Source organism: Algorimicrobium echini (assembly GCF_900115185.1).
GTDB lineage: Bacteria > Bacteroidota > Bacteroidia > Flavobacteriales > Flavobacteriaceae > Algorimicrobium > Algorimicrobium echini.
Map to the genome: position 1 here is coordinate 94335 of NZ_FOVN01000002.1, position 446676 is coordinate 541010.

General features: G+C 33.0%; 399 protein-coding genes, 4 tRNA genes, 1 other RNA gene and 1 pseudogene. 198 read left to right on the forward strand and 207 right to left on the reverse strand.

Annotated features, from left to right (window positions below):
* The 5 genes from BM239_RS15410 to nhaA all read left to right on the forward strand — a co-directional run.
* On the forward strand, positions 1-1014 hold a 1014-nt coding region (locus BM239_RS15410; RefSeq protein ID WP_092206887.1), incomplete at its 5' end, for a sprD domain protein.
* 76 nt (positions 1015-1090) lie between these two features.
* Positions 1091-10741 (forward strand): T9SS type B sorting domain-containing protein, encoded by a 9651-nt coding sequence (locus BM239_RS06605; protein ID WP_092206888.1) that lies wholly within the window; start codon positions 1091-1093, stop codon positions 10739-10741.
* A gap of 36 nt (positions 10742-10777) precedes the next feature.
* The gene (locus tag BM239_RS06610; RefSeq protein ID WP_092206889.1) at positions 10778-11749 is read left to right on the forward strand and encodes a PorP/SprF family type IX secretion system membrane protein; all 972 of its coding nucleotides are present in this window, start codon (positions 10778-10780) and stop codon (positions 11747-11749) included.
* A gap of 128 nt (positions 11750-11877) precedes the next feature.
* On the forward strand, positions 11878-12720 hold the full coding sequence (locus BM239_RS06615) for a universal stress protein (RefSeq protein ID WP_092206890.1): 843 nt from the start codon (positions 11878-11880) through the stop codon (positions 12718-12720).
* A gap of 180 nt (positions 12721-12900) precedes the next feature.
* Positions 12901-14205, forward strand: a complete 1305-nt coding sequence (nhaA, locus tag BM239_RS06620; RefSeq protein WP_092206891.1) for a Na+/H+ antiporter NhaA — start codon at positions 12901-12903, stop codon at positions 14203-14205.
* Positions 14206-14277: 72 nt separating this feature from the next.
* On the opposite strand, the gene BM239_RS06625 is transcribed toward nhaA, so the two are convergent.
* The 9 genes from BM239_RS06625 to BM239_RS06660 all read right to left on the reverse strand — a co-directional run bounded on the left by BM239_RS06625 (position 14278) and on the right by BM239_RS06660 (position 23663).
* The gene (locus tag BM239_RS06625) at positions 14278-14514 is read right to left on the reverse strand and encodes a YgaP family membrane protein (RefSeq protein ID WP_092207508.1); all 237 of its coding nucleotides are present in this window, start codon (positions 14512-14514) and stop codon (positions 14278-14280) included.
* 16 nt (positions 14515-14530) lie between these two features.
* The gene (locus tag BM239_RS06630; protein WP_092206892.1) at positions 14531-14836 is read right to left on the reverse strand and encodes a hypothetical protein; all 306 of its coding nucleotides are present in this window, start codon (positions 14834-14836) and stop codon (positions 14531-14533) included.
* Positions 14837-14908: 72 nt separating this feature from the next.
* The gene (locus BM239_RS06635; protein ID WP_092206893.1) at positions 14909-18121 is read right to left on the reverse strand and encodes an efflux RND transporter permease subunit; all 3213 of its coding nucleotides are present in this window, start codon (positions 18119-18121) and stop codon (positions 14909-14911) included.
* 176 nt (positions 18122-18297) lie between these two features.
* Positions 18298-19377 carry an efflux RND transporter periplasmic adaptor subunit gene (locus BM239_RS06640; protein ID WP_092206894.1) on the reverse strand — a complete coding sequence of 360 codons (1080 nt, stop codon included), beginning with the start codon at positions 19375-19377 and terminating at the stop codon, positions 18298-18300.
* Positions 19378-19467: 90 nt separating this feature from the next.
* On the reverse strand, positions 19468-20775 hold the full coding sequence (locus tag BM239_RS06645) for a TolC family protein (RefSeq protein WP_092206895.1): 1308 nt from the start codon (positions 20773-20775) through the stop codon (positions 19468-19470).
* A 113-nt stretch (positions 20776-20888) separates the two neighbouring features.
* Positions 20889-21524 (reverse strand): DUF2202 domain-containing protein, encoded by a 636-nt coding sequence (locus tag BM239_RS06650; protein ID WP_092206896.1) that lies wholly within the window; start codon positions 21522-21524, stop codon positions 20889-20891.
* Between the two features lie 167 nt (positions 21525-21691).
* Entirely contained in the window at positions 21692-21829 is a 138-nt protein-coding gene (locus BM239_RS15415; RefSeq protein WP_177208995.1) for a hypothetical protein, read from the reverse strand.
* A gap of 50 nt (positions 21830-21879) precedes the next feature.
* Positions 21880-23337, reverse strand: coding sequence for an NAD(P)/FAD-dependent oxidoreductase (locus tag BM239_RS06655; RefSeq protein ID WP_092206897.1), 1458 nt, complete (start codon positions 23335-23337; stop codon positions 21880-21882).
* A gap of 241 nt (positions 23338-23578) precedes the next feature.
* A tRNA-Ser gene (locus tag BM239_RS06660) sits at positions 23579-23663 on the reverse strand.
* A gap of 177 nt (positions 23664-23840) precedes the next feature.
* On the opposite strand from BM239_RS06660, the gene BM239_RS06665 reads away from it, so the two are divergent.
* The 10 genes from BM239_RS06665 to BM239_RS06710 all read left to right on the forward strand — a co-directional run bounded on the left by BM239_RS06665 (position 23841) and on the right by BM239_RS06710 (position 34300).
* A complete protein-coding gene (locus BM239_RS06665; RefSeq protein WP_092206898.1) occupies positions 23841-24470 on the forward strand; it encodes an NAD(P)H-dependent oxidoreductase in 630 nt (209 codons plus the stop codon).
* A gap of 28 nt (positions 24471-24498) precedes the next feature.
* Positions 24499-25692 (forward strand): DegT/DnrJ/EryC1/StrS family aminotransferase, encoded by a 1194-nt coding sequence (locus BM239_RS06670; protein WP_092206899.1) that lies wholly within the window; start codon positions 24499-24501, stop codon positions 25690-25692.
* A 205-nt stretch (positions 25693-25897) separates the two neighbouring features.
* Entirely contained in the window at positions 25898-26260 is a 363-nt protein-coding gene (locus tag BM239_RS06675) for a DUF4870 domain-containing protein (protein ID WP_092207510.1), read from the forward strand.
* Positions 26261-26462: 202 nt separating this feature from the next.
* Entirely contained in the window at positions 26463-27299 is an 837-nt protein-coding gene (locus BM239_RS06680; RefSeq protein ID WP_092206900.1) for a DUF4412 domain-containing protein, read from the forward strand.
* A 17-nt stretch (positions 27300-27316) separates the two neighbouring features.
* Positions 27317-27913: a hypothetical protein gene (locus BM239_RS06685; RefSeq protein WP_143094900.1), complete on the forward strand. Its 597-nt coding sequence runs from the start codon at positions 27317-27319 to the stop codon at positions 27911-27913.
* A gap of 25 nt (positions 27914-27938) precedes the next feature.
* On the forward strand, positions 27939-29405 hold the full coding sequence (locus tag BM239_RS06690) for a T9SS type A sorting domain-containing protein (protein ID WP_092206902.1): 1467 nt from the start codon (positions 27939-27941) through the stop codon (positions 29403-29405).
* A gap of 469 nt (positions 29406-29874) precedes the next feature.
* A complete protein-coding gene (locus BM239_RS06695) occupies positions 29875-31080 on the forward strand; it encodes a hypothetical protein (RefSeq protein WP_143094901.1) in 1206 nt (401 codons plus the stop codon).
* Positions 31081-31119: 39 nt separating this feature from the next.
* Positions 31120-32085 carry a hemagglutinin protein gene (locus BM239_RS06700; RefSeq protein WP_092206904.1) on the forward strand — a complete coding sequence of 322 codons (966 nt, stop codon included), beginning with the start codon at positions 31120-31122 and terminating at the stop codon, positions 32083-32085.
* A gap of 39 nt (positions 32086-32124) precedes the next feature.
* Positions 32125-32913, forward strand: coding sequence for a T9SS type A sorting domain-containing protein (locus BM239_RS06705; RefSeq protein WP_092206905.1), 789 nt, complete (start codon positions 32125-32127; stop codon positions 32911-32913).
* A 127-nt stretch (positions 32914-33040) separates the two neighbouring features.
* Complete coding sequence (locus BM239_RS06710) at positions 33041-34300, forward strand: hypothetical protein (RefSeq protein ID WP_092206906.1); 1260 nt, start codon at positions 33041-33043, stop codon at positions 34298-34300.
* Here BM239_RS06710 and ribB read toward each other — a convergent pair.
* The 6 genes from ribB to tpx form a co-directional block, all read right to left on the reverse strand.
* Positions 34297-35451 carry a 3,4-dihydroxy-2-butanone-4-phosphate synthase gene (gene ribB, locus BM239_RS06715; RefSeq protein ID WP_092206907.1) on the reverse strand — a complete coding sequence of 385 codons (1155 nt, stop codon included), beginning with the start codon at positions 35449-35451 and terminating at the stop codon, positions 34297-34299. The two genes, BM239_RS06710 and ribB, sit on opposite strands and share 4 nt — an antisense overlap.
* A gap of 34 nt (positions 35452-35485) precedes the next feature.
* Complete coding sequence (locus tag BM239_RS06720) at positions 35486-37315, reverse strand: LptF/LptG family permease (RefSeq protein WP_092206908.1); 1830 nt, start codon at positions 37313-37315, stop codon at positions 35486-35488.
* A 105-nt stretch (positions 37316-37420) separates the two neighbouring features.
* Positions 37421-38059 carry an outer membrane lipoprotein periplasmic chaperone LolA1 gene (locus BM239_RS06725; protein ID WP_092206909.1) on the reverse strand — a complete coding sequence of 213 codons (639 nt, stop codon included), beginning with the start codon at positions 38057-38059 and terminating at the stop codon, positions 37421-37423.
* Positions 38060-38106: 47 nt separating this feature from the next.
* The gene (locus tag BM239_RS06730) at positions 38107-40491 is read right to left on the reverse strand and encodes a DNA translocase FtsK (protein ID WP_092206910.1); all 2385 of its coding nucleotides are present in this window, start codon (positions 40489-40491) and stop codon (positions 38107-38109) included.
* Between the two features lie 127 nt (positions 40492-40618).
* A complete protein-coding gene (locus BM239_RS06735; RefSeq protein ID WP_092206911.1) occupies positions 40619-40987 on the reverse strand; it encodes a diacylglycerol kinase in 369 nt (122 codons plus the stop codon).
* 67 nt (positions 40988-41054) lie between these two features.
* Complete coding sequence (gene tpx, locus BM239_RS06740; protein ID WP_092206912.1) at positions 41055-41561, reverse strand: thiol peroxidase; 507 nt, start codon at positions 41559-41561, stop codon at positions 41055-41057.
* Between the two features lie 155 nt (positions 41562-41716).
* On the opposite strand from tpx, the gene BM239_RS06745 reads away from it, so the two are divergent.
* Both BM239_RS06745 and BM239_RS06750 read left to right on the forward strand, forming a co-directional pair.
* Positions 41717-42238, forward strand: coding sequence for a fasciclin domain-containing protein (locus tag BM239_RS06745; RefSeq protein WP_092206913.1), 522 nt, complete (start codon positions 41717-41719; stop codon positions 42236-42238).
* Positions 42239-42424: 186 nt separating this feature from the next.
* Positions 42425-43003: a fasciclin domain-containing protein gene (locus BM239_RS06750; protein ID WP_177208996.1), complete on the forward strand. Its 579-nt coding sequence runs from the start codon at positions 42425-42427 to the stop codon at positions 43001-43003.
* A gap of 86 nt (positions 43004-43089) precedes the next feature.
* Here the strand turns inward: BM239_RS06750 and BM239_RS06755 are convergent, their stop codons facing one another.
* From BM239_RS06755 to BM239_RS06775, 5 genes are all read right to left on the reverse strand, one after another.
* A complete protein-coding gene (locus BM239_RS06755) occupies positions 43090-43347 on the reverse strand; it encodes a DUF6952 family protein (protein ID WP_092206915.1) in 258 nt (85 codons plus the stop codon).
* A 5-nt stretch (positions 43348-43352) separates the two neighbouring features.
* The gene (locus BM239_RS06760) at positions 43353-43661 is read right to left on the reverse strand and encodes a thioredoxin family protein (protein WP_092206916.1); all 309 of its coding nucleotides are present in this window, start codon (positions 43659-43661) and stop codon (positions 43353-43355) included.
* A gap of 108 nt (positions 43662-43769) precedes the next feature.
* Positions 43770-44408 (reverse strand): peroxiredoxin, encoded by a 639-nt coding sequence (locus BM239_RS06765; RefSeq protein WP_092206917.1) that lies wholly within the window; start codon positions 44406-44408, stop codon positions 43770-43772.
* A gap of 141 nt (positions 44409-44549) precedes the next feature.
* On the reverse strand, positions 44550-46016 hold the full coding sequence (gene nhaC / locus BM239_RS06770; RefSeq protein ID WP_092206918.1) for a Na+/H+ antiporter NhaC: 1467 nt from the start codon (positions 46014-46016) through the stop codon (positions 44550-44552).
* Between the two features lie 199 nt (positions 46017-46215).
* Positions 46216-47415 carry an aminotransferase class I/II-fold pyridoxal phosphate-dependent enzyme gene (locus tag BM239_RS06775; protein ID WP_092206919.1) on the reverse strand — a complete coding sequence of 400 codons (1200 nt, stop codon included), beginning with the start codon at positions 47413-47415 and terminating at the stop codon, positions 46216-46218.
* A 169-nt stretch (positions 47416-47584) separates the two neighbouring features.
* On the opposite strand from BM239_RS06775, the gene BM239_RS06780 reads away from it, so the two are divergent.
* The 4 genes from BM239_RS06780 (at position 47585) to lpdA (ending at position 52183) form a co-directional block, all read left to right on the forward strand.
* The gene (locus BM239_RS06780) at positions 47585-48043 is read left to right on the forward strand and encodes an Lrp/AsnC family transcriptional regulator (protein ID WP_092206920.1); all 459 of its coding nucleotides are present in this window, start codon (positions 47585-47587) and stop codon (positions 48041-48043) included.
* A 96-nt stretch (positions 48044-48139) separates the two neighbouring features.
* Positions 48140-49735 carry a S41 family peptidase gene (locus tag BM239_RS06785; RefSeq protein WP_092206921.1) on the forward strand — a complete coding sequence of 532 codons (1596 nt, stop codon included), beginning with the start codon at positions 48140-48142 and terminating at the stop codon, positions 49733-49735.
* A 49-nt stretch (positions 49736-49784) separates the two neighbouring features.
* Positions 49785-50555, forward strand: a complete 771-nt coding sequence (locus BM239_RS06790; RefSeq protein WP_092206922.1) for a response regulator transcription factor — start codon at positions 49785-49787, stop codon at positions 50553-50555.
* Positions 50556-50782: 227 nt separating this feature from the next.
* Entirely contained in the window at positions 50783-52183 is a 1401-nt protein-coding gene (gene lpdA / locus BM239_RS06800) for a dihydrolipoyl dehydrogenase (protein ID WP_092206924.1), read from the forward strand.
* Positions 52184-52304: 121 nt separating this feature from the next.
* Here the strand turns inward: lpdA and BM239_RS06805 are convergent, their stop codons facing one another.
* The gene (locus BM239_RS06805; RefSeq protein ID WP_092206925.1) at positions 52305-52979 is read right to left on the reverse strand and encodes a class I SAM-dependent methyltransferase; all 675 of its coding nucleotides are present in this window, start codon (positions 52977-52979) and stop codon (positions 52305-52307) included.
* A 205-nt stretch (positions 52980-53184) separates the two neighbouring features.
* Between BM239_RS06805 and BM239_RS06810 the strand changes: the two genes are divergently transcribed.
* The 6 genes from BM239_RS06810 to BM239_RS06840 all read left to right on the forward strand — a co-directional run bounded on the left by BM239_RS06810 (position 53185) and on the right by BM239_RS06840 (position 58585).
* A complete protein-coding gene (locus BM239_RS06810; RefSeq protein ID WP_092206926.1) occupies positions 53185-53829 on the forward strand; it encodes an alpha/beta hydrolase in 645 nt (214 codons plus the stop codon).
* A 190-nt stretch (positions 53830-54019) separates the two neighbouring features.
* The gene (locus BM239_RS15515) at positions 54020-54856 is read left to right on the forward strand and encodes a hypothetical protein (RefSeq protein ID WP_245758202.1); all 837 of its coding nucleotides are present in this window, start codon (positions 54020-54022) and stop codon (positions 54854-54856) included.
* 205 nt (positions 54857-55061) lie between these two features.
* Positions 55062-56174, forward strand: coding sequence for a ligand-binding sensor domain-containing protein (locus tag BM239_RS06825; RefSeq protein WP_177208997.1), 1113 nt, complete (start codon positions 55062-55064; stop codon positions 56172-56174).
* A 107-nt stretch (positions 56175-56281) separates the two neighbouring features.
* Positions 56282-56671 (forward strand): VOC family protein, encoded by a 390-nt coding sequence (locus BM239_RS06830; RefSeq protein WP_092206928.1) that lies wholly within the window; start codon positions 56282-56284, stop codon positions 56669-56671.
* Between the two features lie 148 nt (positions 56672-56819).
* On the forward strand, positions 56820-57239 hold the full coding sequence (locus BM239_RS06835; protein WP_092206929.1) for a DUF2147 domain-containing protein: 420 nt from the start codon (positions 56820-56822) through the stop codon (positions 57237-57239).
* Positions 57240-57412: 173 nt separating this feature from the next.
* On the forward strand, positions 57413-58585 hold the full coding sequence (locus BM239_RS06840) for a DmpA family aminopeptidase (protein WP_092206930.1): 1173 nt from the start codon (positions 57413-57415) through the stop codon (positions 58583-58585).
* Positions 58586-58621: 36 nt separating this feature from the next.
* Here the strand turns inward: BM239_RS06840 and BM239_RS06845 are convergent, their stop codons facing one another.
* Positions 58622-59338 (reverse strand): LytR/AlgR family response regulator transcription factor, encoded by a 717-nt coding sequence (locus BM239_RS06845; RefSeq protein WP_092206931.1) that lies wholly within the window; start codon positions 59336-59338, stop codon positions 58622-58624.
* Positions 59339-60244: a sensor histidine kinase gene (locus BM239_RS06850; protein WP_245758203.1), complete on the reverse strand. Its 906-nt coding sequence runs from the start codon at positions 60242-60244 to the stop codon at positions 59339-59341.
* Positions 60245-60582: 338 nt separating this feature from the next.
* Here BM239_RS06850 and BM239_RS06855 point away from each other — a divergent pair, with 338 nt between their 5' ends.
* Both BM239_RS06855 and BM239_RS06860 read left to right on the forward strand, forming a co-directional pair.
* Positions 60583-60966 carry a MotA/TolQ/ExbB proton channel family protein gene (locus tag BM239_RS06855; protein WP_092206932.1) on the forward strand — a complete coding sequence of 128 codons (384 nt, stop codon included), beginning with the start codon at positions 60583-60585 and terminating at the stop codon, positions 60964-60966.
* A 340-nt stretch (positions 60967-61306) separates the two neighbouring features.
* Positions 61307-61819, forward strand: a complete 513-nt coding sequence (locus BM239_RS06860; protein WP_092206933.1) for a DUF3124 domain-containing protein — start codon at positions 61307-61309, stop codon at positions 61817-61819.
* Positions 61820-61826: 7 nt separating this feature from the next.
* On the opposite strand, the gene BM239_RS06865 is transcribed toward BM239_RS06860, so the two are convergent.
* Positions 61827-63176: a DEAD/DEAH box helicase gene (locus tag BM239_RS06865; protein WP_092207516.1), complete on the reverse strand. Its 1350-nt coding sequence runs from the start codon at positions 63174-63176 to the stop codon at positions 61827-61829.
* 312 nt (positions 63177-63488) lie between these two features.
* On the opposite strand from BM239_RS06865, the gene BM239_RS06870 reads away from it, so the two are divergent.
* The 5 genes from BM239_RS06870 to BM239_RS06890 all read left to right on the forward strand — a co-directional run bounded on the left by BM239_RS06870 (position 63489) and on the right by BM239_RS06890 (position 70857).
* Positions 63489-64793: an anthranilate synthase component I family protein gene (locus BM239_RS06870; protein WP_092206934.1), complete on the forward strand. Its 1305-nt coding sequence runs from the start codon at positions 63489-63491 to the stop codon at positions 64791-64793.
* Positions 64794-64848: 55 nt separating this feature from the next.
* A complete protein-coding gene (tilS, locus tag BM239_RS06875; RefSeq protein ID WP_092206935.1) occupies positions 64849-66171 on the forward strand; it encodes a tRNA lysidine(34) synthetase TilS in 1323 nt (440 codons plus the stop codon).
* Positions 66161-68197: a protein-disulfide reductase DsbD family protein gene (locus BM239_RS06880; RefSeq protein WP_092206936.1), complete on the forward strand. Its 2037-nt coding sequence runs from the start codon at positions 66161-66163 to the stop codon at positions 68195-68197. Before tilS ends, BM239_RS06880 begins: the two co-directional genes overlap by 11 nt.
* A gap of 70 nt (positions 68198-68267) precedes the next feature.
* On the forward strand, positions 68268-69887 hold the full coding sequence (gene ade, locus BM239_RS06885; RefSeq protein WP_092206937.1) for an adenine deaminase: 1620 nt from the start codon (positions 68268-68270) through the stop codon (positions 69885-69887).
* Position 69888: 1 nt separating this feature from the next.
* A complete protein-coding gene (locus tag BM239_RS06890; RefSeq protein WP_092206938.1) occupies positions 69889-70857 on the forward strand; it encodes a YheT family hydrolase in 969 nt (322 codons plus the stop codon).
* Here BM239_RS06890 and BM239_RS06895 read toward each other — a convergent pair.
* Positions 70848-71825: an NAD(P)H-dependent flavin oxidoreductase gene (locus BM239_RS06895; RefSeq protein ID WP_092206939.1), complete on the reverse strand. Its 978-nt coding sequence runs from the start codon at positions 71823-71825 to the stop codon at positions 70848-70850. The genes BM239_RS06890 and BM239_RS06895 overlap by 10 nt on opposite strands.
* 187 nt (positions 71826-72012) lie before the next feature.
* On the opposite strand from BM239_RS06895, the gene BM239_RS06900 reads away from it, so the two are divergent.
* The 7 genes from BM239_RS06900 (at position 72013) to BM239_RS06930 (ending at position 78069) form a co-directional block, all read left to right on the forward strand.
* Entirely contained in the window at positions 72013-72501 is a 489-nt protein-coding gene (locus tag BM239_RS06900) for a hypothetical protein (RefSeq protein WP_092206940.1), read from the forward strand.
* 10 nt (positions 72502-72511) lie between these two features.
* Positions 72512-72835, forward strand: coding sequence for a hypothetical protein (locus tag BM239_RS06905; protein WP_092206941.1), 324 nt, complete (start codon positions 72512-72514; stop codon positions 72833-72835).
* 9 nt (positions 72836-72844) lie between these two features.
* A complete protein-coding gene (locus tag BM239_RS06910; protein WP_092206942.1) occupies positions 72845-74332 on the forward strand; it encodes an amidohydrolase family protein in 1488 nt (495 codons plus the stop codon).
* Positions 74333-74364: 32 nt separating this feature from the next.
* A complete protein-coding gene (locus BM239_RS06915; RefSeq protein WP_092206943.1) occupies positions 74365-75903 on the forward strand; it encodes a YifB family Mg chelatase-like AAA ATPase in 1539 nt (512 codons plus the stop codon).
* A gap of 146 nt (positions 75904-76049) precedes the next feature.
* Positions 76050-76562 carry a hypothetical protein gene (locus tag BM239_RS06920; RefSeq protein ID WP_092206944.1) on the forward strand — a complete coding sequence of 171 codons (513 nt, stop codon included), beginning with the start codon at positions 76050-76052 and terminating at the stop codon, positions 76560-76562.
* A gap of 8 nt (positions 76563-76570) precedes the next feature.
* Positions 76571-77272 (forward strand): hypothetical protein, encoded by a 702-nt coding sequence (locus BM239_RS06925; RefSeq protein ID WP_092206945.1) that lies wholly within the window; start codon positions 76571-76573, stop codon positions 77270-77272.
* Positions 77248-78069 carry a sensor histidine kinase gene (locus BM239_RS06930; RefSeq protein WP_245758204.1) on the forward strand — a complete coding sequence of 274 codons (822 nt, stop codon included), beginning with the start codon at positions 77248-77250 and terminating at the stop codon, positions 78067-78069. The genes BM239_RS06925 and BM239_RS06930 overlap by 25 nt, the downstream gene beginning before the upstream one ends.
* Here the strand turns inward: BM239_RS06930 and BM239_RS06935 are convergent.
* The 3 genes from BM239_RS06935 to panB all read right to left on the reverse strand — a co-directional run bounded on the left by BM239_RS06935 (position 78058) and on the right by panB (position 80031).
* Complete coding sequence (locus BM239_RS06935; RefSeq protein WP_245758205.1) at positions 78058-78768, reverse strand: RluA family pseudouridine synthase; 711 nt, start codon at positions 78766-78768, stop codon at positions 78058-78060. The genes BM239_RS06930 and BM239_RS06935 overlap by 12 nt on opposite strands.
* Entirely contained in the window at positions 78768-79139 is a 372-nt protein-coding gene (locus BM239_RS06940; RefSeq protein ID WP_092206946.1) for a four helix bundle protein, read from the reverse strand. The genes BM239_RS06935 and BM239_RS06940 overlap by 1 nt, the downstream gene beginning before the upstream one ends.
* A 73-nt stretch (positions 79140-79212) precedes the next feature.
* The gene (gene panB, locus BM239_RS06945; RefSeq protein ID WP_092206947.1) at positions 79213-80031 is read right to left on the reverse strand and encodes a 3-methyl-2-oxobutanoate hydroxymethyltransferase; all 819 of its coding nucleotides are present in this window, start codon (positions 80029-80031) and stop codon (positions 79213-79215) included.
* A 120-nt stretch (positions 80032-80151) separates the two neighbouring features.
* Between panB and BM239_RS06950 the strand changes: the two genes are divergently transcribed.
* Entirely contained in the window at positions 80152-80613 is a 462-nt protein-coding gene (locus BM239_RS06950; RefSeq protein WP_092206948.1) for a nuclear transport factor 2 family protein, read from the forward strand.
* A gap of 19 nt (positions 80614-80632) precedes the next feature.
* Here BM239_RS06950 and BM239_RS06955 read toward each other — a convergent pair whose 3' ends face one another.
* Together BM239_RS06955 and BM239_RS06960 are read right to left on the reverse strand one after the other, a co-directional pair.
* The gene (locus tag BM239_RS06955; protein ID WP_092206949.1) at positions 80633-82057 is read right to left on the reverse strand and encodes an L-serine ammonia-lyase; all 1425 of its coding nucleotides are present in this window, start codon (positions 82055-82057) and stop codon (positions 80633-80635) included.
* Between the two features lie 87 nt (positions 82058-82144).
* Complete coding sequence (locus BM239_RS06960) at positions 82145-82630, reverse strand: hypothetical protein (protein ID WP_092206950.1); 486 nt, start codon at positions 82628-82630, stop codon at positions 82145-82147.
* Between the two features lie 198 nt (positions 82631-82828).
* Between BM239_RS06960 and dnaK the strand changes: the two genes are divergently transcribed.
* From dnaK to BM239_RS06975, 3 genes are all read left to right on the forward strand, one after another.
* Positions 82829-84736 carry a molecular chaperone DnaK gene (gene dnaK / locus BM239_RS06965; protein ID WP_092206951.1) on the forward strand — a complete coding sequence of 636 codons (1908 nt, stop codon included), beginning with the start codon at positions 82829-82831 and terminating at the stop codon, positions 84734-84736.
* Positions 84737-84897: 161 nt separating this feature from the next.
* The gene (locus tag BM239_RS06970) at positions 84898-88077 is read left to right on the forward strand and encodes a BspA family leucine-rich repeat surface protein (protein ID WP_092206952.1); all 3180 of its coding nucleotides are present in this window, start codon (positions 84898-84900) and stop codon (positions 88075-88077) included.
* A 190-nt stretch (positions 88078-88267) separates the two neighbouring features.
* Positions 88268-89215 carry an NAD(P)H-dependent flavin oxidoreductase gene (locus tag BM239_RS06975; protein WP_092206953.1) on the forward strand — a complete coding sequence of 316 codons (948 nt, stop codon included), beginning with the start codon at positions 88268-88270 and terminating at the stop codon, positions 89213-89215.
* 3 nt (positions 89216-89218) lie between these two features.
* Here the strand turns inward: BM239_RS06975 and BM239_RS06980 are convergent, their stop codons facing one another.
* The gene (locus BM239_RS06980) at positions 89219-89860 is read right to left on the reverse strand and encodes an alpha/beta hydrolase (protein ID WP_092206954.1); all 642 of its coding nucleotides are present in this window, start codon (positions 89858-89860) and stop codon (positions 89219-89221) included.
* A 52-nt stretch (positions 89861-89912) separates the two neighbouring features.
* On the opposite strand from BM239_RS06980, the gene BM239_RS06985 reads away from it, so the two are divergent.
* From BM239_RS06985 to BM239_RS07000, 4 genes are all read left to right on the forward strand, one after another.
* Positions 89913-90338, forward strand: a complete 426-nt coding sequence (locus BM239_RS06985) for a PaaI family thioesterase (RefSeq protein ID WP_092206955.1) — start codon at positions 89913-89915, stop codon at positions 90336-90338.
* A gap of 17 nt (positions 90339-90355) precedes the next feature.
* Positions 90356-91492 carry a chorismate-binding protein gene (locus BM239_RS06990; RefSeq protein WP_092206956.1) on the forward strand — a complete coding sequence of 379 codons (1137 nt, stop codon included), beginning with the start codon at positions 90356-90358 and terminating at the stop codon, positions 91490-91492.
* A gap of 50 nt (positions 91493-91542) precedes the next feature.
* Positions 91543-93303 (forward strand): 2-succinyl-5-enolpyruvyl-6-hydroxy-3-cyclohexene-1-carboxylate synthase, encoded by a 1761-nt coding sequence (gene menD / locus BM239_RS06995; protein ID WP_092206957.1) that lies wholly within the window; start codon positions 91543-91545, stop codon positions 93301-93303.
* Between the two features lie 68 nt (positions 93304-93371).
* Positions 93372-94205 (forward strand): CvfB family protein, encoded by an 834-nt coding sequence (locus BM239_RS07000; protein WP_092206958.1) that lies wholly within the window; start codon positions 93372-93374, stop codon positions 94203-94205.
* On the opposite strand, the gene BM239_RS07005 is transcribed toward BM239_RS07000, so the two are convergent.
* Both BM239_RS07005 and BM239_RS07010 read right to left on the reverse strand, forming a co-directional pair.
* Positions 94202-94627: a hypothetical protein gene (locus BM239_RS07005; RefSeq protein WP_092206959.1), complete on the reverse strand. Its 426-nt coding sequence runs from the start codon at positions 94625-94627 to the stop codon at positions 94202-94204. The two genes, BM239_RS07000 and BM239_RS07005, sit on opposite strands and share 4 nt — an antisense overlap.
* A 2-nt stretch (positions 94628-94629) precedes the next feature.
* Complete coding sequence (locus tag BM239_RS07010) at positions 94630-95748, reverse strand: C1 family peptidase (RefSeq protein ID WP_092206960.1); 1119 nt, start codon at positions 95746-95748, stop codon at positions 94630-94632.
* A 51-nt stretch (positions 95749-95799) separates the two neighbouring features.
* On the opposite strand from BM239_RS07010, the gene BM239_RS07015 reads away from it, so the two are divergent.
* The 3 genes from BM239_RS07015 to BM239_RS07025 all read left to right on the forward strand — a co-directional run bounded on the left by BM239_RS07015 (position 95800) and on the right by BM239_RS07025 (position 98306).
* Positions 95800-96639, forward strand: coding sequence for a 1,4-dihydroxy-2-naphthoyl-CoA synthase (locus BM239_RS07015; RefSeq protein WP_092206961.1), 840 nt, complete (start codon positions 95800-95802; stop codon positions 96637-96639).
* Between the two features lie 9 nt (positions 96640-96648).
* The gene (gene menA / locus BM239_RS07020) at positions 96649-97551 is read left to right on the forward strand and encodes a 1,4-dihydroxy-2-naphthoate octaprenyltransferase (protein ID WP_177208998.1); all 903 of its coding nucleotides are present in this window, start codon (positions 96649-96651) and stop codon (positions 97549-97551) included.
* A 77-nt stretch (positions 97552-97628) separates the two neighbouring features.
* Entirely contained in the window at positions 97629-98306 is a 678-nt protein-coding gene (locus BM239_RS07025) for a metal-dependent hydrolase (protein ID WP_092206962.1), read from the forward strand.
* 3 nt (positions 98307-98309) lie between these two features.
* Here BM239_RS07025 and BM239_RS07030 read toward each other — a convergent pair.
* Positions 98310-99101: pseudogene (locus BM239_RS07030) on the reverse strand (SDR family oxidoreductase).
* Between the two features lie 33 nt (positions 99102-99134).
* Positions 99135-100055: a sterol desaturase family protein gene (locus BM239_RS07035; protein ID WP_092206963.1), complete on the reverse strand. Its 921-nt coding sequence runs from the start codon at positions 100053-100055 to the stop codon at positions 99135-99137.
* Between the two features lie 57 nt (positions 100056-100112).
* On the opposite strand from BM239_RS07035, the gene BM239_RS07040 reads away from it, so the two are divergent.
* From BM239_RS07040 to BM239_RS07055, 4 genes are all read left to right on the forward strand, one after another.
* Positions 100113-101165, forward strand: coding sequence for an o-succinylbenzoate synthase (locus BM239_RS07040; RefSeq protein ID WP_092206964.1), 1053 nt, complete (start codon positions 100113-100115; stop codon positions 101163-101165).
* 29 nt (positions 101166-101194) lie between these two features.
* Positions 101195-102154, forward strand: a complete 960-nt coding sequence (locus tag BM239_RS07045) for a CPBP family intramembrane glutamic endopeptidase (RefSeq protein ID WP_092206965.1) — start codon at positions 101195-101197, stop codon at positions 102152-102154.
* A gap of 6 nt (positions 102155-102160) precedes the next feature.
* Positions 102161-103228, forward strand: coding sequence for an AMP-binding protein (locus tag BM239_RS07050; RefSeq protein WP_092206966.1), 1068 nt, complete (start codon positions 102161-102163; stop codon positions 103226-103228).
* A gap of 73 nt (positions 103229-103301) precedes the next feature.
* Complete coding sequence (locus BM239_RS07055) at positions 103302-105446, forward strand: VWA domain-containing protein (protein ID WP_092206967.1); 2145 nt, start codon at positions 103302-103304, stop codon at positions 105444-105446.
* A gap of 46 nt (positions 105447-105492) precedes the next feature.
* Here BM239_RS07055 and BM239_RS07060 read toward each other — a convergent pair whose 3' ends face one another.
* Both BM239_RS07060 and BM239_RS07065 read right to left on the reverse strand, forming a co-directional pair.
* Positions 105493-106764, reverse strand: coding sequence for an MFS transporter (locus tag BM239_RS07060; RefSeq protein WP_092206968.1), 1272 nt, complete (start codon positions 106762-106764; stop codon positions 105493-105495).
* Positions 106764-108392, reverse strand: coding sequence for an acyl-CoA carboxylase subunit beta (locus tag BM239_RS07065; RefSeq protein WP_092206969.1), 1629 nt, complete (start codon positions 108390-108392; stop codon positions 106764-106766). Before BM239_RS07065 ends, BM239_RS07060 begins: the two co-directional genes overlap by 1 nt.
* A gap of 144 nt (positions 108393-108536) precedes the next feature.
* On the opposite strand from BM239_RS07065, the gene BM239_RS07070 reads away from it, so the two are divergent.
* From BM239_RS07070 to BM239_RS07090, 5 genes are all read left to right on the forward strand, one after another.
* On the forward strand, positions 108537-108893 hold the full coding sequence (locus BM239_RS07070; protein WP_092207524.1) for a DoxX family protein: 357 nt from the start codon (positions 108537-108539) through the stop codon (positions 108891-108893).
* A gap of 1 nt (position 108894) precedes the next feature.
* Positions 108895-109443, forward strand: coding sequence for an NADPH-dependent FMN reductase (locus tag BM239_RS07075; protein WP_092206970.1), 549 nt, complete (start codon positions 108895-108897; stop codon positions 109441-109443).
* Positions 109433-109726: a GNAT family N-acetyltransferase gene (locus BM239_RS07080; protein ID WP_092207526.1), complete on the forward strand. Its 294-nt coding sequence runs from the start codon at positions 109433-109435 to the stop codon at positions 109724-109726. Before BM239_RS07075 ends, BM239_RS07080 begins: the two co-directional genes overlap by 11 nt.
* A 20-nt stretch (positions 109727-109746) precedes the next feature.
* Positions 109747-110184 carry a MarR family winged helix-turn-helix transcriptional regulator gene (locus BM239_RS07085; RefSeq protein ID WP_092206971.1) on the forward strand — a complete coding sequence of 146 codons (438 nt, stop codon included), beginning with the start codon at positions 109747-109749 and terminating at the stop codon, positions 110182-110184.
* 69 nt (positions 110185-110253) lie between these two features.
* Positions 110254-110973, forward strand: a complete 720-nt coding sequence (locus BM239_RS07090; RefSeq protein ID WP_092206972.1) for a pirin family protein — start codon at positions 110254-110256, stop codon at positions 110971-110973.
* Between the two features lie 44 nt (positions 110974-111017).
* On the opposite strand, the gene BM239_RS07095 is transcribed toward BM239_RS07090, so the two are convergent.
* Genes BM239_RS07095 through BM239_RS07110 form a run of 4 tightly spaced genes read right to left on the reverse strand, consistent with a single transcriptional unit; the run spans position 111018 to position 115678 of the window.
* Complete coding sequence (locus BM239_RS07095; RefSeq protein ID WP_092206973.1) at positions 111018-112700, reverse strand: T9SS type A sorting domain-containing protein; 1683 nt, start codon at positions 112698-112700, stop codon at positions 111018-111020.
* A gap of 3 nt (positions 112701-112703) precedes the next feature.
* On the reverse strand, positions 112704-113165 hold the full coding sequence (locus BM239_RS07100; RefSeq protein WP_092206974.1) for a T9SS type A sorting domain-containing protein: 462 nt from the start codon (positions 113163-113165) through the stop codon (positions 112704-112706).
* A gap of 10 nt (positions 113166-113175) precedes the next feature.
* Positions 113176-114726 (reverse strand): hypothetical protein, encoded by a 1551-nt coding sequence (locus tag BM239_RS07105; RefSeq protein WP_143094903.1) that lies wholly within the window; start codon positions 114724-114726, stop codon positions 113176-113178.
* A 46-nt stretch (positions 114727-114772) separates the two neighbouring features.
* Positions 114773-115678: a hypothetical protein gene (locus BM239_RS07110; RefSeq protein WP_092206976.1), complete on the reverse strand. Its 906-nt coding sequence runs from the start codon at positions 115676-115678 to the stop codon at positions 114773-114775.
* A gap of 131 nt (positions 115679-115809) precedes the next feature.
* Here BM239_RS07110 and BM239_RS07115 point away from each other — a divergent pair, with 131 nt between their 5' ends.
* The 4 genes from BM239_RS07115 to ettA all read left to right on the forward strand — a co-directional run bounded on the left by BM239_RS07115 (position 115810) and on the right by ettA (position 120327).
* Positions 115810-117669 (forward strand): tetratricopeptide repeat-containing sensor histidine kinase, encoded by a 1860-nt coding sequence (locus BM239_RS07115; RefSeq protein WP_092206977.1) that lies wholly within the window; start codon positions 115810-115812, stop codon positions 117667-117669.
* Positions 117670-118314, forward strand: a complete 645-nt coding sequence (locus tag BM239_RS07120) for a response regulator (RefSeq protein ID WP_092206978.1) — start codon at positions 117670-117672, stop codon at positions 118312-118314. It abuts the gene before it with no gap.
* Positions 118315-118381: 67 nt separating this feature from the next.
* On the forward strand, positions 118382-118564 hold the full coding sequence (locus tag BM239_RS07125; RefSeq protein ID WP_092206979.1) for a CAL67264 family membrane protein: 183 nt from the start codon (positions 118382-118384) through the stop codon (positions 118562-118564).
* 71 nt (positions 118565-118635) lie between these two features.
* On the forward strand, positions 118636-120327 hold the full coding sequence (gene ettA / locus BM239_RS07130; RefSeq protein WP_092206980.1) for an energy-dependent translational throttle protein EttA: 1692 nt from the start codon (positions 118636-118638) through the stop codon (positions 120325-120327).
* Between the two features lie 55 nt (positions 120328-120382).
* On the opposite strand, the gene BM239_RS07135 is transcribed toward ettA, so the two are convergent.
* The 4 genes from BM239_RS07135 to BM239_RS07150 all read right to left on the reverse strand — a co-directional run bounded on the left by BM239_RS07135 (position 120383) and on the right by BM239_RS07150 (position 123061).
* Positions 120383-120625, reverse strand: a complete 243-nt coding sequence (locus tag BM239_RS07135) for a hypothetical protein (RefSeq protein WP_092206981.1) — start codon at positions 120623-120625, stop codon at positions 120383-120385.
* An 82-nt stretch (positions 120626-120707) separates the two neighbouring features.
* Entirely contained in the window at positions 120708-121535 is an 828-nt protein-coding gene (locus tag BM239_RS07140) for an MBL fold metallo-hydrolase (RefSeq protein ID WP_092207528.1), read from the reverse strand.
* Between the two features lie 49 nt (positions 121536-121584).
* The gene (locus tag BM239_RS07145) at positions 121585-122046 is read right to left on the reverse strand and encodes a GNAT family N-acetyltransferase (protein ID WP_092206982.1); all 462 of its coding nucleotides are present in this window, start codon (positions 122044-122046) and stop codon (positions 121585-121587) included.
* Positions 122039-123061, reverse strand: coding sequence for a formimidoylglutamase (locus BM239_RS07150; RefSeq protein WP_177208999.1), 1023 nt, complete (start codon positions 123059-123061; stop codon positions 122039-122041). Before BM239_RS07150 ends, BM239_RS07145 begins: the two co-directional genes overlap by 8 nt.
* Before the next feature lie 120 nt (positions 123062-123181).
* Here BM239_RS07150 and BM239_RS07155 point away from each other — a divergent pair, with 120 nt between their 5' ends.
* A complete protein-coding gene (locus tag BM239_RS07155) occupies positions 123182-124066 on the forward strand; it encodes a chromosome partitioning protein ParA (RefSeq protein WP_092206984.1) in 885 nt (294 codons plus the stop codon).
* Between the two features lie 71 nt (positions 124067-124137).
* Here the strand turns inward: BM239_RS07155 and BM239_RS07160 are convergent, their stop codons facing one another.
* From BM239_RS07160 to fumC, 4 genes are all read right to left on the reverse strand, one after another.
* Complete coding sequence (locus BM239_RS07160; protein ID WP_092206985.1) at positions 124138-124716, reverse strand: hypothetical protein; 579 nt, start codon at positions 124714-124716, stop codon at positions 124138-124140.
* A complete protein-coding gene (gene hutI, locus BM239_RS07165; protein WP_092206986.1) occupies positions 124700-125935 on the reverse strand; it encodes an imidazolonepropionase in 1236 nt (411 codons plus the stop codon). The genes BM239_RS07160 and hutI overlap by 17 nt, the downstream gene beginning before the upstream one ends.
* A 101-nt stretch (positions 125936-126036) precedes the next feature.
* Positions 126037-127470 carry a T9SS type A sorting domain-containing protein gene (locus BM239_RS07170; RefSeq protein ID WP_092206987.1) on the reverse strand — a complete coding sequence of 478 codons (1434 nt, stop codon included), beginning with the start codon at positions 127468-127470 and terminating at the stop codon, positions 126037-126039.
* Positions 127471-127510: 40 nt separating this feature from the next.
* Positions 127511-128911: a class II fumarate hydratase gene (gene fumC / locus BM239_RS07175; RefSeq protein WP_092206988.1), complete on the reverse strand. Its 1401-nt coding sequence runs from the start codon at positions 128909-128911 to the stop codon at positions 127511-127513.
* 158 nt (positions 128912-129069) lie between these two features.
* Between fumC and BM239_RS07180 the strand changes: the two genes are divergently transcribed.
* Positions 129070-130365, forward strand: a complete 1296-nt coding sequence (locus BM239_RS07180) for an APC family permease (protein ID WP_092206989.1) — start codon at positions 129070-129072, stop codon at positions 130363-130365.
* Positions 130366-130435: 70 nt separating this feature from the next.
* The gene (locus tag BM239_RS07185; protein ID WP_092206990.1) at positions 130436-130615 is read left to right on the forward strand and encodes a hypothetical protein; all 180 of its coding nucleotides are present in this window, start codon (positions 130436-130438) and stop codon (positions 130613-130615) included.
* A 188-nt stretch (positions 130616-130803) separates the two neighbouring features.
* Here the strand turns inward: BM239_RS07185 and BM239_RS07190 are convergent, their stop codons facing one another.
* The 3 genes from BM239_RS07190 to prfB all read right to left on the reverse strand — a co-directional run bounded on the left by BM239_RS07190 (position 130804) and on the right by prfB (position 134837).
* Positions 130804-133263, reverse strand: coding sequence for a TonB-dependent receptor (locus BM239_RS07190; protein ID WP_092206991.1), 2460 nt, complete (start codon positions 133261-133263; stop codon positions 130804-130806).
* A gap of 110 nt (positions 133264-133373) precedes the next feature.
* Positions 133374-133715, reverse strand: a complete 342-nt coding sequence (gene arsC / locus BM239_RS07195; protein ID WP_092206992.1) for an arsenate reductase (glutaredoxin) — start codon at positions 133713-133715, stop codon at positions 133374-133376.
* Positions 133716-133726: 11 nt separating this feature from the next.
* Positions 133727-134837 (reverse strand): peptide chain release factor 2 gene (gene prfB / locus BM239_RS07200; RefSeq protein ID WP_143094904.1). Its coding sequence is split into 2 segments (ribosomal slippage): positions 133727-134773 and positions 134775-134837, totalling 1110 coding nucleotides; the frame shifts between segments, so codons are not numbered across the junction.
* A gap of 89 nt (positions 134838-134926) precedes the next feature.
* Here prfB and BM239_RS07205 point away from each other — a divergent pair.
* Positions 134927-135952: a threonine aldolase family protein gene (locus BM239_RS07205; protein WP_092206994.1), complete on the forward strand. Its 1026-nt coding sequence runs from the start codon at positions 134927-134929 to the stop codon at positions 135950-135952.
* Between the two features lie 83 nt (positions 135953-136035).
* Here the strand turns inward: BM239_RS07205 and BM239_RS07210 are convergent, their stop codons facing one another.
* Complete coding sequence (locus BM239_RS07210; protein WP_092206995.1) at positions 136036-136359, reverse strand: YbaB/EbfC family nucleoid-associated protein; 324 nt, start codon at positions 136357-136359, stop codon at positions 136036-136038.
* A 75-nt stretch (positions 136360-136434) separates the two neighbouring features.
* Here BM239_RS07210 and BM239_RS07215 point away from each other — a divergent pair, with 75 nt between their 5' ends.
* The 3 genes from BM239_RS07215 to BM239_RS07225 all read left to right on the forward strand — a co-directional run bounded on the left by BM239_RS07215 (position 136435) and on the right by BM239_RS07225 (position 141010).
* Positions 136435-138492 (forward strand): S9 family peptidase, encoded by a 2058-nt coding sequence (locus tag BM239_RS07215; RefSeq protein WP_092206996.1) that lies wholly within the window; start codon positions 136435-136437, stop codon positions 138490-138492.
* A 75-nt stretch (positions 138493-138567) separates the two neighbouring features.
* Positions 138568-139605, forward strand: a complete 1038-nt coding sequence (locus BM239_RS07220; RefSeq protein ID WP_092206997.1) for a cysteate synthase — start codon at positions 138568-138570, stop codon at positions 139603-139605.
* Between the two features lie 145 nt (positions 139606-139750).
* Complete coding sequence (locus BM239_RS07225) at positions 139751-141010, forward strand: cysteate-C-fatty acyltransferase (RefSeq protein WP_092206998.1); 1260 nt, start codon at positions 139751-139753, stop codon at positions 141008-141010.
* A gap of 53 nt (positions 141011-141063) precedes the next feature.
* Here BM239_RS07225 and BM239_RS07230 read toward each other — a convergent pair whose 3' ends face one another.
* Both BM239_RS07230 and BM239_RS07235 read right to left on the reverse strand, forming a co-directional pair.
* Positions 141064-142182, reverse strand: coding sequence for a GTP cyclohydrolase (locus BM239_RS07230; RefSeq protein ID WP_092206999.1), 1119 nt, complete (start codon positions 142180-142182; stop codon positions 141064-141066).
* A 14-nt stretch (positions 142183-142196) separates the two neighbouring features.
* A complete protein-coding gene (locus BM239_RS07235; RefSeq protein WP_092207000.1) occupies positions 142197-143186 on the reverse strand; it encodes a transporter in 990 nt (329 codons plus the stop codon).
* Between the two features lie 102 nt (positions 143187-143288).
* Between BM239_RS07235 and BM239_RS07240 the strand changes: the two genes are divergently transcribed.
* Genes BM239_RS07240 through BM239_RS07255 form a run of 4 tightly spaced genes read left to right on the forward strand, consistent with a single transcriptional unit; the run spans position 143289 to position 148775 of the window.
* The gene (locus BM239_RS07240; RefSeq protein WP_092207001.1) at positions 143289-143576 is read left to right on the forward strand and encodes a DUF4834 family protein; all 288 of its coding nucleotides are present in this window, start codon (positions 143289-143291) and stop codon (positions 143574-143576) included.
* A 29-nt stretch (positions 143577-143605) separates the two neighbouring features.
* The gene (locus tag BM239_RS07245) at positions 143606-146017 is read left to right on the forward strand and encodes a YfhO family protein (protein WP_092207002.1); all 2412 of its coding nucleotides are present in this window, start codon (positions 143606-143608) and stop codon (positions 146015-146017) included.
* On the forward strand, positions 145992-147296 hold the full coding sequence (locus tag BM239_RS07250) for a glycosyltransferase family 4 protein (protein ID WP_092207003.1): 1305 nt from the start codon (positions 145992-145994) through the stop codon (positions 147294-147296). The genes BM239_RS07245 and BM239_RS07250 overlap by 26 nt, the downstream gene beginning before the upstream one ends.
* A complete protein-coding gene (locus BM239_RS07255) occupies positions 147297-148775 on the forward strand; it encodes a lipopolysaccharide biosynthesis protein (RefSeq protein ID WP_092207004.1) in 1479 nt (492 codons plus the stop codon).
* A gap of 50 nt (positions 148776-148825) precedes the next feature.
* Here the strand turns inward: BM239_RS07255 and BM239_RS07260 are convergent, their stop codons facing one another.
* Complete coding sequence (locus BM239_RS07260; RefSeq protein ID WP_143094905.1) at positions 148826-149938, reverse strand: hypothetical protein; 1113 nt, start codon at positions 149936-149938, stop codon at positions 148826-148828.
* Between the two features lie 244 nt (positions 149939-150182).
* Complete coding sequence (locus BM239_RS07265; protein WP_092207006.1) at positions 150183-150893, reverse strand: hypothetical protein; 711 nt, start codon at positions 150891-150893, stop codon at positions 150183-150185.
* 165 nt (positions 150894-151058) lie between these two features.
* Here BM239_RS07265 and BM239_RS07270 point away from each other — a divergent pair, with 165 nt between their 5' ends.
* Positions 151059-152159 carry a DUF3667 domain-containing protein gene (locus BM239_RS07270; protein ID WP_092207007.1) on the forward strand — a complete coding sequence of 367 codons (1101 nt, stop codon included), beginning with the start codon at positions 151059-151061 and terminating at the stop codon, positions 152157-152159.
* Here the strand turns inward: BM239_RS07270 and uvrA are convergent.
* A complete protein-coding gene (gene uvrA, locus BM239_RS07275; RefSeq protein WP_092207008.1) occupies positions 152156-154942 on the reverse strand; it encodes an excinuclease ABC subunit UvrA in 2787 nt (928 codons plus the stop codon). The genes BM239_RS07270 and uvrA overlap by 4 nt on opposite strands.
* A 237-nt stretch (positions 154943-155179) precedes the next feature.
* On the opposite strand from uvrA, the gene BM239_RS07280 reads away from it, so the two are divergent.
* Complete coding sequence (locus BM239_RS07280) at positions 155180-155764, forward strand: RNA polymerase sigma factor (RefSeq protein WP_092207530.1); 585 nt, start codon at positions 155180-155182, stop codon at positions 155762-155764.
* A 341-nt stretch (positions 155765-156105) separates the two neighbouring features.
* Here BM239_RS07280 and BM239_RS07290 read toward each other — a convergent pair whose 3' ends face one another.
* On the reverse strand, positions 156106-156762 hold the full coding sequence (locus BM239_RS07290; protein WP_092207010.1) for an endonuclease III domain-containing protein: 657 nt from the start codon (positions 156760-156762) through the stop codon (positions 156106-156108).
* Positions 156763-156803: 41 nt separating this feature from the next.
* Here BM239_RS07290 and bcp point away from each other — a divergent pair, with 41 nt between their 5' ends.
* Positions 156804-157256: a thioredoxin-dependent thiol peroxidase gene (gene bcp / locus BM239_RS07295; protein ID WP_092207011.1), complete on the forward strand. Its 453-nt coding sequence runs from the start codon at positions 156804-156806 to the stop codon at positions 157254-157256.
* A 730-nt stretch (positions 157257-157986) separates the two neighbouring features.
* Here the strand turns inward: bcp and BM239_RS07305 are convergent.
* The 5 genes from BM239_RS07305 to BM239_RS07325 all read right to left on the reverse strand — a co-directional run bounded on the left by BM239_RS07305 (position 157987) and on the right by BM239_RS07325 (position 162453).
* Positions 157987-158682 carry a hypothetical protein gene (locus BM239_RS07305; RefSeq protein ID WP_092207013.1) on the reverse strand — a complete coding sequence of 232 codons (696 nt, stop codon included), beginning with the start codon at positions 158680-158682 and terminating at the stop codon, positions 157987-157989.
* Between the two features lie 381 nt (positions 158683-159063).
* Positions 159064-159327 carry a hypothetical protein gene (locus BM239_RS07310; RefSeq protein ID WP_092207014.1) on the reverse strand — a complete coding sequence of 88 codons (264 nt, stop codon included), beginning with the start codon at positions 159325-159327 and terminating at the stop codon, positions 159064-159066.
* 18 nt (positions 159328-159345) lie between these two features.
* Positions 159346-160014, reverse strand: coding sequence for a hypothetical protein (locus tag BM239_RS07315; RefSeq protein ID WP_092207015.1), 669 nt, complete (start codon positions 160012-160014; stop codon positions 159346-159348).
* 426 nt (positions 160015-160440) lie between these two features.
* Positions 160441-160980, reverse strand: coding sequence for a thioredoxin family protein (locus tag BM239_RS07320; protein WP_092207016.1), 540 nt, complete (start codon positions 160978-160980; stop codon positions 160441-160443).
* Positions 160981-160992: 12 nt separating this feature from the next.
* The gene (locus tag BM239_RS07325; protein ID WP_092207017.1) at positions 160993-162453 is read right to left on the reverse strand and encodes a nicotinate-nucleotide adenylyltransferase; all 1461 of its coding nucleotides are present in this window, start codon (positions 162451-162453) and stop codon (positions 160993-160995) included.
* A gap of 91 nt (positions 162454-162544) precedes the next feature.
* Between BM239_RS07325 and BM239_RS07330 the strand changes: the two genes are divergently transcribed.
* Together BM239_RS07330 and BM239_RS07335 are read left to right on the forward strand one after the other, a co-directional pair.
* Positions 162545-163306 carry an MBL fold metallo-hydrolase gene (locus tag BM239_RS07330; protein ID WP_092207018.1) on the forward strand — a complete coding sequence of 254 codons (762 nt, stop codon included), beginning with the start codon at positions 162545-162547 and terminating at the stop codon, positions 163304-163306.
* Positions 163306-163821 (forward strand): hydrolase, encoded by a 516-nt coding sequence (locus tag BM239_RS07335; RefSeq protein ID WP_245758206.1) that lies wholly within the window; start codon positions 163306-163308, stop codon positions 163819-163821. Before BM239_RS07330 ends, BM239_RS07335 begins: the two co-directional genes overlap by 1 nt.
* On the opposite strand, the gene BM239_RS07340 is transcribed toward BM239_RS07335, so the two are convergent.
* From BM239_RS07340 to BM239_RS07360, 5 genes are all read right to left on the reverse strand, one after another.
* The gene (locus BM239_RS07340; RefSeq protein WP_092207020.1) at positions 163804-164454 is read right to left on the reverse strand and encodes an alpha/beta hydrolase; all 651 of its coding nucleotides are present in this window, start codon (positions 164452-164454) and stop codon (positions 163804-163806) included. The genes BM239_RS07335 and BM239_RS07340 overlap by 18 nt on opposite strands.
* Positions 164455-164460: 6 nt before the next feature.
* A complete protein-coding gene (locus BM239_RS07345) occupies positions 164461-164787 on the reverse strand; it encodes a DUF4870 domain-containing protein (protein ID WP_092207021.1) in 327 nt (108 codons plus the stop codon).
* Positions 164788-164790: 3 nt separating this feature from the next.
* Positions 164791-166044 (reverse strand): dihydroorotase, encoded by a 1254-nt coding sequence (locus tag BM239_RS07350; protein ID WP_092207023.1) that lies wholly within the window; start codon positions 166042-166044, stop codon positions 164791-164793.
* Entirely contained in the window at positions 166041-167966 is a 1926-nt protein-coding gene (locus BM239_RS07355) for a vWA domain-containing protein (protein WP_092207025.1), read from the reverse strand. The genes BM239_RS07350 and BM239_RS07355 overlap by 4 nt, the downstream gene beginning before the upstream one ends.
* A 71-nt stretch (positions 167967-168037) precedes the next feature.
* On the reverse strand, positions 168038-169045 hold the full coding sequence (locus BM239_RS07360; protein ID WP_177209000.1) for a glycosyltransferase family 2 protein: 1008 nt from the start codon (positions 169043-169045) through the stop codon (positions 168038-168040).
* Between the two features lie 101 nt (positions 169046-169146).
* Between BM239_RS07360 and BM239_RS07365 the strand changes: the two genes are divergently transcribed.
* Positions 169147-171039 (forward strand): M61 family metallopeptidase, encoded by a 1893-nt coding sequence (locus tag BM239_RS07365; RefSeq protein ID WP_092207029.1) that lies wholly within the window; start codon positions 169147-169149, stop codon positions 171037-171039.
* A gap of 84 nt (positions 171040-171123) precedes the next feature.
* Here the strand turns inward: BM239_RS07365 and BM239_RS07370 are convergent, their stop codons facing one another.
* The 8 genes from BM239_RS07370 to BM239_RS07405 form a co-directional block, all read right to left on the reverse strand.
* A complete protein-coding gene (locus tag BM239_RS07370) occupies positions 171124-172608 on the reverse strand; it encodes a S10 family peptidase (RefSeq protein ID WP_092207031.1) in 1485 nt (494 codons plus the stop codon).
* A gap of 45 nt (positions 172609-172653) precedes the next feature.
* On the reverse strand, positions 172654-173430 hold the full coding sequence (locus BM239_RS07375) for a TIGR02757 family protein (RefSeq protein WP_092207033.1): 777 nt from the start codon (positions 173428-173430) through the stop codon (positions 172654-172656).
* Between the two features lie 44 nt (positions 173431-173474).
* Positions 173475-174368: a diacylglycerol/lipid kinase family protein gene (locus BM239_RS07380; RefSeq protein ID WP_092207035.1), complete on the reverse strand. Its 894-nt coding sequence runs from the start codon at positions 174366-174368 to the stop codon at positions 173475-173477.
* A gap of 5 nt (positions 174369-174373) precedes the next feature.
* A complete protein-coding gene (locus tag BM239_RS07385) occupies positions 174374-175315 on the reverse strand; it encodes a phosphatase domain-containing protein (protein WP_092207037.1) in 942 nt (313 codons plus the stop codon).
* 448 nt (positions 175316-175763) lie between these two features.
* Entirely contained in the window at positions 175764-176435 is a 672-nt protein-coding gene (locus BM239_RS07390; protein ID WP_092207039.1) for a hypothetical protein, read from the reverse strand.
* Between the two features lie 27 nt (positions 176436-176462).
* The gene (locus BM239_RS07395) at positions 176463-177203 is read right to left on the reverse strand and encodes a DUF3575 domain-containing protein (RefSeq protein ID WP_092207042.1); all 741 of its coding nucleotides are present in this window, start codon (positions 177201-177203) and stop codon (positions 176463-176465) included.
* Positions 177204-177239: 36 nt separating this feature from the next.
* Positions 177240-177659, reverse strand: a complete 420-nt coding sequence (locus BM239_RS07400; RefSeq protein ID WP_092207044.1) for a thiol-disulfide oxidoreductase DCC family protein — start codon at positions 177657-177659, stop codon at positions 177240-177242.
* Positions 177660-177723: 64 nt separating this feature from the next.
* Positions 177724-179895, reverse strand: coding sequence for an endonuclease MutS2 (locus tag BM239_RS07405; protein WP_092207046.1), 2172 nt, complete (start codon positions 179893-179895; stop codon positions 177724-177726).
* Between the two features lie 134 nt (positions 179896-180029).
* Here BM239_RS07405 and BM239_RS07410 point away from each other — a divergent pair, with 134 nt between their 5' ends.
* A complete protein-coding gene (locus BM239_RS07410) occupies positions 180030-180995 on the forward strand; it encodes an alpha/beta fold hydrolase (RefSeq protein ID WP_092207048.1) in 966 nt (321 codons plus the stop codon).
* A 12-nt stretch (positions 180996-181007) separates the two neighbouring features.
* Here the strand turns inward: BM239_RS07410 and BM239_RS07415 are convergent, their stop codons facing one another.
* Entirely contained in the window at positions 181008-182501 is a 1494-nt protein-coding gene (locus BM239_RS07415) for a YfcC family protein (RefSeq protein ID WP_092207050.1), read from the reverse strand.
* Between the two features lie 65 nt (positions 182502-182566).
* On the opposite strand from BM239_RS07415, the gene BM239_RS07420 reads away from it, so the two are divergent.
* Positions 182567-183232, forward strand: coding sequence for a uracil-DNA glycosylase (locus BM239_RS07420; protein WP_092207052.1), 666 nt, complete (start codon positions 182567-182569; stop codon positions 183230-183232).
* On the opposite strand, the gene BM239_RS07425 is transcribed toward BM239_RS07420, so the two are convergent.
* The 7 genes from BM239_RS07425 to BM239_RS07455 form a co-directional block, all read right to left on the reverse strand.
* On the reverse strand, positions 183233-183829 hold the full coding sequence (locus BM239_RS07425) for a hypothetical protein (protein WP_092207054.1): 597 nt from the start codon (positions 183827-183829) through the stop codon (positions 183233-183235).
* A 63-nt stretch (positions 183830-183892) separates the two neighbouring features.
* Positions 183893-184078 (reverse strand): hypothetical protein, encoded by a 186-nt coding sequence (locus BM239_RS07430; protein ID WP_092207056.1) that lies wholly within the window; start codon positions 184076-184078, stop codon positions 183893-183895.
* Positions 184079-184317: 239 nt separating this feature from the next.
* A complete protein-coding gene (locus BM239_RS07435) occupies positions 184318-185175 on the reverse strand; it encodes a substrate-binding domain-containing protein (protein ID WP_092207058.1) in 858 nt (285 codons plus the stop codon).
* On the reverse strand, positions 185172-186044 hold the full coding sequence (locus BM239_RS07440; RefSeq protein ID WP_092207060.1) for a nucleoside phosphorylase: 873 nt from the start codon (positions 186042-186044) through the stop codon (positions 185172-185174). The genes BM239_RS07435 and BM239_RS07440 overlap by 4 nt, the downstream gene beginning before the upstream one ends.
* The gene (locus BM239_RS07445; RefSeq protein WP_092207062.1) at positions 186035-186973 is read right to left on the reverse strand and encodes a DUF1835 domain-containing protein; all 939 of its coding nucleotides are present in this window, start codon (positions 186971-186973) and stop codon (positions 186035-186037) included. The genes BM239_RS07440 and BM239_RS07445 overlap by 10 nt, the downstream gene beginning before the upstream one ends.
* Positions 186973-187302: a translation initiation factor gene (locus BM239_RS07450; protein ID WP_092207064.1), complete on the reverse strand. Its 330-nt coding sequence runs from the start codon at positions 187300-187302 to the stop codon at positions 186973-186975. Before BM239_RS07450 ends, BM239_RS07445 begins: the two co-directional genes overlap by 1 nt.
* Before the next feature lie 2 nt (positions 187303-187304).
* Positions 187305-188255 (reverse strand): isopenicillin N synthase family dioxygenase, encoded by a 951-nt coding sequence (locus BM239_RS07455; RefSeq protein ID WP_092207065.1) that lies wholly within the window; start codon positions 188253-188255, stop codon positions 187305-187307.
* A gap of 126 nt (positions 188256-188381) precedes the next feature.
* Between BM239_RS07455 and BM239_RS07460 the strand changes: the two genes are divergently transcribed.
* Positions 188382-190388 (forward strand): alpha-ketoacid dehydrogenase subunit alpha/beta, encoded by a 2007-nt coding sequence (locus BM239_RS07460; protein WP_245758207.1) that lies wholly within the window; start codon positions 188382-188384, stop codon positions 190386-190388.
* A gap of 89 nt (positions 190389-190477) precedes the next feature.
* On the opposite strand, the gene BM239_RS07465 is transcribed toward BM239_RS07460, so the two are convergent.
* Entirely contained in the window at positions 190478-191818 is a 1341-nt protein-coding gene (locus BM239_RS07465) for a dipeptidase (protein WP_092207069.1), read from the reverse strand.
* 95 nt (positions 191819-191913) lie between these two features.
* On the opposite strand from BM239_RS07465, the gene BM239_RS07470 reads away from it, so the two are divergent.
* Together BM239_RS07470 and BM239_RS07475 are read left to right on the forward strand one after the other, a co-directional pair.
* Positions 191914-192327: a 3D domain-containing protein gene (locus tag BM239_RS07470; RefSeq protein WP_394333916.1), complete on the forward strand. Its 414-nt coding sequence runs from the start codon at positions 191914-191916 to the stop codon at positions 192325-192327.
* Positions 192328-192389: 62 nt separating this feature from the next.
* Positions 192390-194552, forward strand: a complete 2163-nt coding sequence (locus BM239_RS07475) for a S9 family peptidase (RefSeq protein ID WP_092207073.1) — start codon at positions 192390-192392, stop codon at positions 194550-194552.
* 7 nt (positions 194553-194559) lie between these two features.
* On the opposite strand, the gene BM239_RS07480 is transcribed toward BM239_RS07475, so the two are convergent.
* The gene (locus BM239_RS07480) at positions 194560-195108 is read right to left on the reverse strand and encodes an ExbD/TolR family protein (protein WP_092207075.1); all 549 of its coding nucleotides are present in this window, start codon (positions 195106-195108) and stop codon (positions 194560-194562) included.
* Positions 195109-195917: 809 nt separating this feature from the next.
* Between BM239_RS07480 and BM239_RS07485 the strand changes: the two genes are divergently transcribed.
* Positions 195918-196607 (forward strand): hypothetical protein, encoded by a 690-nt coding sequence (locus BM239_RS07485; protein WP_092207077.1) that lies wholly within the window; start codon positions 195918-195920, stop codon positions 196605-196607.
* 2 nt (positions 196608-196609) lie between these two features.
* Here the strand turns inward: BM239_RS07485 and BM239_RS07490 are convergent, their stop codons facing one another.
* Complete coding sequence (locus tag BM239_RS07490; RefSeq protein ID WP_092207079.1) at positions 196610-197191, reverse strand: pseudouridine synthase; 582 nt, start codon at positions 197189-197191, stop codon at positions 196610-196612.
* A 140-nt stretch (positions 197192-197331) separates the two neighbouring features.
* Here BM239_RS07490 and BM239_RS07495 point away from each other — a divergent pair, with 140 nt between their 5' ends.
* The gene (locus BM239_RS07495) at positions 197332-198891 is read left to right on the forward strand and encodes a DEAD/DEAH box helicase (RefSeq protein WP_092207081.1); all 1560 of its coding nucleotides are present in this window, start codon (positions 197332-197334) and stop codon (positions 198889-198891) included.
* Between the two features lie 5 nt (positions 198892-198896).
* On the opposite strand, the gene BM239_RS07500 is transcribed toward BM239_RS07495, so the two are convergent.
* The 4 genes from BM239_RS07500 to BM239_RS07515 form a co-directional block, all read right to left on the reverse strand.
* A complete protein-coding gene (locus tag BM239_RS07500) occupies positions 198897-199709 on the reverse strand; it encodes a DUF1853 family protein (RefSeq protein ID WP_092207083.1) in 813 nt (270 codons plus the stop codon).
* Positions 199710-199787: 78 nt separating this feature from the next.
* Positions 199788-200624, reverse strand: coding sequence for an OmpA/MotB family protein (locus BM239_RS07505; RefSeq protein WP_177209011.1), 837 nt, complete (start codon positions 200622-200624; stop codon positions 199788-199790).
* A gap of 95 nt (positions 200625-200719) precedes the next feature.
* Positions 200720-201967: a mechanosensitive ion channel family protein gene (locus BM239_RS07510; RefSeq protein ID WP_092207087.1), complete on the reverse strand. Its 1248-nt coding sequence runs from the start codon at positions 201965-201967 to the stop codon at positions 200720-200722.
* Positions 201967-202251, reverse strand: coding sequence for a DUF3817 domain-containing protein (locus BM239_RS07515; protein ID WP_092207089.1), 285 nt, complete (start codon positions 202249-202251; stop codon positions 201967-201969). The genes BM239_RS07510 and BM239_RS07515 overlap by 1 nt, the downstream gene beginning before the upstream one ends.
* 246 nt (positions 202252-202497) lie before the next feature.
* Here BM239_RS07515 and BM239_RS07520 point away from each other — a divergent pair, with 246 nt between their 5' ends.
* The 3 genes from BM239_RS07520 (at position 202498) to BM239_RS07530 (ending at position 208070) form a co-directional block, all read left to right on the forward strand.
* Positions 202498-203805, forward strand: a complete 1308-nt coding sequence (locus BM239_RS07520; RefSeq protein ID WP_092207091.1) for a leucine-rich repeat domain-containing protein — start codon at positions 202498-202500, stop codon at positions 203803-203805.
* A gap of 125 nt (positions 203806-203930) precedes the next feature.
* Entirely contained in the window at positions 203931-206759 is a 2829-nt protein-coding gene (locus BM239_RS07525) for a M16 family metallopeptidase (RefSeq protein ID WP_092207093.1), read from the forward strand.
* Positions 206760-206849: 90 nt separating this feature from the next.
* Positions 206850-208070, forward strand: a complete 1221-nt coding sequence (locus BM239_RS07530) for a class I SAM-dependent rRNA methyltransferase (RefSeq protein ID WP_092207095.1) — start codon at positions 206850-206852, stop codon at positions 208068-208070.
* On the opposite strand, the gene rlmF is transcribed toward BM239_RS07530, so the two are convergent.
* A complete protein-coding gene (rlmF, locus tag BM239_RS07535) occupies positions 208067-208921 on the reverse strand; it encodes a 23S rRNA (adenine(1618)-N(6))-methyltransferase RlmF (protein ID WP_092207097.1) in 855 nt (284 codons plus the stop codon). The two genes, BM239_RS07530 and rlmF, sit on opposite strands and share 4 nt — an antisense overlap.
* Positions 208922-209042: 121 nt before the next feature.
* Here rlmF and BM239_RS07540 point away from each other — a divergent pair, with 121 nt between their 5' ends.
* Positions 209043-210161: a DEAD/DEAH box helicase gene (locus BM239_RS07540; protein ID WP_092207099.1), complete on the forward strand. Its 1119-nt coding sequence runs from the start codon at positions 209043-209045 to the stop codon at positions 210159-210161.
* Positions 210162-210317: 156 nt separating this feature from the next.
* Complete coding sequence (locus BM239_RS07545; RefSeq protein WP_092207101.1) at positions 210318-210776, forward strand: cold-shock protein; 459 nt, start codon at positions 210318-210320, stop codon at positions 210774-210776.
* Here the strand turns inward: BM239_RS07545 and BM239_RS07550 are convergent.
* Genes BM239_RS07550 through BM239_RS07565 form a run of 4 tightly spaced genes read right to left on the reverse strand, consistent with a single transcriptional unit; the run spans position 210773 to position 215873 of the window.
* Complete coding sequence (locus tag BM239_RS07550; RefSeq protein WP_092207534.1) at positions 210773-212170, reverse strand: TolC family protein; 1398 nt, start codon at positions 212168-212170, stop codon at positions 210773-210775. The genes BM239_RS07545 and BM239_RS07550 overlap by 4 nt on opposite strands.
* Before the next feature lies 1 nt (position 212171).
* A complete protein-coding gene (locus BM239_RS07555; RefSeq protein ID WP_092207103.1) occupies positions 212172-213527 on the reverse strand; it encodes an HlyD family secretion protein in 1356 nt (451 codons plus the stop codon).
* A gap of 2 nt (positions 213528-213529) precedes the next feature.
* Entirely contained in the window at positions 213530-215197 is a 1668-nt protein-coding gene (locus BM239_RS07560) for a peptidase domain-containing ABC transporter (RefSeq protein ID WP_092207105.1), read from the reverse strand.
* 4 nt (positions 215198-215201) lie between these two features.
* Positions 215202-215873, reverse strand: coding sequence for a TetR/AcrR family transcriptional regulator (locus tag BM239_RS07565; RefSeq protein ID WP_092207107.1), 672 nt, complete (start codon positions 215871-215873; stop codon positions 215202-215204).
* A 154-nt stretch (positions 215874-216027) separates the two neighbouring features.
* On the opposite strand from BM239_RS07565, the gene BM239_RS07570 reads away from it, so the two are divergent.
* Together BM239_RS07570 and BM239_RS07575 are read left to right on the forward strand one after the other, a co-directional pair.
* Entirely contained in the window at positions 216028-217233 is a 1206-nt protein-coding gene (locus tag BM239_RS07570; RefSeq protein WP_245758208.1) for an OprO/OprP family phosphate-selective porin, read from the forward strand.
* A 19-nt stretch (positions 217234-217252) separates the two neighbouring features.
* Positions 217253-218254, forward strand: coding sequence for a metal-dependent hydrolase (locus BM239_RS07575; protein ID WP_092207109.1), 1002 nt, complete (start codon positions 217253-217255; stop codon positions 218252-218254).
* Here the strand turns inward: BM239_RS07575 and BM239_RS07580 are convergent.
* From BM239_RS07580 to BM239_RS07625, 10 genes are all read right to left on the reverse strand, one after another.
* Positions 218251-219372, reverse strand: a complete 1122-nt coding sequence (locus BM239_RS07580) for an ABC transporter permease (protein ID WP_092207111.1) — start codon at positions 219370-219372, stop codon at positions 218251-218253. The two genes, BM239_RS07575 and BM239_RS07580, sit on opposite strands and share 4 nt — an antisense overlap.
* Before the next feature lie 94 nt (positions 219373-219466).
* On the reverse strand, positions 219467-220573 hold the full coding sequence (locus tag BM239_RS07585) for an ABC transporter permease (protein ID WP_092207113.1): 1107 nt from the start codon (positions 220571-220573) through the stop codon (positions 219467-219469).
* Positions 220570-221298, reverse strand: a complete 729-nt coding sequence (locus BM239_RS07590; protein ID WP_092207538.1) for an ABC transporter ATP-binding protein — start codon at positions 221296-221298, stop codon at positions 220570-220572. Before BM239_RS07590 ends, BM239_RS07585 begins: the two co-directional genes overlap by 4 nt.
* Before the next feature lie 104 nt (positions 221299-221402).
* Entirely contained in the window at positions 221403-222305 is a 903-nt protein-coding gene (locus BM239_RS07595) for an ABC transporter ATP-binding protein (protein ID WP_092207115.1), read from the reverse strand.
* Positions 222306-222311: 6 nt separating this feature from the next.
* Positions 222312-222770, reverse strand: coding sequence for an OsmC family protein (locus BM239_RS07600; RefSeq protein ID WP_092207117.1), 459 nt, complete (start codon positions 222768-222770; stop codon positions 222312-222314).
* Between the two features lie 21 nt (positions 222771-222791).
* On the reverse strand, positions 222792-223280 hold the full coding sequence (locus tag BM239_RS07605; RefSeq protein ID WP_143094906.1) for a hypothetical protein: 489 nt from the start codon (positions 223278-223280) through the stop codon (positions 222792-222794).
* Between the two features lie 11 nt (positions 223281-223291).
* Positions 223292-224197 carry an HlyD family secretion protein gene (locus tag BM239_RS07610; RefSeq protein ID WP_092207121.1) on the reverse strand — a complete coding sequence of 302 codons (906 nt, stop codon included), beginning with the start codon at positions 224195-224197 and terminating at the stop codon, positions 223292-223294.
* Between the two features lie 2 nt (positions 224198-224199).
* The gene (locus BM239_RS07615) at positions 224200-225453 is read right to left on the reverse strand and encodes a TolC family protein (RefSeq protein WP_092207123.1); all 1254 of its coding nucleotides are present in this window, start codon (positions 225451-225453) and stop codon (positions 224200-224202) included.
* 4 nt (positions 225454-225457) lie between these two features.
* Positions 225458-226069, reverse strand: a complete 612-nt coding sequence (locus BM239_RS07620) for a TetR/AcrR family transcriptional regulator (protein ID WP_092207125.1) — start codon at positions 226067-226069, stop codon at positions 225458-225460.
* A gap of 335 nt (positions 226070-226404) precedes the next feature.
* Positions 226405-228699: a type IA DNA topoisomerase gene (locus BM239_RS07625; RefSeq protein WP_092207127.1), complete on the reverse strand. Its 2295-nt coding sequence runs from the start codon at positions 228697-228699 to the stop codon at positions 226405-226407.
* 160 nt (positions 228700-228859) lie between these two features.
* On the opposite strand from BM239_RS07625, the gene BM239_RS07630 reads away from it, so the two are divergent.
* From BM239_RS07630 to arsB, 4 genes are read left to right on the forward strand one after another with little or no spacing between them, the layout of a single operon-like run.
* Positions 228860-229192, forward strand: a complete 333-nt coding sequence (locus tag BM239_RS07630; protein ID WP_092207129.1) for an ArsR/SmtB family transcription factor — start codon at positions 228860-228862, stop codon at positions 229190-229192.
* A gap of 24 nt (positions 229193-229216) precedes the next feature.
* Positions 229217-229684 (forward strand): DUF6428 family protein, encoded by a 468-nt coding sequence (locus BM239_RS07635; RefSeq protein WP_092207131.1) that lies wholly within the window; start codon positions 229217-229219, stop codon positions 229682-229684.
* A 19-nt stretch (positions 229685-229703) separates the two neighbouring features.
* Positions 229704-230324, forward strand: coding sequence for an arsenate-mycothiol transferase ArsC (locus tag BM239_RS07640; protein WP_092207133.1), 621 nt, complete (start codon positions 229704-229706; stop codon positions 230322-230324).
* Positions 230314-231345 carry an ACR3 family arsenite efflux transporter gene (arsB, locus tag BM239_RS07645; RefSeq protein WP_092207540.1) on the forward strand — a complete coding sequence of 344 codons (1032 nt, stop codon included), beginning with the start codon at positions 230314-230316 and terminating at the stop codon, positions 231343-231345. Before BM239_RS07640 ends, arsB begins: the two co-directional genes overlap by 11 nt.
* Positions 231346-231438: 93 nt before the next feature.
* Here the strand turns inward: arsB and BM239_RS07650 are convergent, their stop codons facing one another.
* The gene (locus BM239_RS07650) at positions 231439-232344 is read right to left on the reverse strand and encodes a M23 family metallopeptidase (RefSeq protein WP_092207135.1); all 906 of its coding nucleotides are present in this window, start codon (positions 232342-232344) and stop codon (positions 231439-231441) included.
* A gap of 224 nt (positions 232345-232568) precedes the next feature.
* Between BM239_RS07650 and BM239_RS07655 the strand changes: the two genes are divergently transcribed.
* The 9 genes from BM239_RS07655 (at position 232569) to BM239_RS07695 (ending at position 242871) form a co-directional block, all read left to right on the forward strand.
* Positions 232569-233879 (forward strand): DEAD/DEAH box helicase, encoded by a 1311-nt coding sequence (locus BM239_RS07655; protein WP_092207137.1) that lies wholly within the window; start codon positions 232569-232571, stop codon positions 233877-233879.
* Positions 233880-233995: 116 nt separating this feature from the next.
* A complete protein-coding gene (locus BM239_RS07660) occupies positions 233996-235096 on the forward strand; it encodes an alkene reductase (protein WP_092207139.1) in 1101 nt (366 codons plus the stop codon).
* A gap of 83 nt (positions 235097-235179) precedes the next feature.
* On the forward strand, positions 235180-236232 hold the full coding sequence (locus BM239_RS07665) for an NAD(P)-dependent alcohol dehydrogenase (RefSeq protein ID WP_092207141.1): 1053 nt from the start codon (positions 235180-235182) through the stop codon (positions 236230-236232).
* A 1354-nt stretch (positions 236233-237586) separates the two neighbouring features.
* Positions 237587-238387: a hypothetical protein gene (locus BM239_RS07670; protein WP_092207143.1), complete on the forward strand. Its 801-nt coding sequence runs from the start codon at positions 237587-237589 to the stop codon at positions 238385-238387.
* A 773-nt stretch (positions 238388-239160) separates the two neighbouring features.
* A complete protein-coding gene (locus tag BM239_RS07675) occupies positions 239161-239712 on the forward strand; it encodes a TetR/AcrR family transcriptional regulator (protein WP_092207145.1) in 552 nt (183 codons plus the stop codon).
* Between the two features lie 211 nt (positions 239713-239923).
* On the forward strand, positions 239924-241087 hold the full coding sequence (locus BM239_RS07680) for an MBL fold metallo-hydrolase (RefSeq protein WP_092207147.1): 1164 nt from the start codon (positions 239924-239926) through the stop codon (positions 241085-241087).
* A gap of 50 nt (positions 241088-241137) precedes the next feature.
* Positions 241138-241830 carry a CPBP family intramembrane glutamic endopeptidase gene (locus BM239_RS07685; RefSeq protein ID WP_092207149.1) on the forward strand — a complete coding sequence of 231 codons (693 nt, stop codon included), beginning with the start codon at positions 241138-241140 and terminating at the stop codon, positions 241828-241830.
* A 22-nt stretch (positions 241831-241852) separates the two neighbouring features.
* On the forward strand, positions 241853-242236 hold the full coding sequence (locus tag BM239_RS07690) for a hypothetical protein (RefSeq protein ID WP_092207151.1): 384 nt from the start codon (positions 241853-241855) through the stop codon (positions 242234-242236).
* Between the two features lie 11 nt (positions 242237-242247).
* On the forward strand, positions 242248-242871 hold the full coding sequence (locus BM239_RS07695; RefSeq protein ID WP_092207153.1) for a succinate dehydrogenase/fumarate reductase transmembrane subunit: 624 nt from the start codon (positions 242248-242250) through the stop codon (positions 242869-242871).
* Between the two features lie 15 nt (positions 242872-242886).
* On the opposite strand, the gene BM239_RS07700 is transcribed toward BM239_RS07695, so the two are convergent.
* Together BM239_RS07700 and BM239_RS07705 are read right to left on the reverse strand one after the other, a co-directional pair.
* Positions 242887-246447, reverse strand: coding sequence for an ABC transporter permease/M1 family aminopeptidase (locus BM239_RS07700; RefSeq protein WP_092207155.1), 3561 nt, complete (start codon positions 246445-246447; stop codon positions 242887-242889).
* 3 nt (positions 246448-246450) lie between these two features.
* Positions 246451-247338, reverse strand: coding sequence for an ABC transporter ATP-binding protein (locus BM239_RS07705; protein WP_092207157.1), 888 nt, complete (start codon positions 247336-247338; stop codon positions 246451-246453).
* Between the two features lie 219 nt (positions 247339-247557).
* Between BM239_RS07705 and BM239_RS07710 the strand changes: the two genes are divergently transcribed.
* Entirely contained in the window at positions 247558-248688 is a 1131-nt protein-coding gene (locus tag BM239_RS07710) for a sensor histidine kinase (protein ID WP_092207159.1), read from the forward strand.
* On the forward strand, positions 248681-249388 hold the full coding sequence (locus BM239_RS07715; RefSeq protein ID WP_092207161.1) for a LytR/AlgR family response regulator transcription factor: 708 nt from the start codon (positions 248681-248683) through the stop codon (positions 249386-249388). The genes BM239_RS07710 and BM239_RS07715 overlap by 8 nt, the downstream gene beginning before the upstream one ends.
* Positions 249389-249529: 141 nt before the next feature.
* Here the strand turns inward: BM239_RS07715 and BM239_RS07720 are convergent, their stop codons facing one another.
* The 4 genes from BM239_RS07720 to BM239_RS07735 all read right to left on the reverse strand — a co-directional run bounded on the left by BM239_RS07720 (position 249530) and on the right by BM239_RS07735 (position 254290).
* Positions 249530-250462, reverse strand: coding sequence for a hypothetical protein (locus tag BM239_RS07720; protein ID WP_092207163.1), 933 nt, complete (start codon positions 250460-250462; stop codon positions 249530-249532).
* A gap of 355 nt (positions 250463-250817) precedes the next feature.
* Positions 250818-251003 carry an adenylosuccinate synthetase gene (locus BM239_RS07725; protein ID WP_092207165.1) on the reverse strand — a complete coding sequence of 62 codons (186 nt, stop codon included), beginning with the start codon at positions 251001-251003 and terminating at the stop codon, positions 250818-250820.
* A 54-nt stretch (positions 251004-251057) separates the two neighbouring features.
* Positions 251058-253553, reverse strand: coding sequence for an ABC transporter permease (locus BM239_RS07730; protein ID WP_092207167.1), 2496 nt, complete (start codon positions 253551-253553; stop codon positions 251058-251060).
* Positions 253554-253603: 50 nt separating this feature from the next.
* On the reverse strand, positions 253604-254290 hold the full coding sequence (locus tag BM239_RS07735) for an ABC transporter ATP-binding protein (protein WP_092207169.1): 687 nt from the start codon (positions 254288-254290) through the stop codon (positions 253604-253606).
* Positions 254291-254317: 27 nt separating this feature from the next.
* Here BM239_RS07735 and BM239_RS07740 point away from each other — a divergent pair, with 27 nt between their 5' ends.
* Positions 254318-255067 carry an arylesterase gene (locus BM239_RS07740; protein ID WP_092207171.1) on the forward strand — a complete coding sequence of 250 codons (750 nt, stop codon included), beginning with the start codon at positions 254318-254320 and terminating at the stop codon, positions 255065-255067.
* A gap of 99 nt (positions 255068-255166) precedes the next feature.
* Here the strand turns inward: BM239_RS07740 and BM239_RS07745 are convergent, their stop codons facing one another.
* The 5 genes from BM239_RS07745 to BM239_RS07765 form a co-directional block, all read right to left on the reverse strand.
* Positions 255167-256174, reverse strand: a complete 1008-nt coding sequence (locus BM239_RS07745; protein WP_092207173.1) for an LLM class flavin-dependent oxidoreductase — start codon at positions 256172-256174, stop codon at positions 255167-255169.
* Positions 256175-256332: 158 nt separating this feature from the next.
* A complete protein-coding gene (locus BM239_RS07750; RefSeq protein ID WP_092207175.1) occupies positions 256333-257523 on the reverse strand; it encodes a CynX/NimT family MFS transporter in 1191 nt (396 codons plus the stop codon).
* Positions 257524-257568: 45 nt separating this feature from the next.
* Positions 257569-258039: a nucleoside deaminase gene (locus tag BM239_RS07755; protein ID WP_092207177.1), complete on the reverse strand. Its 471-nt coding sequence runs from the start codon at positions 258037-258039 to the stop codon at positions 257569-257571.
* Positions 258040-258166: 127 nt separating this feature from the next.
* Positions 258167-258583 carry a c-type cytochrome gene (locus BM239_RS07760; protein ID WP_092207179.1) on the reverse strand — a complete coding sequence of 139 codons (417 nt, stop codon included), beginning with the start codon at positions 258581-258583 and terminating at the stop codon, positions 258167-258169.
* Positions 258584-258815: 232 nt separating this feature from the next.
* The gene (locus BM239_RS07765) at positions 258816-259265 is read right to left on the reverse strand and encodes a KTSC domain-containing protein (protein ID WP_092207181.1); all 450 of its coding nucleotides are present in this window, start codon (positions 259263-259265) and stop codon (positions 258816-258818) included.
* Positions 259266-259420: 155 nt separating this feature from the next.
* Between BM239_RS07765 and BM239_RS07770 the strand changes: the two genes are divergently transcribed.
* The 8 genes from BM239_RS07770 (at position 259421) to BM239_RS07805 (ending at position 267571) form a co-directional block, all read left to right on the forward strand.
* Positions 259421-259858 carry a TlpA family protein disulfide reductase gene (locus BM239_RS07770; RefSeq protein WP_092207183.1) on the forward strand — a complete coding sequence of 146 codons (438 nt, stop codon included), beginning with the start codon at positions 259421-259423 and terminating at the stop codon, positions 259856-259858.
* 170 nt (positions 259859-260028) lie between these two features.
* Positions 260029-261951, forward strand: a complete 1923-nt coding sequence (locus BM239_RS07775; RefSeq protein WP_092207185.1) for an SdrD B-like domain-containing protein — start codon at positions 260029-260031, stop codon at positions 261949-261951.
* A gap of 419 nt (positions 261952-262370) precedes the next feature.
* On the forward strand, positions 262371-263105 hold the full coding sequence (locus BM239_RS07780; RefSeq protein ID WP_092207187.1) for an SDR family oxidoreductase: 735 nt from the start codon (positions 262371-262373) through the stop codon (positions 263103-263105).
* Positions 263106-263117: 12 nt separating this feature from the next.
* The gene (locus BM239_RS07785; RefSeq protein ID WP_092207189.1) at positions 263118-264503 is read left to right on the forward strand and encodes an NAD-dependent succinate-semialdehyde dehydrogenase; all 1386 of its coding nucleotides are present in this window, start codon (positions 263118-263120) and stop codon (positions 264501-264503) included.
* 59 nt (positions 264504-264562) lie between these two features.
* Positions 264563-264901 carry a cupin domain-containing protein gene (locus BM239_RS07790; RefSeq protein ID WP_092207191.1) on the forward strand — a complete coding sequence of 113 codons (339 nt, stop codon included), beginning with the start codon at positions 264563-264565 and terminating at the stop codon, positions 264899-264901.
* Positions 264902-264932: 31 nt separating this feature from the next.
* Positions 264933-265934, forward strand: a complete 1002-nt coding sequence (locus BM239_RS07795; protein WP_092207542.1) for an NADP-dependent oxidoreductase — start codon at positions 264933-264935, stop codon at positions 265932-265934.
* A 247-nt stretch (positions 265935-266181) separates the two neighbouring features.
* The gene (locus BM239_RS07800) at positions 266182-266751 is read left to right on the forward strand and encodes a Crp/Fnr family transcriptional regulator (protein WP_092207193.1); all 570 of its coding nucleotides are present in this window, start codon (positions 266182-266184) and stop codon (positions 266749-266751) included.
* Between the two features lie 79 nt (positions 266752-266830).
* Positions 266831-267571 carry an acyl-CoA desaturase gene (locus BM239_RS07805; RefSeq protein WP_092207195.1) on the forward strand — a complete coding sequence of 247 codons (741 nt, stop codon included), beginning with the start codon at positions 266831-266833 and terminating at the stop codon, positions 267569-267571.
* A gap of 48 nt (positions 267572-267619) precedes the next feature.
* Here the strand turns inward: BM239_RS07805 and BM239_RS07810 are convergent, their stop codons facing one another.
* From BM239_RS07810 to BM239_RS07830, 5 genes are all read right to left on the reverse strand, one after another.
* The gene (locus tag BM239_RS07810) at positions 267620-267874 is read right to left on the reverse strand and encodes a cold-shock protein (RefSeq protein ID WP_092207197.1); all 255 of its coding nucleotides are present in this window, start codon (positions 267872-267874) and stop codon (positions 267620-267622) included.
* A gap of 34 nt (positions 267875-267908) precedes the next feature.
* Complete coding sequence (locus tag BM239_RS07815; protein ID WP_092207199.1) at positions 267909-269012, reverse strand: fatty acid desaturase family protein; 1104 nt, start codon at positions 269010-269012, stop codon at positions 267909-267911.
* Positions 269013-269486: 474 nt separating this feature from the next.
* Positions 269487-270128 (reverse strand): dioxygenase family protein, encoded by a 642-nt coding sequence (locus BM239_RS07820; RefSeq protein WP_177209001.1) that lies wholly within the window; start codon positions 270126-270128, stop codon positions 269487-269489.
* A gap of 172 nt (positions 270129-270300) precedes the next feature.
* A complete protein-coding gene (locus BM239_RS07825; protein WP_092207203.1) occupies positions 270301-270675 on the reverse strand; it encodes a hypothetical protein in 375 nt (124 codons plus the stop codon).
* Between the two features lie 110 nt (positions 270676-270785).
* Positions 270786-271178: an acyl-CoA thioesterase gene (locus BM239_RS07830; RefSeq protein ID WP_092207205.1), complete on the reverse strand. Its 393-nt coding sequence runs from the start codon at positions 271176-271178 to the stop codon at positions 270786-270788.
* A 186-nt stretch (positions 271179-271364) separates the two neighbouring features.
* Here BM239_RS07830 and BM239_RS07835 point away from each other — a divergent pair, with 186 nt between their 5' ends.
* Positions 271365-271766, forward strand: coding sequence for a glyoxalase (locus tag BM239_RS07835; RefSeq protein WP_092207207.1), 402 nt, complete (start codon positions 271365-271367; stop codon positions 271764-271766).
* 2 nt (positions 271767-271768) lie between these two features.
* Positions 271769-272215, forward strand: coding sequence for a GreA/GreB family elongation factor (locus tag BM239_RS07840; RefSeq protein WP_092207209.1), 447 nt, complete (start codon positions 271769-271771; stop codon positions 272213-272215).
* Here BM239_RS07840 and BM239_RS07845 read toward each other — a convergent pair.
* The 4 genes from BM239_RS07845 to BM239_RS07860 all read right to left on the reverse strand — a co-directional run bounded on the left by BM239_RS07845 (position 272208) and on the right by BM239_RS07860 (position 275679).
* On the reverse strand, positions 272208-272882 hold the full coding sequence (locus BM239_RS07845) for a DUF2461 domain-containing protein (RefSeq protein ID WP_092207211.1): 675 nt from the start codon (positions 272880-272882) through the stop codon (positions 272208-272210). The genes BM239_RS07840 and BM239_RS07845 overlap by 8 nt on opposite strands.
* A gap of 74 nt (positions 272883-272956) precedes the next feature.
* Positions 272957-273505, reverse strand: coding sequence for a hypothetical protein (locus BM239_RS07850; protein WP_092207213.1), 549 nt, complete (start codon positions 273503-273505; stop codon positions 272957-272959).
* Between the two features lie 242 nt (positions 273506-273747).
* Entirely contained in the window at positions 273748-274635 is an 888-nt protein-coding gene (locus BM239_RS07855; protein ID WP_092207215.1) for a mechanosensitive ion channel family protein, read from the reverse strand.
* Between the two features lie 237 nt (positions 274636-274872).
* On the reverse strand, positions 274873-275679 hold the full coding sequence (locus BM239_RS07860; RefSeq protein WP_092207217.1) for a tRNA pseudouridine synthase A: 807 nt from the start codon (positions 275677-275679) through the stop codon (positions 274873-274875).
* A 95-nt stretch (positions 275680-275774) separates the two neighbouring features.
* Between BM239_RS07860 and BM239_RS07865 the strand changes: the two genes are divergently transcribed.
* On the forward strand, positions 275775-276206 hold the full coding sequence (locus BM239_RS07865) for a hypothetical protein (RefSeq protein WP_092207219.1): 432 nt from the start codon (positions 275775-275777) through the stop codon (positions 276204-276206).
* Between the two features lie 74 nt (positions 276207-276280).
* Here BM239_RS07865 and hisIE read toward each other — a convergent pair whose 3' ends face one another.
* The 19 genes from hisIE to BM239_RS07960 form a co-directional block, all read right to left on the reverse strand.
* Complete coding sequence (gene hisIE, locus BM239_RS07870) at positions 276281-276880, reverse strand: bifunctional phosphoribosyl-AMP cyclohydrolase/phosphoribosyl-ATP diphosphatase HisIE (protein ID WP_092207221.1); 600 nt, start codon at positions 276878-276880, stop codon at positions 276281-276283.
* Positions 276877-277635, reverse strand: coding sequence for an imidazole glycerol phosphate synthase subunit HisF (gene hisF / locus BM239_RS07875; protein WP_092207223.1), 759 nt, complete (start codon positions 277633-277635; stop codon positions 276877-276879). The genes hisIE and hisF overlap by 4 nt, the downstream gene beginning before the upstream one ends.
* A gap of 5 nt (positions 277636-277640) precedes the next feature.
* Positions 277641-278387 carry a 1-(5-phosphoribosyl)-5-[(5-phosphoribosylamino)methylideneamino]imidazole-4-carboxamide isomerase gene (gene hisA / locus BM239_RS07880; protein WP_092207225.1) on the reverse strand — a complete coding sequence of 249 codons (747 nt, stop codon included), beginning with the start codon at positions 278385-278387 and terminating at the stop codon, positions 277641-277643.
* Positions 278388-278450: 63 nt separating this feature from the next.
* Entirely contained in the window at positions 278451-279032 is a 582-nt protein-coding gene (hisH, locus tag BM239_RS07885; protein ID WP_092207227.1) for an imidazole glycerol phosphate synthase subunit HisH, read from the reverse strand.
* On the reverse strand, positions 279032-280165 hold the full coding sequence (gene hisB / locus BM239_RS07890; protein WP_092207229.1) for a bifunctional histidinol-phosphatase/imidazoleglycerol-phosphate dehydratase HisB: 1134 nt from the start codon (positions 280163-280165) through the stop codon (positions 279032-279034). The genes hisH and hisB overlap by 1 nt, the downstream gene beginning before the upstream one ends.
* On the reverse strand, positions 280162-281199 hold the full coding sequence (hisC, locus tag BM239_RS07895; RefSeq protein ID WP_092207232.1) for a histidinol-phosphate transaminase: 1038 nt from the start codon (positions 281197-281199) through the stop codon (positions 280162-280164). Before hisC ends, hisB begins: the two co-directional genes overlap by 4 nt.
* Positions 281196-282482, reverse strand: coding sequence for a histidinol dehydrogenase (gene hisD / locus BM239_RS07900; protein ID WP_092207234.1), 1287 nt, complete (start codon positions 282480-282482; stop codon positions 281196-281198). Before hisD ends, hisC begins: the two co-directional genes overlap by 4 nt.
* Positions 282479-283336 carry an ATP phosphoribosyltransferase gene (gene hisG / locus BM239_RS07905; RefSeq protein ID WP_092207236.1) on the reverse strand — a complete coding sequence of 286 codons (858 nt, stop codon included), beginning with the start codon at positions 283334-283336 and terminating at the stop codon, positions 282479-282481. The genes hisD and hisG overlap by 4 nt, the downstream gene beginning before the upstream one ends.
* Before the next feature lie 288 nt (positions 283337-283624).
* Positions 283625-284440 carry a prohibitin family protein gene (locus BM239_RS07910; protein ID WP_092207238.1) on the reverse strand — a complete coding sequence of 272 codons (816 nt, stop codon included), beginning with the start codon at positions 284438-284440 and terminating at the stop codon, positions 283625-283627.
* A gap of 11 nt (positions 284441-284451) precedes the next feature.
* The gene (locus BM239_RS07915) at positions 284452-286482 is read right to left on the reverse strand and encodes a vWA domain-containing protein (RefSeq protein ID WP_092207240.1); all 2031 of its coding nucleotides are present in this window, start codon (positions 286480-286482) and stop codon (positions 284452-284454) included.
* A 3-nt stretch (positions 286483-286485) separates the two neighbouring features.
* Entirely contained in the window at positions 286486-287232 is a 747-nt protein-coding gene (fabG, locus tag BM239_RS07920; RefSeq protein ID WP_092207242.1) for a 3-oxoacyl-[acyl-carrier-protein] reductase, read from the reverse strand.
* Positions 287233-287342: 110 nt separating this feature from the next.
* Complete coding sequence (gene sucD / locus BM239_RS07925) at positions 287343-288215, reverse strand: succinate--CoA ligase subunit alpha (RefSeq protein ID WP_092207244.1); 873 nt, start codon at positions 288213-288215, stop codon at positions 287343-287345.
* 70 nt (positions 288216-288285) lie between these two features.
* Complete coding sequence (locus BM239_RS07930; RefSeq protein WP_092207246.1) at positions 288286-288693, reverse strand: nuclear transport factor 2 family protein; 408 nt, start codon at positions 288691-288693, stop codon at positions 288286-288288.
* A complete protein-coding gene (locus tag BM239_RS07935) occupies positions 288694-289629 on the reverse strand; it encodes a UDP-3-O-(3-hydroxymyristoyl)glucosamine N-acyltransferase (protein WP_092207248.1) in 936 nt (311 codons plus the stop codon).
* Between the two features lie 2 nt (positions 289630-289631).
* Positions 289632-290198: an elongation factor P gene (gene efp, locus BM239_RS07940; RefSeq protein WP_092207250.1), complete on the reverse strand. Its 567-nt coding sequence runs from the start codon at positions 290196-290198 to the stop codon at positions 289632-289634.
* Between the two features lie 17 nt (positions 290199-290215).
* Positions 290216-291001, reverse strand: a complete 786-nt coding sequence (gene lpxA / locus BM239_RS07945; RefSeq protein ID WP_092207252.1) for an acyl-ACP--UDP-N-acetylglucosamine O-acyltransferase — start codon at positions 290999-291001, stop codon at positions 290216-290218.
* 66 nt (positions 291002-291067) lie between these two features.
* On the reverse strand, positions 291068-292477 hold the full coding sequence (locus tag BM239_RS07950; RefSeq protein ID WP_092207254.1) for a bifunctional UDP-3-O-[3-hydroxymyristoyl] N-acetylglucosamine deacetylase/3-hydroxyacyl-ACP dehydratase: 1410 nt from the start codon (positions 292475-292477) through the stop codon (positions 291068-291070).
* On the reverse strand, positions 292464-293492 hold the full coding sequence (gene lpxD / locus BM239_RS07955) for a UDP-3-O-(3-hydroxymyristoyl)glucosamine N-acyltransferase (RefSeq protein WP_092207256.1): 1029 nt from the start codon (positions 293490-293492) through the stop codon (positions 292464-292466). The genes BM239_RS07950 and lpxD overlap by 14 nt, the downstream gene beginning before the upstream one ends.
* Positions 293493-293517: 25 nt before the next feature.
* Positions 293518-294747: an HD domain-containing protein gene (locus BM239_RS07960; RefSeq protein ID WP_177209002.1), complete on the reverse strand. Its 1230-nt coding sequence runs from the start codon at positions 294745-294747 to the stop codon at positions 293518-293520.
* Positions 294748-294784: 37 nt separating this feature from the next.
* Here BM239_RS07960 and porX point away from each other — a divergent pair, with 37 nt between their 5' ends.
* The 5 genes from porX (at position 294785) to BM239_RS07985 (ending at position 299314) form a co-directional block, all read left to right on the forward strand.
* On the forward strand, positions 294785-296338 hold the full coding sequence (gene porX, locus BM239_RS07965) for a T9SS response regulator signal transducer PorX (RefSeq protein WP_092207260.1): 1554 nt from the start codon (positions 294785-294787) through the stop codon (positions 296336-296338).
* 64 nt (positions 296339-296402) lie between these two features.
* Complete coding sequence (tsaE, locus tag BM239_RS07970; RefSeq protein ID WP_177209003.1) at positions 296403-296840, forward strand: tRNA (adenosine(37)-N6)-threonylcarbamoyltransferase complex ATPase subunit type 1 TsaE; 438 nt, start codon at positions 296403-296405, stop codon at positions 296838-296840.
* A gap of 262 nt (positions 296841-297102) precedes the next feature.
* Entirely contained in the window at positions 297103-297645 is a 543-nt protein-coding gene (locus tag BM239_RS07975; protein WP_245758209.1) for a hypothetical protein, read from the forward strand.
* Between the two features lie 64 nt (positions 297646-297709).
* A complete protein-coding gene (locus BM239_RS07980) occupies positions 297710-298909 on the forward strand; it encodes an alanine dehydrogenase (protein ID WP_092207264.1) in 1200 nt (399 codons plus the stop codon).
* Positions 298910-298942: 33 nt separating this feature from the next.
* Positions 298943-299314: a DUF4258 domain-containing protein gene (locus BM239_RS07985; RefSeq protein ID WP_092207266.1), complete on the forward strand. Its 372-nt coding sequence runs from the start codon at positions 298943-298945 to the stop codon at positions 299312-299314.
* A gap of 56 nt (positions 299315-299370) precedes the next feature.
* Here BM239_RS07985 and BM239_RS07990 read toward each other — a convergent pair whose 3' ends face one another.
* Positions 299371-302841: a T9SS type A sorting domain-containing protein gene (locus tag BM239_RS07990; RefSeq protein WP_092207268.1), complete on the reverse strand. Its 3471-nt coding sequence runs from the start codon at positions 302839-302841 to the stop codon at positions 299371-299373.
* Positions 302842-303235: 394 nt separating this feature from the next.
* Between BM239_RS07990 and BM239_RS07995 the strand changes: the two genes are divergently transcribed.
* Genes BM239_RS07995 through BM239_RS08050 form a run of 12 tightly spaced genes read left to right on the forward strand, consistent with a single transcriptional unit; the run spans position 303236 to position 317709 of the window.
* The gene (locus BM239_RS07995; RefSeq protein WP_092207270.1) at positions 303236-304369 is read left to right on the forward strand and encodes a glycosyltransferase family 4 protein; all 1134 of its coding nucleotides are present in this window, start codon (positions 303236-303238) and stop codon (positions 304367-304369) included.
* A 1-nt stretch (position 304370) separates the two neighbouring features.
* On the forward strand, positions 304371-305327 hold the full coding sequence (locus BM239_RS08000; protein ID WP_092207273.1) for a glycosyltransferase family 2 protein: 957 nt from the start codon (positions 304371-304373) through the stop codon (positions 305325-305327).
* Positions 305328-305332: 5 nt separating this feature from the next.
* Complete coding sequence (gene murJ / locus BM239_RS08005; protein WP_092207275.1) at positions 305333-306685, forward strand: murein biosynthesis integral membrane protein MurJ; 1353 nt, start codon at positions 305333-305335, stop codon at positions 306683-306685.
* Positions 306682-307797: an O-antigen ligase family protein gene (locus BM239_RS08010; protein ID WP_092207277.1), complete on the forward strand. Its 1116-nt coding sequence runs from the start codon at positions 306682-306684 to the stop codon at positions 307795-307797. Before murJ ends, BM239_RS08010 begins: the two co-directional genes overlap by 4 nt.
* 2 nt (positions 307798-307799) lie before the next feature.
* A complete protein-coding gene (gene asnB / locus BM239_RS08015; RefSeq protein WP_092207279.1) occupies positions 307800-309650 on the forward strand; it encodes an asparagine synthase (glutamine-hydrolyzing) in 1851 nt (616 codons plus the stop codon).
* Positions 309650-310747 (forward strand): glycosyltransferase, encoded by a 1098-nt coding sequence (locus tag BM239_RS08020; RefSeq protein WP_092207281.1) that lies wholly within the window; start codon positions 309650-309652, stop codon positions 310745-310747. Before asnB (BM239_RS08015) ends, BM239_RS08020 begins: the two co-directional genes overlap by 1 nt.
* Positions 310740-311897, forward strand: a complete 1158-nt coding sequence (locus BM239_RS08025; RefSeq protein ID WP_092207283.1) for a glycosyltransferase — start codon at positions 310740-310742, stop codon at positions 311895-311897. The genes BM239_RS08020 and BM239_RS08025 overlap by 8 nt, the downstream gene beginning before the upstream one ends.
* Before the next feature lie 3 nt (positions 311898-311900).
* Positions 311901-313787 carry an asparagine synthase (glutamine-hydrolyzing) gene (gene asnB, locus BM239_RS08030; RefSeq protein ID WP_092207285.1) on the forward strand — a complete coding sequence of 629 codons (1887 nt, stop codon included), beginning with the start codon at positions 311901-311903 and terminating at the stop codon, positions 313785-313787.
* Positions 313788-313826: 39 nt separating this feature from the next.
* Positions 313827-314918, forward strand: coding sequence for a glycosyltransferase (locus BM239_RS08035; RefSeq protein ID WP_092207287.1), 1092 nt, complete (start codon positions 313827-313829; stop codon positions 314916-314918).
* A gap of 3 nt (positions 314919-314921) precedes the next feature.
* Positions 314922-316133: a DegT/DnrJ/EryC1/StrS family aminotransferase gene (locus BM239_RS08040; protein ID WP_092207289.1), complete on the forward strand. Its 1212-nt coding sequence runs from the start codon at positions 314922-314924 to the stop codon at positions 316131-316133.
* The gene (locus BM239_RS08045; RefSeq protein WP_092207291.1) at positions 316127-316717 is read left to right on the forward strand and encodes a sugar transferase; all 591 of its coding nucleotides are present in this window, start codon (positions 316127-316129) and stop codon (positions 316715-316717) included. Before BM239_RS08040 ends, BM239_RS08045 begins: the two co-directional genes overlap by 7 nt.
* Positions 316717-317709, forward strand: coding sequence for a polysaccharide deacetylase family protein (locus BM239_RS08050; RefSeq protein WP_092207293.1), 993 nt, complete (start codon positions 316717-316719; stop codon positions 317707-317709). The genes BM239_RS08045 and BM239_RS08050 overlap by 1 nt, the downstream gene beginning before the upstream one ends.
* Here BM239_RS08050 and BM239_RS08055 read toward each other — a convergent pair.
* Positions 317699-318946 carry a GNAT family N-acetyltransferase gene (locus BM239_RS08055; protein WP_092207295.1) on the reverse strand — a complete coding sequence of 416 codons (1248 nt, stop codon included), beginning with the start codon at positions 318944-318946 and terminating at the stop codon, positions 317699-317701. The two genes, BM239_RS08050 and BM239_RS08055, sit on opposite strands and share 11 nt — an antisense overlap.
* Positions 318936-320180 (reverse strand): GNAT family N-acetyltransferase, encoded by a 1245-nt coding sequence (locus BM239_RS08060; RefSeq protein WP_092207297.1) that lies wholly within the window; start codon positions 320178-320180, stop codon positions 318936-318938. Before BM239_RS08060 ends, BM239_RS08055 begins: the two co-directional genes overlap by 11 nt.
* A gap of 366 nt (positions 320181-320546) precedes the next feature.
* Between BM239_RS08060 and BM239_RS08065 the strand changes: the two genes are divergently transcribed.
* From BM239_RS08065 to BM239_RS08080, 4 genes are read left to right on the forward strand one after another with little or no spacing between them, the layout of a single operon-like run.
* Positions 320547-321689 (forward strand): DegT/DnrJ/EryC1/StrS family aminotransferase, encoded by a 1143-nt coding sequence (locus BM239_RS08065; protein WP_092207299.1) that lies wholly within the window; start codon positions 320547-320549, stop codon positions 321687-321689.
* Positions 321682-323580: a nucleoside-diphosphate sugar epimerase/dehydratase gene (locus tag BM239_RS08070; protein WP_092207301.1), complete on the forward strand. Its 1899-nt coding sequence runs from the start codon at positions 321682-321684 to the stop codon at positions 323578-323580. Before BM239_RS08065 ends, BM239_RS08070 begins: the two co-directional genes overlap by 8 nt.
* A gap of 11 nt (positions 323581-323591) precedes the next feature.
* Positions 323592-324374 (forward strand): polysaccharide biosynthesis/export family protein, encoded by a 783-nt coding sequence (locus tag BM239_RS08075; RefSeq protein WP_092207303.1) that lies wholly within the window; start codon positions 323592-323594, stop codon positions 324372-324374.
* A 22-nt stretch (positions 324375-324396) separates the two neighbouring features.
* Positions 324397-326751: a GumC family protein gene (locus tag BM239_RS08080; protein ID WP_092207305.1), complete on the forward strand. Its 2355-nt coding sequence runs from the start codon at positions 324397-324399 to the stop codon at positions 326749-326751.
* Between the two features lie 2 nt (positions 326752-326753).
* Here BM239_RS08080 and BM239_RS08085 read toward each other — a convergent pair whose 3' ends face one another.
* Positions 326754-327932: a proline dehydrogenase family protein gene (locus BM239_RS08085; RefSeq protein WP_092207307.1), complete on the reverse strand. Its 1179-nt coding sequence runs from the start codon at positions 327930-327932 to the stop codon at positions 326754-326756.
* Positions 327933-328026: 94 nt separating this feature from the next.
* Between BM239_RS08085 and aroB the strand changes: the two genes are divergently transcribed.
* Complete coding sequence (gene aroB, locus BM239_RS08090; RefSeq protein WP_092207309.1) at positions 328027-329088, forward strand: 3-dehydroquinate synthase; 1062 nt, start codon at positions 328027-328029, stop codon at positions 329086-329088.
* A 1-nt stretch (position 329089) separates the two neighbouring features.
* On the opposite strand, the gene BM239_RS08095 is transcribed toward aroB, so the two are convergent.
* From BM239_RS08095 to BM239_RS08105, 3 genes are all read right to left on the reverse strand, one after another.
* Positions 329090-329605, reverse strand: coding sequence for a DinB family protein (locus BM239_RS08095; RefSeq protein WP_092207311.1), 516 nt, complete (start codon positions 329603-329605; stop codon positions 329090-329092).
* Positions 329606-329678: 73 nt separating this feature from the next.
* Positions 329679-330158, reverse strand: a complete 480-nt coding sequence (locus BM239_RS08100) for an Lrp/AsnC family transcriptional regulator (protein WP_092207313.1) — start codon at positions 330156-330158, stop codon at positions 329679-329681.
* 66 nt (positions 330159-330224) lie between these two features.
* Positions 330225-331364, reverse strand: coding sequence for a M14 family zinc carboxypeptidase (locus BM239_RS08105; protein ID WP_092207315.1), 1140 nt, complete (start codon positions 331362-331364; stop codon positions 330225-330227).
* Between the two features lie 293 nt (positions 331365-331657).
* On the opposite strand from BM239_RS08105, the gene BM239_RS08110 reads away from it, so the two are divergent.
* The 4 genes from BM239_RS08110 to BM239_RS15420 all read left to right on the forward strand — a co-directional run bounded on the left by BM239_RS08110 (position 331658) and on the right by BM239_RS15420 (position 333536).
* Positions 331658-332086, forward strand: coding sequence for a helix-turn-helix domain-containing protein (locus BM239_RS08110; RefSeq protein ID WP_092207317.1), 429 nt, complete (start codon positions 331658-331660; stop codon positions 332084-332086).
* Between the two features lie 86 nt (positions 332087-332172).
* Complete coding sequence (locus BM239_RS08115) at positions 332173-332541, forward strand: DNA topoisomerase IV (RefSeq protein ID WP_092207319.1); 369 nt, start codon at positions 332173-332175, stop codon at positions 332539-332541.
* A 1-nt stretch (position 332542) separates the two neighbouring features.
* Positions 332543-333337, forward strand: a complete 795-nt coding sequence (locus BM239_RS08120) for a TerC family protein (RefSeq protein WP_092207321.1) — start codon at positions 332543-332545, stop codon at positions 333335-333337.
* 40 nt (positions 333338-333377) lie between these two features.
* Positions 333378-333536, forward strand: coding sequence for a hypothetical protein (locus BM239_RS15420; protein ID WP_177209004.1), 159 nt, complete (start codon positions 333378-333380; stop codon positions 333534-333536).
* A gap of 6 nt (positions 333537-333542) precedes the next feature.
* On the opposite strand, the gene BM239_RS08125 is transcribed toward BM239_RS15420, so the two are convergent.
* The 5 genes from BM239_RS08125 to BM239_RS08145 form a co-directional block, all read right to left on the reverse strand.
* The gene (locus tag BM239_RS08125; RefSeq protein ID WP_092207323.1) at positions 333543-336233 is read right to left on the reverse strand and encodes a DNA gyrase/topoisomerase IV subunit A; all 2691 of its coding nucleotides are present in this window, start codon (positions 336231-336233) and stop codon (positions 333543-333545) included.
* A complete protein-coding gene (locus tag BM239_RS08130) occupies positions 336233-336718 on the reverse strand; it encodes a hypothetical protein (RefSeq protein ID WP_092207325.1) in 486 nt (161 codons plus the stop codon). Before BM239_RS08130 ends, BM239_RS08125 begins: the two co-directional genes overlap by 1 nt.
* Complete coding sequence (locus tag BM239_RS08135; protein ID WP_092207327.1) at positions 336715-338574, reverse strand: DNA topoisomerase IV subunit B; 1860 nt, start codon at positions 338572-338574, stop codon at positions 336715-336717. Before BM239_RS08135 ends, BM239_RS08130 begins: the two co-directional genes overlap by 4 nt.
* A 260-nt stretch (positions 338575-338834) precedes the next feature.
* Positions 338835-339929, reverse strand: coding sequence for a redox-regulated ATPase YchF (gene ychF / locus BM239_RS08140; protein WP_092207329.1), 1095 nt, complete (start codon positions 339927-339929; stop codon positions 338835-338837).
* A gap of 251 nt (positions 339930-340180) precedes the next feature.
* Entirely contained in the window at positions 340181-340534 is a 354-nt protein-coding gene (locus tag BM239_RS08145; RefSeq protein ID WP_092207331.1) for a 4Fe-4S dicluster domain-containing protein, read from the reverse strand.
* Between the two features lie 157 nt (positions 340535-340691).
* Between BM239_RS08145 and BM239_RS08150 the strand changes: the two genes are divergently transcribed.
* The 8 genes from BM239_RS08150 to BM239_RS08185 all read left to right on the forward strand — a co-directional run bounded on the left by BM239_RS08150 (position 340692) and on the right by BM239_RS08185 (position 348423).
* Positions 340692-341753: an acyl-CoA reductase gene (locus tag BM239_RS08150; protein WP_092207333.1), complete on the forward strand. Its 1062-nt coding sequence runs from the start codon at positions 340692-340694 to the stop codon at positions 341751-341753.
* A 132-nt stretch (positions 341754-341885) separates the two neighbouring features.
* Positions 341886-342947, forward strand: coding sequence for a 3-phosphoserine/phosphohydroxythreonine transaminase (gene serC, locus BM239_RS08155; protein WP_092207335.1), 1062 nt, complete (start codon positions 341886-341888; stop codon positions 342945-342947).
* Positions 342948-343069: 122 nt separating this feature from the next.
* Positions 343070-344032, forward strand: coding sequence for a D-2-hydroxyacid dehydrogenase (locus tag BM239_RS08160; protein ID WP_092207337.1), 963 nt, complete (start codon positions 343070-343072; stop codon positions 344030-344032).
* 52 nt (positions 344033-344084) lie between these two features.
* On the forward strand, positions 344085-344723 hold the full coding sequence (locus BM239_RS08165) for a DUF937 domain-containing protein (protein WP_092207339.1): 639 nt from the start codon (positions 344085-344087) through the stop codon (positions 344721-344723).
* Positions 344724-344842: 119 nt separating this feature from the next.
* Positions 344843-345271, forward strand: coding sequence for a DUF6146 family protein (locus tag BM239_RS08170; RefSeq protein WP_092207341.1), 429 nt, complete (start codon positions 344843-344845; stop codon positions 345269-345271).
* Between the two features lie 26 nt (positions 345272-345297).
* Positions 345298-345792, forward strand: a complete 495-nt coding sequence (locus BM239_RS08175) for a DUF6787 family protein (protein WP_092207343.1) — start codon at positions 345298-345300, stop codon at positions 345790-345792.
* Complete coding sequence (locus BM239_RS08180) at positions 345792-346124, forward strand: hypothetical protein (RefSeq protein WP_245758210.1); 333 nt, start codon at positions 345792-345794, stop codon at positions 346122-346124. Before BM239_RS08175 ends, BM239_RS08180 begins: the two co-directional genes overlap by 1 nt.
* Before the next feature lie 37 nt (positions 346125-346161).
* Positions 346162-348423, forward strand: a complete 2262-nt coding sequence (locus tag BM239_RS08185; protein ID WP_092207345.1) for a TonB-dependent receptor — start codon at positions 346162-346164, stop codon at positions 348421-348423.
* Positions 348424-348581: 158 nt separating this feature from the next.
* Here BM239_RS08185 and BM239_RS08190 read toward each other — a convergent pair whose 3' ends face one another.
* Positions 348582-348869 carry a hypothetical protein gene (locus BM239_RS08190; RefSeq protein ID WP_092207347.1) on the reverse strand — a complete coding sequence of 96 codons (288 nt, stop codon included), beginning with the start codon at positions 348867-348869 and terminating at the stop codon, positions 348582-348584.
* A gap of 275 nt (positions 348870-349144) precedes the next feature.
* Between BM239_RS08190 and BM239_RS08195 the strand changes: the two genes are divergently transcribed.
* The 3 genes from BM239_RS08195 to BM239_RS08205 all read left to right on the forward strand — a co-directional run bounded on the left by BM239_RS08195 (position 349145) and on the right by BM239_RS08205 (position 354090).
* Positions 349145-351580, forward strand: coding sequence for a DUF5916 domain-containing protein (locus BM239_RS08195; protein WP_092207349.1), 2436 nt, complete (start codon positions 349145-349147; stop codon positions 351578-351580).
* A gap of 48 nt (positions 351581-351628) precedes the next feature.
* Positions 351629-352297: an ABC transporter ATP-binding protein gene (locus BM239_RS08200; protein WP_092207351.1), complete on the forward strand. Its 669-nt coding sequence runs from the start codon at positions 351629-351631 to the stop codon at positions 352295-352297.
* Positions 352298-352386: 89 nt separating this feature from the next.
* Positions 352387-354090, forward strand: a complete 1704-nt coding sequence (locus BM239_RS08205) for an LIC_10190 family membrane protein (RefSeq protein ID WP_143094907.1) — start codon at positions 352387-352389, stop codon at positions 354088-354090.
* A 10-nt stretch (positions 354091-354100) separates the two neighbouring features.
* Here the strand turns inward: BM239_RS08205 and BM239_RS08210 are convergent, their stop codons facing one another.
* The 7 genes from BM239_RS08210 to aroC form a co-directional block, all read right to left on the reverse strand.
* Positions 354101-354835 (reverse strand): flavodoxin family protein, encoded by a 735-nt coding sequence (locus BM239_RS08210; RefSeq protein ID WP_092207355.1) that lies wholly within the window; start codon positions 354833-354835, stop codon positions 354101-354103.
* 270 nt (positions 354836-355105) lie between these two features.
* The gene (locus BM239_RS08215) at positions 355106-356251 is read right to left on the reverse strand and encodes a peptidase MATCAP family protein (RefSeq protein WP_092207357.1); all 1146 of its coding nucleotides are present in this window, start codon (positions 356249-356251) and stop codon (positions 355106-355108) included.
* Positions 356252-356265: 14 nt separating this feature from the next.
* On the reverse strand, positions 356266-357096 hold the full coding sequence (locus BM239_RS08220; RefSeq protein WP_092207548.1) for an N-formylglutamate amidohydrolase: 831 nt from the start codon (positions 357094-357096) through the stop codon (positions 356266-356268).
* Between the two features lie 8 nt (positions 357097-357104).
* Positions 357105-357935, reverse strand: coding sequence for a sulfurtransferase (locus tag BM239_RS08225; RefSeq protein ID WP_092207359.1), 831 nt, complete (start codon positions 357933-357935; stop codon positions 357105-357107).
* 24 nt (positions 357936-357959) lie between these two features.
* A complete protein-coding gene (gene gshB, locus BM239_RS08230; RefSeq protein WP_092207361.1) occupies positions 357960-358997 on the reverse strand; it encodes a glutathione synthase in 1038 nt (345 codons plus the stop codon).
* Positions 358998-359048: 51 nt separating this feature from the next.
* Complete coding sequence (locus BM239_RS08235) at positions 359049-360359, reverse strand: dicarboxylate/amino acid:cation symporter (protein WP_092207363.1); 1311 nt, start codon at positions 360357-360359, stop codon at positions 359049-359051.
* A 32-nt stretch (positions 360360-360391) separates the two neighbouring features.
* On the reverse strand, positions 360392-361450 hold the full coding sequence (gene aroC / locus BM239_RS08240) for a chorismate synthase (protein WP_092207365.1): 1059 nt from the start codon (positions 361448-361450) through the stop codon (positions 360392-360394).
* Between the two features lie 184 nt (positions 361451-361634).
* Here aroC and BM239_RS08245 point away from each other — a divergent pair, with 184 nt between their 5' ends.
* Positions 361635-362483: a UDP-2,3-diacylglucosamine diphosphatase gene (locus tag BM239_RS08245; protein WP_092207367.1), complete on the forward strand. Its 849-nt coding sequence runs from the start codon at positions 361635-361637 to the stop codon at positions 362481-362483.
* On the opposite strand, the gene BM239_RS08250 is transcribed toward BM239_RS08245, so the two are convergent.
* A complete protein-coding gene (locus BM239_RS08250; RefSeq protein ID WP_092207550.1) occupies positions 362475-365327 on the reverse strand; it encodes an FAD-binding and (Fe-S)-binding domain-containing protein in 2853 nt (950 codons plus the stop codon). The genes BM239_RS08245 and BM239_RS08250 overlap by 9 nt on opposite strands.
* Before the next feature lie 199 nt (positions 365328-365526).
* Between BM239_RS08250 and BM239_RS08255 the strand changes: the two genes are divergently transcribed.
* From BM239_RS08255 to BM239_RS08265, 3 genes are all read left to right on the forward strand, one after another.
* Positions 365527-366018 (forward strand): hypothetical protein, encoded by a 492-nt coding sequence (locus tag BM239_RS08255; protein WP_092207552.1) that lies wholly within the window; start codon positions 365527-365529, stop codon positions 366016-366018.
* Between the two features lie 68 nt (positions 366019-366086).
* On the forward strand, positions 366087-366968 hold the full coding sequence (locus BM239_RS08260) for a sugar phosphate nucleotidyltransferase (RefSeq protein ID WP_092207369.1): 882 nt from the start codon (positions 366087-366089) through the stop codon (positions 366966-366968).
* Positions 366969-368048 (forward strand): phosphotransferase enzyme family protein, encoded by a 1080-nt coding sequence (locus BM239_RS08265; protein WP_092207371.1) that lies wholly within the window; start codon positions 366969-366971, stop codon positions 368046-368048.
* On the opposite strand, the gene BM239_RS08270 is transcribed toward BM239_RS08265, so the two are convergent.
* From BM239_RS08270 to BM239_RS08335, 13 genes are all read right to left on the reverse strand, one after another.
* Positions 368041-369447 (reverse strand): Gfo/Idh/MocA family oxidoreductase, encoded by a 1407-nt coding sequence (locus BM239_RS08270; protein ID WP_092207373.1) that lies wholly within the window; start codon positions 369445-369447, stop codon positions 368041-368043. The two genes, BM239_RS08265 and BM239_RS08270, sit on opposite strands and share 8 nt — an antisense overlap.
* Before the next feature lie 81 nt (positions 369448-369528).
* Complete coding sequence (gene bshA / locus BM239_RS08275) at positions 369529-370662, reverse strand: N-acetyl-alpha-D-glucosaminyl L-malate synthase BshA (RefSeq protein WP_092207375.1); 1134 nt, start codon at positions 370660-370662, stop codon at positions 369529-369531.
* Between the two features lie 110 nt (positions 370663-370772).
* Positions 370773-373688 (reverse strand): serine hydrolase domain-containing protein, encoded by a 2916-nt coding sequence (locus BM239_RS08280; RefSeq protein WP_092207377.1) that lies wholly within the window; start codon positions 373686-373688, stop codon positions 370773-370775.
* Positions 373689-373799: 111 nt separating this feature from the next.
* A complete protein-coding gene (locus tag BM239_RS08285) occupies positions 373800-374666 on the reverse strand; it encodes a hypothetical protein (RefSeq protein ID WP_092207379.1) in 867 nt (288 codons plus the stop codon).
* Positions 374667-374689: 23 nt separating this feature from the next.
* A complete protein-coding gene (locus BM239_RS08290; protein WP_092207381.1) occupies positions 374690-375175 on the reverse strand; it encodes an ABC transporter ATPase in 486 nt (161 codons plus the stop codon).
* Positions 375176-375380: 205 nt separating this feature from the next.
* Complete coding sequence (locus BM239_RS08295) at positions 375381-375581, reverse strand: hypothetical protein (RefSeq protein WP_092207383.1); 201 nt, start codon at positions 375579-375581, stop codon at positions 375381-375383.
* A 177-nt stretch (positions 375582-375758) separates the two neighbouring features.
* Complete coding sequence (locus BM239_RS08300; protein WP_092207385.1) at positions 375759-375968, reverse strand: hypothetical protein; 210 nt, start codon at positions 375966-375968, stop codon at positions 375759-375761.
* 5 nt (positions 375969-375973) lie between these two features.
* Positions 375974-376765: a (Fe-S)-binding protein gene (locus BM239_RS08305; RefSeq protein ID WP_092207554.1), complete on the reverse strand. Its 792-nt coding sequence runs from the start codon at positions 376763-376765 to the stop codon at positions 375974-375976.
* 7 nt (positions 376766-376772) lie between these two features.
* Positions 376773-377219, reverse strand: coding sequence for an LNS2 domain-containing protein (locus tag BM239_RS08310; protein ID WP_092207387.1), 447 nt, complete (start codon positions 377217-377219; stop codon positions 376773-376775).
* Between the two features lie 393 nt (positions 377220-377612).
* Entirely contained in the window at positions 377613-377798 is a 186-nt protein-coding gene (locus BM239_RS08320; RefSeq protein WP_092207389.1) for a hypothetical protein, read from the reverse strand.
* 4 nt (positions 377799-377802) lie between these two features.
* Entirely contained in the window at positions 377803-379116 is a 1314-nt protein-coding gene (locus tag BM239_RS08325; RefSeq protein ID WP_092207391.1) for a 4Fe-4S dicluster domain-containing protein, read from the reverse strand.
* A gap of 12 nt (positions 379117-379128) precedes the next feature.
* Positions 379129-380076 (reverse strand): MlaD family protein, encoded by a 948-nt coding sequence (locus BM239_RS08330; protein ID WP_092207393.1) that lies wholly within the window; start codon positions 380074-380076, stop codon positions 379129-379131.
* Between the two features lie 55 nt (positions 380077-380131).
* Positions 380132-381250, reverse strand: coding sequence for an N-acetylmuramoyl-L-alanine amidase family protein (locus BM239_RS08335; RefSeq protein ID WP_092207395.1), 1119 nt, complete (start codon positions 381248-381250; stop codon positions 380132-380134).
* Positions 381251-381336: 86 nt separating this feature from the next.
* On the opposite strand from BM239_RS08335, the gene BM239_RS08340 reads away from it, so the two are divergent.
* Positions 381337-384090 carry a putative LPS assembly protein LptD gene (locus tag BM239_RS08340; protein ID WP_092207397.1) on the forward strand — a complete coding sequence of 918 codons (2754 nt, stop codon included), beginning with the start codon at positions 381337-381339 and terminating at the stop codon, positions 384088-384090.
* A 23-nt stretch (positions 384091-384113) separates the two neighbouring features.
* Complete coding sequence (locus BM239_RS08345; protein ID WP_092207399.1) at positions 384114-384494, forward strand: Rid family detoxifying hydrolase; 381 nt, start codon at positions 384114-384116, stop codon at positions 384492-384494.
* Between the two features lie 5 nt (positions 384495-384499).
* Here BM239_RS08345 and BM239_RS08350 read toward each other — a convergent pair whose 3' ends face one another.
* The 6 genes from BM239_RS08350 to BM239_RS08375 form a co-directional block, all read right to left on the reverse strand.
* Positions 384500-385420 (reverse strand): transporter, encoded by a 921-nt coding sequence (locus BM239_RS08350; protein ID WP_245758211.1) that lies wholly within the window; start codon positions 385418-385420, stop codon positions 384500-384502.
* 130 nt (positions 385421-385550) lie between these two features.
* Positions 385551-385913 carry a methylglyoxal synthase gene (locus BM239_RS08355; RefSeq protein WP_092207401.1) on the reverse strand — a complete coding sequence of 121 codons (363 nt, stop codon included), beginning with the start codon at positions 385911-385913 and terminating at the stop codon, positions 385551-385553.
* Positions 385913-386776, reverse strand: coding sequence for an N-acetylglucosamine kinase (locus tag BM239_RS08360; protein ID WP_092207403.1), 864 nt, complete (start codon positions 386774-386776; stop codon positions 385913-385915). Before BM239_RS08360 ends, BM239_RS08355 begins: the two co-directional genes overlap by 1 nt.
* Before the next feature lie 74 nt (positions 386777-386850).
* Entirely contained in the window at positions 386851-387852 is a 1002-nt protein-coding gene (gap, locus tag BM239_RS08365; protein WP_092207405.1) for a type I glyceraldehyde-3-phosphate dehydrogenase, read from the reverse strand.
* A gap of 34 nt (positions 387853-387886) precedes the next feature.
* Positions 387887-388873 (reverse strand): 6-phosphofructokinase, encoded by a 987-nt coding sequence (pfkA, locus tag BM239_RS08370; protein ID WP_092207408.1) that lies wholly within the window; start codon positions 388871-388873, stop codon positions 387887-387889.
* Positions 388874-389031: 158 nt separating this feature from the next.
* Entirely contained in the window at positions 389032-393417 is a 4386-nt protein-coding gene (locus BM239_RS08375) for a translocation/assembly module TamB domain-containing protein (protein ID WP_245758212.1), read from the reverse strand.
* A 124-nt stretch (positions 393418-393541) separates the two neighbouring features.
* Between BM239_RS08375 and tsaD the strand changes: the two genes are divergently transcribed.
* The 16 genes from tsaD (at position 393542) to BM239_RS08455 (ending at position 406883) form a co-directional block, all read left to right on the forward strand.
* Positions 393542-394564, forward strand: coding sequence for a tRNA (adenosine(37)-N6)-threonylcarbamoyltransferase complex transferase subunit TsaD (gene tsaD / locus BM239_RS08380; RefSeq protein WP_092207410.1), 1023 nt, complete (start codon positions 393542-393544; stop codon positions 394562-394564).
* Positions 394565-394657: 93 nt separating this feature from the next.
* Complete coding sequence (locus BM239_RS08385; RefSeq protein ID WP_092207412.1) at positions 394658-395278, forward strand: peptidylprolyl isomerase; 621 nt, start codon at positions 394658-394660, stop codon at positions 395276-395278.
* A gap of 2 nt (positions 395279-395280) precedes the next feature.
* A complete protein-coding gene (locus BM239_RS08390; RefSeq protein WP_092207414.1) occupies positions 395281-395991 on the forward strand; it encodes a 16S rRNA (uracil(1498)-N(3))-methyltransferase in 711 nt (236 codons plus the stop codon).
* Positions 395988-396629 (forward strand): DUF4159 domain-containing protein, encoded by a 642-nt coding sequence (locus BM239_RS08395; protein WP_092207416.1) that lies wholly within the window; start codon positions 395988-395990, stop codon positions 396627-396629. Before BM239_RS08390 ends, BM239_RS08395 begins: the two co-directional genes overlap by 4 nt.
* A gap of 6 nt (positions 396630-396635) precedes the next feature.
* A complete protein-coding gene (locus BM239_RS08400) occupies positions 396636-397142 on the forward strand; it encodes a TrmH family RNA methyltransferase (protein ID WP_092207418.1) in 507 nt (168 codons plus the stop codon).
* 38 nt (positions 397143-397180) lie between these two features.
* On the forward strand, positions 397181-398269 hold the full coding sequence (locus tag BM239_RS08405; RefSeq protein ID WP_092207420.1) for an AI-2E family transporter: 1089 nt from the start codon (positions 397181-397183) through the stop codon (positions 398267-398269).
* Between the two features lie 6 nt (positions 398270-398275).
* Positions 398276-399454 carry a THUMP-like domain-containing protein gene (locus BM239_RS08410; RefSeq protein ID WP_092207422.1) on the forward strand — a complete coding sequence of 393 codons (1179 nt, stop codon included), beginning with the start codon at positions 398276-398278 and terminating at the stop codon, positions 399452-399454.
* 23 nt (positions 399455-399477) lie between these two features.
* Positions 399478-400143 (forward strand): HAD family hydrolase, encoded by a 666-nt coding sequence (locus BM239_RS08415; protein ID WP_092207424.1) that lies wholly within the window; start codon positions 399478-399480, stop codon positions 400141-400143.
* Between the two features lie 140 nt (positions 400144-400283).
* Positions 400284-400367, forward strand: a tRNA-Ser gene (locus BM239_RS08420).
* A gap of 23 nt (positions 400368-400390) precedes the next feature.
* Positions 400391-400465 (forward strand) — tRNA-Pro (locus tag BM239_RS08425).
* Between the two features lie 14 nt (positions 400466-400479).
* Positions 400480-400553: transfer RNA gene (locus tag BM239_RS08430), tRNA-Arg, on the forward strand.
* Between the two features lie 214 nt (positions 400554-400767).
* Entirely contained in the window at positions 400768-401889 is a 1122-nt protein-coding gene (locus BM239_RS08435) for a DUF2914 domain-containing protein (RefSeq protein WP_092207426.1), read from the forward strand.
* A 179-nt stretch (positions 401890-402068) separates the two neighbouring features.
* Positions 402069-403031 carry a hypothetical protein gene (locus BM239_RS08440; protein ID WP_092207428.1) on the forward strand — a complete coding sequence of 321 codons (963 nt, stop codon included), beginning with the start codon at positions 402069-402071 and terminating at the stop codon, positions 403029-403031.
* 163 nt (positions 403032-403194) lie between these two features.
* On the forward strand, positions 403195-403980 hold the full coding sequence (locus BM239_RS08445) for a DUF6090 family protein (protein WP_092207430.1): 786 nt from the start codon (positions 403195-403197) through the stop codon (positions 403978-403980).
* 257 nt (positions 403981-404237) lie between these two features.
* A complete protein-coding gene (locus BM239_RS08450) occupies positions 404238-404801 on the forward strand; it encodes a helix-turn-helix domain-containing protein (protein ID WP_092207432.1) in 564 nt (187 codons plus the stop codon).
* Between the two features lie 237 nt (positions 404802-405038).
* A complete protein-coding gene (locus tag BM239_RS08455; protein WP_092207434.1) occupies positions 405039-406883 on the forward strand; it encodes a PLP-dependent aminotransferase family protein in 1845 nt (614 codons plus the stop codon).
* Between the two features lie 166 nt (positions 406884-407049).
* On the opposite strand, the gene BM239_RS08460 is transcribed toward BM239_RS08455, so the two are convergent.
* Positions 407050-409182, reverse strand: a complete 2133-nt coding sequence (locus BM239_RS08460) for a prolyl oligopeptidase family serine peptidase (protein ID WP_092207436.1) — start codon at positions 409180-409182, stop codon at positions 407050-407052.
* A gap of 88 nt (positions 409183-409270) precedes the next feature.
* Entirely contained in the window at positions 409271-411319 is a 2049-nt protein-coding gene (locus BM239_RS08465; RefSeq protein ID WP_092207438.1) for an HD family phosphohydrolase, read from the reverse strand.
* 129 nt (positions 411320-411448) lie between these two features.
* Between BM239_RS08465 and BM239_RS08470 the strand changes: the two genes are divergently transcribed.
* From BM239_RS08470 to BM239_RS08480, 3 genes are all read left to right on the forward strand, one after another.
* Complete coding sequence (locus tag BM239_RS08470) at positions 411449-412627, forward strand: acetyl-CoA C-acyltransferase (RefSeq protein WP_092207440.1); 1179 nt, start codon at positions 411449-411451, stop codon at positions 412625-412627.
* 15 nt (positions 412628-412642) lie between these two features.
* Entirely contained in the window at positions 412643-413398 is a 756-nt protein-coding gene (locus BM239_RS08475; RefSeq protein WP_092207442.1) for a C40 family peptidase, read from the forward strand.
* 96 nt (positions 413399-413494) lie between these two features.
* On the forward strand, positions 413495-414019 hold the full coding sequence (locus BM239_RS08480; protein ID WP_092207444.1) for a hypothetical protein: 525 nt from the start codon (positions 413495-413497) through the stop codon (positions 414017-414019).
* Between the two features lie 73 nt (positions 414020-414092).
* Here the strand turns inward: BM239_RS08480 and BM239_RS08485 are convergent, their stop codons facing one another.
* The gene (locus tag BM239_RS08485) at positions 414093-415337 is read right to left on the reverse strand and encodes a tetratricopeptide repeat protein (protein ID WP_092207446.1); all 1245 of its coding nucleotides are present in this window, start codon (positions 415335-415337) and stop codon (positions 414093-414095) included.
* 28 nt (positions 415338-415365) lie between these two features.
* On the reverse strand, positions 415366-417939 hold the full coding sequence (gene gyrA / locus BM239_RS08490; protein WP_092207448.1) for a DNA gyrase subunit A: 2574 nt from the start codon (positions 417937-417939) through the stop codon (positions 415366-415368).
* A 260-nt stretch (positions 417940-418199) separates the two neighbouring features.
* Here gyrA and BM239_RS08495 point away from each other — a divergent pair, with 260 nt between their 5' ends.
* Positions 418200-420761, forward strand: coding sequence for an ATP-dependent Clp protease ATP-binding subunit (locus tag BM239_RS08495; protein WP_092207450.1), 2562 nt, complete (start codon positions 418200-418202; stop codon positions 420759-420761).
* A 91-nt stretch (positions 420762-420852) separates the two neighbouring features.
* Positions 420853-421209 carry a hypothetical protein gene (locus BM239_RS08500; protein ID WP_245758213.1) on the forward strand — a complete coding sequence of 119 codons (357 nt, stop codon included), beginning with the start codon at positions 420853-420855 and terminating at the stop codon, positions 421207-421209.
* 30 nt (positions 421210-421239) lie between these two features.
* Here the strand turns inward: BM239_RS08500 and hutH are convergent, their stop codons facing one another.
* Positions 421240-422751, reverse strand: coding sequence for a histidine ammonia-lyase (hutH, locus tag BM239_RS08505; protein WP_092207452.1), 1512 nt, complete (start codon positions 422749-422751; stop codon positions 421240-421242).
* A 120-nt stretch (positions 422752-422871) separates the two neighbouring features.
* On the opposite strand from hutH, the gene BM239_RS08510 reads away from it, so the two are divergent.
* Complete coding sequence (locus BM239_RS08510) at positions 422872-423909, forward strand: TlpA family protein disulfide reductase (protein WP_092207454.1); 1038 nt, start codon at positions 422872-422874, stop codon at positions 423907-423909.
* Between the two features lie 65 nt (positions 423910-423974).
* Here BM239_RS08510 and BM239_RS08515 read toward each other — a convergent pair whose 3' ends face one another.
* Complete coding sequence (locus BM239_RS08515; RefSeq protein WP_092207456.1) at positions 423975-425543, reverse strand: NAD(P)H-hydrate dehydratase; 1569 nt, start codon at positions 425541-425543, stop codon at positions 423975-423977.
* Between the two features lie 100 nt (positions 425544-425643).
* Between BM239_RS08515 and BM239_RS08520 the strand changes: the two genes are divergently transcribed.
* Positions 425644-426159: a GNAT family N-acetyltransferase gene (locus tag BM239_RS08520; protein WP_092207458.1), complete on the forward strand. Its 516-nt coding sequence runs from the start codon at positions 425644-425646 to the stop codon at positions 426157-426159.
* Here the strand turns inward: BM239_RS08520 and BM239_RS08525 are convergent.
* Entirely contained in the window at positions 426156-427790 is a 1635-nt protein-coding gene (locus tag BM239_RS08525; protein ID WP_092207460.1) for an aminopeptidase P family protein, read from the reverse strand. The two genes, BM239_RS08520 and BM239_RS08525, sit on opposite strands and share 4 nt — an antisense overlap.
* 188 nt (positions 427791-427978) lie before the next feature.
* On the opposite strand from BM239_RS08525, the gene gcvT reads away from it, so the two are divergent.
* The 6 genes from gcvT (at position 427979) to BM239_RS08555 (ending at position 433677) form a co-directional block, all read left to right on the forward strand.
* Positions 427979-429061 (forward strand): glycine cleavage system aminomethyltransferase GcvT, encoded by a 1083-nt coding sequence (gene gcvT, locus BM239_RS08530; protein WP_092207462.1) that lies wholly within the window; start codon positions 427979-427981, stop codon positions 429059-429061.
* 3 nt (positions 429062-429064) lie between these two features.
* Positions 429065-429979: a glutaminase gene (locus BM239_RS08535; protein ID WP_092207464.1), complete on the forward strand. Its 915-nt coding sequence runs from the start codon at positions 429065-429067 to the stop codon at positions 429977-429979.
* Between the two features lie 21 nt (positions 429980-430000).
* On the forward strand, positions 430001-430834 hold the full coding sequence (locus BM239_RS08540) for a sugar nucleotide-binding protein (protein WP_092207466.1): 834 nt from the start codon (positions 430001-430003) through the stop codon (positions 430832-430834).
* A 55-nt stretch (positions 430835-430889) separates the two neighbouring features.
* A complete protein-coding gene (locus BM239_RS08545) occupies positions 430890-431186 on the forward strand; it encodes a 4a-hydroxytetrahydrobiopterin dehydratase (RefSeq protein WP_092207468.1) in 297 nt (98 codons plus the stop codon).
* A gap of 93 nt (positions 431187-431279) precedes the next feature.
* Positions 431280-432002 (forward strand): YebC/PmpR family DNA-binding transcriptional regulator, encoded by a 723-nt coding sequence (locus tag BM239_RS08550; RefSeq protein ID WP_092207470.1) that lies wholly within the window; start codon positions 431280-431282, stop codon positions 432000-432002.
* A 193-nt stretch (positions 432003-432195) separates the two neighbouring features.
* Positions 432196-433677: a carboxypeptidase-like regulatory domain-containing protein gene (locus BM239_RS08555; protein ID WP_092207472.1), complete on the forward strand. Its 1482-nt coding sequence runs from the start codon at positions 432196-432198 to the stop codon at positions 433675-433677.
* Between the two features lie 40 nt (positions 433678-433717).
* Here BM239_RS08555 and BM239_RS08560 read toward each other — a convergent pair whose 3' ends face one another.
* From BM239_RS08560 to BM239_RS08585, 6 genes are all read right to left on the reverse strand, one after another.
* Entirely contained in the window at positions 433718-434128 is a 411-nt protein-coding gene (locus BM239_RS08560) for a hypothetical protein (protein ID WP_092207476.1), read from the reverse strand.
* A 111-nt stretch (positions 434129-434239) separates the two neighbouring features.
* On the reverse strand, positions 434240-434788 hold the full coding sequence (locus BM239_RS08565) for a 1-acyl-sn-glycerol-3-phosphate acyltransferase (RefSeq protein ID WP_092207478.1): 549 nt from the start codon (positions 434786-434788) through the stop codon (positions 434240-434242).
* Positions 434789-434790: 2 nt separating this feature from the next.
* Entirely contained in the window at positions 434791-435873 is a 1083-nt protein-coding gene (locus tag BM239_RS08570; RefSeq protein WP_245758214.1) for an iron-containing alcohol dehydrogenase family protein, read from the reverse strand.
* Between the two features lie 129 nt (positions 435874-436002).
* Positions 436003-436707 carry an HAD family hydrolase gene (locus tag BM239_RS08575; protein ID WP_092207480.1) on the reverse strand — a complete coding sequence of 235 codons (705 nt, stop codon included), beginning with the start codon at positions 436705-436707 and terminating at the stop codon, positions 436003-436005.
* On the reverse strand, positions 436698-437414 hold the full coding sequence (gene kdsB, locus BM239_RS08580; protein WP_177209012.1) for a 3-deoxy-manno-octulosonate cytidylyltransferase: 717 nt from the start codon (positions 437412-437414) through the stop codon (positions 436698-436700). The genes BM239_RS08575 and kdsB overlap by 10 nt, the downstream gene beginning before the upstream one ends.
* 183 nt (positions 437415-437597) lie before the next feature.
* Positions 437598-439022, reverse strand: a complete 1425-nt coding sequence (locus BM239_RS08585) for an ATP-dependent DNA helicase (RefSeq protein ID WP_092207484.1) — start codon at positions 439020-439022, stop codon at positions 437598-437600.
* Between the two features lie 122 nt (positions 439023-439144).
* Between BM239_RS08585 and BM239_RS08590 the strand changes: the two genes are divergently transcribed.
* Genes BM239_RS08590 through BM239_RS08600 form a run of 3 tightly spaced genes read left to right on the forward strand, consistent with a single transcriptional unit; the run spans position 439145 to position 441241 of the window.
* Positions 439145-439885 carry a hypothetical protein gene (locus BM239_RS08590; protein WP_177209005.1) on the forward strand — a complete coding sequence of 247 codons (741 nt, stop codon included), beginning with the start codon at positions 439145-439147 and terminating at the stop codon, positions 439883-439885.
* The gene (locus BM239_RS08595; protein ID WP_092207566.1) at positions 439869-440690 is read left to right on the forward strand and encodes a DUF3822 family protein; all 822 of its coding nucleotides are present in this window, start codon (positions 439869-439871) and stop codon (positions 440688-440690) included. The genes BM239_RS08590 and BM239_RS08595 overlap by 17 nt, the downstream gene beginning before the upstream one ends.
* A complete protein-coding gene (locus BM239_RS08600) occupies positions 440690-441241 on the forward strand; it encodes an RsmD family RNA methyltransferase (RefSeq protein WP_092207486.1) in 552 nt (183 codons plus the stop codon). The genes BM239_RS08595 and BM239_RS08600 overlap by 1 nt, the downstream gene beginning before the upstream one ends.
* 72 nt (positions 441242-441313) lie before the next feature.
* On the opposite strand, the gene rnpB is transcribed toward BM239_RS08600, so the two are convergent.
* The 7 genes from rnpB to BM239_RS08635 all read right to left on the reverse strand — a co-directional run.
* Positions 441314-441633: RNase P RNA component class A (gene rnpB / locus BM239_RS08605), an RNA gene on the reverse strand.
* Between the two features lie 165 nt (positions 441634-441798).
* Positions 441799-442524: a DUF6090 family protein gene (locus tag BM239_RS08610; protein ID WP_092207488.1), complete on the reverse strand. Its 726-nt coding sequence runs from the start codon at positions 442522-442524 to the stop codon at positions 441799-441801.
* A 161-nt stretch (positions 442525-442685) separates the two neighbouring features.
* Positions 442686-443438 carry a hypothetical protein gene (locus tag BM239_RS08615; RefSeq protein WP_092207490.1) on the reverse strand — a complete coding sequence of 251 codons (753 nt, stop codon included), beginning with the start codon at positions 443436-443438 and terminating at the stop codon, positions 442686-442688.
* A gap of 149 nt (positions 443439-443587) precedes the next feature.
* Entirely contained in the window at positions 443588-444139 is a 552-nt protein-coding gene (locus tag BM239_RS08620) for a hypothetical protein (RefSeq protein WP_143094908.1), read from the reverse strand.
* A gap of 169 nt (positions 444140-444308) precedes the next feature.
* Entirely contained in the window at positions 444309-445571 is a 1263-nt protein-coding gene (locus BM239_RS08625) for a MutS-related protein (RefSeq protein ID WP_177209006.1), read from the reverse strand.
* A 120-nt stretch (positions 445572-445691) separates the two neighbouring features.
* Positions 445692-446285: a hypothetical protein gene (locus tag BM239_RS08630; protein ID WP_177209007.1), complete on the reverse strand. Its 594-nt coding sequence runs from the start codon at positions 446283-446285 to the stop codon at positions 445692-445694.
* 102 nt (positions 446286-446387) lie between these two features.
* Positions 446388-446676, reverse strand: a 289-nt coding sequence (locus BM239_RS08635) for an integrase core domain-containing protein (RefSeq protein ID WP_143094909.1), incomplete at its 5' end; no start/stop codon positions are given.

Sequence of the window (446676 nt, forward strand, 5' to 3'; positions counted from 1 at the left end):
GCTCAACAACAAGCTGAAGAGGAAGCCAGACTAGCAGCTGAAACAGCCGCTCAACAACAAGCTGAAGAAGAAGCTAAACTTGCAACTGAAGTCATGGCTACTACACCTATAGCAGTAGAAACAGATACAAGAATTACGCAAAAGGATGATTTAGCTAAATCCATGTACACTCTAACCGAAGCTTCCAAAGATTCCGAAAAAGAACAAGAAATCCTTTTGGTAAGACTTAATGAAGTTGTCATTACTAAAAATAAAGATTTGCAAGATCTTAAAGAAGAAAATGACTTAAGTGAACAAGGTATTTTTATGGAACCAAAACCATTTAAGAGTATCACGGCAGAGAACAGAGCTATTGAAGCATTGAAATCGGATTTAGATAATATTATCAATAAACGTCAAGAAACAATTAAACAATTAGAAAACCTTTATATACAGAGAATTCAAAAAGGTTCAAATAAAAATGATGAAACCAGTAAGTATTATTTAGAGACTATTAAAAATTTAAAAGCAGAACAAGAAGAGTCAGAAAGAACAAGAGCCAATTTAGTTTCTACTTTAGAATCTATTAAAATTGCGACAGAAATTGAAAGGAAACGACGTATAAAACGTGCGCTTTACGATAATGAGAAGGATCGGTATAACAAAGATATGGCAACATTGGAGAGAATTAAAAGAAACACACCATTAAGCACAGAACCTTTGACAGCTGAAGATTTTGATTCAGGAGAAGAGCAAAGCAGCAATGTGCAAATTTTAAAAGGTGTTCAAAATGTAGAAAGCGGTTACTATATGATTGTTGCAGTGCACGAAAACGTTAACAAAAGAGATGCTTTTTTAGAAAAAGCAGTGTCTGCAGGACAATCAAATATTAATTTCTTTTTTGATGTAAATACCAGTAAGTATTACATCTATTATCAAAAATTCGATTATGTAGAAGATGCCATGAATGCGTTGGATACGAAAGGAAATAAACCATATAATAATAAAATGTCTGTAGTTAAAATAGAGAATTAATAAACATATAAAAGCCCTCATTTAATCCTATTAATGCCCCTTGAGAAGATTAAGTGATTATATAAATTGAAATATCATGAAAAAACCTACTTTTTTTAAGATTGGCATTGTTGTAACCATACTTCTCTTGAGCATGCAATCCATTGCTCAAAACTTTGTGCCCTTTACACCAAGATTCAACAGAGATTTAAAAGGCGATATTCGTCTCATAGGTAATAATATATTAGGACCTAGTAATAATCCATTTAACGACACCTCTGTTTATAACCATAACGTTGATATGCAATATATTGATATTGATGGTGATGCTTCAACGTTTAACTCTACAAGTGCCGATTTAGAAATCCCAAATCCAGGCTGTTACCAAATTGTTCATGCTGGCTTGTATTGGGGAGCCGTAACAAACGGAAACGACCCAATTACAAGTGTCAAGTTCAAAGGGCCCACTGGTGGTTATAATGATATTGTAGGTACTGTTATTTATGAAGCTAATGGTGTTGAAACTGGAAGTAGTTATCCATATTCATGTTATGCAGATGTGACCTCTATTGTTACGAGTTTAGCAAATAATTTAGGTACTTATACTGTAGGAAATGTATCTACTGCAGTCGGAGAAACGTCTGATTTTAACCCTTACAATGGAACAGGTTTATCAGCTGGTTGGTCTCTTTTTATTGTTTTTGAAGATCCTACGTTGCCTGGGAAATCTATTACAAGTTTTGATGGATTTAGCTCTATAAATAGTTCCGTAAATGCAGATATACCTGTTTCTGGATTCCGAACAGTTCCAGCGCCTGTTCCCGTTAGAGCAAACTTTGCTTTTGCTGCTTTAGAAGGAGATAGTCCTATTCAAAATGATAGGTTGAAATTAAATGGTGTGACCATGTCTGCAGTAGACCGTCCGGCCAATAACTTTTTTAACTCGACGGTTACACAATTAAACGCTACTCCTGTAAATAACAGAGTACCTAATAGTGCCAATACGTTAGGGTTTGATACAGGTATAATGGTTATTCCGAATCCAGGGAATACAGTTATTGGAAATAATGACACGAATGCTACCATTAGATTAGAAAGTAATCAAGATCAGTATTTTGCTTATTTCTGTGCCTTTGCTGTAGATATTATTGAACCTAAAATTGTGCTAACTAAAATCGTTGAAGATGATTTTGGAAATGATATTGGCGGTCAAACCGTTGGTTTGGGAACATCATTAAATTATGTAATAGGATTTAGTAATACTGGTAATGATGATGCTGACAATCTAACGATTAGAGATGTCCTTCCTATTAATATTATTTTCAATTATCCAGCAGATTTAGGGGTTTTGCCACCTGGAGTTACCGTCCAAAGTTACAATCCTACTACTAGGGAACTAATTTTTAATGTTGATAATTCTATTGTAGAACAAGGAGATCCCGTCACTGAAATTCGAATTCATGTACAAGTGGTAGAAAGTTGCGACAGTTTAGCTGATGCCTGTTCAAATATTGTTAATAACCAAGCCTTCGCTACCTACGGTGGTATAGAAAACCCTAATTTTATAATTACAGATGATCCAAGTTTAAACACCAATACAGGCTGTTTAATTATACCTCAAGCTACTAATTTTCTTGCTGATTTGGACTGTGCATTTGTTGAAAACGTTATCCTTTGTGGAGATACCGTTCAATTAACTGCGGGAAATGGTTATGATTCTTATTCATGGTCAACTAGTCCAACTGGTACACCCGTAATAGGAACTACCCAAACTATAACAGTTAATGCAACTGGAACTTATTATGTTCATAATACAGCAATTGCTCCTTGTCAATCTATTGATCAGACATTTATAGTAACAAATTATGGAGGAACTACTTTAACGAACCCTGTAATTCCTTTTGCTGATGAAGTGGTTACCTGTCCAAACGATGGGAAATTATTGCCAAATATCTTTTTATGTGGTGCAAATGATTTTACATTAATTGAAACTCAAATTACGGATGCTTCATCATTAATTTGGGAACAATTGGATGAGAGCAGTTGTACGCCAGTTTCAAATGCAGATTGTGCTAATGAAGATAATGCCTGTACTTGGAATCAGGTAGGAACAGGTTCAAATTTTACAGCTAATACTTCAGGGCAATTTAGACTGACCATTAATTATGAAGGTGGTTGTTTTAATCAGTTCTATTTTAATGTGTATCAAAACGTATTAAATCCAACAGTTACTAGTAATGATATTATTTGTACTACACCAGGTCAGATTACAGTAGGAGGTGTGCCTAATGGTTATGAATACAGTATTGATGGTGTAACGTATCAAGCAAGTAATGTGTTTCCTATTACTACTGCTGGTACCTATACAGTTTATATAAGACAAATAGGAGCATCCACAAATCCGTGTGTGTTTACTGTACCAGATGTTCAAATAAGAGAAAGAGACTTTACTGTTTCATTAACAGTTGCACAGCCACTTTGTTATGGTGATAAAGGAAATATTACTTTAGCTGCAAATGACGTTCGTCCACAATATTTTTTCTATATCTATGAAGGCGCTACACTAGTGAATAGTGTTGGACCGATAACAGAAAATAACTATACCTTTTCAAACTTAAACCCTGGTGTTTATACAACAGTAGTGGAAACTGAAGATGGCTGTACACATACTGAAGATGTGGAAATTATAGAACCATCTTTATTAACAGCAACATCTGCTTTAACAAGTCCTTTAACGTGTACAGATGGCGAAATTACTGTGTATGCTAATGGCGGAACACCACCTTATTTTTATTTCGTAAATAGTACAACGGTATTTCAAACCGTACCTGAAATTGTTGTTACAGCACCTGGTGTGTATGACATTACAGTTATAGATTCTAATAACTGTGAGGCCACAACTTCTATTACAGTTGAAGCATCTTTAGCTCCTGAATTCACCATAGATCAAACAAATATTGCTTGTGCAAGCGCAGAAAATGGTTCCATTACAGTAAATGTGACCAATCCAAACGGAAATAGTTTAATGTACAGTATTGATGGCGGTACTACGTTTGTTTATTCTAATGTGTTTACAGCACTTGCAGCTGGAAATTACGATGTAGTTGTTCAATACACTACAGGAACCGATGTGTGTGTTACCGATGTTCAAACGGTTACCATTACTGAAAGTGATCCTGTTACAGGAACGGTAACATTAACTGCACCGTATACATGTACAACAAATGGTGAAATTACCGTAACTGGAGTCTCTGGAGGAGCACCACCTTACACCTATAGTATAGATGGTGTTACATTTCAGTCTGGTAATACGTTTACTGGCCTTATAAATGGTACCTATACTGTTACAGTTCAAGATGCTAGTGGATGTGCTTTTATAGCTGATAGTATCACTATAGAGACATTAACTCCACCAACAGACTTAACCTTTGATAGCTCGCCATTAACCTGTCCTTTAAATACATCAACTATAACAATTACAGGAACTACGGGAGGTTATGGAGTTTTGCAGTATCAAATAATTGCGCCAACTTCAGAAGCAACACCGTATCAAACATCTAACGTGTTTGCTGGTTTAACACCAGGAACATATACCTTTCAAGTCAGCGATGAAAACGATTGTACTTATTCTGAGTCTTATACCATAAATCCATTACCAGCTTTATCGGTTGTAGGACAAAATATTAGCAATATTTCCTGTTTTGGAGATTCAGATGGATCCATTCAATTTACAGTGTTTGGATCAACAGGATTCACATACACACTTAATGGCGGTGCATCTACAGCAGGAACATCACCAATTGTTTTAACTGGTTTATCAGCTGATAACTATACCATTGTTATTACCGATTCTACAACTAATTGTGAAGCGACAGCTACCTTGACCGTTGATGGCCCAACTTCAGCTTTAAACATTTCAACAACTATAAGTCCAATTACTTGTAACGGTAGTGGTCAAGTTGTTATTAATGCTACAGGAGGTTGGGGAGGAAACTCTTATAGTATCACCTTGCCAGATAGTACTGTAATTCCTGCGCAAACAAGTAATACGTTTGTGAATTTAACGCAAACTGGGACCTATACAGCTACAGTTATTGATGCTCAAGGGTGTACGGAAACAGCTACTTTTAATTTAGTTGTTCCAACAAATCCAATAGCAACAGTAGCTTTAACTTCTGATTTTTGTTACGATGCCACCAATGCTGCAACTCTGGAGGTTACGGCATCGGGTGGTTTGGCACCGTATCAATATAGTATTAATGGTGCGCCATTTACAGCAAATAATATTTTTAATAATTTAGTTCCTGGTACATACACTATTGAAGTAAGTGATGCAAACGGCTGTACATATACATTACCTGCTGAAACTATAGCGCCTCAATTGGCTATAAGTACTGTCGTTACAAAAGATTTGGATTGTACAGCATCACCAGATGCGGTTATTACAGGTACTATATCAGGTGGTTATCCTCCATATACCTATGAGGTATCTATAAATGGTGGCGTTTTTACTAATTTAGGAGCTACAGGTACGCCTTTTACGTATGCTACACCTAACGATGGAACTTATCAATTTCAAATTACTGATGCACAAGGCTGTACGGCACTTTCACCTGTAAATACAATTGATACGCTTACTCTACCAGAAATTACTTCAGTAACCCAAACACAACCTATATTATGTAATGGTGATGAAAATGCGGCTATTAATGTCATAATCAACTCAACAGTGGGAGAGCCTGCATTTGTTATAAATGTTTATAATACGACAACAGGGTTCGATTATGGAACTCAAACTACAGGTCTTTCTGCTGGTTCTTATACCATTACATTAACCGATAATAATTCTTGTACGGATACAAAAACTATAATCATAGCAGAGCCAACACCAATTAATGTTACCCATCATGCGGTTCCAATTACGTGTAGCCCAAGTGGTGTGTCACAAGGGTCTGTTATTATTGATGGCGTTACAGGAGGTACACCACCTTATAATTATTTTGTAACAGGCACTAATGGTTATAATAACTCTGAACTTAATAACGCCGGAACAACTTCCGTAAGTTTTGATGTCGTTGATTTTGGATTGTATCAAATAAATGTGGTTGATGCGAACGGTTGTTCCGTGTTAATTCAAGATGTACTTGTGGCATCACCACCAGATGATTTAGATATTAATATTACAGCAACAGCTGATTGCCTTTCAGGAGGAGAAGCAATTGTGAGTATTGGTACAACGTTAATTAGTTCTGGGCCTTTTTATTTTAGTCTTTACCCTGCAACAGGTACGGCTCCAGGTGGATCATGGATTCCTGAATTGACTCCGGGATCTGCTACTTTTAATAATTTATTACCAGGCGTTACATATACGTTTATTGTTTATGATTCGTCAACTGGTTGTAGTTATTTTGAAACTGCAACGAGTCCAATTCCTACAAATTCAACATTAACGGCTACAGCTGTCTCAGCTAATAATATTACCTGTACAGGTAGTGCAGATGGTAATGTATCATTTATAATTAATAGTACTTATACTGCTGCAACCAATGTTACATATGAGATTTTTGATTCATTATCATTAATAACAACAGGTGTAAATGGAACTGGTACAGTACCTGCTAATGGGTCTTTACCAGTGACCAATTTAGGACCTTTACCATTTGGTAATTACTTTGTTTTAATACGTGAAACATCAGGTCCTAATACAGGTTGTAGTGTGGTAACAATTCCTTTTAATATTACTGAATCTGCTTTTGAATTAAGTCTTACGGCTACGGTAGATCAGAATGCAAATTGTAATCCTAATTCTGGAGTAATAAGTGCTATAGCTTCAAATGGTACACCGCCATATATGTATCAAATTACTACAACAGCTGCAGCACCTCCAGCAACCGATCCTTCTTGGGCTTCAACGAGTACGTTTAACATGGATGCAAATAGTTATTATGTACATGCTATGGACGCTTATGGTTGTATCAAAACAACTCCTGTTTTAGTATTACCAATGGATCCTGCACCAGTAATTTCAGCAATCGTAAATAACCAATGTAATACAGCTGAAGGCTCATTTGAAATAGATGTTACAATGCCAACAGTTGGTATGCCACCTTATACCTTTAGTATTGATGGAGGTGCTTTTCAGGTACAAACCGTTCCATTTACAATACAGAATTTAAACTCTGGCAATCATACTATTCAAGTAAGAGATGTAAATGGTTGTGGAAATACTGTAAACGTAGACATTGAAACACCTCTTGGATTAACACCTTCAGTTACAGGTATTACAACCTGTTCTGATGATGATGGTGAAATTACAGTAAACGCTCAAGGCGGAACGGGAAGTTATACCTATACTATTAACCCAAGTCCACCATCTATTAGTTTAGCGGGTAACGTGTTTTCGGGTGTACCGTCTGGAACATATACTGTAACAATCACAGATGCAACAACACTTTGTACGGAAAATGCAATCATTACATTAGATTCTGCTACTCCAGTCAGTTTCTCAACTTTAGTAACTGATGTGAGTTGTAACGGTAGTAATGAAGGTGTTATAACGGTAAATTTAGATGCAGGAAACGATAACCCTGTGTATACTTATGAAATAATTGCACCAATAGTTGTAGCTCCTCAAAATTCAAATGTGTTTACAGGACTGGGTGCAGGAACTTATACCGTTCAAGTGAATTCAGGTAGAGGCTGTTCTACAACTTCAGATGTTACCGTGGGAGAACCCGCTGCATTAACTGTTTCTGGATCTGCTACCGATTTTGCTTGTGCAGCTGATGGTTCAGTAAACTCCTCAATTTTAACCATTACAGAAGTAGGAGGAACACCAAATTACACCTATAGTATTGATGGTGTAAACTATTTTAGCACCAATACATTTGAAATTCTTGATACTGGAAGCACCCAAACGCTAACGATTTATGTTAAAGATGCTAATGGTTGTAATGCTACAAATACAGTTACTGTATTACCATTACCTACGTTAACTTTAGCAACTGTTGCCGAAGCTACTCCAATAGACTGTAATAATACAGGTTCTATAGCGATAACAGTTACGGGTGGTTCTGGAAATTTTGAATACGAAATGTTACCAAATGGAACTCCACAAGGTTCAAATATATTTGCTATTACAGCTCCAGGTGATTATTATTTTTTAGTAACTGATTTAGATACAGGGTGTAGTATAGCTACAGCAGCTTATACCGTTTCACCATTTAATACGGTTACTGCTTCCGCTTCTGCAACGTCATCGGTAACTTGTTTTGGAGATAGTGATGGTGCTATTGAAATTACTGTAGCCGGTTATACAGGAGCGTATACTTATGAAGTTTTTGATAGTGCCGGAACCTCTGTTCTAGGACCAATTGCTGCAAATACTACTACAAATCCACAAGCCATATCAGGCTTATTAGCTGGAAATTATACTGTAGAAATTAGTGAAACGGCCACACCGTTTTGTACAACTACAACAAATGTCGTAACAATTACCTCACCTACAGAACCATTATCGGTTATTGCTTTAGAAACAGCTAATGTAACCTGTACAGATGATTTAGGAACCATTACAGCTACAGCAACTGGTGGTTGGGGAACGTATCAATACGAACTAACTGGAGCCGCAACAGTTGCTTTTTCGCCAAATGGAACGTTTGAAAATTTATCAGCTGGAACCTATACCGTAAATGTTATGGATGCTGGTGGATGTATTGCTTCAGATAGTGTAACCCTTAATGTGCCGATACCTATTGATGCTACGATAATGCCAAGTACAACCTTATTGTCTTGTTTTAACGATGCTAATGCAACTATTACTGTTACAGCAACTACTGGAGGACAAGGAAGTAATTATTCATATACACTGAATATGCTGTCGCCTACAACTAGTTCATCTGGTCCTCAAACTTCACCAGTATTTGGAAATTTAGGTGTTGGAACGTATCAAGTAGTCGTATCAGATGCATTTAGTTGTAGCTATACCTCTGCAAATATTGTTATTACACAACCAACTCCAATTCAAGCTAGCTTGGTGAAAGAAACGTCGCAGACATGTTTAACAGAAGCATCGCTTACCTTAAGCGCTACTGGCGGCACAGGCTCTTATATTTATAGTGATAATCCTAGTTTTACGCCAGTTTTAGGTTCATTTACAACATCAACGACGTTTACAGTTCCTGTTGGAACTCACGAATACTATGTACAAGATGCTAATGGTTGTGTTGCTATTGTTTCTAACGAAATCACAATTGATCCATTACCAGACTTAACGCTTAATTTATCGTTAACCAATGCGGTAATTAATTGTGCAGGAGACGCAACTGGTGTTATTGTTGCTACTGCTGAAGGTGGTTTAGGTAATTATGTATATACATTGTTTGATACACTAGGAAATGTTATTCCTGCCACTCAAACCAATCCTGGTATTTTTACTGAACTTTTAGCAGGAGACTATGTTGTACAAGTAGAAAGTGGCGACTGTTTAACAACGTCAAATACGATAACCATTACAGAACCTTCTAATCCACTAGTAGCGCCATTTGTTCCAACCGATGTTACATGTTTTGGTGCTAATGATGGTTCGGTTGTGATAAACGCTTCTGGCGGAACAGGAATTATTAAATATGCTATTTCACCACAATTAAACCAGTTTTTTGATGACAATGTGTTTGAAGATTTAGAACCAGGAACCTATGAAGTTATTGTGCAGGATGAATTAGGGTGTTATTTAACACTCAACTTTACCATTAACGAACCAAGTCCTGTATTTATAACTTTCGACTCTTTAACAGTTATTGAAGAAGTTTGTGAAGGGGATTTAAATGGTGAGTTTAGTGTGGAAATTACAGGAGGAACACCACCATATTCAGTAAGTTTAGATAATTACAATGGTCCTTATACTACCGGAACTTTAGGCCAAACAAATTTCGATTTTACTGGACTAGCAGGAGGTAACCATACTGTTTATGTACGTGATAGTTCTGGTTGCGATACTGAAATGCTTATCCCGTTCCCAGATTCTGTGAGAATAAACCCTACTGTAGAGATAGAATACCTGTGTGTTAATAATGCATCAAGTAATACGGTTACTGTTATAGTGGATGAGAGTATTACCAATTTAGATGATGTAGATTTCTCTTTAAATGGTGGTCCTTTTCAAGCAAGTAATGTTTTCACGGATGTTCCAGCAGGAATAGGACATTATATTGATGTTCAACATACTAATAGTTGTATTCAAAGAACGGAACTTTTTGATATTTCTACATTCGATCCGCTAACCTTGACTTTAAGCGATGGCGAAATTAATGAAATTATTGCTACAGCCACTGGTGGTTCAGGAGATTATGTTTTCACACTTAATGGAGAAGACTATGGTAGTTCTAATGTTTTTATTATTTCAGAATCTGGTACTTACACAGTTACCGTTACGGATAGCAATGGCTGTGTGGCTATAGCATCTAGGCATTTTGACTATGTAGATGTGTGTATCCCAAATTATTTCACTCCAAATGGCGATGGTGTCATGGATGGTTGGGCGCCAGGATGTACAGTTCATTATCCAGATCTTGACTTTGATATTTTTGACCGCTATGGACGTAAAATAGCAACCTTAAGAATAGGTGAAAAATGGGATGGTAGGTACAATGGTAAAGAACTTCCTACTGGTGATTATTGGTATGTTGTAAGATTAAACGACCCTGAAGATGATAGAGATTTTGTTGGTCACTTTACGCTTTATAGATAAACTAAAAAGAGGGCATAAATTTAAATACGATTCAAAATGAAAAAACTAATTATATATTCTCTTTTCTTAGTATTAGCTCAAGGTTATAGCCAAGAATTAAATTTACCTGTATTTACACAGTATTTGGCTGATAATCCATTTGTTATTTCTCCTACTTATGCTGGGATTGGCGATAATTTAAGAATTAGAGTCAACGGCTTAACCCAATGGGTAGGAATAAAAGGCGCTCCAGATAATCAATCTGTTTATGCGGATTTTAGAATTGCCAATCGTTCAGGAGTTGGAATATCCTTGTATAATGATAGAAATGGACTAACGGTTCAAAAAGGTTTGAAAGCCTCTTTTGCTCACCACCTTATTTTAGATTATTACTCGGATCAATTTCTTTCATTTGGGCTTACCTATAATTTAAATAGTTTTAGAATCGATATAGAAGATTTTGAAACCAATTATGAGTCGCCTATAATCGATCCTCGCGTAACGGACGATAGATCTATTTCAAACAATAATTTTGATGTAGGGGTTTTATATAGAAATAAAGGATTCTATTTCAGTCTAAACGTTAATAATATCTTGCCAAAAGATATTGATAATTTTACAGGCATTGAACCAGATTTACTTTTAAACTATCAAATATATTCTGGATTAGTAATTAAAAACAAAACCAATAAATTATTAGAAATTGAACCTTCTGTATTCTTTCAATATTTTGATAGCGATGATCGTTCTAGTACAGATTTAAACATTAAAATTAGAAAATTGGATAAACGTGATGATTATTTTTGGGGTGGTATATCTTACCGCTTTCTTAATGATCAATTTTTTAATCCTCTTAATCTAGGGCCTATGGCAGGAATAAAGAAATCTAATTTTTATTTTGCTTATGCGTATCAATTTACCATTAATGATTTGGCAGGATATAATTCTGGAACGCATATGATAACCATTGGATTTGATTTCTTTCAAGGAATTAGTAATTGCTCCTGTGCACAGTCGCTATTGCGATAATGTACTATCATTGTCTATAACTAACGAACAGTTTTATGATGATAAGGTAAGTTGAAGAGAAAATGATAATTGTCATTTTAAATATGCGTTTCAAATAGTATCTTTAGTTTTTAAAACTGAAGACAACCATGAGGCAAATTTTATTGACAACCGATTTTTCTGAAAATTCCATACATGCTATGAAGTATGCCTTGGAATTATTCACTTATGCAGAATGTAATTTTCAGGTGTTGCATGTAGTAAAGTCTTCAACGTTTATTTCTGATGACCTTATGCAGAGTAAACCAACTGAATCTATTTACAGTGAGTTAATTTCAGATGCTAAAACACAATTAGAATCGCTAATAAAAACTTTAAAAAACCAGTATAATAATTTATTACATACGTTTGAACTTATTGTAGACTATGATAATTTAATTGGAGCTATTAATCAAACCGTAGAGCTCCATCAAATAGATTTAATTATTATGGGAACGAAAGGAGTAACCAATTTGGAGAAACTTATTTTTGGTAGTAATACCTTACGAGTTTTTCAACGTTGTCATGTTTCGGTTTTAGCTATTCCTTTTAATTGCCCGATAAAACAAATAAAAAAGGTTCTTTTTACTTCAAAATATCAAACTACATACAAGTTAAAAGATTTAAAAATACTAATCGATTTGGCCGAGCATTACGATTATAAAATTGATATTCTACATATTAATGAATCTGAATCGATGGATTCCAAACAACAGCTCATACAACAAGAGTTGGATTTATTCTTTAGAAATATCAACCATGAATTTGTTATGAAATCTGAAAATGTGTATTTGAAAACTGTTTTAGAATACATTAACGCCCATAATATTGAGTTATTCAGTATGATGCGGAAACAACATTCGTTTTTAGAGCATTTATTCTTAAACCATAAAACGGAACAAATTGCATATCATGTTAATATACCTTTTTTAATGTTGGCCTACAGCAATTAGTTGTCTAGTAAAATGTGTTGAGTCTTATTTTAACAAGTAAAAGTAATTTCGTTTAAAAAAGGAGGCTTTACGGCTCATATGATAATTTAACATCATATTTGCTAGTTTGGCAAAAACACTATTTTACTTTTAAACCTAGGCCTAATCCCTTATCTTTGGAAATCTAATATTGATAAATATATGATAAAACAGGTACTACTAACACCATTCCAAAAGTTTGTTAAAATAGAAAGTTTTAGTGGTCTTTTACTTCTACTAGCTACTTTAGTTGCGCTCATTTGGGCTAATTCAGGATACAGTTCTAGCTATCAGCAACTTTGGCAATACGATATTGGAATTATAACACAAGGATTTGAGTTTAAAAAACCATTAATACTTTGGATAAACGATGGTTTAATGGCCATATTTTTCTTTTTAATTGGTCTTGAAATTAAACGAGAATTGCTAATTGGGGAATTAAATTCCATGAAAAAAATTGCTTTTCCTTTATTTGGTGCTCTAGGTGGTATGATTGTTCCTGTCGTTTTTTTCTTAATACTTAATCAGAATCCAGATACTTTTAAAGGTTGGGGAGTGCCAATGGCTACTGATATAGCTTTTTCGTTAGCTGTATTAAATGTATTAGGAAAACGTGTGCCTTTAAGTTTAAAAATATTTTTAACAGCTTTTGCTATTGTTGATGATATTGGAGCTGTTTTAGTGATTGCTATATTTTATAGTGGCGCCATTAATACCACACTACTTTTAATAGCCGCAGCCTTACTTGCTTTGCTTTATTTTGCATCCTTTAAAGGCTTTTATTCCAAGTTCTTTTTATTTTTTATTGGTATTATTGTTTGGTTTTTGTTTTTAAAATCTGGTGTTCATCCTACAGTTGCAGGTATTCTTTTAGCATTTTCGGTACCTGTTAGACAGCGTATTTACACAGAAACGTTCTTAAATAATTTGGAAGATATTTACAATAAAATAAAGCAATCTAGTGTACTTAAAAAACCTATTTTATCAAGAGAACAGATTGAACATATTGACTCTTTAGAAGACTGGTCTAATAAATTTCAATCGCCATTACAACATTTAGAACATAGTCTTCACGGTTGGGTGGCTTATTTTATAATCCCTGTTTTTGCTTTAGCAAATGCAGGTGTAATGATTAGTAGTGATGCAGAGATGGATGTAGCACTAACAACCAATATCATTATTTGTTTGGTATTAGGAAAAGGTATTGGTATTCCTATGGTTGTTTTATTAGCTAAAAAAATAAAATTAGTTAGTATTCCCGAAAATATTAGTAACATTCAAATTATAGGTGTTTCATTTTTAGCCGGAATTGGTTTTACCATGGCTATTTTTATTGCAAGTTTAGCTTTTGGATCAACACCTGAGTATATTGACTCTGCTAAAATTGGAATATTACTAGCATCCTTAATTTCTGCAGTTCTTGGGTATTTAATTTTACGATTCAGCCCTCCAAGAAAAATAGTTTAAAATCATATATTAACACTAGAATTAAAAAAATCGTAATGAATACAATTTTCTTCATTACGATTTTTTTGTAAACTAATTTGAACGGTTTTTATTAATATTTGGAACTGAACAACCAGACGTTTCTCCTTTTTTTACTCCTAACTTCTGTAAGATAGTTTCTAATAAACACCATTTTGTAAAGGCAGATTGAATTAAATTTACACCTATAAAAACTGTAAACCACATCCAGTTAGGGTTTACATAAACGGTTAATAGCACACTTAATAGTACCATGAAACCAACAATAACTCTAAAATAAGTATTTAACATATTATTAATTTTAAGATTATATAAATTTTTCAATAGGAACAACAACCGCTTTTATAGGGTTGTAGGTTTCTAAATTTGAATTAAATTCTTTTATTAAATTGAATAAACCATCAATTCGTGATTCATCTGTAAAAGAAAAAAATAAAGCAGACTCATTGCCACCACTTACTGCAGGAAACCAGCTGGAGGTTGAAAGCAAACTGGGTGCACTTTTGTGACCATCAATATCAGAACTACTAAAATTTTCTATGTTAGCTTTCTTGAAGAGTTTCAATACATCTTTTTGAAATTCTTCTACGGCCGTTACTATAACTAATTTCATTTGAATAAAGTTTTATTGTTTTCTGGTAATTTTTTGTAAATCCCAATAACAGTCAGGATTCTCCATCTGTATTTATTTATAATTTTTCTTTTCTATCATGTAATAAACCAATGGTACAACTAATAATGTTAATACTGTAGAAACAATAGTTCCGCCCATTAATGATATGGCTAAACCTTGAAAAATAGGATCAAATAATATCACGAAAGCACCGATTACAACCGTTCCAGCTGTAAGTAAAATAGGAGTGGTTCTTACAGCACCAGCTTCAATGGCTGCTTGTTTTAACGGAATACCTTCAGCAGTTCGTAGGTTAATAAAATCTATTAATAATACCGAATTTCGAACCATAATACCTGCTAAAGCAATCATACCAATAAATGAAGTTGCCGTGAAAAATGCACCCATCATCCAATGACCTAATATTATTCCTATAAGAGATAATGGAATAGCAACCATCATAACTATTGGTGCTTTAAAGTTTTGAAACCAACCTACTATTAAAATGTAAATAAGAATGATAGCCCCTAAAAATGCAATGCCTAAATCTCTAAATACTTCCAAAGTAATTTGCCATTCACCATCCCATTTTACAGTATAATTATCTTCAAAATCGGGTTGCCCTAAATACATTTCGTTCAATTCGTAACCTGCTGGTAATGAAATGGTTTTTAACTTATCTTCCATGCCCAAAATAGCATACGCAGGACTTTCTAATTCTCCCGCCATATCTGCAAGAACATAGACCACACGTTTTTGATTTTTACGATAAATACTTTTTGCGGATGTGGTTTTATTAATGGTAACTAAATCTGCAATAGGTACCATATTTCCTTGTTTAGATCTGACTTTTAATTGCGAAATATCCAAAATAGTAGATTTTTCCTTTTCATCTAAAGCTAATACTAAACCTACTTGATTGCTGGCATCTTCATCATATAACGTGGTTATGGTTCCATTTGATAATGCTATGTTCATGGTATGGGAAATTTGTTGAGGTGCCACACCATATAGCATAGCTTTTTCCTTATTAATATCAAACTGATATTCTGTTTGATCACTTTCAGTCATCCAATCTACATCCACAACATCATCCGTATTATTTAGGATGGTTTGAATATTTTCAGCAATTTTAATCTGCTCATGATAATCAGGACCATATACTTCAGCTACAATTGTAGACAACACAGGAGGTCCTGGAGGTACTTCTACTAATTTCACGTTGGCGTTGTATTTTAATGCAATCTTTTGAATGTCTGGACGCAATTGTTTTGCAATGTCGTGACTTTGTTCTGATCGTTCACCTTTGTCAATTAAGTTTACTTGAATATCTGCCATATTGCTACCTCCACGTAAATCATAATGTCTTACCAAACCATTAAATGTTATTGGAGCAGAGGTGCCCACATAATTTTGATAGTTTACCACTTCTGGACGTGTGGATAAATATTGAGATATTTCTTGAGCTACCACAGCAGTCCGCTCTAAAGTAGTGCCTTCAGGCATGTCAATAACCACCTGAAATTCATTTTTATTATCAAAAGGTAACATTTTAACTGCTACGGAATTAGTAAAGAATAACATCATTGTTGCTAAAAGCAAAGCAAACGTACCACCTAAAAACAACCAGCGTTTAGCTTTATTTTCCATAAGTGGTCGTTCAAATTTGTTATAGAGTCGGTATATTAGAGATTCCTCAATTGGTTTTTCAATTTTTTCAGGTTTTACTGTTCCATTTAAGATGGTAGATTTTTCTTTTTCACGTAAGAAAATATAACCTAAATAAGGTGTGATGGTTAAGGCTACAAATAACGATAAAATCATAGCAATGGAGGCGCCAATTGGCATAGGAGCCATATAGGGCCCCATTAATCCAGAGACAAAAGCCATAGGTAAAACAGATGCTATAACAGTAAATGTTGCTAGAATAGTTGGGTTTCCAACCTCGTTTATGGCATATAAAGCAGCTTGTTTAAAAGGAAGGCGTTTCATTTTAAAATGCCTATGCATATTTTCTGCAATAATAATGGAGTCGTCCACAACTATTCCTGTTACAAAAACCAAAGCAAAAAGCGTAATTCGGTTTAATGTATAATCCAACATATAATAGCTTAATAATGTTAATGCAAAGGTAATAGGCACCGATAAAAACACTACCAATCCACCACGCCATCCCATAGCTAGCATGACTACAAATGTTACAGCAATAATAGAACCTATTAAATGCAGTAATAATTCAGATACTTTATGAGACGCCGTCTCACCATAATTTCTTGTAATTTCAACATGGACATCATCAGGAATTAAAGTGGTTCGTAAATGGTCTACTTTATCAATTATAACTTCAGCAATTTTCATGGCATCAGCACCTTTTCTTTTGGCAACTGAAATGGTAACTGCAGGGTATTCTGATTTGTAATCGGATGCTTTTACACTACCTTTACCAAAACCTAAACTCACATAGTTTTGGGGTACTTCTGGACCATCAATAATTGTAGCTATTTGCTTTAAGTAAATGGGCTGATTCTGATGTACACCAACTACCAAATTCTCAACATCTGTAGCAGATTTTAAAAACGTACCTGTTTTTATTAAAAATTCGGTGTCATTTTTATCAAAACTTCCAGCGCTTAATTGCGTGTTATTGGCTTTAATCAGCTCTGAAACTGACAAGAAATCCAATCCACTTGCAGCCAATTTATCACTATCCAAAACAACACGTAACTGCCGATTCCTCCCACCAATTTTATAGGTAATAGCAACATCATTTACTTTTTTAATTTCGGCCTCTAATTCTTGAGCCATTTGGCTTAATTGGAAATCGTCGTAATTTTCACTCCATAAAGTCAAACCTAACATGGGAACATCATCAATAGCACGTGTTTTTACCAATGGAAATGTTACTCCAGCTGGCATTTGATCCATGTGCTTATTAATTTCGTTGTATAACTTAACAAAACTACGCTCAATATCTTCACCTACGTAAAACTGAACAATAACCATCCCTTGTTCTTTCATGGACGTAGAATATACATATTCCACACCTTTGATATTCGAAATTAATTGCTCTAAAGGTTTAATAACTCGCGATTCCACTTCTGTTGGACTAGCTCCTGGATATCCCACAAAAATATCTGCCATAGGGACATCTATTTGTGGCTCTTCTTCACGCGGAATTAAAAACGAACTATAAACACCAACTACCATGAATACAATCATTAACAGCACTGTTAATTTAGATTGCATAAATACTTTGGCTATTTTTCCTGCGATACCTTCTTTCATATCTTATTATATTTGGGCGTTTTAACAGGCTATTCGCTTCAATCTTTTTTTGCCATATATGGCAGCAAAAAAAGGATTTTCACTACTATCCCTAACGCAATACGTTTTGTTTAATTTATCTTTTTTAATAACTACAACATTTTCAAAACTTGGTGAATACTGAAAACACTAACTGCCTACTGAATGTTAATTTTTGCTCCATTAAAAAGCTTTCCTTCAGCAGAAAAAATGTATGTTTCGTCTGTATTTAAACCAGATAGAACTTCAACTTGATTGCCATAAGTTCTTCCCAAACGTAACCAACGTAATAAGGCTGTGTTACTCTGACTAACTGTATATACACCAGAAAGCTGTCCGTTTGTAATAATGGCTTCGGTTGGAATTAAAACTACGTTTGTTTCTGCTTGTTTTTCTACAGGAAACTGTACTGTAACATACATACCTGATAGAATTTTTGCGTCTGTTTTTGCCAAGCTTATTTTTACAAAATATTGTCCACCAGTGTTTTTTGCTGATGTACTAATTTCTTGAACCGTTCCTTGTAGGGTTTTATTTATAGACTTCACTAATACACGAACTTCTGAATGTTGCTGTATTTGTGAGATTTCTGTTTCAGGAACCATAGCTATTACCTCAAAATTTCCAGGATGCTCCATACTAATTAATGGCATACCAGGATTAGCCATATCGCCTGTTTTAATATTTTTACTGGTTATTATCCCACTGAATGGAGCAGAAATATTACTATAAGCAAATTGGGCATTTATTTCGTTTTTCATTTGTTTAGCAGCTTCTAAACGTGCTTTAGCCATTTCAAAATTAGCGGTTATGTCGTCCATCTCTTTTTGAGAAGCACTATTGTCCGCTAATAAATTTTTAAATCGGGTGTAATCTTTTTTTGCATTAGTAAATGCGGCTGTTGCTTCTGTAATGTTAGCGGTTATTTGTGCTTTTTTAGCTTGCAAGTCTGCATTATTTATAGAAACTAATAATTGACCTTTATCAACCTTATCACCAACATTTACATGAACTTTATTTACAAAACCCATCATTCTGGTGCTCAATTCGACACTGTTTTCTGCTTGTATTTTTCCACTTACAGATAAAAAAGGATTGTTGCTATTAGCTGTAACTTGTCTTGTTTTTACAGAAATTACAGGTGTGTTGTTTGTAGTTGCTTTTTGGTCTTCATTTCCGCAGTTGGTAAAGAAAAGTACTGTTATAATTAACGTTAGGAGATATGTATATTTTTTCATAGTATTCATTTTTTATTTTAATTACTACAAGGTTTTAAACTTTGTAGAGAAATTATAGTTGCATTTTTACGGATTACTGTAAATTAATTTCTATTCTTTTGTTAAAAATTGTACATATGCTTGCGCATAATTGTATTCAAAAATAGTTTGGAAGTATTCCAATTGTTTTTGTGAATATTGTGTTTCAGCCATAAGCAAGTCTGATGTTTTTTCAAGACCTTCTTTAAATCTATTTGTTCTTATTCTTAAGGACTCTTCAGATTGCGATAGTGCTAGAGTTGTTAAGGATAATTTGTTTTCAGCATCCAGTAAAGCGCGTTTAGCTTTATTTAGTTCTAATTGACTTTGAGATACGTATTGATTATATTCTAATTTAGATTTTTCAAATTCGGCTTTGCTTTTTTGAGCTTTTCCAAAACGTTTAGACCCTTGAAAAACATCCCAACTTAACTGTGCACCAAATAAGTAACCATTAGCATCACCTTGAAATACTTGATCGTCATATAATTCATAGCTTCCAAAGGCATTTAGTCGAGGTAAAAAGGCCATTTTGTCGGCTTTGTTCATAGCTTCATAAGCGTTGGTGGCTAAATGCATGGCTTTAATATCCGAACGATTCTCGGAAATATTTCCTACATCTAGTGTTGTTACTGCAATCGTTAAACTGTCCGTTGGAGTATAGATCACGTACTGGTCATCATTCATTAAAAAGGATAAGTAATTGGACGCATTTTGTACGTTACTTTTAGCCATCTGTAATTGATTTTGAACATCTGATACGCGTACTTCTACATTTAGCACATCTGCACGCTGTAAATAACCTTGTTTAAATCTATTATCTGCTAATTTTTTATTGGAATTAGCCGCAACTAAAGCTTTTTCTAAAACAGCAACACCTTTATAGGCTAGCTGCAATTGCATATAAGCTTTTTCAACTTCAAAAGCTAGATACTCCTGTGTCCGTTCTGTTTGTAAAGACATAGCTTCCATTTTAGATTTGGCAGCTTTTCGTTGATATACGCCATCTACATTAATTAATGGTTGCTGTATTTCGAATTTTGTGGCGTAATTTTCTATTTGCGATGGGTTATTCAACAAGGTTGGATTAAAATCTGTTGCTGTTAAAATTTCCTGATTCAGTTTAGAACCAAATGCCATTAAAGGGTTGGTAGTTGCAAAACCGGTATGGCTAGCAGTTATATTTGGTAGGAATACAGCATTGGTTTGATTAAAATCTGCCTTGGCAGCATTAAATTCCTTTTCCGAAATTTTAATTGTTGTATTGTTTTCAGAAACTTTTTGTAATACATCCAATTTTGAAATTGGAACTAATTCTTGTGCTTGTACCGATGTTGTAAATGCTACTAGCAAAAGTGAAATATAAATATAGGTCTTCATGTAATTATGTAATTTTCTAATACAAAAGTACAGTTAGAATTCATGGAAGTCTGTAACCTTTGTTACAGCAGCTATGAATAGAAATAGGTGTTGTTTTACTATTCTGGCCTGAATTAATTACAAGTTTCTTGATTGCTACTTATAATCATGTTATAAGCGTCTTGCGATAAAAATTGTGGAGTGTACGTGGTACCATTGTTTTCAATGCCAGAAACAAAACTTCTTAAATGATTACGAGAACCGCATTGTAGCTTTCCAAAAATGGTCAACAAAGTGGTGTTTGAAGTGGCATTTATATAATCCTGTAAATCAACGATATCTAAATCTTCTATAGTGGCACCAATTTGAAAGGCATTGGCAGGGCTAATAGCACCATCAATGAAAAACTGATTGTATAAATCTTGTAACTCTTGATTAGCAAATTCGCCATCAGGTAAAATGGTGTAATCAATATTATTTTTAATTAATTGATTTTCTATAGCATTCATGTGCGATTGTTCGCTATTTTTAATGTTGGCAAACTGATTAATGGACCATAAGTCATTTAAATACGTGTAGGTGTCTCGTGCTAACTTTTCTTCTTCTAACATAAATAATAATGCTTCTATGTCTGCTTCTGATAGTATCTGATTAAAATTCTGATTTTTTCCAGTTAAAATATCATCTGAATCATTACAACTAATAATAAAAGTGAAGGAAATAACTAAAAGAAGCAATGATTTTAATTGAATAGATCTTGATTTTTTCATTTTGAGTATTTGTTTTGTTTACGTTCAAATATTATTAAAATACTTAACTGAATCAGCAACAATTGTTACTTATAGATAAAAAAAGAGAGCTTGATATGCTCTCTTTTTTGAGATATTAAAAATTATATAATATCCCACTAATCAACCAATAAACTCTGACCATCACATCAGTTTACGTTTCGAGTTCCACCATGACCTCCAGCAACAATAACCATTATTTTAATGCTTAAAAAAATGTATTTAAAAAACTGGATGATGGGATTCATCATTTTAAATTTTTGATATTTTGAAATTCGTTGTGTCATTCTATAACTATTTATATTAATGAGTATTTGGTTTTAATTTTTAAGAGAATTTACTCCGGAATTAACCACCAAAATGGTTTCATTTTTGCTTTGTAAATAAAAGCGTAATGTAAAGTTAGTTTCAGCCAATGACCAGCTAAACCAATTTCACCAAACGTTTTTCCTAATTTTCGTCCTTGTGTTTTAGGATATTTTTTATAATCTGGAACAATAGGGAAGGTGGTTATACTTACACCACTTCCGGTAGTCAATCCATAGCCTGCAGATGCAATACATGCAGCTCCCATGTTACCCATAGAGCCCTTATGGTGTAACGATTCTTTTCCATTTTTAATAGAATCTATAATGTTATCTGCCACTATTCTGGCTGTAATACCCGAAGGCATACCTGTTCTTGGAGGTGCAGGTGTTATATCTGTACCATTTTTACTTTTTCTAGGTTTAGAAATTGAATGGGGAGGTGCAAAAGCAATTCCAGGTGCAAATATGTTTTTATAATTGGGGTTTTGATAGGTTTCTGGCCAATCTTGAACTGACCATTCTTCATATGGTTTTGCAGTGTAGTCGGCGTCAACAATCATGAAGCCTCTAAAGAGTTTGTCAGTAATATCATTGTTACTCTTATCATAAGCCTTAAATCCATGTCCTGAAAATGATGGTATTAGCATGGCAAAATCATAAGTTTCGGTTTTAAATTTGCCCTCTAAATTTTCATAATGAGCTAACCCATTTTCAATTTTATATACACCAGCACCCAATATCCATTTAATATCGCGATCTTCAAAAATCATTTCAACCATCTCATGAGATTTCATGGTCATACTACCGTAGCTTAAAAGCATGCCGTCCATACCAAAATCACCTAATTGATATTCATTGGATATCCATGTAATTTCAGCCATATCTCGTACTTTATGTTTGTGTAATTCTTTTTCAACATTTAAAATATACTCGAAAGCTGCTCCTTGGCATGTAGATTTAGCATGTCCTGTTCCAATTAGAATTTTAGTTTTTTTTCCTTGCTTCATTTCTTGAATCAAGGTGTTTAATCCTTCCCAAGCATGATCAGCGTGCGTATATGTGCAAACAGAGTAGGTTTTGTTTTTTCCGGGAATTAAGCCTTCAGTAGCTTCAAAATTTAATTTTGGACCTGTTCCGTTTATCAAATAATCATAGGTTACTTTTTCGTGCTGACCTTTTTTGTCGCCAACAACGTATTCAACCATGACATAGGGTTTATTTTCGCTTGAATCACCTTCAGGGTGAAAAGTGATGACTTTAGCTTGTTTGTAGCCAATGTTTTTCTTTTTGTATAACGGCTCTAAAGGAAATAGAATTTCATCCGATTTCATTCTGCCAATTCCAACCCATATGTTAGAAGGAATCCATTGGTAATTACTGTTTGGTGAAACCACCATAACCTCATGTTCTTTAGGTAATTTTCTACGTAAATGTGCTGCGGCAACATGTCCAGAAATACCTGCTCCTAGAATAACAATTTTAGCCATGACTATGAATTTTTATTAAAGGTAATCTGCTTTAGAAATCCCTACAGTAACTTTAGTTACTTAAGCTAAATTTTGGTTTATTAAATACGTTTTAATCTTTTTTGATTAAGAAAATGTAATCAGTGCCTCATTATCACTATTAAGAAGGATGCTTCATTTATTGGAGCCGTTGTGAAGTCTTGGGTTTAGTTTTATAAAAAGCAAAAAAGCTTCACTTGGAATAGTGAAGCTTTTATTTAAGCGGAGAAAGAGGGATTCGAACCCCCGGAGGTGTGACCCTCAACAGTTTTCAAGACTGCCGCATTCGACCACTCTGCCATTTCTCCTTGAGTGCCTCATCAGGTTACCCTGAATGCGGCTGCAAATATAGAACCCTTTTTTCATTCTTTCAAATAAAAAAACTGAAAATTTTAAAACATTTTTAAATTTCTCTCTAATAAATTTATTTTCTGTTGGTTGTTAACAAACACATACCTTATTTTTGCTGAAACAATGGATTAATTATGAATATTATTGAGCATTTACAATGGCGCTATGCTACAAAAGCGTTTGATATTAATAAAAAAGTGACTCCAGAAAAATTAGGAGTTATTAAAGATGCTTTTAATTTGACAGCAACGTCATATGGATTACAACCCATTAAATTAATTATTGTTAACAACATAGAATTACAAAAAAGTATGGTGCCTATAGCCATGAACCAGCAGCAAATAGCTCAAGCTTCACATGTTTTGGTATTCTGTATTCAAACTGAAATTGATCAAGAATTTATTTTAGAATATTTTAATAGAGTACATAATATTCGTGAAACACCAAAATCAATTTTACAACCCTTCCAAGATTTTTTAATTGATGATTTTGAAAAGAAGCCACAAGAGCAAATAGAAACATGGGCAACAAAGCAAGCTTATTTAGCTTTAGGTAATTTATTAACCGTTTGTGCGTTAGAGGGTATTGACGCTTGCCCTATGGAAGGTTTTTTACCTATTGCATGTGATGATTTATTAGGATTACATGAAAAAGGATTAAAGTCTGTATTGCTATTACCTATTGGCTACCGCTCAAATGATGATGTGTTTGCCGATTTTAAAAAAGTTCGTAAACCAATTGCTGATAGTATTATAGAATTGTAATTTTAAGGTAATTAAATATAAAATAAATATGCCAGGATTTGAATTATTTGGAAGTGCAGAGCGTAAAGAAGTAAATGACGTTTTAGATAGTGGTGTTTTAATGCGCTATGGTTTTGATGGTATGCGCAATGGACATTGGAAAGCAAAGGAACTAGAATCTGAATTGCAAGAAAAATTAAACGTAAAACATGTCCAATTAGTATCTAGTGGAACGGCTGCCGTTTCTGTGGCTATGGCTGTAGCTGGTATTGGTGCAGGGGACGAAGTTATTATGCCAACCTTTACATTTGTTGCAAGCTTTGAGGCTATCATGATGTTAGGAGCTATTCCAGTTTTAGTAGATATTGATGATACATTAACGTTAGATCCACAAGCTGTTGAGGCTGCTATAACCTCTAAAACAAAAGCAATCATGCCCGTTCACATGTGCGGAAGTATGGCTGATTTAAATGCTTTAACAGCAATTTGTAAAAAACACAACTTATTATTAATTGAAGATGCTTGCCAAGCCATAGGAGGTACCTATAATAAAAAACCATTAGGAAGTCTTGGCGATGTTGGTTGTTTTTCATTCGATTTTGTAAAAACAATTACCTGTGGCGAAGGTGGCGCTGTAATTACCAACAATGAGTCTTATTTTAAACATGCCGATCATTACACAGATCATGGTCATGATCATGAAGGTCTAGATCGCGGTGCAGAAACGCATCCTTTTTTAGGATATAATTTCAGAATTTCAGAATTGCAAGCCGCAGTTGGATTAGCACAAGCCAGAAGGTTACATGATTTTGTAGCCATTCAAAAGAAGCATTACACTATTTTGCGCGATGCCTTATCGGCAGTCCCAGAAGTTACTTTTAGAACCGTTCCGGAAGGCGGTGAAGAAAGCTATGGGTTTTTAAATTTCTTTTTACCAAATTTGGAGTCTGCAAGAAAAACAGCCAATGCCTTCAAACAATCAGGTGTTGATGCCTGCTTCCATTATTTTGATAATAATTGGCATTATATCAGAAAATGGGATCATTTAAAAAATTTAAAATCGCTATATCCTATTTCTAATGAAGTTAAAGAGGGTTTAAAATATCTTCAAACAAAAACTTTTGAGCAGTCCGACCATTATATTGCGAGAAATATTTCTTGTTTAATAAAGCTTTCTTGGACAGAAGAACAGGTAAAAGAACGTGCTGAAAAGATGAAAAAAGCTATTTTAGAAGCTTTGTAATAATCTTTTAGTACCTACTCTAAAAGCAACTTTAAGACTTTCATGCAATTTGAAATGTTTTTAAAGTTGCTTTTTTATTGATAAATAATTCACTTCTAGTTATCTAGACAATATTTCATAATTTTTATAATCCATGTTAACCTTTTTAAAGTTTACACATAAAAAAGTTGTTAAACAATTTTAATAATGTAAAAAAATGAAACACATGGAAACAACTGAAACTAAAACATCGAAGGTCGTTACAAATTCAGAAATAGCTGATGGAAAATCTATAGCCATTATAGCCTATTTAACAATAATAGGTTTATTAATTGCTTTTATCATGAATGGCGATAAAAAAAATGAATTTGCTAAATATCATATATGTCAATCTCTTGGTTTAGCGCTAACAAGTTTAGCACTGGGTGTTATTGGTATGATACCAATTTTAGGGTGGTTAGTTAGTGTAATTGGTTTTTTTGTTATTGTTTTTATGTGGATTTCTGGTTTAATGAATGCCGTTAATGAGAAACAAAAACCAATTCCAATTTTAGGAAATAAATATGAGGAATGGTTCCAAAACCTGTAGAATAATGTCTGCACATACAAATAAAAGTGAAAGAAGCTGAAAGTACTCAAGTAGTAACGAAATTTCTCTCCTTTTTGTTAGTGGTAACATTATTATGTCAATTCTATAATGACTTCCCGATTTTTAAAAATTTTCTTAAATCACATGTTAACCTTTTAAAAAACATTCCATAAAAGGTTAGTAACAATAAAAATCAATAATTATGAAATCTATTTTCTCCTTACTATTCCTTATTTGCTTTACATTTTCAAGTCAAGCACAAATTTTTGAAAGACTTGCCGATAAAGCCGCTAATGCAGCTGAACGTACTTTAGAAAAAAAAGTAGAACAGAAATCTTCAAAAGAAACAGATAAAGCATTTGATTCTGTATTTGAAGGTAATGGTAATAATTCTAATACCACTGATAAGAAAAGCACTTCAGAAAGCAACGAAAAATCGTCACAAAGTAGTAAAACTCCTGAAGCGGTTTATAGCTTTACGCATAAATATGTTATGCAAATGGAAAGTGACAAATACACTACAAATTTAACATACTATTTAGCTGAAAACAAAAACTATTTTGGCAGTACGGTAGAGTCAGCTTCTACCATGATTAGTGTTATGGATATGGACAAACAAACATTATTTATGTTCACGGATGCTGGTGGCACTAAAATGCTTATGGCTTCTAGCTTAAATCTTGATAAAATGGTAAAAGACAATTCTGAAGATTATAATGCACAAGTAGAAAAAACAGGAAGAACGAAAACGATTTTGGGTTATACCTGTTTTGAATATACAGTAACGACAGATGATATGAAAGGGAATTTTTGGGTGACTCAAGAAGCTGATATTTCATTTCCTAAAGGGTTTTATGATATGTCTGATAAAAATAAAAATGCCAATCAAGCTTGGATGGAAGATATGGACGGCATATTGCTTGAAATGCATATAACAGATACTTCAAAACGCAAACCGCAAACTATGTCAATGCGCTGTATTGCTTTAGAAAAAGCAAAATTTAAAATTAATTCAAGCGATTATAAGAAATTCATGTAGAATTAAAACTAAAAATTATGAACCTAATTAAAAAAATAACAAGTTTACCGTACCTAATTGTCTGTATAATGTTTCTCTCTATATCTTGTAGCGAGGATAATCCATTTGAACCTCCAATGGGAAATCAAAATAATGGTGATACAGGACCCATGCATCTTTATGAGTTATCGTTTTCTGGTGGAAGTATTGATGGTGAGAGCTTTTCAGGGCGTTTCCCAGATAACATGATAGTGGCTTACCGACATCAAAATCCAGATGGAAATGGTGGTGAAATAGATACCATTACTTTAACCTTTGCTGAAGAATCTCAAGCTAATGATTTTAGTCTGGGAATGTTAATACGCATGGATGGAGATTCGCCGAGACCACTAGATATTTTGGACACAAATAACGAGTCTCAAATGGTTATTGCTTATGATAATTATATCCTTACGGCAACAACAGGAACCATAACCATGACAAATTTAGGACAAACTACATACCAAGGTATCACATACCCTCATTTTACAATAAACTATACAGCGGAAATGAACGGAGCAACTTCTAGCAATCCAAATGCATTTACTACTCAAGTTACGGGTAGTATAACCGTAAGACGTTTGGATGTGAATTAGAGAATTATTAAAATCATTAAATATCATGAAAGCAAAATTACTATTACTTATAGCACTATTTGAGTCATTAATAGCTATTTCTCAACCAGGAATTCAATGGCAAAAATCACTTGGTGGATCTGGTGGAGATGTAGCTAGATCTGTAAGACAAACTTTAGACGGAGGATATATTGTTGCTGGATACACTGTTTCTGTAAATGGAGATATATCAGAAAACAATGGAGGTAGAGATATATGGGTGGTTAAACTCAATAGTACAGGAACTATTGAATGGGATAAAAGTATTGGTTCCATGGGAGATGAAGAGGCTTATTCTATACAACAAACTACAGACGGTGGATATATCTTAATAGGTATGTCTGATTCAGACGACTTTTTTGGAGAAAATATTGGTGATGATGATATTTTAATTGTGAAGTTAAATAATACTGGTAATACCCTTTGGGTAAAGCGATTCGGAACCATAGGTACTGACCGCGGACACAGTATTAAACAAACATCAGATGGAGGTTATATTGCTTCAGGTTTTCGTGGAAATGGCGGAATATGGGTTGTTAAACTTAATGAAAATGGAGATCTTGATGCAAATTGGTCTAATACTACTTTTGGTGGCGCTCAAGCCTGGTGGGCAGAACAAACATCAGACGGAGGATATATTGTTACTGGCCATTTTGGGTTGAACCCAGATCTAAAAGTAATAAAATTAGACCCCTCATCAAATGTTGAATGGCAATACACTTATGGAGGAACGAATGCAGATTACGGAAGGTCTATTAAGCAAACCTTGGATGGTGGCTATATAGTGGCTGGCATGACGCAATCTAATGATGGTGATGTAGCAAATAATTATGGTGGACAGGATTTTTGGGTATTAAAACTAAATGCATTGGGTGGACTTGAATGGGAAAAAAACTATGGAGGTACACAAAATGATTTTGCTAATGAAATCCAACTAACTTCAGATAGTGGTTATGTTGTAACTGGACAAACAAATTCCGACGATAATGATGTTAGTGGTAATCCTGGGTCATTTGTTTTTGACTATTGGACTATAAAAATAGATAATACGGGTAATTTACTATGGCAAAATTGTTTAGGTGGTGGAAGTAGTGATTTTGGGAGTTCAATACATCAAACCACCGACGGAGGGTATATTGTAGCTGGTCGTGCCTCTTCTAATAATTATGATGTTTCTGGAAATCAAGGAAATTATGATTTTTGGGTTGTAAAATTAGAAGCTGAAGTTTTAGGAATTGATGATAATTTTATAAGCGATGTTGTTAAAGTCTACCCAAATCCTGTTTCAATTTCCTTAAATATTTCAACAAAAACACATATTGAATCGGTAAAGTTGTATAATTTTTTTGGTAAATTAGTATTTGAAAGTTCTTCAATTAATAAAATAAATGTTAGTGACTTTAAATCAGGTATTTATATTTTGAAATTACAGACAAGTAATTCTACAACAACACGAAAAATATTTATTGAATAATATTAAAAATGCTATTAGTTGAATGGAATAGGGGAATGGTCATGGTTTATACCAAGGCATTTCCCTTTTCCTATGTTTTCAAATAACTTTAAATGTAAAGGATCATTTAGATAGCCAGTCAAACTAAATCAGAAACTACTACAATCTCTTAAATTAGAATTTAGTATTGCAATAAATAGATTTTAACATCCTGATTGAATGTAAAATGCAAAAATATAATTCAATTAAGGCACAAACTTCGCTTTTAGAACAGCCTAAATAGGTATAGTTACTTTAAACTATGTAACCTAAAGTACCAATTCTGGTAATAACAGACAACAAGATGCTACAAATACGTCTGTTTGCAATTCATAAATTCAAGATAAATTCAAACTTGATTTAAATTTTTAAAAAGAAGTGATACAAATTTATTTCTCATCACAATGTTAACCTTTTAATATGTAGCACATTAATGATTAAACTCAAACTTATGAAAACAAAATTCACTTTTTTACTAGTCATGTTTATAACCACCATGACATTTGCACAAAATGGTATTAATTATAAAGCTGTTATAAAGGATAACCTTGGTAATGTAGTGGCAAATGATCTTATTCAGGTTCAATTTAGAATCTTAGAAGGCTTGGCACAAACTGATGTTTATTCAGAAACACATTCACCAACAACGGATGCCAATGGTGTGGTTATTTTAAATATTGGAGAAGGTGCCTTACTTTCTGGAAGTCCTGCTTTTAGCACAGTTGATTGGGCCAATGATATACACTATTTAGAAGTTAGTGTTAATATTGGTGATGGTTTGCAAAACTTGGGAATTACCGAGTTTAAGACAGTTCCGTATGCTATTACCTCTGGTGATAAATTCTGGGATAAAGATTCAAATCATGTGTATGTTTTATCTGAAAACATAGGAATAGGAACTAATTCTCCTTCAGAACGGTTAGAGATTAATGACTTAAATAATGCAGGAATTAGTCTAGAAGTACCTTTATTGAGTAATACGTCCAAAATAGAATTTAGAAATGGTTTGGAAACGGGAGCTCATACTTTTTACAAAATTGAGAATAGAAGTGATAATTTAAGATTTGAAATTGATTCCGATTTAAATTCAACTTCCGGTTTTCAAAATAAAATGACACTAAATTATTCTGGACTATCTCTAGAGAATGGCACCAGAATAAACGAATTCTCTACAGATGGAACACTTTCTGGTAATAGTCATAATGCAGTGCCTACGGAACAAGCTGTAAAAGAATATGTAGATAATAAAACGCCTGTTTTATTCAAAGTGAGAGGTAGTGGGTTTGCGGTTAAAGACATTGATGGTGGAACCGAAGTAGAAACTGATATTTGGGCTGTTGAGGTATATGATACAGCTAATTCATTCAATACCATTACTGATAGATTTGTAGCACCTTCTTCAGGATATTATTTTTTACATGCCGTTATCAGGCAATCTAATTTTGTCACACCTGCTTACTTTAGAATCCGATTTAATGTTGATACTGCTTCTCAATATACAACCATTGTAGATGGAGATACAGTAAAAACTGAGGTTAGTGGTATTTACTATTTAAGTGCTGGACAACAGGTATATGTGTTATTACGAAATTATTCAGTTGGTGAAGATGAGCGTATGGATGGATCTGGTAGTTGGTTTGAAGGCTATAAACTATAAAAATTCAATTTTACTTAACAGAAAACAAAAACATAAATTATGAAAGCATTTTTAACATTATTAATTATTGTTTGCTTTTTCAGTAAAAATCAAGCCCAATCCATTGAGAAATTCAGTATCGACAGTGGAGGTGCTGTAGCAACTGCTGGAAATTTAGAGATTTTATATACCATTGGTGAAGTCCATGTGCAAGAATTAAACACAGCAAATATTCATGTTTCCGAAGGTTTTATAAACGGTACTATGAAAATTAAAATCAACCCAAGACTCTTTTTGCAAGGCCCACTTTTAAATCCTGTTACAAGCGGATTAATGAATGATAATTTACGACAGAATGCCATAATTCCTACTACAAGTCCTTATCCAGATCTGGCAACATGCAATGCATCTGTATTTAGTATTACAGGAAACAATGCTATTGTAGATTGGGTTTGGGTAGAACTTCGTGCAGCTAATGATAATACTAAAGTCATTAATGGTAAGTCCGCTTTATTACAACGAGATGGTGATGTTGTTGGGTTGGACGGTTTTTCCGATGTCATTATGAACGCTGCACCAACTGATTATTACGTGGTGGTGAATCATAGAAACCATCTGGGAGCTATGAGTTTTGGAACCATAAGTCTTAATGAAGCAGTAGCTAGTATTGTGGATTTTACTAATAGTGGTTTTGCAACTTATGGAATGCATGCTCAAGCTATATTAGTTTCTGGAAATACAGCGCTTTGGGCAGGAGATGTAAACGGTAATAATCAAGTAAGATACCTAGGGCCTAATAATGATTCGGCGACCCTAAAATCAATTATTTTAAATGCTTCAGGTAACACCTCTAACAGTAATTATTTCCCGTATTCAAATTACAATTCAGGAGATATAAATTTAAACGGAATTGTTAGGTATTTAGGGCCTGGGAATGATAAGGGTATTTTGAAAAACATCATACTAAACCATCCTGCAAATCCATCATCGAACTATTTTCCTATATCACAACAAATACCAAATTAAAACAAAACATAATTAGTTAACAATTAAACATTTATTATTATGAAACATGTATACACAACAGTCATTTTACTTTTCATGACTTTCACATTACAAGCACAGCAGCATACTTATGAGTTTAGTATATCATTCGTGGGAATTAACACCAACACAGGTAACTACCAAATGGCTCTATTAGCTACACCAAGTGAGTCTGTAGTAGACGATAGTACAGACGATATGGGAGCAGGTTTTTATGTTCCTACAGGAATGACCATTGGTAATTTTGTAACGGGAAATTCTAATCTTCCAGCATCCGAATGGGTCTCTATTTCCATGGGACCAGGAGCCAATGGAGATGCTTATTTTTTAGGGCGCGATGAAGCTGGTCAGTTTAGTGTACTGCTAAATGGTGCTGGTCCTTTTGAACTTGTTTTATTTGATGTTATAGCTGATCCAAATCCTACAACTGGTGCTATAATGTTTGTTGAAAATGGCGATCCCGTCTTTGACACTATTTTTATTGAAAACTATATTAATATTGCTACACAGAATTTGTATTCACAAAACAATCCTACTGCAAATTCGGTAAGTTTTGAAACACTCAATACCGAAACAATTGCAATAGATAACACCCTTGCTATTTACCCAAATCCTGTAACAGATGTGTTACATATTAACACACCTCATACAATAAACTCCATGGCATTGTATTCAATTCTTGGTAAAAAGGTATTTGAAACTAGTCAGAACACAAATCAAATAAATGTAACAGCTTTTCAACCTGGAATCTACTTGTTAAAAGTACAAACAAGCTATGGTTATGTTACAAAGAAAATAGTGATAGAATAATATTAAAAATACTATTAGTTGAAGTGAAAATGGGAAATGATCATCATGCAGTTGGTATTATTTCCCCTTTCTTCTAGCACTTAAAGAAGAATCATTCAGAGTTTATTAATAATTAAAACATTCAATTATGAAACAGTTTATAAAAACAACCCTATTGTTAGTACTATGCTTTTCAGCGTTTTATTCAACCACATATGCTCAACAAAGTATAAATTATAAAGCTGTTTTAAAAGATAATAACGGCAATGTTATTGCTAATGATGTTGTTCCTGTTCAGTTCAATATTCTAAAAGGTGTTGCTCAAACAAATGTTTATTCGGAATTACATACACCAACAACCGATGGTAATGGTATTATAATTATCAATATTGGCGATGGAACTTTAGTAGGTGGTAGTCCTCTTTTTAGTACTATTGATTGGGCTGATGATTCGCATTTTTTACAAGTTTTGATAAACACTGGTGGTGGTCTTGTGGATATGGGAGTTACGGAATTTAATGCGGTTCCCTATGCACTTTCATCTGGTGATAAATCTTGGGAGTCTGAAAATGATAATGTCCATGTATTATCAAAAAATGTGGGTATAGGAACAGATTCTCCAACCGAATTATTGCAAATAAATGATGCTGATACCGCAGGGATTAAGTTGGCAGTTCCATCTTTAGCCGATAGGTCAAAAATTGAATTTAGAAATGGATTGGAGACTGGTAATTATTCTTTCTACAAAATAGAGAATAGAAGTGACTTATTACGATTTGAATTAGATTCAGATTTAATTACAGCAGCTGGTTATCAAGCTAGAATGACTCTTTCTAATTTGGGATTAGCGTTAGAAAACGGTACTAGAGTTAATGAATTTTCAACTGATGGAACACTTGCAGGAAATAGTAATACTGCTTTGCCAACAGAAATGGCCGTAAAAACTTATGTAGACAATAGTATAGCAACTTTAGAAACTAATACTAAAACAATTATTATTCCAGCTTCTCAATTTGTTAGCGATGAAAGTAATTACGATTTAAGATATGGTAATTCTGGTACTTTTGTTTATAAAACTGAAAATAATAGCCCATTATATGCCTCTATAATTGTACCAGTTGGATCTACCTTAACTTCAATTACATTTAATTTTAGAGATGTAAACAGTAGTCCTAATGTAAATATTTCGGGATCTATTCTTTATGCCTTCAAATCAGCAATTTTCCCAACATTACAATTTACTGTTAGTACATTTGGAGCTTCATCTTCAGGTTTTGAGGAAAGTTATTCTACACCAATCACCGTTAATCCCGATAGGCAGTATTATGTTAGAGTTATACCAACTTCAGTTTGGACGAATTCAGATTTGGGAATAAACTCCGTAAAAGTAACATATACAGAAAACTAGTAGTTTACATACTCAACTATTTCTAATCCATAACCAATCATACCAACTCTTTTGGTTTGTTCACTATTAGAAATCAATTTCAGTTTATGAATATTTAAATCATGCAAAATTTGTGCACCAATCCCAAAATCTTTAGCATCCATATCTATTCGTGGAGCTTTAATAATTTTTCCAGGAACTTGAGCATCTTTCAAAACGTTTAGTCGTTTTAATAAATTCATAGTTTGGGATTGTTGATTAATAAAAATGACAGCTCCTTTTTCAGCTTGATTAATTACTTTAAACATATCATCTAGCTTCTGATCTGCATTATTGGTTAATGTCCCTAAAATGTCATGATTAACCAGTGTGGCATTAACTCGTGTTAGTACTGGTTCGCTACTAGACCAAGATCCTTTGGTTAATGCAATATGAATTTGGTTATTGGTAGTTTGGTTATAAGCTCGTAACCTAAATGTTCCAAAACGTGTTTCTAAATTAAAATCTTCAACCTTTTCAATTAATGAGTCGTGTTGCATTCGGTATGCTACCAAATCTTCAATTGAGACAATTTTTAAATCGAATTTTTTGGCTACTTTTACTAATTGTGGTAAACGCGCCATAGTACCATCTTCATTCATGATTTCAACAATAACGCCAGCTGGTTTTAATCCGGCAAGTCGTGCGAAATCTATAGCGGCTTCGGTATGTCCTGTACGTCTTAAAACACCACCTTCTTTAGCGACTAAAGGGAAAATGTGACCAGGTCGCGCAAGCTCAAACGGTTTAATAGTATCATTTACTAAAGCTTGAACGGTTTTAGCACGATCTGCAGCCGAAATACCAGTGGTAACACCATGGCCTCTTAAATCTACAGAAATAGTAAAAGCCGTTTCCATAGGATCTGTGTTATTCCTAACCATCATATCCAATTCTAAAACTTTACAGCGTTTTTCGGTAAGTGGAGTACAAATTAATCCACGACCATGTGTAGCCATAAAATTAATCATTTCAGGAGTTGCCATTTCTGCAGCAGCTAAAAAATCACCTTCATTTTCGCGATTTTCATCATCAACAACTATAATAACTTTGCCATTTCTGATATCGTTTATGGCATCTTCAATAGCATCTAATTGAATGGTGTGATTATTTTGAGTTTGAGTTGAAGACATAAATTATTAAATATTAAGAGAGCAAAGGTATTGCTTATTTTGAATTAAGTGAAAAGACTTTATTTATTTTATTTTTTAGTAAATAATGTCTTAATGGGTAAAAAATAAATCCAAGTATCAAATAGATTGGATTTTTAGAAATTTGAAATTTATTGGTCAATTTTGCTAATCCTAAAACATGCACAGTTGTTAGTGAAAAGTAAAGGATATAAATTGCTCCAGCTATAGTGCTAATTTGAATACTTATAGTTGCTACTTCTTCTAATTTATTATTTCTAAACACAAAATAAAGTATAAATAGAATAACAGCAATACCGTAAAAAATGAAATTAAACTTGGCATGCATCCTGTAATCTAATAATAGTTTTTGAGCGTTTAATTCGACTTCAGGGCTTAATACAGGTTTTGAATTGTTTGATTCTTTTTTTGCTTCCGATTTATTCTCAATCCTCAACAGCTTTTTAATAGGTTCAAGTATGTGGTCAAATTCAAATAACCCTCTATCGGCAGTTGCGCGTTTGGTTAAATAATAACCAAGTGGTAGCATAATAAGCGTTGAAAACCAGGCTGCCATAATTGGATTTAAACTGCCATCTTTAGCACTGTTTTTAGCAAAAATACCAATAAAATGATATGTTAAAAATAAAAGTATGGCTATTATCATTGGTAATCCAATTCCTCCTTTTCTAATTAGAGCACCCAATGGAGCACCAACAAAAAACAGAATAATACAGGCAAAACCCAATGCTAGTTTTTCATGAAGGGCAATGATATGCTTGTTTCTATATACATAGCGTTCCTTGAAGTATTTTGACTTAACATTTATAATTTGTTTCGTGCTTTTCAATGAGTTTAATGACTGATCTAGCATTTGAACCTTTTTCTTATCTGGAAAAAACTCTAACACATTTCCATTAAACGTACTGTCCATTGATTTGGTAACGGTAATTCCAGAATTTAAAACGGGTAAATTGGAACGGTTGTATAAACTAATAGCAAAGTCTTCATGATCTTTAATTAATGCTGTTTCTAATGAATCAATGTTATAATTTAAATCAGAAATATTCAACATATTATATTTATCCGACACATTTTTTTCATCTAAATCATTACTGTTTAATTGAGACAAATCTATATTAATCGTATACTTTTCAAAATAGCTTTTCACCATAGGGTGTCTATTTCTATCCGACCGATCTTTAGGTGGTGTATCATCATAAAAGTAACCGTCAAAAAGAATTAGTTGTAATACATCAGAATCTTTTTCACCCAGTAGTTCTCCATTTTTAGCAACAATGGCAGTATTATTAGCATTATTACCTTGACTTTTTTTATGGATGACTACACCTTCTAGAAATTTGCCATTTTCCCCTGTTTTTTTTTCAACTTTAATGTTATAATCCATAACATCATTAAATTGGCCTTCGGCAATTACCATTGCAGGTTTTAAAGTAGCAATGTTTTTGCGTAAGTTATGAGAGTTGTATTCAGCCCAAGGAATTACGTTGTTAGCAAATAAAAAAGTGGTAACACCCAAGCCTACAATAAATATACTTAAGCCAGTCATAGCACGTTGTAATGAAATACCTGTGGATTTCATTGCAGCAAACTCATAGTTTTCAGCAAAACTTCCAAAAACCATAATAGAGGCAAGGAGGATAGTTAGAGGTAATACTAATGGAATTAGTTTGGGAGTGAAGTAAAAAAGGAATTTTAAGATAACAAGCATATCTAAATCCTTACCCGCTAATTCTTTAATGTAGAGCCAAATAGTTTGTAAAACAAATATCAGCATGAGAATTATGAATACGCTGAAAAATGTTTTTAAATACGTGGTAAGTATGTAACGGTCTAGTATTTTCACACGTTTAAATTTTCCTTCTCTTTAAAGTGACTCATGGATTATTAAAGCCAGAATTCATATTTTAAAATTAACTCTAAAAATATGATTTTCAGTAAATTATCTTTTTTAATCTAACTTATTAATATAATGGTCCTTATATTTATTGGCATCAAAGGTAAATAAGGTTTTCGACAAGGGTTCATTTGTTTTAAAAGAATTAACAGTTAATGTGGTTTGAGTGCCATTTTTTCCTGTTTCAATTAAATTATAGATGTGGTTTGTTTGTGCATCAATGCCCAACAGGATGTGTTTAATTTCAGAACCTGAATCAATTGGTGTTAACTTAACATACTGGATTTTACGTCCTTGAACGTTTTGTAAAATATCCATTTTATAAGTATAGCCCTCTTCATAAAATGACAGCATTTTGCTAGGTGTTATACTATTTTCGTCTTCAGTATTATTTGATGAAATGGTAACTTCTTCATCATCAGGACTGATACTATACAGGGTTTTTCCATCAAAAATCCGTGTCATTCCTAAAATGTTTAGGCGGTATTTATCGCCTTCAATCACAACATCACCACGTGTTTCTTGTTTAATGTTTTCTGCCTTGTTATTTAATGCATATTTAAAGTCTATAGAAATGTTGTTATAACTTTTTACTTTTTTTGAAACTTTATTTAATAAAGCTTTGGCGTCACTATCCTGAGCAAAACTTACAGATGTGAACATGATTAATAACAGTACTACTAATTTTTTCATTGTGTGTTAATTTATGCGCTACCTACTGTAGCCCTATTCGGTTATTTTTAAGATGTTTCGTTTTCTAAAAGTAAATTTAAAGCAGCTAAATCAGACACTAAAACTTGTCTAGCTTTACTACCTTCAAAACCGCCAACTATGCCAGCAGCTTCTAACTGATCAATTAAACGACCAGCACGATTATACCCTAATTTTAATTTTCGTTGTAATAATGAAGCGGAGCCTTGTTGAGCTGTTACAATAATTTCTGCAGCATCCCGAAACAAGACATCCCGTTCGCTTATGTCTACATCAAGACTTGTGCCACTTTCCTCACCAACATATTCTGGCAGTAAGTAGGCATCTGGATAAGCTTTTTGTGAACCAATAAAATCAGTTATTTTTTCAACTTCTGGAGTATCTACAAAGGCACATTGAATTCGAATCATTTCGTTACCTTGGGTGTAAAGCATATCACCACGACCAATTAATTGATCTGCTCCTGAACCATCTAAAATTGTACGTGAGTCTATTTTACTGGTTACTCTAAAGGCTATACGTGCTGGGAAATTGGCCTTTATAATACCTGTAATAACATTTACAGAAGGTCTTTGTGTGGCCACAATTAAATGAATACCAATGGCACGTGCTAATTGTGCCAAACGTGCTATTGGAGTTTCTACTTCCTTACCAGCTGTCATAATTAAATCAGCAAACTCATCAACCACCAAAACAATATAAGGTAAAAACTGATGGCCATCATTTGGGTTTAGCTTACGTGCTTTAAATTTTACGTTATACTCTGCAATGTTTCTACACAAGGCATTTTTTAATAACTCGTAGCGGTTATCCATTTCAATACACAAAGAATTTAGTGTATTAATAACTTTCGTATTGTCTGTAATAATGGCATCTTCACTATCAGGTAATTTCGCTAAATAATGACGCTCAATTTTATTGAATAGTGTAAGTTCTACTTTCTTCGGGTCTACTAAAACAAATTTAACTTCTGCAGGATGTTTTTTATAGAGTAAGGATGTTAGCACGGCATTTAAACCAACCGATTTACCTTGACCTGTTGCACCAGCCATTAAAAGGTGAGGCATTTTAGCTAGATCAACTACAAAGGTTTCATTGCTAATAGTCTTTCCTAAAGCAATAGGTAATTGCATTTCTGATTTTTGAAATTTCTGCGAAGCAATAACCGAACGCATGGAGACAATAGTTGAATTTTTATTAGGGACTTCAATACCAATAGTTCCTTTTCCTGGAATTGGTGCTATAATTCGTATTCCTAAAGCTGAAAGCGATAAGGCTATATCATCCTCTAAATTTTTAATTTTTGAAATTCGTACACCAGCTTCAGGTATAATCTCGTATAAGGTTACCGTTGGTCCAATAGTTGCTTTAATATTGGAAATTCCTATTTTATAATTATTTAAAGTGTCTACAATCCTATTTTTATTTTCTTCTAATTCTTCTTGGTTAATGGTAATGCCTTCAGAATCGTATTTTTTAAGAAGCTCTAAAGATGGAAATTGGTAATTGCTTAATTCTAAAGTCGGGTCAAACTGCCCAAAATCTTCAACCAATTTATTAGCTAAATTATCTGTTTCTGACAATTCTTCTTCCACGGTTTCCACTTCAATTTGCATTTCTGGCTCTTCCGTTTCTTTTTTTGCTGTAACCTTTGGTTCAGGTTGTTTTTCAGGTGAAGCAATTGTTTCTTCGGGTTCGTTTTCTTCTACCGTTAAATCGAATGCCGATTTTATATCCTCGGCTTCTGCTGATAAATCATTATCTAACGGAACCGTAATATCATCATTAGTTGCGGTATCATTGAAATTCTGATTGATATCTTTTTTTACCGACGTAAAAGCGCGTTTAAAACTATCAAAGGTCATTCTAAAACGAATTGCTAGATAAAAAATTAATCCGAAAACGAGTAGGAGAATGGTGCCAATTTTCCCTAAATATATTTGTAAGTAAGTATTTATTTCAAAACCTATTGTTCCACCAAGAGAACTCCAAGTTTCAGTGAAAAAACCAAAGAAAACAGATATCCATATTACGACTAACGTTCCCCAAAACCAATGTTTTCTGAGTTTACTTTTATTTCCGTTAGTAAGAACGAATATTCCTGATAAAAAAATAAGACCAGCAAAAATAAAAGATGCAATACCAAAGCCTTTGTAAATAAAAAATTCACTAACTAAAGCCCCTGTTTTATTTAGCCAATTTTCTGACTCAACGGATTTGTTTCCAAATTCTGATAGGGTGCTTTGATCATTATAACCTGTAAAAAAGTATGATACAAAAGCAATAAAAAGCAGAAGGCCTGTAATAATTAGAAAACTACCAAAAACCAATTTTTGCTGGTTAGATAGTTTTAAACTAGGCGCTTTTAACTTGGGTTTAGTTCCTTTTGTTGCTTTTGTTTTTTTCTTGGCCATATATAATTTCCGTAAAACAGAAAAAGGTTATTTTTAAATTAGTGATGAAAATGATGTTCTTTCTGACATCATAAGACATGGTGACAAAAATACAAATAGTTCGCGTTAATCCTAAAGCTAAATGTATTTAAAAAATCTTTGGAATATATATGATGCAACCTATGATGATAGCAGTTATTGCAAATATAAAAACAGCACCTGCCGCCATATCTTTAATGAGGCCAATTTTAGTGTTAAATTCAGGGTGAACAAAGTTAGCAACTTCTTCAATAGCGGTGTTTAGGCCTTCTAAAGCCATTATTAGTCCAATAGTTCCAATTTGAATTAGCCATTCCGTTGGAGAAATTTCAAAATAGAATCCTACTAGCGTCATAATAATACCAATACAAAATTGTACTTGTATACTCGCTTCGGTAGTAACTAATATTACGGCACCTTTGAAAGCATAACCGATGCTTTTTAGTCTATTAATGATAAATGAATCTTTTTTAGGCATCCATTAAGGCTTCTAAATGTATAAATAAGTATTTTAATTATGTGCAAACATTAATAATCTACACCATTTAAGCATTCATCAATGCCTCTAAAGCAGCCTTATAATTTGGTTCGTTAACTGTTTCTTGAACTTGTTCCGTATAGATAACGTTTCCAGTTTCATTGATGACCACAACACTTCTGGATAGGAGACCTTCCAGTGGACCTGTAGTAAATGCTATACCATAGTTTTTTCCAAAATTCCGATCTTTAAAATCAGAAAGTGAAACAACATTATCCAGTCCTTCAGCGGCACAAAAACGACTTAAAGCAAATGGTAAATCGCGCGAAATGCATAGAACTTTAGTGTTTTCTAATTCGCCAGCCTCTTGATTAAATTGTCTAACCGATGCTGCACAAGTTCCCGTGTCAATACTTGGGAAAATATTTAAAACAAGTTTATAACCTTTATAATCTGATAAAGTTTTCGTTTCTAAATCGGTATTTGTTAGTGAGAAATCTGGTGCTTTACTACCTGTTTTTGGTAATGTTCCTGATGTTTCTATATTGTTTCCTTTTAGTGTTACTGTCGCCATTTTTTGTGTTTTAGTTGAATTTAAAAATACTAAATATTCATGAAACCAAACTTTGAATGTTATACATAATTACGTTAAAGTTTTGGTAAAAGGATGGCTTCTGTTTAACTTTATTCTATATTTGTTAAACAAAAAATAACTAAAACAATAACACTATGAAAAACAAAAATGTAATTAAATCTTTAATAGTAAGCCTTATGCTTCTATTAGTTTGTAATGTACAAGCTCAAGACAAGAATATTGTAGAAACTGCCTCTGGATCAAACGATTTCTCTACGTTGGTAGCTGCTGTTAAAGCTGCTGATTTGGTGGATGTTTTATCAAGTAAAGGTCCATTTACGGTATTTGCACCAACAAATGCAGCTTTTAATAAACTTCCTGATGGAACTGTTGAAGGTTTATTGAAGCCAGAAAGTAAAGAAACGCTTCAAATGATTTTAAAATATCATGTTGTTTCAGGTTCTGTAATGGCAGCCGATGTTGTTGATATGATTAAAACTTCTAATGGTAAAGCTACTATTGTAACAGTAAGTGGTAACAAATTAATGGCACAAATGAAAGATGGTGCGGTATATCTTGTTGATGAAAATGGTAATTGGTCCAAGATTACGGCAACTGATATGAAAACATCTAATGGTGTAATTCATGTTGTTGATTCCGTTTTGCTTCCAAAATAACGCCTTAATTAATAGCATTAAAAAGTCACTTTATCATGAAGTGGCTTTTTTTTTGTTTAAAATTTTAGCAATTGCTGTATAGGTCTAAACTGTTTCAATTTAATTTTTTCAACCGTAAAGAAAACCGCCTTATTAAAAATTACGTTAGTAGAGTATAAACAAATTAATAACTTAAAAAATACCAAAATGAAAAATTTAAAATTAGTAACCCTAGCCGCATGTGTATTTACATTATTACTATCTATGAATATGAGTGCCCAAAGTAAAATGATGAAACAAGACACAAAAATGGTTGGTGGTGCAGAAATGTATCCAACTAAAAATATTATTGAAAATGCTGTAAACTCAAAAGATCATACCACGTTAGTAGCAGCTGTTAAAGCCGCTGATTTAGTAGATGCTTTATCTAGCAAAGGACCATTTACCGTTTTTGCCCCAACAAACAGCGCGTTTGATAAGCTACCAAAAGGAACTGTTGATAATTTATTGATGACCGAAAATAAAATGATGTTACAAACCATTTTAAAGTATCATGTTGCTTCTGGTAAATGGAACGCATCAGATATTATGAAAGCCATTGAAAAAGGAAACGGGAAAGCCAAAATTGAAACTTTAAGTGGTGGAATATTAACAGCTTGGATGAAAGGAAAAGACCTTTACTTGTCAGATGAGAATGGGAGTTCAGCTCAAGTAACAATTGCCGATGTGAACCAATCTAATGGTGTAATTCATGTAATAGATGCAGTTTTATTACCAAAATCCTAAATAAATAATTAGTCTTTATTTTATTTGAATTTAAAAAGCCACTAAAATTGAATTTAGTGGCTTTTTGTATTTGATAAAAAAGTTTTTTACTTGTCTATAGAACCTAACACGCGCTTCATAAAACTATTTAAAGCTTCCTTTTGCGGTGTACCATCTTTAATCATTTTGTTTACCTCAATAGCACCATACATATTGGAAATTAATTCACCAATGACATCCAATTCTTCGTCTTTTAGTGAAGAAACTTCAGTTAAAGCCTCTAATGTTTCAATGGTTTCAAGGACATAATCTTCGTCATTTTCCGCAATAAATTGCGTTAAATGTTTAATTACAGGTAGTTTCATAGTCGTTATTTTACAGTATCAACAAGATCTTTTAGTACATCAAACTTATTGGTTTGTTCTTGACTAACAAATTCGCCTTTTTTAAAAGTTGCGAAGGTTGGTAAATTATCAACTGTAGCTAATTTTCTACTCTCCGGAAATTTTTCGGCATCAGCAATTACAAACGTAATATCATCATGTTCGGATGCTAGTTTCTTAAATTTTGGTTTCATAATGCGGCAATTTCCACACCATGTTGCTGAATATTGTACTACAACCGTATCATTATTATTAATGATATCCTGTAAATTATCTTGTTCTAATTCTTGTACCATAGTTTAAAGTTTTGGCTAATCAAAGTCCTTCCAAACTGGAAGGACTTTTTTTAGGTGATTAATATCAGTTGTATTAAAGTTTTTTAAAGTGAAGATAAAATCCTCAAATTAGTGAGATGCTAAATATGCAGCTGTTCCTTTTGCGTTAGCTTGCATAGCATCTTTTCCTTCTTCCCAGTTTGCTGGACAAACTTCACCATTTTTTTGAACGTGCGCATACGCATCAATTAAGCGTAAAAATTCGTTTACGTTTCTTCCAACTGGCATATGATTAATACCTTCATGGAAAACGGTTCCTTCTTCGTCAATTAAGTACGTAGCTCTGTAAGTTACATTATCACCATCAACAGTTACAATTCCAGTGTCTTCATTGTATTGTTCGTTAGTAATATCTAAAATACCTAATGTTGAAGCTAAATTTCTGTTTGTATCTGCTAAAATTGGATAGGTTACACCTTCTATACCACCATTGTCTTTTGGTGTGTTTAACCAAGCAAAGTGTACTTCAGGTGTATCACAAGATGCACCGATTACAATTGTATTTCGCTTTTCAAATTCTTTCATTGCTGCTTGAAAAGCATGCAATTCTGTTGGACAAACAAAGGTAAAGTCTTTAGGGTACCAAAATAAAACAACTTTCTTTTTATTGTTGATTGCTTCTTCAAGAACGTTCACTTTAAAAGTGTCGCCCATTTCATTCATTGCGTCTACGTTTAAATCTGGGAATTTTTTTCCTACAAATGCCATGTTTTTATATTTTAATTGTTATTAATTTTCTCAATGACAAATATAGCAACAAGATGTAGCTTTACGCGTGAAATGAAATTCTAATTTCTTATTGAATTATAACTTAAATTTATAGTGCGTTTAATAATCGATAGTTTTTGATTATTTTGAAGAAAGTTCTCTAATCTTAATGTTTAACGCTGCATATAATAAGGTCATAAAAGGACTCAGCCAATTAAAAATGGCAAATACAAAATAATCTGCTACAGATACACCCAGTACGCTACTTTGATAAGCACCACAGGTATTCCATGGGATTAACACTGATGTAACCGTTCCTGAATCTTCGAGTGTTCTACTCAAGTTTTCTGGAGCTAAACCCTTGTCTTGGTAGGCCTTTTTAAACATTTTACCGGGAATAACAATTGCTAAATATTGGTCGCTTGCAATAGTGTTTAATCCTAAACAACTAATAACGGTACTTGCAAATAATCCGAAAACTGATGAAGCAAAAGACAACAATACTTTTGTTATTCTGGCTAATGCGCCAATAGCATCCATGATACCGCCAAAGAACATGGCACAGCAGATTAGTAAAATTGTCCAAATCATACCTTTCATGCCACCAGCAGCAAATAAATCGTTAAGTTTATCATTGTCTGTAACAATTTGCGTATCTGTTAAAATTGCATTTATAGTAGCACCTAATTTTGAATCGCTTAAACCATCTAGAATACTAGGTTGAAAAATAAAAGCAAATACAGCTGCTAAAATTACACCTACACCAAGAGCAATGAGTGGTTTGGTTTTTAACAGTATGAGAGCAATAACTACCAAAGGCACGATAAATAACAGCGGTGTTATGTTAAAAGTGTTTTCTATGCTAACTAATAGGCTACTCAAATCGGCTGTTCCAGTAGTATCTATAGACATACTCATGATGGAGAATGCTATTAACGTAATAATTACAGTTGGTACGGTTGTTAAAGCCATATACCGAATGTGTGTAAATAAATCCGTACCAGCCATAGCAGGCGCTAGGTTGGTGGTATCACTTAAAGGCGACATTTTATCACCAAAATATGCACCTGAAATGGCTGCGCCAGCAATCATACCAGTTGGTATGCCTAAAGCACTACCAATTCCAATTAAAGCAATACCTACGGTAGCAGATGTGGTCCATGAACTGCCTGTTGCAATTGAAATAACGGCACAAATGATTACGGAAGCTGGTAAAAATATTGACGGATTTAATACTTGTAATCCATAATAAACCATTGCAGGTATTACACCACTAATAAGCCATGTTCCAGCTAAAGCACCTACTAAAAATAGAATCATGATGGGAACAAATACACTACGCAAATTTTCCCAAACTTCTTTCATCATTATTTGAATACCAACTTTATTAAAAAAACCAACTATTGCAGCTACAGCAGCTCCTAATAATAAGATAAATTGATTGGAATATTCACCTAACGCTTCACCATCAGCAAAAAAGATATTGTAAGCCAACATCAACATTAAAATAACTACAGGGATTAATGCTTCCCAAATACTTAACTCTTTATTTTCAATGATAGTTTGGTCTTCAATTTCAAAATCTGATAGGTTTTTATCGTCCTGCATCTTGGTTGTTAGTTTCGTTAGGATTGTAATGTTACGATTTTCGAATAAAGTATGCAAATACTAAATTCGTCTTTCAAGATTAGATATGTGATTATAAACTGATTATTACATACAAAAAAGCGTCAAACTGAAATACATTCAATTTGACGCAGATTTAAATTTTAAACTAATTCTTATTTGTAAGACAGTCAATTCATGTCTATAATATGTTTAAGGTTTCCATGCAAGTTCTCATGGCTCTATAGGTGCGTTCAATATCGGCATCTAATCCAATTGAAAAACGAATTAAACCATCACTTAGTCCCATTTCTTTTTGTTCATCTTCGGGAATTTCAGAAGACGTAGAGCTACCTGGAGCTGAAAATAATGTTTTATAAAAACCTAAACTTACGGCTAAATAACCTAAATTTTTCTCTTGCATTAATTCCATTAAAGCATTAGCCTTTTCTAAAGAGCCAACATCTATAGTTAACATACCACCAAAACCATATTTTTCATTCATCATACTTTTAAATAAGGCATGTGAAGGGTGGGAGGCTAAACCAGGATAAACTGTTTTTAAACCATCTGCTTCAAATTTTTCGGCTAAATAGGTTGCGTTTACACTATGTTGTTGCATTCTAATGTGTAACGTTCTTAAGTTTTTTAATATGGATGCTGCTTGTAAGCTGTCCATGGTAGAGCCTAATAACATACATGCGCCATCATTAACATTACGTAAATCATTAATAAACTCTTGGGTTCCACAAACAACACCACCAACTGTATCACTAGAGCCGTTGATAAATTTAGTTAAACTGTGAATTACAATATCAGCTCCTAGTTGTGCAGGTGAAACAGATAATGGCGAAAATGTATTATCTACTACTAATTTTAAATTGTGCTTTTTAGCTAATTTTGAAAGGCCAGCAATATCCGCAACTTCCAAAAGCGGATTGCTAACAGATTCACAGTACAGAATTTTAGTGTTTTTAGTTATAGCTGCCTCTACAACATCTAATTTTGTAATATCTACAAAACTTGTTTTAACATTAAATCTTGGTGCAAAATTCTTTAAAAAAGCATAGGTTCCACCGTATATTGTGCGACTTGAAACAATATGGTCTCCAGCGCCACAAAGTTGCATAATAACAGGTGTTATGGCTCCCATACCAGATGCTGTTACATTGGCTGTTTCTGTTCCTTCCATGGCTGCTAATGCTTCACCTAGATATAGGTTAGAAGGCGTGGAGTGTCTTGAGTATAAATAGCAACCATCTGCATTCCCTTCAAAGGTGTCGAACATGGTTTTAGCCGATAAAAAAGTATAGGTTGATGAGTCTGAAATAGAAGGATTTACACCTCCAAATTCGCCAAAATATTGTAAATCTTGGATGTTGTTTGCTGGTTTGAATGCCATAATAGGTGAGTTTATACGTTAATATTACCGTAAAATTCGTAAATATTAGATAATATATCAATAGATATGTTTAAATTAGGAATATAAAACTATATATAGTGGCTTTTATAGTTTATATTACATCAGTTTTGATTATTATTGTTTTTTAAAAGAAAATTTTTCCCTAACTATGAATTTTGATGTAACCGATTTAAAACTTTTGCAGTTTCTCCAAGAAGATGCCAAACAGACTAATAAAGAATTGTCTAACAGGTTAAATTTATCAGTTACTGCAGTTTATGAGCGGATAAGAAAATTAGAACGAGAGGGTGTAATTTCACAATATGTAGCTTTAGTTGATAAAACCAAAGTATCTAAAAGCTTTGTAGCATTTTGTCACATTAAACTTGTTCAACATACACAGGAAAATATTATGAAATTTGAACAAGAAGTCGCCAATTTAGAAGAAATTTCAGAATGTTATCACATTAGTGGCGACTATGATTATTTATTGAAAGTCATGGTGCAAGATATGGAGGATTTTAGAGAGTTTATGGTAAAGAAACTCACATCCATCAACCATATAGGTAGCACACACAGTATGTTTGTTATTAATGAGGTAAAGCATACCACAGCCATAATGATCTAATATAAATTATTATTTATTTATTTATGAGAATCTATTTTCATTTATTAAAAATAACTGCGTATTTCGTTGTTTTAATTATACGAACAGAATAGCGTTATGAAACATCCATATTTTTGGTTTCTAATATTAATATTTATTTTACAATCCTGCGGAAGCGTTAAAAAAAACAATGCTATTGTAAGAAGTCTGCATAGTCCGAAAGAACTGCATGAGGATGTAGATGCAGTATATAATCAGCTACAAAAACATCATCCACGTTTATATCAATATATTTCAAAAGATGATTTAGATTATAAATTTGACAGTTTAAAAACAACCTTAAAAGAACCACTTTCCAGTCATGATTTTTATGAAAAATTAGCACCTGTTCTAATGGCTGTTAGGCAAGGTCATATTGCGGTTATGCCACCTCAAATAGAATTTACTAGAAAAGAGCGTAAAGCCTTAATGAAAGAGCGCTTTGAGTTTTATGATTTAGACTTTAATTATATAGACAAAAAATTATGGGTTTCTGGTTCAAAATCTGATTCATTACTAATAGGAAGTCAAGTACTTCAAATTGAAAATGAACCAACAACAGATTTGGTCGCCAAATATCAAACGCAATATGCTTCAGATGGTTTTAACAAAACCCTTTTTGATAGACAAATGGGGCGAGCTTTCCAAAAATTATATGCTCGAGATAAAGGCTTTTTAGATAGTTTAAGGGTAACATTCAGCAAACAAGATTCGCTATACACCCGAGTATTTCGTCGGATTCCAAAAGATTCTACAACCATAAAGATGGACTCCTTAAAACGGATTAAAGACTCTATTAAAATAGCCAATCTTACCAAGGCTGAAAAACAAATTGAAAAACAAAAAGCCAAAGAGAAACGCCTAAAAGATAGAATTTTTGGTTTTGAAGGATCAAACGGTAAGTACACAAGAAATTTTAATTATTTAGAGTCTGATAGTTCAGTTGCTATCATGAAAATAAGAGGTTTTGGAAATGGTAATTTTAAAAAATTCTACAAGCAAAGTTTTACACAGTTAGACTCCTTAAAAACCCCTAATTTAGTTTTAGACTTACGTGATAATGGTGGTGGACGTATAGAGGAAATAGCTTATTTATATCGCTATTTAGCACAAGAAGATTTTCAGTTTATAAACGCTAGTGAGGTTACTAGTCGATTGCCTTTTATGGTATATACTATGAGTAATGGGAGTCCATTAGGGTTAAAAATTGTGGCTGGAATTTTATCACCTTTTATCGTAACACATAATTTAATTAAAACTAAAAAGGTAAACGATACAATTTACTATAAATTCAAATATGCTAAAATGCAATCGCCTTTTGAGAATAATTTTAAAGGCAATTTGTATGTGTTAATTAATGGGAATTCATTTTCGGCAACATCCATTTTATCAACAAATATTCAAGCCAGAAATTTAGGCACATTTGTGGGCGAGGAAACGGGAGGTGCCTACAATGGTACGGTTGCAGGGTTATTTAAAATCTACGAATTACCAAATAGCAAGGTTCGCGTCCGTATTGGATTAATGCAAATTGATGCACCTTATAAAGTTGAGCCTGATGGCTATGGTATTAAGCCAGATGTACCGATTATTCCGACTTGGAATGATGTTTTAAACGAACGAGATCCAGAACTGGAATGGATTTTAAACCATATAGAAAACCAAAAACAATAGATTTTTAGTAACTTTATAATATTTAAAACTATACACAACCTAAAAATAGATGCTTTATAAAAACATCAAAAAGATTTATCATGATATTTTTAAGTCCTATGCACATCCAGAATTAGATACGCATATTAAAAAAATCATGGAGTTAGATGTGTACTTGCCTTACAGTTCCACTTTTTTCTGTATTACGAACACTCAAAATTTAACTTTTGAATTTGTTAGTAAAAACATGACAGCTTGTTTAGGTTTAGACAAAGAGGTTTTGATTTTGGAAGGTATGCGTAATTTCTGGAGTCGTATTCACCCAGAAGATATTGAATTATGGTTAAAGGGGTTGAATGACTTAATGGAATTTACGTTAGCTGAAATTCCTATAAACCAAAGATATAGAATGAGCTATACCTGGAATTACCGATTAAAAAATGAGCAGAATAATTATGTAAATATTATTCAAAACACGACACCTTTGGAGTTCGATTCTGCCATGAAACCCATTATAGGATTAGCACATTATACAGTAATAGATATTAATGTATCCATGCCAATTACCGTTTGTGCAAAATTATTGAATGAGAAAAATGAATATGAAACCAAGTATTTCAATAACTATTCACAAAAGCTTTTAACAGATGGATTAAGTAATCGTGAGCGTGATGTTATCCGTTTATTAACTATCAATAAAACAAGTAAGGAAATAGCGGATTTATTGAATATTAGTCCTAATACTGTTGACACTCATAGACGGAATATTCTAAAAAAACTAAACATTTCCTCAACTGGTGAATTAATTGGCATGCTTAAAATAAATACTACTTTCTTATAAAATTACTCAATTTGAGTATTGTATAAACTGAAATAAAGCACCAATTTTGTAATGCTATTATTTGAGGGAGTACCTTAAAATAAGGGCAACCTAGTAAGTTACTAGCGTTGCCCTTTTTTTTATATCCCACTTTCATGTGTTTATTATGATATGTTTTTTTTATTGCCTTCCCATAAAACATTTGTATTTTTGTACTCGTTTTAAAACAACTTGAAAAAAATATTAATATGAATTCATACGATGTCGCCATTATTGGTTCTGGTCCTGGAGGTTATGTAGCAGCTATTCGCTGTGCACAATTAGGATTAAAAACTGCTATTATAGAAAAATATTCAACTCTTGGAGGAACTTGCTTAAATGTTGGTTGTATTCCAAGCAAAGCACTTTTAGATTCGTCGCATCATTATGAAGATGCCGTAAAGCATTTTGAAGAGCATGGTATTGATATTCCTGGTGATATTAAAGTAAACTTAAAACAAATGATTGCCCGAAAGCAGTCCGTTGTAGATCAAACTACAGGTGGTATAGATTTCCTAATGAAAAAGAATAACATTGATGTTTTTCAAGGTTTGGGAAGTTTTAAAGATGAAACACATATTATCATTTCTGGTGAAAAAGAAACGGAAATTGAAGCAAAAAACACGATTATAGCTACTGGAAGTAAACCTTCAAGTTTACCTTTTATAAGTATTGATAAAGAACGTGTTATAACATCCACAGAAGCGCTAAAACTTAAAGAAATACCAAAACACCTCATTGTTATTGGAGGCGGTGTAATTGGTTTAGAATTAGGACAAGTTTACAAGCGTTTAGGTGCTGAAGTGTCTGTTATTGAATACATGGATCGTATCATCCCTACTATGGATTCAGGACTTTCAAAAGAACTAAATAAAGTGTTGAAAAAACAAAAATTCAAAATCAACATTTCCCATAAAGTAAAATCTGTTGAACGCAAAGGTGATGAAGTTATTGTAAAAGCAGATAATAAAAAAGGTGAAGAAGTAGAATTTAAGGGTGATTACTGTTTAGTATCAGTTGGTCGTCGTCCCTATACTGACGGCTTAAATGCGGAAGCAGCAGGTGTAAAATTAAATGATAAAGGTCAAATAGAAGTTAACGAACATTTACAAACATCGGTTAAAAATATTTATGCTATTGGCGATGTTATTAAAGGCGCCATGTTAGCGCACAAAGCAGAGGAAGAGGGCGTATTTGTTGCGGAAACTATTGCAGGACAAAAACCACATATTGATTATAATTTAATTCCTGGTGTTGTTTATACATGGCCTGAGGTGGCTGCTGTTGGTCAAACAGAAGAGCAACTGAAAGAAGCTGGCATAGAATACAAAGTAGGACAATTTCCAATGCGTGCATTAGGAAGAAGCAGAGCGAGTATGGATTTAGATGGATTCGTAAAAATTCTAGCCGATAAAACAACCGATGAAATTTTAGGGTTTCACATGGTTGGTGCTCGAGCAGCAGATTTAATTGCTGAAGCCGTTGTAGCCATGGAATATAGAGCATCTGCTGAAGATATTTCGCGCATGTCTCATGCACACCCAACATTTGCAGAAGCTATCAAAGAAGCCGCTTTAGCTGCAACAGATGATCGTGCTTTGCATGTGTAATTTACTTTGAATTCATTTAGTTTTATACAAGGAACTTTACTATTTGAAATTAACTATTTAAAACCACTTCATGATTGAAGTGGTTTTTTGGTTGATAATAAATTTAAACTGAAACCATATTTCAAAACATCTTGTAAAGAGTCGTAACTATTATTCCTTTGTCATGATCCAAAGGAATGGATAACAAAGGTGTTTCTTCTTTTACAATCCAATTAAAAGGCGCTTTTAAGAGGTTTAAACCGCTTTGTTTTTTTAGCCGAGTGCCTTGTCCAGAAATGATATCTTTATTAGAAATAAAAGAACCTTTCGGAATATGCTCCGTTATAATAATGTATTTGTAAACAGTTAGTTTATCAAGAATACTCTGTACTTCAGCATTAGAAATATGTTGTAACACTTGCCTTATCAGGGCACAATCTGCAAATGGTAAATTATCTTTTGCTAAATCTAGGCTATAAAACTCTAAATTTTCAGCTTGGAATTCTTCTTGGTTATACCGTATTAAATCGGGTACGATATCCACTGCTATATACTTATTTGTGAAGTTATAGAGTTGTTTTCCAATATTAAAATCACCACAACCTAAATCGGCTACGGTAATAGGATAATCAAAAGAATTTAAAAAAAATTTAACCACTTCTATGTAAGGGTTTACCAAATCAGGATGATGTGAACCCTCGCCAGAATAAAAGCGAGATGTACCACTTCCCCAAAGATTATTGTTATAAACCTGTTGCATTGCAGCTTTTGTTGGCCAAGGCCTTTTGGTGCGTTTTAGGTTGTCTTTAGTTGTCATGAATCATCATTTAGAATCATTTATTTTGTTATAAAATTACTAATTACAAACCTATAAGTGAAGTATTCTTTAATTAACTTTTACTATTTCTAACGGTTCGTGACACAAAAAAAAGTCCTATACTAATTTAAAGTAAACTGGTTTTATTTGATTAGTTTTGGTTAAGATGTTTTAATTGGTAGAATTTTTTAATTTCAGTAAATTAATGAAAATTAGTGTTTTAACAGTTGTTTTGTTGTTGTTAATTGGTCTTGTTAGTACCAAAAAACAGGATAAGCGATTTTTGTTTTTTCTACATAATCGATTTTTAGAAGTAAATCAGTTAGAGGCCAAACATCCCGAATTTGGTAGAACGGAATACAACGAGATTTTAGCTGAATTTTCTAATAATGGTTTAGAGGTCATTAGCGAAAAACGCCAAGGAAATGTAAACGCACGACAATATGCTCTTGAAATAGTTAATCAAATAGACAGTTTAATTGCTTCAGGAATAAGTCCTAAAAATATAACCGTCGTTGGTACCTCAAAAGGAGGTTATATAGCACAATATGTTTCAACCTTTGCCAATAACCCTAATTTAAATTTTGTATTTATTGCGTGTTTTAGAGATAGCGACATACAAGCCATACCAGAAATTAACTACTGCGGTAATATCTTAACAATTTTTGAAGCTTCTGATACATATGGTGTATCTGCTTTGGAGCGAAAAGAAACATCCACATGTGTTATTAGCAATTTTAAAGAAATAGAACTACATACAAAAATGGGACATGGGTTTTTATTTAAGCCTTTAAAAGATTGGATGTTGCCTACAATTCAGTGGGCAAAAGGAAACTACAAACTAAACTAAAACTATTTTATCTTGAATTGCAGTTAAATGAATATTTTAAATACGTTTAAACCGTATAGGTATTAGATATTTTTTTTATATTTAACTATACCATGCTCGCTGCTACTGATAAGACTTTAAGTGTGTTAGCGCAATAAAATTGGTTTTATTTAGTTAAATAATAAAGAATCTAACTTATAATAATTACGATATGAAAACAGCAAAATTAATCTTCATGGCGTTATTAGTTATATCAATATCATCTTGTTCAGATGATGATGATGTAAATAATATACAAACTCAACAACAAATTGAAAATTTAGTACAATCTAATAACTTTGTTATAACAAACTTTATAGATTCGGGAAACAACGAAACGGGTCATTTTAGGTGTTATGGTTTTACGTTTAATTCTGATGGTACTTTAATAGCTAACAATGGTGTTAATAATTATTCAGGGACTTGGAGTATTACAAACAGTAATAGTAATGATGATAGTAGTAACGATTTAGATTTTAATATTAATTTTCCTCTCAATAATGAATTTGAAGATTTAAATGATGATTGGGATATTGTTTCCTATAATTCTAACTCTATCGTTTTAATTGATGTTAGTGGTGGAAATGGTGGAACAGATAATTTAACATTTCAAATTGGAACACCTGCTGCCAATTGTACATCGCAAATTCAGAATACCATTTCAACAAATGTACAGTCTGGTACTTGGCGTATAACATTATTTGAAGATTCTGGAGTTAATGAAACCAATAATTTTACAGGTTATAATTTTACTTTCAATAGTTCAGGCGATTTAAATGCCAACAATGGCTCCACAGATTATAATGGAACTTGGAGTATTACAAATAGTAATAGCAATGATGATAATCTGGATGATTTAGATTTTAATATCAATTTTAATCTTACCAATAACTTTCAAGATTTGAATGATGATTGGGATTTTGTTTCCCAAACGGCCACTAAAATAGAATTAATAGATGTAAGTGGAGGTAATGGTGATACAGACTATCTAACATTTGAAAAAAACTAAATAAAGTTAAATTATAATGATGGTTAAAACCACTTCTTAAGAAGTGGTTTTTTTGTTTAACAAAAAGGCTATTGCATTATTTGTAAGCATTCAAAAGGTGTTATATTGTGTAGTTTTACACTTTTTTGACATATTTTTTACACAGCATTTTAGAACACTATACTGGTTTCGTCTTAAATTTGGAATGAACAATTTCTTTACAATTATGACTAAAATTTACGTCCTATTGAAAACATCCTTATCTGTGTTTAGTTTGCTTCTGTTAACGGCTTGTAATGGACAATTAAAAGTACCAATTAAAGAAAACTCATCGTCAGATTCAACATCAATGACAAATAGCATTAAGAAATCAGAAGAACCCATAAACAGCCCATATTATGGCGCGCCATTTGTAAATAATCCTCCAGCTAATAGAATTAGCGATTTTGTAAGAAATATTTTTCAAGACAGTAAAGGGAATTTATGGTTTGGAACAAATGGAGATGGTGCTATTCGCTATAATGGAAAATCTCTCGAATATTATTCTATAAACGAAGGTTTTAATGGCCTTGCTATAAGAGGTATTGTAGAAGATGAAAAAGGAAATGTCTGGTTTGGAACCGAGCGTGGTTTAACAAAATATGATGGAAACAGCTTTACTAATTTTAACGAAAAAGATGGTTTATTAAGTCCTAATATATGGAGTTTGGTTATAGATAGTAGAGGTTTGATGTGGATTGGAAGTTTAGGAGGTGCTTTTACTTTTAATGGTAAAAAATTCACTGCTTTTGCCATACCTGAATCCCAACCAGATCCATTAAGAGGTGTTACAAGTGAAAAAATTATTCATTGTATTATGGAAGACAGTCAAGGGAATATGTGGTTTGGAACGCCTGGTGGTGCCTATATGTATGATGGCAAAGCGTTAACTCATTTTTCAGAAAAAAATGGCTCACCAAACAATTCTATAAATCGTATTTTGGAAGATAAAAATCATAATTTTTGGTTTGCAACTCATCATAAAGGCATTAGTCGGTATGATGGTGAAACCTTTACCAATTTTACCGATAATGGTGTGATAGATGGTAATGAAATCTGGACTATTTATGAGGATACTAATGGAGATATTTGGTTTCCAGCTGAAAATTATGGTGTATATCGTTTTGATGGCAACACTTTTACAAATTATTCAACAAAAGATGGGTTGTTAAGCAATGCTATTCAATGTATGTATCAAGATAAAGAAGGCAGATTTTGGTTTGGTGGTTGGATGGGACTTTTTCGTTTTGATAAAAACTATTTTTCAGTTGTTACAAAAAAGGGTTCATGGGAAATTTAATTCGTTAGACTATAGTTTTCTTTAATTGCAGAGTAATTTTTTGTAAATTAAAATTTCATTAGCTTTGGTATGAAACGGTTTCAATGTAACCACTAAATTAAAATATTATGACAGCAAAAAATCCCGTAGTTTGGTTTGAAATTTATGTGAACAACATAATATCAGCACAAAAATTTTATGAGCAGGTTCTAAATCTAAAACTGATGGATCTACCAATGCCCGAAAATATGGGGAATGGGATGGAAATGAAAGCCTTTCCTATGGAGATGGACCAAGATGGTGCCAGTGGTGCATTAGTTAAAATGCCAGGTTTTGAACCAGGTAAAAATTCTACAATTATTTATTTCAGAAGTGATGATTGTTCTATTGAGGAGGCACGCGTGGCTGATGCAGGTGGAACTGTATTTCAATCCAAGCAATCTATTGGCGATTATGGTTTTATGGTATTGGCTCAAGATTTAGAAGGGAATATGTTTGGAATTCATTCTCAAAAATAAATGATTAATAAAAATTTTTATTCCCTAATTATAAATTACTCTTAAAACTCATCGATACTGATAGGTGTTTTCAAGTCAATAAAAAATGAAATTATATCAAAAAAATTGATTAGTTAACCATTTCAGCATAACATATTATTCTTCATCCATGAAAAATATTTTTGCCTTAATAATACTACTTTTTTCAGTTTCATCTCATGCTCAAACCATTATAGGTCAATGGGAAACGTATGACGATAAAACCAAAGAAAAAAAAGCCATTGTTGATATTTATAAAGAGAACGATATGTATTTTGGTAAAATAATTAAAACGTTTATTGGTCCTAAAAATGCACTTTGTTTAAAATGTGAGGGTTCAAAAAAAGATGAACCAATGATTGGATTAGTCATCATGGAACACATCAAGAAAAATGGTGATGAATTTGATGGTGGAACTATTTTAGACCCAGAAACTGGCGATGTTTATAAATGCAATTTGAAACTTATAAATAAAAATAAATTGGAAGTTAGAGGTTTTATTGGCATTTCTATTATCGGAAGGACACAAATTTGGAAACGTAAAACATAAGTTCGCCTAATCTATCAGAAACTAGTTTTTTAATACAAGGATTGCTTTAGCATGTTATGTAGTTGTTGCAGTTATGTGCCATGTTATTTATAAATGTATCTAAAAACCTTCAGGAAATAATGACTCTGTTTCAAGTTTTTAGGTAAATTGAATGATCTTTAAAACCAATCAAAATGAAGTATTTTTTTGTGATTTCTGTAATGTTTATTTTCAATGTGGTAGCGTTAGCCCAAAAACCAAGAGCTAGAGATTTAGGCATACCCTTTTCTGGAGAAACGGGTAATTTTAACGCCATAACAGACGTTAAAGGCGTGGAAGTTGGCTATAGCACAATTATTTCAGGTTCAGGAGAAAATAGTGTCGGGAATGGTCCAGTTAGAACTGGTGTAACGGCTATTTTTCCACGTGGGAAAGCCAAGAAATTTAGTCCAGTTTATGCTAATTGGTATAGTTTAAATGGCAATGGAGAAATGACAGGTACCACTTGGGTAACAGAATCAGGATTTTTAGAAACACCTATCATGATAACAAATACGAATAGTGTAGGTGTGGTTCGAGATGCTGTTTTAAAATGGTATGTAGATACGGATTGGTATTCCGGTGAAGATTGGTGGTATACCTATCCTGTAGTAGCTGAAACATACGATGGATTTCTTAATGATATTTACGGTTTTCATGTAAAAGAGAAACATGTTTTAGAAGCTATAGATAAAGCAAGTTCAGGAAAAATAGCTGAAGGTAATGTAGGCGGTGGAACTGGCATGATGTGTCTGGGTTTTAAAGGTGGAACAGGAACAGCTTCAAGAACGATAAAAATTAAGGACTCAATCTATACGGTAGGTGTAATTGTTCAGTCTAATTTTGGAGCAAAAAGAAATTTATCTATAGCAGGTGTACCCGTAGGACAAGCGTTAAAGGATACTTTAAATTACAAATACAATGGGCCACCAAAATCTAGACGCCAAGAAGGTGATGGGTCAATTATTGTAATTGTTGCAACAGATTTACCACTTTTACCACATCAATTAAAACGTATTGCACAGCGTGTTCCTCTTGGAATTGGTATTGTTGGAGGTCGTGGTAGTAATGGTTCGGGTGATATATTTTTAGCATTTTCTACAGCCAACGAGAACGCATTTAAGAGAGATGACATGGCAACAGTTACCATGTATCCAAATGATCAACTTACGCCTGTATTTGAAGCTACAGTTCAAGCTGTTGAAGAAGCTATAATTAATGCTATGGTTGCTGCCGAAACCATGGAAGGCATTAATGGTAATACAGCGTATGCATTACCACATGATCTGGTAATGGAAATATTGAAAAAGTATAATAGAGTTGATTAAAATAATTTATAAATGAATGCATTTATATTTTAATAATTAAAACCGCTCTAAAATTTCTAACACCGTTTTTTTATAACTTCTACTGATAGTTAAAGCCAGATTATGTATAACAACATGCTCATTAGTAAAAGATGTAATTTTATTTATGGAAATTATGAATGAACGATGAATGCGTAAAAACTGTTCACTTGGTAATTTAGCTTCTATAGCAGTAATTGTTTCACGAGTTACAAGAGTTTCGTTAGGAAGATGAATTTTTATATAATCGCTAAAACTTTCAATATAAATAATGGCTTCAAAATCAACTTTAATCATCCGTCTATCAGATCGGACAAACATAAACGCTTGCATTTCTTTTGTAGCTATTAAATTGTTTACATTTCTAGCATAGACATCAAAATAAGTATTTACAGCTTTTAACAAACGTTCAAAGGATATAGGCTTTAATAAATAATCAACCGCTTGCAACTCAAAACCCTCAATAGCATAATCCCGATAAGCTGTTGTAAAGATAATTCTAATGTTTTTATTGATGGATTTGGCAAATGAAATACCAGAAATATCAGGCATATTAATATCTAAAAATACTAAATCAATTTTATGATTGTTTATCACTTGAAAAGCTTCCATAGCATGACTACAACTGGCAATAACATCAATCGCTTCAATTTTTGATAGGTGCGAACTAATAATATCGCGCGCCATGGCTTCATCATCAATAATTAAACAGGCTATGTTTTTTGAGTTTTGCAATTAATTGGATTTAAGTGTTAAATGTACTTTAAACAAACTGTCGGTATTTGAAATAGTTAAATGATACTGATTTTTATAAAGTAAATCTAATCGTTTTTGAATATTTTGTAAGCCAATGCCATCTTGGGTGTTTTCTACTTTAGAACTTGTATTTGTTACAATAAAATCAATCTGATTTTTTTCAACAGTCAGCTGTATAGTAATGCTTAATTTTCCAGCTTTTAATTGGCCATGTTTAAAACTATTCTCCACAAAAGGTAACAGCAGCATGGGTGCTAATTTGGTTGATTTAGGAATGTTTTGGTAGTCAAATTTGACGTTTAATGTATCATTAAAGCGTAAATTTTCAAGTGCTATATAATCTTCAATATGGTCTATTTCTTCCGTTAGTAGCACAAAAGGTTTATCAACTTGGTAGAGTAAATAATCTAATAAATTGGAAAGTTTTAGTATCATTTCTGGGGTTTCGTCTGCCTTTTTCAAAGCAAAACCATACATGGTATTTAACGTATTAAACAAGAAATGAGGGTGAATTTGCATTTTTAAATAGTGTAACTCTTGCTCCTTAAGCTTTAGTTGGGTTTCCAAGATTTTAGTTTCCAGTTTTTTTGTTTGTTCGGTATGTTTTAAATTGAGCTGAAGTAATTTAAAAGCACTGACTAAAAAAACCACCAGATATACACCAGAAGTTACAATAAAGATATTCCGAGTAACAGGATTCATAGCTTCATACTCAAAATTAGCCAGATATATTAGACTAAAAAAAACAGACAGCATGATTAAATATCCAGAAATAATAAGTGTATATAAACTATATAATGCAAACTGCAAGTAGCGTTTTGTAATTAGATAGTCTGGAATGAGTTTATAAATTGAAACATAAGTTGTAGCAATGGTAATGGGCATTATAAAGAGCGAAAATAACAATGTATCATTGAAATTTTCATTTTGAGAACTGAAAAATTTTGTAAAAAAAAGTAGTACACAACACCAAAATATTAGGTGTAGTAACAGTCTAACTAGTGTTTTTAAAATTGATTTTTTTGTAAACATAAAGTCAAATTCCATACAATAATACGATGTTTTATTGCGCGAAATCCTATTTTATAGATGAATAACAGATTTAACACGCGATTCAACATAATGGTTATAATTAGACTAAATTTGGTTATCCATCGCATTTTAAAATATAGGAACTACTTTCATGATATGTTTGTACTATGTTTAACTAAAACCAAATGTTTATGAATTTATTCGCTTTATTACTCATCAATCCTTTTTCTGAAGGTGGACCAATCATGATGTCCTTAATTACTATTTGTTTAATACTCTCCATTGTTTTTTTAATTAAAGGGTTTGGTAGTTTAAAAACCAATGTCGTACAATCTAAAAAAATGATAAAATTAGCTGCCGATAGTAGCTTATTGGGCTTGGTATTAGGTTTTTTGGCTTCCATTTTCGGGTTAATAACGGCTTTTGATTCTGTTCAAGCCATGGGTAATGCAGATCCAGCCATTTTTGCTGGTGGCTTAAAAGTTTCTCTGTTAACAGCTGGCTATGGTTTACTAACGTTTATTATTGCAAGGATTGGTATTTTAACTCTAAAAGGTTTACATAACGAAGTTTAATATATGTTTGTTCTTATTAGAAATTATTTTGAAGCGACTTGAGAGTCGCTTTTTTGTTTAATAACTTTTTATCTTACTGATTTTTAGACTGTTTTATCAAAATAAACATGGAAAGTTTTGGCAATTAGCAAAAAATCAAGATATTTAGGGTAATGATTATAGCAAATTAAGATTAATCTTGTTGATTTTTAAAGCGACTTATTATGGTTTAAGTTATTGTTAGGAAGGTTTTAAAAGGACACTTGATTATGTATTGATCCCTTGCCAGAAATGGTAAGGGATTTTTTTATAAATTTAAAATGCTATTTGTATATTGCTTCCTGTATTAATTTCAACTGTTATGAGATTTATTGTTTCCTGTTTATTTGTGTGTTTTTTTTGTTTACTTTCTTGTAATGAAATCCGTGATACCGACGAGTATCATGCGGAAAATTGGAATAAAAGACGGTTAGATTTTAATCCTACAGATTCTTTAGAATACGGAAAAACATATTTGTCAATTTATTCTCAAATTTATAGTATGTCTCAACATAAAACTCATAACCTAACAGCTATGGCTAGTATGAGAAATACGAGTGATACAGATACTATTTTTATTTTAAGTGCTAAATATTATGACGCACATGGTAAGTTAATTCGCACCTATTTTGACAAACCTATTTATTTAGCACCTATGGAAACCACCGAAGCCATAATTGAAGAAATAGATGTAGCAGGTGGAACAGGATCTAACTTTATTTTTGAATGGAAAAAAGATAAAAATACCCCTGAACCTTTATTTGAAGGGATAATGAATTCTACTTTAGGCCAGCAAGGTTTATCTTTTACAACTATAGGCAAACGCATTAAGTAAAAGATACTTATTTTTTATTCCGTTTATTATAATTCTTATCACCTCGAGTTTTAGGTTTTTTGTATTTAGCAGCTATCTTATACTTATATGAACCGCCTAAATTTTCTTTTTTGTTTTTATCCTTTTTTTCATGAAAAGCAGGTCCTGGCGCATCTTCATCACGTAATTTAATAGGGTTGTTGCGTTCTAAAATTTGTGGGCGTTCTTCCTCTAGCAATTCTGTAGAAATAGTTACATTCTCTGGCAATTCAATTTTAGGAATCGTCATTTGCATTAAATTTTCTATACGTTCTAATGCTTCTTCCTCTTTTTCAGTATAAAAAAGAAGCGCTTGACCTTCACGTTCTGCACGTCCCGTTCTACCTATTCGATGCATATAATTTTCAGGAAAGTTAGGCGTATCAAAATTAATAACATGTGATACGTTATCAATATCCAAACCACGAGCCATAACATCGGTTGCCACTAAAATTCGGTTTTCACCTGCTCTAAATTGCTCAATACTACGTAAGCGGTAATTTTGAGTTTTATTGGAATGAATTACACATAATTCATCGTGGAAATTTTCGTCCAATGCATCAAATAATCGGTCTGCCATTTTCTTAAACGCAACAAAAATGAGCACTCTATTGTAAGTTTCGGTATCTTTTAAAATACTTTTTAGTAAGTTTAATTTTGTGTAAAAATTAGGAACAGCATATTTGTGCTGTTCAATATTCTCTAAAGGGGTTCCTGAAACGGCAATGGAAACACGTTTTGGAGCAATGAAAAAGTTATTAATTAATTCATCAACATCTTCAGTCATCGTGGCTGAAAACATAATGTTTTGACGACGTTCAGGTAGAATATCAAAAATATTAATTAATTGATGTCTGAAACCTAAATCTAACATCACATCTACTTCATCAATAACTAGTTTCTGAATGGTTTTTAATTGTAGTACTCGGCTAACAGCCAAATCATAAAGTCGTCCTGGCGTAGCCACAATAATATCAATACCTTCAGCAACCGCTCTTTTTTGTGCATTAATATTTACACCTCCATAAACTCCTAATACACGAACATTAATATATTTTGCTAATTTTTCAATTTCATCCACTACCTGAACAACTAATTCTCGGGTAGGCACCATTACCAAAACCCGTGGACTTTCCTGTTCTGAATATTTTAAACCTCTTAAAATAGGAAGCATATAGGCAAACGTTTTTCCTGTTCCTGTTTGGGCTATACCAACCACATCTGTGCCTGATGCAACGACACTAAAGGCTTCTGCCTGAATGGGTGTTGGGTGAGTAAAGCCTAAATCGTCTAATGCGTTGTATAAAGGCGTGTTTAATTTTAAATCTTGAAAAGTAATGGCGTCCAAAAGTTTCTGTTTTAGTCCACAAAGGTAAATGTTTTATATGTCTTATGCTTTATGGCTTTGCAACTTTATAAAATGTTGTGATATCTTGCTAATTGAATTTGATAGACAATAAGTATTAAATTTAGAAAAAGGTTTGGAAGCCCAGACTATTTTTGTTGCCTTTTTAAGCAATGTAAAGAGAAAAGATGACTATCAAACCATATGAAAATGAAATTTTATGAAGATTTTTGTTATGAAATAACTACACTATTTTCCACTTTTTTATCCAATGAAATTTTCGGTACTTTGTAAATAACTTTTTTATTGAGAAAAACCTACACATATCAATCACAGGACATTCACGCCTTTAAAAATCAGTTACGGCTTTGGAGTCAGCAATTCCGAGAGGTTTTATGGTTGGATTCCAATACCTACACCCAAATACATAGTAGCTATGATGCCATTTTAGCTGTAGATGCTTTTACCAGTATTCAAACAGATTTTGTGGATGTTTTCAACAAGCTAAAAGAGTATCAGTCACTTACAAATGATTGGATTTTTGGCTATCTAACCTACGACTTAAAAAACACCATAGAGCCCTTAAAATCAGAAAATTTTGACGGTTTAAATTTCCCTGATTTATGCTTCTTCCAACCCAAAAAAATATTTCTAATTAAAGGAAACCAAGTTGAAATTCAATATCTGAATATGGTAGATGATGAGATAGAAGTAGACCTAGAATCCATTGAAAAAGCAGAAGAATTTTATCCTAATCACGATGAAAATGTAATAGATAATCCCATCAAAATTAAAATGAGGATTACGAAGGATGCTTATTTTGAAAAAGTAAAAATGATGTTAGCGCATATTCATCGTGGTGATATTTATGAGGCTAATTTTTGCCAAGAGTTCTATGCGGAAGACACCCAAATAAACCCATTAGCAATTTATAACAATCTGAATGCCATTTCTAAACCACCTTTTGCTACTTTTTTAAAATTAAATGATAAATACTTGTTGTCGGCTTCACCTGAACGTTATTTAAAAAAAACAGGACAAACGGTTATTTCACAACCTATAAAAGGCACCGCAAAACGCTCTAAAAATACAGATGAAGATAATTTGCTTAAAAAGCAATTAGTTTCAGATATAAAAGAACGCAGCGAAAATATTATGATTGTAGATTTAGTCCGAAACGATTTATCTAAAACAGCTATAAAAGGAAGTGTGCACGTATCCGAACTCTGCAAAATATATAGTTTTGAGCAAGTCCATCAAATGATTTCAACTATTCAAAGTACCGTTTCAGTAAATACCAATCCAATCGATATAATCGAATCCACATTTCCAATGGGAAGCATGACTGGTGCGCCAAAAATTTCGGCCATGCGTATTATTGAAAACCTAGAAGAAACTAAACGAGGCTTGTATTCTGGTGCTGTTGGCTATTTTACACCACAAGGTGATTTCGATTTCAATGTGGTAATTAGAAGCATCCTTTACAATGAAACCAATCAATATATATCCTATTCAGTAGGTGGTGCTATTACTGCTAAAAGTAATCCTTTAAATGAATACGAAGAATGTCTAGTAAAAGCGAAGGCTATGAGAGATGTATTAGAAGCGTAATAGGTTTACGTTTTGTTGGTTTAAAAGTGTAAATTTGACGTATTATTGAAACGAAATGACAGCTATCGATTTTAAAAATCACATTCATAAAAACCTTCCTTTTTTAACGAAAAGTAAAGTGTTGATTGCCATTTCGGGTGGTATGGATAGTGTGGTTTTAACACATGTATGTCAGAACTTAGAATTGAATATAGCTTTGGCACATTGTAATTTTAATTTGCGAGGTGCTGAAAGTGATGCTGATGAAGAATTTGTTTTAGAGTTAGCCGAAGATTTGGATTTAGAAGTTTTTATTGAAAGTTTTGAAACGGAAACTTATGCTTCGGAAAACAACATATCCATTCAAATGGCAGCGCGCGACTTGCGCTATACTTGGTTTCAAGAATTAGCAGAGCAGTTACAATTCGATTATATTTTAACAGCTCATCATGCTGATGATAATGTGGAAACCTTTTTTATTAACCTCATGCGTGGTACTGGTTTAGACGGATTAACTGGTATTCCGGAAACCAATGGGAAGCTTGTTAGACCATTTTTACCATTTTCTCATACAGCATTACAAGCCTATGCCAACACCAAAAAATTAGTTTGGAGAAACGATAGTAGCAATGCTTCAACTAAATACCTTCGGAATAAATTACGACATGATGTTATTCCAATATTAAAGAAAATGAATCCGCAATTCCTGGATAATTTTCAAAAAACACAAGCGCATTTGCAAGAGTCGTCTGAAATTATTGAAGATACCTTGGTGAAAATTCAAAAAAAAGTGGTGCAAGCATCGGATAATAGTATTCAATTGGATGTAAAAAAACTAAAACAATTATCCAATCCAAAGGTTTACTTATACTACTTATTGAAAGATTTTCAATTCACAGAATGGGATGATGTCTATCAATTATTATATGCACAATCGGGAAAATATGTATTATCTCAAACACACCGTTTGGTGAAAGATAGAACCACGTTAATTTTAACCGAAAGACCTGAAAATATTAAAACAAAGTCATTTATATGGGAAGAAAATGAGTCCGAATTATTTCTTCCTAACGGACAATTAACCATTGAAAATAGTTCTAAATTAGGCGAAATATCCGCCTCAAGGCTCTATGTTGATAAAGATTTGTTAAAATATCCCTTAACGGTAAGAAAATGGGAAAAAGGCGACTATTTTTACCCATTCGGAATGACAGGTAAAAAGAAAGTGAGTAAATTTTTTAAAGATGAAAAATTGTCATTACCTGAAAAGGAACAAGTCTGGTTATTGTGTTCCAATAATCGAATAATTTGGGTTATTGGTTTACGCGCCGACAACCGATTTAAAGTAACTACAGATACCAATCATATTCTAAAAATTAGTTTTCATAATGAAACATAATTTATTTTTATTTACAACGCTACTTATTACCGCATTTTCAGTACATGCTCAAATTTTAAATCCTGTAAAATGGACAACAAAAACTGAAAAACTATCAGAAACCCAATACAATTTAATTTTTGAAGCTGATATTGAAGAGCACTGGCATTTATATTCACAAAATTTACCAGACGGTGGGCCAATTCCAACCGAGTTTAATTTCGATTCAATAGATAAAACAGATAATTTTAAGCTCATAGGTAAAGTTCTAGAAAGCGATTATATAACGGCTTTTGATAAAGTGTTTGAAATGGATTTAAACTTTTTTGATAATGAAGCAACCTTCACTCAAAAAATAGAGCTTTTAAACCCAGATTTAAAAACAATAACGGTTGATATTGCTTATCAAGCTTGCGATGATGAACGCTGTATTTATCCACAGAAATCTGTTACTTTTAATTTGGATGGTTCGGTTAAGCAGGAAACAAAAAGCCTTACCGAGGACAATGCTGATCTTTCAAATATTTTTAATTTGGAGGATAATCAAGCAGAAGTAAAACCCGACTTTACCATTACGGATTCTGAAACTGAAGCCGAAAACGAAGCTAAAGGACTTTGGGTGATATTTTTTACCGCATTCTTTTTAGGGTTTTTGGTATTACTAACACCGTGTGTGTTTCCAATGATTCCAATGACGGTAAGTTTCTTTACCAAGCAAAGCAAAACAAGAGGTCAAGGGATTAGAAATGCGTTGCTATACGGTTTCTTCATTATTGTAATTTACACACTCTTAGGTACAGCTATTTCTGCTATTTTTGGAAGTAATGCTATGTATGAATTTTCAACAGGTGTTATATTTAATACCATCATGTTTTTAGCTTTATTGATTTTTGCTTTCTCCTTTTTAGGAGCTTTTGAAATTATGTTACCAAATTCTTGGGTTAACAAAGTGGATAGTGGTGCCAATAAAGGTGGTGTTGTTGGTATTTTCTTTATGGCTTTAGCATTGGCTGTTGTTTCATTCTCATGTACATTTCCAATAGCAGGAACTGCTTTATTAGATGCTGCAACTAAAGGTGGTATTGCACCAATAATTAGTATGCTTGGTTTTTCATCAGCAATAGCATTACCATTTGCTTTATTTGCATTTTTTCCAAGTTGGTTAAATTCCATGCCAAAATCAGGTGGTTGGTTGAATACGGTTAAAGTTGTTTTAGGATTTTTAGAATTAGCATTTGCTTTCAAATTCTTGTCTATGGTAGATCTTGTTCTAGAATGGCACATACTAACACGTGAAGTATTTTTAGCTATCTGGATTGCCATTTTTGGAACGTTAGGGTTATATTTATTAGGGAAAATTAAGTTACCACACGATTCACCTTTAACACATATTTCGGTTGGACGTTTATGTATGGCGTTGCTTGCGTTATCATTTACAGTCTATATGATTCCAGGACTTTGGGGAGCACCAGTTGAACTTATTAGTGGTTTTCCACCACCAATGAGTACCAATAGTGAGTCGCCTTATGGTGTTGGAAATACCAAACCTGCCGTTTATTCTGGAACTAACAATGTTACCGAACTGCCAGAGCATGCACATTATGGTCCAAACAACATAATCGCGTTTCATGACTATGAACAAGGTTTAGCCTATGCCAAGAAAGTTAATAAACCCGTAATGTTAGATTTTACTGGTTTAACCTGTGTTAATTGTCGAAAAATGGAAGAGCAAGTATGGGTTGAAGAGCATGTTTTTAATATATTAAATAATGATGTCGTTTTAATATCCCTGTATGTAGACGACAGAAAAAAATTACCAAAGGATGAGCAATATGAATCCGAACTAACAGGAAATAATGTCACAACATTTGGTCATAAATGGTTGGAATTTCAACAAGTGCGTTACAATACCAATGCACAACCGTTATATGTTATTCAAGATACAGACGGCAATGATATTAGTAAACCTGTAGGCTATACACCAGATGCTGATGAATATCACGATTGGTTAAAGGCAGGCGTAAAACGGTTTAAAGACAAACAATAAGTGTTTAAAATTAAGCGAGACTAGTTCTCGCTTTTCTGTATAAAATAAGTAGCTTTACTGAAACGATTTTATGAAAATTCAAGGGCAGATTGTCGACATTCCGAACAAACGTATTTTTTCAGGTGAAATAACCGTTGTTAATGGCAAAATTTCAGCCATCGAAGAAGTGTCTCATAACATGCAACAATTTATCTTACCAGGATTTGTGGATGCACACATTCATATTGAAAGTTCTATGTTGGTACCTAGTGAATTTGCTAGAATTGCCGTAAAACACGGAACGATTGCAACCGTTTCCGATCCGCATGAAATAGCTAATGTTTTGGGAATAGAAGGTGTGGAGTTCATGATTAATAACGGAAAGCAAACACCATTCAAGTTCAATTTTGGTGCACCATCTTGCGTACCTGCTACCACGTTTGAATCCGCAGGAGCTGTAATTGATTCGGAAGGAATTAAAACCTTAATGGCCAATCCAGATATTTGCTATTTAGCCGAAATGATGAATTATCCAGGGGTTTTGTTTGATGATGACGAGGTGCTTAAAAAAATAGCTTGGGCAAAACACTACAACAAACCCATAGATGGTCATGCGCCAGGTTTACGTGGTGATGATTTAACGAAATATATCAACGCAGGCATAACCACCGACCATGAATGTTTTACCTATGAGGAAGGGTTAGAGAAACTCAAAAAAGGTATGAAAGTCTTAATCCGAGAGGGTAGTGCTGCCAAAAATTTTGACGCGTTGATTGATTTATTACCGGAGCATTATGAAAATATGATGTTTTGTAGCGATGATAAGCATCCAGACGATTTATTGCTTGGTCATATTAATCAATTATGTGTACGCGCCATTGCCAAAGGTTTTGATGTATTTCAAATATTACAAATGGCCTGTGTAAATCCTGTAAAACATTATAATTTATCAGTCGGTTTATTGCAAGTAAATGATGTAGCCGATTTTATTGTGGTTGAAGATTTAATTCACTTTAAAACCCTAAAAACGGTTATTAATGGTGCGGTGGTTTTTGAAAATGGACAATCGCTTATTCCACATACAGAATTCGAAATACTTAATAATTTCAATACAACTAAAAAACAGGTTTCTGATTTTAGAATCGCATCTTCTTCGAAGAAAATCAGAGTTATAGAAGCTTTGGAAGGGCAACTGGTAACCAATGAATTAATTGAAGACGCATGGATTAAAGATGGCAATCTCATTTCTAATACAGAAAAAGATATTTTAAAAATGACCGTCGTTAATCGATATAATGATGATGAACCGTCTTTAGCTTTTATAAAAAACTTCGGATTAAAATCGGGAGCCATTGCCAGTTCAGTTGGTCATGATTCTCATAATATCATTGCAGTTGGAGTGAACGATGAAGCCATTTGTAAAGCCGTCAACTTAATTATTGAAAATAAAGGTGGTATTTGTGCGGTTTCAGAAACGGATAGTCAGATAGTGTCGCTTCCTGTAGCGGGAATTATGAGCGATCAAGATGCGAAAACCATTGGTGAGGCTTATGGAAAATTAGATAAAATAGCTAAACAATTAGGTAGTACCTTAAATGCTCCTTATATGACCTTGAGCTTTATGGCATTATTGGTAATTCCGTCCTTAAAATTGAGTGACAAAGGCTTATTTGATGGAAATACGTTTAAATTTACACCTTTAGAAGTTTAATATGCCCATACTAGAATCCACCTATAAACCACCTTATTTTTTCAGAAAAGGCTTTGTGGCCACTGTTTATTCAGGATTAATCCGCCAAGTTAAAGACATTATTCAAAAGCGCGAACGCATTACTTTATCCGATGGCGATTTTTTAGATTTGGATTGGAGTTATGCGGATGAAAAAACAGATAAGCTTATCATTATTTTGCATGGTATGGAAGGTAGCGCTCAACGTGCTTATGTTACTGGAACAGCCAAGCTGTGTAATGAGAATAAAATAGATGCGTTATCGGTTAATTTCCGTGGATGTTCCGGTGAAGATAATTTGCATTTTCAATCCTATCATTCAGGAGCCACAGCGGATTTGCAGGATGTAATTACCCATGTTATTGGCACAAAAGCATATTCGGAAATTTATATTAAGGGTATTAGTCTTGGTGGAAATGTTACTCTAAAATATTTAGGAGAATCCACAAACATTCCCACTGAAATTAAACGAGGAATAGCCGTGTCAGTTCCGTGTTATTTAGCTGGTTCTGCTAAAGAGTTGCATACTCTTAAAAATTTTCCGTTTCATGAAAAATTCAAACGTGATTTAATCAATAAATTACGGGTTAAAAGCGAAAATCATCCGGATAAAATTTCGCCTAAAGATTTAAAAGAAATTAAAACGTTATACGATTTCGATAATTTTTATACCGCTAAAGCTCATGGTTTTAAAGATGGTTCCGATTATTATGAGAAAAGTAGTTCGCTGCAATTTCTTCCAAATATTAAGATTCCTACTTTAATTATTAATGCGCTCAATGATTCCTTTTTATCACCTGAATGCTATCCAGTTAAAGAAGCGATAAATAACCCAAATTTATTTTTAGAAATGCCCAAACATGGTGGTCACATGGGCTTTATCCAAACCCGTGGTTATTATTATAATGAACTTCGGACTTTGGAGTTTATTCGTAATAATCCTTACTTATAAATTTCCAAGTAATTCGTTTGTTCCTCAAGAGCCGAAATAAATTCACTTTTAAGTGCTTTCACCAATTCAGAAACATGAGGTGCATTTTGAATATTAGTAACCCCTTGTCCAGCGGACCAAATCGTTTTCCATGCTTTTGCATCATCTTTATGAGCTGTTAATTCTTCACCAAAATCTACTTTTTTCTCGCGTGACAGCATTTCTTCGGTAATTCCCATGGCTTTTATACTGGGTCCTAAAAAGTTAGCTGAAACACCAGAAATAGCAGCTGTATAGACAATATCATCAGCGCTAGCATCAATTATCATATCCCGATACTCTTGAGGTGCTTTACTTTCTTGCGTATTAATAAATCGGGTTCCCATATAGGCTAAATCGGCTCCCATTTGTAAGGCAGATGCAATATCGCGTCCTGTGCTTATGGTTCCTGCAAGCAATATGGTTTTCTTAAAAAAACGTTTAATTTCAGCAACTAATGGCATTGGGTTAATAGTTCCAGCATGTCCACCTGCACCTGCGGAAACAAGAATAAGCCCATCTACACCTGCCTCGGCAGCTTTTTCGGCATGCCGTTTTTTAATAATATCATGAAATACCAACCCACCATAACTATGAACCGCATCAACCAATTCTGAAACAGCACCTAATGATGTAATAATTAATGGTACTTTGTGTTTAACACATAATTCTAAATCAGCTTGTACGCGTGGATTTGTATTATGAACAATCAAGTTTACACCAAAAGGAGCCGCTTTTTTTCCTGTTTCTTTTTCAAAGTTTGCCAGTGCGGTTTTAATTTCTATAAGCCACTCTTCAAAGCCTTCACTGGTGCGTTGGTTTAAAGCAGGAAATGTGCCAACAATACCATTTTTACAACATTCAATGACTAATTGTGGTCCGGAAATTAAAAACATAGGTGCCGCAACAGCAGGTAATGTTAAGTCTTTTATAAACGATGCTTTACTCATTTTTTTGTATGTGTTGATTGAAACCAAATATAATTAAAATCTGTTCATTAGTTTTATATAAAAGCTTTAAGAGTTTACTAATAAGCAGTATTGCTTTTTATTATTCTAAAAATTAGTTACCACATTACTCACTGTTTTTTTATACTTTTAAGGGAATCAATAGTTTACAACTTCTAAAATCCTGCTTATGAAAACGGAACTAAACTTAAAAGTTATAAATAACAGAATTGTGACGAGTATGGTAATCAGCTTGTTTTTTATAACCACTGCTTGCGAGAGTTTAAAAACCGCGGTTTTCGACCAATATGCCTACCAACAAGCTATTTCTTTAAAAATTGAGAGTACCAATCTCATGGAAAATGCCATTAATCCGTTTGCGTCCTTTCAATCGGAAATTGATGAATTAGAGCTAGAACTACAAAAAATGGTGGAATATGAAAAAAATAAACCTAATAATGAAATCACCTATGCCATGTGGACTTTGGTAATGGATAGCGAGCGAAACTTATTAGCTGGCTTTTTAAAACGTTGGGAAACGGAAGGCCAATTATCACAAACCTTTACCAACGAAGCCATCATTCAAATTTCAGAAGCTTTAGATTTAATTATCAAATATGAAGCTCAAAAAAATAAAACGAACGAATCTAACATTCTAAATTTTCTGTCAAACAACTAATTATTGCGCTATGGATATTGACGAACTTATAAAACTACTAAAAGAAGAGCTCATTAAAGTTTTAGGTGAAAGTTATAACGATTACCAACAAGAAACCAAACAAGATATTGATGCCTTTTTACAAGCGTCTAAAATTAAATTAGAGCGTTGGACAAATTTATTAGCTGCACAAGATTTAACTATTAATGAATACGAATGGTTATTGCAAAGTCAGAAGGATTTAATGGTTCTATCGGCTTTGAAAAAATCAGGTGTTTCTGCTTCAAGATTGGGACATTTAAAGAACAAAATAATAAAAACCATTCTAAATACGGTTGTAATTGCTGTGCTTTAAAATCTGTTTATGACTCAACCAAACGCCAACAACATTCCTAAAAATTATACAGTTTATAACTGCCATACACATACGTTTACTATAGACCACGTACCGAATAACTTTGGTAAAAAAGTAACACCATTAGTATTTCAGATAGTGACCATGAAAGTTGTGAAATGGTATTTTTTAAATTTAACCTATAGAAACAACACCTATAAGCGTTTCACACATCGGGTAAAAAAAATCAAACATTTTTTCATCAGTGTTTTAAAGTTCACAATTGTTGGTTATTGGCTATTTTCCATGATCATGTTTTTCTGCATTTGGTTGGGTAAAATGCTAATAAACATTCTAGCAATTAGTAATTTGTTTAGTAAACAGAGTAAGGAAGCTTATGCGCGTTTTGTAACCCTTGGAAGGTATGCTACTTATAGCAAATCTGGACAACGAAAAGTATTTGATTTACTAGAAAAAACCTACGACGTTAATACCAAATTCGTGGTTTTACCAATGGACATGGATTATATGCAAGCTGGAAAACCAGTTGCTAATTATATGAAGCAGCTTGAGGAACTATTACAGGTTACTAAAAATAATAAAGAACAACTATTACCATTCATTTTTGTAGATCCACGTCGAATAACAGATCCATCCATAAATATCAACGGGTTTTCATATGAACGCTTTGTCAAGAAAAATTTAACCAGACGCCATTTTCACGGAATAAAACTATATCCAGCTTTAGGGTACTTTCCTTTTGATAAACACTTAATAGAAACGTACAAGTTTGCACAAGAACATCAAATCCCCATAACCACACATTGCATTGAAGGTACTGTTTTCTATCGTGGAAAAAAAGAAAAGGAATGGGATTACCACCCAATTTTGAAATACACAAAAAAGGTAACAGAAGGACCAATTCCCATGCCATTACCACAAACCAAAAATTACCATTTTACTACCAATTTTTCACACCCATTAAATTATCACTGCTTATTAAATAAAAAATTATTAAGTAATTATTTAGGCGAAGAAACCGATTTAAGCAAACTAAAAATATGTTTAGCACATTTTGGAGGCTCTAAAGAATGGTTGCGTTACACCAATGATAATTGGAATAATTATAACAATAACATTTCACACATTTCACGGGAAAAATATTTTGAAAGCACCATAAAAAACACGTTAAACCATGGCAGCACACGAACAATTTGGTGGAATGCCAGTTGGCTGTCTATTATTTATGATTTAATCATACAGTATGAAAATGTCTATACAGATATCAGTTTCATTTTATTTAATGAGGAATTATTTCCGTTACTAAAATATTTACTTCAAGATGATAAGGTGAAACATAGAATTCTTTTTGGAACAGATTACTATGTGGTAGCACAAAAAAATACAGAAAAAGCTTTGTTTCAAAACTTACGAAGTTACCTAGGCGAAGATTTATTCTATTTAATCAGTCATCAAAACCCGAAACAATTCTTAAGTACAACATGGAAAACCTATTGATAATTTCATACATTTAAGAAAATCAATTGATTATGCTAAAAAAAGTCTTTGGAAGTGCCGTATTTGGAGTTGAAGCAACCACCATAACTGTTGAAGTAAATGTAGACAAAGGTGTTGGGTATCATTTGGTAGGTTTACCAGATAACGCCATCAAGGAAAGCAATTTCCGAATAGCAGCAGCGCTTCAAAACAATGGCTTTAAAATTCCTGGTAAAAAAATCATTATTAATATGTCGCCAGCCGACTTACGAAAGGAGGGAAGTGCTTACGACTTAACTCTGGCTATGGGAATTCTTGCAGCTACCAACCAAATAAAAGCAGACGATTTAGAAGCTTATTTAATTATGGGTGAATTATCTCTTGATGGAACCTTGCAACCCATAAAAGGCGCTTTGCCCATTGCTATAAAAGCACAGGAAGAAGGTTTTAAAGGTTTTATTTTACCCAAACAAAATGCCAAAGAAGCAGCCATTGTTTCCGGATTGAATGTTTACGGTGTAGATACCATTACACAAGTTATAGACTATTTTGATAAAGGTGAACCACTAGAACAAATTATAATAGACGTCAAGGAAGAGTTTAATAAAAGTCTTAATTTCCCGGAGTTTGATTTTGCCGATGTTAAAGGTCAAGAAGGAATTAAGCGTTGTATGGAGATTGCTGCTGCTGGTGGTCATAATATTATTTTAATAGGTCCTCCAGGCGCTGGTAAAACGATGCTTGCTAAACGATTACCGAGTATTTTGCCACCAATGACTTTGCATGAAGCTTTAGAGACCACAAAAATTCATTCCGTTGTTGGTCGTGTTAAAGAAAACACGGGATTAATGGCACAACGGCCGTTTAGAAGTCCACATCATACTATATCAAACGTAGCTTTAGTTGGTGGTGGCAGCTATCCACAACCAGGCGAAATTTCCATGTCGCACAACGGTGTGTTGTTTCTAGATGAATTACCAGAATTTAAACGCGAGGTTTTAGAGGTGATGCGTCAGCCGTTGGAAGATCGGGAAGTTACCATTTCTAGAGCAAAATTTACGGTTACATATCCATCGTCTTTTATGTTGGTGGCTAGTATGAATCCGAGTCCGAGTGGTTATTTTAACGATCCTAATGCGCCTGTAACATCATCACCTGCCGAAATGCAACGATATTTAAGTAAAGTGTCTGGACCGTTATTAGACAGAATAGATATTCATATTGAAGTGACACCAGTACCTTTTGAAAAATTATCAGACGAACGCAAAGGTGAAGCATCAATAGAGATTAGAAAACGGGTTACAGCAGCTAGAGAAAGACAAACGGAACGTTTTGTGGATTCGGATAGCGTGCATTACAATGCTCAAATGAATGTGAAACAAATTCGTAAATACTGTCAATTAGATGCTGCTTCTAAAGAATTATTAAAAACAGCTATGGAACGTTTAAATTTGTCAGCACGTGCGTATGATAGGATTTTAAAAGTATCCAGAACAATAGCCGATTTAGAAGCCAGTCCATCCATACAGGGAGCACATATAAGCGAAGCCATTCAATACCGAAGTTTGGATCGCGAAGGGTGGTTAGGATAAGTGAAAATTTTCTGACAGATTGAATCCTAACCACCAATAAACAGGATGATTAAAAAATAAAATTTTAATCATATTATTACCAGAAAAACAAAGCCTGTTTCATTCTTTTTTATATTTTTAGTGTCTATTAATTAAACTAACCAAATATGAAAAATGTATCCTTATTAATTATTGGTGCCATTATTGGTGCATTAGCTACGTATTATTTTTGTCCAAATTGTGCTGGACATGAAGATGTGGTAGAAGATATTATCAAACCAGCTGGTGTAATTACATCTAAAGAAGCTATGGTTTTAGATGAAGCTTTTAATTCTAGACATCAATTAATTAGCGATTCTATTGTTATGCGTCCAGACAACCGGTCTGCTTGGTGGTCTATAGAAGACATTAAAAATTATATAAAATATGCAGAAAATCAATCCCAAGAATTAGGCTACCAAATGGATGGCGTACGTTTATATTTGGGTGCTTATCCAGATTCACCAAAAGAAGGCGTTGGTTATACCACCATGTTTTTTGTACCAACAGGTATGCAAGCTTTATCAGAAGGTTCTAGTATGCCGTTTCATTATAAACGCCAAGGAGGTGACATTCCTGGAGGTGATGGCTTGAATATGGCAGGCACTGGAAATCCACCGAGTGCCAATTACCCACAATAATTTAATTTATGGAAGAGTTTTTAAGAAGTAATTATATTATTTTATCACTCTCCATTGAAGGTTTAGCCGCTATAATCGCTATATTTTGTTACAGAAAATATAAGCTTACAGTGGCTAAATTTTTTCTATATTTTTTAGTATATATATTTATTTGTGAACTTTTAAGTGGATATACACGCCAAATAATTGAAGGCCCTTTACATTTTCTAGAAGGTACTATTATTGAGAAAAATTATTGGTGGACCACTTTATTTTGGAACATTGGATCTGTTTTATTTTTTAGCTTTTTCTATCACAATTTAGTTGAAAAAGATAAGTTTAAAAAACTTATAAAATGGATGTGTATCGGATTTTTAGTTTTAGCTGTTTTTATAATTTCAACAAATTTCAATAAATATTTCCAAGGTATGTTTCCGTCACTTCTTATTGCAGGAGGATTAGTTGTGTTAACTTGTGTTTGTCTGTATTTTTATGAATTATTGCAATCAGATAAAATTCTGAATTTCTATAAATCTATTTATTTTTATATTAGCACAACAATTTTTGTCTGGTGGCTTATTACGACACCTATAATATTTTATGATGTATATTTTACCACAGCCGATTGGAACTTTATAATTTTAAAATGGCAAATTTTTTTATTTGCAAATATGTTTATGTATTTAACCTTTAGCTTTGCTTTATTATGGTGCAAACCGGAGACCCATTAGTCAGCACAGCTGCTGAAAGATACTTGTTAATATACATGATTGGTGTATTGCTGCTTGTTTGTGCCCTTATTATATTAATTTTCATATTTTTTAATAAACGAAAAAACAAACTGCTTTTAGATAAAATTGAACGCGAAAAAGTATTTCAAGAAGAACTATCCAACACCCAAATTGAGATACAGGAGCAAACACTGAAAAATATTGGTCAAGAGTTACATGATAATATTGGGCAATTATTATCTGTTGCTAATATGCAGATGAGCATTATGAATATGCAAGTTCAGGAAAGTATTAAGGACCAATTTACGGAAACCAAAAATGTGGTTAAAGAAAGTTTAAGTGAATTACGCGCACTTTCTAAATCTTTAAATAGTGATGTAATTGTGAATCGTGGTTTTCAAAAATCGGTTGAAAACGAAGTGGCACGTTTAAATAAACTACAGCTATTATCAGCCGAATTAGAAATTACAGGTGATGAAACCACATTCACCAATTCCAAAGATAGCATTATCTTATTCCGAATAATCCAGGAGTTTATTTCAAATACCGTGAAATATGCATCGGCAGCGAGTTTAATGGTGAAATTAGATTATCAAGAGCAACAGCTGATAATTCATATTGAAGATGATGGAAAAGGTTTTGATATCGCTTCCGCAGAAAAAGGAGCAGGCTTACTAAATATGAAAAGTCGTGCAGATTTAATTAACGCGGCGTTTAATTTGCGTTCTGAAATTAAGGAAGGAACCAGCTTGCAAATTAACTATCCTTATCGTGAAGAAACAAAACTAACTTTCTAAACAAGCATCCCAAACGGGATCATTTGGTAATGGTGCTGTTACCTGAATGTCTTTTTTGGAAACAGGGTGCGTAAACTCCAAGTGTCTGGCATGTAAACTAATACTGCCATCTGGATTACTCCGATTAAAGCCATATTTTAAATCGCCTTTTATGGGACAACCAATACTAGCTAATTGTACACGAATTTGATGATGTCTGCCAGTTTCTAAAGCTACTTCCACTAAATAGTAATTATCTAATTGTTTTAACACCTGATAATGTAAAATGGCATTTTTGCTCTCAGCAGATTTATTGGGAAAGGCTGTAGATTTGTTGTTCTTCGGATTTTTCCGTAACCAATGTATTAACGTATCCGTTTGTTTTGGAGGTGCGTTTTTAATTAATGCCCAATAGGTTTTATGGGCATCTCTTTCTGCAAATAGTTTATTCAATCGTGACAAGGCTTTACTGGTTTTTGCAAACATAACAATGCCTGTAGTTGGTCTGTCCAATCTATGAACCACCCCTAAATACACATTACCAGGTTTGTTGTATTTGTCCTTAATATAGTCTTTAACTACATCGCTTAAAGGCATATCACCTGTTTTATCACCTTGAACAATATCACCAGCACGTTTGTTTACGATGATTAGGTGATTGTCTTCGTATAAGACTTGGAGGTTTTTTTTGTTAGAAAAGATATTAGATGATTTGATCACTAGATTATTAGATTTTTGGATTTATTTAGTGTTGATTTAAACTTAGATGTCATTTTAATAATAGCATCTAAACTATTTAATAGACTATCTAATTCATCTTTGTTTATGAAATTTAAGTCGGGAGCAATTAATAATTGCGTTTTAATTTCGTATGCAGAACCAATTGCTATTTGAAGAAATCTTGTAAAATCTTTATTTGAATGTCTAGATGAACCTTCTGCAATATTTGACGGTATGGAAATAGAGGCTCTTCGTAACTGATTTGTTAATCCAAATTTCTCATTTTCAGGAAATTTAGATGTTATAGAATAAATTTCAGCACAAAATAATCTGTTTTTTTTCCATATTTCTAAATCTTTACACCTATACATTTCCTAAATTTAGTTATTTGATACACCTCCAACAATCCAACAATCCAACAATCCAACAATCCAACAATCGGATTTAATACTGTTCCTCATCATTCGGAAAATCAACCGATTTTACATCCGTTACATATTGGGAAATAGCATTCGTCATATCTTCGTACAAATTCATGTACCTGCGTAAAAAACGCGGATTAAACTCATGCGTCATACCAATCATATCATGTAATACAAGCACTTGACCATCCACGCCTTTTCCTGCACCAATGCCAATAACAGGAATGCTGACACTTTCAGCAACTTCTTGGGCTAATTTGGCGGGAATTTTTTCTAACACAATAGCAAAACAACCAGCTCTTTCAAGCATTAAAGCATCTTCTTTTAGTTTATCAGCTTCTTCATCTTCTTTAGCACGAACGGTATAGGTTCCAAACTTATAAATGGATTGTGGTGTTAACCCTAAATGTCCCATAACGGGAATACCTGCATTTAGAATACGCTTAATAGAGTCTTTAATTTCTTTACCACCCTCCAGTTTTACGGCATGACCACCACTTTCTTTCATGATTCTAATGGCAGAACGTAAGGCTTCTTTTGGGTCGCTTTGGTAGCTTCCAAACGGTAAATCTACCACTACCAAAGCGCGCTCAATGGCGCGTACCACAGAAGATGCATGATAAATCATCTGATCTAGCGTAATCGGTAAGGTGGTTTCATGTCCAGCCATTACATTACTAGCAGAATCGCCAACGAGAATCACATCTATTCCGGCACCATCAACAATTTTTGCCATGGTATAATCATAAGCCGTTAACATAGATATTTTTTCGCCTTTGGCTTTCATATCTACTAATGTTTTAACGGTTATACGTTTGTATTGTTTTTTGGCTACTGACATATATTTGATTTAAAATGCTTGTAAAATTAATAAATTAAGAATTGATTCTGTTAATTTTTGGTTATTTCAAACAAATTATAAGTCTAAAAAGTTTACTTTAGAAAAACAAATAGACCTATCATGACTAAAAAAATCACTTATCTAGCTATTCTTATGGTTTCTTTGACCTATGCTCAAAACAACTCCGAAATAGCTGTAAAAGAAGCAATAGATACTTTTTTTGAAGGTTTTCATAAAGGAGATACTGTTTTAATGAAAACAGTAATGTATGGTAAATTTCCATCGCAAACCACATTTAAAGATAATAATGGTAACGACCAGATTCATAAAGGAAATGTAAGTGATCTACTTGTAACATTGGCTTCTAAAAAACCAGACCAAAAATGGCAAGAAAAGTTGTTGGATTACCATATTCAGGTAGATGGTAATTTAGCACATGCATGGACGCCTTACGAGTTTTGGTTTAATGATCAATTTAGTCACTGTGGTGTTAATTCATTTCAGTTATTTAATGATAACGGTCAGTGGAAAATAATTTATTTAGTGGACTCAAGGCGCACCGATGACTGTAAACCAAAGTAAGTTTATGTTAGGTAATAGCTTAACAATCTGTTAAATGCACGCCAACAGCAAGACCACCTTCACTGGTTTCTTTGTATTTCGAATTCATATCTTTGGCGGTTTCCCACATGGTTTGAACAACTTTATCTAGTGGTACTTTTACATTATTTGGATCGGTATCTAAAGCTAATTCTGCGGCATTAATGGCTTTAATAGCTCCCATTGAGTTACGCTCAATACACGGAATTTGTACCAATCCACCAATAGGGTCGCAGGTAAGACCTAAATGATGTTCCATGGCTATTTCGGCAGCAATTAAAACCTGTTCAGGAGTGCCACCTAACATTTCGCACAGCGCTCCAGCTGCCATAGCAGACGAGACGCCAATTTCTGCTTGACAACCACCCATGGCTGCAGAAATAGTAGCCCCTTTTTTAAATATTGAGCCAATTTCTCCGGCTACTAGTAAGAATTTTTTAATATGCTCAAAATCGGCTTCATGATTTTCTATAACCATATAATACATTAAAACAGCTGGAATAACACCTGCACTTCCGTTTGTTGGCGCTGTTACAACACGACCTAAAGAAGCGTTGACTTCATTTACCGCTAAAGCAAAACAGCTAACCCATTTTAAAATTTGTCGGAATTTAACTTCTGTCTGACGGATACTTTGTAACCATGTTTCAGGTGAATCATAAGGTACACCATCTTTTAATTTTTGATGCATATCAAAAGCACGACGACGTACATTTAAACCACCTGGTAAATTTCCTTCGGTATGGCAACCAACGTACATACATTCCAACATGGTATTCCAAATACGTTTTAATTCAAAATCAATAGTTTCTTCATCACGAATTGATTTTTCGTTTTCTAAAACCACACCAGAAATAGGTAAATTTAATTGCTTACAAAAATCAAGCAATTTCACACCATTTTCAACAGGATAGGGGAAAGTACAGTAAAATATAATTTTGTTGGCTTTAGAATTCTGTCGTTCCTCTTGAACAACAAATCCACCACCAATAGAATAGTAATAAGCATGGGATTTCCTACCATTAATAACAGCTGTAAAACGCATACCATTAGCATGAAATGGTAAAAACTTTCTATTAAAAACAATATCTCTTTTCGGGTCGAAATCAATAGTACGTTCGTTATTAAATCGTAATTTCTTAGTATTATTTATAGCGGCAATTATTACATCAATCGTATCTACTGGAATATATTCCGGATCGGCACCACTTAAGCCAAGCATAACCGCATAATCTGTAGCATGGCCCTTTCCTGTTAAAGATAAGGATCCATATAAGTCTACTGTTATGCTTTCTACCTTTTCAAATCTATTTTTAGATTTTAAATCGGCAATCCACCGTTCTGCTGCTCTCCAAGGTCCTAAAGTATGTGAACTTGAAGGTCCAACACCTATTTTTAGCATATCAAAAACAGAAATACACTCCATGTAATAATCATTTTAATTTAAGGGCAAATATACATTTAGTTTACGATGAATTTTAACAAACTCAAGGATATTCCTCAAGATTTTAACCTAGCGTTTTTTAAAATTTGTAATACCATAAGACTCCATGACTACATTAATGTCAGAGAAGTCTTGTTTACCTACGTTGTCAGCAGGAACTACAACTACACGGAAAACCTGATTTCGTGTCCATGAGCTATCTAGCGTATTAAAATTAACAGTTCCATCTAAAAAGAAGCGGACATCTGTACGTGTAAAATCGAAGTTATACATTAAAGAACCATCTTCAAACTGTACAGTTTGAGGCAGTAAGCGCCAAACTTCTTGTCCATCTACAATTTCCCATAGAATATAAACCAATGTTACATCAGCGGGATAAGTATTAAAACCATACGGTTCAAAATATTCATAATTATTACCAGCTGTAAAGTCGAGTTCAATTTCAAAAGCCGGTGAAACAATTAGGCCACCATCTCTACCTGGAGGTCCTTGAGGTCCTTCGCAAGCGGTAAATAATAAAAAGGATGTAATTATTACTGTTATCAGATTTTTCATAAATTATTTTTTATTAGTAAAAATACTAATATTTCCATTCACACAAGCGTTTTGAAGCGATATTAACATAGGAATCTGACAACGTGTCACTTTTTTTGTCATGGCACAATCATTGACTTATACATTCCGAAAATAAATAAGAACACAACACTTCCGGAATTATATTTCGGAAAATACAAATTAAAATAAATAACTATTATGAGTAAAATTATTGGAATCGATTTAGGTACAACTAACTCTTGTGTTTCTGTAATGGAGGGTAATGAGCCAGTTGTAATACCAAATGCAGAAGGTAAGAGAACAACACCATCTGTAATCGCTTTCGTTGAAGGCGGTGAAATTAAAGTTGGTGATCCAGCAAAACGTCAAGCCGTTACAAATCCTGAAAAAACGGTTTATTCTATTAAGCGTTTTATGGGTAATAAATTTTCTGAATCATCAAAAGAAGCAGGACGTGTACCTTATAAAGTAGTAAAAGGCGATAACGATACACCACGTGTAGACGTTGATGGTCGTTTGTATACACCACAGGAATTATCAGCAATGATTCTTCAGAAAATGAAGAAAACAGCTGAAGACTATTTAGGTCAAGATGTAACTCGTGCTGTTATTACAGTACCAGCTTACTTTAATGATTCACAGCGTCAAGCAACTAAAGAAGCTGGAGAAATTGCCGGTTTAAAAGTAGAGCGTATTATTAACGAGCCTACTGCTGCAGCTTTAGCTTATGGAATGGATAAAAAAGGAACTGACCAAAAAATCGTTGTATTCGATTTTGGAGGTGGTACCCATGATGTTTCTATTTTAGAATTAGGTGACGGTGTTTTTGAAGTATTATCTACCGATGGTGACACCCATTTAGGTGGTGATGATGTAGATGAAAAAATCATTAACTGGTTGGCTGATGAGTTTAAATCTGAAGAAGACATTGATTTACGTAAAGACCCAATGGCTTTACAACGTTTAAAAGAAGCTGCCGAAAAAGCGAAAATTGAATTATCATCTGCAGCGCAAACAGAAATTAACTTACCATATGTTACGGCTACGGCAAGTGGACCAAAACACTTGGTACGCACCTTATCACGTTCTAAATTTGAACAGTTAATTGACGATTTGGTAAAACGCACAATTGCACCTTGCGAATCTGCATTAAAAGCTGCAGGTATTACTAAAAACGATATTGATCAAATTATTTTGGTTGGTGGTTCTACACGAATTCCTGCTGTTCAGGAAGCAGTTGAGAAATTCTTCGGAAAAAAACCAAGCAAAGGTGTAAACCCTGATGAAGTTGTTTCTTTAGGAGCGGCTATTCAAGGTGGTGTTTTAACAGGTGATGTTAAAGATGTATTGTTATTAGATGTTACACCTTTATCATTAGGTATTGAAACCATGGGTAACGTGATGACCAAGCTTATTGAAGCCAACACGACTATTCCAACTAAGAAATCGCAAGTTTTCTCTACAGCAGCTGACAACCAGCCGTCTGTTGAAATCCATGTGTTACAAGGAGAGCGTGCAATGGCTGCCGACAACAAAACAATTGGACGTTTCCATTTAGATGGTATTCCACCAGCAAAACGTGGAACACCGCAAATTGAAGTAACGTTTGATATTGACGCTAATGGTATCATTAAAGTTTCGGCAACAGATAAAGCGACAAACAAAACTCAAGATATTCGTATTGAAGCTTCTTCAGGATTATCAGAAGAAGAAATTCAAAAAATGAAAGCAGATGCTGAAGCCAATGCCGATGCCGATGCGAAAGCAAAAGAAACTGCTGAAAAATTGAATGCTGCTGATGCGATGATTTTCCAAACGGAGAGTCAGCTGAAAGAATTTGGTGAAAAATTATCTGACGATAAGAAAAAGCCAATTGAAGAAGCACTTGAAGAATTGAAAAAAGCTTACGAAACAAAAGATATTGCCGTTATTGATCCAGCTTTAGAGAAAATTAACGAAGCATGGAAAGTAGCCAGCGAGGAAATGTATAAAGCACAAGCAGATGGCCAACAAGCTGGTCCAGAAGCAGGTCCTGATACCAATGCAGGAACAGATGCTAACGAAGGAAGCGACGTAGAAGACGTGGATTTCGAAGAAGTGAAGTAAACAGAGAGCCATTCCCGATTTTTTAATCGGGATTGTGTGAATCGTTTATCCCAAATTTATTTTGGGATCTCATAAAACTAAAACGCAATCATTAATTTGGTTGCGTTTTTTTATGTTTAAATTTTTATAGATATTTAAAAATCTAAATTAACCATCTACTTATGAAGAATTCCTACTTAACCCTATTTTTAATTTTATTTTCCGCTTTTGTGCAAGCTCAAGAGCCTTTTGTAACTACTTGGCAGGTTGAAGATGGTGATTTGCAAATACAAATTTCGGACGCCAATAATACTTCAGATATTTACAACTACTCTATTGATTTTGGAGATGGTGTTGTGGAAAATAATGTTACAGGAGATATTAGTCATACTTTTGCACAAGCAGGAACTTATACAGTAAGTATTTCTGGTGTTTTTCCAAGAATTGTTTTTAGTAATTCATTATACAATAGCAGATTGAAAATCAGAAGTGTCGAACAATGGGGAGATATACAATGGAAATCTATGAAAAATGCATTTTCAGGATGTAGTAATTTGATTATTAACGCAACAGATTCACCAAACTTATCTCAAGTTACGAGTTTAGAGTTAATGTTTCGTGGAGCTACTAATTTGAATCAATCACTAAATAATTGGGATGTTTCAAATATATCAAACATGAGTTATATGTTTCAGTATGCTAATTCATTTAATCAACCATTAAATAACTGGGATGTTTCGAATGTTACTAATATGAGTGGTATGTTTTATGATGCAAACTCTTTTAATCAACCAATTGGAAGCTGGAATGTGTCTAATGTTACGGAGATGAGTTACTTATTTTATTCTGCAACTAATTTCAATCAAAATATTGATTTGTGGGATGTTTCTAATGTTGAAAATATGAGTTTAATGTTTAGAGATGCAACATCATTTAATCAGTCGTTAAATAATTGGAACGTATCAAATGTAACATCAATGGGTGAAATGTTTAAAAATGCTACATCATTTAATCAGCCTCTAAATAACTGGAATTTGGATAGTGTGAATTTTCTTCAAGAAATATTTTCAGGAGCCACTTCTTTTGATCAACCTCTTAACAATTGGAGATTTCCAAATGTTTCTCGATTAGATGATATATTTTATAATGCTGTTAGTTTTAATGGGGCAATTAATGAATGGGATGTTTCCAATATTTCCTACATGGAAAATTTATTCAATGGAGCAGTTAGTTTTAACCAGCCTCTTGAAAATTGGAATGTATCTAATGTGATAGGCATGTTTGGTATATTTAGAGGAGCATCATCTTTTAACCAATCTTTAAATAATTGGGATATTTCAAATGTAACTAGTCTAGGAGAAGCATTTTTTGAAGCATCTAATTTTAATCAACCACTTGATAATTGGAATGTTCAAAACGTTACCAATATGCAAAAGATGTTTTCAGGAGCAATTGCATTTAATCAGCCAATAGGAAACTGGAATGTAGCAAATGTAAATAATTTAAATCAAACTTTTAATAATGCAATTAGCTTTAACCAACTAATTAACGATTGGGATGTTTCAAATGTTCAAACTATGGTAGGTACATTTTCTGGAGCTTCTAGTTTTAATCAACCACTTGATAATTGGAATATAGTTAATGTTTATAGCATGTCTAGTTTGTTTAATGGTGCTATTCAGTTTAATCAAGATATAAGTAATTGGGATATTTCGAATGTCCAGCAATTAAACTTTATGTTTAATAATGCACACTCTTTCAATCAGGACATTTCAAACTGGCAATTTAGAGATGGTTTATATTTACATGATTTTCTTAATTTTTCTGGATTAGATTCCGATAATTATGACGCATTATTGTTAAACTTTTTTAATTTAGGAATACAACCATCAAGTTTTGGCCAAAATACAGGTTTAGGTGCAAGAGAATTAAAGTTCTGTGATATAGATACTAGAACGAATTTAATAAATAATGGATGGACATTTATAGGAGATTCATTATCAAATGAGTGTAATTCTGTTTCTGGTGTGGTTTATTATGACCAAGATGAAAATGGTTGTACTGTATTAGATATTAATGTTAATAACATTTTTGTAAATGCATATAGTAATAATATAAGTAATGCTAAACTGGTTAATGAAAGTGAATATATACTTTATACTAGTGATAACTCTTTAACATTATCAATTATTAACATTCCAGATTACTTTACTGCAACACCACAATCTACAACCGTAGATTTCTCCATAACATCCACAGAACAAGTCGATTTTTGTTTAACAGCCAACCAAACAATTGAAGATTTAAATATTAAGCTTTTACCAATAGCTGATGCAAGACCTGGTTTTGAAGCAAATTATAAGTTAATAATAGAAAATAGAGGAACAGAGATGATTAATAACATTTCTGCAAGTGTGTTATTTGATGATGCCAAGCAATCTTTTATTTCGGCAACGCCTGCGGAATCGAGCGCGTCTTCCAATAGATTAGATTTTTCTATTGCCAGTCTGAATCCTTTTGCTAAACACGAAATAAACCTTGTTATGCAAACATTTGCACCACCCACTGTAAATAGTGATGATGTTTTGAATTTTACAGCTTCGGTTTTACCAAGTATGAATGATTATTCACCAGATAATAATACTTATGACCTAGAACAAATTGTGGTGAATTCTTTTGATCCAAATGATAAACGGGTGGTTCAAGGAAACACAATAACTACGGATGAAACCAGTAATTATTTAGATTATATTATCAGATTTCAAAATACAGGATCTGCAAATGCAATAAATGTAAAAATTACAGATAATTTACATCCTAATCTGGACTGGAGTACGTTAAGCGTAACAAGTGCGAGTCATGATTATAACGTGAATCTAATAAGTTTAAATATAGTTAATGGAAATAATGTAGAATTTAGTTTTGATAACATAAACTTGCCATCTGAAATGCAAAACGAACCAGAAAGCCATGGTTATATTGCCTACAAAATTAAACCTATTAATAGTATTGGAGAAGGTGATGTTATGAGTGGAAATGCCAGTATTTATTTCGATTATAATTTGCCAATTATTACCAATACAGTCTCAACCGAAGTGGTAAATCCATTAAGCAATGACGAATTTTTTATTGATAATAATGTTGTGATATACCCAAATCCTGCAGTTGACGTTATTTTTATTAAAAAGAAGTCAAACACGCAATTACATTCTGTAAAATTATATAACATACAAGGTCGAGAATTAATCAATTTAAAAGGAAATATTAACTATATAGATACACGTGAAATAGCGTCAGGTGCATATATTTTGAAAATGGAAACAAATTTTGGTAATTTAAACAAACAGATTATTATTGAGTAATTGATTTTAAAATTAAAACGCAATCATTAATTTGGTTGCGTTTTTTTATGTATATACCTAACAAGTTTTTAAAACCTGTTAGTTATTTTTTTATTAAAGGTTGAAGTTGTGAACCAGTAATTTCATTTTATAAACTATGCGTGCATAATAAATTCTAGTATATTTGCTTTATAATATAAAACGGAAATATATGTCAACCCAACTCACCGATCTTCTCAAAATAAAACACCCAATCATTATGGCGCCTATGTTTTTGGTTTCCAATACGGCTATGGTAATCGAAGGGATGAAAAGTGGTATTGCAGGTTGTATTCCAGCCTTAAACTATAGAACTTTAGATGAATTACGAGTTTCTATAAATGAGTTAAAAGCAGCAAAGGTTTCAGGTGGTGCTTTTGGATATAATCTGATTGTAAATAAATCCAACATTAAGTATAAAGAGCAATTACGTGTGATTTGTGAAGAAGGTTGCGATTTCATATTAACCTCTTTAGGAAATCCAGAAGAAACCATTAGAGAAGCGCATGCCGTTGGTATTAAAGTGTTTTGTGATGTAACCGATTTACATTTCGCCAAAAAAGTAGAACAATTAGGTGCTGATGCAGCCGTAGCTGTAAATAGTGAAGCTGGTGGGCATCGTGGTAATTTATCGCCACAAGAACTAACCAGTTTACTACATAAAGAATTAAATATTCCAGTCATTTCCGCTGGAGGTGTGGGTTGTAAAGCAGATATAAATACCATGTTAAGCTATGGAGCGGCAGGTGTTTCTGTAGGAAGTCCGTTTATTGCTTCTATTGAAGCTGGTGTTACGGACGACTATAAACAAGCCTGTGTGGATTATGGTGCAGATGATATAGTGATGACAGAGCGTATTTCAGGAACACCGTGTACAGTAATTAATACGCCTTATGTACAGAAAATTGGTACAAAATCAACGGGTTTAGAAAAGCTACTAAATAAAAATAAAACCCTAAAAAAATGGGTAAAAATGATTCGTTTTTATATCGGGATGAAAACTACTGAAAAAGCAGCTTTACAAGCCACTTATAAAACAGTTTGGGTAGCTGGACCTAGTATTGAACATACCAAAGCTATTTTGCCAACACGTGAGATTGTTGAGAATCTGACTAATTAGCAATTATACCAAACTTGTTATTAAATCTACATTTACAACATGTTTGCCTTCAAAAGGAATTATTTGCAAGCGGTTTCCAAATAATTCGGTAGCGCGCGTTTCTTCGTGATGGATGCGTTCTTCATTTAAATAGTCATCTTCAGTACCATAAATAAGCGATACTTTGGTTGATGCATCTAAATATTGAAAATCAGCAGCCACTAATTCTTTTGGAATTCCGCCAGAATGCAATACCAGTTGGGAACATTTCAGTTGGCGTTTGGCAAGATATCGCGTTGCCACACTCACACCTTGTGAATACCCTAAAACAATTAAATTTATTCCGTCAGGAAGGCCTTCCGCTTCCAGAACGGAATCAAAATAACGCATAATATTCTCGGTGTCTTTAACCGTGGTTTCTTTTGTTAACCAACTGGCTCCAACATGTTTAAATTTGGGTGGTGTGTAGTATTTACTTGGTGCTTGAGGTGCAATAATATAATTTTCTTCCGCAGATAAGTTTTGAAAATATCTTAAAAAATATCGACTTAAATAACCCATACCATGACAAACAAACCAAACGTTTTTTGTAGATGCCGTTAATGTATTTAATGTGGCATAACTATTCGTGGTGGTGTAAGATATTTCCTTTTCAGTTAGATTCATTTGTTATTGGTGTTTTGTACTTTTACATTTCGATCTAAAAATACAGAATTTTATGTCCATATCTAAAGAAGCCAAACTTAAGGAAATCAATGCGGTTTGCAAAAACACCTTAATGGAAACCCTAGAAATTACTATTTCCGATTTTGGCGATGATTATTTAATAGCCAAAATGCCTGTTAATTCACGTGTATATCAACCAGATGGTGTGTTACATGGTGGAGCAACTGCTGCTTTAGCGGAAAGTGTTGGTAGTTTTGCTTCGCATTTATTTTCAAATTTAGAGGAGGTATTTGTTCGTGGTACAGAAATTACAGCCAATCATTTAAAAAGCGTGACCGAAGGATATGTGTTTGCCAAAGCAACCTTTTTGCATAAAGGCAGAACCACGCAGTTAATAGATATTCATGTTACTGATGACCAGGATAACTTGATTTCGGTTTGCCGTTTATCAACTATTTCGCTGCCTAGAAAAAAATAACCAATTTATCCAACACCATGAATCCCTCTGATTTATTCCAGAAACTTCAAGATCAGTTTGCAAATAAATTACCTTTTGTAGCTTATAGGAATCCTAACGAGTCTATAATTAAAACATTTTTGCAGCAAGATAATACGGTTTATAAAACGACAGACTTTTCTGAAAGTGGATATATTTTTTCACCCTTTAATATAGAAGAAACTAGTGTTTTAATTCCTGTTGAAAAATCATTAATTTTAGAATTTGAAAGTGAAACTATTGAAGAATCATCTATAAACTCATGTGCTTCCGAAGTTATTGAGATATCTGATATAACTGTGGTTAAGCAAAACCATATTGCATTAGTTGAAATGGGGATTAAAGCTATTCATAAAGGCACATTTGAAAAAGTCGTATTATCCCGGCAAGAATCGGTTACTATTTCAGAAACAAATCCTATTAAAATTTATAAAAGGTTATTAGAAACCTATCCAACCGCTTATGTGTATGTATGGTTTCATCCTAAAGTAGGATTGTGGTTAGGTGCTACGCCAGAAACTTTGCTTCATATTGAAAATAACCAATTCAGCACCATGGCGTTGGCGGGAACGCAAGTTTATAAAAATACCATAGATGTGGTTTGGAAGGATAAAGAATTGGAGGAACAACAAATTGTTACCAATTTCATCGTTTCAAATCTAGAAAGCCAGTTACAAGACTTAAAAGTTTCTGAAGTAGAAACCGTAAGAGCTGGAAATTTAGTGCATTTAAAAACGCATATTTCAGGTCGGGTGAATTCTAATCCTTCGAGTTTAAAAAATATCCTTAAAAAGTTGCATCCCACACCTGCTGTTTGTGGGATGCCAAAAGAAGAAGCCAAACAATTTATCCTTGAAAATGAACCGTATAAACGCGATTTTTATACAGGTTTTTTAGGTGAATTAAATATAAAGAAATCCATTTCAAGAAACCCTAACAGACGCAATGTTGAAAATAATGCTTACACGCGTATTAAAACGGTTTCAAATCTGTTTGTAAATCTGCGTTGCATGCAAATTCAAAACACGGAAGCCCTTTTATACATTGGAGGAGGCATAACAAAAGACTCCAATCCCAATTTAGAATGGGAGGAAACCATAGCTAAATCTGTGACAATGAAAAAGGTATTGCAATAGTTTTTTATCAACTAGCTATTTGCTATTTTTACGGTTAGATTCAATCTTACATGCAATACCCAAAAATTCCGCTTGCGCAAACCATTGTTCTGCTTTGCAAAGCCAAAAATATTCAACATATAGTTATTTCGCCAGGAAGCAGAAATGCACCTGTAACCATAGGATTTACACACGATGATTATTTTACGTGTTACAGTATTGTAGATGAACGTTGTGCTGCTTTTTTTGCTTTAGGTATAGCACAACGAATTCAAAAGCCTGTAGCAATTGTATGTAGCTCTGGCAGCGCACTTTTAAATTATTATCCTGCAATTGCTGAAGCTTATTACAGCCATATTCCTGTGGTGGTTTTATCAGCTGACAGACCTAAACATTTAATTGATATTGGAGATGGACAAACCATTAATCAGCGAGATGTTTATAAAAATCATATTATTTATACGGCTAATTTAAGTTCGCAAATGGATGCTGAATTTAAAAATCGTGACGAGGATGAACCCGCTATTTTAAAAACCCTTGAAAACAAATTGGAACGTTTTTTAGGTAGAAAACAAGAGCTACAGCAAGAGAATGAAACAGAAATAAATAAAGCACTTAACAAAGCATTGTCTAAACGTGGTCCTGTTCATATTAATATGCCGTTTCATGAACCACTTTATGAGTTAACAGACACGTTAAGCGTAAATCCTAAAATTATAGATTTTGAAAAGCGTGCGAGTAAGGTAGACGATTTTGTATATAACGAATGTTTGGATTTATGGAACAGTGCTGCTAAAAAAATGGTTTTAGTCGGTGTGAATCCACCCAACGAAATTGAACAAAAATGGTTGGATGAACTGGTAAAAGATAATAGTGTTATTGTTTTTACCGAAACGACTTCTAATATCCATAATCCAGGATTCTTTAATAGTATTGATACCATGATTGCGCCTTTAGAAGATGAAGATTTTAAAGCCTTGCAACCTGATATTTTACTAACCTTTGGCGGACTAGTAGTCTCCAAAAAAATTAAAGCGTTTTTACGTAGTTACCAACCTAAACAACATTGGCATATAGACCGTGATTATGCAAATGATACATTTTTTTGTTTGGAGAAACATATTGAAACGACTCCAAATAATTTTTTCGAAACCTTCTTACCACAGATTACACATTTTGTAAAAAGTGATTACAAAGCCACTTGGGAACTGATTAGAACCCACCGAAAAGATAAACATAAAGATTACATAAATGAAATTCCATTTAGTGATTTTTTAGTGTTTGATGCACTATTTAAAAGCTTACCACAGCACATTTCATTACAGTTAGGAAATAGTTCTACTATTAGATATGCACAGCTTTTTGATATTCATAAATCCATAGATGTTTTTTGTAATCGTGGCACTAGTGGTATTGATGGTAGCACTTCTACAGCTATCGGTTGTGCGGTAAGTCATGAACAACAAACGGTTTTTATTACCGGTGATTTAAGTTTCTTTTATGATAGTAATGCACTTTGGAATAATTATATTCCTAATAATTTTAGAATTATTATTATTAATAATCAAGGTGGTGGTATTTTCAGAATTTTACCGGGAAACAAAGACTCTGAAAACTTTGAAAAATTTTTTGAAACCAAACACGATTTAACTGCAAAACAGCTAGCAACTATGTTTGGTTTTCAATATTTAACAGCATCCAATGCTGTGCAGCTAAAAAATAAATTAAAAGATTTTTATAAGGAATCTAATCAGCCTAAAATATTAGAAATATTTACACCACGCACACTTAATGATGATGTGTTGTTAAATTATTTTAAGTATATTAAATAAGAATTTTTAGTGTTTAAAACTAATTTCACATACATCTTATATATCTCATAAAATAGTACCTTTGCCACATGATAAAAATTGGAGAATACAATACATTAGAAATCCTTCGCGAAACTGAACCAGGACTATTCTTGGAAGATGCAGATGGTAATGAGGTTTTATTGCCAAATCGTTATGTACCTAAAGAATTTAAAATTTGGGATAAACTGGATGTATTTGTGTATTTGGATAATGAAGAACGCCTTGTTGCCGTTACTGATAAGCCTTATATTCAACGTGGCGAATTTGCAGTGTTACGTTGTAATGCCGTTACAGAACATGGTGCTTTTCTAGATTGGGGAATGGTTAAAGAATTATTTTGTCCGTTTAGAGAACAAGCCTTTAAAATGAAAAAAGGAGGCTGGTATTTAGTATATTGTTTTTTAGATGAAGAATCCAATCGTTTGGTAGCTTCCAGTAAAACCAATCAATTTTTAGATAATAAAGAGCTCACCGTTGAAGCTTTTGAAGAAGTAGATTTAATAGTATCACATCCATCTGATATTGGGATGAATGTGATTGTGAATAAAAAACATCAAGGGTTAATTTTTAATGATGATATTTATCAAGACCTTTCCATTGGCGACCGACTAAAGGGCTATGTCAAGAAAATCAGACCTGATAATAAACTGGATATTGTATTAGGAAAAATAGGGTATCGTAGTATTGAACCCAATGCCGATTTGATAATGAAAGAACTGGAAGATCATGGAGGCTATTTAAACCTTACTGATAAATCCGATCCAGAAACTATAAAGCGTGCGCTACAAATGAGTAAAAAAAGCTTTAAAAAAGCTGTTGGTACTCTTTACAAGAAAAAGCTCATTCAGATTAAAGATGATGGAATTTATTTAAACGATTAAATTTTAGCTGCGTTTACTTCCGCCTGTATCCAGGTTTCTGCTGTTTTAATATCTGGAAATAATCGACGATTTATTTTTTTGAAAAAATGATTCTCTAAATCAAAATTAATACTCAAGGCAGAATCCCATGTTACTACTGCTGTAGCGACAAGGTTTGGTAATTCATTTTCTAACTTAAAGGCATCGCTAGGCACTGTTGAAAAGCTATGAATTTTATTTATAATAAGTCCGAATGGTTTACTATTTGGGAAAAATATTTTACTCACACGCATAATTGTTTTTAATACCAGTAGCGAAATGTGTGCGTTTTCAGCATACTCAATTAACACAAAGTTTTCAAAAAAGTAAAAATCACCTATTTTTAAATTATAGTGTTTAATTATTTGTGGTTCTAGGTAGGAGTTGAGGGCTTTGCAGGACATTATTAAAGTTTCAGCTTCTTTTTCAAATCGTTAGTAACGGCATCTTGATGAACCATAATTGAAATAGTTTTCAAGCGCATGTAGGCTTCACTCATATAAACATAACCATTGTTAGCAACACGACTAACGTCGGTTCCCCAAGAATTTTTCACTTTGTAATAAACGGTTCCATTTTGATCTTTCAGTAAACCTGTTATGTGCATTAAATGATCGTCAGTAGTTGCGTAGTTTTCAAATTCTTGCTGTCTGTAATTTGGTGTAATGGTTTTTTCTGGACGTATACTAATTATGGCTTCAGCTGCGGTTGCTTCATCTTCAGGGATTACAGCAATACCATGTTTTGCTGAAAAGGTTTTTTCGCTTACATCACAATCTAATTCAACAGTATAACCATTTTTTAATGCGTGGTTAATAGTTTCTATAAGTTCGTCTAGTGGCACATTATAAAAACTTCCATTGGAGAAATTATCAGGAATATTTAAAATAAATTGCGAGTAAAACGGTTTGTGTGTAAATGAGGTTATGCTTACGTAATTATCAGGATTAATTTTGGTCATTGCCTGAAATGATTTAGGCGTGTATTCCACACCTTCATAATTAAATGTAGTAATATCTTCCCCTAAATAAGTGTCTAAAGTACTGTTTACAACTGCTTGCCATTTTGGCGATAAACGTCTTCCTGGATTGTCAATGTATATGTCTAGAATTCCATTTAGTACTGCTATCATTTCGGCATGATTATGTCCTGTTGCGCCAGTTTCCAAACCACTATATACGGATTGTGGCACCAAACCATAATCGCGAATACTATTCATAACATCATGAGCTAAACCACCTTCACTAAATTGTGCTTTCCCTTGACGCATAACATAATTCCATGCTTTTTTAGGGTAGGTATGACGGACTTGAAACATTTCTGAAATATCAATTTGTTTTCCTGTTAGTCTGATAATTTCACTTTCTAAAAATGACGATGTGGAAAAACTCCAACAAGTTCCAGTGTTTCCTTGACTAATAACTTCTGTCGTTTCCAAATCAATTAGTGTTTCAAACGAATAACTTTGCGAAAAGCAAGTTACAGATGTGAAAAGAAAGGTGAATAAAAACAGAATATTTCTCATGGTTCTTACTTGTTATATAAATAATAATTATTTTTGACAAAAATAAAGAAAATGAGTGTAGCAAACTGGAAAACCGTTAAAGAATATGAAGATATAACCTATCAAAAATCTGATGGTGTAGCTCGTATTGCATTTAACAGACCAAATGTCCGAAATGCCTTTCGACCTAAAACAACAAGTGAATTATATGATGCTTTTTACGATGCACATGAAGATGTAAATATTGGTGTTGTATTGTTATCTGCTGAAGGACCATCAACAAAGGACGGTGTTTACAGTTTCTGTTCAGGAGGCGATCAAACGGCACGTGGCCATCAAGGTTATGTTGGAGACGACGGTTATCACCGACTCAATATTTTGGAGGTGCAACGTTTAATTAGGTTTATGCCAAAAGCAGTAATTGCAGTGGTTCCAGGATGGGCTGTTGGAGGTGGACACAGTTTGCATGTGGTTTGCGATTTAACACTTGCCAGTAAAGAACATGCTATTTTTAAACAAACGGATGCCGATGTTACTAGTTTCGATGGTGGTTATGGTTCAGCTTATTTAGCCAAAATGGTTGGACAAAAAAAAGCACGTGAAATTTTCTTTTTAGGTCGAAATTATTCGGCTCAAGAAGCTTTTGAAATGGGAATGGTTAATGCCGTGATTCCTCATGATGACCTAGAATCTACAGCATATGAATGGGCTCAAGAAATTTTAGCCAAGTCGCCAACATCTATAAAAATGCTGAAATTCGCTATGAATTTAACGGATGATGGTATGGTTGGGCAACAGGTATTTGCAGGAGAAGCCACCCGATTAGCTTATATGACTGACGAAGCAAAAGAAGGCCGTGATGCCTTTTTAGAAAAACGGAAGCCTAACTTTCCTAAAAAATGGATTCCTTAAATAGTTTATATGCCGTCAATTAAAAATTGGGTTTCAGCAGCACGATTACGTACGCTGCCATTATCAATTTCAGGAATCATTCTGGCAACAAGTTTTGCTGCATTTAATGGTTATGTAAATTGGTACATTTTTGTTTTAGCACTGTTAACAACGGTTGCTTTGCAAGTGCTTTCAAATTTTGCCAATGATTATGGTGATGGTATTAAAGGTACCGACAACCACGAACGTGTAGGCCCTAAACGGGCTATACAAAGTGGAGATGTTTCACCAGATGAAATGTTTGCTGCTATTAAAATTAATATCCTAGTCATTATAGCTTTAGTAGTTACCTTATTGTTTTGTGCTTTTGGAATGCGTCATTTTTTGTATACTATGCTTTTTTTGGCTTTAGGAGCACTTTCAGTTTATGCTGCTATTAATTATACTGTTGGCGACTCTGCTTATGGTTACAAAGGATTAGGTGATATATTTGTATTTATATTCTTTGGTTTAGTAAGTGGTTTGGGTACCTATTTTTTATACACTTTAAAAATAGATCACGTTATTATTTTACCAGCCTGCACGATTGGTTTATTGAGTGTAGCCGTTTTGAATTTAAATAATATGCGTGATATTAATTCCGATATTAAATCAAACAAAATAACACTTGCCGTTAAACTTGGTTTCAGGAAAGCTAAACGCTATCATTATTTCTTAATTTGTGGAGCCATTTGTCTATCGGCTGTATTTGCTATTTTATATTATGTATCACCCTATAACCTGCTATTTATAATTATGTATGTTCCATTGGTGAAGCATTTATTTTATGTTAGGAAAACAACAAATCCTTCATTGTTAGATTCGGAGTTGAAAAAAGTAGCTATTTCTACATTTCTTCTCGCTGTTTTAATGGGAGTTGGCTATATTATTTAATAGAATTTATGGCAATCACTTCATAAAATTGTTTTAGTTTTTGTAATTTCAATACCTAAATTTAAAACTTTTTTTCAATGAAAATTACATTTTACGGTCATGCCAGTTTAGGAATAGAAGTAGATGGTGTTCATATTCTAGTAGATCCCTTTATCAGTGGTAACGAGAACGCTAAACATATAGATATTAGTACCTTGAAAGCTGATTATATTCTGCTAACACACGCTCATCAAGATCATATTTTAGATGTAGAAACCATTGCTAAAAATACGGATGCTGTTATAGTTTCTAATTTTGAAATTGTTACCCATTTTCAAAATAAAGGCTTTGAAGGACACCCAATGAATCATGGAGGTACATGGGATTTTGAATTTGGCGAAGTGAAATACGTCAATGCCATTCATACCTCTTCATTTCCTGATGGCAGTTATGGTGGGCAACCAGGTGGCTTTGTTATAGAAGGCGAACATAAAAATATCTACATTGCTGGCGATACGGCTTTAACTATGGATATGAAACTCATTCCATTGCGTACCAAGCTGGATTTAGCCATTTTACCAATTGGTGATAATTTTACTATGGGTGTTGACGATGCGATTCTAGCTAGCGATTTTGTGCAATGCGATAAAGTTTTGGGCTACCATTATGACACGTTTGGTTATATAGAAATAGACCATGAAGTGGCAAAACGCAAGTTTTTTGAAAAAGACAAAGATTTAATGTTGTTAGAAATTGGAGAGAGTTTGGAGTTGTAAAATTTATCTTACAACACTCCGTAAAGTATACCAGTGCAAAAATTTGGAAAAAAAGCGTTTTAGGTAAACACCCAACACTTCTTTTTTACCAATATATACTTCAAATTTCTTTTTATAAATGGCTTTTAGCATGCGTTCAGCAAAAACGTTTACTGAAAGCCCTTTTTCTGTAGCAGTATCTTGAGTGTTTTGTTGCTCACCATTACCTATTAAAGCGTGTCGCGCAATATCAGTATTTACGAAACCTGGACAAATTAAGGTAACGGAAATACCATCTTTTTCATGTTCTAAACGTAGGGCATCAAAAAAGCCATGAAGCGCATGTTTTGCACCACAATATCCAGAACGGTAAGGCGATGCGAACTTCCCCATTAAACTCGTTAAGGTTACAAACTGTCCAGATTTCTGACGTACAAAATAGGGTAGTAGTGCTTTAGTAAGCACTACTGTTCCTAAATAATCTACTTCCATTAGTTTTTTATCGACAGCAATATCGGTTTCAATAATGAGCGACCGCTAACTAATACCACCATTGTTTATTAAAATATCAATCGTGCCAAACCTGCCGATGGCACTTTCAACAATTGGTAACATATTATTATAATCGGCTAAATCAAATGGCACACAGGCAATATTTTCAGGATTGGGTTGCGCATTTTTTACGGTTTCCAAATCTGTTAAACGTCGGGATGAAATAATAAGTTGGCAATTCTGTTTTGCCAAACTAGCTACCAAAGCTTTGCCAATTCCGCTGGAAGCTCCCGTAATCCATATAACTTTGTTGTTGAAATTCATATTAGTGTTCGCAAAAAGTGGATAGCTTTTAATTTAAAACTTTTTTTCTTTAGGAGACTCCGATTGGAAACCCGTTTCTAGCCACTCACGGCGTAAATCATCACTCAATTTTCCAGTTCCATCATGCGTCCAACCTGGTGGTTTAATAAAATATAGAAATCGGTTTTTTAGAGATTTTTTACCAATAAAAACATCTTTAAACATATTTCCCCATTCTAGAAAAGCAATTTTTATTGGATTATAGGTGTCAATATTTTTCACTAAACCATAAATTACTTTTTCGTTTTTGAGTTCGGGTTGAAAGGTACCAAATAACTTATCCCAAATAATAAGAATACCTGCATGGTTTCTATCCAAATACAGAGGATTACTGCCATGATGAACTCTATGATGAGAAGGTGTGTTAAAAACCTCTTCAAACCATTTAGGCATTTTATCAATAGCTTCTGTATGAATCCAAAACTGATATAACAAACTAATAGACATTTGTAATAAAATCATGGCAGGATGAAAACCTAGTAAAGGCATCCAAAGCCAGAAAACAAAGGAGTAAAATCCGCCTGACCAGGTTTGGCGTAAAGCGGTGCTTAAGTTGTATTTTTGAGATGAATGATGCACCACATGCGATGCCCAAAACAGACGACTTTCATGAGATATACGGTGAAACCAATAATAAGAAAAATCATCCGCAAAGAAAATGAGTATAAAACTCCACCAAGTAATCGGTATTGTAAAAAAACGGAAGTTGTTATAAACCCAAAATAATGCCAACAAAACGATGGCTTTACTTAAAAATCCTAGAAACACATTACCCAATCCCATGGCAATTGATGAAAAGGCATCTTTTGCCTCATAGGTCTTAATCTGCTGTTTGGTAGTAACATATAATTCTAACAACATAGCCAAAATAAAAAAAGGAATGGCAAATAGAATAATGTTTGGAAATTCAGGCATTAGGATTGTTTTATGTTGTCTAAAATACAAAATAAATTGAGTACTTTTGAATACTATATGAAAGCATCTTATCATAAATATATTCTTAATTTTAAACAACCAAGTGGCACGTCTCGAGGTGTTTTAAAAACAAAGGAAACGTGGTTTATTATTCTTGAACATGAAGAAAAACAAGGTGTTGGTGAATGTGGTATTTTACGTGGACTAAGTGCTGATGATGTTCCTAATTACGAAGAAAAACTGCAATGGGTTTGTGCCAATATTCATTTGGGTTTACCTAATTTATATGCAGAATTAAAAGCATTTCCAAGTATTCAATTTGGTTTGGAAATGGCTTTTAAATCTTTGGAAGCTAATACACCTTTTAATTTATTTCCTTCAGAATTTACTCAAAACAATAAATCTATTCCCATTAATGGTTTGATTTGGATGGGAACAGACGTTTTTATGAAGCAGCAAATTAAAGAAAAAATAGAAGCAGGTTTTACCTGTATAAAAATGAAAATTGGAGCCATTGATTTTGAAACAGAATTTGCTTTACTAAAATCCATTCGGAAAGAGTTTTCAGCTGATGATATTGAACTGCGCGTGGATGCCAATGGTGCATTTTCTGAAGTTGAAGTTTTAGAAAAACTAAAACGCTTATCCGATTTGCATTTGCATTCTATTGAGCAACCTATAAAAGCAGGTCAAGTTAATGTAATGGCAAAATTATGTCAGGAAACACCGCTTCCAATAGCTTTAGATGAAGAGCTAATAGGTGTTTTTGAAGGTTCTGATAAAGCATTACTTTTGGAACAAATAAAACCGCAATTTATTATTTTAAAACCGAGTTTTGTAGGTGGTTGGCAAGGGAGTCAAGAATGGATACAGTACGCCATAAACAATCAAATAGGTTGGTGGATAACAAGTGCTTTAGAAAGTAATGTAGGATTAAATGCCATTGCCCAATGGACCTATGTTTTAAAGAATAATAATATGCCTCAAGGTTTAGGAACAGGTAGTTTATACACTAATAACTTTGAGAGTCCATTAACCATTAAACAAGGCTCTTTATTTTACGATGAAACCAAATCGTGGCATTTTAACTTGAGCGCCTTAACTCATTAATTCATTAAAATATAAACACAATAAAAAATATGTATATAGCTCAAGCGTTTAAAGGTCTTCACGAATGGTGGCGATATATTATTGGAATTCTTGCTGTTTTTATGGCTGTTTTGCTAGGACAAATTCCATTTACCATAGCTGTCTTTATTAAAGCCATTTCTAAAGGTGATAGTATTTTAGGAATGAATGAAGCTGATTTAATGACATTATTAGAACCAAATTTAAACCTATTCCTCATGCTGCTATCTTTTGCCGCTGGTTTGGTAGGGCTTTTTATTGTGGCTAAATATCTTCATAAACAAACTATTGTTTCTCTAACCACTGCAAGAGAAAAAATTGACTGGAAGCGTTTTTGGTTTGCTTTTATTTTATGGGGATTTGTATCTACTAGTTTTATTTTTATAGACTATTTTTTATCACCTGAAGATTATGTTTTAAACTTCAAACTGGTACCATTTATAATTCTTTGTTTAATAGCTATTATTTTAATTCCATTACAAACCAGCTTTGAAGAGTATTTGTTTCGTGGCTATTTAATGCAAGGTATGGGAGTTATTACCAAAACAAAATGGATTCCTTTAATTACCACTTCGGTTGTTTTTGGATTATTACATATTGCTAATCCAGAAGTTAAACAATTAGGTTACATCGTCATGGTTTATTATGTAGGAACAGGTTTATTTTTAGGAATTGCAACGTTAATGGATGAGGGTTTAGAGTTAGCTTTAGGGTTTCATGCTGCCAACAATTTATTTACAGCTCTATTAGTAACTGCAGATTGGACAGCACTTCAAACGCACTCTGTTTTTAAAGACATTTCATTGCCTGGAGCGGCTGGTTTTATGGATGTATTTATGCCTGTTTTTGTCGTTTTTCCAATTGTACTATTTGTGTTTTCAAAAAAATATAATTGGACTAATTGGAAAGAAAAACTCTTTGGAACTGTGGAAGCACCACAAATTGAAACAGAAAATATAACAAATAACTAATTAATCATGGTACCTACATTTGATAAAGTACACAATCATTTTCAATTAAATGGCTTTCATTATAATCGGGAAGGTTTAAAGGAAGTTGCCTATAGTTTCATCAAGGAAGGTGATGATTTTGAAATAGCTATTGGCGAATTTTTAGCAGATTGGTTAGATTCAAAAGATACACTTACCGTTCAAACCTCTGGCTCTACAGGGATTCCTAAAAGTATAGAAGTTAGTAAACAAGCTATGGTGCATTCGGCCTTAACAACCGGTAATTTTTTTGAGTTACAACCAAAGGATCGTGCACTATTATGTTTGCCAGCAGGAACGATAGCAGGAAAAATGATGTTGATTCGTGCCATGATGTTGGGATTGTATTTGGATATCATTCCACCAAAAAAGAATTTAACTATTAATACACGTAAAATTTACCAATTTGCAGCAATGATTCCTATGCAATTACAAAAGAATCTAGTTAAATTAGGCAAAATAAAAACCATTATCGTTGGTGGAGCACCGGTTTCAAATGATTTGAAAAAGACCATTCAAACTATAAAACCAACAGTTTATGAAACTTATGGTATGACTGAAACCGTTAGTCATATTGCCGTAAAGCAACTGAATAATTTTTCTGAAGAAATATCTAAACCGTATTTTCAAGTATTACCAGGAGTTATAATTTCACAAGATAAAAGGGAATGTTTGGTTATTGATGCCAAAAATATTTCTGAAGACATTATTGTTACCAATGATGTTGTTAAATTGCAAGGTAAAACAGCATTTGAATGGTTAGGACGGATTGATCACGTTATTAATACGGGAGGTGTTAAAGTCCATCCTGAAGTAATTGAAAATGCACTGACAGCTCATTTAGATACTCGATTTTTTATAGCATCATTACCCGATGATGAACTGGGTGAGCGTGTTATTTTAGTGGTAGAAGGTGAGCCAGAACCTATACAAAAAACTGTTTTCGCTGGATTAGGTAAACATGAAATCCCTAAAGATGTTTTCTTTGTAAAACATTTTCAAGAAACCCAGTCTGGAAAAATACAACGAAAAAAGACACTTGCCTCAATCAAATAACCCATTCACGAATTCCTAGTTTTTATAATGGTTGTTGTGTTTTAGGTTTACCTAGAATTTAAAACACAAAACCATGAAAAATCTATTACTAATTGTTTGTGTGGCTTTTATAAGTTTACATATAAACGCACAAAAAAAAACAATTTCAGGTACCATAACAGATGAAAACAGACTGCCATTACCAGGCGTGAATGTTATAGTTAAAGGAGCTTCAGATGGTACTCAAACCAATTTTGACGGACTATATACCATTCAAGCAAGTGAAGGTGCTACTATATCCTATTCATTTATCGGTTATATAACTGCAGAACGAAAAATCAAGAAAAAAACAGACACTATTTCCTTTGCCATGCAAGTGGATTCTGAATCTTTGGAAGAAGTAGTGGTTACTGCAATGGGAGTAAGAAGAACTAATAAACGATTGAAAACGTCATCTCAAGTCGTGTCTGCAGGGCAATTAACACAAAGTTCCAACCCAAATACGGTTCAATCTTTGTCAGGTAGGGTTTCTGGCTTACAGATTCATTCCATGAATACAGCTGGCAACCAAACTACACGTATTGTTTTACGTGGTAATCGGTCAATTTCTGGAACGAATCAAGCGCTTATTGTTATTGATGGAAAAATTTCATCAGCTGAAACTTTAGCGAACATGAAACCTAAAAATATTGCAAGTACAAATGTTATAAAAGGTGCAGGCGGAAGTGCTTTGTATGGTTCCCAAGGTTCAAATGGTGTTATTATTGTATCAACAAAAGGGAGCAATTATAAACTACCTAAAGAAGTCAAACATCATATAAGTCAACCAATTTCGTATGATAATAATGATGTTTACGAAGAAATTGTAGAAAATACTTTCGAAAACGTGAAAACAAAACCGTTATCAACGTTTTCAATAGATGTAGATAAAGCATCCTACAGTAACATTAGACGGATGATTAATAGTGGACAGGAAATTCCTGCGAGTTCGGTTAAGATTGAAGAAATGGTAAATTATTTTGACTATAATTATCCGCAGCCAACAGGCGAACATCCATTTTCCATAAATACCGAACAAATTCAAACACCTTGGAATGCAGATACACAATTAGTACGTGTTGGTTTACAAGGAAAAACCTATGAAAATGACCAATTACCAGCATCCAATTTAACTTTTTTAATTGATGTATCTGGTTCTATGGGAAGTGCTAATAAATTGCCTTTATTAAAATCGGCCTATAAATTATTAGTAAATCAATTACGCCCAAAAGATTATGTTTCCATAGTGGTTTATGCCGGAGCAGCAGGTGTGGTTTTAGAGCCAACATCAGGCATTGAGAAAGAGAAAATTTTGACAGCTTTAGATAAATTGCAATCTGGAGGTTCCACTGCAGGAGGACAAGGTATTGAGTTAGCCTATAGTTTGGCTGAAAAGAATTTCAAGAAAAATGGTAATAATCGGGTTATTTTGGCAACAGATGGTGATTTTAATGTGGGCGCTTCTTCAGATAAAGACATGGAGAGATTGATTGAAGATAAGCGCAAAACAGGTGTGTTCTTATCCGTTTTAGGGTTTGGTTATGGCAATTATAAAGATTCCAAGTTAGAAACATTAGCAGATAAAGGCAACGGTAACCATGCCTATATTGACACAATGCAGGAAGCGCAAAAAGTATTTGGTAAGGAATTTGGCGGTACCCTGTTTACAATAGCAAAAGATGTGAAAATTCAAGTAGAATTCAATCCTGCCATTGTTCAAGCCTACCGATTAATTGGTTATGAAAACCGCTTATTAGCTGATGAAGATTTTATTGATGATACCAAAGATGCTGGTGAATTAGGAAGTGGACATACCGTTACGGCTTTATATGAAGTTATTCCAGTTGGTGTGAAAAGCCAGTATTTAAAAGGTATTTCTGATTTAAAATATACCAAACGGGAGTTAAAGTCTAACTTTTCTAATGAATTGTTTACCGTAAAATTCCGCTACAAAAAACCAGATGGTGATAAAAGCATTGAGATGATTCATGTGCATGAAAATAACGTGCAACAAGCATCTATTGATATGAAATTTGCTTCAGCGGTTGCTTTATATGGTATGCAATTGCGCCATTCGGAATATGATAATAATTCCAAACTGAATGATGTATTGGATTTAGCAAAACAGGGTAGAGGTCAAGACGTAAATGGGTATCGTTCCGAATTTGTTCGATTGGTAAATGCATATAATAGTTTGTGATAATTATATGGTATAATTAAAAAATAAGTAAAGAGCGCTAAATACATTAAGCGCTCTTTTTTGTTGAAATTTTATAGAAAGCAAAAGCTGCTAATAAACCAATAAAAGAAAAAACAGCCATGGTCATAAAAACATGTCGATGCCCTAAAACACCTGGTGAGGCATCTAATAAATATCCAATTATAGGACCAGCAAAGATATCTGGTGTATAGCCAATTATAGATATAAAGCCAACAGCAGTACCAGTGAGAGTCAATGGTATTTTAGCTTCTTCCAAAGTAGCAAAATATAATACGCGTGCAGAATACACTCCAATGGACATGATAATTATAGATAAAATAAATAGGACAGTTTCACTACTATTCAAGAAGGTAGTCGAAAATATTAAACTTGTAAATAGCATCATTAAAAAACCAATAACAATCCAAAAAGAGGCTCGGGTTTTATCTGCTAATAAACCAATAGTAACACCTATAATTGGCCGCATGTATAATAGATATGTACCAACTTGAGCCGAATCTATATCGTCATATTTCATTACGTCTTTTGCATAAAGGCTAAAAACATCGGTCATTTTATAGCCAAAATAAGCACACAAAATAATAATCATGAGTAACCAAACACTTGGATATTTCATAATTATCTTAAAGTTTTCGAGTGTTAGTTTTTTTGAATTACTAGTGCTTATTTCAGAATAGTTATCACTTTTAAGAAAGAAATAAACTAAAACACCAATTAATGCAACAATTGAAGAGGTAGCCATAATAACCATTCTAAAAGCCTCTTGTTTTTCAATTACGCTTGATTCATCAATTTCATACGTTAAAAATGTTGAAAACAGTATAACACCAAAAGTGCCAAAAAATGCTGCTGTTAAACCACGTCCACCATCAAGAAACCCAAATGCAATACCTTGATTATTGGTGCCTCCCCAAATTCGAGTTGCTTTAATCATGGCAGCCCAAAATAAAAATATGGTAGTGAATCCCCAGAAACCGTAAAGTACATGGAGTAAAATTAGAGACGGATAAGAAGCGAGATAAAATCCGCCAAGTGCTGTGAGAAATAAGGCCACAGCCATAAGTTTATTAGGTTTAAACTTATCGGCTAATGGACCACCAAAAAGATACGAAATAAAGGCAACAATGCCATAAACTGAAAAACAACTTCCTAATTGCGTATTGTTAATGACGAAGACTTCTAAAAAAGTAGGTCTAAATATTCGTGCTAATACAAAAGGTAAAACAAAAACAGCTTCACCAGCTAATATAAGTAAGATGATTGTAAAGACTGATGAAGCTGATTGTTTTTTAAACATTATACCTGTAAAACGCCCATATTAAATGGCTTTTCAATAGGTGCATGGTTTGCCGCTTCTATTCCCATACTTATCCATTTTCGGGTATCTAACGGATCAATAATGGCATCTGTCCAAATACGAGACGCTGCATAATAAGGCGATACTTGATTGTCATAACGGTCTTTTATTTTTTTGTATAGTTCGTCTTCTTTTTCTTTGGTAATTTCTTCCCCTTTCTTTTTAAGAGATGCTTTTTCTATTTGTAATAATACTTTTGCAGCACTATTTCCACTCATTACAGCAAGTTCAGCACTTGGCCAAGCAACAATTAATCGTGGATCATAGGCTTTTCCGCACATAGCATAATTACCAGCACCGTAACTGTTACCTAAAATAATGGTGAATTTCGGTACCACACTATTACTAACTGCATTTACCATTTTGGCACCATCTTTTATAATGCCACCATGTTCACTTTTACTGCCAACCATAAAGCCTGTAACATCTTGTAAGAATACCAATGGAATTTTTTTCTGATTGCAATTTGCAATAAACCGAGTAGCTTTATCGGCCGAATCATTATATATAACACCACCAAATTGCATTTCGCCTTTTTTGGTTTTTACCAATTTACGTTGGTTGGCAACAATTCCTACAGCCCAGCCATCAATACGTGCGTAACAGGTTATGATGGTTTGGCCGTAACCAGCTTTGTATTCTTCAAATTCACTATTGTCTACCAAACGCTTAATAATATCATACATATCATATTGATCTGCACGCGATTTTGGAATAATTCCATAAATATCTTCAGGGTTTTCTTTTGGTTTTTTGACATCAGCACGATTAAATCCTGCTTTATCATAATCCCCAATTTTATCCATGATGTTTTTTATCTTATCTAAAGCATCCTTATCGTCTTTTGCTTTATAATCGGTAACACCAGATATTTCACAATGTGTTGTTGCACCTCCTAATGTTTCATTGTCTATTGTTTCGCCAATAGCTGCTTTTACTAAATAACTACCGGCTAAAAAGATACTACCTGTTTTATCTACTATTAAAGCTTCGTCACTCATAATTGGCAAATAAGCACCACCTGCAACACAACTTCCCATTACGGCAGCAATTTGGGTAATGCCCATACTGCTCATTATAGCGTTGTTTCTAAAAATGCGTCCGAAATGTTCTTTATCTGGAAATATGTCATCTTGTAACGGCAGGTAAACACCGGCAGAATCCACTAAATAAATAATTGGTAACTTATTTTCTATAGCTATTTCTTGAGCGCGTAAATTCTTTTTAGCCGTTATAGGAAACCAAGCACCCGCTTTAACTGTTGCATCATTAGCAACAACCATACACTGTTTTCCTTTTACATAGCCAATTTTCACAACCACACCTGCAGATGGGCAACCTCCATGTTCTTCGTACATATCGTCTCCCGCAAATGCACCAATTTCAATGGCTGGTTTTTTAGAATCCAATAAATAATCTATACGCTCTCGGGCTGTTAATTTGCCTTTATCGTGTTGTTTTTCAATACTTTTTTTTCCTCCACCAAGCTTTACGTGCGCTAGGCGTTTTTTTAATTCAGAAACAAGTAGCTTATTATGATCTTCGTTTTTATTGAAGTTGATATCCATAGTATTTTTCTTTGCTACGAATTTACGAAAGTAGATCTTGGTTTGAAAGTGATTATTTTGATAAAATAATTTTACATGGAAATATTTTCCTTGGAAAATATAATTATTTCTTATACATTTGTATTCAAATTAAAAACGATTAAAATGAAAAGAGATAAAATAATTTATTATGTCACAACAGGGTTATTAACTATTTTAATGCTGTATTCAGTAAGTATGTACTTTTTTAACCACGATGCAGTTGCGGCTATGTTTACCAATTTTGGTTACCCAACCTATATTATATATCCTTATGCTGTTATTAAACTCCTAGGTCTAATTGCCTTGTGGATGCCTGGTTTTAAGCTCGTAAAAGAATGGGCTTATGCAGGGTTCTTTTTTGCATTTATATTAGCGTTTTTTGCACATTATATGATTGGAGATGGTGAGCAATCTGGCGCTGTCCTAGCTTTAATATTATTAGTAGTATCGTATATTTTTAACAAAAGAATTAATAAATAAAATGAAAAAAATTATCGCATTTGCAGGAAGTAATAGTAAACAGTCTATAAATAAACAGTTGGTAAATTATACAGCTAACTTGATTCAAGATGCCAATTTTGAAGTAACTATTTTAGACCTAAATGATTTTGAAATGCCACTTTATGGTATTGATAGAGAATTACAAGATGGTCATCCTAATTCCGCTAAAAATTTATTTAATCAGATTCAAAATTCTGATGGCATATTACTATCATTAGCAGAACATAACGGTGCCTATAGTACGGTATTTAAAAATGCTTTTGACTGGATGTCGCGCATTAATGCCAAAACATTTGCAGATAAACCGATGCTTTTAATGGCAACATCGCCTGGAGGAAGAGGTGGTGCATCTGTATTAGCAATGGCAAAAGATCGGTTTCCAAGACATGAGGCTCGTATTGTAGCCGATTTTTCATTGCCACTATTTGGTACTCATTTTCAAGATGGAAAAATTGTAGAAGAAGCATTGAATTCAGAATTGCTAAATAAAATTGAACAATTTAAAAATGAAATTAATTATGGAAATTAAACACCAACAGAAAAATAAAAACGGTAAATTTTATGTGGTTATAGATGGTCAGCAAAAAGCTGAAATGACTTATAAGTTTAAAGAAAAAAACGTTATAGACATTAATCACACAGAGGTAGACGATTCCTTGAAAGGGGAAGGTGTTGGTTCTAAATTAGTAGATTCTGCTGTAACATATTTACGGGAAAATAATATGAAAGCTGTAGCAAGTTGTCCATTTGTACAACACGTATTTAATAAAAACCAGCACGAATATCAGGATATTATTTATCATAGAAATTAAAAATTAATAATAATTTGGTCATGGGAAATATTGCAGAAGACGTACAATCACGTTTTGAAAATAATAAAGTTAAGGCACTCATTAATATACTCTATACAGCTGGTTGGATAACCAACAAGCAGAATGCATTTTTCAAACCATTTGGTATTTCGCCACAGCAATACAATATTTTACGAATTTTAAAAGGAGCAGGAGTACCATTAAAAGCTCAAACAGTTAAGGAAAGAATGATTGAACGTTCGCCTAATGCCACACGACTTATGGATAAACTGTCTTCAAAAAAATTGATAGAGCGCTTACCTTGTGACCATGACAGACGGGTAGTATATATTCATATAACGAAAGATGGCTTATCTCTTTTGAAAGAGATTTCTACTGATTTAAATATGGATTTTTTAGAAAAATTATCCGAACAAGAAGCAGGGCATTTGAGTGATTTATTGGATAAATTACGATAATAATGATGGGTTAAATAACATTAATAATGTGAAATAAATGTTTCCATTAAAAAGAATTAATATAAAATTATGAGAACAGTACTACACAAAGCGGAAAATCGTGGTTTTGCTAACCATGGGTGGTTGCAAGCAAACCATTCTTTTAGTTTTGCCAATTATTTTGATAAGGATAAAGTTCAATTTGGGGCATTACGCGTTTTAAATGATGACGTTATTGCACCAAAAATGGGATTTGGAACACATCCTCATGACAATATGGAAATTATAACGATTCCTTTAAGTGGCGTTTTAAAGCATCGTGACAATATGCACCAAAATTGGCAACAAGTACTTCCTGGCGAAGTACAAGTTATGAGTGCTGGAACGGGAGTACAACATTCCGAAATTAATGGTTCACCTAAAGAACATTTAAGCTTGTTTCAAATATGGATTATACCAAATAAACAAAATGTAGAACCACGATATGGACAAAAAACTTTCCCAGAAGCAGCTAGAAAAAACAAATTACAAACGTTGGTTACCTCGATTGATGAAATTCATGAAGAAAGCTTAAAAATTCATCAAGACGCTATTATTTCTAGAATTGATTTGGATGAAGGTAAAACCTTTGAGTACCAATTAAAAAGTAAGAATCATGGTGTGTATTTGATGACAATTTTTGGAAAAGTAACAGTAGAAAATCAAAATTTAGAAGCTCGAGATGCTATGGGTATTTCGGAAACAGAATTATTTTCTATTACAGCAAATCAAGATTCAGGACTACTTTTTATTGAAGTTCCTATGAAATAATAAAAGCTGAACATATTCAGCCTGTATTAAGTGAATTTTTAAAGTTATTTTTTAATAAATTTTTTATTATAAATTTTTGTGTCTGTTTGGATACGAAGTATATAAGTTCCTGAATTTAAATAGCTCACATCTATTGTGTCTTGGTTTGCGGTACTTAAGAGTTCTTTTCCTAATAGATCAAAAACTTTCAATGTCATTTTTTGAGAATTAGGCAAATGCTGAATATTAAGTAGGCTATTGGTTGGATTTGGATAAATGGATATTTCAGTTGATTCTAAAACATTTGAAGCAGATAATGTGGTATCAGATATTTTCCAAAGTTCTACCCCTTGACTGGGATAATTGCCATCAAAATAAATTTCATTATTGAAAACAATAGGTTGAAAAACGGTTACACCAGTAGGAACGTCTACAATACCCATGTTGGTTAATTGTTGTGTTCCAGCGTTGGTGCCATCTGTTACCCAAACTTGTTGGAGATTATGTTCAAAAAATAATTTGTTGTTCAAAATAACAAAACTTTTGTCTAACAGAGAAAAGTTAGGAGAAACATTGTTTAATGTTTGAGTATCTATCATTTTTAAGGTGCCGCTTTCTGTGCCATCGGTTTTCCAAATTTCAAATAAATTTAAACCAACGGTTCCATCTTGTGCAGATACATAAAGTTCATTATTTAAAATGAAAAAAGGATTTGATCCTGCGCTTAATCCACTATTTAAATGTCCTGGATAAAAGTCCATGACTTTGTTCCAACCATTTGTATTTGTATATTTATATAATTCTTGACCAGTAATCTGGTTTAAACCAGTATCATAGCCTCTGGCTGCAAAAAAAAGTTCATTATTAAATTCTATAAAAAAACTTGGACTACTGTCTTTTCCAAATGCTGGATTTAGATTGTTTGGAAAAATATCTGCCACCATAGTTGTACCAGCGGCTGTTCCGTTTGTTCTCCAAAGTTCTCTACCATGAATCCCATCATCAGCTGAAAAGAAAAGGAAACCATCAAAAATATAAAAATCTCTCGGATTTGATCCTGCATTTAATGTATTTGCAGTTGAAGGATTAATTTCTAAAAATAATCCGGTACCTGCAGCAGTACCATCTGTAACATACAATTCATAGTTTGCTCCAGGAGAACTACCAGCACTAAAATAAATTTTTCCATTGTAAGCTTTCATATAATTTAAACCAGCAGTAAAAGTTGGCTCCAAAATTTTTACAGTTCCAGACGCAGTACCATCTGTTTTCCAAAGCGAGAAAGGTCCTGATACATCTCTTGCCCAAAAATAAAGTTCTCCGTTCAATTCAGCATAAAACTCAATGTTATCGGAAACACTTGAACCCGTTGGGCCAGGGAAAATATCCAATAAAATTTCTGTACCAGAAGCTGTTCCATCGGTAACAAACAATTCCATGCCTTCGGCCTGTGAAGACCCATGAAATAACAATTTATTGTTTAAAACTGTTAACGGTTTTGGATTATAACCTGCACTATTGCCATTTAAATCTGAAACTAATGTAGCTCCAAAACCAGAAGTTTTGTAGAGACGTTGTTGAAAACTAACTGAAGCATTGAAATATAATTCGCCATTATATTCCATAAAATGTCTTGGACTACTACTGTTTGAACCTATGTTAATATCTGCTACTTGTTCAAATTCATATTGAGCTGTTGTTGCTTGAAAAGATAAGCAACATGCAAAAAAAATGTAATGAAGTTTCATGTGTTAGTTTTTTATTATTTTAAGTTGCTTTTTTTTGTGATTTATATCATCACTAATAACTAATATGTACCAACCAGAAGGTAAATAGCTCATATTAATATTAGTATATATGTGGTTAATTGATTTTTTAAGTATTATTTTTCCGGTAGCATCAATTAATGATAGTTCACCTTTAAAAATGGTTTCAAATTCTATGTTAATGATTGATTCAACTGGATTGGGGTACATTTTTATCTTTTGAAAAGTACCTTCTTCTAAAACCGATAGCGTTTCGCTATATGTGGCATCAAGAATTGTTTCAATTATTAATATAGTGGCATTCGCTTGGTGATTGAATGTTTCACCAATAACTTCAACACCAAAAGCGTTTTCATTACTTCCAGAATTAAAATTATCTCTTACTAATTGTTGGGCACTTAAAAAATTGCATAATAGCAATGTAAATAACAATATTATTTGTTTCATGTTAATACGTTTAAGGTTCTAAATATTCAACTCGAATTGCTCTTAATGCATCTAAATTATTTCCAGTAATCATATTAAGAACATAATTGGAAAAATTTGCTATTGGAATTGTTAACTCATCTGAATTAATAGTTTGAAATGTATTTCCAGAATTAATAGAATTGTATGTATATAAAGTTGTCGTTGAACCTGTTGTTAAAGACGTTCTGATTAATGAAAAGGTAACATTTGCAACAGAGGTATCCTTGTAAATAAATGATAGTCTTTTAATAATGGCTCCTTCAGGAAGATTTATTGGCATGAACCAATTCCCTGACTGTAGTACTGCTAAACCATTGGACGATTTGATGTATTCAAACGACTCACCCTCTGGAACTAAATTTAACCCTGATAATACTAATTTTTTAGTTTGTATTGGTTTAACAATTACAGCGCCATCTGCATCCAATTGAAGATCTTGAGTTTCTCCATTAGCTAAATTTGGCAAAAGAACGGTACCATCATTTTTAACTTGAAAAGCATTACTTCTATTAGTATCAGAAGTTCCATTTCCAACTACAAAAAGTGAATTTGAAGAATCTAAATTATGTTGACCTACAGTCATAGAATTTTGTCCAGTTGATTTTGTTCCTGACCCAAATACCGAAGAATATGGATGAATTGTATAGGTGTACCTTCCCGTAGCAAAACTACCCACACCATAAGCTATATTATTATCTCCATAGACAAAGGTTTCATCACCACTCGCTATTGATTGCCAGCCACCTACAAAAGCATCCCTTCCCAATGATTGTGTTTCATAACCTATTGCGAAAGATCTTCCATCACTAGCAAGGGTATTGGCGCCAAAAGCAATGGATTGTTGACCAGTTGCTTCCGCGTTGAAACCATAGGCAAATGAGTATAAACCCACATTGGCATCATCCCAATTTTCATTATTGTTAAAACCGCCTCTAAAAGCTGATTTTTCTTTGTCGTAAAACATTCTTTTCGAATTTAACAAACTGGTATTATATGCTTTTTCAGAACTTCCAATAATAAGACCTGTTTGATCTAATACCAGTTCAGTAGTGCCGTTAGATTGTATTTCTACTTTGTCAGAATCTGCTATGTTTTCTACTTTTATAGTAGTGTCTTGATCTGCATCAGATAAGTTATTTACAGTTCCGGTTATCCTTTTGGCACTTTCAGAATGTATGGCATACGGAACTGTTTGGATTTCGGTGATGCCTAGGGAAACCAATCCAGAACCAGAATCTAATTTTGTCTCAATAAAATGTCTGTCGCTTTCAAAAGACACGCCATTTCCATCGATAAAAGTGATGGTTCCATTGCCAATTACAACAGATACATATCCATTTTCGTTTGTGGTTGCTGAGTGTGTTTCGGTATAGACAAGGTTTTGAGAAAGGCCTTGAAATATTGAAAATTCTAATGAGACGTTTTGGTTTGCTAATAGGTTTCCAGCATTATCCTTTAAGATAGCAGAATAGTTTATGCCACGTTGCGCCATAGAAGACATTGACAAAATACAAAAGGTATAAAGTATTATTTTTTTCATGATATTTTATTTTTTAATTACTTTTTTTTGAAATAAGCTTATAATTTTATGGCTCTTGATATGTATAATGTATGGTTTGTGAAGACTGTGTGTTGTAAGAATCTGAATAGTTAATTGTAAGGGACGTAACTAGATTATTTTCTAAAGTATATTGGCATTCAAAATTGTTTAGCACTGTGGTATCAGAACTTATATGATATCTTTTAATAGATTTAACGTGATATTCAGAAAATATGAACATGTCTAGGGTTTCTGAATTCTGAAATATTTTCTGTGTTTCAGGTAAAATGTTTAATGGAGAAAACGTTATTTGTTTAGTTCCAAATGTCGGGTGTAATAGTTCATAAACTGGATTTTTATGATTTTCATAAGTGTAAATTCTATAATATGTATTTACATATTCATCTCCAGTCATGTTTACGCTTGCTTCATCTACTCTTACTATCCTGTTTAAATGGTCGTAGGTAAATGTGTAACGTATTAATTCATTACTGTCTGTTATGGTTTCAATTAAATCGTTTTCATTATATGTTAAATCGATATAAGCTATTAGGTCTGTATCAAATAAATTGAGCCCTACCATTTTTCCATTACTGTAAACAAAATCTACCTCATAAGTGTCATATATAATTTTATTTAACTGATCGCTCGAGTCATATAAGTAAGTGACATCCGAGCTAGAACTTCCTTCCTTTTCATAAAAAGAAATAGTACCGTTTGGGGTATAGCTTATGGTATAGTTTTGATTGTAACTGCTTCCCGATATCCATTTCCCCATGTTATTATAAACAAAACTTAAAGCATAGGTATTCGTATTTTGAATGGCAGTTAACGATGAAAGTTTTGGTGTTGAACTTTCAATTTCAGGTGATTCTTGATTGCTGTCATCCTTTGAGCAAGATGAAATAAGCACCAGTAACATAAAAATTACTATTTTAAAAGCATTTTTCATAATATTAGATTTAGTGTTGAACAAAAATAGTATGAGGCTTTTTCTATTACTTCATTGAAAACCACCAAAAAGAAATTTCATGGTTAACCACTAATTATTATATTTGATAAGCAACTTTCTATAATTTTTCTATGAAAAAAGTAATTTATGTGTTTTTAGTTGTTTTCTCCCAGATACTCGTTGCACAAAATACGCCTGAACAAGCCATTGATGCTTTACTGGATTCTACGCGACAATCCAGTATTAAGGACGTTACAAAAACCAATGTCTATTTCACAAAAGCCAAACAACTAGCCAAACAAGAAAAATTAGAAGCATCCTATTACAAAATTCTAAAAAGTGAAGTGGTATTTAATTCAGTCTTGGGGAATAATGAACGCGCCATGAATTTGGCAGATTCTTTAATTAACCAAAATGTCAGTAAGTTCTATAAAGCCAATGGCTATTTAGAAAAAGGTATTTTATTATCTCGCACCACAAATTTAGAAGCTGCCATTAAAAATGCAAAAGCCGCTTTGGTTCTTTTTGAAGAGTTAGAAGACCAGAAGGGGGCAACCCATACTTTTAAAATTCTTGGAAACATATCCTATATGAACAACAGTTTCAAAGAGGCTAGGCATTATTATAAAAGGGCAATTAATTATATGCTTAAAGATAGCTCCATGGAAGCTGCCGGAAACACGTATACCAATCTTTCAAGAACTTTTGAACCTACAAACGAAATAGATTCTGCTATTTACTATAATAATAAAGCGAAAAAAATTGCTTTGGAATTTAACCATGTAATAGAGTTGAAATTTGGAGCTTTTACAAATGATGCCGATTACCAAAGTAAAATAGGAAATCATGAAGCGGCCTTGAAAGCATTAGAAGTAGCTAAAAGCGTAGCAGATACAACCGCTATTCCTGGCATGATTGGTACTGTTTTTCAAATTAGGGCAGTTATTTATGCAAACATGAACCAATTTGAAAGAGCGGCCATTGAAGCAGAAAATGCTTATCAAATTTATGTAGATAATGGACATGAAACACAAGCAAATCAAACAATTAATTTGATAAGGAAATTTAATGCTCAGTCTGGCAATTATAAAAAAGCTTATCAGTATTTAGATATGTATGTAAAGAATACCGATTCATTAAACCAATTATCGTATGAAAAGAATTTAAGTGATTTACGTTTTAAATACGAAACAGCAGAGAAAGAGCTAAAGATTATTGAACAAAATAGTGAAATCTTAAAAAAAGAAACTGAAAAAAATCGGGTTATCTTGATTGCATTTTGTCTAGCAATAATTTTGATATTATTAATTGTAGTATATGTTCAGAACAGAAAATCTCAAAACCAAAAAATAGCTTTTTTGGAAAATGAAAAAGAAAATATAGCTTTAAAATCGTTAATGGCAGGAGAAGAAAAGGAGCGAAGTAGAATAGCAAAAGAGTTGCACGATGGGATAGGAAGTTTGTTGGCAGCAAGTAAAATGCATGCCAGTAAATTGGAACTAGCTAATACAGAAAAGAAAACCTTGTTAATTAATCTTTTGGATAATGCTTCCAAAGAAACGAGACGCATTTCTCATAATTTACTCCCAGAGAGTTTAATGAATAAAGGATTAGATGTTGCTTTGCAAGATTTTATTAATTCCCTTAATGAAAGTCAACTAATAAAGACTGAATATGAATCTGTTAATTTATCCGTAAATCTGCCACAATCTACACAATTAACTATTTACAGGATAATACAAGAACTGCTTAATAATATTATCAAGCATTCTGAAGCTACAGAAGCTTTTATCCAATTGCAGCAACATGATAAAAAACTCATTATTACAGTTGAAGATAATGGAAACGGATTTTCTTATGATAATTCCAAAAATGGTATTGGTTTACAAAACATAAAATCCAGATTGTCATTGCTCAATGGTAAAATGGAAGTTGATTCCAATGTTACTTTGGGAACTTCGGTGTATATTGAATTTGAATTAGAAAAATAAATGGAAAAATTATATAGTGTTGCTGTTTTAGACGATCATGATTTAATTAGTGAAGCCATTAAATCTTTGCTAGATGCAAACAAAACATATCAATTTGTAGCTGGCTTTTTAAGTGCATCAGCTTGCATTCAGCATTTGAACTCTTTTAATGATGTAGATATTTTATTATTGGATATACATTTAAATGGGGAGGATGGTTTAAAAATCTGTAAAACTTTAACCCATGACTTCCCTTCGCTTCACAAAATTATGCTTACAAGTTTAACACAACAAAGTTTGGTTACAGAAGCTCTTAAAAATGGAGCCAAGGGTTATTTACCAAAAAATGTAGGTTATCATGAACTAATTGAGGCCTTAGATACGGTAGTAAGAGACAAGATATACTTACATAAAGACATTTCCTTTTTACCAATTAAAAATGAAAAAGAATCTACGTATCGATATTTGCCAAAATTAACCAGAAGAGAGAAAGAAATACTTCAGCTAATACTGGATGAAAAAACTACACAAGAAATAGCAGAAAAACTTTTTATAGCTGTTAGTACAGTAGAAACCCATCGCTCTAGTTTATTAACAAAAACAGGGTCTAAAAATGTAGTAGGATTAATTAAATATACTATTGAAAAAGGGCTTTTATCTTTATAAGAAGCTATTTATTTAATATAAAAACACGATATTTGTAGCTTCAATTTTTTAACTAAATAGAGAGATTATGGCAATGAATAAAAATACGGTTTTAGCTTGGGCGACTGCCATTATGGTTTTCGTAGGTTTAGCTTTAATAGCACTTGGTGCGTTTAGATATGATGATGTAGCAGGTTGGGGATTTGCAGCTGTAGGAATTGGTTTTTTTGCAATAGCTTGGGTTTTCAATGCACTAAAAGGGCGTGTATAATTAGCTTTCTTTGGTAAGTACCTCCCTAATAAATATAATTAACCACAAATAACGTAATAATAACAAACATTATGAGTGACGATAAAAAAGTAATATTTTCAATGTCTGGTTTAACCAAGACATTTCCTGGCGCAAATACACCAGTTTTAAAAAACATTTATTTAAGTTTTTTCTATGGTGCTAAAATTGGAATTTTAGGTTTAAATGGGTCTGGAAAATCTACCCTTTTAAAGATTATTGCTGGTCAAGATAAAAACTACCAAGGTGATGTTACTTTCTTACAAGATTATTCCGTAGGATATTTAGAGCAAGAACCTCAATTAGATGATAATAAAACCGTAATGGAGGTTGTCCGTGAAGGAGCAGCAGAAACAGTTGCTATACTTGACGAGTACAACAAAATTAATGACATGTTTGGTTTAGAGGAAGTGTATTCTGATGCTGATAAAATGGAAAAGCTGATGAATCGTCAAGCGGTTCTTCAAGATCAAATTGATGCATCTGATGCTTGGGAATTAGATACCAAACTAGAAATTGCTATGGATGCGTTACGAACACCAGATGGCGATAAAAAAATTGGCGTTCTCTCTGGAGGTGAGCGTCGTCGTGTAGCGTTGTGTCGTTTATTATTACAAGAACCTGATGTATTATTATTAGATGAGCCTACTAACCACCTTGATGCCGAGTCGGTACATTGGTTGGAACAACATTTAGCACATTATAAGGGAACTGTAATTGCAGTTACGCACGATAGATATTTTTTAGATAATGTAGCAGGTTGGATTTTAGAATTAGACAGAGGCGAGGGTATTCCATGGAAAGGAAACTATTCGTCTTGGTTGGATCAGAAATCTAAACGTATGGCGCATGAAAGTAAAGTGGCTTCTAAACGTCAAAAAACGTTAGAGCGTGAGTTGGAATGGGTACGTCAAGGTGCTAAAGGACGTCAAACCAAGCAAAAAGCCCGTTTGAATAATTACGATAAATTAATGAGTCAAGACCAAAAACAATTGGATGAAAAACTTGAAATTTATATTCCAAATGGTCCGCGTTTAGGAACCAATGTTATTGAAGCCAAAGGTGTGAGTAAGGGTTATGATGATAAATTATTATATGAAGATTTAAACTTCAACTTACCTCAAGCAGGAATAGTTGGTATTATTGGTCCCAACGGAGCAGGTAAGACCACTATTTTTAAAATGATTATGGGTGAAGTTGCGCCTGATAAGGGGGAGTTTATTGTGGGCGAAACTGCAAAAATTGCTTACGTAGATCAAAGTCATTCTAATATAGATCCAGAAAAAACAATATGGCAAAATTTTAGTGATGAGCAAGATTTAGTAATGATGGGTGGAAAAGAAGTGAATTCTAGAGCCTATTTAAGTCGTTTCAATTTTTCAGGTGGAGAACAAAACAAAAAAGTAAAATTATTATCTGGTGGTGAGCGAAATCGTCTGCATTTAGCAATGACTTTAAAGGAAGAAGGCAACGTATTGTTACTAGATGAGCCAACAAATGATTTGGACGTTAACACGTTACGTGCCCTAGAAGAAGGTTTAGAAAACTTTGCCGGTTGTGCCGTTGTTATTAGTCACGACCGTTGGTTTCTAGATAGAATTTGTACACACATACTAGCATTTGAAGGTAATAGTGAAGTGTATTTCTTTGAAGGTAGTTTTAGTGATTACGAAGAAAATAAGAAAAAACGTTTAGGTGGCGATTTAATGCCAAAACGCATAAAGTATAAAAAATTGGTTCGCTAATTGCATAAAAAAGCCTCGTAAATACGAGGCTTTTTTATGTTATTTTTTTAAGGAATTAATTATTATTATACATATGTCCTTCGGTAAAATCTTGATAAGGTTTTTTTTCGCTTTCATCTGTTGATGGTGATGCTTTGCTTAAACGCTCGTTTTCTTTTTTAAGTATTATAGACTTCCTAACACCTAAAATTAATAGAATTAAAAAAAATATAACAGTTATAGCAAGAATCTTTACAATGCTTATTTGTTCAATTAAGAAAAATGTTTGGTATACGAAAAAGGTCCATTTCAGAAACATAGTAGGTTGATTGATTGGGTTAATAGCTTGTCAAATATAAAATATTTTTTTTAGTAACCAACTAAAAATGAAAATATTGTGACTATTTGTACCAATTTAATTGCACAACTTCTATGGCCTTATTCTTATTGTTTATTATAGTTTTAAAATTTGCAACATCACTTAATCCTTCTGTTCCGCGATAATGATATGGTAAAACTATTTTTGGTTGAAATGCTAAAACGGCATCAGCTGCATTTTCTACAGGCATAGTATATGGCAAATTCATACATACTAATGCTATGTCTATATTATCAAGATTTCTCATTTCTGGTATATCTTCCGTATCACCAGAAATGTATATTCGCTGATTGTTTAGAGTTAAAATATAGCCATTACCACGACCTTTAGTATGAAATTTTAAAGCTTCTTCACGTAAATTATACATAGGTATGGCTTCAACACCCATGGTAAATTCACCAATTGAAAAACTTTCATTTAAACCATTAAAAAAAACATTGAAATTAGCTTTCAGAGATTCTGGTAATTTTTCTTTTACAGCCTCTGGACCAATAATAATGGTGTTAGTGGTGTTAATAGCCTCCAAAGTTTTAGTATCCAAATGATCTCCATGGATATCGGTAATTAAAATAAAATTTGGACTACTAAATGGTGTATACCGTTCTGCATCACCTACGGGATCAATATATATAGATGTGTTATTATATTCTAAAACAAGACTGGCATGTTCAATAGGTGTTATTTTAATGTTTGAAGCTTCATATAAATTTGAATTTTCAATATCTGATGACGGTTTATTATTTTGCTCTGTTGCGGTTTCAATATTAATGGGTTCAACCTTATTTTTATCTGTTTTACAATTAGAGAATAATAAGGTAATTAGTAGTATTGGTAGAATTTTAATTTTCATGGTGTGTTTAATTTTCATTCAAGTTACAATATATTTGAAAAATTATCAATCATAAATCTAAAACCATCTTTATATTACCACGTTTATATGGTGCATTAGCCTCAACGGGAATTTCTTTAAATCCAAATTTTTTATAAATATAAATAGCGTTTTCTAATTTGGTGTTTGAGTAGAGAAGTAGTTGTTTCATCTCCTTTTTTTTGGCAAATTCAATGCAATGAGCTACTAATTTCTGACCAATTTTTTGTCCGCGACATCGAGGTAAAACAGCCATTTTAGTAAGTTCCAATACATGTTGGTTGTTAGTAGGCATGAGAGCAACTGTAGCAACAACACATGAATTATTTTTTATAAAAAAAATATGGCCACCCTTATTAATAATATAAGTTTCAGGTTTGCTTAAAACCTCTTCATCAAAAGGCTCAACATAGAAATGTGTTTGCAACCATTCTATATTTAAGGCATAAAAATCTTCAGCGTATTGTTTGTTAAAAGGAATGATGTCAAGCATTTGTGTGTGCTCTAATAAAATCGGTTATTAAATAGGTTAAAAGTTTGCCAACTTGATTTTCGGAGTCAGGAGTTGGAGCAGCTTCGCATAGATGAAGATACATAGCGTGTTTATTTTGAGCCGTAGTATTTAAAAAAGCCCGTGCTTTACCCATACTAAATCCACTTGGCGTCATCGCACTACTTGGTGTATTTTGAATGGCATCGCAATCCAGTTCAATTCCATAAGGTTTTGAGTTAATATGCTGTAATGCACGTTTTAATTCAGACTTAAATTTCAATTCTTTTCGCACCTCAATGGCTTCAAAGGTATTGAATTCTATATGCCTGTTTTCCTCTAGTTGTGTAAATATAGCATCAGAGGTATAGTTTTCGTGTAAACCGAAAATAAAATATTTTTTTAAAAACCCTTCAGAAACGGCATAACTAAAGCCATTCCCACTGTGTCTGCCTTCTTCAGTTCTGAAATCTGAATGTGCATCAAAATTAATAACATTTATTGGTTTTTTTAAAGCTAATGATGCTCCTTTTATATTGCCATAGGCATTGTTATGACCACCTCCAATAATAATTGGTGTTTTTCCAGCTTTAATGATGAGAGCCACGAGTTCAGAAACGTGTTTATCAATGTTTTTAACCAGTTTTCTAGCTTTTTGAATATCTTTTGAATTTGATTGATTTAAACTTTTTAGTTTATGCATGTCATCAAAAAAATCTAAATAACCAAGAATTAGAACTTTATTAGGATGTGTAAATTTATTACTTTGAATATTTAACAAAACTTTAAGGCAGGCATTCCAAGCATTAGAAGTACCTATTTTACCGTGATTAGCAAAGACACCTATATCTTCTGGAATACCAAAAATAACATATTGAACATCTAAATTTATAAGCTGCTCGTATATACCTGTAAGATGGGGAATTATGTGTATATGTTCACCAAATTTGGATTCATCTGGGCGCTTATTTACTAGCGAATTACGATTTGACTCATTAAATAATACCAGTTTATCCATAAACATTAAAATAATTAAATAGAAAGTATAAATGTACTTTTTATTTGAAACTTTAAAAACAATTGCTTAAAAAAGCACAAAAATAGTAGTAACTTTAATTTTTAAAAAAACGAATTTTTTATGGAATCTAATAAAAACAGTACAGGATTAAAAGTGGCATTAGGAATAGCTCTAGTTTTATTTGTAGCTACAGGAATTTATACCTCCAAGCTATATAATGAAAAGAAAGATACCGAAGCCCAATTGTTACAAGAGAAGGAAATGGTTATGAATGATTTGAGTAATATGGCCAAACAATATGATATTGTGATTAACGATAATAATATTGCTAACGAAAAATTAGTTGAAGCAAAAAGTCGTATTCAAGGGTTAATAGACTCATTAAAAGTTTCTGAAACAAATGTACAGAGTTTGTATCGTTACAAATCTAAATACGCTGATTTGCAAAAAGAAATGACTGTATTATTGACAGAAAATGACCGACTAAAAATTGAAAATGAACTATTGGCAACATCTTTAGATAGTACTAAAATCCGTTTGGAAGAACGTACCATGTTTACAGACTCATTAATGGTTCAAAACACAGCATTAGCAGAAGTGGTTAGCAATGCTGCTGTTTTAGGTGCTGTAAGCTTAAAAGGATATGGTGTTATTGAACGTAATTCTGGTAAATTAATTCCTACCGAAAGTGCAAGACGTGCTGATAAAATCCGTGTTTGTTTTACCGTTCCAAAAAATACGCTGGTCCAAGGTGGTGATCAAGAATTATATATTCAAGTAATTGATCCAAAAAATAATACCTTGGGAGCAAACGAGCAAATTGAATTTGGTGATAAGGTGTTGAATTACAGTTTAGTTAGTAAATTTAATTATGAAAATGCAAGTTTGAATATTTGCGAATTTGTAGCGCCTAATGCTGATAGTAAATTTGAAAAAGGCCGTTATATGGTTAACGTATTTAATCAGAAGGATTTAGTTTCTACTTCAGAATTTATATTAGATTAAAACACGCTAATATTGGTTTTCCATAGAGCTAATACTAGCAAAACCCGGAAGTTTGTTCTTTCGGGTTTTTTTTACACTTGTTTTTCAGATAATTTCTGAATGCATAATTCCCGTATTTTCCATAGTGTGATAAAGTCATATTTAATAGAATGGTTAACAATCCAATGTTTTAAATATGTTTGATGTAGTTTGACTTTATACTCACCAATTTGATTTGGAAAAATTTCTTTTTCAAATACTAATGAATTTTCAAATGAAATGGTATGATTGGATATCCGAGTTATATCTAAAATTTCACTATTAATTTTTAAATAACAATAAGCTTCTGGTAGGAACGGTAGTTGCCACTTTTCTAAAACGGCTTTAATACCAGGCGTATTTTCTTCACACATATTATAAACACCTACAAACAGTTTTATGTTAGGGATGTTTTGTTGATTGGCTAATTCAGCAAGAAATGCATGTTTTGTTGAACAAGTTCCTTTTAACTCTTTTAATACCAAGGAATAATCGCTTCGATTACTATTTCTACCATAAGGTAGGTTTTGTATAAAAGTAAGTGTATCCTTATAGTTAGTTATACCAAAATTTAATAGCTTAAATGATAATAGGGATGGATGTGGTGATATAAATTTATACGATTTGTCCATTTATAATTACCGTTTCAATATGATTATTACCAAAAGCATAGGGTAAATAAGCATAACTTGGAACTGGCTTCGTAATAATAATATTCGCTTTTTTTCCACGTGTAATACTGCCGTACATATTGCTAATACCCATGGCATAAGCACCATTAATAGTTGCAGCGTTTATTGCTTCTTCGGGAGTTAATTTCATTTTAATACAAGCAGTGCTTACTACAAAATTCATATTACCGCTAGGAGTGGAACCTGGATTATAATCAGTGGCCAATGCTAACGGTAATCCTGCTTCAATTAATTTACGACCAGGCGTATATGGAATGCTTAAAAAATACGAACAGGAGGGAAGTGCTACTGGCATGGTTTCACCTGTTTTAAGTACTTCAATATCATTTAGAGTTAATTCTTCTAAATGGTCTACAGATAGCGCTTGATTGTTTACAGCGACTTCAATACCTCCAAATGCATTAAATTGGTTTACATGAATTTTAGGAACCAATCCATGTAATTTTCCTGCTTTTAAAATGCGTTCTGTATCGTTTAAATCGAAATAACCTTTTTCGCAAAACACATCAATATACTTGGCTAATTGTTCTTTGGCTACTTTTGGGATTAATTCGTTAATAACTAAATCAACAAAACCTTCTTTATTATCTTTGTATTCTTTAGGCACAGCATGTGCTGCTAAAAGAGTTGCCTTTACTTTTAATGGAAAATTCTGTTTTAATCGTTTAATAACACGCAGCATTTTCAGTTCAGCTTCTACAGTAAGTCCGTAGCCAGATTTTATTTCAATGGCACCAGTACCTAATTTCATGACTTGTTTTAGGCGGTTTGCAGATTGTATATACAAATCGTCTTCACTTGTTAGTTGTAGTTTTTCAGCAGAATTTAATATACCACCACCACGATTAGCAATATCTTCATAAGACAAGCCATTAATTCTATCTACAAACTCTTGTTCTCTGTTTCCTGCGTAAACAATATGTGTATGAGAATCGCACCATGTTGGTAAAACCAGTTTCCCAGAAGCATTAATAACAGTGTCTGCTTCCATATTGTTACAATCATCCATTGGACCATAACCTACAATGGTATCATCATCTATTAATAAATAAGCATTTTTAATAGTAGGAAGCCGTTTCATATCTTGTCCTGAAACCTTAAGAATATTGCTCTCTCTAACCTGGATTAATTCTTGAATATTGGTAATTAATGTCGTCACGATACTTGTTTTTTCAAAGTTGCTTAATTTTTATTTAATAAAAAAACGCTAACAAAATTATTGCTAACGTTTTTTTTGAAATTTAGAGCTTGTTTTATTTTTTATTGCTTTACAAACTTGAATGCTGTATCTGTATTTTCAAGCTTTAAAAGATAGATTCCTTTTGATAGACTAGAAACATCTAATGTACTATTTAAGACCGTTGTTTTTATAACTTCTTTACCCAAAACATTGTAAACAATTATATCAAAAGGGTCTTGATTTGTTGTTTTAATATGTAAAGTATTAGAAGTAGGGTTTGGATAGATACTAATAGTATTAGTTTTAAATTCTGTAGTACTTAACGTAAATAAATCGTTTTTAAATATAAAAACATCATCTAATAAATAACTGATACTGGCTATATCTAAATCGCCATCGTTATCAAAATCTTGTATTTCTAAATCAAAGGCAGTCGAACTACTATCATCAATAAGCATTTCGCTTCCAAAACCACCTGTAGCATTACTTTGGAACCAAATAAAATCATTATCAGTAGCTCGACCATTTGCAACAACCAAATCATTATAAGTATCATTGTTAAAGTCTGCAACACCAATTGATGCTGTTCTACCAATTGTAGTGGCTAGTGTAGTTTCAGTAAATGTAGTTCCCGTATCACTAGTATCATTAGAATACCAAGCAATATTAGGGTTGGCACCTGGAGAATTATCCGATTTTACAATTTCAAGATTAGAATCATCGTTAATATCTGCAAATAGCACAGAAAATAAAAAGCCATTTCCTGTATCTACAGCATTTGTGTATGCAACAAAGGGTACATTCCCCGAGACATCTAAACCATCAGGAATAAAACGATTGTCGTACAATTTAATATCGCCATTTCCAGTAAATCCAACAACAACATCCAAATCGCCATCACCATCAAAATCAGCTATATCCATTGTGCCAGGATTACTACCAGGTGTTAAAGGCACAACATAACGAAGCGTTCCGAAAGTGCCATCGCCATTACCTAAAAAGTATACAACGCTATTCCCATCATAAGCAGTAACAACCAGATCTAAATAACCATTAACATCGTTGTCAATATTAGCCGCAATAACGGTACCAGCACCAGCTATACTTGATGAAATGGTTACAGCTGGCTCAAAAGTTTCATCGCCATTATTTTCAAACCAAACGAGATTGCCACCTAAATAACTGGCCGCAATAATATCATTATCACCATCGCCATTAATATCTGCTATCGTTAAACCTTCAACATAGGATAACGCATTTGGTGCAATAGCCGTTAGTATAATACCTGTAGCAAATGTACCATCACCATTATTCTTATACCAAGTAACGTTACCAGAAACGTCTGATCCTACGGCGAGATCTAAATAAGCATCGTCATCTAAAAAACCAGAAGCAATGGTGTAAGGTTCGTCACTTGTATCGGCATCTATGGTGCTTTTTACAAATGATATTTGAGAATTTACAGTCCAACTAATTAGAATGAAGCCTGTAAGAATTAGTAATTTTTGTTTCATAGTTTAAAAGTTAAAGATTAATAGCGTAATATATTGATATTTATTTAGTTATAGAGCCTACCATGTCTTCAGGTTTTACCCAAGCGTCATAATCCTCTGCCGAAACATACCCTAAATTAATGGCTTCTTCTTTTAAAGTAGTACCATTTTTGTGGGCTGTATTAGCAATTTCAGCAGCTTTATAATACCCTATTTTAGTATTTAAGGCAGTTACAAGCATTAAGGAATTATTTAATAACTGTTTTATAACTTCATGGTTTGGTTCAATACCTTGAGCACAGTGTTCATCAAAACTCATACAAGCATCGCCTAATAATTGTGCAGACTGCAAGACATTAGCAGCCATCATAGGTTTAAATACATTTAATTCGTAATGTCCTTGAGTGCCACCAACAGTAACTGCAACATCGTTACCCATAACTTGTGCACACACCATAGTTAAGGCTTCACATTGTGTAGGGTTAACTTTACCAGGCATAATAGAACTACCTGGTTCATTAGCCGGAATAATAATTTCTCCAATTCCAGAACGCGGACCAGAAGCCATCATTCTAATATCGTTAGCAATTTTATTTAATGAAACCGCTAATTGTTTTAAGGCACCATGAGTTTCAACCAAAGCATCGTGAGCCGCTAAAGCTTCAAATTTATTAGGTGCTGTTATAAAAGGTAAATCAGTAAAATCAGCAATATATTTGGCCACCAATTCTGAATAACCTTCTGGTGTATTTAATCCTGTTCCAACAGCAGTTCCGCCTAAAGCTAATTCAGATAAGTGTGGTAAAGTGTGCTGTAAAGCTTTTAAACCATGGTCTAATTGTGAAACGTATCCTGAAAATTCTTGTCCCAAAGTTAAAGGCGTAGCATCCATTAAATGGGTACGTCCAATTTTTACAACATCTTGAAAGGCTAATGATTTTTTATGAAGTGTATTTCGTAATTGAATGACACCATGTATGGTGTGCTGAACGATTTTCTTATAAGCGGCAATATGCATTCCTGTTGGGAAAGTATCATTGGAAGATTGAGATTTATTAACATCATCATTCGGTTGAATTGTTTTTTCACCTTCACCAATGGTCTTGCCAGCTAATTGATGCGCTCTATTGGCAATAACCTCATTGACATTCATATTGCTTTGCGTTCCAGAACCTGTTTGCCATATCACTAGCGGAAACTGATCATCATGTTGGCCATCTAATATCTCATCGCATACTTGCGCAATTAAATCTCGTTTTTCTTCGGTTAAAACGCCTAAATCGCAATTCGTGTAAGCCGCAGCTTTTTTTAAATAAGCAAAACCGTAAACAATCTCTAACGGCATAGATGCTGGTGCACCAATTTTAAAGTTATTTCTTGAGCGTTCTGTTTGTGCTCCCCAAAGTTTGTCAGCAGGCACTTTTACTTCGCCCATTGTATCTTTTTCTATTCTAAAATTCATGAGTATTGAAATTGAAATAATAAATTAGTAATAGCACAAATTTAAGCTTTTCACTCCAAAACGCTTAATTGTTAAAGAGTTATTTGTAAGAAAATATTAGGTTTGATATGATGAATACCTAAAAAACATTATTTTTAATTACAACCTGTTTGTATTATATGAAAAACGATTCCAATTCCGACAATAAAATAAGTCTCCGTGAAGCCATATCAATCGGTATAGGAGGCATGGTTGGCGGTGGCATTTTCGCTGTTTTAGGTTTGGCTGTCTCATTGGCGCAGGGTGGAACACCCATTGCTTTTCTGTTTGCAGGAATAATAGCCAGTTTAACAGCTTACAGTTATTCTAAATTATCTGTGGCATTTCCAGATAGAGGCGGTACTGTTAAATTTGTAAACCAAGGATTTGGCAAAACGGTTTTTAGTGGTACTATAAATAATTTGCTTTGGGTAAGTTATATTATCATGCTGTCTCTGTACGCTTCTGCATTTGGTTCCTATGCACCTAATTTACTAGAACTTACTGGAAACAAAACTTACGATTCACACATGTATTTGAGTGCCATAATTGTTGTAGCAACAGCCATTAATTATTACAGTATAAAGGTGGTTAGTAAAATAGAGTCCTATGCTGTAGTTGTCAAGTTAATTATTTTACTTGGCTTTATTATTATTGGCATTTATGGTCTGTTTGGGAATCCAAATACCAAGCAACTTGCTATGACAAACTGGGAAAATCCTTTGTTATTATTAACAGGTGGAATGGTTATTTTTGTAGCTTATGAAGGTTTTGAACTTATTGCAAATGCGGCACCAGACATTATTAATCCCAAAAAAAATATCCCAAAAGCATATAATTATTCCGTTTGGTTTGTAGTTTTTCTATATATTATAATAGCTATAGTTACTGTAGGATCCTTACCCTTCAATGAAATTGCTAAAGCAGAAGATTACGTTTTAGCCGAGGCAGCCAAACCCATGCTAGGAAAAATAGGATTTAGTATTATAACTGTTGCAGCACTTATTTCTACTTTTTCAGCAATAAATGCTTCATTATATGGTGGAAGTCGTGTGAGTTTTGAATTGGCAGAAGATGATGAATTACCACACCATTTAACAAGCATGCTATGGAACCAGCCAATAGGTTTACTTATTACTGCCGTTTTGACCTTGGTTTTGGCTAATGCATTGGAATTAGAAAGTATTTCAACAGCAGGAAGTGCTGGTTTTTTACTCATTTTTGCAGTAGTAAATTATATTGCTTTCAAACAGTCTACTAGCATAAAAGGCAACAAATTAATACCTTTTTTAGGCTTTATTGGTTGTTCTGCTGCATTTATAACTTTAATAATTCAACAATACACGTCTAACCTTATTGGTGTAATTGTCATAATTTCAATCATTTTACTTTGTTTTATTTTAGAATTTCTATTTAAGAAATTTCACAGTAAATAAAATTGTAATCTAATATTGTAAAACAAAAGTCTTTATTATATCTTTGCCATATCAACAAAAAAATATCACCATGTTTGAATTTGACCAATATTTAGGATTTTTAGCATTTTTAACCATTTTAACAATCGGTTTTTGGTTAATGATTTTTTTAATAACATTTGTTATTCCATATTGGATTGGTGGCGCTTTAATTGAAAGAATGAAAGAAATTCGTGAAGAGAAAAAAGCTAAAAGACAAGCATTAAACTAGTTTTAAATAGAACTTATGCATACAACGCCTGAAAGAAATTTCAGGCGTTTTTTTATACATAATTTTTAGTCTATTAAACTAAATCCCATATATTTAATTTCAATCTCTTTTAAATAAGAAAGACTGCCTTTTCAGACAGTCTTTTTTTCATTATAAAAATATATGTGTGATTTTTTTATAAATGATTATTACCCTTCATAATCATAGTCTCCACCACCAGAATTTCCACCACGTTCTTGACGTTTTTTCTGTTGGTTAAAGCGGTAGGTGAATGATAAGTTGAAACTACGTTCACGCCATTGAAATTCTGATGTACTATTAAATGTTCCTGTAAATGTTTCTGATTGACGTTTTCTACTGTTAAACAAATCGCTAATATTAAAAGCAATAGAGGCTTTATCTTTAAACAAATCTTTACTAAAAGCCATATTTGTAGAGAAAACACCTTCACGTTTGTTTTGAGCATCTTCTGATGGACCTCGGTAATTTAAACTTGTTTGCCATTCAATTTTACCTGGCAATGTATATTTGTTGTTAATACGAGCAAACCAACTGTTGTTAGTGTTATCTAATGATAAACCGTTAGGCGTTTCACCAGTTATACTTTGTTGAAAGTAATTAAAGTTTGCGTTTATATTCCATATTTTAGATGGTTTATAAATAACTGTAAATTCAAAACCATATCGATCTTCTTCCGCTAAATTAATAGGAGTACGCTCAATAATTGTGAAATTTTGACCATTTACTGTAACGGGAATCCCTGTATCAAAACTAATAAAACTAAAGACATCAGTAGCATGTTGATAGTAAGCAGATGCATTTAAAGATACTTTATCACTAAATTTTCTATAGTAACCTACATCATATTGGCCAGAATAACTTGGTGCTAATTGTGGGTTTCCTCTAAAAATGGATGTAACACTAGAGCGTGACGGAAATGGATTTATAAACCAAGAACGTGGCCTTTGAATTCGCCTACTGTAACCAAGCGTGATATTTTCCTTTTCACTCATTTCAAAGTTTAAGTTAAGCGTTGGGAATAAGCCTGTGTAATCATTTTTAGAAAAATCACCGCTTGTTGGCTGGTCAACAGTTATACGTGTATTCTCTAAACGAAGTCCTGCTAAAAATGAAAATTTTCCAAACTTACTTCCAAATTGTGTATAGGCTGCATTAACATATTCACGGTAATTTAAAAAATTAGAAAGGGAATCGTTTACTACAAATTCATTTGAATTCATATTTAGTAGTTCAACCGTATAATCTGTATCTTGATTTTTAAAATCGCCACGATAGCCTAATTCAAATTGGCTATTTTCTCCAATAGGAAGCACATAGTCAGCTTGCAATAAAATGCGTTCTTGATCTTCTAAAGTAGCAACTTTTTCTGTGTTTTGACCTTCAACAAGAACTTTAGAAAACTCGTCTTCAGAGTTATCTTCATATTGAAAATCCATGGTTAATTTATGGCCACTGTCATCAAAATCTTTCATAAAGTTTAATGAATACTGCAAAACTTTGTCATCCTCTAATTCTGGATCAAAGCGGTTTGCTTGCGAAAGGAAATTTCCATTTTCATCAAATTGTGTTAATGTATTGGTCGTATTACTTTCGTTATCACCATTTCTATACGAAATTGCACCAGTTAATGATGCTGAATCTGTTATATACCATTCTACTCCAAAGTTTGTGCTTATACCTTTTCTAATACGTTCATAACGATTTTGTTCGTCTGCAAATGTATCTGGATTATCTAAAATAACATTGCCTTCATCATCAAATCGTTTATTGAAATATTGCGTGTAAGATGAAGAATTACCAGGTACCTCACGATAATCATAACTGGTTGTATTAAAAATATTAACATCGCCTGTTCTGTAATTAACATTACCAGAAATACCAGCTTGTTTCGGATACCCTATATTGGTTGTTACAGCACCATTAAAGCCCTGTAATTTACTTCGACGTAAAATAATGTTTAAAATACCAGCCGTTCCTTGTGCATCATAACGAGCCGAAGGTGATGTAATCACTTCAACACGCTCAATAGATTCGGCAGGTAATTGACGTAAGGCATCTGTAGAATTTAAGCCTACTAAACCAGATGGTTTTCCATTAATTAAAATGGTAACATTATCATTACCTCTTAACGCTACATTCCCTTCAACATCTACTGATACCGATGGGACATTATCTAAAACGTCACTTACTGTTCCACCGCTAACTGTTAAATCTTGACCTACGTTATATATTTTTTTATCTAAACGAATATCTACCGTTGTCGTTTCGGCAATAATTGACACTTCATCAAGTGCTTGAGCATTTTCTGCCAAACCAATGGTTCCCATGTTTTTATTAGCCGTTAAGTTTTGATTTGGAATTGTTAACTTATCAAAACCTATAAATTCTATGGTAATATCATAGGTGCCACTAGGAACAGGAATGCTAAAGTCTCCTGTTTCTGTAGTTATACCTCCAGTTACTATTTTATTTTCTGCTTTGTTTACAAAAGCAACCGTGGCATACTCCAAAGGCATGTTTGTAGCTTTTTCAAATACTTTACCGGTAATAATGACTTCTTTATTTTGTGCAGTTAGGTTTAAAACCGTTAAAAAAAATAAGGAAAGGGTTAAAATTAATTTATTCATGAATATATTTTTGCGTGTAGGACTGCAAAAATAGCCTTTGGTTTAAGGGCTTTTGGTTAAAAATATGTTAAAAACAAAAGCCTCTATTTTAACAGTAGAGGCTTTTGTTTTTAAAGTATATCTAATATTTTTTCAGGTGGTCTGCCAATGACTGCTTGTTTACCATTTATAATAATCGGTCGTTCAATAAGTTTGGGGTTTTTAACCATAGCCGAAATTAGATCTGCATCTGATAATTCAGTCTCTTTATACTGTTCTTTCCAGATAGCTTCATTTTTTCTAACCAATTCAATTGGTTTAATCCCTAATAAAGAAATGATATTTTTAAGTTCATTTTCTGAAGGCACATCTTCCAGATAGGTTACTACTTCGAACGGTTTGCCTGAATTTTTTAAAATTTGTAATCCAGTTCTACTTTTGCTACAACGGTTGTTGTGGTAAATTGTAATCATAAATATGTAATTTAAAGTTGGCCTGATTCTTCAGTTTTCTGCCCCATCATCATTAAATAAGCTTTTAAAAACGGCTCAATATTTCCATCCATAACGGCATCAACATTACCGGTTTCATGGGCTGTTCTTACGTCTTTTACTAATTTATAAGGATGCATCACATAATTGCGAATTTGACTTCCCCATTCAATTTTCATTTTATCGGCTTCAATATCTTCACGTTGCGCCAATTGTTTTTGTAATTCAATTTCATAAAGTTGCGATTTCAACATTTGCAAGGCTCGTGAGCGGTTATCATGTTGAGAACGCGTTTCACTACACGAAATTTGAATACCTGTAGGCTTGTGTGTAAGTTGTACTTTTGTTTCTACCTTATTAACATTTTGTCCGCCAGCACCACTAGAACGAGCAGTTGTAATTTCAATATCTGCGGGATTTATTGCAATTTCAATAGTATCATCTACCAACGGGTAAACATAGACAGATGCAAAACTGGTGTGGCGCTTGGCATTACTGTCAAAAGGAGAAATACGTACCAAACGATGAACTCCGTTTTCACCTTTCAACCAACCAAAAGCAAAATCGCCTTCAATTTCCAAGGTTACCGTTTTAATTCCAGCAACATCTCCTTCCTGATAATTCAGCTCTTTAACTTTAAATCCACTTTTTTCAGCATACATTAAATACATACGCATGAGCATACTGGCCCAATCGCAACTCTCGGTTCCACCAGCTCCAGCTGTAATTTGCAAAACAGCACTCAAACTATCACCTTCTTCCGAAAGCATGTTTTTAAACTCTAAGTCTTCAATAAGAGTTTCAGCCTTTTCAAAACGATTTTCTAAATCATCGGCAGTGGCTTCCCCTTCCTTATAGAATTCGTAAATAACTTCTAAATCTTCTTGAAGCGTTTTGCCATCTTCGTAATCAGAAACCCATTTCTTTTTATTTCGAAGCGATTGCATAATGACTTCAGCAGCTTTGGAGTCATTCCAAAAGTTAGGGTCGAAGGTTTGTTCTTCTTCGTTTTGAATTTCAATTAGTTTGGCATCTATGTCAAAGATAGTGCCTTAATTTCTCAAGGCGGTTTTTTAGATCTTTAATTTGATCTGAAGTAATCATAGCTTATAAATTTTAACAAAAATATAATTAAATGAGCCAACAGAAAACTTAAAATGAATTAATTTTAGCGCAAACTTAATAGTTGCTTTATGAAAATTGATTTGCGAAGTGATACGGTTACCAAACCTACTAAAGGCATGTTGAATGCCATGATGTCTGCCCAAGTAGGCGATGATGTGTATAAAGAAGATGAAACCGTAAATGCACTTGAGCAGCGGTTAGCCAAACTATTTGGGAAACCCAATGCTTTATTTTTTCCTACAGGAACTATGGCAAATCAAACTGCAATTAAGTTGCATACCAATCCAGGCGATCAGGTAATTTGCGATAAAGATGCGCACATTTATCATTATGAAGGAGGAGGCGTTTCTTTTAACAGTGGTGTTTCTTGTAAATTGTTGACTGGAACTAATGGCATGTTTACTGCACAACAAGTTATTGATGCTATAAATCCACCCGATTTTTACCACAGTCCATTAACCAAACTCGTTGAAGTTGAAAACACCGCAAATAGAGGCGGAGGTTCATGTTGGGATTTTAATGAATTGCAAAAAATTCGGAATGTATGTGATACCAATCAATTAGGGTTTCATTTAGATGGTGCACGTTTATGGAATGCATTAATAGCAAGAAATGAAACGGCTCCAGAGTATGGTCAGGTATTCGATACCATATCTGTATGTTTAAGTAAAGGATTAGGTTGCCCAATTGGATCCGTACTTATTGGTGACGATGTGTTTATGCAAAATGCCATCCGCATCCGAAAAATATTAGGTGGCGGTATGCGACAAGTAGGATATTTAGCAGCTGCAGGCTTATATGCTTTAGATAATCATTTAGAACGCTTGGCAGACGATCATCAAAAAGCAAAGGAAATAGGTGCTGTTTTACAGTCCTTACCATTTATAAAAAAGGTTGTTCCAGTGGAAACCAACATTGTTATTTTTGAATTAGCAGAACGCGAAAAAGAAGCCAAATTCCTAAATTATTTTGCGGAAAAAGGAATACGTTTAAGTGGAATGGGAAGTGGTAAATTGCGAATCGTTACCCATCTGGATTATACGGATTCAATGCATGATTATTTTCTAACGGTTTTAAGAAAAGTGAATTTATAGAGTTATTTTCAACTAACAACTAACAACTAACAACTAACAACTAACAACTAACAACTAACAACTAACAACTAACAACTAACAACCTACTTAAACATATCCATTCCAGGAATATTTGGCATGCCTTCTTTTGCAACTGCTCCAATTTCAGTTTCATGAACTTGGCTAGCGCGTTCAATAGCTTTATTTAAGGTTAAAACCAAGTAATCTTCAAGTGCTTCCTTGTCTTCTAAAAGCGCTTCATCAATGCTAACGTCTTTAATGGTTCTATTAGCAGTAATAGTAATTTTGATTTTACCATCTGCGCTCACTTCATCTAAAAGAACAGAATTTAAACGTGCTTTAGTTTCTTCAACTTTCTTTTGGGTTTCTTTAATTTTACCCATCATTCCCATAAGATCTCCAAACATAATATTATCATTTTAAATGCGATGCAAAGCTATTTAATTTTTCTATTTTTGCCAGCTGATTAAACCCTCTTTTTTTTGAAAAAAATATCCAATCCACCAATAGCAAAAAAAATTGCAAAATCTCTTATTACGCATGGAGATGAGCGCATAGATAATTATTTCTGGCTTAATGATCGGGAAAATTCAGAAGTTATCGAGTATTTGAATGCCGAAAACGCATACACGGAATCTGTAATGAAGCCAACGGAAGATTTTCAAAAATCACTTTTTGAGGAAATGAAAGCCCGTATTAAGGAAGATGATGAATCGGTTCCTTATTTCTACAATGGCTATTGGTACATTACTCGCTATGAAACAGGAAAAGATTACCCTATTTACACCCGTAAAGAGGGTTCGTTAGAAGCGGAAGAAAATATTATGTTTGATTGCAACATCATGGCAAAAAAACATAAGTATTTTAAACTAGGTGGTATTTCTATAAGCCCAGATAATACCATGGCTGCCTTTTCAATAGATACTGTAAGTAGACGCCAATATACTATTCAAGTGAAAAACCTTAATACAGGAAAATTACATCCAAATAAAATTAAAAATACCACAGGTGGCTGCACTTGGGCAAGTGACAATGAAACAATTTTCTATTCTGTAAAAGACCCAGTTACTTTACGTGCTTGTAAAATTTTTAAACATAATATAAACGAGAAAGCTTCAGAGGATATAGAAGTTTTTCATGAAACTGATGAAACCTTTAATGCTTTTGTTTATAAAACCAAATCTCGAAAATATATTGTTATAGGTTCCTCTAGCACTTTAACATCTGAATACCGAATTTTACCTGCGGATAATCCTGATGGTGAATTCAAGATGTTTCATCAGCGAGAAAGAGGTCTGGAATATGCTATAGCACATTATAATGATGCATTCTACATTATTACAAATAATGATAACGCCATTAATTTCAAACTTCAAAAAACACCAGAATTAGCAACAGAAAAAACACACTGGAAAGATGTTATTCCACATAGGCCAGATGTTCTTGTTGAAGATATAGAAATATTCCAACATTATTATGTGCTTAATGAACGTATTCAAGGACTAAATAAACTACGAATTATTAGTTGGGATGGAAATGAAGATTATTACTTACCTTTTGATAGTGAAACTTATACTGCTTATTTAGGTAATAATCCTGAATTTAATTCAGATGTACTTCGTTATGGTTATAATGCTATGACAACTCCAAGTTCGGTTATGGAGTTTGATTTTAAAACCAAAACTAATGTCGTTTTAAAGGAGCAAGACGTATTGGGCGATTTCAATAAAGAAAATTACACATCTGAACGTATTTGGGCAACAGCAAGAGATGGCGAGAAAATTCCGATGTCCGTGGTTCATAAAAAAGGTTTAAAAAAAGACGGTAAAAATCCATTATTATTATATGCGTATGGATCATATGGGTCTACTATAGACCCTTATTTTTCAACTATTCGATTAAGTTTATTAGATCGAGGATTTATTTACGTCATTGCGCATATTCGAGGTGGTGAATATTTAGGTCGCGATTGGTATGAAAATGGTAAACTATTAAAAAAAGAAAATACGTTTTTCGATTTCATAGACTGTTCCAAATATCTTATTGAAGAACAATATACTTCTCGAAAACATTTATATGCTAATGGCGGTTCGGCTGGTGGTTTACTTATGGGAGCGGTTATTAATATGAATCCTGAATTATATCATGGAGTAGTGGCAGCAGTGCCTTTTGTAGATGTGGTAACAACGATGTTAGATGACTCTATTCCGCTTACAACAGGTGAATATGATGAATGGGGAAACCCTAATGATGAAGTTTATTATAGGTACATGAAGTCTTATTCCCCATATGATAATGTTACAGCTCAAGACTACCCGAATTTATTAGTAACAACTGGAATTCATGATTCTCAAGTGCAGTATTGGGAACCTGCAAAATGGGTTGCTAAACTACGCGATTTAAAAACAGATTCTAATAAGTTACTACTGCATGTAGATATGCATACAGGTCATGGAGGAGCTTCTGGACGATTTGAAAGCTTAAAGGAGGTTGCATTGGAGTACGCCTTTTTACTGGATTTAGAAGGAATTACACAGTAGTTAAAAAAAAAATTGTATTTTTGCGAGGTTTTAAGCTGCATTATATAATAAAATGACGTTACTTAAAAAGTAAATATGGGACAAAAAAATCAAGTTTATAACAGTGTATTGGAACTTGTTGGAAATACACCACTAATAAAACTGAATAGAATTACAGCACCTTTTAAAGGCAACTATTTTGCAAAAGTAGAAGCTTTTAACCCAGGTCACTCTTCAAAAGATAGAATTGCATTATACATAATAGAGCAAGCTGAAAAGAAGGGAATTTTAAAACCTGGTGATACCATTATAGAAACAACTTCTGGTAATACTGGATTTAGTCTTGCCATGGTTAGTATTATAAAAGGGTATAAGTGTATTTTGGCTGTGAGTTCAAAATCATCTCCTGATAAAATTGACATGCTTAAAACCATGGGTGCTAAAGTATATGTTTGTCCTGCTCACGTTGCTGCAGATGATCCTAGATCCTATTACGAAGTTGCTAAACGTTTACATAAAGAGACAGCGGGATCCGTATATATTAACCAGTATTTTAATGAATTAAATATAGACGCGCACTACCATTCCACGGGTCCTGAAATTTGGAGCCAAACGGAAGGTAAAATTACACATTTAGTTGCTTGTAGTGGTACCGGTGGAACGATTTCTGGTACTGCTAAATATTTAAAAGAGCAAAATCCAAATATTAAAATTTTAGGCGTTGATGCATATGGTTCTGTGCTAAAAAAGTATCATGAAACGCGCGAGTTTGATGAAAAAGAAATATATCCATACCGCATTGAAGGTTTAGGAAAAAACCTAATTCCTACAGCAACAGAATTTGATGTTATTGACGAATTTGTTAAAGTAACCGATGAGGAAAGTGCATTAACCGCAAGAGAAATAGCCAAAACTGAAGGTTTATTTGTAGGGTATACATCTGGAGCAGCTATGCAAGCCATAAAACAACTAAACGATGAAAGCACATTTGATACAAATGATGTTGTTGTCGTTATTTTTCCTGATCATGGATCACGCTACATGAGCAAAATATACAGTGATACATGGATGAAAGAACAAGGCTTTTTAGATACAGCTAAAGTAAAAAGTAAAGAAGACATCGATATTATTTAACCATGTCATTCTATTCAACACATGATAGTTAACTTTAAAAATTTTAAGTTAACTATCATGTGTTGTTAATAATAGTACTTAAAATTATTATGCTGTGAAATTTTAAATATCTAATTTTGCAGCAACTAACTAGATTAATAGCTTTATGAAAGATTTATTTGATAAAATATATAGAGATAAAGGACCTCTAGGAAAATGGGCTTCCCATGCCGAAGGTTATTTTGTATTCCCAAAATTAGAAGGTGAAATTTCTAATCGTATGAAATTCCGAGGAAAAGAAGTTGTAACATGGAGCATAAATGACTATTTAGGTTTAGCAAACCATCCTGAAGTTCGTAAAGTTGATGCTGAAGCTGGTGCTGCTTATGGGTCTGCATATCCAATGGGAGCACGTATGATGTCAGGTCACACAGATCTTCACGAAACATTGCAAAATGAATTGGCAGCCTTCGTGAATAAAGAAGCTGCTTATTTACTAAATTTTGGTTACCAAGGTATGGTGTCAACTATTGATGCTTTGGTTTCAAAGGATGATATAATTGTCTATGATGTGGATGCTCACGCCTGTATAATAGATGGTGTGCGTTTACACATGGGGAAACGTTTTACTTATAAACACAATGACGTTGAAAGTTTAGAGAAAAATTTAGAGCGTGCTACAAAAATGGCCGAACAAACTGGTGGTGGAATTTTAGTGATTTCAGAAGGTGTTTTTGGTATGCGTGGTGAGCAAGGTCGATTAAAAGAAATTGTAGAATTAAAGAAAAAATATAATTTCAGATTTTTTGTTGATGATGCGCATGGATTTGGTACACTAGGTGCAACAGGTGCTGGAGCTGGAGAGGAGCAAGGTGTTCAGGATGGCATAGATGTTTATTTTGCAACGTTTGCCAAATCGATGGCTAGTACAGGTGCATTTATTGCTGCAGACCAAGAGATTATTGATTATTTAAAATATAACTTGCGTTCGCAAATGTTTGCGAAATCCTTACAGATGCAATTAGTAGTTGGTGCGTTAAAACGTTTAGATATGTTGCGTACCATGCCAGAATTAAAACAAAACCTTTGGAAAATTGTCGATGCGTTACAGTCCGGTTTAAAAGAACGTGGTTTTGATATTGGTACCACACAAAGTTGTGTGACTCCAGTTTACTTAAAAGGAAGTATTCCAGAAGCAATGGCTTTAGTAAAAGACCTACGTGAAAACTATGGTATCTTCTGTTCTATAGTTGTATATCCTGTTATTCCAAAAGGATTAATTTTACTACGAATGATTCCAACAGCAACACATACATTGGAAGATGTAAAGGTTACTTTAGATGCCTTTGATGCCATTAGAACTCGTTTAGAAAATGGTACTTATAAGCGCTTATCTGCAGCTGTTACTGCTGCTATGGAAAAGTAATGTGTGATACAAACAAACAAAAAGCCGATTTTAATTAAAATCGGCTTTTTGTTTTATAACATTTTCTTAAAAGTCTTACGTCGCTTAATAATCTTGGTATCAAAATCTTTCCAAATTTGATGAGAAGCCAAATTATCAGCTAATTCCGGTAAACGAATACAGGTTTCAATGCCGAATTTGATAAATGATTTATGAAACTCGTTAAATATAACTGCTGTAACACCTTTGTTTTGGTAATGTGGATCCACACCTATTAAATAGAATAGCGCTGTTTTACTCGTTTTTTTAGCTTTTAATAATTTTAAAAACCCAAACGGAAATAGCTTACCTTTTGTTTCTTGTAACGCTTCTGAAAAAGACGGCAACACTATAGCAAAAGCCACCATTTTATCATGTTCATCAAATACAAATTTGATGTATTCTGGATTTATAAAATTAATGAACTTCTTTTTAAAATAATCACGTTGTGGGTCAGATATAGGAACAAATGTAGATAGTTTGGAATAGGTTTGATTAAACAGGTTAAACATACTATCAAGATGCGGTATTATTTCGCTTGTTTTAGTATAGCTACCTGGTTTTAATTTAAAGCGTTTTAAGATGATATCATTCACTCGCATGAAACGCTCAACAGGTAAGTTTTTAAAAGCAAATTTACTTTCTATATATTCCTTTTCTGTTTTAAAACCTAAAGTTTCAAAATGGGTAATATAATAAGGGTGATTATACCAGGTTGCCATGGTTCCAATATGATCAAACCCTTCAGTTAATGCACCATTTTTATCTAAATTAGAAAAGCCTACAGGTCCTTCAATATATTCTAGTTTATGTTGATTACCAATTTCAGCCACTTTGTTTAATAATGCTTCCGATACATTGATGTCATCAATGGTGTCAAACCACCCAAAGCGCATTTTCTTAACCTGCTGTTCGTTGATTTCTGTCCAGTTTACAATGGCTGCTACACGGCCAACTATATAATTATCTTTATAAGCTAGAAAGAAACGTGCTTCTGCATTTAAAAACGCAGGATTTTTATCGGCACTTAAAGTGGCTACTTCATCGGAAATAATAGGTGGCACCCAATATTTTGAATCTTTATATAATGTAAATGGGAATGTAACAAAACGTTTTAATTCTTTTTTGTTTTTTACTTCGTGTAATTGTATCATATAGTTTTCAACATCTAATTTAAACCATCATCAAAATCAGTATCTTCTTTCTCGCGTTTGTTTTTATTTTTTCCTCGCGATTTATTTTCACGACGTTCTAATTCTTCTTCAGCAGAAGTACCGTCTTTTTCCTCTTTATCTTTATGAAAATCTAATCGGTAAGACGCTCCAATAGTAACGCCAAAAACAGAAGGTGTGTCTTTTGTATTAAAAGTTAAAGCCGTGTCTAACTGGAAGTTTTTACTCCATAAATAGGCGCCTCCAAAACGAATTAAGTTGTCAGCATAAAAATCGCTACTAATATTTTGGCTTTCTCCAAATACCACCCATTGGTCTGTTATAGATTTGGTAAGAGTTAATATAAATGAAAAATCAGATTGATCGGTTCCTATTCTATCCAAAATAAAATTAGTAACAAATACCCAACCGCTGGCAAAATTGTTTTGTGTTCCTACCATTACTTTTGGACTAAAACCTTCAACACCAGCAGCTGTAAACGGATTGTCTTTTGTATCAAAATTAGCACCTGCATATACGGCAACCGCAGGAATTAACTGCTTCCATTTAAACTTATGATTCGCTTTCCAGCTTCTTAAGTCTGGTTTTTCTTCACCAGCATTTTTATAAGGGTCATAGACCAAATATTTAGCACCAACAGTTAAGGTTTTAAAATTGCTAAAGGATTCATCTGAAGAGCTAAACCCTGAATACGTTCTATTTGTAGATTGAAAAGTTCCTTCGACATTTATTTCCAGTTGCGGCCATAATAACCCATATCGAACGGCAAAATCAGCTCCAAAACTTTTATCTTCACGGTTTAATAGATTGTGGTTTTCATTTAAAATATAGGGGCCAACTTCAAATTGAACCACATTTGTTCCTACAGAAAAAGCACTTCTTGAAACACCTGGTCTATTTGAATTTATTACTTCAGTGTATTGTGCATACGAATAAAGTGTTGTAAACGAAACAAGTAGAAATAAATAGGTTTTGATAGATTTCATAAGTTTTTGTTTGATTTCAAATATAGATATTTTATATTTTTTTTAAGTATTTAAGGCCTAATTTAAATAGTAAGAATTGTATTTTTGTAAAAATTTAGTGATATGCTTCAATACGCATCTTTTACGGGCTTGATAAAAACAATTCTAATTATTTTGTTAGTTTGGTATGGTATAAAGATACTTTCCCGATTATTTGCACCGGCACTTTTACGTTATGTAAGTAAAAAAGCGGAAGAAAAGTTTGGTCAGCAATTTGGACAACAATTCAATCAGAATCAACAAAAACAATCTCCAAAAAAGGAAGGTGAAACCGTTATTGATAAAGTGCCACAATCAAATACTTCAAATAAAAACGTTGGCGAATATGTAGATTACGAAGAAATTGATTAATTTTCGCCTTCACTGATTAATCCGATTTCATGCAATTTTCAATTAAAAAATGCCTGCCACATATTCTTGTTTTAGTAGGCTTTATTTGTATTTCATTAGCTTATTTTAGTCCTGTTTTAAAAGGTAAAGAAATTTATCAAAGCGATATAAAACAGTATATCGGCATGTCTAAACAACAAAAAGATTTTAAAGCTGAAACAGGTAGTGAAACCTATTGGACAAATAGTGCTTTTGGAGGCATGCCAACATACCAATTAGGAGCCAAATATCCACATAATTACATTAAACAGCTCGATTTATTCTTACGGTTTTTGCCTAGGCCTGCCGATTATCTATTCCTTTATTTTATAGGGTTTTACATCCTGTTGTTGACATTAAAAGTTGATTTTAAATTAGCTGCTTTAGGTGCGTTAGCTTTTGGGTTTTCTACCTATTTAATTATTATTTTGGGTGTAGGCCATAATAGTAAAGCGCATGCTATTGCTTATATGCCATTGGTGTTGAGTGGTATTATCCTTACGTTTCGTAATAAATACCTGGCTGGATTTCTTTTAACTACCGTGGCAATGGCTTTAGAGTTGGTGGCTAATCACTTTCAGATGACCTATTATTTGATGTTTTTAGTTGTGGTAATTGGTATTGCCTATTTGGTTGATGCTTACAAGAAGAAAATGCTGCCACATTATTTTAAATCTGTTGGGATTATGGCAATTGCTGTTGTATTGGCCATTGGTTTAAATGCCACAAATATTCTAGCTACTCAAGAATATGCTGCGGAAAGTACACGTAGCCAAAGCGATTTAACCATTAATCCAGATGGTTCTCCAAAAGCTGTAACGACAGGTTTAGACAAAGATTACATAACTGAATACAGTTATGGACTTTTAGAAACCTTCAATTTATACATTCCACGGTTTTTGGGAGGTGGAAGTTATGAGGATGTTGGTAAAGATTCTGCTACTTACGATGTTTTTTTAGCACTTGGTGCTACACCGCTTCAGGCTTTACAAGAAGTAAAACAAACACCAACATATTGGGGAGATCAAACCATAGTTGAAGCTCCTGCTTATATTGGAGCCGTTGTAATATTTCTATTTGTTCTAGCCTTATTTTTAGTAAATGGGCGCTTAAAATGGTGGTTAGTGGGTGGAACTGTTTTATCGTTGCTATTATCTTACGGGAAGAATCTTGGTTTTTTAACCGATTTTTTTATCGATTTTGTGCCCATGTACAACAAATTTAGAGCGGTAAGTTCCATTCAAGTTATACTGGAATTGTGTATTCCAGTACTTGCAATTTTTGGCTTGGTACGGTTGTTTAATCCGCTTGAAAAACATGAAGAAAAGTTGAAAGCTTTAAAATATACAGCTATAATAACAGGAGGATTGGCTGTAGTTTTTTTACTATTCAAATCGTCCTTATTCAATTTTGTTGGTGCTAATGATGGTCTTTACCGTCAGAATTATGGGCCGCAATTTGTGGATGCTGTCATTAAAGATCGTAAGGCATTTTTCACACAAGATACATTGAGGACCTTAATTTTAGTATTGCTGTCAGCTGGAACCGTTTTCTTATTTATAAAGGAAAAGCTATCTGAAAAACTCGTAGTAATTATATTTGCTGGTTTAATACTTTTTGATTTGATAGGTGTTGATAGACGTTATGTTAATAATGATAATTTTGTATCATCTATTCAAGTAAATAAACCGTATCAAGCAAATGCAGCTGATAAAGCCATTCAAGAAGACCCAGAACACTTCAGGGTGTTAGATTTAACTTCTGGAGGTGCACGAGCATCGTACTTTCATAATTCGATTTCTGGGTACCATGCGGCTAAATTAAAGCGTTTTAATGAATTGTATGACTTTCATATTTCGCAAAACAATATCAATGTGTTGAATATGTTAAATACCAAGTACATTATTGCTCAAGATGATGATAATAATATTTTCCCTTACACAAATACAGATGCCAATGGCAATGCATGGTTTGTGAGTCGTTTAGAACAGGTTAATGATGCTAATACTGAAATATTAAAGCTTGATAGTCTTAATACGAAACAAGTAGCCATAACCTCTATGACAGGTTTGGAGAGTAAGACTTTTGTTACTGATTCTTCTGCCAATATTCAGGTAGAAACTTATAAACCGAATTATATTAAATACCATTCAGAATCATCTGTAGATGGTTTTGCCGTATTTTCAGAAATATATTATAATCATGGTTGGAATGCCTATATAGATGGTAAATTGTCACCATATACGCGTGTTAATTATGTGTTGAGAGCTATGAATATTCCATCGGGTAAACATACTATAGAGTTTAAGTTTGAACCTGATGTTATAAAATCAGGTAGCAAGATTGCTTTAGCGAGTTCAGTCATTTTCGGATTATTATGTCTTGGTGGATTGTTTTATGGTTTTAAACGTAAAACAGACTAGTGTGCATAAAAAAGTTCTTATCGTAACATATTATTGGCCGCCAGCAGGAGGACCAGGAGTACAGCGATGGTTGAAATTTGTAAAATACTTGCCAGACTATGGTATTGGGCCTATTGTTTATATTCCAGAAAATCCAAACTATCCAATTATTGATAGTAGTTTAATATCTGAAGTACCAGATTCAGTAACCATTATAAAAAAGCCCATTTCCGAGCCTTATAAACTAGCAGGTTTATTTTCAAAAAAGAAAACCAAAACCATTAGTAAAGGGATTATTACAAACGATAATAAACAATCTAGTTTAGAAAAAATATTACTTTTTATTCGCGGAAATTTTTTCATTCCAGACGCTCGGAAAAGTTGGATAAAACCTTCTGTGGCATTTTTAAAGGATTATATACAAACAGAGAGAATAGATACTGTTATTACAACTGGACCACCACATAGCTTACACCTTATTGGTTTACAGCTAAAACAAAAACTTCAGATGAACTGGTTTGCAGATTTTCGCGATCCATGGACAACAATTGGTTATCATAAACAATTAAAACTTACTAAACGTGCTAAAAATAAACACAAACAGTTAGAAACAGATGTCTTAAGGCAAGCCGATCATATTTTAGTAACTAGCCAAGTTACAAAAGACGAATTTATGGCTAAAACAAATAAACCAATTTCGGTAATTACTAATGGTTATGATGTTAATCATGTAGCCAAACCTGAATTGGACTCTCAATTTACACTAGCACACATCGGTTCCTTATTATCCAAACGAAATCCGGAAATATTATGGCAGGTTTTAAGTGATTTAATTGCTGAAAATCCAGGTTTCGCATCAGACTTCAAATTAAATTTAGTTGGTTTTGTGAGTGAAGATGTCTTGAAATTGATAGATTCACATGGCTTAAGTAATTATGTAAATAAAGTTGGTTATGTGTCACATGAAGAAGCAGTTATGTTTCAAAAAAAATCGCAAGTTCTTTTGTTGATTGAAATAGATTCGCCAGATACGCGTTGCATAATTCCTGGTAAGTTATTTGAATATATGATTTCCGAACGACCAATAGTTGCATTAGGACCGAATGGTTCTGATATTGAAACTATTTTAAGAGAAACCAATACAGGTAGCTATTTTATATATAATGATTATGTAGCTTTAAAGAAGCAAATAGAATTACATTATAATTCATTTAAAAACGGGAGTTTACACGCTAACGGAATCGGATTACAAAAATACAGTAGGAAAGCATTAACTAAATCACTAGCCGAATTATTATAAATGGGAATCGTAACAAGCCAGTCCATAAAAAATACAATTATTACCTATCTGGGTTTTGGATTGGGTGCCATAAATGTGTTGTTTTTATTTACGGAATTTATTAGCGATGAATACTTTGGTTTAATTACATATATTTTTTCTACAGCTAATGTTATGATGCCTATTTTAGCTTTTGGTGTTCATAATACCCTCATAAAGTTTTATTCAAGCTATAAAACACGACAAACGCAAAACGGTTTTTTAATGCTTATGTTGTTTTTACCGTTAGCAATTATAATTCCAACAGCTATTGTGGGTTATTTTGCTTTTGATGCCATAAGCTCATGGTTATCTGGTACAAATGCAATTGTAAGTGATTATGTATGGCTCATCTTTATTTCGGCTATAGCGTTTTCGTATTTTGAAGTGTTTTATGCTTGGTCTCGTGTGCAAATGCAAAGTGTGTTTGGTAATTTTATGAAAGAAGTTTTTCATAGAGCCGGAACCATGATTCTATTATTCTGCTTGTATTTAAATTTTATAGATGTTGAGCAATTAATATACGGTATAACAGGTATTTATATTGTCCGTGTTGTCATCATGAAACTGTATGCGTTTAGTTTACGTTTTCCGTCTTTCAATACTACTAAAATACCCAATCTGTCCTCTGTTTTAAAATACACTACTTTAATAATTATAGCTGGTTCTGTTGCTAATGTAATTTTGGAAGTCGACAAATTTATGCTGAATAGGTATGTAGCTATTGAATATGTGGCATACTATGGTGTAGCTATTTATATTGCATCGGTAATAGGTGTTCCAAGTCGTTCCATGCATCAGATTATCAGTCCACTTACAGCCAAACTTTTGAATGATAAGAATAAAATAGAGTTGGATAAATTATATAAAAAAAGTTCTTTGAGTTTATTTATAATTAGCGGGTTTATCTTCTTGCTGATTATTTTAAACATTAATGAACTATATAATTTTATAAATGATAATTATGTTGATGGACTATTAGTTGTGTTTGTTATAAGTTTATCAAAACTAACAGATAGTTTACTGGGTAATAACAATGCCATACTTTTTAATAGTGATTATTACCGAATGGTACTTGTATTAGGGGTCTTTTTAGCTATTTTAACAGTTGTATTAAACATTATCTTCATTCCTATTTATGGAATTAATGGTGCTGCTTTTGCAACGTTTCTAGCTATATTATTGTATAATTTAGCAAAATTATGGTTTGTAAATATCAAATTAAAAATGCAACCATTCACCCTAAACACCGTTAAAGTATTGGTACTAATTATTGTATGTCTTGGTGTATTTTATTTTTGGGATTTTCCTTGGCACCCATTAATAAATATAGGTCTTAAATCTTTTTTAATAACCGTATTTTATGGAACAGTAGTTTATACGTTACAATTTTCTGAAGACATAACCTCGCTTATCAATACAATTATCAATCGGATAAAAAGAGAAAATCCCACGATGTAGCTTTGAGGCATACATATCGCAGGACTTTCTTACTAACCAACCAAAAATTTTTATCTTCTTCTACCAGAATCCAATTGTCTAGAATTACTGGTCGTTTTTCTTTCTTTATTATATGTACGAGAATTAGTTACATTTGGTTTTTCATTTACTCGATTATTTTTACTAACTCGTTTAGATTGCGCTCTGGAAGTAGTGCTTTTGCTGACATTGTTGCCTCTTGAACTGTAAGCAGAAACTTTTCTACTGTTATTTCTTGAACTTGCTTTATTGTTACTGTGTGTTCTGGACTTTGAATTTGTTTCGGTATCACTGCGTGTATTACCAGTGTATTTCATAGAACTTGTACGTCGTTGATTTGAATTTCCTCTTACAGTATTTTTCTGTGCTCTAGTCCTTGACGACTGTTTAACGGCATGATTTCGTTCTCTAGGCGTTTGCGCTGAAACCGAATTTGTACGTCTATTTGGTGTTCTAGTTGCTAATTCTGAACGTCTACTTATAGTATTACCTCTTCGACTGGCAACAGCACTTGCACGTCTGTAATTATTAACATAAGGGGTTGAGTATCGATACCGTACTGGCTTATAATGTTGTCTGTAAGGGTTTTTATAAACCACGCAGTAATCATAAGCTGGAACTCGATAAAATCTGTGCCATGGTCTATACACATACACGCGATTATAAGGGTTAATATAACCTGAACAATACGTAAATTGGTTATAACGGTTATAATGTACGTACATACCACCAATGCTTACCAAATAGCCAAAACTATTATAGCGCATAGATATATCGCCAACCCGAATTACACGACCGTAATAATCATAAAAAACAGGTACGTGTTCTATTTGAATAATGGCTCCAAATTCATCATATTGTACAAAACCATTATAATCATAACCTGTGTTAAAACTGATGCTTACATTGGGTATATTAACAGATACATTAACATTATTGGTGTAATTGGGCATGTGAAAATCAAATTGCCCATCTGGAAATAGAGAAAATTCGATTCCACCTTCCACAAAAATGAAATTATTGCCATTACCAAATCCGCTATTGTTTGTTTCATAAGGTTTTTGATCAGGTATATCATTCGTACTGGCCATGACTGCTGTACTTGACACAAATAGTATCGAAAGTAAATATGCTAACTGTTTCATAATTGTTGTGTATTAATTAAACTCATTTGTGATAAAACAAACAACGTGCCAAAAAAACAAAATACTATTTATGTTTTTATGTATCAGTTGTTTAAAAGTTTTGTTTAATTAGATGCTTAATCGGTTATTTAGATATTTCTATTAATAACCCGATAATCCAAGTAAGTTGCAAAAACAAAAAAATCCCAATAATCGTTTTCAGATTACTTGGGATTTTTCACTAACTAATTAACTAACTAAAAACTTATCTTTTGCCATTTAAGGATTGTGCGTTAATTTTATGCTCTGAAGATTTGTCTTTTTTGTAATAGTAGAAATCTTCGGTACTATTCGTGTTGAAATTAGAATGTGCATTGGTAGAGCCATGACTTATAGAACAGTTATATATTCCACAAACGTGACACATATTATTAAATGGACTTACAAAACCGTATTGGCTAATAATTTCTCCCCAACGATTATAATTAATATGTAGTCCGCCAACTTGCTTTAATATACCACGATTATTATAACGCATATATATAGATCCAGCACGTTTAATTTTTCCATTTCGGTCGTAATTAATGAATACGTTTCCAATTCGTCTTACTTGTCCGTTGGCATCATGTGTTACAATAACTCCTTGGTTTCTTGGAGTTGCATAATGCACACGATTATACATACTAGGAGCACCAAAGGTTGTATTTACAGAACTACGTCTTGTTTGTGTTGAGCTTCTGTGGTAATAATTACTTTCAAAGTGACTAGCTTGTGGAATCGCATTAGTATTAAAGTCAAAACTACCATTTGGAAAAATCATAAATTCAATACCACGTTCTATAAAAATAATGGGCTGCGCATAGCTACTGTTCCAAACTGTTAAATCATCGGCTGCCGATACAGACAGGTTTTCGTTTGCTGTTACAGTTGTTAATCCTATTAACAAAGCTGTAAATAAAAGTACTTGTTTTTTCATCGTATTAGGATTTTGATTATGCCTACTCATAAGCTTTTCGGCTTTCGCTATGTTTTACATAGTAACCAATTGTCGTGCCATAATTTTAAAATTCTGATTAGCAAGCAACTAGATTTTGTTATAAGTGGTTTCTTTTTTATAGATTTATAAAATCAATAAAAACTTATGACAAATAGTAAGCATACGTGTAAAAACTGTGAAAAGACCTATAGCGATTCTTTTGCTTTTTGTCCGCATTGTGGTCAAAAACGTAATGATCAGCTCACACTCAAAGTTTTATTTTATAATACAATTAGTAATTACTTTTCTTTTGACGCACGATTTTTCAAGAGCTTTTTTCCGTTGATGTTAAAACCAGGATTTTTAGCCAAAAAATTTATTGAAGGTAAGCGCTTGCTGTATTTACATCCTGCACAGATGTATTTGTTTATTTCTTTAGTATTCTTTTTTTTATTCTCTTTTGTTGAAAAAGATCAGGCTCAACAATTAGACGCTACATTGGCTAAAACAATGAAAAAAGAAAGAGTTGTTGACTCATTAATGACTACAATTAAAAACGATTCTATAAAGCAATCTGCATTATTGGGTAAAATTTTAAAGGACTCCTTAGAGAGAGGAGAGTTACGAAAAACATTTAAAGAACATAAAGTATTATCTGAACTGTCTAATGAAGAACTTGATTCTATCATATCAAATGCACAATTTGAAACGCGAGATTTTAATAGTTTATCTTATATGACTAAAAAAATAGATTCGCTTATAGATTCTAATGCATCGGAAGATATTATTCTCAAAGAAATGGGAATGACTGAAAACGATGGCTATTTTACCAAACGTGCTTATTCCCAATCATTAAAATTTTATCAATCAAAAAAAGGTTCTGGAATTTTAAGATCATTTTACGGAATGATACCCATAGCCATGTTTTTCTTATTACCAATTTTTGCTTTTATTCTGAAAATGCTGCATTTAAAAAGAGGGACTTATGCACATCATTTGGTATTTAGTTTCTATTATTTCGCTTATTTGTTTACCACATTTAGCATTATAATAGCAATAAATTTAATTTGGGATATCTACAATTGGATAGACTTTCTAATAATTATGTCTACGTCAATCTATTTGTTACTGGCTTTAAAATATTTTTATAATCAGGGATGGATAAAAACATTTATAAAATGGTGTATTACTATTTTTATATTTTTATCTATTGTTACACCAGTAACAACGGTGTTTCTGATATTTTATGCCTTTTTATTTTACTAAAGTTTTTCTTTAAGGTATTTACCAGTAATAGATTTTTTATTTTTAACTAATTCCTCTGGTGTGCCTTCTGCAATAAGGTAACCACCACGTTCACCACCTTCTGGTCCTAAATCAATAATATAGTCAGCACATTTAATCAATTCTAAATTATGTTCGATGACCATTATGGAATGGCCTTTTTCAATTAAGGCATAAAAGGATTTTAGTAATTTTTGAATATCATGAAAATGCAAACCTGTAGTAGGTTCATCAAAAATAAATAAGGCTTGATCGCTTTTACTTCCTTTTCCTAAAAATGTTGCTAATTTTATACGTTGTGCTTCACCACCAGAAAGGGTAGAGGAGCTTTGACCTAATGTTACATAACCCAGACCAACATCCTGTAACGGTTGTAATTTAATTTGAATTTTTTTCTGTTCGGTTTTTGTGAAAAAATCTATAGCGTCGTCAATAGTTAGGTTTAATATATCGTCAATGGACTTCCCTTCAAACTGCACTTCTAGTACTTCTTTCTTAAAGCGTTTTCCGTTACAAGTATCACAAGTTAAATGCACATCTGCCATGAATTGCATTTCAATAGTCACTTCACCTTCACCTTTACAAGTTTCACAACGCCCACCATCCACATTAAAACTGAAATGTTTGGCTTGATAGTTACGGATTTTGCTTAATTTCTGACTGGCAAAAAGCGCACGAATATCATCATAAGCCTTGATATAAGTTACTGGATTGGATCGCGAGGATCTACCTATAGGGTTTTGATCTACAAATTCTATATGTTTAACGTTGCTGAAATTTCCTTTTAACTCCGAAAATTGTCCTGGTTTATCGCCAAAATCGGTTATTTTTTTTTGCAATGCAGGATAAACAATTCTTTTAATTAAAGTACTCTTACCACTACCAGAAACACCAGTGACAACGGTTAACATACCCAATGGTAACGTGACATTAATATTTTTTAAATTGTTTTCTTTGGCACCCAATATTTCAACCGCATATTTAGATGTACGTCTTTTTTTGGGCACTTTTATTTCTAAATTACCATTTAAATATTGAGCTGTTAAGGACGAAGATTTTAAAATATCCTGATACGTTCCAGTGGCAACCACGTTACCGCCAAATGTTCCAGCTTCAGGACCAATATCAATAATTTCATCTGCAGCTTGCATAATATCTTCATCATGTTCTACAACAATTACGGTATTTCCTAAATCGCGCAAGGCTTTTAAAACACCTATTAATCGTTCAGTATCCTTTGGGTGTAAACCAATACTCGGTTCGTCTAAAATGTACATAGAACCAACCAGACTACTTCCTAAACTGGTAGCCAAATTAATACGCTGACTTTCACCACCAGATAAGGTATTGGATTTTCTGTTTAAGGTTAAATAACTTAAACCCACATTATCAAGAAAACTTAAGCGGTTGTTTATTTCTTTCAATAAACGTTCAGCAATATGCGAATCGTGGGTGTTTAAGTTTAGATTTTTAAAGAACTTGGCTAATGTATCCAAAGGCATATCTACCAAATCGGTAATTGTAGCTTTATTTATTTTCACATAATCAGCTTCTGGACGCAGGCGTTTTCCTTTACAGGTCTTACATTTGGTTTTTCCGCGATACCTAGAAAGCATGACACGATTCTGAATTTTATATGCTTTAGATTCCAGTTCGGCAAAAAAGCTATTTAAACCGTCAAAGTATTGATTGCCCTCCCAAACTAATTGCTTTTGGGTGTCTGATAGTTCGAAATATGGCTTATGAATTGGAAAATCGAATTTATGTGAGTTATTAACTAATTGATCACGATACCAGCTCATACTATCACCTCGCCATGCAAATATGGCGTTTTCGTATATAGATAAACCGGTGTTTGGAATTACTAAATCTTCATCAATACCAATTACATCACCATAACCTTCACAGGTTGGGCAAGCACCATACGGGTTATTGAAACTGAATAAATGAACATTTGGCTCTAAAAAATCAATACCATCTAATTCAAATTTATTACTGAAATGTTCCTGCGTATTAGTGGAAAGTGATTCAACATAACAATTACCTTTTCCTTCAAAAAAAGCCGTTTCAATAGCATCTGCCAGTCGGTTGTAAAAATCTTCTTCGTTTTTTGTAATTACACGATCTACAACTAAATAGATGTTTTCCGGTTTTTCTTTTGTATCAAAAGCTTCATCAATCCGTAGAACAGAATCGTTTACTTTAATTCTAGCATAACCTTGCTGATTTAGTACTTTTAATTTGTCGGCTAATGTTCTATCTTTCTCTAAAATGATAGGAGCGAGGAGGAGGAGCTTTTCACCTTCAGGAAATGTTTTAATATGTTTTAATACATCCGTAACGGTATCTTTTTTAACCTCTTTACCAGATTTAGGCGAATAGGTTTTACCAATTCTAGCAAACAGTAATTTTAAATAGTCATAAATTTCTGTGGTAGTTCCTACTGTAGAGCGTGGATTGGTGGAGTTTACTTTTTGTTCAATGGCAATTGCTGGAGCTATACCTTTAATATAATCGACTTTAGGTTTATTTAACCTCCCTAAAAACTGACGCGCATAACTAGATAAACTTTCTACGTAACGTCTTTGTCCTTCAGCATATAAAGTATCAAAAGCTAAACTAGATTTACCTGAACCTGATAATCCTGTAATCACGACTAATTTATTCCGAGGAATAACGACATCAATATTTTTTAAATTGTGCAATTTAGCACCTTTAATGATAATGTTTTCTTTAGGGTTGACTTCGGAAATATTAGTATTCATAAGCTATTAGCAGAATTAATTGTGCAAAGATACTACAAGAAAATACCATTAAAAAATAGAATGTATTACAAATTATTTTTGTAAAAAATGAAAATAAGTTTGTTTTTTTAAAAGGATTGTTGTTATATTTGGCTTCTATAAACCTAAAAATCACAAGAGTAGCCTATACGTTTAACATTACTTTATAACATCTTTTAACCCCAAAACCAGACTTATTCTGGTATTAAAGTAATGATTATGCAAAACAATCTTATCACGGATGCTACCTTGGTAACCAATTACATACAAGGCAACGAGCAAGCTATTGAAATATTAATCAACAGGCACAAGCAGCGTATATTTAGTTTTATTTATTCTAAAGTTTACGATCGGGATATTGCCGATGATATCTTTCAAGACACCTTTATCAAAGTTATTAAAACTTTAAAAATGGGTAAATACAATGAAGAAGGGAAATTTTTACCTTGGGTTATGCGTATTTCTCATAACTTGGTAATCGATCATTTCCGAAAAAGTAATCGCATGCCTAAATTTAGTAATACAGGCGATTTCAATATTTTTTCTGTTTTAAGTGATAGTACATTAGATGCCGAGAAAAGTTTAATTAAAGATCAGGTAGAACATGATGTTCGTAGGGTAATTGAAGAGTTGCCTGAAGACCAAAAAGAGGTGTTAATGATGCGTATGTATAACGATATGAGTTTTAAAGAAATATCAGAAAAGACAGGTGTTAGTATCAATACTGCTCTAGGTAGAATGCGTTATGCATTAATCAATATGCGAAAAATAATAGATAAACATAATATAGTTTTAACTAATTGATACAATATATTTTAACTTGATGCGTTTAGTAGAGTATAAACCAAAAAAAATGAATTTAATGGCCAAACTTTACTCTCAAAAAAAAACCCAAAATCACGTTAATTTAAACCCAAAAGAAGAAACTGTAAAATTTCTTCTTGATTATTCGAAGGCTTTAAGTGTTATAAATTGTAATAAGATGAAGTTTGAAGCGCTTCTCAACTAAACTTTGAAAAAGTCCTGATTAGTCTCAGGACTTTTTTTTTACATTCCTGCCAAAGTAAGAATCTTTGTTTTTTATAAATTGAGATTTCAGATTTCACATTCCGTTCGCAACTACATCAAACATTTTTGTTTAATAATCATTTCTTCTTTGCCCAATAATCATTCAATACCGTTTTTCTGCCAATAGTTTTAGTAATAATATCTTTGTCTAAATCCCAACCACGAGCAGGTGAATAGTCTCTTCCATACCAAATTATCTGTAAATGCAAATCATTCCAGAGCTCTTTTGGAAATAAGCGTTTGGCATCTTTTTCGGTTTGTACCACGTTTTTACCATTGGTAAAACCCCAACGGTACATTAGTCTATGAATATGCGTATCTACTGGAAAAGCAGGAATTCCAAACGCTTGCGATAACACTACAGCAGCCGTTTTATGGCCAACAGCAGGAAGCTCTTCAAGTTCTTTGTAGGTCTTTGGCACTTTGCCATGGTGTTTATCAATTAATATATGCGATAAACCATGAATGCCTTTACTTTTCATAGGCGACAAGCCAACAGGCTTGATAATTTCTCGGATTTCCTCAATAGACAATTTTATCATATCATACGGATTATCGGCTTTCGCAAAAAGGAGTGGTGTAATTTTGTTAACCCGAACATCGGTACTTTGAGCCGACATTAAAACGGCAATCAGCAAGGTATATGGATCTTTATGATCTAAAGGCACTGGAATAGTTGGATACAGTTCCTTTAACGTTTTTATAACGAAATCTACCTTTTCTTGCTTGGTCATAAGTTGTATTTTTACAGAAATTGATTTTAAACAAAGATACTATGACAAATTTAAAACCCGGAGATAAAGCACCAGATTTTACAGCAAAAGACCAAGATGGAAATAGCATTTCTTTAAGTGATTATAAAGGCAAAAAACTTGTATTATTTTTCTATCCAAAAGCCAGCACACCAGGCTGTACAGCGGAAGCTTGTAACTTAAGTGATAATTATAACCGTTTTCAAAAAGCAGGTTATGATATTTTGGGTGTGAGTGCCGATAGCGAAAAAAGGCAAAGTAATTTTAAAAATAAATACGATTTTCCCTATCCCTTATTAGCCGATGAAGATAAAGCCGTTATTGAAGCCTTTGGCGTTTGGGGACCCAAGAAATTTATGGGTAAGGAGTATGACGGTATTCATAGAACCACCTTTGTTATTGATGAAAAAGGACTAATTAAAGATGTTATTACCAAGGTAAAAACCAAAGCACACACGGATCAGATTTTGGACTAAAAAATTAAAAAGCGACCCATTAGGGTCGCTTTTTTTTTTTACGCCTAGCATTTAAATATTATCGCGTTTAGTTTTTCTATTAAATATCGTACAGTATTCCAAAACAAAAAATCAGCACACATTTCAATTTAAACAGTCTGGAATTGGAGTTATATAAGACAGAAACCACTAAAATTCTTGCTATTATAACATTAACTTTTTTCATGGTTTTGTTTCATTTTCTGATAAAAGAATAGTTGTACATGTACCAATATAATTGCAGGAATTGCCAATATTTTATATCTAATAAAATACTCAAAATCATAAATATATAAAAACAAAAGGTATACCAAAAAGCATAATTCGGTTAAATACAAATAATATTTTAAGCGCTTTTTGTTAGCAAACGAATGGAACGCAAGTCTATTAAAAATAACAAAAATGAAAAACATACCCGTATACAAGTTAATGTTATTTTGATAGTCTAATAAAAATGCTCCAATATAAATACCGATACCTATAATGTAAAGCAAGTATATAAATATCAATATAAGTTTATCCGGTAAAGCATAGCTTTTATTCATGGTTTAATTTATTTAGAATTGTTTAGTTAACTTTTTTCGTTAAGGATTCGCCCAACAACTTAAAAATAATTTATAGGCTTAATTTAACATTTTTTATTAAATATGTATGTTAAAAAAAGAAAGCAACCTGTTTAGGATCGCTTTTAATTTTTTGATATAAATTTTGATTAGGGATTTGTAAGCGGACATGGCACACATTTGATAACACATGGTCCATTAGACTCTAAACAATAACCATCTCTATTTACACAATTTGCTGCAACAAGTGCATTTTGTTGAGCACACAAATCTTGATTCCCTTCATTAGAATCACTAACTACTGTTCCAGCTACAATTATTAATAAAACAACACAAGGAGGACAGGCTTTTAGATTTAATTGATCTTTTATAGATTCATTATCCAAAGAAATAGTAGAATCTAATGAATTGAAAAAATCATTTTTATTTATTTTTTCAGAAACTTTAACTGTTTTATTTTTAAAAAAGGTATCATTTCTATATTCATCAAAAGTAATAATGGTATCATTAAAAATCATATTTCTTATATCCATATTAAAATCTGAACCATAAGAAGCGGATAAACTATTGGTATTAATATTTTTAACTAGATCCATAGTTTGATCATAATTAAAAATATAACCTGAACTACCATATGATGTTGTTAAAACAATTTCAAGATTTTTTTTATCATAATAGAAGTCATATTTTTTATCATCAATTTCTACATATAAGTGGTTCGTTGCAACTCTATTTGCGGTATTTTCATGGTGGGCTTTCGCTTTTTCAATAGTTGCTGTGTTTTTTTCATTTTCAGAGCAATTATAGAAAACAAAAAAGACTAATAAGACTAATAATTTTTTCATAATAATAAGAATTTGTTTTTTAGCCAGATTTTTAGGAGGCTAAAAATAGTTAAACAAAATTAACAGTCATTTTTAATGTAAATATCAAATACTAACAGTCTATATTTGATATAACCTAATTAAAAAAAAGGCATTTGGACAAGCTTTTTTTGAGAAATATATGCCGTTCATCGAAAAGTTAAAAAACCGTTACGGTTTTTCCGTAAAATGCACCAGTTTGAGTGCTTTAACAAAACGCGTCTTTTTTAGTTTTGGAAAGTTTTGGTCAAGTTAGTTATATTTAATTAAAATTATTTTTTAAAAAATTTGAAGAATTAAATTTTGGATTAAAAATTAAAAAGCGACCCAATGTGGTCGCTTTTTACTCCAACCAAATATAGTCTAAGGCAAATACATAAAATACAATATAACACTTGCCACAATAGCAATTCCTAATACTGCTATTCTTTGAGCTGAAATCTTATTTACCTTATTCTTATATAAAAGAAATAAAGAAATAAATGCTATTGCATTGAACAAAATCAATACATATATATCTTGTTCTGACGTAAAGATATCCAGTTGTTTAGTTAAGATATAACCCAAAATCACTAATATAATTGGAATAAATCTTAAAACTTTTATTGAAAATATTTTCTCTTTCATATTTTATAGTTTTACTAATTATATACAATCTTCTAAATCATATCTACATTGATTATTTGCTGATATCTGTAAAGCTGTAACTGTGGAATGGCATATAATACCTAATACCACAGTTGTGTCTAAAGCTGCGCAAGCAAAATGTTCAAGAACGGCCATCGCTAAAGCGCCAGCTATACAATTGTTATATCGCTCTAAACAAGTCGAGCCGATGGACCCTCCTCCAGGTACAGAAACATATGTGTGATGTTTGTTGTAAACGTCTGTGGTAGCTTGTTCTAATATAGGGATATTATTGGGGTTGGACAAATCGTATTTTTTATCTAATTTATCGATCCGTTCATTCTGCACTTCGTAATATGTTTCCATATCATTAAAGTCAATATAGCCCAATAATTCTGCTAAATCTTTTAAATCTTGATTGGTTAATGTATTTTGATCTTTCTGTAAAATTAGATTTAGTGAATTCAAGTCTACTTGTTTGTCTGCTTGTGATACAACGTTATCAATATAGTTAATAAATATTGTGTCATTAACTATTGTGTTTTTTTCTAATTTTGAGTGAGTTAAATCTACATTTTGATTTTGTTGGTTATTTTCAACATCTTCACTTAAATCATTGGAACAATTAAGTGATAACACGGAAATACTTAATAAAATTATAAACTTGCAGTATTTGTTAATTTTCATAATAATAAGAATTTGTTTTTTAGCCAGATTTTTATATAGCTAAAAATAGTTAAACAAAATTAACAGTCTTATTTTAACAGTCATTTTTAATGTAAATATCAAATACTAACAGTCCATATTGGATACATACTAATTAAAAAAAAAGCATTTGGACAAGCTTTTTATGTATAATATGTGCCGTTCATCGAAAAGTTAAAAAACCGTTACGGTTTTCCCGTAAAATGCACCAGTTTGAGTGCTTTAACAAAACGCGTCTTTTTTAGTCTTGTAGAGTTTTGGTCAAGTTAGTTATATTTATTTAAAATTATTTTTTTAAAAATTTGAAGAATTAAGTTTTAGAGTAAAAACGAAAAGCGACCTATTTAGGTCGCTTTTTTATAATGGTTTTTACAGTAATTTTTAGCTTATAAATCAACTGAAAACTGTCTAATCCGCATAAATATGCTGATAGTCGTTAGTTGTAAGAATAAGGAGTAAATCTTCTTCTAAAGTCCGAATAGACATTTCAACAATCCGATTCAGTTCTTTACCGTTTTTATAAATAATAAATGTAGGAACGTGACTTACATGATAGGTTTCTTCAATTTTTTCTGGTGATAATTTATCAGCATCTAACGCGTAGTAATTAATGGCGCTTTCAGCTATGTTAAGTTCTTCTAATATACGTGCAAACCGAGGAACATCTCGTTGGCTATCGCTACACCAAGTGCCCATAATGATTTTAAAACTTAAATCTTTAGTTGGAATGGCTTTTAGCCTGTCAATAGTTTTGCTGTCTAATTGATAATTTTCAAAATTATTAGAAAACCATTCATTAAAAACAGGATGACTTACTAATTCATGTCTTGAAATTTCTCCAACCAAATCCTTGGTTGTAGTTTTAGAGTCAAGTGCAAGGTCTTGCGCACTAGCTACAAATACAACACAAAAACAGACAAACAGGGCTACTACTAATTTAGAACTCATAGTTAAGCATTTCTATAACTCATCTGGGTGAATCATTTCTTCTGTTTCGCAGCCAAATAAGCTTTTTTGCTTAATTAATTTGGAAACACCTTCTGGTAGCATGGTTTCCCAACCATCTTCACCTTCTGATATTTTTTTAAGAACATTTCTAGAGAAAACAGTTAAAATGGAACTATCATAATCTGTAATATCAACAACTTTACCATTATACTTGAAGAATTTGTACAATTCCTTCATTCGTGGGTGCACTTTTAGGTTTTCGCTAGTTGTTAATTCGCCATTTTCATTTTGCATTGGATATAGATAAACGCGTAAGTCTTTGAAGAATAGTTTACCAAAGGCTTCTAAAATACCACCACTTAAATGACGGTAGTATTTTTCATCAAAAATATCAACCAAGTTATTGACACCCATGGCTAATCCCATACGACTTTTAGTGTATTGAGAGAAGTATTCCACAAGTTTATAATACTCTTGGAAATTAGATATTAAAACGGTGTGACCTAGTGAACACAGTAATTTGGCACGATCCATAAAATCTTGCTCATCAATTTCGCCTTCTGCGCGTAAATTAGATAACGTAATTTCAAAAACCACTTGTGTTTTATCTGGATCTACTTTATTTTCTTTTATAAACATGTCGTAAGATTTTTCAAACATGTCTATATTAACTTTTGTAACAGGCCTGAAACTACCACGTAAGGCTAAAATATTCTTTTTGTAAAGAACACGTGCTGGTAAAACATTATTCCCATCTGGAGCAAACATAACCGCATCTGTCATACCATTTTTAACCAATTGTAAACTCATTAAACGATTGTCTACATCTTCAAATACAGGCCCTGAAAAATTAATGGTATCAATTTCAATTTGATCTTTATCTAAATGATCATATAGATAACGAAGTAATTTTTTGGGTTCATTATACTTATAAAATGCGCCATAAATTAAGTTCGTACCTAAAATACCTAAAGTTTCTTGTTGCAATCGTGCATCATTCTCTTTAAAACGTAAATGCAGTGAAATTTCATTATATTCTTTCTCTTCAGCATCAATTTGATACCGAATTCCTACCCAACCATGACCTTTATATTTTTTTGCAAAATCTATGGTTGCAACGGTATTAGCATAAGAAAAGAATAACTTATTAGGGTGTTTATCTCTAGTTAAACGTTTTTCCATTAAATCAATTTCATGATTTAACATTTTAAGTAAACGTGCTTCTGTAACATAGCGACCATCATCTTCAATGCCGTAAATAGCATCACTAAAATCCTTATCGTAAGCAGACATTGCTTTAGCAATGGTTCCAGAGGCACCTCCAGCTCTAAAAAATTGACGAACTGTTTCTTGGCCAGCACCAATTTCTGCAAATGTTCCGTAAATATTTTCGTTTAGATTAATACGGAGTGCTTTTGTTTTTAATGACGGTATTTCATCAAACTCCTTATCACCTTTTAAGCTTATTTCCATTGTAAACTTGAGTTATTTATAAGTGACAAAGGTATTAAAACGGGTTGTCAAACAAAAAAATAACCCTATTTTTGTTTCAAAATAAATACGATTGAAAATTACGTTTTTAGGCACTGGCACCTCTCAAGGAATTCCCGTAATAGGGAGCACACATCCTGTTTGCTTAAGTAGCAACCCTAAAGACAAACGCTTACGAGTTTCAATTTTAATAGAATGGGATAATAGTACCTATGTCATTGATTGTGGGCCAGATTTTAGGCAGCAAATGTTGCGTGCTAATTGCTCAAAAATTGATGGTATTATTTTTACTCATGAACATGCTGACCATACCGCAGGTTTAGATGACATTAGACCTTACTTTTTTAAACAAGGGGCTATTCCTATTTACGCACATAAGCGTGTTTTAGGCGAGTTAACAAGGCGTTTTGATTATATTTTTGCTACAGAGAATAAATATCCTGGAGCACCAAGTGTGGTACAATATGAGGTGAAAAATGAACCGTTTCAATTAGGGAGTATTCCAGTTATACCTATTGATGCCATGCATTACAACTTGCAAGTGTTTGGTTACAGATTTCAAAATTTTGCTTATTTAACGGATGTTAAAACTATTGAAGACACAGAGCTGCAGAAATTAAAAAACTTGGATGTTTTGGTTATAAATGCACTTCGTGAAAGCGAACATCCCTCGCATTTAAATTTAGAACAAGCTTTAGAAATTATAACCTACCTAAAGCCTAAACGAGCCTATTTAACCCATATTAGTCATTTATTAGGGTTTCATGACGCTGTGCAACAAATGTTACCAGATAATGTTTTTTTAGCTTACGATAACTTACAAATTGCTTTATAATGAAGAAAAGAATTTTTATGTACCTGTTTATATTCACCTTACTGTTAGTGGTGTTTCAATATGTAAATTCTAAACGAGTTTTAGATTCTTATGAAGGTATCATAGCCAAAAAAGACAGGCTTTTTGAAAAAGAGGCCTTGAAATTTGGTGACACCATTTCTGCTTTACGCGATCAGGTTTTAAACTTATCAGAATTTTCGGTAATGAATTCGGAACCTGCTTTAACCTATTTTGAGGATAGAGGGTACCGTGTTAGTGAATTAATACCGTTTATTAAAGATGAGTTATATGAACTTAATTTAGTGAAAGGCGAGGAGCATCCCCTAATTCCTTATCCAGCACTAAATGGTGGTAAAATGATGATAGATCAAATCCGCGTGTTAAATCATAAATGGATTATAGCCAACTTTACAGATGGTAAATATTGGGGCGAACTATTTGTTAGTTACGAGCTTACCGAGGATGAGCAACTGAATTTTAAAGTTGTAGAGGCTTTTTTATATCCGTTCAATTAACCATTTTTTAAAATCATAAAAATTTTGGGGAGCCACTCCATGACCAACTGGAAATTCAGCGTACTGGTTTTTAATGTTCAGGCTGTTTAAAAATTTAGGAGCTTGTCTCGCCCAATCAACTGGAATTACTTGATCAGCGCTACCATGAGAGCAGTAAAAATCTAAATTAGAATAATCTTTTTCTAGTGGGTTTTCTGGAATAATATTTGGGTTTATATAACCGCTTAAAGCAATTACATTTTTCACCTTTTCAGGGTAGGTTAGTGCCACGGCATAACTTAAAATAGTTCCTTGACTAAAGCCTAATAAATTCACATTGTCTTTGTTAACAGGATAGGTTTCACAAGCATAATCGATAAATTCGGATATTTGATCACGAGATTCTTTGGCTTGTTCATCGTCGCTCCATTTTCCTTTCTCGGCATCAAAATTTATAGCATACCAAGCATTTCCATAGGGTTGCATGGCTTGTGGTGCACGAAGTGAAATGATAAATAATTCTTCAGGAAGCTCTGAAGCAAATGAATACAAATCGTTTTCATCACTACCATACCCATGGCAGAGTATGAGTAATGGTGCATTTTCTTGTAATGATGATGGTCTTGTTATATAGTGTAAATTCAATGTAAGCAGTTTTTTCTAATTAATATTTCGGAACCATTCTTGAAATTTTTCGCCAATTATTGGAATCGGTTTCATTTCAGATTTAATGGCATAAAACAATCCAAATAGCCAACAAAGAAATGTTATGGCCCAAAATGATGTGCCAAGCCATGAACTGATATATTTTTCTGTAATATTTGATATCAGTAACATGATTACAAGACCTAACATCTGTCTGATATGAAATGTTGTAAACTGATTTTTTTTATCAATATTCATGACAATAGCTATAATTAAACCAATAAAGGTAAAATATGCTACAATAGCCATTGTTTTTCCTTCTTGTATTGTTTGATCTGTCATTTTTTATTTTAATATTAATTTATTGTTCGCAATAACACCATACACTTTACCTTTTAATTCTACATTTTCAAAAATGGCATTTTTAGAGGTAGATGTGATGTTTGTTTTGTTAAATGTGTATGTTTCGTCAGGGTTAAACAAACTCAAATTGGCTTTTTCACCAATTTTTATTGGACTTGTTTCTATTCCAAATCGCTGTTTTCCTTGGGTTAAGAAGTTTATTGTTTTCTTGGTTGAGAATAATGTCTGTAATGCACCAAAAGCAGATTCCAAGCCTATTGTGCCGTATTTAGCACCTTCAAACTCAATCTTTTTATGCTCGATATCAATTGGATTATGATCGGAAGTTACCATATCAATAGTACCATCTTTTAGTCCATTAATTAAAGCATTAATATCTGATTGTGTTCTAATTGGAGGTAAAACCTTAAAGTTTGTATTGAAGGTTTCAAGAGCTTCGTCCGTAAAGCATAAATTATGAATAGCCACACTACAGGAAACATCTAATTTCTTCTTTTTTGCTTCGCGAATCAAATCAACAGATTTAGCTGTTGATATTGTTGGAATGTGTAATTTACCTCCTGTATATTCTAGTAAGAATAAGTCGCGTGCAATTTGTAACTCTTCAGCTAATGTGGGATTTCCATTCAGTCCCAGACGCGTACTAGAAATATGTTCATTCATAACGCCTGTACGAGAAATACGTGATTCCTGCGGAAAGGATATAATTAAACCCTCAAAATTGCTGGCATATTGCAGCGCAATTTTCATTAAATTAGGATTTTCTATCGGTTTTTGATAGTCATAAAAGGCAATAGCTCCAGCTTGACTCATATCAAAGAGTTCAGCCATATTTTCTCCCAATGCACCTTTGGTTAATGTACCAATAGGGAAAAGGGTAACAGCATGATTTTGAGCTTTTGCTTTTACTAATGAAATATCGGCAAAACTATCAATTACAGGATTACTGTTTGGGTTTAATGCAACAGCCGTAAATCCAGAAAAAGCAGCTGTTTTTAGTCCATTTGAAATGGTTTCGCGTTCTTCATAACCTGGTTCACCAAAACTAACACTACTATCAAACCATCCTTGTGAAACGTGTAAGTTATCTAAATGAAGGACTTTATAATCGTTGGTGTTATTTATAGTGGATGCTATTTTAGTAATAGTGCCTTTTTCAATTAAAATATCAACGGTTTGATTATGAAAATCGCTTTTGGAATCAATTATTGTGGCAGATTTTATGAGTACGTTCATTTAAAATATTTTAAGATGAGCATTTCAATAATTATAAAAGCTAATGCAAAAATAACAAACCATTTCCATAGGGCATTGATTTTCGTATCACTTTTTATGGTTTCAAAAATGTCAGCAACAGAATTGCCCACAACAACACCAGTTAACAGGCTTAAATCTTGGTAAACTAAATTACTTTCTTGTCTGTTGTAATTATAACTAACTTCACTAACAGTGGTTTCTTTATTTTTTACTTTATAAACATCAGCAATTTCTGGCAAATCTGTAGTAGTGATTGTTACCTTATCATTAAAATACTGCTGCATAGGAATCATATTTGTACTTTCGTTTTCTAAAGATAATACACCATCTTGCTCTAAATTAATGGGTATATCAAAACTATTTTCAGTACCAATTGTATAGTATAACTTGGGCTTCTGTAAACTTTGTCTTGCTAAATTGTAAAAAGTAGGTACTATTAAATCATATTCAGTGAAATTTGAGTTTTCCGTATTTAAAGCTGCTGTAAAGAAGGCTAACTGCTGGTTTATTATTAAAAAGGGTTTAGCATCTTCAAAAGATAAAGCACTGGAACCTGACGCTGATATGGTAGGGAAAAACGTATTTACTTTGGGGTACTGAAAATTAGATTCCTGCTTTTCGAACACGTTTTTATAAATTGGATGTGAATAATTGATTCGTGTTACACGCTTTTCAGTGGTTACTGCATTTTGTATTTGTAACCCATAAAATCCTAACAGAGTATTGTAATTGCTGACTTCTGAAGTGGAATTAGGAATCATAACAACATATCCGCCTTTTTTCATAAAGGCAGTTAAGGAATTTGAAAGCGAACTTGGAATGGTTTCTAATTCATTTAAAATAATAAATTGCTGTTTCTCAATAATACTATAGTTTAATTTGTTGAGATTGGTAGTTGTTAATTCAAACTCGTCAGAAGCAAATAACCGTTCTAGATAATTGCTAGATGCATTTTCTTGTATGGTTAGTACATTAATTTCTGTAGGTTCAGCAATATTAAAATACAATGTGTTATCAAATTGTAAGCTGGTATCTTCTATTACAATTTTACCCTTAGAAATATGTTTTTCGGTTAGTGTAAACTCGGTTTCTGCTTGATCTTTAATATTAACAGTGGTTTTTGCCAATAATTTTTCACCATCAAAAAGTGAAATAGGAACATACTGTTCTGAAGATCCATTAGATTTTAAATAAACCTGAAGCGTAGTATTACTACCTGTAGATGCAGAAATACTTAAACTATCTATTGAAATATTAAACGTATTAACGGGTTTTAATTGAATGGGGTGAATGGTGTAAAATGAGTCTTTATCAATTGAAAACGCCTTATCTTTGGCTTGAAAATCTGAAATAAAAATCAAATTCCGATATAAATTAGCTGTCGTGCTAAATAGTTTGGAGCTTTTTAACAAGGCAGCATCATATGGTAATTGGTTTGGTGCATATTCCAGTTGCAATAAATCATTTTGAATGCTTTTAAGTGTCGTGTTTTTATAAACTTCCGTATTTGTGACTAACGAAATTGGATCGTTAGGGTCTAGATTCTCAATTAATTCCTGAACAGTACGTTTTAGAAGCTCACCATTTTCACCTTTGGCTTCCATACTAAAACTATTATCCAAATAAATAACGGTTTCAGGAGTCGTATTAAAAGTATTGTTTTTAGAGGTAAAAGGTTGAGCGAATGCAACAATAACACATGCTAATAATAGCATACGTGTTAGCAAAGTTACCCATTTTTTAATTTGAGAACTTTTACGGGTTTGTAGCGTTACTTTTTTTAGGAAGGCTACGTTGGTAAAAGATTCTTTTTGAAATTTACGTAATTGAAATAAATGAACAATAATAGGAATAAGAAGCAAAAATAGCGCGTAAAGTATTTCTGGATGTTTAAACTGCATTCCTTGGTTTGTTTCCTACAAAAATAGTGTTTACAGCGAAATAGAAAACCTTTTAACCTAAAATTAAATAATTAACAATAAAAGAAATAATCTGAAGCTAATTTTAACCCTAATCTCTCCAACTGATTTTTAATAATTTGTTGTTCGTTTTTATTAGCAACTGTTATTAAACAGTGTGGGTTATTAAGCGATTTAAGATAATCTACATCATGTAAAGTCACATTGTAAATGTCCTTTCCTATTTTTTTTGGATTATCGCAAATCCAATAAAACGGAATATTTTGATTTTGTAATAAACAAGCCACGGTTTTGCCTTTTCTTCCAGCTCCCCAAATTACTAACGGTCTGGATGCTTGGTAATCTAATTCAATAAAATAATTTACTTTCAATTCTAGAAAATTATTTTGCGCATAATGTTCATGCGTTCTAGAAGTTCTACTACTGTAATCACGCCATAAATGAAGGGTTTCGGAACATGGAATACATGTTAAATTATGTTTATAAAAGCGAAATGCTAAATCATAATCTTCTGGATAGGTGTTCGGATTAAATCCATCACATGCTATAAAATCAGCACGATAAACCATCCAACAGGGTGAAGGAATGACACATTCCTTATAAATTTCACTAAAATTAGTCCCTGTTTCAGTTAATTGATTTAACCAGTTTTCATAGCTAATAAAGCCCTCATTTAAACCATCTTCTCTGAAATATTTTACTTGTCCAATGGCAATATGTCCTTGGCCATATTTTATTAGATTGGCATGTAACACTTCTAATTTATTCGAAGTCATTATATCGTCACTATCCATTCGGGTTATGAAATTCCCAGACGTTTTAGTGAAAGCAAATTGCAAAGCTGAAATGATACCTGAACCCGGATTTTTGTATAGTTTGATGCGTTTATCCAAATTAGCAAATTGATCAACTAAATGAAAACTAGCATCTGTTGATCCATCATCTACAATCACCAATTCCCAATTGGTAAAGGTTTGTTTTAAAATAGATTGCAAACATTCAGAAAGAAATTTTTCCGTGTTTTTAAATGGTGTTACAATACTTACGATAGGTTTCGGCATATTGCGAATATAGTTAAACTTCATTTTAACAAAAAGTTATAGTAAAAATGTGTAACACATTGTACTTTTGGTCGTCAAGTAAAAAACTTAATTTTTTAATAATGAAAAAAACTCTAGCCATTATAGGTTTTTCCACATTGCTTGCAGCCTGTGGTTCTTCCTCAAAAACAAGTAGTGACGATTTAGCCACTAGCAACCCAATTGAAACTGTAATTGATATCACCAAAGTTTCTGATGATAAAGTTCCGGTAACTATAAATCCTGGGCGATTTACAGTAGAAACGGTTACATACAGACTTCCAAAAGTAGTTCAAGGAACCTATTCTATTAGTGATTTTGGGAAATATATAGATACATTTCTGGCCTTTGATTACAGTGGCAATCCAATGCCAACTAATAAAGTAGACACGAATACTTGGACTATTGCTAACGCAGAACAATTAGATTATGTGACCTATTTGGTTAATGATACCTTCGATCAAGAAGAAGTAGGTGGAATAGGTGGCGATGTGCCGTTTTCTCCAGCAGGAACGAATATAGAACCTAATAATTACGTATTGAATTTACATGGTTTTATTGGTTATTTCGAGTCATTAAAAAACAGTCAGTACAAATTAGATGTAATTGCACCTACTGATTTTGTTAGAACGTCAGCTTTGCAAATTGCAGATACCAAAACAAGTGCTGATGGTAACGTAACAACATCATCTTATTTTGCACCTCGTTATTTTGATATTACAGATAATCCAATGATGTATGGAAAATTGGATGTTGAAGAATTTCAAGTTGGTGATATTAAAATTGTATTAAGTGTTTACTCACCAAACGGAATTCATACAGCTGCTGGAATGAAAGAGGCTATGCAAAAAATGATGTTAGCACAAAAAACCTATTTAGGAGACATAAATAGCACGCCTCGCTATGACATTTATGTGTATTTATCGGACGGCAAAGCAGATTCTCCAAAAGGATTTGGTGCATTAGAGCACCATACTTCAACAGTGGTTGTTATGCCAGAATCTATGCCTCAAAGTGCATTGGACAAAAGTATGATTGATATTGTATCGCATGAGTTTTTTCATATTGTTACACCTTTAAGTGTCCATTCTGAAGACATTCACTATTTTGATTATTATGAGCCTACATTTTCAAAGCATTTATGGATGTACGAAGGTGTAACAGAATACTTTGCAACCCTTTTTCAAGTGGATCAAGGTTTGGTGTCAGAAGACGATTTTTACAAGAAAATAATGGATAAAATTGGTGCTGCAAAAGGCATGAATGATGCCATGAGTTTTACTATCATGAGTGAAAACGTTCTTGATGAACCTTATTCTAATCAGTACTATAACGTATATCAAAAAGGAGCTTTAATAGGAATGTGTTTAGATATTTTAATTCGTGAAGGTAGTGATGGTAAACGTGGAATTTTATCGCTTATGAAAGAATTATCAATGAAATACGGTAAAAATAAGCCGTTTGATGATGATAAAATTATAGACGAGATTGTTGCAATGACCTACCCAACTTTGCGTACATTTTTTGATAATCACGTGATTGGTGATGTGCCAATTGATTATAATGTATTTTTTGAAAAAGTAGGTTTAGAGATTGGTGAAGGCCAAGTAAAAACAAATTATATTCAAGGGAATGGCGCATTGATTGTTTCTGCTAATCAAGGTGAAGGTACTATCTTTTTCACAGAAAATGTTCTAGGAAATAGTTTCTGGAAAGAACAAGGTGCTATGCCAAATGATGTCATTAAATCTATAGACGGAACACCTGTTTCCTTACAAAATGCAAATAAGGTATTCCAAGATGTATTTGGTTGGAAAGAAGGTCAAGATATTAACGTTGTTTTAAGTCGTGACGGAAAAGATATCATTATCAAAACTACATTAACACCTACATATACTAAAGGTAATAGTTTACACGCCAAGGCAAATGCAACAGATGCTCAAAAAGAATTACGTAATGCGTGGTTAAAAGGGTAATTTAATTATTTAGTAATAAAAAAAACACCTGATGAAACAAATCACCAGGTGTTTTTTATTTTAAGATTTTAATAAAAAGTAAAACTAATATTTAGCCGATTTACCATTCGCTAAAGAGTTTTTAATAAACATACGAATATCGTCGTTAGCAGCTTTTAAATCTTCTTTACGCAAATACATCATATGGCCACTTCTATATGCTTTAAACGTAAACCGATCTTTCATAGTGCCAGAAGGATCCAATTGTCCAACCGTATATTTAGCAGCAAAATAGGTTGTAGCTCCATCATAATAACCAGATTGCACCAATACTTTTAAATAGGGGTTTTGCGCCATAGCTTGACGTAATCGGTCTCTGGTATTATCATTTTGTCTATCCCATGGATGTACATCACCAAACATATTATATTTTATATCTGTTTTAAAATCTAAATGCTCACGCAAATAATAATTAATAGCAGGCGTAAAGGAATGCAACCAAGATGATAATTCTGCATTATAGTCCGGCGAATTTCCAGCAGCCATTTTATCAATACCCAAATAACGTGAATCCAATCTTCCTATAGTATATCCACGATCGCGTAATAATTCCTTCCAGAAAAAACTAGTTGGTATATTTAAATTATGATCTAGAATTGATGATTTACTTAAGCCCGAATATAAGCTCATTTTTTCAGCTACATTATCTCTTTCAACTTCAGAAATAAAACCGCCTTTCGCTATAGCAGGCATAAGAGTATTAATGGCATAGGTTTCAACCTCTGGTAATATCTCTGATAAATCTTTTTGTTGAAGACTAGGTGATAATGCCTTTTGGTGCCATGCAGCTGCTGTAAAATATGGTAAATTTAATGCAGAATAAATAGGTTGGTCGGTAGAGTAGATTTTATAATCGGCTGGCGATACTAAAATAACACCATTTAAATACATCCATTGCGAATTCTGTAATTCTTCAGCTAAACCCATAACACGAGGACCACCATAACTTTCTCCTATTAGATATTTTGGTGATTCCCAACGATTATGTCGTGTTACAAAGGTATTTATCCATTCAGCCAAATAACTAATGTCTGCGTTAATGCCAAAAAAGTTTTTTCGGTCTGGTAATTTGCCATCTTTATCAGCTATCATTCTAGAATAACCAGTATTTACTGGATTTACGAAAATAATATCAGCCACATCTAAAATAGAAAATGGATTACTTTTTATACCATACGGCTGTATAGGATATCCCTCATCATCAATTTTTAAAATTTGTGGACCTGTATAAGCAACATGCATCCAAACAGAAGCAGATCCTGGTCCTCCATTAAATGAAATAACTAACGGTCTGTTAGCTTTATCTTTCACATTACTACGCTGGTAATACGTATAAAATAAAGTAGCAATAGGCTCACCATCTGAATTCCAAACAGGTTGTGTACCTGTTGTTGCCGAGTAATTTAAACCAACACCGTTAATGGTTGTACTGTGGTTTGTAACCACCATGGTGTCTGCTGGAATTTTTCTATTTTGAGATTGAACAGAAATAAACGATAAAACACTAAAAAATAAAAGTAGTTTTTTCATAAAAAAGAGTTGTGTTAATATTATATTTAAAGATACTGAATTAAGTTAGAAGCTTTCAAAAACGCCTAATCCAAAAAGGGCAAAATCATATTTTACAGGATCATTTGCATCTAATTTTCGAAGGTTGGTGTCTAGTTCTAATAAGGCTTTAGCATCGTTTTGTTTTCTGGTTAATAAACCTAGTTTTCTTGCCACATTTCCAGAGTGGACATCCAAAGGACAGGATAATTGTTTGGTGTGAAGTGATTGCCAAATTCCGAAGTCTACACCTGTATTTTCAGGTCTTACCATCCAACGTAAAAACATATTAATGCGTTTGGCGGCTGAATTTTTTAAAGGATCTGAAATATGTTTTTGTGTTCTGGGTAAATGTTCAATTTCAAAAAAGATTTTTTTAAAATGATGAATAGCGGGTTGAAGACTTAACGCTTCTGCATGGTGTTCAAAAACGGCTTCTAACCCCTTGTGTTTGTTGTAAATATGGCGCAAACCGTATATGAAAGTAATAAAATCTAAACCATTAAACGTTCTATGAACAAACGGCTCCAAAGCTTTTAAATCCGATTCTTGATGATTCATAATAAACTGATACGGCTCATGGTCTAGCATATCCATCATACGCTGCGCATTATTAATAATGCTTTTTCTATTGCCCCAAGCAATAGTGGCTGTTAAAAAGGCAGAAATTTCTATATCTTCTTTTTTATAGAAGGTATGTGGAATTTTAATAGGGTCTGTTTCAAGAAATTCTCGAGTATTGTATTGTTCGACTTTTTCATCTAGAAAATCTTTAAGGTCTGTTTTATTTAGTTTTTTTAGCACGTATTTTTATAATATTATAAATTAGTAAGCTATAGCACAAAGCTCTATACATATACATTTTTAGAGGTTGTAATTAATTTAATAGCTCCAGGTAATATTTTAACTTGAAGGTCTTTAAATTCCCCTATAACTTCACCATCTAATTGCAAAAGACGCTTTTTATTGAAACGAATTTCTGCATCTTCCGTTTTTATGATGTGTGAATTTTCGGAATCGAAAAAAGTTTCATCAAATTTAGATAAGCCAGCTTTAAGAATAGATTTAACCTCCATTTTAGAAATGATAACAATTTCAAACTTACCATCCATTGGGTTTCCATGGATATTTACAGGAACTCCAGTTCCATATTTCCGACCATTACAAATAGCAACCATAACACCTTCTGTTTGTATGGTTTCATTATTTGCCTCAATTTCTATGGAAAATGGTTTACTTTTTTGTAATTGTTCAATAAAATATTTTGCATAGGTTATCATGCCACGATTTTCATCACTATCATATCCTTCAACTATTTGTGCATTAACGCCTACATCACCAATATGAATAGCGTGGTATTTATTATTTACTAAAATCATGTCTAAATTACCTATAAGTTCAGACGTAATAATATCTATTAACGCTAATTTTTTGTTGGTATTTACCGAAAGTTCCATAGCCAATCCATTTGCCGAACCAAATGGAATAATTCCTAATGGAATATGAGTGTCTATCAGTACTTTAGCTGAAAACAGGGTGGTGCCATCTCCTCCAATAGAAGCGACACGATCAGGTTGAAACGCGTCTAATAGTTTTTGTAAATGAATTTCGTCATGTTTCCCAGTGGTTTTAAAAAATTTATAATCCACACCATACTCAAAACAAATTTTACCTGCTTCTTTTAAAAAAGGGTCTTTATCTAAACCACCCGAAATAGGATTAACAATAAAAAGTAACTTCATTTCACTTAAATTTTTAGAATATCATTCATATCAAAAATATCTGCCGATTTAAAATATGTAACTGGAACACCTGAATCTAATAAAATAGTCATCATTTTTTTTTGACTTAATGAGGGTTCACGATTACTAGTTTTTCTAATGTAAATTTTCAAAACGCTATCTGGAAAAGACCGAACAGTTTCAGCATATATTTCCATATCTCTTTGGGTATCGTCACCTAATAAAATATATTTTTTCAAAGGAGCATTTTCAATTATAAATTTAATGTGATTAATTTTAAAGTTACTTGGTTTTTTTGAATTAAAAAGCTGTAAAAATTTTAAGTGAGGCGTAAGATATAAGGTTCCTTTTGGTAATTTGTTGTGTTTTATAAATGTACAAATAAGTCCAAATAGATTGCTTTCACTTTTAGAGACAAAATAAAAGTTTGCGCCTCTATTACGGAAACTCTCTAATAAATTTTGAGTATAAGCAATAACTTGGCGTTTTTGTGGTGTTTGAAATGCTAGAGTTATAATACGCTTGAAAAAGTTAGCTGTATTGGAAACAATTATGGTATCATCAATATCTGAAATAACATCAATTTCACTTTTTAAATTTGAAAAAATAATAGGATAATCTTGTTCTATACGTAATGGCCTTGTAGCATTTGCTATCTTAATCAAAATAGAACCTTTATGATGCTGATTGGTTATTATTTGAAAACTACCACTACCATCTGTTTCGGTATGATATGTTACGCCATTGGACTCTACAGTTATAGATTGATGAGCACATGCTTTAATAAAATACGATTGTATTACTTTTAATAAATTAATTATAAAACCTTTAGAATTTGTAAAATTTGCAGGTGTATTTTTTAATATAACACCACGAATTTGTGTGCGATTATTAGTTAAATGTAAGGCTGAAATTTGCCAAATTACAGGCATAAATTTGTTGTTCATTTAATCGGTTTAACAGCTTTTTCTATCTCTTTAAATATAAGTTAATCATCTAGAACTATTGCTAATTACAAATTAAATTATCTTAATCTTTGTTTAAGTTGTTGATTTTCAATTTATAAAATATTTATTTTAACAGGTGTGCATTTCATAGAGACTATTTGCACTTTTTTTTTATTCAACAAATATAATTTCGTTTTATCGATATTATGTTATTGGGTTTAGCCTGATTAACTACTTTTAAACCATCATAACCGTGATGTATATCATGACATGATAGTTTAGTTTTTTTTAAGTTTAATTTTAGGTTAGTTTAAATAAAGGTCTTGATAAACATCAGGACCTTTATTTTATAAACTAACAAAAGGTATCTTTCAGGAATCTTTTCAATGTAAAACAGAAAAAAGCCTTGAAAATTCAAGGCTTTTAAAATTTTATAAAAAAATAAAAATTACTTGTCCGTTAAGGCTTTTGTAATTTTTTCTGTGTATTCTACCGCATTTTTGGTTACATTCTGTGGGTCATCAATTTTTGTAGTAACAACAGCTGCTAGTTGCTTACCGTCTTCTTGAGTTAAATCGTATGCCACTGTTTCAACGATATACGTTTTTACCACTTGAGTTGTGGAGCTCATAGGTACGTAACTTCCGTAGGTTGAATATGAAAACGGATTCCCATAATAGCCATAAAAACCACCATAATAACCAGGATAATAAGCTGGCATATAGCTTGCACCTGCATAGTAACCACCATCTTGAGTTGTTTCTGTACGTTCTTGGTAGTCTTTAACAACTGTTACAATTACAGCATCATAACCTTCATTTTCTAAAAATTCTTTAAAATTTTTCTGTTGAGCTTCAGTGAGTTTTTCATCATGATTAAAGTTTGGCATTTCTTTAAAACTTTCGGTAGCTTTCATGCCTTCTGCTCGTAATTGTTTAGCTATTTCCTGTTCGAAAGCAATGCGAGCTTGTTTATTATCTGTTCTTGAAATAACCAAGATATTATTATCAGTAATATTTGCAGCTGAATCTGATTTCCAGGCATCTAATACCTTTATTCCAGAACAGCTGGAGGTGATTACCATTAACAAAATGGCCGTTAGTTTTAGTGAGTTTTTCATAGTTTTTGTTTTAATTATTAATTTGTGTTAAAATGTATAGCCTAATGCAATTCCGTATCTAAATGAAAAGGCATTAAATTGTGACCTTCTGTTAACTTCGGAAAACCTGAAGTCTCCATTTATAAAATCTAATATACTATAATCTTCCAATGCTTGATTTAAGTCATCATAAAATTCTTCAGGTAAGTCTTTTTTATTGATAAGTTTAAAATTGTAATTTCCAGATCCTGGCCCAGCAATCATAAAATCTATATTCAAATGTTTGGTAATTGGTAATTTATAACCAACCATTAATCCGATTGAGGTAATGTCAAGTTTCATATCAAATTCTAAATCGTAAGTAACTCCGCTGGAAGTATAAGAACCCGATAACTCCGATTTATAATTGGAGTATTTTAAATACGCTCCAAGATAAAAACCTGTTAAAGCCTTTTTAGATGTTTGTGGTAAATAATATCTAATTTCTGGAATGATTTGAAATCCAGTATAAAAAACATCACCTGTTGTTAATTTGGGCTTGTCTATTCCAGAAAAACCTATTAAGCCCTCTTTTCCTTTATAGCCCAATGCTAGTGAGGCCGAAAAGTCATTAAAAAAACTACGTTCATATGAAATTTGATATACACCATTGATTAACTGTAACAACTCAAGTGAAAATTCATTTTTGTTGGTAGTTAGGTTTGAATATTCATCATCTATTTGTGCATATGATTGGAAAGAAACCGCAAAAAACGTTAAAAGGAAAATAGATGTTAATAGATGTTTCATAATAGTCAAAAGTATAATAAAAAAATAATAAATCAGTTAATTCATAAATTTTGCTTTTAATTCTTTTGTAGGAATCATACAGGCATCTTTTTTACCAAACCACCTGTAGCGATTTTTCGCAATATAATCATAGACCCAGTTTCTAATAAATGCTGGAACAATGAAAAATATTATGAGCATATTTTGCGGAAATCCTAAATGCGATGCAATTTTTAAAGCTGCTGTTGATTTGTATGCGATTCCTTTCTTTGAAGAATACAACAAAATAGAATCCATTTTACTGACATCTATATGGTACGCATTAATAATTTGTTTACCTATTTCACTTTGCAAAGGCGCGAAAACAAAAACATCATGCTTATCATGTTTTATTACATAATTAATGGCATTGTTGCATAAGTTGCAAACACCATCAAAGAGAATTAATTGTTTATTATCTGGTAATTCGTGTGTCATATTACAAAAATACGGAAGAATTAATTATCAGGGAATAAAACATTTACAGTAGCACATTAAATTCTTACTTTTTAATGGCTTCAACCAATTCTAACTGCTCCAAGCTTACATTTGTTGTAAACATACCATAATTAACAATGGCTTTATTTTTTTCAATACTATCAATACTTCCTACAGCTCGGCCGTCTTGCATTCTAACACGATCGCCAACTTTTAAAATAGGAGGTGGCGGAACAGGTTTATTTTTCTCTTTTTCTTTAGCTATTTTTTTCTTTTTACGAATAACAGCAACGGTTTTTTCGGCTTCTTGTTTTACTTTTTCAACTTTAGCTTTTTCAGCTTTTTGTTTTTTAACGGTTGTTTTTTTACGCTTCGAATTTTCTATTTGAACCAGCTTAAACAACTCATTCATGAGTTCCCGTTTTTGTTTATTATTAAAGTATTTTTCTGATAAGTCATCAATTTTCTGACCTAAATAAATAAGTCGCTGATTGCTATCATATAATTCTTGGTAGCTTTCTAGTTTTTTCTGAATTTTAATATTTATTTCTTCTAATTTTTCAGCTTCTGTCTGCTTTTTACGTTCGTTTTCTTTTAAGGATTGTTCCGTTTTTTCTAATTTGGAACGCTCTTTTTGAAGTTTTGCTATCGTTCTATCAAATCGCACTTTGCCTTTTTCAATTTTCTTTTTGGCACGGTTAATTAAACTATAGGGAATCCCGTTTTTTTGTGCGACTTCAAAAGTAAAAGAACTTCCGGCTTGCCCTAATGCCAACTTGTAAATAGGTTCTAATGTTTTTTCGTCAAACATCATATTGGCATTTTGCATATACGGTAATTCGTTGGCTAAAATTTTAAGATTGGAGTAGTGGGTTGTAATGATTCCGAAGGCTTCACGATGGTAAAATTCTTCCAAAAAGGTTTCGGCTAATGCACCTCCAAGTTCTGGATCTGACCCTGTTCCAAATTCATCAATAAGAAATAAGGTGTTTTTATTACATTTCTTCAAAAAATAGTTCATTTGCTTTAAGCGGTAACTGTAGGTGCTTAAATGATTTTCTATAGATTGATTATCACCTATATCTGTTATAATTCTATCGAATAAAAACACATGGCTGCGCTCATGAACCGGAATTAAAAATCCAGATTGTAGCATAATTTGAAGTAAACCTACCGTTTTTAATGTAATACTTTTACCACCAGCATTCGGTCCAGAAATAACAATTATTCGGTTTTCCTGTGTTAATTTAATAGACTGCGGATAGGTTTTTTCGTTTTTTTTCTTATTGCTTAAATACAATAAAGGGTGTAACGCATCGCGTAAATAGAGTTCGCGATTATCATTTATTTCAGGCAAAATAGCGTCCATGGATTTCGCATATTTTGCTTTGGCAGAAATAACATCCATTTCCGTTAAAAATGCTTGATACTGATTTAGTAGTCGTAAAAATGGCCGAATAAAATTGGTTAGCGATTTTAAAATTCGAATAACTTCTTCATTTTCTTCATATTCTAGATTGTTCAGTTCTCGGGTATATTGTAATGTGGTTTCAGGCTCGATATAAACAATACTCCCTGTTTTACTACCACCCATAATGGCACCTTTTACCTTTCGTCTGTACATGGCTTTAACAGCCAAAACACGCCTATTATCTACCACAGTTTCTCTAATATCATCTAAATACTCTAATTGATGATAGGTGTGTAATGCCGATGAAAAGCTTTGATTAATTTTTCCTTTAATCTTATTTATCCCTTGTCTTAACTCTTCTAGAAGTGGTGTAGCGTGATCCTTTACATCACCAAATCGGTCTACAATACTATCAACTTCTTCAATTAAAACTTTAGTTACTTCAATGTCTGAAGCATAGTCATATAAATTGTTATAATACTCTTGAAATTTTTTTAAGAATAAAATAATATCATTAGCCGTAATAGAAATAGATACTATTTTTTTCAGACTGTGCGTTTCTAAATAGGTGTTTTCTATTTTTAATAGCTTTAATTCCTTGGTAATGGTTTCAAAGCCATGATTAGGAATACGATTTTCATTTAATAACGAAGCCAAATATTCATTGGTTAGTTGTAATGATTTTACAGCCGTTTCTTTGTCTCTTAAAGGGGAAATCTGTAAGGTTGCTTCATGTCCTAAAGCTGTTACACACAACTCACTTACTTGTTGTAAAATTGTTGAAAACTCAAGGTCTTGGAGCGTTTTTTTGTGGATATGTATCATAAATTGTCCTTATGAAAAGGGATAACTTTTTTTAGATTAACAAAAATACGTATTAAGTTTTAAAACTTATCCAAACATAAAAGTATAAGTTCACTCTATTATTATGTAGATTTGAGGAATTACAAAATTAATTTATGAAATTCTTAAAAAATTCATTGCTACTTACTTTAATTATTGTGTTTACATCTTGTAAACCAGATTATTTAAAATATACTGAACAACCAGATTATATTACACAACCAAATGAAAAACTTAAACCCTATTTTGAAGCCTATGATGCATCTTTAAAATTATGGGATATTCCAGTTGAAGAATTATATATTCCTACCAGTTTTGGTACCGCTCATGTAGTAGTAAGTGGTCCAACCAATGGAGAGCCTTTGGTTTTATTACACGGTATGAATGCAAGTTCCACTATGTGGTATCCTAATGCTAAAGCACTATCAAACGCACATAGGTTATTTGCAATCGATTTTATTTTAGAACCAGGAAAATCCTTTAAGACAGGTACGTTTGATGATGTGGAGCAAATTGCTATTTGGTACAATGAAATTTTTGATAAACTCAAACTCAAAGAATTTACGCTTGTTGGTGCTTCAAGAGGTGGATGGATTTCTATGAAAATTGCCTTGCAAAATCAGGAACGTATTAAGAAAATGGTGTTGTTAAGTCCTGCACAAACATTTATTTGGATTAGGCCGAGTACCGATTTATTAAAAAATATAATAGCTCTTTTTTCTTCTGAAGAAAAACAAATTGAACAGAGCTTAAAGTCTATGTCAAGCAATGTAGGTAATATTGATAAGACGTATTTAAATCAGTACTACAAATCGGAAGCCAATGATTCTATTAATAAATTTTTCTTTGATATGAAACCGTTTTCTAAACGAGATTTTCAGTCATTGAAAATGCCAGTTCTCGTTTTAATCGGCGATGATGATGTCATTAATAATAGCAAAACAATTCAGATGGCCAAAACATTAATTCCAAAGGGTCAAGGCGAAATCATTGAAAAAGCTGGACATTTTTTAACAGTTGACCAAGCCGATATGGTAAACACAAAAATCATTGAATTTTTAAATACTGATAAAACACAATAACTTTTTTTAAGATTATAGGTACACTTGAAGTGTAATAATAATCATAGTAAAAATAGTTAATATTAGTAAAAGTGGTAATACAAATTTTAGCCATTTGTTATAACCAACTTTTACAATAGCTAGAGATGCTAGAATTAATCCAGTAGGATTTATAAAAGCAAATAAACCCATACCATATTGGTAACAGTTAACAATAATTTCACGACCAAAACCAACCGTATCAGCCAACGGAGACATAATAGGCATAGTTAAAACAGCCATTCCAGAAGAACTAGGAATGAAAAATGAAAGGCCACTATAAATAAATAACATAGCGTTTGCAAATACGCCCTTATTCATACCTTCGGTTGCTGTACTTGCATGATAAAGCATGGTGTCGCTAATTAAACCATCATTCATTAATACAGATACACCACGCGCAATTCCAATAATTAAAGCTACGCCAAGTAAGTCTGATGCGCCTTTAACAAAGGTTTCTACAAAAACAGTTTCTTGAATTTTTCCAATAATGCCTATTAAAATAGCACCAACAAAGAAAACGGTTGTCATTTCTACAAACCACCATTCTAATTGAGATACACCATAAATCATAACTATAAAACAAAGTGTAAATACTATAAGTGTTAAACGAAGCCTTGTGGTTAGTTTTGTTATATTATCAGTTTTAGTTCCGAAATGGGATTCAATTTCTTCTTTTTGACTATAAATAATGGATTTAGTAGGATCCTTTTTTACCTTATTTGCATATCTTAAAATGTAGACAATACAAATTATAACACCTATAATTAATGTTATTACCCGACCAGTTAATCCAGTTGTCCAGTTAATTCCAGCTGCATCAGACGCTATTATGGTACTAAATGGATTAACAGTTGAAAACATAGTTCCAATAGATGACCCTAAATAGATAGTAGCTAGTGGCACCATTGCATCATATTTTGCAGCTAAAAACATGGGAATTAAAATAGGATAGAAGGCTATGGTTTCTTCGGCTAAACCAAATGTGGTTCCTCCCAAAGCAATAAGGGTTGTTACTAATATTATTAAAATATATTCATGACCTTTAAGTGCCACTGCCAACCAGGATATTCCAGCATCGAAAGCGCCAGTATAATTCATAATCCCAATTAATCCACCAATTATTAATACAAGAAAAATTATATCAGAGGCTTCTATTATTCCTTTTATGGGTGATTGAAAAAATGCTACTAAACTTTGTGGTTTAGCTTCAACAACCTGATAGGTATTAGGAATAGAAATGGGCTTCCAAATATCACCTTCGGTAAATTTTTCTATAGGAATATTTATATTTAATGTTTTTAGAGTTTCTTGTGTAGCTGGTAGCGTTTCTGTTATTTCTAAATGGGTTTTAGTAAAGCTATTACCTGCTTTATTATAAGTGAGTGTATCGTACTTTCCTGCGGGAATAATCCAGGTAAGTAAAGCTACTAAACCAGCAATTATAAGTAAAATTGTTTGTGCTGTTGGAAATTTTAAATTTTTCAAGAGATAATGTTTTATGGCACTAAAGATAGTATTAATTTAGTGCTGACATAAAAAAATAATAAAATATGGAGGTGAATATTCACGAAAGCTGGAAACCTTATTTACAAAATGAATTTAAAAAAGATTACTTTAAGTTATTAGTAGAATTTGTAAAAGATGAGTATAAAAATAACACCTGTTACCCGCCAGCTTCAGAAATATTTAAGGCTTTTAATATGTGCCCATTCCAAGAAATTAAAGTCGTAATTATTGGCCAAGACCCTTATCATGGTTTCGGTCAAGCAAATGGATTATGTTTTAGCGTTCATGATGGAATTGCCCATCCACCCTCATTAAAAAATATTTTTAAAGAACTAGAATCCGATATTTTTAAGCCATATCCCGTAAGTGGAAATTTGGAGGAATGGGCAAAACAAGGTGTATTACTTTTAAATGCAACTTTAACCGTTAGAGCGCATGAAGCAGGCAGTCATCAAAACAAAGGATGGGAGCTGTTTACGGATTCAATTATTAAGACTATTAGTGATAAACAAAATGATGTAGTTTTTTTACTTTGGGGTGGTTTTGCTAAAAAGAAATCTAAATTAATTGATACCAAAAAACACACCATTTTAATGAGTGGACATCCATCGCCATTAAGCGCCAATAGAGGGTATTGGTTTGGAAATAAACACTTTAGTAAAACCAATCTGGTTTTAAAAAACAAAGGGCTTTCTCCAATAAAATGGTAATTAGTTTACGGTAAAATAATAACGTCCATCATCTCCAGAATTCATAATTTTTGAATATATAGTAATTCCTTGATTTCTGGAGTAACTCGTGGAAATCTGGATTATTTCAGCAACTTCAGTGTTGTAATTTAATGAGCCCGACAGATAATAAGTACCAGGTTCAAGGAGTTTTATGCCAAATTTATTTCTGAATACAGAACTATCTAAATCACAACGGACAATTAAACTTTGATAATCAATAAATGTTTCACCATCTATAGTTTCTAAAGCATTTTCATTTAATTCAATTAAAGCATATGTTCCATAAGCTGTTTCCTTGTATAGGTTTATATAATAATAGTAGAAGCTATCCGGTGAATCTGAAACAAAATCTGTCAGATAAACAATACTAGCATTAGTAGAAACTTGCTCATTTTCTAACACAGTAGATATATAAATCGTATCATCCACTTGAAAGTTAGTGCTATTATTTTCTATTTGGATAATCGTATCATTTTTAATAATGGTGTTATTAAAAACATAGTCATCCTCACCTGGACAACAAATTGAAGCACAAAGGGATATGCCAATTAATATAGTGAAAGATGCAAACTTCATAGTTTTGTTTATGAATAGATGCATACTTAAGCAAAAGGTTGCGTAAAAGAAGTAAACTTATTATTAACTACCTGTAGGTGCTAATTGGTTAGATTCAGAAGTAACAACCATATTTTTGGTAACAACGAATGTTGGTCTGTTTTCAATTTTTTGGGATGCACGCTTTGGAGTTTTGTTACAACTAAAGATTAGTAATAAAAAATTAACTGCAACCAAAAAAGAGAGTAAAATAGTAATCGTTAATAGCATAAGCGATGAATTTAGTTTAACTCAAGGGTCAAATATAAAGCAATTAACTTAAAAATTAAAGAATTTTTAACATTTATCGATGTAAGGTTCATTTTTAAAGACGTGATTACTAGGTAATTTGTTTTTGTTTTTCACGAATTTGTTAAAATAATACGTCATAAAAATAGTAATCCTATATCGTTTTAACATTAATAATGAGATTAGGTGGATTAAAAAAAAGCGACTTATACAGACGCTTCTTACCCTAAATTATGCACCAATGCATCATAAGGAACTATATTAGGAATAATATCCAATGCTAATAGCTGCTCTTGGATTTTGTGGATTGTTACTTGGCTCATATTATTTTGAGACCATTCGGTTAGGGATAACCATTCCTGAACGTCTTCTAATTTTTGATCATAACGCGCTGCAATGACTTTGTCGATATCAGGAATTGTTTTGAAGTTTTTTGTGGAATTATTAATAATATTCAAAATGGTTTGTAATTCATTTGAGCGATTTTCAATAAAATCATTACTAACTGCAATTACAAAACAGGGCCAAGGCGTAGGGCAGTTTCCAAGACGTCTAAAAATACCCTTATCTACTATGGGTTTTGTCATGAATTTTTCCCACATAAAATAATCTGCAGAACCATTTGTAAGCGCATTTACTGCGCCATCTAAATTTTTAACAACTTCAAATTGTAAATCTTTAGATAAATTCCAGTTATTGTTTTGTGCGTTAATATAAGCCATTAAATGAGATCCAGAACCATAGCGACTAATAGCTGCTTTTGTTTCTTTTAAATCATTTATGGATTGGTAAGGTGAATCTGCTCCAACATGAATTCCCCAAATTAAAGGTGTTTCCACATAGGTTTGAACAATTTTAGAAGGATTTCCTTCAATAATATCTTTAATAATACCTTCGGTGAGTATGACAGCAATATCAATGTCACCTTTTCTTAATGCTTTACTCATTGCACCACTACCACCAGGATAATCATGCCAACGTAAATTGATATTTTCTTGTTTGTACTCCCCATTTTTTAGGGTTAAATACCATGCTAAATTAAAATGCTCTGGAACACCACCTATTTTTACTGTATTCATAATGAAGTCATTTTATCTAAAGTGTAGGTTATTAAGTTTTCAACTACTTTTTTAGAGTCTTGACTAAAGGTACCATTCGCTCTATTAGCTATTATGGCATTCAATGATAAGGCTTGATGCCCTAATAACTTTGATAATCCATAAATAGCAGATGTTTCCATTTCCAAATTAGTGATACGATGATTTTGATAGGCAAATGAATCCATTTTGGTGTTCAAATCTACATCTTTAATGGGTAGGCGTAAAACACGCCCTTGTGGGCCATAAAACCCAACAGCAGTTGCCGTAATACCAGCATAAGTTTTAGAGGAAGAAAAATGTTTTTCTAAAGATTCACTATTTGCAATTAAAATAGGTTTTGCTTTATTAGCATCCCATTTTGTATGTTTAATAAAGGCTGTTTCAACATCGGGATTTGTAAATTTCTCTATCTGATAAAAATGAAGCAGTCCATTCAAATCTAACCCATGGGAGCTAATTAAAAAGCTATCAACTGGAATGTCACTTTGTAAAGATCCAGATGTCCCAACCCGAACAATATTTAAAGATGTTAAATTCTGTTTTGGTTGTCTTGTTTCTAAATCTATATTTACTAAAGCATCCAGTTCATTCATTACAATGTCTATATTGTCAGGGCCAATTCCAGTAGATATGACGGTTAAACGTTTATTTTTATAAGTACCGGTTTGTGTTTTAAACTCGCGCTTTTGCGTTGTAAATTCTATTGAATCGAAATGTTTCGTAATTTTTTCAACACGATCCTGATCACCAACAAATATGATTGTTTTAGATATGTTTTCTGGTTTTAAGTTTAGATGATATACACTACCATCTGGATTCAATATCAATTCAGATTCTTTTATTGGCATGTTTTATTTTTTATAAGTTCGTTTCGTTGTGTGCTGAAATAGAAATCTAATCGATTAACACCACCATACACCATGTTATTATTTATTTCGGCAGCAAAATTATGAAGACCTATTAAGGCTTCATGTCCTTTTCTATTTAGTTTGATGCTGTTTTCTGTTTCATCAAAAAAGATAGATAAGGTGTTTATAATATAATGAATTTGCATATCGGAATACCCATAATAGCCTTGAAAATTCAATGCATAACCCACTAAATGTCCTTTAGACTTAACAACTTCATCTCGTACTATAGTGAGTATGTTTTTCTCCAAAACACCTAATCCGTTTTTTAAATTTGGAAAACGCTTTAAATGCGCTTTAAGACAACTACTTAAATATTTAAATGACGAATTTTGTACAATATAAGGTTTCAATAGATTATGGTCTTTCCCACAATATATATGCCATATACTACGAGCTAATTCCATATCGGATTCTAATAGCAATACTTTATTTTTATAATGAAGCAATAATTGGTCTGAAGGTAATTCTGTTAAAGCTTTTAAATTCTTTTCTCCTTCAATTCGGCCACTCGATACTAAATAAATGGGTAAATTTATTTGTCTTTCTTGAAGTAATTTTAAAACTCCAAGTAAATTTATATGGCAAAACAAATCAAATTCAAACCAAAGCACAATTTCAGAAAAATTTTCTGCTTGGTTGAGAATTGATAATTCATTTTCTATTTCTTCTTCATTAATTGCTATGGAATAAGTACTTTTCAGAAAGTTTTTTCGATTATCAAAAAATTGTTTCGAATCTATTTGAACCAAGGTTGGACCTTCACATAACATCTCTTGCCAAGTTAGGTATGTGCCTGCAACATCTAATTCTTTTAAATAGTTTGTTAAATGTGTACCATTAGTAATATGAAGAATGTCTTTATCCATTAACCACCAACGCGTTTAACATGAAAGCCTTTACTTTTTAAAATGGCCATTATTTTATCGCGATAATCACCTTGAATAATTATTTTATCATCTTTATAACTACCACCAACACTTAAGGTTGTTTTTAGTTCTTTAGCTAAAGCCTTGAAATCTTCAGTGGCACCTGTATAACCATCAATGATGGTAATGGGTTTACCTTTCCGTTTTTCATACTTACATAATAGTGGATCATCTTGAATCCATAAACCATTAGTAGCTTCAGACGAATTTTCAGGCTCTTCATGAATGTGTTCTGGAAAAAGATTTTTTAATTGATCTTGTAAGTCCATTTTTACTTTTTAATTAAGCCTAACTCAATTAAGCGTTCATTTAAAAATTCGCCAGCGGTAATATCATCAAATTGTTTTGGATTTTCGTCGTCGATACAACTTTCCAAAACATTTAATTTCATATCGCTTACTGGGTGCATAAAAAACGGAATGGAATAACGCGATGTACCCCAAAGCTCTCTTGGTGGATTAATAACACGATGGATGGTAGATTTTAATTTATTGTTAGTATGTCTTGATAGCATATCTCCAACATTTATCATTAACTCATCTGGCTCTGCTATAGCATCTATCCATTCTCCTTTATGGTTTTGAACTTGTAAACCACGACCTTGAGCACCCATTAACAAAGTAATTAGATTAATATCACCGTGAGCAGCTGCACGGACAGCATTTTTCGGTTCATCTAGAATTGGAGGATAATGAATAGGACGTAAAATACTGTTTCCATTATGAATATATTCATCAAAATAAGTCTCTTCTAAATCCAGATGTAGCGCCAAAGCACGTAAAACATATTTTGCTGTTTTTTCCAGCATACGGTACGTTTCTTTACCAGCTTTATTAAATTCAGGTAGTTCTTCAACTTCTACATTTTTAGGATATTCAGCTTCTAGTTTTGGATCATTTTCTACAAACTGCCCAAAATGCCAAAACTCTTTTAAGTCACCTTCTTTTTTGCCTTTAGCACTTTCTTTTCCAAAGGAAATATAGCCACGTTGACCACCAATACCTTCAATCTCATATTTTTGTTTGGTTTCTAAAGGTAGTTCAAAAAAGTTTTTGACTTCGCTATATAAATTATCAACTAATTTATCATCTAAAAAGTGACCTTTAAGAGCAACGAAACCAATTTCTTCATATGCCTTTCCAATAGCATCTACAAATTGCTGTTTTCGTTTTGGATCTCCTGATGTAAAATCTTTTAAATTGACACTTGGTATGGTATTCATAAGGATAATATTTTAATAAGTATGTATTACAAATGTACGAAAACATTATAAAGTTTGTAATACTATTTATTGTTAGATTTACATTTGTAATTATCAATTTCATAGTATATTTGACAAACAATTTTTATGAGTCATATAGTAACAAGTATGGGTAATATAAGGTACAACAAGTCAAATCTTGACAGTCATGAATTATTAGAACTCTACAAACGCATGTTGAAACCGCGTTTAATAGAGGAAAAAATGCTGATACTCTTACGTCAAGGACGAATTTCAAAGTGGTTTTCAGGAATTGGTCAAGAAGCCATTTCAGTAGGTGTTACCATGGCTTTGGATGCAGATGAATATATTTTGCCTATGCACCGAAATTTAGGTGTTTTCACCACACGTGATATTCCTTTATACCGTTTATTTAGTCAATGGCAAGGTAAAGCTAATGGCTTTACTAAAGGTCGAGATCGTTCGTTTCATTTTGGTACTCAAGAGTTTAAAATTGTTGGTATGATTTCGCATTTAGGACCTCAATTAGGCGTTGCAGATGGCATAGCTTTAGCTAGTAAATTGCAAAATACCAATCAAGTTACAGCCGTTTTTACTGGCGAAGGAGGTACTAGTGAAGGCGATTTTCACGAAGCTTTAAATGTGGCTTCAGTCTGGCAATTACCCGTTTTATTTTGTGTTGAAAATAATGGCTACGGTTTATCTACACCAACCAGTGAACAATATAATTGTGAAAACATTGCGGATCGTGGTATTGGTTATGGCATGGAATCACACATTATAGACGGAAATAATATTATAGAAGTCTATACAACTATGCGTGATTTAGCGCAGAGTGTTCGTGAAAATCCACGTCCAATTTTAATTGAATTTAAAACCTTTAGAATGCGTGGCCATGAAGAGGCGAGTGGTACTAAATATGTACCTCAAGACTTAATGGATATGTGGGCAAAGAAAGATCCGTTGGAAAATTTTCAAGCATTTTTAAAAGAGGAAAATATTTTAACTGAAACCAATGAAGTAAAAATAAAAGAAGCTATTGTTCATGAAATTAATGAACATTTACAAATAGCTTTTGATGAAGACGCTATTATTCCTAATGAAAGTACTGAATTAAATGATGTTTACAAAGCATTTGATTATAAGGATGTTAAACCAAATTATAATACCGAAGAAATACGCCTAATTGATGCTATTTCTGAAGGTTTAAAACAATCCATGGAACAGCATGACAACCTTGTTATCATGGGTCAGGATATAGCTGAATATGGTGGTGTTTTTAAAATAACTGATGGCTTTGTAGAAGCATTTGGTAAAGAACGTGTTAGAAATACACCTATTTGCGAATCTGCTATTGTGGAAGCAGCCATGGGACTTTCTATTTCAGGAATGAAAGCTGTAATGGAAATGCAGTTTGCTGATTTTGCAACTTCTGGTTTTAACCCGATTGTAAATTATTTAGCTAAATCCCACTACCGTTGGAATCAAAACGCTGATGTGGTTGTTAGAATGCCTTGTGGTGCTGGTGTTGCGGCAGGACCTTTCCACTCGCAAACTAATGAAGCTTGGTTTACCAAGACACCAGGATTAAAAGTGGTGTATCCAGCGTTTCCATATGATGCCAAAGGTTTGTTAGCAACTGCTATAAACGACCCAAATCCTGTACTTTTCTTTGAACACAAAGCTTTATACAGAAGCATTCGTCAGGATGTGCCTACGGATTATTTTACCATTCCTTTTGGAAAAGCAGCCCGTTTACGTGAGGGTGCTGATGTTACCATTATTTCCTATGGCGCAGCTGTACATTGGGCTTTAGAAACTTTAGATAACAATCCAGATATTCAAGCAGATTTAATTGACTTACGTAGCTTACAACCCTTGGATACCGAAACTATTTTTGAATCGGTTAGAAAAACAGGTCGTGCCATTATTTTACAAGAAGATTCGTTGTTTGGTGGTATTGCTTCAGATATTTCATCCCTGATTATGGAAACTTGTTTTGAATACCTAGATGCGCCTGTAAAGCGTGTGGCTAGTATGGAAACACCAATTCCATTTATAAATCAATTGGAAGTACAGTATTTAGGAAAAGGAAAATTTGAAACAGCCTTGAAAGAATTATTGACCTATTAATAGTTACAATAGATTCGATATAAAGAAAAACAGCATTGGTTATAAAATTTCAATGCTGTTTTTATATTATTTAATGATTTAAAATTTTTTTACGGATTGCTTTTTGCTTGTATGTCTTTTGCTACAGCTTGAACATCGTCTAAAACGCGTAAAAGATTTTCGCTCCAAAGCTTGCTGATTTCTGCTTCTGTGTAGCCACGTTTTACCAATTCTAATGTTACATTAAAAGTTTCTGAAGCATCGCGCCAGCCTTCAATTCCGCCACCACCATCAAAATCACTACTGATTCCAACATGGTTTATACCTATTTTATCAACCATATAATCTATATGATCAACAAAATCGGCAACATTTACAGCAGGAGGAAAACCTTCTATAGTTTCAGCCTTTTCATTTGCTAAACGCACAACATCACCATAATATTCAAAAAACTCATTTTGTTCTTCATTACTTAAAGCCATCACTTCTTCTCGTGAGCTATACCATTTAACACCTAACGAATCGGCAGCTTCTTTTTGAATGCTTTTCAAGGCTTCATCGCGAACCGCTACTTTTTCAGCATTTACATAAGCATCCAATGCAACTGCTTGCACAACACCATTATTATCTTTCATCCATTGTAATTGTTCGTCATCTAAATTTCGACTATGATCACATAAAGCTCTTGCAGATGAATGCGAGGCTATTATTGGTGCTTTAGTCAATTCAATCATTTGACGCATTGCTTCTTTTGAAGGATGCGAGACATCAATCATCATTCCCAAACGGTTCATTTCTACAATCACCTCTTTTCCTAATGGACTTAATCCATTATGAAGCCATACACTATCTTTTTCACCCGTATTACTATCACTTAATTGGCTATGACCATTATGAGCAAGCGACATGTAACGGCCACCTAAGTCATAAAATTTCGCCACGTTTTTGATATCTGTTCCAACAGGATAACCGTTTTCAATACCAATCATAGCTATCTTCTTACCAGAAGCGTGAATACGTCTAACATCATCAGAGGTTAGTGCTAATTCAATTTGATCTGGAGCAATATCTGTTACTAGTTTATGAATCGCATCAAATTTTCCCATGGCAGTTTCATATGCTTTGGCATAACCTTCTGCAGATAAGGTGTCTTGACCCGTATAAACAATAAACCAAGCAACATCCAATCCGCCAGCTTTCATTTTAGGAAGCGTAACTTGCGACTTTAAATCTTGAGTATAATTAATAGAGTCTGTAAAGTTATTCACATTAAAATCGTCGTGTGTATCCAGTGTTATAACACGTTCGTGAATCCCTTTAGCACGCTCCATCATTTCAGGTGTTACTATAACGTCTTCATTAACCTCTGCAATAATTTGTTCTTGTTTTGGCTCATCTTTACAACTCATAATGAGCAAAAAGGATAGGCCTAATAGTTTAATAGATTTCATTTGTAGTTTATTTTAGTATCTATTGGTCAAGTTACAAAAAAGTTAGATGTGTTAAGTAAAGCTAAAAAAATACTATCTTTAATTATATTAACACTATGAAACATATTAATATACTAGGGCTCATTATGTGTCTGGTTTTCAGCTGTAAACCAGAAAAACCTCCTGAATATTCTTGGAAATCAATTGAGGTTACAGCAACTGCATACAATTCGGTATCCTATCAAACCAATTCTAATCCGCACATAACAGCGTTTGGAGATAGTTTAAAACCTGGACTTAAATACATTGCTGTTTCTAGAGACTTGTTAAATTTAGGTCTTACTCATAATACTCCTGTTGCTATTGAAGGTTTAGAAGGATTGTATCTTGTGAAAGATAAAATGCATGCTCGAAAGCGAAAACAAATTGATATTTACATGGGCTTGAACATTAAAGCCGCCAAGGAATGGGGTAGGAAAAAAGTAAATATTGCTTATGGAATTAAAAATGAAGAAATAGATGATAAATAATTAATTTAATTATCTAATTTTAAGCAAACTAACATCAATCTAATTTTTAACTTATTCAACTTATGAAAAAAATCTATTTTTTATTGCTTTTAATTGTTGTTTCAGCTTGTGAAACAAAAGAAAAGCAAAACGGTGTTAGTAATATTAACGATGAGGCTCCTATTGCAAAAAAAACACCTAAAGAATTAACAATTCATGGTGACACTCGAATTGACGATTATTTTTGGTTGCGTTTAAGCGATGCGCAAAAAGAATCTAAAAATCCAGATGCACAAACTCAAGATGTTTTAGCATATTTAAATGCAGAAAATGACTACTTACACAAAGCAATGTCTCATACTGATGCTTTTCAGGATACACTGTATAACGAAATAATAGGACGTATTGAAAAAGAAGATCAATCTGTTCCAGTAAATGACAATGGATATTCTTATTATACACGCTTTGAAGCAGGTTCTGAATACGCATTATATTGCAGAAAGAAAATAGAAACCGACGCTGAAGAGCAAATTATCTTTAATGGCCCTGAAATGGCAGAAGGTTTTCCTTATTATGGTATAGGTAGTCAAAATGTGAGTCCAAATAATCAATTAATGGCTTATGCTATAGATACCATTTCTAGAAGACAGTACAAAATTTATTTTAAAAACCTAGAAACGGGTGAGTTGTTGCCAGATAAATTAAGCAATACAGGTGGCAACGCTGTTTGGGCTAACGACAATAAAACTGTTTTTTACGCAACTCAAGATCCAGAGACGCTTAGGCACAATAAAATTTACAAGCATGTTTTAGGCACAGACCAATTTCAAGACGAATTGATATTTGAAGAAACCGATGAAACATTCAATTGCAATGTTTTTAAAACAAAATCGAAAGATTATTTAATGATTGTGAGTAGCCAAACACTTTCAACCGAGTATCGTTTTTTAAATGCAAATACGCCAAATGCTGAATGGGAAATTTTACAACCTAGAGAACGTGATTTGCTTTATTATGCAGATCATTATAATGATGATTTTTATATTCGAACAAATTTAAATGCTACCAATTTTAAATTAGTTAAAGCACCAATACAAACAAGTACAAAGGACAATTGGCAAGATGTAATTCCCCATAGAAATAATATACTCCTTCAAGATTTTGATTTATTTAAAAACTATTTAGTTTTAAGTGAGCGACTGAATGGTTTGACAACCATACGCGTTAAAACTTGGGATGATTCAACAGATTACTACATAGACTTTAAAGATGCTGCTTATTTAGCTTACCCAACTTCTAATTTGGATTTTGATACTGATAAATTACGCTACAATTATACATCTCTTACAACTCCTTACAGCACGTATGAATATAATATGGATACGAAAGGACAGAAACTTTTAAAGCAACAGGCTGTTCTGGGAGGTTTTTCTTCAAATGATTATGTATCTGAACGCCTGGAAGCCACAGCTACGGATGACACTAAAATTCCAGTTTCTTTAGTCTATAAAAAAGGGATTGCTTTAGGAGCAGAAACACCATTATTACTTTATGCTTATGGATCTTATGGAAATAGCACAGAACCAACTTTCAGTTCTGATAGATTAAGTTTATTAAATCGTGGATTTGTTTACGCCATTGCGCATGTGCGTGGTGGTCAAGAAATGGGACGAGAATGGTACGAAAACGGCAAACTGCTCAACAAGAAAAATACCTTTACAGATTTTATAAACGTTGGTGAGCACCTAGTCGCTAAAGGTTATACAAGTCCAAAACATTTATACGCTTTAGGTGGTAGTGCTGGTGGTTTGTTAATGGGAGCAATAATTAATATGAAACCAGAATTATGGAATGGTGTTGTTGCGGCAGTTCCATTTGTGGACGTTGTTTCTACCATGTTAGATGAAACCATTCCATTAACAACATTTGAATTTGATGAATGGGGAAATCCAAAAGATGCCACGTATTACAACTATATAAAATCCTATTCACCTTATGATAATGTGGAGGCTAAAGCCTACCCAAATATGTTAATTACCACTGGGTATTGGGATAGTCAAGTTCAATATTGGGAACCTGCTAAATGGCTAGCCAAATTACGTGCGCTTAAAACAGATAATAATTTACTAGTTATGGATTGTAATATGGAAACTGGACATGGTGGTGCCTCTGGACGTTTTGAACGTTATAAGCGTACAGCTCTTTATTATGCCTTTATTATGGATTTAGAAGGCATTGAAAAGTAAATAAATATTATTTGGGTTCAGAAATATTTATAGGATATGCATGTTTTACATCCTGAAGTTCGGACGATGATAGTTCCTGAATTGATTTCTGAAATTTATTTTGTGAATATTCATTTCGGAGTTTCGCATACGCTTTATTAATTTCATTCTGTACTTGAATAAACAGTTCATAAGAAGTTTGTCTATCATGTTCTAAAACAACTATTGCTTTTTGAGGGTTCTCTGAAGCCGTGGAAAGTTGTTTTCCAGAACAGTAATTACATGATTTATCACCGTTATTATTTACAAAATCGGAAACCAGGTTATTAATTTCCCTAAAGCTCACTAATTCTTTATTCATTAAAATTTCATTGTCATCATTTAAAATTATTCGTAAAACATTGTGTTCAGTAGCTGGTGTTGCACAATCATTAGTAGGGCAGAGGGCAGGTAAATTCCTATTAATGCCTGCATCTATAGATATAGTTGTTGTTACTAAAAAGAAAATGAGTAATAAAAATGCAATATCTGCCATAGAACCTGCATTTACTTTTTCGGAGTTCCTGTGATGTCTCATAATAATAGCGATTTAAGAATTAGATTCTTTAAGAACAAAAACAGTACCATATAAATTTTTATAAAAAAACCAGCAACTTGTGCTGGCTTTTTTCATCTTTAACTAATTCAAATTAATGGATATACCGTTTTGTTCCTGTCCACAATACGCCATGTTGAATACATCTTTTCCGGATTGTTATTCTTTTTTGAAGGTAGGTTATTAATTCATTGGAATCTCTGGAAATTTTAATTAATGCTTGCATGACTTGGTGTTTTAATCTATCTGCTGATAGACAGTTTTTACTGATTGATGATTTTTCTAAATACTATCTAAAACGTCTTTTACTATTCCAAGTATAACCCTTGGTGTTGTTCGTTCTTTTTGATATTTGATTGCTGTCTAAAGTTCTCATGATGTTTTGATTTTTTATTGATTGATGAATTATTTACTTTAATGATTATCTAAAACGTCTTTTACTATTCCAAGTAAAGCCATTTGTAGAGTTTGCTCTTTTTGATAATTGATTGCTGTCTAAAGTTCTCATAATGTTTATATTTTTTTTGATTGGTATACTTTATAGACGACGCATGAAATATTTTGTTACAGTACTATGCATTGCAAAGTAGTTATTTAACATATTTTTAACATTTAAGAGCTAAATATATCATTACCTAAAACATCAGAAAGCGCTACCATTACTAATGTTATCCTAAATTTTATTTTATGATTTATAAATTTCTCATATTTGCTATATATTTATCTTGTTTATAACATTTAGGTACAGTTTTTGAATTATGAGCTTTAATAAATTTTCATGATCCTATAAAATGAATATTGTCCGTTACATCGTAGTTGTTTACTTAATTCTGTTAATTTGTTCGCCTATACATGCACAAATTGATAGTAATCCAAACACGTCAACTTCTATACCTGCCGTAAAAAATGACTCGGGTAATAGTGGCATTAGTATTTCTCCTATTGAAAACAACGGCTTTTCTAAACCAAATTCAGGTAAGATAAATGGATTATCAGTTCCTAATAATTCAACATTAAATACGGACAAAAAACAATTTTCCATGTTCGGAGAAGAATTTGGCAATCCAGGAGAGTTATATGAGAAACAAGTGAATAAACATCTTAGATATGCCGAAAACGACCCAAGAAGTGCGCAAGGCGGTAGTACAACCACACAATATTTAGGCGATTTTAAAACCAAAGCAGATCGTGTAAATATTATATACAGAGATCACATGTATCCCGATGGCGATCGTGTTCGGATTTTTGTAAATGATGACATTGTACAATCCAATGTGCTTTTACAATCCACCTTCAGTGGATTTAAATTACCATTGGTAAAAGGCTTTAACAAAATAGATTTTCAGGCTTTAAATCAAGGGGAATCTGGGCCAAACACAGCTGAATTACAAATTTTAGATGATTCTGGTAATGTAATTGCTTCTAGTCAGTGGAATTTAGCAACTGGTGTAAAAGCAACACTCATTGTTGTTAAAGAGTAGTGCTATTGAATTTCTTTAAGCCTTTCAACTTCACCCATTTTAAGGTTTGCTAATGTAATAGTTCCTACACGCACACGTACTAGACGCAAGGTTGGAAAACCAACAGCTGATGTCATTTTTCGCACTTGTCTAAACTTACCTTCCGTTATCGTAATGGAAATCCAGCTGGTAGGACCATGGCGAGCATCTCTTATTTTCCTTCCACGCTCTGGGAAATTTGGTGTTTTTTCCAAAACAAATACTTTGGAGGGTTTGGTCAAGTATGGTTTGCTATTTACTGTAATAAGAACTCCTGTTGCTAAAACTTGGATAGCGTTGGGAGTAATTAGGCCATCTACTTGTACATAATATTCTTTTTCAATCTGACTGCTTGTAATAAAGGTACTGGTTGCTCCATCTGTAGTAAGCAGTAACAAACCTTCCGATTTTTCATCTAAACGTCCAATTGCCATAGTTCCTTTAGGAAAATTATATAATTCACCTAAAAGCCTTTTATTTCGTTTCTGTTTGCCATTAATTACAAATTGACTAATAAAACCATAAGGTTTGAAAAGTTTAAAATGTTGGATTTGTGAATTTGACATAAGCATATAAAATAAGGAAAAGCTAGGAAGTCGCAAAAATAAGTTTTAAACGAGGGTTGTTGAAAAAGATTCTGCAATTATTTCTAAAAAATTCTTGATAAACCTTGAAAAGAACGTATTTTTGCGCATTGGAAAAATTTATGAGCACGAGTATTTCATTATCAGAATTAGAAGACAGAAAAGAAGGTAAAAACCTATATAGTTATCAAAAAGGCGCTATTAACAAAATTTTTAAAAGTTTTGAAGAAGCTCCAGAAGATTATCATCTACTATATCAGCTACCTACAGGTGGTGGTAAAACCGTTATTTTCTCGGAAATTGTAAGACAGTATTTAAAGCACCACAAAAAAAAGGTATTGGTAATGACCCACCGTATTGAGTTATGCCGACAAACTTCTGGTATGCTTACCGAGTTTGGTGTTGAAAATAAAGTAGTAAACAGTAAAGCAAACCTGGACGACCAAGCACAGTATAGTTGTTTTGTTGCTATGGTTGAAACATTAAATAACCGTTTAAACGAAGATAAGCTGGATATTTCAGATATCGGTTTGGTTATTATTGATGAAGCGCATTACAACTCATTTACAAAACTATTTAAGTTTTTTGAAAAATCTTTTATTTTAGGAGTTACTGCAACTCCATTGAGTTCCAACATTAAACTACCAATGAAGGACAATTATGATGAGTTAATTGTTGGTGAAAGTATTGAGTCTCTCATAAAAAATGAGTTTTTAGCAAAAGCTGAAGTCTATTCATATAATGTAGGTTTAACATCGCTGGTTGTTGGTGCTAATGGAGATTATACGGTAAAATCTTCTGAAGACTTATATACCAATAATGATATGCTTTCCAAGTTACTTCAAGCTTATGAAGAACGCTCTAAAGGAAAGAAAACCCTTATATTTAATAATGGTATTAACACCTCATTACATGTGTATGACACTTTTAGAATGGCAGGTTATCCAGTAGCTCATTTAGATAATACAAACACCAAAAAAGAACGAAAAAAAATATTAAAATGGTTTAAAGAAACGCCTGATGCTATCTTAACCTCTGTAAGTATTTTAACTACAGGGTTCGATGAACCAACGGTAGACTCCATTATATTAAATCGCGCTACCAAATCACTCACCCTATATTATCAAATGATTGGTAGAGGTTCACGTATATTAAAAAACAAGAGTACCTTTACCGTTTTAGATTTAGGAAATAATTTACACAGATTTGGGCCTTGGGGCGCAGATTTAGATTGGCATCGTATTTTTAGGTCGCCTAATTTTTATTTAGATGGCATTTTAGCGGATGAAGAAATTGAAGAAAACTTCCGATATGAAATGCCTGATGACTTGCGTAAATCTTTCGCTAATTCGGAAGATGTTTATTTCGATATTAAAAAAACATATATTTCAGCAGTTAGAGCCGGCGAATCTTCAAAAGTTGTATTAGAGCGTTCTATTGAGCATCATGCTAAAATTTGTGTAGAAAATAGTGAAGACTTATGGGATGCATTAGATTTAGCCAAACAATTAGGCGATGATATAGATTACCGCATTCACCGTTATACTAAGTGTATTAGTAAGAGTACTTTTAATTTTGTGGAATGGCTAAAAGATGATTATCGTAAAAAATTACGTGCCTATTTACGTAGTAATTTTGATGAGGTTTATCTAGATATTCATGGAAAACCACCTGAAGAATAAAGTAATTACCACCAAACTATAAAGCTTTTTATAATAGTATTATCAGCCTGTTTAATCCAACAACAGGCTGATTGCTTTTCAGTTAATATGTTATTAATGTCTGCTTGAAAAGCTTTAAAATCTTGCCAATTCACAGCCTTGTGTGGCTGTAAAAGCCAGTTTGGTTTGCTTGGAAAATAAAACTCACAAGCCTCAAATTCTGATAATTGCTCTTTTCTTATATAAACACCAACTATACAATCTGTATTTAATTCTTTAAGTGTAACCTGTATATTATAGGGTAAAAACAATTGTGCCTTAAAGCAAACGTTTTGTAAAATTTGATTTATATCCAGTTTTAGACTTTCAATTAAAACCTGGGTTTGTGGTTTGTAGAGTAGTGGAAGCTGTTTATTTTTTAGTTTTGTAAGTTTTTCAATTAGACTATCTTTTCTGTTTGGTCCAATAAAATGTTCTGTTTCTGAAATTCCCACCGAATCATCATACACATAAAATTTATAAACAATTTCCAAATGAATTAAATTCTCATTGCATTTAATAATACCATCTATTTCACCAATAGTTTGTTTTCGGTTTTGAATTTGAACGTTTTCTGCTAAAACTGAAATGGCCTCATTTTGCTCCAATTCATTAAACATAAATTGTTCTACGCGTTTACCTAAACGTAAATTTCTAGGTAAACTTCTATTAAAAATAGGTAAGGGATTTTTAGTCCATTCAAATTGATAGATTCCCCAAATGGTACTAGCAGACCATAAAGCTGGCGTTTTTAAAAAACCTAGGTATTGTTGTTGAATATTATCTAAATCTTCGTTCATAAAACAAAGAAACAAAATAAAAAAGACTGCCAATGCTGGCAGTCTTAAATTTTGGACTAATTAAAAATATAAGGGAATTTACTCGTTATTAGAGGCCATAAGCGCAAAAAACTTATTGATATTCGGTAGAATAATGATACGTGTTCGTCTGTTTTTTGAACGGCTTTCCGCTGATTCATTATCTGCTACAGGCAAGTAAAAACTTCTACCCGAAGCAATTAATTTTTCAGGTGCCACATTGTAATCTTTTTGCAGTTTTCTTACTACGGAAGTAGCACGCAATACACTTAAATCCCAATTATCGGTAATTTTTCCGGTATTAATACTTCTGGAATCTGTGTGTCCTTCAACCATAACTTCAATACTTGGTTCAGAGTTGATAACATCAGCTAATTTTTGCAAAATGTTGTTGGCTTTACTGCTTACTTTATAACTGGCGGTATTGAATAGTAACTTATCTGAAATTGAAATCATAACAACCGTTTCATCTATATTAATGGCAATGTCATCATCTTCATTTAAGCTACTAGTATCCATTGATTTTCGCAAGTTGTAACCAACTGCTAAATTCATTGAATCTTTTAAATTTTCAGCATTTGCTAAAGCTTCTGGATCTACATTTTTCAAGGTTTCATTCATGCGTTCACGTGTATTGTTAGAAATAATCATGTCATCTCCAACGGCTACAAATTTTGCATCATTTTCTTCTGTAAGTGTATTTAATTTGGAATTGTAGGTGTCTATTCGCGCCTGAATTTCAGCAAATTTATTTTCTAAATCTTCTTTAGCAACACGTGTTTTTTGAAGTTCACTTGTTATTTCACCATTCTCCTGCTGTAAAGCAACATATTTCTTTTTAGAAACACAAGACATGATTACGATACTAGATAGTACAAGAATTGAAATTTTTTTAATCATAATTATAGTTAAGTTTTAGATTTAATATAATTACGATTAATGGCTCTTTATAGATGTTTTAAAAGTGACTTTTTGATTTCTTTAACATAATCTTATTCGTCTAAAATACCAATATGTGTAGATAATTCAAAGATCTCTAAATCGAAAAACGGTACGGCTGCTAAAGCATGATCAAAAATATCTGACATAATATATTCGTAATTAGCCCATCGTTTATCACTACTAAACGCGTATATCTCTAAAGGTAATCCTTGTGGTGTTGGAGCTAATTGTCGTACCATAATCATCATATCTTTATTAATCCCTGAATGATTTTCAATATAACTCTGCATGTATTTGCGAAACACACCTAGGTTTGTAAGGTTTCTACCGTTTATTAAAGTGGATTTATCAATATTATTGGATGTGTTGAAATTCTTAATATCACTTTGTCTTTGATTTAAATAACTGGTTATTAATTGAATGCTTTTTAATTCTTCAATTTTATCATCCGTTAAATAAACAATGCTTTTCGCCTTTAAAAGAATTGACCGTTTTATTCGTCTTCCATCAGAAGATTGCATTCCACGCCAATTTTTAAACGAATCCGTTATAAGCGCAAATGTTGGAATATGAGTAATGGTTAAATCAAAATTTTGCACTTGAACCGTTGACAGGTTTATTTCGATGACATCACCATCTGCACCATATTTTTCCATAGTTATCCAATCACCAATCCGAACAGAATCATTTATAGCAACTTGAATACTGGCAACAAAACCAAGAATAGTATCCTTAAATATTAAGAGAAGAACTGCTGATGCAGCACCTAAAGTTGTGAAGAATTTAATAAAAGATAAATCGATAACAACGGCTAAAATGGAAGCAACACCTAAAATCCAAATAAACAGCATCCCAACCTGAATATAACTATCTATAGGCTTATCCCGTAATCGAGGTAAGGTTTTAAAGTAAGATTCAAAAGTTTGCAATATGCTTCTAATAATCCAAACCGTTAAAAGGATACCGTATACTTTAATTAAGATAATAATATTACCCTCAAACTCGGGATAGTCATAAAAAACAAAAGGGAATAATTTTAAAGTAATAATTAATGGTACAATATGGGCAATATTTCTTGGCGCTTTATGGTTTATTAATAAATCGTCAAAATTGGTTTTAGATTTCGCTGCCAAACCATTAAACACATTTATCAATACTTTTCGAGTTATATAATCAGCTATAACAATAATAACTAATAGCGCAATTAATAAAGCCAACATGTTTAAGGCTTTAGAATAGGGTTCAGAAACGCCTGCTTCTATGCTATAATCATAAATTAAACATTGTAAATCTTCCATTATAAATGGTTTTTCTTAAGGTACTTATATTCTACGTAAAAAGTCCCAAATGGTATTATAGATGCTAGAAGTACTTTAGCTAAAATAGAATTAGACCATTGCATTTTCTTACTAATGAGTATGGCCATAACAATATAGGCAATGAATAGTAAACCATGAGGCATGCCAAGTATTTTGACATATTGCGGATCATCAGACAAGTATTTTATGGGTGTTGCAATAAATAGTAAAAGAATGTACGATACACCTTCCAAAAACGCTATTAATCTAAATAAATTCAGCATACGAAATCTTTGTGAAATTAATTGCAAAAATACAATTCTTAATAGGAATTAATTAAGGTTTTAACAATAAATTATTGCTTGTCTAAACCAGTTAAAATACCACTAATAAGCCGATTACCGAGTATAATGTTTATCATAACGAATATAATAGACACAACTACAATTAAATAATACTTTTATATCATCAACGCTATTTAATTTAAAATTTTGGCCTCAAGAAATCTAAAAAACCAAAACAGCTTATTCATGTATGTTTGCATGATGTTTTTGGTATGCAGTTTAGCGAAAGCCCAAACAACTACAACTATTGTCGATTCTAATTTTGAGCAAGCACTCATTAATCTTGGTATTGACTCTAATGGCTTAAATGGAAATATTCTAGACACGGACGCGGAATCCGTAAACACTTTAAATGTAGATCAAAAAAGCATATCAGACTTATCAGGTATTGAAGCGTTTGTTAATTTAAAGCATCTTTATGCCTACTCAAACCACTTAACAGCACTAAATTTATCACAAAACACATTTTTAGAAGTTTTAGATATTGAAAACAATGGTCTAGAGACATTAAATATTTCGCAAAATACTCTGCTTAAAGAAATATATGTTAGTAATAATTTATTGCAAACCTTGACAGTTACACATCTTCCAGATTTAGAATTATTATCTTGTAGCTTAAATAATTTATCCACACTCAATATTTCTAACAATGCAGAACTTGGAGTACTATGGTGTTATTCCAACAACCTAAACACACTTAATGTTAGTAATAATCATGAACTTGAATCTCTATTTTGTGGAGATAATAATTTGAATGTTTTAAACATTTCAAGTAATTATGATTTACGCACCTTGTCATGTTCGGGAAATAATCTTAATAACCTGTCCTTCAGTCAATGTTCTGATATATCATATATAGATATTAGCAATAATAATTTTTCAGAAATAGATTTAAGTGCAAATAACGGTTTAAAACGTTTGTTGTGTGAAAACAATAACCTTACGGAATTAGATCTTTTTAATGCGCCTCAATTACTATTATTACACGCTGGTAATAATCTGTTAGAAACAATTGATATATCAACCAACAACGATTTGCGCTACGTACGCTTGGGCAGTAATAATTTAAGCTCTTTAGATATTAGAAATAGTGAAAATCACAGAATTTCAAGTTTTAATGCAGAAAACAATGCAAATTTAAGTTGCATTTTTGTCGATAATGTTCAAGCTAGTTATTTGGTTAATTGGGTCATTGATAGTGCGTCGCATTTTGTAGCTAATGAAGCGGATTGTAATTCATTAAGCACGTTAGATTTTAGCAATAGTTTAGAAATTGTACTATATCCAAACCCTGCTACAGATTATCTATACATTAAGAATGTAGAATCTAATACTCAGATTGAAATCTATTCCGTTAACGGTCAACGTGTAAAACAACTGACAGCATCACCTCAAGAGGATGGTATTAATGTTTCTTCGTTACGTGCTGGTTTATACATGGTTAAAGTAACTCACTTAAACCAATCTATCATCAAGAAAATCCTCATTAATTAGTATCCACTTTATCAGTTCTAACAGCTATTCCGTTTAAAGTTAGTCGCGCTTAAAGTTAATTTTAACGCTTTTTTACAGTTTCCATTTGTAGAGTTTAAGTATCTTTAAAACTTAAACTAAACACTATGCAATCAAAAATTTACAGCCTTCTGGCTTTACTAATTTTGGCTATATCATGCCAAGAAAAACCCGAAGAACCGGTTCAAGAAACTGAAAAAGAATTTGCTATCGATTATGAAAAATTCACATTAGATAATGGCCTCGAAGTGATACTTCATCAGGATAATAGCGACCCTATTGTTGCTGTAGCCACCATTATGCATGTTGGTTCAAATCGAGAAAAACCTGGAAAAACCGGTTTTGCACACTTCTTTGAGCACATGAGTTTTAACGATTCTGAAAATGTACCAGTTGGAGCTAACAGAAAAATGATTCCAGAATGGGGTGGAAGTCGTAATGGTGGAACTTCCAACGATTATACAGTTTATTACGAAGTTGTTCCAAAAGACGCTTTCGAAAAAATTTTATGGATTGATTCTGACCGTTTTGGCTATATGATTAATACCGTTACCAAATCGGCTTTAGAGCGCGAAAAACAAGTCGTAAAAAATGAAAAACGCCAACGTGTTGATAATGCTGCATATGGTTATACCGATGAAATTATACGCTCCAACCTTTATCCGGAAGGACATCCTTATAATTGGACTGTTATTGGGTCTTTACCAGATTTACAAGCCGCAACTATTGATGATGTTAAAGAATTCTACAACCAATATTATGGAGCCAGTAATGCAACTTTAGTTATTGCAGGTGATATTGATTTTGAAGAAACTAAAACGTTAGTCGAAAAGTGGTTTGGCGAAATTCCAAGTGGCCCAGAAGTAGAAGCGCTACAAGCACAGCCTGTTACTTTAGCTGAAACAAAATCGTTATATTTTGAAGATAATTTTGCAAAACTCCCAGAGTTACGCATGGTATTTCCAACGGTTGAAGAATATCACAAAGATTCCTACGCACTCCAAATTCTAGGACAATTATTAAGTGGCAGCAAAAATGCACCATTATATCAAGTTGTTGTTGAAGAACAAAAATTAGCTCCTAACATTGGAACGTACCAATATAGTAGTGAATTGGCTGGCGAATTTGTGTTCCGTGTTAGAGCAAATGAGCAAACCGATTTAGATGCTGTTAAAAAAGCCATCGATTCTGGTTTAACTCGTTTTGAAAAAAATGGAGTCAATAATCGCGATTTAAAACGTATTAAAGCGGAATTAGAAACCAATTTATACCAAGGTGTGAGCACGGTTTTAAATAAAGCATTTCAATTAGGTCAGGATAACGAATTTGCTGGAGATCCTAGCTACATTACTAAAACCGCAAAATTAACAAATGCCGTAACTGCTGAAGATGTTATGCGTGTATATAATCAGTACATTAAGGATAGACATTACGTCATGACCAGTGTTATCCCTAAAAACCAATTAGAATTAGCGGTTTCAGATGCTGAAGAAGCAACTGTTTGGATTGAAGAAGTGAAGCAAAATGTTGCAAACGAAGAAGTTGGTCAAGGCGCAGAAGCAGAATATGAAAAAACCGTTAGCAAATATGATAGAAGTGAACCGCCTTTTGGTGACTTACCAAAATTTAAAATGCCAGCCATTTGGACAGGAAATTTAGAAAATGGCATGAGTGTTTATGGTATTGAAAATAACGAAACACCATTGGTACAATTTGATATTACTATTCCTGGTGGTCAATTATTAGACCCTGAAAATAAGTCTGGAGTTGCCAGTATGTTAAGTAGTCTTATGCTTGAGGGTACTGCCAATAAAACACCAGCAGAATTGGAAGAAGCAATTGGTTTATTAGGTGCTAGTATTAATATGTACAGTGCTAATGAAGATTTTCACATAACAGGTTCCTGTTTAGCCAAAAACTTTGAAGAAACCATAGCACTAGTTAAAGAAATTATTTTAGAACCTCGATGGGATGAAGCCGAATACAACCGATTAATGCAAGGTTTAGAAACGAGTTTAAAAGACAGAGAATCTAATCCAAATGCAATAGCTAGTTTAGCATATAATCAATTACTATATGGCAAAAATCATCCGTTTGCAATTCCAGGAAGTGGAACTTTAGAAACATTTAAAAACATAAGTCTAAATGACCTGAAAACATATTATAACAATTTAGTTCCTGAAAACGCGAATTTTCATATTGCTGGAGCGATGTCAAAATCTGAAACTTTAAGTGTTTTAGAAATCTTAAATACTTGGAAAGGTCAAGCGCCACAAATTCCAACGTTTAATTTGCCTTCGGAAAATAATAAAAACACTATTTATTTCATAGATGTTCCAGATTCCAAACAATCGGTTTTTAATATTGGGAAACTAGCATTATCTGCTACCAATGACGATGCTGATAATTTAGACTTCGCTAACGAAATTTTAGGTGGTGGTTCAAGTGGTCGCTTATTTCAAACATTACGTATTGAAAAAGGTTACACTTATGGTGCTTATTCTGGCACTGGAAACAGTCTGGAAGTAGCTCCTTTTACGGTTCGAACGAGTGTTCGTGCAAATGCGACTCTAAAATCGTTGGAAATCATAAAAGATATGGTTGCTAATTATGCTGATAATTTTACTGAAGCAGACGTTGAATTAACAAGAAACAAACTTCTAAAAGCAAATACACGTGCTTATGAAAGTTTAGGTGCTAAATTGGCTATCCTTCGTAATATTAGTAAGTATGGATACTCCAATGATTATATTGAAAAGAATCAAGCAGCATTAATTGCCATGACTTTAGATGATTATAAAAACACCATCAATAACTATCTACAAGAACCTGAAATGATTTATGTCATTGTTGGTGATAAAGCCACACAATGGTCTGAAGTTAAAAAATTAGGAAAACCTGTTGTGGAATTAGACATTTTTGGAAATCCTATATAATTTTTTAATTCCCACCAATCACTAATTTAAAATGCATAGTAAGCTGTTAGCTGCTATGCATTTTCTATTTTTGTTCAAATAAAAATAACCATGTCACGTATTAATATTCCAGATTTTAAAAAATCAACCAAACGACTGGCTGTCAAGCTTAATGCAAGTGGCGAGCGTTCTGTACTTCAAGGGCATCCTTGGGTTTTTGAAAGTAGTATTGAAAAAATTAATAAAGAAGGACAGTCTGGCGATATTTCGGTAATTTTTAGAAAACGCGATAATGCGTTTATTGGTGTTGGTTTGTATGATGCTGCCTCTCCAATAAGAATTAAAATGTTGCATCATGGTGAACCCAAAACAATTAATTCAGTATTCTTTAAGAGTAAAATAGATGCTGCTTTTAAAAAACGAGCTGTACTATTAAAAACTAATACAACTAGTTATCGTTTGTTATTTGGTGAAAACGATGGCTTTCCAGGATTGATTGCTGATGTATATGCGAATGTTTTGGTAGTTAAAATGTATTCTGAAATTTGGTTAGGATATATCAAAGATATAACGGAAATGCTTATTAATGTTTCCAAAACTGAAACGGTTGTCATGCGTTTAAGTCGAAATTTGCAACAAGCAGATTTCGGTTTGGTTGATGGCGCTGTAATTTATGGCACTTTAGAAAATGAGGTCGTCAAATTCATGGAACATGGTGTTCATTTTTCTGCCAATGTCATTAAAGGTCATAAAACAGGTTACTTTTTAGATCACAGAGAAAACAGACGTCGTGTGGGCGAATTAAGTACAGGTAAAACGGTATTGGATGTGTTTTCATATGCTGGAGGTTTTTCAGTTCATGCTTTGGCCAATCAAGCAAAAGAAGTCACAAGTTTAGATATAAGTAAGCAAGCGCTTGAAATAGCTTTAGAAAATGGCAGATTGAACCACTATACTGGGAAACATCATATTATTGCAGGTGATGCGTTTGCCGAAATGGAACAACTCATCCATTCTGGCAAAACATTTGATGTAGTGGTTATTGATCCTCCTAGTTTTGCCAAACAACAATCGGAAGTACCGCTAGCCAAAAAAAAATACGCGCAATTAGCATTACTAGGCGAAAAGCTTACCACAAAAGGAGGTATGCTAATTTTAGCTTCTTGTTCATCTCGAATTATTGCTGATGCTTTTTTTGATGTAAACAAAGCAAGTTTATCAAAGGCTAAAAGGACTTATAAATTGGTTTTAAAAACACAACATGATACAGACCATCCCATTGGTTTTCCAGAAGGTGCCTACCTAAAATGTGGGTATTACCAATTGGATTAATTTGTAAAATGCCAAGCTAGAATTCGGGATACTTTCTGACCTTGAGCCATATCAATAATTTGGTGTGTTGCGCCCAATTTGTCCAATTGTTTGGTTAGCTTGGGTAAATTAGCAGATTTAGAGACTAATGTAGTAAACCAACCAACTTGTTTACAAAACGTTTTACTTTCCTTAATCATCCGTTTTACAAATAGTGCTTCGCCACCATTACACCACAACTCATGAGATTGACCACCAAAATTAAGTGCTGTTTTTTTATCCAAGTCCAAATTTTTCAATTTGCGTTGTGTTCCTTTTAAAGCTTCTTGTTCGGAAGCATGAAATGGTGGATTACACATGGTAAAATGGTAATACTCCTCAAACTCTATAATACCAGAAAAAATATGGGCTGCATTATCTTGATACCGAATATTAATAAAGCCATTCAAACTTGGGTTTAAATTGATATTGTTTTGAGCAATTTCTAGAGATTGCTTATTTCTTTCTGTACCAACCATTTCCCAGTTATACAGTTGCACCGCCAAAATTGGATAAATGGCATTAGCACCAATACCAATATCTAAACCTTTTATGGGTTTGGATTCAGGTGAAATTAAATCGTTTAAATGATGCAAATAATCTGCACGACCAGGAATTGGAGGACATAAATAACCTTTCGGCAATTGATAATCTGTTAAACCATAATCAGAAATAAGAATGGCTTTATTTAATTGATAAACAGCATCTGATAAAGAAAAATTAATAGTTTTTGTTTGAAACTTATTCGTAAAAACAAATGGTTTTAAATCTGGATTTGTATGAATTAATCTTTCAAAATCATAAGATTTAAGATGTTTATTATTTGGATGCATGGTTAATAACTTCAAGAATTATACAACAAATATAAGCTTAATGCATGGCTTAACAGTTTCCCTTTTTTAATTATACAATAGTGCTGAAATAAATCTACCTTTGTAGCTCAATAAAATTATTATGACATCATTTTCCGATTTAGGCGTTCGTAAAGAATATATAAAAGCCTTAAAAGAACTCCATATTGAGAAGCCAACTGAAATTCAAGCTCAAGTAATTCCTGTTTTATTACAAAAACGAACTGATTTAATTGGTTTAGCACAAACAGGAACGGGGAAAACAGCTGCCTATGGTTTACCCATTCTACATCAAATTAATCCTGACAAATCGGACATTCAAGCGCTTATTTTAGCTCCAACACGCGAACTAGTTCAGCAAATACAAAAGCAGCTTTTTAAATTTACTAAATATGGTGATTATAAAATTTTTACAGAAGGTGTTTATGGTGGCGAAAAAATTGAAAAGCAAATAAAAGCTTTAAAGCGAACCACTCATATTATTGTAGCAACACCAGGACGTTTATTAGATTTAATTGAACGTGGTGATCTGGATATTAAAAACGTGAATACATTGGTTTTAGATGAAGCTGATGAAATGTTGAGCATGGGTTTTAAACAAGATTTAAATCGTATATTAAAATACACATCTGGAAAACGTTTTACTTGGTTATTTTCGGCTACGATGCCTGAAGAAATTCAGAAAATGATAAAAACTTACATGTCGCCTAAAGCTATTAAAATAGAAGTTAATAGAAATAGTTTAGTAAATGCCAATATAACTCATCAATTTATTAGAACCTCTATAAAAGGTAAAATTTCTGTATTAGTAAATTTGTTGGAGAGTTTTAAAAAACAACGTGGCATTATTTTTTGCAAAACGAAAGCTGGAACCAAAAACTTAACAGAAGCTTTACTAAATGAAGGGTTTTCAGTTGGTGCTTTAGAAGGCGATATGCAACAACGAGAACGCGATAAAGTAATGCGTGCTTTTAAAAATGAATCTGTTCAAATATTAGTTTCTACAGATGTTTCGGCAAGAGGTATTGATGTAAATGATTTGGTATTTGTTATTCACCATCAGTTGCCAGAGCAATTAGAATATTACACACATAGAAGTGGAAGAACAGCAAGAGCTGGCAAAAAAGGACGTTCTATTGCTTTAATTTTAGATGATGAACGCAAACATATTCAAGAAATAGAGAAGGCGTTAGGCATTGAATTTACAGAATTCCATGTGTAGCTTTCATATAGGAAATTAATATCTTATATTTGTACGCATTGCAGGAGTAACCTAAAATCTGAATTTAGGCTTATAATACGATCATTGTTCTTTTTAAACCATGCTATATTATTTTATTTCTTCAATTTAACCCTAAAAAATTACTATAAAATAACAATGGCAAAATCGCAACAGACATTTAACAAAAGTGAAAAGGAAAAGAAGCGTTTAAAGAAACGTGAAGACAAACGTAAAAAAATGGAAGCTAGAAAACTTGAGAAAGAAGAAAGCGGAAGTGACGGTATTCCAATTGCTTATGTTGATTTCAATGGGAATTTAACAGATACACCACCAGACCCTAATATGCGTGTTAAAGTTGATGCTGAAAGTATTGAAGTAAGTATTCCAAAACGGGACGATAGTGATATTGAGGAATTTGATCCTGTAAGAAAAGGAAAAGTTTCTTTTTACGACAACTCCAAAGGTTTTGGTTTTATTATTGATTCAGAAGATCAAGAAAAATACTTTTGTCATGTAAGTGGCCTTATTGACGAAATAGCAGAAAACGATACAGTATCTTTTGAATTAGAAAAAGGTATGAAAGGAATGAATGCTGTTAAAGTTACCCGTATTTAAAGTGAAATTGTAGACAACACATTAAAAAGTGTTGCTTTAGTTTTAAAATAATCGAATTCTAAATTAATAGCCTTCAGTTTAGCATCTATTAATTTAGATTCTCGAGTATTTACTAGAAATATAGAACTCTCCCCAAGAAAAAACATACGTTCTTCAGCATCAAGTAACGACTCATAGTCAGAAACAATGTCCTGTGTTAACGTATTTTGCAATGTATAGGATTGTAACTCTTGATTAATACTATTTATTTTGTTTTGTAGCGTCACTCGTGTTGATTGAATTTCGAACTCTGTATCTAAAAGTTTCAGTTTTGCCAATTTTAAATCTGCGCGTTCTTTACGTAAGAATAGTGGAAGACTTACTTGAACACCACTTTTGTAATTAGCCGTATTGAAAGTGTTTATCGTTTCAGGTGTTTCAGATAAAAAGTTGTATTCTAAATTAATTTTAGGTAGTAAGTTATTAGCTGATAAGCGCTTTTCAATTTGCAGACCTTCATATTTATAATCTAAAGAACGCATTTTTGGATGTAATGAAATATCAAAATTTTCAGTATCAAATTCAGAGGTTCTTAACGTATTATCAATTTCTAAAACGGTGTTAACATCTGGAGTAATATTTGGCTGAAGCTCAATAGGCACGTTGTTTTCTAACCAGAGGTAATTAGATAATGCCAAAGTAGATTTAATGTATTTAATCCGGGCTTTTTCAGAGTTTAGTTTTCTGTCGTACAGTGCTATTCGGGATTCTAATGTATCAATAGCAGGACGTTCTCCAACTTCATAACTCTTTTTTACACCTTCGAAACGACGTTCAGCATTATCCACAAAATCTTCAAAAACAGTTTTCTCATTATAAGCACGTAACCAATTAAAATAGGTTAGAGCCGCTTCATATAAAATATTATTTACTGCCAATTGTCTATCTGCTGCAGCTTGCTCTACAAACAATTTAGATTGTTTCAGCATGGCCATGCGCTCATTCATGAGAAGGCCTTTTGCCAAATTAATTGAAACACCTACACTATATAAACCATCGTTAGGTGTGTTGGATTCAGGATTCAAATAAACACCTTCATTTTCTTCAAAATTCCCTTTAAACTCAACACCATACCACGTTGGAATTTTAAAGGTGGCATTTAATTTGTCGTAGTATTCTGTGCTTTTAAACGTTTTCCTATCGTAATCAACTTCAAACTTCGGATCAAAAGCACCACGTGATTTTAATAATTTAATATCACTCTCATCTATTATTAAATTAGCCTGTTTTACAACAGGGTGGAACGCTTTTACATACCCTAGGTATTCTGATAAGTTCATAACAGAATCTAAAGCATTTTGACTAAATCCAGCCAGACTGAATGACAAAAAGAGGCCAATTAAAATTGATTTCATTTTATTCCTTTTTAGAAGATGCATTTTTTTGAGCTGTTGGATTGTAATAATCTGGTGGAAAACTATTGAGTTGTCGCCACAATTCAAACCAAATTGGCACATCATTTAAAAGCGCAATTGTTCTCACACCAGAGCCAACACGTATGGCTTCGGGCCATTTATAATCCGTTTCGTCAGGCTCTAATAAAACGCGATATTTTCCATTAACACTAATATAGTTTTCAATAGCAACTACTTTAGCACCATAAGTTCCGTAAGAGGCATTTGGCCATCCACTAAAAACAATAGCTGGCCAACCATCAAATTGAACACGAGCTTTTTCGCCAACATGTAATAATGGTAAATCTATAGGTGTTACAAATGTTTCTACAGCAAAATCAAATTCAGTTGGCATTATACTCACTAATTCTTCACCTTCTTTAAACGTCTCTCCAATACCTCCAATAAGTGTTTTGTTAATATACCCTTTTTGTGGTGCAGTTACATAGAGTAAATCATTTCGCATTTTGTAGTTTGTATATTCATTTTCAAGCTTGGTAACTTGGGCAGATGCGTCAAATTGATTGGATTGAGCGGTATACATATCACTCTGTGCTTTTGACACTTTATCAGCATATTCAGCACTAATCCTACTAATTTCAACTTCAGCGTTTATAACCTCATTGATACTGGCTAAAAGTTTGTTCTCTTGAGAGATCAATTTAGCTAAATTTTCTTGTTGTTTTAAGCGTTTTTCTTCAACATCTTTAACTGCTTTTAAACCTTCATTTTGTAATGTTAAAGTACGCTGATATTGGGTTTCAGCAATATTTAAGTTGGTTTTAGCAGCTTCAGTATCAATACTATCACTTTTAACTTTTAACTTGGCTTGTAGTAATTTATTTTGAGCTTGTTTTAATTTAAGTGCTTGTTCTTGACGCAAGGCTATTATCTGCCTATTTAAGGCGCCTACTTTTCCTTGGTAAGCTTCTACAGAAGATGATTTAGCTTCAATTTGATTTCCAGTTCGAGACACCAATTGAGAATCGAAATATTCACTTTTTACTTCAGATATTCGTAAAATAGTATCTCCTTTTTCTACAGTATCACCTTCTTGAACATACCATTGCTCAATTCGTCCAGGAATTTGAGATTGTATGGTTTGTGGTCTTTGATCTGGTTTTAAAGTTGTTACACTACCTGTACCACTTATGTTTTGCGTCCATGGAAGAAATAATATGATAATAACAATTATAGCAAAAGCCAAAAGGAACATGTTGAATGTTCTGTAGTATTGCTTATTAAATACCATCTTACTTGAGTTAAATTGATTCAAATCAAGCTTTTCTTTCATTGTATTATTTGTAATATTTAACATGCTTACTGCGTATTAGATTTTAATTCACCACCATCTAAAGAAATTATTTGGTTACAATATGTTTTCCAATTATGATTTCTAGCTACAATTACTAACGACCAAGGATTGTCAGTTCTAGCTAAAAATTCAATGATTTTATCAGCTTCCAAATCTTCTACCAAATCTAAAGGATCTTCTAATATTAAAAGTTTGGGTTTTGTAACGATAGCACGAGCTAGAATAATTTTTTTAGAAGTGGTATGCGCCATGGTTCTGCCTTCTGGATGCAATATGGTTTGCAAACCACTTTTTTGTTCTCTAATAAATTCTGTTAGACCAACATTATCTAACGCTTTGTAAACTTCTTCATCTGTAATATTAGGATTTCCAAATGTTATGTTTTCCCTTATAGTTCCTATAAACGGTGTTTCTTCAGATAATGAAATACCAATTTGTGAGCGATAGTAGTTTAAATTTATACTTTCTAAAGACATATTATTAACAATAATATTACCAGATGTTGGTTGAATAACACCAGAAATTAAGCGAAGTAAACTCGATTTTCCTGATCCGCTTTTACCAGTTATTAAAATTCTACATTTTGGTGTAATACGAAATGAAATATTATTTAAAATTGGTAAGTCTCTATCTTCAACACGGTAGCATACGCGTTCAAAATCTATAGTTAGTGAATCTGATAAATTTGATTTTTCACCTTCTTGAGATTCAATGGTTTTATCTACAACTTCACCTAATTTTTCAAAAGAGGTTAAAACATCATAAAACGTTTCAAGCCCTAAGATTAATTTTTCAACCGAAGCAATAACAAGGATGATAATAATTTCTGCTGCAACAAACTGACCGATATTCATTTCTTGATTTAAAACTAAAGCACCACCAATGGTCAATAAGCCAGCTGTTACAACTACTTTAAAGGTAATCATTTGAATGAATTGAATCATTAATATTCGAAAGTGACTTTCACGCGCTTTTAAATATCTGACCACTAATTCATCATTTTTAGTAATGGCTAAATTTGTTTTACCAGACAACTTGAAACTAACAACTGTACGTGCTATTTCTTGAATCCAATGAACAACCATATATTTCATTTTAGATTCTTGAATACTTGTTTCAAGCCCACGGACTGCAGTATATTTTAAAACAACATATACCAACACAAACAAGAAAACGCCAAAAATGATAAAAAATGGATGGTAGAATGATAAGAGTATTAACGAAAAAGCAATTTGTAAAACAGCAGCTGGAATATCTATTAAAATTTTAGTTAGTCCTTTTTGAATAGTAATGGTATCAAAAAAACGATTAGCTAATTCTGGAGGATAATAATTACGCAATTCATCCATAGTTATTTTTGGGAACCGATAAGTCATTTCAAAAGATGATCGGGTAAAGATACGCTGTTGGATTGTTTCAATAATCCGTAATTGCATAAGTCTTAAAGCGCCAGAAAAAATAATTCCAACAGTAACCAAAATTACTAGAACAATCCAAGAAGTTGAAACTTGAGCGCCCAATAACAGGTTAATTATGGCTTGTATTCCCAGTGGTAGAGATAGGGCTACTATACCCGAAAATACAGCATAATATACTATTTGCAGAATATCTTTTCGCTCTAATTTTAGCAAACCCACAAAGCGTTGCAGCGGTGACATTTTAGGTACAGGCATAGTTTTATTTTAAAGCTTTTAATGCTAAATCAATGAAAAATTTTGAAGAGTCGTTGTTTTTTTTGCAGTTAGTTAGCGTAGAAAAATGATGCATTAAAAAATGTTGATGCAGCGATCCTTCAATGATATTACTAGCTAAATTTAAGGGATATTCATAGTCTTTATTAACATCTAAAATTAACTGTCCTAATCTATTTATTATGCGTTTATAAACTATAAAGTAACCTTCTTTATTTTCTTTATCTACCTCTTTAGTTGAGAAAGATTTTGAGTTTTCATTAATTACAATTCTATTTAAGGCAACTTCATTAATATGGCTGTAATTACTATCTTCAATAACAGCCGCCGAAAATATTTGTATGGCCTTTTTAAGCTTTTCTTCAGAATTAGAAATACTATGGGTTTCAAAAACCAATTGATATTCTATCCAGGCCCAATACCAAGATGTTAAATAGAGGAGGACTTTGTGTTTGCTTTCAAAATATCTATATATAGAACTTTCATTAGACTCAATAGCCGTCCCTAACTTTTTAAAAGTAAAATTATCAAACCCTAAATCATCTATTAAAATAATACTATGTTCAATAATACGTTTACCTAAATCCGTAGATTCCGGATCTTTTATATAAATTATTTCAGGAACAATAATTTTTACATTTGAAAGTAAGTTTTTCATGCTTCAATATTTAATTATGCAAATATAATAGTATTACTATCACATATGAAAGTAATTTGATTATTATTTTATAATTTTTATTGAAAGACGGTTAGAATGCTGTGATTTAATCCGCTTATCTTATATAAAATCTATATATTTGTAAATTAAATTTTTGACTATCAAACGACTTTATATACACTTATTCTTAGCATGTTTCATCATTGGAAACATAGCTGTAATAGCGCAGAACGACAGTATTAATTCCAAGAAAATCAATATTGATTATACCAATAAAGGTTTTCAATTCAGTACTCCCGATAAGAACTATTCGTTTCATATAGAATCCCGTTTACAATTTAGGTTTGCAACTCCCAACGACCAAAGTCCCGTAACATTTAATGATTTTTATCTGGAAAGTAAAACGTCCTTCAAGATAAATCGAGCACGTTTAAAAATTGGCGGTAATGCCTACAAACCTTGGTTAAAGTATTATTTTGAATATGATATTGCGCAAGGCAATTTGTTAGATTTCCGGATAATGATAGAAAAATGGGATTTTTTCAAAGTTAAAGTAGGACAATGGAAAACATATTATAGTCGTGAACGGGTCATATCATCCGGAAAACAACAAATGGTAGACCGTTCTATTATTAACCGTCCTTTTACCCTAGATAGACAGCAAGGGATTGAGTTTTATGGCCGTGTTTTTCCAAAAACTTTGGCAGATTTCACCTACCACATATCTGTGTTAACTGGTGCAGGCCGAAGTGCAACAACAAATGATGATAACCATTTAATGTATGTTGGACGATTACAATGGAACATGTTTGGTAGAGAATTAGAAATGACAGGTTCTGATATTAAATATCATGATAAACCTACAGGAATTTTAGCTTTTGCAGCAGCTACAAACAGAAGTAATTATACCCGTTTTTCATCTGCTGGAGGAGGAAATCTACTAGGTTATGTTACTAACATTCCTGGTCAATATAGGGTTAATCAAGCACTCATAGAAACAGCTTTCAAATACCGAGGATTTTCATGGCAAAACGAAAATCATATTAAAAAAATCACCGATTACGAAAATAACACCAACCGAACGCTAACGGGATATTATGTACAAGCAGGGTATTTTTTCTCTAATATTTTAGATTTTGTTCCAAAACCACTTGAAATAGCAGGATTATACGCTAATTATAAGCCAGATACAGATATTAATGAAGCTTATGAGCAAGAGTTTGGATTAGCTTTTAATTGGTTTTTTAAAGAACATCGAAATAAATTGACAGCAGAAGTGTCCCATTTCTCCTATCAAAACATAGATAGTTTTACACAGAAAGAATGGCGTTTTAGAATTCAATGGGAAATTTCATTCTAATTACTTTTAGCCTAAACACATGGATTCTTTAACGCAAATAGTTTTAGGTGCAGCAGTAGGAGAAGCCGTTTTAGGGAAAAAGGTGGGAAATAAAGCCATGCTTTATGGTGCTATTGCTGGAACCATTCCAGATTTAGATGTCTTATCGTCTTACGTTACTGATACCGTTACGGCTTTAGAAATTCATAGAGGTTTTACACATTCCATTTTATTCTCTATTCTATTTGCACCAATTTTAGGTTGGTTGGTATCCCGTTATGAAAAATATAAAAGGGTAAAAGGGTGGTCTTGGCTTTTCTTCTGGGCATTTGTAACACATCCTATTTTAGATGCTCATACCACTTGGGGAACACAGTTATTTTGGCCATTAGATTTACGACTGGCTTTTAAAACCATATTTGTAATAGATCCATTATACACTTTACCTTTTTTGATATTTCTAATATTGGCAATGTTACAAAAACGTACTTCTAGTAGACGTCAATTTTATAATCGGATGGGTTTGCTAATAAGTACTATTTATTTAGCACTTACATTTATTTTAAAGTACGTAGCATTTAAAAAGTTTGAAACTGCATTGGACAACCAAAATATAAGCTATTTGCAAATGGACACAAGACCTTCGCCTCTAAACACTATTCTTTGGAGTGTTAATGTTGAAACTGATAATGCTTACTTATTGGCAGATTATTCTTTTTTTGATACAAAACCTATATCCTTTGTAAGCTATCCTAAAAATCATGAGCTCATTGAAGATTTGCTTTTTAATGAGAAGATGCAACGTATGATTCATGTTTCTAAAGGATGGTACACCATTACAAAACGTAATGGAGAACTGTATTTCAATGATTTACGCTTTGGGTTATTAAATTTGGAGCCTGGATCGGATACGTTTGTATTCCAATTCTTGATTAAAATAAATAATGAAACCAATCAAATAGATTTCATTGAACAACCAAAAGGTCGTCAAGATGCTAAAAAATTAATGTCCGATCTATGGAAACGAATGTTAGGTAATTAAGTTGTTTTTTTATAACTCCATACTGCTAATCCATTCATAATTATTGCATAAAGGAGTGTTTTAATAAGTTGTGGTAAAATATCCATAAAACCAGATCCTTTTAGCATAACCATACGCATCACTTCAACGAAGTATTTAATGGGATTAAATTCGGTAAGTATTTGAGCCCATTTAGGCATGCTCTCAATGGGTGTGAAAAGTCCACTCATTAAAATAAAAATAACAGTAAAAAACCAAGCTATAAACATAGCTTGTTGTTGCGTATCCGTATAGTTTGAAATAAATAAACCAATCCCTAAAACAACTAAAATATAAATAGCTGTATAGATATACATTAGCAGTAAACTTCCTATTAATGGTACACCAAAAACAAATTTAGCAATTAACAAACCAACGGTCAATATACCCATCCCAATTAACCAAAAAGGAAATAGCTTGCCAATTATGAATTGACTTTTCTTTATTGGCGTTACATTAATTTGCTCCAAAGTTCCAATTTCTTTTTCGCGAACAATATTCATTCCTGAAAGAAATAACGTGATCATGGTAACTAATAATACCAATATACCAGGTACCATAAACGTTTTATAATTCAAGGTTTCATTATACCAAAAAAGTGGAATGGTAGCTATGTCTACAGGTTGAATTTGAGATTCTGAAAATTGCATCAAATCCGTTTTAATGTGCTTATTATAATTTTGAATTATTTGAGAAACATACACGTTTTCAACACCAGCAGCAGCACCATCAATAGCGTTTATGGTTACCCCTAAAGTGCCTTTTTTTTCCTTTAATAAATCACGTTCAAAATGAGAGGGAATCTCTAAAACAACATCTACTTCTCCTTTTAACATAGCTGAACTTGCCAATTTTTGAGTTGGAAAGGCTGTTAAAACGTTAAAATAGGTTGAAGCCCCAAATTTCTCTATTAGCACTCTTGATGATTTACTATGGTCATTATCAATATATGCGAATTTGATATTCTTAACTTCAAAAGTAGCTGCATTAGATAGAATAATTAATTGGAGTAGTGGTAGCACAAAAATAATGGGTAGCATTCCTTTATTTCTAAATATTTGCTTGAATTCTTTTTGGATGATATATCGTATTGTTTTCATATCATTTCCCAGCAAAGCGGGAATCTATTTATTAAATTAATTCTTTTTTTATTCAGCCCAGAATCTTTATCATTCTTAAACTGCTCACCGTTTTTTACTCTAATCTAATTTTATATTTCTTTACACTTATTCCCATAAAGAGAACGGTCATGCCTATTAAAATCAGTGTTTCTTTCCATATGAATTCTAAACCAACACCTTTAAGCATAATTCCTTTTAATATGATAATAAACCATTTTGCTGGAATGGCGTGACTGATAAATTGTAAAGGAATTGGCATACTTGAAATGGGAAAAATAAAGCCGGATAACAGAATTACTGGTAGCATTAAACCCATTAATGAAATCATCATGGCGGTTTGTTGTGTTGCTGAAATAGTTGAAATTAAAATCCCTAAAGCTAAAGCTGATACAATAAATAAAATGCTCTCAAACGCCAATAAAATCAAACTCCCTTGAACTGGCATTTTAAAGATGAAAATACTCAACAAAACAATTATAATAGCATTAATTACCGACAAGAAAATATACGGAAACACCTTACCTACAATTACTTGAAAAGGTTTTATAGGCGATACTAATAAAATTTCCATAGTTCCTAATTCCTTTTCACGTGTTATGGAAATGGATGTCATCATGGCAGAAACTAGCATTAATATAATAGTCATTACACCAGGCACAAACATATACACGCTTTTTAGTTCTGGATTATAGACCATTCTTGGTTCGGAAACAATAACATAATTAATAGTTATAGCTTTGTTTTGCTCTTGCTGGTATTTTTTTAAAATAGAATTTACATAATTACTAATGGTGTTTGCCGTATTTGGGTCTGTTGCATCTGTTAGTATTTGAACGGTAGCTTGGCGCTCCTTTATAAGATTTTTACTAAAATCTTGTTCAAAATTTAAAACAGCTTTTACGTTTCCCTTTTTAAAAACAGACTCAATATCATCTTCACGTTCAATAAGTTGTATAATACTAAAGTACTTTGATGCTGATATTTTATTAATAATTTCCTTTGTGATGGCATCATTTGAGTGATCTAAAATAGCAATATCCACATTGTTAATTTCATTGGTAATAGCAAAACCAAATAGTAAAATTTGGACAATGGGCATTCCAAACAGAATAAACAAGGACCGTCTATCTCTAAAAATGTGATAAAATTCTTTGGTAACAAAACCTATAAATCGTTTCATCCTCTGGCTAGTTTTAAAAACACATCATTCATACTAGTAACTTGAAACTGTTCCTTTAATTTTTTTGGTGTATCCAAAGCTTCTATCTTTCCACTTACCATTATAGACACGCGATCACAGTACTCGGCTTCATCCATATAATGGGTTGTAACAAAAATAGTCGTGCCTTGATGTGCTGCTCTATAAATCATTTCCCAAAACTGACGCCTAGTTATTGGATCTACACCACCAGTAGGCTCATCTAAAAAAACAATTTTTGGCTCGTGTAATAACGCAACCGAAAATGAAATTTTTTGTTTCCAGCCCAAGGGTAACGCTCCAACTAATTGATTGGCAACATCCTCTAGACCTAAATCGTCTATCATTTCTTTTGTTTTCTCTTTGATTTTTAATTTCGACAAACCATAGATTCCTCCAAAAAAAGTAATATTTTCTTTAACGGTTAAGTCATCATATAATGCAAATTTTTGACTCATATAGCCAATGTTTTTTTTGATGTCTTCCGCTTGAGTAAAGACATCAAAACCGGCTACATGGGCTGAACCTGATGTTGGATTTGAAATTCCAATCAGCATTTTCATGGCGGTTGTTTTCCCGGCACCATTAGCACCAAGAAATCCAAAAATCTCACCTTTTTCTACGGCGAATGTAATGGCGTTTACAGCCGTGAAATCGCCAAACATTTTGGTTAAACCTTTAACTTGTATGACTTTATTACTATTCATGTTCATTTACCAAAGAAATGTGAGTTTCATTGTTTTCAATTACTGATGTTTCAGAGTTGAGACCTAACCTGTTTTTTAAACCCGATAAGTCTGTCGGTGTATTTTTATTTTGCAAATTCCATAAAACTATCTTCTATCGTTGCTTGGGTTTTTTCAATGGTAATATTTGATAGGTTTTGAGCTTGTAAATACTGTTTTAATTCGTCTGGATTAAAACCGTCTCGTGTATCCGTATAATGTACAAACTCACCAAACGGATACACACTATATTGATGTGGGTAAGCTTTCAAACTCATTATTAATTGATACATATTACTAGCATTAACGTTATAAATGGTTTTAGGGTACTGCTTTACTATGGTTTCTGGTGTATCAATCTGTAAAATTTCGCCATCTTGAATTAATGCTATTCTATCACACAAGGCAGCTTCGTCCATATAAGGCGTAGAAACTAAAATGGTTATATTTTTTTGTTGTAAGCGTTTTAGCATGTCCCAAAATTCTTTCCTTGAAACAGGATCGACTCCTGTTGTGGGTTCGTCTAGAAACAACACTTTAGGTTTGTGAATCAACGCACAACACAAAGCCAGTTTTTGCTTCATACCGCCAGATAATTTACCAGCACGACGATTTTTAAAAGGCTCAATTTGAACATAAATATCTTTAATCAGGTCGTAATTTTCATCAATAGTGGTTCCGAAAATAGTTGCAAAAAATTTCAAATTTTCTTCAATCGTTAAATCTTGATATAATGAGAACTTCCCAGGCATATAACCAACATGCTTTCTAATTTCTTTAAAATCATGAATCACATCATAACCTGCTATGGTTGCATTGCCTTCATTGGCAATTAACAAGGTTGTTAAAATTCGGAAAAGGGTTGTTTTTCCTGCGCCATCAGGACCAATTAAACCAAAAAGCTCATTGGGCTTAACATCAAAAGAAATATCCTGTAGAGCTTTTACATGTTTATAGGATTTGCTGATATGGTTAATTGAAATGCCCATGAGACTTTAGTTTTGAACGATAATTTTAGTTTCCATAGTAACTTTGGATGTTATAGAATTGGAAATTAGGCAAGCTTTTTCAGCTTTTTCAACAACGCGTTCTGTACGGTCCCGTTTGGATTCGTCTGAAATAACAACTTCAGGAAATAATAACACCTCGCTCATCACAAATTTGCCGTCTACTTTTTCTAATATACCTTTAGACTCACATGTAAAACTCACGTATTCTAATTTCGAAAATTCAGCAATCGCCAAAAAAGTAGTCATTAAACAACTGCTAACAGCGGCAGTAAATAAATGTTCTGGCGACCAAATATTTGGCATTCCTCCAGGGAATTCTGGTGGTGTTGCAACTTCCAAACAGTTGGTTTCATTGGTTTCATTATTGTGTAACTCTGGTGAACACATCATACCTTTTCGGTCTTGTGTCCAATTAATATTCACATTATATGTATGCTTTTCCATGGTAAAAAATTTTTTAAGTTATTATTGAAAATAGGTGTTATAAGCATTGATGTTTTCTTTGATGCTAACCGTAATTTTTTCAGCATCATCAACATCCTCTGTTTTTAAAAGCGCATCAATTTTTTCAATTAATGGGTGAAGCCAAATGTGTAAATTATCATGTGAAGGGCCTTTCATTGTACAATTTTTTACAACAAAATTTTTATCGTCATTCAGTTGTTCTGCTAGTTTATGATAGTCATCTAATGTGCTAGCTGTTTGTGTATTGATTGTGTTTTGAAGTTTTTGAACGCCTTCATTCGTTGTCGCATCGGCTTGCCACTTTTCGCCATTATCAATTTGTATTTCGCTTACCCATGCATTGGCATAAACACCAGAGGCTTCGTGGATATCATGATTGTTATAGGTCTCCGCAGGTTGTTCAACAGTTTCCGTTTTTACGTCTTGATTTTTGCTGTCTTTACAGCCTACTAAAGCCAATAGGCTTAATGTGAAAATTACGTGTTTCATTGTTTTAGTTTTTAATTATTATTGGAATTATTTAACCACATTTCGGCTGGCATACCTATTTTTAAGCTCCCATCATTCTTAACGGTTATTTTTACGGCATAAACAAGCGCCACACGCTCTTCTTTCGTTTGAATGATTTTGGGTGTAAATTCGGCTTCAGATGCAATCCATATGACGGTTCCTTTGTAATCCTTCATGGTATCATTTGAATCAATTTTAACGGTTACGGATTCCCCAATTTTTATATTGGCTAATTGGGTTTCACTAATAAAAACACGCAATTCCATATTTTCTAAATCGGCAATTTTGTAAAGTGGTTTTCCAAACGCTGTTATTTCACTAGGTTCTGAATATTTGGTTAATACCATGCCGTTTATAGGATTTATAATCTTGCATTTATCAATTTGATCATCAATTTGTTTGAGTTGAATATCCAAATTTTTCAATTCGTTTACTACAGGTGCATTTTGGATTTCTACACTGCGTATTTGCTGCTTAATAACATCTATTTCACCTTGAACATCGTCCAATTGTTTTTGTGTACCAGCTTTATCTTGAATTAAATTTTCTGTTCTGGTTTTATTGATATTAGCTGTTTTTAATTTTGCCTTTAAAACGGCTATTTGAGATAAAACACCTTGAGATTTACTACTAATAACATCTTTAGAAACTAGTAATTGCTCGCGCTTTAACGCTAAAGGTATTGTGTCTATATAACCAACAAAAGCATCTTTTTTAAGCGCATCGCCTTCTTGTATATTAAATGCCATTATCTTTCCATTATTTTCAGCAGATACGGTGATTTCTGTAGCTTCAAAATTTCCATATCCATCGGCTTTACCATCAGAATTGCGACAAGAATTCAACGTTAATAGTCCGAAACCAATTCCTAAATAATATATATATTGTCGTTTCATTTTTACTGTCCTTGAGTTATGTTATAATTTGCTTTTGCTAATTGCAATTGAATGTTATGGTTTGCGAAACTGTTTTCAGCTTCATATAGATTTGTTAACTCCGCAATATAAGTGGAGGCTGTTATAACACCATTTTGTAACTGCGATTCGGCGGCTAATAATACCTCTTTTCGAAGGTTGATGATTTCTGTATCTATTAATATCGTTTCAGAAATTTTAGCTATTTCTAATTTATACTTATTAAGTTCTACGTTGGTGTTTAATGCAAAAATTTCTGCTTCATTATCTACAACTTCTTGGTTAATCATTAAAGATTCACGTTTCTTTTTATTGGCATTCCAATCAAAAACGGTCCAGTTTAATTTGACACCAACCGTATAAAACGGTTGAAATGAATTGTCTAACATATTCAAACCAGGATTTCCAATTCCACCAGATGCAAACCCAAATAATTTAGGCATATTATTTTTTTGAATTAACTGCTGCCGACTCTCAATTTCTTCTTTTTGTAACGCGAATAAGTCTAATTCTGGTCGGTGGAGTGTAGGAGAGGGTTTGGTTTCAATAACTGGCTTTTGAAATGTAGTAGTTTCATTTAATGAAACACCAATTAATGCTGATAAGGTCTCAATTAGTATGTGTCTATTATTTGTAATTTCGGTTTCTTGTTGCTTGATTTTTAATACTTCAGCCAGCAATACATTATCTGAAGCTGGTAATATAGTTCCATATTTTATTCCAGACTTTACTTCATTTAATTGACTATTCAATTGGTTTTTCTTTGCAGCCAATAAATCCAAAGATTCATCATGTAACAATATGGAGAAATACAGTTGATTAACGCGCTGTTTTAATTGATACAGTGTAACTTCCAATTGTTTTTGTTGGGTTTTTAATTGCGCTAATTTTACTTGAGATGACGCATGAATAGCACCACCATTATAAATGAGTTGATTTACGGAAAGTGTGGCACGATATTGATCATTATTTGGAGGCTCGACACCTGTGTCTGGAAGGGGAATTTGTGTCACATCGGATAAGTAGGCTGCTTGCACATTAAAATCTAATTGAGGTAATTTTTGAGTGTGTATAGCATCTAACTCCAAAGAATTTTGAGTTTCTAACATGTCTCGTTGCTTAACTAAAGGATAATTATCAGATACCAGTTGGTAGCATTTTTCCAAGCTAATAGGTACTTGTGCCCAACTTTGAATACTAATTAAAAGAAAAGCCAATAAATTAAAAGGTGTTTTCATATGACTATTTTTTAATGGCGTTGATAATGAAATCAGAAACTTCAGTTTTTCGTTGTTCCATCAGTTTTTTAAAACCTTGATCATTTTCATCTATGAATGCTTTTATAAGTGGTTTTGCAACAAATGGAAAAATATTAAGCGCTAAAATATTGATGAATAATTGCTCACCTTTTATAGGTCTTAAATACCCCTGTTTTATTTCAAGAATTACTTGCTTTTTAAATTTTTCAATATTTAAAAGAGCTGAATTTTCTTGAATTTTTTTTATAAAATCTGGATTTCTGTTTAATTCCTGAATGATAAAATTGGGCAAATAGGGATGTTTTATAATAAACGAAATATAGTTAGATGTAAAATTCTTCACTTTCTCTTCGATAGAAGATTCATCATTTAACACCATATTTAATTGTGGTGCAAGCGTTGAAAATGCCTGATTAAAAACGGCCTCAAACAACAATTGCTTGCTGCGAAAATAGTAGTGAAGCATTGCCTTGTTAATCCCAGCCAAATTGGCTATTTCTTGCATACGAGCACCATCCATGCCTTTAAACTGAAATATTGTTTTAGCTGCCTCTAAAATTTGCTTTTCTGTATTTTCATCGCGTTTTTTTGCCATAATTAACTATTTAGTTTAACCATTTGGTTAACAAAAATACAAAAAACAATCCATTGGAAAAATGAATTGTTTAAAAATTATAAATTGGTAGTGGTATCGTCTATTTCTTGTGAGTCATCTTTAGATTTGCCACTCATCATGAAATTAATTAAAATTCCGACCAAGGTGATACATACTAGGCCAAATATGGCAATCATTATCACACCGTTATTCCAGTTATATAGCGTAAGCATTTGAGAAATCATAATTGTAAGTTTTGGTTATCTATAATTGTAAAATTAAGAGTTAGAACAGATTCTAAATATGATATTTATCACAATTTAAAAAATAAAACCTTATTTCATATGATTTTGAATAATTTCATAAACCATTTCTTTAGTGAGTTTTTTACCTGCTGCCTTATCTCTTAAAACAGTAAAGGGTAATAAAAAATCGCAACCTTTATTATACTTGGTGCAACCATAAGCCGTTTGCCCTTTAGCTATAGTTCCTTGTTGACATTTAGGACAGATGATTGTTTCCGGAACTGGCTTTTGTTTTTTCTTTTTAGGTTCTAAAACTAATTTGAAGTTTTCATCAAAACGTAACAAGCCTTCAACAGTACCTGAATCTGTCTTGAAGCCTTTCAAATTAACTGTTGATCCCTTTTTAAGTAATCGAATATATTGTTTTTCTGAAATCTTCTTATCATGCATTTTAAAAGGTAATACAAACTTACAACCCGATTTATATTGTGAACAACCATAGGCTGATTTTCCTTTTATTAAAGTTCCTTGTTGACATTTTGGGCAGGTTTCTACTGTGATACCGTTTGTTTGTTTTGCCTTTGCAGAAGTTACTTTTTGTTGAGTTGCAACAGCATGAGAAATATTTGCTCGTCTAGTTTCACTACGAACTTCATAAACAAGCTCATCAACCATATGCTTCATATTATTGATAAATGTGAGTGCTTTATAGGAGCCTTTCTCAATATCTTTTAACTGCTTTTCCCATGTTCCAGTTAATTCAGCCGATTTTAAAATATCATTCTGAATGGTATCAATTAGTTGTATTCCTGTAATTGTTGGTAGTACTTGCTTTTTATTACGTTTAATATATTTCCGTTTAAAAAGCGTTTCAATAATATTAGCACGTGTAGATGGTCTACCAATTCCGTTTTCTTTCATTAAATCTCGCAGTTCATCATCATCTACTTGTTTGCCTGCGGTTTCCATAGCACGTAGGAGGGAAGCTTCTGTAAATTGATTTGGTGGTTTGGTTTGTTTTTCTAAAAAAGAAGGTTCATGCGGTCCTTTTTCGCCTTCAACAAAAGACGGTAATGTATCTGCTGTTTTAATTTCCTTTTCAGGATTTTCAAATACAATTCGCCAACCTTTCTTCAAAATTTCCTTACCGGTTGTTTTAAAATTGACATCAGCCGCTTGACCAATTACGGTTGTATTGGACACATCACAATCCTCATAAAAAACAGCAATAAACCGCTTTACAATGCTATTGTAGACTTGTTGTTGATTGTATTGCAACCTAATTTCTACACCTGTTGGAATAATTGCATGGTGATCAGTTACTTTTTTGTCATTAAATACTTTTGATGATTTTTTAATTTTCTTTCCTAAAAGTGGTTCGGTTAACGTGGCATAATTAGTTAAGTTCTTTAAAATACCAGCCACTTTTGGATATACGTCATTCGGAAGAAATGTAGTGTCTACTCGTGGGTATGTAACCACTTTCTGTTCGTATAAACTTTGTACGAGTTTTAAGGTTTCATCGGCTGTAAAGCCAAAACGCTTATTACAATGTACTTGTAATCCTGTTAAATCGAATAACTTGGGTGCATATTCTTTACCTTTCTTTTTGGTAGTTGAAATAATCTCGAAATCGGATTCTTTGACTTTATTGGCTAAAACCTCACCATCTTCCATCTTTAAAAAACGCCCTTCTTCATAGCTAAAAAGCGTGTCCCGATATAAGGTTTGTAACTCCCAATAAGGCTGCGGTTTAAAATTTTCTATTTCTTTATATCGATTAACAACCATAGCTAAAGTGGGTGTTTGCACACGGCCAACTGATAATACTTGTTTATATCCACCATGCTTTAAGGTATATAAACGGGTAGCGTTCATACCTAAAAGCCAATCACCAATAGCTCTAGAAAAGCCTGCATAATATAAATTATCATAATCTTCAGAAGGTTTTAAATTTTCAAATCCTTCTTTAATAGCTTCGGTAGTTAAAGATGATATCCACAAACGTTTAATAGGACCTTTGTAATTGGCCTGATCCATAACCCAACGCTGTATAAGTTCACCCTCTTGACCAGCATCACCACAATTTATTACTAAATCTGCTTTATCAAATAAACGTTTTACAATTTTAAATTGCTTTTGAATTCCCGAATTGGAAACCACTTTAGTTTTAAACTTGTCAGGGAGCATGGGCAAATTATTTAAATCCCAACTTTTCCAATGTGGCTTATAGTCGTTCGGCTCCATAAGTGTACAAAGGTGTCCGAATGTAAAAGTTACTTGATAACCATTTCCTTCAAAATAACCATCATGCTTGGTGTTAGCTCCTAAAACAGAAGCTATTTCACGGGCTACACTAGGTTTTTCTGCAATACAAACTTTCACGACTATTTTTGTTTTTTTTAACGCTGCAAAGTACTGAAATTTATAAAAACTAGATAGGTAATACCATTAATAGAATATTTTTTTTCAATAAAAAAATAATAAATTTTATTGTACGTTAGATGTATTAATCGTAATATTGCAATATATTAATATAAGTATTATGGGAATTACTAAAAGTGACAAGTTTACACCAGAGCAAAATAGACTCGCTACAATAGCTAAAGTGCTTGGACATCCAGCTCGTGTTGCTATTTTACAGCATCTATTTAAAATTGAAAGTTGTATTTGTGGTGATTTGGTAGACGAAATTGGTTTAGCTCAACCTACCATTTCACAACACATAAAGGAGTTAAAGAACTTGGGTATTATAAAAGGAAATATTACAGGAACTAGTATTTGTTACTGCATAAATCAAGAGGAGTGGTTGAGCATATCTGAAACCCTATCTCAATTTTTAAGTCAGAAATCAAACCCAGCAAAAGAATGCTGCTAAATATAATCACATAAATTAAATGTTATGACACTATCAGAAATTAAAAACCATCTAAAACATTTAGAAACCATAGCGTTTCAATTACCTAATGGCGAATTGGTACCGAAACACTTTCATGTAACTGAAGTAGGAAAAATAAGTAAACACTTTATTGATTGTGGTGGAACGGTTAGAACAGAAAACGTAATTAATTTTCAATTATGGGAAGCAAATGATTATGACCATCGCTTACATCCTGAAAAATTAGTTAACATCATTGAATTATCAGAAAACGTTTTAAAACTTGATGATTTGGAGATAGAAGTGGAGTACCAAGGTAGTACTATAGGAAAATACAATTTAGGTTTTAACGGTAAAAACTTCCTGTTATTAAATAAGCAAACAGATTGTTTGGCCAAAGATGCTTGTGGCATTACTACTGAAAAACCAAAATTGAAATTATCTGAATTAGAAACAACTAATACTTGTGCACCAGGATCTGGGTGCTGTTAAAAACGAAATACTATTAGAAATGAATCCAGCTTTATTAAAAACTATTAGTGACCTAAAGTCAATTAATATTCCTGAAGATCGAAAAAAAACACTTCAACCTTTAATTGATTTTATACAGCATAAGCACTGGAATAATCAGCCTATTAGATTAAATTTTATTTGTACACATAATTCTAGACGTAGTCATTTGTCTCAAATTTGGTCGCAAGCTTTAGCCTATCATTTTGGATTACAAAATATAGTTTGTTATTCAGGAGGAACCGAAGCAACTGCAGTTTATTCTAGTGTCATTAAAACCTTGAAGCAACAGGGATTTAATGACCATAAATTATCTGATGGTTCCAATGCCATTTATGCTATGAAATATGCCGTAAATGAACCTGGTATCATAGCTTTTTCAAAAACGTATGACCACAGTTTCAATCCAAATACTGAATTTGCCGCGATTATGACTTGTTCTCAAGCAGATGCTGGATGTCCATTTATTGCAGGTGCTGAAAAACGCATTCCCATTACTTTTGAAGACCCAAAAGCATTTGATGATACACCATTAGAACTGGAAAAATATCAAGAGCGAAGCTTACAAATAGCTTCTGAATTGCATCATGTATTTTCAAAAATATCATCAAATGAAGACTAAAAAATTATCATTTTTAGACAGCTATTTAACGCTTTGGATCTTTTTAGCAATGCTTTTTGGTGTTGCTATTGGGAATCTAATACCTTCAATTCCAGACAGCATTAATTCTTTAAGCCATGGTGCAACAAATTATCCAATAGCAATTGGATTGATTTTAATGATGTATCCACCGTTAGCAAAAGTAGATTATAAGCTTTTACCCAAAGTGTTTAAAGATGTAAAGGTGCTATCCATTTCTTTAGTATTAAATTGGATTATAGGGCCTATTTTAATGTTTGTTTTGGCCTTAATCTTTTTACAAGATTATCCTGAATACATGGTAGGCCTCATTCTTATTGGACTTGCACGTTGCATTGCCATGGTCTTGGTTTGGAATGATTTAGCAGAAGGTAGTAGTGAATATGGAGCGGGTTTGGTAGCTTTAAACAGTATTTTCCAAGTATTTGCATATAGTTTCTATGCTTGGCTTTTTATTACTGTTTTACCACCTTATTTTGGTTTTGAAGGTGCTATTGTAGATATTTCCATAGCTACTATTGCCGAGAGTGTTCTCATTTATTTAGGTATTCCTTTTTTGCTTGGAATTTTAAGTCGCTTAATTTTGGTGCCATTGAAAGGTGAAAATTGGTATAATCAAAAATTTATTCCCGCTATTTCGCCTTTAACATTAATAGCTTTATTGTTTACTATTGTTATCATGTTTTCTTTAAAAGGTGCTCTTATATTAACCATTCCGTTTGATATTATAATTATAGGCATCCCTTTAATTATATATTTTATCATCATGTTTTTAATTGGTTTTTTTGTGAGCAAATCTATTGGCGCTCCCTATTCTAAAAATGCAGCCATTGCATTTACGGCAGCTGGTAATAATTTTGAGCTAGCCATAGCTGTAGCCATAGCCGTATTTGGAATTAATTCTGGTCAAGCTTTTACAGGTGTTGTAGGTCCACTTATAGAGGTGCCTGCATTAATTTTATTAGTCCGTGTAGCATTTTGGCTTCGAAAAAAATATTATTAAAGAACTAAATATACCCTAAATAAAGTAAGATTAGCAGGTGATTAATATGAAATGAACGCCCTTTTTATAAAAGTTTATTTCTTATTTTTCACCTTAATTAACCACCAGTTTTTGACCAATTTTTAAGGTAGATTTTTTATTAATTCCATTTAACTTGCACAATGCAGCAATACTCATATGGTTTCTTGAAGAAATACGTGATAATGTATCACCACGCTTAACAATATAAACGGTTTTTGGTTTGTTAGCTACTGCAATGGCTTCAGATTCGGTTGTTGGAACTTCAATACTACCTTTGCGCTTACTATTATGCAATTCAGGACGTGTCATATCGCGCGTTATCCAAATTTCATTTGAAAGCACTTCATTAGTATCGTTAAATTGAAGCAAATATTCTGGATTAATTTGAATCCCTTGGTAGCTCACTTCTAAATGTAAATGGCTCCCACGAGCATTTCCCGATGTACCACCTTTACCTAAATAACTTCCAGCAACAACGGAATCATTTTCCTTAACGCCATAGGTAGATAAATGCGCATACACAGTCTCTAAACCATTGAAATGACGAACCACAACCGAACGTCCGTGTCCAGAACTATAATTGGCAAAACGTACCACACCATCAAACATTGCAAATAAGCTATCACCTGTTACTAAATCTATGTCTATACCTTTGTGCGCACGACCTTTTCGCCAGCCATAACGTGATGTAATAACTTTGTTTTTAGAAATAGGCGATGCATAATTAGAATCATTAAATTGCAAATGAATTGGAAACTTGATATCTTTTCCATAATCCACACGAATTTTACTGGTATCCCAATAATCAGTTGTTATATCTACATCGTTTTCTGCTTCTTCAACCTCATAGGTTTCTAATAATTCATAACTACTAGCTACAAAATTCAGTAGGTCAGGGGTGGCATCATCCGAAGTAATTGTTTGTCCATAACTTTGAGAAATCAGGCACAAACCAACTAGGGCAAAAAATGTTTTCATAAGGTACTACTTGCTATTAAACACCAGTTAACGTTTAAAATTGCAAATTATTATTTTGCTGCGTCCGAAAATAGAAAAAAAATGCATTCATGAATCATAAATTTTTGTTAGAGTTTTTAATAATTGTACTGGTCATTTACTTATAAACTATTCAATTAGTTTTCATTAATTTCTGTAACTAAATTAAGTGTAGCTATCTTTACAGCCTAAATTGAAATAATACCATGGCAAATAACAGAAAAGCACAACAAGATCAACTGGCTAAATTGCAAATTTCTAAATTGAATGATATGCAAGAAGAAGCCTTGTTGGCTATTTCCAATACTGAAAACACGGTGCTATTATCGCCAACAGGGACTGGAAAAACAGTGGCTTTTTTATTACCTACAATTGCCAATTTAGATACCAGTTGTTCAGAGGTTCAACTGTTAATTTTGGTGCCATCACGGGAGTTAGCCATTCAAATTGAGCAAGTAATTCGAGAAATGGGAAGTGGTTTTAAAGCCAATGCTGTTTATGGAGGCCGACCTTTTTCAAAAGATAAAATTGAACTCGCTCATACGCCTGCCATTGTCATTGGAACACCAGGACGAGTAGCAGACCATTTACGTCGGGAAACGTTTTCTGTAAAAAATATTAAAACCTTGGTATTAGATGAGTTTGATAAATCGTTAGAAATTGGTTTTGAAGACGAAATGAGCGAAATTATTGAAAGCCTAACACATATTGAAAAACGCGTTCTTACCTCTGCAACTCAAGGCCTAAAAGTTCCTGACTTCGTTGGTCTTCATCATGAACTGGTGATTGATTATTTGGATACCAAAACTTCTAATATTCACATTAAGAAAGTGGTATCACCCGAAAAGGACAAACTGAATACATTAGTCAATTTGCTGTATGATATTGGAAACAAACCTGGCATTATATTTTGCAATTATAAAGATACAATTCAATATGTTAGTGACTATTTAAACACTCAGAACATTTCACATGGCTGTTTTTATGGCGGTTTAGAACAAATAGATCGTGAACGTGCTTTAATTAAATTCCGAAACGGCACCCATCAAATTATTATTGCTACCGATTTGGCTGCTCGTGGATTGGATATTCCAGAATTGAATTATATTATTCATTACCAATTGCCTATAAAAGCTGAAGAATTCATCCATAGAAATGGCCGAACCGCCAGAATGCACGCTGAAGGTACTGCTTATGTATTGCAATGGGAAGATGAATATTTACCCGAATTTATTGATACTAATCAGGTTGTTAAACTTCAAGGAAACCCTAAAAAGTTAGAATCGAATTGGGTTACACTTTTTATTTCTGGTGGGCGAAAGGATAAAATATCGAAAGGAGATATTGCAGGTTTACTCTTTAAACAAGGCCATTTAGAAAAACACGAATTGGGCATTATAGAATTAAAACAAGATTGTGCTTTTGTAGCCGTTCCAAGAAAGAAAGCTAATACGGTTGTTGAAAACACGAATAACTTGCGTTTGAAGAAAAAGAAAGTTCGGATTCATATGATATAACAACCCTATCAATTATTAAGGAAAGTTTAACAGGCTAAACCTGCTTACCGATAGTCTTTTTATGAATTGCTTTGTATTTTTACAGAACTCTATAAATAAAAATTCAAAAAACAACCATGACTAAAAAGCAAGCCTTGTTAGAACCCTATACACTCAATTCAGATATTACCTTAAAAAACCGTGTGGTTATGGCTCCCATGACACGTAGTCGTGCGGACAATCCAGATAAAGCTCCTACTGAAGCTTTGCAAGCCACCTATTATGCTCAACGTGCTTCGGCTGGTTTAATTATCACGGAAGGCTCACAAGTTTCGGAACAAGCGGTTGGTTATGTTAATACACCTGGAATCTACTCTCAAAAGCAAGTGGAAGGGTGGAAGCTGGTTACCAAAGCGGTACATGATGAAGGTGGCACCATTTTTATCCAATTGTGGCATGTAGGACGGATTTCGCATCCAGATTTCCACAATGGAAATTTACCTTTAGCACCTTCGGCTATTAATCCCGAAGTACAATCGTTTACACCTTCGGGTTTTAAAGACACGGTAACGCCAAAAGCGATGACTCAAGCCGATATTAATCAAACTATATCCGATTTTAAACAGGCTGCTAAAAATGCCATAGACGCTGGGTTTGATGGTGTTGAAATTCACTCATCCAACGGGTACTTGTTTCATCAGTTTTTCAGTACAGTTTCTAATACCAGAACGGATAACTATGGTGGTAGCATTGAAAATCGCGCACGTTTTTTCTTTGAGGTATTGGATGCTATTAAGTCCGTTATGCCAGAAAATAGAATCGGTGTGCGTTTTAATCCGTCGGCACATGGTATTTTTGGTATTTCAGTGGATGCGCAAACGCTACCAACTTTCGATTATATTATTCAAAAATTAAATGACTACGATTTGGCTTATGTGCATTTATCGGAACCGTTTACAGATGTTTCAGATGTGCCGCATGCCGAAACCGCCATTGCCAAACGGTATAGACCCCTTTATAACGGGACATTGATGATTAACACCAATTTTAAGCAGGCGAGTGGTAACGCGGTTATAGAAGGTGGTGATGCCGATTTAGTAGCCTTTGGAAAACCCTTTATTTCTAACCCAGATTTGGTAGAACGATTTGAACAAAACTTGGATTTAACTCAATGGGATTCCGATACGTTTTATACCACTGGAAAAAAAGGCTTTACCGACTACGAAAAAATAACATAAGTTTAATAGGATTAATTTTTAAATCCTACGAATGAAAAGTACCTTATACACAAAATATAAAATACTAAAACAACACATAAAAGATGATGAAAAAGACTGCAAAAGCTTATGGTGCCAAGAGTGCTACAGCTGATTTAGAACCGATGACTATTGAACGTCGGGAGTTACAAGCAACCGATGTAAACATAGATATCCTGTACTGTGGTGTGTGTCATTCAGATATACACACGGTACGAAACGATTGGAAAGGCTCTACATATCCCGTAATTCCAGGTCATGAAATTATTGGTCGTGTAACAGAGGTAGGACCAAACGTAAACAATTTTAAAGTAGGGGATTTAGTGGGTGTTGGTTGCATGGTGGATTCTTGCCAAAGCTGCAACAGCTGCCAACATGATTTAGAACAATTTTGTGAAAATGGTGCGACTTTTACCTACAACAGTCCAGATAAGCATTTAGGCGGTCAAACCTACGGTGGGTACACAACTTCCGTGGTTTGCGACCAAGAATTTGTCCTGCGTGTTCCTGAAAATATTGATCCGAAAGGCGCTGCACCATTGCTTTGTGCTGGAATTACCACTTGGTCGCCATTGCGCCATTGGAAGGTTAAAAAAGGAGATAAGGTAGGTGTCATTGGTTTAGGAGGCTTGGGCCATATGGGTGTTAAGTTTGCCAATGCCTTGGGTGCTCATGTGGTAATGATTACCACATCGCCAGATAAAGCGGATGATGCAGAACGATTAGGTGCTCATGAGGTGTTGATTTCTAAAGATCAAGATGCGATGAAAGCGCATGCTAATAGTTTTGACTTTATATTAAATACCATTCCTGTAGGTCATGAAATGGATCCATACTTGAGTTTATTGAAAATTGATGCAACAATGGTTCTAGTTGGTGCTATTGAAAATATGCGCGAATTTCATGGTGGTAGTCTGGTTATGGGTCGGAAACGTGTTGCTGGATCGTTGATTGGTGGCATTAAAGAAACCCAAGAGATGTTAGATTTTTGTGGTGAACATAATATTGTTTCGGATATTGAAGTGATAGATATGCAAAATATTAATGAGGCCTATGAGCGTGTTACCAAAAACGATGTGAAATATCGGTTTGTTATAGACATGGCGAGTTTGAAATAACCTAAAAAAAGGGGTGTTTTGATAAGCATCCCTTATTCTTGTGAATTTCTATTTTACATAATATAAATTATAGAACATATATTACTATGAGTCAAATAACGAATAGACCTTTTTTCAGATTCTATTTTACATAGTTACTGATATACGGTCTTTAGACTTTTATCGGTAGTAATAATCTAACAGCTATTTTATGTTGTGATTTATGAGTTATCTTTTGATTCTTATAATTGCCGCATTCTGAATAATTGCCCATGAATTTTAAAATACGCGATTCTCATGCGATTGGATTTTGAGATGTTTTGCACAAGGTATATTTGCTGACCCGAATTAAACCCGAAGGAAACCCGAAGGAAACCCGAAGGAAACCTTACGGAAACTATTGCTTAATCTGTTTCTATTTTTAAATTTATGAACTCATGATGTGCTACGCAGTTATTCGTGCGTGAATATTTTTTATTGGAACTCATGATTGCTTCGCAGTTCACTGCGTGACGCTCTCTTTTTTCTTTTCGCTACTTTGGAATGTTAAATTACTTTGGTTCATAACTCTTTGGATATGGATAGTTAACTTTATTTCGTTCATTTTGCCTTGATGCAAAACGAACCAAAAAATCAAAACCATATTAAGGAAATTACTCATGATTTTATTTTTAGGTATTCGTGAATGCTCCGCATTTTCCTGCGTGACGTTCGCCTTTTTTTGATGTTAATTTGGAATGTTAAATTACTTTCGTTCGTAACTCCCTTGCGATGGATAGTTTAATTCATTATAAAGCTCACTATTTCTGAAAATGTTTGGGGAAAGTGATTGATGTTTTGGATGGTTGGTTTTATTTGGGGACTTACTGTTAGGTGATTTTTGACCTACTGTTATGGTGATTTGTGGTTTACTGCTTGTTTTGGACTTGATTTTGTATGGGTGGGCTCCTCCTCTATTGTTGGTTTTTGTTTGGTATTTCTGACAGATTTTCTGATTATTAAACTTTTTTCATTTTTATGAAATATTTATGATGTATTCGGTTGAATATGAAAATTTTATAAAATAGTGTTTGATTTTTGGCTGTTTTTTACAGAATTGTTTGCAAACGGGTTATTTTATTGATAATGAGATAATTGGGTTTCGTTTTGAGTTACAAGTAATTTTTATGTGTTTGATTTCCAGACCGGTAGTATGTAACGATTCGCGAGGTTATTTATTACGGTTTGGGATATCGATATGTTATAATTCTCTCTCTTAATTAATTTTTAGCCCTCATTACTATGTGGGAATTAGACGGTGTGTCTTATTCCTTAATTATTAACCAAACTGGATTGCATACTTATGCCTTTGCAACTAGTTTTAAAACCTTTTATTATGGCAAGAAATAATTCATTTATTAAACTAGACGGCACCCTAGATGGGTTGACGTTTTACAGACAGAATGGTGAGAGTTTGGTAAAAACCAAGAGCCAAATTAGTAAAAAACGTATTATGAATGATCCTGCGTATAAACGAACGCGGGAAAACATGATGGAATTTGGTGGTGCCGCCCGAGCTGGTAAGGCTTTTAGGGACGGATTTGCCAATATGGTGAAACTAATGGGCGACTCGTATTTGAGTGCGCGTGTGAGTGGCCTGATGAAGCGCGTGAATAGCGCTGGTACTGGGAAACGTGGCGAGCGCGATATAGATGTGGTTGCTATGCGAGACCTATTTCGTGGCTTTGAGTTTAACAAACAGCTTCCTTTTAAAAGCGTGTTTTATGCGCCAAACCCTGTACCAACAATTGAAGCTGCCCGTGATATTGTATCTTGGAAAATAGACGACTTTGATACGGCTGCTTTTATAACTGCGCCTGAAGGTGCTACGCATTTTAAATTGGTACTAGCTGCTGGTTATGTGAGTAATTACAGCTATGAGCTTGCAACGAACTCCTATGAACCTGTTGATGATACAGTTAATGGTCTTGGTGGTACTGATATTAGTGCAGCTATACCTATTGGTGGTATGGTTGGCGGCTTAACCACACTTGAGATTGATATGACTGGTTTGGGAGCTATTCCGGCTACTTCTGCTTTGTTTGTAAGTACTGGGATAGTGTTTTACCAAGAGATTAACACGGAACTTTATGAACTTGCACAGAGTAATACCATGGTGGTTGCTGTAAGTGGCTAGGCCTCTTTTTTTCTGGTGATTTGTTCCCGTTTGTTACGGGATAGTTTTGAAAAACCTGCTCTGGATGTTCTGGAGTGGGTTTTTTGTTTGGTTTTAATTTATAGTATTGTGAAGCGCAGATTTTTGGAAAAAAAAGTTATTTCATTCTTTTGTCTTGATACAAAAGAACCAAAAAATCAAAACCGTTTTAAGGAAATTACTCATGCACATTATTTTATTTTTAGGTATTCGTGAATGCTCCGCATTTTCCTGCGTATCGTTCGCTTTTTTATTGACGTTATTTTAAATTGTTGAATATACTTGCTTCGTAACTCCCTTGTGATGGAAGGTTTACTTTGTTTTCAAGCTCACTATTTCTGAAAACGGTTGGGGAATGGCTTGATGTTTATTGCTGTTGTTTTAATTTGGGGTTTATGGTTGTGGTGATTTGTTCCCGTTTGTTACGGGATAGTTTTGAAAAACCTGCTCTGGATGTTCTGGAGTGGGTTTTTTGTTTGGTTTTAATTTATAATACTGCGGTAGCGTGTGTATTTTTACTTTTGAGAATTTTAGATTGTTAATATACATGATTTAAGACTTCGTTGAATTGGAATAAAAAGGTTATTTCATTCTTTTGTCTTGATACAAAAGAACCAAAAAATCAAGGCTGACTATAATTTTGGAAACAATTAACGGTTCACTTGTTATTGTATATTCACAAAACTTTAACAATTTATAAACGAATACGTTTAATAAATAATATACATTTGTTTTAAACGATAACGTTTAATAATATGCCTAAAATAGTCGCACAAAAAAAGGATTGGTTAAAGCTTGGTTATAAAATATTTTCCGAAAAAGGAGTCTCTGGAATTGTGGTTGAAAAAATGTCAAAAACGTTAAACTGTAACAAATCCAGTTTTTACTGGCATTTTAAAACCAAAAAAGAATTTATAAGAGAAATGGTGAATTACTGGGTGAACAATAAAACAAAAAAAATTATTGAAATTACAGGTATTGAAGATAACCCAATACAAAAAATAAATAAACTTATAGATATAACATACTGTAAGATGCCTTATTCAGACTTTATTTTTTATTTAAAAAGATATGCTGTTAAAGACAAAACCATTTCAAAAATAATTGATGATGTTGATAATCAAAGAATTGATTACGTAAAAAAATTATTGATAGAAAACGGTTATAAGGATGATGAGGCACAGATTAAAGCATCTTTGCTCTATAAACATTTAATTGGTTTTTATGAAATGTCACGCTATAAAGAACTTGATGGTTGTTATATGGCAGATGTAAAAAAAGAAATAAAGCAAGTTATTGATATATAACCCATAAAACTTATACGTTTATGATGTTGATTGCTAAATATTTATGGATAAATGGCGCCATAATTTTTATTGTTCTGGGAAGTGTTCATTTATTCTACACCTTTTTTACTAACAAATTTTACTCTAGAAATACTCATGTTAATGCTGAGATGAAATCATCTCACCCAATATTGACCCAGAGTACTTTAATATTAATATATCATTAAAACCCATGAAATATTTTAAAATTCTACCTCTATTTGCTTTCATAGTCTTAAGTACTTCTTGTTCCGAAGCAAAAACAAAAAAAGGCGCACAAACAAATAATCAAACTGACAGTGAAATACGTGTTTCTTCAGATTTTGTACAACAGAAAATAAGCGATAATCTGTACATTTTAAAACACAAAAATTATAACACCAATACAGGTGTTTTTATTGGTGCCGAAAGCGTACTTTTAATAGACCCAATGTCTGGAAACAACAACCAACAAGCCCTACTGAATGCCATAAAACAACTTTCAGGAAAACCTATCAAATATGTTGTCAATACGCATAGCCACATGGATCACAGTGGGGCGAATGGATTTTTTAAGCAATTGGGTGCCACGATTATTTCCCATGAAAACACCAAATATTCAAAAGCCATGTACGATGTGACATTTAAGGACTCCTATACTTTAGATATGGGAAATGAAACCGTAGAATTGTATCACAGTATAGCCCACACTTTTGATGATGTCATGGTGCATTTTGAAAACAACAATACCCTATTTATGGGCGACACGTTTATGACCAATTCCTTCCCACATTTTTACTATGGAGGAGGCAGTAAAGGACATTTAGAATTTATTGATAAGGCATTAGCATTAGGTGATACCAATACTATTATTATTCCTGCACATGGAACGTTGTCATCAAATAAAAAAGCACTTACTGAATATAAAGAGCATTCTATAAAATGGATAAACAGGATCAAGCAGCTTCACAGTGAAGGCAAATCTTCTGAAGACATGGCTGATGACGCGCAAATCAATCAATTGAGTTTGTTTTTTAATAATGGGAAAAGCATCTCAAAACAAAGTATTCAACGAACACTTGACAAAACCATCTCGGTAGATTTGGTAGCAAGCGTTATCGTTCCTGAAAACATATTAAAAAGTTATGAAGGTACCTATCACTATGATAATGGGCAGGTAGATGAGATTATCTATCAAAATGGGCAGTTGCTATTTCGAAGTAAAGGTCGTTACATATATGAAATTGTATCACTTTCTGAAACCAAATTCCATGTCAACGGACAGTTTCCAAACAAGTACTTGATCTTTAAGAATAATGGTGATGCGTTTGAATTTTTTAACGGAAAGGAAACCATAGTCGCCAAGAAACAATCCTAATACAAAAATTTGCTATCATCATTTCATCATCAAAAAACAAATCATCAATCATGAAAAATAAATTATTACCAGTACTAGAAATTACTGTCGTGTTAGCTATCATGCTTATTGTTAAATCTGTTGCTGATCATTTCAAAATTACTGGCGCTGGCTCAATAGCTATCTGGTGTGCCATTTTTATAGCAACCCTTTTTATGAAACGAAGAAAAGCCACATGGCGAAATTTGGGATTACTTTTGCCTAAAGGGAAACGAGAGTGGCTTACTAATATCGGATTAGCTTTCTTAACAGTGGTTATTGTTTTCCTCCTAATGGGACTTGTATTAGACCCTATTCTTTCATATTTCGGATTGGAAAAACCGACAGATGTTGCCGATAGGTTTCAGTTTTTTCTTGGAAAACCTTTGCTTTTCATCATCTATCTTGTAACCGTTGTCTGGATTGGAGCCGCTTTGGGAGAGGAATTGTTAATGCGAGGTTTTTTTCTCAATAGACTCACTGATGTATTTGGTAAAAACAGAATGGGTTGGATTACAGCAATGATAATACACGCCACCATATTTGGCATGTTGCACATTTACCAAGGCGTGGCAGGAATTATTACTACCACTTTTATCGCGCTTATTTTTGGGTCTATTTATTTAATTGCTAAAAAAAGATTGTTTCCGGTAATATTGGCACATTTAATTATAAACACTATTAGTTTAACAGCTTTTTTTCTTACTGGAGGGGTTGTGAATTAGGCAATCAAAAAACTATAAATAAATGAACACATACTTTTTTATTGCTGGGATTTTGTGCTTCCTATTGGGAATAGCACATTCTATTTTAGGTGAATACCTAATTTTCAATAGTAAAAGAATTAAGGGAAAATTGATTCCTACAAAAGCTAATGAATATTTAAAAGAACGTCATTTACGTATCCTTTGGGCAACATGGCATTTGGCTACGGTTTTTGGTTGGTGTATTGGAATCCTTTTGTTGAAAATTTCAGTTTTAGAAAAATCACAACTCATTAACTTTATGGTCAAGTCCATTAGTACCACTATGATTTTATCCTCCTTATTAGTTCTCATTGCAACTAAAGGAAAACACCCAGGTTGGTTTGTACTTTTAGCCATCGGAATAGTATTAATAATTGGAGCTTAAAACAGTTTAAAATGACCATAAAAAAACTACATTACTTCACTGGAATTACCCTATCCATTTTTGTTGGCTTTCACTTATTAAATCATTTGTACAGTCTATTTGGTCCAAACGCTCATATTGAATTGATGCAGAAATTAAGAGTTGTTTATAGAAATGTCTTTGTAGAAACCATCTTGCTTCTTGCTTTACTCCTTCAAATAAGTTCAGGAATAAAGTTGTTCTTAAAAAAGCGAAAGAGGGTTTCAGGATTTTTTGACAGACTTCAAATTTGGACAGGACTTTATTTAGCTTTTTTCCTAATCATTCATTTAGGAGCAATTTTTACAGGAAGGTTTATATTGAATTTGGATACCAACTTTTATTTTGGAGTTGCTGGACTGAATACCTTTCCTTTAAACCTCTTTTTTATTCCTTATTATAGTTTGGCTATTATCTCGTTTTTCGGACATATTTCAGCAGTACATGATAAAAAAATAAAAAGAACACTTTTAGGAATTAATCCTAATAAACAATCTTATTTTATCCTAATAATTGGAATGCTATTAACTATTATAATACTATATGGACTAACAAATGGGTTTAGAGGACTAGAAATTCCAATGGAATATAATCTGTTTTCACATAACTATGAATGATAAAGATTTTATTTCCTAAAACCTAAAAGTATTATCTACAACATTCTCATCCGAACGTGTTCCAAAGGGATCTATAGAGATGTATTTAGGTAATTGGTTAACAATTAGTTTTATTTCTGTTTCTTCTTTATTGATGGTATGCGATTGATAGTACAGCAGTGCGTTATCATCCTTTATTTTGGATTGATGCGTATTAAAAATCCCTATTTTAATTGGCTCATTAATGGGGATTTGTTTAATTTCCCCTGTATCCAAAGTTTGAAAACGCTTTGCTTTTACAATTACCGAAACTTCATAGGTTCCATTTTCCAATGGACGGTAAGACCCTTTCTCCAAACTTAAATTGTAGGTAATGACGCGTTTAAACCAATCATCAACCAACACATGGTGTTCTTGGGCTGTGACTTTGTAAACCTCGTTTAAAAACTCAATGGTATTGGCTTCCAATTTATTGCTATTTCTGTGTCTGTCCGTTATGGTTTTTATAACTTGATTCAGCTTTTCTTCGCCTATTAAATCCCTTAAGGCCAGCAAAGTGGTTAACATTTTTCCGTAAGAAATATAACCTTGTCCTGATACTTTATAGACAGGTGGTTCTATAGTGTTTGCAAACGAACGCCCTGAAAAGTACCTGCTTCTGGCATTTTCATTTAATTGATAAATGGCACTTTTACCAAATAGTTTTTCCATAACAACGGCTTCTGTATATTTGGCAAATCCTTCGACAAACAAAGAAGCGCCTGCCACTGGTTTTGCCGTTAAGGTGTGCCCCCAATATTGATGGGCTACTTCATGAATGGTTCGTTTTGCCACCAAGTTGAAGGTTTCTGGATGGCTTACATTTTTTAAATACAGCCTATCCTCCACCATACTAATAACACCTGGATGCGCAAAGCCTCCAAAAGGCCAATGTGCAGGCACTTCTGCAATTCTAACATAATCAAAATTGTAGGTTCCAAAATGTTCCTGACAATAGTTTAATGTTTCTTTGACACTGTTTTCAATGTCTTTGATGTTAAAATCATGATTTGCATCGTAATACTGTTCTATGGAAATGCCGTTGTGCACTACTTGTTTTGTTTTATAGTTTGCTGAAAAATATCCTATGGCTGGCATGATTTTATCTTTTGATTTGTAGTGAAAATAATTCCTGCCATTTTCAGTCCATTGGTTTAGTAACTGACCTGAACTAATGGCGGTTTGGTCCCTATCGGTTGACATGATGGTTTCGAAAGTTACTTTTTCAAATTTGATGTCTTCCATGACCATATGTGCATCTGAATTGTTTTCTGCTTCACGTTCTGGTAAATTTCGTTTTTTGCGTTCTATATGATTCGTGATTTCCAATCCGGAAGTATAGCCCAAAACAGGTTCGAAATTGCTAAAACGATTGATATACGTTCCATTTTTTACTATGGAAACATCTGTGTCATACCCTTTTAATTCATGCTTCAGATGATACGAAAGTGCTACCGAATCGTTAGGTTGTAATGGTTTGTTGAACTTAAACAAATAGGTTTGGTAAACACTATCATGAAACACCAGATTGGCATTTTCCAAACGAATGCTTTCTAATGGGATCCGTTCTGTAATGAATAATTCTGCTACAGGTGCCTCACTTTTGTTTTTTAGCATGTAATGCGCTTTAACCGTATAGCGTCGCTCTTTTGGATAGATGGCAACCTCTGTTTTTACAGCTGTACGAACCAAGCTTTCCAAGCTATCATATTTTTTAAATTGTCGTTCATAGTTCTCACGGAAATCCAATTGTTCGCTTTGCGTTATATAGTCATTCACGATATTTGTATTGTAAAACACCAAACTTCCAGAGCCCATAAATAACAGTGTAAAACATGCAAAAGCCAATTTTTGCAGTTTGGACCAATCCTGTTTTAACTGTTTCCATTTTAGGGAAAACGTAGCCACTACGCCTCTATTCCATATTTTAAAAGAAATGATGACCAAGAGCAATCCCAAAGCGAACCAATATACAGCGAGATGATTGAATAAGCTGGAAACGGCATTGAAACCATCCATGTTATTGGACTGTAACCTTGGCAGATACCCTATGCTTGTTAATGGATGCTCCAGACCTATTAGGTTGGATTTAAAACTTAAAAGCACCATGAGTCCGAAGATACCCATGCCCAGGTATTTATTTGTAACCAGGCTATTGACAAACAAGGCTATCATGCAAAATACCATTAACTGAAGGCCGTAATGATAATACAGGGAAGCATATAAACCGAATTCGAAATTTGAATAACCCAAACTGATTTGGAATGCCAGACACATTACAATCCCTGTTGTTATTAAGATAATAGGTAACAATAATAAGGCAGCAAACTTTGAAAGAAAGAACACTCCATTTTTTGCTGGAGTGGCATCAATAATACTATTAAAATTTAAGCTATGCTCCCGCCATACAATTTCTGAACTATAGAAGATGATTACTATTAGACTAAAAATGCTTAAGGGATCCACAATTAGGTTTATAAGTTGATTGGTAAACGGATATATGGGTACACCATATTCACCACCACTAACAACCGTTGCATATAACTCCGAAAAAACAATACAAAGCCACATAATGAGCACGGCAATAAAAGGCAAGCTTCTAAAAACATGTTTTAATTCCATTTTTAACAAGGATAAAAAAGCCAAACTTTGTCCTTTAAAATGATAGTATGTCTTGACTGTTTTATATGCTACTGGCCGTTGTTCTTCATTTTTAATGCTAGGTTCTTTTTTAACTTTTTTAGTCAGCTTTCTAAATGAAAACAATTGATAGGTAGCCCAAAGCACTACCAAGCCAACAAGCATCCAAACAAGCCTGTTTAAAAGAAACAAGCCTGAAAAAGACAGTAGCTGTGTGTTTTTTTGAAATGGTGTCCAATACTGTGTTTGCTCAAAAAACGCAGCAATCCCAAAAGGGTCTGCTACAGCAGCCATAGCCATGCTTTCTGGGGAAGCCGGAACTGCTTGTGCCAGTAATGGTGAATTTAAAAAGATGGAACTCACAAAATAGAGTGTGTAAACAAACACTGCACTCACATAGGTTGCCGTACTGTTTTTGGTTAGCGTACACACAGAAAAGATGATGCTTGAACAGATAAAAATGTTGGGTATTACCATATACAGAAAGGGCTGTATATAGGTTAACCAATTAAAATCCGCTATGCGTTCCGCATCTAAATTAGACAAATGTAGCCCTAAACAATACCCTAACAGAAAAGGTGCAAAAGCCAGAACACTAAACATGAACGTACCTAAAAAACGACTCCAAAAATAATGGCTTTTTTTAATGGACGAGCTATATATTAAAGGCTCCATTTGGTGCTGTTTGTCCCGAAGCATGGCACTTACAGCAAAAAACATTATGATAAAAACACTGCCTAAAGTAAAAAGACTGGTATAAAAATACACTTGAAAGGGCGCATTAAAATGAATACCTGTTGGCGCATGACCTTGGCGGCCAACAAACATGCCCAATGCTAAAAACAAGAGTGCAAATATGGGGAATGCGCGTTGTTTTAATTGATAAAAAGCTTCGAATTGTAGTATTTTTTTAAACATGGTTTAGCCTTTTAAATTGTTGTGATTGTACAATGTGGCGAAATAATAATCTTCTAGATTTGGTGCGATAGGCTCAAACCCAATTTCTGGTTGCTGTTCAGACCATACACGGATTTGTGTTTCTCCAGAAACTAGTTTTATTGAGATTACATCAAACGTTTTTTGGTAGCTGTCAACGTCTTTTTTAGGAATTATTTTGGTCCAGATCTTACCTTCAATATGTTTAACCAAATCCGTAGGATTTCCTTGGGATATAATTTCGCCATCAGCAAGTATGGCCATTTTTGGACAAAGGTTTTTTACATCTTCTACAATATGTGTGGAAAGAATAACAATAACGTTTTCGCCTATTTCGCTCAATAGGTTTAAAAAGCGATTGCTTTCTTCTGGATCCAGTCCTGCTGTGGGTTCATCCACAATAATCAATTGTGGATTGGCCAATAATGCTTGTGCGATACCAAAACGTTGGCGCATACCACCGGAAAATGTATGGACAGCTTTCTTTCTGTGTTGGTATAAATTCACTTGTTGCAAAAGTGCCGTGACTTGTGCGTTTCGTTCTTTATGATTGATGATGCCTTTTAAAACCGCCAAATGGTTCAATAGTTTTTCAGCAGATATTTTTGGATACACCCCAAACTCTTGAGGCAAATATCCAAGCTGCTTTCTTATCTCATGAGGGTGTTTAACCACATCTATATTGTTAAATAAAACACTTCCTGAAGAGGGTTCCTGTAATGATGCAATGGTGCGCATGAGTGATGATTTTCCTGCGCCATTGGAGCCCAACAAACCAAACATGCCATTGGTGATTTCCAAAGTAATTCCGTTTAATGCTTTGACACCATTGGGATAGGTCTTGGTAAGATTATTAATTTGTAAGGTATTCATTGTCTGTTTGTTTTTTAATTGGATGTAAACGTTATCACAAACATACAGACCTGATTTAGGTTCTTAAAGTATAGATGACAAACCAAATTATAACGCTGTTATACACTATACAAACCCCTATAAATGGGGTTCATATAAAAAAAGATCGCGTTTATATTAAAAAGCATGGTGTTGGTACAAATAGTTGTGAAGACGGGATAACATAAGTATTTTTGACCTATGTTTCAGTTTTTAAAAAAATACAAAGCCTTTCTTATTGGGTTGTTGCTTATAGTTCCCATATTTTATATGTTGGATTATATTGGGTTCCTTCTTCTGCCTGAAAACCAAACCCTTGAGATTGTTATTTATGCCATATTTTGGGGTATTATCATGGCTTTGCCCTTTCATTATTATACCTACCTTAAGGAAAAAAAGAAAACGGTTTTTAGGGTTTTAGGTTTAGTAGCACTCTTTTTTATTGCGCTATTAATAGATAACTCCATGAAGGTTCCAGACAACCCCATAACCTTTAGTTTATTAATAGGATTCTGGATTGGTCTTGCCTATGTTTTAATCCCGACATTCATTAAAAAATACTGGACATTAATAGCCTTTATTTACACGCCGTTATTTTTGTATTTTTTGTATTTGAGATTGTTTTCTGGCGATTTGGAAACCTATTTAAAAATTAAAGAAGAGCTTCCGTTTTTTATCTTCTTCTTACCCATACCTGTGTTGTTCTTGGTTTGGGTTTTTGAACAATGGAAATGGGTTCAAAACTTAAAAGCAGAAAAATCCAAAACAGAATTGTCCTTATTGCGCAGTCAGATAAATCCCCATTTTTTCTTTAACACCTTGAATAATCTGTATGCTTTAACCATTAAAAACTCCAAACAAGCACCAGATGTTATCTTGAAATTATCTGATATGATGCGTTATACCATTTACGAAGGTGAAAAAGATACCGTAAAACTGGGTGATGAAATTGAATACCTTAAAAACTATATGGAGCTGCATAAAATTCGGTATAAAAAATCTGTGGACCTGTCCTTTAAGCATGATGTCAATACCGATTTGCAAATAGCTCCTTTACTATTCATCATTCTATTGGAAAACGCCTTTAAACATGGTGTTGAAACGCTTTCCGAAAATGCATTCATTCATATACACCTGTATGAAGATGATAACGCTATCTATTTTAACATTGAAAATAATTTCGATTCCAAAGAGATGAGTCAGACAAAAGGCATCGGGCTCGCCAACCTAAAACGCAGATTGTCCTTACTTTACCCCAAAAAGCACGAGCTCAATAATTATATTGAAGGTACTATTTATAAATCCACTTTAAAAATTTCCAAACATGCTTAAATACATAATTATAGATGATGAGCCTTTAGCGCATGAAATTATTGAAGAATTTTGTAGTATGCTACCACATTTACAATTGGAAAAGCATTGTTATAATGCCATGGAAGCCATGCAGTTTTTAAACGAAAACACTGTGGATTTTATGTTTTTGGATATTAATATGCCAAAACTTAAAGGCCTCGATTTTTTAAAAACGCTTACAAATCCTCCCAAAACCATTATTACCACAGCTTATAAGGAACATGCCATTGAAGGGTTTGAGTTAAACGTTGTAGATTATATTTTAAAGCCGTTTAGCTTTGATCGATTGGTGACAGCTGTAAATAAAGTATCAAATACTATTCAAACCCCAAAATTGGTACGTGAAGACGTTTCAACTTCTGAAACTAGCCCTAAACAATTCTTTGTAAAAGGTGACAAAAAACAGCATCAAATAGCTATAGACAACTTGTTGTACATTGAAGCTTATGGCAACTACACCAAACTGTTTTTAGAAGATGACATGATTGTAAGCCATGAGAAAATATCGTATTATGAAACCTTGCTAGAGGCTTCCAACTTTTTAAGGGTTCACAAATCGTTTTTGGTTTCCATTAGTAAAATTAAGTTTATTGAAGGCAATCGTATTGTAATTAACGACCATAAAATACCCATTGGTCAAACCTACAAAAACCAGATTAACAAACTATATGGCAGTTAATTGGCATGCTGAACATGGTGTACTTCCCTCCTAGACTATAACTCATTTAGCACGAGTTGAGCGTTTAAAAAGTGTTTTTCGCTTTCGCTGAAAACCAGATAAGACGTTTTACTCCATGAAATGTATAAGTCCGCTTCTAGCTTAATCCAACCGAATTACTTCCGACTTTAACACCCATTTCCCATTTTCTTGGACACTTTTGGTTATGGTAATTTTATTAGGTCCTGTTTTTTTGAATACATCAATGAGTTTCAAGTTTTTATGAATAGCTGTATTAATAACAATTGGTTGTGTTAATAATCGATTATTATAGGCGTCGTAAACATAGAGGGTTTTGGTGGAGGGTTTGATGTCCCAAAAACCAATTTCGTCCGCTTGGTCGTTATTAAGGTCTTGTAAATTATCGAGTTGCGATTTGTAGGCACCTTGAATAACAATATCTTTGATGTCCTTATTGCTAAAGATAATCCTGCTGTTACAATCGTCATTGCAGACTACTGTATTATTAGCTGTCGTGGTGGTTTCTGGAGATATTACAGTAGCAAAATCCGATAGGCCATCGCCATTGAAATCCCCAAACAGTTGTCTTGTTTTTGAGAGGTATGCCTTATTATTGCGTGCGTTGGGAAAAATGGGCGCATTGGTGTTTTTTGCATTTTCGGCTACGCCTTCACGGAGAATCTTGAAATTTCCATTCCTGACCATGAGTGACAGATAAGCTGGGTAATCGGCTTCCTGACCATTGTAGGTAACGCGTTTGGTAAAGGTCACTAAATAGGTGCCTTCGGTTTTGGTAATATCTAATTGGTTGTTTACAATACGCTGTGTATAGTCTGGAAATTGTTGAAACAGCCATTGCTTATCTTGCAGCACTTGAACTCTAGTTTGCTGTTTTCCGTAGTAGTTCACGGTTGGCATGTAACAGCTCTCTAAATATGGTGCTTTAAGTGGTGTGTGATCTTGATTCCATTGTTGTACAAATTTTTGCACGTCTTTTTCTCCTTTTGGGTCTACCTCATTACATCCAACTAATAATATGATGATAAGGCATGATAAGTATTGGAGGTACTTCATATGTTATTGGGTTTCTACTTGTTTTGTATATGTTAAAGATACGGAATTTAGTGAATTGTAAGGGTATGATTACTTCTGTTTATTTTACTGTTTGTGGTTATTTGGATTTTGTATTTATACCCTCGAATTGGATGATTTAATTTATATTGTTGCTCACTTCTTCTAAAACGGTTTGGAAAATACTTCAGGTTTATTCCTATTAATTAGAAACTTGGTTTTGTTGACAATTCCCTTCACTTATAAGATATATGTGTATTTGATTAGTCACTGATTAAAAAAATGGCAAAAATTATTTGAGTCCTTTTTAGGTTCATAGAAATTGAGGCCTACCATTCTGTTCTATGTTTGTCAGTAATTAGGACTGCTCATTATTATCCCGTTTTTTTGTGCGTCTCCAAACCATATATAGGACTATAAATACAATTGGTAGTATTACAAACACAATTAAATCAAACGGTTCCGATAAATCAATAGTGCCTCGATCTCCTGGGTTTGGCGCATGTGTTGGTATTTGAAGTAGAATGGATAAAATATTGAGCATTTTTATTTATTTAATTAAACAATAAGTTACAAAATTAATTACACTTTATAAAGTCTACCCTTCTCTGCGTAAGATTTCCAAAGGAGAACTACGTAATACGGTTTGAATATTGCTTAAGCCAATGCCTAAGACCAACAGGGTTATTCCTGGTAAAAACACCAAAAACGGAGTTGATGAAGGTAGAAACGGTTCCTTAAAAACAAATACCGCCAAACATAAACTGCTAATTAATGCTAAAAGCATACCGACTAAACTTCCTAGAAGCCCTAAAAACACATATTCCAATGCAGAAATTTGTAAAATATGCTTGTTTTTTGCACCTAGTGTTCGGAGTAAGACACTTTCTTTAATGCGCTGGTATTTACTGGTTCTAACCGAACCAATTAAGACAATAACGCCTGTAAGGATGCTAAAAAATGCCATGAAGTTAATGATCCAAGATACTTTATCTAAAATATCTTCGATAATGGTGTAAATCTGACGTAAATCAATGATTGACACATTAGGGTATTTAGCAACTAAATCTTGTTGTAATGTGGCTGAACTTGTTTCGTTTGGAGCACTGGTAGTAAACACATTAAACTGTGGAGCTTGTTCTAAAACACCTTCTGGAAATACAATTGAAAAATTGAGTTGCATTTGCGACCAATCGACCTTTCGGATACTGCCTACGGTTGTTTCCATTAAAACACCTTGAACGTTAAATACAACGGCATCACCAATTGTTAATTTGGCGTCAGATGCTAGATTATCAGAAATGGATATTGTAACAGGTTCATCGGGTTTTAACCGTGGTGTCCATTTCCCTTCAAGCAGTTCTTCCGATGCTATAAGCGAATCACGATAGGTAGTTCTGAATTCATGATTTAAAATCCAACCTCGAATTTGACGTGTGGAGTCTTGGCGAATATCATTTACCAAGCGGCCTTTAAGGCTATGCATACGCATGGTTACTAACGGAATATTATCAAGTACGGGTAAATTTTGACTAGTTATACTTTTTGCAACTGCCTCCCGTTGATTGGGTTGCACATCTAAAATGATGATGTTAGCATTTTTTGTGGACTGCCCTACTTCGGTTTTTGCCAGTAAAATATCTTTAGTAAAATATAATGTACTAATTAAAAATGTGCCTAAACCAATAGCCACCACCAAAACAACAGTTTGGTTATTAGGCCTGAATAAATTGAGTAAACCTTGGCGTGCCGTAAAGTTCCAATGCTTTGGGAAAAACCGTTTAATAGTTTTTATAAAAGCCAATGCCACCAATGCCAGCATGCTGAATGTAAAAACGGTTGCAAGCACAAACCCAGCAGCATACCAGGCGTCTTTAATTAACCAAAGTGAAAATAAAAACAGGAATACTAGAATAGCTCCATAAACTAATACCCGTATTTTTTGTGGTTCTTGTGAGGCATTTACATTCACACGTAAAACATCTAATGGCGACACAAACCAGGTACGCAGCAATGGCAATAATGCAAATAAAACAGACATAAAAAAACCTAGAAATATACCAATTGCTATAGGCTGAACCGAAATGGTAATTTCCAGTGTAAAGGGCAGAAAATCTTTTAAAAGATAAGGGAATACAAATTGTAGTGCAACACCAATTAAAGAGCCTACCAACCCTCCTATAACACCAATTCCAGCAATTTGAATAAGAAAAATTAGAAAGCTTTGACCTCTAGAAGCTCCCATACATTTTAAAACAGCAATAGCACTTAATTTTTCTTTAATGTAAATATGAACCGAACTAGCAATTCCAATACACCCTAAAAGTAAGGCGATAAAAGCTGCTAAATTTAAAAATCTTCCAACATTTTCATAGCGTTTACCCAAACGTCTTGTTGTACTTGTATGTGTGTCTAAATCGGCATTTTCTAAATCTAAAATCGGTTCAAGTTTATCTTCAAGACGTTTTAAATTTAAGGTGTCAGATGCTTTGTAGAAATATTGGTATTCTTTGCGACTCCCAAATTGCAGCAACTCTGTAGCTTCCACAAAACGATATGGAATAACCACAGGAGGTGCAACCGAACTGGCTATAGCTGAACTTCCAGGGATGGATTTTAACGCACCTGAAATAGGAAGTGTTAACGCACCAATCTTAATAGAATCACCAGGTTTTATATTGAATTGAAGTAATAAAGTCGCATCTACTAAAGCTCCACCTGATTCTTGATACACACTAGCCGCCGTTTCTGGTTCTGATTTTATTTTACCATAAAAAGGGAAATTGCCTTCTAAACCGCGAACCTTTACTAATTTGGAACCCCCATTTTTAGGAAATGCAACCATTGAGACAAAATTAACCTCTGATGCATCAGGATTTAAGGAATCGATAATAGCTTTCGCGCGCGCTGTAGGCTCTTGTCTGGAATCGATAATAAAATCGGCTCCCATTAGAGTTTTTGACTGGCTTTGAATATTATCCTTTAAATTGGTACTAAATAGCTGTATGGAGACCACAGCTGCAATACCCAAGATAATAGATGCTATAAACAGTAATAGTCGTACTTTGCTTGCTTTTGCATCACGCCAAGCCATTTTAAAGAGCCAAGCTACTTGTATATTAGAGGTTTTATTGGAGTTGTTCACTATGCTGTAGTCAATTGATTGGTTACTATTTTTCCGCCTTTAAGTCTTAATATTTGTTGCGTCCGGTTGGCTAAATCCAAATCATGTGAAATTATGACTAGCGTTGTTCCGTTTTCCTTGTTTAAATCGAGTAATAATTGAATAACTTTTTCTCCAGTTTCATCGTCTAAATTCCCTGTTGGTTCATCTGCAAACAAAATTGTTGGAGCATTTGCAAAAGCACGTGCTAAAGCCACACGCTGCTGTTCGCCTCCAGACAATTGCGAGGGGTAATGATGAACACGATCTCCTAAACCTACTTTTTCTAATAAGGTCAAGCTTTTTTTAGTCGCCTCTTTTGACCCTTGTAATTCCAACGGCACACTTACATTTTCGAGTGCTGTAAGTGTTGGTAGTAATTGAAAGTTTTGGAAGATAAACCCAACTTCCTTATTGCGTAATTGGGCACGTTGATCTTCATTAAGCTTGCTTAAATCTTGTCCGCATAATTCTACCGTTCCAGCATTAGGTTGGTCTAAACCAGCACAAAGACCTAATAACGTTGTTTTACCACTTCCTGAAGGTCCAACTATGGAAAAGGTTTGTCCTTTTTCAACTTCAAAAGAAATATCGTGTAATACCGTTAATTGTTTGTTACCACTGGCATATGTCTTTTGTAAACCCGTAATCTTTAATATCTTTGACATAGAAATTTTTAATTTAAATAGCGACTCATGTCCACAGCCCAAAATAATCAATTGAATTCAGTTCTGCCAATGGTAAGTGCCTATAAACTCATAAAGTTTTGTTATTTTATTCTGGTAGGTATCACTCTTGTTTCTTGTGGTGATACCAAATCCGAAAATACAGTAGAAACACCATCAAGTGTTTCAAAAACTGAAGATACACTAGCAACAACAAGCAGTACCAAAACAATTTTATGCTTTGGTGATAGCATTACAGCAGGATATGGTTTGGATGACTCCAACGATGCTTATACAGCTGTATTACAACGCTATGTTGATTCGTTAAATTTAGATTATACCGTTATTAATTCTGGTGTTAGCGGTGAAACAACAGCTGGTGGTAAGAGCAGAATAGATTGGGTCATTAAACAAAAGCCATCAATTTTTCTATTAGAACTAGGTGCTAATGATGGGTTACGTGGCGTGGCATTGACCGAAACGAAATATAATTTACAAGCCATTATAGATGTCGTTAAAGAGCAAAGTCCTGAGACCACTATTATTTTGGCTGGTATGCAGTTACCTCCTAACATGGGACAAGACTACACAACAGAATTTAGACAGCTTTTTGTAGATATTGCTGAACAAAATAAAATAGCGTTTATTCCATTTATTTTGAAAGATGTTGGTGGAGTTGCGTCACTAAATCAGAATGATGGGATTCACCCAAATGTTGCTGGACATAAGGTAGTTGCAAATACGGTTTGGGAAACATTGGAACCTCTGATTGTCAATTAAATCAATGTTTATCAGTAAACTTCCTTTTTTTCGTTGCCCAAATGAAGCCATTATTTTCAATACTTTGGACGTCTGATTTTTTAAATTCATGAAAGGTGATTAGGCGTTCAGCTCCTTCATAATTTCCGAAAACAATTTATAAGAACGGATTCTGTCTTTCCCATCATAGATATTGGTAACAGCAATTAATTCATCGGCTTGCGTTTTTTCTATAAACTCTTTTACTTGCGTTTTGACCGTTGCTTTACTTCCAATAAAAGAATATTTCAACATTTGATGAATTTGAGGATGCTGCAGGATCTCTTCATATTCAGCCGTCATATCTGTAGGTGGTGGTACAAAATCCCGTTTCCCTGTAAATATACCTAAAATCATACGAATTAATGAGGTTGATAAACGCTGTGCTTCTTCATCTGTATCGGCTACAATAATGTTAACACCAGCCATAGTATAAGGTTCTTGTAACACTTTAGAAGGTTTAAATTCTTTTCTATAAATATCTAAAGCGTTCCATAAATGTGTTGTTGCAAAATGACTAGCAAAGGCATAAGGCAATCCTTTTTTAGCTGCTAAATACGCACTATCTGTACTAGACCCTAAAATATAAAATGGTACATCTACACCTTCAGCTACCGTTGCACGAACTTTAGATATTGCATTTTCAGTAGAAAAGTACTGTTCTAATTTCTCCAATTCATTAGGAAAAGAATGGGCTGCTTGCATAAAATCTGAACGGATGGCTTGTGCCGTTTCTCTGTCGGTTCCAGGTGCTCTCCCTAAACCTAAATCTATTCGGTTTGGATGAAGAGAGCCTAACGTTCCAAACTGTTCAGCTATAATTAATGGGGAATGATTAGGCAACATAATGCCTCCAGAACCTACACGAATGGTATTAGTGCCTTGAGCAACATAACCTATTAAAACAGCGGTTGCACTACTCCCTATATTTGGTGCATTATGATGTTCAGCTAGCCAATAGCGCGTATATCCATAGTTTTCTGCATTTTGAGCTAACTCTAAAGCATTATTATACGTTTGTTTGAGTGTATGATTTTTAGATACCAAAGCGAGGTCTAAAATTGAATATGCAGTTTGTTTTATTTTCATAGGAATTTAATTCGTTATGCGGGTTTCAATTAGAAAACATCAAATAACATACCAGCATTTAGTACCGCCTTTATGGCATATGATTTTAACACCACTTCCTTTGTTTGGCACTGTAGACAACTTGATTGTAAAAGAATGTGTGCGTACTGCAGTTTGCTTTAAACCTTATTATCCTTTCCAACACCAATACCCATTATTAGTTTTAAAATAGCAACGAAAACCAATAAAAGTAATGCATAATTCCAAGTTTGGGTAATTTCAAAAATCGCACCAACAACAAAAGGTCCTGTAGCTGCAATAAAGTAACCTATGGATTGTACAATACCCGATAATTCAGCAGCCGTTTCAGCATCATGAGCCCGTAAAACAATTAATAATAAAGCGAGTCCAAAAGTACCTCCCAATACCAACCCAAGGATGCCTACCCAGAATTCTGTAAAACCTATTGAAGGAAACAAGAGTGCAATTAAGGCAATAATTTCAATAAGAATTAATAAGATAATGACCAAGCGTTGATCTTTTAGAGAACCTGCCCATACAGGAACTAAAATAGCACCCACAATACCTGTAGCTTGAGATAAGGAAAGCATCCAACCTGCGTAGGACGCTTGATAACCACGATCTATAAGGATGGCTGGTAGCCATGCTAAAACTACATAAAACATAAATGATTGCAGTCCCATATACAGTGCTAATTTCCAAACTAATTTGGAACCACTTAATTTTTTTATAGCCACTTTAAAACTTCTACTGGGTACTGTACGATTTATGTGTTTCAAGTTTGGAATCCATAATATAATAGCTACTACAGCCAATAGAGACCAAATGCTTAAAGCTCCTTGCCAACCTAAATTTAAATTTACCGCCAAAGGCACGCTTAATCCTGCAGCTAAAGCTGCACCAAGGGACATAACACCTGTATATAAGCTGGTAACAAGTCCAGCTTTATGTGGGAAATTTCTTTTTGTTAGTGCTGGAATTAAAACGTTTCCAAAAGCAATGGCAATCCCTAACAAAATGGTACCCAAGTACAATTCGAATACACCTCCCAAGGAACGAATAATAATTCCTATTGCCAATACTATTAACGCACCTAAAAGTGTATTTCCAATACCGAAATGCTTGGTAAATAAAGCTGTTATAGTCGAAACGACTCCAAAAGCAATTAAGGGTAATGTGGTTAATAAACCTAATAGGGTTTCAGAAAGTCCAAGGTCATGTTGGATTATGTCTATTAAAGGCCCAATACTTGATAATGCAGGTCTTAAGTTAACGGCTATCAATAGAACACCAATGATTAGCCATATTTGGGAAACACTATTTAATCCATTCTCATTTCGTTCTTTCATAATCAATAACGTACACAGATTAGGCTAATCATTGATAGCTAAATGCTAATATTCTGTTTTATCCACTTTTTTTGTCCATTCTTGAAATGGTTCTAGAGCTATATCTCGTGCTAGTTGTTCAAATGGAATACTGCGTTCTGAATAAGGTAATGGAATTTCTTTATAGATAAATTCATCATCAAAGCCAATATTAGCAGCATCATTTTGATTGCTACCATAGTACACTTTATCAGGTCTTGCCCAATAAATAGCACCTAAACACATTGGGCAAGGCTCACAAGAAGTATAAATTTCGCAACCATCTAATTGAAATGAATTTAAGTTTTTACAGGCATCTCTTATGGCAGTTACTTCGGCATGAGCTGTTGGATCATTTGTAGAGGTTACTTTATTATTTCCCTTTCCAACAATTTTGCCATCTTTAACAATTACGCAGCCAAACGGTCCACCTTCATTATTATGCATTCCCTTTAAAGCTGCATTAACAGCTTCTTTCATAAAGTGTTCTTTAGACATTTTAGTTTATTTTTCGGGAAAAGTACAAATCATTTGAAATTTTATTACTGAAAAAAACGGTTATTTTTCAACAGTGCAATCCTAGCTTAAAATTACAGCATTAAACCTTGTACCGATTAAGAAATAACTATTTATTTTTTACCAATTCGTCTACATGCATCATATATGTGGCGATGGCATTTAATTCTTCATCTGTTATTTTTTTCAAGAAGCCATCAATATTATTTTGCATTATAGCCACTTCGTTAGCACTTACATTAAGGATTGGTTTGGAATTACCTTTTAGAAAGGAAACGATATCTGCATTATTTTCTTTATAAACCTTCATGATTTCAATAACAGAAGGCGCTTTATAATAGGTTTCAATGGCATGGCAGGTGACACAGGTTTTTTCTGAAAACAAACGATTTCCTAGAAATATTTTAGAATCATAACTTAACTCTGCTCGTTTTGGGACAGCATTGTTTATTGATTCTTCAACTTTTTTATCGGACTTACAACTATGCCAAACGAGAATTAATAAAAGAAGTGATATGATACGCATACTATAGCTTTTTTTAGTTAATAGGAAACTAAAAATAAAACATATTGAGCAGAAAAATCATGACTTTTATCAGTTAAAAAAAACGATAAAAACCTACAATACAAATGATTAAAAACGTGGTTTGAATTGGTAAACTCATCAATCAAAATTTAAATTGAATAGTATAAATCATTTAATATTCATTGTAATAATTCTGTTGTATTTTATAGATACATGAAATACAAGCCAAACATTATGCATTTTCGTGAATGCGCTTGGTCATTCGGTATGTGTAATTTGGATAGATATTACGTTTCGCAAAGCGATTTAATTTATCACTATTAATCATTTTAATATAAACCTGCTTGGTAACACCAAAGTACTCGTAAGACGATCCGTCTTGAAAGAAAATTTCTAATAACAAGCCTTTATGTGTATAGTCTGCAATACCAGAATTGGTAATAGTTTCGGTATAACTTTCTAAATTAGCTGCAATAGTTTTTGGAGCAATACTTACCAAAAAATGGTAACCATCAATAATTTTTCGACTTTTAATTTCGGCTTCTTCTTGACGCTCGTCTCCATCTTGAAACTTGTCCGGATGCCATTCTTTAACCAAATCACGATAGCTTTTTTTTAAAGTCTTTAAATCAACTTCCTTTTCTACTCCAAAGAGTTTCTTATATTCGTTTATGCGCTTCATACCAAATTTATTTAAGGGCGCAAAAGTACGTGTAAATAGCACATAAACAACATTAATAGTTAAATAATGTTTGGTTGGTTTTTAATGCAATTAAATTTGTGATTAATGACGTACCCATAAGTAAATTCCGTTATCTTTAAAAATCTTACTGAAATATGACTTCAAAAATCCATTCCATTCATGTTAAAGATTTAGAAGGTGTTGTTGTTGATTTAATATCGAGGTACAACAACAAAATCTTACTGCTAATTATTTATAATAATGACTGTTTAGGATGTACAGGACGCGCTATTCCTCTTGCCTACGAATTTCAAACAAAATACTCTAGTATTCAAGTAATTGGTATTCATGCCGATTTTAAGAATCGAGAAGGAACTAAAACATCTATAACACGTATTTTTAGAAATGGCCAAATTCCTTTTCCAATTTACATAGACGAACATCATAGAGTCTATGATCAATTCAAAGCAGAAGGAACTCCGCAATGGGTATTAATTACAGAAAATGGTGTCTTATTCCGTTCCTTTTTTGGGTCGCAAGCTAATGCTCAAAACAGGCTCTACTACGCTATTGAAGCGCTTATAAATAATTAAAAACGCGGCTACATTTTTCATTAACTTTAAGTTATGGTTAAAACCAAGTAAGAATTGTGCCTGAAATTTTAAATCCTAAACCTTTAATACATTTAATACATTTAGTGTGGTATAATTTATATAAAAGTTATATTTGACCCCAATTTTAATAACCCCAAATTTTTAAACACATGAAAAAAATTACGTTTACAATTTTTACAATTTGCTTATGTATAACAGAGTTTGCTTTAGCGCAAACGGTTATCCATGTTCCAACAGATCAATCTACTATTCAAGCTGCGGTAAATGCCGCATCCAATAATGATATAATAGTTGTTGCTAATGGTACTTATAACGAAAGTATTAATCTTGCTATGGGACCAAATGGTATTTCTATTCAAGCAGAAAATGCAGGTAATGCAACCATTAATGGTAATTCGGCACCAGCTTTTTTTGCGGCTGGACATACCGGAAATATTACAATCTCTGGGTTTACCTTAACCTCTTCTTTAAACTCTAATAGTCAAGGTATTATTCATATGTCCAATGTATTGGGTCATATATCCGTAATTGGTAACGCGTTTTCAGCAGATAATACAAACGGAATCTATCTGAACTCTAATAGTACTACAGAATTGAGTACCTCTATTTTAAATAATAGTTTTGGTAATTTCGGCAATGACGACCTGATAAAAATTGGTGTAGGTGAAAATGGTATTGGTGGAGATGCTAATATTCTTATTGATAATAACTCAAACACAGGAACATTAGAAGATGATGCAATAGAGGTTGCTTTTGAAAATAACAATAGCCATGCAACTTTGGTAATTACCAATAATAGTTTTAGCAACTGGCTTGGATCTGGTAGCGGTATAGATGTACACCTTGGAAATGGTAGTCCAGCAGCTGCTAATTTAGAAGCTCGCTTTACCATTACTGGAAACACGTTAACCAATGTAGATGGTGATGCACTTTTAATTAATTTAGATGGTATTAATAACACCCTTTATGGAACCATATCAAATAACACCATTATAGGTGATAATTTAAACACCAGTAATGGTATGTTTATAGATGGTGACAGTACATCCAATGGTGTGCAAGCAACCTTAACAATTGATAACAACACGATATCTGGTATCATAAACAACGGTATTTATATTAGACCGTTTTGCGATGATGTTTCAACAGACGTTTGGAATTTAGTTATTAATAATAATACTATAGATAATCCAAATTCCGACAATTCACCTGCTGATATGAGTCAAGCCGGAATTTTAATTACAGATTCATCAGGTGTTGATGATGAAAATTATATTATTAATGCTGAAATAACAAACAATACCATTACCAATCTTAATGGTGTTACAGATTGTATTATTATTGCAAGACCTACAACAACTCTAGAAGCTACAGCTGTCATAAATTATGCTGCATCAGGAAACTCGTGCGCACCAACTTTAGTAGGAAATCCTACAAGTACAGCAGACCCTGTTTCAAACAGCCTTGATTTGTTTGAAATTGGCAATTTAGTCTGGAATGACTTGGACGGTAACGGCATTAAGGATTCAGGTGAAACTGGTGTAGAAGGTGTAACAATTCGTATTACAGGAAATGGCTTTTTAGGATCTACAACATCTAATGCTAATGGCATTTACACCTTACCTGCTTTAACACCAGGAACGTATACCTTAACTGCAGTACCGACCTTAAACTTACCAGATATTAGTATTCAAAATGCAGGTGGAGATACCACAGTAGATAGTGATTTTGATCCTATAACCAAAACTGTCAATGTGACGCTAACAGCAGGTGGTTCAAGCAATTTAGATATTGATTTAGGTATTTATGATAGTTCAACATTAGGTTTAACCAAAGTTAATTTTGATGCGGTTAGTTTCTATCCAAATCCGGTTTCTAACTTTTTAACAATTAATACCCAATTAACAGATTATAAGTATACCATCTACTCTGTACAAGGGCAACTGATTACTTCTAAAGCATCCAATAATCAAATGCAACGCATAAATTTCAATAATTTTGCTACAGGCGTTTATGTTTTGATTATTAATACTAATGAAAAATCTTATTCCTATAAAGTGATTAAAAAGTAACCTACTTATTAATCAACCCTTTTACAACATTAGCTTGCCGAATCATCACTTTTTCACAATGGTGTCATGATTTAGCAAGCTAATATTGTTTTTACTAATGCACGAATTTACTACCAAATTATAATTTTGGATGCCCAAATGCTATTTTCTCTTGAAGTTGGTTATTCCTTAATTGTGTTTTTTCTTCAGAAATTTAAATAATGAGTCGCCTTAATTAAAGGCCAAGACAAATTCTTGTTTCTCCTATTGTAGCAGGAAAACTTATTCTAATAAGTTTGGTTTAAAATCTTAAATATTCCAAAAACATCTGTAATTACTATCATTACATTTTTTGTATTGCGTTAAAGATAAATCTATTAGAGACTGTCTGATACATTTATAATATTGATATTCCAGAAAATCTAAAAAATTCTAAAACTATGAAAAACAATGTCATTATAATTACTGGAGCTTCAAGTGGAATTGGAAAAGCTACAGCAAAACTATTAGCTAAAAAAGGCGCTAAAGTGGTGCTTACTGCAAGAAGCACAGATAAATTAAACAGTTTAAAAAAAGAAATTGAAGATAGCCAAGGCGAAGCATATGTTGTAACTGCAGATGTTACCGATAAAAAAGCATTTGAAACTGTGGTGACTAAAACACTAGAAAAATATGGAACCATTAATTCTTTAATTAACAATGCAGGTTTAATGCCCTTATCATTTGTTGAAAAATTAAAAACTGATGAATGGAATACCATGGTAGACGTCAACATTAAAGGTGTTTTAAATGGTGTGTCTGCTGTACTCCCTACCCTAATTAAAAAAAAAGGCGGCAACATCATTAATATTTCTTCTATGGCTGCAAATCGTTATTTCCCAGGAGGTGCGGTTTACTGCGCTACAAAATCTGCTGTTAAAATGTTTTCAGAAGGTCTTCGACAAGAATTAGCACCAAAATACGGTATTAATGTAACGTCTATTGAGCCTGGAGCTGTAGATACGAATTTAACTGATACCATTACCGATGAAGACATTAAAGAGAAAATGTCTGCCATGCAGAACATGACAACCTTAGAGGCCGATGATATTGCCAACGCTATTTACTACGCTTTATCACAACCTAATCGTGTAAATATTAACGATGTCTATATCGTGCCAAGTGAACAACAATAAAAAAGAAAAACTATGAAAACAGAAACCTTTAAAACTATAAATCCAACGAATGGCAAAACTTTAGAAACCTATCAGTATATGTCGGATTCTGAAATAGAAAATACCATTCAAAAATCGCATAACGCCTTTAAAGAATGGCGTTTAAAATCTTTTGATGAACGCGGAGAAATTATCCAATCCATTGGTGTAGAACTGAAAAATCAAAAATCAGAACTAGCACAACTCATGACAGACGAAATGGGTAAACTCCTAAAGCAAAGTCATCAGGAAGTAAAACTTTGTGCTGCTATTTGTGATTATTGCGCCTCAACTGCTGCCAAAAATTTAAAAGAAGAAAAACGTCAATTGTCAAACGGTGGCACAGGACTTATTACCTACGCACCCATTGGTATTATTTACGGAATTCAACCATGGAATTACCCAAGCTATCAAGTTATTCGTTATGCCATTACCAACTTGATGGCTGGGAATAGCGTTCTATTAAAACATGCTGGAAATGTTACTGGAACCGCTAAAAAATTAGAAGCTATTTTTAAAGCAGCTGGGTTGCCAGACGGTTTATTTAGTGTTTTGGTTATCAACCACGACCAATCGGATACTATAATTGAACATAAATTGGTTCGTGGTGTCACGCTTACTGGAAGCCCAAATGCTGGAAAAGTAATTGGTAAGAAAGCAGGAGAACACCTAAAAAAGACCGTTTTAGAATTGGGAAGTAATGATGCATACATCATTTTAGAAGATGCCGATTTAGAGTTAGCAGTTAAAAAATCTGTACAAGGACGTATTTATAATAATGGTGAAACCTGCATAGCTGCCAAACGATTTATAGCTGTAGAGGCAGTTTACAATCAATTTAAAGACGCTTTTGTTAAAGCCATGAGCCAACTTAAATTAGGAAATCCAAATGATGAAAACACCGAATTAGGACCAATGGCTCGTGAAGATTTACGTGAAAAAATTCATAAACAAGTAACGGAAAGTGTTGAAAAAGGCGCTGAAATTCTGTGTGGCGGAAAGCCCGAGGATGGTGAAGGTTATTTTTACCCTGCAACGGTTTTAGGCAACGTAAAACCCGGACAACCAGCTTATAGTGATGAACTTTTTGGACCAGTAGCATCGCTTATTAAAGCAAAAGATGAAGAAGACGCCATGCGCATAGCCAATGATAGCCGTTTTGGTTTAGGTGGTGGTATTTTTTCAAAAGATGTATCGCGTGCCACCAAATTAGCCAACCTACATTTTGACACTGGTATGGTATTTATTAATTCCTTCGGATTAGCGGAACCCAACATGCCTTTTGGTGGTGTAAAAGACTCTGGTTATGGCCGCGAACATGGCGGTTTTGGCATGCGGGAATTTGTTAATGTGAAATCTATTTTAATCAGTAACGAATAAATTTAATATCGAGTTATAAGACTCTAACTTATTAACTTAAATCAAAAAAAAATACAATTATGAAAATAGCATCAATAACCAAAAATATAGTTTACAATCCTGATAAACCTGCCATTAGTATCCTTTTAGAGAGCAATTATTCCAAAGAAATTAGAATTGCTATGCGTAAAACGCAAGTTATGAAAGAGCACAAAGCGCCAGCTCCTATTGTTATTTCTATTTTTGAAGGTGAGATAGAATTTGGTGTACAAGGACAAAAGCTTTACCTTAAAAAAGGTGATTTAATAGCTTTAGATGCCAATGAGCCGCACGATTTAAAATGTCTTGAAGATTGCATCATAAGATTATCACTTACAAAACATGATTCTGTAGAACGCGTTAATCAAGTTGTTAGCTAAATTAAAACGTTTAAATTATAATATTTTAAAGATGAAAATACAAACCATATTATTAAAAAATAGACCAAAAGGAAAGCCTAGTACATCTGATTTTGAGCTTATTAATGAAGATATTGATGAATCACTAAAAAATGGTCAAATACTTTTGGAAACAACCTTTATTTCCGTTGATCCCTATCTTCGTGGTCGTATGCGAGATGAGAAATCCTATGTTCCACCTTTTGAACTAAATAAACCTGTTAGCTCTGGAATAATAGCTAAAGTTGTTGATTCTAAAAATGACAAATTTTCAATAGATGATTACGTTTCGGGTCGGTTGGATTGGAAAACACATCAAATTTCAAATGGTGAAGGCTTATTAAAAGTGGATGCTCAAAAAGCCCCTTTAAGTGCTTATTTAGGAATTTTAGGAATGACTGGTTTAACTGCCTACTGTGGACTTACCCAAATTGGAAAACCCAAAGCAGGCGAAACATTAGTTGTTTCTGGTGCAGCAGGAGCAGTTGGATCGGTAGTTGGTCAAATAGGTAAAATTCTAGGTTTAACTGTTATTGGAATTGCTGGTTCAGACGAAAAGATTGATCTTTTAAAATCTAAATTTGGTTTCGACCAAGGCATTAATTACAACACGACTGATGATATGAAAACAGCCTTATCCATAGCCGCACCCAATGGTGTGGATATTTATTTTGATAACGTAGGTGGTCCTATATCAGAAGCAATACTATTTCATATAAACACGTTTGCTCGCATCATTAATTGTGGAGCCATTTCTGTTTATAATGATACAGAGTTACCAAAAAGTATAAGTGTTCAACCCTTCTTAATTAAAAATAGTGCGCTTATGCAAGGTTTTATTGTTTCTAACTATGAAGATACATTTCCTGAAGCTATGAAACAATTATCGGAATGGTTAGCGAAAGAAAAACTAACGTATTCAGAAACCATAGTAAATGGATTTGAAAATACTCCTAAAGCATTTATCAACTTATTTGATGGTAAGAATAAGGGTAAAATGGTTGTTGAAGTTTAAAGTTAAACATGTATTATTAATAGGGTTATTCTAGCTGGATAACCCTGTTTTTTTTTAATATAAATAGTCTCCGTTCTCAAATTTAATTTAACATAAATATGCTTAAAACTGTTTAGCTAATTAAGCCAAATCAACAATTGAAATATCAAGGCTTCTTACGATAAAATCCATTGAATATTTGACGACCATAAAAAAAATGAGTATTTAAAATTAGCTATCTTCGCAACCTAAAAAACGACTAAAATACGTGCAACAAATTAAAACCTATCTGGAAGAAATAGCAACTATATCAGATACTGATTGGACATTCTTTACATCTAAACTCGTACGCAGAATAATTCCCAAAAAAGACATTTTTTTAAAACTACATGATATTGAAAATCATATTTCATTTATTGAATCTGGAGTTGTTCGCCTATTTATTCCTAAAGACAATCCCGAAAAAGAAATAACCTTTGGCTTTAGTTTTACCAATCAATTTGTAAGTGCTTACGATTCGTTTTTAACACAAACACCGTCTGCTTATGAACTACAAGCCTTAACAAAAACAACGCTTTTAAGTATCAGTTATTCTGATTTGCAAGCGGTTTATAAAACCACACAAATAGGAAATTTAATTGGTAGACTTACCGCTGAACGCTTGTTTTTAATAAAGTCTAAACGGGAACAACATCTATTAAATTTAACAGCAGAAGAACGCTATTTAAAGTTATTTAAAGAGCGTCCAGAACTGTTAAAAATTATACCACTAAAATACATTAGTTCGTATATAGGTGTAACACCACAAGCTTTAAGCCGTATACGAAAACGCTTGTAAATAATTTTAAAGTATAATTTAATTGATTTAGGTTCATTGTTTGCCGTTAAATGAGAAATTATCTTTGTAAAAAAAAGATATGACAATCATTTTATTTGTAATTGTGCTTTGGTATGGAGGCTTATTTTTTCAGTCATTCTTTTTACATCGCTATGCAGCGCATCAGGTTTTTACCATGTCTAAACCTATGGAGCGTATCACGTTTATTTTAACATGGATTTTTCAAGGATCCAGCTATTTAAGTGCCTATGGCTATGGTATCATGCACCGCATGCATCATGCCTATACAGATACAGAGCACGACCCACACTCCCCTTCTTACGATGCTAATTTGTTTGCTATGATGTGGAAAACAAAAACAATATATCAAGATATTAACCAAGAACGCATACCTGTAGATGCACGTTTTACTAAAAACGTACCGCAATGGAAAGTTTTTGATAATTTTGCAAGTTCTCGTTTTTCTCGACTTCTTTGGATTGGTTTATATATAGCGTTTTTTTCTGTTTTTGCTACTGCTTGGTGGCAGTGGTTGTTCTTACCAATAACATTTTTAATGGCACCCATTCATGGTGTTATTATTAATTGGTTTGGTCATATTTATGGTTACGTGAATTTTAAAATGAAAAACACCAGTAAGAATCTTTTTCGATTTGATTTTTTAATGATGGGTGAAGGATATCATAACAACCATCATAAGTATGCTAGCCGCCCAAATTTTGGAGTAAAATGGTATGAAATTGATGTCACTTATTTAATTATTAAAGTTTTAGATGCTGTTGGAATAATTCAATTAAAACCAATTCCAGTTAAAAATTAGCATAAAAAAACCATCAGATATTGATGGTTATGTAAACAAATTTAAAATTTATTTATTTTTTTTAATCCGACGGACTTCCGTCGCTATTAAGCCTCTATCGCTCTTTTCAATTTGAAAAGTTACTTTATCGGACTTTCTAATCTTATCAATAAGATTGGATTTATGAACAAAAATTTCTTCTTCAGAATCATTGCTGGTAATAAAACCAAACCCTTTGGTTCTATTAAAAAATTTCACAGTACCCTCTTTAGTTGCTACTGTTTTATTGGCATTCATTAATTTGTTTATCAATCTTTTTAACATCTCTATTCTATTTTATAGGCCGCATTTAGTATTGTTAGGCAGCTGTACTACTTAATATTTCATTTCTTCCTAATGAACGAAGCATTCTCGTATGATCTATTATAGCATGCAAGATACTTTTTTTAACGTGGTATGTCATTCCAAATTCTTTAGCGGTTTGAGAAACAATTGGGCTTAACACCTTGTAATGCACATGGCAAATATCTGGAAGCACATGGTGTTCAACCTGATAATTTAAACCTCCTATAAGCCAAAATAACAGCTTACTTTTGGGTGCAAAATTGCTTGTAGTTGCAAATTGATGACGATACCACTCATTAGTCATCATACCTTCGTCATTTGGTAACGGAAAATCTGTAGCTGGCATTATATGCGCTATTTGAAATACAACACTAACCATGATCCCGGTTACCAGATGCATACTTAAAAAGCCTAATAAAATCAGCCACCAAGGCAAAGGTACCATAATCATAGGTAATACCAAAGCATAGGAATAGTAAAAAAGTTTCCAAGATATCATCTTTACGATTTCTGTCTGAAAATTTTGATTTTGATTTAAAAGCCCGAGGTTTTTATATCGTTTTAAACGAACAAAATCTTTTGCCGTAATCCAAAATAAAGTAGAAATTCCATAAAAAAACCAAATATAAATATGTTGATATTTTTGCGACTTGTGGTGTGTGTCATTAGGTGAAAATCGTAAGAAAAAAGGTGTGTTAATATCATCGTCCGCATGATCTATATTAGTAAAGGTATGATGCAATACATTATGTTGAATTTTCCAAATTGTTGAATTGGCTCCAATCATATTGAACGTATAACCTAACAATTTATTAATAGTTTTGTTTTTGGAATAGGAACCATGTATGGCGTCATGCATGACTCCCATACCTATTCCTGACATACCAAAACCACATATAATATAGAGCGTAAAAAGCAACCAGGTACTTGAAACCAAACCAGTGGAAAGCAAAATTAGTGGCATAAAAAATAAGGACATCATAACAATAGTTTTAACAACCATGGTTGTATTTGCCTTTTTACTAATATTTTTCGTTTTAAAATGTAGATTGACTCTTCGGCGTAACGTTTTTGAAAAATCGTTATCAGCAATTCGTGAAAACTTTGGATTTTCCATGAAACTTATAAATGATTTGGTATTATAATAACTTCAAAAGTATGCGTTTTGCAACTTTTGTAAAGAAATGAAGAAAGTAAAGAATTAATTAAGATGGCATATCTTAAAAAAGAAGACTGTCTAAATAATTTATGCTGTAAAGATACAGCTTGTAAATTAAAGGTAGTACAAGTATTTGTTAAAGTATTACTGTTTTAAAGTAAAGTGTCCCCTCTTTTGTCCGCCAGTGCGCAACTCCATAAGAAACCAATAGTCGTTTTTAGGTATATATTTCCTGGTAATAGAGAAATTAACAATCCAAACTTTAAATTGTTAATCGGCAATTAGTATAAAAATATAGGTGTCACAATATCACAGCTTTTAACTATTAATGTCTAATCATTACAGTAAGGAGTATGAAAAATATAACAAATCAACAGAATTTAGTTGTTAAAATACAATGCTTTTCAACTATTTAAAGCATTTAATATTATATTACAGACTTTCACTTTGGGCTTCCAAAACAATATTTTTAGTAGCTATTTGTATATCGCCTTCTGTTTTCAACTCTAAAATACTATCTATATTTTTACGCTTTAAACGTTTTCTACAGAGTTTGGTTATTAAGGGATCGTTTTCAAACATCATTCTATAAAGGGCATATTCTTGTTTACCAGGCTCTTTAATCATGGCGTGAATATGCATAGGTTGTAACTCATGTGGATAAGTTAGTGGCTTATTTGTAGAACCAGGAATATATGTGTTTATTGTATACTTGCCGTTTTCATCAGTTTTAACCCATAACCTATTTTTTACATATACTTTTTCCGAATTTGTAATAACTGTGTATTCACCATTCTGGTCTGCTTGTTGGATAAAAATTATAACATCTTTAGCTGGTGTCATACCATCTGGTAAAAATACAGTTCCCGAAATTTTAAGTTTTTGGGATTGTGAATTGTAATCCACCATGGTTTCTTCAGACGACAGGGAAGCTTCTTCAAAATCATAAAATGGATTTTGGTTTTTAATAAGGTGAGAAACTTCGTCGCAATACTTTGTTTTTTGTTCTGTATTTTGAGCAGAAATGATACTGGAAATGCCAATTACAAGCACGTATGTTATTAAATTTTTCATGAGACAAAACATTGATAATTAGTTCAAAATTAAGCAACTATATCACTTTGCTCCTAAAAAATCTTATGAACGTAACATATTTACGTTAAAAGGGATTTACATCATATTAACGTACAATTTTATCGGTAACTGACTTACCCAAATTTGTAAATTAAGGACTGTTAATTTGTCTTTATTTTTTTTTATCCATGTCCAATTCCTCTAACGGCTGAATTCTTGGTTTAATTTGTTTATACAGTTCCAGCTGTGGTCTAGTTAAAATATTGTCCATTTCAGCTGTTTCACGAGCTTGTAACGTGTATAACATTTCAAGCATTTTTCGGCCTTGAAATTCTTTTTTTATTTTTTCTGAACGAATTAAAAATTCTTCAACCTTATTTTCAAACATACCAATTTGTTCCCCATTCAGAGCGAGTTCTTTGCTGTACGTTTGGGTTAATTCTTTAGCCTGTTCATCAAGTGCTTGGTTGTTTTTCTGCAACATTGGATCTTGAGCAAAAACGTTTATGCTTAAAAATAATGTTAATAATAATGGAAGTAATTTCATGGTTTTAGTTTTCTTTTAAAATACAAAACTAAACAACTCATGTCAAGCACTTTATGACTTTTATAACATAGTAAATTAATGTTTTTAAGACTTTTTTATAAAGAAAAACGTTATTGATTATTTAAACGGTCTTTAACGAACTCAACTTTAGTTTTACCATGTGGCTTGGGTTTTCCTTGATCATCAAGATTAACCATAATTATATTATCAACAGTTAAAATGGTTTCACGTGTCATTTTATTTCGCGCTTCACATTTTAATGTAATAGAGCTGGTTCCAAATTTAGTAACCTCCATCCCTACCTCTACAATATCGCCTTGTTTAGCTGAACTCATAAAATTTATTTCGGAAATATATTTCGTAACAATTTTAGGGTTTTCTAACTGAACAACAGTATATAAAGCAGCTTCTTCGTCTATCCAAGCTAACAAACGACCACCAAACAATGTCCCATTTGGATTTAAATCTTCTGGTTTTACCCATTTTCGTGAATGAAATCTCATATGCTATCTATCTAAAATTTGTATAATTCAAAGATACAGGTATTTAAAATCTTACAATTAATAATGCCTAATAAACATTTTATTGACTGATAGTTTTTTCTTATTTGTTAATAAACCTGTTGATATTCCTTGACTAGATTATATTTTAAGGATGATAGAATTCATAAATTTATTAAAACTAATATCATGAACCGAACTGAACAACTTTTAGCCTGTAGACCCAAAATTTCATCAGCTAAATTCCATGATGGTATGAGTACTGACGAACGTTTTCAAAACGCAACCTTAAGGCCCATAATTAAATTTCAAAACGATTTATTAATTGAAGTTTTTAAAAATTATGCCCATAAGCATAAAGGTGCTTTTTATGATTTGACTGTGGAAAAGCAAATTGATTATATTGAAAATGCCATTCAAAAAGATATTAAGTTCAGAAACGCCTTGAAAGGTATCATTATTGGTCAGTTTACCGTTGATGAGTATCAGTTTTACATTACCAATTCATCTGCTTTAAATAAACGGATGATGAACATTGTTAAAGAACGATTAATTAGTAATATTCAATTATTTGAACCTTTGGTGGCTTAATTATGAATGAAAAAGAAGCGCTTTTACAAGCTTGTTTTAGCTATGTAAATAAACGTATTGCAAGTTATAAAGATGAAATAGAAACCATTAAAGAGTCTATTGAAACCAATGACAAGAGCAATGATATGGAGGATGATTCTGGCAACGGGAAATTATTTAATGATTTGGAAAAAAATGCACAACATTTGGCTGATGCTACAAAAACATTAGACACCTTGAAACTCATAAACCCTAAAAAGAGTTTTGATACCATTTCGTTAGGAAGTATTGTAAAAACGACCCAAAATACGTTTTTTATAAGTATCAGTATGGGAACTATAGATATTGGTAACAACAACTACTTTGGTATTTCTTTATTGTCGCCAATTGGACAGCTATTAAAAGGAAAACAGGTAGGCGATTCGATAACGTTTAATGGTTATACACATGAAATTTTAGAAATTAAATAATACGTTCACCATTTAAATTCGTTGTAAGCACCTCACTCATATAATTAAAAAAAGGTTTTATTTCCTTAAACGCATTATTTACAGTATTTAAAAAATCTGCCTGTAATACCTCGGTATCACCAAATTTTTTAGTGAAAATATATTGCTTTTTTCTAATTAAGTCGATGTTTGGATGTTCCTTATCGAAGTTACGTGGCGCCGAAATAAGCTCATCACCTTCCAATTCACCCCAAATGGATTTAAAGTGGCTAGCATTCATAATCTCTCGCATTTCAGATGCATCCATTTCAAACTCTTTACGAATTCGTAGTAAATCTTCTTTATTAGGGTCCCAAAAACCAACCGCAATAAAGGACGCATTATTTGGTTCAAGATGAAGGTAATAGCCACCTCTTAATTCTGGTTTACGTCTTTGAAACGAACCTCCAAAATGTGTTTTATAAGGTAGTTTATTTTTAGAAAATCGGACATCTCGATATATCCTAAAAATTTTAAACTGATCCACATCATCGTGCACTTTTAATGCTTCAAACAATGATTTGTAAGACTTTTTTATGGTGCTTTCAATGGCTTTAAATTCCTTTTTATTTTCCGTAAACCAGTCGCGGTTATTATTTTTTTCTAGTTTCTTTAAAAATGAAAACACTCTAGGATCAATAGGTTGCATACTTTTTTATTTTAAAATTAAAAAAAAAGACTGTCTTATTCAGACAGTCTTGAAATTATTTTAATAAATCTATATTATTTTAAGCTTACAAATTTTTTAGTTACGTAAGTTCCAGTCTCTTTATCATAGTAATCAAGTACAAAGTTTCCTTCATTATCAAAATAACCAACTCCTGAAAAATCTGCTGTTTTAAATTCGTATTTTCTAGATTCTAAATTTTTAATAGCACGGCCGTATTCATCACCAGATTTCATAAAAGAAACATCAAAACCATTTGTAGTCTTAACAAACTTATAGTTTTTACCGTCTTTCTGATAATTAATGTGCTCTATTTTGGAGTCATAAAACGGATCCATATCATTATCAATTTCAATTGTTTGTGTCACTTTTTTATCAGCACCTTCTACAATTCGCTCTTGGTTAATTTTATTGGCATCTGCTTTAGATAGTTTTACCTCACTCTTTTCGGTTGTTGTAACTTTTACCTTTTTCTGTGTTACCTCACGTCCATTATCTGTGGTTATGGTTTTTGTTTCTGTTTCTTGAGACATATCTCTTGCTTTTTCTTGAGCAAACAATGTTCCAGAAATTAGAAATAATCCAACATATATTAGTGTTTTCATGATTTGTGTTTTTAAAGTTAATAATTAATTTATGACTACCTGCAACCAATCTATTCTATTTGTTAATACGATTTTTTTTAATGTTGCACGTAACACATTTCGAATATAACCTATATCTCTAATTTGTTTTAACGTTATTAAAATTAATATTAGCGTAATAAAACAAATGTTTGAAATTTAAGTCAGCGTCCATTATATATAAACTACATGAAGCATTCCATTGAATTTAAAACAACTAGATTTTAATCTTTTAGTTCATTATTTTCCAAAGCCAATTTATTATTAAACTCCAACGTTCTAATTGGAAATGGAATATTAATACCTTCTGAATCGTATACCTTTTTAATAGCAATCATGGCTTGTGTTTGGGCTTCTAATTCTTGCTTCTTATTCACAGCATTTACCCAAAATCGGCATAAATAATTTATTGAGCTATCACCAAATTCAGTATAATAAAATTCTACATCATCCGCTTTCTCTACCTGATCAAACGCATTAGCAATGGCCTCTTTGGTTAAATCTCTCACTTGTTCTAAATTAGACTCATATCCAACACCACAATTGATAAAAATTCTCATTTTATCGGTTAACGAGTAGTTTTTTAACGCATTTTCAAGAATTAATTTATTCGGTAAGATTACCACATTATTGTCCGCTTCTTTCATGACAAAATTTTTAAGATTAATATCCAAAACCTCGCCTGAAAAGCCGTTTGTTTCAATCCAATTACCAATTTGAATTTTCTCTCTAAAAGACAGAACAATACCAGCTACTGTATTGGATAAGGTATTTTGTAAAGCAAGTCCAATAGCCAAACCAGCAACACCGGCAGTTGCTAATACGGACGTTAATGCTTTACTTAAATTTAAAATTCCTAACGACAGAAATAAACCTACCAACACGATTACAACGGCTGCCATTTTAGCAACCATCCTACTTACAGAATCTTGACTTACCTGTTTAGAAACCAATCGATAAGTCCAACGATTGATATATTTTGCCATAAAATACGAGGCTATCACGACTAGGACTGCAAGTCCAAAATTGGGTAAATTTTCAATTATAGCATTAAACCATCCACCTAATTTGTTATATAAATTATCTAAAGCTTCTGAAAACTGTTCATCCATTTGTATTGTATTGTTTTAGTTAGTGAGTCGCTAAATTAATGCGCACTCCTTTGAATATTTGCAATCTAGGTCAACCAAGGCGAGTATTTTGGCGTAATCCGAAATATTATTAGCTCAATCGCTGATAAATTATTCTATTCTGAAAAAATGTGTCTAGATTCTTATTTACTAATGATTATCTGTTATAGGGAAACAAGGCAGGTATTAGCAGAAAATTGACACCTAGTATAATTGGATTTAATTAGTTGATACATTAGGAAGTGTATCATATTCTATTTTATTAAGTATTAAACCAGAAGCCGGAGCAATATAATGTATTGCAATTTGATTGTCTGGTTTCAAGCTATCGGAAATATCTTGCAATGATTTCTCTCCTTTTCCTAATTCAATCAGAACACCCATCATAAGACGAATTTGATTTCGCATAAACCCTTTTGCTTTAACGCGTAGTAAATACGACTGTTCGGGGAAAAAATTGGCTGTAAATAAGGTGTTTTCAATAATTTCGCATGTAATTATTTCACGATTATAAACTCCGTGATCCGTAGGCTTATAACAATACGATTTAAAATAATGTAGCCCTTCAAAAAGTTTGGCACCAGCTTTCATAGCTTCTGTATCTAGAGGGTCTAAAATAGTGGTAATAACGGGTGCACAAAACGGATGAAACTTATTGCCATGAGCAAAAACGTAAATGTATTCTTTTATTTTAGAATCTTGAATGACGTTAAAATCGGCATTAACTTCAGTTATTGTTAATGCTCTGATATCTTGAGGCAAATTATGGTTAAAGTGTGTTAAAAAAGCTTCTAAATCTTCTATTTCATGATATAAGAATAATTCAAAAGCAGCTTCATTGGCTGATACCATAGCGTCAGTTCTTCCAGAGCCCAATGTTTTAAAACGTTTGCCCTCTAATATGAAATTCAGTGTTTTATCAATCATTAAATGAACGGTTTTTAATTGTGGTTGCTTTTGCCACCCATGAAACCGATAACCTAAATATTGACAGGTAATTAAATAGTAATAGCGTTTTTCGAACACTTTTGAATTTTTTGAGTCCCGAAAATTACTATTTTAAAAATGGTTTACAAATAATTCTTACCTTGTTTAACATATTAACCAATCAAACTTAAATTATGACATCAACACAAAAACCACCAAAGTCATTTTGGATTATTAGCATTGTTGCTTTAATTTGGAATTTAATGGGTGTTTCTGCTTATTTAATGCAAGCTTTTATGACCGACGAAGCACTTTCAAAACTACCAGAACCTGAACAAGCTTTATATCATGATGTACCAGCTTGGGTAACCGCTGCTTTTGCTATAGCCGTATTTGGAGGAACATTAGGATGCATCGGTTTGTTGCTTCGTAAGAAGTGGTCTAAACCTGTGTTTATACTCTCCTTAATTGGTATTATTGTTCAAATGATACATAATTTGTTTATAAGTAATAATATGGATGTTTATGGCCCTGGAGCTATAATAATGCCTATCATGGTATTAATTATTGGTGTTTATCTTATTATTTATTCTAAAGCAGCCACCCAAAAAGGTTGGTTATCCTAGAGCATCAGTAGCGTTGTATTCTTAATAAAACACCTACCAATAGAACTTCATATATTTAGCCGCCAAAAATAAAATTATTTTTGGCGCGCTTTTAAAATAGCTTCAACATCTTTTATGGTAAAACCTTTGGCTTGCAGTAGGATTAAATAATGAAATAGCAAATCGGCACTCTCATTCAGAAACAATGTATCGTTTTCATCTTTAGCTTCTATAACAACTTCTACAGCTTCCTCGCCCACTTTTTGTGCTATCTTATTAATGCCGCCTTTAAATAGAGATGCAACATAGGAACTTTCTTCATTTTGATTTTCTCTTCTATCCGCAATAACACGTTCTAATTTAGAAATAAAACCATAATTTGAGCTATTTGTTTCATTCCAACACGAATCAGAACCTGTATGACAGGTTGGTCCCTTTGGGTTTACTGAAATTAATAAGGCATCTTGATCGCAATCCACTTTCATATTTATAAGTTCCAAAAAGTTTCCACTACTTTCTCCTTTTGTCCATAATCTATTTTTTGAACGACTAAAAAATGTTACATGATTTGTTTCTTGTGTTTTGTAATAAGCCTCTTGATTCATATAACCCAACATTAATACTGTTTTGGTGCTATAATCTTGAATAATTGCTGGAACTAATCCATTTTCGTATTTATTAAAATTGATTGTCATGATAAGCGTATTGGTAACTTGTTTTGTTTTAATGTTTTTTTTAATTCTATAATGTCAATCGTTCCAAAATGGAACACACTAGCTGCTAACGCAGCATCTGCAGAACCATTTTTAAAAACTTCTAAAAAGTGGTTTGAGGTACCTGCACCACCAGAGGCTATGATTGGAATATTTAATTCTGATGATAGTTGTGCTAAAGCAGTAGTTGCAAAGCCATTTTTAGTACCATCATGATCCATGGATGTGAACAGAATTTCACCAGCACCAAGATTCTCAACAGTTTTTGCCCATGTAAACAAATCCAAATCTGTTGGAATGGTCCCACCAGCTAAATGAACTTTCCACTGACCTTCAATTTGTTTTGCATCTATGGCAATAACGACACATTGACTACCAAACTTATCTGAAAGTTCTGTTATTAATTCAGGGCGTTTTATGGCTGCAGAATTAACGGCCACCTTATCCGCACCAGATTGCAATAGTAAATCTACATCAGAAACCGAACTAACTCCACCTCCAACCGTAAACGGAATATTAACTTCTTTTGCAACTTGCAATACCATATCTATTAAGGTTTTCCGACCTTCTAACGTTGCAGAAATATCTAAAAATACGAGTTCATCAGCTCCAGTCTGTGCGTATTTTTTGGCTAGAATAACGGGATCTCCAGCATCTTTTAAATCAATAAAATTAACGCCTTTTACGGTTCGTCCATTTTTAATATCTAAACAAGGAATGATTCGTTTTGTAAGCATAGTTTCTAAATATAGCGTGCTAAATCTTTGAGTTGAATTTTGTTTTCATAAAGTGCTTTGCCAATAATAACACCTTCGCAACCCAATTCTTTTAAGGCCATAACATCCTCAATTTTGGATACGCCACCTGAAGCAATTAGCCTGATGGATTGACGCGAACTAGAATTTGAACAAGCTTCAAGCATCTTGGTGTAAAGTTTAAATGCAGGACCTTCTAACATACCATCTTTAGATATATCTGTACAGATAACATACCGAATTCCTTTTTTTTGATAATTTTTTACAAACGGAATAACCTCTTGATTGCTGCGCTCTTGCCACCCACTTACAGCAATGGTTCCACCAGTTTCTGTAGGATAACAATCTGCTCCAAGTATTATTTTTTCGGAGCCATATACCTCCAACCAGTTGGTAAAGGTATCGGAGTTTTTAACAGCTATACTGCCTCCCGTTATTTGACGAGCACCAGAATTAAAAGCAACATGTAAGTCATCATCAGTTTTTAATCCACCTCCAAAATCAATTTTTAAATTTGTTTTCGAGGCTAATAATTCTAAAACTTTATAATTAACCACCCGACTTGCTTTTGCGCCATCTAAATCTACCAAATGTAAATATTCAATTCCTGAATCTTCAAACTGCTTGGCTACTTCTAATGGATTTTCATTGTATATTTTTTTTGTATCATAATCGCCTTTGGTAAGTCGGACGCATTTTCCGCCAATGATATCAATTGCTGGTATAATTCTCATAATCTTAATATTTTCAATATAGCCTAAAAAAGGCCGTTAATTTTTTAGGGACTGAAAACTCTGTTATAGCTGTAAAAAGTTTTTCAGTAGTTGTTCTCCAGCTATACCACTTTTTTCGGGATGAAATTGAACACCATAAAAGTTATCTTTATTTAAAGCTGATGCATATTTTAAATCGTATTCTGTAAAGGCAATAGCATCAGAACAACTTTCAGCATAGTAACTATGAACAAGATACATGTATTCGTTCGCATTTATTGTGTTAAACAGTTTTGTTTTTAAGTTTGCAATTGTATTCCATCCCATTTGTGGGACTTTTACTGCATTTGAGAAACGCTTCACCTGTGTATCAAAAATTTTTAACCCGTTGGTTTTTCCTTCTTCAGAATAATTACACATTAATTGCATGCCTAAACAAATTCCTAAAACAGGTTGCGTTAGTTTAGGAATTAGCTGGTCCAACTGGGTAGCTTTCAATTTTCTCATAGCTGAACTGGCTTCTCCAACACCAGGCAGTATAATTTTATCTGCTGCTAAAATGGTTTGAACATCTTGACTTAAAATAGCTGATGTTCCTAATCTTTCAAAAGCAAACTGAATGCTTTTAATATTTCCAACACCATAATCTATAATTACTACATTCATTATAAAAGTCCTTTTGTGGTTGGTAAAATCATTTTGGTTACATCTCGTTTAACAGCCATTTTTATAGCTTTTGCAAACGCCTTAAAAATGGCTTCAATTTTATGATGCTCATTAGTACCTTCTGCTTTAATATTTAAATTACATTTAGCACCATCTGTAAATGATTTAAAGAAATGCATAAACATTTCAGTTGGCATTTTTCCTATCATTTCCCGTTTAAACTCCGCTTCCCAAACCAGCCAGTTTCTACCACCAAAATCAATAGCAACTTGCGCCAAACAATCATCCATTGGGATGCAAAAACCATAGCGTTCTATTCCTAATTTACTACTTAAAACCGTATGAAATAACTCACCCAAGGCAATGGCTGTATCTTCAATGGTGTGGTGCTCATCTACTTCTAGGTCACCATCCACTTGGATGTTTAAATCCAATTGACCATGTCTGGCTATTTGCTCTAACATGTGATCGAAAAAAGCAATTCCTGTTTGAATGGTGCTTTTTCCTGTACCATCTAAATTTAAATCAATTTTAATAGCCGTTTCATTGGTTTTGCGTTCAATAGAACCTGAACGTTCTTTAGCTTTTAATAGATTGTAAATGGCTTCCCAATTATCTGTTTCTAATAAGATAAAAGGCTGTAAAGCTTCCACTTTCAATGACGTTTCATTTGCGCCTAAATTAGCCTGACCATTAATTAAAATCCCTTTTGCGTTTAAATTTTTAGCCAATTCCATATCCGTTAACCGGTCTCCAATAACATAGGAATTTGTCAAGTCATAGTCTTCAGAAAAATATTGAGTAAGCAAGCCTGTTTTGGGTTTACGTGTTGGTGCATTATCCTTGGCAAAAGTTCTATCAATACATTCTTCTTTAAAAATAATACCTTCATTTTTAAAAGTGTCCATAACCAAATTATGAACTGGCCAAAATGTATTTTCAGGAAACGCGTCGGTTCCAAGTCCATCTTGATTGGTTATTAAAACCAATTCAAAATCTAACTCGTTCGCAATTCTACCCAAATACTGAAAAACCTGTGGATAAAATTCTAGTTTGTCAAAACCATCAATTTGTTCATCTTGTGGCTCTTTTATTAAGGTACCATCACGATCTATAAATAAAACTCTCTTCATGTTAATGATTTTAAAACGGTTAATAATTTGGTGTTTTCTTCAGATGTTCCAATGGTAAAACGCAGACAATTATTACAACCTGGTTCTTTTGTTCTATTTCGAACAACAATTTCTTTATCAATTAATTGTTGGTAGCGTTTGTTTGCGTCATCCACTTGAACTAAAATAAAATTAGCATCACTTGAATACCTTTTTCTAACGAAATCTATATTTTGTAATGCTGAAAGCACACGGATACGTTCATTCTTAATCAGTTCAATTTGATTGGTTACAATTTCTAAATTTTCTAATTTATTTAAAGCCGATTGTTGCGTTAACTGGTTGATATTATAAGGAGGTTTAATACGGTTTAGAATACTTATAATTTCGGGCGAAGCAATAGCTATACCCAAACGAATTCCAGCTAAACCAAAGGCTTTTGAAAGTGTTTGAATGATAATAAGGTTTGGAAATTCAGCTAACCTACTACTCCAACTTTCCTGTTCAGAAAAATCTATATAGGCTTCATCAATTACGACAATCCCTTTGAATTTTAAAAGTAACTCCTCTATAACTTCGGCTCCAAAACTATTTGCTGTTGGATTATTTGGCGAGCATAAAAATAGTATTTTACAATTTGAATTAGATGCTTTTAGAATATCTGAAACGTTCGGTTGAAAATCCGTGTTTAAAGGAATTTTAATGGTTTCTATATTATTTAAATTGGCCAAGACTTCATACATACCGTATGTTGGTGGCAACAAGATTACTTTATCTTTTCCTGGTTCGCAAAAGGCTCTAAAAATTAAATCTAAAACTTCATCACTTCCATTTCCTAATAATAATTGATTGGCATTACAGTCCTTAATACTTGATAGTCGTATTTTTAAAGCAGACTGTTGCGGATCTGGGTACCGATTTAATCCAGTTTCAAATGGATTTTCATTGGCATCTAAAAAGGTCATGCTTTTTTTAAAATCCTTAAATTCATCGCGAGCTGATGCATACGGCTTTAGCTGGATAATATTTGGTCTTACTAAACTGTTAATATTCATGATTGTAAATCTTTTAATCGGATGGATACGGCATTTTTGTGCGCTTGTAAACCTTCGGCTTCTGCCATAATCTCAATAGCATTTCCTATGTTTTTGATTCCTGTTTTTGTAATTTTTTGAAAGGTAATTGCTTTACTGAAACTGTCTAAATTTACACCAGAATAGGATTTACTAAAACCATTTGTTGGTAAGGTGTGATTGGTTCCAGATGCATAATCCCCAGCACTCTCTGGCGTATAATTCCCAATAAAAACAGAACCAGCATTTTGAATGCCATCCACAAAAAATGCATCGTTTTCGGTACAAATAATAAAGTGCTCTGGTGCATACGCATTAATGAAATTTAGGGCTTCCTCATTATTAGCCAGTAAAATGGCTTTTGAATTAGCAATCGCTTTTTCTGCGAGGGATTTTCTTGGTAATTGCGACAGCTGTATTGTCATTTCTTTCAAAACATTATCAATGAGGTTTTTGGAGGTAGAGACTAAAACCACTTGACTATCTGATCCATGTTCAGCTTGACTTAATAAATCAGCAGCCACATATTTAGGAACAGCTGAATCGTCTGCAACAACCAATAATTCACTCGGTCCAGCAGGCATATCAATTGCGACACCAAATTTAGTTGCTAATTGTTTAGCCACGGTAACAAACTGATTCCCTGGACCAAAAATTTTATATACTGGTTGTATTGTTTCTGTTCCGAACGTCATGGCTGCAATTGCCTGAATACCACCAACTTTATAAATTTTAGTTACACCACATAAATCGGCTGCATAGAGAATTTCATCAGCAATTTGGCCAGATTTATTGGGTGGCGAACACAAAACTATTTCTTCACAACCAGCTATTTTTGCAGGAATAGCTAACATTAAGACTGTTGAAAACAAAGGTGCTGTACCACCTGGAATATATAAGCCAATTTTTTGAATAGCTCGTTTTTCCTGCCAACATAAAACACCCGTTTCGGTTTCAATTTCAATTTTTTCTGTTTGTTGTGCTTGGTGAAAACGTGTAATATTTCGTTTAGCTAATAAAATGGCTTCCTTTAATTCGGTACCAACTTTCATTTTGGCGTTCTGAATTTCTTCAGGTGAAACCAACAGATTGGAAAGTTTTACACCATCAAAAATATCCGTATATTTTAAGACAGCTGAATCGCCTTGTTGTTCAATATCTTTAAATATTTCAGTTACGGTTGTTTCAATTTCAGCTACTGAAGCTGTTGGACGTTTTAATAAGTCCATCCAAACCTTATTTTGTGGGTTTTCTACTACTATCATAATACCATGTTTTCAATTGGACATACAAGAATACCTTCGGCTCCTTCTTTTTTTAATTCATCAATAATTTCCCAAAAATCATTTTTATCAATAACGGAATGAAGCGAACTCCAACCTGATTTTGCTAACGGTAATACCGTTGGACTTTTCATTCCAGGTAGAATTTTAATGATTGATTCTAAATTTTTGTTTGGAGCATTTAATAATACATAGCGTGATTTTCTAGCTTTTAAAACAGACTGTAATCGGAATTGAAGCTTATTTAAAATGGCCAGTTCTTCTTTTTCTATTTTAGGAGAAACAGCCAAAACGGCTTCAGACTGTAATAAGACTTCTACCTCTTGCAAATTATTTTTGAACAAAGTACTACCACTAGAAACAATATCTACAATAGCATCAGCTAAACCAATATTGGGTGCAATTTCAACAGAACCGTTAATAATATGAAGTTGTGCTTCCAAATTGTTTTTTTTCAAAAACGTATTAACGGTATTCGGGTATGATGTTGCTATGCGTTTACCATTCAAATCTTGAATGTTTACATACGTTTCAGATTTAGGGATAGCTAACGATACACGACACGATGAAAAACCTAATTTTTCAACAATTGAAATGGTATTTCCTTTTTCAACCAGGACATTTTCTCCAATAATGGCAGCGTCCACCACGCCATCTAAAAGGTATTGCGGAATATCACCATTTCGAAGATAGAAGACTTCTAAAGGGAAATTTTTGGCACTTGCTTTTAATTGATCGCGTCCGTTATCAATTGCTATACCAACTTCTTTTAGCATTTTCATGGAATCGTCGTGTAAACGACCTGATTTTTGAACGGCAATTTTTAATTTTCTCATAACATCTTTTAACTACTGTGAGTTTTTAAATTAAACTTATTTGATGTTTGAGTAAATCTGAACGAGTAGAAATCCAAAAAGGATTATAAGAAAAAACCCGTTTGATATACTCAAACGGGTTTTTTAATATGTTGATTTTATTCAATACATTTTCAGCCTGCTTGAGTGCACGTATGAAAATGATGATGATGTAATTGAATAAAACTCATTGTTTGCTTTTTCTTTGAACAAAGATTGTTAAAATAAATTGGTTATTCCAAATAAACGACCATTTAATTTTTAAAACTCTTATTGGTTTCCTAAAATAATTGGTAATCCAGAATCACCAGATCCAATTATAATGGTCTTGCTATTAGGAGATTCAGACAATTTTACTGTCGCTTCAATCCCTTTATCCTGTAAAATTTTATCGTTTAATGATGCACTCAAAATTCTGTTAGCATCGGCTTTACCTTGTGCCTCAATAATTACTTTTTCAGCTTCTTTTGCAGCTGTAACCAATCTAAACTCATATTCTAAAGATTCTTGCTCTTGTTTTAGTTTACGCTCAATTGCATCTTTAATAGTTGGTGGTAAAGTTACATCACGCACTAAAACTTCATTTAATTGAATGTATTGATCGGACACAATTTTTTCTGTTTCTTCAAAAATTTCTTGTTGAATAGCGTCACGCTTACTTGAATATAATTGCTCTGGTGTATAGCGCCCAACCACAGATCTTGCTGCGGAACGAATAGCTGGCAATAACACACGTTCTTTATACATTTCACTCTTTTCTTGATGTAATTTACCGAGACTTTCAAACGCTGGCTGAAACCAAACCGAAGCTTCTAATTTAATATCTAATCCGTTTGAAGATAGTACGTTCATTTTTTCTAAAATCTCTTGTTGGCGTACTTCATAGATGTAAACTTTATTCCAAGGGGCCACAATGTGAAATCCCTCTCCAAGAGCTGGTTCGTCTGTTACAACACCATTATCAAAGGTTCTATAAAGCACACCTGCTTCACCAGAACCAATTGTTACCGCAGATTTAGCAACAAGAACAATTAAAATAACGAGTACAATAATAATAGGTAATCCAATTTTGGGTAATTTTTCCATAGTTTTTTTATTTAAATTAAACCTTTATACTTGCGGTAAAACCATTCAGCCGAAAGGGCTAAAATTACAAGACCTAACAAGTATTTCCAGTCTATCAAAGATACGGTTTTTTTAGTACTTCTCTCAATAGTGGCATAGCGATTATCGGTTAATAAATTCTGATTCAAAGTTGCTAATTGATCCTGAAAAAAGACACCACCACCTGTAGAGTTACCAACTTGTTGTAATTTGGTTATATCTGCATTTGTAAATTGCTGCTCAATGTTATAATCCAATATGGTAAAAGTTCCCGATTTGGATATGTTACTGGGATTTGCAGTTACTGTAAATTTATATTCGGATGCTGGCAAACTACTTAAATCCACTTCATAATTATTATTTTTAAGAACTAAAGGTATTGTTTTACTTTCTTTAGATTCTTCATTTACAACTGTCATCGTTAAGGTTTCGCGATTGTCGAACTCATAATTTTTATTGAAATATTGAGCCTGTAAAATTACGCTTGTATTACCATCATTGAAAGACTCATACGATAAACTTAACCGTTCTCGGCGTTTTTTAGATGCTAAATATTGCACTATTTTACCTATGAAATCATCAAAGTTTTTAAAATCACTGTGGTTTAAATAGCTTTGCGCGCGCCATTTCCATATATTTTCACCAAGAAGTATAGCTTCCCTTCTAGTTTGACTTTCAAAACTCACTAATAAAGGTTTGTTTGTTGCAATACTGCCTATTTGTTTATATAACAGGGTTTGAAATGGTACTTTCATATTAATATTTCCAAAGGAACCCTTTAATGGCGGATAGGATTCAAAAGCAACATCTGGCATAATAAATTCTGAATAATTAGTATTCAGAACCGGTAAATAATTTTCTGTTTGAAACACCTTATCATGCTGATAATTAGCACTAACACTATTTAAAAATTGCCAATTAGTTTGTGTTCCAGAAATAACAAATCGGTTTAAATTAGCTGTATTTAACTTATCAAAAACAGCTTTAAATTGCACATTGGGTTGGTATAAAATAGCTAATTGAAATTCATCTGCTTTCGATAAGAAATCGTTGGGTTTTAAAATACTAACTGTTCGTTGTTCATTCGTTTCAATACTTTTTTTAAGTGCGCCTAAATCTGGATGTAACAGATTGCTTATAATAGCTATATTGGTTTGCTCATCAATAACTTCAATGGCAAAATTCTTCTTATTATTAGCCGTATTTTTTTCGTTAGCTATTGGTTGAATAGCTGCTTGGTAGGTAAAAACACCTATTTGGTTAGCGGTTAATGTCGTTTGAATAATTTTAGAATTGTTTGTTTTACTAAACGTTATCTTTTCAGAATACAATGTTGCATTACCTGCGGAAATTTTAAATTCAGATACAATCGGTTCCTCACCATTATAAACCAAAATCACCTCAATGGGAAATTTATTTTTATAAAACGCATATTTATTGACGTTTAGCTGTGCAATTTTTAAATCGGCATGCTGCGTGGTATCGCCTAAAACTATTGGATAAATAGGTTGTTTGTATCTTTTTGCCATATACTGGTAATCGTTACCAAAGGTTTGGTTCCCATCTGTAATAAGAACAGTTGGTGCAACCGTTGTTCTATAAATAGCGTCAAGATCTTTTAAAGCTTTAGAAATATTGGTCTGTTTGGTATTAAATTCAAGAGAGTCATTACGCGTTAAAGCATCACTAAACTTATAAAAATCGATATTAAATTTTTCATTTAGCTTTGTGTTAGTCTTTAAAGATTGAATAATTTGCTGAACATTTTCTGACTGATTTAAAAACTGAATAGAATTAGAGTCATCAATTGCAATAACCAAATTGGGTTTCTCATTGTAAAAGGTTTCAGATTCTAATTTCGGATTTACTAACAGTAATAATATCGAGAAAATGGTTACAAACCGTAAACCTGCCAAAACAATATTAGTTTTAGTTTGTTTTGACTGGTATACATACTGAAAAAGCGCTAATAATAGCGCTATAATTCCAGATAAGATGATATAAATTATGGTTGAGTTAGCCATGGATTATGTTAGCATACCACCATCCACATTTAGTGTTTGTCCAGTAATATAGGCAGACATATCACTGGCTAAAAACACACATGCATTCGCAATATCTTCGGGTGTTCCTCCGCGTTTTAAAGGGATAGAATTTCGCCACCCTTTTACTGTTTCTTCATCTAATTTAGCCGTCATTTCGGTTTCAATAAACCCCGGAGCAATTACATTACTTCTTATATTTCTTGAACCCAACTCTAAAGCAACCGATTTTGAGAATCCAATTATACCAGCTTTAGAAGCTGCATAATTTGTTTGACCAGCATTTCCTTTAACACCAACTACGGAACTCATATTAATAATTGATCCTTTGCGTTGTTTAAGCATGGTACGCTGGACTGCTTTTGTCATATTAAATACCGATTTTAAATTGACTTCAATAACTTTATCAAAATCATCTTCACTTAAGCGCATGAGTAGGTTATCCTTGGTTATTCCAGCATTGTTAACTAAAATATCTATACTACCAAACTCATTAGCAACAGCTTCTGCTAATTGTTGAGCTTCGTCAAAACTAGCTGCATTACTTTTATATCCTTTGGCTTTAATACCAAGAGCATTCAGTTCATTTTCAAGTTCGTTTGCGGCTTCAACTGACGAACTATAAGTAAAAGCGACATTAGCACCTTGCTGTGCAAAAACTTCGGCAATGCCGCGACCAATTCCTCTACTGGCTCCTGTAATTATGGCTGTTTTACCTTCTAATAATTTCATAATTGAGTAATGTGATTAGTTGTTTGTCAAATATAATAAATACAAGTTGCATCAAATAAAAAAACCTTACAAGATTTTGTAAGGTTTTTAACAGTTTTTTGAGTCAGAAATTAACCCATTACTTCTTTTACTTTCTTGCCTATTTCTGCAGGAGAATCTACTACGTGAATACCACATTCTCTCATTATTTTCTTTTTAGCTTGGGCTGTATCATCACTACCACCAACAATTGCACCAGCATGTCCCATAGTACGTCCTGCAGGAGCAGTTTCGCCAGCAATAAATCCTATAACAGGTTTTTTACTTCCACTTGCTTTATACCATTGTGCAGCATCAGCTTCTAATTGACCACCAATTTCACCAATCATAACAACAGCTTCTGTTTCTGGATCGTTAATTAACAACTCAATAGCTTCTTTAGTTGTTGTTCCTATTATAGGATCACCACCAATACCTATAGCAGTTGTAATACCTAGGCCTTGTTTTACCACTTGATCTGCAGCTTCATATGTTAATGTACCAGATTTGGAAACAATACCTACTTTTCCTTTTTTGAAAACAAAACCAGGCATAATCCCTACTTTGGCTTCACCTGGAGTAATAACACCTGGGCAATTAGGACCAATTAATCTGCAATCTTTGTCTTTAATATAGTCCGCAGCTTTTATCATATCAGCTACAGGAATACCTTCTGTAATAGTGATAATAACTTTTATTCCAGCATTGGCTGCTTCCATAATTGCGTCTGCAGCAAAAGCTGGTGGTACAAAAATAATAGTTGTATCAGCACCTACTTTATCAACAGCTTCTTGAACTGTATTAAAAACCGGTTTATCTAAATGGGACTGACCACCTTTACCTGGTGTAACTCCACCTACAACATTGGTTCCATATTCAATCATCTGTCCGGCATGAAATGTTCCTTCACTACCCGTAAATCCTTGAACTATTATCTTTGAATTCTTATTAACTAAAACGCTCATTTAAGTTTGATTTTTTATGTTTTTAAAACGTGACAAAAGTAATGTTTTGCCACCTATTAGTAAAGTGTTTTTATATTTTTATTTCTGAATAGGCATCTGAATCTAAACTATCTGTATCTGCTGGTTGGCTTATTTCAAAAGAACGATAAATTTTGTTGTCTTTAATATGATGGATACAAATGTAATGAGCTATTGGCATTTCATCAGATTCAGACTCAATTGTGTTTGCAAATAATGTGTAACGAACCGTAACAACCTCTTTTTCTGATAACAAATGTGTTATTTCAAATCGTAAATGATTATAGGATTCTCTGACTCCTCTAAAAAAAGCAGAAACACCTTTAAAATCCATTTCAGTATAACCTTTACTACTATTCCAATGTATGATACATTCTTTATGATAAAAAGTATCAATTAGGCTAGCATCATTTGATAAATCGGATTCGTAAAATGATTTAATAAGTGCTTTTGCTGTCATTTATTTATTTTTTAATTGCTCTATTATTTTAGGAATCTGCTTTATAGATGCCATTTCTTTCATAACCGAACGTGCTTCTTGAGCTGGTGTTCCCCAATAAGTTTTTTGTCCTGACAAGGATTTACTAATACCAGATTGTGCATGAATGATGGCTTTAGCACCAATAGTTATTCCACTAGCACAACCCACTTGCCCCCAAATAGTAACCTCATCCTCTATTACAACACAACCTGCAATACCGACTTGCGATGCTATGAGACATTTTTTTCCAATTACGGTATCATGACCTATTTGAATTTGATTATCCAATTTAGAGCCTTCACCTATTGTGGTATCGCCAGTTACGCCTCTATCTATTGTGCAAAGTGCACCAATATCTACATAATCCTTAATTACCACGCGACCACCAGAAATTAAGGGGTCAAAACCTTCAGGACGTTTTTTGTAATAAAACGCACTGGCACCCAAAACGGTTCCAGCATGTATAGTAACATTATTACCAATAATAGTGTCATCATAAATTGTTACATTGGCGTGAATCGTACAATTATCACCAATAACAACGTTGTTACCAATAAAACAATTTGGTTGAATAACAGTATTTTCACCTATTACTGCTGAATCCGTAATTGCCGATGCTGCTGATTTGAATGGTCTAAAATGTTTGGTAAGTTTATTGAAATCGCGGAAGGGATCGTCACTAATTAAAAGTGCTTTCCCTTCAGGACAATTAACTTCTTTATTAATTAGAACTATTGTTGCAGCAGAGGCTAAAGCTTTATCATAATATTTTGGATGATCTACAAAAACAATATCTCCAGGTTCTACAACGTGAATTTCATTCATTCCAAGCACAGGAAAATTAGCATTTCCAATGAATGTTGCATCAATTAATGAGGCAATCTCATCTAATGTATGTGGTTTTGGAAATTTCACAATTATTCTTTTACGCGCTCTTTGTAAGTTCCCTTATCAGTTTCCACTTTAATTTTATCGCCTTCATTTATAAAAAGCGGTACATTAACCTCTGCTCCCGTTTCAACCGTTGCTGGTTTGGTAGCATTTGTTGCTGTATTTCCTTTAACACCTGGCTCTGTATGTGTTACTTCTAAAATAACACTTGCTGGCATTTCTACAGAAAGTGGCATGTTGTCTTCTGTATTAATTAATACGGTTACAACTTCACCTTCCTTCATTAAATCTGGTCTATCTAAAGCGGCTTCTAATAATCGTATTTGGGTATAATCTTCCTGATTCATAAAGTGGTAAAATTCACCATCGTGATATAAAAATTGAAATTTATGTGTTTCTACACGAACGTCTTCAATTTTATGTCCTGCGGAAAAGGTGTTTTCTAATACTTTTCCAGAAGTAACACTTTTCATTTTTGTTCTTACAAATGCAGGACCCTTACCAGGTTTTACATGTAAAAATTCGATTATTTTATAAATATCATGATTATAACGAATACATAATCCGTTGCGAATATCTGATGTTGTTGCCATTTTACTTATTTATTTTTTTAATTAGATTTGAAGTACCCTTTCATAATACCACGTTGCGAATCTTTTATGAATTGCAATATTTCATCACGTTCATGGGTTGCTTCCATTTCAGCTTCTATAATTTCAGCTGCTTGAGTATTGTTGTAATTTTTTTGGTATAATATTCTATAGATATCTTGAATATCTCTAATTTTTTCGGTTGAAAAACCACGACGTCTTAAACCAACTGAGTTTATTCCTACATAAGATAATGGTTCCCGTGCCGCTTTAACAAAAGGTGGGACATCTTTTCTAACTAAAGAACCACCTGTTACAAAGGCATGATTTCCTATAGAACAAAACTGGTGTACAGCTGTCATACCTGCAAGAACTACATAATCGCCAACTGTAATATGTCCTGCTAATGTACTATTGTTTGAAAAAATACAATTTTTACCAACAATACAATCGTGAGCAATGTGGCAATAGGCCATAATGAGACAATTATCGCCAATTACGGTTTTCATTCTATCTGTGGTTCCTCTGTTTATAGTAACACATTCTCTAATGGTTACATTATCTCCTATCTCTACAGTAGTATCTTCATCTTTATATTTTAAATCTTGTGGAGTTGCTGAAATAACAGCACCTGGAAAAATGTTACAATTTTTACCAATTCGAGCGCCTTCCATAATGGTAACGTTACTTCCAATCCAAGTACCTTCACCAATAATAACATTATTATGAATAGTCGTAAATGGGTCTATAACAACATTCTTGGCTATTTTGGCTCCAGGATGTACGTAAGCTAGTGGTTGATTCATTTTTATACTAGAATTAATTTATTGGTAAAATTATTTAACAGATTGTATTACTAAAGCTGTTTATTACTATTCTTTAACTTTTGAAATTTGGGCCATTAATTCCGCTTCTGCACATAATTTCCCATTAGCATAAGCATAACCTTGCATATGGCAAATACCACGACGAATTGGTGAAATTAGATCGCATTTAAAAATCAACGTATCTCCTGGTACTACCTTTTGTTTGAATTTCACGTTATCTATTTTCATAAAGAATGTTAGATAATTTTCAGGATCTGGAACTGTGCTTAATACTAAAATCCCTCCTGTTTGTGCCATAGCTTCTACAATTAGAACTCCTGGCATAACTGGTGCTCCTGGAAAGTGACCCGCGAAAAAAGGTTCATTCATGGTGACGTTTTTCATACCTATGACACCAGAATCTGTTAACTCGAATATTTTGTCAATTAATAAAAAAGGCTGTCGGTGTGGCAGCATATTCATGATTTGATTCACATCCATTAAAGGCTCCTGATTCAAATCGATATTTGGCACGTTATTGCGACGCTCATTTTTAATGATTTTAGACATTTTTTTGGCAAATTGTGTATTTACAAAATGACCTGGCTTATTAGCTATAACTTTACCTTTTATATGTGTTTTTATTAATGCTAAATCGCCAATTACATCTAATAACTTATGTCTTGCTGCCTCATTAGGATGGTGTAGCGTTAAATTATCCAAAATACCATTTGGTTTAATGGCAATGGTATCTTTTTTAAATGCTACTTTTAGTTTTTCCATGGTTTCGTTAGACAATTCTTTATCTACATAAACAATGGCATTGTTTAAGTCACCACCTTTTATGAGTCCATGTTCTAAAAGTGTTTCAATTTCATGAAGAAAACTAAACGTTCTAGAATCAGATATCTCATCTTTAAATTCAGACATGTTTTTAATGGATGCATTTTGAGTTCCTAAAACTTTAGTTCCAAAATCCACCATTGTGGTAACCTGATACTCTTTAGAAGGCATGACTAAAATTTCACTGCCAGACTCCTCATCCGTATAAGAAATAACATCGGTTACTTCGTAAGCTTCTCTGAAAGCATCTTGTTCTAAAACACCTGCTTTTTCAATAGCTTCAACAAAAAATTTAGACGAGCCATCCATTATTGGTGGTTCGGCTGCATTTAGTTCTAAAATGGCATTATCAATATCCATACCTACCAAAGCAGCTAACACATGCTCACAGGTTTGAATAATAACACCATTTTTTTCTAGACAAGTACCACGTTGCGTGTTGGTAACGTAGGTAGCATCGGCTTCAATTAAAGGGCTACCCTCTAAATCAATGCGTTTAAAAGCAAAGCCAGAATTTACTGGCGCTGGTTTAAATGTTAAGGTTACATCATTACCAGTATGCAAACCAACACCTTTAAGCGTCACGCTGCTGGCTATGGTTTTCTGTTTGATATCCGTATTAATTATTCCCATCTACTTTTTTTTCTAATTCAATTATATTTTTAACAATTTTAGGCAAGTTCTTAAAGTGAACATAAGACTTATTCCAATCGCTGTAACCAAATGAAGGAGAGCCTTGTAAAATTTCGTTGTCTTTGATGTTTTTACCAATACCTGATTGGGCCTGAATTTTAACATTGTTTCCTATTGTTAAATGTCCAGCAATACCAACTTGTCCTCCTATTTGGCAATTTTCGCCTATTTTAGTGGAACCTGCAACACCAGTTTGTGCGGCTATTACCGTGTTTTTTCCAATTTCCACATTATGTGCTATTTGAATTTGGTTATCCAATTTAACACCTTTTCTAATAATGGTAGATCCTAACGTGGCACGATCTATAGTGGTAGCGGCTCCAATATCTACAAAATCTTCCAAAATAACATTTCCTATTTGTGGGACTTTGTTGTATTCACCTTTTTCATTTGGCGTAAAACCAAATCCATCTGCTCCAATTATTGCTCCGGAATTAATAACACAATACGAACCAACTAAACAATCTGAATAAATTTTTACACCTGCAAAAACGACCGTGTTATCTTTAATAACAACATTATCTCCAATGTAACTATTTGGAAAAATTTTAACGTTATCGCCAATTTCCACATGATTGCCTATATAGGAAAAAGCGCCAATGTAAACGTTATCGCCTATTTTTGAAGAATCTGAAATATGTGTTGGTTGTTCAATTCCTGATTTATTTAACTTTACTTGATTGTAATATTCCAATAATTTAGAAAATGCTTTATAGGCATCTTCTACTTTAATTAAAGTAGTATGTATTTCCTTTTCGGGTATAAAGCTTTTATTAACAATAGTAATAGAGGCTTTAGTTGTATATATATAAGGTGTGTATTTAGGATTAGAGAGAAAGGTTAAAGCGCCTGCCGCTCCTTCTTCAATTTTGGATAATCTGGAAACTTCTACGCTAGAGTCGCCAACAATTTCACCTTCTAATATACCTGCTATTTGTTCTGCTGTAAAATTCATTGAAAGCAAAAATAGAAAAAATGTATTACATTTTATCTTTAGGATAACATATATAATATTTTGTAACTGGTTTTGATAATGCTTTTAAGTTTAATTGATCGGATGCTTTAACGATATTTTGAATTTTTCCGTTCTGAAACAATACATTAATAGGCTGTTTGTTTTGTTCATAGGCCTGATTAGTTATAGAGCCGGTAAACACAAAATAGGCTGCTTCGGATTCTGAAACCTGATATTGTTTCATTAATTTTTTTATATGCATCTGTAACTTTTCAGGTTTAATGTGATTCTTTTTTAGCTTCACTTTAAGTAATTGCCTGTTTATTATCATTTCGCATAAATTCTTCAAAACAAAATCGTCATGATATTGCCATGCTTTCATAGCTGTAATGATATCGTAATCATCTAGTTTTGAAAAGGTATTTAACGTGTTATCATTAAAATTGTTTAGCTGAATATCATTTTGTAAAAAAAACATCAAAGGTTTACTGGCTTCCAGAACCACACCTTGTTGTGTTAATTCTTTTGCACGTTGCAGAACACGCATTAATAACTGTTCTGCCACTAAACCTGTTTTATGCAAGTACACTTGCCAGTACATGAGGCGTCTGGCTACTAAAAATTTTTCAATACTATAAATTCCTTTTTCTTCAATTACTAATTCATCATTAACAACATTTAGCATGGTTATTAATCGGTCGCTATTAATATTACCTTCGGCAACACCAGTGTAAAAACTATCTCGCTTTAAATAATCGGCTCGATCCATATCAAACTGACTAGAAATTAAGGCACACATAAACGGTCTGTGGTATTTCCCTTTAAATATTTGAATAGCAAGCGTTAAACTTCCGTTAAATTCCGTGTTTAAAACTTCCATAAATTGAAGTGAAATATGCTCATGACTAACCCCATTTACAATACTATGTTCCATAGCATGAGAAAAAGGTCCATGGCCAATATCATGTAGTAAAATTGCCACATACAGAGCGTTTTCTTCGCCTTCAGATATTTCAACTCCTTTAAAACGAAGTACTTGAACTGCTTTTTGCATTAAATGCATACAACCTAATGCATGATGAAAACGGGTATGGTGTGCACCTGGATACACTAAATATGACAGACCCATTTGGGAAATTCTACGAAGACGTTGAAAATATTTATGCTCAATTAAATCAAAAATCAACGCATTCGGAATGGTAATAAATCCGTAAATTGGGTCGTTAAATATCTTGAGTTTGTTTTTTGTCTGCAAGCTTACTATCATTTTATTAATATATAAACAAATATACATGAACCATATAAATATTCTTTGGGTTGACGATGAAATTGATTTATTGAAACCTCATATCCTCTTTTTGGAGCAAAAAAATTACAAAGTTACTACCTGCAAAAGCGGCATGGAAGCTTTGGAGGTTTTAGACGATAAAAATTTTGATATCGTATTTTTAGATGAAAATATGCCTGGTTTAACTGGATTGGAAACTTTAAATGACATCAAAGAAAGACGCGACACCCTTCCTGTTGTTATGATTACTAAAAGTGAAGAAGAATATATCATGGAAGAAGCTATTGGTAATAAAATAGCAGATTATTTAATAAAACCTGTAAACCCAAATCAGATTCTATTAAGTCTGAAAAAAAACTTGGATCATTCCCGATTAGTTTCAGAAAAAACAACCTCTAATTACCAACAGGAGTTTCGTAAAATAGCTATGGATTTATCTATGGTTAATAGCTACGAAGAATGGGTGTCCTTGTACCAAAAATTGATTTATTGGGAAATGCAACTGGAAGATATAGAAGATTCAGGGATGTTTGAAATTTTAGAATCTCAAAAATCGGAAGCCAATACCCAGTTTGGTAAGTTTATAGATAAGCATTATCCTTCCTGGTTTGAACCAAATACCGATGCACCTACCATGTCTCATAATTTGTTTAAAGATAAAGTGGCTCCTGAAATCAGTAAAGAACAACCAACACTGCTTGTTGTAATTGACAATCTGCGCTATGATCAATGGAAAGCTTTTGAACCCATTGTAAACAATTATTATAAGAAGCAAAAAGAAGAAGCCTTTTTTAGCATATTGCCAACAGCAACACAATACGCCAGAAATGCCATTTTTTCTGGATTGATGCCAGCTGACATGGAAAAAATGCATCCTGATTTATGGAAAAACGATACGGACGATGGCGGTAAAAACTTACATGAAGATGCCTTTTTAGAAGCTCAATTGAAGCGTTTAGGGTTACAAAATTTATCTACAAAATATTTTAAGATTACCAATTTAAAAAACGGCAAACAATTAGTGGATAACTTTAAAACCCTTAAAGAAAATGATTTAACTGTTGTTGTTTACAATTTTGTAGATATGCTCTCCCACTCCAAAACAGAAATGGATGTGGTAAAAGAATTAGCATCCAATGATAAAGCCTATCGCTCTCTAACTCAAAGTTGGTTTAAAAACTCGCCCCTTTTAGAAATTATACAACAAGCCCAACAATTAGGATTTAAATTAATATTAACCACAGATCATGGCACAATTAACGTAAAAAATCCATCTAAAGTGGTTGGCGACAAGGATACCTCATTAAACTTACGCTATAAAACAGGCAGAAGTTTAACCTATGAAGAAAAGGATGTATTGGTGGCAAAGGATCCAAAATCTATTCATTTACCTGCCATTACCATGAGCAGCTCCTTTATTTTTGCCAAAAACGATTTGTTTTTTGCCTATCCAAATAATTACAACCATTATGTCAGTTATTATAGAAACACGTATCAGCATGGAGGTGTGTCTTTAGAAGAAATGATTATCCCATTCATAGTCATGGATCCCAAATAAAAACATCCTTGAAATACATAAAAAACCGATGAAATACATATTTTATTAGTTTTTACGATTTTAAATGCTTATAATTGTCCTTTTAAAATGTAATACTTTGGTTTTAGATTATAATTTAGATAGCCTAGATAGTGTCGCTCAAGCAGTTATAAAAGCTGTAAAGCATAAAGTAATTTTGTTTCAAGGCGCTATGGGAGCAGGTAAAACAACCTTAATTAAAGCCCTTGTTAAACAATTAGGAAGTACGGACGATGTTAGTAGTCCTACATTTTCTTTAGTTAACACTTATCAAGCTACTAATTCGGATATCTTTCATTTTGATTTATACCGATTAAATTCCATTGAGGAAGCTTATGATTTTGGAATTGAAGATTATTTAGACAGCTCAAATTGGGTTTTTATTGAGTGGCCAGATATTATTTTAACACTTTTACCTGATAATTATCACGTCATTTCATTAGAACATATTGATAGCAACAAAAGACAATTAACATTAAAATGAGGCATTTTTTATAAGACTGAAAAAACAACAAACGCTCAAACTGAAGCATTTTACGGGAAAACCGTAATGGAAATTTTAAAAAACGTTGATTTTAACATAATTTTAACATTTCGAGCTATTTTGATACAAACTACTCATATACATTTGGATTATTAATTAATTAAATCCCTTAATATTATGAGAACAAAAAAGTATTTATTAGCAATTGCAATTTTTGGTGGAATGTTGTTTACAGCTCAAGCTGCTAACATAATTGATTTAAATGACCAACAAACAACAAAAATTGAAAGATCAAAAATCGTGGTTCCTACGCACGGATAATAGGAGTATTGTAATAGGAACGTTTATTGCAGTATTTATTGCATCAACGCCCTATTTATTTTATTTATACGAAAGTGTTCCAGACCAAAAGGTTTGGGACACTTTGTTTTTTACTTACGACAGTAAATACTATGGAAGTGTACTAACCGTTGCTTGGACTTTAACAGGAAAAATAATACCTCTATCTTTGATATTAATATGGTTTTTAACTTGTCGCCATTGGTGGTATCACGTATTGATTGTTCCTATAGCTATGTATTCATTCCAAATTTTTACAATATTAAATGATGATTTAAGATATGTAGATAGTAATCAAATATTTTATTTAATCCCTATAATGGCAATAGTAGTTCCATCTATTTACTTGATACGAGCAAAAATGTTTGACAAATTGAATACAGCCAATAAATCATTACAAGAACTAGAAGATGAGTTTATGATTAAGCCAACCTCACTTTGGGGAAAGATTAAGCAGTATTTTTAAAAAACACGTGATTCATTCAAAAATTAATTCGTAATTTGAGGTATCAATAACATGCTGTCAAATTATGTCCAAAGCCTTATCCCCTTTTACAAAACAACAATTACTCCCTCAAGAAGAAAAGTTAGAAATTTACAAGAAAAAAGGTGAGTTATTTATTGGTATTCCTAAAGAAACTGCATTCCAAGAAAAACGGGTTTGTTTAACTCCTGACGCTGTTTCCGCTTTAACCAGTAATGGCCATCGCATACTTATGGAATCTGGCGCAGGAAAAGGCGCTAATTTTAGCGATAAGGATTATAGTGAAGCTGGAGCTGAAATAACCAAAGATACTGCTAAAGTGTATGCATGTCCCATGATTTTGAAAGTAGAACCACCTACTTTAGATCAAATAAAACTAATTAATCCGCAAACAATACTAATTTCTGCTCTACAGCTTAAAACACAGCACAAAAAATATTTTGAGACCCTTGCTAGCAAGCGTATAACTGCTCTGGCTTTCGAGTTTATTCGCGATGAAGATGGTGCTTATCCAGCCGTTAGAAGTTTAAGTGAAATTGCTGGAACAGCTTCTGTTTTAATAGCTTCAGAGCTATTAAGCAATGTAAATAATGGAAACGGACTATTATTTGGAAACATTAGTGGCGTACCTCCAATTGAAGTGGTTATTCTAGGCGCAGGAACTGTTGGCGAATTTGCTGCTAGAAGCGCCATAGGTCTTGGTGCTAATGTGAAAGTTTTTGATAATTCTATTACCAAATTACGCTGTATTCAAACCAATTTAGGTCGCACCATATTTACTTCTACATTACAACCAAAAAACCTATCAAAAGCACTTAAACGCTGTGATGTGGTTATTGGAGCCGTTCGTGGAAAAAACCGAGCACCCATTATTGTAAGCGATTCTATGGTTTCCAATATGAAAATGGGTTCCGTAATAATTGATGTTAGTATTGATATGGGTGGTTGTTTTGAAACTAGCGAAGTTACATCTCACAAACAACCTACCTTTTTAAAGCATGGTGTAACACATTATTGTGTGCCTAATATTCCAGCACGCTACTCGCGCTCTGCCTCTATTTCAATTAGTAATATTTGCACGCCTTACCTTTTGAAAATTGCTGAAGATGGCGGTTTAGAAAATTCTTTGCGTTTTGATAAAGGATTAAAAAATGGGTTGTATTTTTACCACGGCATTTTAACCAGCAAATCTGTTGGCGAATGGTTCGACTTAAAACATAGCGATATTAATTTATTGATATTCTAGTCGATTTTATTTTTTAAATTCAAAAGAAAAACTGTGAAATTAATACAACGTATTGGCTATTACCTAGGCGGATTCTCTATAGGTTTAGTTGTTCTAGCCTTTTTTTTAAATGGTAAAAAAGTGTCCTGTGATTACGGTCCTGAAGCACGTGTTTTAAAGAATATCAATTCTAAAACATTACGAATAAGTCCAGATGCTAACAAAGAACTGAAAGCAAAATCTATTGATAGTGCAACCATCCAATCCATTATAAAACATGGAGACATTCAGTTTTCAAAAAGCGATACTAGAAAAGAACCTTGTAGTATTTATTATCTAGAAGGTAGATTACAAGAAGCTGTTTTAGATTTATTAATTGAAAATTGCGATAGTGTTGCTACCATTACTAAAGTTATTTGGAAATAAAAAAAAGCCAGCTAAAATATTTATTTAGCTGGCTTTTTTTTATTTAGAAAGACTGATTAATTCAACACAATCTTTTTAGTATAAATTTTTCCGTTTTGGTTTAAAGTAACTAAAACCATACCTCGAGGTAAATTAGAAACATTAATTTTCTTGGTTATGGCACCGTTAGCGGTAACACCTATGGCGTTTGTTTGAATTAAACGACCTAGCATATCATAGATATTCACTTTAGTATCATTATTAAAACCTGAAACTTTCACATTTATTTCACTGGTAGCAGGATTAGGAAACACTGTTATTTCAGCATCAACCACTTCTGGCTCAACTGTTGATAAGCACTGATTTACAGTAACATTTACTTGGTCTGTTTCAGAATTAAATCCGTTGGACACTACAACCTCATATACGGTAGATTCTTGAGGGCTTACACGAATACTTTGAGTTGTTTCACCCGTACTCCATTGGTAATATAAACCACCTGTTGCTCGTAATGTTGCTGTTGTGTTTTCATCACCATCTGCACAAATTTCTACATCTTCACCTGCATCAGCATTAACAACCTCTACAACATTTACCTGAATATCTCTTGTATCAGAACAGCCATTATTAATAACTGTAACTGTATAAATAGATGTATAGGTTGGATTAACAGAAATAGATTGAGTTGTTTCACCTGTGCTCCACAAATAATCAGTGCCTCCAGAAGCAGATAATATGGTGCTCTGTCCATTTTCTATAGTTGGATCATCACTAGTAATAATGATTGGTAAAGGACTAACGGAAACTGTAACATCATCTGAATCTGTTACAGTTCCTTCAGTAACATTAACGGTATAGGTTGTGGTACTTGAAGGACTAACTGTAATGCTTTGTGTCGTTTCACCTGTGCTCCACTCATAAATAGAGCCACCTGTAGCAGTTAAAGTAGTTGACGCATTTTCGCATATGGTCACATCACTACCTGCATTTGCCTCTACATTTGGCTGAACAGGAACCACAGTAACCGTAACGCTTGCTTCACTTGAACAATTATTATCAGTGGCTTGAACAGTATATGTTGTTGTTTGCGATGGAGCTACAGAAATACTTGATGTTGTTTCGCCTGTATTCCATAAATACGTGGAACCTCCTGAAGCTGTAAGCGTGGTGCTATTGCCTTCTGTGATAGTTATATCGTTTCCTGCGTTTGCAACTGGCAAAGGATTTACCGTTACTTGAACAGAATCTGAATCTGAAGACGTTCCATCAGAAACTAAAACTGTATAAGTTGTTGTCGTTGTTGGACTCACTTCTATACTTTGAGTTGTTTCGCCAGTACTCCATTCATAGGAAGAGCCGCCTGAAGCTGTTAATGTAGTTGAGGCATTTTCACAAATGGTAACATCATCACCTGCATGAGCTGTAACCGTTGGTGTTGAACCTTCTACTGTTACAGTCACAGTAGCTTCACTTGAACAATTATTATCAGTAACCTGAACAGTATATGTTGTTGTTTGCGATGGACTTACAGAAATACTTGATGTTGTTTCGCCAGTATTCCATAAATACGTAAAACCTCCTGAAGCTGTAAGCGTGGTGCTATTGCCTTCCGTGATAGTTATATCGTTTCCTGCGTTTGTAACTGGCAAAGGATTTACCGTTACTTGAACAGAATCTGATGCCGAAGCCTGACCATTTGAAACCGTTACTGTATAATTTGTAGTTGTTGATGGATTAACCGTTATGCTTTGTGAAGTTTCACCTGTACTCCACACATAATCTGATCCTCCCGATGCTTCTAAAGTAACACTTTCACCTGCGCAAATTGTTGTATCGTTACCAGCATCGGCGTTTATGGGAGTGGGTATCACTGATACGATAACCGTATCTTCAGATAAACATCCCTGCCTTATGGCTTGTACTGTATATGTTGTTGTAGTTGTCGGGCTTACCGTAATACTTTCTGAAGTTTCGGTGGTATTCCATAAGTAGGTGTCTCCACCAGAAGCTGTTAAGGTTACAGACTCTCCTTCATTTATTGTAACATCATTTCCTGCATTAGCAATTGGTAATGGTGTTACAGTAACCACTACCTCATCCGTAACACTATTTCCAGAATTATCAGATAACGTTATTGTATAGGTTGTAGTTTGGGTAGGTGTCACTTCAATGTTTTGAGAATTTCCACCAGATATGTTCCATGAAAAATTGGTGCCACCAGTTCCATAAGCAGTTAAATTGGTGGATTCTCCCTCACAAATAGTCACGTCGTTTCCAGCATTTACCGTCATTCCTTGCGAAACTTGAGGATATTCTAATACAAAAGAAGGCGAACCACTCTGACTCATAACATTTGAATCATTCCAGTTACTGGCAAAAATCATTTTAGTCCCATTTCTGTTTGGTACAACTTGAGTTTCGTGCAAATAGGAAGATGGAGCAGCATTGTGCTTTCCATAACGCTCTATGATTCCAGAGCCATCCAGTTTAATAGCAAAAATTTCAGCAGGCGCTACAGGATTTGTAGGACAACATTGTTCACTAATATAAGCCCAACCTGGTCGGTCCACATTTTGAGTAGATATATGTCCTCCCCAAATACCACGACCATTTATATATGGAAATAATTTTGTTACGCCTTGCCCATCCAATCGAGCCATATACAAACTAAAGTTATCATTCCATTCACTTTCCCCTCCATATTCAACTATAACTTCATTACCAAAGGCATCTACACCTAAATCACCATGTTCTGTATTGTGATAAATATGCTGCTCATTGGTCATATCTATATTATAAGATTTAATACCTGCCGTAGCACCTGTACCGTTATCTTTATATTGTGCAACTGCAAAACCGCCAAGCTGCGAAACAGAAAACCAATCTAATTCACTACCATTTGTACCTATATCTTTGGTACCTGTAATTACATCGTTTTGAATATCATATACAATTAAGGTGCTATTATTTCCGTTCTTACCTATCAGACCAACATATCTATCATATTTATCTTGATTGCCTTCTCCAAAACCAAAATCTACAGAGGCATAATTTGAAAACCTATGTAAAACGGTTCTTTGATTGGTATTTACATTATGAGAGACAAATGTATTACCATCCGTACCATACATAATATGAGGTTGCGTATGACTCCAACGACCATAACTTGGAATATCACTCCAAAATAAAAACTCATAGGTTTCAGCATCTAAAATAGCTGCTGGATAACCAGCCATTTTTATTAAAGTCTCATCACTATTCCATGTTTGATCACGACTGTAGTTATGCCGTAATCGTTGACCTGTAACGTTAAATGTGTTTCTATCCGTAATACGCGTAACTGAACTACCTGAAAGAGATTCAGTAAAGGTTTCTAGATATCCTGGAAGTGAAGTTGCAGGTTGTTGGTATGCTTCGTAATTTACATTTGGTAATTGTACTTGTTCTGGATAAGACTGACCCATCATTTTATTTGTGACAAAAAATAAAAGTAAGGTACTCATGAAAATTCCTTTTAAAAGAAATTTCCCTCTATTTTCTTTCTTCATTTGGGGTGATTTGCTATTAATCTTTGTAAAACTATGTATTCAACTTATAACCAAAACAATTTCTCTTTAAATATTCGACGAAATGCAACATTTCTGTAAGAAAAAAACTACTGAAAATGCATTTTGTAGTACTTTTTGTACTTTTAGTCGATAAAATTTCAGGTAAATTAATTTGGCAAGAAATGGAATGACGACAAATATACGTTTGTTATATAGATTTGGATGTTTTTGTTTGTTACTAAATATCAACATGTTATCAACAAACCCATTAGAATTGATAAATGCCTTAAAACTGCTTTTCATATCTAAAATCTGTCGTTAATCTAATTAATGTCCTACAGTAAGATTAAGAATAAAAAAATATATACTTTTATTGCGCTATTAATATCAATATATGTCCAATCTTCATTCTGGAGGTCAATTTTTTGCTACAAACAAACCAAAAATTGCCTTTATTATATCAAGCTTAACATCTGGTGGTGCTGAACGTGTTTTAAGCACGCTTGCAAACGCTTTTGTTACTGATTATCAGGTCACCATAATCAGCTTATATCATGTAACACCATTTTACGAACTGGACAAAAACATTAAAGTCATTTCTTGTAAAGCCGCTTACAATAAGAATATGCGCTTTATAGATTCATTAAGCAATAATGTTTTCATGGTGCGCAGCATATTTCGTATTTTAAAAAAAGAAGACATTTCTGTTGCCATAGGTTTTATGACAACAACCAATATATATACAATTATAGCCAGTAAATTAGCTAAAATTCCGTGCTTAATTAGTGAACGGACACATCCAGATTTTGATCCCCTTTCAGGTTTTTGGATTAAAATTAGAAAACTAACGTACCCTTACTGTACAAAACTAATTGTTCAAACTTCAAGCATCAAATCTTATTTTTCTAAATTCATAAAAATTAACAAGTTAACTATTATAAAAAACCCTTTAGCTAAAGAGCTTATAAATTTTAGAGACAATACAATTAAAAAAGAAAAAATTATTTTAAGTGTTGGCAGGCTTGATCCCGTTAAAAACCATAAATTACTTATTGAAGCTTTTGCAGAAATGAGTAGAGATAATTGGAAAATTCAAATTGTAGGCGAAGGAGCTTTACATACCCAGTTACAAGAACTCATTAAAACACTAAATATTGAAAAGTCGGTTGAACTTATCGGTAGCGTTGATTGTATTCAAGATTATTACAGCAAAGCGTCTATTTTTGCATTTACTTCTAATTTTGAAGGGTTTCCAAATGCACTAATTGAAGCAATGGCTTTTGGCCTACCTTGCGTATCAACAAATTGTCCTTCAGGACCTTCAGAGATTATTAACGATGGTGAAAACGGATTCTTAATTCCTGTTGACGACAAAAACATGTTAAAACGCAAATTAGAAATCTTAATGGCACAACCCGAATTAAGAGAAAAGTTTGGTTCCTCTGCTAAAGCCAGTACAACAATGTTTGAAATAAAACATATTTCAGAACAATGGCAATATTTAATAACACAAGCATTACAGCGGTAATATGAATTTACAAGCACTTCTTCCATCCTATTCCAAGCAACCTAATGCTGATTATATGTATCGCTTTACCATATTTACACCAGTATACAATAGAGCAAATACATTAGAGCGTGTTTTTAAATCTTTAGAAGCACAGACCTTCAAAGATTTTGAATTGGTGATCATTAATGATGGGTCTACTGATAATTCTCACAACACTATAGAAACGCTTATAAAAACTGCCACATTTCCAATTAACTATATAAACAACGCTAAAAACAAACATAAAATGGCTTGCTTTTTTCAAGCTATTCATGTGGCCAAAGGCGAATTTTTATTACCGTTCGATTCTGATGACGCTTGCGTTCCTGAAGCTTTAGAATATTTTAATAAAGAATATACCCAAATTCCAGAACATTTAAAACCAAGTATTAGTGGTGTAACCTGTTTATGTGAAGATCAAAACGGAAATTTAGTTGGTAAACCATTTGAAAAGCAACCCTATTATAGTAATACGTTTTTATCTCAACGCGAACATTTAGAAGCCACAGAAAAATGGGGCTTTACAAAAACCAATGTTTTAAAAGGCATACAAATTAATGAGGCTATTTTTGCAAAAGGCTATATTCCAGAAGGTGTTATATGGGAATTTATTGCCAAGCAAGGATTTCAAACCAAATATGTAAATCATATTTTACGCGTGTACTATTTAGATACTGAAAATGCTATTTCTATTCAAAATCATAAAAAAGATGCCTTTGGTATGGCTATTTATTCATTATGTATATTAAACTGGTTTTATTCGGATTATTTCATGAAATATCCCACACTATTTATAAAACGAATTTTAACTCTTTTAAGAGCTGCTGTTTTTTTAGATTTCCGTTTGAATTCGTACATCAAAGCTATTAACCCCAAACTACTAAAAACACTGTTTTTTTTAGGATGGCCGTTTAAAAAATTATTAAAAAACACCTAGTTTTTGTGAAAATAAAAACCCTAATAAAGACCTTATTAACCAAGGTAAAAAATAATTCGACTGCTACCAATATCATTATTGTAGGAGCAATTACAATATTGGTGAAGTTTTTTGGGTTTTATAAAGAAGTGGTAATTGCAGGAGAATTTGGACTTTCCGAATTACTAGATACCTTTTTTATTGCCCTATTATTACCTGGATTTATTAATGAGGTTTTCTTAAGCGCTTTTAATTCTGTATTTATTCCAAATTATATTGCAGAAGAAAAAACAAATAAAAATATAGCTGCGTTTCAGTCTACAAGTTTTGTGGTAACCATCATAACCTCTTTAGTCTTTATGGGTATTGCTTTTTTATTTACAGATGTTTTTTTAGAACTTTTTTTCTCGGGACATTCGTCTGGTTATTATGAATTAATTATACTTCAATTTCATTACTTATTGCCCTGCATTCTAATTTGGGGATTAACATCATTAATTAGTGGATTACTGAATATATATGGGGAATTCACATATTCATCCTTATATCCAATTATAACATCTATAGTTATGATTGTCTGTGTTATTTTTTATCGTGAAGAATTAGGAAAAAGCGTTTTGGCTGTTGGGATGTTAGTTGGAAGCATATTACAATTAATATTTCTGTTTGGTATAGCTTTACAGAAACAAATATTAAAATTTGCTGTACCAGATTTTAAAAGCTCTAACGCTATTTTAATGTTTAAGCAAGTACCAGCAAAAGTTTCATCAGGGTTTTTAACCGGACTAATTCCTGTAACAGATCAATATTTTGCCGCTCAATTAATTGTTGGTTCTATTGCTGCCCTTAATTATGGCATGAAAATACCTGCCTTTTTTACAACCATATTTATTATTGCTTTGGGGAATGTATTATTACCCTACTTTTCAAAGTTGACAATTGACAATCCCGAAAAGTCCTTTAAAACACTTTTTATGTTGAACAAATGGATTTTTATTGTCATCATGAGCATTATGGTTATTGCCTGTGTATTTTCAAATGATATTATTGCCTTTCTATTTGAAAGAGACAGTTTCACCGCTAATGACACTGCTATTGTTTCTAAAATTCAAATTATTTACCTAATAGGTGTCCCATTTATCATTTGTGGTAATTTGTTTGTAAAATTCCTAACCAGTATCAATAAAAATGCATTTATGGCTTATGTCTCATTAGGAAGCATGTTATTAAATATTATATTAGATTTTATTTTAATGAATTGGGTGGGACTAATTGGTATTGCACTTTGTACAACCATCATTCAAATTTTAAAAATATTTGTTTTCTATAGTTATACCAATAAACAGAAGCGACTCTTAAAAGTAAGTACACATTCATGAAAATTTTAAAATACGTAGCGCTGGTTTTAATACTCCTAAATGTACCAACATTTAGCTTGGAGTATCTGGGTGCTGGTATAGGTTCTATAACCAACTTATTACTAACTGTTGTGGTAGTTATTTATTTTTTTATTGCAAAAAAATCGAAACCACTTTGGCCATTTATAGTTCTAGGGCTTTGCTTTTTCACATTCTCTGGACTACAATACACAGGTATAACAGAGTTATTTATTAAGGAAGCTATCAGGTATTTCATTTTTATTATTTGTGTAAATGAAATTACGAAAGCAACAACTGACAAAGAGTTACTTATTTTTCTAGTAATTGGCGCGTTAAGTATTGCCGTAAATGCATTAGTCTTCCCAGATATTTTTGGCCGTTATGGTGGTTTTTATTTAAATCCGAATAAGGCTGGTTTTATTTGTTTGTTTGGATTTGCATTGTCATATATTATTCCAAATTACAAGCTTAAACTTTTGATTCAATTTGTTTTAATACTTTGTGGTATTTTTACACTTTCTCGGTCGTTTATTATGTTTTTAGTAATTATTAATGTGGTATCTGTATTTGCTAACAAAAAAAACATTCAAACATTTGCCGTAGGTGCCGTAGCTTTAATCATTATTTTTGCTGCTGCTTCAGCTCTTCAGCTAAACAAAGCACGTTTTTCCGCTTTACATAGTCTATTTGGTAACACAGAAGAAGTAGAAACACAAACAATTACCGAAGGTTCAAGAAATGAAACTTGGGCTTATTTTTCAGATTTAATTACCAACAATGTGGTTACTGGTGCTGGCTATAAATCTATGAGAGGCGAATCTAGTTTAGTTGCTATTGAATATGGTGTTCATAATACTTTTTTAATGGTATTAGGTGAAGCTGGAATTTTAGCATTTCTCCTAATAGTAATTATTTATTTGGCCATAACCATCAGAAGCCTTCGTTACTTTCGAATCCATCAAGAATATACCTATTTAGCAATTGCTTTAATTGGTTACTTGATGGTGGCTCATAATTTTTTTGAAAAATACGATGTACTTTTTATATCCGTATGGCTTTATAACAAAGTGCATCAAGAACTGCCTGTAAAGGCTGAAATTAAAGCTAATTAACTATGTGTGGAATTTACGGATCAACTATAGAATATTCTAGAAAACAGGTTCAAGACAAATTGGAACGTACAAAATTTAGAGGTCCTGATAAACTGGATTTTAAATTTTTAGGCAGCTCCAATAAACCTGTTATTTTTGGCCATAACCGCTTGGCTATTATAGATATTGATGAGCGCTCCAACCAACCCTTTACGTATAACCATACAATTCATATTGTGTTTAATGGTGAGGTTTATAATTTTAAAGTGCTTAAAAAACAATTAGAAAGTAAAGGTTACCAATTCAATACAACCAGCGACACGGAAGTTATTTGTGCCGCGTATTTAGAATATGGCGAGGACTGCGTAAATTATCTTGGCGGCATGTTTGCCTTTGTTATTTTTGATGAAACAAAACAAAAGCTTTTTGGAGCGCGAGATCGTTTGGGTAAAAAACCCTTCTATTATTATTTAAATGAGAAACAGTTTGAATTTGCTAGTCAGATTTCATCCATTCAAATGCATCACACCAATTTAACAATTTCTAATAAAGCTATTAGTTACTATTTAGCTTGGGGAGCTGTTCCCGATCCACATTCTATTTTTAATGAAATTAAAAAACTACAAGCTGGACATTGTTTTTCTTTGGATTTAACTTCATACAACTTTAAAGAACGACCATATTGGGATGTTGATACAGAGGTTAAAAACCCTTACAAAGGTTCTTATAAAGAAGCTATTACTGAATTAGATGGCTTGATAAGCAATGCCGTTTCCACGCGTTTATTTGCTGATGTTCCCGTGGGTGTTTTCCTATCAGGTGGTGTAGATTCATCTGTAGTAGCTGCTTTGGCTACTAAAACAACCGATAGTAAAGTGAAAACCTTTTCTGTAAAATTTAATGAAAAAGGATTCGATGAAAGTGTATATGCAAAACAAGTTGCCAATCATTTACAAACAGATCATCATGTTATAGAATGCAATTACAACGAAGGACTCGATTTGATTGATAATTTTACGCATTATTATGACGAACCCTTTGCTGATTCTTCAGCTATTCCGTCTATGTTACTCGCAAAACACACACGTAAAAAGGTTACAGTGGCTTTATCTGGTGATGGTGGTGATGAAAGTTTTATTGGTTATGAACGCTACAAATGGATGAAACAAGTTAACCATTTATACAATTTGCCTAACTTTTTGAGGCATACGGTAGCAAAAACAGCAGGTTTAGCGCCTCATTATAAATTAAAAATGATTGGCAAAGGATTGCAATATGACGATATCAATTCGCTTTATATAGCATCCGTTACTGGTGTTAATATGTCTTGGTTAAAATCAGATTTTGATTATACCGATGTTCCTGAAAAAAAATACCTGTTTCATAATGATAAAAACTTATACGAACGCCTAACTGATTTTGATATTAAAACCTATTTAAACTGGGATATAAATACCAAAGTAGATCGTGCCACCATGGCATATTCATTAGAAGCTCGTGCACCGCTCATGGATCATAGTATTGTGGAGTTCGCACAATCATTGCCAACAGCCTTTAAGTATAACGGAAACATACAAAAGCGGATTTTAAAGGATGTGCTCTATCAATATGTTCCAGAAAAAATATTTGACAGACCAAAAGCAGGATTTACCATGCCTTTTGCCGAATGGTTCAAGCACGAGTTAAAAGAGTATGTGCTTTCTGAATTAGATATGGCAAGTTTACGAGAAATTCCAAATATAGATGCGGATGAGGTCTATAAAATGATTCAACAACACATGAAAGGTAGTTGGAATCGTTATCCATTAATTTGGAAATTATTGGTGTTGAAAAAATGGCTTAAAACAAATGGATCAGGATATACCATACAATAATGAACAATACTAAAACCAATATCATTTTTGTTTTACCATCACTAGCTGCAGGTGGTGCCGAGCGCATACTGTCTTATGTAGCTCAAAATTTAAATACAAAACAATTCAATGTTACCTTACTAATCACGGGATATGAAAAAGATACGGTTTACCAAATAGAAAATTTAAACATCGTGTATTTCAATAAACCACGAGTATTAAAAGCTTTTGGCAGTTTGTTTCAATTTTTCAGAAAACACAAACCAGATATTGTTGTGAGCTCCATAGTACATCTGAATACCATGATTGCTTTCATGTCTCCTTACTTCAGAAACACTAAATTTGTATCACGTGAAGCCAATGTCTTGACAGTTTTAAACAATCATAATCCATATACGAATTCTGCCTTTCCAAAAGCTATGATTGTTTTGGCATATAAATTAGTAGATTGTATTATTTGCCAATCTAAAGACATGCAAAAGGATATGATTGCTAATTACAAAGTACCAAAAACAAAAACTGTTTTAATAAATAATCCTATTACAAAAGTTTTTAACTTGAAAACAGCTTCGTATGACACATCCAGACCGATGAAATTTATTACCATAGGCCGTTTAAGTAAAGAAAAAGGTCATGAACGTATTATTAAGGTGTTAGCACAATTAAATTTTCCATTTCAATATACCATTATTGGTTCTGGTAATGAAAAAGATAGTATTTTTGAAATGCTTGATAATAAGAACTTAACCAAAAATATTAAATATATTAGCTTTACAAAAAATGTTGAAACTTATTTGGCTGAAAGCGATTTATTCCTGCAAGGGTCTTATGTGGAAGGGTTTCCCAATGTATTGATTGAAAGCTGCGTAGTTGGCACACCCATTTTAGCTTTTAATGCTCCAGGAGGATTGGATGAAATTATAGAACCTGGCAAAAACGGCTATGTGGCAGATACGGAAGCGGATTATTTAAAGTATTTAAACCAATTATACAATTCATTTCCTTTTAATCCTGAAACAGTCAGTCAAGTTGTGAAAAATAAATTTAATAGCCATAAAATTATAAATGAATACACCAATCTGTTTTTAAAATTATCACATAAGAATCAGCATGTCTGAAAAAAGAAAAATTGCACTATTTGTATCTGCCATAGGTTATGGTGGCGCCGAAAAGGTGGTTAGCTTATTATTGTATGAGTTAACCAACTATTATGATGTGACCTTAATTCTGCTATACAACGAAATTAAACTACCCATACCTGATAACGCTAAAGTTATCATTCTATCCAATCCTGATGAAACATTTAAGAACTCCTTGTTTGGTCGTTTACGTGATAACATAAAATTCATTTTTAAATATCAAAACGTTTTAAAAGAATATAATATTGAAGTCGTTACTTCCTTCCTTGTACGCCAAAATATTATGACAGGAATAGCTAAAATGTTTAATGCAGATTTAAAGTCTATAATTAGTGAACGCTGCTTCCCTTCTATTATGTACAAAGACGAGAAACTCACATCCATATTAACCAAATTGCTAATTCCCTATTTCTACAATAAAAATGATAAGTTATTTTCTAATTCAATATATATCAACAACGATTTAAAAAAGAATTATAAACTTAAAATAGATGCTTCGGTCATTTACAATCCCATTAGAACGGAAGCCATAAAACCTGAATTGACTCCTTACAAAAATTTTGATGATATATTTAATGTCGTTACTGTTGGCAGAATGATACCAGTAAAAAACCAGAAAAGCATTATTGAAGCAATAAGTATGCTATCTAGTAATTTTTATATGGAAATATATGGAGATGGCTATTTACATGAACAACTAGATCAATTATCTATAAAATTAAATCTATCTGGCCGCGTTCATTTCAATGGAAATGTTAACAACGTAAAGTCTCATATTGTAAAAGGGCATTGTTTTGTTTTATGCTCTTTAACCGAAGGATTCCCGAATGTGGTTTTAGAAGCTATGTCAGTTGGTTTACCTGTTATTTGTACAAACTGTATGTCTGGTCCCTTGGAATTACTTAACGATAACGAAGAGGTTACCATCCTAAAAGGCTCTTTTGTGAAAGCAAAATATGGTTTATTGGTAAATGTTGATGATGCGGTTGGACTATCGCAAGCAATGAAATTCTTACAGAAAAATCCAGATGCACGACAAAAATATAGTGATTTGAGTTTTGAGCGTGCTAAAACGTACGATATTAAAAATATTGGCTTACAGGTTAAACATTTAATTGATAGTATTTAATTTATGTGTGGAATTAACGGATTTATTAAATCAACTCATACTACTCCAGAAGCAGCATTAAGTTTGCTTAAAAAAATGAACCATGTCATTATTCATCGTGGGCCAGATGATTCTGGTTTTTATCAGGATAGTAGCCCTTCTTTTTCTATAGGCATGGCTATGCAGCGCCTTTCAATTATAGATTTAAGTACAGGCAAGCAACCTATTTCAAATGAAAGCAATAGCGTAACTATAGTTTTTAATGGTGAAATATATAATTACAGAAAACTACGTGCAGGTTTAGAAACAAAAGGCTTCACATTTAAAACAAAAAGCGATACGGAAGTCATTCTAAAACTATACGAAACGGAAGGCGAAAAATCTTTTGAAAAATTGGATGGTATGTTTGCATTTAGCATCCATGACAAAACGAAAAACAAACTTATTATTGCACGCGATTTCTTTGGTGAAAAACCATTATACTATACACAAGCTGATAGTGGTTTTTATTATGCTTCTGAACTGAAATCGATTATCAGCATACTTCCAAATAAACCTAAAATTTCAAAAGCAGGATTAAATTTATTTTTTAAACTCACATATATTCCAGCTCCTTTCTCAATTTATGAAGGCGTACAGAAACTTGAAGCCAACCATTATATTACGTATGATTTAACAAATCACACATATACTATTTCCGAAATCAATAAAATTTGTAAAAACAGAAGTAATTTATCTTTTAAAGATGCTAAATTAAAGCTGCACGACCTTATGATGTCCAGTATAGAAAGTCGCACAGTTAGTGATGTTCCAATTGGCACCTTCCTCTCTGGAGGTGTAGACTCTTCAATTGTTAGCCTTGGATTATCACAAATATCTAATAACAAAATAGATACGTTTTCAATTGGTTTCGATAAAGCATCATTTGACGAAACTGATAAATCTAAATTGGTTGCAAAACAAATTAACAGTAACCATCATGAATTTATTATTTCAGAAAACGACATCAAAGCACATATTGATGCCATTTTATTGAATTTTGATGAACCTTTTGCTGATTCTTCAGCACTGCCAACCTATTTAGTGTCTCAAAAAACAAGCAATTATGTAAAAGTTGCCTTAACTGGAGATGGTGGTGATGAAGTTTTTGGAGGTTACAACAAATATTATATGGGTAATTTAAATAGCCGTTATACCAATGTGGTTCCCAAATTTTTACATAATAGTGCAAAACCATTACTAACTAGCTTACTTTCTACTAATGATGACAATCGTGGCAAACGTTTTAAACTTAAAAAATTAATCCAAGCAATTGATTATACTGGTGAAAACTATTGGAATATCATTTCATTAGGTTTTGAAAATGACACCCAACAATTACTAAATCCAGAACAGGCTTTAACTAATCCGTTCGCCTATTATAAAGGTCATATAAGCAAACCAAAATCACTCCATGACTATCGTGAGGTTGACCGTTTAGTAAGTCTTGAAGGCGATATGCTTGTTAAAGTGGATAGAACAAGTATGATGAATTCATTGGAATGTCGAGCACCATTTTTAAATAAAACCCTATGGGATTTTTCAAATAGCTTACCAGAAAGTTATCTCGTTAAAGGGTGGAGTAAAAAACATATTTTAAAAGAGGCCTTTAAACATGAATTTCCTGTTGGATTTCTTGACAAATCCAAAAAAGGCTTTGCAGTACCTGTTGGAGATTGGCTTCGTTCAGGATTAAAAAATGAATTAGAAAGTTTTATAAATACTAAATTATTAGACAAACAAGACTTGTTTAACAACAACTACATCAGGTCGTTAGTGTTGAATCATATTTCTGGAAAGGAAGATAACAGCTATAAAGTATGGACATTTTATACATTTCAAAAATGGTATTTTTCACTTTATAACCCGTAAAAACTCTAAAATATCAACACTAAAAAATAGTAATAATTAATGTCGAAAAAAATATGTTTAGTTGGTGGTGAAGATGTCCATAAGCGCATCAATCTTTCGCAGTATTTAATTGCGGCAGGTTTTGAGGTGACTATTATTGGAACAAGCAACTCTCATTTTCCTGAAAACATATCCTATTTTAATTACCCATTAAATAGAAGCTTATCCATTTCATCAGATACTAAAACCATTAAATGGTATCGGTCATTTTTTACAGAAAACAAATTTGACATTATTCACACCTTTGATACAAAACCTGCTTTTTTATTACCATTAGCATTACTTAAAACCAACACACCTATCACCCGAACAATTACTGGCTTAGGCACTATTTTCATGTCCAAATCCTTACGGAATACTATTTTACAAGTCGTCTATAAAACACTACACAAGCAAGTTAAAAACCGTGTATATAAAACGATTTTTCAAAATGCTGATGACAAAAACTTGTTTTTAAAACACAAACTTATCAATCAAAGTAAATTTAAATTAATTTACAGTAGTGGTATTGAATTAAAACAATACAAATCATTAGCAAAAAGAACCAACAAAACATTTACATTCATATTTGTAGCACGTTTAGTCTATGAAAAAGGCATTACCTTCCTACTTGAAGCGGCGAAAATATGTTTTGAAAAAGGGTATAACTTTAAGTTTTTAATTGTGGGTCCTTTAGAGGAAAATTCCAAACGATTAAACGCTGACATTTTAAAAAAATACGAACCTTATGCGGAATTTTTAGGTCACCAAACAGACGTTAATCAATTATTGTTAAGCGCAGATGCTATGATATTGCCAACATTTCGTGAAGGCTTTGCTAGAGTTCTTTTGGAAGCAGCAGCCGTTGGCCTGCCAATTATCTCCACTGACGTAACAGGTGTACGCGAATTTGCAAGAAACCAGCAAGAAGCTATTTTAGTACCTTCACAAAACACCGAAGCTTTAGTGAGTGCCATGATAGATTTAGCAACAAATAAAGATTTAGCTAATAAATTAGCTGAAAACGCCTTAAAAAGAGTTGAAACGTTTAGTCTAGAAAACGTATCTAAACAATATATAACTATATTTGAAGAAGCTATTAATCAACATTAACTTATGAAAATTCCATTTTCACCACCATACATAAATCAAGCCGTAATTAGCGAAGTTACAGACTCATTAGAGTCTGGATGGATTACAACTGGACCAAAAGTTAAAAAACTAGAAGATCTAGTTTGCGAGCATATTGGTGTTCCAAATACATTATGTGTCAATTCAGCAACATCTGGCTTAATGCTAGCTTTAAAATGGTATGATATTGGCCCTGGAGATGAAGTAATTATACCAGCCTACACCTATGCTGCAACCGCTTTAGCCGTTATTCATGTAGGAGCAACACCAGTAATGGTTGATGTAAATTCAGACTTTAACATATCAGTATCAGGTATAGAAAAAGCAATTACTAAAAAAACAAAAGCCATCATGCCTGTCGATATTGCTGGCTGGCCATGTGATTATGATGAGATCCAAGCACTTGTTAAAAGCAAGAAATCACTATTCATAGCCAATTCAGACAAACAGCACCAATTAAACAGAATTATAACAATTGCCGATGCGGCGCATGCTATTGGAGCAAAATATAAAAATCAATATGTTGGAAAACGAACATCAGACATCACAGTGTTTTCTTTTCATGCCGTTAAGAATATTACTACAGCCGAAGGTGGTGCCGTATCATTAAACCTACCAGAACCATTTAATAATCAAGATGAATATAATTTTTTAAGGTGTTTTTCTCTAAATGGACAGACTAAAGATGCTTTTACAAAATCAAAAGCAGGTGGCTGGAAATACGATATTATTTATCCTGGCATGAAAATAAACATGCCTGATGTACTTGCTGCAATAGGGGTTGCTCAATTACCTGACTATTTTTCGCATATTCTAGAAAAACGAGAAAGTATTTACACCTATTATCAAGATTTTTTTAAAAACAAAGGTTGGGCGCTTACACCTCTTTATAAAAATAATGACAAACAGTCCTCTTGCCATTTATATGCTTTGCGAATTAAAGATGCAACGGAAGAACAACGCGATGCCATTATTGAAAACATTTCAAAAGATGGTGTTGCTGTAAATGTACATTTTAAACCATTACCATTATTATCTTTGTTTAAAAATATGGGTTATAATATGGCAGATTATCCAATGGCGTACACCAACTTTAAATCGGAAATTTCTTTGCCAATTTATCCGCAATTAACTGAAGAAGAGCTTCAATATATTGTTAAAACTGTTGAAAAAGCCGTAGAATCCTGCTTATGCTAAAACGCCTTTTTGATATCATTTTTTCTTCTTTAGGTTTAATATTATTATTACCTTTACTTTTGGTGATAGCACTAATTTTAAAGCTTGAATCTGAAGGTGCTGTTTTCTACAAACAAGTCCGTGTGGGAAAAGGAAATTTAGATTTTAAAATCTTTAAATTTAGAACCATGTTTATTGGCTCGGATAAAAAAGGCCTACTTACTGTTGGAGATAGAGATCCAAGAGTCACAAATACTGGTTTTTTTTTAAGAAAATATAAACTTGATGAACTCCCACAATTGATTAATGTTTTTTTGGGAAGCATGAGTTTTGTTGGACCACGACCTGAAGTGAGACATTATGTTAATTATTATTCGACTGATGATATGCAAATATTATCTGTAAAACCAGGTATTACAGACTATGCCTCCATTATTTTTCGCGATGAAGCAGAATTATTAAAAACTGCAGAAAACCCTGAAGAATTGTATATAAACACCATTTTACCTCAAAAAATAGCACTGAATAAAAAGTATATTGAAAGCGCAAGCTTACTGGTAGACTTTAAAATTATTATTAAAACCATTCAAACTATTTTGGGTTAATGAAAACACGCAACGGCTACTTATTAATTTCTTTAGATTTTGAACTCTTTTGGGGATTATTTGACGTAAAAACTACTTCAAATTACGAAAAGAATTTACTAAACGTTCGCAAAGTAATACCTCGCCTTGTTGCATTAGCAGATCAGTACCAAATTACTTTAACTTTCGCTACTGTTGGCTTTTTATTTGCAAAAAACAAAACCGAACTATTTGCGGCTATACCAAAAGAAAAACCTACGTATTTAAACACGCGATTTAGTCCATATAATTTAATTGATGGCATTGGCAATAATGAAAATGACGACCCTTTTCATTACGCAGAATCCTTAATTGAATTCATTAGAAATAACGGCAATCACGAAATTGCTAGCCATACTTTTAGCCATTTTTACGTAAATGAAGAAGGCCAAAAACCCGAACAATTTGAAGCTGATATTAAAGCTGCAATCTCCATTGCTAAACAAAAGAATATCACCTTAAAAAGCATGGTGTTTCCAAGAAATCAAATCAATGAAGCTTATTTGAAAATATGTGCTAAACACGGTATTATTTGTTATCGCGGTACTGAAAAGCATTGGATGTTTAATACGCATGACACAAAAAAATTAGATAACACACCGCACAAAGCATTTAGGCTATTAGATGCCTATTGTAATATTTCTGGCTACAACACAAATCAATTAAGCGATTTAAAAAGCTGCCATAATATTGTTAACATTCCATCTAGCAAGTTTTTTAGGCCTTATAATGATACCTTAAAAATACTAGAACCCATGCGTATTTCCAGAATTAAAAAAGGCCTTACTCAAGCAGCTAAAAATCATGAAATTTACCATCTTTGGTGGCACCCTCATAATTTTGGAGCTCATATGGATGAAAATTTTAAAAACCTAGAAAGTATTTTTAAACACTATCGCGATTTAAATAAAAGCCACCATTTTGAAAGTGTTTCTATGGCTGAATTGGCTGAATTATATCTTGCTAAAAAATAGTTATAAGGTATTTACTTTTAGAGCCCATTACTACAAAACTAGGCTTACCTCCTATTGAATCTGTAGATTTAAACAATTTTATATTGGAATAACTTTCTGGTTTTTGATACAACCCATCCATTACTATTCGTTTTAAAAACGGATAGTGTCGAACTTCTTCATCTAGAGAAGTTAGCTGATAGTCATTGTTAGTTATTTCGCCTTGTATGGATTGGATTTTAAATGGTAATTTTTGCTGTTTTGAAGTACCAATATTTTTTAGAGCAAAACGCGCTTTAGCAACCAATAAATTGATTTTTTTATCACGTAAATATTGTTTTAATTCAAAATATTTAACCAGTAGAAACCCTATTATCTTTGAAGTAACACTTGAATTATTATATACTACATGACAATTATACAGATATTTAGTATTTGTCCATTTAGTCTTGTATTCATATTCACCTTTAGAAAAATCTAAAATCCGTTTATTATGCGCAATACACCATTCTATAAATTTGCTAATCTCTATATGACCAACATTAAACTTATAATAATTGGTATCAAATGCTTTAACAGCGCCAACAAGAGCCGTTTCACTTAAAAAACCGAGCGACATAGATATCGGTTTTCCAGCAATATTAATACTTATTATCATAGCCTTCTTTTCATGAAGCATTTTGTAAACCAATTCTTCATAAAAAGGCCATTCACGTATTAAACTAGTATCAATTTTCAAATCACCATACCGATTTTCTACTAAATTTTTAAAATCAGTCATCATGATATGGTAATCCTCTTTATCTATAGCACCATAATAGTATTTATAAGTAACATCGAAGCAATTTTCAAATTTTTTTAAAGTACTTCTGAATTTATTTCTAGATTTGGCATTTAACGTATTTTGTAAATAATCTTCAAAAGAGTCAACTTGAGATAAATCTGCCAAAAACCCTTTATACTGTGCTACTTTATGAATTTTTAAAGATTCATTTTTAGAAGTACTTGAAGTATCACAATAATCTGGAACATCATAAATTACGACTCCATGGTTTTTAAGGTCAGTTTTAGATGGATTTACAGAATATGTTATCCCATTTGTCATATTCTTACCAGCATTTATATAATACGGTAAGAAACGATGTTTTATAAACGATAAGTTTTCAAGACACTGAAACCGCTTGTTAGTTTTTTGTTTCGCAAAATACTTTAACCAAGTTTCTTGATATGTTTTTGAAGTAAAAGGATTATGCTTCATCTCTAATAATTTTTAAGATACCTTTTGCTCCTTTTACCAAAAGCGTGTCATTTTTGTAGTGATAAATTTCCAAATTCTTTACAGGTTCCGGATTCATATACAAATAATCATACAACGCTTTTCGTTGCGATATATACTTATCTTGCTCAATGTTAATTGGCATGCTTTGAATTTCTAAAGCCAGCGCTTCATCTGCATACTCAACTTTAAAGGCATCTAACAAAACGGTTTCATTTTTAGTTCCACCAACTAACTGATACTTTAAATTATGAACTTTAGTACTATATTTTCTATCTCTAAACTCACGTTTAAAATTGAAATATTTTTCTAAAAAACTTGCTGTAAGTCTACTTTTAAGAGATTTTGAATCATACAATATGTGGTAGTAAGTTTGATACCTATCATCACTCCATCGCTTTTTATAATCAAAATCACCTTGGGTATAGTCGAAAATTTCAATACCATTATCAAAACTCCATTCTAACATTTTCAAAATGGTGGTATGCCCAATATTATACCGGTAAAAATCAATATCAAACACAGTTAAAGCTTCAACTAAAATGGTGTCAAAATGATAACTAAAAGTAATACCTATAGGCTTAGAATCACAGTATATAACAAACAAAGAAGCCGTACCTTCATTTATCATTTTAAAGGCTAATTCTGTATAAAAGGCCCACAAATCAGGTTCCAGTTCACCACAAGGTTCTCCTTTATTAGCGTAACGCTTTTCAAAAAGGTTGTAAAAACTATTGAAAACAGTATCAAAGTCTGATTTAGTAATATCACCATGATACATGGAGTAATTTACTGTAAAATTAGCTTCTAAACGACTAACATTACGCCGTAATTTAGAACGCGTATTAGACTTGTAAATAGTTTTCAAATAAGCGTCCAAAGACTCATAATTTGCAACGCGAGTAATATAACCTTCATACTGAAAAACCTTTTTCAGCTTTAATCGAGATGATTTTTCAGGCTCGCAAATTTCTTGGTAAGAAGGAATATCACGAATTAAATAAACGTTTCCTTTACAGTCTGTAGCTTTCGAATCTATTTTATAGGTCAATCCATTAGTTAACTTATTACCTATATTTATAAAACAAGGAATTACAGCATGCTTATAAAACGCAACTGGGTTTATGATATTGGTAACTATTCCATGTTTGTTTTCATTAAAGTGCTTTAACCAAACAGATTTAAATGTATTAGACGAAAATGGATTTTTAATCATAAAAAAGTTTCGATATCAGGTTTAAAATTAGTTTTTTTAATGAATAAACTTGAGTCAAATACTATTTTTTAGATGTATTTAAAAAAAAACGATATAAACGGTATTTTTATAGCAAGATTTCGGTAATTATTGTAATATTTACCTTGTAGAACCAAATAGTTATTTAACAAAAATTCTATTCAAATAAGTACCTGAAAAATCTTAATAATTGAAATGCCAAATACTGTTAACACGCAAGTTAATACGACAAAAGGCTAAAAAATAAGATTAAAACTACGGTTGCGTTTTATTGAAAATCAAAAAACGTAGAAATTAGTTATTTATCGTATTTATTTGATGGAAACTATTTAAACATAGATATTTACGATGACAAAAAATGCTTCGGGAGTGAAATCTAAAATATGGTTGTCAGCACCGCACATGAGTGGTTTTGAGGAACATTTTATAAATCAAGCTTTTAAAACCAACTGGATTGCACCTTTAGGACCCAATGTTGATGGCTTTGAAAATGATTTAGAAACATATTTAGAGCATCAATCTCATGTTACAGCATTAAGCTCTGGAACAGCTGCGATACATTTAGCGTTAAAACTTTTAAATGTTTCAGTTGGCGACGAGGTGCTTTGTCAAACAAAAACATTTATTGCGTCGGTAAATCCAGTTATTTATGTAGGTGCAACACCTGTTTTTATTGATAGCGAGACACAAACATGGAACATGTGTCCCGAGTTATTAGAAAAAGCAATATTGGACAGAATTTCTAAAGGAAAAAAACCAAAAGCCATTATTGCCATAAATTTATATGGAATGCCATACAACGTAACACACATACATGCAATTACTAAAAAGTATCAGATACCTGTTATTGAGGACAGCGCTGAAGCTCTTGGCAGTCGTTATAAAGCGCAACCATGTGGTACGTTTGGTGATTTTTCTATTTTATCATTTAATGGAAATAAAATAATAACAACGTCTGGAGGTGGCGCATTAGTTTCTAGAAATAGTGAATTAAAAAACCGCGCTATTTTTTTGGCAACTCAAGCCAAAGACTCTGGTATAAATTATAACCATTCAGAAGTCGGTTTTAACTATAGAATGTCCAATATTTTAGCTGGTATTGGTAGAGGTCAAATGCAAGTTTTAGAAAATAGAATCCAAATCAGGCGTGCACACCATGAGTATTACAAAAACGCTTTAAGCCATATAACAGAAATTGAATTTTTAAACGAGCCTGAAAACTATCATTCTAACCGTTGGTTAACAGCCGTTTTATTCAAAACAAAAGCAATAAGAGATGGTGTTTTAAATGCTCTATTAAATGAAAATATAGAATCTAGACCATCATGGAAACCCATGCACCAACAACCCGTATTTGAAAATTACCCAAGTTATTTGAATGGTGTATCGGACAATTTGTTTGAAAGAGGTTTATGTTTGCCTAGTGGTTCCAGTTTAACACATGTAGAGTTAGATCGGGTTAATCAAGTAATTAAAAATTATTTTGGATAAAATATATCACTTATTACGAAAATTATCAAATCGCTATGCGTCCAAATGGGTGGTACTCTTATTTGACTCATGTATCATTGCATTTACATTTTTTATTGCCTATCTAATCCGTTTTAATTTTCAAATTGATTTTGATTTTTCCATGTTCCTCAAGCAGATACCCTTTGTTGTTTTTGCAGGGGTAATCAGTTTTCTTTTAGTTAGCTCCCACAAAGGTGTTGTCCGTTTTACTGGTTTTAAGGATGTTGTTAATATTATTATAGGTGTAAATATTTTAGCAACCATACTCATTATTTCTACTTTTATGAGTAGGAAATACAACTATAACAATGTTTTTGATATTCCAGGTTCTATAATATATATTCATTTATTACTCAATATCTTTTTTCTCATTGGTGCCAAATTCTTCATTAAATCAATTTACAGAAGTTTAATAACAGAAAATGAAGATCAGAAAAAAAGTATCGTTTTAATTTATGGTGCCGGAGATTCTGGAATCATTACCTATAACGCAATTGCAAATGATGCTAAAAGCGATATAGATGTTTTTGGTTTTATTGATGATAACGACCGTAAAGTTGGCAAAAAAATTAACTTATTAAACGTTTATCATCCAACAAGTATTACAAAACATTTTATTGAAAAGCATCATATTGATTCGGTAATTATTTCTATTCAGAATATTAATTCAAACCGACTACTTCAAATTACGAGTAAGTTATTTGCGTTAAACTTAAATGTTAAAATTGTTCCTGCTGTTCAAACGTGGATAGATGGCGATTTAAGCATTGGTCAAATTAAAGACATTAAAATTGAAGATTTATTAGGCAGAGAACCTATAAATATTGACAATCCAGTTTTAAATGACGAATATAGCAATCGGGTTATTCTTGTTACAGGAGCTGCCGGCTCCATTGGTAGTGAACTAGTTCGAAAACTATCAGTTTTCAACTTTAAAAGCTTAATTCTTGTTGATAATGCCGAATCGCCTTTATATGATTTACAACAAGAATTAATTCGGAATGGTATTAAAAATGTGACACCTATTATTGCGGACATTAGAAACAATGTGCGTTTAGATGCTATTTTCAACTTACATAAACCCGAAATAGTTTTTCACGCAGCTGCTTATAAACACGTCCCGTTAATGGAACAAAACCCTTATGAGGCTGTAAGTGTTAATGTTAGAGGCACTAAAAATGTGGTGTATTTGTCCAAAAAATACGGAGCTAAAAAATTCATATTAATTTCCACAGATAAGGCGGTAAATCCAACCAATGTGATGGGAGCTACTAAACGAATAGCAGAAATGCTTATTTGCTGTCAACAAAACTCACAATCCACTACTAAATTCATCATCACACGATTTGGAAATGTATTAGGGTCCAACGGCTCTGTAATTCCTTTATTTAAGAAACAAATTGAATCTGGAGGCCCTATAACCGTTACTCATAAAGACATTATTAGGTACTTTATGACTATCCCAGAAGCTAGCCTTTTAGTTCTAGAAGCAGCAGCTATGGGATTAGGTCATGAAATTTTTGTTTTTGATATGGGTAAACCAATTAAGATTTATGATTTGGCCATGAATATGATTGCTTTATCAGGATTGAAATATCCTACAGATATTGATATTAAAATAACAGGGTTAAGACCTGGCGAAAAAATATTTGAAGAATTGCTTATTGAAGGTGAAAATACCAAACCCACGTATAATGAGAAAATTATGATTGCTAAATGCAAACCTGTTAGCATTGAAATGACTGAAAACCTAATAAAAGAACTCTGTTTATTAGGTTCTAATTCTCAAAATATTGAAATTGTATCAAAAATAAAAGCTATAGTAGCAGAATACAACCCGAATAATTCAACATATGATGTTTTAAACTAAAAAAACCAACTATGATTAACCTTAAAAACATTATTAAAAAAACGAGCCTATTAGTAATAATAGCAGCCGTTTCATCTTGTGTTACAAGCAAAGAAATAATTTATTTTCAAGACGAACCTGTTAGCGAATATAATGATATTGCTATGAATTCTGATATTATTTACAAACCCAACGATTTAATATTTATTAGTATTGGTGGCGATGCTGATGCTGTAGCTCCATTTAATCTACCAGCCGTATCATATAGTGTGTCCTCGGTAAATGCCAATGCCGACCTTAAAATGCCAACTTATTTAATTGATAAAAATGGTAATATTGAATATCCCGTTTTGGGAACCATTAAATTGGGTGGATTAACCAGAGAAGATGCCACTTCTTATCTGAAAAAAGAAATTAGTAAATACGTTAAGGATCCAGTAATTAATATTCGGTTAATTAATTTTACAATAACGGTTTTAGGTGAAGTGCGAAACCCTGGCACTTTTACAGTTGAGGATGAGCGCATATCATTAATTGAAGCTTTAGGGTTAGCAGGCGATTTGACCATTTATGGTAAAAGAGAAAATGTATTTTTAATTCGTGAACGTGATGGTAAAAAAGTTTTCACGAAATTCGATTTAACTAAAATAAGCACTATTTCATCACCAAATTACTATTTAGAGCAAAATGATGTCTTGGTAATTGAGCCTAATAGTGCCAAAATCCGTTCAGCTTCTTATAACCAAAATAATGGCGTAATCATTTCAGCTGTAGGGACTTTAGCAACAATTTTAGCGATTTTTTTAGTTAATTAAAGCATTTACAAGATAGACCTAGATGAAACAAAATGCACATTTTAGAGATTTAATTGAGCCTTATTTAAACAGATGGAAATTTATAATTCTATGTGTTTTTAGCGCATTAGCATTAGCGTTTGTGTATTTACGCTACGCAAGTAATCAATATCAAGCAAAAGCAACTATCAAGATAAAGGACGACAAATCTCAAGGTAAATTACCTGAAATTTCTAGTCTACAAAATTATGGCCTATTTAGTAATGACCAAAATAATGTTTTAGATGAAATTGAAATTATTAAATCGCGTAACCTTATTGAAAGTGTTATTAAGGATTTAAAATTTAACATCCAATTCTTTGTTGAAGGCCGTATTCAAGCCCATGAGGTTTATACAAATCCACCTTTAAACATCAACTTTAGCACAACAGACTCCTTACTACATAAAATTGATACCACTTTCAATATCCGTATTAATTCATCAAAAGATTTCATATTTAAAGGTATTCCACAAGACACAAAAATTTTAAAAGGAAACACCGCCCAGTATGATGATATAGAGGGCATTCTTTATGATTTTGGGGAAAATGTAGAAACAGGTTTTGGAGATATTATTATAACACCCAACATTGGACAGTATGCCACAAAAATTGGTTCCGATATTACCATTAGAATCCAACCTGTAAATAATGTAACCAGTGATTACAAATCCAGACTTCAAATTCAAACCAATGAATTATCGAGTATTATAAAGCTTACCATTAATGATAATGTACGAGAGAAAGGTGTGCTTTTTTTAAACAAACTAATTGAAAAATACAATGACGATGTTATAAACGACAAACAAAAAGTTGTTGAAGCCACATCTACATTTATTAACGACCGATTGGAAGGCGTATCGCGTGAATTGGGAATTGTAGATTTAACAGCAGAAGATATTCAGCAAGAAAACAAACTTACCAATCTAGCAACACAGTCTAATATTTTCCTTCAAACCGAAAAGGAAAACGAAGCAAAGATAACAGAAACAGGAAGAGAAATTCAGTTAATTGATTACATGAAAGATTATTTAGCCAATAATCAAGACCCAAATGATTTACTTCCGCTTAATATAGGTATTGAAGATGGCAATATTGGCCAAGTGGCTAAACGCCACAACAGCTTGGTTCAAGAACGCGATCGCATATTAAAAAACTCTAGTGAAATAAACCCTACAGTTGTTAATTTAACAAATCAAATAAATCAATTAAAAGCAGACCTTTCGCAAAGTTTAAATAGTAAAAGGTCTACAAGCCAAATTACATATAACAGTTTAGTTGCTGAGAACTCTCGAATTAATTCACAAATTTATTCAGCTCCTCAAAAAGAACGCCAGTTTAAAGACATAAAGCGACAACAAGATATTAAAGAATCTCTCTATTTATACTTGCTACAAAAACGCGAAGAATCCGCCATAACGCATGGAGTTTCTTCACCCAATGCTAAAATTGTAGACAAAGCATATGCTTCAGGAAGACCTGTTGCTCCTAAACCAACTATTATTATTCTAGCTGCTATTATTTTAGGATTTAGTTTTCCAATAGGTATCATTTATCTGTTAACACTTTTAGATACCAAAGTACATTCGTCTCAAGATATCAAAAAAGCTGTAGACATCCCTTTTATTGGCGACATACCTAAATCAAGCAAACGTACACAGCTAATAAAACAAATTGATTATTCTCCTAAAGCTGAAGCTTTTAGAATGATACGAACCAATGTTGAGTTTATGCTTAAAGGCATTGAAAAGCATTCAAAAGTAATTTTTGTTACCTCTACTACCAGCAAAGAAGGTAAATCTCATACATCAATTAATTTAGCCTTATCACTCTCCTATTCTAATAAAAGAGTACTTCTTATAGAAACGGATATTCGTGTACCAAAAGCTACCAACTATCTCGATGTGAAAAATGAAGTTGGATTAACAAATTACATCAGCGACCCGAGTTTGCAACTGTCTGACGTAACGGTACCACTTAAAGACAACAGTTTTCTAGATGTAATTCCTTCTGGTGTTATTCCTCCAAACCCAGCAGAATTATTAATGAGTGCTCGTATGCAAGAATTATTTGATACAGTAGATAGTCAATATGACTACATTGTAGTAGATACAGCAGCAGTAGGATTGGTAACAGATACATTATTGATTAGCAACCATGCCGATTTATTTATTTATGTAGTTCGTGCTAATTACCTAGACAAGAGACGCTTGCAGATAGCAAACAACATGTATCAGGAAAAACGGTTGCCAAACATGACCATTCTCTTGAATGGTGTCGATCATAAAAAGGCTAATGGCTATGGTTACGGATACGGTAAAAACCCAAATAAAAAGAAATGGTGGCAACGCAGTAAGTAATGTTATTTAGCCGCTTTTCGTCTAGCCTTTTCCTTTTTAATTAACATGAGTTCACGTCCAGTCTGGCCGGCTACCGATGTGTTTTCTTCTGCACGTCTAATAAGATAAGGCATCACATCTTTAACAGGTCCAAATGGCACATATTTAGCTACATTATACCCTTTATTTGCTAGATTAAAACTAATATTATCACTCATACCAAATAATTGACCAAACCAAACACGATTATCAGTAATTTCAATTCCTTTCTCTTTCATTAGCTGCATCACCTTATAACTACTCAATTCGTTATGTGTACCAACAAAAACAGATATGTCTGATATATGGTCTAGAATATACTGCGCAGCTGCGTTAAAATTTTCATCAGTTGCTAATTTACTTTCACAAATAGGTGTTGGATAATTATTTTCCATAGCGCGCTCATGCTCTTTTTCCATATATGCACCACGAACAATTTTATACCCTAGATAAAATCCTTCTTTTCTAGCTAATTCATGCTGTCTTTTTAAAAAATCCATTCGGTCATGACGGTACATTTGCAAGGTATTATAAACAATTGTTACATCTTTATTATACTTACGCATCATATCTGTTACCAAATCATCAACAGCATCTTGAATCCAACTTTCTTCAGCATCAATTAATATTTCAACATCCTTTTCTTTTCCTAGTTTACACACAGCATCATAACGCGCCACAACCCGACTCCATTCATCTTGCTCGTTTTCGGTTAGCACTTTACCTTCACTTTTTTTCTGATATAACGCAAACCTTCCAAAACCAGAGGGTTTAAATACCGCTATTGGCATTGCTTTTCTATCATCAGAAAAACGAATAATTTTTAAGGTTTTTTCCATAGCACCATCAAAATGTGCCTCCGTTTCTTTACCTTCTACAGAATAATCCAGAACCGAACTCACACCTTTTGTAAACATGTCATCTATTACAGGTAAACAATCCTCTTCGTTTACACCTCCACAAAAATGATCAAAAACAGTTGCTCGAATAATACCTTCTACTGGTAAATGTGCTTTTATAGCAAAACGCGTTAACGCTGTACCCACTTTTACTAATGATTCATTAGAAATCATATTGAATAAAAAATGAGCGCGATTCAACTCTTTATTGCTCTTTAATTGAAAAGCAATTTCCGTATTATCAAAAATTTTTAAGTGCTCCATAACTGTTGAAAATTATGCAAAGATAATTATCATTCAGCTACTTTTTTATAAAAAAAACACCTTATTTTACCTTTTATCTTTTGCAGTAATTATTATGAAATCTATACAAACACCAAATTACCCAATACACTTTAATTCAAATTGTTACACAGCATTGAATAGCCATTTAAAAGAAGTTAATTATTCTATAATTTTCGTCTTAGTGGATGAAAACACGCACAATATGTGTTTGGCAAAATTTTTACAAGCTGTTGAAACTACCAATACAATTGAAATTATTGAAATTGAATCAGGTGAGGAATATAAAACTATTGAAACCTGTGTTGGCGTTTGGAATGTTTTGTCTGAACTGGGTGCCGACCGAAAAAGCCTTATAATTAATTTGGGAGGTGGTGTTGTAACCGATTTAGGCGGTTTTGTAGCCTCAACTTTTAAACGCGGTATAAATTACATAAACGTACCTACATCCTTGTTAGCTATGGTTGATGCTAGTGTTGGTGGAAAAACAGGTGTCGATTTAGGACATTTAAAAAATCAGATTGGTGTTATCAATTCAGGCGAAATGGTATTAATTGATACAAGTTTTTTAGAAACATTACCTAAAAATCAAATGCGTTCTGGATTAGCCGAAATGCTAAAACACGGTCTAATTTATAGTCGCGAGTACTGGAATAAATTCACCACAGAAGCACCATTAAATTACGACGCCTTAATCTATGAGTCTGTCATTATTAAAAATAGCATTGTTACTCAAGACCCATTAGAAGAAAATTTACGAAAAACTCTTAATTACGGACACACATTAGGCCATGCTATTGAATCTTATTTTTTAAGTCATCCAGAAAAAGAAGCCCTACTTCATGGTGAAGCCATTGCAATAGGTATGATATTAGCCAACTATATATCAACAGAACTAACCGGTTTCTCTAAATCAGAAAACGACCGTATTAAAAACACAATTAAATCAATTTTTGGAGAAGTCACCATACTTCCCTCCGACTACAATGCAATAATTGACCTACTTAAATACGATAAGAAAAATGAACATGGCAATATTAATTTTGTACTTTTAGAAGATATGGGTAAAACAAAAATCAATTGTTTAGTAAGTAACGATATCATCATTAGAGCTTTTGAATACTACAAAGCATTATAATTTATAAATAGCGTTCTTTTATAATGTCTATATGATGCTTTTCATGACCAATTAATATAAAACCAATAGCTCTAACAGACATCTCGGCATGGCTTGCCACACCTATTTGTTCTAACATTTTTTTTGAAAAACTGCTAAATAAAGCTATGGTTGATTCACGTAAATCTAAATAATCATTTAGTAATTGATCTCGTGTTCGTCTGTTTGCTACACTCGCCAAAACATAATCGTCTTGCTCAAAACCAGGTAAGGGTGTTTTATCTTGACGCGCAAAACGTAAAGCACGATATACAAATACATGTTCGGTATCTATGAGGTGCTGTAAAATTTCTTTAATGGTCCACTTCCCTTCCGCATACCGATATTCCAACTTATCTTCAGGTATGGTTTCAAAAAAAGACTTCGTATTTATCATACCTTGTTCCAAGCCACTCAATAAACTTAATACACCTCCTTTATTTATATAATTGGCATAAAAAGGAGCATATTCTGAATTTGGTATTTCGGTAACAAACATAATTTTTTATTTAAAAGTACTAAAAAAAGCGCTTTACTAGGAAGCGCTTAACTATTCTTTTTTGATACTAAATTTACATATTATTAAATATAGAATGCATTAAACGTTTTTTGTCGTTTAAGCTTTCTTCAAGTGATATCATGGTTTCTGTTCTATAAACACCTTCAATATCATCAATCATAAAAATAACATCTTTTGCATGCTCTGTATTTTTTGCACGAATTTTACAAAATACATTAAATTTTCCTGTAGTAATATGTGCAACCGTTACATAAGGAATCTCGTTAATACGCTCTAAAACAAATTTTGTTTGCGATGTTTTCTGCAGAAAAACCCCAACATAGGCTATAAAGGCATAACCTAATTTTTTATAATCTAATGTTAATGAAGACCCTTTAATAATTCCAGCTTCTTCCATTTTTTTAACACGTACATGAACCGTACCTGCAGAAATAACTAATTTTTTCGCAATATCCGTGAAAGGAACTCGTGTGTTATCAATCAACATTTCAAGGATTTGATGATCAATATCGTCTAATTTAAATTTTGCCATTATTTTTAATTTCTTTAAATAAAAAGCAAAAATAAGACATTAATTTTGAATTATATCTATCAAAAATCAAGATTCAGCTAATAATAATGAATATTTTTCATTATTTATCCATACGAAATCGTTTTCGCTTCCAATTTGAATATTCTCATGATTATTGGATAAAACCTTACCAAAACTAGCATTCAACTCTTTATGACCATAAAAACCCTGTAATTTTTCAATTTTTTCAATTTTAGGAACAAAATGAAGCTTATTTGCAACCAATTTTTCTTGATATTGAATACCAATATCTACAAGCTGATCATCCTGAATGGCATTTCTAATAATTATATCAAAAAAACAGGTGTTATTTTGTGGTATTTTCAAATATGCTTCAAAACCGCTACCTGTCAATGCCTTTTCAGAAATGGTATGCAAAGCAACCATAAGGGATTGGTATATTAAAGCACGCGTTACCTCTCTACTATAATCATTAGGGTAATGACCAGCTTCAAACAGTAGTGTTGGCACACCTAGGCTTTGAAAAGCGTCACCAACACAATTGTGATTAAAACCATCATCATACAAAGCCACCTGATTAGGAATAAACCTTTGTAAGTTATTATTTATTTCAGCAATGACCTCCATGGCTATTTTTCGTGTTTTAGTAATACAACGATTAGGGTCTTCTGCTGGCGATAAAAAAGATACCGTTGCGGAATTAGAGGTGTTTCCAACATTGTAAATAGTACGTTGCCCATGGAGATTGAAGCAAAAATCTGGCTTAAAGCGTGTAAAACAAGTACGTAATATAACACTTTCTGGCTGTGATAAAGCTTGAGCATCGCGATTTAAATCAATGTTATTAGCATTAAAACGTATATACGCTTCAGCACCATCAGGATTTAAAATAGGAATTATTAACAAAGTACAAGATTCCAAAATTTCTGGTTGGTCTTTAAAGGTATTTAATACATCAAAAAGTGCTTTGGTGGTTGTAGATTCATTACCATGCATTTGAGACCATAGCAAAATTCGTTTTTTACCTGTCCCTAATGTAATTGAATAGATAGGCTGTTTTTTAACTGACAATCCTTCAACCAAAACCTGTGCCTGATCAGGCAGGTTTTTCAATAAAGGTTCTATCATAACATTGGTAATATACCGACCATATAACTTGGTTTCTTTATATGGATTTAATGCGGTTTCTATGGAGCTTTTATACATGTGTAAATTTGATATGTTACAAAGGTAAACAATTACTATTTTACATTTGTAAACAAAAAAATTATCTAAAATGTTTAGCATTGTATACAAATCTTAAACAAAAACACTTCCTATAAACATTAAAAATTGAGCGTTTTAAAATTATTAGTTTAAATATTTTATTTTCAGATATTTAATGGATTCCAATTAAAGCTTTTGTTGATTACAATTTGTGATTTTTGTTGAAATTTTAATGGTTTATTATAAATAATATTTACATTTGTAAAACCAATTCACTTAAGTAACGGTTTACAATGATAAACAGCTCCGAATTTTCAAAACGCCTAGAAAAAGTCATCAAATTCTATGATGAAACTGCCTCCTCTTTTGCTGAAAAAGTAGGCGTCCAACGTTCCAGTATTTCCCATATTTTGTCTGGCAGAAATAAACCTAGTTTGGATTTTGTTATGAAAGTTTTAGATACTTTTCCTGATGTGGAATTATATTGGTTATTAAATGGAAAAGGTACTTTTCCGAAAACTGAAATGAAACCGACATCTGATTCTATAATAAAAACTCAAGAGCAAGAACATAACCCTTTAGTAAAAAGCCATAACCCAAAAGAAGTAGAGACAAATCAAACTTCTAAAAATATAGAATCGCTATCTATAAATAACAGTAAAGAAATTGATCGAATTGTAATTTTCTTTAAAGACGGTACATTTAAAAATTACACCCATTAAAAAGCACTTGGCTTTTTTTAAATAAATCATTATTAAGTGGTATGCCAATCACATAATGTTTCTTAATTTTGTTGAAAATCCGAACTATGAAACCCTTTTTATGCCTTTTATTATTGCTTTTAATGAGCTGTTACCAAGTAGAGAGACAGTGTTCAGATTTTCAAACAGGCACTTTTACCAGTAGTATTACAATTAATGACTCTACATATCATTCAGTGTTTACGAGAACTAAAGATTTACAAATAGAAACCTATAAAGGCCACATAGACTCTACAACGGTTCGTTGGATTAACGACTGTGAAGTTGTATTTAGAACAATTAATCCTAAAAACATGCAGGAGCGAAAGGATATTCATTTAAAAATATTAACTACAACAGATTCTACTTATAATTTTGAATATTCCTATGTAGGTGAAAAAATAAAACAAAAAGGCACAGCAAAACGCATTAATTAATATGCTCGATTTTCTACTAACAAGCGATGCCATCATGGCATTATTAACCTTAACTTTTCTAGAAATCATTCTAGGAATTGATAATATTGTTTTTATTTCTATTGCAGCTAATAAGTTACAAGAAAACCAGCGGAGCAAGGCAACAAATATTGGTTTGCTTTTGGCTATGGTACAGCGTATAATTCTTCTGTTTTTTGTGAGTTTTTTAGTAGGATTGTCAGAACCATTTTATACTATAGATACAAATTGGCTTCATGTTGGTATTAGCTGGCAGGCTATAATACTCTTTGGTGGTGGTTTATTTTTAATTTATAAAAGCACCTCTGAAATTCGTGAGAAGGTTGAAGACCCAGATCACGATGAAGACGAAGTAAAAAACAAAAAAATTAAATCGTTAGGGCAAGCTGTTGTGCAAATAATGATAATTGATTTTATTTTTTCCATTGATTCCATTTTAACAGCTGTAGGTATGACAAATGGTTTACATGAAAACCATAATTACACACTGGTATTAATGATAATAGCCGTGATGATTTCAATAGGTATAATGATTGGTTTTGCCAATCCTATCCGTAAATTTATTGACACACATCCAAGTGTGCAACTCCTTGGTTTGGCTTTTTTAATCTTAATTGGTTTTATGTTAATTACAGAAGCCGCACATTTATCAGACACTGAATTTTTTGGAAAAACGGTTGGTGCTATCCCAAAAGGGTATTTGTATTTTGCTATTGCCTTCTCTTTGTTTGTAGAATTTTTAAATTACAGAATTACCAAGAAGAAAAAGAAAAATTAAAACCACTATACAAATAGCCAAAATAAAAAACCTCGAAACCATGAAAAAAGTCAGTCCAAAAGTGCTATACCTACTATCTTCTGCGTTGATTGTAGCGTCCATATTTTTCAAAGAAAATACAGCTACACTCTACTATGCTTGTTTAATTGGCGGACTTGCCGCTTTCCTTTTAGGAGCTGTTTCGCATTTTAGAAATTAGCCTTTATTAAAAAAGTGTTGCCTGACCTTTATCATCAACATTCCCTGAATTCGAATTATCCTCATCATCTTTAGAGTCATTAGGAGATTTAGATGTGCTTGATATGTTTGGTTTAGTTTCGGTGTCCGTACTTTCCGAATTCACTTCAGTTTCATCAACAACATCCAATTCTTCAGCAGGCACTTCTTCTGGAGCTTCATATGGTAAAGGTTCTAGCAAATCAATTTGTTTCACCTTATCTTTAGTAAGCTGATTTCCTAAAGCAGTTATTCCTTTTACGGCAATAAATTCATCTAAATTTACTTCCATATTATCTTTTCGGTCTTTACCGCGTTCTTTAACAAACTCCACTTCCGCCATAGGCTTCCAGTCCGTAGAAACGATTTCTAATTGCGAGTTCTCATGATCAGAAATAAACAATTCCTCACGACTTTCATTTTCAACTAGAAAACGCTTAACGTAATATCGTTCTTTTTCGCCATCATAATAAATAGCTGAAATGGGTTTTTTGGGAATCCATTTTTCCATAACAATCATATCATCATCAAAGCGTGTGGTAACTTCCGGAACAATGGTTTTTACTAAACCAGATTGCCTAATAATTAGAATTCGATCTTCACCTCTAAATTCTCCAACCAAATCGCCACGACCATCTACATTTAAACGTCTAACCGTATCATCAAACCAAATTTTACGTGGTTTTAATGTGGAAACTCCTTTTTCTTTAAGTTCTACTTTCTTAATGGCGTGTTTGGTAACCAAATTTCCTTTAGAGCTACGACCTTTGATTATAATATCGGCAAAGTCAACATCCCATTTCAGTTTTTTAATACTACCCACTTGCCGTAGATAAACCGTTACCACCTCTGCCTCTCCGTTTGGATTGGCTGAAAAATACCACAAAACAGAATTTTTAGAGCCATTGGTCATATCATACTCCTTGTCTCGTGTCATGGAAGTAACTGCAAAACGCTTCACATAGGTCGGTCCGTTTTTACCATCACGATACATCATATTATAAATGGTACGTTTGTCTTTTTTCTTAAAGACAGCTACATGAATAATATCCTTACCAATAAAGGTTTTGGAATCTACTTTAGTAACCATCATTTTACCATCTTTAGTAAATACAATTATATCATCAATATCACTACAATCGCAAACATACTCGTCTTTCTTAAGTGAAGTACCTATAAAACCTTCCGCTCTATTTACATATAGTTTGGTATTTCTTATAACTACTTTGGTGGCATCTACATCATCAAAAGCACGTATTTCTGTTTTACGCTCTTTCCCTTCACCATATTCCTTTTTAAGTCGTTCAAAATAACTAATAGCATAGGCAATTAAATTGGCCAAATGATGTTTTATTTCAGCTATTTGCTCTTCTAAAGCTTCAATTTTTTGTTGTGCTTTATCAATATCAAATTTAGAAATACGCTTGATACGAATTTCTGTTAAACGCACTATGTCCTCTTCTGTGATGGCGCGTTTTAAATGTTTAATATGAGGTTGTAATCCTTTATCAATAGCCTGTATTACGCCTTCCCAAGTCTCTTCTTCTTCAATATCACGATATATTCTATTTTCAATAAAAATGCGTTCTAAAGATGCAAAGTGCCATTGTTCTTCAAACTCACCCAAACGAATTTCCAATTCGCGTTTTAATAGTTGAACTGTATTATCTGTTGAACGACGTAACATTTCGGAAACACCAATAAATAAAGGCTTATTATCCTCAATAACACAGCCTAAAGGAGAAATGGAAGATTCGCAATTAGTAAATGCATAGAGCGCATCAATAGTTTTATCGGGTGAAATACCACCTGGTAAATGCACTAAAATCTCAACATTAGCTGCCGTATTATCTTCAATTTTCTTGATTTTAATTTTGCCCTTTTCATTGGCTTTCAAAATAGAATCTATTAATGAGGACGTATTGGTGCCAAATGGAATTTCAGTTATAACTAACGTATTCTTATCTAATTGTGAAATTTTAGCGCGTACACGAACTTTTCCGCCACGAAGCCCATCTTTATAATCTGAAAAATCAGCTATTCCTGCCGTTGGAAAATCTGGATACAAGGTAAAGCGCTTTCCATTTAAATGCTTAACAGACGCATCAATCAGTTCAATAAAATTATGTGGTAAAATTTTAGTTGACAAACCTACAGCAATCCCTTCGCCTCCTTGAGCTAGAAGCAGCGGGAACATAACAGGTAAATTAACGGGTTCTTTACGGCGACCATCATAACTAGATTGCCATTCGGTAATTTTTGGATTAAAGACTACATCCAAACCAAATTTAGAAATTCGCGCTTCAATATATCGCGAAGCAGCTGCACTATCACCTGTTAAGATATTTCCCCAGTTTCCTTGCGTGTCAATAAGCAAGTCTTTCTGACCTATTTGCACCATAGCATCGGCAATACTGGCATCACCATGTGGATGATACTGCATGGTATGACCTACAATATTTGCTACTTTATTATAACGACCGTCATCCAAATCTTTCATGGAATGCATGATACGCCTTTGAACAGGCTTAAAACCGTCTTCAATAGCAGGCACCGCACGTTCTAGAATTACATATGATGCATAATCTAAAAACCAATCTTTATACATTCCCGTAATTCGGGTAATGGTTTCCTTATTTTCTTCTGGTTCAGGTAGGTTATCGTTGATGTCGTCGCTCATTAACTCTGTTCTTTTCTATTTTGTTTCACCATTTTTCTTAAAGATTGCTTCATATATTTTCGTTTCTTTTTGGCTACTAACGTAATATTGAAACGCTCTTTCTTTATATGATGGCCATTTTTACTAACTATAAACAATACGAGTTCTTTGTAAATGAAATAGTTATTAATTTTAAATCCGGATAGCCTCGTTTTTTCAAATTCTATTGTATGTTCACGATAATTTAAATAATCTGATAGCAACAGACCTTTGTTTGTTACCGTAACTTTTAAACCATCGCTATCATATTCAAAATATTTAGATATAAAATGTACAGCTATAAATAACAATATGAAAACGAGTGCTATAACAAAAAAGGCTACTACAGGGTTATTATCTATTTCATTAAAAGCTCTAAAAATAGTCAACCATAACACAGCAAGCACAATCAGTATAAAATATACCGATATAATAACGTTTTTCACTTTTTCATTACTCGTTCTCATTTAAATTCTTCCACGATATCGAGTTCCACTTTCAGGTTATTAATAATAAATTCTTGACGATCTGGTGTATTTTTACCCATGTAGAAGCTCAATAAGTCTTCAATAGACATATTTTCATCTAACATAACAGGATCTAGACGAATATCATCACCTATAAAATGCTGAAATTCATCAGGAGAAATTTCACCTAAACCTTTAAATCGGGTAATTTCTGGCTTGGGTTTTAACTCTTCTAAAGCATTTTGACGTTCTTCTTCTGAATAACAATAAATTGTTTTCTTCTTATTGCGAACGCGAAATAATGGTGTTTGCAAGATATACAGATGCCCATCTTTAATTAATTCAGGAAAAAATTGAAGAAAAAATGTAATTAAAAGTAAGCGAATATGCATACCGTCCACATCGGCATCTGTAGCAATTACAACATTGTTATACCGTAAATCTTCTAGCGACTCTTCAATATTTAATGCAGCTTGAAGTAAGTTAAATTCTTCATTTTCATAGACAATTTTCTTGGTTAAGCCATAACAATTAAGCGGCTTACCTTTTAAACTAAAAACAGCTTGGGTATTCACATCTCGAGACTTGGTGATACTTCCAGAAGCTGAATCTCCCTCGGTAATAAATAAGGTTGTTTCTAAATTTCGTTCATTTTTTGTATCGCCAAAATGCACACGACAATCTCGTAATTTTTTATTGTGAAGACTGGCTTTTTTAGCACGATCTTTTGCTAGTTTACGAATACCTGATAACTCCTTACGCTCACGTTCAGCTTGAAGGATTTTGCGCAGTATCTTGTCTGCTGTTTCTGGGTTTTTATGTAAAAAATTATCTAAATTAGTTTTTACAAAATCGTTAATATAGGTTCTTACTGTAGGCAAATCGCCACCCATATCTGTAGATCCTAATTTTGTTTTTGTTTGGCTTTCAAAAACAGGTTCCATGACTTTAATAGAAATGGCAGACACAACCGATTTACGAACATCAGAAGCATCAAAATTCTTATTGTAGAATTCCCGAATGGTTTTAACTAATGCTTCACGAAAAGCCGATAAGTGTGTTCCTCCTTGCGTGGTATTCTGACCGTTAACAAAAGAGTAATATTCCTCACTATATTGTGTTTTACTATGTGTTAAAGCAACTTCAATATCATTCCCTTTTAAGTGAATAATTGGATAAAGCAGATCATTTGGGTTAGAATTTTCCATTAATAAATCCTTCAAACCATTTTCACTGTAATATTTTTCACCATTAAAAACAATGGTTAAACCAATATTTAAATACACATAGTTTCGAAGCATTTTAATGATATATTCATTACGATACTTGTAGTTTTTAAAAATAGTTTCATCTGGTATAAAGGATACTTTAGTTCCTTTCCTACGAGACGTATCATCTAATAAATCTTTATTAATTAAATTTCCTTGTTCAAATTCTGCGGAAGCTGATTTGTTATCACGAGTTGATTCTACTCTAAAATAACTTGAAAGTGCGTTAACAGCTTTAGTACCCACACCATTTAACCCTACCGATTTCTTGAAAGCTTTACTGTCATATTTTCCACCAGTATTCATTTTAGAAACCACATCAACCACTTTTCCTAATGGAATTCCACGACCATAATCACGAACCGTAACTTTATTACCATGAATAGAAATTTCGATGGTTTTACCAGCTCCCATTACGTACTCATCAATAGAATTGTCTAAAACTTCTTTTATTAGTATATAAATACCGTCATCTGCTGATGATCCATCACCCAGTTTACCTATATACATTCCAGGACGCATACGAATATGCTCTTTCCAGTCCAACGAACGGATATTATCTTCGGTATATTTGGTTTCTTGAGACATAAAATGGTGTTTTGGATCTGCTGCTAATATAAGGTTTCACACCAAAAAATGAAACCCCAAATTTGTAAAGTAATTAACAATAGTATTTAATAAGTAATTATTAAAACACCAAGCGTTTTATTGCCATTTAAAAGCTATTTCAAGCAAGTAAAGCAGCCTGTATACCTAGACTATAAATTGTAAAACACTTAAATTAAAAAAGGGTTTTCTTGATGAAAACCCTTTTTTATTAATTATATAAAGCATGACTATAAAAGCATTTAAACATTAAACAAGAAATGCATGACATCGCCATCTTTAACAATATAGTTTTTACCTTCAACACGCATTTTACCAGCTTCCTTTACTTTAGCTTCACTACCAAATTGCACATAATCATCGTAAGCAATCACTTCTGCACGAATAAAGCCTTTTTCAAAATCAGTATGAATAACACCTGCAGCTTGAGGAGCTGTTGCGCCAACATCCACTGTCCAAGCACGAACCTCTTTCACGCCAGCCGTAAAATAGGTTTGTTGATTTAGCAATTTATAAGCTGAACGAATTAATTTTGCAGAACCAGGTTCATCTAAACCAATATCCGCTAAAAACATTTGGCGCTCTTCGTAATCATCTAATTCATTAATATCAGCTTCTGTACCTACAGCAAGTACTAAAACTTCAGCATTTTCATCTTTTACGGCCTCTCGTACTTTTTCAACATACGCATTGCCTGTATTAGCTGAACCTTCATCAACATTACAGACATACATAACAGGTTTATCCGTGATAAACTGACTAGGTTTTACAAAATCATTATCCTCTTCTTCAGAAAATTCCAACGCTCGAACAGAAATACCAGCTTCTAAACCGGCTTTTATTTTTAACAAAACCGCTTCTTCCTTTTGCGCTTCTTTATTCCCTGTTTTGGCAGCACGCTTGACTTTTTCAAGTTTTTTATCAACAGTCTCTAAATCTTTCAACTGCAATTCCATATCTATGGTTTCCTTATCGCGAATTGGATTTACATTTCCATCCACATGAACAATATTATCGTTGTCAAAACAACGTAAAACATGCAAAATAGCATCTGTTTCACGAATATTGGCAAGAAATTGATTTCCAAGACCTTCTCCTTTACTAGCTCCTTTTACTAAACCTGCAATGTCTACAATCTCCACCGTAGCAGGTAAAACACGTTCAGGTTTTACCAAAGACTCCAATTTTTGTAGCCTAGGATCTGGTACATTTACCACACCAATATTAGGTTCTATAGTACAAAACGGAAAGTTAGCACTTTGCGCTTTTGCATTTGATAAACAATTAAATAATGTTGATTTTCCGACGTTTGGTAATCCTACGATGCCTGCTTTCATATCTCACATTCCTGCAAATGCAGAAATCTCTTTTTAAAGTTGTACTTAATTTTTAGCCATGCCTTTTCAGCACGAAGGCGCAAAGGTAACTAATTACTAGAATAGTTTTGATAGGGATTTAGAAATTGTTTAAGTCCTTACGTTAAACAAATTAAAAGTATCATATTCATCATAAAACCAAAAAACCCCAAGCAAGCGCTCGAGGTTTTAATATAAAAGGTTTGACCCAATTCTTAATTTTTAATTCTTAATTAAGAATCTGGATGCATAAAACGTTGTTTCCCATCTAATTCCGCGTCCGTTTCTACATGCGCATCATCAGGCACACAACAGTCTACAGGACATACAGCGGCACATTGCGGCTCTTCATGAAAACCGTGGCATTCCGTACATTTATCTGGAACTATATAGTAAATTTCATCACTTATAGGCTCTTGAGCTTCATCAGCATCAACCTCTTTGCCATTTGGCAACACTACTTTACCACTTAAACTGGTACCATCTTTATAGCGCCAATCGTCAGCTCCTTCATAAATTGCTGTGTTTGGACATTCTGGCTCACAGGCACCACAATTAATACATTCGTCTGTTATTATAATTGCCATTCTATTGTATATTTATTTAATCTTTCGATTACTATTTGTAAAAATAGGCTTATTTCTAATTCTAATAATGAGAATTAAAACCTTTTGTTGCTCGTTTGCTTTGTGTAAATTTGCAATTGCAAAAATAAAGCCAAAACCATTCATAACCAAATCATACATGGATTTACAAAAAAGAATTAACGCATTTGTTGAATTAGGGAAATTTCTTGAACAATTTTCGGTAAATCCCTTTGAAAAAAATACCACAATTTTACAAAACGATTTGTTTTTTGATGGTTTTAAACATCAAATAAAACTCGCCCAAGAACACAATGCCTGGTTCACGAAAGAAAATCTAATTTATGCTTTTAATGGTTGGTCTAAATTGCTTACTGACAGTAATATTAAAACATGGTTAAGTAACTATAACTTCAATAAAGAAAACGCTAAAAAAGTAGCAGTCATTATGGCTGGCAATATCCCTTTAGTGGGTTTTCACGATTTTTTATCGGTTTTAATTTCGGGTCATGATGTGGTTGTCAAACAATCTAGTAATGACAAATATTTATTGCCTTTTTTAGCAAAATATTTAGAAACTATTGAACCTGGATTTAAAGGTAAAATTACGTTTACAACAGATAAACTCGATAATTTTGATGCGGTAATCGCTACAGGTAGTGATAATACGGCACGTTATTTTGAATACTACTTTAAAGATAAACCATCTATTATTCGTAAAAATAGGAACTCAATAGCTATACTTACGGGTAAAGAAACGGATGATGAATTAGAAGCGCTTTCTGAAGATATTTTTAGATACTACGGTTTAGGGTGCCGGAATGTATCCAAATTATTAGTGCCTAAAGACTATGATTTTCAAAATTTCTTTCAAGCTATGTATAAATGGCACCCAATAATTCACCAGAATAAATACGCAAATAACTACGATTATAACAAAGCGGTATATTTAATGAGTGAGTTTAACATTTTAGAAAATGGCTTCTTAATGATTAAAGAAGACAGTAGCTACGCCTCTCCTATTGCCACGGTTTTTTATGAATATTATCAAGATTCTCAAAACTTAAAAGATAAACTTCAAACCGATTCAGATAAAATTCAGTGTGTGGTTGCCAAAGGGTTATTGGATTCTGAAGTTCCTTTTGGGCACACCCAAAAACCACAGCTTTGGGATTATGCAGACAACGTGGATACTATTTCATTTTTGTTAAAAATTAGTTGATAAGTTATTGATTTATTACCTACTTTTTTATAAGAATTTAGCACCTTTGTAACGATTACAGATTTCAATAATTTTCGCTTTTCCTAGAAAACCCTTTAGGTTAGATGCGTAAATAACAAACTATATTTTTCCATGAAAAGACATAATTTTAGTGCAGGACCTTGCATACTACCAAAAGAAGTGATGCTAAAAGCATCGGAAGCAATTTTAGATTTTGATAATGGATTATCATTAATCGAAATTTCACACAGAAGTAAGCCTTTTGTAGATGTCATGGAAAAAGCGCGTGCTTTGGCTCTAGAATTACTCGGTTTAGAAGGTAAAGGATACAAAGCCCTTTTTCTTCAAGGAGGTGCTAGCACACAGTTTTTAATGGTTGCTTTAAATTTATTGGAAAAGCGTGCAGGTTATCTAAATACTGGAACTTGGAGTGATAAAGCCATTCAAGAAGCACGTATTTATGACGATATATATGAAGTAGCATCATCTAAAGATGCTAATTTTAATTTCATACCTAAAGGCTATGATATTCCTTCGGATTACGATTATTTCCATTGCACATCCAACAACACCATTTTTGGAACACAAATGAAATCCTTCCCTGATTGCGATATTCCGATGGTATGCGACATGAGTAGTGACATATTTTCACGTGAATTAGACTTTTCTAAATTCGATTTAATTTATGCTGGTGCTCAGAAAAATATGGGTCCTGCAGGTACAACTTTGGTCGTAGTCCGTGAAGACATATTAGGAAAAGTTTCTCGTAAAATTCCGTCCATGATGGACTACAAAGTTCATATTAGCAAAAGCAGCATGTTTAATACACCGCCTGTTTTTGCCGTGTATACCTCTATGCTAACAATGGAGTGGCTTAAAAATTTAGGTGGCATACCTGCGATTGAAAAAGAAAACAACAAAAAAGCACAATTAATTTATAGTGAAATAGACTTAAACCCATTGTTTAAAGGCTATGCTATGAAAGAAGATCGTTCCAAAATGAACGCTACTTTCAATTTAACCAATGAAGATTTAAAAGAAACCTTTGAAACCATGCTTAAGGACGAAGGTATAAATGGTTTAAATGGACATAGAAGTGTTGGCGGTTATCGTGCCTCTATGTACAATGCATTGCCACTAGATAGTGTTGGTGTTTTAGTAGATATTATGAGTGAACTAGAACGCAAAGCATAACCCAATCCTCAATCCTTTCCAAAAAGAAGGAAGGTTTAAAATTGAGAAAAATTGAAAATAATTATTAATTATAAACAACCCATAAAGCTCCCTTTTTAAAGTAAAGGGTTAGGGATAGGAACATGAAAGTATTAGCAAACGACGGAATTTCAACAAGTGGTATTGACGCCTTAAAGCAAGCCGGTTTTGAAGTTTTAACAACAACAGTGGCTCAAGAGCAATTAGCAAATTATATTAATCAACATAAAATTGCCGTGTTATTAGTTCGTAGCGCTACAACTGTACGGAAAGAATTAATTGATAATTGTCCATCACTTAAAATTATTGGACGAGGTGGTGTTGGTATGGATAATATTGATGTGGAATATGCACGCAGTAAAGGTATTCACGTAATCAATACTCCTGCTGCTTCATCTCAATCGGTAGCAGAGCTTGTATTCGCACATTTATTCGGAGGTGTTCGTTTTTTACATGATTCCAACCGAAATATGCCTTTAGATGGGGACTCTCAATTCAAATCATTAAAGAAAAACTATGCAAAAGGAGTAGAACTTCGTGGGAAAACGTTAGGAATTATTGGCTTTGGTCGTATAGGTCGTGAAGTTGCAAAAATAGCACTAGGCGTTGGTATGAAAGTTATTGCTAGCGATAAATATGTAGGAAAAGCTACTATAAAAGTTGAATTTTATAATGGTCAATATATAAATGTTGAAATAGAAACGGAGCCGACTAAAGAAATATTAAAACAAGCCGACTTTATTTCACTTCATGTGCCAGCTCAAAAAGAGTATGTTATCAGCGAAAAAGAATTTAACATGATGAAAGACGGTGTTGGAATTATTAATGCTGCACGTGGAGGTGTTGTAGATGAGGTCGCGCTAGTTAAAGCTTTAGAGTCAGGCAAAGTGGCCTTTGCTGGATTAGATACATTTGAGGAAGAACCAACACCTGCAATTCAAGTACTTATGAATGGTAGAATTTCATTAACGCCACATATTGGAGCCGCAACAAATGAAGCGCAAGACAGGATTGGTACTGAACTTGCCTCACAGATTATCAGTATATTAAAAACAGAAAAAGAATAAGTATCTAAAATTTTTATTACCTTGAGACACTAACATCAAATAAAACAAAAACATGGCTGGAATATTAGATTTATTAAATAGTGACATGGGCAAAACCATAATAAGTGGTGTTGCAGGTCAATCCAAACAACCCGAAAGTAAAACACAAGACGTTTTAACCATGGCATTACCAGTACTAATGCAAGCTATGAAACGTAATGCTGCCACACCTCAAGGTGCTGATGGGTTATTAGGCGCTTTAAATAACAGCAAACATGATGGTAGCATTTTAGACAACCTTGGTGGACTTTTCTCTGGTGGTGTTGATGAATCTGTTACCAATGAAGGCAGTAAAATTCTAAACCACGTTTTGGGAAGTAAACAAGCTCATGTAGAAAATGCTATTAGCGCAAGAGCAGGAATCGATTCAGGTTCCGTAGCACAAATTTTAAAAGTTGCAGCCCCAATTCTTATGGGTGTTTTAGGGAAACAATCACGCGAACAAAATGTAAACAGCTCATCGGGACTTGAAGGACTTCTAGGAGGCTTGTTAAGCGGTAACTCAAAACAACAAGAGCAAAGCTTTTTAGAGTCTATATTAGACGCTGATGGCGACGGAAGCATTATTGATGATGTTGCTGGTATGGTTTTAAACAGTGGTAAAAAGAAAGGCGGCCTTGGCGGACTGTTAGGTGGTCTTTTTGGAAAATAAAAAACACAAATATTTTATCTTTAAAAAGTCAGATTCCAACAGTCTGGCTTTTTTGTTAAATACATTTATCCAACCTATTAGTTCTTTAAAATTTTGTATTTTTAAGAAAAAGTAGATTTATGAAATTGCCATGGAGTATCCTTATTACACTCTGTTTATTTGCCAGTTGTAAAACACCCGAATCTGTTAGTCAGAATTCAGAAACTCAAGTAACAGAAAATCAAGACACTATTAAGCTTGTTAATGATGAATTAGAATATGAGGTCATTATTATTGAAGCTGGTTTTGACTCCTGGATGGCAAGACGTGCTAAACCCAAAAATTTTTACACTCAATCCTTTTTGGAAGCCAGAAACATCCAGTACGTTACAGAATGGAACAACCGAGTAGTATCTTCTAGATACAACAACAACTTGTATGAAATGAGTATTAATTACCAACAAGGCATAGATTATGGTTTTGAGGTTAATTATTTACTTTATCATTATTTTGTGTTTTTTGAGGAGAAGTATAAACAAAAATTAACCTCGCATATTCCTAGATTTTAAAGTATCTTTGCATGCAAATTTACAGTATGGAAAAATTCAAAAAATCCTGGGAAATTCAACATAACTGGCAATTACTTTTTCCTATAATTGGAATATTAGGTTTACTATATTCCTGTTATAAACTCGCTAAACTGTTACCTTTTTCAGAAAATTGGATTACGCTATTTATCTACACCGTTATTTTATTTAGTATCTTATTGAAAATAACATTATGGCTTTTTAAAAAATTGGAAAATCGTTGGGAAGTTACTTACAGATGGGAAATTATTCGCATTTTTATTGTATTTGCTGTAACAGGAAGCTCATCATTATTCATAGGTCGACCAATAATTGCTTTTTTAGGAATTACTAAAGAAAACTTAAATCCACTACTCTATTGGGTTTTATTTATTATTATTGGCCTAATTTTTTATCAAATTCTACTTATTTCATTTGGCTGGTTATTTGGACAGTTTCATTTTTTCTGGGAATTTGAAAAGAAAATGCTAAAACGATTCGGGTTAAAACGATTTTTAGATTAGTGAAAGAACTTAAGCAACATATTATTTTTAAAGGATTTACCGTACTTTTAGTATTGGTAATCTTACTTCCTGCTGCTGTAAAAATGGGTCACGTTTTTGAGAATCACAAGCATGAAGTCTGCTTAAATAAATCAACTACTCATTTTCATGCTTTAGATTTAGAGTGTGAATTTTACAAGTTTAAAGTTTCAAATCATTTTTTTCATATTCCTGAAAACTTCCATATTCTAGAAGTTGAGGAAAATCATGAAATAGCATCATCACAATACGTTTATTTAAGTCCTTTTCAACAACTTCATTTTTCCCTTCGTGGTCCACCTGTATTTAGTTAATACCTCATTTTACATTATTAACTAAAATACATTATACATGAAAACAATTTTAAATTTGTTGTTTTTATCCATGGCTATATGTGCTGTGGGTCAGAACAATGTTAATGGTATTGTTACCGATACCGAAACAGGCGAAGGTTTACCCTTTGTAAACATTTATTTTCCACAATTAGAAAAAGGAACCACTACCAGCGATACTGGTAAATTTAGCATAAACAATTTGCCATCAGGCACCTACGCTTTAGTCTGCTCTTATGTAGGGTATGAAACCAAATCTATGAATTTGGTTATTCCTATAACTGAACCGATTTCTATAAATTTAACGAGTTCTGCCATAGAAATGGAAGCCGTAATCATTTCTACACCCTTTCATAAGTTACAGAGTGATAATGTCATGAAAGTGGAACGACAAACTATTAAAGAACTAAAAGCCTCTGGTGCTGTAACTCTGGGCGAAGGCATTTCTAACATTGCAGGTGTTGAAGGTGTAAGTACAGGGTTAGGGATAACAAAACCCGTAATTCGTGGTTTAAGCTCTAATCGTGTATTAGTTTACACACAAGGTGTACGTTTGGAAAATCAACAATTTGGCGATGAGCATGGGCTTGGTTTAAGTGATGCTGGAGTTGAAAGTGTTGAAGTTATAAAAGGACCTGCTTCTTTGCTTTATGGTAGTGATGCACTTGGTGGTGTTTTATATATAAATCCAGAAAAATTTGCTCTTGAAAATTCGGCTAACGCTGATTTTGGAGGCACTTATTTTACCAATACCCAAGGGTATAACACAAATGCTGGTTATAAGGCATCTGGTGAGGCATTTAAAGTTTTATTCAGAGGAAGTGTAACTGAACATGCCGATTATAATACAGCCGATTATCGTGTGACAAATACACGTTTTAAAGAACAGGATTTCAAAGCCGGAGTTGGTTATCAATCAACAAACTTCAAAACAGATTTCCGCTATAACATCAATCATTCTAAAATTGGAATTCCAGAAGAAATTGGCGAGCAATCTACTAACAAAACTCCCTTATTACCTTATCAAGAATTAACAAATCATATTTTTAGCTCTCGATCAACCGTGTTTTTTAATAATTCGAAATTAGAATTTAATTTGGGATATATTTATAATGACCGAAGAGAGTTTGAGGATGAACACGAGCACGAGCACGACCATGACCATGAGAACGATCATGAAGAGGAAGGTGGTTTACATGAGGACGAAGAACATCACGATGATGACCATGACGCTTTACATCCTGCGCTTCAAATGAAACTAAAAACAGCTAATTATGACGTAAAGTACCACTTACCTATCATGGGTAAATTTGAAACCATTGTTGGTATTCAAGGTATGAACCAAATAAATACAAATTATGGTGAAGAAGAACTCATTCCGAATGCTACTACTAATGATTTGGGTATTTTAGCTATGTCTCATATACATTTCGAAAAATTTGATCTACAATTGGGAGCACGATATGACAACCGTTGGATTCAAATTGAAAATAATATAAACAAATCCTTTAACAGCTTTAACGGTGCCTTTGGTGTAAAAACAAATCTTTCTAAAAATATTACAGCGCGTTTAAATTTAGCCACAGGTTTTAGAGCACCTAATTTAGCGGAATTAACCTCGGATGGCGTACACCACGGAACCAATAGATATGAAGTTGGAAATATTGACCTAAAAAACGAACAAAACTTCCAAACTGATTTAGCTTTAGAGTTTAAAAGTGAGCATATTGAGTTTTTTGTTAATGGTTTTTATAACCATATTAATGATTACATCTATTTATCGCCAGATGGAACTTTTATTGACAGCGAGCCTGTATACAACTATGTTCAAGATAATGCAGCACTTTACGGTGGTGAAATTGGATTACATTTTCATCCACACCCTCTAGACTGGCTGCATTATGAGAGTAGTTTTGAAACAGTTACAGGAAAGCTAGATTCTGGAGATTATTTACCATTAATACCAGCAAATAGCTTAAATAACACCATTCGTGTAGAATTTGATGTAAAAGATTCAGCTAGCACCTATGCTTTTGTTAAACTACAATCTGTTTTTAACCAAGGAAATATAAGTGCTTTTGAAACACCAACTGATGGTTACAACTTATTAAGTGTTGGATTTGGTGGAAATTTAAAAGTTTTTAATAATGATTTATCCATTACAATATCAGGAACTAATTTAACGAATAAAACCTACATAAATCATCTGTCACGTTTAAAACCAGACGGTATTTTCAATATGGGACGAAATTTTAGTTTAGGTCTTACTTACTCCTTATAAGAGTTAAGAAAGCGACTGGTTAAAAAGTATTTAACTAATGTCCTGATGGGCAAACCTTGAAATTGACGAAAATATGCTTTAATATTTAAAATATTAAAACTACTATCAAGATAATATTTCAAGTTTAAGTTAACTTTTTAGCCAGTCTTTTTTATTCCTCAATTTGTTTTTTTTTTTTGCTTTTCAGCTTTAGATATGTAAAAGCTATAAAACCACATCACAGAAAAAGAAGGTATAAAATCTACTAACGGAAGTGCTTCTTCAACAAACGAGAATGCGGCCGCTATTTTACCTTTAGTTCCAGCATACATTTTACTCATTAAATAGGCTGATAAGGGAGCCCAGATAAAATCGAACGGAGGAAATATGTACGATACATATCCAAGGGCATCAAATAACAAACCAATCAGAAGTTTTTTTGATTTACTTAATTTCTCTAAATTCATATAGTATTAACTTATTCAACTTACAACACAAATAGTATTCCAAAAAAGAACAACCTCCATATGGAACTGTGTTCAAAATAAATACTATTTATAATTTGACACATGAAACCATGAACTGTTTGAAACAAAAGCGTTTTAATGCTATTAAAAATAGTGTTTTTAACGTTTAATTATGATTATTTTTTGATTGAGCCATTTAGATTTGCACCAAAAGTGTAACAACTTCATTTATTAATAGTCTTTTAAAAGCTATCAATACAATCAAAAAAAACCACATGAAATTCAGGCTATTTCCTCTCGTTTTCTCACTTTGTTATTTTTTTACTTTAGCTCAAGAGAAGAAAACCCTTAACATTACACGTACGGCAACGGCACCTAAAATAGATGGTGTTCTAGATGATGAATCATGGAATGATGTTGAAGAAGCTAAAGATTTTATACAATTCAGGCCAGAAATGGGTATAAAAGAAACGCCTGAAACACGAACGGTTGTTAAAATAACCTATGATGATGATGCTATTTATGTTGGAGCTTATCTGTATGACAACCCAAAGGATATCATGAGTCAATTAACCCGACGTGACGATTTTGGCCAATCAGATTTCTTTGGGTTTATTTTAAATCCTAATAACGACGGTCAAAACAATACAGAATTTTTTGTTTTTAGTTCTGGTGTTCAAGCTGATGCTATTGAATCGCCAGGAATTGGGGAAGACTTTGGGTGGAATGCCGTTTGGGACAGTGCTGTAAAGATAGTAGATGATGGTTGGATTGTAGAAATGAAAATACCTTACCGTACATTGCGGTTTTCAAACCAAGAAGTCCCTACTTGGGGTTTACAAATTCATCGGCATTACCGAAGAAATCGTTCACAATTTACTTGGAATCCAATAGATGTCACTAAAGGAAATGTAGGCATCTATAATGGAAACCTAAAGGGTTTAACCAATTTAGATCCTCCCACACGTTTAACATTCTATCCTTTTGTTTCTGGTATTGTAAATACCTTTGAAGGTGAAACAGAAACACAATTTAATGCTGGAATGGATTTAAAATATGGTATTACTGAAAATTTCACATTAGATGCCACGTTAATACCCGATTTTAGTCAAGCTGGATTTGATCGTGTGGTGTTAAATCTAGGACCATTTGAACAAACTTTTTCTGAACAACGCCAGTTTTTTACCGAAGGCGTTGATTTATTTACCAAAGGCGATTTGTTTTTCTCGCGACGGGTTGGAAATGAACCAACAGGCTCCGTTACATTAGGCCCAAATGAAGAAATTCAAGAGTATCCAAATCAGACTAAAGTTTTAAATGCTCTAAAAGTATCAGGAAGAACAAAAAACGGTTTGGGTGTAGGTATTTTTAATGCTATTACAGAAAAAACATATGCTAAAATTAATAATGTAGAAACCAATACAAGTCGTAAAGAATTGGTAGAACCGCTTGCAAATTATAATATTTTAGTAATAGATCAGCAATTTAATCAAAATTCATCGGTTAGTTTAATAAACACTAATGTAACAAGGAATGGTCATTTTCGAGATGCTAATGTTACTGGATTATTAGCTGATTTAACCACTAAAAAAAACACCTACAATTTAGAAGCCGAATTAAAAATGAGTAACGTAAATTTGGAATCCGGTACTGAAACGGGCTATAGTTACAAGTTAGAGTTCGCTAAAGTTTATGGAAACTGGCAATATTGGTTAGGTCATGAGTTTGCAGACGACACATATGACATTAATGATTTAGGTCTTCAGTTTAGAAACAATTTTAGCAATTTTGGCGTTGAAGGCTCCTACAGAACTTTCGAGCCAACTGGTATTTTTAACAGTTATAACTACAATGCATGGATAGATTATAACCGTTTATCAAACCCTAGTACCTATACAGGTAGTACTGTTGGTATTTCATTTTCTGGACAATTAAAAAGTTTAGATGGTTTAGGAGGAAATATTAGTTTACAACCTGGCAAACAATACGATTATTTTGAGCCGCGTGAAGAAGGACGCTACTTTATTTACGAAAACCGCCTAAATGGAAATATCTGGATTTCTTCCAATTATAATAGAAAGTTTGCCATTGATGCCAATATTGGAGGTGCTACTTTCTTTGAAGAAGGTAGAGAAACAAAGAATATTTGGTTTGGTATTAGTCCGAGAGTTCGTTTAAACGATAAAGTATTATTAATTTACTCATTAGACTATGATAAGGTGAATGACGATCGTGGATATGCTGATAGAACTGAAAATACTATTATATTCGGTAATCGCGATCAAAAAACACTTATAAATAGTATTACTGGCACTTATAGTTTTAACCCTTTTCATTCGTTAAACCTAACATTTAGAAATTATTGGAGCACTGTACTTTATGATGATAATATATATATATTACAAGAAAATGGGCGGTTATTTGAAACCAATATTTCATTTGAAGATGCTGGCTTGGAAAATCCAAATATTAACTTTAGTACCTGGAATTTGGATTTAAGCTATTCGTGGCAATTTGCACCTGGAAGCTTTTTAACAGCTTTATATAGAAATCAATTATTTAATTACGATTCGGAGGCGGAACTCAATTTCACTAATAATTTTGATAGACTACTTAACCAGCCTATCCAAAACTCATTTTCATTAAAGATTCAATACTTTATTGATTACAATAATGTCAAGAAAATTTTCAATAAGAAATCAAATTCATAATTGTAAAGCGTTGTTTAAAGTCTTACCTTGCTTACTCATTCTATTACAATGATTTTAGCAAAAAATATTCATAAATACTACGAAGATTTACACGTTTTAAAAGGTGTAGATCTTCATATAAAAGCAGGCGAAATTGTTTCAATTGTTGGTGCTTCAGGAGCTGGTAAAACAACACTTCTCCAAATTTTAGGCACATTAGATAAACCGTCTAAAAAAGAAGATTTTACTTTTGCAATAAACGAAACTGATATTCGTAATTTATCAGAAAAATCTCTAGCCAAATTTAGAAATGAAGAGATTGGGTTCATCTTTCAATTCCACCAATTATTGCCAGAATTTACGGCTATTGAAAATGTCTGCATTCCTGCTTATATCAAAAAAACTAACAAAACAGCTGCAGAAAAGCGTGCCACAGAATTATTGGATTTTTTAGGCCTGAAAGATCGCGCACAGCACAAACCCAACGAACTATCTGGTGGTGAACAACAACGTGTAGCTGTAGCTCGTGCTTTAATTAATAATCCGAAAATTATTTTTGCCGATGAACCTTCTGGGAATTTAGATAGCGAATCTGCTGAAAACTTACATAATCTGTTTTTTAAATTACGAGATGAATTTGGGCAAACCTTTGTTATTGTTACTCATAATGAAGATTTAGCAAATATGGCAGACCGTAAATTAACCATGATTGACGGACGGATTGTGAATGGTAATTAAAGCCTAAAACATAATTAGGTAGATTTTTTCTGTTTGTTTAAAGCCTTTTTTTATCATAAGTTTATAATGCACTTATCTGTACATCTAATATGCTTTTAATACTCTTTTCATGGATTTATATCATATTTACGAGTATGGTTTTTGGAATAAGTATAAATGGGGTTTTAAAAACAGATCCGTATCATTTAATAATTAGTGTTTTACATGGTTTGTTTGGCATCATGCTCTTCACAGGTTTTTGGGCTGTTGTACTTCCCGTCAGTGTTTTTTTTCATGTGGCTTTATTAATAACAACCTGTACATTACTGCATTTTAACTGGGATAATATAAAGTCCTCTTTACAGAATTTCTTTCAGGAGGTAAAAAGTTTATCTGTATTTTTTAAAAGTTTATTAGTTATAATTACTCTCCTCATAATAGCACAATGTGCTTCTGCTCCTTTTCTAGTTGATAATGAAACGTATTACATTCAAACCATAGCTTGGCTAAATGAATATGGATTTGTTAAAGGTTTGGTGAATTTACACTTATTTTTAGGACAAACTTCCGGTTGGCACATACTACAAAGTGCGTTTAGCTTTAGCTTTTTAACAGATGCTCTTAACGATTTAAGTGGATTGGCCTTACTTTTAGGAAATATTTACGCCTTAACCAAAATAAACAGCTATTTAAAATCGGAAAACACTAACAAATGGTATTTATTTATTGGTTTGTTACCTATTGTTAATTTCTTACTCTTTCAATTTATAAGTGCGCCTTCACCAGATTTGGCAATTTATGTACTTTCAATAATTGTATTTTATCTATTTATAATCTTATATGACTTCTATCAGAAGAATATATTTATTTCATTAATTTTACTAACAAGCTTTATGGTGTGTATCAAACTCACCGCTTTACCATTTCTCATTTTTCCACTTGCTACTTATGTTAAATATTATAAACAAACCCGTTTTTTAAACATCAAAATATTTTCGATTTTAGGAGTTTCAGCGTGCTTATTAGTTACGAAAAATGTAATAATTACTGGAAATCCGCTGTACCCTTTCTTGGGTATGGATAGTTTTAAAACAAGTTGGCATCTTCCAAAACCAATTGTAATCTATTTTAAAGAGTATGGCTTGGCTTATGGTTATCACATGGAGCCTGATTTTTTTGCAGAAACATCTTTTTTAGTACACATGAAGCATTGGTTATTTGCATCTGGAATCCATGGTGTAACTAATAAAACAATAATGATTCTTTTAGTGATTTTACCCTTTATCATTAAAAAATGGTTTCACCAAAAAGCCTATTGGGTTTTCTATATAACACTTGTTTTAACAATGGTAGTTTTATGGAACACATCGCCACAATACCGGTTCTTTTTACCATTCATTTTGATTTCTGGTTTAATGATTTTAAGTATTATTAACTTGAAAAAGAGTGCTATTAAAACCATTTATATTGTCAGCACTATTTTAGTCTTTATAACTGTATTTCTGCCGATAAACAAACAAGCTTTTACAGAGAACACACAACACCAACAAACTTCTATATTTAAAATAGATTATATTTTAACACCACATAATAACAGTAAATTCCCTGTTGAATATGATGCTAAAATAATTGGGAACACACCTATTAATACGCCAAAAAACACCGATTTTTTCTGGGAAACGGGTAACACGCCAATTCCAGCTGTTAGCAATGCACAGTTAAATTATTTTAAGGAATATTTTTTTGTAGTACCACAACTGCGAACCGAACGACTTCAAGACGGATTCTACAGTAAAAAAAATTTAACCAAATAAAAGGTTACCATTAGCGATATTCTGGGTTTTCAAAATCCCATCGTGTACCATCATCCCAGTCTTCTCGAGAATTCCCATATTTAGGATAGCCGTTTTGCGCTTTCAACATCTGCGCTAAATGCAACATATTATAAGTCATAAATGTGGTATTTCTATTGGTAAAATCGCTATCAAAGCCCACTGGTGGGTTAATTTTTTCATCTTGCCATTCTGTATCGCCATAACTTGGCCCAGGACCAACTTCGCCAATCCAACCACAGTCTGCTTGAGGTGGTATAGAATAGCCTACATGTTGCAAAGCATATAAAATACCCATGGCACAATGTTTAACGCCATCTTCGTTACCAGTAACCAAACATCCACCTACTTTTCCATAAAAAATATACTGTCCTTTTTCATTAGTTTTCCCACTCATAGCATATAACCGTTCTATAAGTTTTTGAGCTTCTGATGATTTTTCTCCTAGCCAAATAGGCGTGCCAACAATTAAAATATCAGCATCCATTACTTTTTTAAACAATTCTGGCCAATTATCCGTTTGCCATCCATGTTCAGTCATGTCTGGATAAATGCCTACAGCAACGTCTTGATCTATAAAACGAATAACCTCTGTAGTTACCCCTTCTCTGTCCATAATATTTCTAGAGACATTTATAAGTGTTTCTGTATGACTTTTTTGCGGTGACTTTTTTAAAGTACAATTAATAAATAAGGCTTTTAAACCTTTAAAATCTGGTTTTTTCATATTGAATAGCTTTTTCAAAAAGATACAAAATGTTTTTGAATTCTAACCGAAAGCAACCTTTTACGAAATGAAACAGACCAAACACGTATTCTAATTAGCATACTTCTGCAATAAACAATAATTTGGTTGTATCAAGAAACCTTAAAGAGTTGGGTTAATTTGACCCTAATTTCCGTTAATTAGGAACGAATCAAATTCTTAAAAATGTGAGAGTCTACGCTTTTTTAAGTGTTGACAAAAAGTCAATAGACTAAAAATTCTTTAAGGTTTTTATTTTAAGCTATTTAGAATAAAGTCGATAGTTGTATTTGTATTTTTATTAGTCTGATAAGAATCCGTAAAATGTTTGGATGTAACTGCCAATCCTAATTCTTGCAATCTGTAAATTACAGCTGCATACTCTAATGTTACTTTTCCTGTTAATAACACATCTAAATCGCCATCATTTTGAGCGTATTGATAAACCTTTTTCAATCCCGATAAATACAAGTGGTCTTTGGTAAAACCTCCACCTCTATGCACACGCAAAGTAATGGTAAATGCACCATCCCGTTTCACCTTATATTGGCTATGAAGTAAATCGAACGTATCTGAAAAACTATAACCTTTTGCTAATGAGTCTGCTGCAATTACCCGATAAGCCAATTCTTTCAGACGTTTCATGGTTAAACAACCAGACATATATTCTGAATAAACGGCTAAACCTTCTTGTGTTTCTACATTATTTGGAAAACCACTGGAAAATATTTTTAAGGGCTGACTTAATCCATTAAACGTCGTTACCATGTGCACGCCAACTTCGTGATTTGCAAGTACTTCTAACTGATTTTTACTAAATTTATGATTCTTTTTAAGCAGTAAAGTTTGCGTATTATTTTGAACCATGGCTGCTGCTGAAATATTTGTCGAAAATTTTAGATTATAAGAAAAATCATAACGCTTGGAAAAATCTTCAAAATATGTTTGAGCCTCGTGAACACTGTATTTAGATATTAAATCTTCCGAAGGTTCATCATCATCAAAACGTAAAATAAATTTAGCATTTTCAATATCTTTTTCGGTTGGTGTCCCAAAACTCTTCAAACTATTAAAGTAAAATTTTCGCCCTTGATTTATAGTATCTATACATTCTATTTTTCCCGAATACTCATAAATTATATCTTCATATAATTGTCTAATATCATTATCTTCAATGCGTTCCAAACGTTGTGAGAAAAACAATCTGTGTAATTTATAACCATTAAATTTTACTTTTGGGTATTTAAAATTAGGCTCATAAGTATATTTTGAAGCGAAAAATTGCTTTTTTTCACTCTCTATATTTAAAGGATTTATATAGTTTAATAGTTCAATTTTTTTTACCAATCGGTTCAAATTGGTATCAATTTCAAATAAATCTTGATAATTGTTAGTCATAATTGCTGTTTCGTTTATTTTGAAATGTGCTTTAAAAATTCAGTGGCTTGCTCTGGAATAGACACTTTTAATTGATTTGCAATTGCATCTACTACTTCAGGATAAATAATTTGTTGGTACTCATCGCCATAAACTTTAGCAATTTCTGTAGCAAGCACCAAGGTGTTTTTAAAATTTTGAGTAATATATTTTAAAAAGTAGCCATTACCTTGAAAGGTATCATTAATGTTAGCTGTTTGCAAAGTCTTGTTTGGAAACTGAATTTGCGACAAACGTTTTCGCCATGATTCAACCAAAAAGCCAAAACGTTTATTATCAATATTACTGGTTCCTAAATTCCATGTTGGAACCTCTCTATTCCAGCGTTTCCAGTTATAACTGTGCATATCGAAAACAATACAGCAGTTATGTTTTTCTTCTATTTTCTGAATTAATGCTGAAACCACTCTATAAAAATTAGCATGTTTTTTTAAACTTTTAGCTTTCATAGGAATTGGAAGTGGTTGTTTCCATAACTGTTTTCCCCAAGCCGTTTCAAAAACAGCTTCTTCAGGTGGCCGATTTAAATCGTACTCAAAACGCGAATCACAACCTGCAACAACAATAGGATGCGATTCAATCATGGCTTTAGTAGCAGGATCTTCCTCATACCAACGTTCATAAGCTGAATGGAGACAATTATCCCAAAGTTCGGTTCTAAATTGATGACCATCATGAATAGCTGAACATACATAATGTACATAGGAATCAATTTTTAAAGTCAATGCATAATCATCAGAAACCGCGTGAAAACAGTCTTCATTTTTAATTTTTTTAATGATGGCTTCAATAGATAATTTTTCCATATTACATTTTATTCTGGTATTAAACTTCCCCATTCTGTCCATGAACCATCATAAACAGTCAAATTTTGATAGCCTAACAAGGTAGCCGCCAATGCTAAAACACAAGCGGTTATTCCTGAACCACAGGAAAATGTGAGTGCATCATTTGGTTTTGCTATTTTAGAAAAAATAGTCTGTAATTCAGCTTCAGATTTCATAACACCAGAGTTTAACAAATTTTCAAAAGGAATATTAACGGAATTGGGAATGGTACCGCGACGCAAACCCACACGTGGCTCATCAACCATACAACGAAATCGAGCTTCTGAACGTGCATCAACCACTAATCGCTGATTTGTTTTCACATGCTGCTGCATATCTTTGAAAAAGACCATTTGTTCTTGGGGTTTTTTCGCTTTAAAATTACCAGCTGTTTTTAAAGTTTCATAGTTGTTTGAAACCTGAAATCCTGCTTTTTTCCAAGCTGGTAAACCACCATCTAAAACAGCTACATTATCAAATCCAAAAGCTTTAAATAACCACCAAACACGAGGACTTGAATAAACTCCTTTATCATCATAAACAACAATTAAGCTATCTTGATTAATGCCTAATTTTTGAGCTTCATGTTGAAATTGTTTAAGTTCTGGAAACGTAGTTGGAAAAGGAGCAGACACATTACTAAACTTTTGTTTCAAATTGAAAAACAGGGCTGTTGGAATAATTTCTTTATAAGCTATAACATCTAATTCTGTCGCTTTTGGAATAGTTGCATCTAAAACTATCAGATTTTTAGCATCTAAATTTTGGCATAACCAGTTTACAGAAACTAATGGTTTTTCAAGTTTTGAAAGCAGCATAGTGATAATTTTAACTAAAAACCATTAAGCTTCTTCAACCGTTTTTCGCAAGCGCGATCTTCTATTGAAAGCTTCTACATTATCAAGAACCTTACTCTCTAGAAAGTCAATAACCTTCTCTTCTACCCGATATTTATTCTTATAAACTTTGTTTATATAAGTAATTCCACCTGGCGACATGACATTTACTTCCACCAACTTTCCGCCTATAACGTCAATGCCAACAAAATACAATCCATCTTTTACCAATTTGGGTCCAATTTGTTTACATAGTGCTTTTTCAGCTTTTGTTAAAGTGTGTTTTTGAACCGAACCACCAGCCGACACATTAGAACGATGATCGTCCTTCCCTGGAACACGTTTCATAGCGCCAATAGGCTCGCCATTAAGCATTAAAATGCGCACATCACCTTCATCTGCACCTTCAATATAATCTTGAAGAATGACATAGTTGGAAGTTCCATCGCTACTATTTATATAAAAATCTAAAAGCGAATTGATATTACTCATGGCCGATTTTTCTATAAGAATTACACCAGACCCTCCAAAACCATTTAATGGCTTGATTATCATTTTATCAGCTTTTGACTCCTTGATTTGTCGCACTAAATAGTTCTTATTTTTAGATACGTGTGTATTTGGTATAATATTACTATGAGCATCACCAAAAGCGGCCGTATACAATTTATTATTGGCCTCACGCATACCTTCTAATGAATTTATAATAAACACATCGTCTTTAACTGAATCTAAAAAATTAAGCATTATTGGATCCAAAGGCGGATTTGCACGAAAGAAAATAGCATCAAAACCTGCTAGTGGCAACATTTCTTCCCGTCTTTCTGCTTTTTTATAAAACGCCTTTAAAGATGCTGGAACTTTATCCATGCGACTAATAACCGTACAAAACGCATTAGTTACACTATTGCGGATAGTTAAATTTGCAGGCGAACACAGAGCAACACCATGACCACGTTTAACACATTCTTTTATCAAAGCGAGGCTAGTATCATTTTCCGGGTCGATATTTTCCCAAGGATACATTAAAAAACAAACATTCATAATATTGACTCTGAATTAATTACTGACTAAAAATAAGTAAGAAAACTTATTTTACTCATTTTTTTTAGTATAATTATCATCCCAATTTTTAACTTCAGGCTCACCTAGTTTATCTACAGATTTTGCAACCATCATGGAAACTGCAGCATCACCTGTTATGTTTACCGTAGTTCTACACATATCTAACGGTCTATCTACCGCAAAAATTAACGCTAATCCAGCTTCAGGAATTCCTGCTTGTGCCAAAACAATTACAAGCATGACCATACCGGCTCCTGGAACAGCAGCACTACCAATGGACGCTAATGTTGCGGTGGCAATAATACCTAATTGCACTCCAAAACTTAAATCCATACCAAAGGCTTGGGCTATAAAAACAGCTGCAACAGCTTGATACAAACTAGTTCCATCCATATTAATGGTTGCACCAATAGGCAACACAAAACTGGTAACCTCTTCATCGACACCTAAATGTTCCTCTACGCGCTCCATAGTTACTGGCAAGGTTGCTGCACTACTACTGGTTGAAAAACCTAATAATTGAGCTGGAGCAATTCCGTTGAAGAAAAATTTTGGAGTTCTTTTGGTAACAATAAATACTAAAAGTGCATAAACAGCCATCATAAGTGCCAAGCCTAAAACCACACAAAATGCATACCACCCAAGGGCTTTAAATAAATCAGCACTCGGTGCTTCCACAACCAAAGCGGCTAATAATGCAAATACGCCATATGGTGCAGCAAGCATAATTAAATCAATGAGTTTGAGAATCACTTCATTGAAACTATCAAAAAACTGTTTTACAGGCTCTGACTTTTCTTCAGGAATTAAAATCAGTCCTAAACCAAATAAAATAGCAAAGAATATTACCTGCAACATATTACCATTGTCACTAGCTGCTTTAAAAATATTGCTTGGAACAAGATCTTCTAAAGCTTGTAATGGTCCAGCATTTTTTTGCTTTTCGGCATCGGCTATTTTACCATCGGCATCAGCTTTATAGCTTTCTACTAGTTCCGTTCGTGTTTCTGGTGAAATAGATTTTCCAGGCTTTACTATATTTACAACAGCCAAACCTATAGATACAGCAATTAGTGTTGTAAAGATGTAAATTCCAATGGTTCGACCTCCCATTTTTGACAATTTAGAAATATCTTTTAAGTCAGAAACGCCCTTTATTAAAGAAGCTAATATTAGAGGTACTGCTATAAGTTTCAATAAATTAATAAAAATGGTGCCAAAGGGTTTTACCCAATCTGTAATTATTTGACTTCCAAATTCGAATTTGGACATCAGTAAGGCAAAAGCAACACCTAAAACCATTCCAAGAATAATTTGCCAATGTAATGCGAGTTTCTTCATATATTCTTATTCTAAATCGTTAAATTACTGTATTAATATACTTTATTCAATAAAAAATAATCGGCTAACACCAGCGCTGCCATTGCTTCTACAATGGGCACTGCTCTTGGAACAACACATGGATCATGACGTCCTTTGCCTTGCATTTCAACTAATTCGCCACTAGAATTAAGAGCTTCTTGTTTTTGAATTACTGTTGCCACTGGTTTAAAAGCTACACGGAAATAAATATCCATACCATTGCTTATACCACCTTGAATACCTCCAGACAAGTTTGTTTTGGTTGAACCATCATCATGAAATAAATCGTTATGTTCAGTCCCTGTCATTTTAGCGCCACAGAAACCACTACCATATTCAAAACCTTTTACGGCATTTATAGATAGCATGGCTTTTCCTAATTCAGCATGAAGTTTATCAAAAACAGGTTCGCCTAAACCAACAGGCACATTTTGCAAAACACAGGTTATAGTTCCACCTATGGTATTGCCTTCTTTTCGAATGGCTTTAATTTTATCTATCATACGGTTTGCTGTTTCTGCATCAGGACAGCGTATAACATTTGATTCAATTTTTGAAAAATCCAGATCTTGATAAGGTTTTTCCAAAAAAATATCACCAACAGAAGACGTGTAGGCCTGAATTTTAACTGACTTTAAAACCTGTTTTGCTAGTGCACCAGCTACTACACGAGAAGCCGTTTCTCGTGCAGAACTTCGACCTCCACCACGATAATCGCGAATGCCATATTTTTGGTCGTAGGTATAATCTGCATGGCTTGGACGGTACACATCTTTAATGTGTGAATAGTCCTTGGATTTCTGATTGGCATTTTTAATCGTAAAACCAATTGGTGTCCCTGTCGTTTTTCCTTCAAAAATTCCTGATAAAAATTCAACCGTATCAGGTTCTTTACGTTGTGTAACGATTTCAGACTGTCCAGGTTTTCGCCTGTTTAATTCCTGTTGGATAGCTTCAAAATCAACTTCCAACCCAGGAGGACAACCATCAATAATTCCACCAATGGCTAAACCATGCGATTCGCCAAAGGTTGTTAATTTAAATAAATTTCCAAAGGAATTTCCTGCCATACAATTAATTTTTGTAGCTAATGTAATTGTATTATCACAGAAACAAAAATTGAATTTTAATTAACATGAAATTAAAAAGACCTAACACCTAACAATTACTTAACAAATTCCTCACAATTAAATAATTACAACGTGACTTTAAATTAATTTTCGCACCTGATATTTGCATCATAATATTATAACTTTGAAACTCAAACGAAAAGTAGAAATTGCCGTTATTTCAGATGTCCATTTAGGAACTTATGGATGTCATGCTAAACAGTTATTAACCTATTTGAATAGTATAAACCCAAAAAAACTTATTCTAAATGGTGATATCATTGATATTTGGCAATTTAATAAACGATACTTTCCAAAATCGCATTTAAAAGTCATAAAAAAAATAATGACCATGGCTGCAGAGGGTATTCAAGTTATTTATATAACTGGAAACCATGATGATATGCTACGCAAGTTTAGTAATACAACAATTGGAAACATATCTATTGTTGATAAAATAGTTTTGGAACTAGATGGCAAAAAAGCATGGTTTTTTCATGGTGATGTATTTGATGCTTCAATACAGAATGCACGTTGGTTAGCAAAATTAGGCGGTTATGGTTACGATTTTTTAATTATTATAAACAGATTAATAAATTGGTTTTTAGTTAAACTAGGAAAAGAAAAGTATTCACTTTCTAAAAAAATTAAAAACAGTGTAAAAGGTGCTTTAAAATATATTAGTGATTTTGAGCATATAGCCATGGATTTAGCCATTGAAAACGATTATGACTATGTAATATGCGGACACATTCATCAACCAAAAATGCAACAAAAAGAAACAAAAAAAGGCAAAACAACCTACTTAAACTCGGGTGATTGGGTTGAAAACTTTACCGCTTTAGAATACCAATTTAAACGTTGGAAAATATACAATTATAACCATGATAAGCTCATTCCTTTTTTTGCCGATAGTGATGTTAAAGAGATGGAAGTAACCGATTTAATTGCCGCTATTACAATTTTTAATACGAAACAAAAAAAATCAAATTAGTGCTTGTTTTAAAATACTGATGGGATGACTCACTATGCGTCCAGTTCCATCCATTATTTGGTGTCGGCAACTTGTACCATTTGCCGAAATAATAGTATCCTTACAAGCGTTTCTAATAGCTGGAAAAAGGGTTTGCTCTCCTATTTGCATACTCACTTCGTAATGTTCTTTTTCGTAACCAAAACTACCTGCCATTCCACAACAACCACTAGGAATAATTGTCACGCTATAATTTTTAGGTAAATTCAATATATCAAAACTTGTTTTTTGGTTGCTTAATGCTTTTTGATGGCAATGACCATGAAACTTAATGGTTTTTTTATCTGTTGTAAATTGTTCTGACTTAATATTTCCTAAAATAATTTCGTTTTGAAGGAATTCCTCAATTAAAAAGCAATTTTTAGCAAGTTTTTTAGCTGACTCTTTATTGTTTGCTAATTTGATATATTCATCTCGAAACGTTAAAATAGCGGATGGCTCAATACCAATCAAAGGTGTTGTTTCTGATATGACTTTAGAAAAAATAGACAGGTTCTTATTGGCAATTTTTTGAGCTTGTTCAAGAAACCCTTTCGATAAAAAAGCACGCCCAGATTCTTTATGTTTAATATGCTTTACCTCATAATTTAAAGCGTGTAAAAGCTGCAACGCATCTTGACCTATTTCGGAGTCCAAATGATTTGTAAATTCATCATTGAAAAAATAAACTGTTTTTATTTTATTGCTTCTATTAGATTGTTTTAGTGTATTTTGAATATGATTATTTAAACTAACACTTGAAACAAGTGGCAAATTTCGTTTTGTTGCTATTCCTAATAATTTTTTAATACTGGAACTTGTATATTCATTTGAAAACATAAAATTAGTTATACTTGAAAAACGACTTCCATAGGAATTCAATAGGTTATTATAAGCAAACATTTTAGTTCGTAAACTGCTTCCGTTTTCTTTTTGGTATTGATATTCAAATTCCGCTTTCAAACTTGCCACATCCACACTGCTCGGACATTCACTTGCACATGCTTTACAACTCACACACAAATCGAAGACCTCCTTTAGTTCCTCATGATTAAACCTATTAGCTTTGTTAGAAGTGGTTAAAAATTCACGCAAGGCGTTAGCTCGAGCTCGTGTGGTATCTTTTTCATTTCTGGTAGCGCGATAACTAGGACACATGGTTCCTCCAAATTCAGGCAGTTTTCTGCAATCACCAGAACCATTGCACTTTTCAGCTTCCCGTAAGATTCCTAATGACGCCGAAAAATCTAAAACTGTTTTAATTTCAGGTTCTTCGCGCCCAGTTTTATAACGCAAATTTTCATCCATTGGAAAAGCATCGACTATTTTTCCAGGATTAAAAATAGTATTTGGGTCGAACGTATTTTTGATGCGTTTAATAATAGCATAATTTGCCTCACCTATCATTAATGGAATAAATTCTGCCCTTACAATACCATCACCATGTTCTCCACTCATGGAACCTTGATAGGATTTCACAAGTTTGGCCACATCGGTAGTAATTTTACGGAATAAAACGACATCCTCCTTTTGTTTCAAGTTTAAAATTGGTCGTAAATGCAACTCACCCGCACCTGCATGAGCATAATATACTGCCTTTTGATTATAGCTAGTCATGAGTTTGGTAAAATCTGAAATATAATCAGCTAAATCAGATAATGCTACTGCTGTATCTTCAATACAGGCGGCCGATTTCTTATCGCCAATGATATTTCCTAATAATCCCAATCCGGCTTTTCGTAATTCCATAGCCTGATTAATATGTTCGCCCTTAAGGACAACTTGCGCATAGCATAAACCCAGTTTGGTAACTGTTTCCTGTAATTTTTGGACTTGTTCTAATAAATCTGATACCGAGTTTGCACGCACTTCACACATTAAAATAGCTTCTGGGTCTCCTGCTACAAACTGTCTGTTTTCTTGCTGGTTTTTATTGTGTTTTGTTAAATCTAGAATGGTTTTATCCATCATTTCGCAAGTGTGCAAATCATGCTGCATAACGGTTTCAACAGTTTGCAGGCAAGATTCGATAGACTCAAAATGCAAGCATACTAATGCTGAATTTATCGGAGGCAATTCGTCTAATTGCAAGGTTATTTCTGTAGTAAATGCTAAAGTTCCTTCGCTTCCAGATAATAATTGACACATGTTAAAGCGTTTATCTGAAATGGTAAACACATCTGAATCAATTAACTTATCAAGAGCATATCCCGTGTTTCTTCTATGAATTTCTGGTTTTGGAAATTCTTTTAATATTTCTGATTGAACTGATTTCGATATAAGTTCCTCAAAAATAGATTTATAAATGCGCCCTTCTAATGTAGGCAAAAGTGTTTTTTTATGAAATTCTTCTTTTGAAATTGCTGAAAATACAGCTTCACTACCATCACTTAAAATGGTGCGAAGTGTTTTCACTTTATCTCGCGTTACACCAAATTGAATGGAGGTTGTTCCTGATGAATTATTACCAACCATACCGCCAATCATACACCTGTTTGATGTGGAAGTATTTGGCCCAAAAAACAAGCCATGAGGCTCCAAATAGTTGTTCAATGCATCCCGAACAACGCCAGGTTGCACCGTTATGGTTTTTGCTGCTTTGTTGAAACTTACAATCTGATTAAAATATTTGGACACATCAACAACAATTCCTGTTCCTACACATTGTCCTGCTAAAGACGTTCCTGCAGTTCTAGGTATTAAAGATGTTTTATGCTTTTCAGCAAATTGAATAAGTATTTTAAGGTCTTCATTATCTTTTGGATACGCTATAGCCAACGGTAGCAAACGATAAACAGAGGCATCGGTTGCATATAGTGATTTCATTAAATTATCAAAAAACAATTCGCCTTTTAAACGTTCTTTTAATGCTAATAAATACGGCTTCAATATGTTAAGAATTTAGATCACATTAAAGCTAATAAGAATTTCAATATATTAGGAGTTTTAACGTTATTTTTGCATTTAATATAGGCTAATATTTTATATTAAACGTAGATATAACAATTAAACAAATATGAAAATTATGAAAAATACATGCATGGCTATTTTAGTCGGATTAGGTTTAACTGCAACAGGATTTGCACAAGAAATTTCGAAAAATGCTATTGGTTTACGTTTAGGAGATAGCGATGGGTTTGGAGCAGAAGTGTCTTATCAACGTGCAATTGGCGATAATAATCGTTTGGAATTTGATTTTGGTTGGCGAGATGGCAATAATTATGACGGCTTTAAATTGGCAGGTTTGTACCATTGGGTTTGGAATATTGAAGGCGGTTTTAATTGGTATGCAGGTCCTGGTTTAGGCTTTGGTGCTTATAGTTTTGAAAACCCAGGACGCAAAGATGAGAATGATGCGTTTGTATTTTTAGCAGGTAATATTGGTATTGAATATAGTTTTGACTTTCCGTTATTACTGTCTTTAGATTTCAGACCTGAATTAGGATTTGGTGATGACGTTTATGATAATAACGATTTAGATTTTGACATTGGACTTGGTGTTAGATATCAATTTTAAAAGTTCAGAACGAAACAATAAAACTCAAGCACGTCTCTAATTGACGTGCTTTTTTTTACATTTGTTTTATGGGTAAAAAAACATTGGCAATTATGGCTGCTGGCATGGGTTCTCGCTTTGGTAGTCTTAAACAATTACATCCAATTTATGATACATTTGCTATTATAGATTACAGCATTTATGATGCCATTATTGTGGGCTACAATCACATAGTCTTTATTGTGCGTGATGAAATTTTAATGCCGTATAAAACCAGATATACCAATAAATTACCAAATCATATTTCAGTAGATTTTGTCGTACAAAACACGCAAATACCAAACACCCACAAACGGGCTAAACCTTGGGGAACAGGACATGCTCTACTAGCTTTAAAGCAGGCTGTTACAACTGATTTCACCTTAATAAATGCCGATGATTTCTATGGAAGAAAAGCCTTTCAACTCATGCATGATGCTTTATTTAAAGAGACTAATTTAAATCATTATTTAGTTGCTTATACATTAAAAAACACCTTATCCGACAATGGATCGGTTTCTCGTGGCATTTGTTATATCGATAAAAACCAAAATTTAATTAGCATTGAAGAACTTACCACTATTAAGAGGAATGATGATGGCGAAATAACTTCACAAACAAATCTAATTTCTGAAGCCCTAAACCCAACCGTTCTAGTGTCCATGAATTTCTGGGGTTTTAAACATTCCGTTTTCGATGTTGCTAACGATCTATTCTTGAAATTCTTAAATACTATAACTGATTTTGAGAAAGACGAGTTTTACGTTACCTATATTATAAATCATCTTATAGAAAACAATTTAGGAGATATTCAGGTTTTGATAACAGATGATATCTGGTTTGGCATGACTTATTCCGCAGATGAAGCTTTAGTTCGAGAAAATATTCAATCATGTATTTACGCTAATTTCTATCCTAAAAAGCTTTGGTAAATGACTCAAAAATTGAAACACATCTGTAAAGTTTTTGGTATTGAGAGCCCAATAATAAGCATTGAAACATTGCATTCTGGACATATTAACGATACTTTTTTAGTAACCCATAAAAATGATGAAAGTTTCATATTACAAAAATTAAACAGCAAGGTTTTTAAAAATATCGAATCTGTTATTTTTAATAAAATTCTAGTTACGAATGTTTTACGAGATAATTATAAAAAAAAGAATTTGCCGTATCAAGCTATAACCTATTTAAAAACAACTCAAAACAAATACTTACATCAGGAAGCAGACTCTTATTGGAATGTCATGGAGTTTATACCAAACACCAAAACCCTTGAAAAAACCGAAATACCTGAAATAGCTTTTGAAGCCGGAAAGCTATATGGCGACTTTATTGTAAATACTGAATCCATTTTACCAGAGTCTGTTACTGAAACATTAAAGAATTTTCATGATGTTCCTTTTAGGTTCACACAGTTTGAAGATGCCTTAAAAGTTGCTAAACCATACCGATTAGAATTAGCAAATGATTTAATAGCTTTTGCACAAAAACATAAACAAACAATGTGTACATTGGCTTATTTACGAGCAGAAAACCGCTTCCCTATTCGGGTTACACATAACGATGCTAAATTATCCAATATATTATTTGACAACAATAATAAAGGTAAAGCGGTTATTGATTTAGATACCATAATGCCTGGATTAATTCACTATGATTTTGGAGATTCTGTGCGTTCCATCTGCACAAAATCAACTGAAGATGAAACAGATTTATCTAAAATTTATATTGATTTAGAACTGTATGAAGCCTATTGTTCTGGATTTGCTTTAAAAACAAAGTCTATTTTAAAACCAGAAGAAATTGAATATTTGCCATTAGGTATTCAAACAATCATTTTTATAATGGGTTTACGTTTTTTAACTGATTTCTTAAATAACGATACTTATTATAAAACCACTCATGCAAATCACAACTTGGACCGTGCAATAAATCAGTTTACTTTATTAGCATCTGTTTTTGATAATTTGAAAGCTATAGAGCAAATTACAAAACAACATTTTACATAATATCACGTAATAATTCGTTTTTCCGTTTAGCTTCCCATGTTCCACCAGTAAAATCTGGAATTTTAGTACTTGCACTATTATTAGCAACCGATAATTCAGATAGTGGTGTAATAGCACTCCACAAAACACTATCATATAAATTGATATCCAAAGGCAAGCCTTTATTCAGACAACGTATCATTCTATATATCATAACGAAATCCATACCACCATGACCTACTGCATTAGCATCAATTTGTGTTCGTAGTTTTTTCCAAAGTGGGTGGTCATAGCGCTCCCGATACTCTTTGTATTCTTCATCTTTTAACCAGGAATGTCCCCATTGTAATTCTTCATGGCCAACATATAATCTAGATGGGTAGCCTTCATGTACCGCTTTTGTTCCTGTAACGGTATTTAATCTGGAGTACGGTCTTCCTGTATGTGTATCAAATTGAAGCATGATAGTTTTACCTTTTTTCGTTTTAATTAAAGAAGTGTTCATATCACCACATGCAAAATTTTGAGTTCTAAAGTTTTCTTTTTTAGCAGCTTCACTCAAACTTTGTTCTTTTGAGCTCATGCTCACTAAATGGTCATAACTATCACCACGACCTATATCCATATAGAAACTAACAGGTCCTAAACCATGACCAGTATAAAAATTTCCGTTATTGGTTTCATGGTGTTTTATGCGCCATTGATTTTCATAATATGTGGCGTCAAGCATATGCTTACGTAAATCGTGAATATAAGCGCCTTCTGCATGATTAATATCACCAAAAACACCTTCATTAATCATATTCAATATCCAGAGTTCTTCACCATTAAAACAGCAATTCTCCATATACATGCAATGCTTTTTAGTGCGCTCTGCGACTTCAATTAATTTCCAACAATCTTTTAAGGTTAGCGCTAATGGCTGCTCACAAGCCACATGCTTATTATGTTCCATACCATAAACACACATTTCCGTATGAAAATTCCAAGGTGTTGCAATGATTAGAATGTCAATATCGTCCCGCTTGGCCATTTTTTTCCAAGCGTTTTCATCACCAAAATACAGATTGGCACCTTCGGGTTGAATTGTTTTTAAATAGTCGTTGTTTTTTGTGACTTTATCTTCTTTTAAATCAGAAAGTGCTACAATTTCAGCGTGATTATGCGCAATTAAATACTCAAACATTTGAATCAATACAGATCCTCTATTCCCCATACCAATCATACCAACTCGCACTTTATCAATAGGTTTATCGGCATAACTCACCATATTTCCTAGCGCTTTATTAGTACCTAGCAAGGCATTTACAGCATCGACTTCTTGAATGTTTTCACGATTATTTCCAGCAATTAAACTAGGTGTCAGACCTAAAAATAATCCTGCTCTGGCAGTAAGGTTTAGAAACGATTTTCTATTCATTATATGGAGGTTTTAAAATAAACCCCAAGTTATAAAATATAAGTAAATAAAAAATAGTGTAAAAAAAGGAAATTGAATTAGTTAATTTTTACTTGAAGCTAACGTTTTTTGATAAATAGCCTCATATTGAGGCACTATTTTATGAATATCAAATTTACTAGCTTGTTTTGTAGCTTGTAGTTTAAATGTACCTAATATATTGGTATCTTTTAATATAGATAGGGCATTTTTACTCATGTCTTCTACATCGCCTACAGAGCTTAAAAACCCAGAAAGACCATGCACATTTACTTCTGGTATACCACCCGAATTACTTGAAATTACAGGTACACCAGACGCCATAGCTTCCAAAGCAGCTAAACCAAAACTTTCGGTTTCAGAAGGCAGTATAAACAAATCTGAAAAACACAAAATACGGTCAACCTCATTGCTATTACCAAGGAATACCACTTTATTTTCTATTCCTAAATCTATTGCTAATTGCTCTGCTCCTTCTTTTTCAGGCCCTTCGCCTACCATCATTAGTTTAGCAGGTATTTCTTTTTGAATATTGTAAAAAACTCTAATGACATCCGCAATACGTTTAACTGGTCTAAAATTACTAACATGTGTAATAATACGCTCATTTTCTTGTGCCATCATAGCACGTTGGCAATCGGTAAAAGTATTAATATGCTTTCCAATATCTATAAAATTGGTTACCACTTCAATGTCATTCTTTATATCAAATAACCTTAAAGTATCTCGTTTTAAGCTTTCAGAAACGGATGTTACTGCATCAGATTGATTAATACTGAAGGTAACCGCTGTTTTATAAAATGGATGGCTTCCTACCAAGGTTATATCTGTTCCGTGAAGCGTTGTTACTATAGGTACATAAATTCCTTCTTCTTGAAGCATTTTTTTAGCCATATACGCAGCGTAAGCATGCGGAATGGCATAATGAACATGAAGCACTTCAATTTTGTGAAGTTTAACCATGTCCACCAATTTACTGGAAAGCGCTAGCTCATATGGTTGGTAATGAAATAGTGGATATTCTGGAACTGTTACTTCATGAAAATGAACGTTACTTCCTAAAAGTTCCAACCTAACTGGTTGTTTATAGGTTATAAAGTGAACTTCATGACCACGTTTTGAAAGCTCTATTCCTAACTCTGTAGCTACTACTCCACTTCCACCAAACGTTGGGTAACAAACAATTCCTATTTTCATTAATTTAACTTTTTAAATTTTTAATAAAATTTCAGTAAAAAGTGAAACTCTAATAATTAATAATCCATGCTTGGTCGGAAAAAAAGTACTTTCTATACAGGTAATTTAAATTAATCAATAATAGCTTCATAAATTAACGCCTGAATATCTGTTCTAATATTTTCTTTAAGTAAGGTATTGGCACCTGCATTAGGATACGTTCTATTAGCTAAAAAAACATATACTATTTCTTCTTCAGGATCCGCCCAAGCATATGTACCTGTAAAACCTGAATGCCCGAAACTAGTCATGGAAACACATCCGCAGGTTGGTCCAGATTCTCCCAATTGTGGCTTATCAAAACCTATTCCACGGCGATTATCTTTATCGCAGTAAAAACAGGTATTAAACTTATCTAAAGTAACGCTCTTAAAATACCGTTTTCCACCATAAAACCCTTTTTGTAAATAGGTTTGCATAATTTTAGCGACATCGTTAGCATTACTGAAAATTCCAGCATGTCCACCTACACCGCCTTGCATGGCTGCTCCCATATCATGGACATAGCCTTGCACTTTTTGATATCGGTAATAATCGTCCATTTCAGAAGGCACAATATTTATATCACTAAATTTAGTATTTGGATTATAAGTGGTATGATTAGCTCCTAAAGATTGATAAAAATGGTCTTGTACCAATTCATCTAAGCCTTTCTCATAATATTTCTCCAAATACTTTTTAAGTATATAATATGGTAAATCACTATAACGGTAGCGTAATGTTTTTAATAAATCACTTTCTCTAATTATTTTCTGCATACTATCTTGGTAGTCGGCACGCATATATAGTTCATTAGCCACTTTTACTGTAAATTTCCCACCATACTCCTTGCGGTAATATTTAGGGTCTGGCAGTTTATTACTGTCTAAAGTGGCAAAATAAAATGGAATCCATGGACTTAACCGTGCATAATGGGATAGCATTTGCTTTAAAGTAATGTCTTTTTTATTAGAGTTGGTATATTCGGGAAGTATTTTAGATAACTTGGTATCTAATGAAACAATTCCTTTTTCTTCCAATTCCATTAACAATGGTAATGTTGCCAAAATTTTTGTTAAGGATGCAACATCATATATATCGTTGAATTTAACGGGTTCTGAATCTGTATCATAGGTGTGTTTACCAAAGTTCTTATTATAAATAACTTTACCTTTTCTAGCAACTAGCAGTTGAATACCAGGCGTCATTTTTTCATCAACTGCACGTTGAGCTACGGCATCAATTTTATGAAGTTTTTCACTACTCATCCCAACACGTTCTGGAGTGGTGTAACCTAACCTTGACAAACTTGAAAGCGTTATACCGTTTCCAACAACAAATCCATTACCTATGGAAACAGGCAAATTTCCTTGCGCTTGAACCGCTCCAAAAATGACTTGAGCTGATGCGTCTTGAGCTTTCGGGCTATTTTGATAACTCACTACAAGACTTTCAACATTTTCTAGAGTTTTAACATCTAACAACGCATATGGTCTTACAAAAACATCCAGAATAACGGTATTAGTTCGTGCTATCTCATATAACCAAACTAGTTCTTTATCTGAAAACTCAAAACTTTTCCAAGGGGTATCATTGGAACGGTGAAAACCGATTATAACCGTATTATACGCTTTTAGTTTTTCAATAACTTCATCTAAATTATCACCTATAACCTCATGAACTTTTCCGTATTTTTGAAGGCCTTTAAGAAAGTCTGTCCCATCATCATCACCAAGTTTAACATAGGCTATTTTTTTAGTTTCTAAATTCCGTATCGGTAAAACATCCCCTTTGTTTTTCACAACAGTTATGGCATTCTCCATGAGTTTCTCATAGAGCACATCATCTTCAGGTCTGTTTAAATCGGATATTAAATTATCTAAATCAACAGGTATATACTTATTAAGTTCTACTTTGTATTTAGCCTTCAATATTTTTTTAACTGAATGCGCTAAACGCTCTTCAGTAATGTCACCAGCATTATAAGCTTCTCTTATTTTATCAATAGCTTTGGGTACATCTTCCGAAATTAACAGAATATCATTTCCTGCTTGAAAAGCGGCTAAATCAATTGCTCCAGGACTGTCAAAATCAGCAACACCTTTCATATTTAAAGCATCTGTAAAAATAAGCCCTTTAAAGCCGAGTTGGTCTTTAAGGATATCTGTAATAACATGTTTAGACAAAGATGTTGGTAACCCATTTTCAGGTTCTAAAGCTGGCACATTTAAATGCGCAACCATAACACTAGAAACACCTTCTTTTATTAGTCGCTTATAAGGATACATTTCTATAGAATCTATTCGCTTTAAATCGAAATCTATAGTTGGCAATGCTTTATGGGAATCGGTATCAGTATCTCCATGACCTGGAAAATGCTTGGCACTAGATAAAATTCCAGCATCATGCATACCTTGCATAAACACGGCTGCCTTTTCGGTGACATTTTCTCTATCTTCACCAAATGATCGGTTTCCAATAATTGGATTTTTTGGATTAGTGTTAATATCAATATCTGGTGCAAAATTAAAATGTACCCCTAAACGCTTACAGTGTTCACCAATATGGTAACCAGCTTTTGCTACTAATTGGTTATCTTTTATGGCACCAAGCGTCATATTCCATGGAAAAGCATAGGTTGAATCTAAACGCATACTCAAACCCCATTCTGCATCCATTCCAACTAACAGTGGAACTTTTGCAACATCTTGCAATTCATTATTAAATCTTGCTTGATTTACAGGATCTCCTTTGGAAAAAATAATACCTCCAATATGGTTATTAGTTACCATTTGGCTGATAATATTTTCATGCCTTAAGCCTTTGTTAGAAAATGCTTGAACCATAAAAAGCTGGCCAATTTTTTCATCTAAAGTCATGCTGGCATAAATACTATCCACCCATTTTAATTGCTCATTAGCATCAGGAGTTAACAGAGGGTCTGTAGTTTGTGCAAACAAAACCGGTTTTAAAGCAATAAATAAAACTGCAAAAAATAATAAGCGCATAAAATGAAATGATTATTTATAGTTTGATATTAAAAAACTATGCCAAATTACCAATTTTGACAAAAAGAAGCACAGACTTTAAGATAGATTTATAACGGGAATAGTTTTAAATTATTGACATTGATTTTCATATTCTTCAAGAAATTCATAGTAACGCTTGAGAGCATATTTTGTATCTAAATCCCAAACAAATCTTTTTCGTTTGGATTTATCTAGTTTTTTAGCTTCCGCTTTTTTAAACTTGTTGTGTTCTTTTAAGTCTTGTCGTGTTTTTTTTCTGTTTTCACTGGATTCCAAAATAACAGATTGTTCCTTTAAATAGGTTTGAAAAACTTCGCAGTCTTTAGTTGGTAAAGAAAAGGCTTTTATAAATTTATCATCCAAGCTCCAAAAACTAAACAAGGAACCTACAGTAATGTCCTGTGGCATGTAAGCATACTCTTGATCTTTATGTTTTAAGTAAACAAGCGGTGTTACGGATATACCTGTATAAAGCGGTTTTTTACCACTATTAGGGTCATGAAATAATACAGTAAGGACGTACATTTTTACCGTTCCATCACGAACTAAAGGCACTAAAATATCACGATCTTTATATACCGTTTCCAAATTATTAGTGATAGTTTTTACTTTAATCATATCAAAAACCACAGGTTCAGTATTTATATCAAAAATTGTAAGCGTCTTTATTGTGTTTGTTGGAATTTTATAGGGTTTGGCGTCTTTTGATTCTTTTACAATAAGGTAAGATCTACCAGCTCGATTAGCTTCTAGATTTCGTAAACCTACGCCAAAACCACTAAACTCGAAGGTGCTTGCCTCTAAAAAATCTTTTAAAAGTAACCGTTTAGTTTCGTTGTTGGTAAATGTAATTTCTGCTAGATAAAAATCCTTTTTAATAAAAAAGATATCTATTTGTGCAAAACTATTTGTTGTGAGACAAATAGTAATGATTAACAAAAGCCATTTAATTTTCATGAATAAATATGTTGATTGATAGTTTATTTAATAAAACGTGCGTGCCAACTCTCACTGGCAGGAACTTCCCAATGTTCATTAAATTCTGCAATATTATTCACTAAATTATTAAACACGATAGTGTTTTTAGAAACGGCACGATCTTTTGCCATTTGTCTAAAATCAGTTAAAGTTTTATAAGCTATAAAATCTCCTTGCTTATAAGAAACATTCATTTTATCCATTAAATCCACATCATATTCTTTTTCTAATTCTTGAATAAAATGAACAGAAGCATCAATGGAACAACCAGTTGCTTTATTCATGTTTTGATTTAACGCTAACACTATAAATCGTTTATATTTAATTGTATATCCAGCTTGCAAATCACTTCCATGAGCCGTCCAATTTTCAATAAAAGTATTCAGTTTTGATTGCATTTCTTGCAATTCAATATCAGTGAAAGTACGATTTGCTTGGTATATCCAAACACGAGAGTCTTTTGGTAATGTATTAAAATCTACTAGCATTATTTTTTTTCTTTAGTTTTACTATATCCTGTTGTAAGTCCCATTATTAAACCAAAAAAGAAGAAATAGAACAAAAACTGATTCAAATCGAATGGCTGTCTATCCAAGTAATCGAATGCTGACATTGCTGAAGCAAATACAAAACCTTGAATTCCTCCCGAAATTAATCCTTTTTTAATATTTTTTGAATTGACCTTTATAATTTTTACGCCTTGGTTATTTTGTTCCTAAAAGCAATAGCCATAAAAAGCCCTACAAATACAGCTTGAAAAATATATCTTTCCCATATTACTGGCTCTTCTTTAAAAAAATCCCATAGATAGAGTGCAAATCCATTGACAAATCCTGACACTATCCCAAAAATTACACGCCCTTTTAATGTGTTTTTTTCTGTTTTCAATTTCATAAGAGTTATTTTTTCGGTTACGAAGTCGTACCTAATCAAAAACCAATATTCCGACACCAAAAAGTACAGACTGAAAAATATACTTCCCAATGGAAGCTACTTCAGTATTATAATAATCAAAGCAGCTCCAAAACCTACGGCTGCAATTACGACAGATATATAGTTTGCTTTTTTAACTTATTTATTGCGCTTTGCTTCTTCCTTTTTTACTTTTCGGTATGCCATATAGGCATTAAAAAATCCGAATAACACAAAATGCAGAGCAAATTTTAAAATTGAAAATTGGCGTCCCATAAAATAATCGAATGCCACCATAACTAGGGCAAACATAATTCCTGAAATAACACCTAATTTTAGATATGTTTTATTTTTTTCAAAAAAACTCATTAATTCTATAAATCTTCAGCGTTAGCAATTAATTCAGCAATATCCATAACGTCAATATTTGCTTCTTGGTCTTTGGCTTTAACACCATCAGTCATCATGGTATTACAGAAAGGACAACCAGCAGCAATAATCTCTGGTTTGGTTTCAATGGCTTGTTCTGTACGTTCTACATTAATTTCTTTATTTCCTTTTTCCGCGTCTTTAAACATCTGTGCGCCACCTGCTCCACAGCATAAACCACGACTTTTACAACTCTTCATTTCTATTAATTCGGCATCCAATTTCCGAATTAACTCACGAGGTGCTTCATAAACACCATTAGCGCGACCTAGAAAACATGGGTCATGAAATGTGATACGTTTACCTTTAAACTGACCACCTTCAATAGTTAAGCGTCCTTCTTCCAACAACGATTTTAAAAATTGTGTATGGTGCATGACCTCATACTGGCCACCAAGTCCTGGGTATTCATTTTTCATGGTATTGAAACAATGCGGACAGGTTGTTACTATTTTCTTGATTTCATAAGCATTCATGACCTCAATATTTGTAACAGCTTGCATTTGGAACAAAAATTCATTTCCGCTTCGTTTTGCTGGATCGCCTGTACAACCTTCTTCGGTTCCCAAAACGGCAAAGTCTACATTTGACTTATTTAAAATTCGTACGAAAGCTTTGGTTATTTTTTTAGCTCTATCATCAAAACTTCCAGCACAACCAACCCAAAATAACACTTCTGGTTGTTTGCCTTCTGCCATATACTCTGCCATAGTTGGCACTTTAAGTTGTTCGCTCATAATATTATTATTCGTGTTTACCATCGTCAAAAACTTGGATGGTGACTTTTTTATCAACTAAATCTGTAAATTTTCCTTTATATCGCGTGGCCTTTACCAAATGATTATCTATCCAGTGATAATTGCCGCCTCGTGGTTTACCCATTAACAGACTATGAAACTTAAAACCATGTTTATTAAGCCATTTTTCAGTAACCTCACGATGGTCTTCAGTTCTGGATGTAAAGAAACAAATTAAATGTCCTTCATTGTACCATTTATTACAAGTAGCTAAAGCATCTGGATATGGCTCACAAGTACCCATCCGTTCAGGTTCTTCATTGGGAACATCTTCTGTTATGGTACCATCAATATCTATTAAATAATTTTTTACACCTTCAGGTAAAATGGGACTTACTTTTTCGCCTGCTTCTACTTTTTCGTGTAATAATTTATCTGCGTCTTCTCGTTTCATTCTAATGGGTCTTTATTCAATCTTTTTGGGAATATCTTCATTTTCAATTTCAGTTTCTTCCGTATTCATTTCTAAAAAATCATCTTTGGAAATTCGGATTATAATAGCTAATCTCTTAATCCCATTCTCTAGAATATTATCTGGATTATAGCGTTCATTATAAGCACGATTTAAGGCTTCATAACCAATTTTAGTTGTTTGTTTATCTGAACAGTAATCGCAAAAAACAGTTGTTAATTTAATTTCTTTGGCTTCTTTATTCTGATACGTTATTTCAGTATAAACTTTTATTTGTAATGAATCTTTTGCATAACCTTGAGCACGCGTACTATTGATTCCAATAAAAAATACACAAACTAATAGGCTATATGTTATTATGCAATTATTAATATTTTAAATTTTATCTAGATTAAATAATCTGAAAACGTTTGAAAAAACAGTTCCAAACCCCATTCCAATTAATATACCACTAATAAAAGTATCTTGTTTGTTTCCAAAAAAATGATAACACAAACCCACTGCACAAATAATAATTCCTGTAATTACAATTGTTTTAGGTTGGTACCAAAGTTTATTCATGTTATTACTCGTTTTTCCAGTTTAAGCGATCCATTTGGTTATAAGGCCAAGGAGCTGCATTATTTTCTATATTGGTCATCATATTATTCAACTCGGTAGGTGCCGCACTTTGCTCCATAACCAAGTAACGACGCATATCCATGATAATGGAAAGTGGATCAATACTAACAGGACAAGCTTCTACACAAGCATTACAAGATGTGCAAGCCCATAGCTCTTCCCGTGTGATGTAATCATCCAATAGTTGTTTTCCATCATCTTGAAAAACACCTTTATTTGCATCTATATTTTTTCCAACTTCTTCCAATCTATCTCGTGTATCCATCATGATTTTACGAGGTGAAAGTTTTTTACCTGTTATATTTGCTGGACATTCACTGGTACAACGGCCACATTCTGTACAGGTGTAGGCGTTTAATAATTGTACCCAGTTTAAATCTTGAACATCACTAGCACCAAATTTTGCTGGCATGTCATTATCACTATCTTCTTCTGGTGCTGCAAACGGATCAGCATCTGGATCCATCATCATTTTAACTTCCTTTGTTACTGCTTCTAAATTATTAAGCTGTCCTTTAGGTTTTACTTTTCCATAATAGGTGTTAGGAAACGCCAATAAAATGTGTAAATGTTTGGAGAAATACAAGTAATTTAAGAAAACTAGAATCCCCAAAATATGTAACCACCAAGCTGAACGCTCAATAACATGAACAGTTGCATCTGGTAAGCCATTAAATAATGGTGCTATAAACTGACTGATAACATTCCCTGAATTTAGATCCTGAAATACCATGTCTGTGGCATTCATAACCAAGAATACGGTCATTAATACCATTTCAAAATATAGAATAATATTACCGTCACTCTTTGGCCAACTTGTCATTTCGGCTTTCCAAAATCGTTGAATTTTAATGACATTTCTTCGTAACCAAAAGATAACTACAGAGACAAACACTAATGCTGCTAATATTTCAAAAGAACCTATTAAGAATCCGTAAACAGATGTAGGCAGAATTTCTAGAAAAATTCTGTGTGTTCCAAAAAGCCCATCGATAATAATTTCGAGTACTTCAATATTAATAATTATGAAACCAACATAAACAATTACGTGTAAAAAACCAGATATGGGTCGTTTTACCATTTTACTTTGGCCCAACGCAATATTAATCATGTTTTTCCAACGTTGAGATGTATTATCACTCACGTCTACATCTTGACCAAGTTTTATGTTACGAAGTAGTTTTTTGACATTATTAGCAAAGTAGCCAATACCAAAAATTAAAGCGATAGCAAAAATAATATTAGGAATGTAATTCATGGTTGGTTTGGTTTATTGTCTTTCGTCTTCAGGTTTTACGTATTCGTCTTTATTTTTTCCGCCAAAAACGGACACGTTAACATAACGTTTTGGGTTTAATTTAAAATCTTGTAACAACTCTTTAAGTTGCATGGAAGCAACCTCTAAATTATCATACAGTTTATCATCCTTAAGGAGTTTACCCATGGTGCCCTGACCATTATCTAAATCTGCTAATAGATTATTAACATTTGCCAATGTTGTATCAAGATTACCAAGTGTATTGGAAATGTCCGCCTTCTTTAAATCTGCTGAAACTACAGCTAGATTAGCACTTATTGAATCGAAATTTTTAATAACAGATGTTAAGTTTGCTTCGTTTTTAGCCACCAAAGAATTAATGGAACCCGATAACGCGTTAAACGATTTAATGGTGGCATTTAATTCTGCAATAGCATTTTTTAAACCTGAATCCGAAGTATCTTCAATAAGTCCATTTATACCAATAAGTAAGGTGTCGGCCGTTTTTAATGTTGTTCCCAAATCGGAACTTAATTCAGAGAAATTTCCAGATAGTTGTTCAATTAACCCCTTCTCTACTTCCGATTCAAACATGGCTCCATCTTCAGCCATTTCAGTATCTGTACCCGGAATAATAGCAATGGCATTATCTCCTAACAGTCCAGATGCATACATACGAACTTTACTGTTTTTTGAAAATTTCAAATCGTTATCAACAGCAAAAATAACACGTGTTTTACGTGTTTCAGGAATATATTTTATTTCTTTAATTTGACCAATATTGTTGCCTTTAATGGTTACTGCAGAAGATTCGGCTAAAGCATTATAATCAAATTCTGTTTGGTACGTATTTGCGCCATCCAACAGGTTGACACCTTGTAGAAAATTAATTCCAAAAATAAGAAAGACAATTCCTGAAATGACTAATATGGCTGTTTTTACTTCTTTAGATAGTTTCAAAGTGATAAAATTTGGTTATTAAACAAAATTAGAAATAAAATAATAAAGAATACCTTTAATTTGAAGTTGTTTTTAGCACTTCCGTCAGTGGCACTTGTTGGTTATTTTTAAAAGCGACAATAAAACAACCATCATATCCCTTTAAATCTGCCTCACTTTTTAGTCGTTTAGCCACATTGTAATCGGATGTTGACCCGTAATAATATTTATATAGCTCCCCTAATTCTTCGACTGAAATTGGATCTAATCCTTTAAAATTATAGGGTTTGGTCATAATTTTTCTGGAACTGGCCGCTATTTGAATTTTAAAGGTTATATCTTCATAAATATCTTCTTCTAATGTTTCTGATACTAAATCTGTTTCTGTTATATTGTTAGAGAAATAACCACCAACATTTTGATCTAAATTATCTTTATAATGCAAAATAGCTTCTTTAATTGCTGAAGCCATTTCATCCTGTCCTTTGTTTGAGTTAAGATATAAGCCTTCTGGTTTATAAGTTAAAAAACCAGTTTCTATCAATACACTCGGCATATAAGTGTTATGCAAAACCCAAAATCCGGCTTGTTTAACACCACGACTTTTGCGTTTTAATTTACCTGTAAAATTATTTTCAATAAAACTGGCTAGTTGAATACTCTGATCTAAATATTCTTCTTGCATTAAAGTTAATCCTATGAGTGATTCAGGTGAATTCGGGTCAAAACCTTCATAATGTTTTTCATAATCCTCTTCCAGAAAAATCACTTCATTTTCCTTTTTTGCAACATTAAAATTTTGCTCATTTACATGCAATCCAAGCACGTAGGTTTCTGTACCGTGTGCACTATTTGAAAAGGCATTGCAATGAACCGAAACAAATAAATCGGCATCTGCCTTATTTGCAATTGCAGCACGTTCTCTTAACTTCAAGAATACATCTGTTTTACGGGTGTAAATAACTTGAATATCCTGATTCTTTTCTAATGCTTTTCCAACTTCCAGAACAATATTCAAAGCAATATTTTTCTCTTTAAAACCATTACCTAAATTGCCAGGATCGTGTCCACCATGACCAGCATCGAGTACCACAACAAATTTATCGGATTTGCTTTGCGAAAAAACCGAATTAACCGAAGAAACAATTAAAAGCAAGGTTAAAAATAAGAAACTTATATTGGTGTTCGTTTTCATATAGAATATAACAACTTTTTTATGGGTTTATTTTAATTTTGGAATTTTTGGATATATTAATTTAATCACAAAAAATATATGTAATTTTGGCAATTCAAAAACCGAGCCATACTTTTACAAAAATACATTTAAAAGCGTTGCGTACAAACAACTTTCACATACTTTTTGCCTTAAGTTTTACAGTGTTTATCAACATGTTGGGCTTTGCCCAAGATTTGCCAAAATCGGGTATCCAAGTAGAATCCAACAAGGAAAACGACAGCTTAAATGTGAGTATTACAGATGCTTTGAAGTCAGATATTAGCGAAAAGGGACAAGATTCTACTCTTACAGACACAGTAAAACCTAAAAAAGAAATGATTTCTGGCCCTGTTAAGTATAAAGCTACAGATTACACATCGTTTAATAATAAGGAGCAAAAATTATACATGTATAATGAAGCGGAAGTTTATTATGAAGATATGGAACTTAAAGCTGGTGTGATAATTATTGATTATAACACAAATACGGTTTTTGCGAAAGGAATAATAGACTCGACAGGTGTTTATACCCAAGCACCTATTTTTAAACAGGCCGAAAATGAAGTTAAACCCGATTCTATAAAATTCAATACAGTCACCGAAAAAGCGCTCATCTATAATTCGAATACAGAACAAGGTGATATTAAAATATTTGCGCCCATTACCAAAAAAGTAAATGATTCGATTATTTTTTTATATAAAGGCCGATTTACAACTGCTAAAGATATCGAGAATCCAGAATACTATTTTCAGTCTAATAAAATAAAAATTGTTCCTGGTGAAAAAATTGTAGTTGGTGTTACCAATATGGTAATAGCTGATGTGCCAACACCATTGGGCTTACCGTTTGGTTTTTTTCCATTAACAAATAAAGAAACATCCGGTGTTATTATTCCTACGTTTGGAGAAGAAAATAATCGTGGGTATTTCATTCAAAATGGTGGTTATTATTTTGCATTAAGTGATTATTTTGATTTGGCTGTTTTGGGAGATTATTATACAAACGGCAGTTATGGTTTACGCATGGAAAGTGCCTATGCCAATAAATATAAGTTTCGTGGTAACCTCGGGTTTAGGTATGAAAACTTAATTAATAGTGAACGTGGCTTCCCTGATTATGGAAAATCATCTATTTATAACATTCGCTGGTCACATGCACAAGATCCAAAGGCAAATCCAAATTCTCGATTTTCAGCATCTGTCAACTTGGGAAGTAGCAGGTATTATCAAACTTCCATAAATCAAGTTAATGCTCCTAGTTTTCTTAATAACACATTAGCGTCATCTGTTTCATACTCAAAAACATTTCAGGGAGAACCGCAAGTTAACATGAGTGCAACTGCTACACATTCGCAAAACACAAATACAGAAGTCATCAATATGACACTGCCAACGGTTCAGGCTAGCGTGAGCCGTGTCTTTCCATTTGCTCCAAAAGAGGGTGTAAAAAAAGGAATTATTCAAAATGTTAACTTTCAGTATAACATACGTGCTGAAAATAGGATAGAAACAACTGATTCGCTGTTCTTCAAAAAAGAAATGTGGGACAGTGCAGAAAATGGTGTACAACATAGTATACCATTAACTACAAATTTTAAAGTTTTTAAATATTTAAGTTTAAGCGCTAGTACTTCTTATGATGAAACATGGGTGTTTGAAACCGTTAATAAATATTATGATCCTTCTGAAAACGAAGTAGTTACAGAAACAAAAAAAGGTTTCGATGCCTTTAGAACATATAACTTTAGTACCAGTCTAGGTACAACACTATACGGAATGTTCGATTTTAGGAAAGCAGGAAAGAATCCTAAAATTCAACAAATTAGACACGTAATGAGGCCCTCAATGAGTTACAATATCAATCCTTCATTTAGTAACTATTATCAAACATATGAAGTGGTTAGTGCCGATGGTTTAACTGTTACTGAAGAAGAATACACACGTTTTGAGGGTGGTATATTTGGTGTACCAAATAACCGATATTCTAGCTCAATTGGTATGAGTTTATCCAATAATATAGAAGCTAAAGTTCGTGACAGAGATTCCACAGCAACAGAACCTAAAAAAATTAAAATTCTCGATAACTTAAACTTTTCTACGGCTTACAATTTAGCTGGCGACTCATTAAACTGGAGTCCCTTAAGGATGTCAGGAGGCACACAACTATTAAACAATCAAATGTCGGTAAACTTCGGTGCAACGTTAGACCCTTATGCTCTAGATAACAACAATTCCAAAATTGATAAGTTTAACATAGACAATGGTGGTAGTTTATTCCGTTTAACAAGCGCGAATATAACTATGAGTTACTCCATTTCTAGCAGCACGTTTGATGGTACAGAAAACGACCGAAGCACGCAGGAAAATTTACGTAGTGGTGGTCGAGCGGATGATTTATTTGGTCGTGCTCAAGATTTTTCTGACCAAAGTTATTACGATAAGGAAGATGAGGATGAGGAAAGAAAGCCCAGCAAATTATACACAAATAAAATACCGTGGAACATTAAATTTGCTTACGCAGTAAATTATAATAATACACAACGGCAAAATGAAATTTCATCGCATTCTCTCATGTTTTCTGGTGATGTAGAGGTTGCGCCACAGTGGACTGTTGGCGCCTCATCGGGATATGATTTTAAAAACAGAGGGTTTACATATACTCAACTACGTTTTGAGCGCGATTTATTAAGTTGGCGTATGAATTTTAGCTGGGTTCCTTTTAGCACTAGAAGTTCTTGGTATTTCTTTATTGGGATAAAATCTAATATCTTAAAAGATATTAAGTATGATAAACGACGTCAACCTGACCAACAACTATAATTTTTAAATTGATTTCTACTGTTATGAAAAAAATTATTAACACTTCACAAGCTCCTGCTCCAATTGGTCCATATAATCAAGCTGTATTAGTTGGAAACATGCTTTATACCTCTGGCCAAATTGCTATTAACCCAACTACCAACGAATTAGTTTTAGACACTATAGAATTAGAAACAGAACAGGTTATGCAAAACATGAAAGCTGTACTAGAAGCTGCTAATATGACTTTTGAAAACGTGATTAAGTCGACAATATTCATCAGCGATATGGAAAATTTTTCTAAAATTAATAGCATATACGCTACCTATTTCAATTCAGAAACAGCACCAGCTCGTGAAACTGTAGAAGTTGCCAATTTACCAAAGTATGTTAATGTAGAAATTAGCATGATAGCCGCAAAATAAAACCCTTAAAAAGCCAAAGACCAACTTATACCAACCGTATCACTATCCGAACCAATGTCTTTGAAAGTTACGGATCGTAAATACGATAATTTAATAGCCTGTGTTTTAGTTATAGGAGCACCAAAAGATAAAGCACCTAAAAAATCGCCTCTTGAATCATTTTGTGAAACGCCATCAATTGTAGCCGCTGCTCCAGTTCCTAAACCAAGACTACCAGAAATCCATATTCTATTCTTAAACCGGTGAATGAGGTGCGATTGCACAGCATATAATGGGTTTTGCTTTTTCTGTTGATTATTAAAAAACTGGTTATTATTTGTTATTATGAATACAGAGGTTGTTAACTCATAAGACCAACGACCCCAATTATGAACCATCCCAATTTGCGGTCTAAAAACAAAGCGATTATTTCCTAAATTAATTAAACGGTTCTCGGCATATTGTCCCAATGGAAAATTAACAGCTAAAGATATCCCTAACATGGTATTAACAGGATTAGCTTTCATGTACTCCATCATTTCCAATTTACCCATAGCACTTGGGCCAATTAAGTTTAATGATACGCGTATACGAGGATCAGAAAAACCTTCTCGATTAATTGCTTGAGGCTCTCCTGAAATTCGCCCTTCCCATTGGCCAAAAACAAAGGGAATTGTAACATCTACACGTGCTAATTTATTACCAATTTTAAAAGGCTGAACATAGGACACAGCTATAACATCCATATTCTGTTTTACGTCTTCTATTTGCAAAACTGGGTCAAAATACACATCACTTTCAGATACACCATAACCAATACCAACAACATGAGTTCCTAATGGCAAAGGGTTCCAACGACGTGGCTCAATGTCTTGTGAAAAAGTCTGAAAAGTAGTAGCTAACAGAGAAATCGAGATTACTAGATTTCTTAAAATGCCTGTATTCATAAAAAACCAATAGAATTAATTGCCACACAATATATATGACAGCTTGAGCTTTAAAGCACCTGCAAATTAAAAAATTATATCAGATATATTCTATTAATAATAAAAAGTATAAATATTATAATATTTGATGCTACAGACCTTTTATTAAAAGTAAAGCCGTTGCTGGGTTGGTTGCAAGAGGTACATCATGAACATCACACAAGCGAATCAGCATTAAAACATCAGGTTCGTGTGGATGCTTTTCTAGTGGGTCTCTAAAAAACAGTACCATGTTGCATAACCCTTCGGCAACACGACCTGCAATTTGTGCATCACCTCCTAAAGGTCCTGACAGTAATTTATTTACTTTAAATCCAGCACTTTCCACTTTATTTCCTGTTGTACCAGTAGAAACCAATGTCACATGACTCTGATGAAAAAAACCTTTATGTTCATTTAAAAACTGTACCATTTCAGCTTTCTTCCCGTCATGTGCTATAATTGCTATTTCCATTAGGCCTCTTTATTTGTATGATAGTTAACCAAGCCATCAATTGGCCGCCTTATAATATTACCAACTTTAAACTGATATTCTTCGGCTACTTCTAAAATTTCATCTTTAGAAAAATGTGCAATTGAACCTGCAAAATGAACTGGAACACTTTTAATTTCTTCTTTAAATTGAAGAATCATGTTTTCTGAGAATAACCGTAAGCCCTTTTTAATTAAATCCTTTATATATTTAGTTTCTTTATTCAGGAACATAAATTCAGCAAAATTGGCCAAGTAAGCATTTGGATTAGGCTGTTTGTAGAGGTTATATTTTATAAAATCGGTATCTAAATTATATTTATCGGCAAATGCAATTCTTATAGTTTCTGGCATATGATTAAAATAATAGTCCCGAATTAATTGTTTACCGTAATAATTCCCTGAAGCATCATCCATAAGTGTATATCCTAAAGATTTAACCCGTTGGTGTAAATTTTTACCATCAAAATAACTACAGTTTGAACCTGTTCCTAAAATGCAAACTACCGCTATTTCATTTGGTGTATTCAATGTAGCACGAACTGCTGCATAGGTATCTTCTTTAACTTCGATAAGTGCATTAATAAAAATAGATTCTAACACATATTTTAAAAGTAATCTAGGTTTTTCAGTGCCGCAACCTGCTCCATAAAAATAAACGTGAGATACATCCAATTTATGTTTTTTTAAATCGGGATGTTTATTTATAATCTTAAAGAGTTTTTTCTCTTTTAAAATGGCTGGATTAAGACCTTTGGTTCTTATTTTCTCTAACAATTGGTTTCCATTTTCATCAACAGAAATCCAATCGCATTTTGTAGAGCCACTATCAACAATTAGTATCATATTTTCTAGAATAAAAAAATCCGCAGTCTACAATATTCTATTATAAAACTGCGGATATAAATGTAGTCATTAATTTAAATACTATTTATATGTTGTGCTAATTCTACTAATTTATTGGAATAGGCAAATTCATTATCATACCAAGCAACCAACTTAAAGAATTTAGGATTCAACTCGATAGCCGAATCGGCATCAAAAACACAGGTTCGAGTTTCGCTAACGAAATCTTGAGACACCACTGCTTCTTCGGTATAACCTAAAACACCTTTTAATGGGCCGTTTGCAGCCTCCTTGAACACTTTTTTAATAGCCTCTAAAGAGGTTTCGTTTTTGGTCCTTACTGTTAAATCTACAACAGAAACATCTGCAGTTGGAACTCGGAATGCCATGCCTGTTAATTTTCCATCTAATTCAGGAATTACTTTACCTACAGCCTTTGCAGCTCCAGTAGAGGTTGGAATAATGTTATTGATTGCTGAACGACCTAAACGGTAATTTTTTTTGTTTGGACTATCAACTGTGCTTTGTGATGCAGTTGTAGCGTGTATAGTTGTCATTAATGCTTCTTCAATACCAAAGTTATCATTAACAATTTTAGCCATAGGAGCTAAACAGTTTGTTGTACAAGAAGCATTGGATACAATGGTTTCCGATGCTTTCACAAGGTGATGATTAACACCCATAACAAACATAGGTGCATCTTTACTTGGTGCAGAAATGACTACTTTTTTCGCTCCAGCATCAATATGTGCTTGAGCCGTTTCTAAAGTAGTAAAAATCCCAGTGCAATCTGCAACAACATCAGTGTTTACTGCATCCCATTTTAAATTTTTAGGGTCGCGTTCAGCTGTTACTCGTACGGTCTTTCCATTTACAACCAAATGGCCATTTTCAACTTCAACAGTACCATCAAATCGACCGTGAACGGAATCATACTTTAATAAATAGGCTAAATGGTTTACATCTAACAAATCGTTTATTGCCACGACTTCAACGTCTGACTTATTTACCGTTGCTCTAAATACAATTCGGCCAATTCTTCCAAATCCGTTGATTCCTAATTTTAATTTTGACATATTTTAAATTCTATTTTCTTGTTAATACTATGTATTACGTGGTCATAATATCAGAGACACGTAATAACTCTTTATTGATTTCTGTTTTGCCTTTTACAGCTTTATCTAATGGTGTTAGCTCTATTTTGTTATCTAGAATACCAACCATATAATTGCTTTTTCCTTCCAAAAGTGTTTCCACAGCCTTGACTCCCATTCTACTGGCTAAAACACGATCAAAACACGATGGCGAACCTCCACGTTGCATGTGTCCGAGAACAGAAACACGCACATCATATTCTTCCATATTTTCTTCGACATAATCTTTCAATTCAAATACATTTTTACCAATCTTATCACCTTCTGCTACAACAACGATACTAGAAGACTTTCCAGATTTTTTACTTCGTCTTAATGATTCTAATAATCTATCCAATCCTAAATCTTCTTCCGGAATTAGTATTTCTTCAGCACCAGCACCAACGCCTGCATTTAAAGCAATATGACCTACATCACGACCCATAACTTCTACAAAAAACAAACGCTTATGGGAACTTGCTGTATCTCGAATTTTATCAATAACCTCAACAACGGTATTTAAAGCGGTATCAAAACCTAGGGTGTAATTTGTACCAAAAATATCATTATCAATAGTACCTGGAATGCCAATAATTGGAAAATTAAATTCCTCATTAAATACTAATCCACCAGTAAATGTACCATCGCCTCCAATTAACACCAAGGCATCAATACCAACACTTTTAAGTTGTAAAAATGCTTTCTGACGACCTTCTTTAGTCATAAACTCTTTAGATCTAGCCGATTTTAGCATGGTACCACCTGAATGAATGATATTATTAACACTACGCGCAGACAGAATTTTAAAATCACCCTCTATTAGTCCTTCAAAACCTCTGTAAACGCCTATACATTCTATTTCATGAAAGGCACAAGTTCTAACAACAGACCGAATGGCAGCATTCATTCCTGGCGAATCTCCACCAGAAGTTAAAACACCTATTTTTTTTATTTTTTTTGACATAACAAAACACTTAATTACGTAAATCTAATAAAGAAAAACTATATATAACAAGCTATTCGCTTTAAATTAATTGAAGCGTAAAAACTCAAACGTTTTCGTTAATAACTATTTGAATTTTGGAAGTTTTATTAACTAAAAATGGCTAATTGAGTGGTGATTTAATTCTTCTCGTCTTCATTTTTGAAGCCAATAAATCCAGGGATATTTTTATCGTTTTCTTCGGCTTGCTCCGCTTCTTTTGCTTTTTCTTCTTCGTATTCCTGTTTACCTTTAAATATAATTTGTATTAGCTCACTAAATGTATCAAAATCTACATTCCAAGCAATACCAACCCCTTGTGTGTAGCCAATTTCTTCACCAAAATTCCGAATACTATTTTCGCGATTAAATACTTTTGCGGTTAATGTTCCTTCGTCATTTAAAAGAAAATCTATTTGAACATCGCCAGCAATAACGGTTTCACTAACACCTCCTACTGGTACACCAACCTTACCATTAATTAGTATACGATCGCTGATATTGGTTTGAAGCGTGACACCTAACCGATCATCCGTTTGATAATCTGGTGTGTTTTCGCCAGCTTCAAAGTTTAAACCAATATTAACTTTATTATCACTTGTTGAAAAGAAGCCGTTAATAATACCGTTTAATCGTTCTGTAATAGTTCCTGTTATATTAATATCATTTAAACGGTTGGAAAATGCACCTGTAGCTAATAAGTATAATGCTTGATTATCTCTGTCTTCTTTAGAGTCCAATCGGTAATTTAATTCTGATTTCACTGTAGAACTCACATTCGGAAATTCAAACTCGAACTCGATATCAGGCTTTTCTAAAGGGCCACTTAAATTCGTTAAAACGTGAACTGGAATACTCCTATTTATAGGATTATCTAACAATGGTGACGGATTTGCTTGGGTTTTATATATAGCGCTAATTTCCATCTGCGCAGAAAAGGGATCGCCTTCCCACGCTAATGTTCCTCCTGGTTCTACTATAAATTTCTTTTGAACAATACCACCATACATAAAGTTATATACACCATCGAAAACGGAGAAATCACCATAAATATTAAATTTACCATTAGTATTAATATCTATAAGTAATCCTCCAACACCACTTCCTTTAATGGTACTTCCCGAAACCTTATCAATTACAATTTCTATTTCTGCATCCTGGGTTATATCCAGTTCAAAATCCAATTCTAAACCTGAAATATTTTGCGAATTCACTTCTTGACCTAATGATTTGGCTAGTTTTTCTTCTGGAGTTAAAAAGTGAATAAATGAGTTATCACCAAATGTAGCAGAATCTGTTAACGGAATTACAAAGGTAGTCCCTGGTTTGGTTTCGCCTATGACACTAATAACCAAATCACTTGTTGGTCCTTTAATACTTGCCATACCACCTATAAAACCAGTTCCGTAATAGGGTGCTTCTTCAGTTTCTTCTTGTGTGTCTAACACTAATAATCGTGGTGTATTAATATCCAGATCCAAACTCCAATCGCCAAAATTTACATGATTTATAGAGCCATCCAAAACTCCTTTGGAATTGTATTTCGTATCCGTTAAACGGATGTTATTAAATACAAAACTTTGATTATCTAATGTGACTGATGATTTATTAGCAAATTCAAAATCAACATTCAAATACGGAACTGTTAATCCCGAATTATTCAGTACCAAATCGCCATTTAATTGAGGTTTGTTAAGGCTTCCTTCTAGTTTAGCAACACCTGTAACATCTCCTCGAATATTGGATAAAATTCCCGATAAAAAGGGGTTTAGAGGCGAGAGATTGAAATTATTAAAATTTAAATCGACGTCAATTGTTGATACATTTGATGCGACATCTATAATTCCAATAGCTGAAAAGGATTCGTTGGCATCATCTTTAATTTTAGCATAAACCGAATAATTTGTAAGCGATTCATTACCGCGTATTTGAGCGTCAAAAGATCCCAGTACAAGTTTGTTAATCTCTAAATCATCTACCGTTATATTAGCATCTGGTAAATACAAACCGTTTTGTTGAAAGACATCCAGTTTCCCATTAACATTACCACGTAAATCCAAACTATCAATGGATGGTGTAATTTTGGCCAGATCCACATCTTTGAAATTTAGCTTGATATCTTTATATGTTGAATCGCGCAATTCGCCAAATAGCTTTATCTGTTCGCTATTATGACTCATTAGAAAAGAGTCTATTTTAACATTTTTGAATTTATTATCGAAAACTAGTCTATTATTCCGATTTCTATTCTCATTTAAAACCCAAGTATTCCCTTTAAAGGTAAGGTCTGACTTGCTAAAACCAACAACCGATTTATTCTCCTTATTTATGGTGTGGTAAAAACTTAAATTATATGCGTCATTATTATTTTTACCCCCTTTAAATTCTGATCGGATAAACAGGGTATCTTTTAAGGTTACATTAATCAGATTAAATTTAGAAATATTATAGTAATTAGTGTTTATACTATCAACTTCAACATAAGTATTAAATAGCGGGTTTTTATTATCAACTTGAAGCGAAATTTGATCAGCAAAATAATCAAACAGTTTTATTTTAGGTGATTTAAAGGTTAGTTTAAATTCATCCTCTTGACTCTCTACATGTCCTCGAATATAAGTGTTACTACCCAGTTCAATATCTGGGACAAACACTTCAACTATTTTATTATAGATATTAAAATTAAAATCAATATACTGATTTTCTAAAACCTTATGTGGTTTAAAATTAGCATAAATACTTCCTACTGCATTCTCGAAAAGCTTATCAATGTCTTCAAACAGGAAAACACCAGATAACTGCCCAGTAATAATATCTGGAGAATTAACATTAATATACCTTACCTCATCTTGAAAGGATGACGATATTTGAAAATCTTCAAAGAAATAGGAATCGTGTTCATTAATATAGGACGTGTTATTAAATTGAATACTGCCAATAGCATTATTTACAGACGTGCCAGTTGCTTTCATAATGACAGTCCCCTTAAATGTAGATAGGCTATCATTTTTAACAAAATTCATAGCCTTTAGGTTAGCATAGCTAACATCGGCAATAAAATCAAATTCATTAATATCTTTAGAAAAATCGGCTAAACCATTAAATTTTAATTTTAAGTTATCATCATTAGATACTAGTTTCCCGTCGTAAATATTATTACCGAGTACACCAGAAACTTCTAAATTATTATATTCATAACCATTATAAGCAACCGAATATACATCTCCTAGAAGCTTGGTGTCTAAACCTTCTAGGCTAAATCCCTTACCATTTACTTTAAGATTTAATGACGTTTCTCCCCATTTGGTGTTTTCTAAAAACTCTCCAATATTAAAATCCTTAAACACAATTTGACCCGTGTAAGTGGCATTGTCAACATCGTTAAAGGTTTTCATTTCTAAATCGGAATCAATAAATCCGAGATCTGTTTGAATTTGCAGTTTCGCTTTAATAGTGCTAGTGGTAATTTCAGATTGGCCAACAATAGTAAAACGTCCTAATCGGTCAAATGCGGAAGGAATGGCATTACCTAAAACATTTGGTAATAATGCTTTTAAATCTTTATAATTTGATGACAGGTTACTAAAATCACCATTCATGTAGAAATTGTTTTCTTCCTTATTAAAAAGATTTTTAAAATGAATGTTACCATAAATTCTGCTATTCGTACTCGTGTTTAGCCGCAAATTATTGAGTTGCATGTCATTTAATGTTCCTGTAACCTGAGTGGTAAAATTTGCATGTTGGTTAATACCAAACTCATCGTAAAAGGTATTTAATTCATTTAAAGCTATATCAGCTTCGGTAAAATTGGCATTCACTTGAACCTTATCGGTGAAAAATTGCAAATCCTCCCGATTGTAGGAGAATTTTACATCCCCTTTTAAAATGGAGCTTTCCGTTTTAATATCTAAATTTTCTAATAATATTTGTTCTTTGGTGTATGAAAAATTAGTGACTAAATTTTTCATTTTAAGACCACGACTATCATTAAAAGCTAATGTATTTATTCGGGTACTAACATTTGGTCCATTGATAAGTAAATTAGTAGCATTTGCAAAAACGCTTGTAAATTCTAAAATTTTAGGCGTTTCGTTATTTTCATTAATCATTCTGAACAGACCATCTCTTATCGTCACGTCACTAGAGGACAATAAAAAACTACTTTCTTTATCTTCTTGGTTATCTTCATCAAAACGCGCCACAAATACATCCAAATTGGTGTCAGTTTCACCTTTGTAAGTAACTAAATTAAAAATAACGCCTTCTAAATCAATATCTCCAAAAACCAATTTTCCATTATACAGATTTTTAAAACTTAATATGGACGTATTTAGTTCAGTAGCACTAATTAGAGTATCTTTTTTAAAATCGCGGATAAGTACACCTTTCAATTCTACATCGCCATTAACTTGTAGACCAATACGCTCGATATTTATATTTGTTTTAAAATCGGAATTTATTCTATTTGTTACGTGTTTGGCAATGCTTGTTTGAACAGCTGGAATGGATAATAATAGTATCAAAATAATAAATAATAGCAAAAAGGTTGCTACTAATCGACCGAGTATTTTGAAAAATTTTTTGATACGTTTATAAAGTTATAACTTTGACCTCAAAACTAACAATTATTATGCCCAATTATTAGAAATGGCAACAGAAAATATTTACATATTAGGAATTGAATCATCTTGTGATGATACAGCTGCTTCAGTGATGTTAAACGGTCAAATTTTAAGTAATGTTGTTGCTAATCAACAAATTCATGAAGAATATGGTGGTGTGGTTCCAGAATTAGCGTCTCGAGCCCATCAAAAAAATATAGTTCCTGTTGTAACACAAGCCTTAAAAAAAGCTGGAATTACTAAAAACGAACTTCATGCAATTGCCTTTACCAGAGGCCCTGGATTAATGGGTTCGTTATTAGTTGGTACATCATTTGCCAAGTCGTTAGCATTTGGTCTGGATATACCCCTTATTGATGTTAACCATATGCAGGCACATATTTTGGCTCATTTTATAGAAGAACCAGACTTTAAAAAACCGCCTTTCCCGTTTCTAGCTATGACAATCTCTGGTGGCCATACCCAAATTGTAAAGGTCTCTAGTTATTTTGATTTAGAAGTCATTGGTGAAACTATGGATGATGCCGTAGGTGAGGCTTTTGACAAAAGTGGAAAAATTCTTGGTTTAGGCTATCCTGCTGGTCCAGAAATTGACAAACGTGCCAAATTAGGGAACCCAAAAGCTTTTAAATTTACCAAACCTAAAGTAGATGGTTTAAACTTTAGCTTTTCAGGATTGAAAACAGGTATTCTATATTTTATACAAAAACAAACAAAAGCAAATCCTAATTTTATTGAAGAAAACCTAAACGATATTTGTGCATCAATTCAATATACCATTATAGGTATTTTAATGGACAAGCTTAAATTAGCTTCAAAAGAAACTGGTATTAGCCATATTGCTATAGGTGGAGGTGTTTCTGCAAATTCAGGTATTCGTCAAGCCTTAAAAAATGGCGAACAAAAATTTGGCTGGACAACCTATGTGCCTAAATTTGAATACACTACAGATAACGCAGCCATGATTGCTGTAGTTGGCTATTTAAAATACTTGGAAGGTAATTTTAGCTCACAAGATATTACTGCTTCTTCTAGATTGAAAATTTAAGTGCCATTGTTAAAACATCTGTTAATAATGTTTTAACAATTCGTTCAAGGAAGCCTTATTTTTTGTTTTTTTGTTTACTAAACAACCCAAATTATGAAAAATCTACTTATTCTTTTAATTGGCTTCTCTGCGTCCCTACACGCCCAAGAAGCCGTAACACCTAGTTTTGATGCCGTAACTAATACGGATGAAGCACAATTGTTTTTAGATTCCCATCCAAGTAAAAGCAATGCGTTTATTACCTTTAATGAAGAAAATCACCAAACAGAATTAGCACGAAATTTATTTAGTAGTGGTCACGCCACCACTGAAAATCAAATGGAAATAACACGTTATAAAGTAGTCGACCGTTTTACAACAACGCATTATCGTGCCAATTATATATTTCTAGATGGAAATAAAATAGATGCTGAAACAGCAGAAAGTTTGATTAAAACCATTTCCAAAAAATACAAAGAAGGAGTCCCTTTTAGCAAATTAGCAAAAGAATACTCTATGGATAGAAACGCTAATAGAAATGGCGATACAGGTTGGTTTGCTCCAGGAAAATTGAATCCAGATTTAGAAAAAGTAATTATGAATGTACCCTTAAGTGACCGAGACTTATTCTCGTTTGAACTCAAAGAAAAATCCTGGTATTATTTAGTTCTAAATTCATATGAGCCAAAAGACATTAAAGAAATTAAAGTCCTGAAAATAGTCGAAAAAAAATAACCATGCAGCTATTTTATAATCCACATATTTCTGAAACTACCGATAGCTTTACTTTTGACAAAGATGAAAGTCGTCATATTGTTAAAGTACTTCGGAAAAATATGGGAGATACCCTTCACATTACTAATGGCAAAGGTTGGTTATTTTCTGCCGAAATAACTCGGGATGCCATCAAGAAATGTGAAGCTAAAATAATAGCTAAAGAACTCCAAAAACCTTTAAACTATAATTTGCATTTAGCTGTAGCACCAACGAAAATGAACGATCGGTTTGAGTGGTTTTTAGAAAAAGCAACCGAAATTGGTATTACTACTATTACACCTATTATCTGCGATCATAGCGAACGTCACGTAATAAAGTATGATAGATATGAAAAAATAGTTCAATCGGCAATGAAGCAATCTCTTAATTGTTATATGCCAACTTTAAACGAGGCAATCCCTTTTTCTGAATTTATTAGGCAGCCTTTTACTGGGCAACTCTTTATTGCGCACTGTGAAGACCAAATTAAAAAACCGTTAAAACATGAAATTAAATCGGGCGCGCCAATAACCATTCTTATTGGACCTGAAGGCGATTTTAGTGTTAAAGAAATTGAAACGGCTATTAAAAATAAGTTTATTCCTGTAACTTTGGGAGAAACCAGATTACGAACAGAAACAGCAGCTATTGTTGCTTGTCACAGTGTGGCATTTGTAAATGAAACCCTATGAAGCAGCTTATAACCAGCCTCCTATTACTAATATCATGTAGTATTTTTGCTCAAGAAATAGCCGTTTTAAAATATAAAGGCGGTGGTGACTGGTATGGAAATCCAACAGCACTTCCAAATTTGATTCAATTTTGCAATACCAATATTAATACTAAAATTAACGAAAAACCTGAAACGGTAGAAGCTGGGAGTATTGATATTTTTCAGTATGCATTTATACACATGACGGGTCATGGCAATGTGTATTTTAGCGATGCCGATGCTGAAAACTTACGAAACTATTTATTGTCAGGTGGCTTTCTGCATATTGATGATAATTACGGAATGAAACCCTATGTTACAGAAGCTTTAAAAACCGTTTTTCCGAACACCGACATGATAGAACTACCCGCAAACCATCCCATTTTTAATACGGTGTATAATTTCCCAGAAGGCTTACCAAAAATACATGAGCATGATGGTAAACGTCCACAAGCGTTTGGGATATTTCAAGAAAACAGATTGGTGGTGCTTTTTACAGTAGAAAGCGATTTGGGCGATGGTTGGGAAGATGAAGTAATCCATAACGACCCACCAGAAGTTCGCGAAAAAGCTCTAAAAATGGGTGCTAATATTATTAAATACGCTTTTGAGCATTAATAAAATATGCAACTAACACATGACACTTCAAAATTTACACCTCGCAACTACCCTATAACGGTTATTTGTGACGGCATTACAAATGCCCCAAACATTGGTAGTTTATTCCGGACAGCAGATGCTTTTGGTATAGAGAAATTAATTCTCTGTGGTAACCATTTAGAACTCGGACGAAAATCAGCTAAAACGTCTCGAGCAACAGAAAAATATGTGTCATTTGAAATTAATAATAATAGTTTTGAAACGGTTTCCAATTACAAAGCCAAAGGTTATCAAATAATTGCTTTGGAAATTACTGAAAACAGTCAGCCTATAAATCAGTTACATTTTAAAACTAATCAGCCTATTGCTCTAGTCATTGGTGCCGAAAATTTTGGTGTTTCAGAAACAATTTTAACAATAGCAGATGCTGTTATTCACCTAGAAATGTATGGTAAAAATAGTAGCATGAATGTGGTTCAAGCTACTAGTATTTGCCTGTACGAATTTACCAAGCAACTTAATGACACCTAATTGCTAAACATTTCATTTTCAATCTGTATATTTGATGCATGAATTCTAAAGACATTTCAACCGGTATTTTGCGCGCTGTTGGCTATATGTTAGGTATAGCAATTCTTGTGTTTTTTATTTATAAAATACAATCCGTTATTGTTTACATTGCTATTTCTGCCGTTATTTCATTAACGGGAAGACCCATTGTTGCTTTTTTACGACGTCGGCTAAAGTTTAATAACCTTTTAGCCGTAGCTGTTACCATAATTCTGCTTTTAGGATTTATCATAGGACTCGTTGGACTGTTCATTCCATTAATTGTAGAGCAAGGGCATAATTTATCGTTGCTGGATATCGATAAATTACAAGGCAATATTAACAACATTTATAATGAAGCTGTTTCGCATTTTAATGTAAATAATTTTAATTCCGGCAAAACATTAGAAGATTCAGGATTATTAGGACAAATAGACTTTAGTGTCATCCCTGAATTTTTAAACTCCGTTGTTAGTGGATTAGGTAGTTTTAGCATTGGCTTGTTTTCGGTTTTATTTATTTCATTTTTCTTTTTAAAAGATAGTAAGTTATTTGAGAATAGTTTATTGACACTTGTTCCGGATAGAAATGTAAGTCGTGTTAAAAATTCAATCGAAAAAATAAAAGATTTACTCTCACGCTATTTTGTTGGGCTTGTTTTTCAAATATCCGTTATCTTTATAATTTACACCATAGGTTTACTAATTATAGGTGTAGAAAATGCGGTAGTAATAGCATTTTTATGTGCTTTAATTAATTTAGTGCCTTATTTAGGACCTGTAATTGGTGGTTGCATCATGATATTATTAACCATGACCAGTAATTTAGGAACCAGTTTTAGCGAGGTAATACTGCCTGAAACGGTTTATGTTTTAATTGTTATTGCTATCGGTCAATTGATTGATAATTTTATTAGTCAGCCAATTATTTTTTCTAGAAGTGTAAAATCTCACCCATTGGAAATTTTTCTTGTAATTATAATTGCAGGCCTACTCTTTGGCATTGTAGGCATGATCATTGCCATCCCAACTTATACCGCGTTAAAGGTAATTTTGAAAGAATTTTTATCCGAAAATAAAGTCGTTCAGAGTTTAACCAAGAATTTATAATCTAATTTGAATCTTGCTTTATTAAATACCGAAAATCAGGAATTTATTGATGCACAATTAGAGGCTGATAGTACCAAGTTATTATTTGGAAAAACGCCAAATCAATCTGTTTCTATCAAAGAATTGGTAGAACAAATTGAAGCAAAAAAACGCAGTAAAAATAAATTACCAACGTGGTTTAATACACCATTAATTTATTATCCCAACAAACTTAATATTGAGCAAACATCTTCCGAAGAAACTGCCCAATACAAAGCTTCTTTAATTTCTGGAAATCAGCTATTAGATATAACTGGCGGATTTGGAGTAGATTGTTATTATTTCGCTAAAAAATTTCAACACGTTGTTCATTGCGAAATAAATAAAAGTTTATCTGAACTTGTAGCTTATAATTTCAAGCAGTTAGAGGTTAATAATATTCAAACCATATCAGAAGATGGGATTGTTTATTTAAAAAATCAAACCTTTGATTGGATTTATATAGACCCTTCTCGTCGTCATGATAGTAAAGGCAAAGTTTTTTTCTTAAAAGATTGTTTACCCAATGTACCAAATCATTTAGAAAATTTATTCAAGCACACCAATAATATCTTATTAAAAACAGCTCCATTATTAGATATTTCAGCAGGTATTCAAGAATTACATGCCATTAAAGAGATTCATATTGTAGCTATAAATAATGAGGTTAAGGAGTTACTTTGGATACTTAAAAACGATTATAAAGGTCCTATAGCAATCAAAACTATAAACCTCAATAAAAGTCAGCAACAAACCTTCAATTTTAAAATAAACGAAGAAGCGCTTACACAAGCAACTTACAGCTTACCCAAACGTTACATTTATGAACCCAATGCTGCCATTTTAAAATCGGGTGCATTCAATACCATTTCTAGTCACTTAAAGTTAGATAAACTACATCAGCATACACATTTATACACCAGTAACCAGCTTGTAGCTTTTCCAGGCCGTACATTTGAAGTAATAACGATTATTCCGTACAATAAAAAAGCATTTAAAAAACTAGGTTTAAAAAAGGCTAATATTACAACTCGAAATTTCCCAGAATCCGTTGCTTCCATTCGGAAGAAATTAAAAATAACTGATGGTGGAGATACTTACATCTTTTTTGCAACAAATATGAAAGAAGAACGCATAGCATTAATTTGCAAAAAAGTAACACATTAAAACTCTAAACAAAACAGAAACGTATGTTAAAAGCAGTATTATTTGATATGGATGGTGTTATTGTAGACACAGAACCACTACACCATAAGGCTTATTATGGCATGTTTAACACATTAGATTTAGAGGTTACCGAGGAACACTATCAATCCTTTACCGGACAATCTACCATTAATGTATGCAGACAACTTTGTAATCATTTTAAATTAGAAAATGCTCCCGAAGAACTGGTACAGATTAAACGAAACATTTTCAAAGATTTATTTGTAACGGATAGTAGTTTACAACTTATTGATGGTGTTTTAGAATTAATAAAAGATTATCATAAAAACAACGTGACTTTAGTATTGGCTTCATCCGCATCCATGCAAACCATTGAGAGTGTCTTTAATCGGTTTGAACTAAATCAATATTTCAAAGCAAAATTAAGTGGAGCCGATTTAAAAGCGTCTAAACCACACCCTGAAATATTTTTAAAAGCTGCAGAAAGTTCTGGTTTTAGGAAAGAACAATGCCTGGTAATTGAAGATTCAACTAATGGTATCAAAGCGGCAAATGCAGCAGGTATTTTTTGTGTGGGTTATAAAAGTTTGCACTCCAAAAATCAGAATTATGAAACAGCTAATTTAATAATTGACAATTTTAAAAGTATTTCATACCACTATGCAAAAAATCTTTTATCAGTTCACTAATAGGTAGTTATTACACCAATTTTGAATCTGTAGATAAAAATTGTCATTTTTCACTGAAAAAGTTCTAAAAATAGTTGCGTTCTTTATAATGGATGGTTACATTTGCATCCGCATTAAAAGAACGTTCTTTTATATTTAATGGAGAGGTGCCAGAGTGGTAATGGAGCAGATTGCTAATCTGTCGACGCGTAAGTGTCGCCAGGGTTCGAGTCCCTGTCTCTCCGCATTATTTAGATAACCGTATTTTCGGGGTGTAGCGTAGCCCGGTTATCGCGCCGCGTTTGGGACGCGGAGGTCGCAGGTTCGAATCCTGCCACCCCGACTTTTTAACATTGAGGGCTCTTAGCTCAGCTGGATAGAGCACCTCCCTTCTAAGGAGGCGGTCGAAGGTTCGAATCCTTCAGGGCTCACAAAAAGCTTCACTATTTTTAGTGAGGCTTTTTTGTTTTTAAGAATTTTTATCGAAAAGCATGAAACACTGATAGAGCATTCTGCTAAACTTAAAACAAGATTTACTGAAATTTTTTAGGCATTGAAGTAAAGTTTAACCCATTTGGATAAAAAGCGCATCCTCATTACCATTTACCGCGCACTATTTTATAAATTAACGCACAATATCCGTTCATGCGTTATAAAAGAACATACATAAAGTTTCAAAATAGTCGCTTCAGAAATGTCATTAGGCGGCACGAAAAATATGCACCTATTATTTTCTTTATTGGTGGATTTATTTTCGACTCCCTAACTCTGGGACGTATAGATCGCATTTACGATTTAACGGTGTTATGTTTACATATGACCGCCTTATCCATTGCACTCTACCTCTATAATTTAACCGATGATGGTGCTTGGAAAAACACATTCCTGGGCAAATACGAAATGTATTTACCACTAGCCATACAGTTTTTCTTTGGTGGTTTGTCTAGCGCTTATGTTATTTATTTTTCACGTAGTGTTTCGCTATCAAAAACCATCTCTTTTTTTATCATTTTATTAGCATTACTCTTTGCTAATGAATTCCTAAAAAAAAGAATTTCCAATAAATATCTACAGTTCAGCGTCTATTTTTTTGTCAGTTTTACCTTTTTCACCTTTATGATTCCTGTTTTTATAAAGGAAATGAATACAAACATATTTATTATTTCAGGGTTAATTAGTTTGGTACTTACCCTTTTATTAATTGCCATCATTTACAGAAAAAGTCCGAGTACACGAAATGAAGTTCGCCTAAAAAAACTCATTCCAATTATTTTAGGCCTGTATGCAACCATTAATATTTTTTATTGTTTCAAGCTCATACCACCTGTTCCTTTAGCATTAGACGCAGGTTTGGTTGCTCACAACGTGGCGAAAATAGATAACACCTATTATGTGACTTATGAGCGAGACGATTGGTATGTGTTTTGGCGTGATCACCGAATAAAATTCATTCACCAACCCGATGAAAACGTATATATATTTGCTTCTATATTTGCACCAACACAAATTAAAAAAGCCATATTCCACCGTTGGAAATGGTTTAACCCAGTCACTAAAACATGGGACGTTATAGAAGATATTGGTTACAATATTACAGGTGGCCGAAACGCGGGCTTTCGTGGTTATACCTATAAAAATAATGTAAAACCAGGCATGTGGCAAGTAGATGTCATTACCGAAGAAGAACTGGTACTTGGTGTTATAGATTTTGAAATAATTATGAACCCCAACTTAAAACCCAAACGAGTGGTTGAACGCCAATTTTAACACATTCATCTAAAATCAGTTATAATTTATGGGTATCCGTAAACATCTTTTAAGTATTTATGGTATTTTCACTTTTTAAAAACAAAACAAAGCAGGCGTAAAAGCTTCTGTTTCTAAATCAGAAATAAAGACACTAGTAACTATATACGCTTGTTGTGTGTCATATGAGAAAATCGTAAATGAAAAACATTATAGAAATAAAAGGAGCTTCTCTAAATGACGTGAAACAGGCTTTGGAGAATTGGATAGATTTATATTCTGACAATTTTTCTTCAAAACTAAACTTTAAGATTTTCGAAAAAGAGATTGACAGACAAATAATAATGGCTGACAATCTTCTTGACAATGAACATTTTTTCTATTTGGTAAATTATCTCGAATATCCAGAGGGAATTGAATACAATGTGGAAATTAAAGGTTTAACTAAAGGTGAAAATATAGACAAAAGATTAAACGATAAGGAGCTTTTGGTTTACATATCAAAAAATGATAAGGAATTTGACAACGTTTATGTGGTAACTATCGAAAACAAACATTATAAAATTGATTTTGGAGGTAAAGTTACCCAACAAACCGACAACAAATTTTATTCAACGGTTGATATAAGTAATTTAAAAAATCCTTTGACTCTTTCAACAAAAGCAAATAATAAAAGATTTAAAGAGGATAAATCAGAATTAAAGATTAGTAAACGATTTAAAATTGGTTTTTACATTTCAATAATAGCGGTCTTAATTCATTTTTTTGTTCCCTATTTGACAGATAGTGTTGAAATAATTGAAAAATGGACTTTATTTACTGGAATGGGAATCGGACTTTGGTTTTTTATGGACTATGAAATGTTGAGAATAAATGACTTTTATATTAAAAGCCTTATGGTTGCAGTTGGCTTCTTCTGTTATGGGTATTTATTCAGGAATTATTATCAAGAAAACATCTCTGATTTAAATAGTGTAAGTTTTATTTATCCATTATCGCTATTAATAGTTCAATATCCTACTAGGCGACTATATAAAGTAATTTTTAATAGAGAACCTGAAGTAGATAAGCACGGAAAATTTGCTGATTTGATTTATACAATGATTTTGTTTTTTGCATTTGCTTTGCTTCCGTTCATTATATTTGATTATTTAAAAAAATAAAAAAACGCCACACAACAATGGCTATAAGTAATTGCTCGTTCTCGCCTACTTCTGAAAATCCTCGCGGATTTTCAGTTTGGTGTGTACTTGCAAAGTTAAATGCCAACCCACGCAACTACTTATAGCCGTGACCGTTGTCTTCATTATGACAAACCGCTAACCAATGATAAAATTCTTTAGAAAAATTAGACAAAAACTACTCTCTGAAAATAAATTCAGTAAGTATCTAATTTACGCTATCGGAGAAATATTTTTGGTTGTGATAGGGATTCTCATTGCACTTCAAGTAAACAACTTCAATGAAACAAAAAAAGATGTCAAAAAGGAACAAATCATTTTAACTCAATTAAGAGACGTTTATCAAGCCAATCTAATTCAATTAGAACAGAAAATGCTAATGAGAGAGAATATCGTCAAATCTGCTCTAAAAATTTATAAAGCTATAGATAATCCCGACCAAATTTCTCGAGCTAGTTTGGTAAAGTCAATAGCTGAAATAGACATTGACCCAACCTTTAATCCAGTACAAAGTGATTTGACCAATTCTGAAAATCTTCGTTTGATAACAAATCAAAATTTAAAACAGTTATTATCAAATTGGTCATCTGACATAGTTACACTACAAGAACTTGAATCAATATGGACTAATCAAATGTACCAACAGCTAGAACCGTTTATTAGAGAATTAGGTATTTCAAGAGAAATTGCTAACAACTTTGTAAATAATACTGAACATATTTGGTTATTAGACGATAATAAAAAAAAGTTAGAAATTCCAAGCGGTAATTCACAGAACACAGTTTCTAAAATAGATATAATTGATAATAAAGAATTGGAAGGTATGGCTTCATTTGCAATAATATACAATCATTCTGCTAATGCTCAATCTGAAGCATTAATAATAAGAATTAAGCAAATTATCGAATTGATTGATAAAGAAATTGATTAAAAAATAACGAAAGCACAACAATGGCTATAAGTAATTGCTTGTTCTAGCCTACTTCTAACAATCCTCGCGGATTTTCTATTCGGTTTGTATTTGCTAAATTAGTTGCTTAACACACTTAACAAACCATAAATAGACCCTTTAAAAACGCAACGAAATCAACAGATTGACAAGAAAGTCGTAAAAATGTCGCAAAGAAACCGTTATCAAAATGATAGATTCATAAATAGTTTTGTCTGAACAATAAACCAAAATTAATTATGACTGAAATTGGAAAAAAAATTAAAGAAGTAAGAAAGAAAAAAGGACTGTCTCAAGAGGAGCTGGCTGAATCTGCTAAAGTGAATTTAAGAACAATTCAACGAATTGAAAACAACGAAAGTGAACCTCGTGGAAAAACCTTGAATTTGATTTGCGAGGTTCTAAACATAAATGCTGAAGATATTTTAGATTACGGAAAACAAACGGATAAAAGTTATTTAATAATTTTTCATCTTTCAGTAATAGTCTTTTTAGCAATACCAATTGGAAACATTGTTGTTCCGCTGATTTTATGGATGAACAAGAAAGATAAAATAATCGGACTTAAAGAAATTGGTGCAAATCTTTTGAATTTCCAGATAGTTTGGTCAATATTAACTTATATTTCAATATTTACTTTTGCTCTATTTAAAATAATGCATTATGGGACTTATAATATACTATTTTACGTGTTTATCGGACTTTATGCACTGAATATAATATTACCAATAACTTTTGCAATTAAAACGAACAATGGGAAAACAGAGAATTTATATCCGAATTTTGTTAAACTGATAAAATAAATGGTGGCAATAATGCATTACTCGTTACCAACTACTTCCGAAAATCCTCGCGGTTTTTTATTGGATTTATGTGCGCTAATTGAGGACTGTATTACGCAACCTCTCTTGTAAAGCACGTTATAAAATTCTATTTAAAAAGACATGCGCTTTAAATCATAAAAAAAGGCCAAACCCCTTAAAAGCTTCTTTAAAAAAAGCTATTTTCCGTACCTTGCAGCTCTATTCAAAAGTAAAAACATGCAAGATCCAAAAATGCTAAAATATATTGAAACTGTTATTGAAAACATGCCACCAGACTGGCTGAATCTAACAACCCATCGACTAGATATTTATAATGAGTCGTTGGCAAAAACGGAATTTCTAAACGCGTTTGAACACTTATACAAAACCAATAATGCCACAACTTCCGCATTAAGAAACTTACCAACGGCTTATGATTATATCCGCTTGGGTCATCCCCTATCCTGCGTGTTAGAATGGGGAATTGCAAATCTAAACCAGCTTGATTCTAAACATGTTATCAGTTTTTCATCGATGACAATTCCGATTTTAGCCATTTTAAGAACCAATTTATTACAAAATAAAAAAACACAAATCCTTTACACGAGAGAACTACCCGACTGTTTTGATACGGAAACCATTAAAGCGGTGTATGGTTATAATTTCGAATTAATTCATGTAGATAATTCAAAAGCGATTCTCGATTTTAAAGGAAGTACGGTTTTTATATCCCATCAAGATACCATTGAACAAACAGATTTAAATGCGAATATTGATTTTTACATAAATCTCCATGAGCATTTGGGCAGTATTTTACTCGTAAATGGTGAAGAAAACGTGTCATACATTTCGGATATTCAGCATGTGCGTCGTCGTGAAACGATTGCTATGACGCCTGAAAATTCGCTCATAGCTCTAAAGACCTTGGTGAATAAATTGGATTTCCAACCTATAAAGAGGGATACCGACACTCATAAAAAACAGGTTTTAAATAGCCTAAAAAATATTACAGGCACCATTTCCAAGCCCTTGGTGGCTTCTAGTGGTTTATCCATGCAATATGCTATTATGATGGGACTTATTCACGATGCCCAAGAAAATCATCCAGGAAAAGCCATTAAATTTATTGTACCACCAAATTGTTATGGAGGCACCAATGACCAAGCCAGACGCGTAGCAGATTGCTTGGATCAAGTTGACGTTGTAGATTTACCGGTAGATGGTGACAACGATATGGTACAAAGTATAGATACCGTTTTGGAACGCATTGCCAAACAAGATGCGGTTCCGTACATTATAGCTGAAATTCCAACAAACCCACGAGTGGAAGTTCCAAACCTTCAAGATTTAAAAGCTGCCTTGACTAAAGTCCGTAGAACAGCCAGCGGTAAAACAGCAATTGATCCTGTTTTTATTTTAGATCAAACGTTTTGTCCGAATGTGCACTTTTTAGGAGAAGGTGAAATTTTATCTACAGTAAGAACCATTTCTTATGCCAGTGGTTCCAAATTTCCTAGTGGTGGAAAATGTACTGCTGGATACGCTGTAGGAAACACCAAAACAGAAACGTTGATGGATAAAATAGCGCTGCATTTAGCACTTTGTGACAACGAAGCAACCGCATTACAATATGAAATTTTAGCACAGCAATTACCAACTATGAATCAGCGTATTGCCGATGCTTATGTAAATACCCGAAAATTTGTAAACTTTATCCAGGACGTTTTACCAGAAGCTAAAATTAATTTTGTTTCTGATGACTTGGCTGAACAAGGTTTTACGCCTTCTGTATTTTCATTAGATTTACCAACAAAAGGCCGTACAGCTGAAGAAAAAGAAGCCCATAAACGTGTTTTGAACTTAAAATTAATCAACTTGATGATTACGGAAATACCTAACGAAAGTAAGTTTTGTGTGAGTTATGGTCAGTTAAAAGGCTGCTATTGGACCATTCCCGCAACTTCCACTCAAGGCACCACCAAGGAAGGCGATAAAGATTATATTGTTCGTGCGTCCTTATCTGGCAACATGGATTTGGAGCGTCATAAAGAGGTGTTTTTAGAGTTTGTAAAGCAGATGTAAGTCCGTTGCGAATGTATCATCTTGTTACGTGTTCTCGTTCCTATAAAAGGAATTTTATTACAGATTTACCAACTAACAAGCTGCGGTCAAAATGATAAAATATAAAAAGCCCAAACACATGTTTGGGCTTTTTAATTTTATTAATGGCTAGAACGTTATTTCAGATTTACTTCAACGTTTTAATTCCCATATTATACAAAGCAAACGCTTGAATATCCACTTGCTCGTTAATAGTAGCTTCCGTAGATTTTCCAGCGCCATGGCCTGCATTCACTTCAATTCTTATCAGGGTTGGATTCGTTCCTGTTTGTTTGTCTTGTAATTCAGCAGCAAATTTAAAACTATGTGCTGGCACCACACGATCGTCATGATCGCCTGTGGTTACTAACGTTGCTGGATATTGAACACCTGCTTTTACATTATGCACTGGCGAATACGCCTTAATATATTCAAACATCTCTTTGCTTTGTTCCGATGTTCCATAATCAAAGGACCAACCAGCTCCTGCTGTAAAAGTGTGGTAACGTAACATATCTAAAACGCCCACCTGTGGAATAGCTACTTTCATTAAATCTGGTCGCTGAGTCATTGTTGCACCAACTAATAAACCACCGTTACTACCTCCTTTTATAGCTAAATAATCAGAAGACGTATAGTTTTCTTTGATTAAGTACTCGGCTGCGGCAATGAAGTCGTCAAACACATTTTGCTTTTGCATTTGTGTTCCTGCATTATGCCATTTTTTACCATATTCGCCACCACCACGTAAATTAGCAACGGCATAAACACCTCCATTTTCCATCCATACAGCATTGGCAATACTAAACGATGGCGTTAAACTGATATTAAAACCACCATAGGCATACAACATCGTTGGATTCTTTCCGTTTAATTCAGTGCCTTTTTTATAGGTGATAATCATTGGTATTTTGGTACCATCTTTAGAGGAATAGAACACTTGTTTCGACTCAAAGTCTTCCGAATTAAAATCGATATTTGGCTTTTGGTAAACCGTTGATTCTCCAGTCTCAGGATCATACGCATAAATAGTGCCTGGTGCTGTATAATTTGTAAACGAATAGTATAAAGTCGTTGCTTCCTTTTTACCACCAAAACCACCAACAGAACCAATTCCTGGTAAGCTTACATCGCGTACCAAAGTTCCATCAAAATTATATTGTTTTACAACAGATACCGCATCTTTCATATACTCTGCAAAAATATAATTAGCACCTTTAGATACTGAAAGTACATTTTCAGTTTCTGGAATTACATTTTCCCAATTGGCTTGTTCAAATGAATCTAAATTGAATTTTACTATGCGTTTATTAGGTGCCTCAAAATCGGTTACCACAAAGAATGTTTTACCATCGTTGTTAATAACATTACTACTACTTTCAAAATTGTCAACCACTTTTACAATCGGCCCATTGTTACGTAAGTCTTTAATATACAACTCATTTCCATAGGTAGAATTTGCTGCGGTAATTACCAAGTAGTTTTCATCCTGTGTTACCGAACCTCCTACATAGCGACGTTTTTCTGTATCGCCAAAAACAACTTTATCTTCACTTTGTGGTGTTCCTAATTTATGATAAAATAAACGGTGTTGATCCGTTTTAGCTGACAATTCACTGCCTTTAGGCTTCTCATAACTGGAGTAATAAAATCCTTCATTTTTGTACCAAGACATGCCACTAAATTTAACATCCATAATGGTGTCGCCAATAATTTCTTTATTTTCTGTTTTTAAAACGATAATTTTTCGCCAATCACTTCCACCTTCAGAAATAGCATAGGCAGCCATTGAACCATCTTCTGTAAAACTTAAACCGCCAAGAGACGTTGTACCATCTTTTGAAAAGGCGTTTGGATCTAAAAACACTTCTTCGTTTCCATCAGCATCTTTTCTGTATAACACGGATTGGTTTTGAAGGCCATCATTTTTATAGAAATAGGTATAATCCCCTTCTATAAATGGTGCTGAAATCTTTTCATAGTTCCAAAGTGTTTCCATGCGTTGTTTCAACTTGCTTCGGAAAGGAATTTGATCTAAATAATTAAACGTCACTTCGTTTTGAGCCTTTACCCAAGCTTTGGTGTCTTCAGCGTAATCATCTTCCAACCAGCGGTAAGGATCTTGAACAGGTGTATCAAAATACGTGTTAATGGTATCTACTTTTTTAGTTTCTGGATAAGTAATAGTCATAGAAACATCTTCTTTTTCAGTTTTGTTTTGGTCATCTTTACAAGCAACGATAGTTGAAAGTGCCAAAACGCATAATAGTGATTTCCTCATATTATAATTGGTTTTAGTGTCATGAACAAAAATAAGGAAATACTTATAAAGTAATGTTAAAGAAATTACAAGGTGATAAATAAATGACTTATTCAGGATACTCTATACGTAAGTGGTAAATGTTGGTCAGCTTTTGCTTCAATATCTTTTTAATAGATTGAATTTCTTTAAAGGTAATATTGGCATTTAAAAACTGGTCATCATTCATTTGTTTGTTTAATATCGTTTCTACAAAATCGTCAATTTTTGTGGATGTTGGTTCTTTTAAACTTTTGGAAGCCGCTTCTACACTATCACACATCATTAAAATAGCCGTTTCTTTACTAAAAGGTTTTGGACCTGGATACATGAAGTCTTCTATTTCTATCAGTTCATTGACTTCCTTTTCTTTCATATAAAAATAATATACTACACTGGTTCCGTGATGGGTTCTTATAAAATCGATAACACGATCCGGAAGATTATTTTTTCGGGCTATTTCAATACCATCAATTACGTGATTTATTATAATATGAGCACTTTCAGCTGGCGATAATTCATCATGAGGATTGATTCCTGTAGATTGATTTTCGGTAAAATAGGTAGGGTTTTTCATTTTACCGATGTCATGATATAATGCACCAACACGCACCAACATGGCGTTGGCTCCAATTTCATTAGCAGCTGCTTCGGCTAAATTGGCTACGTTTAAAGAGTGGTGAAATGTTCCTGGCGCTTTATTTGATAGTTCTTTTAACAGCTTGGTATTTGTATCTGATAGTTCTAATAAAGAGACATCTGACACCAAACCGAAGAGTTTTTCGTAAGCATAGATTAATGGTTGCACAAATAAGGTAGCTAATCCACACAGTACAAACATCCCAAAGGTTTCCCAGTGGAGGGTTTCTACACTACCTTCATGAATCACAAAAAAAGCAAAATAGGCAACAATATATATTAACGTGATTTGTCCAACAGAAATAAATAAATTGGCACGTTTGTATAATTCTGAAACCGTTAGAATTGTAACTATTCCAGCAATAATTTGCAAGAACATATATTCGTAACTGTTTGGTACTACCAGTCCTAATAATAAAACGGTTAAAACGTGTGTGAACAGTCCTAAACGCGCATCAAAAAAAGCTTTTAGCACCAAAGGTAAAATACAAATAGGTACCACATATATGTATTGAGAATTGTAATTTACTACCAACGTGGTGATTAAAACCATGAAGGCTACATTAAAGAAAATAAAGGTGACTTTTACATTGTTTTCAAAAACAGACATGCGGTATTTACGTAAAAATAATAACAACATGAGTAATGCTAATGCTACTAAAAGGGTGTATGCAAATACAATCCATAGATAATTGGATTTATTCCATACCTGCGACTCATATTCAGACTCTAATGATTTTAATATTTGAAATTTTATACCTTCCACTACTTCACCTTTCGAAATAATTAAGGTTTCGCGTTCTACACTACCACGAGTAAAAGACACTTTATCCAATTCTTCCTGAAGAACACGTGAAGAAAACTCTTTGTTATATTCTAGATTAGGTTCAACTAAATCAAAAAACAGTGAAGTAAACTCGTTTTTATAAGACTGCAAGTCGTTATCCTCAAGGACTTTAACAATGATTTCAGTTAATTGACTTTCTTCTACTAAATTACCAAATTGAGTTTGTTCTTTTTCAACACGACCCTCTAAAATAATCACCTTTTTAGCATCTGGATAGTTATAATCATCATTTAAAACACCAAAATGGTAAAGTTTATCTATGATTGTTGTACCCGCTTGTTTTAAAACATTACGTTTATATACTTGAATAGAATCTGGAAAAATGGACTTAAATTCTCGGTTAAAATTATTGGTAACCGTATTTGGAACAGCGCTATCTAGATTAAAATATAAGGGAACAGCATCTTTAATTTCTTGTTTTTCAGTTGCTATTTCAGCGTCAGTCTTTTTTATTGCAAAATTAAAAGGTGCATATAGGTTTTCGGATTGCCATGGCTTTCCTTTTTCAAAATTATATTTAAATTTTCCACTTTTAGGAAATAAATACACAATTAAAAATGTTGTTGATATAAAAAGCAAAAACTTATAGCCTAGTGAATGATTTCTATATAGTGTATTTATAAAGTCTTTCATAGAATGGTGAAATATTTTCAAATGTAGTAAAATATAGTCGAAAATTATGGGTGTATAAAATGCTAATCATTCTACATTCTATTAAAAAATGATTAATTTTGTGGCATTAAAAAAATAAACGTAAAAAACATGAGTAAAGTAGTCGTCATTGTATCAGCAGCTAGAACACCAATTGGTAGTTTTTTAGGATCCCTTTCAACCGTTCCAGCACCTCGTTTAGGAGCTACAGCTATAAAAGGTGCTTTAAACAAAATAAACTTAAAGCCCGAATTAGTTCAAGAGGTTATTATGGGTCATGTTGTACAAGCAGGAGCTGGACAAGCACCTGCTAGGCAAGCGGCAATTTACGCAGGAATACCTAATACTGTTCCATGTACAACTATTAACAAAGTTTGTGCTTCTGGAATGAAAGCTGTGATGCAAGCAGCACAAGCCATAGCTCTAGGCGATGCTGAAATAGTAGTTGCTGGAGGTATGGAAAATATGAGTTTAATTCCGCATTATTTACATGCTAGAACTGGCACAAAATTTGGTCCTGCTAAAATGGAAGATGGTATGCAACGTGATGGTTTAGTGGATGCTTACGACCAAAATGCTATGGGAGTTTGTGCAGATGCTTGTGCTACCGAATATAAATTTTCTCGTGAAGATCAGGATGCCTATGCTATACAGTCTTACCAACGTTCTGCTGCAGCATGGAAAGCAGGAAAATTTAACAATGAAGTTGTTCCTGTTGAAGTACCACAACGTCGTGGCGATGCATTAGTAGTAGACACAGATGAAGAATTCAGCAATGTGAAATTAGAAAAAATTCCTACTTTACGTCCCGCTTTTACTAAAGAAGGAACAGTAACAGCCGCCAATGCTTCTACCATTAATGATGGCGCTGGAGCTATGGTGTTAATGAGCCGTGAGAAAGCTGACGAATTAGGTTTGAAAATATTGGCAACCATAAAAAGTTATGCTGATGCTGCTCATGAGCCTGAATGGTTTACAACAGCACCTGCTAAAGCCTTACCTAAAGCATTAGATAAAATTGGTATGAGTATTAAAGATGTTGATTTCTTTGAATTCAATGAAGCGTTTTCAGTTGTTGGTTTAGCGAATATGAAAATTTTAGGACTCAACGATTCAAATGTAAACGTTAACGGTGGAGCTGTTTCTTTAGGTCACCCACTGGGTTGTTCAGGAGTTCGTATTTTAATTACTTTATTAAATGTTTTAGAACAAAACAATGCAAAAATTGGTGCAGCCGCTATTTGTAATGGTGGTGGTGGTGCTTCGGCAGTTATTATCGAAAGAAACTAATACGGTATTTTTTGCATGCAATATGGTATTTGTAATTTAAGCATTGTTCCATTACGATTGGAACCCAGTGATACAAGCGAACTTGTATCTCAAGTATTGTATGGTGATTATTTTAAAGTACTTGAAAAACGAAAAGCTTGGAGTAAAATTCGTTTAGGCTTTGATAAGTACGAAGGTTGGATAGATAATAAGCAGTATGTTAATATTTCTGAAGAAGATTACAAAAAAATACATCTAGAACTGCCTGTACTCTCAACTGATTTAGTCGAGTTTATAGAAGATAACGACAGTCAATTATATCCAATTCCTTTAGGTTCAAGCCTAAATGGATTGGACTTATTGCAGCATACACACGATGGTAATACTGTTAATGACAAAGCACCAAAGGAGCACCTATTAAAAACAGCTTTTACATATTTAAATGCTCCTTACCTTTGGGGAGGTAAAACACCTTTTGGTATAGATTGTTCTGGATTTACTCAAATGGTTTATAAACTAAATGGATATAAGTTATTTAGAGATGCCTCACAACAAGCTACACAAGGTGAAGCGTTAAGCTTTATTGAAGAAAGTGATCCAGGCGATTTAGCTTTTTTTGATAATGACGAGGGACAAATAGTTCATGTTGGAATAATTATGCCCGACAATTTCATCATTCATGCACATGGTAAAGTCCGTATAGATAGACTGGATCATTCAGGAATTTATAATGTAGATAAACATATACACACCCATAAATTACGAGTTATAAAGCGGATTGTTGAGGGATAGACTATAAAATTTTAAAATAAGTTGTAGCTTGTCTTGATGAAAAACTACTTGCAGATAATCATAACTTTGGTCATATCATTAATCTTATCTGTGGGAATGAATTCCTGTAAAAATTCAGATAAAGAAATTAACAAAATTGAACTTGTAAAAAAATACTTCAAGCATCTTAACCACCCAAAAACATTTAACACAATAACCCTATTTACGGATAGTTTATGGACTAAAGAAGGTGATTACGAGCAAATATATAGTCTTAATGAATATCAAGATTGGTTAAAATGGGATGCTATTTTTGAACCAACTTATAAAATTCTCCAAATCAAGCAAGAGGATAGTATTGTGATAGTTAATGTTTCAAAAATTGATAAAAGGATATCTTTTCTTCACGGAGAGCCTATTATAACGAAACAATTGTTCCAATTTAATCATGATAAAATTAGTAGCATTGAAACCTACGAATACATAAACTTTAAAGAAGCTATATTTATACAAAACAGAAATATGTTATTAAGTTGGGTAGAAGAAAATCATCCAGAATTAAATGGTTTTTTATACGACCAATCTGAAAAAGGTGCAACAAAATACTTGAATGCCATACACCTTTTTAATAACCGAAAATAGCTGAATTTAATATATAAAAAATGCTACTGAATATCAGTAGCATTTTTTTAATTTTCAGTGTAAGAATTAAAGTCTATCCGCCTAACGCTTCCACTTTAGCTTTCATTTGCTTATACTTTTCTGTATTAGCGATAGCACTATAAATATTCATTAGTGTTTTTGATACTTCTAAATTTTCAGAATCTACTTCTAGAACAGCCTCTAAATATGGTATAGCTTCCTTATAAAGTGCTTTACGTTCTTCCTTTAGTTCATCATAACGCTTATTGTCTGCTGCTGAAGTTCCTAAACCATTCATTTCTTCAATTAACGCTTGCTCTTCACCAAGTATTAGCGCAGCTATATTTGTGTGTGCATTGGTATAGGTAGGATCCATTTCAATAACTTTGTTATAATACTCTTTAGCTTTATCGTTATATCCAGCTTCAGCAGAAAGAACACCTAAATTATAAAACAGATCAACATTATTAGGATCTAAATCAATCGCTTTTTCAATTAATGCCTTATATTCATCCTTGTTGCCTAATTTGTATTGTAAATTAGCCTCCGTCAATATAATATTTACATCCGTTGGGTTTTGTTTACGAGCTTGTTTAATAGCTTCTAACGCTTCTTCCGATTTTCCTAAATTAACATATATAAAAGCAATGTTTTTCGTGATTTCACCAGCTTTGGATTCAGTTAAGCGCTCTCCTGGTTTGATATAAGCTCCAGTTTTTATAAATAAATCACGATTGGTTTTATCCATAACTTCCTCTTCACCAGTCTCCTTATTGGTTGCATAATATTCTTTAGTAATACCAGTGTAACCTAACTTGTTCAACTCTAAATAATGCTTTAAAGCTTCATCCATATCTTGAGCACTCACAGCACTTACAGCTGCATAATAAAGATAGGTCGTATCTGTAGGAACTACGTGATATAATTGTTCGAATTTAGTTCCCGCTTCTGAAAAACTGTTTGCTTTATATAGGTTGTTTGCTTTTGTCAAAAGCTCATTTTCCATTGTAGTTGTTAATTCAGTTGATTCGGATTCATAGTCGCTACCAACCTTAATTAAGCTTTCTATAGCTTTATTTAAATCCGTATCATTTGCTGTACCTTGAGCGTATAATGCTTCAGCCACTAATAAATGATATTGTGATTTTTGCTTTTCATCCATTTCAGACATCATCGATTCTGCCTGATTTAATGCTGATTTGGCTTCAGCATAATTATTATTTTTTATTGCTTTTTCAGCAGTACGTAACTCTTTTTTTTGAGCAAAAGAAACAGTACTTACTAGAATTGCCAATGCAACTAAAATTGGGTTTTTCATTTTATTATAATTAATTATCGTTATTTATTTATTCATTCTCATCTGTTGTATCAAGACTTGTGCCATTGTCGGTTTCTTGAGTAGAATCAACAATAGAACTGTCCGCATCTGGCACGACACTGCTATCATCATCATTTTCGTCCTTCATCACTTTGGCAACTGCAGCAATAGAGTCACTACCCTTTAAGTTAATAACCTTAACACCTTGAGTTGCACGACCCATAACTCGTAAATCAGCAACCGCCATACGAATAGCAATTCCAGATTTATTAATAATCATTAAATCCTCTTCATCTGTCACCGATTTAATAGCTACCAAATGACCTGTTTTCTCGGTAATAGAAATCGTTTTAACACCTTTTCCACCTCTGTTGGTTATTCTATAAACAGCTTCACCATCTTCTGGATCGTCTATATAAGTACGTTTACCATATCCTTTTTCAGAAACGACTAAAACAGATTCCTCTTGTGGGTTTTCAATAGCAATCATACCAATCACTTCATCCGTTTTTTCATCCTGCAAACGAATACCTCTAACACCAGAAGCATTTCTACCCATAGGTCTTGTTTTAGCTTCTTCAAAACGAATGGCTTTACCAGATTTTAATGCTAACATAACCTGGCTGTTTCCAGTTGTTAATTTTGCTTCTAGTAATTCATCATCTTCCTTGATAGTTATGGCATTAATACCATTCGTTCTAGGACGAGAGTATTGTTCTAAAGCAGTTTTCTTCACTTGACCTTTTTTAGTTGCCATAATCACATAATGACTATTGATGTAATCTTCATCTTTTAAGTCCTGTGTGCAAATAAAGGCTTTTACCTTATCATCCTGTTCTATGTTAATCAGGTTTTGAATGGCACGACCTTTAGAGGTTTTACTACCTTCTGGTATTTCATATACTCGCATCCAGAAACACTTACCTTTCTGGGTAAAGAATAGCATATACTGGTGGTTGGTACCAACAAACAGGTGTTCTAAAAAGTCTTCATTTCTAGTTGTAGAAGCTTTTTGTCCAACACCTCCTCTATGTTGTGTTTTGTATTCTGTTAATGATGTTCTCTTAATGTAACCAGCATGAGAAATAGTAATAACCACTTGCTCATCTGGAATCATATCCTCAATACTTAAATCACCTCCAGCGTATTCTATTGTTGAACGACGCTCATCACCATATTTATCCTTAATAACAAGTAATTCATCTTTTATGATTTCCATACGACGTTCCTTTTTATCAAGAATATCCTTTAAATCTTCAATGGTAACCATTAAATCTTCATACTCTGAACGTAATTTATCTTGTTCCAGTCCAGTTAACTGACGCAAACGCATCTCTACAATGGCTTTCGCTTGGATTTCAGACAATTTAAAACGTTCTACTAGCTTTTCTCTTGCTTCATCGGCATTTGATGATGCTCTAATTAATGCAATAACTTCATCAATATTGTCTGAAGCAATTATTAAACCTTCTAATATGTGTGCGCGTTCTTCCGCTTTACGTAATTCATATGTTGTTCTTCGAACTACTACATCATGTCTATGTTCTACGAAATGATGAATTAACTCTTTCAGATTTAATAATTGTGGACGTCCATTAACTAAAGCAATATTATTAACACTAAATGACGATTGTAGAGCGGTAAATTTATACAAAGTGTTTAAAACAATATTAGGAATGGCATCACGTTTTAAAACGTAAACAATTCGCATACCACTTCTATCGGATTCATCGCGAATTGACGCAATACCATCCATTTTCTTTTCATTAATTAAATCGGCTGTTTTCTTGATCATGTCAGCCTTGTTCACTTGGTAAGGTATCTCGGTAACTATAATGGACTCACGACCTTGAACCTCCTCTATACGTGCTTTTCCACGCATAACAATACGACCTCTACCTGTTTTAAAGGCTTCAATAACACCGTCATACCCATAAATTGTTCCTCCAGTAGGAAAATCTGGTGCTTTAACGTGTGTAATTAATTCGTCAATTTCAATATCGTTATTTTCAATATAGGCTGTTATACCATCTACCACTTCACTCAAATTATGAGGTGGCATATTGGTTGCCATACCAACTGCGATACCAGAAGCTCCATTTACAAGTAATCCAGGAATTCGGGTAGGAAGAACCGTTGGTTCATGTAAGGTATCATCAAAATTTAATTTATGATCTACTGTTTCTTTATCAATATCTGCCAACATATCTTCCGATATTTTACGCATACGTGCTTCTGTATAACGCATTGCTGCAGGACTATCACCATCAACAGATCCAAAGTTACCTTGTCCATCCACTAACATATATCGTAAACTCCATTCTTGTGCCATACGAACCATGGCATCATAAACAGATGTATCACCATGAGGATGATACTTACCAAGCACCTCACCAACAATTCTCGCCGATTTTTTGTGTGCTCCTGTTGCTCTAACTCCAAGCTCATGCATACCAAAAAGTACACGCCTATGCACGGGTTTTAAACCATCTCTTACATCAGGTAAAGCACGTGACACAATGACTGACATTGAATAGTCAATGTAAGCCGATTTCATTTCATCTTCAATGTTAATTGGGATCAATTTTTCTCCTTCTGCCATATATAATACTAATTAGATTTTTGTAGGTTTACAAATCGTGCTAATATAACCATTTCATCAGCTACAGCAAGGGTTTCTTTTTTGTTTTTTCGGTTTTTTTATTAACAATTACAACCCTTCTTTTCGTTAATAAGTATGCTGTTAAATATTTTGACTTTATAAACTTTTTTTTGTCTATTAGCATACTTACTATTAATTAAGGTATGATTTTTGTCCTTAATAATATGTTTTAGTACATTTAATGCAGAAAGGAATTATTTATGGATGACAATTTTTCACCAAGAGTTAAAGACGTAATTGCGTATAGTAAAGAAGAAGCTTTAAGGCTTGGACATGATTTTATAGGCACAGAACATTTAATGCTCGGGTTATTACGTGACGGTAGCGGTAAAGCTATTGATATTTTAAGCGCTTTAGATATTGATTTAAATCATTTAAGACGAAAGGTTGAAATTTTAAGTCCTGCTAACCCAAATTTAGCAGTAACTTCTAACAACAAAAAAAACCTACACCTTACAAGACAGGCTGAACGCGCATTAAAAACAACCTTTTTGGAAGCCAAGCTTTTTCAAAGTAGCTCCATAAATACAGCGCATTTACTTTTGTGCATTTTAAGAAACGATAACGATCCCACGACCAAGCTTTTAAATAAGCTTAAAGTGGACTATGATAACGTAAAAGAACAGTTTAAGTTTATGATAACAAACGACGAAAATTATCCTGATATTACAGGAGAGCCAAAATCGGAATCTTTTCAAGATGATGATTCAGCTTCAGATGACGACAGCTCAAAAGACAATTTATTTAATTCACCTACTGGAAAAACGAATAAGAAGTCTAAAACTCCCGTTTTAGACAATTTTGGTCGTGACTTAACTGCTATGGCAGAAGAAGGTAAATTAGACCCTGTAGTTGGGCGTGAAAAAGAAATAGAACGTGTGTCTCAAATTTTAAGTAGACGCAAGAAAAACAATCCGCTTTTAATTGGTGAACCTGGAGTTGGTAAATCTGCCATTGCTGAAGGTTTAGCGAACCGAATTGTAAAACGAAAAGTATCTAGAATTTTATTCAATAAACGCGTAGTTACACTAGATTTAGCAAGTTTAGTTGCAGGCACAAAATATCGAGGACAATTTGAAGAACGTATGAAAGCCGTTATGAACGAGCTAGAAAAAAACGACGATATCATTTTATTTATTGATGAAATCCATACCATTGTTGGTGCTGGAGGTGCTACAGGAAGTTTAGATGCTTCTAATATGTTTAAACCAGCTTTAGCTCGAGGCGAAATCCAATGTGTTGGAGCAACAACACTAGATGAGTACAGACAATATATTGAGAAAGATGGTGCTTTAGAAAGACGTTTTCAAAAAGTGATTGTAGAACCGACTACTGTTGATGAAACTATTGAAATCTTAAACAATATTAAAGATAAATATGAATCACACCACCATGTAGCATACACTCAAGAAGCTATTGAAGCTTGTGTAAAATTGACCAATCGTTATATGACAGATCGGTTTTTACCTGACAAAGCTATCGATGCTTTAGATGAAGCAGGTTCACGCGTACATATTACAAATATTAATGTTCCTGATCAGATTGTGGAGTTAGAAAAGCAACTAGAAGCTGTAAAAGAAACCAAATCTAGTGTTGTAAAAAAACAAAAATATGAAGAGGCAGCAAAACTTCGTGACGATGAGAAACGTTTAGAAAAAGAGCTAGCCATTGCACAAGAAAAATGGGAAGAGGACACAAAACTACACCGTGAAACCGTAACTGAAGACAATGTAGCCGATGTGGTATCCATGATGACAGGAATTCCTGTTAACAGAATTGCCCAAACCGAAAGTAATAAATTAGCCATTTTACCTGAATTAATTAAAGGCAAGGTAATTGGTCAAGATGATGCAGTTGCTAAAGTAGTAAAAGCCATTCAACGTAATCGCGCTGGACTTAAAGATCCTAACAAACCAATTGGGTCCTTTATATTTTTAGGACAAACTGGTGTTGGTAAAACACAATTAGCTAAAGTGCTTTCTAAAGAATTATTTGATAGTGAAGACTCTCTCGTACGCATCGATATGAGTGAGTACATGGAAAAATTTGCTATCTCTAGATTAGTAGGTGCTCCTCCTGGCTATGTTGGTTACGAAGAAGGTGGTCAGTTAACCGAGAAAATTAGACGCAAACCTTACGCTGTTGTTTTATTAGACGAAATTGAAAAAGCACATCCAGATGTATTCAATATGTTGCTACAGGTTTTAGATGATGGCTATTTAACGGATAGTTTAGGTCGTAAAATTGACTTTAGAAATACCATTATCATCATGACATCTAATATTGGTTCAAGAAAACTTAAAGATTTTGGTACAGGTGTTGGATTTGGAACAGCTTCCCAAAAGTCTCAAGAAGATGCTAATGCCAGAAGCGTCATTGAAAATGCACTTAAAAAAGCTTTTGCGCCAGAATTTTTAAATAGAATTGATGATGTCGTTGTATTTAATGCACTTGAAAAAGAAGATATTAGTAAAATTATTGATATTGAATTAGAAAAACTAATTGTACGCATTAAGGATATTGGTTATACGCTTAAATTAAGCAAATCTGCTAAAGACTATATTGCTGAAAAAGGCTTTGATAAACAATATGGTGCGAGACCCTTAAAACGTGCTATCCAAAAATATGTTGAAGATGCTTTGGCTGAAGAAATTATCAATTCCAAAATTTCAGAAGGCGATAAAATATCCATGGATTTAGACAGCAAATCCAATGAATTAAAAATTAAAATTGAGTCGGGAAAAAAACCAACTGAATCTTAAAAAAAAAAGATGAAAATTGAAAAACTCCACTTACATTTGTGGAGTTTTTTTTTATCCCTAATTTTCACTAACTTTAAACATGTCTGTAATCATGAAATATCCATATGGAAACATCACGTGTCATGCTAATTATATGATTGCAGTGATGAATGAAGGCATAACCGTTTCAGTAGATTTAAACAATGAGCTGTATAATATTGCTAGAAAATATTATGGCAATAGAAATTTTGTTTATATCACACATAGAAAAAACTCCTATTCAGTAGACCCTAATGTTTATTTTGAAACATCAAAAATTAAAAACTTAATTGGTTTTGCTGTTGTTTTAGGCGATTCAGTAAAAATAGATAATACAGATTTTGAACGTACATTTATTAGCATTCCTTTTAAATCTTTCAACTCATTAGATGATGCGAAGGCTTGGGCTGATGAATTGTGTCGTAAATAACAAATTCACTTTAAAATAATTTCTTATTTCTTAAGAATAGATTTCATTAAAATCAATTTGTAAGTTTGAAATAAAAGCTACCGAATTTTTAATATCTACATGTAACTCTCTGTCATTTGAAACAAAAGAAACCGCTTCGCGATAAGCTTTAAGAACAGATTCAATAAATGCTGAAGACTTTAAGGGCTGCCTAAAGTGTAGTGCTTGAGAAGCATTAAATAATTCAATAGCCAATATACGTTCCACATTATGAATTAATGTAAATGCCTGTGTTGCCGCATTGGCTCCCATACTTACATGATCCTCTTGCCCATTACTAGATACAATACTATCAATACTTGCTGGACTAGACAATTGTTTATTAGCACTAACTATACTAGCTGCCGTATATTGTGGAATCATAAACCCAGAATTTAACCCTGGGTTGTTAACCAAAAATGTGGGTAAACTACGTAGTCCAGATACCAATTGAAATACACGTCTTTCAGAAATATTCCCTAATTCTGCCATCGCAATCTTTAAGTAATCCAATGCTAAAGCTAATGGTTGTCCGTGAAAATTTCCACCCGAAATTATTAAATCTTCTTCTGTAAAAATATTTGGATTATCTGTTACAGAATTAATTTCTGTTATAAAAGTTTTCCTAACAAAATCTAACGTGTCCTTACTGGCTCCATGAACTTGAGGCATACATCGAAACGAATACGGGTCTTGAACATGTACCTTATCTTGAGCTATTAATTCGCTGCCTTCTAGAAACTCATTTATGCGCTCGGCAGTTTTTAATTGGCCTTTATGAGGGCGAACTAAATGAACAAGCTCATTAAAAGGTTCTATTCTACCATCAAAAGCTTCTAAAGATATGCTTCCAATTAAATCAGCTAAATAAGATAATTTATAAGCTTTCATTAATAAATGAATTCCGTAAGCTGACATAAATTGCGTACCATTTAACAGAGCCAAACCTTCTTTAGATTGTAATGTTATGGGTTTCCAATTAAATTTCTTCAAAATAGATTCAGTAGTATGAATGGCTCCTTCAAAATAAACTTCTCCTTTACCAATAAGTGGCAGCGCTAAATGTGCCAAAGGCGCTAAATCACCCGAAGCCCCTAAAGAACCTTGTGTATATACAACCGGTAAAATATCATTATTATAAAAATCCATTAAGCGTTGTGCTGTTTCTAATTGCACACCACTATGTCCATAACTTAAAGATTGTACTTTTAAAAGCAACATGAGTTTTATAATGGCCTTGGGAACCAATTCTCCTGTTCCGCAAGCATGCGACATTACCAAATTCTCTTGAAGCTTGGTTAAATTTTCTTTTGATATTTTTACATTATATAACGAACCAAAACCAGTATTAATACCATAAATGGGTGAGTCTTGATTCTTAAGCTTTTCATTTAAATAATCACGACAGGCCTGAATTTTTTTTATAGAACTATCGGCTAATTCCAAAGCTTTATCTTCTTCTAAAATAGCTGAAATAGTTTCTAAATCAATGGATTCTTGTGAAATATAATGGATTGTTCTCATGGCTTTTTAAAAATTGTTCCAAAATTCCACATTCATTATTTATTATGCAAACAATTCAGGACATTTCAGTTATTATTCATGATAAAATTCTATTTTTGAATAAACAAACAATTTAAAACGATGAAAAAAACTTTAATTTTTGTTGCAGCATTAGCCTTATTTGCTTGCAAAGAAGAAGCTCCTAAAGACTATGTGACTTTTTCTGGAAAAATAACCAATAAAAACAGTGACTCTTTAGTTGTAAGAACGCGTGATTATTCAAAAACAATTCAAGTAAATAATGATGGAACTTTTAGTGATACTCTAAAAGTAGATGCTGGTATTTACAACTTGTTTGATGGTGCTGAATCGACATCTATATTTTTGAAAAATGGTTTTGAAATTGACATGACCATCGACACCAAAATGTTTGATGAAACCGTTAAATATACAGGTACTGGAGCCGAACACAGTAATTTTTTAGCCGAAAAGTCTTTGAAAGAAGAACAATTAATTGACGTTGAGTCTTTAAGTAAAATTGCCGATATGGAAACATTAGAAGCAAAATTAGATGGCATAAAAACCGAATTAAGTACCTTTTACAACTCCAATAAAGCCATAGATTCTAGTATTACAAATGATGCTTCTAAAAATTTAGAACCAATGCTAAAATCTTTAAAATCCTATATAGGTTCCGCAATTGCTTTAAAAAATGAATTCCCAAAAGGCACGCCATCTCCAACATTTAGCGATTATGAAAATTATGATGGTACGACTACGTCACTATCTGATTTAGCTGGCAAATATGTATATATTGATGTTTGGGCTACTTGGTGCGGACCTTGTAAAGCGGAAATTCCATTTTTAAAAGAAATTGAAAAAGAATACCACGGAAAAGACATCCAATTTGTAAGTCTATCTATTGATGACGACAGAAGCCACGGTGGCTCATGGGATAAAGCACGTGAAGATTGGAAAGCCATGATTGCAGATAAAGAATTAGGTGGTATCCAGTTATTTGCTCCAAAAGGGTGGCAAACTGAGTTTATTCAAGACTATAAAATTAATGGCATTCCTCGTTTTATTTTAATTGATCCTACAGGTAATGTGGTATCACCAGATGCTCCAAGACCTTCAAGCGATGAGTTAAAAGCGCTATTCACAGAATTGAATATATAATCACTCCTTTTTTCTCATATAAAAATTATAGAGTCGTAACTAGGTTACGACTCTATTTTTTTTAGCTATTTTTTTTCTTTGGTTGTTTTATCTTCAGGATTCTCCGTAACTTTAGGTTGTTCAGGTTGTGCAAATAAATCTAAATAGGCATTACCTATATTTTCAATTATATGTGAGGCTGTCATGGCTTCATATCCCAAGCCTTCTAAAGCAATATCTGCAGATTTACCATGTAAATACACTCCAAAAACCGCAGCCGATAATGAATCATAACCTTGGGCAATTAAACCAGTAATAATCCCTGTTAACACATCGCCTGTTCCAGCAGTTGCCAATCCAGGATTTCCAGTAGAATTAATATATGTTTTATCTTCTAAAACCGTTAACGTATAGGCACCTTTTACCACAATGATTGCATGGTATTTTTTTGAAAAGGCTTTAACTTTATCTAGCTTATCAAAATCATTCTCCCAGGTACCAATTAAACGTTCCAACTCTTTAGGGTGCGGTGTTAAAACGGTATTCCTTGGTAATAATGGTAATAACGTTTTATGTTCTGCTAATAAATTAATGCCATCAGCATCTATAACTAAAGGTGTTTTATTAGTGGTTAGAAATACTTTTAAAGCTTCAGCAGTTTCTTTTTCGGTTCCCATTCCAACGCCAAGACCAATAACCGTTGGTGTTATGTTGAATTGAATATTACTAATCCATTCATCATTTTCATCGGTAATAATCATGGCTTCTGGAAAACTAGATTGAAAAGGTATAAAACCACATTTAGGAACCAAAGCCGTTACCAAACCAGCTCCAATGGACAGAGTAGAACGACTTGCCAATAGGGCCGCACCTATTTTACCATAACTTCCACCAATAATAAGTGCATGACCAAAAACTCCTTTATGCGAAAATTTATCGCGTGGTTTATAAATGGGCAACACCTCTTGCTTCCCAATTAAATCGACTGCTGTTTGGGTGTTAATTAAATACTCGCGGTCAATACCAATATCTAAAACTTCCCATTGTTCGGTATATTTAGCCGTATCCGGTAAGAAGAAAGCAAGTTTGGTAGACTGGAAACTCAATGTATGATTTGCCCATACCACATGATTTTCATCAGATGGAACAGCATCTGTTTTTAACCCAGAAGGAATATCAATAGATAGTGTAAAGGCTTTTGAGGCTCTAAAATGTTGAAATAAATTAACAACCCAATCGTCTGCAGGACGGTTTAAACCAATTCCAAAAACGGCATCAATTATAATATCATCTGACCCTATTTCGGGAAAATCATCTTTAGGCCCAATAAGTGTTGGCCATTTCTTGGTGGTTTGCTTAATTAAATCATAATTCACTAAAAAGTCTTTAGAGCGTGTATCACTAAAATTCACAACATAGGTGTGCACATTATAACCATGATTAATTAAATGGCGAGCTACTACCAAACCATCACCTCCATTGTTACCAATACCACAAAAAATATGAATCGGTACTTGAGCGCCTTGCATGCGTAAATGCAACCAATTAAAAATTTGAATTCCTGCACGTTCCATGAGTTCCGTGGACGTAATATTTTGTCTTTGAGCAGTGAGTTTATCACCTTCGTAAATTTGCTGGTCTGAAAATATTTTCATGATTAATTGGTGGTTTTTTTATTTAATTTAATAAAAAGGATCCTATTTCAAAAATACAGTTAATTTTGAATTCTAAATATCCGAAGTCTAATTTTGTACGATGATTACAATTATTAAAGCAGACGTTAATCATGCTAAATTACTTTCTGAAATAGGAAAGCAAACGTTTATCGAGTCGCATGGCATGAGTGCTCCTGAATCAGACATAACCAATTATATCCATTCTAAATTTACCAAGAATGCTTTTTTGGCCGAATTATCTGATAAAGACACCGTTTTTCACATCTTGTACTACAATAATAATGCTATTGGGTATTCCAAAATAGTATTTAACGTCTCACAAGTTAATATTCCTTTTAAACAGGTTACAAAACTAGAACGCCTTTATGTATTAAAGGAATTTCATGATTTAAAATTGGGTAAAGAATTATTCCATTATAATGTATCCTTATCTAAACGAAATAATCAATTTGGTATGTGGTTATATGTATGGATTGAAAACCAAAGAGCATTTAATTTCTATAAAACCATGGGATTTAAAATTATTGGAAGTTTTGATTTTAAAATTTCGGAAACCCATTCAAACCCCAATCACCAGATGCTATTAACCTATTAATCTAAAGTTGGTAAAACAAAATCATCTAACGCACTTTTTTCCTTCATTAAGGTTTCAATTTCATGAGAGGTTCTAGGAGCTTCTGCTGATAGGTTTACAGGACCATCTTTGGTAATTAAAATATCATCTTCTATTCTTACGGCAATTCCCCACCATTTTTTATCACAATTACTTCCATCAGGAATATAAATACCAGGTTCAACGGTAATCACCATATTAGGTTGAAATGCGCCATAAAGTCCTGGATCGTGAACATCTAACCCTAAATAATGTGAAGTTCCGTGAGGAAAGTACTGTCTAGCTTCTTTATCTGTTTCAGCAATACCTAAATCTATTAAGCCTTTATGAATAACTGCACGACTAGCTGCGTCTGCTGCATTAAATCCATTACCAACTTTTGCTGCTGCAATTCCAGCTTCTTGAGCCTTGTATACTAAATCGTAGATAATTTTCTGCTCATTTGTAAATGTCCCATTAGCAGGAATGGTTCGGGTTACATCTGCCGAATAGCCATGATATTCGGCACCTAAATCCATTAATACTAATTCATTATTTACTTGCATTTTTGTGTTTTCAATATAATGGAGCACACAACCGTTATTACCAGCTCCTACAATACTTGGATAGCCTTCATACTCACTTCCATATTTTTTGTAAACAAATTCATGAATACCTTGAATTTCCATTTCAGACATGTTTGGGTGCATGGCTTTCATTATTTCACGTTGGCCCATGGCCGAAATTCGGACGGCTTTTGTTAGTAATACTAATTCTTCTTCTGTTTTTATCTGACGTAAACCTGCCATTAGTTGAGATAACATTTGGGTGTCCAAATTAGATTTTGGTGTCTCCTGCTCTATTTTTATAATTTGCTGCTTCAATTCCAATCGTCGGTTAGAATCTGTTGCTTGTGCATAATCTATTATTACTTTATCGTTTTTAAGATCTGGATAATATTCCAAAGCACGACCTATATTTTGAGCCACATTGGCACTATTTTCAATATCTGTGGCTTTAATCATTTCATAAATACGCGATTTTATAGGGTCTGGCAATGTGTTTTCATCATAATTTGCTTGTTCTTTAAACTGCTCAATTAAACTATGTAAATCGGCTTGGTTGCGTTTAGAATCGCGATAATCATTATTAAAGTTGTTAAATAACACTTTATCAAATTTAGAATATTCAACACCTGATTTATTAAAATCACTTCCATTAAAAGCCAAATCAAAACCAAGTTTGTTTTTAGCTCCTTCAATACCTAATCGCTTTCCTGTCCATTGTTCTGCTTGCGGATTTTTCTCCTGAACATAAATTAACTCATTATAAACCGTACCCTCTGAATTTGTTTGATTCTCTGAAAACACTACTAAAACGGCATGCGGTTCTTTATAACCGGTTAAATAGTAAAAATCTGGGTCCTGATGGTAAACAAAATCCACATCATTGGCTCTGTTTCTTACAGGATTTGCAAAAAATACAGCTACAGAATTATTAGGCATGCTTTTACGTAATGCATCTCGACGACTTTTATGAAATTCGGCAGATAGATAATCTGTGGGCAGACCTTCTTGGGCTTTAACAAAAAAAGATACACAAACGGTAATAATTAAAATAATAACATTTTTCATGAGTCTGAAGTTTTATGATGAAGTAAATTAAATAGATAAATTAGAATAAGCTCTATTTAATTAAAAAAATTAACAAACTTTTAAGCCCAGATTAAGCATAATCACACACTTTAAAACAGATAAATTTCAATACATTTGTGCCGCAATTGAAGTCTAATTTAAAATTTCCTTTCAAACGGAATATACATATGAAAAATACAGCTTTATCAACAACACATGAAGCATTAGGTGCTAAAATGGTTCCTTTTGCAGGTTTTAATATGCCAGTTCAATATGAAGGCGTTAATATAGAACATGAAACAGTTAGAAAATCTGTTGGTGTTTTTGATGTGTCTCATATGGGTGAATTTTTAATTAAAGGTCCAAACGCATTAGATTTAATTCAAAAAGTAACTACCAATGATGCCAGTAAACTAACAGTTGGTAAAGCCCAGTACAGTTGCCTTCCTAATGATATTGGTGGCATTGTTGATGATTTAATTATTTATAGAATTGAAGAAGAAACTTACCTACTTGTTGTAAATGCTAGTAATATTGAAAAAGATTGGAATTGGATAAGCTCTAAAAATGATGTTGGTGCCGAAATGGTTGACATCAGTGATGATTATTCGCTATTAGCCATCCAAGGTCCAAAAGCTATTGAGGCCATGCAATCTTTAACCAGTCATGACTTATCAGAAATTAAGTTTTACAATTTTGTAGTTGGTGATTTTGCTGGCATTGAACATGTCATTATTTCCGCAACAGGTTATACAGGTAGTGGAGGATTTGAAATTTACTGCAAGAATTCTGAAGTAAAACAAATATGGGATAAAGTGTTTGAAGCAGGTGCAGACTTTGGTATTAAACCAATTGGTTTAGCAGCTCGTGATACGTTACGTTTGGAAATGGGTTACTGTTTATACGGTAATGATATAGATGATACAACATCGCCTTTAGAAGCTGGTTTGGGATGGATTACAAAATTCACAAAAACATTTACAAATTCTGATAAATTATCTGAAGAAAAGAAAGGGGTTTTAAAACGAAAATTAGTAGCATTTGAGCTAGAAGGCAAAGGCATTCCAAGAAGTGGATATGACATTGTTGATAATGCTGGTAATTTAATAGGAAAAGTAACTTCAGGAACCATGTCACCAATGCTTAAAAAAGGTATTGGTTTAGGCTATGTTTCGCCTGAATTTAGTGCTTTTGACACCAAGATAAATATTCAAATTCGTAAAAACGCTGTTCCTGCAACAGTTGTAAAACTGCCATTTTATAAAGGCTAATGCATGATAGACTACCAAAATATTTTAAATAAGATTCACACAAGTGTAACACAGGACCAAGATAAAGGCACTATTGCGCGTTATATCCCTGAATTAGCACGTGTAAATCCCGAACATTTTGGTATGCATTTAAAATTAATTTCAGGAAAAGAATTTGCTGTTGGCGATTCGGAAGTTGGTTTTTCTATTCAAAGTATTTCAAAAGTTCTAACACTTGCATTGGCCATGTCCAAAATTGGAACGCACATTTGGGACCGTGTGGATGTTGAACCATCGGGAAACCCTTTTAACCATTTATCATTATTGGAATTGGAAGAAGGTATACCTAGAAATCCATTAATTAATTCTGGAGCTATAGTTATTGCCGATATTTTAGTGTCACAATTAGAAAACCCAAAAGCTGAATTTTTAAAATACGTTCAAGATATTACTGGCGATTCCACTATTGGTTATAATTTGAAAGTAGCGCAATCTGAAAAAGAAACTGGTTTTAATAATTATGCTGCTGCTAATCTTTTAAAGTCCTTTAATAACCTTAATAATTCTGTTGAGGATGTATTAGACTTTTATTTCCATCAGTGTGCACTAGAAATGACTTGCTCACAATTAACAAAAGCCTTCTTTTTATTTGCTAATAAGGGCAATTGTTTAGCAAACGTGGCGCGTTTAACTAAAAGCCAAGCTAAACGAATTAATGCCATCATGCTTACCTGTGGGTTTTATGACGAAGCTGGCGAATTTGCCTTTGAAGTTGGACTACCAGGCAAAAGTGGTGTTGGTGGTGGCATTACAGCTGTTCTACCAAATGAGTATACTATCTCCGTTTGGTCGCCTGGTTTAAATGAACGTGGTAATTCCAAATTGGGTATGCAAGCACTTGAACAATTTACAACGCTTACCAATCAATCTATTTTTTAACAAGTCGTTCCACAATTAGCCATGTCGGCACAAGAAAACAAACATAGAATTCTTATTTTAGGCGCAAGTGGCTTTATTGGAAACGCCATTTACAAAGAGCTTTGCGCTTATTTTAAAACGTTTGGAACTTACCGAACAGCTAAACGCGAATTTGAAAAGAATCAACACTTTTTTCAATATGATGTAGAAAAAGATGATGTCTTTGAAATATTAGAAATTGTAAAACCCACTATCATCATTTCAGCTTTACGTGGCGATTTTAATGCTCAAGTGATAGCACATACACACATTGAACAATATTTACAGTTGCATACATCGTGTAAGCTGCTATTTTTATCATCTGCAAATGTATTTGATTCTTACAGTAAATATCCCAGTTACGAAACCGATAAAACTTTAAGCGATAGCGTTTATGGGCATTTCAAAATTAAAATTGAAAACATGCTATTGCGTTTACCAAAACGTCAAATTGTTATTATAAGATTACCAATGGTTTTTGGAAACCAGTCGCCTAGAATTACAGAAATGAAAGAATTCATAAAAAACAAAGAGGCCATTGAAGTGTTTCCTAATTTGATTATGAATATTGCTACTGATGGTAAGTTAACACAGCAAATTCATTACATAATTAATAGAAACAAAAGTGGCGTTTTCCATATTGGAAGTACAGATTTAGTTCATCACGACGAGTATATTACTGAAATTATAGATACATTAGGATTTAAAAACGTGCTTTTTAAAAATGTTTACACAACGAATGACGACCGCTATCTAGCCGTTTTACCAAAATATAATTTATTACCAAAACACTTACAATTTACGAGCAAAGATTTTATTATTGAAATTGCTGTTTAATTGATTTTCAATTGTAATTTAGTTACCTTATTACAAATTAAAAAAACACACTATTATGAGTAAATTATCTGAAGAAGATATCGAGAAAAAATTATTGCGCTTTCCAGATTGGGAATATCATGATAATGCCATTCATGCAGAATTTGAATTTGAAAATTTCAAAGATTGCTTTAGCGCTATGAGTCGCATTGCTTTTGAATGCGAAGCTTTAAACCATCACCCAAATTGGAACAATGTCTACAATGTTTTACAAATTACATTATCCACTCATGATGAACATGGTGTAACAAACAAAGATTTTAAATTGGCTGAAGCTATTGATGCCATTGTAGTTCCTGAAGAGGAAGACTAAAATTGTAAACTGTATGCCATTACGGTTTATATTATTTTTTTAAATTTGTCATCAAACAAATTAATTCTATTTAATTCTTAATTTTTATTTTTTATGGGAAGAGCTTTTGAATTCCGCAAAGCACGAAAAATGAAGCGTTGGTCTGCCATGAGTAAAGCCTTTACGCGTATTGGCAAAGACATTGTTATGGCTGTTAAAGAAGGTGGACCCGATCCCGATTCTAACTCCAGATTACGTGCTGTAATTCAGAATGCCAAATCGGTTAACATGCCAAAAGATAATGTTGAGCGTGCCATTAAGAAAGCGTCAGATAAAAGTCAAGGCGACTATAAAGAAGTTATTTTTGAAGGGTATGCACCGCATGGTATAGCCATTTTGGTTGAAACTGCTACCGATAATAATACCAGAACCGTTGCTAATGTTAGAAGTTATTTTAATAAATGTGATGGCAGTTTAGGCACCTCTGGCTCTGTTGTTTTCATGTTTGATCACACCTGTAATTTCCGCATTGAAGCTGGCGATTTAGACCCTGAAGAACTAGAATTAGAGTTCATAGATTTTGGTGCCGAAGAAGTTTTTGCCGATGATGATGGCATATTAATTTATGCTCCTTTTGAAAATTTTGGTGCCATTCAGGCTGAATTAGAAAAACGAAATATAGAAATTTTATCTTCTGGATTTGAGCGTATTCCGCAAGTTACTAAAGCATTAAGCGCTGAAGCTGCTGCTGATGTAGAAAAGCTATTGGAAAAATTAGAAGAAGATGATGACGTTCAAAACGTATATCATACCATGGAAGAAAGCACTGATAACTAGTTTTTTCACATTCATAAAAAACCATACCTATAACATCCTATTTGCAAAACTGTTGTTTTGAGAATAGGATGTTTTTTTATTTAGGTACACAATAATTCTTAAATTGTTTTTTTAGGAACTCCTTTTAATTTTTATATTTTTTATTAAAATGTAACAAATAGTCGTTAAATTCGTCTTAATCTAAAACACGACTATGTTCTTAAAAAACACCTCCCATCAGCTTTTATCTATATGTTTCTTGCTAATTTCTCTGTCCGGTTTCAGTCAAACCATTACTGGAACCATCTTGGATGACAAGAATGCACCAATTCCTTTTGCAACAATACAAATTGGTGAGGATTATGGTGTAATTTCTAATGATGAGGGCAATTTTAACATCCGTATATCAGGCTTTAAGAACACCGATTCGGTTTACATCTCTTGTATGGGTTATGAAAAAATAGGTCTGCAAGTACAAGAGTTCGAATCCAAAGAATACGTTTTAAATGATTTTGTAAATGAACTTTCAGAGGTCTATGTTACAGATAGAAAGTTAGGTGTTGATTCTATTTTATACTACATAAATAAAAATGCATCTAAAAATTATAAGCTAGATCAAACCGCATTAAAAATGTTTGGCAGACGAACCGAATATGTAGATGGAAAAGCCGCTGATTTTGAAATAGAAAAATCATCAAATTTTAAGAAAAAACAACTTGAAGCATTTAACAAAGATTTTGATTTATTAGAACAATCCCTACTGAATAACGAATCCAAACAGTATACAGATATGGTTTCTACGTTGTATATAAAGGATTTAAAAAATGCTAAATTAAAAATTGAAAAGGCCGTTAGACTTTTGGATGAGCGCAATGACCAGTCCTTGGAAAAAATGGCCGATAAAGGGAATGATATTGTATTAAAACATCTTGATACAAGCAAAGTATACACCGTTAAATCGGGATGGTTTACCGTTTCGGATTCCGTTTCATTAAATAACCGAAATGATAAGGTATCCGACTCTATCAATGCGGTTCGGTTTGTAAGGGAAGCTGCCTTCAACATGGTTACTGAAGTTAACCCAATTACAGAAGAACCCGAATTAGATTTCATTACAGATAGCAGAAAATACGATTATGAACTAAAAGACTTTACCTTTTTAGATAATGAAATTGTATATGTCATCGGTTTTAAGCCACGACGTGGTTCAGCAAATTATGTAGGCACCATGTACGTTTCCACTCAAACATTTGCTGTATTACGCGCTGATTATGCTTTTTACCCAGGACGTGAAGGCGAAAAATTAAACTTACGTTTAATTCTTGGTATTAAATATATTGAGAAAAACAAAGCAGGTTCTGTAGCTTATAAGAAAAATAGTGATGGCTACTACTATCCCTATTATATAAAAAGTGAAATAGATCGCTATTTTTACATTAACAGACCTATTAAATTTATAGAAAATGAGAGTCGCGACAAAGTCGCTTTTAACTTTAAAGTGGAGGGCACTTTTAAAGAACGTACAGAAATACTCATGTTAGATGTAAACAACACGACAACAGCTGATTTTAACGCAGTTCAAGAAGGTAAAACTTTAGATTATGAAACCATTCAGCAATATGACGCCTCCATCTGGAAGGATTATAATGTATTAGAACCACTTCAAGAAATGAAAGATTTTAAGGTTGAAGATTAATTTTTTCAAGGGAGCAAGCTCCCTTGTTCATGAAATGAAATTAATGCCTAACTAATGTTTCTTCAATTCCTTCATCGTATTTCATGATAAACTTATCAATTTTGCTTTCATCAATCCCGCAATCTACTATAACGGCATCTGAAAGTAATTTTTTAACGAGTAGTTTTTTATTAAAGATATAGGATTTAGAAGTAAATGATTTTTCTTGTTCAACAAAAACTACTTTAGTATACAAGCCACCATTATGGCCAACACCTGTTCTGATATATTTTAATATAATCGTTTGGTTACCATCCTTTGTAATGATTTCAGCATTGGTGGAACTGCTTGTATAATCCAAACATGAAACACCATCAATTAGAACATCTCCTTTTTTAAATTTAATGTTTTGAGCGTTCAGAGTGCCTAATGTTCCAGCAAAGATTAATGTAAATACTAGTAATTTTTTCATATTAATTTTTAATTATGTTTTATAGTTGTTTAATACTGTTGTTAATCACCAAAATTTTGCTTCCGAACCCCAAAAAAAGTGACTCAAATTTATTTAAAATCTCATGAAAACCTATGAATACGCAGCTACTTTTCCTTCCACGCCTTCAAAAAAGGCTTTCATAAATTTAAAATCTGCTACCAGATCATCCGTAGGATAAAAAGGTTCGGAAATGTTATTTTGTTTGTTTTTAAAGTCTAGAGTAAACATGATAATTGGCACATTGGCAGCTTTGGCAATGTAGTAAAAACCGGTTCGCCATTCGGTTACTTTTTTCCGGGTGCCTTCTGGGGCAAGCGCTAACCGAAATTCTTCGCGCTCGTTAAATAATTGCGCAATAGCTTCTACTTTATTTTGTTTATTTCCACGATCTATTGGTGCGCCTCCAATGGCTTTTAAATACCAACCTATGGGACCTATAAACAATTCTTTTTTGGCTATGAAATTAGATTTTACATGAGCCACTTGCCGTAATAACACACCTATATAAAAGTCATGCCAACTGGTGTGTGGCACAGCTATAAGCACAGCTTTTTTTACGGTATCTTTAGAGAACGTTACATTTCCAGTAATACGCCAACCTAGCACTTTAAAATATATAAATTTAGCTAACTTGCGCATAGTTACATTTTAGAATAAAGCGCTCTTAATTTTTCGCGGGTCATTACTTTTTGCCAGTTTTTACCAATGGCGTTTTCCCATAACGGCTCTAAACTTAAAGCAACATCAATCATTATATTAAACTGCTCATCTGTTAAATTTGTACAAATTCCTTGAGGAATGGTTATGTTGTGTTTAGCGCGCATTTTTTTATACATGGCAACACCTTCTGGATAATATTCTTCAAGATGCTCAAAAACAATGCAGTTTCCAACACCGTGTTTAACACCCAGTAAATAACCTAAACCGTAACTCATAGCATGAGCCACACCCACTTGCGAATACGCAATACTCATACCGCCATGCCAAGAAGCCATCATTAATTTATCGGCAGATTCTTTTTCATCTAGAGTATCGTCTAGGAATATTTCTTTACAAAGTTCTAATGCTTTTTCACCATAACTTTGGCTAAACGCATTGAGGTAGGTTCCATTTAAGGATTCAATGCAATGTACGTAACAATCCATTCCTGTGTAAAACCATTGGTCTTTAGGAACACCTTTTGTTAATTCTGGATCTAGAATTACTTGGTCAAAGGGTGTATAATCACTATTAATTCCCAATTTTCTTACAGGACCAGTTAAAATAGTTGTTCTAGAAACTTCGGCTCCTGTACCAGATATTGTTGGAATACCAACATGGTATATTGCTGGATTTTTAACCAAATCCCAACCTTGATAATCTTTAGATTCTCCTTCATTGGTTATCATGATGGCTACAGCTTTAGCCATATCCATGATAGTTCCGCCTCCAATGCCAATAATACCTGAAGGGCGTTGTTTACAGGTGAGAATAATTTCTTCAACTAAAGCATCTACTTGAGAGGTTTTAGGCTCCTCATCAGCAGAAATAAAAATAACTTTATCATCATAAGCTAATGGAATCCGACCTGATAATGTGGCTTTTTTCTCAAAAACAGCATCTACTAAAAATATAAATGGCGCAGAAACACTTAATCGCTTGGGTGCAATAATATCCTCTAACTGACTAAAACTTCCTCGACCAAAAACAACTCGAGACACCATTGGGTAATTTTTGTAACTCATGTAATATTGTTCTGAAACAGTTTGTTAAATGGGACATATTTAACAGACTATTTAATTAATCTTTCCTTATATTTTTTGCTGTAGGTTTCAATGGATAAATATCGCTATAATTTATGAAATCAACAGACACTATTTCAACAATTCCAATAAATCGTTTAAATTATTTATTGTTTTATAGGCTTTTCCGTTTGTTTCGTTCTCGGAAACTTGCTCATGTACCCATGTGGTATGAAAAGGCACATGAATAGCATGTGCTTTAATATTCACTAATGGCAGTACATCAGACTTTAAGGAGTTCCCTATCATTAAAAATTGGGACGGCTTTATATCCAAATGATTTAACAGTCTGGAGTAATTGGCTTCTTTTTTATCACTCAACACTTCTATGTGGTGAAAATATTCCAATAAACCCGATTTTTCTAATTTCCGTTCTTGGTCTAATAAATCGCCTTTGGTTGCTAATATTAATCGGTATTTTTTTGAACATTCTTTTAATACCTCTTCCACTCCATTAAGCAATTCAATAGGTTTTTCAAGCATATCTTTTCCAATATCCAATATGGCTTGCATGGTTTTTGCCGATACGTTGTTGTTAGACAAATCGATAGCTGTTTCTATCATAGACAATACAAAACCTTTAATACCATAACCGTAAAGTGGCAAATTTTTCATTTCCATTTTAAACAGTTCTTGGTCTATTTTATTTAACGTTTCATAAGGCGCTAATAGTTTAGCAAAAGCTACTTCGGCTTCCCTAAAATAGGTTTCGTTAACCCAAAGCGTATCATCTGCATCAAAGCCTATTACTTTTATGTTATTATAGTTTATTTCCACAATTTATTGGCTAATTCTAAATCTTCAGGTGTATCTATTTCAACACCTTGAACATTGGTCTCCACCATCTTTATTTTTTTACTATACTCTAAATACCGAATGCATTCAATTTTTTCTGATGCTTCCAGTGGTAACATAGGCAATCTATAGAAATCTAAAAGTGCTTCACGCCTAAAGGCATACACACCTTTATGCTTAAAATATTTTACCGCTACATCTTTATCTCTTGGATAAGGAATAGGGCTTCTTGAAAAGTATAAGGCAAACTTATTATTATCCACAATAACTTTAACAGTGTTCGGGTTGGTAATTTCTTCCCATTCGTGGATATGAACCATTAAAGAGGCTAAATCAATTTCCTTTTGTTTATCATCTTTAAAAACAGTAATAAGTTTTTTAAGCGAAGCTACTTCTGTAAATGGCTCATCGCCTTGCACATTAACAACAATGTCTACATCATCCATAAACTCAATAGCTTCCGCAATCCTATCACTACCACACTCATGCTCCTTGATACTCATTATAGCTTTTCCGCCATTATTGACAATTTCATTATAAATAATATCACTGTCTGTTACCACAAACACGTCATCAAACAAATGAGTATTTACGGTTGCTTCGTAGGTTCTTAATATTACCGTTTTGCCTGCTAGATCCTGCATTAGTTTCCCTGGGAAACGTGATGCTTTATAGCGAGCGGGTATCATGGAAATTATTTTCATATAAATAATAGCATTTAATAGTTTCAAAAATAGGATAATTTAACCTCAATTATAAGTTAGTTTACTTAAAACTTTATAAAATTTAAGGATTTAATAAGATGGATGAGAATCTAAAATGAAATCCAAAAAATTAGGAATGCCAAATTAATTTATAAGCATCCTGAGTGTTTATTCTTTAAAGAAATCGTCTTTAAAACCAATTAAATATAACTTTTCTTTAGCTCTTGTAATGGCTGTGTACAGCCAACGCAGATAATCTACAGTAATACCATCTGGCAAATATGGTTGTTCTACAAAAACAGTATGCCATTGTCCTCCTTGCGATTTATGGCATGTTATCGCATAAGAAAACTTAACTTGAAGGGCGTTAAAAAATTTATTGTTTTTAACACCTAGAAATTTTTTATAATTACTGCTTTCGTTCTCATAATCTTTCATGACCTCATGATATAACCGATTGGAATCTTCATATGGAAGCGAAGGGGTTTCGGCTGTTATGGTATTTAATAACAAAACCGTTTCAAAAGGTTTCATTCGCGGATAATCTACCATACGGATTTTAACTTCGGCAAACCGAAACCCATATAATTCTTTAATACTGAAAATTTCCAATATTTGAATAATATCACCATTGGCAATAAAACCTGCATCGGAATTCGGTTTTACCCAATAATAATTATTTTTAACTACCATAAGGAAATCGCCAGATGACAATTCATTTTCATTAAATAAAATCCGATTTCTAATTTGCTCATTATACAAATTAGCACGCTTGTTACTCCGAACAATAATAGCCGTTTCTTCATTACCTAAATCGCTATAAGCATCATTAATGGCATCCATGATTTCATAGCCGTCTATTAGCCTAATAATATCTTTAAAACCATTTAAGTTAAACTGAAAAGTGTCTAGAAAAGGTTGGTCAAGCATTTCACGTAAGCTCGTAGCATTAACTAAAATTCCAGAATCTTGCTCTTGACGCATTACTTCATCCAACTCCATTCTAGTAACGGATTTGTTATAGGTTAACTCTAATGTTGTTTCATTCAGCGCTGGGCTTAAATCCAACTTTACAGGTGGTAATTGGGCTGTATCTCCAATTAGTAATAGCTTACAGTTATGACCAGAATATACATAACTCATTAAATCATCTAGTAAGGAACTACTATCTGAAAATTTAGAATCACTTGGAGAATCCGGAATCATGGAAGCTTCATCTACAATAAAAATAGTGTTTTTATGCTTGTTGGGTTGCATAACAAATTTAACACCACCTCCTTTTTCTTTTTTAGGAAAGTAAATCTTTTTATGAATAGTAAAGGCCTCTTTATTGGAATAATTGGAGATAACTTTGGCTGCACGACCAGTAGGAGCCAATAAAACAGCACTTTTTTTGGCCTTCCATAAATTGGATACAATGGTACCTATAATTGTTGTTTTTCCAGTTCCAGCATAGCCCTTTAGCAGATAGAGATCATTTTTTTTATCTGAAAAAATAAATTCTGATAACTGTTGCAAAACTAGGTCCTGTTTTAGGGTTGGCTGAAACGGAAACTGTTGTTTTACAAGCGAATAAAATTCTTTAGAATTCATTTATGCAGAAGGTTTTTTAAATTTAAGTCAAATATAACAATGATTTTTAGCCTCATTGGCTTTTACGATTAAAAAAAAATTGTAGATTTGCGTACAACCTTAATTCATTTTAATTAAAAACTATGTTAACAATAATTCTAATAGTAGTTGCGGTAATCCTCTTAACCATTGGTTTAGTTTGGCTTGTAGATAAATTTATACCGTCTAAATTTAAACCAGTATTAATTATTCTACTTTGGGTACTTATTGCCTTTTTAGGGTATCAGACATTTATGTCTATTTACAGACCAATACAGTTTAATCAAGAAAAAGACAAACGATACGCACAAGTTATTGAGCGTTTAATAGATATTCGTGATGCCCAATTAGCTCACAGACAAGTAACTGGTGTTTTTGCACCTAATTTCGATAACTTATTAAAGTTTATTGATACAGCCAAATATACCATCACACAGCGTCGTGATACATTGGTTTTAGATGAAGAATTAACCAAGCGTTATGGTGGTGTAGAAACCATGAAAGAATTAACTTTAATTGATACATTAGGTTTCGTACCTGTAAAAGATTCCTTATTTGGGAACTCCACACGTTATAAAGACATGATGAATGTTCCTGTTGGTGAAGCTGGTGCTAAATTTGAAATGAAAGCAGGTTTCCTTGAAGAAGACGATGTTAAAATTCCAGTTTTTGAAGCTTTTGTTAAAAAAGAAGTTGTTTTAAATGACCAAGATAGAGACTTAATACTTCAAGAAAACGAAGTAATTTCTGTTGATGGTGTGAATGGTGATGCTATTCGTGTTGGTTCAATGGAAGAAGTGAAAACAAATGGTAACTGGCCAAAAACTTATGGCGATAACGAGTAAAAACGAACATATTAAGAGTAATAAGAACTTGTCCATTCAAATTAGTTTGAATGGACTTTCTTTTTGTATTTTGAATACAGAAAGTCATACAGTCGTGTTTTTAAAGGAAATTACAAGCGAAAAACGCGAAACGCCTTATAAAATATTAGACTTGCTCATTGATGCCTTTGAAACAGAGAAAGCCCTTCAAGTCCCATTCAATGACATCCAAGTTATTCATGAAAACGAATTAGCAACACTAGTTCCAGACATCCTATTTCAGGAAGATAATTTAGCAGATTACTTAAAATTTAACTCTAAAATACTGCGTTCTGATTTTATTAGTTTTGATAGAATAGACATCAATAAAAGTGTAAATGTTTATGTACCCTATGTTAATATTAACAATTACATTTATGAGCAGTTTGGTAGCTTTTCCTACAAACATTTTTCAACAATTTTAATTCAAAGTATTTTAGAACTGGAACAGAATGAAACAGACACCAAAATGTATGTGCATGTTCAAAAAACACATTTTGAAATTGTCGTTGTAAAAAATGGAGACCTCCTACTCTACAACAGCTTTGAATACGCAACCAAAGAAGATTTTATTTACTATGTATTGTTTACTGCTGAACAATTGCAACTCAATCCAGATACACTTATACTCTCGTTTTTAGGAACTGTTGCTAATAATGATGCTTTACATACCATAGCTTACAAGTACATCAGACATATACGTTTTGCACAACGATATGATGGATATAAGTATTTAGAAAAACCGAAAAGCAATCATGCTTTTTTCACCCTAATCCACAGTTTATAATGCGCATTGTTTCAGGCCTATTTAAAGGCCGAAAAATTACAGCTCCTAAAAAATTACCCGTTCGGCCAACAACAGATATGGCTAAAGAAGCCTTATTTAATATTTTAAATAATCTGTATTATTTTGATTCCGTTTCGGTATTAGATTTGTTTTCTGGAACTGGTAACATCAGTTATGAATTTGCTTCTAGAGGAACCGAAAATATAACAGCAGTTGATGAACACTTTGGGTGTATAAAGTTTATCAATGAAACGGCTGATAGTTTCAACATGAATATAAACACCGTTAAAAGTGATGTTTTTAAATATCTAGAAAAAGCTAATACAGCATTTACTATTATTTTTGCTGATCCTCCTTACGAGTTTCCTTTAGAGGAATTTAGTAAAATTCCAGAATTGGTATTTAAAAACAATTTGTTAGAGCCAAATGGTGTGCTCATTGTAGAACACTCCAAACACACCAAACTTTCCGAATTAGAACATTACAGCCACTCCAAAAGTTATGGTGGTAATGTGTTTAGCTTTTTCCAAATAGCGTCTGACGAGGAATAATAATAATAGATAAAACAGACTAAACCAAACAGTATATAAAAACAAAGCTCCTTGATTTTCAAGGAGCTTGTTTATATAAGTAAATCTATAAGCCGAATTCTGTACCCTTCAATTAAAAATTAAAAAGCCCTTATCATTTATCTGGATGCATTGTTACCAATACATTCTAGCTGCCTACCCTCCAACAATCGCACGTGCCGCGCTCAAACGTTGGTATACATGACATTGCACCACATAGAGTTTACCTGGTTTCACTACAGCATGACCTGTACATACTTTCTGTTGCACTTTTCCTAACCTCACGGCTGGTGGCTGTTAGCCACTATGTTTGCACTACGGTGTTCGGACTTTCCTCCCTGAAATGAATTCAGAGCGATAAGGCGATTTACTTACAAGCAAAATTACAATAAAGTAATTTAGGTTTCTAAATGACGTTGCGTTTTATTTTAAAAGTTTATTGGACGTTTATTACTAGCTACTTTGGGATAGGAAATCTGGTGGGAGTTCTGTAAGTAGGCTGGAATTAGCAATTACTTATAGCCATTGTTTTGCTTTCGTTATTTATTGTTTTTATAGAATTCTAAATTTTCAATAAGTTCTTCGATAGATGGAATAGTTGTTTCAAATTTTGAAGTCAGGCGAATAACTCCGCTTTTGAATAATTCAAGCAAAATAATGAAGTTCTCGTCATCTTCTGCCACGATTCGCTGTATTTTTAACGTGCTTTCATTTAGATTCAACAGACGATTTGGTGCGAGAAAATTTAATTTACCATTTAAGGCATACTCACTTTGTTTTACAAATGCTGATTTAATTACTCCGAAACGCATTCTATACATATTATCAATTTGTCTATTTAAACTGTCTGGTAATTGTTTCCATAATTCAGAGCCTGAAATAGTTGCATAAACAGGTGAGTTTTCATCAAAAAACCATTCATCCTCTGCCAAAGTTTTTAATAAGGATTTTAGATTTAGAGTGTCTATTTGACTATTTTCTTTCCAATAGTTAATTGAAATATCAGACTTACTGATTATAGATTTTCCGTAAGCTAAATCTGATATGAATTCAGTTTTTTTTGATTGTAAGTCAGTAATTAAAACATCAATTAGTTGGTCTTCTTTTTTGCTTTCTTTTCTCTTTTCATTCCAATTATTGATTTGCAATGCTATCAGAATTCCAATAACCACGAGAACAATTTCTCCGATAGCGTATTTAAAATACTTTCCAGTTTTTCCTTCTGAAAGTAATTTTTGTCTGATTTTTCTAAAGAATTTTATCATTGGTTAGCGGTTGATTATAATGAAGCACAACGGTCTTGTATATGGCTCGTAGCGTGTAAATTAGCGATAAATTTTCGGTTAAGCACAGACGTTAGCAATTCCGAGTGGATTCGGACGTAGTCGAATCCGCCGTAATTGCGGTTATACATTGTTGTACACCGTTATTTATATTTTCTTTTTGCAATTAAATATTCTTTTCCGTTGACTGTTTTATACTTTTTAGTCCAAAGTCCATTTTTGTTGTATTTATACCTAAAGTATTCAAATTCATATTTGGCTGGTCCGCCAGTCATATGTATTGGAAACTCTTGTTTAGGTTCAAATTCTCGATGAATTTCTATTACATTGTTTCGGTCGTTGTATTTATAGTAAGTTGTGGCTGTTTCGGTAATAGTTTTTCCGTCCAAATCTTCATAGCTGCTTAATTCTGTTGTTTTTATAATATTCCCATTTTTGTCATACTCTATTAATTCCTTGTAAGGAAGAAGAGTGAATTTTGACGAATCAATTCGTGTTATTTTTTGAGCTTTTCCTTGCTCATTGAAATCGGAATATTTTTCAGTAACTCCAAAATTAAATTCCTTACTAATTAACAATGAGTCATTATATTCCAATTTAAAATTTGAAGTATCATTTACTTTTCCTTCGTTGATGTCAAAAGTATTTATTTCACGTTCTACATTTCCAAATTGGTCGTATTTAAATTCTGTTCGGCTACGCAATTCATTTTTCCAATAACTTTCATAAATTACAACAAGTCCATTTTTTAGGTAAAACTTTTTATTCCATTTTCCCATTTCTATGTTTTTCTCAACATAGAAATCATAATTTTTCAATAATTCATTTTCGCTTTTTTGAGCAAAAGAAGTATCAAAAATTAAAAGGATTATTATGGATGCAAGCAGGTTTTTCACAATTGTTGCTAACGTTGATGTATAAGATTAGTTGCGTGTTTTAAGCACCTAATTTAGCAAATACAAACCGAATAGAAAATCCGCGAGGATTTTCGTAAGCAAGCTTGAACTAGCAATGAATTATACACATTGTTAGTTATAGTTGTTATTTATTCAGAACAATAAACATATCCAATTTGTCCCCCTAAATATCCTTGTTCGTTCGTTGATAGTCCAAGAAAATATTCAGCACTTAATCTTTCAGATATTTTGTCAATAGTACATTCGCACAATTTTTCGCTATTCGGTCTTTTTGAGAGAGCATAATTACAAATGTCCAAAAATTGCTTTTTTTCACTTTCAGTCCAAGGAATATCGTTTTGACTTTTTATATAAATATCCCATAATTTAAAAGCATCTGGTCGTCCTTTGCTTTCAGCTTTCAATTTACTCGTAACAGTTGAGTATTCCAAAAATGATGGACATAGTTCGTGAAGCTTTCTTGAAATATTTTCTTCTTTTTCAGAATCGTAATTCACGAGTTTAATTTGAACGGTTTTTATGTAAATCATTCGGTTACTTTGATAACTGTTGTTTTTAGAATATTGTTTTGAGAATTCATCGCATAATTCTAAAGCAATTTCTTTGTCAGTTTTCGTGTCTTTTTGTTGAGCACAACTCAAGCTTGTTATTAAAAGAAAAAATATTAATGTGTGTTTCATATCAATTATACCTAACGTGTTTGTACATGGATTGTTACATGGTTTAGCACGGGATTTAGTAAACCTGCCTGTCGGCAAGCAGGTAAAAACTAACTAGATAGTCCACGAGGATTTTCGTAATTAGACAAGAGTAAGCAATTACTTATAGTCATTGTTACCTGCTGGTTTTTTAATTCAACAATTTGTTTAACCCTTCTTTTTCAAATAAAATCCGACCAACTTTTATGTTCGACCAACCTTTTTTTAGTTGATAAGTAAAAGTTGGTATATTTTCAATCAATTCACAATCAATATAATAGTTTTCAATTTGTCCATTTGATACATTTTTAAGTTCTTGAATATGAGTTGATATAAAAAAATATGAATGATTGAATTTACTTAATCCGTTTATTGTCGTCTTGCAAATTTCAAAACCATCTTCCACGTTTGTACCGCTAAAAAGTTCGTCAAAAACTGCGAAGCAATGTTTTCCATTACTTGCTTGCTCTACTACGTTTTTAAGGTTCATTACTTCCGTCATAAAATGGCTGTATCCGTTTAAAATATCATCTCTTCTGTTTATTTCAATGGAAAAGTAATCGCAAAATGGAATGTCCCCTTTTGATGCAGGAATACCAATTCCTAAATGACCAAAATACATACAAAGTCCAACAGCTTTAAGAAAAGTTGATTTTCCGGACATATTTGGTCCATTTAAAACAATTACATTACTATTAGTTTCGAGATTGTTTTTGACTGGATTTTCTAATAATGGATGATAAAAATCGCGCAAATTAATTTTGTCCTTGGTAAAAGTCGGAAATGATAAATTGTTTTTTATGATTCCGAAATTAATTGATAGATATGATTCGAACAGGAAAAAAACTTCCCAAAAAGGCCTTATCAATTCTTTTCGTTTGAGCTCATTAATTTTTTCTATTAATTCAATAACGTGATTGTCTTTCAGTCTTTTTTCTCTAATTATAGGCTCAAACTTATGAAGTTCAAAGCTTGATAAAAATTGCAATATTTGTTTTATATCAGAAGCATAATCCTTTGGGAAAGCTTCTAAATTCAATCTTGTAAAATATTTGGATTCTAAACGATGGAAAAACAAAATCAATTGATTCAGTTTGCTTGTGTATCTTATTTTCTCTTGTTTTGAGGCAAATAGTTTATATTTCAATTTTTTCTTTGAAAGGTCTTCAATTTTTTCATCATTAAGGAAAAAATGAACTTCGTTTAAGTATAAAACTGTATAGGAATAGTCCTTTAATATTTTCTGATTTTTAGAGAAACCTTTTAAGATATTCTGACGTTGAATTATATCATTAGTCGATTGCAATGGTTTTCCGAAAATTTCAAGGATTTTATTTCTCGAAAACATATTCAGAGAATAGTTGAATAGAGGTAGAATCTCCTTTTCAATATTTAAGTCGTTAATGTTATTCATTTTCAGTTCAAGGCGTTCTGTTTGTTCAGCTTGCAGGTAAGGTGTTTGTATAAGATTAGTTGCGGTTTTGTTTAAGCCTAAAATTAGCAATTAATTTTATACATTGTTGTGGCACGTATTTTATTTTTTTCGGTATGCAATCATTTCCATTGGTCCAATCGGAATTGCATAAAGTTTTAATAATTCAGTCGTAACTTCTTTGATTGGAATTGAACCATTTCTTTTTCCATTAAAATACATAGAAACAAAAAACGTTGAGTCAATCTGTTCAATCATTTTTTTCTCTCCTTCTTTTCTCTTAAACCGTTCCAATCTTTCTTTATCCCAAAGCTCTTTATTAAATTCAAATTCCGATTCTCGTCCGTTATCAGTCAGCACGAAAGTCATTTTTTCAATATCTTCTTTTTTCAGCGTTGTGATTGTCGGTTCAAGTCGATAAAAGTCACATTCAAAAATAGCGTCTTTGTCATTTGACTTTCCGTCGATAAACCACTTTATGTGATTCTCATTAACGATTTCGTATTTCGAGGTTTTCTCATTGTTATGGTTCAAAAAGTTTCCATTGTCCATTTTTAATGTTGTTGCTTTTTCTTTTAGAGAAAAATCAGTATAAATGTCAACATTGCCATTGTTGATTTCGAGAAGTTGAAAACCAGGATATCCTTTTTTTTCATTTCCAGAGTCAACGTCTTTCAGAATCCATTTTCCATTCATATTTTGTCCAATTACTGAATTAAAAATCAATGTTAATAATATGATGATTGTTGTTTTTCTCATATGTCTTGTCCTGAAATATGGCTACAGGTTAAAATTGAATTAAGCTGATAATTTATATACCATATTAGGTGTTTTATAGTCTAAAGATAAATGTAATCTTATTTCGTTGTATAAATTAATTGCATTTTTTGTTGCTCTTTTAGCGTGTTGTAAGCTGTCAAAGGTCTGGTCAAGGTAAAATTCGTCTTTTAGGATACCGTTTACACGTTCTGCTATGGCATTTTCGTAACAATGGTTTTCTTCTGTCATACTAATATGAATCTTGTTTCTTTTTAAAATTTGTGTATAAACATTGCTACAGTACTGTATGCCTCTGTCAGAATGGTGT

Excerpts from the sequence above, each read along its gene's own strand:
- BM239_RS08045 (WP_092207291.1), top strand. The coding sequence starts at position 316,127 with ATGCTAAAACGCCTTTTTGATATCATTTTTTCTTCTTTAGGTTTAATA.
- BM239_RS07775 (WP_092207185.1), top strand. The coding sequence starts at position 260,029 with ATGAAAAAAATTACGTTTACAATTTTTACAATTTGCTTATGTATAACA.
- BM239_RS07395 (WP_092207042.1), bottom strand. The coding sequence starts at position 177,203 with ATGAAACATCTATTAACATCTATTTTCCTTTTAACGTTTTTTGCGGTT.
- BM239_RS06605 (WP_092206888.1), top strand. The coding sequence starts at position 1,091 with ATGAAAAAACCTACTTTTTTTAAGATTGGCATTGTTGTAACCATACTT.
- BM239_RS08250 (WP_092207550.1), bottom strand. The coding sequence starts at position 365,327 with ATGAAATCACTATATGCAACCGATGCCTCTGTTTATCGTTTGCTACCG.
- BM239_RS07000 (WP_092206958.1), top strand. The coding sequence starts at position 93,372 with ATGATAAAAATTGGAGAATACAATACATTAGAAATCCTTCGCGAAACT.
- BM239_RS06775 (WP_092206919.1), bottom strand. The coding sequence starts at position 47,415 with ATGGCATTCAAACCAGCAAACAACATCCAAGATTTACAATATTTTGGC.
- BM239_RS15415 (WP_177208995.1), bottom strand. The coding sequence starts at position 21,829 with ATGACACAACGAATTTCAAAATATCAAAAATTTAAAATGATGAATCCC.
- BM239_RS06990 (WP_092206956.1), top strand. The coding sequence starts at position 90,356 with ATGAATCCCTCTGATTTATTCCAGAAACTTCAAGATCAGTTTGCAAAT.
- BM239_RS08205 (WP_143094907.1), top strand. The coding sequence starts at position 352,387 with ATGCTTTTAATACTCTTTTCATGGATTTATATCATATTTACGAGTATG.
- BM239_RS07480 (WP_092207075.1), bottom strand. The coding sequence starts at position 195,108 with ATGAGACATCACAGGAACTCCGAAAAAGTAAATGCAGGTTCTATGGCA.
- BM239_RS08270 (WP_092207373.1), bottom strand. The coding sequence starts at position 369,447 with ATGAATAGAAAATCGTTTCTAAACCTTACTGCCAGAGCAGGATTATTT.
- BM239_RS08220 (WP_092207548.1), bottom strand. The coding sequence starts at position 357,096 with ATGGAAAAATTATCTATTGAAGCCATCATTAAAAAAATTAAAAATGAA.
- BM239_RS07470 (WP_394333916.1), top strand. The coding sequence starts at position 191,914 with ATGAAACATATTAATATACTAGGGCTCATTATGTGTCTGGTTTTCAGC.
- BM239_RS08125 (WP_092207323.1), bottom strand. The coding sequence starts at position 336,233 with ATGAGCGACGACATCAACGATAACCTACCTGAACCAGAAGAAAATAAG.
- BM239_RS07150 (WP_177208999.1), bottom strand. The coding sequence starts at position 123,061 with ATGGATAAACTGGTATTATTTAATGAGTCAAATCGTAATTCGCTAGTA.
- BM239_RS08170 (WP_092207341.1), top strand. The coding sequence starts at position 344,843 with ATGAAATTGCCATGGAGTATCCTTATTACACTCTGTTTATTTGCCAGT.
- pfkA (WP_092207408.1), bottom strand. The coding sequence starts at position 388,873 with ATGTCAAAAAAAATAAAAAAAATAGGTGTTTTAACTTCTGGTGGAGAT.
- BM239_RS08235 (WP_092207363.1), bottom strand. The coding sequence starts at position 360,359 with ATGAAGAAACTCGCATTACATTGGCAAATTATTCTTGGAATGGTTTTA.
- nhaC (WP_092206918.1), bottom strand. The coding sequence starts at position 46,016 with ATGCAGGACGATAAAAACCTATCAGATTTTGAAATTGAAGACCAAACT.
- BM239_RS07660 (WP_092207139.1), top strand. The coding sequence starts at position 233,996 with ATGACTAAAAAGCAAGCCTTGTTAGAACCCTATACACTCAATTCAGAT.
- BM239_RS07265 (WP_092207006.1), bottom strand. The coding sequence starts at position 150,893 with ATGAAAAAACAAGTACTTTTATTTACAGCTTTGTTAATAGGATTAACA.
- BM239_RS06695 (WP_143094901.1), top strand. The coding sequence starts at position 29,875 with ATGAAAACAAAATTCACTTTTTTACTAGTCATGTTTATAACCACCATG.
- BM239_RS06645 (WP_092206895.1), bottom strand. The coding sequence starts at position 20,775 with ATGAAGACCTATATTTATATTTCACTTTTGCTAGTAGCATTTACAACA.
- BM239_RS08185 (WP_092207345.1), top strand. The coding sequence starts at position 346,162 with ATGAAAACAATTTTAAATTTGTTGTTTTTATCCATGGCTATATGTGCT.
- BM239_RS07525 (WP_092207093.1), top strand. The coding sequence starts at position 203,931 with ATGCAATCAAAAATTTACAGCCTTCTGGCTTTACTAATTTTGGCTATA.
- BM239_RS07050 (WP_092206966.1), top strand. The coding sequence starts at position 102,161 with ATGGTACCTACATTTGATAAAGTACACAATCATTTTCAATTAAATGGC.
- BM239_RS07430 (WP_092207056.1), bottom strand. The coding sequence starts at position 184,078 with ATGCTATTAACGATTACTATTTTACTCTCTTTTTTGGTTGCAGTTAAT.
- sucD (WP_092207244.1), bottom strand. The coding sequence starts at position 288,215 with ATGAGCGTTTTAGTTAATAAGAATTCAAAGATAATAGTTCAAGGATTT.
- fumC (WP_092206988.1), bottom strand. The coding sequence starts at position 128,911 with ATGAATTTTAGAATAGAAAAAGATACAATGGGCGAAGTAAAAGTGCCT.
- BM239_RS07615 (WP_092207123.1), bottom strand. The coding sequence starts at position 225,453 with ATGAAAACACCTTTTAATTTATTGGCTTTTCTTTTAATTAGTATTCAA.
- BM239_RS07070 (WP_092207524.1), top strand. The coding sequence starts at position 108,537 with ATGAAAAGAGATAAAATAATTTATTATGTCACAACAGGGTTATTAACT.
- BM239_RS07770 (WP_092207183.1), top strand. The coding sequence starts at position 259,421 with ATGACTTCAAAAATCCATTCCATTCATGTTAAAGATTTAGAAGGTGTT.
- BM239_RS15515 (WP_245758202.1), top strand. The coding sequence starts at position 54,020 with ATGAAAACAGCAAAATTAATCTTCATGGCGTTATTAGTTATATCAATA.
- gcvT (WP_092207462.1), top strand. The coding sequence starts at position 427,979 with ATGAAAAATACAGCTTTATCAACAACACATGAAGCATTAGGTGCTAAA.
- BM239_RS07220 (WP_092206997.1), top strand. The coding sequence starts at position 138,568 with ATGGGACAAAAAAATCAAGTTTATAACAGTGTATTGGAACTTGTTGGA.
- BM239_RS07585 (WP_092207113.1), bottom strand. The coding sequence starts at position 220,573 with ATGAAACGATTTATAGGTTTTGTTACCAAAGAATTTTATCACATTTTT.
- BM239_RS07980 (WP_092207264.1), top strand. The coding sequence starts at position 297,710 with ATGTCCAAAGCCTTATCCCCTTTTACAAAACAACAATTACTCCCTCAA.
- BM239_RS08395 (WP_092207416.1), top strand. The coding sequence starts at position 395,988 with ATGAAGCAGCTTATAACCAGCCTCCTATTACTAATATCATGTAGTATT.
- BM239_RS07245 (WP_092207002.1), top strand. The coding sequence starts at position 143,606 with ATGCAATTTTCAATTAAAAAATGCCTGCCACATATTCTTGTTTTAGTA.
- BM239_RS06985 (WP_092206955.1), top strand. The coding sequence starts at position 89,913 with ATGTCCATATCTAAAGAAGCCAAACTTAAGGAAATCAATGCGGTTTGC.
- BM239_RS07045 (WP_092206965.1), top strand. The coding sequence starts at position 101,195 with ATGTATATAGCTCAAGCGTTTAAAGGTCTTCACGAATGGTGGCGATAT.
- aroC (WP_092207365.1), bottom strand. The coding sequence starts at position 361,450 with ATGGCAGGAAATTCCTTTGGAAATTTATTTAAATTAACAACCTTTGGC.
- BM239_RS07085 (WP_092206971.1), top strand. The coding sequence starts at position 109,747 with ATGGGAAATATTGCAGAAGACGTACAATCACGTTTTGAAAATAATAAA.
- BM239_RS08390 (WP_092207414.1), top strand. The coding sequence starts at position 395,281 with ATGCAGCTATTTTATAATCCACATATTTCTGAAACTACCGATAGCTTT.
- BM239_RS08540 (WP_092207466.1), top strand. The coding sequence starts at position 430,001 with ATGTCGGCACAAGAAAACAAACATAGAATTCTTATTTTAGGCGCAAGT.
- BM239_RS08600 (WP_092207486.1), top strand. The coding sequence starts at position 440,690 with ATGCGCATTGTTTCAGGCCTATTTAAAGGCCGAAAAATTACAGCTCCT.
- BM239_RS07555 (WP_092207103.1), bottom strand. The coding sequence starts at position 213,527 with ATGTTAAATATTACAAATAATACAATGAAAGAAAAGCTTGATTTGAAT.
- BM239_RS06690 (WP_092206902.1), top strand. The coding sequence starts at position 27,939 with ATGAAAGCAAAATTACTATTACTTATAGCACTATTTGAGTCATTAATA.
- BM239_RS08450 (WP_092207432.1), top strand. The coding sequence starts at position 404,238 with ATGACTGAAATTGGAAAAAAAATTAAAGAAGTAAGAAAGAAAAAAGGA.
- panB (WP_092206947.1), bottom strand. The coding sequence starts at position 80,031 with ATGTCAGTAGCCAAAAAACAATACAAACGTATAACCGTTAAAACATTA.
- BM239_RS08040 (WP_092207289.1), top strand. The coding sequence starts at position 314,922 with ATGAAAATTCCATTTTCACCACCATACATAAATCAAGCCGTAATTAGC.
- BM239_RS07595 (WP_092207115.1), bottom strand. The coding sequence starts at position 222,305 with ATGGGCATTTCAATTAACCATATCAGCAAATCCTATAAACATGTAAAA.
- arsC (WP_092206992.1), bottom strand. The coding sequence starts at position 133,715 with ATGATTACAATTTACCACAACAACCGTTGTAGCAAAAGTAGAACTGGA.
- BM239_RS07355 (WP_092207025.1), bottom strand. The coding sequence starts at position 167,966 with ATGCAGTTTAAACATCCAGAAATACTTTACGCGCTATTTTTGCTTCTT.
- arsB (WP_092207540.1), top strand. The coding sequence starts at position 230,314 with ATGAAGACTAAAAAATTATCATTTTTAGACAGCTATTTAACGCTTTGG.
- gyrA (WP_092207448.1), bottom strand. The coding sequence starts at position 417,939 with ATGGCAGAAGGAGAAAAATTGATCCCAATTAACATTGAAGATGAAATG.
- BM239_RS06860 (WP_092206933.1), top strand. The coding sequence starts at position 61,307 with ATGAGATTTATTGTTTCCTGTTTATTTGTGTGTTTTTTTTGTTTACTT.
- BM239_RS07990 (WP_092207268.1), bottom strand. The coding sequence starts at position 302,841 with ATGAAGAAAGAAAATAGAGGGAAATTTCTTTTAAAAGGAATTTTCATG.
- BM239_RS07810 (WP_092207197.1), bottom strand. The coding sequence starts at position 267,874 with ATGTTAAAAAGATTGATAAACAAATTAATGAATGCCAATAAAACAGTA.
- BM239_RS08260 (WP_092207369.1), top strand. The coding sequence starts at position 366,087 with ATGGGTAAAAAAACATTGGCAATTATGGCTGCTGGCATGGGTTCTCGC.
- BM239_RS06700 (WP_092206904.1), top strand. The coding sequence starts at position 31,120 with ATGAAAGCATTTTTAACATTATTAATTATTGTTTGCTTTTTCAGTAAA.
- BM239_RS07055 (WP_092206967.1), top strand. The coding sequence starts at position 103,302 with ATGAAAAATCTATTACTAATTGTTTGTGTGGCTTTTATAAGTTTACAT.
- BM239_RS08400 (WP_092207418.1), top strand. The coding sequence starts at position 396,636 with ATGCAACTAACACATGACACTTCAAAATTTACACCTCGCAACTACCCT.
- lpxD (WP_092207256.1), bottom strand. The coding sequence starts at position 293,492 with ATGAATTTTACAGCAGAACAAATAGCAGGTATATTAGAAGGTGAAATT.
- hisH (WP_092207227.1), bottom strand. The coding sequence starts at position 279,032 with ATGAATGTAGTAATTATAGATTATGGTGTTGGAAATATTAAAAGCATT.
- BM239_RS07155 (WP_092206984.1), top strand. The coding sequence starts at position 123,182 with ATGGAATCTAATAAAAACAGTACAGGATTAAAAGTGGCATTAGGAATA.
- BM239_RS07035 (WP_092206963.1), bottom strand. The coding sequence starts at position 100,055 with ATGCCTGAATTTCCAAACATTATTCTATTTGCCATTCCTTTTTTTATT.
- BM239_RS07105 (WP_143094903.1), bottom strand. The coding sequence starts at position 114,726 with ATGAAAAAAATAATACTTTATACCTTTTGTATTTTGTCAATGTCTTCT.
- BM239_RS07740 (WP_092207171.1), top strand. The coding sequence starts at position 254,318 with ATGTCCACAGCCCAAAATAATCAATTGAATTCAGTTCTGCCAATGGTA.
- BM239_RS08555 (WP_092207472.1), top strand. The coding sequence starts at position 432,196 with ATGTTCTTAAAAAACACCTCCCATCAGCTTTTATCTATATGTTTCTTG.
- BM239_RS07835 (WP_092207207.1), top strand. The coding sequence starts at position 271,365 with ATGAACCGAACTGAACAACTTTTAGCCTGTAGACCCAAAATTTCATCA.
- BM239_RS07640 (WP_092207133.1), top strand. The coding sequence starts at position 229,704 with ATGAATCCAGCTTTATTAAAAACTATTAGTGACCTAAAGTCAATTAAT.
- BM239_RS08510 (WP_092207454.1), top strand. The coding sequence starts at position 422,872 with ATGAAAAAAACTTTAATTTTTGTTGCAGCATTAGCCTTATTTGCTTGC.
- BM239_RS07185 (WP_092206990.1), top strand. The coding sequence starts at position 130,436 with ATGTTTGAATTTGACCAATATTTAGGATTTTTAGCATTTTTAACCATT.
- tsaD (WP_092207410.1), top strand. The coding sequence starts at position 393,542 with ATGGCAACAGAAAATATTTACATATTAGGAATTGAATCATCTTGTGAT.
- BM239_RS07530 (WP_092207095.1), top strand. The coding sequence starts at position 206,850 with ATGTCACGTATTAATATTCCAGATTTTAAAAAATCAACCAAACGACTG.
- BM239_RS07650 (WP_092207135.1), bottom strand. The coding sequence starts at position 232,344 with ATGAAAACATTTTTTGCCCTAGTTGGTTTGTGCCTGATTTCTCAAAGT.
- BM239_RS06750 (WP_177208996.1), top strand. The coding sequence starts at position 42,425 with ATGAAAAATTTAAAATTAGTAACCCTAGCCGCATGTGTATTTACATTA.
- BM239_RS07160 (WP_092206985.1), bottom strand. The coding sequence starts at position 124,716 with ATGGACAAATCGTATAAATTTATATCACCACATCCATCCCTATTATCA.
- BM239_RS07550 (WP_092207534.1), bottom strand. The coding sequence starts at position 212,170 with ATGAAATCAATTTTAATTGGCCTCTTTTTGTCATTCAGTCTGGCTGGA.
- BM239_RS06835 (WP_092206929.1), top strand. The coding sequence starts at position 56,820 with ATGAAAAATATTTTTGCCTTAATAATACTACTTTTTTCAGTTTCATCT.
- BM239_RS08590 (WP_177209005.1), top strand. The coding sequence starts at position 439,145 with ATGTTAACAATAATTCTAATAGTAGTTGCGGTAATCCTCTTAACCATT.
- BM239_RS07600 (WP_092207117.1), bottom strand. The coding sequence starts at position 222,770 with ATGGAAAAGCATACATATAATGTGAATATTAATTGGACACAAGACCGA.
- BM239_RS06685 (WP_143094900.1), top strand. The coding sequence starts at position 27,317 with ATGAACCTAATTAAAAAAATAACAAGTTTACCGTACCTAATTGTCTGT.
- asnB (WP_092207279.1), top strand. The coding sequence starts at position 307,800 with ATGTGTGGAATTTACGGATCAACTATAGAATATTCTAGAAAACAGGTT.
- BM239_RS08150 (WP_092207333.1), top strand. The coding sequence starts at position 340,692 with ATGGATTTACAAAAAAGAATTAACGCATTTGTTGAATTAGGGAAATTT.
- BM239_RS06910 (WP_092206942.1), top strand. The coding sequence starts at position 72,845 with ATGACTCAACCAAACGCCAACAACATTCCTAAAAATTATACAGTTTAT.
- BM239_RS06765 (WP_092206917.1), bottom strand. The coding sequence starts at position 44,408 with ATGGCATTTGTAGGAAAAAAATTCCCAGATTTAAACGTAGACGCAATG.
- BM239_RS08290 (WP_092207381.1), bottom strand. The coding sequence starts at position 375,175 with ATGCTAGTAGATTTTAATACATTACCAAAAGACTCTCGTGTTTGGATA.
- BM239_RS07735 (WP_092207169.1), bottom strand. The coding sequence starts at position 254,290 with ATGTCAAAGATATTAAAGATTACGGGTTTACAAAAGACATATGCCAGT.
- BM239_RS08280 (WP_092207377.1), bottom strand. The coding sequence starts at position 373,688 with ATGCGCTTATTATTTTTTGCAGTTTTATTTATTGCTTTAAAACCGGTT.
- BM239_RS08465 (WP_092207438.1), bottom strand. The coding sequence starts at position 411,319 with ATGAAAGACTTTATAAATACACTATATAGAAATCATTCACTAGGCTAT.
- ychF (WP_092207329.1), bottom strand. The coding sequence starts at position 339,929 with ATGAAAGCAGGCATCGTAGGATTACCAAACGTCGGAAAATCAACATTA.
- BM239_RS07015 (WP_092206961.1), top strand. The coding sequence starts at position 95,800 with ATGAGTGTAGCAAACTGGAAAACCGTTAAAGAATATGAAGATATAACC.
- BM239_RS07170 (WP_092206987.1), bottom strand. The coding sequence starts at position 127,470 with ATGAAACAAAAATTACTAATTCTTACAGGCTTCATTCTAATTAGTTGG.
- BM239_RS06730 (WP_092206910.1), bottom strand. The coding sequence starts at position 40,491 with ATGGCCAAGAAAAAAACAAAAGCAACAAAAGGAACTAAACCCAAGTTA.
- BM239_RS07670 (WP_092207143.1), top strand. The coding sequence starts at position 237,587 with ATGGCAAGAAATAATTCATTTATTAAACTAGACGGCACCCTAGATGGG.
- BM239_RS08020 (WP_092207281.1), top strand. The coding sequence starts at position 309,650 with ATGAACAATACTAAAACCAATATCATTTTTGTTTTACCATCACTAGCT.
- BM239_RS07010 (WP_092206960.1), bottom strand. The coding sequence starts at position 95,748 with ATGAGAAATATTCTGTTTTTATTCACCTTTCTTTTCACATCTGTAACT.
- BM239_RS07210 (WP_092206995.1), bottom strand. The coding sequence starts at position 136,359 with ATGTTTGGAGATCTTATGGGAATGATGGGTAAAATTAAAGAAACCCAA.
- BM239_RS06890 (WP_092206938.1), top strand. The coding sequence starts at position 69,889 with ATGCCCATACTAGAATCCACCTATAAACCACCTTATTTTTTCAGAAAA.
- BM239_RS07120 (WP_092206978.1), top strand. The coding sequence starts at position 117,670 with ATGGAAAAATTATATAGTGTTGCTGTTTTAGACGATCATGATTTAATT.
- BM239_RS07725 (WP_092207165.1), bottom strand. The coding sequence starts at position 251,003 with ATGCTCAATATTTTATCCATTCTACTTCAAATACCAACACATGCGCCA.
- BM239_RS06925 (WP_092206945.1), top strand. The coding sequence starts at position 76,571 with ATGGAAGAGTTTTTAAGAAGTAATTATATTATTTTATCACTCTCCATT.
- BM239_RS07850 (WP_092207213.1), bottom strand. The coding sequence starts at position 273,505 with ATGAAAACACTAATATATGTTGGATTATTTCTAATTTCTGGAACATTG.
- BM239_RS07630 (WP_092207129.1), top strand. The coding sequence starts at position 228,860 with ATGGGAATTACTAAAAGTGACAAGTTTACACCAGAGCAAAATAGACTC.
- BM239_RS07435 (WP_092207058.1), bottom strand. The coding sequence starts at position 185,175 with ATGAATACAGTAAAAATAGGTGGTGTTCCAGAGCATTTTAATTTAGCA.
- BM239_RS08095 (WP_092207311.1), bottom strand. The coding sequence starts at position 329,605 with ATGTTTGTTACCGAAATACCAAATTCAGAATATGCTCCTTTTTATGCC.
- BM239_RS06675 (WP_092207510.1), top strand. The coding sequence starts at position 25,898 with ATGGAAACAACTGAAACTAAAACATCGAAGGTCGTTACAAATTCAGAA.
- BM239_RS07540 (WP_092207099.1), top strand. The coding sequence starts at position 209,043 with ATGACATCATTTTCCGATTTAGGCGTTCGTAAAGAATATATAAAAGCC.
- BM239_RS08160 (WP_092207337.1), top strand. The coding sequence starts at position 343,070 with ATGAAAGTATTAGCAAACGACGGAATTTCAACAAGTGGTATTGACGCC.
- BM239_RS07655 (WP_092207137.1), top strand. The coding sequence starts at position 232,569 with ATGGCAAATAACAGAAAAGCACAACAAGATCAACTGGCTAAATTGCAA.
- aroB (WP_092207309.1), top strand. The coding sequence starts at position 328,027 with ATGAAATCTATACAAACACCAAATTACCCAATACACTTTAATTCAAAT.
- BM239_RS07065 (WP_092206969.1), bottom strand. The coding sequence starts at position 108,392 with ATGGATATCAACTTCAATAAAAACGAAGATCATAATAAGCTACTTGTT.
- BM239_RS08225 (WP_092207359.1), bottom strand. The coding sequence starts at position 357,935 with ATGCTGCTTTCAAAACTTGAAAAACCATTAGTTTCTGTAAACTGGTTA.
- BM239_RS07115 (WP_092206977.1), top strand. The coding sequence starts at position 115,810 with ATGAAAAAAGTAATTTATGTGTTTTTAGTTGTTTTCTCCCAGATACTC.
- kdsB (WP_177209012.1), bottom strand. The coding sequence starts at position 437,414 with ATGATACCCGCTCGCTATAAAGCATCACGTTTCCCAGGGAAACTAATG.
- BM239_RS08345 (WP_092207399.1), top strand. The coding sequence starts at position 384,114 with ATGAAAAAAATTATTAACACTTCACAAGCTCCTGCTCCAATTGGTCCA.
- BM239_RS08130 (WP_092207325.1), bottom strand. The coding sequence starts at position 336,718 with ATGAGAACGAGTAATGAAAAAGTGAAAAACGTTATTATATCGGTATAT.
- BM239_RS07075 (WP_092206970.1), top strand. The coding sequence starts at position 108,895 with ATGAAAAAAATTATCGCATTTGCAGGAAGTAATAGTAAACAGTCTATA.
- BM239_RS07230 (WP_092206999.1), bottom strand. The coding sequence starts at position 142,182 with ATGATACAATTACACGAAGTAAAAAACAAAAAAGAATTAAAACGTTTT.
- BM239_RS08620 (WP_143094908.1), bottom strand. The coding sequence starts at position 444,139 with ATGAAACACACATTAATATTTTTTCTTTTAATAACAAGCTTGAGTTGT.
- BM239_RS06980 (WP_092206954.1), bottom strand. The coding sequence starts at position 89,860 with ATGAATCTAACTGAAAAGGAAATATCTTACACCACCACGAATAGTTAT.
- BM239_RS07410 (WP_092207048.1), top strand. The coding sequence starts at position 180,030 with ATGAAATTCTTAAAAAATTCATTGCTACTTACTTTAATTATTGTGTTT.
- BM239_RS15420 (WP_177209004.1), top strand. The coding sequence starts at position 333,378 with ATGAAAAAAGTCAGTCCAAAAGTGCTATACCTACTATCTTCTGCGTTG.
- BM239_RS08460 (WP_092207436.1), bottom strand. The coding sequence starts at position 409,182 with ATGAGGAAATCACTATTATGCGTTTTGGCACTTTCAACTATCGTTGCT.
- BM239_RS06680 (WP_092206900.1), top strand. The coding sequence starts at position 26,463 with ATGAAATCTATTTTCTCCTTACTATTCCTTATTTGCTTTACATTTTCA.
- BM239_RS08195 (WP_092207349.1), top strand. The coding sequence starts at position 349,145 with ATGAAATTCAGGCTATTTCCTCTCGTTTTCTCACTTTGTTATTTTTTT.
- BM239_RS06840 (WP_092206930.1), top strand. The coding sequence starts at position 57,413 with ATGAAGTATTTTTTTGTGATTTCTGTAATGTTTATTTTCAATGTGGTA.
- BM239_RS08495 (WP_092207450.1), top strand. The coding sequence starts at position 418,200 with ATGGATGACAATTTTTCACCAAGAGTTAAAGACGTAATTGCGTATAGT.
- BM239_RS07040 (WP_092206964.1), top strand. The coding sequence starts at position 100,113 with ATGAAAGCATCTTATCATAAATATATTCTTAATTTTAAACAACCAAGT.
- BM239_RS07350 (WP_092207023.1), bottom strand. The coding sequence starts at position 166,044 with ATGAACGTACTCATAAAATCTGCCACAATAATTGATTCCAAAAGCGAT.
- BM239_RS06610 (WP_092206889.1), top strand. The coding sequence starts at position 10,778 with ATGAAAAAACTAATTATATATTCTCTTTTCTTAGTATTAGCTCAAGGT.
- BM239_RS06790 (WP_092206922.1), top strand. The coding sequence starts at position 49,785 with ATGCTTTATAAAAACATCAAAAAGATTTATCATGATATTTTTAAGTCC.
- menA (WP_177208998.1), top strand. The coding sequence starts at position 96,649 with ATGCCGTCAATTAAAAATTGGGTTTCAGCAGCACGATTACGTACGCTG.
- BM239_RS08060 (WP_092207297.1), bottom strand. The coding sequence starts at position 320,180 with ATGATTAAAAATCCATTTTCGTCTAATACATTTAAATCTGTTTGGTTA.
- BM239_RS07765 (WP_092207181.1), bottom strand. The coding sequence starts at position 259,265 with ATGAAGCGCATAAACGAATATAAGAAACTCTTTGGAGTAGAAAAGGAA.
- BM239_RS07110 (WP_092206976.1), bottom strand. The coding sequence starts at position 115,678 with ATGAAAAATGCTTTTAAAATAGTAATTTTTATGTTACTGGTGCTTATT.
- BM239_RS07495 (WP_092207081.1), top strand. The coding sequence starts at position 197,332 with ATGAGCACGAGTATTTCATTATCAGAATTAGAAGACAGAAAAGAAGGT.
- BM239_RS08350 (WP_245758211.1), bottom strand. The coding sequence starts at position 385,420 with ATGAATACAGGCATTTTAAGAAATCTAGTAATCTCGATTTCTCTGTTA.
- BM239_RS07865 (WP_092207219.1), top strand. The coding sequence starts at position 275,775 with ATGACATCAACACAAAAACCACCAAAGTCATTTTGGATTATTAGCATT.
- BM239_RS07545 (WP_092207101.1), top strand. The coding sequence starts at position 210,318 with ATGGCAAAATCGCAACAGACATTTAACAAAAGTGAAAAGGAAAAGAAG.
- BM239_RS07465 (WP_092207069.1), bottom strand. The coding sequence starts at position 191,818 with ATGAAATCTATTAAACTATTAGGCCTATCCTTTTTGCTCATTATGAGT.
- BM239_RS08255 (WP_092207552.1), top strand. The coding sequence starts at position 365,527 with ATGAAAAATACATGCATGGCTATTTTAGTCGGATTAGGTTTAACTGCA.
- BM239_RS07760 (WP_092207179.1), bottom strand. The coding sequence starts at position 258,583 with ATGCGTATCATATCACTTCTTTTATTAATTCTCGTTTGGCATAGTTGT.
- BM239_RS08405 (WP_092207420.1), top strand. The coding sequence starts at position 397,181 with ATGAATTCTAAAGACATTTCAACCGGTATTTTGCGCGCTGTTGGCTAT.
- BM239_RS07515 (WP_092207089.1), bottom strand. The coding sequence starts at position 202,251 with ATGCTGAATTTATTTAGATTAATAGCGTTTTTGGAAGGTGTATCGTAC.
- dnaK (WP_092206951.1), top strand. The coding sequence starts at position 82,829 with ATGAGTAAAATTATTGGAATCGATTTAGGTACAACTAACTCTTGTGTT.
- BM239_RS08085 (WP_092207307.1), bottom strand. The coding sequence starts at position 327,932 with ATGGAGCACTTAAAAATTTTTGATAATACGGAAATTGCTTTTCAATTA.
- BM239_RS07305 (WP_092207013.1), bottom strand. The coding sequence starts at position 158,682 with ATGAAAAAATTATTAGTCTTATTAGTCTTTTTTGTTTTCTATAATTGC.
- BM239_RS06900 (WP_092206940.1), top strand. The coding sequence starts at position 72,013 with ATGAAAACGGAACTAAACTTAAAAGTTATAAATAACAGAATTGTGACG.
- BM239_RS08210 (WP_092207355.1), bottom strand. The coding sequence starts at position 354,835 with ATGAAAAAACCAGATTTTAAAGGTTTAAAAGCCTTATTTATTAATTGT.
- BM239_RS07745 (WP_092207173.1), bottom strand. The coding sequence starts at position 256,174 with ATGAAAATAAAACAAACTGCATATTCAATTTTAGACCTCGCTTTGGTA.
- BM239_RS08485 (WP_092207446.1), bottom strand. The coding sequence starts at position 415,337 with ATGAAAAACCCAATTTTAGTTGCATTGGCAATTCTAGTAAGTACTGTT.
- BM239_RS07820 (WP_177209001.1), bottom strand. The coding sequence starts at position 270,128 with ATGAAAAATTTAATAACATACGTGCTTGTAATTGGCATTTCCAGTATC.
- BM239_RS07180 (WP_092206989.1), top strand. The coding sequence starts at position 129,070 with ATGAAAAACGATTCCAATTCCGACAATAAAATAAGTCTCCGTGAAGCC.
- BM239_RS08360 (WP_092207403.1), bottom strand. The coding sequence starts at position 386,776 with ATGATACTAATTGTTGATAGTGGCTCTACAAAATGCGATTGGATTTCT.
- BM239_RS08335 (WP_092207395.1), bottom strand. The coding sequence starts at position 381,250 with ATGAAAACGAACACCAATATAAGTTTCTTATTTTTAACCTTGCTTTTA.
- BM239_RS07290 (WP_092207010.1), bottom strand. The coding sequence starts at position 156,762 with ATGACCAAGCAAGAAAAGGTAGATTTCGTTATAAAAACGTTAAAGGAA.
- BM239_RS06805 (WP_092206925.1), bottom strand. The coding sequence starts at position 52,979 with ATGACAACTAAAGACAACCTAAAACGCACCAAAAGGCCTTGGCCAACA.
- BM239_RS08285 (WP_092207379.1), bottom strand. The coding sequence starts at position 374,666 with ATGAAAATTAAATGGCTTTTGTTAATCATTACTATTTGTCTCACAACA.
- BM239_RS07270 (WP_092207007.1), top strand. The coding sequence starts at position 151,059 with ATGACAAATAGTAAGCATACGTGTAAAAACTGTGAAAAGACCTATAGC.
- BM239_RS08455 (WP_092207434.1), top strand. The coding sequence starts at position 405,039 with ATGCAAGATCCAAAAATGCTAAAATATATTGAAACTGTTATTGAAAAC.
- BM239_RS07830 (WP_092207205.1), bottom strand. The coding sequence starts at position 271,178 with ATGAGATTTCATTCACGAAAATGGGTAAAACCAGAAGATTTAAATCCA.
- BM239_RS07145 (WP_092206982.1), bottom strand. The coding sequence starts at position 122,046 with ATGCTTGACATCATTCCTTTTAACAAACAATACGCTGAAGATTTTTAT.
- BM239_RS07345 (WP_092207021.1), bottom strand. The coding sequence starts at position 164,787 with ATGACAGATCAAACAATACAAGAAGGAAAAACAATGGCTATTGTAGCA.
- BM239_RS08145 (WP_092207331.1), bottom strand. The coding sequence starts at position 340,534 with ATGGCAATTATAATAACAGACGAATGTATTAATTGTGGTGCCTGTGAG.
- BM239_RS07560 (WP_092207105.1), bottom strand. The coding sequence starts at position 215,197 with ATGCCTGTACCTAAAATGTCACCGCTGCAACGCTTTGTGGGTTTGCTA.
- BM239_RS07825 (WP_092207203.1), bottom strand. The coding sequence starts at position 270,675 with ATGAAATTACTTCCATTATTATTAACATTATTTTTAAGCATAAACGTT.
- BM239_RS08110 (WP_092207317.1), top strand. The coding sequence starts at position 331,658 with ATGATAAACAGCTCCGAATTTTCAAAACGCCTAGAAAAAGTCATCAAA.
- BM239_RS08625 (WP_177209006.1), bottom strand. The coding sequence starts at position 445,571 with ATGAATAACATTAACGACTTAAATATTGAAAAGGAGATTCTACCTCTA.
- BM239_RS06670 (WP_092206899.1), top strand. The coding sequence starts at position 24,499 with ATGCCAGGATTTGAATTATTTGGAAGTGCAGAGCGTAAAGAAGTAAAT.
- BM239_RS07605 (WP_143094906.1), bottom strand. The coding sequence starts at position 223,280 with ATGAAACACGTAATTTTCACATTAAGCCTATTGGCTTTAGTAGGCTGT.
- BM239_RS07315 (WP_092207015.1), bottom strand. The coding sequence starts at position 160,014 with ATGAAAATTAACAAATACTGCAAGTTTATAATTTTATTAAGTATTTCC.
- BM239_RS07370 (WP_092207031.1), bottom strand. The coding sequence starts at position 172,608 with ATGAAAAAACTACTTTTATTTTTTAGTGTTTTATCGTTTATTTCTGTT.
- BM239_RS07360 (WP_177209000.1), bottom strand. The coding sequence starts at position 169,045 with ATGCCGAAACCTATCGTAAGTATTGTAACACCATTTAAAAACACGGAA.
- BM239_RS08515 (WP_092207456.1), bottom strand. The coding sequence starts at position 425,543 with ATGAAAATATTTTCAGACCAGCAAATTTACGAAGGTGATAAACTCACT.
- BM239_RS07255 (WP_092207004.1), top strand. The coding sequence starts at position 147,297 with ATGGGAATCGTAACAAGCCAGTCCATAAAAAATACAATTATTACCTAT.
- BM239_RS07385 (WP_092207037.1), bottom strand. The coding sequence starts at position 175,315 with ATGAACAACAAATTTATGCCTGTAATTTGGCAAATTTCAGCCTTACAT.
- tpx (WP_092206912.1), bottom strand. The coding sequence starts at position 41,561 with ATGGCGACAGTAACACTAAAAGGAAACAATATAGAAACATCAGGAACA.
- BM239_RS07485 (WP_092207077.1), top strand. The coding sequence starts at position 195,918 with ATGAATATTGTCCGTTACATCGTAGTTGTTTACTTAATTCTGTTAATT.
- BM239_RS08440 (WP_092207428.1), top strand. The coding sequence starts at position 402,069 with ATGAAAAACATTATAGAAATAAAAGGAGCTTCTCTAAATGACGTGAAA.
- BM239_RS07750 (WP_092207175.1), bottom strand. The coding sequence starts at position 257,523 with ATGAAAGAACGAAATGAGAATGGATTAAATAGTGTTTCCCAAATATGG.
- BM239_RS08325 (WP_092207391.1), bottom strand. The coding sequence starts at position 379,116 with ATGAATTACATTCCTAATATTATTTTTGCTATCGCTTTAATTTTTGGT.
- BM239_RS06855 (WP_092206932.1), top strand. The coding sequence starts at position 60,583 with ATGAATTTATTCGCTTTATTACTCATCAATCCTTTTTCTGAAGGTGGA.
- hisF (WP_092207223.1), bottom strand. The coding sequence starts at position 277,635 with ATGCTTACAAAACGAATCATTCCTTGTTTAGATATTAAAAATGGACGA.
- BM239_RS07420 (WP_092207052.1), top strand. The coding sequence starts at position 182,567 with ATGGAGGTGAATATTCACGAAAGCTGGAAACCTTATTTACAAAATGAA.
- BM239_RS08565 (WP_092207478.1), bottom strand. The coding sequence starts at position 434,788 with ATGCGCAAGTTAGCTAAATTTATATATTTTAAAGTGCTAGGTTGGCGT.
- BM239_RS08445 (WP_092207430.1), top strand. The coding sequence starts at position 403,195 with ATGATAAAATTCTTTAGAAAAATTAGACAAAAACTACTCTCTGAAAAT.
- asnB (WP_092207285.1), top strand. The coding sequence starts at position 311,901 with ATGTGTGGAATTAACGGATTTATTAAATCAACTCATACTACTCCAGAA.
- BM239_RS07780 (WP_092207187.1), top strand. The coding sequence starts at position 262,371 with ATGAAAAACAATGTCATTATAATTACTGGAGCTTCAAGTGGAATTGGA.
- BM239_RS07915 (WP_092207240.1), bottom strand. The coding sequence starts at position 286,482 with ATGGCTAACTCAACCATAATTTATATCATCTTATCTGGAATTATAGCG.
- BM239_RS08550 (WP_092207470.1), top strand. The coding sequence starts at position 431,280 with ATGGGAAGAGCTTTTGAATTCCGCAAAGCACGAAAAATGAAGCGTTGG.
- BM239_RS07080 (WP_092207526.1), top strand. The coding sequence starts at position 109,433 with ATGGAAATTAAACACCAACAGAAAAATAAAAACGGTAAATTTTATGTG.
- BM239_RS07405 (WP_092207046.1), bottom strand. The coding sequence starts at position 179,895 with ATGATACATATCCACAAAAAAACGCTCCAAGACCTTGAGTTTTCAACA.
- BM239_RS07950 (WP_092207254.1), bottom strand. The coding sequence starts at position 292,477 with ATGGGAATAATTAATACGGATATCAAACAGAAAACCATAGCCAGCAGC.
- BM239_RS06710 (WP_092206906.1), top strand. The coding sequence starts at position 33,041 with ATGAAACAGTTTATAAAAACAACCCTATTGTTAGTACTATGCTTTTCA.
- BM239_RS07380 (WP_092207035.1), bottom strand. The coding sequence starts at position 174,368 with ATGAAGTTACTTTTTATTGTTAATCCTATTTCGGGTGGTTTAGATAAA.
- BM239_RS06625 (WP_092207508.1), bottom strand. The coding sequence starts at position 14,514 with ATGTTAAATACTTATTTTAGAGTTATTGTTGGTTTCATGGTACTATTA.
- BM239_RS08560 (WP_092207476.1), bottom strand. The coding sequence starts at position 434,128 with ATGAAAAAATTACTAGTATTTACATTAATCTTTGCTGGAACATTAGGC.
- BM239_RS06955 (WP_092206949.1), bottom strand. The coding sequence starts at position 82,057 with ATGGAGTGTATTTCTGTTTTTGATATGCTAAAAATAGGTGTTGGACCT.
- ade (WP_092206937.1), top strand. The coding sequence starts at position 68,268 with ATGAAAATTCAAGGGCAGATTGTCGACATTCCGAACAAACGTATTTTT.
- BM239_RS08175 (WP_092207343.1), top strand. The coding sequence starts at position 345,298 with ATGGAAAAATTCAAAAAATCCTGGGAAATTCAACATAACTGGCAATTA.
- gap (WP_092207405.1), bottom strand. The coding sequence starts at position 387,852 with ATGTCAAAATTAAAATTAGGAATCAACGGATTTGGAAGAATTGGCCGA.
- BM239_RS07815 (WP_092207199.1), bottom strand. The coding sequence starts at position 269,012 with ATGGAAAATCCAAAGTTTTCACGAATTGCTGATAACGATTTTTCAAAA.
- BM239_RS08525 (WP_092207460.1), bottom strand. The coding sequence starts at position 427,790 with ATGAAAAATGTTATTATTTTAATTATTACCGTTTGTGTATCTTTTTTT.
- BM239_RS06745 (WP_092206913.1), top strand. The coding sequence starts at position 41,717 with ATGAAAAACAAAAATGTAATTAAATCTTTAATAGTAAGCCTTATGCTT.
- BM239_RS06650 (WP_092206896.1), bottom strand. The coding sequence starts at position 21,524 with ATGAAAAAATCAAGATCTATTCAATTAAAATCATTGCTTCTTTTAGTT.
- BM239_RS07675 (WP_092207145.1), top strand. The coding sequence starts at position 239,161 with ATGCCTAAAATAGTCGCACAAAAAAAGGATTGGTTAAAGCTTGGTTAT.
- BM239_RS07580 (WP_092207111.1), bottom strand. The coding sequence starts at position 219,372 with ATGAAAACAATACGATATATCATCCAAAAAGAATTCAAGCAAATATTT.
- BM239_RS07975 (WP_245758209.1), top strand. The coding sequence starts at position 297,103 with ATGACCAACAAACAACAAAAATTGAAAGATCAAAAATCGTGGTTCCTA.
- BM239_RS06880 (WP_092206936.1), top strand. The coding sequence starts at position 66,161 with ATGAAACATAATTTATTTTTATTTACAACGCTACTTATTACCGCATTT.
- BM239_RS07805 (WP_092207195.1), top strand. The coding sequence starts at position 266,831 with ATGACAATCATTTTATTTGTAATTGTGCTTTGGTATGGAGGCTTATTT.
- BM239_RS06970 (WP_092206952.1), top strand. The coding sequence starts at position 84,898 with ATGAAGAATTCCTACTTAACCCTATTTTTAATTTTATTTTCCGCTTTT.
- gshB (WP_092207361.1), bottom strand. The coding sequence starts at position 358,997 with ATGAATGTTTGTTTTTTAATGTATCCTTGGGAAAATATCGACCCGGAA.
- BM239_RS07620 (WP_092207125.1), bottom strand. The coding sequence starts at position 226,069 with ATGGCAAAAAAACGCGATGAAAATACAGAAAAGCAAATTTTAGAGGCA.
- bcp (WP_092207011.1), top strand. The coding sequence starts at position 156,804 with ATGACAAATTTAAAACCCGGAGATAAAGCACCAGATTTTACAGCAAAA.
- BM239_RS06895 (WP_092206939.1), bottom strand. The coding sequence starts at position 71,825 with ATGAGTAAAGCATCGTTTATAAAAGACTTAACATTACCTGCTGTTGCG.
- BM239_RS08545 (WP_092207468.1), top strand. The coding sequence starts at position 430,890 with ATGAGTAAATTATCTGAAGAAGATATCGAGAAAAAATTATTGCGCTTT.
- BM239_RS06960 (WP_092206950.1), bottom strand. The coding sequence starts at position 82,630 with ATGAAAAATCTGATAACAGTAATAATTACATCCTTTTTATTATTTACC.
- lpdA (WP_092206924.1), top strand. The coding sequence starts at position 50,783 with ATGAATTCATACGATGTCGCCATTATTGGTTCTGGTCCTGGAGGTTAT.
- uvrA (WP_092207008.1), bottom strand. The coding sequence starts at position 154,942 with ATGAATACTAATATTTCCGAAGTCAACCCTAAAGAAAACATTATCATT.
- BM239_RS06635 (WP_092206893.1), bottom strand. The coding sequence starts at position 18,121 with ATGAAAGAAGGTATCGCAGGAAAAATAGCCAAAGTATTTATGCAATCT.
- BM239_RS06920 (WP_092206944.1), top strand. The coding sequence starts at position 76,050 with ATGAAAAATGTATCCTTATTAATTATTGGTGCCATTATTGGTGCATTA.
- BM239_RS08535 (WP_092207464.1), top strand. The coding sequence starts at position 429,065 with ATGATAGACTACCAAAATATTTTAAATAAGATTCACACAAGTGTAACA.
- BM239_RS07440 (WP_092207060.1), bottom strand. The coding sequence starts at position 186,044 with ATGCCAATAAAAGAATCTGAATTGATATTGAATCCAGATGGTAGTGTA.
- BM239_RS07730 (WP_092207167.1), bottom strand. The coding sequence starts at position 253,553 with ATGGCTTGGCGTGATGCAAAAGCAAGCAAAGTACGACTATTACTGTTT.
- BM239_RS07320 (WP_092207016.1), bottom strand. The coding sequence starts at position 160,980 with ATGAGTTCTAAATTAGTAGTAGCCCTGTTTGTCTGTTTTTGTGTTGTA.
- BM239_RS08065 (WP_092207299.1), top strand. The coding sequence starts at position 320,547 with ATGACAAAAAATGCTTCGGGAGTGAAATCTAAAATATGGTTGTCAGCA.
- BM239_RS07280 (WP_092207530.1), top strand. The coding sequence starts at position 155,180 with ATGCAAAACAATCTTATCACGGATGCTACCTTGGTAACCAATTACATA.
- BM239_RS07310 (WP_092207014.1), bottom strand. The coding sequence starts at position 159,327 with ATGAAAGAGAAAATATTTTCAATAAAAGTTTTAAGATTTATTCCAATT.
- BM239_RS06915 (WP_092206943.1), top strand. The coding sequence starts at position 74,365 with ATGCTAAAAAAAGTCTTTGGAAGTGCCGTATTTGGAGTTGAAGCAACC.
- hutH (WP_092207452.1), bottom strand. The coding sequence starts at position 422,751 with ATGAGAACAATCCATTATATTTCACAAGAATCCATTGATTTAGAAACT.
- BM239_RS07335 (WP_245758206.1), top strand. The coding sequence starts at position 163,306 with ATGAAGAAAAGAATTTTTATGTACCTGTTTATATTCACCTTACTGTTA.
- BM239_RS08475 (WP_092207442.1), top strand. The coding sequence starts at position 412,643 with ATGCAATATGGTATTTGTAATTTAAGCATTGTTCCATTACGATTGGAA.
- BM239_RS07455 (WP_092207065.1), bottom strand. The coding sequence starts at position 188,255 with ATGAATACCATACCAAGTGTCAATTTAAAAGATTTTACATCAGGAGAT.
- BM239_RS08000 (WP_092207273.1), top strand. The coding sequence starts at position 304,371 with ATGAATTTACAAGCACTTCTTCCATCCTATTCCAAGCAACCTAATGCT.
- BM239_RS07060 (WP_092206968.1), bottom strand. The coding sequence starts at position 106,764 with ATGTTTAAAAAACAATCAGCTTCATCAGTCTTTACAATCATCTTACTT.
- BM239_RS08385 (WP_092207412.1), top strand. The coding sequence starts at position 394,658 with ATGAAAAATCTACTTATTCTTTTAATTGGCTTCTCTGCGTCCCTACAC.
- BM239_RS07005 (WP_092206959.1), bottom strand. The coding sequence starts at position 94,627 with ATGTCCTGCAAAGCCCTCAACTCCTACCTAGAACCACAAATAATTAAA.
- menD (WP_092206957.1), top strand. The coding sequence starts at position 91,543 with ATGCAATACCCAAAAATTCCGCTTGCGCAAACCATTGTTCTGCTTTGC.
- BM239_RS07720 (WP_092207163.1), bottom strand. The coding sequence starts at position 250,462 with ATGAAGTACCTCCAATACTTATCATGCCTTATCATCATATTATTAGTT.
- BM239_RS07100 (WP_092206974.1), bottom strand. The coding sequence starts at position 113,165 with ATGAAACAAATAATATTGTTATTTACATTGCTATTATGCAATTTTTTA.
- ribB (WP_092206907.1), bottom strand. The coding sequence starts at position 35,451 with ATGTCTTCAACTCAAACTCAAAATAATCACACCATTCAATTAGATGCT.
- nhaA (WP_092206891.1), top strand. The coding sequence starts at position 12,901 with ATGATAAAACAGGTACTACTAACACCATTCCAAAAGTTTGTTAAAATA.
- BM239_RS06850 (WP_245758203.1), bottom strand. The coding sequence starts at position 60,244 with ATGCCCATTACCATTGCTACAACTTATGTTTCAATTTATAAACTCATT.
- BM239_RS07705 (WP_092207157.1), bottom strand. The coding sequence starts at position 247,338 with ATGAATACCTTACAAATTAATAATCTTACCAAGACCTATCCCAATGGT.
- tilS (WP_092206935.1), top strand. The coding sequence starts at position 64,849 with ATGACAGCTATCGATTTTAAAAATCACATTCATAAAAACCTTCCTTTT.
- BM239_RS07445 (WP_092207062.1), bottom strand. The coding sequence starts at position 186,973 with ATGGATAAAGACATTCTTCATATTACTAATGGTACACATTTAACAAAC.
- BM239_RS07140 (WP_092207528.1), bottom strand. The coding sequence starts at position 121,535 with ATGAAAATTAAAATTCTACCAATACTACTAATTACCTTATTATTCTCT.
- hisD (WP_092207234.1), bottom strand. The coding sequence starts at position 282,482 with ATGATAGTAGTAGAAAACCCACAAAATAAGGTTTGGATGGACTTATTA.
- BM239_RS06780 (WP_092206920.1), top strand. The coding sequence starts at position 47,585 with ATGAATTTTGATGTAACCGATTTAAAACTTTTGCAGTTTCTCCAAGAA.
- BM239_RS07425 (WP_092207054.1), bottom strand. The coding sequence starts at position 183,829 with ATGAAGTTTGCATCTTTCACTATATTAATTGGCATATCCCTTTGTGCT.
- BM239_RS08310 (WP_092207387.1), bottom strand. The coding sequence starts at position 377,219 with ATGAAACGAGAAGACGCAGATAAATTATTACACGAAAAAGTAGAAGCA.
- BM239_RS07135 (WP_092206981.1), bottom strand. The coding sequence starts at position 120,625 with ATGTTTCTGAAATGGACCTTTTTCGTATACCAAACATTTTTCTTAATT.
- BM239_RS07520 (WP_092207091.1), top strand. The coding sequence starts at position 202,498 with ATGTATGTTTGCATGATGTTTTTGGTATGCAGTTTAGCGAAAGCCCAA.
- BM239_RS08435 (WP_092207426.1), top strand. The coding sequence starts at position 400,768 with ATGCGTTATAAAAGAACATACATAAAGTTTCAAAATAGTCGCTTCAGA.
- BM239_RS08190 (WP_092207347.1), bottom strand. The coding sequence starts at position 348,869 with ATGAATTTAGAGAAATTAAGTAAATCAAAAAAACTTCTGATTGGTTTG.
- BM239_RS06725 (WP_092206909.1), bottom strand. The coding sequence starts at position 38,059 with ATGAAAAAATTAGTAGTACTGTTATTAATCATGTTCACATCTGTAAGT.
- BM239_RS07125 (WP_092206979.1), top strand. The coding sequence starts at position 118,382 with ATGGCAATGAATAAAAATACGGTTTTAGCTTGGGCGACTGCCATTATG.
- BM239_RS07190 (WP_092206991.1), bottom strand. The coding sequence starts at position 133,263 with ATGAATAAATTAATTTTAACCCTTTCCTTATTTTTTTTAACGGTTTTA.
- BM239_RS06905 (WP_092206941.1), top strand. The coding sequence starts at position 72,512 with ATGGATATTGACGAACTTATAAAACTACTAAAAGAAGAGCTCATTAAA.
- serC (WP_092207335.1), top strand. The coding sequence starts at position 341,886 with ATGAAAAGACATAATTTTAGTGCAGGACCTTGCATACTACCAAAAGAA.
- BM239_RS08415 (WP_092207424.1), top strand. The coding sequence starts at position 399,478 with ATGTTAAAAGCAGTATTATTTGATATGGATGGTGTTATTGTAGACACA.
- BM239_RS08520 (WP_092207458.1), top strand. The coding sequence starts at position 425,644 with ATGATTACAATTATTAAAGCAGACGTTAATCATGCTAAATTACTTTCT.
- BM239_RS07225 (WP_092206998.1), top strand. The coding sequence starts at position 139,751 with ATGAAAGATTTATTTGATAAAATATATAGAGATAAAGGACCTCTAGGA.
- tsaE (WP_177209003.1), top strand. The coding sequence starts at position 296,403 with ATGCTTATAATTGTCCTTTTAAAATGTAATACTTTGGTTTTAGATTAT.
- BM239_RS07450 (WP_092207064.1), bottom strand. The coding sequence starts at position 187,302 with ATGGACTTACAAGATCAATTAAAAAATCTTTTTCCAGAACACATTCAT.
- BM239_RS06655 (WP_092206897.1), bottom strand. The coding sequence starts at position 23,337 with ATGGCTAAAATTGTTATTCTAGGAGCAGGTATTTCTGGACATGTTGCC.
- BM239_RS08585 (WP_092207484.1), bottom strand. The coding sequence starts at position 439,022 with ATGAATTCTAAAGAATTTTATTCGCTTGTAAAACAACAGTTTCCGTTT.
- BM239_RS07325 (WP_092207017.1), bottom strand. The coding sequence starts at position 162,453 with ATGGAAATAAGCTTAAAAGGTGATAAGGAGTTTGATGAAATACCGTCA.
- BM239_RS08035 (WP_092207287.1), top strand. The coding sequence starts at position 313,827 with ATGTCGAAAAAAATATGTTTAGTTGGTGGTGAAGATGTCCATAAGCGC.
- BM239_RS07095 (WP_092206973.1), bottom strand. The coding sequence starts at position 112,700 with ATGAAACTTCATTACATTTTTTTTGCATGTTGCTTATCTTTTCAAGCA.
- BM239_RS08075 (WP_092207303.1), top strand. The coding sequence starts at position 323,592 with ATGATTAACCTTAAAAACATTATTAAAAAAACGAGCCTATTAGTAATA.
- BM239_RS07400 (WP_092207044.1), bottom strand. The coding sequence starts at position 177,659 with ATGACACACGAATTACCAGATAATAAACAATTAATTCTCTTTGATGGT.
- BM239_RS06825 (WP_177208997.1), top strand. The coding sequence starts at position 55,062 with ATGACTAAAATTTACGTCCTATTGAAAACATCCTTATCTGTGTTTAGT.
- BM239_RS08300 (WP_092207385.1), bottom strand. The coding sequence starts at position 375,968 with ATGAGTTTTTTTGAAAAAAATAAAACATATCTAAAATTAGGTGTTATT.
- BM239_RS07460 (WP_245758207.1), top strand. The coding sequence starts at position 188,382 with ATGAGTCATATAGTAACAAGTATGGGTAATATAAGGTACAACAAGTCA.
- BM239_RS07575 (WP_092207109.1), top strand. The coding sequence starts at position 217,253 with ATGGATTCTTTAACGCAAATAGTTTTAGGTGCAGCAGTAGGAGAAGCC.
- hisIE (WP_092207221.1), bottom strand. The coding sequence starts at position 276,880 with ATGACAATCAATTTTAATAAATACGAAAATGGATTAGTTCCAGCAATT.
- BM239_RS07790 (WP_092207191.1), top strand. The coding sequence starts at position 264,563 with ATGAAAATAGCATCAATAACCAAAAATATAGTTTACAATCCTGATAAA.
- hisB (WP_092207229.1), bottom strand. The coding sequence starts at position 280,165 with ATGAAGAGAGTTTTATTTATAGATCGTGATGGTACCTTAATAAAAGAG.
- BM239_RS08025 (WP_092207283.1), top strand. The coding sequence starts at position 310,740 with ATGTCTGAAAAAAGAAAAATTGCACTATTTGTATCTGCCATAGGTTAT.
- BM239_RS07710 (WP_092207159.1), top strand. The coding sequence starts at position 247,558 with ATGTTTCAGTTTTTAAAAAAATACAAAGCCTTTCTTATTGGGTTGTTG.
- fabG (WP_092207242.1), bottom strand. The coding sequence starts at position 287,232 with ATGAAATTATTAGAAGGTAAAACAGCCATAATTACAGGAGCCAGTAGA.
- BM239_RS07490 (WP_092207079.1), bottom strand. The coding sequence starts at position 197,191 with ATGTCAAATTCACAAATCCAACATTTTAAACTTTTCAAACCTTATGGT.
- BM239_RS07365 (WP_092207029.1), top strand. The coding sequence starts at position 169,147 with ATGAAAAAAACTCTAGCCATTATAGGTTTTTCCACATTGCTTGCAGCC.
- BM239_RS06785 (WP_092206921.1), top strand. The coding sequence starts at position 48,140 with ATGAAACATCCATATTTTTGGTTTCTAATATTAATATTTATTTTACAA.
- BM239_RS08355 (WP_092207401.1), bottom strand. The coding sequence starts at position 385,913 with ATGGAAATAGCAATTATAGCACATGACGGGAAGAAAGCTGAAATGGTA.
- BM239_RS06930 (WP_245758204.1), top strand. The coding sequence starts at position 77,248 with ATGGTGCAAACCGGAGACCCATTAGTCAGCACAGCTGCTGAAAGATAC.
- BM239_RS08055 (WP_092207295.1), bottom strand. The coding sequence starts at position 318,946 with ATGAAGCATAATCCTTTTACTTCAAAAACATATCAAGAAACTTGGTTA.
- BM239_RS07240 (WP_092207001.1), top strand. The coding sequence starts at position 143,289 with ATGCTTCAATACGCATCTTTTACGGGCTTGATAAAAACAATTCTAATT.
- BM239_RS07635 (WP_092207131.1), top strand. The coding sequence starts at position 229,217 with ATGACACTATCAGAAATTAAAAACCATCTAAAACATTTAGAAACCATA.
- BM239_RS07755 (WP_092207177.1), bottom strand. The coding sequence starts at position 258,039 with ATGTCTAAAGAACACTTTATGAAAGAAGCTGTTAATGCAGCTTTAAAG.
- BM239_RS07855 (WP_092207215.1), bottom strand. The coding sequence starts at position 274,635 with ATGGATGAACAGTTTTCAGAAGCTTTAGATAATTTATATAACAAATTA.
- BM239_RS07700 (WP_092207155.1), bottom strand. The coding sequence starts at position 246,447 with ATGTTTAAAAAAATACTACAATTCGAAGCTTTTTATCAATTAAAACAA.
- BM239_RS06830 (WP_092206928.1), top strand. The coding sequence starts at position 56,282 with ATGACAGCAAAAAATCCCGTAGTTTGGTTTGAAATTTATGTGAACAAC.
- BM239_RS08500 (WP_245758213.1), top strand. The coding sequence starts at position 420,853 with ATGAAATATCCATATGGAAACATCACGTGTCATGCTAATTATATGATT.
- BM239_RS06640 (WP_092206894.1), bottom strand. The coding sequence starts at position 19,377 with ATGAAAAAATATACATATCTCCTAACGTTAATTATAACAGTACTTTTC.
- BM239_RS08480 (WP_092207444.1), top strand. The coding sequence starts at position 413,495 with ATGAATTCCTGTAAAAATTCAGATAAAGAAATTAACAAAATTGAACTT.
- BM239_RS06705 (WP_092206905.1), top strand. The coding sequence starts at position 32,125 with ATGAAACATGTATACACAACAGTCATTTTACTTTTCATGACTTTCACA.
- BM239_RS06940 (WP_092206946.1), bottom strand. The coding sequence starts at position 79,139 with ATGTATAGGTGTAAAGATTTAGAAATATGGAAAAAAAACAGATTATTT.
- BM239_RS08595 (WP_092207566.1), top strand. The coding sequence starts at position 439,869 with ATGGCGATAACGAGTAAAAACGAACATATTAAGAGTAATAAGAACTTG.
- BM239_RS07840 (WP_092207209.1), top strand. The coding sequence starts at position 271,769 with ATGAATGAAAAAGAAGCGCTTTTACAAGCTTGTTTTAGCTATGTAAAT.
- BM239_RS08305 (WP_092207554.1), bottom strand. The coding sequence starts at position 376,765 with ATGAGCGAACAACTTAAAGTGCCAACTATGGCAGAGTATATGGCAGAA.
- BM239_RS06630 (WP_092206892.1), bottom strand. The coding sequence starts at position 14,836 with ATGAAATTAGTTATAGTAACGGCCGTAGAAGAATTTCAAAAAGATGTA.
- BM239_RS07910 (WP_092207238.1), bottom strand. The coding sequence starts at position 284,440 with ATGGAAAAATTACCCAAAATTGGATTACCTATTATTATTGTACTCGTT.
- BM239_RS08320 (WP_092207389.1), bottom strand. The coding sequence starts at position 377,798 with ATGAATAAACTTTGGTACCAACCTAAAACAATTGTAATTACAGGAATT.
- BM239_RS08265 (WP_092207371.1), top strand. The coding sequence starts at position 366,969 with ATGACTCAAAAATTGAAACACATCTGTAAAGTTTTTGGTATTGAGAGC.
- bshA (WP_092207375.1), bottom strand. The coding sequence starts at position 370,662 with ATGAAAATAGGAATTGTTTGTTACCCAACGTTTGGTGGAAGTGGAGTA.
- BM239_RS08630 (WP_177209007.1), bottom strand. The coding sequence starts at position 446,285 with ATGAATGGAAAATGGATTCTGAAAGACGTTGACTCTGGAAATGAAAAA.
- BM239_RS08570 (WP_245758214.1), bottom strand. The coding sequence starts at position 435,873 with ATGAGTTACAAAAATTACCCAATGGTGTCTCGAGTTGTTTTTGGTCGA.
- porX (WP_092207260.1), top strand. The coding sequence starts at position 294,785 with ATGAACCATATAAATATTCTTTGGGTTGACGATGAAATTGATTTATTG.
- BM239_RS06735 (WP_092206911.1), bottom strand. The coding sequence starts at position 40,987 with ATGCCTAAAAAAGATTCATTTATCATTAATAGACTAAAAAGCATCGGT.
- BM239_RS06810 (WP_092206926.1), top strand. The coding sequence starts at position 53,185 with ATGAAAATTAGTGTTTTAACAGTTGTTTTGTTGTTGTTAATTGGTCTT.
- BM239_RS07475 (WP_092207073.1), top strand. The coding sequence starts at position 192,390 with ATGAAAAAAATCTATTTTTTATTGCTTTTAATTGTTGTTTCAGCTTGT.
- BM239_RS07250 (WP_092207003.1), top strand. The coding sequence starts at position 145,992 with ATGGTTTTAAACGTAAAACAGACTAGTGTGCATAAAAAAGTTCTTATC.
- BM239_RS07930 (WP_092207246.1), bottom strand. The coding sequence starts at position 288,693 with ATGACAGCAAAAGCACTTATTAAATCATTTTACGAATCCGATTTATCA.
- BM239_RS07690 (WP_092207151.1), top strand. The coding sequence starts at position 241,853 with ATGAACACATACTTTTTTATTGCTGGGATTTTGTGCTTCCTATTGGGA.
- BM239_RS08100 (WP_092207313.1), bottom strand. The coding sequence starts at position 330,158 with ATGGCAAAATTTAAATTAGACGATATTGATCATCAAATCCTTGAAATG.
- BM239_RS08120 (WP_092207321.1), top strand. The coding sequence starts at position 332,543 with ATGCTCGATTTTCTACTAACAAGCGATGCCATCATGGCATTATTAACC.
- BM239_RS06665 (WP_092206898.1), top strand. The coding sequence starts at position 23,841 with ATGAATATTATTGAGCATTTACAATGGCGCTATGCTACAAAAGCGTTT.
- BM239_RS07845 (WP_092207211.1), bottom strand. The coding sequence starts at position 272,882 with ATGCAACCTATTGATCCTAGAGTGTTTTCATTTTTAAAGAAACTAGAA.
- BM239_RS06615 (WP_092206890.1), top strand. The coding sequence starts at position 11,878 with ATGAGGCAAATTTTATTGACAACCGATTTTTCTGAAAATTCCATACAT.
- BM239_RS07665 (WP_092207141.1), top strand. The coding sequence starts at position 235,180 with ATGATGAAAAAGACTGCAAAAGCTTATGGTGCCAAGAGTGCTACAGCT.
- BM239_RS07090 (WP_092206972.1), top strand. The coding sequence starts at position 110,254 with ATGAGAACAGTACTACACAAAGCGGAAAATCGTGGTTTTGCTAACCAT.
- BM239_RS08080 (WP_092207305.1), top strand. The coding sequence starts at position 324,397 with ATGAAACAAAATGCACATTTTAGAGATTTAATTGAGCCTTATTTAAAC.
- BM239_RS08200 (WP_092207351.1), top strand. The coding sequence starts at position 351,629 with ATGATTTTAGCAAAAAATATTCATAAATACTACGAAGATTTACACGTT.
- ettA (WP_092206980.1), top strand. The coding sequence starts at position 118,636 with ATGAGTGACGATAAAAAAGTAATATTTTCAATGTCTGGTTTAACCAAG.
- BM239_RS07680 (WP_092207147.1), top strand. The coding sequence starts at position 239,924 with ATGAAATATTTTAAAATTCTACCTCTATTTGCTTTCATAGTCTTAAGT.
- rlmF (WP_092207097.1), bottom strand. The coding sequence starts at position 208,921 with ATGCATCCAAATAATAAACATCTTAAATCTTATGATTTTGAAAGATTA.
- efp (WP_092207250.1), bottom strand. The coding sequence starts at position 290,198 with ATGGCAACAACATCAGATATTCGCAACGGATTATGTATTCGTTATAAT.
- BM239_RS08610 (WP_092207488.1), bottom strand. The coding sequence starts at position 442,524 with ATGATAAAATTCTTTAGAAAAATCAGACAAAAATTACTTTCAGAAGGA.
- BM239_RS08165 (WP_092207339.1), top strand. The coding sequence starts at position 344,085 with ATGGCTGGAATATTAGATTTATTAAATAGTGACATGGGCAAAACCATA.
- BM239_RS07500 (WP_092207083.1), bottom strand. The coding sequence starts at position 199,709 with ATGAACGAAGATTTAGATAATATTCAACAACAATACCTAGGTTTTTTA.
- lpxA (WP_092207252.1), bottom strand. The coding sequence starts at position 291,001 with ATGAATCAACCACTAGCTTACGTACATCCTGGAGCCAAAATAGCCAAG.
- BM239_RS07795 (WP_092207542.1), top strand. The coding sequence starts at position 264,933 with ATGAAAATACAAACCATATTATTAAAAAATAGACCAAAAGGAAAGCCT.
- BM239_RS08010 (WP_092207277.1), top strand. The coding sequence starts at position 306,682 with ATGAAAATTTTAAAATACGTAGCGCTGGTTTTAATACTCCTAAATGTA.
- BM239_RS07235 (WP_092207000.1), bottom strand. The coding sequence starts at position 143,186 with ATGAAATCTATCAAAACCTATTTATTTCTACTTGTTTCGTTTACAACA.
- BM239_RS07565 (WP_092207107.1), bottom strand. The coding sequence starts at position 215,873 with ATGAAAAACTTACTTTCAAATGTAAAAATTATTGTTCCTGAAATAATT.
- BM239_RS07785 (WP_092207189.1), top strand. The coding sequence starts at position 263,118 with ATGAAAACAGAAACCTTTAAAACTATAAATCCAACGAATGGCAAAACT.
- BM239_RS08115 (WP_092207319.1), top strand. The coding sequence starts at position 332,173 with ATGAAACCCTTTTTATGCCTTTTATTATTGCTTTTAATGAGCTGTTAC.
- BM239_RS07610 (WP_092207121.1), bottom strand. The coding sequence starts at position 224,197 with ATGAAACGACAATATATATATTATTTAGGAATTGGTTTCGGACTATTA.
- BM239_RS07260 (WP_143094905.1), bottom strand. The coding sequence starts at position 149,938 with ATGAAACAGTTAGCATATTTACTTTCGATACTATTTGTGTCAAGTACA.
- BM239_RS08215 (WP_092207357.1), bottom strand. The coding sequence starts at position 356,251 with ATGACTAACAATTATCAAGATTTATTTGAAATTGATACCAATTTGAAC.
- BM239_RS07590 (WP_092207538.1), bottom strand. The coding sequence starts at position 221,298 with ATGAATAGTAATAAAGTCATACAAGTTAAAGGTTTAACCAAAATGTTT.
- BM239_RS08135 (WP_092207327.1), bottom strand. The coding sequence starts at position 338,574 with ATGTCTCAAGAAACCAAATATACCGAAGATAATATCCGTTCGTTGGAC.
- hisC (WP_092207232.1), bottom strand. The coding sequence starts at position 281,199 with ATGAATATTAACAGTTTAGTAAGACCAAATATTATCCAGCTAAAGCCG.
- BM239_RS06755 (WP_092206915.1), bottom strand. The coding sequence starts at position 43,347 with ATGAAACTACCTGTAATTAAACATTTAACGCAATTTATTGCGGAAAAT.
- BM239_RS07205 (WP_092206994.1), top strand. The coding sequence starts at position 134,927 with ATGAAAATTGATTTGCGAAGTGATACGGTTACCAAACCTACTAAAGGC.
- BM239_RS06760 (WP_092206916.1), bottom strand. The coding sequence starts at position 43,661 with ATGGTACAAGAATTAGAACAAGATAATTTACAGGATATCATTAATAAT.
- BM239_RS07685 (WP_092207149.1), top strand. The coding sequence starts at position 241,138 with ATGAAAAATAAATTATTACCAGTACTAGAAATTACTGTCGTGTTAGCT.
- hisA (WP_092207225.1), bottom strand. The coding sequence starts at position 278,387 with ATGAGAATTATACCAGCAATTGATATCATTGGCGGAAAATGCGTCCGA.
- BM239_RS07695 (WP_092207153.1), top strand. The coding sequence starts at position 242,248 with ATGACCATAAAAAAACTACATTACTTCACTGGAATTACCCTATCCATT.
- BM239_RS07995 (WP_092207270.1), top strand. The coding sequence starts at position 303,236 with ATGTCCAATCTTCATTCTGGAGGTCAATTTTTTGCTACAAACAAACCA.
- BM239_RS07715 (WP_092207161.1), top strand. The coding sequence starts at position 248,681 with ATGCTTAAATACATAATTATAGATGATGAGCCTTTAGCGCATGAAATT.
- BM239_RS06975 (WP_092206953.1), top strand. The coding sequence starts at position 88,268 with ATGTCAACCCAACTCACCGATCTTCTCAAAATAAAACACCCAATCATT.
- BM239_RS08295 (WP_092207383.1), bottom strand. The coding sequence starts at position 375,581 with ATGAAATTGAAAACAGAAAAAAACACATTAAAAGGGCGTGTAATTTTT.
- BM239_RS07390 (WP_092207039.1), bottom strand. The coding sequence starts at position 176,435 with ATGAAAAACTCACTAAAACTAACGGCCATTTTGTTAATGGTAATCACC.
- BM239_RS08105 (WP_092207315.1), bottom strand. The coding sequence starts at position 331,364 with ATGTATAAAAGCTCCATAGAAACCGCATTAAATCCATATAAAGAAACC.
- BM239_RS07025 (WP_092206962.1), top strand. The coding sequence starts at position 97,629 with ATGAAAATTACATTTTACGGTCATGCCAGTTTAGGAATAGAAGTAGAT.
- BM239_RS08050 (WP_092207293.1), top strand. The coding sequence starts at position 316,717 with ATGAAAACACGCAACGGCTACTTATTAATTTCTTTAGATTTTGAACTC.
- BM239_RS06950 (WP_092206948.1), top strand. The coding sequence starts at position 80,152 with ATGACTAAAAAAATCACTTATCTAGCTATTCTTATGGTTTCTTTGACC.
- BM239_RS08470 (WP_092207440.1), top strand. The coding sequence starts at position 411,449 with ATGAGTAAAGTAGTCGTCATTGTATCAGCAGCTAGAACACCAATTGGT.
- BM239_RS07510 (WP_092207087.1), bottom strand. The coding sequence starts at position 201,967 with ATGGAAGATTTACAATGTTTAATTTATGATTATAGCATAGAAGCAGGC.
- hisG (WP_092207236.1), bottom strand. The coding sequence starts at position 283,336 with ATGAGAAAATTAAAAATTGCCGTTCAAAAATCAGGTCGTTTACACGAC.